This is a genomic window from Paraburkholderia caledonica (assembly GCF_000383275.1).
Lineage (GTDB): Bacteria > Pseudomonadota > Gammaproteobacteria > Burkholderiales > Burkholderiaceae > Paraburkholderia > Paraburkholderia caledonica.
Genome location: NZ_KB911035.1, coordinates 341767 through 803139, shown reverse-complemented (window position 1 = coordinate 803139; position 461373 = coordinate 341767). Strand labels below are relative to the sequence as shown.

404 protein-coding genes and 1 pseudogene (2 of these 405 cut by a window edge) are annotated in these 461373 nt (G+C 61.3%); 226 read left to right on the top strand and 179 right to left on the bottom strand.

Annotation, left to right across the window (positions count from 1 at the left end; all coding sequences use genetic code 11):
• Both H281_RS0109750 and H281_RS35610 read right to left on the bottom strand, forming a co-directional pair.
• Positions 1–1217, bottom strand: the 5' portion of a protein-coding gene (locus tag H281_RS0109750) for a CheR family methyltransferase (RefSeq protein ID WP_020066921.1). Its footprint begins 1960 nt before the window's first position; only the first 1217 of its 3177 coding nucleotides appear in the window; the start codon lies at positions 1215–1217; its stop codon lies beyond the left edge, outside the window.
• Complete coding sequence (locus tag H281_RS35610; protein ID WP_020066920.1) at positions 1214–1447, bottom strand: ribbon-helix-helix domain-containing protein; 234 nt, start codon at positions 1445–1447, stop codon at positions 1214–1216. The genes H281_RS0109750 and H281_RS35610 overlap by 4 nt, the downstream gene beginning before the upstream one ends.
• 814 nt (positions 1448–2261) lie before the next feature.
• On the opposite strand from H281_RS35610, the gene H281_RS0109735 reads away from it, so the two are divergent.
• The 13 genes from H281_RS0109735 (at position 2262) to H281_RS0109670 (ending at position 19495) form a co-directional block, all read left to right on the top strand.
• Positions 2262–2849 carry a BPSL1445 family SYLF domain-containing lipoprotein gene (locus H281_RS0109735; RefSeq protein ID WP_027804453.1) on the top strand — a complete coding sequence of 196 codons (588 nt, stop codon included), beginning with the start codon at positions 2262–2264 and terminating at the stop codon, positions 2847–2849.
• A 956-nt stretch (positions 2850–3805) separates the two neighbouring features.
• Positions 3806–5266: an ATP-binding protein gene (locus H281_RS34485; RefSeq protein WP_033379460.1), complete on the top strand. Its 1461-nt coding sequence runs from the start codon at positions 3806–3808 to the stop codon at positions 5264–5266.
• 17 nt (positions 5267–5283) lie between these two features.
• Positions 5284–5922 (top strand): response regulator transcription factor, encoded by a 639-nt coding sequence (locus H281_RS0109720; protein ID WP_020066915.1) that lies wholly within the window; start codon positions 5284–5286, stop codon positions 5920–5922.
• Between the two features lie 263 nt (positions 5923–6185).
• A complete protein-coding gene (locus H281_RS0109715) occupies positions 6186–6572 on the top strand; it encodes a response regulator transcription factor (protein WP_020066914.1) in 387 nt (128 codons plus the stop codon).
• 148 nt (positions 6573–6720) lie between these two features.
• Positions 6721–8154 carry an efflux RND transporter periplasmic adaptor subunit gene (locus H281_RS0109710; protein ID WP_020066913.1) on the top strand — a complete coding sequence of 478 codons (1434 nt, stop codon included), beginning with the start codon at positions 6721–6723 and terminating at the stop codon, positions 8152–8154.
• A gap of 12 nt (positions 8155–8166) precedes the next feature.
• Complete coding sequence (locus H281_RS0109705) at positions 8167–11394, top strand: efflux RND transporter permease subunit (protein WP_020066912.1); 3228 nt, start codon at positions 8167–8169, stop codon at positions 11392–11394.
• Position 11395: 1 nt separating this feature from the next.
• Positions 11396–12880, top strand: coding sequence for an efflux transporter outer membrane subunit (locus tag H281_RS0109700; protein WP_020066911.1), 1485 nt, complete (start codon positions 11396–11398; stop codon positions 12878–12880).
• Positions 12877–14166, top strand: a complete 1290-nt coding sequence (locus tag H281_RS0109695; RefSeq protein WP_020066910.1) for a paraquat-inducible protein A — start codon at positions 12877–12879, stop codon at positions 14164–14166. The genes H281_RS0109700 and H281_RS0109695 overlap by 4 nt, the downstream gene beginning before the upstream one ends.
• On the top strand, positions 14141–15760 hold the full coding sequence (locus H281_RS0109690; RefSeq protein ID WP_020066909.1) for a PqiB family protein: 1620 nt from the start codon (positions 14141–14143) through the stop codon (positions 15758–15760). Before H281_RS0109695 ends, H281_RS0109690 begins: the two co-directional genes overlap by 26 nt.
• Complete coding sequence (locus H281_RS0109685; RefSeq protein ID WP_020066908.1) at positions 15757–16344, top strand: PqiC family protein; 588 nt, start codon at positions 15757–15759, stop codon at positions 16342–16344. Before H281_RS0109690 ends, H281_RS0109685 begins: the two co-directional genes overlap by 4 nt.
• Before the next feature lie 194 nt (positions 16345–16538).
• Positions 16539–16976, top strand: coding sequence for a hypothetical protein (locus tag H281_RS37630; protein WP_370687483.1), 438 nt, complete (start codon positions 16539–16541; stop codon positions 16974–16976).
• 111 nt (positions 16977–17087) lie between these two features.
• A complete protein-coding gene (locus H281_RS0109675; RefSeq protein WP_020066906.1) occupies positions 17088–18191 on the top strand; it encodes an AI-2E family transporter in 1104 nt (367 codons plus the stop codon).
• 245 nt (positions 18192–18436) lie between these two features.
• The gene (locus H281_RS0109670; RefSeq protein ID WP_020066905.1) at positions 18437–19495 is read left to right on the top strand and encodes a BKACE family enzyme; all 1059 of its coding nucleotides are present in this window, start codon (positions 18437–18439) and stop codon (positions 19493–19495) included.
• 114 nt (positions 19496–19609) lie between these two features.
• Here H281_RS0109670 and H281_RS0109665 read toward each other — a convergent pair whose 3' ends face one another.
• Positions 19610–20611 (bottom strand): AraC family transcriptional regulator, encoded by a 1002-nt coding sequence (locus tag H281_RS0109665; protein WP_020066904.1) that lies wholly within the window; start codon positions 20609–20611, stop codon positions 19610–19612.
• Positions 20612–20997: 386 nt separating this feature from the next.
• On the opposite strand from H281_RS0109665, the gene H281_RS0109660 reads away from it, so the two are divergent.
• The 8 genes from H281_RS0109660 to H281_RS0109625 all read left to right on the top strand — a co-directional run bounded on the left by H281_RS0109660 (position 20998) and on the right by H281_RS0109625 (position 28879).
• Positions 20998–22320, top strand: a complete 1323-nt coding sequence (locus H281_RS0109660) for an MFS transporter (RefSeq protein ID WP_020066903.1) — start codon at positions 20998–21000, stop codon at positions 22318–22320.
• 67 nt (positions 22321–22387) lie between these two features.
• Positions 22388–23368, top strand: a complete 981-nt coding sequence (locus tag H281_RS0109655) for a quinone oxidoreductase family protein (protein WP_020066902.1) — start codon at positions 22388–22390, stop codon at positions 23366–23368.
• 10 nt (positions 23369–23378) lie between these two features.
• Positions 23379–24227, top strand: coding sequence for a TauD/TfdA dioxygenase family protein (locus H281_RS0109650; protein ID WP_020066901.1), 849 nt, complete (start codon positions 23379–23381; stop codon positions 24225–24227).
• A 19-nt stretch (positions 24228–24246) separates the two neighbouring features.
• Positions 24247–24807, top strand: a complete 561-nt coding sequence (locus H281_RS0109645; RefSeq protein WP_020066900.1) for an RBBP9/YdeN family alpha/beta hydrolase — start codon at positions 24247–24249, stop codon at positions 24805–24807.
• The gene (locus H281_RS0109640; protein ID WP_020066899.1) at positions 24794–25528 is read left to right on the top strand and encodes a DsbA family oxidoreductase; all 735 of its coding nucleotides are present in this window, start codon (positions 24794–24796) and stop codon (positions 25526–25528) included. Before H281_RS0109645 ends, H281_RS0109640 begins: the two co-directional genes overlap by 14 nt.
• Before the next feature lie 86 nt (positions 25529–25614).
• A complete protein-coding gene (locus H281_RS0109635; RefSeq protein ID WP_020066898.1) occupies positions 25615–27243 on the top strand; it encodes a 3-(methylthio)propionyl-CoA ligase in 1629 nt (542 codons plus the stop codon).
• Positions 27244–27325: 82 nt separating this feature from the next.
• On the top strand, positions 27326–28471 hold the full coding sequence (locus H281_RS0109630) for a porin (protein WP_020066897.1): 1146 nt from the start codon (positions 27326–27328) through the stop codon (positions 28469–28471).
• 30 nt (positions 28472–28501) lie between these two features.
• Positions 28502–28879, top strand: a complete 378-nt coding sequence (locus tag H281_RS0109625) for a BON domain-containing protein (RefSeq protein WP_020066896.1) — start codon at positions 28502–28504, stop codon at positions 28877–28879.
• A 123-nt stretch (positions 28880–29002) separates the two neighbouring features.
• Here the strand turns inward: H281_RS0109625 and H281_RS0109620 are convergent, their stop codons facing one another.
• The 4 genes from H281_RS0109620 to H281_RS37255 form a co-directional block, all read right to left on the bottom strand.
• The gene (locus tag H281_RS0109620; RefSeq protein ID WP_027804449.1) at positions 29003–29260 is read right to left on the bottom strand and encodes an RNA recognition motif domain-containing protein; all 258 of its coding nucleotides are present in this window, start codon (positions 29258–29260) and stop codon (positions 29003–29005) included.
• A gap of 297 nt (positions 29261–29557) precedes the next feature.
• Entirely contained in the window at positions 29558–30943 is a 1386-nt protein-coding gene (locus H281_RS0109615) for a DUF3300 domain-containing protein (RefSeq protein WP_020066894.1), read from the bottom strand.
• Positions 30944–31071: 128 nt separating this feature from the next.
• Positions 31072–31380, bottom strand: coding sequence for a hypothetical protein (locus H281_RS0109610; protein WP_020066893.1), 309 nt, complete (start codon positions 31378–31380; stop codon positions 31072–31074).
• A gap of 288 nt (positions 31381–31668) precedes the next feature.
• Positions 31669–31884 carry a hypothetical protein gene (locus tag H281_RS37255; RefSeq protein WP_370687484.1) on the bottom strand — a complete coding sequence of 72 codons (216 nt, stop codon included), beginning with the start codon at positions 31882–31884 and terminating at the stop codon, positions 31669–31671.
• Positions 31885–32682: 798 nt separating this feature from the next.
• Between H281_RS37255 and H281_RS0109600 the strand changes: the two genes are divergently transcribed.
• From H281_RS0109600 to glgX, 3 genes are all read left to right on the top strand, one after another.
• Positions 32683–35079 carry a phosphoketolase family protein gene (locus H281_RS0109600; RefSeq protein ID WP_020066891.1) on the top strand — a complete coding sequence of 799 codons (2397 nt, stop codon included), beginning with the start codon at positions 32683–32685 and terminating at the stop codon, positions 35077–35079.
• 201 nt (positions 35080–35280) lie between these two features.
• On the top strand, positions 35281–37722 hold the full coding sequence (locus H281_RS0109595; RefSeq protein WP_033379516.1) for a glycogen/starch/alpha-glucan phosphorylase: 2442 nt from the start codon (positions 35281–35283) through the stop codon (positions 37720–37722).
• On the top strand, positions 37709–39799 hold the full coding sequence (glgX, locus tag H281_RS0109590; RefSeq protein WP_123282651.1) for a glycogen debranching protein GlgX: 2091 nt from the start codon (positions 37709–37711) through the stop codon (positions 39797–39799). The genes H281_RS0109595 and glgX overlap by 14 nt, the downstream gene beginning before the upstream one ends.
• 102 nt (positions 39800–39901) lie before the next feature.
• Here the strand turns inward: glgX and ptsG are convergent, their stop codons facing one another.
• Both ptsG and ptsP read right to left on the bottom strand, forming a co-directional pair.
• Positions 39902–41692, bottom strand: coding sequence for a PTS glucose transporter subunit IIBC (gene ptsG / locus H281_RS0109585; protein WP_020066888.1), 1791 nt, complete (start codon positions 41690–41692; stop codon positions 39902–39904).
• Between the two features lie 22 nt (positions 41693–41714).
• Entirely contained in the window at positions 41715–44270 is a 2556-nt protein-coding gene (gene ptsP, locus H281_RS0109580; protein WP_020066887.1) for a phosphoenolpyruvate--protein phosphotransferase, read from the bottom strand.
• 433 nt (positions 44271–44703) lie between these two features.
• On the opposite strand from ptsP, the gene H281_RS0109575 reads away from it, so the two are divergent.
• The 3 genes from H281_RS0109575 (at position 44704) to H281_RS0109565 (ending at position 48435) form a co-directional block, all read left to right on the top strand.
• Entirely contained in the window at positions 44704–46296 is a 1593-nt protein-coding gene (locus H281_RS0109575) for an aspartate:alanine exchanger family transporter (RefSeq protein ID WP_020066886.1), read from the top strand.
• 63 nt (positions 46297–46359) lie between these two features.
• Positions 46360–47355, top strand: a complete 996-nt coding sequence (locus H281_RS0109570; RefSeq protein WP_020066885.1) for a 2-hydroxyacid dehydrogenase — start codon at positions 46360–46362, stop codon at positions 47353–47355.
• 144 nt (positions 47356–47499) lie between these two features.
• The gene (locus H281_RS0109565; RefSeq protein ID WP_020066884.1) at positions 47500–48435 is read left to right on the top strand and encodes a DUF2950 domain-containing protein; all 936 of its coding nucleotides are present in this window, start codon (positions 47500–47502) and stop codon (positions 48433–48435) included.
• Between the two features lie 83 nt (positions 48436–48518).
• Here H281_RS0109565 and H281_RS0109560 read toward each other — a convergent pair whose 3' ends face one another.
• The 4 genes from H281_RS0109560 to H281_RS34480 all read right to left on the bottom strand — a co-directional run bounded on the left by H281_RS0109560 (position 48519) and on the right by H281_RS34480 (position 49705).
• Complete coding sequence (locus tag H281_RS0109560; protein ID WP_020066883.1) at positions 48519–48842, bottom strand: VOC family protein; 324 nt, start codon at positions 48840–48842, stop codon at positions 48519–48521.
• A 156-nt stretch (positions 48843–48998) separates the two neighbouring features.
• Positions 48999–49202, bottom strand: a complete 204-nt coding sequence (locus H281_RS0109555) for a CsbD family protein (protein WP_020066882.1) — start codon at positions 49200–49202, stop codon at positions 48999–49001.
• Between the two features lie 87 nt (positions 49203–49289).
• Positions 49290–49523, bottom strand: coding sequence for a hypothetical protein (locus H281_RS0109550; protein WP_027804448.1), 234 nt, complete (start codon positions 49521–49523; stop codon positions 49290–49292).
• A 5-nt stretch (positions 49524–49528) separates the two neighbouring features.
• Positions 49529–49705, bottom strand: coding sequence for a hypothetical protein (locus tag H281_RS34480; protein ID WP_164701842.1), 177 nt, complete (start codon positions 49703–49705; stop codon positions 49529–49531).
• Between the two features lie 221 nt (positions 49706–49926).
• Between H281_RS34480 and H281_RS0109540 the strand changes: the two genes are divergently transcribed.
• Both H281_RS0109540 and H281_RS0109535 read left to right on the top strand, forming a co-directional pair.
• Positions 49927–50322, top strand: coding sequence for a hypothetical protein (locus H281_RS0109540; protein ID WP_027804447.1), 396 nt, complete (start codon positions 49927–49929; stop codon positions 50320–50322).
• Between the two features lie 60 nt (positions 50323–50382).
• The gene (locus H281_RS0109535) at positions 50383–51591 is read left to right on the top strand and encodes an MFS transporter (protein WP_027804446.1); all 1209 of its coding nucleotides are present in this window, start codon (positions 50383–50385) and stop codon (positions 51589–51591) included.
• Between the two features lie 1067 nt (positions 51592–52658).
• Here the strand turns inward: H281_RS0109535 and H281_RS0109525 are convergent.
• The 7 genes from H281_RS0109525 to H281_RS0109490 form a co-directional block, all read right to left on the bottom strand.
• Entirely contained in the window at positions 52659–53384 is a 726-nt protein-coding gene (locus H281_RS0109525) for an aspartate/glutamate racemase family protein (RefSeq protein WP_020066875.1), read from the bottom strand.
• Positions 53381–54598: a DUF917 domain-containing protein gene (locus H281_RS0109520; RefSeq protein ID WP_020066874.1), complete on the bottom strand. Its 1218-nt coding sequence runs from the start codon at positions 54596–54598 to the stop codon at positions 53381–53383. The genes H281_RS0109525 and H281_RS0109520 overlap by 4 nt, the downstream gene beginning before the upstream one ends.
• Positions 54588–56906 (bottom strand): sigma 54-interacting transcriptional regulator, encoded by a 2319-nt coding sequence (locus H281_RS0109515; RefSeq protein ID WP_020066873.1) that lies wholly within the window; start codon positions 56904–56906, stop codon positions 54588–54590. The genes H281_RS0109520 and H281_RS0109515 overlap by 11 nt, the downstream gene beginning before the upstream one ends.
• 529 nt (positions 56907–57435) lie before the next feature.
• The gene (locus H281_RS0109510) at positions 57436–57846 is read right to left on the bottom strand and encodes an RcnB family protein (RefSeq protein ID WP_020066872.1); all 411 of its coding nucleotides are present in this window, start codon (positions 57844–57846) and stop codon (positions 57436–57438) included.
• A 285-nt stretch (positions 57847–58131) separates the two neighbouring features.
• Positions 58132–58380, bottom strand: a complete 249-nt coding sequence (locus tag H281_RS0109500) for a hypothetical protein (RefSeq protein ID WP_027804445.1) — start codon at positions 58378–58380, stop codon at positions 58132–58134.
• Between the two features lie 311 nt (positions 58381–58691).
• On the bottom strand, positions 58692–59420 hold the full coding sequence (locus tag H281_RS0109495; protein WP_020066870.1) for a YrzE family protein: 729 nt from the start codon (positions 59418–59420) through the stop codon (positions 58692–58694).
• A gap of 103 nt (positions 59421–59523) precedes the next feature.
• Positions 59524–60429, bottom strand: a complete 906-nt coding sequence (locus H281_RS0109490; protein WP_020066869.1) for a LysR substrate-binding domain-containing protein — start codon at positions 60427–60429, stop codon at positions 59524–59526.
• A gap of 180 nt (positions 60430–60609) precedes the next feature.
• Between H281_RS0109490 and H281_RS0109485 the strand changes: the two genes are divergently transcribed.
• The 4 genes from H281_RS0109485 (at position 60610) to H281_RS0109470 (ending at position 65919) form a co-directional block, all read left to right on the top strand.
• On the top strand, positions 60610–61638 hold the full coding sequence (locus H281_RS0109485) for a DUF1338 domain-containing protein (protein WP_020066868.1): 1029 nt from the start codon (positions 60610–60612) through the stop codon (positions 61636–61638).
• Between the two features lie 205 nt (positions 61639–61843).
• Positions 61844–63343, top strand: a complete 1500-nt coding sequence (gene amaB, locus H281_RS0109480; RefSeq protein ID WP_027804444.1) for an L-piperidine-6-carboxylate dehydrogenase — start codon at positions 61844–61846, stop codon at positions 63341–63343.
• Positions 63344–63488: 145 nt separating this feature from the next.
• The gene (locus tag H281_RS0109475) at positions 63489–64661 is read left to right on the top strand and encodes an NAD(P)/FAD-dependent oxidoreductase (RefSeq protein ID WP_020066866.1); all 1173 of its coding nucleotides are present in this window, start codon (positions 63489–63491) and stop codon (positions 64659–64661) included.
• 46 nt (positions 64662–64707) lie between these two features.
• Positions 64708–65919, top strand: a complete 1212-nt coding sequence (locus tag H281_RS0109470) for an aminotransferase-like domain-containing protein (RefSeq protein WP_027804443.1) — start codon at positions 64708–64710, stop codon at positions 65917–65919.
• Here H281_RS0109470 and H281_RS0109465 read toward each other — a convergent pair.
• The 3 genes from H281_RS0109465 to H281_RS0109455 all read right to left on the bottom strand — a co-directional run bounded on the left by H281_RS0109465 (position 65911) and on the right by H281_RS0109455 (position 69429).
• On the bottom strand, positions 65911–67005 hold the full coding sequence (locus H281_RS0109465) for a LacI family DNA-binding transcriptional regulator (RefSeq protein ID WP_206362263.1): 1095 nt from the start codon (positions 67003–67005) through the stop codon (positions 65911–65913). The two genes, H281_RS0109470 and H281_RS0109465, sit on opposite strands and share 9 nt — an antisense overlap.
• A gap of 95 nt (positions 67006–67100) precedes the next feature.
• Positions 67101–68060 (bottom strand): dihydrodipicolinate synthase family protein, encoded by a 960-nt coding sequence (locus H281_RS0109460; RefSeq protein ID WP_020066863.1) that lies wholly within the window; start codon positions 68058–68060, stop codon positions 67101–67103.
• Between the two features lie 49 nt (positions 68061–68109).
• Complete coding sequence (locus tag H281_RS0109455) at positions 68110–69429, bottom strand: MFS transporter (RefSeq protein ID WP_020066862.1); 1320 nt, start codon at positions 69427–69429, stop codon at positions 68110–68112.
• 434 nt (positions 69430–69863) lie between these two features.
• Here H281_RS0109455 and H281_RS0109450 point away from each other — a divergent pair, with 434 nt between their 5' ends.
• The 3 genes from H281_RS0109450 to H281_RS0109440 all read left to right on the top strand — a co-directional run bounded on the left by H281_RS0109450 (position 69864) and on the right by H281_RS0109440 (position 72413).
• On the top strand, positions 69864–70070 hold the full coding sequence (locus tag H281_RS0109450; RefSeq protein WP_020066861.1) for a hypothetical protein: 207 nt from the start codon (positions 69864–69866) through the stop codon (positions 70068–70070).
• 166 nt (positions 70071–70236) lie between these two features.
• Positions 70237–70386 (top strand): hypothetical protein, encoded by a 150-nt coding sequence (locus tag H281_RS36765; protein WP_020066860.1) that lies wholly within the window; start codon positions 70237–70239, stop codon positions 70384–70386.
• Positions 70387–71270: 884 nt separating this feature from the next.
• Complete coding sequence (locus tag H281_RS0109440; protein WP_020066859.1) at positions 71271–72413, top strand: porin; 1143 nt, start codon at positions 71271–71273, stop codon at positions 72411–72413.
• An 87-nt stretch (positions 72414–72500) separates the two neighbouring features.
• Here H281_RS0109440 and H281_RS0109435 read toward each other — a convergent pair whose 3' ends face one another.
• Together H281_RS0109435 and nhaR are read right to left on the bottom strand one after the other, a co-directional pair.
• Positions 72501–74060, bottom strand: a complete 1560-nt coding sequence (locus H281_RS0109435) for a methyl-accepting chemotaxis protein (RefSeq protein ID WP_020066858.1) — start codon at positions 74058–74060, stop codon at positions 72501–72503.
• A gap of 185 nt (positions 74061–74245) precedes the next feature.
• Positions 74246–75142, bottom strand: coding sequence for a transcriptional activator NhaR (nhaR, locus tag H281_RS0109430; RefSeq protein WP_020066857.1), 897 nt, complete (start codon positions 75140–75142; stop codon positions 74246–74248).
• Between the two features lie 146 nt (positions 75143–75288).
• On the opposite strand from nhaR, the gene H281_RS0109425 reads away from it, so the two are divergent.
• Complete coding sequence (locus H281_RS0109425; RefSeq protein WP_020066856.1) at positions 75289–75771, top strand: CBS domain-containing protein; 483 nt, start codon at positions 75289–75291, stop codon at positions 75769–75771.
• An 86-nt stretch (positions 75772–75857) separates the two neighbouring features.
• Positions 75858–76826, top strand: a complete 969-nt coding sequence (locus H281_RS0109420; protein WP_020066855.1) for a Tim44 domain-containing protein — start codon at positions 75858–75860, stop codon at positions 76824–76826.
• A gap of 90 nt (positions 76827–76916) precedes the next feature.
• On the opposite strand, the gene H281_RS0109415 is transcribed toward H281_RS0109420, so the two are convergent.
• Positions 76917–78782, bottom strand: a complete 1866-nt coding sequence (locus H281_RS0109415; RefSeq protein ID WP_020066854.1) for an extracellular solute-binding protein — start codon at positions 78780–78782, stop codon at positions 76917–76919.
• A 190-nt stretch (positions 78783–78972) separates the two neighbouring features.
• Entirely contained in the window at positions 78973–81621 is a 2649-nt protein-coding gene (locus H281_RS0109410) for a PAS domain-containing hybrid sensor histidine kinase/response regulator (RefSeq protein ID WP_020066853.1), read from the bottom strand.
• A 352-nt stretch (positions 81622–81973) separates the two neighbouring features.
• Here H281_RS0109410 and H281_RS0109405 point away from each other — a divergent pair, with 352 nt between their 5' ends.
• The 3 genes from H281_RS0109405 (at position 81974) to H281_RS0109395 (ending at position 86510) form a co-directional block, all read left to right on the top strand.
• A complete protein-coding gene (locus H281_RS0109405) occupies positions 81974–84238 on the top strand; it encodes a two-partner secretion domain-containing protein (RefSeq protein ID WP_020066852.1) in 2265 nt (754 codons plus the stop codon).
• 34 nt (positions 84239–84272) lie between these two features.
• On the top strand, positions 84273–86012 hold the full coding sequence (locus H281_RS0109400; protein ID WP_020066851.1) for a ShlB/FhaC/HecB family hemolysin secretion/activation protein: 1740 nt from the start codon (positions 84273–84275) through the stop codon (positions 86010–86012).
• A gap of 204 nt (positions 86013–86216) precedes the next feature.
• Positions 86217–86510 (top strand): GYD domain-containing protein, encoded by a 294-nt coding sequence (locus H281_RS0109395; protein WP_027778758.1) that lies wholly within the window; start codon positions 86217–86219, stop codon positions 86508–86510.
• Between the two features lie 165 nt (positions 86511–86675).
• Here the strand turns inward: H281_RS0109395 and H281_RS0109390 are convergent, their stop codons facing one another.
• The 3 genes from H281_RS0109390 to H281_RS0109380 form a co-directional block, all read right to left on the bottom strand.
• Complete coding sequence (locus tag H281_RS0109390; RefSeq protein WP_020066849.1) at positions 86676–87206, bottom strand: GNAT family N-acetyltransferase; 531 nt, start codon at positions 87204–87206, stop codon at positions 86676–86678.
• The gene (locus H281_RS0109385) at positions 87203–87793 is read right to left on the bottom strand and encodes a helix-turn-helix domain-containing protein (RefSeq protein ID WP_020066848.1); all 591 of its coding nucleotides are present in this window, start codon (positions 87791–87793) and stop codon (positions 87203–87205) included. The genes H281_RS0109390 and H281_RS0109385 overlap by 4 nt, the downstream gene beginning before the upstream one ends.
• A gap of 110 nt (positions 87794–87903) precedes the next feature.
• Positions 87904–88824 (bottom strand): AraC family transcriptional regulator, encoded by a 921-nt coding sequence (locus H281_RS0109380; protein WP_020066847.1) that lies wholly within the window; start codon positions 88822–88824, stop codon positions 87904–87906.
• Between the two features lie 102 nt (positions 88825–88926).
• Between H281_RS0109380 and H281_RS0109375 the strand changes: the two genes are divergently transcribed.
• The gene (locus tag H281_RS0109375; protein ID WP_020066846.1) at positions 88927–89676 is read left to right on the top strand and encodes an SDR family oxidoreductase; all 750 of its coding nucleotides are present in this window, start codon (positions 88927–88929) and stop codon (positions 89674–89676) included.
• Positions 89677–89776: 100 nt separating this feature from the next.
• On the opposite strand, the gene H281_RS0109370 is transcribed toward H281_RS0109375, so the two are convergent.
• Positions 89777–90553, bottom strand: coding sequence for an SDR family oxidoreductase (locus tag H281_RS0109370; RefSeq protein WP_020066845.1), 777 nt, complete (start codon positions 90551–90553; stop codon positions 89777–89779).
• 103 nt (positions 90554–90656) lie between these two features.
• On the opposite strand from H281_RS0109370, the gene H281_RS0109365 reads away from it, so the two are divergent.
• Complete coding sequence (locus H281_RS0109365; protein ID WP_020066844.1) at positions 90657–91625, top strand: LysR family transcriptional regulator; 969 nt, start codon at positions 90657–90659, stop codon at positions 91623–91625.
• A gap of 6 nt (positions 91626–91631) precedes the next feature.
• On the opposite strand, the gene H281_RS0109360 is transcribed toward H281_RS0109365, so the two are convergent.
• Complete coding sequence (locus tag H281_RS0109360; protein WP_020066843.1) at positions 91632–92087, bottom strand: type II 3-dehydroquinate dehydratase; 456 nt, start codon at positions 92085–92087, stop codon at positions 91632–91634.
• 72 nt (positions 92088–92159) lie between these two features.
• Positions 92160–93536 (bottom strand): MFS transporter, encoded by a 1377-nt coding sequence (locus H281_RS0109355; RefSeq protein ID WP_020066842.1) that lies wholly within the window; start codon positions 93534–93536, stop codon positions 92160–92162.
• A 256-nt stretch (positions 93537–93792) separates the two neighbouring features.
• On the opposite strand from H281_RS0109355, the gene H281_RS0109350 reads away from it, so the two are divergent.
• Positions 93793–94578: an IclR family transcriptional regulator gene (locus tag H281_RS0109350; RefSeq protein WP_020066841.1), complete on the top strand. Its 786-nt coding sequence runs from the start codon at positions 93793–93795 to the stop codon at positions 94576–94578.
• Positions 94579–94620: 42 nt separating this feature from the next.
• Here H281_RS0109350 and H281_RS0109345 read toward each other — a convergent pair whose 3' ends face one another.
• The 3 genes from H281_RS0109345 to H281_RS0109335 form a co-directional block, all read right to left on the bottom strand.
• A complete protein-coding gene (locus H281_RS0109345; protein WP_020066840.1) occupies positions 94621–95688 on the bottom strand; it encodes an SDR family oxidoreductase in 1068 nt (355 codons plus the stop codon).
• Between the two features lie 224 nt (positions 95689–95912).
• Complete coding sequence (cls, locus tag H281_RS0109340) at positions 95913–97184, bottom strand: cardiolipin synthase (RefSeq protein WP_027804439.1); 1272 nt, start codon at positions 97182–97184, stop codon at positions 95913–95915.
• Positions 97185–97390: 206 nt separating this feature from the next.
• Positions 97391–98635, bottom strand: coding sequence for an MFS transporter (locus tag H281_RS0109335; RefSeq protein WP_027804438.1), 1245 nt, complete (start codon positions 98633–98635; stop codon positions 97391–97393).
• Positions 98636–98800: 165 nt separating this feature from the next.
• On the opposite strand from H281_RS0109335, the gene H281_RS0109330 reads away from it, so the two are divergent.
• Positions 98801–99256 carry a winged helix-turn-helix transcriptional regulator gene (locus tag H281_RS0109330; protein ID WP_020066837.1) on the top strand — a complete coding sequence of 152 codons (456 nt, stop codon included), beginning with the start codon at positions 98801–98803 and terminating at the stop codon, positions 99254–99256.
• Positions 99257–99400: 144 nt separating this feature from the next.
• Here the strand turns inward: H281_RS0109330 and H281_RS0109325 are convergent, their stop codons facing one another.
• Complete coding sequence (locus H281_RS0109325) at positions 99401–100282, bottom strand: alpha/beta fold hydrolase (RefSeq protein WP_020066836.1); 882 nt, start codon at positions 100280–100282, stop codon at positions 99401–99403.
• Between the two features lie 30 nt (positions 100283–100312).
• Positions 100313–101575, bottom strand: coding sequence for an MFS transporter (locus H281_RS0109320; protein ID WP_020066835.1), 1263 nt, complete (start codon positions 101573–101575; stop codon positions 100313–100315).
• 93 nt (positions 101576–101668) lie between these two features.
• Here H281_RS0109320 and H281_RS0109315 point away from each other — a divergent pair, with 93 nt between their 5' ends.
• The 5 genes from H281_RS0109315 to H281_RS0109295 all read left to right on the top strand — a co-directional run bounded on the left by H281_RS0109315 (position 101669) and on the right by H281_RS0109295 (position 105691).
• Entirely contained in the window at positions 101669–102571 is a 903-nt protein-coding gene (locus H281_RS0109315; protein WP_020066834.1) for a LysR family transcriptional regulator, read from the top strand.
• Between the two features lie 166 nt (positions 102572–102737).
• Complete coding sequence (locus tag H281_RS0109310; RefSeq protein WP_020066833.1) at positions 102738–103277, top strand: sigma-70 family RNA polymerase sigma factor; 540 nt, start codon at positions 102738–102740, stop codon at positions 103275–103277.
• Entirely contained in the window at positions 103274–104065 is a 792-nt protein-coding gene (locus tag H281_RS0109305; RefSeq protein WP_241077851.1) for an anti-sigma factor family protein, read from the top strand. Before H281_RS0109310 ends, H281_RS0109305 begins: the two co-directional genes overlap by 4 nt.
• 300 nt (positions 104066–104365) lie before the next feature.
• Positions 104366–105313, top strand: coding sequence for a metallophosphoesterase family protein (locus H281_RS0109300; RefSeq protein WP_020066831.1), 948 nt, complete (start codon positions 104366–104368; stop codon positions 105311–105313).
• An 84-nt stretch (positions 105314–105397) separates the two neighbouring features.
• Entirely contained in the window at positions 105398–105691 is a 294-nt protein-coding gene (locus H281_RS0109295) for a cupredoxin domain-containing protein (protein ID WP_227471206.1), read from the top strand.
• 42 nt (positions 105692–105733) lie between these two features.
• On the opposite strand, the gene H281_RS0109290 is transcribed toward H281_RS0109295, so the two are convergent.
• Both H281_RS0109290 and H281_RS0109285 read right to left on the bottom strand, forming a co-directional pair.
• Positions 105734–106240: a GNAT family N-acetyltransferase gene (locus tag H281_RS0109290; protein ID WP_020066829.1), complete on the bottom strand. Its 507-nt coding sequence runs from the start codon at positions 106238–106240 to the stop codon at positions 105734–105736.
• An 81-nt stretch (positions 106241–106321) separates the two neighbouring features.
• Positions 106322–107332: a LysR substrate-binding domain-containing protein gene (locus tag H281_RS0109285; protein WP_020066828.1), complete on the bottom strand. Its 1011-nt coding sequence runs from the start codon at positions 107330–107332 to the stop codon at positions 106322–106324.
• 135 nt (positions 107333–107467) lie between these two features.
• Here H281_RS0109285 and H281_RS0109280 point away from each other — a divergent pair, with 135 nt between their 5' ends.
• Together H281_RS0109280 and H281_RS0109275 are read left to right on the top strand one after the other, a co-directional pair.
• Positions 107468–108682 carry an MFS transporter gene (locus H281_RS0109280; RefSeq protein WP_027804436.1) on the top strand — a complete coding sequence of 405 codons (1215 nt, stop codon included), beginning with the start codon at positions 107468–107470 and terminating at the stop codon, positions 108680–108682.
• A gap of 96 nt (positions 108683–108778) precedes the next feature.
• A complete protein-coding gene (locus H281_RS0109275; RefSeq protein ID WP_020066826.1) occupies positions 108779–109540 on the top strand; it encodes a glucose 1-dehydrogenase in 762 nt (253 codons plus the stop codon).
• 115 nt (positions 109541–109655) lie between these two features.
• Here the strand turns inward: H281_RS0109275 and H281_RS0109270 are convergent, their stop codons facing one another.
• Together H281_RS0109270 and H281_RS0109265 are read right to left on the bottom strand one after the other, a co-directional pair.
• Positions 109656–110345: a type 1 glutamine amidotransferase domain-containing protein gene (locus tag H281_RS0109270; protein WP_020066825.1), complete on the bottom strand. Its 690-nt coding sequence runs from the start codon at positions 110343–110345 to the stop codon at positions 109656–109658.
• 105 nt (positions 110346–110450) lie between these two features.
• A complete protein-coding gene (locus tag H281_RS0109265) occupies positions 110451–111059 on the bottom strand; it encodes a TetR/AcrR family transcriptional regulator (protein ID WP_020066824.1) in 609 nt (202 codons plus the stop codon).
• 239 nt (positions 111060–111298) lie between these two features.
• Here H281_RS0109265 and H281_RS0109260 point away from each other — a divergent pair, with 239 nt between their 5' ends.
• Entirely contained in the window at positions 111299–113059 is a 1761-nt protein-coding gene (locus tag H281_RS0109260; protein WP_020066823.1) for an MOSC and FAD-binding oxidoreductase domain-containing protein, read from the top strand.
• A gap of 44 nt (positions 113060–113103) precedes the next feature.
• Here H281_RS0109260 and H281_RS0109255 read toward each other — a convergent pair whose 3' ends face one another.
• Together H281_RS0109255 and H281_RS0109250 are read right to left on the bottom strand one after the other, a co-directional pair.
• Entirely contained in the window at positions 113104–113448 is a 345-nt protein-coding gene (locus H281_RS0109255; protein ID WP_020066822.1) for a DUF4148 domain-containing protein, read from the bottom strand.
• A gap of 101 nt (positions 113449–113549) precedes the next feature.
• Positions 113550–114059 carry a DoxX family protein gene (locus tag H281_RS0109250; protein ID WP_020066821.1) on the bottom strand — a complete coding sequence of 170 codons (510 nt, stop codon included), beginning with the start codon at positions 114057–114059 and terminating at the stop codon, positions 113550–113552.
• A gap of 307 nt (positions 114060–114366) precedes the next feature.
• Between H281_RS0109250 and H281_RS0109245 the strand changes: the two genes are divergently transcribed.
• The 3 genes from H281_RS0109245 to H281_RS0109235 all read left to right on the top strand — a co-directional run bounded on the left by H281_RS0109245 (position 114367) and on the right by H281_RS0109235 (position 116625).
• The gene (locus H281_RS0109245) at positions 114367–114951 is read left to right on the top strand and encodes a sigma-70 family RNA polymerase sigma factor (RefSeq protein ID WP_020066820.1); all 585 of its coding nucleotides are present in this window, start codon (positions 114367–114369) and stop codon (positions 114949–114951) included.
• Positions 114948–115592: a DUF1109 domain-containing protein gene (locus H281_RS0109240; RefSeq protein ID WP_020066819.1), complete on the top strand. Its 645-nt coding sequence runs from the start codon at positions 114948–114950 to the stop codon at positions 115590–115592. The genes H281_RS0109245 and H281_RS0109240 overlap by 4 nt, the downstream gene beginning before the upstream one ends.
• Before the next feature lie 160 nt (positions 115593–115752).
• The gene (locus H281_RS0109235) at positions 115753–116625 is read left to right on the top strand and encodes an alpha/beta fold hydrolase (RefSeq protein WP_020066818.1); all 873 of its coding nucleotides are present in this window, start codon (positions 115753–115755) and stop codon (positions 116623–116625) included.
• Between the two features lie 117 nt (positions 116626–116742).
• Here H281_RS0109235 and H281_RS0109230 read toward each other — a convergent pair whose 3' ends face one another.
• From H281_RS0109230 to H281_RS0109205, 6 genes are all read right to left on the bottom strand, one after another.
• Positions 116743–117327: a CGNR zinc finger domain-containing protein gene (locus H281_RS0109230; RefSeq protein ID WP_020066817.1), complete on the bottom strand. Its 585-nt coding sequence runs from the start codon at positions 117325–117327 to the stop codon at positions 116743–116745.
• Between the two features lie 115 nt (positions 117328–117442).
• A complete protein-coding gene (locus H281_RS0109225; RefSeq protein WP_241077850.1) occupies positions 117443–118708 on the bottom strand; it encodes an MFS transporter in 1266 nt (421 codons plus the stop codon).
• Between the two features lie 99 nt (positions 118709–118807).
• Positions 118808–119374 (bottom strand): hypothetical protein, encoded by a 567-nt coding sequence (locus tag H281_RS0109220; RefSeq protein ID WP_020066815.1) that lies wholly within the window; start codon positions 119372–119374, stop codon positions 118808–118810.
• Positions 119375–119397: 23 nt separating this feature from the next.
• Positions 119398–119973 (bottom strand): hypothetical protein, encoded by a 576-nt coding sequence (locus H281_RS0109215; protein WP_020066814.1) that lies wholly within the window; start codon positions 119971–119973, stop codon positions 119398–119400.
• A gap of 376 nt (positions 119974–120349) precedes the next feature.
• Positions 120350–121726 (bottom strand): sigma-54-dependent transcriptional regulator, encoded by a 1377-nt coding sequence (locus H281_RS0109210; protein WP_020066813.1) that lies wholly within the window; start codon positions 121724–121726, stop codon positions 120350–120352.
• A complete protein-coding gene (locus H281_RS0109205; RefSeq protein WP_020066812.1) occupies positions 121708–123246 on the bottom strand; it encodes a sensor histidine kinase in 1539 nt (512 codons plus the stop codon). The genes H281_RS0109210 and H281_RS0109205 overlap by 19 nt, the downstream gene beginning before the upstream one ends.
• A 376-nt stretch (positions 123247–123622) precedes the next feature.
• Between H281_RS0109205 and H281_RS0109200 the strand changes: the two genes are divergently transcribed.
• Positions 123623–125065 carry a sensor domain-containing diguanylate cyclase gene (locus H281_RS0109200; protein ID WP_123282649.1) on the top strand — a complete coding sequence of 481 codons (1443 nt, stop codon included), beginning with the start codon at positions 123623–123625 and terminating at the stop codon, positions 125063–125065.
• A 16-nt stretch (positions 125066–125081) separates the two neighbouring features.
• Here H281_RS0109200 and H281_RS0109195 read toward each other — a convergent pair whose 3' ends face one another.
• Positions 125082–125816, bottom strand: a complete 735-nt coding sequence (locus tag H281_RS0109195; protein ID WP_020066810.1) for a response regulator transcription factor — start codon at positions 125814–125816, stop codon at positions 125082–125084.
• A 584-nt stretch (positions 125817–126400) separates the two neighbouring features.
• On the opposite strand from H281_RS0109195, the gene H281_RS0109190 reads away from it, so the two are divergent.
• The 5 genes from H281_RS0109190 (at position 126401) to H281_RS0109170 (ending at position 135977) form a co-directional block, all read left to right on the top strand.
• Positions 126401–127078 (top strand): type 1 glutamine amidotransferase domain-containing protein, encoded by a 678-nt coding sequence (locus tag H281_RS0109190; protein ID WP_020066809.1) that lies wholly within the window; start codon positions 126401–126403, stop codon positions 127076–127078.
• A 40-nt stretch (positions 127079–127118) separates the two neighbouring features.
• Positions 127119–127958, top strand: a complete 840-nt coding sequence (locus H281_RS0109185; RefSeq protein ID WP_020066808.1) for an enoyl-CoA hydratase/isomerase family protein — start codon at positions 127119–127121, stop codon at positions 127956–127958.
• 136 nt (positions 127959–128094) lie between these two features.
• Complete coding sequence (locus H281_RS0109180) at positions 128095–134061, top strand: AAA family ATPase (RefSeq protein ID WP_020066807.1); 5967 nt, start codon at positions 128095–128097, stop codon at positions 134059–134061.
• A gap of 193 nt (positions 134062–134254) precedes the next feature.
• The gene (locus H281_RS0109175) at positions 134255–134614 is read left to right on the top strand and encodes a BON domain-containing protein (RefSeq protein WP_020066806.1); all 360 of its coding nucleotides are present in this window, start codon (positions 134255–134257) and stop codon (positions 134612–134614) included.
• Between the two features lie 43 nt (positions 134615–134657).
• The gene (locus H281_RS0109170; RefSeq protein WP_020066805.1) at positions 134658–135977 is read left to right on the top strand and encodes an epoxide hydrolase family protein; all 1320 of its coding nucleotides are present in this window, start codon (positions 134658–134660) and stop codon (positions 135975–135977) included.
• Positions 135978–136033: 56 nt separating this feature from the next.
• Here H281_RS0109170 and H281_RS34475 read toward each other — a convergent pair whose 3' ends face one another.
• The 3 genes from H281_RS34475 to H281_RS35605 form a co-directional block, all read right to left on the bottom strand.
• On the bottom strand, positions 136034–136303 hold the full coding sequence (locus H281_RS34475; protein ID WP_020066804.1) for a hypothetical protein: 270 nt from the start codon (positions 136301–136303) through the stop codon (positions 136034–136036).
• 117 nt (positions 136304–136420) lie between these two features.
• The gene (locus H281_RS0109160) at positions 136421–138250 is read right to left on the bottom strand and encodes a hybrid sensor histidine kinase/response regulator (RefSeq protein ID WP_020066803.1); all 1830 of its coding nucleotides are present in this window, start codon (positions 138248–138250) and stop codon (positions 136421–136423) included.
• 340 nt (positions 138251–138590) lie between these two features.
• Positions 138591–139835 carry a sensor histidine kinase gene (locus H281_RS35605; RefSeq protein ID WP_164701840.1) on the bottom strand — a complete coding sequence of 415 codons (1245 nt, stop codon included), beginning with the start codon at positions 139833–139835 and terminating at the stop codon, positions 138591–138593.
• A 479-nt stretch (positions 139836–140314) separates the two neighbouring features.
• Here H281_RS35605 and coxB point away from each other — a divergent pair, with 479 nt between their 5' ends.
• Genes coxB through H281_RS0109130 form a run of 5 tightly spaced genes read left to right on the top strand, consistent with a single transcriptional unit; the run spans position 140315 to position 145843 of the window.
• A complete protein-coding gene (coxB, locus tag H281_RS0109150; RefSeq protein ID WP_020066801.1) occupies positions 140315–141373 on the top strand; it encodes a cytochrome c oxidase subunit II in 1059 nt (352 codons plus the stop codon).
• A gap of 26 nt (positions 141374–141399) precedes the next feature.
• Positions 141400–143391: a cytochrome c oxidase subunit I gene (ctaD, locus tag H281_RS0109145; RefSeq protein ID WP_020066800.1), complete on the top strand. Its 1992-nt coding sequence runs from the start codon at positions 141400–141402 to the stop codon at positions 143389–143391.
• A complete protein-coding gene (locus H281_RS0109140; RefSeq protein WP_027804431.1) occupies positions 143384–143983 on the top strand; it encodes a cytochrome c oxidase subunit 3 in 600 nt (199 codons plus the stop codon). The genes ctaD and H281_RS0109140 overlap by 8 nt, the downstream gene beginning before the upstream one ends.
• 7 nt (positions 143984–143990) lie before the next feature.
• Positions 143991–144494 (top strand): hypothetical protein, encoded by a 504-nt coding sequence (locus H281_RS0109135; RefSeq protein ID WP_241077849.1) that lies wholly within the window; start codon positions 143991–143993, stop codon positions 144492–144494.
• Between the two features lie 5 nt (positions 144495–144499).
• On the top strand, positions 144500–145843 hold the full coding sequence (locus H281_RS0109130; RefSeq protein WP_020066797.1) for a c-type cytochrome: 1344 nt from the start codon (positions 144500–144502) through the stop codon (positions 145841–145843).
• 58 nt (positions 145844–145901) lie between these two features.
• On the opposite strand, the gene H281_RS0109125 is transcribed toward H281_RS0109130, so the two are convergent.
• Together H281_RS0109125 and H281_RS0109120 are read right to left on the bottom strand one after the other, a co-directional pair.
• The gene (locus H281_RS0109125; RefSeq protein WP_020066796.1) at positions 145902–146774 is read right to left on the bottom strand and encodes a YsnF/AvaK domain-containing protein; all 873 of its coding nucleotides are present in this window, start codon (positions 146772–146774) and stop codon (positions 145902–145904) included.
• Between the two features lie 89 nt (positions 146775–146863).
• Entirely contained in the window at positions 146864–147340 is a 477-nt protein-coding gene (locus H281_RS0109120) for a YsnF/AvaK domain-containing protein (RefSeq protein WP_020066795.1), read from the bottom strand.
• A 347-nt stretch (positions 147341–147687) separates the two neighbouring features.
• On the opposite strand from H281_RS0109120, the gene H281_RS0109110 reads away from it, so the two are divergent.
• The 5 genes from H281_RS0109110 to H281_RS0109090 are packed head-to-tail and all read left to right on the top strand — an operon-like array spanning position 147688 to position 151980.
• Positions 147688–148557 carry an STAS domain-containing protein gene (locus tag H281_RS0109110; RefSeq protein WP_020066793.1) on the top strand — a complete coding sequence of 290 codons (870 nt, stop codon included), beginning with the start codon at positions 147688–147690 and terminating at the stop codon, positions 148555–148557.
• Position 148558: 1 nt separating this feature from the next.
• Complete coding sequence (locus H281_RS0109105; protein ID WP_020066792.1) at positions 148559–148942, top strand: STAS domain-containing protein; 384 nt, start codon at positions 148559–148561, stop codon at positions 148940–148942.
• A gap of 35 nt (positions 148943–148977) precedes the next feature.
• Positions 148978–149340 carry an anti-sigma regulatory factor gene (locus tag H281_RS0109100; protein ID WP_020066791.1) on the top strand — a complete coding sequence of 121 codons (363 nt, stop codon included), beginning with the start codon at positions 148978–148980 and terminating at the stop codon, positions 149338–149340.
• Positions 149325–150314 carry an ATP-binding SpoIIE family protein phosphatase gene (locus H281_RS0109095; protein ID WP_020066790.1) on the top strand — a complete coding sequence of 330 codons (990 nt, stop codon included), beginning with the start codon at positions 149325–149327 and terminating at the stop codon, positions 150312–150314. The genes H281_RS0109100 and H281_RS0109095 overlap by 16 nt, the downstream gene beginning before the upstream one ends.
• Before the next feature lies 1 nt (position 150315).
• The gene (locus H281_RS0109090; RefSeq protein ID WP_020066789.1) at positions 150316–151980 is read left to right on the top strand and encodes an ATP-binding response regulator; all 1665 of its coding nucleotides are present in this window, start codon (positions 150316–150318) and stop codon (positions 151978–151980) included.
• Positions 151981–152073: 93 nt separating this feature from the next.
• Here H281_RS0109090 and H281_RS0109085 read toward each other — a convergent pair whose 3' ends face one another.
• Together H281_RS0109085 and tehA are read right to left on the bottom strand one after the other, a co-directional pair.
• Positions 152074–153174 (bottom strand): porin, encoded by a 1101-nt coding sequence (locus H281_RS0109085; RefSeq protein ID WP_020066788.1) that lies wholly within the window; start codon positions 153172–153174, stop codon positions 152074–152076.
• A gap of 192 nt (positions 153175–153366) precedes the next feature.
• Complete coding sequence (gene tehA, locus H281_RS0109080; protein WP_020066787.1) at positions 153367–154389, bottom strand: dicarboxylate transporter/tellurite-resistance protein TehA; 1023 nt, start codon at positions 154387–154389, stop codon at positions 153367–153369.
• Between the two features lie 350 nt (positions 154390–154739).
• Here tehA and H281_RS0109065 point away from each other — a divergent pair, with 350 nt between their 5' ends.
• A complete protein-coding gene (locus H281_RS0109065) occupies positions 154740–155402 on the top strand; it encodes a biliverdin-producing heme oxygenase (protein ID WP_241077848.1) in 663 nt (220 codons plus the stop codon).
• 17 nt (positions 155403–155419) lie between these two features.
• On the top strand, positions 155420–157093 hold the full coding sequence (locus H281_RS0109060) for a sensor histidine kinase (RefSeq protein WP_020066783.1): 1674 nt from the start codon (positions 155420–155422) through the stop codon (positions 157091–157093).
• Between the two features lie 100 nt (positions 157094–157193).
• On the opposite strand, the gene H281_RS0109055 is transcribed toward H281_RS0109060, so the two are convergent.
• The 9 genes from H281_RS0109055 to H281_RS0109015 all read right to left on the bottom strand — a co-directional run bounded on the left by H281_RS0109055 (position 157194) and on the right by H281_RS0109015 (position 167070).
• Positions 157194–157631, bottom strand: coding sequence for a response regulator (locus H281_RS0109055; protein ID WP_027804429.1), 438 nt, complete (start codon positions 157629–157631; stop codon positions 157194–157196).
• A 4-nt stretch (positions 157632–157635) separates the two neighbouring features.
• Positions 157636–160014, bottom strand: coding sequence for an ATP-binding protein (locus H281_RS34465; RefSeq protein ID WP_020066781.1), 2379 nt, complete (start codon positions 160012–160014; stop codon positions 157636–157638).
• 99 nt (positions 160015–160113) lie between these two features.
• Positions 160114–160929, bottom strand: coding sequence for an amidohydrolase family protein (locus H281_RS0109045; protein ID WP_020066780.1), 816 nt, complete (start codon positions 160927–160929; stop codon positions 160114–160116).
• Positions 160926–161933 carry a hydroxyacid dehydrogenase gene (locus H281_RS0109040; RefSeq protein ID WP_020066779.1) on the bottom strand — a complete coding sequence of 336 codons (1008 nt, stop codon included), beginning with the start codon at positions 161931–161933 and terminating at the stop codon, positions 160926–160928. The genes H281_RS0109045 and H281_RS0109040 overlap by 4 nt, the downstream gene beginning before the upstream one ends.
• Before the next feature lie 4 nt (positions 161934–161937).
• Complete coding sequence (locus H281_RS0109035) at positions 161938–163017, bottom strand: LacI family DNA-binding transcriptional regulator (RefSeq protein ID WP_020066778.1); 1080 nt, start codon at positions 163015–163017, stop codon at positions 161938–161940.
• Between the two features lie 19 nt (positions 163018–163036).
• Entirely contained in the window at positions 163037–164932 is a 1896-nt protein-coding gene (locus tag H281_RS0109030) for a TRAP transporter large permease (RefSeq protein ID WP_020066777.1), read from the bottom strand.
• A 15-nt stretch (positions 164933–164947) separates the two neighbouring features.
• On the bottom strand, positions 164948–165979 hold the full coding sequence (locus H281_RS0109025; RefSeq protein WP_020066776.1) for a TRAP transporter substrate-binding protein: 1032 nt from the start codon (positions 165977–165979) through the stop codon (positions 164948–164950).
• Positions 165980–166237: 258 nt separating this feature from the next.
• On the bottom strand, positions 166238–166744 hold the full coding sequence (locus tag H281_RS0109020) for a DoxX family protein (protein WP_020066775.1): 507 nt from the start codon (positions 166742–166744) through the stop codon (positions 166238–166240).
• Between the two features lie 107 nt (positions 166745–166851).
• A complete protein-coding gene (locus tag H281_RS0109015) occupies positions 166852–167070 on the bottom strand; it encodes a tautomerase family protein (protein WP_020066774.1) in 219 nt (72 codons plus the stop codon).
• Positions 167071–167524: 454 nt separating this feature from the next.
• Here H281_RS0109015 and H281_RS0109010 point away from each other — a divergent pair, with 454 nt between their 5' ends.
• The 6 genes from H281_RS0109010 (at position 167525) to H281_RS0108985 (ending at position 176536) form a co-directional block, all read left to right on the top strand.
• On the top strand, positions 167525–167950 hold the full coding sequence (locus H281_RS0109010; RefSeq protein ID WP_020066773.1) for a hypothetical protein: 426 nt from the start codon (positions 167525–167527) through the stop codon (positions 167948–167950).
• A gap of 229 nt (positions 167951–168179) precedes the next feature.
• Positions 168180–170537, top strand: a complete 2358-nt coding sequence (locus H281_RS0109005; RefSeq protein WP_020066772.1) for a hybrid sensor histidine kinase/response regulator — start codon at positions 168180–168182, stop codon at positions 170535–170537.
• Between the two features lie 659 nt (positions 170538–171196).
• The gene (locus H281_RS0109000; protein ID WP_020066771.1) at positions 171197–172717 is read left to right on the top strand and encodes a helix-turn-helix transcriptional regulator; all 1521 of its coding nucleotides are present in this window, start codon (positions 171197–171199) and stop codon (positions 172715–172717) included.
• 73 nt (positions 172718–172790) lie between these two features.
• Positions 172791–174272 (top strand): ATPase domain-containing protein, encoded by a 1482-nt coding sequence (locus H281_RS0108995; protein WP_020066770.1) that lies wholly within the window; start codon positions 172791–172793, stop codon positions 174270–174272.
• Positions 174273–174434: 162 nt separating this feature from the next.
• Entirely contained in the window at positions 174435–175112 is a 678-nt protein-coding gene (locus tag H281_RS0108990) for a heavy metal response regulator transcription factor (RefSeq protein WP_020066769.1), read from the top strand.
• On the top strand, positions 175112–176536 hold the full coding sequence (locus H281_RS0108985; protein WP_020066768.1) for a heavy metal sensor histidine kinase: 1425 nt from the start codon (positions 175112–175114) through the stop codon (positions 176534–176536). The genes H281_RS0108990 and H281_RS0108985 overlap by 1 nt, the downstream gene beginning before the upstream one ends.
• Here H281_RS0108985 and H281_RS0108980 read toward each other — a convergent pair.
• Genes H281_RS0108980 through H281_RS0108970 form a run of 3 tightly spaced genes read right to left on the bottom strand, consistent with a single transcriptional unit; the run spans position 176517 to position 182478 of the window.
• Complete coding sequence (locus tag H281_RS0108980; RefSeq protein WP_020066767.1) at positions 176517–178013, bottom strand: efflux transporter outer membrane subunit; 1497 nt, start codon at positions 178011–178013, stop codon at positions 176517–176519. The two genes, H281_RS0108985 and H281_RS0108980, sit on opposite strands and share 20 nt — an antisense overlap.
• Positions 178014–178032: 19 nt before the next feature.
• On the bottom strand, positions 178033–179274 hold the full coding sequence (locus tag H281_RS0108975; protein ID WP_020066766.1) for an efflux RND transporter periplasmic adaptor subunit: 1242 nt from the start codon (positions 179272–179274) through the stop codon (positions 178033–178035).
• Between the two features lie 9 nt (positions 179275–179283).
• Positions 179284–182478 (bottom strand): efflux RND transporter permease subunit, encoded by a 3195-nt coding sequence (locus H281_RS0108970; protein WP_020066765.1) that lies wholly within the window; start codon positions 182476–182478, stop codon positions 179284–179286.
• Positions 182479–182824: 346 nt separating this feature from the next.
• Between H281_RS0108970 and H281_RS0108965 the strand changes: the two genes are divergently transcribed.
• The gene (locus H281_RS0108965; protein WP_027804426.1) at positions 182825–183142 is read left to right on the top strand and encodes a DUF4148 domain-containing protein; all 318 of its coding nucleotides are present in this window, start codon (positions 182825–182827) and stop codon (positions 183140–183142) included.
• 152 nt (positions 183143–183294) lie between these two features.
• Here H281_RS0108965 and H281_RS0108960 read toward each other — a convergent pair whose 3' ends face one another.
• Positions 183295–184278, bottom strand: a complete 984-nt coding sequence (locus H281_RS0108960; protein ID WP_020066763.1) for an aldo/keto reductase — start codon at positions 184276–184278, stop codon at positions 183295–183297.
• Between the two features lie 13 nt (positions 184279–184291).
• Positions 184292–185065, bottom strand: a complete 774-nt coding sequence (locus H281_RS0108955; protein ID WP_020066762.1) for an SDR family NAD(P)-dependent oxidoreductase — start codon at positions 185063–185065, stop codon at positions 184292–184294.
• Between the two features lie 127 nt (positions 185066–185192).
• Here H281_RS0108955 and H281_RS0108950 point away from each other — a divergent pair, with 127 nt between their 5' ends.
• Entirely contained in the window at positions 185193–186122 is a 930-nt protein-coding gene (locus H281_RS0108950) for a LysR family transcriptional regulator (RefSeq protein ID WP_020066761.1), read from the top strand.
• A 126-nt stretch (positions 186123–186248) separates the two neighbouring features.
• Here H281_RS0108950 and H281_RS0108945 read toward each other — a convergent pair whose 3' ends face one another.
• Entirely contained in the window at positions 186249–186953 is a 705-nt protein-coding gene (locus tag H281_RS0108945; protein WP_020066760.1) for an SDR family oxidoreductase, read from the bottom strand.
• 271 nt (positions 186954–187224) lie between these two features.
• Between H281_RS0108945 and H281_RS0108940 the strand changes: the two genes are divergently transcribed.
• Complete coding sequence (locus H281_RS0108940) at positions 187225–187803, top strand: TetR/AcrR family transcriptional regulator (RefSeq protein ID WP_020066759.1); 579 nt, start codon at positions 187225–187227, stop codon at positions 187801–187803.
• Between the two features lie 40 nt (positions 187804–187843).
• On the opposite strand, the gene H281_RS0108935 is transcribed toward H281_RS0108940, so the two are convergent.
• The 5 genes from H281_RS0108935 to H281_RS0108915 form a co-directional block, all read right to left on the bottom strand.
• Positions 187844–189013 (bottom strand): glycosyltransferase family 9 protein, encoded by a 1170-nt coding sequence (locus H281_RS0108935; protein ID WP_020066758.1) that lies wholly within the window; start codon positions 189011–189013, stop codon positions 187844–187846.
• Positions 189014–189189: 176 nt separating this feature from the next.
• Positions 189190–189957, bottom strand: coding sequence for a type I methionyl aminopeptidase (gene map, locus H281_RS0108930; RefSeq protein ID WP_020066757.1), 768 nt, complete (start codon positions 189955–189957; stop codon positions 189190–189192).
• Positions 189954–190166, bottom strand: a complete 213-nt coding sequence (locus H281_RS0108925) for a ParD-like family protein (RefSeq protein ID WP_020066756.1) — start codon at positions 190164–190166, stop codon at positions 189954–189956. Before H281_RS0108925 ends, map begins: the two co-directional genes overlap by 4 nt.
• 175 nt (positions 190167–190341) lie before the next feature.
• Positions 190342–191574 (bottom strand): L-dopachrome tautomerase-related protein, encoded by a 1233-nt coding sequence (locus H281_RS0108920; protein ID WP_020066755.1) that lies wholly within the window; start codon positions 191572–191574, stop codon positions 190342–190344.
• Positions 191575–191631: 57 nt separating this feature from the next.
• The gene (locus H281_RS0108915; protein ID WP_020066754.1) at positions 191632–192639 is read right to left on the bottom strand and encodes a zinc-binding alcohol dehydrogenase family protein; all 1008 of its coding nucleotides are present in this window, start codon (positions 192637–192639) and stop codon (positions 191632–191634) included.
• A 140-nt stretch (positions 192640–192779) separates the two neighbouring features.
• Here H281_RS0108915 and H281_RS0108910 point away from each other — a divergent pair, with 140 nt between their 5' ends.
• Complete coding sequence (locus tag H281_RS0108910) at positions 192780–193712, top strand: LysR family transcriptional regulator (protein ID WP_020066753.1); 933 nt, start codon at positions 192780–192782, stop codon at positions 193710–193712.
• Positions 193713–193778: 66 nt separating this feature from the next.
• Here H281_RS0108910 and H281_RS0108905 read toward each other — a convergent pair whose 3' ends face one another.
• From H281_RS0108905 to H281_RS0108895, 3 genes are all read right to left on the bottom strand, one after another.
• On the bottom strand, positions 193779–194714 hold the full coding sequence (locus H281_RS0108905; RefSeq protein ID WP_033379458.1) for a substrate-binding domain-containing protein: 936 nt from the start codon (positions 194712–194714) through the stop codon (positions 193779–193781).
• A gap of 426 nt (positions 194715–195140) precedes the next feature.
• A complete protein-coding gene (gene dctA, locus H281_RS0108900; protein WP_020066751.1) occupies positions 195141–196499 on the bottom strand; it encodes a C4-dicarboxylate transporter DctA in 1359 nt (452 codons plus the stop codon).
• 157 nt (positions 196500–196656) lie between these two features.
• Positions 196657–197823, bottom strand: coding sequence for a mandelate racemase/muconate lactonizing enzyme family protein (locus tag H281_RS0108895; protein WP_020066750.1), 1167 nt, complete (start codon positions 197821–197823; stop codon positions 196657–196659).
• 118 nt (positions 197824–197941) lie between these two features.
• Here H281_RS0108895 and H281_RS0108890 point away from each other — a divergent pair, with 118 nt between their 5' ends.
• Positions 197942–198901, top strand: a complete 960-nt coding sequence (locus H281_RS0108890) for a LysR family transcriptional regulator (protein ID WP_027804425.1) — start codon at positions 197942–197944, stop codon at positions 198899–198901.
• 235 nt (positions 198902–199136) lie between these two features.
• On the opposite strand, the gene H281_RS0108885 is transcribed toward H281_RS0108890, so the two are convergent.
• The 3 genes from H281_RS0108885 to H281_RS0108870 form a co-directional block, all read right to left on the bottom strand.
• Positions 199137–200903: a SulP family inorganic anion transporter gene (locus H281_RS0108885; RefSeq protein WP_206362262.1), complete on the bottom strand. Its 1767-nt coding sequence runs from the start codon at positions 200901–200903 to the stop codon at positions 199137–199139.
• 25 nt (positions 200904–200928) lie between these two features.
• Positions 200929–201729: a hypothetical protein gene (locus H281_RS34460; protein ID WP_051120901.1), complete on the bottom strand. Its 801-nt coding sequence runs from the start codon at positions 201727–201729 to the stop codon at positions 200929–200931.
• 715 nt (positions 201730–202444) lie between these two features.
• Positions 202445–203917, bottom strand: coding sequence for an alpha/beta hydrolase (locus tag H281_RS0108870; protein WP_020066745.1), 1473 nt, complete (start codon positions 203915–203917; stop codon positions 202445–202447).
• Positions 203918–204250: 333 nt separating this feature from the next.
• On the opposite strand from H281_RS0108870, the gene ppk2 (H281_RS0108865) reads away from it, so the two are divergent.
• The 9 genes from ppk2 (H281_RS0108865) to H281_RS0108805 all read left to right on the top strand — a co-directional run bounded on the left by ppk2 (H281_RS0108865) (position 204251) and on the right by H281_RS0108805 (position 217638).
• Positions 204251–205075, top strand: coding sequence for a polyphosphate kinase 2 (gene ppk2, locus H281_RS0108865; protein ID WP_020066744.1), 825 nt, complete (start codon positions 204251–204253; stop codon positions 205073–205075).
• 271 nt (positions 205076–205346) lie between these two features.
• Positions 205347–206303 (top strand): Na/Pi cotransporter family protein, encoded by a 957-nt coding sequence (locus H281_RS34455; protein ID WP_020066742.1) that lies wholly within the window; start codon positions 205347–205349, stop codon positions 206301–206303.
• Positions 206304–207177: 874 nt separating this feature from the next.
• Positions 207178–207990, top strand: coding sequence for a hypothetical protein (locus H281_RS0108850; protein ID WP_020066741.1), 813 nt, complete (start codon positions 207178–207180; stop codon positions 207988–207990).
• A gap of 359 nt (positions 207991–208349) precedes the next feature.
• The gene (locus H281_RS0108840; RefSeq protein WP_020066739.1) at positions 208350–210455 is read left to right on the top strand and encodes an alkyl/aryl-sulfatase; all 2106 of its coding nucleotides are present in this window, start codon (positions 208350–208352) and stop codon (positions 210453–210455) included.
• A gap of 897 nt (positions 210456–211352) precedes the next feature.
• A complete protein-coding gene (locus H281_RS0108835; RefSeq protein WP_020066738.1) occupies positions 211353–211721 on the top strand; it encodes a MarR family winged helix-turn-helix transcriptional regulator in 369 nt (122 codons plus the stop codon).
• A gap of 72 nt (positions 211722–211793) precedes the next feature.
• Entirely contained in the window at positions 211794–212786 is a 993-nt protein-coding gene (locus H281_RS0108830; protein ID WP_020066737.1) for a carbon-nitrogen hydrolase family protein, read from the top strand.
• Between the two features lie 195 nt (positions 212787–212981).
• The gene (locus tag H281_RS0108820; RefSeq protein ID WP_020066735.1) at positions 212982–214334 is read left to right on the top strand and encodes an epoxide hydrolase family protein; all 1353 of its coding nucleotides are present in this window, start codon (positions 212982–212984) and stop codon (positions 214332–214334) included.
• 274 nt (positions 214335–214608) lie between these two features.
• On the top strand, positions 214609–214734 hold the full coding sequence (locus tag H281_RS35915; RefSeq protein ID WP_318263617.1) for a hypothetical protein: 126 nt from the start codon (positions 214609–214611) through the stop codon (positions 214732–214734).
• Between the two features lie 519 nt (positions 214735–215253).
• The gene (locus H281_RS0108805) at positions 215254–217638 is read left to right on the top strand and encodes a two-partner secretion domain-containing protein (RefSeq protein WP_020066732.1); all 2385 of its coding nucleotides are present in this window, start codon (positions 215254–215256) and stop codon (positions 217636–217638) included.
• Between the two features lie 138 nt (positions 217639–217776).
• On the opposite strand, the gene H281_RS0108800 is transcribed toward H281_RS0108805, so the two are convergent.
• Positions 217777–218715, bottom strand: coding sequence for a LysR family transcriptional regulator (locus H281_RS0108800; RefSeq protein ID WP_020066731.1), 939 nt, complete (start codon positions 218713–218715; stop codon positions 217777–217779).
• 131 nt (positions 218716–218846) lie between these two features.
• Between H281_RS0108800 and H281_RS0108795 the strand changes: the two genes are divergently transcribed.
• Entirely contained in the window at positions 218847–219698 is an 852-nt protein-coding gene (locus tag H281_RS0108795; RefSeq protein WP_020066730.1) for a class I SAM-dependent methyltransferase, read from the top strand.
• Positions 219698–220534 carry a hypothetical protein gene (locus H281_RS0108790; RefSeq protein WP_020066729.1) on the top strand — a complete coding sequence of 279 codons (837 nt, stop codon included), beginning with the start codon at positions 219698–219700 and terminating at the stop codon, positions 220532–220534. The genes H281_RS0108795 and H281_RS0108790 overlap by 1 nt, the downstream gene beginning before the upstream one ends.
• A 210-nt stretch (positions 220535–220744) precedes the next feature.
• On the opposite strand, the gene H281_RS0108785 is transcribed toward H281_RS0108790, so the two are convergent.
• From H281_RS0108785 to H281_RS0108775, 3 genes are all read right to left on the bottom strand, one after another.
• Positions 220745–221536, bottom strand: a complete 792-nt coding sequence (locus tag H281_RS0108785) for a DUF2182 domain-containing protein (protein ID WP_020066728.1) — start codon at positions 221534–221536, stop codon at positions 220745–220747.
• Entirely contained in the window at positions 221533–222177 is a 645-nt protein-coding gene (locus tag H281_RS0108780; protein WP_020066727.1) for a DUF1326 domain-containing protein, read from the bottom strand. Before H281_RS0108780 ends, H281_RS0108785 begins: the two co-directional genes overlap by 4 nt.
• 98 nt (positions 222178–222275) lie before the next feature.
• The gene (locus H281_RS0108775) at positions 222276–223223 is read right to left on the bottom strand and encodes a Vgb family protein (RefSeq protein ID WP_123282659.1); all 948 of its coding nucleotides are present in this window, start codon (positions 223221–223223) and stop codon (positions 222276–222278) included.
• An 872-nt stretch (positions 223224–224095) separates the two neighbouring features.
• Between H281_RS0108775 and H281_RS0108770 the strand changes: the two genes are divergently transcribed.
• From H281_RS0108770 to H281_RS0108760, 3 genes are all read left to right on the top strand, one after another.
• A complete protein-coding gene (locus H281_RS0108770) occupies positions 224096–225241 on the top strand; it encodes a glutathione-independent formaldehyde dehydrogenase (protein WP_020066725.1) in 1146 nt (381 codons plus the stop codon).
• A 347-nt stretch (positions 225242–225588) separates the two neighbouring features.
• Positions 225589–227142: a methyl-accepting chemotaxis protein gene (locus H281_RS0108765; protein ID WP_020066724.1), complete on the top strand. Its 1554-nt coding sequence runs from the start codon at positions 225589–225591 to the stop codon at positions 227140–227142.
• A 686-nt stretch (positions 227143–227828) separates the two neighbouring features.
• Positions 227829–229406, top strand: a complete 1578-nt coding sequence (locus H281_RS0108760; protein WP_027804420.1) for a hypothetical protein — start codon at positions 227829–227831, stop codon at positions 229404–229406.
• 34 nt (positions 229407–229440) lie between these two features.
• Here the strand turns inward: H281_RS0108760 and H281_RS0108755 are convergent, their stop codons facing one another.
• Together H281_RS0108755 and H281_RS0108750 are read right to left on the bottom strand one after the other, a co-directional pair.
• Positions 229441–229911 carry a ribonuclease gene (locus tag H281_RS0108755; RefSeq protein WP_027804419.1) on the bottom strand — a complete coding sequence of 157 codons (471 nt, stop codon included), beginning with the start codon at positions 229909–229911 and terminating at the stop codon, positions 229441–229443.
• A 137-nt stretch (positions 229912–230048) separates the two neighbouring features.
• Positions 230049–231005, bottom strand: a complete 957-nt coding sequence (locus H281_RS0108750) for a GlxA family transcriptional regulator (protein WP_027804418.1) — start codon at positions 231003–231005, stop codon at positions 230049–230051.
• Between the two features lie 219 nt (positions 231006–231224).
• On the opposite strand from H281_RS0108750, the gene H281_RS0108745 reads away from it, so the two are divergent.
• From H281_RS0108745 to H281_RS0108735, 3 genes are all read left to right on the top strand, one after another.
• Positions 231225–232211: a nitrilase-related carbon-nitrogen hydrolase gene (locus H281_RS0108745; RefSeq protein ID WP_020066720.1), complete on the top strand. Its 987-nt coding sequence runs from the start codon at positions 231225–231227 to the stop codon at positions 232209–232211.
• 116 nt (positions 232212–232327) lie between these two features.
• On the top strand, positions 232328–232870 hold the full coding sequence (locus tag H281_RS0108740) for a carbonic anhydrase (RefSeq protein ID WP_020066719.1): 543 nt from the start codon (positions 232328–232330) through the stop codon (positions 232868–232870).
• Between the two features lie 81 nt (positions 232871–232951).
• On the top strand, positions 232952–233848 hold the full coding sequence (locus H281_RS0108735; RefSeq protein WP_020066718.1) for an NmrA family NAD(P)-binding protein: 897 nt from the start codon (positions 232952–232954) through the stop codon (positions 233846–233848).
• Between the two features lie 107 nt (positions 233849–233955).
• On the opposite strand, the gene H281_RS0108730 is transcribed toward H281_RS0108735, so the two are convergent.
• Positions 233956–235365, bottom strand: a complete 1410-nt coding sequence (locus H281_RS0108730) for an amidase (protein ID WP_020066717.1) — start codon at positions 235363–235365, stop codon at positions 233956–233958.
• Between the two features lie 184 nt (positions 235366–235549).
• Here H281_RS0108730 and H281_RS0108725 point away from each other — a divergent pair, with 184 nt between their 5' ends.
• From H281_RS0108725 to H281_RS0108685, 9 genes are all read left to right on the top strand, one after another.
• Positions 235550–236125, top strand: coding sequence for a TetR/AcrR family transcriptional regulator (locus tag H281_RS0108725; RefSeq protein ID WP_020066716.1), 576 nt, complete (start codon positions 235550–235552; stop codon positions 236123–236125).
• A 194-nt stretch (positions 236126–236319) separates the two neighbouring features.
• On the top strand, positions 236320–237270 hold the full coding sequence (locus H281_RS0108720; RefSeq protein WP_020066715.1) for a ketopantoate reductase family protein: 951 nt from the start codon (positions 236320–236322) through the stop codon (positions 237268–237270).
• Positions 237267–237659 carry a VOC family protein gene (locus H281_RS0108715; RefSeq protein WP_020066714.1) on the top strand — a complete coding sequence of 131 codons (393 nt, stop codon included), beginning with the start codon at positions 237267–237269 and terminating at the stop codon, positions 237657–237659. The genes H281_RS0108720 and H281_RS0108715 overlap by 4 nt, the downstream gene beginning before the upstream one ends.
• A gap of 2 nt (positions 237660–237661) precedes the next feature.
• Positions 237662–238129, top strand: coding sequence for a MaoC family dehydratase (locus H281_RS0108710; RefSeq protein WP_020066713.1), 468 nt, complete (start codon positions 237662–237664; stop codon positions 238127–238129).
• On the top strand, positions 238129–239352 hold the full coding sequence (locus H281_RS0108705; protein ID WP_020066712.1) for a CaiB/BaiF CoA transferase family protein: 1224 nt from the start codon (positions 238129–238131) through the stop codon (positions 239350–239352). Before H281_RS0108710 ends, H281_RS0108705 begins: the two co-directional genes overlap by 1 nt.
• Positions 239349–240182 (top strand): shikimate dehydrogenase, encoded by an 834-nt coding sequence (aroE, locus tag H281_RS0108700; RefSeq protein WP_020066711.1) that lies wholly within the window; start codon positions 239349–239351, stop codon positions 240180–240182. Before H281_RS0108705 ends, aroE begins: the two co-directional genes overlap by 4 nt.
• Positions 240183–240339: 157 nt before the next feature.
• Complete coding sequence (locus H281_RS0108695; protein WP_020066710.1) at positions 240340–241392, top strand: Gfo/Idh/MocA family protein; 1053 nt, start codon at positions 240340–240342, stop codon at positions 241390–241392.
• Between the two features lie 18 nt (positions 241393–241410).
• Positions 241411–241848 carry a type II 3-dehydroquinate dehydratase gene (gene aroQ / locus H281_RS0108690; RefSeq protein WP_020066709.1) on the top strand — a complete coding sequence of 146 codons (438 nt, stop codon included), beginning with the start codon at positions 241411–241413 and terminating at the stop codon, positions 241846–241848.
• Positions 241849–241950: 102 nt separating this feature from the next.
• Positions 241951–242856 carry a LysR family transcriptional regulator gene (locus H281_RS0108685; RefSeq protein WP_020066708.1) on the top strand — a complete coding sequence of 302 codons (906 nt, stop codon included), beginning with the start codon at positions 241951–241953 and terminating at the stop codon, positions 242854–242856.
• Between the two features lie 64 nt (positions 242857–242920).
• Here H281_RS0108685 and H281_RS0108680 read toward each other — a convergent pair whose 3' ends face one another.
• Entirely contained in the window at positions 242921–245443 is a 2523-nt protein-coding gene (locus H281_RS0108680) for a PAS domain-containing sensor histidine kinase (RefSeq protein ID WP_084690055.1), read from the bottom strand.
• Between the two features lie 770 nt (positions 245444–246213).
• Between H281_RS0108680 and H281_RS0108675 the strand changes: the two genes are divergently transcribed.
• The 3 genes from H281_RS0108675 to H281_RS0108665 all read left to right on the top strand — a co-directional run bounded on the left by H281_RS0108675 (position 246214) and on the right by H281_RS0108665 (position 247923).
• Complete coding sequence (locus H281_RS0108675) at positions 246214–246579, top strand: hypothetical protein (RefSeq protein WP_051120923.1); 366 nt, start codon at positions 246214–246216, stop codon at positions 246577–246579.
• Positions 246580–246596: 17 nt separating this feature from the next.
• On the top strand, positions 246597–247001 hold the full coding sequence (locus H281_RS34445; protein ID WP_020066705.1) for a hypothetical protein: 405 nt from the start codon (positions 246597–246599) through the stop codon (positions 246999–247001).
• Between the two features lie 448 nt (positions 247002–247449).
• Positions 247450–247923: an Lrp/AsnC family transcriptional regulator gene (locus H281_RS0108665; RefSeq protein WP_288826526.1), complete on the top strand. Its 474-nt coding sequence runs from the start codon at positions 247450–247452 to the stop codon at positions 247921–247923.
• Positions 247924–247938: 15 nt separating this feature from the next.
• On the opposite strand, the pseudogene H281_RS37245 reads toward H281_RS0108665, so the two are convergent.
• Positions 247939–248091, bottom strand: a pseudogene (locus H281_RS37245) (PLP-dependent aminotransferase family protein); the annotation flags it as partial.
• Positions 248092–248575: 484 nt separating this feature from the next.
• On the opposite strand from H281_RS37245, the gene H281_RS0108660 reads away from it, so the two are divergent.
• From H281_RS0108660 to H281_RS0108650, 3 genes are read left to right on the top strand one after another with little or no spacing between them, the layout of a single operon-like run.
• Positions 248576–252130 (top strand): indolepyruvate ferredoxin oxidoreductase family protein, encoded by a 3555-nt coding sequence (locus tag H281_RS0108660; protein ID WP_020066702.1) that lies wholly within the window; start codon positions 248576–248578, stop codon positions 252128–252130.
• Positions 252131–252152: 22 nt separating this feature from the next.
• Positions 252153–252905, top strand: a complete 753-nt coding sequence (locus H281_RS0108655; protein ID WP_020066701.1) for an enoyl-CoA hydratase/isomerase family protein — start codon at positions 252153–252155, stop codon at positions 252903–252905.
• Entirely contained in the window at positions 252902–253609 is a 708-nt protein-coding gene (locus H281_RS0108650; protein ID WP_020066700.1) for an NAD(P)H-dependent oxidoreductase, read from the top strand. Before H281_RS0108655 ends, H281_RS0108650 begins: the two co-directional genes overlap by 4 nt.
• Before the next feature lie 308 nt (positions 253610–253917).
• Here the strand turns inward: H281_RS0108650 and H281_RS0108640 are convergent, their stop codons facing one another.
• The 7 genes from H281_RS0108640 to H281_RS0108610 all read right to left on the bottom strand — a co-directional run bounded on the left by H281_RS0108640 (position 253918) and on the right by H281_RS0108610 (position 260593).
• Positions 253918–255297, bottom strand: a complete 1380-nt coding sequence (locus H281_RS0108640) for an amino acid permease (protein WP_020066698.1) — start codon at positions 255295–255297, stop codon at positions 253918–253920.
• A 150-nt stretch (positions 255298–255447) separates the two neighbouring features.
• On the bottom strand, positions 255448–256677 hold the full coding sequence (locus H281_RS0108635) for an aminotransferase-like domain-containing protein (protein ID WP_020066697.1): 1230 nt from the start codon (positions 256675–256677) through the stop codon (positions 255448–255450).
• A 98-nt stretch (positions 256678–256775) separates the two neighbouring features.
• Complete coding sequence (gene dmpG, locus H281_RS0108630) at positions 256776–257831, bottom strand: 4-hydroxy-2-oxovalerate aldolase (RefSeq protein WP_020066696.1); 1056 nt, start codon at positions 257829–257831, stop codon at positions 256776–256778.
• Entirely contained in the window at positions 257828–258790 is a 963-nt protein-coding gene (locus H281_RS0108625; protein WP_020066695.1) for an acetaldehyde dehydrogenase (acetylating), read from the bottom strand. Before H281_RS0108625 ends, dmpG begins: the two co-directional genes overlap by 4 nt.
• A 20-nt stretch (positions 258791–258810) precedes the next feature.
• Entirely contained in the window at positions 258811–259578 is a 768-nt protein-coding gene (locus H281_RS0108620) for a 2-keto-4-pentenoate hydratase (RefSeq protein WP_020066694.1), read from the bottom strand.
• A complete protein-coding gene (gene mhpD, locus H281_RS0108615; RefSeq protein ID WP_020066693.1) occupies positions 259575–260384 on the bottom strand; it encodes a 2-keto-4-pentenoate hydratase in 810 nt (269 codons plus the stop codon). Before mhpD ends, H281_RS0108620 begins: the two co-directional genes overlap by 4 nt.
• Complete coding sequence (locus H281_RS0108610) at positions 260381–260593, bottom strand: tautomerase family protein (RefSeq protein WP_020066692.1); 213 nt, start codon at positions 260591–260593, stop codon at positions 260381–260383. The genes mhpD and H281_RS0108610 overlap by 4 nt, the downstream gene beginning before the upstream one ends.
• Before the next feature lie 126 nt (positions 260594–260719).
• On the opposite strand from H281_RS0108610, the gene H281_RS0108605 reads away from it, so the two are divergent.
• Positions 260720–261625 (top strand): LysR substrate-binding domain-containing protein, encoded by a 906-nt coding sequence (locus H281_RS0108605; RefSeq protein WP_020066691.1) that lies wholly within the window; start codon positions 260720–260722, stop codon positions 261623–261625.
• Positions 261626–261928: 303 nt separating this feature from the next.
• On the opposite strand, the gene hpaC is transcribed toward H281_RS0108605, so the two are convergent.
• From hpaC to H281_RS0108565, 8 genes are all read right to left on the bottom strand, one after another.
• Complete coding sequence (hpaC, locus tag H281_RS0108600; RefSeq protein WP_020066690.1) at positions 261929–262474, bottom strand: 4-hydroxyphenylacetate 3-monooxygenase, reductase component; 546 nt, start codon at positions 262472–262474, stop codon at positions 261929–261931.
• A gap of 87 nt (positions 262475–262561) precedes the next feature.
• Positions 262562–263305, bottom strand: a complete 744-nt coding sequence (locus H281_RS0108595; RefSeq protein WP_020066689.1) for an SDR family NAD(P)-dependent oxidoreductase — start codon at positions 263303–263305, stop codon at positions 262562–262564.
• Positions 263306–263321: 16 nt separating this feature from the next.
• The gene (locus H281_RS0108590; protein WP_020066688.1) at positions 263322–264464 is read right to left on the bottom strand and encodes an amidase; all 1143 of its coding nucleotides are present in this window, start codon (positions 264462–264464) and stop codon (positions 263322–263324) included.
• Positions 264461–264976 (bottom strand): nuclear transport factor 2 family protein, encoded by a 516-nt coding sequence (locus H281_RS0108585; RefSeq protein ID WP_020066687.1) that lies wholly within the window; start codon positions 264974–264976, stop codon positions 264461–264463. Before H281_RS0108585 ends, H281_RS0108590 begins: the two co-directional genes overlap by 4 nt.
• A 4-nt stretch (positions 264977–264980) precedes the next feature.
• On the bottom strand, positions 264981–265358 hold the full coding sequence (locus H281_RS0108580; RefSeq protein WP_020066686.1) for a hypothetical protein: 378 nt from the start codon (positions 265356–265358) through the stop codon (positions 264981–264983).
• 70 nt (positions 265359–265428) lie between these two features.
• The gene (locus H281_RS0108575) at positions 265429–265803 is read right to left on the bottom strand and encodes a tautomerase family protein (protein ID WP_027804417.1); all 375 of its coding nucleotides are present in this window, start codon (positions 265801–265803) and stop codon (positions 265429–265431) included.
• Between the two features lie 66 nt (positions 265804–265869).
• Entirely contained in the window at positions 265870–266370 is a 501-nt protein-coding gene (locus H281_RS0108570; RefSeq protein WP_027804416.1) for an aromatic-ring-hydroxylating dioxygenase subunit beta, read from the bottom strand.
• Positions 266367–267650 carry an aromatic ring-hydroxylating oxygenase subunit alpha gene (locus H281_RS0108565; protein ID WP_020066683.1) on the bottom strand — a complete coding sequence of 428 codons (1284 nt, stop codon included), beginning with the start codon at positions 267648–267650 and terminating at the stop codon, positions 266367–266369. Before H281_RS0108565 ends, H281_RS0108570 begins: the two co-directional genes overlap by 4 nt.
• Positions 267651–267810: 160 nt before the next feature.
• Here H281_RS0108565 and H281_RS0108560 point away from each other — a divergent pair, with 160 nt between their 5' ends.
• Entirely contained in the window at positions 267811–268731 is a 921-nt protein-coding gene (locus tag H281_RS0108560) for a LysR family transcriptional regulator (protein ID WP_020066682.1), read from the top strand.
• Between the two features lie 3 nt (positions 268732–268734).
• Here H281_RS0108560 and H281_RS0108555 read toward each other — a convergent pair whose 3' ends face one another.
• The 6 genes from H281_RS0108555 to H281_RS0108530 all read right to left on the bottom strand — a co-directional run bounded on the left by H281_RS0108555 (position 268735) and on the right by H281_RS0108530 (position 275623).
• Positions 268735–269703 (bottom strand): PDR/VanB family oxidoreductase, encoded by a 969-nt coding sequence (locus H281_RS0108555; protein WP_020066681.1) that lies wholly within the window; start codon positions 269701–269703, stop codon positions 268735–268737.
• A 206-nt stretch (positions 269704–269909) separates the two neighbouring features.
• Positions 269910–271217: an MFS transporter gene (locus H281_RS0108550; protein WP_020066680.1), complete on the bottom strand. Its 1308-nt coding sequence runs from the start codon at positions 271215–271217 to the stop codon at positions 269910–269912.
• A 144-nt stretch (positions 271218–271361) separates the two neighbouring features.
• Entirely contained in the window at positions 271362–272282 is a 921-nt protein-coding gene (locus H281_RS0108545) for a LysR family transcriptional regulator (protein WP_020066679.1), read from the bottom strand.
• A gap of 58 nt (positions 272283–272340) precedes the next feature.
• On the bottom strand, positions 272341–273024 hold the full coding sequence (locus H281_RS0108540) for an EthD family reductase (protein ID WP_020066678.1): 684 nt from the start codon (positions 273022–273024) through the stop codon (positions 272341–272343).
• 16 nt (positions 273025–273040) lie between these two features.
• Complete coding sequence (locus H281_RS0108535) at positions 273041–274231, bottom strand: acyl-CoA dehydrogenase family protein (RefSeq protein WP_020066677.1); 1191 nt, start codon at positions 274229–274231, stop codon at positions 273041–273043.
• 33 nt (positions 274232–274264) lie between these two features.
• Entirely contained in the window at positions 274265–275623 is a 1359-nt protein-coding gene (locus H281_RS0108530) for an MFS transporter (protein ID WP_027804415.1), read from the bottom strand.
• Between the two features lie 77 nt (positions 275624–275700).
• On the opposite strand from H281_RS0108530, the gene H281_RS0108525 reads away from it, so the two are divergent.
• The 4 genes from H281_RS0108525 to catA all read left to right on the top strand — a co-directional run bounded on the left by H281_RS0108525 (position 275701) and on the right by catA (position 278469).
• Positions 275701–275958 carry a hypothetical protein gene (locus H281_RS0108525; protein ID WP_020066675.1) on the top strand — a complete coding sequence of 86 codons (258 nt, stop codon included), beginning with the start codon at positions 275701–275703 and terminating at the stop codon, positions 275956–275958.
• Positions 275959–276041: 83 nt separating this feature from the next.
• Positions 276042–277178, top strand: coding sequence for a muconate/chloromuconate family cycloisomerase (locus H281_RS0108520; protein WP_020066674.1), 1137 nt, complete (start codon positions 276042–276044; stop codon positions 277176–277178).
• Positions 277179–277196: 18 nt separating this feature from the next.
• Positions 277197–277487, top strand: a complete 291-nt coding sequence (catC, locus tag H281_RS0108515; RefSeq protein ID WP_020066673.1) for a muconolactone Delta-isomerase — start codon at positions 277197–277199, stop codon at positions 277485–277487.
• 46 nt (positions 277488–277533) lie between these two features.
• Entirely contained in the window at positions 277534–278469 is a 936-nt protein-coding gene (gene catA / locus H281_RS0108510; RefSeq protein ID WP_027804414.1) for a catechol 1,2-dioxygenase, read from the top strand.
• 224 nt (positions 278470–278693) lie between these two features.
• Here catA and H281_RS0108505 read toward each other — a convergent pair whose 3' ends face one another.
• The 3 genes from H281_RS0108505 to H281_RS0108495 form a co-directional block, all read right to left on the bottom strand.
• Complete coding sequence (locus H281_RS0108505) at positions 278694–279773, bottom strand: linear amide C-N hydrolase (protein ID WP_020066671.1); 1080 nt, start codon at positions 279771–279773, stop codon at positions 278694–278696.
• A 93-nt stretch (positions 279774–279866) separates the two neighbouring features.
• Entirely contained in the window at positions 279867–281156 is a 1290-nt protein-coding gene (locus H281_RS0108500) for an SUMF1/EgtB/PvdO family nonheme iron enzyme (protein ID WP_020066670.1), read from the bottom strand.
• A 135-nt stretch (positions 281157–281291) separates the two neighbouring features.
• Positions 281292–281948, bottom strand: a complete 657-nt coding sequence (locus H281_RS0108495; protein WP_027804412.1) for a helix-turn-helix domain-containing protein — start codon at positions 281946–281948, stop codon at positions 281292–281294.
• Between the two features lie 614 nt (positions 281949–282562).
• Here H281_RS0108495 and H281_RS0108490 point away from each other — a divergent pair.
• From H281_RS0108490 to H281_RS0108480, 3 genes are all read left to right on the top strand, one after another.
• Positions 282563–284221: a methyl-accepting chemotaxis protein gene (locus H281_RS0108490; RefSeq protein WP_020066668.1), complete on the top strand. Its 1659-nt coding sequence runs from the start codon at positions 282563–282565 to the stop codon at positions 284219–284221.
• Positions 284222–284452: 231 nt separating this feature from the next.
• Positions 284453–287086, top strand: coding sequence for a 2-oxoglutarate dehydrogenase E1 component (locus H281_RS0108485; RefSeq protein ID WP_020066667.1), 2634 nt, complete (start codon positions 284453–284455; stop codon positions 287084–287086).
• 226 nt (positions 287087–287312) lie between these two features.
• Complete coding sequence (locus tag H281_RS0108480) at positions 287313–287702, top strand: response regulator (protein ID WP_027804411.1); 390 nt, start codon at positions 287313–287315, stop codon at positions 287700–287702.
• A 71-nt stretch (positions 287703–287773) separates the two neighbouring features.
• On the opposite strand, the gene H281_RS0108475 is transcribed toward H281_RS0108480, so the two are convergent.
• Positions 287774–288253: a universal stress protein gene (locus H281_RS0108475; RefSeq protein WP_020066665.1), complete on the bottom strand. Its 480-nt coding sequence runs from the start codon at positions 288251–288253 to the stop codon at positions 287774–287776.
• A gap of 229 nt (positions 288254–288482) precedes the next feature.
• Here H281_RS0108475 and H281_RS0108470 point away from each other — a divergent pair, with 229 nt between their 5' ends.
• Positions 288483–289172, top strand: a complete 690-nt coding sequence (locus tag H281_RS0108470) for a FadR/GntR family transcriptional regulator (protein WP_020066664.1) — start codon at positions 288483–288485, stop codon at positions 289170–289172.
• Between the two features lie 96 nt (positions 289173–289268).
• Here H281_RS0108470 and H281_RS0108465 read toward each other — a convergent pair whose 3' ends face one another.
• Positions 289269–289862, bottom strand: coding sequence for an acyl-homoserine-lactone synthase (locus H281_RS0108465; RefSeq protein ID WP_020066663.1), 594 nt, complete (start codon positions 289860–289862; stop codon positions 289269–289271).
• 154 nt (positions 289863–290016) lie between these two features.
• Between H281_RS0108465 and H281_RS0108460 the strand changes: the two genes are divergently transcribed.
• Positions 290017–290334: a helix-turn-helix domain-containing protein gene (locus H281_RS0108460; RefSeq protein ID WP_020066662.1), complete on the top strand. Its 318-nt coding sequence runs from the start codon at positions 290017–290019 to the stop codon at positions 290332–290334.
• Here H281_RS0108460 and H281_RS0108455 read toward each other — a convergent pair.
• Positions 290318–291022, bottom strand: coding sequence for a helix-turn-helix transcriptional regulator (locus H281_RS0108455; protein ID WP_020066661.1), 705 nt, complete (start codon positions 291020–291022; stop codon positions 290318–290320). The two genes, H281_RS0108460 and H281_RS0108455, sit on opposite strands and share 17 nt — an antisense overlap.
• Before the next feature lie 554 nt (positions 291023–291576).
• On the opposite strand from H281_RS0108455, the gene H281_RS0108450 reads away from it, so the two are divergent.
• The 6 genes from H281_RS0108450 (at position 291577) to H281_RS0108425 (ending at position 297886) form a co-directional block, all read left to right on the top strand.
• A complete protein-coding gene (locus H281_RS0108450; RefSeq protein ID WP_020066660.1) occupies positions 291577–292518 on the top strand; it encodes a dihydrodipicolinate synthase family protein in 942 nt (313 codons plus the stop codon).
• 20 nt (positions 292519–292538) lie between these two features.
• Positions 292539–293483, top strand: coding sequence for an SMP-30/gluconolactonase/LRE family protein (locus tag H281_RS0108445; protein WP_020066659.1), 945 nt, complete (start codon positions 292539–292541; stop codon positions 293481–293483).
• Between the two features lie 268 nt (positions 293484–293751).
• Positions 293752–294921 carry an ABC transporter substrate-binding protein gene (locus H281_RS0108440; protein ID WP_020066658.1) on the top strand — a complete coding sequence of 390 codons (1170 nt, stop codon included), beginning with the start codon at positions 293752–293754 and terminating at the stop codon, positions 294919–294921.
• Positions 294922–294996: 75 nt separating this feature from the next.
• Positions 294997–296076 (top strand): ABC transporter ATP-binding protein, encoded by a 1080-nt coding sequence (locus H281_RS0108435; RefSeq protein WP_020066657.1) that lies wholly within the window; start codon positions 294997–294999, stop codon positions 296074–296076.
• Positions 296073–296960 (top strand): ABC transporter permease, encoded by an 888-nt coding sequence (locus tag H281_RS0108430; protein ID WP_020066656.1) that lies wholly within the window; start codon positions 296073–296075, stop codon positions 296958–296960. Before H281_RS0108435 ends, H281_RS0108430 begins: the two co-directional genes overlap by 4 nt.
• Positions 296960–297886, top strand: a complete 927-nt coding sequence (locus H281_RS0108425) for an ABC transporter permease (protein ID WP_020066655.1) — start codon at positions 296960–296962, stop codon at positions 297884–297886. Before H281_RS0108430 ends, H281_RS0108425 begins: the two co-directional genes overlap by 1 nt.
• A 29-nt stretch (positions 297887–297915) precedes the next feature.
• Here H281_RS0108425 and H281_RS0108420 read toward each other — a convergent pair whose 3' ends face one another.
• On the bottom strand, positions 297916–298521 hold the full coding sequence (locus H281_RS0108420; protein WP_020066654.1) for a short chain dehydrogenase: 606 nt from the start codon (positions 298519–298521) through the stop codon (positions 297916–297918).
• A 211-nt stretch (positions 298522–298732) separates the two neighbouring features.
• Complete coding sequence (locus H281_RS0108415; RefSeq protein ID WP_020066653.1) at positions 298733–299185, bottom strand: DUF3005 domain-containing protein; 453 nt, start codon at positions 299183–299185, stop codon at positions 298733–298735.
• A 260-nt stretch (positions 299186–299445) separates the two neighbouring features.
• Between H281_RS0108415 and H281_RS0108410 the strand changes: the two genes are divergently transcribed.
• From H281_RS0108410 to H281_RS0108400, 3 genes are all read left to right on the top strand, one after another.
• Positions 299446–299679 carry a hypothetical protein gene (locus H281_RS0108410; protein WP_020066652.1) on the top strand — a complete coding sequence of 78 codons (234 nt, stop codon included), beginning with the start codon at positions 299446–299448 and terminating at the stop codon, positions 299677–299679.
• Positions 299680–299789: 110 nt separating this feature from the next.
• Positions 299790–300716 carry a serine O-acetyltransferase EpsC gene (gene epsC, locus H281_RS0108405; RefSeq protein ID WP_020066651.1) on the top strand — a complete coding sequence of 309 codons (927 nt, stop codon included), beginning with the start codon at positions 299790–299792 and terminating at the stop codon, positions 300714–300716.
• A complete protein-coding gene (locus H281_RS0108400) occupies positions 300716–301564 on the top strand; it encodes an AraC family transcriptional regulator (protein ID WP_020066650.1) in 849 nt (282 codons plus the stop codon). The genes epsC and H281_RS0108400 overlap by 1 nt, the downstream gene beginning before the upstream one ends.
• 36 nt (positions 301565–301600) lie before the next feature.
• Here H281_RS0108400 and H281_RS0108395 read toward each other — a convergent pair whose 3' ends face one another.
• The 3 genes from H281_RS0108395 to H281_RS0108385 all read right to left on the bottom strand — a co-directional run bounded on the left by H281_RS0108395 (position 301601) and on the right by H281_RS0108385 (position 304148).
• Complete coding sequence (locus tag H281_RS0108395) at positions 301601–302119, bottom strand: metal-dependent hydrolase (protein WP_020066649.1); 519 nt, start codon at positions 302117–302119, stop codon at positions 301601–301603.
• A 166-nt stretch (positions 302120–302285) separates the two neighbouring features.
• The gene (locus H281_RS0108390; protein WP_027776285.1) at positions 302286–302642 is read right to left on the bottom strand and encodes a hypothetical protein; all 357 of its coding nucleotides are present in this window, start codon (positions 302640–302642) and stop codon (positions 302286–302288) included.
• Positions 302643–302996: 354 nt separating this feature from the next.
• Positions 302997–304148 (bottom strand): porin, encoded by a 1152-nt coding sequence (locus H281_RS0108385; protein WP_020066647.1) that lies wholly within the window; start codon positions 304146–304148, stop codon positions 302997–302999.
• A 648-nt stretch (positions 304149–304796) separates the two neighbouring features.
• Here H281_RS0108385 and H281_RS0108380 point away from each other — a divergent pair.
• Together H281_RS0108380 and H281_RS0108375 are read left to right on the top strand one after the other, a co-directional pair.
• Positions 304797–305357 carry a hypothetical protein gene (locus tag H281_RS0108380; protein ID WP_020066646.1) on the top strand — a complete coding sequence of 187 codons (561 nt, stop codon included), beginning with the start codon at positions 304797–304799 and terminating at the stop codon, positions 305355–305357.
• Between the two features lie 180 nt (positions 305358–305537).
• A complete protein-coding gene (locus H281_RS0108375) occupies positions 305538–307499 on the top strand; it encodes a PhoX family protein (RefSeq protein ID WP_020066645.1) in 1962 nt (653 codons plus the stop codon).
• A gap of 36 nt (positions 307500–307535) precedes the next feature.
• Here the strand turns inward: H281_RS0108375 and H281_RS0108370 are convergent, their stop codons facing one another.
• Positions 307536–307994, bottom strand: a complete 459-nt coding sequence (locus tag H281_RS0108370) for a hypothetical protein (RefSeq protein ID WP_020066644.1) — start codon at positions 307992–307994, stop codon at positions 307536–307538.
• A 278-nt stretch (positions 307995–308272) separates the two neighbouring features.
• On the opposite strand from H281_RS0108370, the gene H281_RS0108365 reads away from it, so the two are divergent.
• The 4 genes from H281_RS0108365 to H281_RS0108350 are packed head-to-tail and all read left to right on the top strand — an operon-like array spanning position 308273 to position 311612.
• On the top strand, positions 308273–308974 hold the full coding sequence (locus H281_RS0108365) for a CDP-alcohol phosphatidyltransferase family protein (protein WP_027804410.1): 702 nt from the start codon (positions 308273–308275) through the stop codon (positions 308972–308974).
• A complete protein-coding gene (locus H281_RS0108360) occupies positions 308971–309804 on the top strand; it encodes a HalD/BesD family halogenase (protein WP_020066642.1) in 834 nt (277 codons plus the stop codon). Before H281_RS0108365 ends, H281_RS0108360 begins: the two co-directional genes overlap by 4 nt.
• Positions 309801–310820 carry a flippase-like domain-containing protein gene (locus H281_RS0108355; protein ID WP_020066641.1) on the top strand — a complete coding sequence of 340 codons (1020 nt, stop codon included), beginning with the start codon at positions 309801–309803 and terminating at the stop codon, positions 310818–310820. The genes H281_RS0108360 and H281_RS0108355 overlap by 4 nt, the downstream gene beginning before the upstream one ends.
• Positions 310821–310847: 27 nt before the next feature.
• Complete coding sequence (locus H281_RS0108350) at positions 310848–311612, top strand: phosphocholine cytidylyltransferase family protein (RefSeq protein WP_020066640.1); 765 nt, start codon at positions 310848–310850, stop codon at positions 311610–311612.
• Between the two features lie 33 nt (positions 311613–311645).
• Here the strand turns inward: H281_RS0108350 and H281_RS36760 are convergent, their stop codons facing one another.
• Complete coding sequence (locus tag H281_RS36760; RefSeq protein ID WP_164701831.1) at positions 311646–311837, bottom strand: hypothetical protein; 192 nt, start codon at positions 311835–311837, stop codon at positions 311646–311648.
• On the opposite strand from H281_RS36760, the gene H281_RS0108345 reads away from it, so the two are divergent.
• Positions 311779–313182 carry an MFS transporter gene (locus tag H281_RS0108345; RefSeq protein ID WP_020066639.1) on the top strand — a complete coding sequence of 468 codons (1404 nt, stop codon included), beginning with the start codon at positions 311779–311781 and terminating at the stop codon, positions 313180–313182. The two genes, H281_RS36760 and H281_RS0108345, sit on opposite strands and share 59 nt — an antisense overlap.
• 145 nt (positions 313183–313327) lie before the next feature.
• A complete protein-coding gene (gene ggt, locus H281_RS0108340) occupies positions 313328–315061 on the top strand; it encodes a gamma-glutamyltransferase (protein WP_020066638.1) in 1734 nt (577 codons plus the stop codon).
• Between the two features lie 99 nt (positions 315062–315160).
• On the opposite strand, the gene H281_RS0108335 is transcribed toward ggt, so the two are convergent.
• Positions 315161–316201: a S1C family serine protease gene (locus H281_RS0108335; protein ID WP_020066637.1), complete on the bottom strand. Its 1041-nt coding sequence runs from the start codon at positions 316199–316201 to the stop codon at positions 315161–315163.
• A gap of 212 nt (positions 316202–316413) precedes the next feature.
• On the opposite strand from H281_RS0108335, the gene H281_RS0108330 reads away from it, so the two are divergent.
• Both H281_RS0108330 and ppk2 (H281_RS0108325) read left to right on the top strand, forming a co-directional pair.
• Positions 316414–316848 (top strand): VOC family protein, encoded by a 435-nt coding sequence (locus H281_RS0108330; protein WP_020066636.1) that lies wholly within the window; start codon positions 316414–316416, stop codon positions 316846–316848.
• Positions 316849–316987: 139 nt separating this feature from the next.
• Entirely contained in the window at positions 316988–317914 is a 927-nt protein-coding gene (gene ppk2 / locus H281_RS0108325; RefSeq protein ID WP_020066635.1) for a polyphosphate kinase 2, read from the top strand.
• Between the two features lie 118 nt (positions 317915–318032).
• On the opposite strand, the gene H281_RS0108320 is transcribed toward ppk2 (H281_RS0108325), so the two are convergent.
• Complete coding sequence (locus H281_RS0108320) at positions 318033–319619, bottom strand: inorganic phosphate transporter (RefSeq protein WP_020066634.1); 1587 nt, start codon at positions 319617–319619, stop codon at positions 318033–318035.
• Positions 319620–319835: 216 nt separating this feature from the next.
• On the opposite strand from H281_RS0108320, the gene H281_RS0108315 reads away from it, so the two are divergent.
• Positions 319836–320717 carry a CHAD domain-containing protein gene (locus H281_RS0108315; protein WP_020066633.1) on the top strand — a complete coding sequence of 294 codons (882 nt, stop codon included), beginning with the start codon at positions 319836–319838 and terminating at the stop codon, positions 320715–320717.
• Positions 320718–320819: 102 nt separating this feature from the next.
• Positions 320820–322379: a GGDEF domain-containing protein gene (locus H281_RS0108310; RefSeq protein ID WP_027804408.1), complete on the top strand. Its 1560-nt coding sequence runs from the start codon at positions 320820–320822 to the stop codon at positions 322377–322379.
• A 66-nt stretch (positions 322380–322445) separates the two neighbouring features.
• Here H281_RS0108310 and H281_RS0108305 read toward each other — a convergent pair whose 3' ends face one another.
• A complete protein-coding gene (locus tag H281_RS0108305; RefSeq protein ID WP_020066631.1) occupies positions 322446–323510 on the bottom strand; it encodes a VTT domain-containing protein in 1065 nt (354 codons plus the stop codon).
• 228 nt (positions 323511–323738) lie between these two features.
• Here H281_RS0108305 and H281_RS0108300 point away from each other — a divergent pair, with 228 nt between their 5' ends.
• Positions 323739–324647 carry a DMT family transporter gene (locus tag H281_RS0108300; RefSeq protein WP_020066630.1) on the top strand — a complete coding sequence of 303 codons (909 nt, stop codon included), beginning with the start codon at positions 323739–323741 and terminating at the stop codon, positions 324645–324647.
• A gap of 39 nt (positions 324648–324686) precedes the next feature.
• Here the strand turns inward: H281_RS0108300 and folE are convergent, their stop codons facing one another.
• Together folE and H281_RS0108290 are read right to left on the bottom strand one after the other, a co-directional pair.
• Positions 324687–325325, bottom strand: a complete 639-nt coding sequence (folE, locus tag H281_RS0108295) for a GTP cyclohydrolase I FolE (RefSeq protein WP_020066629.1) — start codon at positions 325323–325325, stop codon at positions 324687–324689.
• Between the two features lie 126 nt (positions 325326–325451).
• Positions 325452–326381, bottom strand: a complete 930-nt coding sequence (locus tag H281_RS0108290; RefSeq protein ID WP_020066628.1) for a LysR family transcriptional regulator — start codon at positions 326379–326381, stop codon at positions 325452–325454.
• Between the two features lie 436 nt (positions 326382–326817).
• On the opposite strand from H281_RS0108290, the gene H281_RS0108285 reads away from it, so the two are divergent.
• From H281_RS0108285 to pcaC, 5 genes are all read left to right on the top strand, one after another.
• Positions 326818–327525, top strand: coding sequence for a 3-oxoacid CoA-transferase subunit A (locus H281_RS0108285; protein ID WP_020066627.1), 708 nt, complete (start codon positions 326818–326820; stop codon positions 327523–327525).
• 13 nt (positions 327526–327538) lie between these two features.
• On the top strand, positions 327539–328198 hold the full coding sequence (locus tag H281_RS0108280; RefSeq protein WP_020066626.1) for a 3-oxoacid CoA-transferase subunit B: 660 nt from the start codon (positions 327539–327541) through the stop codon (positions 328196–328198).
• Positions 328199–328304: 106 nt separating this feature from the next.
• Positions 328305–329684, top strand: a complete 1380-nt coding sequence (locus tag H281_RS0108275; protein WP_020066625.1) for a 3-carboxy-cis,cis-muconate cycloisomerase — start codon at positions 328305–328307, stop codon at positions 329682–329684.
• Between the two features lie 5 nt (positions 329685–329689).
• A complete protein-coding gene (pcaD, locus tag H281_RS0108270) occupies positions 329690–330481 on the top strand; it encodes a 3-oxoadipate enol-lactonase (RefSeq protein ID WP_020066624.1) in 792 nt (263 codons plus the stop codon).
• On the top strand, positions 330478–330870 hold the full coding sequence (gene pcaC / locus H281_RS0108265; RefSeq protein WP_020066623.1) for a 4-carboxymuconolactone decarboxylase: 393 nt from the start codon (positions 330478–330480) through the stop codon (positions 330868–330870). Before pcaD ends, pcaC begins: the two co-directional genes overlap by 4 nt.
• 59 nt (positions 330871–330929) lie before the next feature.
• On the opposite strand, the gene H281_RS0108260 is transcribed toward pcaC, so the two are convergent.
• Positions 330930–331679: a TetR family transcriptional regulator gene (locus H281_RS0108260; protein WP_020066622.1), complete on the bottom strand. Its 750-nt coding sequence runs from the start codon at positions 331677–331679 to the stop codon at positions 330930–330932.
• Between the two features lie 410 nt (positions 331680–332089).
• Between H281_RS0108260 and H281_RS0108255 the strand changes: the two genes are divergently transcribed.
• The 11 genes from H281_RS0108255 to H281_RS0108205 all read left to right on the top strand — a co-directional run bounded on the left by H281_RS0108255 (position 332090) and on the right by H281_RS0108205 (position 346208).
• Positions 332090–333673 carry a hypothetical protein gene (locus H281_RS0108255; protein ID WP_020066621.1) on the top strand — a complete coding sequence of 528 codons (1584 nt, stop codon included), beginning with the start codon at positions 332090–332092 and terminating at the stop codon, positions 333671–333673.
• A gap of 21 nt (positions 333674–333694) precedes the next feature.
• Positions 333695–334636, top strand: a complete 942-nt coding sequence (locus H281_RS0108250; RefSeq protein ID WP_020066620.1) for a UPF0280 family protein — start codon at positions 333695–333697, stop codon at positions 334634–334636.
• The gene (locus H281_RS0108245; protein WP_020066619.1) at positions 334612–335202 is read left to right on the top strand and encodes an amino acid synthesis family protein; all 591 of its coding nucleotides are present in this window, start codon (positions 334612–334614) and stop codon (positions 335200–335202) included. The genes H281_RS0108250 and H281_RS0108245 overlap by 25 nt, the downstream gene beginning before the upstream one ends.
• 81 nt (positions 335203–335283) lie before the next feature.
• A complete protein-coding gene (locus H281_RS0108240) occupies positions 335284–335868 on the top strand; it encodes an amino acid synthesis family protein (protein WP_020066618.1) in 585 nt (194 codons plus the stop codon).
• A 174-nt stretch (positions 335869–336042) separates the two neighbouring features.
• A complete protein-coding gene (locus tag H281_RS0108235) occupies positions 336043–337983 on the top strand; it encodes an ABC transporter permease (RefSeq protein ID WP_027804407.1) in 1941 nt (646 codons plus the stop codon).
• On the top strand, positions 337980–338789 hold the full coding sequence (locus H281_RS0108230) for an ABC transporter ATP-binding protein (protein WP_020066616.1): 810 nt from the start codon (positions 337980–337982) through the stop codon (positions 338787–338789). The genes H281_RS0108235 and H281_RS0108230 overlap by 4 nt, the downstream gene beginning before the upstream one ends.
• Complete coding sequence (locus H281_RS0108225; protein ID WP_020066615.1) at positions 338786–339499, top strand: ABC transporter ATP-binding protein; 714 nt, start codon at positions 338786–338788, stop codon at positions 339497–339499. The genes H281_RS0108230 and H281_RS0108225 overlap by 4 nt, the downstream gene beginning before the upstream one ends.
• A 41-nt stretch (positions 339500–339540) precedes the next feature.
• Positions 339541–340740 (top strand): amidohydrolase family protein, encoded by a 1200-nt coding sequence (locus H281_RS0108220; protein ID WP_020066614.1) that lies wholly within the window; start codon positions 339541–339543, stop codon positions 340738–340740.
• 31 nt (positions 340741–340771) lie between these two features.
• Positions 340772–341278, top strand: coding sequence for a (2Fe-2S)-binding protein (locus tag H281_RS0108215; RefSeq protein ID WP_020066613.1), 507 nt, complete (start codon positions 340772–340774; stop codon positions 341276–341278).
• Positions 341275–344898 carry a molybdopterin cofactor-binding domain-containing protein gene (locus H281_RS0108210; protein WP_020066612.1) on the top strand — a complete coding sequence of 1208 codons (3624 nt, stop codon included), beginning with the start codon at positions 341275–341277 and terminating at the stop codon, positions 344896–344898. Before H281_RS0108215 ends, H281_RS0108210 begins: the two co-directional genes overlap by 4 nt.
• 101 nt (positions 344899–344999) lie before the next feature.
• Positions 345000–346208 carry an ABC transporter substrate-binding protein gene (locus H281_RS0108205; RefSeq protein ID WP_020066611.1) on the top strand — a complete coding sequence of 403 codons (1209 nt, stop codon included), beginning with the start codon at positions 345000–345002 and terminating at the stop codon, positions 346206–346208.
• A gap of 142 nt (positions 346209–346350) precedes the next feature.
• On the opposite strand, the gene H281_RS0108200 is transcribed toward H281_RS0108205, so the two are convergent.
• Positions 346351–346602: a hypothetical protein gene (locus H281_RS0108200; RefSeq protein WP_020066610.1), complete on the bottom strand. Its 252-nt coding sequence runs from the start codon at positions 346600–346602 to the stop codon at positions 346351–346353.
• 149 nt (positions 346603–346751) lie between these two features.
• Here H281_RS0108200 and H281_RS0108195 point away from each other — a divergent pair, with 149 nt between their 5' ends.
• Positions 346752–347276: a DUF6496 domain-containing protein gene (locus tag H281_RS0108195; protein WP_020066609.1), complete on the top strand. Its 525-nt coding sequence runs from the start codon at positions 346752–346754 to the stop codon at positions 347274–347276.
• A gap of 13 nt (positions 347277–347289) precedes the next feature.
• On the opposite strand, the gene H281_RS0108190 is transcribed toward H281_RS0108195, so the two are convergent.
• On the bottom strand, positions 347290–348618 hold the full coding sequence (locus H281_RS0108190; protein WP_020066608.1) for an aspartate aminotransferase family protein: 1329 nt from the start codon (positions 348616–348618) through the stop codon (positions 347290–347292).
• A 301-nt stretch (positions 348619–348919) separates the two neighbouring features.
• On the opposite strand from H281_RS0108190, the gene H281_RS0108185 reads away from it, so the two are divergent.
• Positions 348920–350335, top strand: coding sequence for an aminotransferase-like domain-containing protein (locus H281_RS0108185; protein ID WP_020066607.1), 1416 nt, complete (start codon positions 348920–348922; stop codon positions 350333–350335).
• Positions 350336–350375: 40 nt separating this feature from the next.
• Here the strand turns inward: H281_RS0108185 and H281_RS0108180 are convergent, their stop codons facing one another.
• On the bottom strand, positions 350376–351002 hold the full coding sequence (locus H281_RS0108180; RefSeq protein WP_020066606.1) for a LysE family translocator: 627 nt from the start codon (positions 351000–351002) through the stop codon (positions 350376–350378).
• Positions 351003–351250: 248 nt separating this feature from the next.
• Positions 351251–352183, bottom strand: coding sequence for a LysR family transcriptional regulator (locus H281_RS0108175; protein ID WP_027804406.1), 933 nt, complete (start codon positions 352181–352183; stop codon positions 351251–351253).
• Positions 352184–352465: 282 nt separating this feature from the next.
• Between H281_RS0108175 and H281_RS0108170 the strand changes: the two genes are divergently transcribed.
• The 3 genes from H281_RS0108170 to H281_RS0108160 all read left to right on the top strand — a co-directional run bounded on the left by H281_RS0108170 (position 352466) and on the right by H281_RS0108160 (position 355808).
• Positions 352466–353779, top strand: coding sequence for a serine hydrolase domain-containing protein (locus H281_RS0108170; protein WP_020066604.1), 1314 nt, complete (start codon positions 352466–352468; stop codon positions 353777–353779).
• Positions 353780–353842: 63 nt separating this feature from the next.
• Positions 353843–354709: an NmrA family NAD(P)-binding protein gene (locus tag H281_RS0108165; RefSeq protein WP_020066603.1), complete on the top strand. Its 867-nt coding sequence runs from the start codon at positions 353843–353845 to the stop codon at positions 354707–354709.
• A gap of 79 nt (positions 354710–354788) precedes the next feature.
• On the top strand, positions 354789–355808 hold the full coding sequence (locus H281_RS0108160; RefSeq protein WP_020066602.1) for an aldo/keto reductase: 1020 nt from the start codon (positions 354789–354791) through the stop codon (positions 355806–355808).
• Between the two features lie 133 nt (positions 355809–355941).
• Here H281_RS0108160 and H281_RS0108155 read toward each other — a convergent pair whose 3' ends face one another.
• The 6 genes from H281_RS0108155 to H281_RS0108125 all read right to left on the bottom strand — a co-directional run bounded on the left by H281_RS0108155 (position 355942) and on the right by H281_RS0108125 (position 363876).
• Positions 355942–356985 carry an SDR family oxidoreductase gene (locus H281_RS0108155; RefSeq protein WP_020066601.1) on the bottom strand — a complete coding sequence of 348 codons (1044 nt, stop codon included), beginning with the start codon at positions 356983–356985 and terminating at the stop codon, positions 355942–355944.
• A gap of 137 nt (positions 356986–357122) precedes the next feature.
• A complete protein-coding gene (locus tag H281_RS0108150; protein ID WP_020066600.1) occupies positions 357123–358094 on the bottom strand; it encodes an LLM class oxidoreductase in 972 nt (323 codons plus the stop codon).
• A 556-nt stretch (positions 358095–358650) separates the two neighbouring features.
• Entirely contained in the window at positions 358651–360012 is a 1362-nt protein-coding gene (gene dsdA, locus H281_RS0108140) for a D-serine ammonia-lyase (RefSeq protein ID WP_020066598.1), read from the bottom strand.
• Positions 360013–360018: 6 nt separating this feature from the next.
• Positions 360019–361560: an amidase gene (locus H281_RS0108135; RefSeq protein ID WP_020066597.1), complete on the bottom strand. Its 1542-nt coding sequence runs from the start codon at positions 361558–361560 to the stop codon at positions 360019–360021.
• 89 nt (positions 361561–361649) lie between these two features.
• Positions 361650–362576 (bottom strand): LysR family transcriptional regulator, encoded by a 927-nt coding sequence (locus H281_RS0108130; protein ID WP_027804403.1) that lies wholly within the window; start codon positions 362574–362576, stop codon positions 361650–361652.
• Between the two features lie 61 nt (positions 362577–362637).
• Complete coding sequence (locus H281_RS0108125; RefSeq protein WP_020066595.1) at positions 362638–363876, bottom strand: MFS transporter; 1239 nt, start codon at positions 363874–363876, stop codon at positions 362638–362640.
• A 329-nt stretch (positions 363877–364205) separates the two neighbouring features.
• Between H281_RS0108125 and H281_RS0108120 the strand changes: the two genes are divergently transcribed.
• On the top strand, positions 364206–367139 hold the full coding sequence (locus H281_RS0108120; protein ID WP_020066594.1) for a sensor domain-containing phosphodiesterase: 2934 nt from the start codon (positions 364206–364208) through the stop codon (positions 367137–367139).
• A 108-nt stretch (positions 367140–367247) separates the two neighbouring features.
• Here the strand turns inward: H281_RS0108120 and H281_RS0108115 are convergent, their stop codons facing one another.
• Both H281_RS0108115 and H281_RS0108110 read right to left on the bottom strand, forming a co-directional pair.
• A complete protein-coding gene (locus tag H281_RS0108115) occupies positions 367248–368585 on the bottom strand; it encodes an MFS transporter (RefSeq protein WP_020066593.1) in 1338 nt (445 codons plus the stop codon).
• A 151-nt stretch (positions 368586–368736) separates the two neighbouring features.
• Positions 368737–369654, bottom strand: a complete 918-nt coding sequence (locus H281_RS0108110; RefSeq protein WP_020066592.1) for a LysR family transcriptional regulator — start codon at positions 369652–369654, stop codon at positions 368737–368739.
• 153 nt (positions 369655–369807) lie between these two features.
• Here H281_RS0108110 and H281_RS0108105 point away from each other — a divergent pair, with 153 nt between their 5' ends.
• Together H281_RS0108105 and H281_RS0108100 are read left to right on the top strand one after the other, a co-directional pair.
• Entirely contained in the window at positions 369808–370572 is a 765-nt protein-coding gene (locus tag H281_RS0108105) for an SDR family NAD(P)-dependent oxidoreductase (protein ID WP_020066591.1), read from the top strand.
• Positions 370573–370665: 93 nt separating this feature from the next.
• On the top strand, positions 370666–371373 hold the full coding sequence (locus H281_RS0108100; protein ID WP_027804402.1) for a pirin family protein: 708 nt from the start codon (positions 370666–370668) through the stop codon (positions 371371–371373).
• A gap of 54 nt (positions 371374–371427) precedes the next feature.
• Here the strand turns inward: H281_RS0108100 and H281_RS0108095 are convergent, their stop codons facing one another.
• The 3 genes from H281_RS0108095 to pdxR all read right to left on the bottom strand — a co-directional run bounded on the left by H281_RS0108095 (position 371428) and on the right by pdxR (position 373855).
• Complete coding sequence (locus H281_RS0108095) at positions 371428–371883, bottom strand: carboxymuconolactone decarboxylase family protein (RefSeq protein WP_020066589.1); 456 nt, start codon at positions 371881–371883, stop codon at positions 371428–371430.
• Positions 371884–371906: 23 nt separating this feature from the next.
• Entirely contained in the window at positions 371907–372323 is a 417-nt protein-coding gene (locus H281_RS0108090) for a cupin domain-containing protein (RefSeq protein ID WP_020066588.1), read from the bottom strand.
• A 119-nt stretch (positions 372324–372442) separates the two neighbouring features.
• Positions 372443–373855 carry a MocR-like pyridoxine biosynthesis transcription factor PdxR gene (pdxR, locus tag H281_RS0108085; RefSeq protein WP_020066587.1) on the bottom strand — a complete coding sequence of 471 codons (1413 nt, stop codon included), beginning with the start codon at positions 373853–373855 and terminating at the stop codon, positions 372443–372445.
• Positions 373856–374049: 194 nt separating this feature from the next.
• Here pdxR and H281_RS0108080 point away from each other — a divergent pair, with 194 nt between their 5' ends.
• From H281_RS0108080 to H281_RS0108040, 9 genes are all read left to right on the top strand, one after another.
• Positions 374050–374706, top strand: coding sequence for an HD domain-containing protein (locus H281_RS0108080; protein WP_020066586.1), 657 nt, complete (start codon positions 374050–374052; stop codon positions 374704–374706).
• Positions 374707–374737: 31 nt separating this feature from the next.
• Positions 374738–375508, top strand: a complete 771-nt coding sequence (locus H281_RS0108075; RefSeq protein WP_123282647.1) for an HD domain-containing protein — start codon at positions 374738–374740, stop codon at positions 375506–375508.
• A gap of 147 nt (positions 375509–375655) precedes the next feature.
• The gene (locus tag H281_RS0108070; RefSeq protein ID WP_027804400.1) at positions 375656–376204 is read left to right on the top strand and encodes an RNA polymerase sigma factor; all 549 of its coding nucleotides are present in this window, start codon (positions 375656–375658) and stop codon (positions 376202–376204) included.
• A gap of 148 nt (positions 376205–376352) precedes the next feature.
• A complete protein-coding gene (locus H281_RS0108065; RefSeq protein WP_020066583.1) occupies positions 376353–376640 on the top strand; it encodes a DUF1330 domain-containing protein in 288 nt (95 codons plus the stop codon).
• A gap of 192 nt (positions 376641–376832) precedes the next feature.
• Positions 376833–377270 carry a MarR family winged helix-turn-helix transcriptional regulator gene (locus H281_RS0108060; protein WP_020066582.1) on the top strand — a complete coding sequence of 146 codons (438 nt, stop codon included), beginning with the start codon at positions 376833–376835 and terminating at the stop codon, positions 377268–377270.
• 50 nt (positions 377271–377320) lie between these two features.
• Positions 377321–378814 (top strand): efflux transporter outer membrane subunit, encoded by a 1494-nt coding sequence (locus H281_RS34435; protein WP_033379495.1) that lies wholly within the window; start codon positions 377321–377323, stop codon positions 378812–378814.
• A gap of 36 nt (positions 378815–378850) precedes the next feature.
• Positions 378851–380098 (top strand): HlyD family efflux transporter periplasmic adaptor subunit, encoded by a 1248-nt coding sequence (locus H281_RS0108050; RefSeq protein ID WP_020066580.1) that lies wholly within the window; start codon positions 378851–378853, stop codon positions 380096–380098.
• A gap of 79 nt (positions 380099–380177) precedes the next feature.
• Positions 380178–381737, top strand: coding sequence for a DHA2 family efflux MFS transporter permease subunit (locus H281_RS0108045; RefSeq protein WP_020066579.1), 1560 nt, complete (start codon positions 380178–380180; stop codon positions 381735–381737).
• A gap of 92 nt (positions 381738–381829) precedes the next feature.
• Complete coding sequence (locus H281_RS0108040) at positions 381830–382156, top strand: hypothetical protein (protein WP_020066578.1); 327 nt, start codon at positions 381830–381832, stop codon at positions 382154–382156.
• 135 nt (positions 382157–382291) lie between these two features.
• Here the strand turns inward: H281_RS0108040 and H281_RS0108035 are convergent, their stop codons facing one another.
• Complete coding sequence (locus tag H281_RS0108035) at positions 382292–383263, bottom strand: LysR family transcriptional regulator (RefSeq protein WP_020066577.1); 972 nt, start codon at positions 383261–383263, stop codon at positions 382292–382294.
• Positions 383264–383363: 100 nt separating this feature from the next.
• On the opposite strand from H281_RS0108035, the gene H281_RS0108030 reads away from it, so the two are divergent.
• The 6 genes from H281_RS0108030 to H281_RS0108005 all read left to right on the top strand — a co-directional run bounded on the left by H281_RS0108030 (position 383364) and on the right by H281_RS0108005 (position 389723).
• Positions 383364–384440, top strand: a complete 1077-nt coding sequence (locus tag H281_RS0108030) for an ABC transporter ATP-binding protein (protein WP_020066576.1) — start codon at positions 383364–383366, stop codon at positions 384438–384440.
• A 63-nt stretch (positions 384441–384503) separates the two neighbouring features.
• The gene (locus H281_RS0108025) at positions 384504–385214 is read left to right on the top strand and encodes an HAD-IA family hydrolase (RefSeq protein ID WP_020066575.1); all 711 of its coding nucleotides are present in this window, start codon (positions 384504–384506) and stop codon (positions 385212–385214) included.
• A gap of 3 nt (positions 385215–385217) precedes the next feature.
• Positions 385218–386567 carry an NAD(P)/FAD-dependent oxidoreductase gene (locus H281_RS0108020; RefSeq protein WP_020066574.1) on the top strand — a complete coding sequence of 450 codons (1350 nt, stop codon included), beginning with the start codon at positions 385218–385220 and terminating at the stop codon, positions 386565–386567.
• The gene (locus tag H281_RS0108015; protein ID WP_020066573.1) at positions 386564–387475 is read left to right on the top strand and encodes an ABC transporter permease; all 912 of its coding nucleotides are present in this window, start codon (positions 386564–386566) and stop codon (positions 387473–387475) included. The genes H281_RS0108020 and H281_RS0108015 overlap by 4 nt, the downstream gene beginning before the upstream one ends.
• Entirely contained in the window at positions 387472–388266 is a 795-nt protein-coding gene (locus H281_RS0108010; protein WP_020066572.1) for an ABC transporter permease, read from the top strand. Before H281_RS0108015 ends, H281_RS0108010 begins: the two co-directional genes overlap by 4 nt.
• Before the next feature lie 29 nt (positions 388267–388295).
• Entirely contained in the window at positions 388296–389723 is a 1428-nt protein-coding gene (locus H281_RS0108005) for an aldehyde dehydrogenase family protein (protein WP_020066571.1), read from the top strand.
• Here the strand turns inward: H281_RS0108005 and H281_RS0108000 are convergent.
• The 7 genes from H281_RS0108000 to H281_RS0107965 form a co-directional block, all read right to left on the bottom strand.
• On the bottom strand, positions 389720–391426 hold the full coding sequence (locus H281_RS0108000) for a GMC family oxidoreductase (RefSeq protein ID WP_020066570.1): 1707 nt from the start codon (positions 391424–391426) through the stop codon (positions 389720–389722). The genes H281_RS0108005 and H281_RS0108000 overlap by 4 nt on opposite strands.
• Positions 391427–391585: 159 nt before the next feature.
• Positions 391586–392596, bottom strand: a complete 1011-nt coding sequence (locus H281_RS0107990) for an ABC transporter substrate-binding protein (protein ID WP_051120899.1) — start codon at positions 392594–392596, stop codon at positions 391586–391588.
• Between the two features lie 233 nt (positions 392597–392829).
• Positions 392830–393531, bottom strand: a complete 702-nt coding sequence (locus H281_RS0107985) for an RNA polymerase sigma factor (protein ID WP_020066567.1) — start codon at positions 393529–393531, stop codon at positions 392830–392832.
• 13 nt (positions 393532–393544) lie between these two features.
• Positions 393545–393880, bottom strand: coding sequence for a cupredoxin domain-containing protein (locus H281_RS0107980; protein WP_020066566.1), 336 nt, complete (start codon positions 393878–393880; stop codon positions 393545–393547).
• Positions 393873–394406: a DUF4142 domain-containing protein gene (locus tag H281_RS0107975; protein ID WP_020066565.1), complete on the bottom strand. Its 534-nt coding sequence runs from the start codon at positions 394404–394406 to the stop codon at positions 393873–393875. Before H281_RS0107975 ends, H281_RS0107980 begins: the two co-directional genes overlap by 8 nt.
• Positions 394407–394500: 94 nt before the next feature.
• On the bottom strand, positions 394501–395811 hold the full coding sequence (locus H281_RS0107970) for an MFS transporter (RefSeq protein ID WP_027804396.1): 1311 nt from the start codon (positions 395809–395811) through the stop codon (positions 394501–394503).
• Between the two features lie 191 nt (positions 395812–396002).
• Positions 396003–397097: a tartrate dehydrogenase gene (locus H281_RS0107965; protein ID WP_020066563.1), complete on the bottom strand. Its 1095-nt coding sequence runs from the start codon at positions 397095–397097 to the stop codon at positions 396003–396005.
• Positions 397098–397206: 109 nt separating this feature from the next.
• Between H281_RS0107965 and H281_RS0107960 the strand changes: the two genes are divergently transcribed.
• Both H281_RS0107960 and H281_RS0107955 read left to right on the top strand, forming a co-directional pair.
• Positions 397207–398127: a LysR substrate-binding domain-containing protein gene (locus H281_RS0107960; protein ID WP_027804395.1), complete on the top strand. Its 921-nt coding sequence runs from the start codon at positions 397207–397209 to the stop codon at positions 398125–398127.
• 52 nt (positions 398128–398179) lie between these two features.
• Positions 398180–398563 (top strand): VOC family protein, encoded by a 384-nt coding sequence (locus H281_RS0107955; protein WP_020066561.1) that lies wholly within the window; start codon positions 398180–398182, stop codon positions 398561–398563.
• 39 nt (positions 398564–398602) lie between these two features.
• Here H281_RS0107955 and H281_RS0107950 read toward each other — a convergent pair whose 3' ends face one another.
• Positions 398603–398929 (bottom strand): DUF4148 domain-containing protein, encoded by a 327-nt coding sequence (locus H281_RS0107950; protein WP_020066560.1) that lies wholly within the window; start codon positions 398927–398929, stop codon positions 398603–398605.
• Positions 398930–399125: 196 nt separating this feature from the next.
• On the opposite strand from H281_RS0107950, the gene H281_RS0107945 reads away from it, so the two are divergent.
• Positions 399126–399914, top strand: coding sequence for a COG4705 family protein (locus H281_RS0107945; RefSeq protein ID WP_020066559.1), 789 nt, complete (start codon positions 399126–399128; stop codon positions 399912–399914).
• 79 nt (positions 399915–399993) lie between these two features.
• On the opposite strand, the gene arsH is transcribed toward H281_RS0107945, so the two are convergent.
• From arsH to H281_RS0107915, 5 genes are all read right to left on the bottom strand, one after another.
• Complete coding sequence (gene arsH, locus H281_RS0107940) at positions 399994–400758, bottom strand: arsenical resistance protein ArsH (RefSeq protein ID WP_020066558.1); 765 nt, start codon at positions 400756–400758, stop codon at positions 399994–399996.
• Positions 400759–400770: 12 nt separating this feature from the next.
• The gene (arsC, locus tag H281_RS35910; protein ID WP_020066557.1) at positions 400771–401598 is read right to left on the bottom strand and encodes an arsenate reductase (glutaredoxin); all 828 of its coding nucleotides are present in this window, start codon (positions 401596–401598) and stop codon (positions 400771–400773) included.
• Between the two features lie 9 nt (positions 401599–401607).
• Positions 401608–402678, bottom strand: coding sequence for an ACR3 family arsenite efflux transporter (gene arsB / locus H281_RS0107925; protein ID WP_020066556.1), 1071 nt, complete (start codon positions 402676–402678; stop codon positions 401608–401610).
• A 67-nt stretch (positions 402679–402745) separates the two neighbouring features.
• On the bottom strand, positions 402746–403078 hold the full coding sequence (locus H281_RS0107920; protein ID WP_020066555.1) for an ArsR/SmtB family transcription factor: 333 nt from the start codon (positions 403076–403078) through the stop codon (positions 402746–402748).
• Between the two features lie 297 nt (positions 403079–403375).
• Positions 403376–404539 carry a porin gene (locus H281_RS0107915; protein WP_020066554.1) on the bottom strand — a complete coding sequence of 388 codons (1164 nt, stop codon included), beginning with the start codon at positions 404537–404539 and terminating at the stop codon, positions 403376–403378.
• 271 nt (positions 404540–404810) lie between these two features.
• Here H281_RS0107915 and H281_RS0107910 point away from each other — a divergent pair, with 271 nt between their 5' ends.
• On the top strand, positions 404811–405626 hold the full coding sequence (locus H281_RS0107910; protein ID WP_033379493.1) for a MetQ/NlpA family ABC transporter substrate-binding protein: 816 nt from the start codon (positions 404811–404813) through the stop codon (positions 405624–405626).
• A 112-nt stretch (positions 405627–405738) separates the two neighbouring features.
• On the opposite strand, the gene H281_RS0107905 is transcribed toward H281_RS0107910, so the two are convergent.
• Together H281_RS0107905 and H281_RS0107900 are read right to left on the bottom strand one after the other, a co-directional pair.
• Complete coding sequence (locus H281_RS0107905) at positions 405739–406854, bottom strand: succinylglutamate desuccinylase/aspartoacylase family protein (RefSeq protein ID WP_020066552.1); 1116 nt, start codon at positions 406852–406854, stop codon at positions 405739–405741.
• Between the two features lie 253 nt (positions 406855–407107).
• Positions 407108–407890 (bottom strand): ABC transporter substrate-binding protein, encoded by a 783-nt coding sequence (locus H281_RS0107900; RefSeq protein WP_020066551.1) that lies wholly within the window; start codon positions 407888–407890, stop codon positions 407108–407110.
• Between the two features lie 604 nt (positions 407891–408494).
• Here H281_RS0107900 and H281_RS0107895 point away from each other — a divergent pair.
• Positions 408495–409640 (top strand): extracellular solute-binding protein, encoded by a 1146-nt coding sequence (locus H281_RS0107895; protein WP_027804393.1) that lies wholly within the window; start codon positions 408495–408497, stop codon positions 409638–409640.
• Complete coding sequence (locus H281_RS0107890; RefSeq protein WP_020066549.1) at positions 409640–411439, top strand: diguanylate cyclase domain-containing protein; 1800 nt, start codon at positions 409640–409642, stop codon at positions 411437–411439. Before H281_RS0107895 ends, H281_RS0107890 begins: the two co-directional genes overlap by 1 nt.
• Positions 411440–411485: 46 nt before the next feature.
• Here H281_RS0107890 and H281_RS0107885 read toward each other — a convergent pair whose 3' ends face one another.
• Positions 411486–412982: a mannitol dehydrogenase family protein gene (locus H281_RS0107885; RefSeq protein WP_027804392.1), complete on the bottom strand. Its 1497-nt coding sequence runs from the start codon at positions 412980–412982 to the stop codon at positions 411486–411488.
• Positions 412983–413220: 238 nt separating this feature from the next.
• Between H281_RS0107885 and manD the strand changes: the two genes are divergently transcribed.
• The 6 genes from manD (at position 413221) to H281_RS0107855 (ending at position 419835) form a co-directional block, all read left to right on the top strand.
• The gene (gene manD / locus H281_RS0107880; protein ID WP_020066547.1) at positions 413221–414429 is read left to right on the top strand and encodes a D-mannonate dehydratase ManD; all 1209 of its coding nucleotides are present in this window, start codon (positions 413221–413223) and stop codon (positions 414427–414429) included.
• A gap of 104 nt (positions 414430–414533) precedes the next feature.
• The gene (locus H281_RS0107875; protein ID WP_020066546.1) at positions 414534–415580 is read left to right on the top strand and encodes an L-idonate 5-dehydrogenase; all 1047 of its coding nucleotides are present in this window, start codon (positions 414534–414536) and stop codon (positions 415578–415580) included.
• A 104-nt stretch (positions 415581–415684) separates the two neighbouring features.
• Positions 415685–416977 (top strand): MFS transporter, encoded by a 1293-nt coding sequence (locus H281_RS0107870; protein WP_020066545.1) that lies wholly within the window; start codon positions 415685–415687, stop codon positions 416975–416977.
• Between the two features lie 104 nt (positions 416978–417081).
• On the top strand, positions 417082–417915 hold the full coding sequence (locus H281_RS0107865; protein ID WP_020066544.1) for a GntR family transcriptional regulator: 834 nt from the start codon (positions 417082–417084) through the stop codon (positions 417913–417915).
• An 80-nt stretch (positions 417916–417995) separates the two neighbouring features.
• Complete coding sequence (phnN, locus tag H281_RS0107860) at positions 417996–418547, top strand: phosphonate metabolism protein/1,5-bisphosphokinase (PRPP-forming) PhnN (protein WP_020066543.1); 552 nt, start codon at positions 417996–417998, stop codon at positions 418545–418547.
• Positions 418548–418644: 97 nt separating this feature from the next.
• Positions 418645–419835, top strand: a complete 1191-nt coding sequence (locus tag H281_RS0107855) for a M20 aminoacylase family protein (RefSeq protein WP_020066542.1) — start codon at positions 418645–418647, stop codon at positions 419833–419835.
• Positions 419836–419896: 61 nt separating this feature from the next.
• Here H281_RS0107855 and H281_RS0107850 read toward each other — a convergent pair whose 3' ends face one another.
• Positions 419897–420721 (bottom strand): IclR family transcriptional regulator, encoded by an 825-nt coding sequence (locus H281_RS0107850; RefSeq protein WP_020066541.1) that lies wholly within the window; start codon positions 420719–420721, stop codon positions 419897–419899.
• 216 nt (positions 420722–420937) lie between these two features.
• On the opposite strand from H281_RS0107850, the gene H281_RS0107845 reads away from it, so the two are divergent.
• From H281_RS0107845 to H281_RS0107800, 9 genes are all read left to right on the top strand, one after another.
• A complete protein-coding gene (locus H281_RS0107845; RefSeq protein ID WP_020066540.1) occupies positions 420938–421642 on the top strand; it encodes a FadR/GntR family transcriptional regulator in 705 nt (234 codons plus the stop codon).
• A gap of 86 nt (positions 421643–421728) precedes the next feature.
• Positions 421729–422619, top strand: coding sequence for an L-threonate dehydrogenase (gene ltnD / locus H281_RS0107840; RefSeq protein ID WP_027804391.1), 891 nt, complete (start codon positions 421729–421731; stop codon positions 422617–422619).
• A gap of 13 nt (positions 422620–422632) precedes the next feature.
• On the top strand, positions 422633–423943 hold the full coding sequence (otnK, locus tag H281_RS0107835) for a 3-oxo-tetronate kinase (protein ID WP_020066538.1): 1311 nt from the start codon (positions 422633–422635) through the stop codon (positions 423941–423943).
• Complete coding sequence (otnC, locus tag H281_RS0107830) at positions 423940–424602, top strand: 3-oxo-tetronate 4-phosphate decarboxylase (protein ID WP_020066537.1); 663 nt, start codon at positions 423940–423942, stop codon at positions 424600–424602. The genes otnK and otnC overlap by 4 nt, the downstream gene beginning before the upstream one ends.
• 65 nt (positions 424603–424667) lie before the next feature.
• Entirely contained in the window at positions 424668–426002 is a 1335-nt protein-coding gene (locus H281_RS0107825; protein ID WP_020066536.1) for an MFS transporter, read from the top strand.
• 78 nt (positions 426003–426080) lie between these two features.
• Entirely contained in the window at positions 426081–426866 is a 786-nt protein-coding gene (gene otnI, locus H281_RS0107820; protein WP_020066535.1) for a 2-oxo-tetronate isomerase, read from the top strand.
• Between the two features lie 29 nt (positions 426867–426895).
• Positions 426896–427876: a D-erythronate dehydrogenase gene (gene denD / locus H281_RS0107815; protein WP_020066534.1), complete on the top strand. Its 981-nt coding sequence runs from the start codon at positions 426896–426898 to the stop codon at positions 427874–427876.
• A 394-nt stretch (positions 427877–428270) separates the two neighbouring features.
• The gene (gene pcaF, locus H281_RS0107810; protein WP_020066533.1) at positions 428271–429473 is read left to right on the top strand and encodes a 3-oxoadipyl-CoA thiolase; all 1203 of its coding nucleotides are present in this window, start codon (positions 428271–428273) and stop codon (positions 429471–429473) included.
• Between the two features lie 236 nt (positions 429474–429709).
• A complete protein-coding gene (locus tag H281_RS0107800; RefSeq protein WP_020066531.1) occupies positions 429710–430306 on the top strand; it encodes a hypothetical protein in 597 nt (198 codons plus the stop codon).
• A gap of 116 nt (positions 430307–430422) precedes the next feature.
• Here H281_RS0107800 and H281_RS0107795 read toward each other — a convergent pair whose 3' ends face one another.
• Positions 430423–430800 (bottom strand): DUF2917 domain-containing protein, encoded by a 378-nt coding sequence (locus tag H281_RS0107795; protein ID WP_020066530.1) that lies wholly within the window; start codon positions 430798–430800, stop codon positions 430423–430425.
• A gap of 516 nt (positions 430801–431316) precedes the next feature.
• Between H281_RS0107795 and H281_RS0107790 the strand changes: the two genes are divergently transcribed.
• Entirely contained in the window at positions 431317–432435 is a 1119-nt protein-coding gene (locus H281_RS0107790; RefSeq protein ID WP_020066529.1) for a hypothetical protein, read from the top strand.
• 237 nt (positions 432436–432672) lie between these two features.
• A complete protein-coding gene (locus tag H281_RS0107785) occupies positions 432673–432876 on the top strand; it encodes a hypothetical protein (RefSeq protein WP_241077846.1) in 204 nt (67 codons plus the stop codon).
• Positions 432877–432898: 22 nt separating this feature from the next.
• Here H281_RS0107785 and H281_RS0107780 read toward each other — a convergent pair whose 3' ends face one another.
• The gene (locus tag H281_RS0107780; protein ID WP_020066527.1) at positions 432899–434128 is read right to left on the bottom strand and encodes a sensor histidine kinase; all 1230 of its coding nucleotides are present in this window, start codon (positions 434126–434128) and stop codon (positions 432899–432901) included.
• A 103-nt stretch (positions 434129–434231) separates the two neighbouring features.
• Positions 434232–435128 carry a LysR family transcriptional regulator gene (locus tag H281_RS0107775; RefSeq protein WP_020066526.1) on the bottom strand — a complete coding sequence of 299 codons (897 nt, stop codon included), beginning with the start codon at positions 435126–435128 and terminating at the stop codon, positions 434232–434234.
• Between the two features lie 102 nt (positions 435129–435230).
• On the opposite strand from H281_RS0107775, the gene H281_RS0107770 reads away from it, so the two are divergent.
• Entirely contained in the window at positions 435231–436106 is an 876-nt protein-coding gene (locus H281_RS0107770) for an aldo/keto reductase family oxidoreductase (protein WP_020066525.1), read from the top strand.
• Positions 436107–436144: 38 nt separating this feature from the next.
• On the opposite strand, the gene H281_RS0107765 is transcribed toward H281_RS0107770, so the two are convergent.
• Entirely contained in the window at positions 436145–437053 is a 909-nt protein-coding gene (locus tag H281_RS0107765) for a LysR family transcriptional regulator (protein ID WP_020066524.1), read from the bottom strand.
• A 75-nt stretch (positions 437054–437128) separates the two neighbouring features.
• Between H281_RS0107765 and H281_RS0107760 the strand changes: the two genes are divergently transcribed.
• Both H281_RS0107760 and H281_RS0107755 read left to right on the top strand, forming a co-directional pair.
• Complete coding sequence (locus tag H281_RS0107760; RefSeq protein ID WP_020066523.1) at positions 437129–437905, top strand: NAD(P)H-dependent oxidoreductase; 777 nt, start codon at positions 437129–437131, stop codon at positions 437903–437905.
• A gap of 185 nt (positions 437906–438090) precedes the next feature.
• The gene (locus H281_RS0107755; protein WP_020066522.1) at positions 438091–438933 is read left to right on the top strand and encodes an alpha/beta hydrolase; all 843 of its coding nucleotides are present in this window, start codon (positions 438091–438093) and stop codon (positions 438931–438933) included.
• Positions 438934–439006: 73 nt separating this feature from the next.
• Here the strand turns inward: H281_RS0107755 and H281_RS0107750 are convergent, their stop codons facing one another.
• Positions 439007–440299 carry an aspartate carbamoyltransferase gene (locus H281_RS0107750; RefSeq protein WP_020066521.1) on the bottom strand — a complete coding sequence of 431 codons (1293 nt, stop codon included), beginning with the start codon at positions 440297–440299 and terminating at the stop codon, positions 439007–439009.
• A gap of 411 nt (positions 440300–440710) precedes the next feature.
• On the opposite strand from H281_RS0107750, the gene H281_RS0107745 reads away from it, so the two are divergent.
• Complete coding sequence (locus tag H281_RS0107745) at positions 440711–441121, top strand: RidA family protein (RefSeq protein ID WP_241077845.1); 411 nt, start codon at positions 440711–440713, stop codon at positions 441119–441121.
• Between the two features lie 473 nt (positions 441122–441594).
• Here H281_RS0107745 and H281_RS0107740 read toward each other — a convergent pair whose 3' ends face one another.
• The 4 genes from H281_RS0107740 to H281_RS0107725 all read right to left on the bottom strand — a co-directional run bounded on the left by H281_RS0107740 (position 441595) and on the right by H281_RS0107725 (position 445879).
• Positions 441595–442980 carry a DUF1214 domain-containing protein gene (locus H281_RS0107740; protein ID WP_206362260.1) on the bottom strand — a complete coding sequence of 462 codons (1386 nt, stop codon included), beginning with the start codon at positions 442978–442980 and terminating at the stop codon, positions 441595–441597.
• A gap of 92 nt (positions 442981–443072) precedes the next feature.
• Positions 443073–444113 carry a DUF1254 domain-containing protein gene (locus H281_RS0107735; protein ID WP_123282646.1) on the bottom strand — a complete coding sequence of 347 codons (1041 nt, stop codon included), beginning with the start codon at positions 444111–444113 and terminating at the stop codon, positions 443073–443075.
• 50 nt (positions 444114–444163) lie between these two features.
• Positions 444164–444928 (bottom strand): bestrophin-like domain, encoded by a 765-nt coding sequence (locus tag H281_RS0107730; protein ID WP_027804389.1) that lies wholly within the window; start codon positions 444926–444928, stop codon positions 444164–444166.
• 138 nt (positions 444929–445066) lie between these two features.
• Entirely contained in the window at positions 445067–445879 is an 813-nt protein-coding gene (locus H281_RS0107725) for a transporter family protein (RefSeq protein ID WP_027804388.1), read from the bottom strand.
• Between the two features lie 565 nt (positions 445880–446444).
• Here H281_RS0107725 and H281_RS0107715 point away from each other — a divergent pair.
• The 3 genes from H281_RS0107715 to H281_RS0107705 all read left to right on the top strand — a co-directional run bounded on the left by H281_RS0107715 (position 446445) and on the right by H281_RS0107705 (position 448345).
• Positions 446445–447221, top strand: a complete 777-nt coding sequence (locus H281_RS0107715) for a DUF2092 domain-containing protein (RefSeq protein ID WP_027804387.1) — start codon at positions 446445–446447, stop codon at positions 447219–447221.
• Positions 447222–447224: 3 nt separating this feature from the next.
• Positions 447225–447725 carry a hypothetical protein gene (locus H281_RS0107710; protein ID WP_020066514.1) on the top strand — a complete coding sequence of 167 codons (501 nt, stop codon included), beginning with the start codon at positions 447225–447227 and terminating at the stop codon, positions 447723–447725.
• A 107-nt stretch (positions 447726–447832) separates the two neighbouring features.
• On the top strand, positions 447833–448345 hold the full coding sequence (locus H281_RS0107705) for a hypothetical protein (protein WP_020066513.1): 513 nt from the start codon (positions 447833–447835) through the stop codon (positions 448343–448345).
• A gap of 55 nt (positions 448346–448400) precedes the next feature.
• On the opposite strand, the gene H281_RS0107700 is transcribed toward H281_RS0107705, so the two are convergent.
• Positions 448401–449393: an AraC family transcriptional regulator gene (locus tag H281_RS0107700; RefSeq protein ID WP_027804386.1), complete on the bottom strand. Its 993-nt coding sequence runs from the start codon at positions 449391–449393 to the stop codon at positions 448401–448403.
• Here H281_RS0107700 and H281_RS35905 point away from each other — a divergent pair.
• The 7 genes from H281_RS35905 (at position 449393) to H281_RS0107660 (ending at position 456613) form a co-directional block, all read left to right on the top strand.
• Positions 449393–449806, top strand: a complete 414-nt coding sequence (locus H281_RS35905) for an H-NS histone family protein (protein ID WP_338117946.1) — start codon at positions 449393–449395, stop codon at positions 449804–449806. The two genes, H281_RS0107700 and H281_RS35905, sit on opposite strands and share 1 nt — an antisense overlap.
• Entirely contained in the window at positions 449803–451281 is a 1479-nt protein-coding gene (locus tag H281_RS0107690; protein WP_020066510.1) for a DUF1254 domain-containing protein, read from the top strand. The genes H281_RS35905 and H281_RS0107690 overlap by 4 nt, the downstream gene beginning before the upstream one ends.
• A 123-nt stretch (positions 451282–451404) precedes the next feature.
• Positions 451405–452838, top strand: coding sequence for a DUF1254 domain-containing protein (locus tag H281_RS0107685; protein ID WP_241077844.1), 1434 nt, complete (start codon positions 451405–451407; stop codon positions 452836–452838).
• A 778-nt stretch (positions 452839–453616) separates the two neighbouring features.
• Entirely contained in the window at positions 453617–454516 is a 900-nt protein-coding gene (dapA, locus tag H281_RS0107675) for a 4-hydroxy-tetrahydrodipicolinate synthase (protein WP_020066507.1), read from the top strand.
• A 221-nt stretch (positions 454517–454737) separates the two neighbouring features.
• Complete coding sequence (locus H281_RS0107670) at positions 454738–455715, top strand: M23 family metallopeptidase (protein WP_020066506.1); 978 nt, start codon at positions 454738–454740, stop codon at positions 455713–455715.
• Positions 455708–456118, top strand: a complete 411-nt coding sequence (locus H281_RS0107665) for a hypothetical protein (protein ID WP_020066505.1) — start codon at positions 455708–455710, stop codon at positions 456116–456118. Before H281_RS0107670 ends, H281_RS0107665 begins: the two co-directional genes overlap by 8 nt.
• 78 nt (positions 456119–456196) lie before the next feature.
• Entirely contained in the window at positions 456197–456613 is a 417-nt protein-coding gene (locus H281_RS0107660; protein ID WP_020066504.1) for a bactofilin family protein, read from the top strand.
• 45 nt (positions 456614–456658) lie between these two features.
• Here the strand turns inward: H281_RS0107660 and H281_RS0107655 are convergent, their stop codons facing one another.
• The 3 genes from H281_RS0107655 to H281_RS0107645 form a co-directional block, all read right to left on the bottom strand.
• Complete coding sequence (locus tag H281_RS0107655; protein WP_027804384.1) at positions 456659–458737, bottom strand: putative bifunctional diguanylate cyclase/phosphodiesterase; 2079 nt, start codon at positions 458735–458737, stop codon at positions 456659–456661.
• A gap of 147 nt (positions 458738–458884) precedes the next feature.
• Entirely contained in the window at positions 458885–461107 is a 2223-nt protein-coding gene (locus H281_RS0107650) for a xanthine dehydrogenase family protein molybdopterin-binding subunit (protein ID WP_020066502.1), read from the bottom strand.
• Between the two features lie 2 nt (positions 461108–461109).
• Positions 461110–461373, bottom strand: partial view of a (2Fe-2S)-binding protein gene (locus tag H281_RS0107645; protein WP_020066501.1) — the 3' portion only. It continues 198 nt past the right edge of the window; 264 of the gene's 462 nt are visible here — the last part of the coding sequence; its start codon lies off the right edge, out of view; it ends in the stop codon at positions 461110–461112.

Genomic DNA, 461373 nt, shown 5'->3' with positions numbered 1-461373 from the left:
ACACTGTGCGGCGAGAAGATGCAGAAGTCGCGCACTTCCTTCGTGAGGACATAGCTGCTGCCGTCCCGAATGAAGAAGCGCTCGCGCCGTTCGTCGGATACACCGTCGAGCATCGCTAGCGGGTAGCGTGCCGCGCGGGCGACGGCGAGCGCGCCGTCGTCGATGTCGGTGGCGAAAATCTGTACGCGCGGCGCCGGCTGGCGGCCATCCATCTGCTCGCGCAGCAGCATGGCGATCGAATAGACTTCTTCACCGGTCGCGCAACCGGGCACCCACACGCGAATTGTGTCGTCGGCGCCGCGTCCCTCCAGCAACTGGGGAATCACGATTTCCGCGAGCGCTTCGAACGCCTGCGCATCGCGAAAGAAGCTGGTCACGTTGATCAGCAGGTCTCGAAACAGAGCGGCGACTTCTTCCGGCTCTTTCGACAGACGCGCAACGTATGCCTCCGGCGTGAGGATTTCAAGGACCTGCATGCGCCGCTGCACGCGGCGCACAAACGTGTTCACCTTGTAACCGCTGAAGTCATGTCCGACCTGACTGCGCAGGATCGCGTAGATCGCAGTGCGCGCTTCGTCGAACTCGCTTGCATTGGTTTGCGCTCCAGATTTCCCGGCAAAGCCGTCGAGCATGAAGACGCCCGCGGCGAAGCTCGCGAGCTTCTGGCCCATTACCTCGGCGGGCACCACGAAATCGACGAGGCCCGTCGCGATCGCGCTTCTCGGCATGTCCGGATGATGCGGCCCAAAGCCGTCGCCGGCCTGCGCGAGTGTCAGCCCACCGCGCTCCTTGATGGCCTTGATGCCCAGTGTGCCGTCGGAATCGGCGGCCGAGAGAATCACGCCGGCTGACAGTTCGCCGACGTCGGCCGCGAGCGTGCTGAAGAAAACATCAATCGGTTTGCGCTCGCGCCGGATCTTGTCCTGAGACTGCACGTGGAGTGTGCGGTCTTCGACACTTACGACGGCGTCGGTGGGCAACAGGTACACATTGTTGGGTTCGATGGATGTGCCGTCTGCAATGGCGTGCACCGGCATGTCGGTAAAACGGGCGACGATTTCCGGCAGCATGCTGTCGCGATCGGGACTCAGATGCGTGACGATCACGCACGCGAGGCCGGGATTTCGCGGCATGCCGCGGAAGAAGCCCTCAAGCGCTTCGACGGCGCCAGCGGACGCGCCTATGCCGACAATCGGAAATGTGGTGGGTCGCGTCATCGTTTGTCCCGCATTGCCGCGCCTTTGCGACCAACGGGATGGGCCTGCCGCTTCGGGGGCGTACCGTCCGCGCTATTGTCCAGCGAAGGCATGGACTGCTCCTGCAGCAGCCGCGGTCCGGCACGGACGGCCTCGCTTGCCGTGCTGTAGCGGCCTACGACAATTTCTGCCTTTATGAACGACGCCAGTCGCTCCGTCAGACTAACGCATGGCGCGTGCTTGCTCGGCATGGGCGACTCGCGAAAATGGATGGGTATGATTTTATATTACGCCTTTGGAACTGGGCACTTCGACAACCCGTGGCGGGCTCAAACGCTTATTCACGCGAGAGTGTCTCAGGACAGAATCGCGAGGCAGAAGAGCATGATCACTGCGCACGCCCATTCACCGATGTTCGCAATGCGGCATCGGCCGCAGTGATCGCATACGACCTTGGTCCGATTGTCCTCAACAGATACGCAGCGCAATCATGTACTCACGACGCGAGCTTATGCGTCGTCGGGAACACCCTGGGAGCTGTTGTGGATGTTTACAGGAAACACCGCTTTTGCGCCGTCGCATTGAGCGGTGTGTTCCTGAGCGTTGCGGTCTAGCCAAGCCGGCGAGGGCGCTGAAATCGGCGCGGTTGGCGGCACGATGGTTTGCGGAGCGCGGGCTCGCAACAATCGGCAGGCCGCTGCAGATTGGAGTCAGGCGGAACGTGTTATTGGATGCCGCCACTGAGCGAAACGGCGTGCGTGTTATTCCGCTGGATGCGAAGTGCTTCATGGACGCGTGACGCAACCGTGGCCGGAAGTCTACCTTGGCCCGCAGATAGCGGCGAGCTGTAAGGCGAGAGTCTTATTCCTCTCGTCGCCATGACATCACAGAAATGGTCAAGCCGGGACGAGCCCTTAACGTTACTACCTGAGTACTCATCTGACCGCGTCATGTGACTGCGGCCGACCGAGTGATGTGATTGCTGCCGCAACGATTCAACGATTTAAGAACGATGTGTTTACCCGCGTACCGGTCCTTCGGCCGGAGCGCTAACGGAGGCCAACAATGAACAGACGGAACTTCGTGTTAAGAACTGCGGCTGCGATGGCTGCTTCCACTCTGGCGGTTGCCGGTTGCACCATGACGTCAGGCGGCGGCAAAAGCGCTGAGACCGACGCGTCCAAGCGCCAGGCCATTGATGCGAGTGTGAACGGTACATTGAGCCGGCTGTTCTCAACGGTGCAAGGCTCACGGGAACTTGCGTCGAAGGCACAAGGGATTCTGGTGTTTCCCGACGTGAAGAAGGCTGCGTTCATTGTGGGCGCCCAGTATGGCGAAGGCGCATTGCGTGTGGGCGGCACTACGGCTGGCTATTACAGCACGGCGGCGGCGTCATTTGGATTTCAGGCGGGGGCACAATCCACCGCTGTCATTTTCATGTTCATGACAAGCGACGCGCTCGCCAAATTTCAGAGTTCGTCTGGCTGGTCGGCCGGGGGTGATGTTGGGGTATCGGTCGTGAAGGTAGGTGCGAATGGCGCAATCGATACGACATCGGCAACCTCGCAGGTAGTCGCCCTCGTGCTCACCAATGTCGGACTGATGGCCGACGCTTCGGTTAACGGTGCGAAGGTGACGAAGCTCAACCTTTAGGCCCTGAAGCATGTGATAGCAATGTATCGGGCGTTTGCGCGATCCGAACCTCGTCGCGCTCCGGCGTGACCTGGACGACGATGGTTCAATCGATTCAGGACATGTCCGCGATCCATGCAGCGCATCCGGCGTCGTGTCGTTAAAGGTCGGCACGACGCGCGGGACGCGTACTCGCTCGGAAATAGAGTTTGGATGTGGTCGAACGTCAGGAATCCGAACTTGGTCAGGAATGCTTCAGCCCGTTCATGCTGCAATGTCGCCTGATTGACTTCGACCGCGAACCATCTCATTCACGCACTTATCGCTATCTGACTCAGCTTTAGACAGCGCGCGAAATTATGCTATTTGGTCGCAGTTAGCATAATCGCGCCGAAGTAGAGCGCGTAACGCGATTCCAAACCGGAAACGTTTTGAATCTCACTGCCTGTACGCTATAAGCGAACTCGATTGCTTCTTGCATAGGTGAGCGTGAAGCGGAATGCAAGCGATGCAGCGAAAGCCATGCTCCGGTAGCCTCGGCCTTCTAATTCGCCTACGGGTGACGAACGGCCACCATGTGCCTTTAAGGCGCAAATGTGTCCATACGGTACTTCCCAACTCCCTCGTCGACTTGCAACGATGTTATTAACAGGCTATTGAACGCCAAGTCGAACGCGAGTCACGCCATTTTTTCCGACGCTTCCAGTTCGCTCGAAAAAAATTCTGAAAAAAACAGGTTGCTACCTTTCATCCGGCTATCTTCCCGTCTATGGTACTCAAAGGTACCAAACAAATACGGCTTTCGTGCGATTAGGTGAGCCGACCAATAACCTACTAGATCTCATTTTGCTGATTGACCGAAGAGTTCGCTCATCTGTCGATCTGTTGAGCGGGTAACGTGGCATGTTCGAGCACATTCCCGCGAAGAGGCGCACGTTGCTGCTCGATACCGTAGGGCCAATACGGAGAGTCCAGTCATGAATATGCCCACACGCGACCCCCGCACGATGATGGCGGGGATTGCGTCAGCCCTTGAGCGGCTTAAACATTCATGGGGAGCCAGCGCAAGGAGACAGAGCCCGACGCCGTCAGGCAGACCTGCCAGGATGGTTACGGCAAATCGAGCGCATGACAGGCCGCGGGTCGACATACTCGACGTGGCACCTCGCAAAGCGGGGAGCGGACAGGACAATTTCGTTCGAAAGCAGTTGCACCCCCGGGCATACAGACGACCATCTACTGCGCGCTCCGACCGTATGGGGCAGTTAAAGAGTGCGCTGGTCAGATATCTGTCATGGCCGACGGGTCGCGCTGAAGACACGAGGCGTAACCGCGCGAGAGAAGCGCTGAAGCCACTGCTGGAAATGATGCCTGCGGCGATGATCGTGGTCGATGACGCTAATAAGGTAGTACAGGCCAACCAGTTTGCCGCAACGCTTTTCTCCTATACCGCCGAGGAAATGAGCGGCCTCTCTTTCGCGCAGTTGTTTCCTCGCATGGATAACGACGCGGTGGCACGGCGAGGACATCCATCATCAAGCGGCCCACCAGAAGACTTTGCAGCTTCCAGCGCGCGACGAACAGCCGTTGCACGATGTAAGGACGGCAGCGAACGGCCGGTCAGCGTGAAGTGCACGCACTACAGACCGGCTGGCGCATTCGTATGGGTCGTCACTGCCGACGACGTGCAAGCTCACGCAGAGATGGTTAGCGACGAGTCGCAGCACGCGCATCTTGCGCGCGTTTTCGAGCTGGCGGAAATGGCGGCCGTTCTTGCTCACGAAATCAATCAGCCGCTCACCGCGATCCTGAGTAACGCACAGGCGGTACAGCGATTCCTGCATCTGACCAGAAGCGGTTCAACTGATTTGCGGGAGGCGTTTGCGGACATCGTGGCGGATAGTTTTCGAGCCACTGAGATCGTTCGCAAGCTGCGGCAGTTCGTCCGTCGGGCCGCACCCGAGACACGATCCATCGATATTGGAAGTCTGGTCAGCGGAGCGATGCACCTCATGCGTCGCGATGCGGTGGTGCGCGGGGTCAGCGTGACGCTCGATATCGGGAGGCGTGTGCCGCTGGTTCGGGGCGATAGCATTCAGTTGCAGCAGGTCATGATCAATCTGCTGCAAAACGCGTTCGACGCGGTAGAGGGGTGTTGTGCGGAACACCGCGTCGTGTCGGTGAAAGTCGATACTGCAGCGCAAGGAGAAGGGGTCAGTATTTCTGTGAGCGACCGCGGCCCTGGTCTGAAGGCGGAGCAACTCGGCGAGATGTTCTCGCCGTTTCCCACCTCGAAGCCGCAGGGTCTCGGGCTCGGCCTGTCGATCAGTATCTCGATCATCTCGATGCACGGCGGACGGCTATGGGCGGAAAGCAATGGCGAGCGGGGCGCGACGTTCCGGCTCGTGCTGCCATCCGCAGGCGAGGTTGATATATGACAACCTGTTCAAACACCATGACTGAAGTCACTCCGATGGTATTCGTCGTCGACGATGACGAACACGTCAGATCTGCTCTGGCGCGACTGATCCGGCTGTCCGGTTATTCCGTGCAGACCTTCGAGAGCGCGGAGACGTTTATCGAACGTTTCGATCCGAACGGCGGCCCTGCCTGCCTGCTGCTGGACCTGCAACTACCGGGACTCAGCGGATTAGCGTTGCAGCATCAGTTACATGAGTGGCTACCGATCATTTTCATGTCTGGGCACGGCAATATGAGTTCCGCCGTCGACGCAATGAAAGGAGGAGCGACAGACTTCCTGCCAAAACCGGTGACCGACAGCGTATTGCTGGACGCAATCGAACGCGCGCTCGAACGCGCGCGACGGCTATTTGGTTGGCGCAGCGAACTGCAGGACATTCAGAGCCGGGTCAAGCAGCTTACGCCGCGCGAGCGCGAGGTGATGACGCTTGTCGTGGCGGGTTACCTGAACAAGCAGGTCGCGAGCGAGTTGGGCGCAGCAGAAAAGACCATCAAAATTCACCGTGCGCGTGTGATGGAAAAAATGAAAGCCGGCTCGCTCGCAGAACTCGTGCGCCTCGCGGAAAAAGCTGAATCCGCGACCGCGACGGACACGACCGCCTCATATCGCTGACTGCGTTCGAGCAGGCGCCATGCAGATGAGGTCGCACCTCGTCGGGTGCTGGTGCGAATCGAAATTTCAGACGTCCTGTACGCCAGCGCTGCTGGCATTCACACATCGCGCGCGGTGCCGCTGACGCGTAACCACCAGTCGTAATCCGGTGCACCTGATTGGTCTTGGTGGACCAAAGTCCTATTTCATATCTCAAGTGAATTCGTTAGGCTCGGACTGCACGATCGCGTTGCGACATCGCCTAACGAGCCCGAACGTACCACATGGCCAATCTCACTCCGACCGCAGCGGTTGTCGACGATGAAGAATCGGTCGGACGGGCGATCAAGCGCCTGTTGAGATCTGCTGGCATCGACGCGGAGGCGTTCTCGAGCGGCGAGGCATTTCTGAACAGGCTGTCGACCGATGCATCGTACCGGCCCGACTGCGTGATTCTCGATGTCCTGATGCCCGGCGTTGGCGGCGTCGAAGTGCAGCGCCAACTGTCCGGTTCGGGGATGCCGGTCATCATCATCACCGCCCACGACGACCCGTCGGTTCGCGCGCAAGTGCTCGCCGCCGGCGCCATCGACTATCTGCGCAAACCGTTCGACGGTGCCGCGCTAATCCGCGCGGTTCAGGCGGCGACGGGTTTCCCGCCCGTGCCCTGAGGCCGCTCTCCGTTGAGCGGCGGCGTAGCAGCGTCGTCTTCGTACGGAACGTATGAGACCAAAGTCCGATTGTCCGGACATTGTCGGATAACCACACTGCAATCTATGCAGCCGTCAGCCGCGCTGACGTCATCCGGAGAACGCGGATATGAAAAGCCCGGACGCAATCAGTGGGATCGCCCCGATGAATATGGCCTCTGTTGCCCGCGCTTTGCGCTTGTCGCGCGCGCTCGTCACCGCCTCGCATGTGACCGTGCCCGGTCGCCCGACGCATGCCCGCCATCTCGCTGCGCAAAGCACACGGTTGCTTGCGCTCGACAATCACGCTCTTGACGCCACGGGTAACGCAAGCGTCGCGCCGGTCCGCACCACGCTCACACTGCTGGTTACGTTGCTCGCATTGCTTGCATTCGTCGCCGGATGCGGCAAGAAGGAGGCATTGCCGGCGGCAAGTGCGCCCGAGGTCACGGTGATGACGATCACGCCTCGCGATACGCCGGTCGTGTTCGAGTTCACCGCGCAGACCGAGAGCTCACGCGAAGTGCAGATCCGCGCTCGCGTAGACGGCTTTCTCGATCGTCGCACCTATGTGGAAGGGTCGTTGGTGAAGTCCGGAGAGACGATGTTTCTGATGGACCGGAAGCCATTCGAGGCCGCGCTGCAAACGGCCAAAGGCCAGTTGTCGCAGCAGCAGGCGAGGTACCAGGTCGCGAAAGCCAACCTGGCCCGCGTGCAACCGCTGGTTGCGCAGAACGCATTGAGCAAGAAGGATCTCGACGACGCCGTTGGCGGCGAGGCACAAGCCGCCGCAGCCGTTATTGCGGCCAAAGGCGAAGTGGATACGGCTCTGCTGAACCTCAGCTACACGACGATCAAATCGCCGCTGACGGGGCTGTCGAGCTTCGCCAAACAGCAGGACGGCAGCTATGTGACGGCGACTCAGTCGGGGTTGCTCACCACTGTGTATCAACTCAATCCGATCTGGGTGAACTTCAGTGTGTCCGAGAATGAAATGCTGAGGTACCGCGATCAGATTGCGACAGGACATCTGCGTTTTCCGCCCGAAAACAACTTCACGGTGTCTCTCGTTCTCGCCGACGGTTCTGTTTATGCAGAACACGGCTCGATCGATTTCGCCAATCCCGCATTCAGCACTGAAACGGGCACGTTCCTGGTACGGGCCGTCTTCGACAATCCTAAAGCTGTGCTGCGACCTGGGCAGTTCGTGCGGGCGCGCGTGGCCGGAGCGATCCGGCCGAATGCAATCCTCGTTCCTCAGCGGGCAGTTTTGCAGGGCTCGAAAAGCCATTTTCTCTGGGTGGTAGACGCCGAATCTAAAGGCCGTCAGCGCGTGGTGGAAGTCGGGGAATGGCAAGGCGACGACTGGTTCATCACCGACGGACTGAAGCCCGGTGAGCGTGTCGTAGTTGACGGCGCAATCCGCGTAACGGCCGGGGCGCCGCTCAAGATCGTTGACCGGCCGGCCGTTGCGGACAGCGGACAGCAGGAACCAGGCGGCCAGGCTAGTGGACCCAAAACAGCCGCGACGGAGCCGGTCTCCGGCACCAGCGCGTCCCAGTAAAGGACGGCGACGATGAGCATTTCCCACTACTGCATCGACCGGCCGATTTTTGCGTCTGTAATCTCGATTGTGATTACGCTCGGCGGTGCGTTGACGATGTTCGCGCTGCCCGTCGCCCAATATCCGGACATCACGCCGCCGCAGATTACGATCTCCGCGACCTATCCTGGGGCGAGTGCAGACGTCGTCGCGAATAACGTGGCCGCGCCAATCGAACAGCAGGTGAACGGCGCCGACAACATGATCTACATGAACTCGTCGAGTTCATCGACGGGAAATCTGACGATCAACGCCTTCTTTGAAATCGGTACCAACCCGCAGCTCGCGCAGGTCGACGTGCAGAATCGCGTGAACCTTGCGTTGCCGCAATTGCCGCAATCGGTTCAGGCGCAGGGTGTACAGGTGCAGAAGAAGTCGTCGGCGTTCATGATGGTCATCGCGATCTACTCGCCGGACCAGCGCTTCACCAGCACGTACATTGCGAACTTCGCGAACATCTACGTGCTCGATGCGCTCAAGCGGATTCCGGGCGCGAACCAGTCGAGCATCTTCGGCACTCCGGACTATGCGATGCGTGTCTGGCTCAAGCCTGACCGGATGGCGCAACTGGGCATCACCGCGACCGACGTGCAGAACGCTGTCCAGGCCCAGAACCAGCAATTCGCTGTAGGGCGCATTGGACAGTCGCCAACCGGCACTCCGGTTGAACAGTCGTTTGCGGTCACGACCACGGGTCGCCTCGCCGAACCGGCGGAGTTCGAGAACATTATCCTGCGTGCCGCTAGCGAAGGCTCGGCTATCGTGCGGCTGAAGGACGTCGGACATGCCGAACTGGGACAGAAGGACTACTCCATTCGCAGTCGCTTTCAGGGCAAACCGGCCACGATCATCGCCGTCTATCAGCAACCGGGCGCGAATGCGCTCGATGTGTCGAAGCAGGTCCGCGCCACGCTTGCCCAACTCAAGCAGTCGTTTCCCGAGGGCATCCAGTACGACATTGCAATGGACACCACGGAATTCACGCGCGCGTCCATTTCCGATGTGATCCACACGTTTTTCGAAGCACTGGTGCTGGTGGTGATCGTGGTGTTCGTTTTCCTGCAAAGCCTCAGGGCGACGCTGATTCCAGTGCTGGCAGTGCCGATTTCGATTGTCGGCACCTGCATGGGAATGGCCTTGCTCGGATTTTCGATCAACATGCTGACCCTCTTCGGGATGGTGCTTGCCATCGGTATCGTGGTCGACGACGCGATCGTGGTGATCGAGAACGTCGAACGCAACATGACCGTTCACAAGCTCAATCCAAAAGACGCGGCCAAACTCGCGATGGACGAAGTGGCGGGACCGGTGATCGCGATCGTGCTTGTGCTGTGCGCGGTGTTCGTGCCGGTGGCGTTCGTGAGTGGCATTACTGGCCAGTTGTACAAGCAGTTCGCGATTACGATTGCGATTTCGGTGGTGATCTCGGGCATCGTCGCGCTGACCCTGTCGCCGGCACTCGCCGCGCTATTGCTCAAAAGTACTCACAAGGAAAAGAAAGGCTTTTTCCGCTGGTTCGACAACGCGTTCGCACGGATGACCGCAAGCTACTCCCGCGCGATTCAGTTCGTCATCAAGCGCTTCGTTCTCGCGTTGCTGGTGTTTGGCGCGATGATCGCGCTGACCGTCGTGATGGTCAAATCCGTTCCGAGCGCATTTCTTCCGCCGGAAGATCAAGGCTATCTTCTCGGCGCAATCCAGATGCCGGACGCGGCGAGCCTGGATCGGACCGGGGCGGTGTCTGACCGGGTGACTGAATACTTCATGAAACAGGACGCGGTCGGCAGTATCACGACGGTCGATGGATACAGTCTGCTTGACGTGCAGAACAAAAACAATGCGAGTACCTTTTTCATCGGCCTGAAAGGTTTCGACGAGCGCTACACGCACGCCAATCGCGAAACCCAGAATGCGAGGGCCGTGCTGGTCGATGCGTATCAGACCTTGTCGAAGATAACGGCGGGCGTCGTGATTCCGGTTAATCCACCGTCAATTCCGGGGCTCGGCACGACCGGCGGCACCGAAGTATGGATTCAGAGCAAGGGCGACGCGTCGATCGCGCAGCTTGCCGGGGTCGTGCAGCAGTTTATCGAGCGGGCCAGAAAACGGCCTGAGCTTGCACGCGTCACGACGACCTTCAATGCGTCGTCACAGCAGTTGCTGGTCGAGGTGGACAGGGAAAGAGCCCAGACACTCGGCGTGCCGATCGAAGACGTATATAGCTCGATGCAGACGATGTTTGGTTCCCTTTACGTGTCCCAGTTCAACCGGTCGAGCCGGCTATGGCAAGTCATCCTGCAAGCCGATCCGGTTTATCGGCTCAGACCACAGGACCTCGACCAGATATTTGTTCGCAGCAAGACCGGTACGATGGTGCCGCTAAGAGCGGTCGCGACCTACCGGTATGTCACGGGTCCCGATCTGCTCACGCGCTTCAACAACTTCCCGGCCGTGCTCGTGACGGCGAATGCCGCGCCGGATTTCAGTTCGGGCCAGGTGATCGCTGCACTCGAACAGGTTGCCACCGAAATGCCGGCCGGCTACGGCGTCGCCTGGAGCGGTGAGGCTTATGAGGCGCGTAAATCCGGGGGAACGTCGGGCATCGTTTTCATCTTCGGGCTCGTGATGGTGTTCCTGATCCTCGCCGGCCAGTACGAGAAATGGTCGTTGCCGGTTGGCGTGCTGATGGCCGTGCCGTTCGCGCTGTTCGGCGCGCTCCTCGCTATCCTGATGCGAGGCCTCGAAAACGATATCTATTTCCAGATCGGCCTCACGATGCTGGTCGCGCTCGCGGCGAAGAATGCAATTCTGATCTTCGAGTTCGCGGTGATCAACCGGGAAGGAGGCGCGTCGGTGCTCGATGCTACCTTGCGAGCGTCCGAAGAGCGGTTGCGTCCGATCGTGATGACGTCGCTTGCCTTCATTCTCGGCTGTGTGCCGCTTGCTATTGCAGTGGGCGCGTCGGCAAACAGCCGGCATTCGATCGGCACTGGTGTGATCGGCGGGATGCTGGGCGCGACCGTCATCGCGGTATTTTTCATTCCGATGTTCTATTACCTGCTCGAAACCTGGTCGTCGCGTAAAAGCGGCCCGAAGGAGAAGCCGGGAGCAGACCCAAGCACCCCGGGAGGTTCGGCGCCTGTAGCGGGCGGTCCGGGCACGCCGAAGGTCACGCCGTCCGCACAGCGCGAGGGTGACTGACATGCGCACCACGCACTTTGCGAGCGTTGGCGTTGTGCTTCTGACGGGACTCGCCTCGCTGTCGCTGACTGGCTGTCTGCTTGGACCGGACTACGCGCGGCCCAAAGTCGATGTGCCCGCTACCTTCCGTTTCAGCATCCAGGATACGGCCGACACCGCGAACACGGCCTGGTGGGAACAGTTTGGAGACCCTGTTCTCAACGATCTGATCGCTGCCGCGCTCGCGGATAACCTCGACGTCAAGATCGCCGCCGCGCGCGTAGAAGAGTTTCGCGGGCAGTTCGTGACAACCCGCTCAGGACTTTTCCCGCAGGTGGGGGCGAACTTCAATGCGTCACGCCAGCGCGCAACGCTGAGCGGCGGAGTGCCGCTGCCGGCGAATGTGAACCCGGTCTACAACCAGTTCGACGCGAGCGTCTCGGCGGCTTGGGAAATCGACCTGTTCGGCAAAACGAGGCGCGAGACCGAAGCTGCTCGTGCGAATCTGCTTGCGAGCGAGGAGGGTCGCCGCGGCACGATTCTCTCGCTGGTAGCGTCGGTTGCTTCGTCGTATATCAATCTGCGCAGCCTCGACCGGCAGCTGGACATCGCGAAGGCTACGGTGGAGAGCCGGGCCGAATCGGTCAAGGTATTCACGCTGCGTTTCGCGGGCGGCGAGGTGTCGCAGATGGAATTGGCGCAAAGCCAGTCTGAGTATCAGGCGGCATTAGCCACTATTCCGGAGTTGGAAACCCAGATCGGAGTGCAGGAAGACGCGCTTGCCGTGCTGCTCGGACGCAATCCCGAGCCGATTTTGCGTGGCCACGATCTGGACGCGCTGACCGCACCCGCGATTCCGTCCAGTCTGCCGTCCGAACTGCTCGAACGCCGTCCGGATGTGCTCCAGGCCGAGCAGAACCTGGTGGCGCAAAATGCATTGATCGGCGCGGCGCGGGCGCTGTATTTTCCGTCGATCTCGCTAACGGGGCTGTTCGGTTCCGTCAGCACCCAATTCTCGAACCTGTTCACCGGGCCGGCGCGTGTATGGTCTTTCGCCGGCGCCGTGTCGCTGCCTATCTTCACTGCCGGCAACATCGAAGGGCAGGTTCATCAGGCGGAGGCACGTCAACAGGAAGCGCTGTTTGCGTATCAGAAGGCGATTCAGGTTGCGTTTCAGGAAGTCGCGGACGCGCTCATCGCGCTGCAGAAATCCCGCGAGCAATTGGGAATCCAGCAGGATCAGGTTACCGCGCTGTCCAGCTACTCGCACCTTGCGCGGCTGCGCTACGAAGGCGGCTACACGAGTTACATCGAGGTGCTCGACGCCGAGCGCAGTCTGTTCAACGCGCAACTGAGCTATACACAGACCCAGGGCGCCGAATTGACGTCGTTCGTGCGTCTTTACAAGGCGATGGGCGGCGGCTGGGTCGTCAAGGCGGAGGAGATGACTCAACCGCCTGCCCCGCAGCCTATGGCTGGCGTGCCGGCTGGCGAGGCGCCGCGATGACGCACGCCAGGCTCCTCGCATGCCATGAATGCGACCTGCTCCAGGTCGATGCAGACCTTCCCGACGGCGGCGTGTTGCGTTGCCGGCGTTGTCATGGCGAGCTTTACCGGAACAGGGCAAATTCGCTCGGAAATGCATTGGCCCTGTCGCTCGGGGCGGCGGTGCTGCTCGCGATCGCCAACTCCTATCCGATTGTCGGACTGTCGGTAAACGGCACGTTAGTCGAAACGACGCTGATCGGCGCAGTGGATGTTCTGTACATCGACGGGATGTGGCCGATCGCACTGCTGGTTTTTTTGACCACTGTTGCCATTCCTGCTGTGCAAGTCGCCTCGATGCTATGGATGCTCATACCGTTGCGCTTCAACCGCGTGCCGTGGGGGGCAGCCACGGTCTTCCGGCTGGCTCGCCTTGCTCAGCCATGGGGCATGACCGAAGTGCTGATCATCGGTTTGCTGGTGGCGCTCGTCAAACTCGCCCACATCGCGAGCGTCGTTGTAGACGTTGGACTGTGGTCGTTTGGCATATTGATGCTGGTCCTCGCCGCTGCGAGCGCCGCGTTCGATTCGCGTGACCTGTGGGCGAGAATCACTGCACTTCAGAACCCTGGCGGGCAGACGGGTGGCTCGCTGTCTCTACCGTGCGGCTGGCTGAGCGCCGCGCAGTGCGGTCTGATGCAGTGTCATGACTGCGGCTTACTGGTGAAGGCACCCGCCCACGCAAAGGGTCTGTGCTGTTCGCGCTGCGGCGCGTCGGTGCATTTTCGCAAGCCGGACAGCCTGGCGCGCACGTGGGCATTTCTGCTCGCGGCGATGGTGCTGTATATCCCCGCCAACGTGTTGCCGGTGATGTACACCAGCTCGCTGTTCGGCGCGGAGAAGGACACGATCATGAGCGGTGTCGTTTATCTCTGGACGTCCGGCTCGTGGTTGCTCGCCCTCGTGGTGTTCGTCGCGAGCGTCGCAGTGCCGATGCTGAAAATTATTGCCATTGCCTTTCTGTCGATCTCCACTCAGGTTCACTCGCGCTGGAATCCCGAGCAACGTACGCGCATCTACAGAGTGGTTGAACTGGTCGGGCGCTGGTCGATGCTCGATATTTATGTCATCACCATGCTGGTGGCCCTGGTGCAGTTCAAGGCGCTGGCCACTATCCAGGCGGGCCTGGCCGCGGTCGCGTTCGGCGCGGTCGTCGTATTGACCATGTTCGCCGCCATGTCGTTCGACTCGCGTCTGATCTGGGACGCGGACGGGCCGGATCATGCCGGACAACTCAAACACGCCTGAGCCGCCCGACGTCCCTGTAGCCATCGTCGCGCCCCGCGCGCGTTGGCGGCCCCAGGTCGTATGGCTGGTGCCGATCATCGCCGTGCTGATCGGCGGTTGGCTAGCCGTCAAGGCGGTACTCGATCAGGGGCCGCAGATCACCATCATGTTCAACACAGGCGACGGACTCGAAGCCGGCAAAACAAAAATCAAGTTCAGGGAAGTCGATATCGGCGTTATCAAGGGAGTCAGCCTTTCGAGAGATCACAAGCACGTGATTGCAACTGCGGAGGTGGTGAAGGATGCATCGGACCTGCTCGTCGACGACACGCGTTTCTGGGTCGTGCGCCCACGAATCTCGGGCGGCACCGTGTCCGGACTCGGCACTCTGCTGTCGGGGTCGTTCGTCGGCATGGACGCGGGCGGCTCCGCCAAGCCGCGCCAGACCTTCACCGGTCTCGAAGTTCCGCCTGTGATTTCCAGCGACGTGCCCGGTCGCGAGTTTGTGCTGCGAAGCCAGAACATGGGTTCACTAGATGCCGGCACACCGATCTTTTATCGGCGGCTGCAGGTCGGACAGATCACCTCCTATGCTCTCGATCCTGACGGCAGGGGCGTAACGTTGCACGTATTCATCAATGCGCCCTACGACAAGTTCGTCAGACCCGACACGCGCTTCTGGCATGCCAGCGGGGTGGACGTCGCTCTCGACAGCAACGGGGTACGGCTCAATGCGCAATCGCTCGTGTCGATCATCATTGGCGGGGTTGCGTTCGATACGCCGGAGCACTCGCTTGACCAACCTCAAGCGGCCGCACAGACGACCTTCACGCTGTTCGAGAACTTCGGTGAGGCCATGAAGCGTCATGACCGGATCGTCACCCGGTTCGTCGCCGAATTCGACGATTCAGTGCGCGGGTTGACTGTCGGCGCGCCGCTCGATTTTCGCGGCATTACGATTGGCGAGGTAAGTGGCATCTATACCCGATTCGACCGCGAGAGCAGGAAGCTGAGTATCGTGGTGGAAGTAGCCTACTATCCCGAGCGGTTTACGAACCGCTATGAAAGCGGTCCGACTGGCAGCCCAGTCGTCAAGGACACCCGCGAATTCGCGGATTATCTGGTTGCACGGGGCTTGCGCCTGCAATTGAGGACGGGCAACCTGCTGACCGGCCAGCGTTATCTTGCCGTCGACTTCTTCCCCGACGCACCGAAGGCGAAGATCGACTGGAGTAAAAATCCGCCCCAGTATCCGACTGTTCCAGGCTCGCTTCAATCGCTTCAGGACTCCGTCACGCGTCTGGTCGCCAAGTTGAATACGATACCGTTCGAAGCAATCGGCAAGAACGCGCAGATGACCCTTCAGAATGCGAATTCGCTACTTGCCCATCTCGACACCGATGTCGTTCCAGAAGCGAAAAACACCCTGAATGCCGCGCATGGAGTGATGACTTCTGCCAATGGGGCGCTGCAGCCGGACTCCGCGCTACAGCAGAACGTGTCCGACGCCATGAACCAGTTGGCGCAGACGGCCGCCGCAGTCCGCACGCTGGCCGACTATCTCGAACGGCATCCCGAGGCACTGGTACGCGGCAAGCAGGAGAACAAACCGTGACGCGAATCTCTTCTGTCGTTGCCGGGGTATTTTTTTGCGGCTTGCTGGGCGCCTGCGGCAGTTCGCCGACCGCCAGTTTCTATACGCTGACGGTCGATACGACACTCACGCCGATGACCTCCACGATGCCGGTTCATGTCGTGGTCAATCCAGTCACTGTTCCCGATGTGGTCGATCGGCCGCAGATCGTCACGCGCATGGGCAACAACCAGGTAGTGCTCAACGAGTTCGCTCGATGGGGCGAACCGTTGAAGGCGGACATTGCACGTACGATCGCAGGTGATCTCGCCACGCTGCTGGCATCGGATCACGTGTCGGTCTTCAATATGGGCGTTGATGCGGCAGGTACGTGGCGAGTTCGCGTGGACGTCATGCGTTTCGACGCGACGCCCGGCGAGGCCATAACGATCGAAGCGCTCTGGGCCGTGTTTCCCCCTGGCAAACCGTTGCCGGTTGCAGGTAAGTCGCTGGTTCGGCAACCCATTGACGGACACGGTTACGACGCGCTGGTGTCAGCCGCAGATCGCGCTCTTGGGGCAGTGAGCCGCGATATAGCTGGAGTGATTCACGCAGGCGCGCCTTAATGAAACGCGGCCGCGACGGTTTATGCCGACGTGGCCGGCGCGACGTAGTTCGGCGCCGAATGATTCCATCTGGACATGGTTGCTATTCCATGATTTTGATAGATATCCGAACTAATCAGGGTGCGTTGCGACCGACCAGAAATTGGAGAGCATGAGAGTTATACGCGTGGCTGCCGCTACTCCTACCCAACACGTTGTTAGAACATCTCGCGACCTTTGTGATGCCAACATCGAAGCGCGAGAAGATTACGCCGCGTACGACCAAAGTCCAATACAAAACGTGCTTCAACGAATATACGCTGGAAGCTTGCATGCTTGTCACTGACAAACTCACCAGCAGATCACATTGGGGGCCCGTTATGAAAAAAGCGATTGCAACAGTGATGACCGTATCTCTCGCACTACTTCCGCCTGGTTTCGCGTCGGCGCAAGATAATTCTGCAGCGCCCGCAGCGGCAGCCGCGGACCATCCGGATGAAATAGTGAAAATGCATCAACAGGTCGCAGCAGCCAATCGCGAGTACAACCGGGAAGTCGCGGCTGCAAAGAAAGTCTATGACCAGAAGAAGGCGGCCGCTAACAAGAAGCGCGACGCGGCGGTTGCTGCCGCACACAGCGGCACGAGCCAGTAAGCGGCTTGCCGCAATACGAAAGTAGCGTGCGTGTCCGCGTTCATGCTCCGTCACTGGCCAGTCTGGTTTGTCGTTAGATGAATCGTCGCGACAATCTGCGAGGAGATTCCGATGCTGATCTCGCCGACCGGCTCCCGGAGCCTATCGAGAGAGCTGCTTGACGTATTGATCCGCGCCGGACTCGTGGCGGTGCTCGCTGTTTTCTGTTTCCGGATCTTCGTCCCGTTTCTCAACCTGATGGTCTGGGCGTTGATTCTCGCCATTACTCTCTATCCGCTGCAACTCAGGCTTCGACGACATTTTGCGGGAAGAGATGGACTGGTCGCCACGATGATTATCCTGGTCGCGTTTGGCGTTATTCTGGTTCCTACCTATCTATTGGGCGTGGCGATCGCCGATTCGATCGACCACATGATCGCAGTACTCAGAAGCGGTAGCTTTGCGATCCCGCCGCCTGCTGAATCGGTCGCGAGTTGGCCGCTAGTGGGCCCACGTGTGCATGAATTGTGGCTGCAAGCCTCGACTAACCTGACCGGTCTCGCTCAACGGTTCGCGCCGCAAGTCAAGGACGCTGGTCTTGCCGTGCTCGGTACGCTCACTGGCCTCGGCGCGGGCCTGTTGATCTTCTTCTTCGCGTTGATCATCGCGGGTATCTTCATGGCGCACGGGGAGAAGGGCCATCGCAGCGCGGTGTTGATCGCGTCGCGCATCTCAGGACCTGAAAACGCGTTGGAAATAACCAGCCTGTGCACGACCACGGTTCGCGCAGTCGCCCAAGGCGTGGTCGGCATTGCGTTCATCCAGATGCTGCTCATTGGTGTCGCGTTCGTCGTCATGGGGATACCCGGCGCGGGTCTGCTCGCGCTCGCGGTGTTGCTGGTCGGCGTCATGCAGTTGCCCGCCACGCTGATCACTGCCCCTGTGATCGTCTTCGTGATACTCACACAAGGGGCGAATGCATCGACGATTATCTTCTCTGTTTATATCCTGGTGGCAGGACTCGCCGACAACGTGCTGAAGCCTTTACTGCTTGGACGCGGTGTTGCAGTGCCAATGCCGGTCGTGCTAATTGGAGCGCTTGGCGGCATGGTGACAGCCGGGGTAATCGGCCTGTTCATTGGTCCCGTGATGCTTGCGGTCGGTTACAAGCTCTTCTGGCGATGGGTTAAAGAACAGCCGGAGCTCGAGCGCGTTGAGCAGCAGGAACGGTCTTGAAGTTGGCGTAAACACGTAGTGGCATCGAATCACAAATCTATGGCGCCCAAAGGTAAATCGCGTTTTGAGGTCACGGTATCTTCGTCGGACGAGTTCGTTTTTGCCTCCTCTGACGCGAAGGCGAACGTCCTATTAGTTTTCGCGGAAAGGAGAGATGCCGGTGCTGGGCGAGAACCTTGTCAACGACAGGCACTCAGCAGCCCAATCTCTTTCCGCCTCCGTAGCCTGCCTTTTGAGACCCTGCCATGAACTTCCTCGACGGTTCCCTTTACACTGAAAACCAGCAACCGCTGATCATTACAGCGGCGCCGTATGCGCCGGCCTGGGTGCCTTCCGACTTCCCCGAAGATATCCCCGTCACCATTGACCAGCAAATCCAGAAGGCAGTGGATTGCTACAACGCCGGCGCCACCGTACTGCACCTGCACGTCCGCGAACTTGACGGCAAAGGCAGCAAGCGGCTGTCGAAATTCAACGAACTGATTGCTGGCGTGCGCAACGCAGTGCCGGAGATGATTATTCAGGTGGGCGGCTCGATCAGCTTTGCTCCGGAGACCGAAGGTGCCGCGGCCAAATGGCTGAGCGACGACACGCGCCACATGCTGGCCGAGCTCGATCCAAAACCCGATCAGGTGACGGTGACGATCAATACTTCGCAGATGAACGTCGTCGAACATTGGGAAGATGACGACGTCAAGGGAACCTCGATGGAGGATCCCAATGTCTACAATGCGTACAAAGAGATGACAGTGCCCGCCCAGCCAGGCTGGGCAGAAGAGCACATCCGCCGCTTGAACGCAGCCGGGATCCAGAGCGCTTTTCAGTGCTACAACATCAACAGCTTCGAGTCGGTCGAGCGGTTGATCCGGCGCGGCGTCTATAAGGGTCCGCTGGTGATGAACTGGGTGGCCATCGGCGGCGGCATGGACGCGCCGAATATCTATAACCTTGCCAACTTCTTGCGCGCTACGCCCGATGGCGCGGTACTGACAGTGGAAAGCTCGATGCGCAATGTGTTGCCGGTCAACATGATGGGTATCGCGATGGGCCTGCACGTGCGCTGCGGCATCGAAGACAACCTGTGGAATCAGTCGCGCACGCGGAGGATGAGCTCCGTCGAGCAGATCGAGCAACTGGTGCGCATTTCACGCGAGTTCGGCCGCAATATCGCCACCGCCGAGGAGGCGCGCGATATAAGCAAGATCGGCGTGTTCTACGATACCGTGGAAGAAACGCTGCTGGCCAACGGTTTCGCGCCTAACCGCAATGGTGGCACTCAAGGCTTTCTGCGCAAGGCCGTCTGAACGCGGTGGGGCAGCGCGCAAGATGTACTCAATTGCGCCTGCCCGACCACGTCCTGCGTTGCGTCCATACAGAAGCAGCGCTGGGACAGTTCTGTTGCAGGCCGCCAGCGCCGGTCATTTTGCCTGCCTGTTTCTCCAGTCGCGCGGCGCCATGCCGAAACGCGACCTGAACCAGTTCGTGAACGAACCCTGCTGGCTATAACCGAGCAGCGCCGCCACACGTCCTATCGGATAGCGCGAGTTGCTCATGTAGCGAACGGCAAGTTCTCGCCGTACTTCGTCGACCAGGTCTGAGAAACTGGTCTCGACCAATTCCAACTGGCGCTGCATCGTGCGGACGCTCAAACCCAGATGGCGGGCAACCGGCTCGACAGTACCTTGCTCCAGAGGCAGCAGGAGGTAGATTGCCTTGCGAACTTCCAGAGCCGTCGAATCCGTCCCGGCTTGCTTCAGTGGTGCGGCGAGGCTTTCCGCGTAGCGGACGAGTTCCGGGTCCGCAGCCGGATTGGGATAGTCGAGATCGGCGGCAGCGCACACGAAGCCGTTGAAGTCGCTGCCGAACTGCATCGGGCAGCCAAAGAAACGTCGGTGAAACGTCAGATCGGCGGGACCGGCGTGCGTGAAGTGAACGCTGCGCGGTTTCCAGTGGACGCCGAGCAGAGCACTGGAATGGCGAGCGAGAACTCCGAGTGCGAGTTCGATCGCCTGATTCGTCGGAGTACCGGCATCAACGACAAGTTCTTCGCGAATCGTGACTGTTGCACCGGCGTCTTCGACATAAACTGCAAGTGCTTCGTTGAGCAGATGGCGGTACTCGGCTGTGGCTAGCAGCACGTCGCGTAACGTGCGTTTGTGCGCGAGCAGAACATTGACCACACCTGTCCCGAACTGATGACGCGTTTCGGCCATTTGCAGAGCAAATGTTGGTGACGACGCCATCCTGGCCGTGAGTTCCAGCAGCCGGCAGCACGGGGCTACCGCAACGCGACTGTCCGGATTTGCAAGCGCAGCCGGATCTACCCCGACCTGTTGCGCGAGCTCCACGGGGTTAAGTCCGAGCCGCCGCGTTACGTCGAAATAACCGCTCATCGCAACCGACCGCAGCATCGTCTCCATTGCGTTTCCCCTCGTGGCAGCGCGCGCTTTGCTGTCCGCTCACGTACTGCTGACCGGCGATTGCGCCGAGCATCGGTGTTTTCACTAAGCGGCGTCAATTCGTAAAAGAATGGCGCGCAATCATTAAATTATATTGCGCGATTCCCGTATCTTGCAATCACGACATCCCTTATGCCTCGGTCGATTCCGACCCGGACTTGCGAGTGTCGAAAGTTGCCGCCTCGTGCGGTGAGACGAAGGCGCCGCGCTGATGTGTGAAGCGTGCCGGGCTTTTGAAGGTGCTGATTTTTGACAGGCGCAGGGCAGGGCGAAGCAGTCATGGTGAATGAGCCTTTGCGCTGTCATCTAAAGACGACCGCTACGAGCCAGACGCGGAGGAGACAACTATGCTGATGCAGCATGTAGAACACACAACAGGCGATGTCCCGGTAAAAGAAGCGGACGTCCGCGCCTATGCGTGGGTGGTTTTTGCGTTGACCGTAGGATTGCTGCTTTCCGATTACATGTCACGGCAGGTACTGAATGCCGTCTTTCCGCTGCTCAAGGCAAGCTGGGCTTTGTCCGACACCCAACTCGGTTCGCTGAGCAGCGTGGTTGCGTTGATGGTCGGTGTGCTCACCTTCCCGTTGTCGGTACTCGCGGACCGCTGGGGACGCGTGAAGAGCATCGTGCTGATGGCGGCAATGTGGAGTCTCGCAACACTAGGCTGCGCGCTCGCGACGAACCACGGCGAAATGCTGATTGCGCGCGCTTTCGTCGGTATCGGTGAGGCCGCGTACGGCAGTGTCGGCATTGCGGTCGTGTTGAGCATATTTCCGGCGCGGCTGCGCTCCACGCTCACCGGCACATTCATGGCTGGTGGCGCATTCGGTTCGGTTCTGGGCATGGCGCTGGGCGGCACAGTGGCGGCTCATCTGGGCTGGCGCTCGGCGTTCGGCACGATGGCGGCCTTGGGTCTCGTACTGGTAATCGTCTATCGGTTCATCGTCACCGAGAAGCGGCTTGCGCTGCTTCAGCCGGCAAACGTAGGCAGACACGTACAAGGTCTGGGCGTGCGCATGAGTCTGCGCACGCTGATGAAAGGGCTTTTCTCCACCCGATCGGTAGTGTGCGCGTATATCGGCAGTGGCATCCATCTGCTGGTTCCCGCCGCAATGTGGGCCTGGATGCCGAGCTTCCTGAATCGCTACTACGGCATGCCCGTCAGTAAGGCCGCGATGAGTGCTGCGGTATTCGTGCTGATTACCGGGCTTGGCATGGTGGTGTGTGGGAATCTGGCCGACCGGCTCAGCAAGCGCGCACGCGAAAGAAAATGGATGGCTGCGATCGCATTCTGCCTGATTTGCTTCGCGTTACTGATCATCGGCTTGCGCATGCCTGCGGGTCCGCTGCAACTCGCGGTGATCGGCCTCGGCATGTTTTTCAGCGCGGGTGCAAGCGGGCCTTCCGGGGCGATGGTGGCTAACCTCACGCCGCCGTCTATTCACGCGTCGGCGTTTGCCACGCTGACACTGGCGAACAATCTGCTGGGTCTGGCGCCCGCCGCCATTCTGACGGGATTCATCGCTGACCGGATCGGCCTGCTCGGCGCGCTGCAGCTAGTGCCGTTTGCGCCTCTCGTCGCGGCTATTGCATTTTTCATCGGTAAGCGGAACTACGCCGGTGATCTGGATCGTCTGGATGCCCTGCGCGAGCGGGCCGTACGCTGAGCAGAGGTCCTGAGCTTCGGCGCGCGCATTTCATTTTGCAGTTTGAGTATTGGATAGGAGATTGAACATGGCTAGAGCGATCCGCTTCCATGAGACCGGTGGTCCCGAAGTCTTGCGTTATGAAGAGGTCGAAGTGGGCAATCCCGGAGCCGGGCAGGTCCGTTTGCGCCACGAGGCGATTGGCCTTAATTTCGCCGACACCTACTTCCGCAGCGGTTTGTATCCGGTGCCGATGCCTGCGGGTATGGGCGTCGAGGCCGCAGGGATCGTCGAGGCCGTTGGCGCCGGCGTCACGAACGTCGCGCCAGGCGACCGCGTGACTTACACGGGCTTCGTCAATACGCTGGGCGCCTACAGTACCGAACGGCTGATCCCGGCTGCGCCTCTCATCAAGCTGCCCGAAACGATCTCGTGCGAAACGGCCGCCGGCATGACCATGCGCGGCCTGACGTGTGCCTACCTGATGCGCCGCATTCACGACTTCAAGAAGGGCGACACCATCTTGCTGCACGCCGCTGCCGGTGGCGTCGGTCTGATCGTGTCGCAATGGGCGAAGCTGCTTGGGCTCACCGTGATCGGCACCGTCTCGACCGAAGCCAAGGGTGAAGTGGCACGCGCGCATGGTTGCGATCACGTCATTAATTACAGCCGGGAAGACGTCGCGAAACGCGTGCGCGAACTGACCGATGGCGTCGGCGTGAATGTGGTGTTCGACAGCGTCGGCAAGGATACCTTCGAGTCATCACTCGACTCGCTCAAGCGTAGGGGGTTGATGGTGTGCGTCGGCACGGCGTCGGGTCCGATCCCGCCGTTCAGTCCGCAGATTCTTGCAATGAAGGGATCGCTTTTCCTGACTCGCCCGGCGCTAGCCGACTACATTGCCGACCCTGCAGAAAAGAACGAGCTCGCCGCTGAAATATTTGGGCATGTCGCTGCAGGCCGTATCAGGATCGAGCTGAACCAGCGTTACGCATTGGAGGACGCGGTGCAGGCGCATCGGGATCTTGAGTCGCGCAAGACGACGGGTTCATCCGTCTTCGTCATCTAGGGAGCCAGCGATGCACGTCGAACCATTGACATGCGCAATCGGCGCAGAACTAGTCGGCGTCTATCTCGCCGACGCTATTCACGACAACGGCCTGTTTAGCGAGATCCGGGCGGCGCTGTTGAAACATCGCGTGCTGTTCCTGCGCGGACAGGACATCTCACGCGCCGAGCATGTAGCGTTCGCCCGACGCTTTGGCGACCTGGAAGATCACCCGGTCGCAGGTAGCGACCCCGAGTACCCTGGTCTCGTGCGCATTTACAAGACTCCGGATCAACCTAACGACCGCTACGAAAACGCATGGCACGCGGACGCCACCTGGCGCGAAGCGCCGCAGTTCGGCGCGGTCCTTCGGTGCGTCGAGTGTCCGCCGGTTGGAGGGGACACGATGTGGGCGAATATGGCACTCGCTTACGAGAATCTGCCGGAGCACATCAAGACGCAGATTGCCGACCTGCGCGCGCGACATAGCATCGAAGCGAGCTTTGGTGCCGCGATGCCGATTGAGAAGCGGCACGCACTCAAGGCGCAGTTTCCGGACGCCGAACATCCGGTCGTGCGCACGCATCCCGAGACTGGCGAGAAGATTCTGTTCGTGAGTGCTTTCACCACGCATTTCACCAACTACCACACGCCGGATCGCGTGCGTTTCGGGCAGGACGCTAACCCGGGTTCGGGCGATCTGCTGCGCTATCTGATCAGTCAGGCCTACATTCCGGAATACCAGGTGCGCTGGCGCTGGCAGAAGAACAGCATCGCGATCTGGGACAACCGCAGCACGCAGCATTATGCGGTGATGGACTATCCGCCATGTCACCGCAAGATGGAACGAGCGGGAATTATCGGCGACAAGCCGTACTAACCGCAAAGAAGACCGCTTCATGACTATCGATACACAACCGACCATTCTGATGGTCCCGGGTTTGCGCGACCACGTCTCGGACCACTGGCAAACCCTGTTGCAGCACAAGTTGCCTAATGCAATCTCGGTGCCGCCGCTCGAACACGACAAGCTCAGTTGCGCGGCACGGGTTGCCGCGCTTGACGCAGCGCTCGCGAAAATCGACGGCCCGGTAATTCTGGTCGCCCACAGCGCGGGCGTGATGATTACGGTTCACTGGGCACAGCAGCACAACCGCGAGATTCACGGTGCATTGCTCGCCACGCCGGCCGATCTCGATACGCCGCTGCCGGCCGGTTATCCAACTATCGATGCACTGGCCGAAAACGGCTGGCATCCGACGCCGCGCAAACGCTTGGCGTTTCCGAGCATCGTCGGGGCGAGCCGCAACGATCCGCTTGCGCAGTTCGATCACGTATCTGCAATGGCGACCGACTGGGGCAGTCGCCTCGTCGATCTCGGCGAAGTGGGGCACCTCAATCCCGCGGCGGGTTTTGGTGTGTGGGCGATGGCGGAGACACTGATCGATGAACTTGTGTGATCAGAACTGGATCGTCCAGGCGGAACGGCACGTTGAAAACAAAGTGGGTCGGCAAGTCGATTCGAAGCGCAATCTGACAATCGACGCCTTTTTCGATTTCATCTGCCCATGGTGTCTGATTGGAAAACGCAATCTGGAGAAGGCCATAGCCGTCTTTGGCGGACTGCGCCCCGACGCACAGGTGAAGGTGCGATGGCGGTCCCATCAACTCCTTCCTTACACGCCACTCAATGGCCTGCCGTACCAGGATTTCTGTCGGGAGCGCCTCGGCGGTCCGGAAGCCGTAATCGCAAGGCGCGCAGAAGTGCAGCGAGCTGGAAGCGAAGCCGGTATCGACTTTGCATTCGATCGGATCAGCGTGTTGCCTAACACCGCCGCCGCGCATGAACTGATAGCCTTTGCTGCGAACCGTCTCGGCGAAGCGCAACGCGCAACACTGGTCGATCGCGTGCTAGTGGCCTACTTTCTGGAAGGCGAGGACATTGGAGACCGCGAGGTTCTCGAGCGTCTCGGGCAGGACTGCGGTCTGGATGGCGAAAGTCTCAAGACGCATCTGACGCAATGGGTGCGCCGCGTCGATGGAATCGGCCGACGCGTGTCGCGCCACCAGTCGCGAGTAAGGGGCGTGCCGCACTTCGTGTTCAGCACGGGATACACGTTCTCGGGCGTTCATTCGCCTGAGGTCATTGCTGCGCTCATGGTTTCGGCCACCCGAAATTGAAAGAACTGAAGTTGTCACGACGTATGCCGGCTGTGTGGCAGAGGATCCGGCGCGCGTGCTACTGCAGTCACTCAGGAGAACAAAGAATGCAAGGCTTGATGATGGAGCAACCGCTGCTGGTCGCTGCGCTGCTCGTGCATGCTGAACGCCACCACGGCGCACAGGAAATTGTGTCGCGGCGAGTAGAAGGAGACATTCACCGGTACCAGTACCGCGATCTCGCACAACGCGCGCGCCGCATGGCCAACGCGCTGGCAGGTCTCGGTGTGCAGCCGGGCGAGCGCGTCGCGACTCTTGCGTGGAACGGTTACCGGCACATGGAGATGTACTTTGCAGCGTCGGGCTCGGGGGCGGTGTTGCATACTCTCAATCCCCGGCTGCACGTCGAGCAACTGGCTTACATCATCGATCATGCGGAAGATCGCGTCGTGTTCTTCGACCTGACGTTTCTGCCGCTGATCGAAAGCGTCGCGTCACGCGTCAAAAGCGCAAAGGTCTTCGTAGCCATGACCGATCGCGCGAATATGCCGCAGGCGCACAGTCTGTCCACGAAGCTGCTGTGCTATGAGGATCTGATCGACGCCAATAGCGACGTTTTCGACTGGCCGGTGCTCGACGAAAACAGTGCGTCGTCGCTGTGCTACACGTCAGGCACCACGGGCAATCCGAAAGGTGTGCTGTACAGCCACCGCTCGACCGTATTGCATACCTACGCGGCCGCGTTGCCCGATTCGCTGAACTGCTCGGCGCGCGACTCCATCCTGCCGGTCGTGCCGATGTTCCATGTGAATGCGTGGGGTTTGCCGTACATCGCTTGCATGGTGGGCGCGAAGCTAGTGTTTCCCGGCCCCGCGCTCGATGGCGAATCGCTTTATGAGCTGATCGAGACCGAACAGGTGACGCTATCTGCTGGCGTGCCGACGGTCTGGCAAGGGTTGCTCGCTCACGTCGACGCGCTCGGGCGAGCGTTCTCGTCGATGCGGCGCACGGTGATCGGCGGCGCTCCCTGTCCCACCGTTATGGCCGCAGCATTCCAGGAGCGCCATGGTGTCGACGTGTTGCACGCGTGGGGCATGACGGAGTTGAGTCCGGTTGGCACGGTATGCAGTCTCAAGGCGCATCAGATCACGCTGCCGCAGGCCGATCGTTACGCGGTCCAGGCAAAGCAGGGACGCGCGGTGTTCGGTATCGACATGAAAATCGCCGGCCCCGACGGCGAAGAGCCACCGTGGGACGGCAACGCGACTGGCGACCTGCTGGTACGAGGCCCGTGGGTCACGAGGCAGTACTTCGGTTGCGACGATGAGTCGCCGCTGCGTGACGGATGGTTCCCGACCGGCGATGTGGCGAAGATCGATCGCGACGGTTTCATGCAGATCACGGACCGCAGCAAAGACGTCATCAAATCGGGCGGCGAATGGATTAGCTCCGTCGAAATCGAAAACGTCGCGTACCTGCATCCCAAAGTGACGGCTGCGGTCTGTATCGGCGCGCGACATTCGAAGTGGGACGAGCGGCCGCTGCTGGTGGTCGTTAAAAAGCCGGACAGCGCGCTCACCCAGGACGAACTACTGGCGTTCTTTGACGGACGGGTAGCGAAGTGGTGGACGCCCGACGCGGTGGTATTCGTTGAATCGGTTCCATACGGCGCGACCGGCAAAGTGCTCAAGCACCGGTTGCGGGAGCAATTCGCGGACTATTTTTTACCGAACTGACACGCCGGGTTATCAAGGCAGCTTCGTTCGAGCAACAGCAAAAAAAAGCCGGCCATGTCCGGCACCACATTGGAGACACAGAATGAAATTGAAGTTGAGCGGCGCCGCGGCGCTGTTATTGTTCGCGGTTGCCGCCCATGCGCAATCGACGGTTACGCTCTACGGCGTACTCGATAGCGGCCTGCTCTATCAGAGCACTTCGGCGGCAACGTTCCTGCCGACCGCGCGCAATCAGGGGCATGTCTATCAACTGAAGGATGGCGGCATCTACGCGAGCTTCTGGGGCTTGAAGGGAAGCGAAGACATCGGTGGCGGATACAAGATCAACTTCAGACTGCAGGGCTCGTTCAACAGCTCGAACGGCAGGATGGGGCTGCCTGACACGCCGGGCACCACCGCGATCTTCAATCAGTACGCGATGATTGGCGCGTCCGGGCCGTTCGGCTCATTCGATGCGGGCCGCCAGATCATTCCGATGATCTATGCAATGGCGGAAACCGACGTTCGCGGCGCACAGTATTTCGGAAGTATCCTGACCGCGTGGCTCGGTGTGAACCAGGCGGCGGGCTGGCCTGGCACGAGCACGAACGCGCCGATCGGCGCGCTGTATGACAGTAACGCGTTGGTCTACACATCGCCGAAGTTCTACGGAGCGTCGCTCGCACTCGAGTACGCACCGGGAGGCGTCGCGGGCCAGTTCCAGGGTGGCACACGCGAGTCGGCCGTGCTCAAGTATTCGAATTACGGTCTGAATCTATCCGCTGTGTACTACAACGGACACGATACCAATCCGTATCCGATTACTTATCCTGCAACTCCGGCGGCGGTGCCTACGGGGCAGGCGAACAACCGTTTTTACTACTTTGGCGCGCTGTACTCGATCGCAGGATTTTCGATTTCAGGCTCGTACGGCGTGGGTAAGAATCCGGCCAGAAGTGACACCGTGAATTTCGAAATGGCGTCGGCCGGGCTCGGTTATCAGTTCAGCCCGCGATTCAAGGTCACTTCCGGTTTCTACTATCTGAAGGATCGAAACCATTCAGCGAATCATTCGAGCGAATTCTCTTTGGGGGCGGAGTACAACGTGTCCGCTCGGACCAAGGCGTACGCACAGGTCGGCTACGTCGACAACAAAGGGACCATGAACCAGACGATCATCTATGGAGCTCCGGTCGCACCGGGGGTGTCTACAACGGCGGCGATGGTCGGCATCCGCCATACGTTCTGATTGCTGCATTCTTATCGACCGGAGTAATCCATGAAATCTATTCGCGTTCTCGTAATGGCCGTCGCCACGTTGATCGTTCCGCTTTCCACCAACGCATGGTCACAGGCAAGCGAGATGGCTAGCGCACCTGGGGGGTCGGCGAGTGCAGCCTCGGGCAGCGCAGCACCGGTCACGGGCAGAAAAGCGGATCGCGCGCTACGCAGGAAGGTCTATGCCGCGATCGTCAAGCACAAGGAGATCCGCGCCGGAGATATCAGCGTCATCGCAAAAGACGGTGCGGTGACATTGAACGGCACGGTCACAGACGCGGCGCAGATCGGCCAGGTCGCAGATATCGCAAAAGCGGTTGACGGGGTCACGTCTGTGACTAACAAGCTGGCTGTGAAGAAGCCATTTGGCGGCATGTAGGCGACGATAGCCGGCACGCAATGATGCATTGGAGCAGGCCGAAGCAGGCGCGACTCAAATGCCGTTTTGGCATGCGGGCAGGCCGCACGGCGGCCTGAGCCACGCACTGAAATATTTTTGCGCTTAGCTGTCGTCGCGCTCCGGCATGACCTGCACGACGATGGTCCGATTCTTCCAGAACATGTTGTGGATCCGCGATTGCAGATTCCGCAAAGCGTCGGGAGACGTGTCGTGAAAAGTCACCACAACGGCGGGCCGCGTGCCGGTTCCCTCGACACGCTTGATTTCGTCGAATGACGGGAATCCGTACTTGATCAGAAATTCCCTTATTTCGTCGTCCGATGTGTCGTCTTGCACATTGCCTATCCATATGTCTGCCATGATGCCTCGCTCCAATTTCCCGAATTTACCGCTCAGGCCATGATGGACGTCGATATTCGAAGGCGCGCGACTTGCCATCCGGCTTTACGTCGTCGCTTGAATCGTGAAGGCCGCCGCGTACCGCGGCAATTGGACCAAAGTCCTACACATCCAAGGCCGTCGGAATGTTGTCGCCGGTAGTGCGACTATCCACGCGATGATCAGGCGCCCAGCGCGCACGCGAGCGCGACGGTAGGTGGTGCACCCATGACTACATGCCGACGAAATCGCCGTGGCGATGTCACGGTTCGACGCTCTCTAGCGTCTGCCACCGCGTCCGCCGCCGCCGGCCCGCATACCGCCGCCGCCGGCGCCGCTAGGTCGGCTGTAGCCCGAGCCTTGCATGCTGGAGCGTCCACGGTCGGCGCTGCGCTGCGTCGCGCCGCCTGCGCCGACGCCCTGAAAGGCGTTGTCGCGACCCCCGCCGCTGACGCCGCCACCAGCGCCGCCCGCACGGTCGCTGGTGCGTGACAGGTCGCCCGCGCCGGCGCGGTTCGAGACGCCGCCGCGCTCGCCGGCCGCCGACCGATCCGCGTTTCCCGCGCGATTTCCCGCGTTTGCGTTCGATCGGTCCGCTGCCCCTCGGTTATTCGCATTCGACCGATCCGCCGTTCCAGCACGATCGCCTGCGCCCGAACGGTCGGTGCGCTGGCCTCGGTCCGCCGTGTTGGCGCGGCCGCCGCCCGTCGTATCGCGTCCGCCGCCCGTCGTATCGCGCCCACGGAAATCATTGCGGCCCTCCGCGCCGCCGACATTGCGCGAGTACTTGTCACGGGTCGCGTTGTCGCGATAGGCGACGCCTTGACGATGGCTGCCGTCGTGCTGCCAGCGTCCGCCTTCGACCTTCGTGCGGTCGAAGTTGCGATCGATGTTCGCCGCCTTGTTGACATTGATATTGACGTCGCCGCCGCCCCAGTTGGCATTGCCGAAGATCGCGCCGGCGGCGGCGAGCCCGACGCCCCACGCAAAACCCGTTGCCAGCGCCGCACCCGGATAGTAGGCCGGGTAAGGCGGCCAGTAGGTGGGCGGGTAGGCCGGATAACTCCACGAACCATACACGGCCGTCGGGTTGTAGGCGGGCACGTAGATGACCTGCGGATTGGCAGGCTCGATCTTCACGATGGTCTGCCCGCCAGCGGGCGCCGCTTCGACGACCACGTTCTGCTGTTCGTTCGACTTGAGGTTGCCCGACTCCTTCGCGCGGGCGCGCAGACGCTGCACAGCGGCGAGGACGTCCTTCTGCTGCGCGAGGAATGCGTCGCCGAGCTTCTGGGTCCAGTCCAGCTTGTCGTTCATGGGTTCGAGAATCTGTGGGAAGGCCACCATCGATTTCACGCTGACGTCCCACGGCTCGTTCGCGACTGCCTTGACGGCGGCGTCGCCCGTGACTTTCGGATTGCTCTTGACCCAGCGCGCCGCATGCACGATTTCAAGCGGGTAGGTTGACGCCATCAGTACTTGCGACAAAACGGAGTCCGGGTAAAGGGCGATCGGCGCAACCAGCGCTTCGATCTCTTCCGGCTTGAAGGGCTCGCGCGGCGGCGCCTGGTCGGTCTGGGCATGTGCGACCCCCGCTGCCAGGGTCAGCGCGACGAGCAGCCACAGCCACGGCGCTGTGGCCCATCGATGGTTCCACGAAGACATGGCTGCTCCTTGAAACTGGTAAGGCCTACTGAAAACGACGACGAACCGACAGCTTGTGAAATGTACAACGCTTACTTTGCTTCCCTTCCCGGCGACATTCATCGGCGGGACACTTCATTTGAGCGCGATCACCGCCCCATTCGCCGGTCGTAGCCGCGCGAAATGCGATCGAGCAGCGTAGGGTTGCGCGTGGCCGAATTGAACTGCACGACGACGCTGCCATCGGGTTGCTGGCGCACGCTCGCCGTCACCGTGCTGCCGTCCAGTTCGCCGACGACGGTGCCGGTGCCGGGGTCCTGGACGCTGATTACCAGACCTTCGTCGCGCATTGCGCCCGCTGCCGCAGAGAACGAGCGGTCGAAGCTGGCCGGGACGGTGACAACGGTGCCGGGCGGCGGCGCGTAATACGGGCAGCCGGTCAACGGCAGCACCAACATGCAGACGCTCAAGAGTACAAAGCGCCTGAAACTCACATCGGTGCTTTTTACGGAACCGCCTCGACCGACCTCGTCGCCGCGCTCGTGAGAGCGACCCTCACACGATGAAATCATCGCTGTTCCCCCGATTAATCACGACGCCCCCGGAACGCATAACTTGTTATCCCTTCAAGGGGCCTGCGGCGGATGGCGGCGCCTTCATCCTTTGCGGCGTCGTTCCGGCAAGCAGTCGCTGCATGAATCTGCCCGCAGGCATATAACGTGTTTTTCACGGCGGACGCTCGCTACTCAGTACTTGATATCGCGCGCGGTCTGACGTCCGTGCTGCTTGGTCTGCCGCTTATCGTGCCGGCATTGGGAATTGCTTTTTTGGTCTGTGGCACGGCACTCCTGCTTGGTATGTCGTGAACCCTGGCGAGTGTCCTGACGGACGTCCCGCCCCGCGCGACGCTGTTGCGCTTGCTCCGTGGCCCCCGACGACGCCGGCAAGGTCACCAGAATCATCGCCGCTAGTGCAGTGATGGGCAGGCGGTTCCATGCGGGCATGGTGTCATCTCCAATGGGCGATATCCTGAAGCCTGCATCTGGTCACGACTATTCCGGCAGCGATTCAATCAGCGTTTCTGGTCGCCCGAGGCTTGACGTCATTGCACGGCTAACATCGAGTCCTCCCCACCGTCAGGCGACATTGCCTGGGCTATATGCCGTATCGATCGGCGGGCTCGCTTCGCGACATGCTGCCCAGAATCAGCGCCATCGGCTGCGCGACCGCTCGCCGAGCGATAACAAGGCGTAACAACGGTCGACCGCTTCCCGATATGCGCGAGGCGTGCATACGCAGTATGTGCAGCTTATCAGTGCGATGGGCCGCGAACATCGGACCTTGGTCCTACCGATGCGTGCAGCGCGAGCACTGCCCCTTTCCCACGCGCTTGTTGGACCAAAGGCCTATTTAAGTTGCCACGCGAGGCTAGTAGGCTCGTTTTGAGATCGTTGCTGCGTCATCTCCTTGAGATGCGAAACGTCGCACAGGTGCGGGCATCGTATGCTATGCGCCGCTTGTGCGCCGCACCGTTGCATAGCGCTTTATCGCACGATCGAAACTGGTTCGCCGCATTACCTTCCGCACTCTCAACAGGACGTCATAAAGCACTGTGAAGACGTTAAGTACTTCACAAAAGATAGCGCTAGAGACTGCTATCGGTGCAGGGCGGCGCGAAAAATCAACAAGACGCGTAGATGCTGTGCCCCATTCGCATTTGCACGCGTCTGGATGAGACCTGCTGTTCAGGAGACTACGTTATGAGCGAGCAATACGCCGCGGGCGCTTCGCAAACGGCTGCCCTCAATGCCGATGAACTTCGACTGATCAATGCCTGGTGGCGGGCATGCAATTACCTCTCGGTCGGAATGATCTATCTGATAGACAACCCGTTGCTGAGAGAGCCGTTGAAGGCCGAACACGTGAAGCAGCGGCTACTGGGGCATTGGGGCGCGAGTCCGGCGCTTTCGTTTGTCTGGGCGCATTTGAACCGGGTGATCAAGCGCGACGACCTCGATGTGATCTTCATGGCCGGCCCCGGGCATGGTGCGCCTGGCGTGCTCGGCCCCGCCTATCTGGAGGGCACCTATTCCGAGGTGTATCCGGACAAGAGCGAAGACGCGGAGGGTATGCAGAAGTTCTTCAAGCAATTCTCGTTTCCGGGCCACATCGGCTCTCATGTCACACCCGAAACGCCCGGCTCGATCCATGAAGGCGGCGAACTGGGCTACAGCCTGTCGCATGCATACGGCGCCGCATTCGATAATCCGGATCTCATCGTCGCCTGCGTGGTCGGCGATGGCGAAGCGGAAACCGGCCCGTTAGCCACAGCCTGGCATTCCAACAAGTTCGTCAATCCCGCTCGCGACGGCACCGTCTTGCCGATTCTCAATCTGAATGGCTACAAGATTGCCAATCCGACTGTCCTCGCGCGCGTCAGCCACGAGGAACTCGAGGCGCTGTTCGTAGGCTATGGCTACAAGCCGTTTTTTGTCGAAGGCTCGGACCATGCGGAGATGCATCAGAAGATGGCCAGCACGCTCGACGCCGTGGTTGCGGAGATTCGCGCTATCCATGACAGGGCGCGCTCAGGCTCGCAGGTCGAGCGGCCCCGCTGGCCGATGATCGTGCTGCGTTCGCCGAAAGGGTGGACCGGACCCAAAGAGGTCAACGGGCACAAAGCGGAGGGCTCGTGGCGATCGCATCAGGTGCCATTCTCCGAGGTACGTAGCAATCCCGCGAATCTGGCGCTTCTGGAAAGCTGGCTGCGCAGTTATAAGGCCGAGGAGCTGTTCGATTCCGACGGCCGGCTGATTCCTCAACTGCGAGACCTCGCGCCCGTGGGACCACGGCGCATCAGCGCGAATCCGCATGCGAACGGCGGAGTATTGCGCAGGGAGCTGAAGCTGCCCGACTTCCGTGCCTATGCGGTGGACGTCAGCCGCGCAGGCAAGGTGCTGTATGAGAACACCCGGCCGCTCGGAGAATTCCTGCGCGACACGATGCGCAAGAACATGACCACCTTCCGCGTGTTCGGCCCTGACGAGACGGCTTCTAACAGGCTCCAATCGATCTATGAAGCCAGCAAGAAGATCTGGATGGCCGATCTGCTCCCGGAGGACGAGGACGGCGGCGAATTGACGCGAGACGGCCGCGTGATGGAAATGCTCTCGGAGCATACGCTGGTGGGATGGCTCGAGGGCTATCTGCTTTCAGGGCGGCACGGTTTCTTCCATACGTACGAGGCATTCGCGCATGTGGTCGATTCGATGTTCAACCAGCATGCCAAATGGCTGGACATCTGCAAGAACCATGTGCCGTGGCGAGCGTCGGTGTCGTCGCAGAACATTCTGTTGTCGTCGACCGTGTGGCGGCAGGACCACAACGGTTTCTCCCATCAGGACCCCGGTTTCATCGACCTCGTGACCAACAAGGCACCTTCGGTCACGCGGGTTTACCTGCCTCCGGACGCGAATACGCTGCTCGTGGTGGCCGATCAATGTTTGCGCTCGACCGACTGCATCAACGTCATCGTGGCGGACAAGCAGAAGCACTTGCAGTTCACCACGATCGACGAAGCGATTGTGCATTGCGCGAAGGGCCTGGGTGTCTGGCGGCGCGCAAGCAATGACGAGGGCGATGAGCCGGACGTCGTCATGGCCTCGTGTGGCGATGTCGCCACTCAGGAATCGCTGGCGGCAACGGCAATTCTGCGTGAGCGATTGCCCGAGCTCAAGCTGCGCTTTGTGAACGTGGTGGACCTGTTCAGGATGCAGCCGGCAAGCGAACACCCGCATGGCTCGACAGCGCGCGAGTTCGACAGCCTGTTTACGGTGAACAAGCCCGTCATCTTCAACTTTCACGGCTACCCGTGGCTGATCCACAAGCTCGCCTATCGTTTCCGCAACCATGAGAATCTGCACGTTCGCGGTTACAAGGAGAAGGGCAACATCAACACGCCTCTCGAACTCGCGATCCTCAATCAGGTGGACCGGTTCAATCTTGTCATCGATGTTCTCGACCGCGTGCCGCGATTGCAGGGCAGGACGGCGCATCTCAGGGAAGACATGAAGAACGCGATTATCAGCAACCTGAACTATGCGCACACGCATGGCATCGACCGCCCCGAGATTACCGACTGGGTCTGGCCTGACTGAGTGTCCCCGCAGGGCGAGCGCCGCGCAAAGCTGTGCCGTTCGACTTCGCGATACGAGCGTGCCACACAGAAATGGGCATTGGAAAAGGGAAAGACCATGACCGCCGACTCGACCGCCGCCCCGAGCACCGACTCGAGCACCGACTCGGGCACCAACGCGACCGGCAGCACGTTCAACAGTGCTGGACCGGCGCGATCAGGAATGGATGCCGGCGCGCTGCAACGCGACATCGTCGACAACCTCATCTGTCTGCAGGCACGTTATCCGGCCATTGCGACCCCGCACGACTGGTACATGGCACTGGCGTACAGCGTGCGAGACCGTATGCTGGAACGCTGGGTGGCGACTGTGCAAACTCATGCCGCGCGTGAGGTAAGGCTCGCCTGCTATCTGTCCGCCGAATTTCTGATCGGGCCGCAACTCGGCAATAACCTGGTCAGCCTCGGCATCGAGGCCAACGCGCGCGCCGCCATGCAGGCACTCGGTCAGGACTTCGACTCGATACTCGCGCAGGAGGAAGAACCGGGGCTCGGCAACGGCGGACTCGGCCGGCTCGCAGCCTGTTACCTGGACTCGCTCGCCGCGCTTGAAATCCCCGCGATCGGGTACGGCATCCGCTATGAGTTCGGCATTTTCGATCAGGAGATCCGCGACGCCTGGCAGGTGGAAGTGACCGACAAGTGGCTGCAAATGGGCAATCCGTGGGAGATCGTGCGTCCGGACGTGGCATTTTATGTGGCCTTCGGCGGCCACACCGAGAGCACGACTGACGCGCAGGGCCGGCTTCAAGTTCGCTGGGTCGCGGCGAACAAGGTCAAGGGCGTGGCCTACGATATTCCGGTGGCAGGCTTTCACGTCAACACATGCAACACGTTGAGGCTTTGGAAAAGCGAGGCGGTGGAGTCGTTCGATCTGCAGGACTTCAACGCCGGCGACTATTACCAGGCCGTGCAGGACAAGGTGATCTCCGAAACGCTCTCGAAGGTGCTCTATCCAAACGACGAGCCGGAAGCCGGCAAGCGGTTGCGCCTCGCACAGCAGTATTTCTTCGTTTCGTGCTCGCTACAGGACATGCTGCGGCTGCTCGATCTCAAGGGCGAGCCGACAGAGCGCTTCGCCGACATGTTCGTGGCGCAACTCAACGACACGCATCCGTCCATTGGTGTTGCCGAGTTGATGCGTCTGCTGGTGGACGAACGGCAAGTGCCTTGGGACGAGGCCTGGGACATCACCCGGCGCTCGCTGGCCTATACCAACCATACGCTGCTGCCGGAGGCACTCGAGACCTGGGGCCTGCCGCTGTTTCGAAACCTGTTGCCGCGCCTGCTGGAAATCATCTACGAAATCAACCGCCGTTTTATCGACGAGGTCCGGCAACGCTATGGCGGCGACGAGGCACGCGTGGCACGCATGTCGCTGATCGACGAGCGGGGCGACAAGCGGGTGCGCATGGCGCACCTGGCGACTGTGGGCAGTCACGCCGTGAACGGAGTCGCCGCGCTGCATTCCGCGCTCCTGAAGCAGACCGTGATGCGGGATTTTGCCGAGATGTGGCCCGAACGTTTTTTCAATGTCACGAACGGCGTCACGCCACGCCGCTTCATGCTGCTGTGCAATCCGCAGCTTGCGCGGCTGCTGGATGAAACAGTGGGGAAGGACTGGATCACCGACCCCACTCAACTTCGCGGCCTCGAAGCGCATGCCGACGATGCTGCGTTCCAGGAGCGGTGGCGCCGCGTCAAACTATCGAACAAAGAAGCTCTCACCGCGCGAATCCACAGCGCGACGGGCATCGTGGTCGACCCGGGCGCGTTGTTCGACATTCAGGTCAAGCGGATCCATGAATACAAACGCCAGCATCTGAATGCGCTATTCATCATCGGGCTTTATCAACGCCTTCGTAACAATCCTCAATTGACGCTTGCACCTCGCTGCTTTGTGTTTGGCGGAAAGGCTGCGCCGGGCTATGCGATGGCCAAGCTGATTATCCGCCTGATCAATGGCGTGGCAGATGTGGTCAACAACGACCCGCTCGTGAACGATCGATTGAAAGTGGTGTTCTTTCCCGACTTCAACGTGAAGAACGCACATTTCATCTACCCGGCAGCGGACCTTTCCGAGCAGATTTCGACGGCCGGCAAGGAGGCGTCGGGCACCGGCAACATGAAGTTCATGATGAACGGCGCGTTGACAATCGGAACGCTGGATGGCGCCAACGTCGAGATCCGCGAACAGGTCGGCGAGGAAAACTTTTTTCTTTTCGGTTTGAGCGCGGATCAGGTCGAGCAGGTCAAGCGCGACGGCTATCGCCCTGCCGACTATGCGAACGGCAACGCCGAACTGCGGGAAGTGCTGAAGCTGATCGCTGACGGGCAATTCTCACGCGGCGATCGCGAGATGTTCCGGCCGCTGGTCGAGAGTCTGCTGCAATTCGATCCGTTCCTCGTGCTAGCCGACTACGCCGACTACGTGGCGTGCCAGGAGCGCGTGAGCGCGGCATGGCAGGACGCGCGGCACTGGACCCATATGTCCATCCTCAACACCGCACGCGCCGGCAAGTTCTCGTCGGATCGTGCGATCAGTGAGTACTGTAGTCACATCTGGAACATCCGTCCGGTGAGAATCGACCTTGAGCAACGCTGAGCGTGGCCCGGCGCCGGGCTATCCGGTAGGACCAGGATCGCGGTTCCCGCCAGGGGCGACAGTGGTGCCCGAAGGCGTCAACTTTTGTATCTTCGGCCGTCATGCCACGCAAGTCGAACTTCTGCTGTACGCGGCCCCGGACAGCCCTGAACCCTTTCAGGTCATCACGCTCTCGTCCGAGCGCAATCGCACTTTTTTCTACTGGCACGTTCTGGTGTTGGACCTGCCGATACGAACCTGCTACACATGGCGTGTTGACGGGGCGCAGGACACGGAACACACGGGCAGGGCTTTCTACCCACACAGGGAACTTCTCGATCCTCACGCCCGTGCCGTAAGCGATGACTTGTGGAAGCGAACGAGCGCCTCGGCGATACTCGAGACCGGCCGCGCTTCGTACCGCGCCATCGTGACCCAGCCTGTACCCGCTGACGCTACGCCAGTCGCCTCCGGGCTGGACGGCGCTGTCATTTATGAGTTGCACGTTGGTGGCTTCACCAGCCATCCGTCGAGCAATGTGACGCATCCCGGAACCTTTGCCGGGTTGATCGAAAAAATACCTTACCTCACGCAGCTGGGCGTGACCCATGTCGAGCTTCTCCCGGTCATGGCCTTCGACGCGCAGGATGTTCCGCCGGCGGCCGCAGCCAGAGGGCTGTGCAACTACTGGGGCTACAGTACGCATAGCTTCTACAGCCCGCATCCGCGCTATTGCGTCGATCCGGCAAGCGCTCCGCAGGAGTTCCGCGCGCTCACGGACGCGATGCACGCCGCCGGTATTGGCGTGTTGCTCGACGTAGTCTTCAACCATACGGCGGAGGCGGGCGCATCCGGGCCCGTCATCAATTTCAAGGGCCTTGCCAACGACATTTTCTATCACCTGGACGCCGGCGACCGGCGCCGTTACCGGGACTACACAGGCTGCGGGAACACCGTCAATTGCAACCATCCTTTGGTGACCGCGTTCATTGTTCGATGCCTCGAATACTGGGTGCAGGAGCTCGGCGTGGACGGCTTCCGGTTCGATCTGGCGAGCGTGTTTGCACGTGATCAGCATGGCGATCTCCTTAGCGACCCGCCATTGCCCTGGGCGATCGAGTCTTCCCGGATACTTTCGCGCGTGCCGCTGATCGCCGAAGCGTGGGACGCTGGCGGTCTCTATCAGGTCGGCGCATTCCCCGGCATGGCGTGGGCGGAATGGAACGGGCGCTATCGGGATGTAATCCGCCGTTTCGTGCGCGGTGATCCTGGCATGTGCGGCGAGGTTGCCACCTGCATCGCAGGATGTGCCGATCTGTATGCCGACGATGGCAGACTGCCCGCGAACAGCATCAATTTCATCACTTGCCACGACGGCTTCACGCTCAACGATCTCGTGAGCTACAACGCGAAGCACAACGAGGTCAACGGCGAGGAAAACCGCGACGGTAGCAATGACAATCTGTCGTGGAACTGTGGTGCTGAAGGCGAGACGGACGACGCTGGCGTTCGTCGCCTGCGTAGCCAGCAGGCGCGTAACCTGATGGCCATTCTGTTTCTGAGCCAGGGCGTGCCCATGATCCTCGCAGGCGACGAACTTCTGCGCAGCCAGCGCGGCAACAACAACGGCTATAGCCAGAACAACGTGCTTTCCTGGATCGACTGGCGCTCGATAGAAGCCGAGTCGGGCATGCTGCGTTTCGTGCGTGAACTGATTGCGTTGCGCAAGCGCCACGCGAGTCTGCGCCGCCGGCGCTTTCTCACTGGGAGACCGTCGTCCGGCCACGCCAACCCTGACGTTGCCTGGCACGGCGAACGCCTTAACGAGCCACGCTGGCATGATCCGGGAGTCCGGTTGCTGGCCTTCACTCTGGGCGGCGAAGCGTCCGGGGAGTCCGCGTTGCACGTCATGCTGAACATGGACGACTGCGCGCGCCGGTTTGACCTTCCTGTGCTTGACGGGCGACGCTGGTGCCGGATCATCGATACGGCACAGGAGAGTCCGAACGACATCGTCTCCACCCTGCAACACGCCGCTATCGAGTCGGAAACGTGTTGCGTCGACGCACGCAGCGTCGTGGTGCTCGAAGCGATCTGAGCGGATTTAGCGTCGCCACTGTGTCGACCCGCGAAGGTTGATCTCCCCGAGACGGCATAAAACCGATGCGGGCGACCACATGCTATCCGTTGCTCGCGAGCGTTATCGCATCGCGCCTGCCAGGTTTGGCGCGTCGAGGCCCACAATCAGATCGAACTCGCCGTTGGTCAGCGTTTGCGTCGCGGGAACGCCGGCCGCTTTCAGTGCGGCGGTGTCGAGTTGTGAGGCGTCGCGCAACCCGACACGCAGCCGCGTTGCCGCCAGCGCGTCGAGTTTCTGGATATTGGCGACGCCACCCAACGCTGCGCGGATTTTTTCAACACGCTCCGCCTGTTGCGTCGTGCTGTGCGCCGAAGCCTGGGCGCTCCCGATCGCGGTCGCGGTCGACGCGGCGGCCTCCGCGACAGCCTTTCCGTCTGCTGCGAGGTCGGCCTCGCTGCCGGCTGTCTTCAGGTATTCGTGCATGTCGGTCTTCATGTTTTCGGACAATGGCCCGAAGATCGCCTGAACCCCGTTGCCGACCCGCACGACGCCCGCGGCGCCGAGCGCCTTGAGTTTGCCTTCATTGACGAGCGCGGGGTTCTTCACCGAGATGCGCAGACGCGTGATGCAGGCGTCCAGGCTGTCGATGTTGGAACGGCCGCCGAAGGCGAGCACCAGTTCGCGCGAACGTCCGCCGACGCCAGCGGTGCTTACCTTCGCGGTTTCGACGGTGTCGTCCTCGCGGCCTGGCGTCTTGAGATCGAAGCGGGTAATCACGAAACGAAAAACGCCGTAGTAGATCACCGCGTAGATCGGCCCGAGAATAAAGACGTACCACGCGTGAGTCGACTTGTTGCCGATCAGGTTGAACATCAGAAAGTCGATGCCGCCCTGCGAAAAGGTGAAGCCCATGCGCATGCCGAGCGTGTTGGCCACGAACTGCGCCGAGGCCGCGAGACATGCATGGATAAGGTAGAGCACCGGGGCAACGAACAAAAACGCAAATTCGATTGGCTCGGTGATGCCGGTGAGGAACGAGGTCAATGCGGCCGAGACCATCATGCCGCCAACGGCGACCTTATTCTCCGGCTTGGCGCAGTGCCAGATTGCGATCGCCGCGGCCGGCAGGCCGAACATCTTGAACAGGAACGCGCCCGCCAGGATGCCCGCAGTGCGATCGCCCGCAAAGAACCGGGTGATGTCTCCGTGAACCACCTTGCCGGTCGTGGGATCGAGGAAGCTGCCTGCCTCGAAGAAGAACGGCACGTTCCAGATGTGATGCAGGCCGAACGGAATCAGCAGACGCTCGACAAAGCCGTAGACGGTTGCCGCAGTGCGCGGGTCGGACACCGCCGCCCATTGTGAAAAGGCCTTGATCGCGCTGCCGATAGGCGGCCACACGACGGACAGGATCGCACCGAGCACGATCGAACCGATTGCGGTCACGATGGGCACGAAGCGCTTGCCGGCGAAAAATCCCAGGTAGGCCGGCAGCGCGATTCTGTAGTAGCGGTTGAACATCCAGGCCGCGAGGCCGCCTGCGAGGATGCCGCCGAACACACCGGTCTGAATCGACGGAATGCCCATGATCATGTCGGGCTCGATGCCTTCCACCTTGGCGATCACGCCCAACGTAGCCGTCATGACGAGATACCCGATCGTTGCGGCGATGCCCGAGACGCCGTCGTTTTCGGTAAAGCCGAGCGCCACGCCAATTGCGAAGATCAGCGGCAGATTGGCAAAAATCACGTCGCCCGCGTTCTTCATCAGGGCGAGCACGATGGCCGGCACGTAACCGTGGAAATCGGTCGCGCCGAGGCCGAGCAACAGGCCGGCAACGGGAAGTACGGCGACCGGCAGCATCAACGACTTGCCGACTTTCTGCAACACTCCGAACGCATGTTTGAACACGGCCGGTCTCCTGTTGAACTGCTTATTCGGCGAACGGAGCGAGGAGGGCGCGGACCTCCGCGGCGGTGCCGAGTCGCACTACTTCTGCGGCGAGCTGACGCGCCTGGGCCATCGTCAGCCGGGCGAGCTGTGCCTTGATTGAACCGACGGCGGGAACGCTGACCGAAAGCTCGTCGACACCGAGACCTACGAGCACCGGCACAGCGATCGCATCCGATGCGATGCCGCCGCACACGCCGACCCATTTGCCGTGCTTATGCGCGCCTTCGACCGTCATGCCGATCAGGCGCAATACCGCCGGGTGAAGCGCATCGGCCTGCCTGGCGAGCTTTGGATGCCCGCGGTCCATCGCGAGCGTGTATTGCGTCAGATCGTTCGTGCCGATCGAGAAGAAGTCGACTTCGCGCGCGAGCGGCTCGGCGATCAACGCGGCGGCCGGCACTTCGATCATCACGCCGACCTTGATGCTGTTCGCGCGGTCGCCGGCTTCTTCCAGCAGGATCTTTTTTGCTGCGAGCACTTCCTCGATCGCGGCAACCATCGGGAACATCACATGCAGATTGCCGATTGGAGCGGCGCGCAGAATCGCCCGCAACTGCGTGCGGAAAATGTCCGGGCGATCGAGGCTCACACGCACGCCGCGCAGGCCGAGGAACGGGTTGTCCTCCTTCGGCAGCGGCATGTAGGAGAGCGGCTTGTCTCCACCCGCGTCGAGCGTGCGAATCACGAGCGGACGTTCGCGGCCGAGCGCTTCGGCAACGGCGCAGTACTCGCTGGCCTGTTCGTCTTCGGACGGTGCGGTGTCGCGATCGTCGAACAGGAATTCCGAGCGCAACAGGCCCACACCTTCGGCACCGGCTGCAACCGCATCGCGCGCTTCCTTTGCGTTGCGGATGTTCGCGACGACTTCGACGCGGTGACCGTCGGCCGTCATGGCGAGCTTGCTCGCAGCGAGCTTCTCTTCTTCGCGTTTTTCGGCCTGACGGCTGATGCGCTCGCGTGCCTTTTCGACTTCACCGGCGCTCGGGTTGCGCCGCAAGCTGCCATGCGAACCGTCCAGCACCACGAGCGTACCGTCGGCGAGTTGCAGCGCATCTTCGTCGATGCCGCAGATCGCCGGAATGCCGAGCGAGCGCGCGAGAATCGCGACGTGGCTCGTGGCGCCGCCCGTCGTCGTGCAGAAACCGAGCACTTTGGTCCGATCGAGTGAAGCGGTGTCGGACGGGGAGAGCTCTTCGGCGATCAGGATCGAGCCGGCGGGTACGTCGATCTGCGCCTGCTGCATGCCTGCCAGCAGCGCAAGCACACGCCGGCCGACATCGCGGACGTCGCCCGCGCGCTCGCGCAGCAGCGGATTGTCGAGCTTTTCGAGTGTCGCTGCCTGCTGCTCGAAGGCGGCGCGCCACGCGAAGCCCGCGCTTTTGCCTTCGCTGATGCTGCCGATCGCCATGCCGTTGAGATCGGGGTCTTCGAGCAGTTCCAGGTGCGCGTCGAGAATCTGCGCCTTCGACGGATCGGTGAGTTTCGCTTTAAGCGCCTCGATGTTCTGACGCGCTTCGTGGTGGGCTGCTTCGAGCCGCACGCGTTCGCGCTGTGGCGATTCGCCGGCTTCCTTGACGTCGATGACCTGCTGGCGGAACTGCACGATTTTGCCGACTGCGAGGCCGGGGGAAGCCGATACGCCAGTGAGTTCGTTGACATCGGCAGGCTGCGCGCGTTTGACGACAGCCGGCTCGCCAGACGATCCACTCGCGGGCGCAAGACTAGTTGGAGGAAAGGCGGGTGCGTCGGCGGGTTTTTCGCCCGAACCTTCGGCGAGCAGACGCGCAAGCACGCTAGCGGCTTCTCCCGCGTCAGGACCGGTGGCCTGGATACGTACCCTGTCGCCGAACTTCGTCGCGAGCCCCATGATGGACACGATCGATTTGGCGTTCGCGCTGTTGCTACCGTGCAGCAGGCGGATCTCGGACTCGTACTTCTTCGCCGCGCCGACGAAGACCGCGGCGGGTCTCGCGTGCATGCCCGCGGGATTCGGCAGCGTGACCTCGTCGGAGACGATCGCGCCGGTCGTGCGGGCGGTCTGATCTTTGGCTGTATCGTCCGCGAGTTCGACAGTCAGTGCGACGTCGCCGGCTGCGGTAACGAGGCCTTCCGCGGGCACGTAGCGCGTCACGCGGTCGCCGTTTGCGATCACCATCTGGGTCAGCAGGCTGGCCGCTTTGGCGCCGACGTAGACCGGATCGAAACGGATCAGCGGCTGGCCCGTCGCGACCGTATCGCCTTCCTTGACGAGCGGGGTGAAACCTTCGCCGCGCAGCAATACAGTGTCGAGCCCGATGTGAAGCAACACTTCGAGCCCGCTCGCGCCCGTAATCGTGACGGCATGGCTGGAACTATGCAGTTGTGTGACCTTGCCGGGAAGCGGCGATAGCAATTCGTGCGACGTCGGATCGATCGATATGCCGTCGCCGACCATCTTTTGTGCGAAGACCGGATCGGGCACGGTTTCGAGCGGCACCATGACGCCCGAAAGAGGCGCGACCAACTCGATGCGTAGTGGACGCTGAAGAGCTTTCATCGGCGCGACTCCGTTTGACGCCCGGCTGAAACGTGCTGCTTCGAGCGGCGCGAACTCGTCTGGAGAGCGCCGTGAACTGCCCCGATGACTTGCGCCGTTGGGTATTCCGCCGCGGACCTGCGTACCGGACGCCGTTGCGGCGTCCAGCGGCGCTGACGTCAAGCCGTGAGCGATATCAGGATCGTGACACTGCCACAGCTAGCCTACAGTCGCCGCCGCGTGCGCGACATCGGTCGATGGTCCTATTGTCTTCACGATTGGATTGAACATAAATTTGTAGATGCGCCTTCGGGCTGCACATTCCAACAATCGAAAAGCCTTCGATCGCAGCCGGAATGCCCCGACGAGCGCGAGGCTGGTGGCCGGATCGTGTCCCGGAGGCGCGGGGCTCATTCGCTGCTGCGTCTTCGCTCCAAGGCAAAAAGGAAACGCCATGGATACGGTCAGGACGTTGCTCGAAACGCAGCCGCTCTTCGTGCTGTTTCTCACGGTCGCCTTGGGATACGTGGTCGGTGAGATCAGCATTAAAGGGGTGTCGCTCGGCTCGGGCGCAGTGCTGTTCGTCGGCCTGGCGATCGGCGGCTTCGCACCGAAGTCCGCACCGCCCGCGTTGCTCGGCACATTCGGGCTTCTGCTGTTCCTCTACGGTATTGGTATCCAGTATGGCGATCAGTTCTTCAAGGGACTGACGAGTCCGGACGGCCTCAAGGCCAACGCCGCCGCCGCGCTCGGCGTGATCGTCTCGGGACTGGTCGCGGTCGCGTTCGTACCGCTCTTCGGCGTGAAACTCGACGAATCGCTTGGCATGTTCGCCGGTGCCGGCACCAGCACGGCGAGCCTGCAGGCTGCAATCGCCGCGGTGAAAAGCGACGGGCCGGCGGTGGGCTACAGCGTCGCGTATCCGTTCGGTGTTGCCGGGCCGATTCTCTTCCTGTATGCCCTTAGTGCATTGCTTAAACCGAACATCGTGCGCCCGCCGCCCCCGCTCATCGAAACGGCCGAGATAGCGCTGCGCAATCCTGCGTTTATCGGGTTGAACATGGCGCAGCTGGTGGCGCGCATGCCGACCGGGCTGGCGATCGCGGCCGTGCGTCGCGAGCACCGCAACCGCCCGGCCGCCGACGACCTCGTTCTGCGTGCCGACGACGTGCTGCTCGCGACCTCCACCGATTCGGCCGTGCTGCATGAGGCCACGACACTTTTCGGCGAACTGCAGCCGGGCCGTATGACGAGTCACCGCGAAGACCTGGACTATGCGCGCGTGTTCGCGTCGAGCCGGCTCGTGGTGGGGCGCATGCTGCGCGACATCCGCTTTCCCGAGGGCGTCGTCTGCACTATTGCGCACGTGCGCCGGGGTGACGCCGACCTGATGCCGAACCCGGACCTCATCCTCGAATATGGCGACCGCGTCGGTCTGCTGCTCGATCGCGCCCAGATCAAGGCGGTTCGTGCGTTCTTCGGCGACTCCATCAAGGGTACTGCCGAACTGAGCTTCATCTCGATCGGCGCCGGTGCGGCGCTCGGCCTGCTGGCGGGTGCTATTCCGCTATCCATTCCAGGCATCGGCAAGCTCGCGCTCGGGCTGGCGGCAGTGCTGCTGGTGGCACTCGTGCTCGGCCGGGTGCGGCGCTTCGGACCTTTCGTCTGGACGATGCCGCTCTCGGCCAATCTCGTGCTGCGCAACCTTGGCCTGACCATCTTTCTCGCGCAGGTAGGCATCGCTTCGGGGCCGAAATTCTTCGCGACCATCGGCGTAACCGGCGTGTCCTTTCTGCTCTATGGCGTGACGATCCTGCTCGCGCTCGTCGTCGTGACGGCGGCGGTCTGCCTGTGGATCTTCAGGCTGCCGTTCGACATGACGGTAGGCGTCTTATGCGGCGCGACGGGCAATCCCGCGATCCTCGCCTTTGCCAATCGCATTGCGCCGACCGACCGCCCGGACGTCGGCTACGCGATGATTTTCCCGTCGATGACCATCGCAAAGATTCTGTTCGTGCAGGTTGCCGCAGCGCTCGCCAGTGGATAGCGCGATCACCAGCCGTAACGATCGCACCCGGCACTCCTGATTCAATTTGCCACGGAGATCATCATGGACATAGCCGTCTTCAGCGCCAAGCCTTACGACCGCGAGTATCTGAATGCCGCGAACGCGGGGCATCATCATCGTCTCCAGTATTTCGATGTCCCGCTCGACATCGAGACGGTCAGCCTCGCCGCGAACCATGGCGCCGTGTGTATCTTCGTCAACGATCATGCGGATGCCGCCGTGCTGCAGGCGCTCGTGCACGGCGGCACGAAGCTCGTCGCGCTGCGCTGCACCGGCTTTAACAACGTCGACCTGAAAGCAGCGCAGGACCTCGGGATCAAGGTAGTGCGAGTAGTGAACTATTCGCCGAACGCGGTTGCTGAGCATGCGGTCGCGTTGCTCATGGCGATCAACCGCAAGATCCAGCGTGCCTATAATCGCACGCGCGACTTCAACTTTTCTCTCGACGGCCTGATGGGCTTCGACCTGAACGGCAAGGTGGTGGCCGTGATCGGTACCGGCAAGATCGGGCGCGTGTTCACGAAGATCATGCTGGGGTTCGGCTGCAGCGTGATTGGCTACGACAAGTTCCCATCGGCGGAATTCGAGGCGCTGGGCGCGCGCTATGCGCGGCCAAAGGAAATTGGCGAGAGTGCGGACATCATTTCGCTGCATTGTCCGCTCACTCCGGAGACGTACCACATCATCGACGCCAGCACGCTCGCGCGCGCGAAGCGCGGCGCGCTTCTGATCAACACGAGCCGCGGCGCGCTTATCGACACCGAAGCGGTCATCGATGCGCTGAAGAGCGGGCAGCTAGGCGGTCTTGCGATCGACGTGTACGAGCAGGAGGCGGACCTTTTCTTCCGTGACCTGTCCGGCACCATCATCACCGACGACGTGCTTCAACGGCTCGTCACATTCCCGAACGTGATCGTCACGGGCCATCAGGCGTTTCTCACGCGCGAAGCGGTGACGACCATCTGCGAGACGACCCTGCAAAGCGTCACGGAGTTCGAGACGGGCAAACCGCTTTCAAACGAAATCAGCGCGAGTTGAACGCAGCGCGCTGCGCAGCGGTCAGTCCGTGCGAGTTCGTAAGCGTGTTCTGTTAGCCGGTACTTTCATCGTTTCGCCATAGATGTGGCCAAAGCAGTTTCGACATCAGGCATGCGCGGCGGGCGGCGCTGAGGAGCAGGAACCATGAAACTCTATTCACACGTTCTCCGGAAGTGGCTGACTGCCATCTTGACCAACCTCGCGATCACGGCGATTTTTGCGTTGGCAATCTCGCCTCCGGCTCATGCGCAGCAGAACTTCGCCACTCCGGAGGCCGCAATGAATGCCTTTGGTGACGCAATTGTTAAAGACCGCGAGGACGCATTGCGCACCATCTTGGGCAAGGACTTTCGTAATCTGATTCCGCCCGTTGGCGCGCAGGTGCGGGATGCGTTTCTCACGATGTGGTCAAAGTCGCATGCGATCAAGCCGATCGATACGCGGCACGCGGAGATCGCGGTAGGCGACGATGGCTGGACGCTCCCAATCCCACTCGTGAAAACCGACCGGGGATGGCACTTCGACACGCGCGCTGGCGCCGAAGAGATGCGGGAACGACGCATCGGCCGCAACGAGTTGGCAGTCATTCAGACGATGCTCGCAATCTACGATGCACAACGCGAATACGCGCAGACCAATCACGACGGCGAGGGCGTGCTCGCCTACGCGTCGAAGATGGTGAGCTCGCCAGGCAAACACGACGGTCTGTATTGGCCGACGGGACCGGACGACCCACCAAGTCCACTCGGCGATGCGTTCGTTAATGCAAGCGCGCGCAACACCCAGAACGCCGGTTACCACGGGTATCACTATAAGCTGCTCTATTCACAGGGACCGCATGCGCCTGGCGGCGCCTATGACTACGTTGTCGACGGCAAGCTGTTCGGAGGTTTCGCTATCATCGCCTGGCCGGTGCGTTACGGAGATACGGGTATCAAGACTTTCATGGTCAGTCATGCCGGGCAGATCTATGAGCGTGATCTTGGCCCGCAGACTGCCGCGAAAGCCGAGGCAACGAAGTCGTTCGATCCGGGTCCAGGCTGGAAGAAGGTGAGCGCTCGGGATAGCGGCCTACCTTGACCATGGTGCTGTGCGCGTAGCGGCACCATGGTTAAGTAGTCGATGACTGCCGCGCGCTTTTTATAGGCTGATGCCAGGTTCGCCTACGCTTGCGTTGAGCGCACAGCCACCCCATATGTGCTGACGATCCGCGCATCCTGCTCAGCGGCGGAAAACAGCTCCCACTCCAATCCGTTCACATCGACGCTGCTTGAATACGCGTTGGCGGTATCGTCTTCGAATCCGACGTGCCGCAGTTGACCCGCTTGTTCCGGTTTCTCGTTGATCGAGAAGTTGAGCAGATTGGTTCGCCACATAGCGTATTTGCCGGGCACGACGGCATCGGGCGATTGTCCGAGCCGGCGGCTGTAGTCGACAATCGATTCGTCGAGGCTCGCAACAGCGAGTGCGATGTGAAAACGCTTCATGATGGGCTCCCGCGATGGTTATCCGTTTTGACGGTCCGCCCATCGTAGCGATTGCGCACGAGCGCAACTAGGCAAGCGATTATGCTGGTATGTGCGTTACCCGGTTACGCTCGCAGGCCGGTTCGGATCGCCCGCCGCCGAAGCGCGTCAATGCAGTCAGAGATTCGACGGGTTGCCCGGATCCGTCTTGCCCTTTTCGGCGTTTTCACGCTGATCGCCGAGATCCTTGCGGTTTTCGCCTTCGGTGATTTGCGCTTCACCTTTGAGCTTCCTGTCTTCGTTGCCGGTGATAGAGCCGATGCCCTTGTTGATCATGCCTTTCAGTTCTTCCTTGATGCCTTCGGTCTTGTCGTTTGCCATGAGTGCCTCCAGAGTTAAGCGGGTTTTCGCGCGATGCGACCATCGCGTGCGTCGTGTGCATGCGCAATCCGCATGCCGCGGCGCCTATCAACGGCGCTTCTTCCACGCATAGTCGGCGGGTGGATCGGCGACGCCCGGACGACCCACCGAGTTCGGGTTTTCCGAGCAAAGGGTGACGAAACACACCGGCTCGCCGCACGACTGACGTCGCCGCAACGTCTCGGCAAATGACAGCGCCTCTGCCATCGCGCCGGCGGCAAAGGATGCGGCGCGCGGCACGATGGCGTCGTCTATCGCTTCCGACCAATAGACCATGTACACCGGGTTCACGGAGCAGGCGACTGGCTACCGGGCACACCGACGCCCGGTATGTCTCGCACGGGCTGCTGATCCGGCTGGACGTCGGTTTCGGGAAGCGCCTCCGGTGTGCGCGCGGGCGGCGTGCCGCGGCCAATTTCGGACTGTTGCGGATCGGGTTTTTGGGGCGTGGGTGTTTCGGTCATGGGCGGCTCCTTCTGCGTTGCTTTCGGTGGATCGAGTATCGTGTTCGGCAGCATCCTGTGTGCCAACGAGTCGCGAGCGTTGCGCACGTCCGTGCAGCATCGTGTGGCGAGGCAGCTTCCCGCATTGCTACACGCTGAATGCACAGCCGCAAGCTTCCCGGCAGTCTGGCCCCAGGTACCTTTACAATTCAACACTTCGATCCGACAAACGTGAATGCGCGATGAGATACCACTTTGCATTGATCCTTGCGGCGGCCGCTGCGAGTACCGCCGTGAACGCTCAAACAGCCGCGAATGGCGAGACAGGCGCACTGCAATGTGCGATCGGAAAAGTGACGGGCGTAGGCGGGTCGGAACAGAGCGTTCGTGAATATCTCGCGACGCCCGATCGGGACAAATATCGCTACATTGCGGACAACCCGATTCAATGCCGCATTTCCGACGAGGGCCGGGCGTCCGCATGTACCGGCATCACCACGCTTAAGCGCGAACAGGTCAGCGTGTACGATCAGATCGACAGCACGATGATCACCGTGGTGGCGCGCGTCGAGCTGGATCACGGCACGTATCCAGTACTTATCGCCGTGCCGAGGAAAGACGTGCAGTGTCAGGAGTAAATGTTCTGGCCCGGCCGGCTTTGTGCGCTGTCCTGATAGCAATGCAAAGGTAACCTGTCCATGCAAGCCAGAATCCGGATCAGCGTCCTCTCGAGCATTCCACGAAGCGTCTGGGTACTCGGCTGTGTGAGCCTTTGCATGGATATCTCGTCGGAGATCGTCCATAGCCTTTTGCCGATGTTCCTGACAGTGAGCCTCGGTGCGAGCGCCGCGACCATCGGCTTGATAGAAGGCATTGCCGAAGCGACCGCGCCGATAGTGAAGGTGTTTTCGGGCGCGCTGAGCGACTACCTCGGGAACCGTAAGTGGCTCGCGGTGGCCGGTTATGCATTGGGCGCGTTGAGCAAGCCGCTCTTTGCGATCGCGCCGACCGTCGGCGTGGTGGTGAGCGCGCGCGTCATCGACAGAGTCGGCAAGGGGATTCGCGGCGCGCCGCGCGACGCGCTCGTTGCCGACGTCACGCCTGTCCACCTCCGAGGCGCCGCATTCGGCTTGCGTCAGTCGCTCGATACCATCGGCGCGGTGCTGGGCCCGTTGTTCGCGGTAGTCATCATGTCGGTGTGGGCCGATAACTTCCGGCTAGCCTTCTGGCTTGCCGTCATTCCTGGTGTGCTGGCGGTCGCACTGTTGATGGTCGGCATCCACGAGCCGGCGCGTGAAGCGGGCGCGAAGCGCGTCAATCCTGTGCGGCTGGAGAATCTGAAGAAGCTGGGCGCGCGCTACTGGTGGGTCGTCGCCATTGGCGCTGTGTTTGCGCTCGCCCGCTTCAGCGAAGCATTCCTCGTTTTGCGTGCAATGGGCAGTGGCGTACCCATCGCTCTGGTTCCGCTCGTTATGGTGACGATGAATATCGTGTATTCGCTGTCGGCGTATCCGTTCGGCAAACTTGCGGACACGATGAACCACAAGCGGCTGCTGATCGCGGGCGTCGTCGTGCTGATCGCCTCGGACCTCGTGCTTGCACACGGCAGCCACTGGAGCATCGTGCTGCTCGGCGTCGCATTGTGGGGCTTGCACATGGGCATGACGCAGGGGCTGCTCGCGACCATGGTTTCTCACACCGCGCCGGCGCAATTACGCGGCACTGCGTTTGGCTTTTTCAATCTGCTGGGCGGTGTCGTCACGCTGCTTTCGAGCGTCATTGCCGGTGAGCTGTGGGACAAGATCGGGGCTACGGCTACCTTTTATGCAGGCGCCGTTTTCTGCGTGGCGACAATCGCGCTCCTGGTTGCCGGCAAGGCGCCCGACACCCGCGCAACGTCGCACTGACAAACACAGTGTGCAAAGACCGCAGCTATCCTTTTAGTTCCGCGAGGAGGCGCGCCAGGCGGGCGATGCGGTTCCGGTACATGGGTGCTTGCGGACTCGTCTTCAAATGCTCGACGCGGTCGCGCCAATAGGTCGGTGAAAAAGGCTCCTGGGACGCCCATGCGATCACGCGCTCGAGATGAACAAGCTCGCTTTCGAAAATGTGGTGGTGCATCTTTGAACCCCCGTGGATGGCCAGTCTTCTCTCGTCACGGCGCCGTTGAAATCTGGCGCTGCGTAAGGCTGCTCAAGCAGCATGTTTTCCGCGACTCGTTACAACAAGGTTAGCCGTCGCGGCCCTTTCCCGAAGGGAAGGCAACGACGGCCGGACCCATCCCGCAGCGGATCTTCGGTGCATAGCCAAAGATTTTCCGCTCTTTAGTGCCGCGCAATGCGAACTGCTTCTCTGCGGAAGCATGGTCGCCACCTGTTTACGCGTCACCGCTACAACAGCACAGCCCTCTCTCAGTCTGCTACCAACGGCTGGCAACCGTTGGCATCGATCGGCGTTGCACGTATTAGTTCGTTTAACTAAACGACTGCTTGCCATAATGAATCGAGATTACTCGATCCGCGGTGTCAGCCGCCCCGCAACGGACGCAACAGTGCGGCAACAGAACGTCGAACACATTGCAGCGCGCGATCTTGTTTTGGTCTCTCAGGCTCCCCGGTCATTCGGACAATTTCGTCGCAGCTTTCCGGCCACCTGCCTTTGTATAAGCAATGGTCGTGCCATATGTTGAGATGGCTTAGGCTCGGGCGCGTCGGCGAATCTGTCGTCCGGTGTTGGCCGATCTCGTCCAGGTCGGCGGTCAAAGTTGGTCGTTTTCGTCCACATGGGCATGCAACGCGCGTAACAGGGCGATTTCGTCCGGAGCGGGGCGGCACTCGGCGGCGTGAGGGAGGATTGCGGGCGCCACGAACGGCGCAGAGGAAAGTCCGGCGCGGCGATGCATGCCGCAGCCGGACGAAAGCAGATGAAAACAGATGAGAGCGGACGGGGATGAGGCGGACAGAAGCGGCCTTGCTTACGCCTGCAAGCTGACCTTGCTGTACGTGAGCCTGCTCGGGCGCACGCGCATACGCACCAGCGACACGAGGAAGCTGAACCCCGCCTGATTGGGATCGATCACGGGCACGTAAGCGCCGAGCGCCTCGCCGAGCAGCGTCGAGACCCGGCTCGCCACATCCACGAATCCCGTACAGCCGAGCAGAATTGCCTGAGCGCCGTCGTCCTTGATCGCCTTCAACGCCGCTTCGAAGGTGCGGACAACCACGACGTCGATGTTCTCGAGCTGCGCGACAGGGCAGTCGATCGCGCGAATCGACGCGAAGGTGTCTTCTATGCCGTAGGTTTGCGGATGACCGCGCTGCATCGCGAGCGTGCTTTGCAGGATGGTGATGATCGAGAAGCGCTGGCTGAGCGCGAGAGCCGTAAACGCCGACGCCGGAAAGCCGCCGATGATCGGAATGTCGATCACTTCGCGCGCGGCTTCGACGCCGCACATGTCGAAGTCGGTCAGCCAGATGCCGTCGAAGCCGTCGTTGGCGATGGACTGTGCGAGCTCGACCACCGGCATGCCGTTCTGCAGCCAGTTCGTGCGGTTCTCGATGTCGGGATGACCCTCGGTGATGTTGCGAATCCCCACCTGGATGTCGGGCGGCACGACAGGCGCAATCGCCTTCATGATGCGGTCGTTGTACTGGGACGTGGCAACCGGCACGAGCACACAGATACGAATGGGCGAGTTCAAGATGCATCTCCAGTGCGTGCGGACTGCAGCGATTCCAGCGGCACGTAAGGGCCGAGGTAGCCGAGCGAGTTCAGCAACTGCATGAAGCTGTCGAGAATGAGGCCCGGTTTGCGCAACTCCGTTTCGGCGCGCCAGGCGATCAGCGTCACGGGGCGTTTGCCGATTGCCGGATTCAGCGAACCGTCGCCGTTGACGAGGTCGCCATTGCTAAAGACTGCCTGGCCCTCGCCGCCGACGAAATAGGCGACGCTGTCGGGCGCGAGCACGATCGGCTGTGCACACTTGCTGTCCCATGCGAGTAGCGACTCGTTCTGATACATCACCGTATAGGTATGCTGTCCAGCCTGAATGCGAATCTTGCCGACGTCGAAACCGCCGCTCGTATCGACTTCGGCCGACACCAGTTCGCCCGGTTCGGAAACTGCGCGCGCCGCCAGTCCGCAACGTTCGACGAGATAGGCGGTCATCTGCCGGGCGCTGCCGATCTCTCCGCTCTGCAACGCACGCCCGAGTTTCAGTGCGCGTGTCAGTGTGCCGCGAATCGGTGTCGCGCGGCCGATATCGGCCGGCGTCATCACCCACATCGCGAGTCCGCCGAACTGCCCGAACTCCGGGTCGGCCACGACCGGGCGCATCATCTGTTCGACGATCGCCGACACGTCCCGCTGATGAGTCGGCGCGCCTTCGCTGCCGCCGCGCGGCGTCACGTTCAGTTCGACGCAAAGGCCGCCCTGGCTTACGAGGAACGCGGGCCGCGGATCGATTTCCGCAGCGGCGAACGTCAGCATCGGCAACGAGGGCACCGCGCGCCCGGCGCCGTCTGCGTCGATGACCGCAAGGCCCAGTTTCGCCGCCACGAGTGCAGCCACCGTGAAGCCCAGCGCACCGCTTTCCGGCGGCATCACATAGGCGAGTTTCGTGGATTGCGAGGCGAGCCGAGCCTGAACGTTCTGCACCGCCGTCACGGGGCCGAGCGGGTAGGTCGCCGAGTTGATCGCTTCGGGCGCGCCGAGATAGGCGACCATGACGGCCGCGCCCTCGGTCGCTTCATCGACGGAAACGACCTTGACGGTGTCGCTCGGATAGTAGTCGCCGGCTACGAAGTGCGCGGCCAGATGCCGTGCGGATTCGATGGTGCCGCCTCCGCCGCTGCCGAAGAAAGCTGCGCCCAGTAGCAGCGGTTCGAGATCTTCCCGGCGTAGCTCATATGCCATTTACGATTCCTTTGGTGTAGTTGTGGAACGAAGCATGTTGCTGGAGTTCGGCAAGCAGATTCGCCGCGCCCGCGACGCGAGGCGTTGCATCCGTCGGCAACGCACGCAGGCCGCGCTCGAGCGTCTCGATGGCTTCGGCTACGCGGCCAGTCGAGCGCAGCAAATCGGCGAGGTGGTGCGCGGCATCCACGCGCCCTGGCACCGAGCCGAACGCGAGCGCCGTCGACAGCGCCGTGCGCAGCCCGAGTTCCGCGGCGTTCACGTCGCCGAGCGCCCACTGCGCGCGTGCTCGCGTGACCAGTAGCTTGCCCAGATACACGCGCTCCTGACGGGCGAGCGTCTCGTCGATAGCCGTAGCCAGAATCGCCTCGCACGTCTTCGCGCGGCCGGCGCGCAGCAGCAATTCCCCGTGCTGCCACGTCTTGAATGAATAGAAGAGCGCACCGCCATTGCAAACCACGTGGTTATCGTAGCCGTCGAGCATGACAGTTTCCGCTTCGTCGGCCTGCCCGAGCGCGCTGAGATGACAGCCGCGCAGCACCTGCCCGACTCCGCGATAGAACGCGAAGCCGTGCGCGATCGACACCGACTCCAGTTCGCTCGCAAGCTGACCCAGCCGTTCCACGTCGTCGAACAGCGCGGCGAGCCAGGCGGCGCCCTGCAAGTTGACGACGTGAGCGAGCGCGTGCACGCCGGGTTCGGATGTGCGCAGAATCAGCATTTCCATCGCGCGGCGTGCCTGTCCAAAGGCGCCGATCTGGTAGGCGGCGAGTCCTTCGAACGTCAACGCGAGACTCGCCAGGTCGATTCCTTGCGAGCCGGTGCGGATGTCGTTGCGCCCCACGCCGAGCAGATTGCCGCGCGCGAGACAGGCGAGAGCTTCTTCGCTGTCGCCGAGCCAGAACAGCGTGTTGGTCATGGCGACGTGAGCTTCGTCGAGCGACACGCGATCGCCGGCATTCTGCGCGCGCTCCAGCATGTTCTGCGCGGTTGCGCGTGCCTGCTTGAGTTGCAGCGTGGTTAACTGCGTGGTCCAGATGCCGAACTGGATTGCGGCGATTTCAGCGGGGGAGCACACGCCTTCACCGACCGCCAGCGCTGCGGCGTAGCAGGCCGTGGCTTCCGCGTACAGCCAGCCGTGCACGCTGCGCAAGCTCATGCCCAGAAGGCGGTAGGCGTCGAACTGGAGGCGGCGCACGGGGTCCTGTTCGTTCGGCGTTTGCAGCACGTCGAGACAGCGGCGCAGCGGCGGAATTGCTTCGGCAAATTTCGATTCTTCGATCAGCGCACTCGCATGCTCCAGGCACTTGCGCGCTTCACGGTGATGTTCCTCTCGCGACTTCAGACGCCGTTCGATTGTTTTGCGACCCACGCCGAGCATCGCGGCGGCCGCACTCTTGTTGCCGCTCGTCCGTTCGAGTGCGCGGTCGATCAGCAGATCTTCGGCGGCGTTGAGCTTGTCGCGGCCTTCGAGCTGCATCAGCATATCGGCGAGACTCGCGCGCGATACCGGCCCGCTGGTCTCGTTGGCGAGAAACGGCTCGAGCGTATCCACGTCGATCACCGTGCTTTCCGCGAGCACGCTCAACTGGCTGACCAGGTTGCGCAATTGCCGGATATGACCAGGCCACGGGTGCTGCGCAAGACGCCGCAGCGCGGCCGGTGCAAACTCCAGCCGGCGCGTGTGTTGTGACGCGAAGTGGTTGACGAGCGCGGGGATATCCTCGACGCGCTGCTCGAGGCCCGGCACCGCGAGTACGAAGACCGCGAGCCGGTAGAACAGATCCTCGCGGAACAGCCCCGCGCGCGCGAGCTCGCGCAGGTCGCGGTGTGTCGCGGCAACCACGCGTCCGGCAAACTGCAGGCTGGTCGACGATCCCAGCGGACGGAATGTGCGCGTTTCAAGTACGCGCAGTAGTTTCGGCTGCAGCGCGAGCGGCAATTCGCCGATTTCATCGAGCAGCAGCGTGCCCTTGCCAACTTGCTGGAAAAGCCCCTGGCGGTTTTCGCCCGCGCCGGTGAATGCGCCCTTGACGTGCCCGAACAGTTCGGCCTCAACGAGGTGTTCGGGAATCGCGCCGCAATTGACGTCGACGAAGGGTTGATCCTGGCGCAGGCTGTGTGCGTGAACACGGCGCGCAACGAGTTCTTTGCCCGAACCGGTCGGCCCGAAAATAAGCAGCGGATGATCGGTGGGAGCAACCCGATCGATCATCCGGACCAGTTGGCGAAACGCTGGTGCGCCGCCTACGAAAGAGCCGGAGTCGGCCTTGTCGGTGGCGAACGGAACGACTGGGGTATAACTCATTACAAAGTAAGCTCCACATGATCCGCGTGCGGCGCTACGCGGAAATGGCCGTCGCAAGGACGGCGGTCATGCATCGATTCCCTGTCTGACGAGCTTCCGATTCCGCTGTCGGAGTAGTCCGCCTAAGAAGTGACAGAGTATGAAGGTTGGTTGTTGACGTTGTCTGTCGAAATTAATTTTGGCGCAAGTATCTATGCGCATTTCATCGGGTATGGCAAAAAGCACAGAAAGAAGAGTGTCCGCGACGGCGCAAGTGCGTCGCGCCGGCTCACGATACGTGGTTGATATAACGGCGCCGCGTCAACGGTTCTTTAGCTGCTGCGCGCTTCGTGTCAATCGTGTGCAACGTGTGGAGGGAGTGCATGTGGCCGGTGCCGGGCCTGCGATGTGAGGCGGGGTGGTTGAAGAGCCAGTTGATTGCAGCTTCGTTGCGCGGGTTTTGATGGAGAAATTGCCACGGTCGCCGGCAACGGGAGCGTGGCAATTATTGCTTCATGACCGGCCGATGCAACGGCCGACCAATCGGTGCTTACGGCCCGACGCGCAGGACGGTTCCCGTTGAAATCTGCACCATCAGATAGTCGCCGCCAATGCCGACCCACGAATAGCCGCGCGGCGGCGGAGCCAGCCGATACGCGCGCCAGTCGTCGATCACATACTGACGGTCGCGGTATTCGGGAGGCAGGCGATCGCCCTTGCGCCAATGTCCGGGCGCGTTCGCGGAGTTGCCTGGGCCGTCGGGGCTGTGTCCGGGTGGCACCTGCTTGGGGCCATGACCATTCGATTCATGACCATGGTTAGGCCCGTGACCGTGACTCTCCCCATGACCGTGGTCGCCGCCCTTGCCGGGGTTGTCGTGCGGGGGTTGTGCGAGAACAAGCGACGATGCCAGCATACCCGCGCTCATCATCGACGCGAGAAATATGCGGGATTTAATCATTAACTATCTCCTGGAATTAGCAGCGTGAAGGTGCAGGGCACCAAACCGGACAGCCCGATCTGAATCTGTCAGGTTTGTATGTTAGCCGACCCAGGTCACCTGCGCGCACAGGAAATCTTGCCAACCGTTGCTCGCGCAACTAGCAATGTTTTGCGTGCATTCGCGTAGCAGGCAGCCGCAATTCCTCTCACGCTTTTATGCGAATTCGCGATTCAGAGCTATGCTCTGCATCGGAAAAATGCGTTCGAAATTCTCCGTTGCAGGCTTATCGCGGCACTGCATCGACTAGCTCATGCTGATTGCAATTCCGGCTGCGGTGCTATTCGAAGCTTGCGCTTCGAGTTCGTCCAGTCGCAGCAGGAGAAGGTCGAGTGAGCGCAATTGTGCATTCGTAAGGTGCTGCGAATCGAGTAGTCGATGAAGCCGCAGGCGCCAGTAGGCGGCCGGCAGGATCGGCCCCGCGAGATCTCCTGTCATTGACGCGCTCATGACTCGCCCCAGATGCGCGATCTCCAGGTCTATTAAAGTGACCATGCCCCCACCTCGCAACGTTCGTTCTTGTTGTCTAACCAAGAGTTATTAGACATTAGTCCAAATGCGGCAAATAACCAATGGGGGCGATTATTGACGGACGGCTAAAGCGGTCGGCAATTTTTTTGGGGAGAATGCACACAGCATTAGGTGCAAGGGGAATCCAACGTCTTTTTCCTTGCAACAGCAAATGTTAAATATTTGTGGCAACGGCCTTTGCGATTTAAAACATATCTCTGCACTCGACGGTGCACGACGACATGCGGCGGCATGCAACCCGAGGCGGGCCGCATGCCGTCTCTTTCAGTTGCAGTTCAGGCTCTGCTTCGCGGCGAAACAACGCGATTGCTGCCCGGTACTGCATTGCGGCCAACGGCCGAGCCACCGCTTTCTTCAATCGGCGGCTGATGGCGGAAGCCCGCGCTGCCCGACACGATCGCGATAATCGCGCCGACGATCAGCGCTGCGAAAGAGAACCAACTGGCGCGAGCGACGCCGCGCGCGGCCGTGTCAGCGGTTTCTCGGGCCCGTTGTCCGGCTTCGGGGCTGGACGCCATCGACGCCGCCGACGCCATGGCCGACTGCATCTGCTGCTTGGCAGTGTCAACGATGGAATTGGCTCCGCCTGCCTGATTGGCCGCGGTCGCGCCCACTTGCGCGCCGACTTGCGCACCCGTCGCCGCAACGCTTCCTGCAGTGCTGACCGCTCCCGTGATGAGCGAAGTCATTCCATAGAGAATGAACAGCGTCATGACAGCCCATGCTAGCAGGCCATGCAGCCATCCGAGCACGGGCGCGCACCGTCCTGCGTAGTACGAACCGACGAAGACCGCGAGAACCGTCGTTATGATTACCCACACGCCGGAGCCGAAGCCGAAGCCTTGCAACGGGTCGGGTTTGGACATCGGCGCGAGCAGCGACGCGCCGATAGCCGTGCCCAGCACGCTCATGACCAGATAGACGATCATCGAAAGAATAACGCCCGCGAAAATCGGGCCCCATGACAGCCGCGGCAGGCCGTCTTGTGTCGTGAGAAGTTTCATGGTGTCTCCTGCAGAGAGGGAAGAGGTCGCCTGGTGCCGCGCACATGGCCCGGCACTCCGGTTTGCGCAAGCGCCATGCCGTGGGCGCCAGTGACGCGCCGCGTCAGCGCCTTGCCGCGCTATACGCGCCGGCTTCCTCAATCAGCCAGGTTCTGAAGAGTTCGAGTGGCTTCCCGTGACTTAGCTCTGTCGGATAGACAAGGTAATACGCGGATTCCTCGACCGTGGTGGCCGCGAGCGGAATAACGAGGCCCAGTTGCGACAGCCGTTCGTCGACGAAAAATTCTGGAACGAGGGCCACGCCGAGTCCTGCGGCAGCGGCGCTGATCAGCATGGAATGCAGTTCGTACCGGACGCCTTGCATCGTGGCGTTATCTTCGACGCCGAGATTGGCGAACCAGCGGGACCAGGCGTCGGGGCGCGTCGTCGAATGGAGAAGCGGGTAGTTCAGCAATTCGTGCGCTCTCCTGACGGGCTTTGCAAGCAGTGACGGCGCGCAGACGGGCACGACTTCCTCGCCGAAAAGATAGTCCGACGACGTACCCGGCCAGGTCGGCTTGCCATAGTGAATGGCGGCCTCGAAATGCGACTCTTCAAACGGGAACGGGTCGGTGCGAACACCCATGTTGATTCGAACGTCCGGGTTGCGGTCGTTGAAGTCCTTCATTCGCGGAATCAGCCATTGCGACGCAAACGTGGGAAGCACCGCGAGTTCCAGGTAACCGCCTCCGCTGCCGTGCGCAATGATCGACAGCGTGTCGCGATCGAGATTCTCAAGTGCGCGGCGCACTTGCGTGCCATACAGACGCCCGGCGCGAGTCAGCATCACGCGCTGCTTCGAGCGAACGAAAAGGCGCACGCCAAGATTCGATTCGAGCGTCAGGATCTGCCGCGAAACGGCGCTCTCCGTCAGGGACAACTCTTTCGCAGCATGAGTGAAGCTTTCGTGCCGCGCCGCTGCCTCGAAGGCCAGCAACGCGCTCGTGCCGGGAACCTTGAACTTGCGCATGTTAATTCCAAAAAGTCATCAAGTGGCAATTTAAACTCGCTTTACGCCGGGTGCAACACTTTGAATAATGAGAATCACGTAAGCTTGGCTACCCCTTCGCCTACCTTCTGGCTACCAGTTCCGGTATGCCGTCGATAAATACCTTCCCGCTGCGGCGGCGCGCCCCCGAGAGAAACGCAGATGCGCAATTCGAACGTTGAACGCCTGTTACTGAAACTGCTTGGCCCGGCCAAAACGGAGTCGCTCTTTACAACCCTCAGATTTCCGAGCGCACTGGCGGATTGGGAAGACGGCACGGTGACGCGCGCCGAACTCGCGCAGGCGATGAACATGGCCTTATTCGAGGATCTACTGGAGCGTTCGCCGAATGGGCGCGCCTATACGACCGAAACAATCGCGAACGGCGGCTCTGTGTACTTCGATCACGGCGCGTTGCGCACCGTGAGGTGGGAGAACAACGGGGCGTTGCCTCCGGGCGAGGCTGCATTCACTCGCATCCTGCGTCCGCTTGGCTTCAGGCTGAACGGCCGGTATCCGCTCGACAAACTGGGCATGACCGGCCGTGCGTACGCGCATGAGGACGCGCCCGATGAAATCGCGCAGTTCTTCGTGAGCGAGTTGCATCCCGAACGCTTCTCCAGCGAGTTCCAGCAGGCAGTCACTAACGTGGTCCATTCGTCGAAAGATCCGTTGACGCCGCTCGCCGTTTCGCAACTCTGGGAACTGGAGCGTGAAGGCTCGCTTGCTATCGACGCAGCTCACAAGTTGCTGCCGGTCATTGTCGGCGCGTTCGCTCGCCAGCACGCTCTGCCGAGCGAGGCGGACTACGAAGTCCTGTTGCGCGAATCAGCGGAAATGGCGTGGATCGCTACCGAAGGCAACGCCTTCAATCACGCGACGGATCGCGTGGAAGACGTGTTCACGCTGTCGGACGAAGAGAAGGGCAAGGGCCGGCCCATGAAGCCCGAAGTCGAGCGCTCGCGCTCGGGCCGCGTCTTCCAGACCGCCTATCGCGCTGATACGGTCGAGCGTCAATTCAGGTCCACTGGCAACAAGCTCGTCACGCGTACTGTGCCTGGCTCCTTCTATGAATTCATTACTCGCAAGCGCACTTTCGATCCGGCATCGCGTAGCTGGGTCACGGACCTGCGTTTCGACGCCGGTAATGCGCAAGGCATTTTCAAAATGACCGCGAACGCGGCGCAGTAGGTGTGTCTCCGGCCGGTGATTCAGGCCGGTGGCTCATGCTGATAAGGCGTTCCGATTCGAATGCAGGCCGCATTTCCTATCAGAAATGACGCTTGCGAGCGCGCGGCGGCAGCGGAAGTGGTTGATGTTGCCGGCAAAAACCCGCGCGTGTATAGTTTCCGAACGTACCAAAATTTCGTATTGGAAATTCAAAGAGGTCTCAATCGTGAAAGCATCCGCCATTCTCTCGGAACTCGGCATTTCCCATCTCGCCGAAGCGGGCGACATTGCCGTCCATTCGCCGATCAACGGCGAACTCATCGGCCGCGTGGCGAGCCGGACGGTCGCCGAGGTCGACGCCGCGCTGGCCAGCGCCCAGAAGGCTTACGCAAGCTGGCGCAACGTGCCGGCGCCGCGCCGCGGAGAACTGGTGCGTCTGCTGGGTAACAAGCTGCGCGAGCAGAAGCATGCGCTCGGCAGCATCATCACGCTCGAGACCGGCAAGATCCTTCAGGAAGGCCTCGGCGAAGTGCAGGAAATGATCGACATCTGCGATTTCGCGGTCGGCCTGTCGCGTCAGCTTTACGGCTTGACGATCGCGTCGGAGCGTCCGGGCCATCGCATGGCTGAAACTTGGCATCCGCTCGGCGTGTGCACGGTCATTTCCGCGTTCAACTTTCCCGCAGCCGTGTGGTCGTGGAATGCCGCGCTCGCGCTGGTGTGCGGCAATGCGGTCGTCTGGAAACCATCGGAAAAGACACCGCTCACCGCGCTGGCAGTCGACAAGATCCTGCAAGACGCGTTGAAGGAATTCGGCGACGCTCCCGAAGGCCTGACGAGCGTCGTGAACGGTGGCCGCGAGGTCGGCGCCAAGCTGGTTGCCGACCCGCGTTCCAACATCGTGAGCGCGACGGGGAGCACGGAAATGGGCCGCGCGGTCGGCGTCGAAGTGGCGCGCCGTTTTGGCCGCTCGATTCTCGAACTCGGCGGCAATAATGCGGGCATCGTCTCCGGCAGCGCCGATATGGAACTGGCGCTGCGCGGTATCGTCTTTTCTGCGGTCGGCACGGCCGGTCAGCGCTGCACGTCGCTGCGCCGCCTGTTCGTTCACGAAAGCGTGTACGACAAGGCCGTCGAACGTTTGAAGGCGCTATACAGCAAGGTGGTGATCGGCAATCCGCTGGAGCAGGGCGTGCTGATGGGACCGCTGATCGACGAGCAGTCGTTCAACCGCATGCAAGCGGCGCTCGAACAGGCAAAGAGCGAAGGCGGCAAGGTGTTCGGCGGCGAACGTCATGCGGTTGCCGGCAATGAGAAGGGCTTCTACGTTCGTCCGGCCATCGTCGAAATGCCTTCGCAAACGTCGGTCGTGCTGAAGGAAACGTTCGCCCCGATTCTCTACGTGCTGAAGTACAGCGACTTCGACGACGCGATCGGCGGAAACAACGCAGCGGTTCATGGTCTTTCGTCATGTGTCTTCACGACTGACCTGCGTGAAGCGGAGCGCTTCCTGTCGGCGTCGGGCAGCGACTGCGGTATCGCGAACGTGAATATCGGACCGAGCGGCGCGGAAATTGGCGGCGCATTCGGCGGCGAGAAGGAAACGGGCGGCGGTCGCGAATCGGGCTCCGACTCGTGGAAAGCTTATATGCGGCGCGCGACCAACACCGTCAACTATTCGTCGGCACTGCCGCTCGCTCAGGGCATCGATTTCAACATCGGCTGAGCGTTTTGCGCTGCACGTACACGGCTGTTTAACCACAGCCGTTTTTTACGCGAGCTGTCGTTGCGGCCCTGCCGGACAAGTCGGTCACTGTATCCCGGCGGGCCCTTTCCGGGGCAGCCCGGTCATGTGCAACCTGGAGCGAGTCGTGAGTTCACAAGTCGTTATTGTCGGTGGCGGCGTTATCGGCAGTTCTATTGCTTACTTCTTGCGCGCTTCTGATCCGACGGTTTCCGTGTCCGTGATCGAACGTGATCCGAGCTACGCGAAGTCGTCGTCGGCATTATCGGCCGCTTCGATCCGGCAGCAGTTCTCCACGCCGTTATCGATTCAGATGTCGCTGTACGGTATCGACTTTCTGCGCAATATCGGCGAGCTTCTTGAAGTGGACGGTAGCAAGCCCTCGATCGATTTGCATGAAGGCGGTTACCTGTTCCTCGCCACGGCCGCCGGCGACGCAACGCTGCGCGAAAATCACGCGTTGCAGAAGAGCCTTGGCGCGGACATCAATCTGATGGACCAGCAAGCGCTGAAAGCCAGGTTCCCCTGGCTGAATGTGGCCGACCTCACGTCGGGCGCCTTCGGGGAGAGCGGCGAAGGATGGTTCGACGGCTATGGCCTCGTGCAGGCGCTTCGCAAGAAAGCGCAGTCGCTCGGCGCGCGCTACATTGCCGCCGATGTAACCGGTGTCGTTCGCGAGGGCCGCAAGATCACGCACGTCATCGCCAGCAATGGCGAGCGCTTCGCCTGCGATACGGTCGTGAACGCGGCAGGCGCATGGGCGCGGAAGATTGCCGGCATGATGGACATCGACATTCCGGTCTTTGCTCGCCGTCGCAGCATTTTCAATGTGTCGTCTCCGGCTCGCCTCGCAGACTGTCCGTTGCTGATCGATCCGACCGGCGTCTATTTCCGGCCGGAAGGGAAGACCTACATTTGCGGCACATCGCCGGGCGCGGATAACGATCCTGACGATCTGCCGCTCGACGAGGTAGATCACCGCCTTTTCGACGACGTCATCTGGCCGACGCTTGCGCATCGTGTGCCCGAGTTCGAAGCGCTGCGTGTCGCGAACTGCTGGTCAGGCTATTACGAGTACAACGTATTCGACCACAACGCGATCATCGGCTATCACCCGCAAATCGAAAACTGCGTGTTCGCGAACGGGTACAGCGGACATGGTCTTCAGCAAGGCCCCGCAACGGGCCGCGGCGTAAGCGAACTGATTCTGAAGGGACGCTACGTGTCGCTCGATCTCTCTTCGCTGAACTGGGACCGTCTGCTCGAAAACCGCCCCATCGTGGAAAAAAACGTGGTGTAGGCGACCACGAATAATGCGTGACGACCTAGGGTCAGCCGCCGAAAACATGTACGAATTCACCGCTCCTTTCCAGAATCCTTCGGGCTCTCCGATTCGTGAACTGTTCAAGTATCTGGGTGAGCCAGGCATGATTTCGTTCGCGGGCGGCTATCCGGCTAGCGATCTGTTCGATGTCGACGGTTTGCAGCAGGCCGAAGCTCGCGCATATCAGGACCCGAACTCCTGTTTGCAGTACGGGCCGACCGACGGTTTGCCGCGTCTGAAGCACGAGCTCATAAGCCTGATGGCGCGTCGTGGCGTGCCATGCGCGTTGAACGAAATGCTGGTGACTACGGGCTCCCAGCAGGGGCTCGACCTGCTGCTTCGCGTGCTGGTGAGCCCGGGCGATGTCGTGTTCACCGAACAGCCTGCGTATCCGGCAACGCTTCAGGCACTGAAGCTTCAGCAGGCGAAAATCGTTACCGTGCCGGTGGATGCGCACGGCCTCGACGTCGACCATCTCGCCGAGCTTCTGGCGTCGGGTAGGGTTGCGCGCCCGAAGCTGCTCTATACGGTTCCGACGTTTGCCAATCCGACCGGCGCAACCATCACGCGGGAGCGCCGCATCGCCTTGCTGAAGCTTGCGGTGCAATACAAATTTCTTATTGTCGAAGACGACCCGTACGGCGATCTGCGCTTTTCCGGAGTCGCGGTTCCGTCGATCATCTCCCTTGCGGCCGAAGTAGAGGGCTCACGTGACTGGGTCGTGCATTTCGCAAGCCTTTCGAAGATCGTCGCGCCTGGACTGCGCGTAGGTTGGACAATCGCACCGGCCGAAATCACGCGCCGTTGTGTGATTGCAAAGCAGACCGTCGACCTGTGCAGTGCGCCGTGGACGCAGGCCATTGCCGCCGAATATCTGGCCGACGGTGCGCTCGAACGACACCTGCCGCGCATCACCGAAATGTACGGGCGCAAATGCGAGGCGCTATGCGAAGCACTGCGCTCGCAGTTTGGCGATACGCTCCAGTTTCATCGGCCTGACGGCGGCATGTTTGTCTGGGCGCGTATCGAAGGCATCGACGCCTCTGCGCTTCTACAGCACGCTATCGAGAACAAGGTCATGTTCGTGCCGGGCAAGGCATTTTTCGCGGACAGGATCGACCCTGCGTCGTTGCGTTTGTCGTTTGCGGCGCCGGGTATTGCCGATATCGAAGAAGGCGCAAAGCGCTTGCGGCGCGCATACGACACGGCGGCACGCAACGTTGTCTTATCGTGACGCCGGCCCCGTCGACTCTCTGACCTGCAGTAGCGCGTGCACTTCTTGACCGCGTTGCGCCCGCTTTCCGTCTAGCATGTCGAGCAGATATTGCGCGGTGAGTTGTCCGATCTCACGCGTATCCACGCGCATCGTGGTGAGCGTGGGGTGAATCTCTCTGGATATCTCGAGATCGTCGAAACCCGTTACTGATAGCTCTCGCGGTATGGCGATGCCGAGTTCTTCCGCTTCGCGCAGCACGCCAAGCGCGATGTGATCGTTGCCGCAGATAAGAGCAGTCGGGCGTTCGCTCGCCGCTTGCCAGATGGAGCGCAGACTGCGGCGCCCGAATGCGATTGTCGATTCCCCGTCGCACATGTGTTCGGGTCGCACCGCGAGGCCGTGCCGTTCGAGCGCCGCCCGAATACCGGCGACGCGCGCCTGCACCCGGTCGTTGTCGCGCGTCGGCTGGATGCACACCGCGAATGAGCGATGACCGAGGGCGATCAGATGTTCGGTCATTTGCACATACGCCGCGAAATTGTCGAAGCCGATGCAGACGTGCGGACTCTCTTTGCGGTACGCGTACGTCACCGCATACGGCACGCGGTAGAGCCGCAACGCGTCGAAAAGTTCTGGCGGATGCGCCTCACCCACGATTGCCATTGCCTCGACGCCTCGCGCGAGCATCGCGCGCACCTGCACGAGCGCTTGCGTGGGATCGTAGTTCGAGCAGCCGAGAACGAGCGTAATGCCGCGCGTCGCAAACGCGGCTTGCATGCCGCTTACCTGCGAGGCGAACACCTGGTCGTCGAGCGTGGGAATGATGATGCCGGCGATGTGGCTGCGCGTAGACGCAAGCGCGCGCCCCGCGGCGTTGGGAAACCAGTTCAGCGCGAGCGCCGCCTGTTCGACGCGCTCGCGCACCACAGCCGATACTTTCTCCGGCTCGTTGTAGACGCGCGATACGGTCGCCGTCGATACGCCCGCCAGCTTCGCGACATCCGACAACACCGTGCGGCCCGTCCCGCGGCGCACGCGGCTCGTCTGAGTTCGGGCTGTAGCGGCGAAGCCGGTTGTGTCTGGTGTGTCGGGCGTGTCGGACATGAGTTCGGAGTGCGGGGTGAAGCTGGAAGCCTGACATCTTACCGTTGCGTCACTCTTGGCGTAGCCGCGACGATCGCCCGAGGCACGGGTTATCGCTAGCGGCTCGAATCCAGTGCTGCGATGCGAGCGCGGAAATGCTCGGTGCCGGCCACGATCTTGTCGAGTATCGCATCCAGCGCCCAGAACCGTTCGCGGACGTCGTAGTCGATTACGCGGCAGCGAATCGAATTGAACGTGCCGATGCGCTGGTGGTACATCTTCGCAAGCGCGGGATAGCCGAGCGATTCGGAGACGGCGGCGAGCACGAGGAACGTCGCGAGTTCATCTGCGAGGGCAGGGTCCCGGGTCGCGTCGTTGCGCAGCCATTTGTACAGGTCAGTATGAAAGTTGGTGAACACGCCGTTAAAGCCTGCCGAACCGGCTTTCATCGCGTCCCACGCAATCGCCGCGTTGGCGTTGAGGATCTTCAGCGGCGAGCCTTGCGCCAGCGCGACGCGGCGCTTCACGGTCGCGAGATCGCAGCTCACGTCCTTCAGCATGATGAAGCGGCCAGTGTCGATGCATAGTTTTAGTTCGTCATCCGAAAGAAGTCGTCGATACGGTGCGGGGCACTCGTACAGGCCGAGCGGCAGGTCGGACGGAAGACGCGCGAGCAATCGCTTCAGATTCGCGGCGAATGCCTGCATGCCCTCGCGCGCGGGATCGAGCCGGTTGGTGACTAACACAATGGCTTGTGCGCCCGTCGCTGCCGCAACGTTCAGTTCTTCGGCTTGCGCGTCCGGATCGTCGCTGATGTGGCCGGACACCACGACAGGGATTCGCCCGGCGACCTTCTCGACGACGAATCGTCCAAGAGCGCCGCGCTCGGCGAGCGTAAGAAACTGCATCTCGCTCGACTGCGCGACCGCAAAAAGCGCGTCCGATCCCTGCGCGAGATACCATTCGATCAGACGTTCAAGGCCGGCGTAGTCGATCGCGCCCGAGTCGTCGAACGGCGTCAGCATCACGGGAACAATCCCTTCAATTGACACGGTGGGTGGCTTCGCGATTGTCATGTTGTTGTGCTCCAGAAGAATTTGATTGGACGGGCGAGAGGCGAACGGTTCATGCCGGTGCCTGGATCGTCTCGTTCGTGGCGGGCGTGTCGGCGATCGGCTTGCGCACCAGCAGCAGATAACTCATCGCGCCGATAAACGCGATGCCCGCGGCTGTCAGCAAGGCCGGCACGAACGACCACGTCTGCGCGATATAGCCGGTGAAAATCGGCGCGAGTGCGCCGCCGAGAAAGCCGCCGAAATTCTGAATCGCGCCGAGCGAGCCGACGCGGTTCGGCGGCGCGGCTGCTGTCGCGAGCGCCCACGAACTCGCGGATGCGGCGTTGGCGAGAAAGATCACGACCGAGATACACACGATTGCCAGCACGTTGCTCTCCACAAGCGCGGCCGGAATCGTGAACGCGACCATGCCCAGCATTGCAATGACCACGGCGTTACGGCGGCTCGCCACCGGGCTCGCGCTGCGGCTCGTGATGAGATCGGAAAACCAGCCGGCCGTGAGCGAGCCGAGGAAACCGCAGAAAAACGGCACCGACGCGGCGACGCCGGTGTGCATCAGGCTCATGTGACGCTCCATGGTCAGATAGCCTGGCAGCCATGTCAGATAGACCCAGTTCAGATAAACGGAGCCGAAAAAGCCGATCAGCATGCCCCACGTGGTGCCGTGCGAGAACAGCGAGCGCCATTCGGCGAACGTGACGGCCGGTGCAGGCTTACGGTCCGCTTCGTCGCCTTCCAGATAGCGGCGCTCCGCCTCGCTCATGGTCGCCTTGACCGGGTCGCGATAAACCGCAAACCATACGGCTGCAACGATCAGACCGGCCGCGCCGGTCGCGATGAATGCCCATCGCCAGTGGAAGTTCACGACGAGCACCGACAGGCAGAGCGGCGCGAGCGCGGTTCCGAGCGGTGACGCCGAATTGAAGATGCCGGTCGGCTTGCCGCGTTCGCGCAACGGAAACCAGTTGCTGACCACGCGGGCTGCCGACGGAAATTGAGGCGCTTCGCCGATGCCGAGCAGGATCCGCGCAAGCACGAACCAGCCGAACGTTGAGACGAAGCCGCCCGCGGCCTGCGCGAGCGACCACACGATCAACCCCATGCCGAGAAGTTTGCGCGGTCCTATCCGGTCGACAAGGCCGCCTACCGGCAACTGGAAGAGCGCATAGCTCCACGAGAATGCGGACAGCAGCAGTCCCATTTGCCCGAGCGTCAGGCCCATGTCGTGACGGATCAACGGATTGGCGACGGCGAGCGTTCCGCGGTCAAGATAGTTGACGATGCCGCTCACCATCAGCAGCGTGAGCGCCACGACCTGGGCGCGGCGGATTTTCGGCGGGGGCTGCTCGTGACTCGAGGTTGCGCTCATGATCGTTGTCTCCGTTTCATGTTGCGATTCAGGCGGGGCGCACCGATGCGATGTCGGGCGACCGTGAGTTGTGCGGCGATTCAAGCGGGCGCTGGCGGGGGTATGCCACCTTCGTGGTGGAGATCGGCGCTTGATCCCTTGCGTACCTTCAAACTGCAGACCACCAACTCTACTGTTAGCGCTTACATTTGAAACGCAAGCGTTCGCAGTTTTTACGACGGGAGCTCTTACGGCGGCCGGGGGATTGATGATAGCGCTTACATTTTGTGTCGCCTCGCTGGCAGGTGCAAGCTCGAAAAGCAGGTGGACGGGTAAACACTGACCATCACCGGCTGTTGCTAAAAGCCGCACAAAATGCAACGCGGCAGCAGGCACACGGTTTGCTCAGCGCTCGATGCCCTTGTGTCCACTCAGCTTCGATAACGAGAACAACCATGCAACCTGACCAGACTGCTACCGAGTTTCCCCAGTCGCAACCGCTGCTCGCGACTCCCCTCGCAGGCGTGAGCGAGGGCGCGGCTCACCGCCAGATCGGGCTGCTGCCGGCGGTGACGTTCTGCTTCGCGTGGCTATTCGGGCTGGAGCCGTTTCTTACTGGCGCCGCCGGCGATTCCTCGCAGCGCGGGCCGGACCGTCATTGATGTATGTGGGACGCCGCACTGACGCCTTGTGAAAATTTCACTTGTGGCTTCGGCGGTTTCTACATCGTCGCGCATGGGTGCGGCAGCACGCGCTGCGAGCGCCGTTCGCGGGAATAACGGTTGCGATGCTGTCGGCGGGAGTCCTTCCCGTCCACAGGAGCCTGTCATGCAAACCGATCCGACCGTCGATCCCGTAGCCGACCCTTCGAATCAGCCGCTCGACGCGCCAGAAGAGCAGCCGCGCCCGCTGCCCGGCACGCCGCCAGACACGGACCCGCTGACCCCAGGCAGCGCTCCCGACGACAAGGCACTCTAAGGCAGTCTCGCCAGCCGCCGCAGAGCATGGCAACAGCACTGCTGGAATTAGGGAATCTACGTGTAAAAAGGCGCACGGTCGTGCCGTTAATGTAGATGGAAGGCTGTTCGATGCATTGCCGTCCGCTTTCAGCACAGGGTGGGTCACGCGGCGGTCGGCGTCGCAGTTCACCTCCGGACACGCCCGTGCTGAAGGCTTCACTTACTAGCCATCAATACGTATTTATGCGGCATTTGTGCCGCACTTTCCCCACGACCGCCCGAAGCGCGGCTTTTCATTGGCTCGGCCGGAAGCGCTGCGGCCAACGTTCTCCGGTTGCTCACGGCGCCAGCAGTTCACGCAAATAATCACGTTGATTAAAGTCGCTGAATGCCGCGATAACCGGTTATCGCGAATAGGCGTGGATTAAAGCGACTATATCCAGTCAATTAAGTTCCCCGCCTTTTCAAATGATTGATCCCGCGCCCGTAATGACGCCCACACTGCGCAATTAATCATCAACTATTCATTCCGGAAGTGCGCTTTTCTACGCCGCGCATTACTTCGGCCGTATTACAGGCTGTTGCATTCGCACAACTTTAGTTATTGAAAAGTTGCAAATAATTTATGTCCGGAGCAGGTCGATGGCCTGACCCTCATTGCGATAACTTTCCCAAAAACAAAGACTTAGCCCCTAAGGGCAATCGATTATTGCCAAATCGGCAAGACCGTGTTGTGCGAATTGCGGGCGTCCGTTGTCCGGGTGGCCCCCTACACTCACGCTTCGTTTAGAGGGTGCCCCAGCCGGGCCAGAACGGTTCGGCGATAAGGGCGGTGGCGCGTTCGCGTACTACCGAGGCTGGTCCCGCTCCCCCGCGAAAATTTATCGAACAGGAGTCCCACGCATGAAAAAGAGTCTTATCGTCGTTGCGGTTGCCGCATCGTTCGCTTCCGTCGCTCACGCACAAAGCAGCGTCACCCTGTACGGTCTGCTGGACGCTGGCGTGACCTACACGAGCAACGTTGCTCACAACTCGAAGTGGGCAGCCGGCAGCGGCGGCATCGACCAGAGCCGTTTCGGTCTGCGCGGTTCGGAAGACCTGGGTGGCGGCCTGAAGGCAATCTTCACGTTGGAAAGCGGCTTTAACGTCAACAACGGCCGTTTCGCTAACAACAACGGCATGTTCAACCGTCAGGCATTCGTCGGTCTGTCGAGCGCGCAATTCGGTTCGGTCACGCTGGGCCGTCAATACGACGCAGCGCAAGACTTCCTGGCACCGCTGACTGCAACGGGCAGCTGGGGCGGCACGTACTTCGCGCACCCGTTCAACAACGACAACCTGAACACGAACGGCGGCTTCGCAGTTAACAACTCGGTCAAGTACTCGAGCGCTAACTACGCTGGCTTCACGTTCGGCGGCACGTACGGCTTCTCGAACCAGGCTGGCGCATTCGCAAACAACCGCGAATACAGCCTCGGTGCTGCTTACCAGTGGCAAGGTCTGCGTTTGGGCGCTGCTTACGCACAGCAGAACAACCCGGGCGCAACGAACGCTGCTGGCACGGCTAGCAACGGCGGCGCGACCGACGGCGGCTTCCTGGGCGCAACGGGCAACTTCCGTCAGCGTGAATTCGGTGCAGCAGGTTCGTACGCTTTCGGCCCGGCAACTGTCGGTCTGGCATGGACGCAATCGCGTATCGACAACGTTGCAGGCGTTCAGCAATCGCTGCGCGCTAACAACTACGAAGTCAACGGCAAGTACAACCTGACCCCGGCTCTCGGCCTGGGCGTGGCGTACACGTTCACCGACGGCAAGGGCTATGGCACTGCCGCAAACGGTGGCTCGACGTCGGTTCGTTACCACCAGATCGGCCTGCAAGCTGACTACGCTCTGTCGCGTCGTACGGACGTCTACGCTCAAGCCGTGTACCAGCACGCAATGGGCGACGGCGGTGTCGCTTCGATCTACAGCGGCGACATCACGCAAGCTCCGTCGTCGTCGAAGAACCAGACGGCTGCTACGGTCGGTCTGCGTCACCGCTTCTAAGCTTCAACAGAAGCTGCTTGTTGTACAAAAAGGTGCCGTTCGCGGCACCTTTTTTTATGCGCGTTCCGTTTGAACGCAACAGCCGGATCAGGCAGGCTGGCCGACTTTGAACACCGCGACAGCCTCGCGCAACTGCTCGGTCTGCTCATCGAGCGAACCTGCCGCGGCTGCAGCCTGTTCGACCAGTGCGGCATTGCGCTGCGTGACGTCGTCCATCTGGCGAATCGCGAGGTTCACTTCGCCGATGCCGGAACTCTGTTCATTCGACGCCGCCGCGATTTCGTTCATGATCGCCGTGACGCGGCCCACCGCCTCTACCACCTCGCCAATCGTACTGCCGGCCTTCCCGGCTAACGTCGAACCCTCGCCGACCTGCTCGACCGACTGGTCGATCAACACCTTGATCTCTTTCGCGGCTGTCGCGCTGCGCTGCGCGAGATTGCGGACTTCACCGGCGACGACCGCAAAGCCGCGGCCTTCCTCACCCGCGCGTGCTGCTTCCACGGCTGCGTTGAGCGCGAGAATATTCGTCTGGAACGCAATGCCTTCGATCACGCTGATGATCTCGCCGATCTTGCGTGAGCTGTCCGTGATGCCGGCCATCTTCTGAACGACGTCGTTGACGACTTCGCCGCCGCGCGCGGCGATGCTCGATGCGTCCTTTGCCAGTTCCGATGCAGTTGCTGCGTTGCCCGCGTTCTGCGTGACGGTCTTGGTGAGCTCGTCCATGCTGGCGGCGGTTTGTTGCAACGACGCGGCCTGTTCTTCGGTACGGCTTGACAGGTCCAGATTGCCCGCGGCGATTTCCTTCGAGGCGACCGTGATCGTTTCGGCCGAATTCTTGATGCGTGCGACGGTGGCTGCAAGCTGATCGCGCATTTCACGCAACGAGAACAGCAGGCTGGAGGTGTCGTCGCGGCGCAAATCGATACGTGTTGCGAGATCGCCGCGTGCGATGCGCGTGGCGATTTCCGCCGCAGCCGACGGTTCGCCGCCGATCGAGCGCGACACGTTGCGCACCACGCGCGACGCGACAAAGGACACGACTACGCCCAGCACCAGCAACATGCCGCCCGAGCGCAGCAGCGTGGCGTAGAACTCCGCCTGAATGTCGTCCATGTAAGCGCCGGCGATGAAGTCCCAGTTCCACGGCGCGAAGCGCTTCACGTAGCCGATCTTCTCGCTCGGCTTCGTGTCGCCGGGCTTCGGCCACCAGTAACGCAGATAGCCGGCGCCGGTGGCCGAACCGCCCGCGGCGGCGATGTCGTGATACAGCGCATTGCCCTTGGCGTCGCGAAAGCCGCTCATGTCCTTGCCGTTGAGTTGCGGGCTCATCGGGTGCGCGACCATCACCGAGTCGCTGCGCACAATCGTCACGTAGCCCGAGGTGCCGTAGCGCTGCGCATTGACGCGGGCAATGGCTTGCTGTTTCGCTTCGTCGACGGAAAGCTTGCCGGCGTCCGCCTGCTTCGCGTAGTCGGCGACAATCGAGGCCGCCATGTCGGTCACATCGGCCAGTGCCGAACGCCGTGCGTCCATTTGTGCGCTACGTGCTTCGAACGCGTTCACTACGGTGACGATCAGCAGCGCCGCCCAGCAAAGCAGCAGGGGCACCCATAACTTCTGTTTCAATGTCAGACGGTTCATTTATTGGATTCGACGGTTCGTTGAGCGCGAGAGATAGGAGCGCTTGCCAGGCAGCGCCATAGTTCGCATAACGGCTGTCGAAGCGGATTCTTTATCCCTGGCCAGACGGGTGTGTCGGCACCGCGCACCAAACAAATCAAATAGTTGCGCGGTGGTCACGGTGTTCGCGCGCACGGCGCGCGACGCTACGCATTGAACAGTTCGCTGCGCGCGGCGTCGATGATCGTCGCGACAGCCGGGTGACTAATGCGACGTTCGATCGAGATCGCGAAGAATTCCTCGACGATGGTGTTGATTTGCCCGACGGAAGTGAGTTTGTGTTCGGCCTGCAACTGGTTCTCCAGCACCGTCGGCGCGAAGAGCAGGCCGCGGCCTTCGCGTCCGAACGCGAGTGCCATCGCGCTATCGTCGAACTCGCCGACGATGCGCGGTGAGATGGCACGCGACGCGAGCCAGTGATCCAGTTTGCGGCGCACCGCCGATTCGGTGCCTGGCAGCAGAAGCGGCAACTGGCCGAGCGACATGGGAAAGCGCTTCCGCACGCCCTGCAGCAGCGCGTCAGCGCCAAAGCAGCTCAGGGTAGAGCGGCCGAGCGGGTGATTAAACGCCTTGATATTGACGTCGGCGGGAATGGGCGCGTCCGCGATGATCAGGTCAAGGCGGTGCACGGCCAGTTGAGCGAGCAGCGCGTGCAGCTTGCCTTCGTGGCAGATCACGCGCAGCGAAGCGGGCGCGCTCAGCGCGGGTTCGAGCAGCCGGTACGCAATCGCCTTGGGCACCGAGTCCGCAATGCCGACGCGAAACCTGGATTGCGTGCCGACCTCCTGCTCGCGCCGCACCGCGCTTTCCAGCTCGGAGCCTAGCGAGAAAATCTCGTCGGCGTAGTCGAGCGCCAGCCGGCCCGCATCAGTTAGTTCGAGCGTGCGCCCGCTCTTCTTGAAAAGCTTTTTATCCAGCGCTTCCTCGAGCAGTTTGATCTGCCCGCTCAGCGTTTGCGGCGTGATGTGAAGTTGCTCACCGGCACGGACGATGCCACCCGCGTGTGCCGCGACCCAGAAGTAGTACAGATGCTTGAAGTTCACGCTCCCTCCGTCAATCGAACGACGTTACGGTTTTTTCGAATGATCAGCAACAAAAATACGAATTTTCCGTTGTCTCCCATTCGGTTAGATTCAAGGCTCGGCCCGAGGCGTTAGCGGGCGGCAATTAGAGCTGACAGAGGTGACTTATGGCATCCGTTGCACAGTTTCTGCGTTCGAAAGCGTCCCAGACAGTCTGGTCGATCGAAGCGTCGGCGTCGGTGTACGACGCGATTGCGATCATGGCTCACCGGCAGGTTGGCGCGCTGATCGTGGCGCACGAAGGGCGCATTGCCGGCATCGTCACGGAGCGCGATTACGCGCGCAAGATCGTTCTAATGGACCGTTCGTCGCGTAATACGCCGGTTCGCGACATCATGTCGACGGCGGTGCGCTACGTCGGCCCGGAGCAGACGACCGAGGAGTGCATGGCAATCATGACCGGCCACCGCATACGGTATCTGCCTGTGATCGCCGCGGGGCAGGTGATTGGAATGGTGTCGATCGGCGACCTCATCAAGAGCCAGATGTCGGAGCAGGAACACACGATCCAGCAGCTGGAGCACTACATTCACGGCAACAGTTCGCAGTCCGCACATGGCGGAATGCAGGCTGGCCGATGGCAAGTTTAACGACGAAAAATTTTACTGTCCGTAAGGTAGCCGCGAAAAGGTGACGCGCGGCGCGGGCGGCCCCTGACACATCAAGAGAGGTTCATATGTATACGCAAACTATCGATCGCTTGCGGCGCGTTGCCGGCAAGGTGACACGCGGCACCGTAGCGCTCGGTCTCGCGGGCGTGCTCGCGCTTGGCGCGCTCGCGGCCAACGACGCGCAAGCGAAGCGCGTGGGCGGCAGTCAAAGCATTGGGCGCCAGTCGCAGATGGCGTCGCCGTCCGCTCCGGCGCAACGAAGCCAGCAAGCTCAACCGGCGCAACAGGCCGCGCAGGCGCCGGCCGCCACGCCGGCGCGCAACCGCTGGCTTGGTCCGCTGGCAGGCCTCGCCGCCGGCTTTGGTATTGCCGCGCTGCTGTCGTCACTTGGCCTGGGCGCGGGGCTCGCGCAAATGCTGTCGAACGTGCTGCTGATCGGTCTCGTGGTCGTTGCCGGCGTGATGCTGTTCAGGTTCATCGCCAATCGGCGTCGCCCGGATCTGGCGTATGGACACGGCGCCGCGAACCGGTCGCAGACCAACGGCTCGCCGCTTCACAACCAGGCCGGTCACGCGCGTCCGGACACGAACTTTTTCGGCATGCAGCGCGCCGCGACGAATCCGGCCGGAGCAACGGGCACGGTGACGGCGCCCGTGCAACCGCTCGGGCTCGATCAGGCCGAGTTGGTGGCGTTGGCGAAAAACATGTTCATGCGTCTGCAAGGCGCATGGGACCGCAACGACCAAGGCGACCTGTTCGAATTGACCACGCCGGAAATGTTCGCGCAAATCAAGCGTGATCTGGAAAGCCGCGGCAGTGAGCCGAATCGTACGGAAGTGCCGCAACTGGAAGCCGAAGTGCTGGGCGTGGAAAACACCGCGGACGAGACGCTCGTCAGCGTGCGCTTCTACGGCCAGATGCGTGAAGACGGCGCAGCGGCTGCCCAGCCGTTCCAGGAGGTGTGGAACATTGTTCGCAGCGTACAGGGCGACCAGGCGTGGCGGCTTGCGGGCATTCAGCAGCTCGACCGTTAAGGAAACGGGTGTTAATTCGCGAGGGCATCTATTAATGGATGCTCCCCGCGAGCATGAGAAAGCGGCTAATGGGCCACTGACTATTGCGCTCTATCTCGCATTGGCCGAACTCTTTTTCCACCATGTCGACAGCACCCATTCGTCGGCGGCGAAATATAGCGGAAGCTTCGCGGGATAGCCGAGGTCGCGACTATATGCGATGCGGTGACTTGCGGAATACCAGTGCGGGATCACGTAGTACCCATTCATCAATACCCGGTCGAGCGCGTGTGTCGCGTCGGCAAGTTCCTGATGCGTTTGCGCCGATACCACTCGTCGCAGAATGGCATCGATAGCCGGCGACTTCACGCCGGCCAGATTGTCGGAACCCTGCTGATCCGCATACTTGCTGCCGAAACGCGAAAGCTGTTCGGTACCCGGCACCTGGACATCGGGCAATCGCACGGTTGTCATGTCGAAGTCGAACGCGTCGAGGCGCTTTTGCACGAGCGCAAAATCCGCGGTGCGGAAATTCATCGTAATCCCCAGCTTCTGCAGATTGCGGCCGAACGCGGCGGCGACCGGCTCCATTGACGTGCCGCTACCGCTGTCGTCAAGAAGTTCGAACACGAACGGCTGCCCATTCATGTTGCGCAGCGCCCCGTTGCGATAAGTCCAGCCCGCCTGCGCCAGCAGTTGGCGCGCCTTGACGAGATTGGCGCGCAGCGAACCGGGCGGATCGATGTCGGGCTGTTGCGGCATCTCGCCGAACACGGCCGGGTCTAGCTGTCCGCGCAAAGGCTCCAGAATCGCTAGCTCGCCTTCGCCTGGCTTACCGGTCGCCTGCAAGTCCGTGTTGGCGAAGAAGCTGCCAGTGCGCTTGTACTGATCGAAAAACAGCTGACGGTTGAGCCACTGGAAGTCGAGCGCGAGATCGAGTGCCTGACGTACCCGCACGTCGCGGAAAATCGGCCGTCGCAAATTGATGAAGAAGGCTTGCATGCCGACGCCGTTGTGGTGAGGAAACTCGCGCTTGATCAGCTCGCCGTTGTCAAAGCGCTTGCCGACGTCGCGCCGCACCCAACTCTGCGCGACGTTCTCGACCAGCACGTCGTACTCGCCTGCCCTGAACGCCTCCAGCTTCGCGACTGCGTCGGAATACAGCTTGTAGTCGATGCGCGCAAAGTTGTGCGTGCCCACGCGCACCGGCAGCGAGGCGCCCCAGTAATTGGGGTTCCGCCTGTAACTGATGGTGCGGCCGTTGTCGTATTTGTCGATCAGATAATCTCCGCTCGCTATCGGCTTCTCGAACGCGAGTTGATCGAAAGGAATGCGCGTGCCGTCCGGCCTCATGCCCCACTTGCGCGAAAACACCGGGATTCCGCCTGCGAGCAGCGGCATTTCGCGCGTCGCAACCTTGTAGTCGAAACGGATCGTGAGGCGGTTGACGACCACGGCCCGCGCGATCTGCGCGAAGTACACCGAGAACTGCGGCAGAGCCTGCGGACTCTTCAGCGTGTCGAACGAGAACTTGACGTCCTCGGCAGTGACCGCGTCGCCATTTGAAAAGCGCGCTTGCGGATTGATGTGGAAGGTGGTCGAAAGGCCATCTGGCGCCACGTCCATGTCGTCGGCGAGCAGGCAATACGCGCTCGCGACTTCGTCGGAACTGCCGGTGGTCAGGCTCTCGAACATTAGCCCGAGTCCGGGCGCCGGATTGCCGCGCAGCGTGAATGGATTGAATTTATCGAAGCTCGTCAGGCGATCGGGGTTCGCGAGAACAAGCGTGCCGTCGCGGGGTGCGTCGGGGTTCACGTAATCGAAATGCTTGAAGTCCGCCGGATATTTGGGCTCGCCATATTGTGCGATCGCGTAGACGGCGCACGCCTGATTCGTGATCGACATGGCCGATCCGCCGAGCACGAGCGCGACCAGCAGGCGCCGGATGTCGCGCGCGCGAAACCTCGTGTGAGTCATAAACTCCCTTGGCGCAATGCTCCAATTCGTAGGTGAATTGGACCGCCACGCGCCGCCGGCGTTTCATGCAGCGAGTCGCCCTAGCGACGTTATTGCATTGAGATGGCGGAATCGGGCGCCCGCCGTCAGCGCCGTTCAACTCGTGAGGGCGGGAGCCCGCGTTGCAAAAAATTGCGCAAATCTGCGCAGGTTAGTCCGCATGCGGCGATGCCGCAGCCGGCGCCAACTCCGCGAGCAGCGACATCAGATATTCAATGTCTACCGGCTTGACGAGATGATGGTCGAACCCAGCGGCCTGCACCCGCAGATGATCGTCCGCCTGGCCGTAGCCCGTTACCGCGATCAGCACCGGCCGGACTTCGCCCTTCAGGCGGATCAGCCTGGCGAGTTCATAGCCGTCCGTATCGGGCAGCCCGATGTCGAGCAACGCTGCGTCCACAGGCTCCGCTTCGGCTTGCGCGAGAGCGTCGCTGGCGCAGTAGGCGACGCTGACGTGATATCCCTCGCTCTCGCAAAGCAGCGCGAGTGAGTCGGCGGCGTCCTTGTTGTCGTCGACGATCAGCACATGCAGCGAAGCGCGCTCCGCATGCGAATGACCCCCGGCCGACGGTTCGTCGTGCAGCGGCGCAGGCACTTCGGGCGCGTGGCAGAGCGGCAGCCTGATCGACACCGTGGCGCCGCGGCCGGGTCCGGGACTCGCAATGTCGATCGAGCCGCCGTGCAATTCGACAAGCTTCTTCACGAGCGACAAGCCGATGCCGAGGCCGCCATGCGCCCGGTCCAGCGTTCGCTCGCCTTGTGCGAACAGATCGAAAATATGCGGCAGAAGATCGGGCGAGATGCCGCTGCCGTTGTCTTCAATGGTGACGGTGGCGAAGCGTTCGTCGGCGAGTGCGGTCACGCACACGTTGCCGCCGGGGTCCGTGTACTTGCACGCGTTGTTCAACACGTTGACGAGAATCTGCGACAGCCGCAGCGGGTCCGCGTGGAGCCAGACCGGGGTGGGCGGCAGCCGCACGGTGAGGTGCTGGCCGCGCGAGCTCGCCATTGACGACACCGTTTCGAGCGCACCATACACCGCCGCGCCGACCAGTAGCGGCTCGCGTCGAAGCACGATGCGGCCGTGCGTGATGCGCGAGACTTCGAGTAGATCGTCGACGAGTTGCGCCATGTGATCGACCTGCCGGCTCAGCATGCCGACCAGTTCGCCGGCCTTCAGGCCGGCTTCTTTCTCTCGACGCAGTAAGGCGATGGCATTGCGCATCGGCGCGAGCGGGTTGCGCAGTTCGTGCGCGAGCATCGCGAGAAATTCGTCTTTGCGGCGATCCGTTTCGCGCAATGCGAGTTCCAGCGTTTTGCGCTGCGTGACATCCACGGCGCTCGCAATGACGCGCCACGGGCGGCCGTCGGCGTCACGCTGCAACACGGCCTGGCTTTGCAGCCAGCTTTCCCTGTTACCCAACGAAATGCGAAATTCCAGTGGTTTGTCGAATTCGCCGGTAAGCGCGACGCGGCGCATCGCTGCGTCCACCGACGCGCGGTCTTCGGCGTGCACGCGATGAAGCGCCGCGTCGTAGCTGAGCGCGCTCGGCGCGGCTTGCACGCCAGGCACCGCGTCGACGCTGTCCCAGCAGAGCGTCCATGAATCGAGCGACAGATAGCCAATCGTCATTCTGGCGGCGCGCATGGCCACCTGCAGGCGCAGATTGCGCTCTTCGAGCGCGGCGGCTGCGGCGCGTTCGTCGGTGACGTCCGTCGCCATGCAAAACCATTCGCGCAACGTGCCGTCGTCGTCGCGTAAAGGCGCGGCCCGCGCGACCAGCGTCCGCCAACTGGAGTCGCGCCGGCGCAGCCGGAACGTCATCGAGCCCGGCATCTCGGTCTTCATGATCTGCGACCACTTCTCGCGAGCGCTTTCCTGGTCGTCCGGGTGAACGAGGTCGAGCCATTCGCAACCCGCGGTCATGCCGTCCTGCGCCGCGAATGACTGCCAGTTGCCGAGCTGATGCGTCTTCCCCTGTGCATCTGCGATCCAGGTGAGTTCGGAACTCGCTTCGACGAGCGCGCGATAGCGCTGTTCGCTGCGTTCACGTTCTGTCTGCGCGTCGTGCTGTTCGGTGATGTCGTATGTCACGCCGAATACGCGCTCGATTTCCGAGCCGGTTCCGCAGTCGGTCTCGCCGCGTGTTCGAAGCCACAAGCGCTGCCCATCCTCGAGCTGGATCGGAAAGTCCAGTTCGAACGGCACACACTGATGCAGGCGGCCGGTCAGCTCGCGCGCGAACCAGGCGCGATGACTTTCGGGGATTCTGTCGAACAGCCATTGCAGCGGCACTTCCGCCTGCTCGGGATCGAGCCCGTAAATCTGCGCCAATTGAGCGCTGATTCGCGCGGTGCGGCTGCCCATGTCCCATTCCCACGCGCCGACACGCGCCGCGTCCAGCGCGAAGCGCAGACGCCGTTCGCCGACCTCGTAGGCTTCGCCGGCCTTCACGAAGTCGTCGATGTCCATCGCGATGCCGCACGCGCCGGACACGACGCGCGCCTCGTCGAAGATCGGCCGTATGCGCAGTTTGTGCCAGCGGTATTTACCGTCGAAACGCTGCAGGCGCGCATTGACCTTCACGCTCTCGCCGTCGGTGAGCGCGGTGCGCCATGCATCGTGCACTTTCTTGACGTCGGATTCGAGGACGAACTGGTCCCAGTGCAACGTCGTGTTGGGCGCGAACGGATTGCCGAGATATTTGCGGCAGGCAAGGTTGGCATAGGTAACGGTTCCGCGTGCTTCGGCAGTCCACACAAGAGCCGGAACCTGATCGGCAATATCGTTGTTGCTCATTGCGTTATCAATCGCACTGTTCGTACTGCTTCCAGGAGAACGTCTGCTCGCATCCCAAGTGAGATTGAAGCGCCGCCCAGCACGGGCTACGCGAAGTTAATCGTCGTTTGCACGGTGCCTGGCTGCTATTGGGGAAATCATGGGTTTGCGCATTCGCATTGCCGCACGCGCTGTTCCCGGCGTGGCCAATTCTGCAGACGTTTAGGCACATTCCGTCGATATCCCGCTCACCTGGCCTCATTGTGCTCCTGAAACCGGCTGTAATAATACGGCGTGCGTGCAGCGGTCATGTGGCGCCATAACCGCAAGAGATCAGACAATGCGGCGCCCATCGAGTGGGACAGGAGACGAGATGATCAAGACTTCGCCGGCAGGGTATGACCTGGGAAACTCACGTCGGCGAGGTGCGCGCATTGCGCTCCTGCCGCTTGCTGCGGCGCTGCTGTGCTGCGTCGCTTCAATCGAGGCGCGCGCCGCTGGTGCGCTGCCCGCTGGCGGAAGCTTCGTCCGCGGAAACGGCTCCATCAGCGGTGACGGCACGACGGTGACCATCAATCAGGGTTCGAGCCGGGGCGTCGTCGACTGGAATAGCTTTTCGATAGGCAGCGGCAACCGCGTCGTGTTCGCCAACGGTAACGGCTCGACGCTCAATCGCGTCACGGGCGGCTCTCCGTCCGCCATCATGGGTACGCTCACGGCCAGCGGCAGCGTCTACCTGATCAATCCCCAAGGCATCCTTGTCGGCTCGGGAGGCGTAATTTCGACGAACGGACGTTTCGTCGCGTCGACGCTCAACGTCGTCGACATCGACGCATTCATGAACGGCCAGCCGTTGACACTCGCGGGCAATTCCGGCGCGAGCATCGTCAACATGGGGACGATCGGATCCGGCACCGGCGATGTGTTTCTCATTGCGCGGCAACGGGTGGCCAACGCCGGCACCATCAGCGCGCCGAATGGCACGGTGGAACTGGCAGTCGGACAGCAGGTGTTGCTGCAGGACTCGTCCTCGGGCAGGCAGGTGTTCGTGCAACCGGGCCAGCAGGGCGCGGGCGGGACCATCGCGAATAGCGGCTTGATCGAGGCGGCGCAGGTCAGCCTGCAAGCCGTCGACGGCAACATCTACGCGCTTGCCGGCAACAACGAAGCGATCCGCGCAACGGGCACGACCACACGCGACGGACACGTGTGGCTCGTTGCGGGACACGGCACGCTGCAGCCAGGCGGCACGATCGAGGCAACCGGCGGCACCGTCGACATGAGCGCGGACACAGTGGCATTTCCGACCGGCGGCGCGACGGTCCGGGCTAACCAGTGGAACATCGCGACACCGGCATTCACCGTAGACGGCAACGCGGCGCAAGCGCTTTCCACGAGTCTCGGCACCGGCACATCGGTTAACGTGCAAACGACCGGCGCGAACGGCAGCACCGGCGACATCAACGTGAACTCGGGAATCGGCTGGCAGGGCAACGCCTCGTTGACGCTTGCTGCGTATCGCAACCTGACGATCGCACAAGGTGCAACCGTCGGCAACCAGGGGGGCGGGAGCCTGACGTTGCGCGCGGACTCCGCCAGCATCGACAACGGTGGCAGCGTGGCCAATCGCGGTGTGATCGACTGGTCGCGCAGCACGGGCCTCGTCAATGCGCTCTACGACATGAACGGGACGTACAGTCCCGGCACGTTGCTGGCCAATACCGCATGGGCTGCCGCGGCCGGCAGCGGTCAGATCACGCAGATCACCGCCTACAAGCTGGTCAATAACGTGACGGACCTCCAGAACATTTCTCAGGATCTGGCGGGTAATTACGCGCTCGGCACGGACATCGACGCGACCGGCTACACATTGACGCCGATCGGCAACCATACGACGCCTTTCACCGGCCAGTTCGACGGCATGTGGCACAACGTGCGCAACGCAAAGATCGAGATTGCCGACTTCAGCACGGATTATTCGGCCGGCCTCTTTGGTCTTGTCGGGCAAACCGGCGTGCTGCGCGACGTCGGTGTGGAAAACGGTTCGGTGAGCACGAGCCACTCGGGCAGCGGCCTGCTCGCCGGCGTGAACCAGGGCACGATTGCGAATGCGCATTCGACCGGCGTGGCCATGGAACTCTTCCAGAACGGCACCACGTTCGGCGGGCTGGTCGGCCGCAACGACGGCAATATCGAGCGCTCGTGGAGCAGTGCCTCGGTCTCGGGCTCGGACGCGAACGGCGGACTCGTCGGCTACAACCTCGGTTCGATCACGCAGTCGTATGCAACCGGCAGCGTCAGTCCGGTTTTCTCGACGGGGTACGGCGGCGGGCTGGTCGGCATCAACGAAGGAACCGTCGCGCAGTCGTTTGCGACAGGCGCGGTTCAAACGCAACGCATGCCGACGCACGGCGTGATTGCGTTCGGCTCGGGCACGCTCGCGCCGGACGTCTACTGGAACAAGGAGACGACAGGGCAGCCCGCGAGTGGCGGGAGCTTGCCGCCGTCGAACGGCCTGACCACCGCGCAAATGAGCGACCCGGCGAACTTCGCGGGTTATGACTTCGGACCGAACGGCGTATGGGCGATGCCGTCTGGCGCGACGCAACCCGTGTTGCGCTGGCAGCTTGCCCATTAGGCGGCGCACTTCATTCGCGGATGAGCCGTCGCGCGTGCCGCCCCTGCGGTGGGCGCTGGTGACGTCATGCCTGCTGGCGGCTCTTCAGTCTTCGCCGGGGTTCGCGCAGGCCTGGCGCGACGTCGCTCCGCGGCCGGCGCCGCCGACTCCGCGCAGCGCGCCGTCGCAACCTTCCGCGCAGTCCGAAGCGCAATCCGCGCAAGTCGCGGTGGCGAAGCTCGAAGGTCTGGTGTTCGAACCCGCGGGCGCGAATGCGCCAGCGGCGGCCACACACCCAGGCATTGCCGCCGAGTCGTTGCCCGAACTCGACCCGGCTTTTCTCCGCACGTTCGAGGCCGATCTCGGCGAGCCGCTCACCTTTGGACGGCTCGCTGAAATCCGCCGCGCCGTGGTCGAGCACTATCGAGCCGCCGGCAAACCGCTCGTGGATGTCTTTGTGCCCGAGCAGGACGTAAGCTCTGGCGTCGTGCGTATCGCAGTCGCGGAATTTCGCCTGGGACAGCTGCGCACGAGCGGCAACCGCTACTTCTCCGACGATCTGCTGAAACGCGAGATGCCGCTCGAAGCCGGCGGGCCGATTCTGCAATCGGACGTATCGCTGGGTCTGGCCGTGCTCAACGCAAATCCTTATCGACGCGTGGATGCCGTCTTCGCGCCAGGCGAAGCGGCGAATTCGACCGACGTCATTTTGCAGACCGACGACCGCCTGCCGCTGCGGGTGAACGCCGGGTACGACAATGCGGGTGTGCGCGACCTCGGCCGGGACCGTTTTTTCGCAGGTATCGACTACGGCAATCTGTTTGGTCTCGACCAGCACATCGCATATCAATTCACGGCCAGTAATGATTTTTTCAGCGGCAATCCGGACATTGAAGGACGCGCCAATCGCGCGCGTTTCACCGCCCACGCGCTGAGCTATATCGCGCCTCTGCCGTGGCACGACAGCATCGAACTGTTCGGCGTCTATGCGCAAAGCACGCCGCGCCTGCCGGACAGTTATGGGCAAACCGGCATTTCGGCGCAGATGAGTTTCCGTTACGACTGGCGTTTGCCGACGACGGCGGATGCGGCGCAACTCGTTCAGCTCGGGTATGACTTCAAGCGCAGCAATAACGATCTGGAATTCGGCGGCTTTCAGGTGTTCAACTCGAACACGCACATACACCAGTTTCTGCTCACGTACGACTTCAGCAAGCCGGGCGATGCGGGAGCAGCGCATGCCTCCGCAACGCTTGTGGCAAGTCCCGGCAGATTGGACGGCTCCAACAACGACGCGGCGTTCGCCACGGCGCGGCACGGCGCGACAGTGCGCTACGCGTATCTGCAACTCGCTGCGCAGCGCGCTTTCGCGCTTGGCGGCGGCTTTACGTTGAGCGGGCGAGGCGCGTTCCAGTGGACGCCGAACACGCTGTTGCCAAGCGAGGAAATGGGGCTGGGAGGAGAGTCTAGCGTGCGAGGTTACGAGCCGTATGTCGTGCTGGGCGATCGCGGCTGGAACGTGCAGACCGAATTGCGCGCGCCCGCGTTGCCGTTCGGCACGAGCAGCGCGGCGGCGCAACCCTTTGTGTTCATCGACGCCGGCCATGTGTGGAATCGCATCGACCAACCTGCGGAGACAGGTAACGGTTCGCTGGTCAGCGTCGGCGCGGGAGTGCGTTTTCAATGGTCGCGTTTCGTCGATTTCCGCTGCACTTACGGCGTGCCGCTTCGTGCACCGACGCCGGGCGGTTCCAAAGCGCCGATGGTACTTCTCTTCGTTTCAATCGGCAGTTAAAGCGCAGCGGGCACGGCACAAATCGCTGCCATTGAGTCTCGACAAATACTTAGCGTAACTGACGGCTAGTGATCGACGATTTTTCACTAGATCGGTTGCATATACTTGGCTTACGCGCGGGATGCTTGTCCAAAGTGCGTGAGCGCGGAGCCGTTCGCGTTCGTCTTGCGCGTCTGGGTCCCGGCAGGAAGTGAGGGGAACGTCATGGCGACATATGTTGTTCTTGCACAATTTACTGACCAAGGCATACGCAACGTGAAAAACAGCGCGCAACGCGCTGGTCAGGCTGCGGAAATGGCCAGGAGCTTTGGCTGTGAAATGAAGGAGATCTATTGGACGATGGGGCAATACGACATTGTCACCATCGTTGAAGCACCGGACGAGCAGAGCTTTCTGTCGTTCGGCCTTGCGCTAGGATCAGCGGGGAACGTCAAGACGCAAACGCTTCGCGCCTTCTCCGCCGACGAATTCAGCGCATGTATCGGCAAGCTTCCATAAGACGGTTCGCATCAGCCTGGCGAAGCGTGAGGCCTCACCGACTATTGATCCGTCGTGCGGCGATCGGAGGGCGGTTCGCATTCAACGGTGGCCGCCTCGGATCTTTCAAACGTGAGGTTGACGGAGCGCGCCCCCAACGGCCACGCTGGATTCAGCGCTGAACGCCTACCCCAGTTGCTTATGGAAGAACGTCGTACCGCAGAACCTTCCGTCAGGCATCAACGCATAGTTGGGCACGTCTCCCACGCGCTGCCAGCCTGCGCGTTCGTAAAGTCTCTCGGCGTCTCCGCCCGTCACCGTGTCGAGCACGAGCACGGACTTGCCGGCACGCCGCGCTTCTTCGTCGACGGCTGTCATGAGCCGCGCGGCAATGCCTTGGCGCCTCGCTGCACGGCAAACGAGCATCTTCGCGACGTCCGCGCGATGCGGCTGATTTTCAGGTTGCGCAGTGACGAGTTGCACGGTACCGACGAGCTTGCCGTCCGCGGATTCAGCGACAAGAAGGATTCTTTCGTTGCGCGCTACGCCATTGGCCACCTGCTTCCAGAATTGCAGCGCTGTTTCTTTCGAAATGGGCAACATGAAGCTGACCGACGCGCCTCCTTCGACGCAGTCGATCAGTAGATCGGCGAGCCGATCGGCGTAGCGCATTGCTTCGTCAGCGCCGACGCGCCGAACGGCTATTGTTTCAGTCATCTTTCGTTCCGCGAGTCGGAGGGCAAAGTGCACAACGCTACGAGATAGCGAGCGCGCCGGCGCGACGTGTTACGAAAACGAATCGGGCTGTCCAGTTTCATGGTGAGACAGTCGCCGGTTTCGAGTTGCCATTGCCGTTCTCCCACCGTGATTTCCATCGAGCCGTCTATTAGCCATATCTGTTGATGGATATCGGCGTCGCGCGCGCTTGTGTCGTAACTCACTTCCTTGCCGCGCGGAAAATCCACTTCTACCAACTGGATAGACGAATACGCGGGCGGCGACACGTTACGCCGTATGTATCCTGAAACAGGGTCTTTCCATACCGGCTGATCGCGCAACGACGAATGCGGAGAAAGCTCGGTTGCCGAAGCAGCATCTGGATGCTCGAAGAGCGACGCGAGCGGAACGCCGAGTGCGGTTGCGAGTTTGTCGAGCACGACCGCGGTCGGACTACTTTCCCCGCGCTCGATAAGCGAGATGTTGGAGCGGCTCACCGAACTTCGCTCGGCGAGCGTCTCCAGCGACCACGCTTTTGCGTCGCGCAGTTCGCGAATGCGTCGCGCGATGATCTGGTGAACGTCCATGTTCCAGTTTAATGGAGAGAATTGTCCGGTAAACTAGATGGCGTGACCTGGCTTGTCAAGTCGTTGACCGACGCGGCGCGACGTGACGCGGCGCATACAGGCACAACCCGCTACGAATCCGCGTTTGCGGCGGCTTGCTCGTCGCGCGCATATTGGGTTGGCGGCCGGCCGACGTGCCGCGTGAAGGCGACGCTAAATGTGCTTGCGGAACTGTAGCCGACGCGTTCTGCAATCTCCGCAATGCGCCCCGCGTTCCGTCGCAACATGTCCTTTGCGAGCGCCATGCGCCAGGTGAGCAGATATTGCATCGGCGCTACGCCGACCTCGCGACTGAACCGTTCGAAGAACGTCGAGCGCGAGAGGGCGGCCTCTTTCGCAAGCTCGGCGACCGTCCACGCGTGCGTCGGGCGCTGGTGCATGCCGCGAATCGCGGCAGCGAGCCGGCAGTCGGAGAGCCCGCAAACCAGACCCGGCGATGCGTTGGTTTTTGCGGATGAGCGCAGCGCCTCGATCAGCAACACCTCCAGCAGTCGCGAGAGCACGACTTCACGCGCGGGTCGCTGCTCGCGCGATTCTTCTCGCACAAGGTCAACGAGCGTGGCGAGCCGCTGCTCGCCACGCACATGCACGAGTTGCGGCAGCAGCGAAACCAGCAGCGACGCATCAGGTGAACCGAAGGTGCAATGTCCCGCCATCATTCGTGCGTCGATCTTGTTGCCAGGCGCGCCGATTCTGAACTCGCCATTTCCGAGCGCCATGGGCGCGGGCGTCTCGATGCCCGGCGGCGGAGGCTGAAGGCTCGACATGGCGACGCCGTAGGCTGCGGGAATCAGAACGAAATCGCCGGACGTCAGTTCGATTGGATCGTGCCCGTCGATCGCGATGCGGCATCCGCCTTCGAGTATGACGCAATAGAACGGTTGCCCCGCGTCCGAGCGACTGATGCGCCAGGGACTCGCGCCGAAAACCAGCTTCGAGAAGCGCGCACTCGGCTGCAGCAGCGTCACCACTTCGGCAAGTGGGTCGGTCATGGTCGGACTCTCGCAAATGAAATTCGGACGTTTGATTGTAGCGAGTACGGCCCGAGCAATCTATCGTACGAGCAGTCGTCAACCTTTCCCACAGGAGTTTCAATGCAAACCGTGCTTATCACTGGCTGCTCTTCCGGTTTCGGTCGCGAGATTGCCCGCTATTTTCTCGCTCAAGACTGGAACGTCGTGGCGACCATGCGCACGCCACGCGCGGACGTGCTACCGCCTTCGGAGCGCCTGCGCATACTGGCGCTTGACGTTACGAACCCGGACAGCATCCGCGAGGCCGTTGAGGCGGCGGGGCCGATCGACGTGCTCGTCAACAATGCGGGTATCGGTGCGGCATCTCCGGCTGAGTTGACTCCGCTATCGACGGTGCATGAGGTGTTCGAGACCAACACGTTCGGCACGATCGCCATGACGCAGGCCGTGCTGCCGCAGTTCCGCAAGCGCTGCGCCGGCGTCGTCGTGAACGTGACCTCAAGCGTGACGTTGAGGGCACTGCCGCTGCTCGCCGCGTATCGCGCAAGCAAAGCAGCAGTGAATGCATTTACCGAGTCGATGGCGCTGGAACTCGAGCAATTCGGCGTTCGGGCACGTCTGGTGTTGCCGGGCCGCGCGCCCGATACCCGCTTCGGCGAAAACGCGCGCGCCAACATGCACGGGTTTGAGCATGAGGCGTACGAGGATCTCGGCAAGAAGGTCTTTGCGCAGTTCGCGGATACGTCCTCGCACATCACGCATGCGGAGGACGTCGCCAAAGCGGTGTGGCGCGCCGCGACCGATCCGTCAGCCCCGATGCACATTCCAGCTGGTGCCGATGCTGAAGAATGGGCGTCTGCGGCTCGCTGAACCGGCTGCCGTCGAACGGATTTGCCCGAAGCGATGCAGCGCCGCAGCGATCGGTTTCCTGATCGACACCGTTTGTTGCATGCGCTCGGCGCGCACTCTTTCACACGAGCCGCGATCCGCCGTCGACGTTGAGCGTCGCCCCGTTCATCCAGCCGTTGGTCATGAGAAAGAGGACGCTCGCGCCGGCTTCGTCCGCCGTGCCTAACCGCTTTAACGGCAGCAAATTGCGCATCGACTCGACAACCGCATCGCGGTTCGCTCCTAGCGCCTTGCTGAAGATCGGTGTGTCGATCGGCCCGGGCGACAACGTGTTGACGCGAACCGGCGCGAGTTCCAGCGCAAGGCCCCGGGCGAAAGCCTCCATCGCGGCGGAAGCAGCGGCGAGCACTGCCGTCCCGTTTGCGTTGGGGCGGTCGGCGAGCGCGCCTGAGATCAGCGTGATCGAACCGTCCTGGCTCAGACGGTCGCCCACCGCGCGCACCGCATGGACCGCGGACCACATCCGCTCGTCGAACGCGCGGCGCAGATAGTCGACCTCGGCCTCGCGAACCTTGCCCGCCACGAAGGTGCCGGCCAGCAAGACCAGATGATCGACTCGCGCGATGTCACGCAGCGCGGCTTCGAGCGCAACGCCGTCGGTAACGTCGGCCGCGCGCCAGCCGTCGAAGCCGTGCTTCGTGGCCACTTCTTCCGTGCTCGCCGCGTTGCGACCGACCACGATCACGTGTGCGCCGGCGGCCTTGGCCTGAGTCGCGGCCGCGAGGCCGATACCCGACGTGCCGCCGACAATCACCACGGTCTTGCCTTCGAGTTGTCCGCGCAGCGACTGGCCGCCTGCGACGTTGCTGAAAGTGCCGATGCTCGATGCGTTGCTCATGTTGTTCTCCGTTGAAGACGCCATCGTGGCGTCGTTGGAGAACAGATTAAATTGAAGCTGTGGCCTTGATAATTGGGTTGAGATTCGCTTTAATCATGCCATCATGGAACAAATTGGAATTGAACGACTGACGGGCCTGATCGCCTTCGCGCGGGCTGCTTCGCTCGGCAGCTACACAGCGGCGGCGCGAGCGCTGTCGGTTTCGCCGTCGGCGGTCAGCAAAAGCGTGCAGCGGCTCGAACAGCACTTCGGGTTGCGACTCTTCAGCCGGACCACGCGCTCGCTCACGTTGACGCCGGAAGGCCGCGACCTGCTCGAACGCGCGCAGCGCCTGCTGCGCGAAGCGGAAGACATCGAGCAGGCAGTGGTCGCCGCCCGCGCGGAGCCCGCGGGCACCATTAAGGTCACGGCACCGCTGCCGGTTGGCGTTCATATCCTCGCGCCAGCGCTGCCCGGCTTTCGCGCGCGATATCCAAAGGTGAATGTCGATTTGCGCCTCGGCGATCAGTATGTGGACCTCATCGCGGAAGGCGTCGATATCGCAATACGTGCTGGCGACCCCGGCGATTCGCGGCTGATCTCGCGTCACCTTGCGCCGCACCGGCTTTGCACGTTCGCATCGCCCGAGTATCTGCGTCGACGCGGCGAGCCTCGGCATCCCGACGAGCTCAAGGCACACGAGTGCGTGAATTTCCGTTATCAGAGCACCGGTCAGGCGGCGCGGTGGCCGTTCCAAACGGGCAAGAGCGTGCTGGAGATTGTGCCGGACGCGCCCATTACCATCGACGTCAGCGACGCAGTTGCAGCGGTTGTGGTCGCGGGCGGCGGCATAGGCCTTTCACCGACTTATATCGCGGCGCCGTATGTGAAGCGCGGCGAACTGGTACCGGTCATGTACGAGTTTGCGCACGCCCGCCATCCGCTGACTGCGCTATGGCCGGAGAGCCGGCGCGGCAATCCGAACGTGAAGGCGTTCGTTGCGTTTCTCGCCGAAGTCTTTCCGTCTCCGGCTCCGTGGGACCAGCTCATCGAGGCAGTTGCCCGCGCGCGCAAGCTTGAACGCGGACAGTAAAGCGCGCTAGTCGAATGCCGGTGTTTTCCCGAGCGCCATTGCCATCGCCTGCAATGCAACCACGTAACCATTTGCGCCGAGACCGCAAATCACCCCCGTCGCTGCACGCGAAATCAGCGAGTGCCGATACGTCTCGTCGCGTTTATGGATGTTGGTGATGTGCAGCTCGATCAACGGTTGCTGGATAAGTTTGACGGCGTCGAAGACAGGCACCGACGCAAACGAGAAGCCCGCCGGGTTGATGATGACTGCAGCGTTGCGCTCGAACGCCTCCTGCAACCAGTCGACGAGCGTCGCTTCGCTATTGGTCTGGCGGAAGTCACATGTCAGCGACAGTTGCTCAGCGAGCGCCTCGACCCGCTGCTGTATCTGCGCAAGCGTGGTCGCGCCGTAGAGATGCGGCTCGCGCTTGCCGAGCATGTTCAGGTTCGAGCCGTTCAGCACATAGACGAGGTCGGTCATATCGGTTTGCCTGTTTCATAAAAGCGGAAGTTGCGTGATGCGTGACAAGAAGACGCGAAGGCGGGACAAGCCTCAGGTGCGGCGCCCATTGCCGATGCCGGCCGATACATAGCCCGCATCGCCCGTCACTGCGGAAGTGGAATCCGTGCGGTTCATGTCGATGCCTAGCGTTTCGCGCGCCGTCAGGATCGCGATCAGTGAAATGACGTTGAAGGCGACGCACACGGCCACGACGCCCCACGGCGAACCGTGGCAAACCGAGAACAGCCACACCGCGAGCACTGGCATCGGCCCTCCTGCGATGAGATTCGCGCCGGTGTAGGCGAGCGCCGAACCGGAATAGCGCACGTTAGTCGGGAAGGCTTCCGCGAATGCGACGGGTTGAATGCCGCTCTGGAACTGCGTGAAGCCCAGGAAAAAGCCCATGGCCGCAAGCATCGGCACGAAGCTCTTCGTGTCGAGAATCTGGAAGTAGACAAACAGCATCAGCAGCGTTGCCGTGGAACCAATGGCGAGCGCCTTGCGGCGGCCGATCCGGTCGCTCAGCATGCCGCCGGCAAGCGCTCCGACAATCGCGCAGACGTTCGCGCCCATCAACAGCAGAAAGCCGGTTTGCTTCGGGATGGCAAGCGTCTTCGTGATGTAGCTGAGCGAGAACACGACGATCAGATAAAAGATCGCAGCGGGCCCGCAGAAGAACAGCATCCAGCGCAGAACGGTTCGCCAGTGCAGACGCAGCGCGTCACGTAGCGGACTGCTCACGTGCACGACCTCCGTTTTGCGTAACTCGACGAAAGCCGGCGTCTCGCTGACCTTCAGGCGGATATATACGCCGACGATCACCAGCACGAAGCTCAGCACAAACGGTATGCGCCAGCCGTACGAGTCGAACGCGCTTGCCGACATCGTGGACGCGAGCAATAGAAGCACGCCGTTCGCCATGATCTGGCTGAGCGGCGAGCACAAGCCCAACAGGCCGGAATACTTGCCGCGGCGATCCGCACTGGCGTGTTCGATGGCCATCAACTGCGCGCCCGTCGATTCTCCACCCAGCGCGAAGCCCTGCAGAATGCGCAGTACGACGAGCAGAATCGGCGCCCATACGCCGATGCTGGCATAGGTGGGCAGCAAGCCCATCATCATCGAAGCGAGACCCATCACCGTGACCGTGCCGAGCATCAGGTTGCGGCGCCCGAGCTTGTCGCCAAGGTGTCCGCAGATGATCGCGCCGAGCGGACGCGCGGCGAGACCCACGCCGAACGTTGCCAGCGAAGCCAGCAAAGCGGAGGTGGAGTCCATCGACGGGAAAAACAGTTTGGGCAGTACCGTTGCGGCCAATGCGCCGTAGAGCGTGAAATCGAACCACTCCAGTGCGGTGCCGATTGCAGCGGCGGTCACCGCGCGTGTGCGCATCGCCGCGGATGTGCCGTGTTGTGCGTCATGTGCCATGTTGTCTCCTTGACCTGCCGCCGTGCAAAACGTGCCGTGCGGAATATGGCGGAAGTGCCGACGGTCGCCGCCGTCCGCTGCTCTCGCGCTTTATAAATTGCTGTTTGCCGGGACTCCTGGGGGCGTTGGGAATCTCGTGAACCAAGGTTAGCATTGGTAGGTGGGACGCTATTCCAGGGTGGAATTTCGTTTCATATCGTGCAACCATTCGGCTTCACCGCGCTCCGCTGAGGCACGCGGATCTCTGGAGACAGATATGCCCGGCGTCACAGAACGCACCATGGCGGTCCTCGAATTTCTAGCCACGCAGATGGAAGGCACACCGCTCGCATTGATTGCGGGTGAGCTCGATATTCCGCGCAGCGCGTGTCACCGCCTGCTCGTCGATTTGAAGAATTGCGGCTATGTGCGGCAGTTGCGCGAGCACGGCGACTATGTGCTGACAACCAAGCTCGTCGGCTTGGGGTTGGGGTATCTCGCGACCTCGGGGATCGTGGATATTGCACAGACCGTACTGGATCGCCTCGCCGAAAAATCGGGCGAACTGGTGCGGCTTGCAATAGTCGACGGCGACAGACTGACGTGGGTCGCCAAGTCGCAAGGCGCATTGAAGGGCCTGCGCTACGACCCCGACATGGGCATGGACACGATCCTGTCGTGCAGCGCCACCGGCCACGCATGGATGATGACGATGACCGACGAGCGAGCGCTGGAACTCGTCTCGCGGCAAGGCTTCGGGCAGCCCAAGCAGTACGGCCCGAACGCGCCGACGACAATTGCCGGCTTGTTGAAATTCGTTCACGCGGCGCGCGAGCGCGGCTATGCAACCATTAACGAAGTGTTTGCGCCCGGCATGACGGCAATGGCCGCGCCCGTCCTGCGACGCGGTTATCCCGCCATCGGCGTGATCAGCATAGCGGGACCGCTCGTGCGGCTCAACGAGAAGCGCATGGCGAGCCTCGGCCCGACGCTGCTCGCAGCAGCCGCCGAACTGGCTGCCGCGAGCCACGCATCGCCGCTATTCGATCGCGGACGTAACTGACGCAACTGACGTGACCGGCGCGGCCGACTGCCGCGTTTCGCCTCAACGCGGAATGAGCCGCTCTTCTTTGAGCCGGTCGAACAGTTCGAAGAATGCGTCGGGCGTGCTCTGATAATCGAGAAATCCGGCCTTGCGACTCTTCCTCATATCGGTGAGTACTTCCATGGGACGCCCCAGATCGGCGTCCGTGTGCCACCACGACGCGAGCTTGCCGATATCGCTTTCGCGCAGATCGAACTGTGCGGCAATGTCAGCCCATTGCTTGCCCGCATCCTGCATGCGATTTTCAAGCGGACGCACGACGCCGTCGAACGGTGCCGCTTCCACGCCGAAGTATTCCGCCAGTCGCGGCCACAGCCATTTCCAGCGAAACACGTCGCCGTTGACCACGTTGAAGTCTTCATTGCGCGCATTCGGCGAGGTGGCGGCCCATTCCAGATGCCGTGCGAGAAGGCGGGCGTCGGTCATGTCGGTGAGACTCTCCCATTGCGCGGCGGAGCCCGGGAAAACGAACGGCTGATCCGTGTGTTTGCACAGCGTTGCATAGACGGCGAGCGTCATGCCCATGTTCATCGCGTTGCCGATCGCGAAGCCAATGATCGTGTGCGGACGATGCACGCTCCAATTGAAGCCATATTGCGCGGCGGCATCGAAGAGGCGGTCTTCCTGCTCGTAGTAAAAGTTATCGACGCTCTGACGCCCCTGCTCCTCGCGAAAAGGTGTGATGGGCACGGTGCCCTTTGCATAGGCTTCGAACGGGCCGAGATAGTGCTTGAGCCCGGTAACGAGTGCCGCATGCCGCAATGTGCCCGTCGTGCCGAGCGCGTCCAGCACATGCCGCACCATGCCGCCATTCACGCGGATGTTTTGCTGCTCTGTGGCTTGCCGCGCCCAGGCGGTGAAGAACACGTGGGTGAACGCCTTGCCGGCCAGCGCCGCGCTAACGGATTGCGCGGAGGTCAGGTCGGCGGTAATGGCTTCGATGCCGGACGGCACGGCCGTGCGACCGCGCGAGAGGCCCGCCACGTTCCAGCCGGTCGAGCGCAACTGGTTGGCAAGATTGCTGCCGACGATACCGCTTGCGCCGATGATGATTGCGCGTTTTTCCATGAGAGAGATAGCCAGGTAAGTGAATTTCTGTCGATCCGGGCGGGTTCTGCGACCGGCCGTTACCCGGGAATGAAGCGCGTCTCCCGAAAGCCGCGTGAGAAGCCGTCGAACTGCAATGGCTCACGCGGCGCGCCGTTTAAAGCAGCTTGCAGCAAGCCGCGGACCGCGGCATATCCCTTGCCCGCAGGTTGAAGTAAGGCAAGTGAGGCGTGCCGATCCAATCGTCAAAGCTGCGGATCGAGCAGCGCCACTGTGCGTTCCAGCAGTTTCTCGGCGAGCGGACGACGGCGCCAGTCTTCGAGCGTAATGCGTTTCGCGCGAGCGACGTCGTCGTCGAAAATCGCCGTCTGCTGGCGCGCGAAATCGCGATCGTAGATGTTGAGATTGGCTTCGTCGTTGAGTTTGAACGAGCGGCTGTCGAAGTTGGTCGAGCCGACCGACACCAGATACTCGTCTACGACAATCACCTTGCAGTGGTACATGGTCGGCTGGTACTCATACATTTCGACGCCTGCCGCCAGCAGGTCGCCCCAGCAAGCACGCGATGCCTCGCGCACCGTGCGCGTGTCGATGTGCTTGCCCGGCGTGATGACACGCACTCTCACACCGCGCTTCGCGGCCTCGACGATGGCGTTGATCGTCAGCTTGTCGGGCACGAAGTAGGCGCTCGAGAGGTGGATGGAATGCGTCGCGGCGGTGATCGCCATGAGGTACATCAGCTGCATGTCGTCGCTGCCGCCCGAGGGCGAGCTGCTGAACATATGCGCAAGGCCGTCACCGGCAGCGTCGATCTCTGGAAAGTATGGCGAGCCGTGCAGTACATTTCCGGTTGCCTTGACCCAGTTGTCCATGAACACAGCCTGCATCTGTCCGACCGCCGGGCCCGCGACGCGAAAGTGCGTGTCGCGCCAGTGCTTCTCGTCCTGCGCGTGACCGGTCCATTCGTCGGCGATACCCACGCCGCCCGTATAGCCGATGCGTCCGTCGATCACGAGCAGCTTGCGGTGCGTGCGATCGTTCATGCGGCCGAGGCCTGTCCAGTGCGGCTTGTGATACTGGATGACTTCCGCCCCCGACTCGCGCAACATCTCCAGATAGCGCTTATCCATCTTCGACGAGCCGACCCAGTCGAGCAGCACATGCACCGCGACACCCGCACGCGCCTTCTCGGACAATGCATGCGCAACCTTTTCGCCGATAGCGCCAGACCAGTAAATGAAGGTTTCGAAGGTGATGGTGTGCTGCGCCGAGCGTATGCCTTCCATCATCGACGGAAAGATCTCGTCGCCATTTACGAGCACCTGAAATTGATTGCCCCCGACAACGGGCGGCCCGAGCAGCAGCCCCATCGAGCGGGTGAACTGAGGATCGTTGCTCGAGTAAAGCCTTTCGATCTTGTGCTCGATCTTCTTCTCGCCGCTCGTCAGGTTCGCGATGACGAGCACGATGGCGAGCGTTACGGCGACCGTCAGGATGATCAGGGCAATCGTCGGCATGCGCAGCCTCCCGTAGCGGACGTCCGTCCGGAACCATAAGTGTACGGGCGTTTTGAGCAGCGCATGGGTCGGCAAGCCCACCATGTTGCGTCGCCTTTGCTCGCACCGTTCACCGGATCTGGCCGATAGTGGTGAACATGTCGGCGCTCAACGCCGAGTAAATTTGGCCGAGCAGCGACCGGTTGCAAAACGAAAGCCCCAATTATCTAGCGAGACGCAACCTTCGCGAGAACCAGCGTGACAGCCCACAGCACGAACGCGGCCATGCTAAACGCAAAGCCCAGTGCGCAGACGCCGGCCCAACCCGTGCGCGCAAATACGTAGGTAGAAGTTGCCGCGCCCAGACCGCTCCCCGCTGAATAAAAGAGCATGTAGCAACCGACCAGGCGACTTTGTGCTTCGGGCCGAAGCCGGAAGATCATGCTCTGGTTGATGACGTGGACCGCCTGGCCACCCATGTCGAGCAGCACAATGCCCGCGATCAACGCGACCATGCTGTGTTGCATGAAGCCGATAGGTATCCACGACACGAGCAGGCACACGAGCGCCGCGCCGGTAGTCCATTGTCCAAGGCCGCGATCGGCAAGGCGCCCGGCTCTGGCTGCCGCCAACGCCCCGATTGCGCCAACCAGCCCGAAGGCGCCGATCTGCGTATGCGACATCGCAAACGGTGGGGCGCTCAGCGGTAAGACAAGAGCGCTCCAGAAGCTGCTGAATGCCGCGAACATGAGGAGGCCGATCGTGCCTCGAACCTGTAAAACGCGTTCCGACGCAAGCAGGGTAAGCATCGAACGTAGCAATTCTGCGTAGCTCATTTTGACGGGGTTCACGCGCGGCGCGGGCAGTGCGATCCGCAGCGCGATCAGCATGACGATTGTCAGCAGCCCCGATATCAGATAGACGCACCGCCAGCTGAGCAGATCGGTAATGAGGCCCGCGAAGCAGCGAGCTATCAGCAGCCCGATTACCACACCGCTTTGAGCCGCGCCGACCACACGGCCGCGCTCCGATTCGTACGCCAGCGCCGCTGCGTATGCAATGAGTCCTTGCGTCATGGCGGTACCGAGCATTCCGACGCCGACCATGCCGATCATCAGCATGAGCGGCGAGCCCGCGATTCCGGTCATGGTCAATGCGGCGGCGAGCAGTATCAGTTGCACACCGATCAGGCGTTTCCGGTTCACGAGATCGCCGAGCGGGACGAGCAGCAGCAAGGCCATCGCGCAACCTGACTGGGTTGCCGTGATCACTCCGCCGACCGCCGCCTGCTGGATGCCGAAGTCTGCGGCAATCGCGTCGAGCAGCGGTTGCGCGTAATAGACATTGGCGACGCTCATCGCGCAACACATTGCGAGCAGTAGAACCAGCGCTGGCGCTACGGCGTGCTCCGCATGAACCTCGCGTGACCTGGGCCGGTCCGTCACAACGCATTGTGTGCATCCGGAATCCATTTATCGTCCTTTACGCAAACTGAAGCCTAGTTGCAAAATGAAACTGAGTGAAGTGTATTCACGGTTGTTTTAAAATGCAACTGGTTCGGGCGTGAAGGAGTTTTCATCTCTTCGTGTTGCGCGCGTGCTGAACGACAATGGTTTGGTCAACAGGAGGTGTTGCAGATGGCTGCGCGTAAGAGTCTTGCGGATTCGTCGTGCCCGGTGGCACGAGCGATTGATATCGTCGGAGACCGGTGGGCGCTGCTGATCGTGCGTGACGCGTTCGACGGCGTGCGCCGCTTCGGGCAATTCCAGGAGAGCCTGGACATTGCGCGCAACATACTGACCGACCGGCTGCGGCGCCTCGTCGAAGCGGGGGTGCTCGAAGTGGTCGCCGCGTCGGACGGCTCCGCCTATCAGGAGTACATTTTGACGCCGAAGGGCGAAGCGCTCTTTCCGGTAATCGTCACGTTGCGTCAGTGGGGCGAAGGCAACCTGTTCGGACGCGGCGAAAAGCGTTCGCAGTTGATCGACCGTGCAAGTGGAAGGCCGGTGCCTAAGGTGGCACTACGCAGCGCGGATGGAGGCGCGCTGGCGCCGGCTGATACCTTCGTGAAGAAAGTCGCGGCGCGGGTCTAGCAACTGACTATACCGATGGGTGCGGCGACGATAGTTGCGCAGGGTGCCTCACTGACGCGAAATGAATTCGACATGTACAGGTAGCGAAAAAAATGCTCAACACGTCGAGCCGCGACACCGTTGCACCCTCTCGCAAAGTCGCCGTCACGCTGTTCGATGCACTCGCCGCAGAAAGTCCAGCGTCAGCGCGGCGATCTCATCACTCGCCTCCTCAAGCGCGAAGTGGCCCGCATCGAGCACATGCACTTCCGCGTCAGGAACGTCGCGCTGGTAAGCATGCGCGCCCGACACCGTGAACGACGGATCGTATTTGCCCCACGTCACGAGCGTCGGCGGCTGGTGCTCGCGCAACCAGGCCTGCCAGCGCGGATAGGATTCCAGATTCGTGCGGTAATCGTAGAAGAGATCGGTCTGGATCGCGGCCTGCCCGGGGCGCGCCAGAAAGTGTTGCTCGTCGTGCCAGTTGTCCGGATCGTAGCGTTGCGGATCGGGGCTCGTGCCCACGTGACGCAGCTTCAACGCGTCCGGCGACGCGAGATTGAGCCATAAGCGCTCTTCGTGCTGGGCGCGGTCTTTCCAGAACGCTTTGCGCGTTTCCCACAACGGTCCGAGTCCCTCCTCATGCGCGACCGCGTTCTGGACCACAATGCCGGTCACTTTCTCGGGTCTCGCCATTGCAAGACGGAATCCCACCGGGCCACCGTAGTCGGCCATAAAGAGTACATAACGATCGAGCTTTAGCGCGTCGGTGAACTGTTCCATGGACCGTGCGAGATTGTCGAACGTGTACGTGTAGCGATCCGGCGAGGGCGCTTCGCTGTTGCCGAAGCCCGGATAGTCCGGTGCGACCAGATGAAACTCGCGCGCGAGGAACGGCATCAGCGGATCGTACATTCGCGACGATGACGGAAAGCCATGCAGCAGCAGAACAGTCGGCGCATCTTTCGGGCCGGCCTCGCGGTAGAAAATATCGACGCCATCGATGCTCACGGTCGGATAGCGGAAGGTACGGCGGGTTGCGTCCATGGTGGGGTCCTCCGGTTTAGGAATGCAGTTTCACGTCCGGTGCTCGCTTGCAGGTTGTGCAGGTTGTGCAGGCGGTGCGGTTTGCGCGGATGCACGCGTCTGCAGAACATGCAGCGCCCCGGCCGCCGTCGCGAACAGGGCGGCGGCGACACACACGCCTGTCCAGTGTCCATGAGCCCACGCCGGTCCCGCGAGCAACGCACCGACTGCGCTGCCGACGAAAAAGAGTCCAGTGAAGAGGCCGTTCACTCGACCGCGCACATGCGGATTGAGCAGGTTGACCGCCCGGCGCCCCAGCGCCTGATCGCCGATCACGCCGAGATCGAGCAGAAGTGCAGCGACGACTAGCAGCGTGAGCGAAGCGGCAGGAGGCAAGTGGTCGCTGCCTCCAATTAGCGCGATGCCGGCCGCGAGCACGACGATCGTGTGGAAGGCGATCGTGCTTTGCCGGTCGAAACCTCGATCGCCGAGGCGGCCCGCAACTGGCGCGATGATCGTGCTGCCCGCGCCGGCCAGCGCGAACAGGCCGATGCCGGTGTGGCCGAGGCGGAGCGGCGCGCTTGCGAGCTTCAGTGCGACGCTGGTCCAGAACAGGTTGAACGACACCATCAGCAAGCCTTGATAAAGCGCGCGGCGCCGCAGCACCGGCTCGTCGCGGATCAGATCTAGCAGCGAGCCAATCAGCGCCGCATACGAGCTACGGTGCGCCGGACGCCGTTCCGGCACATGCGTCCAGAGCCACGCGGTCATCGCGGCGAGCGCGACGGCGTCGATCGCATAGTAGCTGCGCCAGCCGAGCGCGCCGGCGATCAGACTCGCTGCCGGCCGCGACAGCAGCACGCCGAGCATCAGCCCGCTCATCACGTCGCCGACCACCCGGCCGCGGTCCGCCTCCGGCGCCTGCATGGCGACTACCGGCACAAGCATCTGGATTGCGCTCGACGTCAAGCCGACGAAGAACGACGCGACCAGAAACGCTACCGGCTCGCGAGCGGCGGCGACCACAGCCAACGACAGCACCTGTGCGCCGAGTGTCGCGATGATGAGCCGGCGGTTCGGCAACAGATCGACGAGCGGCACCAGAAGCAGGAGCCCGGCGGAGTAGCCGGCGAGCGTAAGCATGGTCACAAGGTTAGCCCACGGACCGAGTCCTATCGAGGTGGCGAGATCGTTGACCAATCCCTGCGACGCGTACAGACCCAGTACCGCAATGCCGACGGCGATCGCATAAGGTCGCGTGGGAATGCGTGCCGACGCGGCGACATCGGATGGATTCGGTTCATTCGCTGACATGGACATGCGCTCCGGCAAAAACCATGTTCTGAATGCTACCTGCGCATTCTTGATAGATAATCAGGCTGCCAACTGACTCTTCCTCCCGTAAAAATGGATAATGGATCGTTACGCGATCTCGAAACCTTCGTCGCGATCGCGGAAGAGGGCAACCTGACCGCCGCCGCACGAAGGCTCGACAAGTCGTTACAGGCGGTCAGCCGCTCGCTGCAGGTGCTGGAGCGCGAGGCGGGCACGCTGCTCGTTGCGCGTACCACCCGTCAGTGCCGGCTTACCACTGCAGGCGAGAAGTTTTACGCGCGCATCAAGCAGGTGCTCGGCGATCTGGCAATGGCGCGCGCGGAACTTGCCGACTACGCGACGACCGTGTCGGGGCGTCTGCACATCTGCGGTCCGACGCTGTTCGGTCCGCGCTATATCGCGCCGCTGCTGGCGGCGTTTCTCGCGCGTTATCCTGAACTCACGGCGTCGCTGGATCTTTCCGAGGAGTACGACGACCCTGCGACGACCGGTGCGGACGTCACAATCCGCATCGGTGAGACGCCTGACTCGAATCTGATTGCGCGGCGGCTGGGCACGATCCGTCGCGTGACGTTTGCGTCGCCTGCCTATCTGGAAGCGCGCGGGCGTCCCTTGCGGCCTGCGGATCTGAAGCAGCACGATTGCGTGGTGCGTTCGGCGCTACCCGACGCCTCGCTGTGGCGTTACCGCAGCAAACGCGGCGAGGACGAGTCTGTGCAAGTGCGCGGCCGCTTCGAAAGCAACAGCACGGCAGCGCTGAACGACGCGGTGGCGAGCGGTCTCGGTATCGGCCGGGCCGCGTACTGGCAGATCGGTGAACTGGTGCAGCAGCGCCGGGTGGAACTTGTTCTGACCGACTATGAACTGTCGCCGCTGCCGTTGCAGGCACTGTGGCTGCCCACGCGGCATCTGCCCGCGCGCACGCGTCTGTTCGTGGAGTTTCTGGCGGCGCGGTTGCAAAGCGTCGCCTTATAGTAAGGCGGCGGTCGGGCAATCAGCGTTGCGCCTTTTGCCTTTTGCGGCCGTTAGGCTAGTCTCGTACGAGCGCCAGATGGATTTTGCACTTCGGGAATAAAAATGACACGCCGGCAGTCTGCTGTTGGTCGGTCACACTTTGCCGTTACAGCAGGGATTCCGAGAGATGGCCGATCCGATTACCGTGCAGCGCTTCGAGAAGCTCGTGTTAGTTCATATGAATTCGGCCTTCAACGTTGCGCGTTGGCTCACGCATAACGACCAGGATGCACAGGATGTGGTCCAGGAGGCGTACCTTCGCGCGTTCAGGTTCTTTGGCGGGTTCCGCGGGGACGACGCGCGCGCGTGGCTATTGAGCATCGTGCGGAACACGTTCTACACGTGGTATCTCCAGAACCGGAGTCACTCGGCGGACACCACGATGTTCGAGGAAGAAATGCATAGCCTCGAAACCGGCGCGACTGACCGTGACGATGGCCCGGAAACTGTGTTGATCCGCAGTCAAAGCCGGAAACGGGTGCACAAAGCATTGCAGAGTCTGAGCCTGGAGTACCGCGAAGTGATCGTGCTGCGCGAACTGGAAGATTTGTCGTACAAGGAAATTGCGGCCATCGTGGGCATTCCGATGGGCACTGTGATGTCTCGCCTCGGACGCGGGCGCCGGCAACTCGCATTACTGCTCGCACCGACGGATGAGGAGGCATGATGGATCACGAACAGGCGTTGCAATTACTGCCGGGCTATATCGACGAGGAACTGAGCCTGTCGGAGGCGCTTGATTTCGAACGCCACCTCGCAACCTGCGAGGAATGCCGACAGATTTACGACCAGGATCGTCAGGTCAATGCGCAACTCCGGCAGGCCGATTTACGCATGGATGCACCGCCGGAGCTGGTGAAACGGATCAAGGCTGCGCTGCCGGGGCGGCCTACGCTCTGGCAACGGCTGCATGAGCGGTTCGGCGGGCCGTCCGCGGGCCGGTCGCTGGGTTGGTCACCGGTTGGCGCGATGGCGTTGAGCGTTGTCGCGCTGGTGGCAGGCGCGAGCCTGTTCATTGCGGCGCCCTCCGGCGAGACGCGCCTGACGGAGGAACTCGTCGACAGTCATGTTCGCTCATTGCAGGTCAACCACCTTTCCGACGTGATCTCAACGGACCGGCATACGGTTAAGCCGTGGTTCGACGGGAAACTCGATTTTGCGCCGCCAGTAGTCGACCTCGCGCAGCAGGGATATCCGCTGATCGGTGGCCGGCTCGACTATCTGAATGGCCGCTCCGTTGCGGTGATGGTGTATCGCTACAAGTTGCACCCAGTGAATCTTTACGTGTGGCCAGGTAACGATGCAGGCGCACCGCCGCCGCGCATCTACGAGGAGAAGGGTTATCACGTCGCCCACTGGAGCGTCGGGGGAATGAATTACTGGGCGATCACCGACGCTGGTCAAGCGGAACTGAACGGTTTCGTAACGACTCTGCTTGCGCATCCCGCTTCGTAGTCGCAGCGCTGCACGCGCAATGTAAGTGCAGCGGTGCGATCGCAACCCGGCCATTGCGTTGTTACGCCGGTCGTCGTGAACATTCCAAAACGCGCGGCGTCAATGTGTCCGGATTAATTCGGCATGCTAAGCAGTGTGGCGTACATTCGGCCTCTGCTATGCAATGACGTGCTGAACCGTGGTGTCGAAATGCAACTCAGCGACCACCATGGAATAAATCGGATTCCACTGCAGTCTACTCACTGAACGCAGCCGGCTGGTCCAGCCGCCTGCCTCATCAATATCCATTGTGAGGTGAATATGTCGTCAGATCATCCGTCCGATCCGTCGCGCCGGGGCGTACTCAAATGTCTCGCATTCGGTGGCGTGGGCACCGTGTTTGTATTAACCGGCGGTGTTCTGTCGCCGGTGGATTTGGCCCTTGCGGCCACACCCAAAGACGCTTCAGCAGGTTCGGGAGGCGTCCCGCTCTTCCTGCAGATCAGCGACTCTCACATCGGCTTCAAGAAGGAAGCGAATCCCGACGTCGCGGGCACGCTCAAGCAAACGATCGACTTTGTCAACGCGATGCCCGTTAAACCGGCGCTGACGATTCATACCGGTGACATCACGCATCTTTCGAAGCCCGAGGAGTTCGACCTCGCAGCGCAACTGATGTCGGGCCTCAGCATCACCGAATTGCACACCGTGCCGGGCGAGCATGATGTTACCGATGGACCCGGCGCAGAGTACTTCAAACGTTTCGGTCAAGCGTCGGATAACAAGGGTTACTACAGCTTCGACCACAGTGGCGTGCATTTCGTCGGTCTCGTCAACGTCATGCACTTCAAGGCTAATGGTTTGGGAAATCTGGGCGATGAACAGCTCGAGTGGCTGGAGAAAGATCTCAAGGGCCGCTCTTCCAGCACGCCGATCGTTGTCTTCGCGCACATGCCGATGTGGACGATCTACGAACCGTGGGGTTGGGGTACTGGCGATGCGGGACAGGCCATGAGTTACCTGAAGCGCTTCGGCTCGGTAACCGTGCTAAACGGCCATATCCATCAGATCGTATCGAAGGTGGAAGGCAACGTGACTTTCCATACCGCTCGCTCGACAGCCTATCCGCAGCCAACGGCTGGAAACGGGCCGGGTCCCGGGCCGCTTACGGTGTCCAGTGCGGAACTCCCGCGGATGCTGGGCGTAACGAGCGTCAAGATCATGAGGCATCCAGCGAGAGCTACGCTCGCCGATACGACGCTCGTCTGACTGAAGACCATGCCTATCAACGAGGACCCCATCATGCAAACGACTACTTTTCGCTACGCCTTTGTTATCGGTGTTGGAGTGGCGATGCTCATCGCAATGTGCGTTATGTCCGCCGTCGTGCTAGCTCAGCAGCCCAACGCTGTTGTCATCAAAGATTTTATGTTCTCGCCGATGTCGCTAACGGTCAAAGCCGGGGCGACCGTGACCTGGAAAAACCTTGATAGCGAACCGCACGTGGTCGTCAACGATGCGGGTCTCTTCCGCTCGGCCGCGCTTGATCAGAACGACACTTATCAGTTCAAGTTCGATAAGCCCGGAGTCTATAAGATCTTCTGCAGCATACATCCGAATATGAAGGAGACGATCACTGTGCAGTGAAGCAGTTCGGCTAGAAGGGCGGGCGCTGAAATACCACTGAGTTCATCCGCCAAAATGAAGTGACATGTGTAGCTCGTCGTACATGCGTCCGTCGACCATCAAGGAGTTGTGCTCGCGCCCGAACTGCTCGAAGCCGAGCGACGTATAAAGGCGAATTGCCGCCGGGTTGTTTGCGTTCACGGTCAGGTTCACCTGTGTGATGTCAGGGATAGACCGCGCGAACGTAAGCACCTCGGCGACGAGCCTTTTGCTCACGCCTAAGCCCCTCATGTCGGGCGCGACATACACGCCCCACACATAAGCCTTGTGGTTGAGCTTTCGCCGGTTCTCGCGTCCAAGTCCAGCTATTCCTACTAGACGCGAGCCTTCAAAAGCACCGAATACTCCGCGGTCGTTGCGCGTCGCCAGCTGAGCTTCGATGACTTCAGCCGAACGGTCCACTTCCTCTTCGTAGCTCGACGCGAAAGACGTGGGTGCTTCTCTGAGTCCGCAGAGACGGAGCGAGTGAAACGAAGGGGCGTCTTGCGTGCCAAGTAGGCGTACGAGCATTTTGGCGGATCCTTTTGTCGCTGCTTTTGTCGCAGATTGATTGATTGACGATGATGTCACGTGCAACAACCATCGCCACAACTAACGTCGCGATGACTCCGCGAGCGGCTTACTGCGACGAGTCTTTCGCGCACGTTCTTTAGTACCCGGCTCTGCCGGATTCTGCGCGGCCGCCGTCACGATCCACTTCTTGAACGCAACGACCGCGTCATCGTTCGCGCGGTCCTTGTTCACGACCAATGTGTAATCGGGTCCACGCCCAGCCGGCTCTGTTATAGGGCACACGAGACGCCCTGTTGCGATCTCGCGCTCGATGAGCGGCAGCGATGCCAACGTTACTCCCAGGCCTTCAGCGGCTGCGCCCAGTTGGAGAAAAACATGGTCGAAGTCGAGATGGCGCGCACTCTGCAGGCCTGGTGCGCCAGCGTCCCGTAACCAGTCGGACCAGGCTGTGCGAGTGCTTGTAGAGTGAAGGAGCGTGTGATTTCGCAGATCGGCGACCGTCCTGATCGGATGGGTTTTCAGCACCGCTGGACTGCAGGCGGGCAGACGCAAATCGGGCATCAGCGTTGTTGACGTGAGGCCCGCTGCGTCCTCGGGCCCCGAGCGCACACCGACGTCGAAGGCGTCGCCGACATAGCGCAACTTGCGTGAGGTCGTCGACAGACGAACTTCAATGTCCGGGTAGTGCGCCTGGAAATCTGCCAGCCGCGGTATAAGCCAGCACAAAGCGAAGCTCGCCAGCGTATTCACGCGTACAACACCCGCTATGCGACGCGTAGTGGATTTGTGGCGCAAGCGGGTGACCGAACTGCTCAGACGTGCAAACGCACCTTCGACATCGTTCAGGAGAGCCGCGCCCTGGTCGGTAGGAACGACGCCGCGAGATCGGCGCTCAAAGAGCGGAACGCCGAACCAGTCTTCCAGCAACCGGATCTGTTTGCCGACTGCCCAATGCGTGACGTGCAGGTCGTTCGCTGCGGCGGCGAAACTCCCAAGGCGCGCGACCGCCTCGAAGTGCCGTAACGCATTCAATGGCGGCAACATCTCCGCTTCTCTCTCGCGTTTCTCTGTGCGTTTCTGAGTGCCCATGTGGTGACTTTTTCTCCCGTCTACCCCAATTTTACGTCAGTTGTGGCACGTTCTGAGCGAACCTAGACTAGGGTCTTCTGTAACCAAACGCGCCGGCTGTCGCGATGGCCCGCGGTTGCGCCATTTCATTGGACTATGGGACTTTTCTCTTTCTCCTCCCCGACGACAGACGTGACTGACGGACCCGGTCAGTCGAGTTCCGTTTCACGCGCGCGCGTATTGTGGCTGTCATGCACGGCGCACGCGCTGCACGACGGTTACACCGACATGATCTACGCGTTGCTGCCGGTTTGGCAGACGGAGTTCGGACTCAGTTACGGCGCCCTGGCAATTTTGCGCGGCGTCTACGCGGGTACGATGGCGACGCTGCAATTGCCCGCTGGACGCCTCGCGCGCAAATTCGGCACACGCGCGACGCTTGCGGTCGGCACGCTTCTCGCCGCGCTGGGCTATGCCGCTGCGGGCATATCTGGAACTCTGCTCGGCTTATGTGTCGCGCTCGCCATCTCCGGCAGTGGCTCGAGCACGCAGCATCCGCTGGCTTCGGGAGCAGTCTCGCGTGTATATGGACGCAACGCCCGAGGGCCGCTCAGCATCTACAATTTTTCGGGCGACCTCGGAAAATCCGCGCTTCCAGCGGCTATCTCGCTTCTCATTACCGTCATGCCGTGGCGCCATGCGCTTTGGGCCGTGTCGATCGTCGGCGTTTTAGTCGCGGCAGTGATTGCACTTTTTCTCCCATCGATACCGCGTGGCGATTCGTCCATGCAGAAAGCATCGAGGCAGCACAGCAACGACTCGCGATCCGGCTTCTCGCTGCTCTTCACGATCGGCGTGCTCGACACAGCCGTGCGGATGGGCTTATTGACCTTCCTGCCCTTTCTCCTGAAAACGAAGGGCATTTCGCAATCGATGACGGGTACAGCACTCGCGCTCGTCTTCATCGGTGGCGCCGCGGGCAAGTTCCTTTGTGGCTGGCTCGGCGCTCGCGTGGGCGTAATCGGTACCGTCTTCGCTACCGAAGGCGGTACGGCCGCGTTGATCCTTGCAGTGATTTACCTTCCCTTGACGCCTGCTATGGTCTTATTGCCGCTACTTGGCGCGATGCTCAACGGGACGTCGTCTGTTCTTTACGGCACGGTGCCCGAGTTGACTTCGGTCGATCGCACCGAGAGGGCGTTTGCGCTTTTCTATACCGGCACCATCGCGTCGGGAGCGCTCTCTCCGGTCGTGTATGGATTTCTCGGCGATCAAATCGGTGTGCACGGCGCCACTATTGCGACTGCCGCCACGGCGCTGACGGTTTTGCCGTTGGCGCTTGCACTTCGGCCGCATCTGCGCACCACGTGAGTTCGTTCGCGACTCACGCAGGCTCCTACTCAATCGCTCGCATCGGTTCTATTTCGGCCCAAACCAATATCTCGACATCATATGGAGGTTCGCTCGATGAACACTGTTTCGCAGGCTCCGCTAATTCTGATAACGGGCGGAGGCCGTGGCGTAGGCGCGGCGACTGCGCGGCTTGCTGCCGCACAGGGTTACGATGTAGCGATCAGTTTTGTTTCCGATGAATCGGCCGCCCATGCCGTGGCGGCCGATGTCGAAGCTGTCGGTCGCCGGGCTTTAGCAGTGCGTGCAGATAGCGCCGATCCTGAGCAGGTCGCCCAGCTATTTGCCGCGATTGACCAGAAGTTCGGCCGGATCGATGTACTGGTGAACAACGCCGCGATAATTGCGCAGCAGTCCGCGCTGGAAAATCTCGAATTCGCTCGGATGCAGCGCATCTTCGCCGTCAACGCGATAGGTCCGATCCTTTGTGCGCAACAGGCGGTGAAGCGCATGTCGTATCGTTACAAAGGGCGCGGAGGTGTTGTGATCAACGTTTCATCGGCATCGGCCAGGCTTGGCAGTCCGAACGAATATGTGGACTACGCTGCATCGAAGGGTGCCGTCGAGACATTCACTACCGGATTCGCCAAGGAAGTCGCGCGGGACGGGATACGCGTCAACTGTATTCGCCCCGGGCACATCTACACTGACATGCATGCTAGCGGCGGCGAGCCTGGACGAGTCGATCGCGTCAAAGACTCGATTCCGATGGGAAGAGGCGGCCAGCCCGAGGAAGTTGCGCGGGCAATCCTATGGCTCGCAAGCGAAGAGGCTTCTTTCATCACGGGCACCTTCCTCGATGTCACTGGCGGCAAGTGACATCGGGGTGTCGCCCGCGATACCCGTGGTCGCGCGCCTGCGACAAGCTGCATAAGCTGCCACAAGCGGCCATACGGCAGCCATGTGACAGCCTGCGCTGGCGAGTCCGCGTTTGTCACTGCGCGCGAAGTGCCGGGTGCTTCATCAAAGTCGCGGCTGCGGACGACGACGAAGCAGGGTTCTGACCGGTAATCAGAAGGCCGTCGGTGACGACGTACGGCGCCCAGTCGTCGGACTTCGAATAAATGCCGCCCCGCGCCTTCAGTTCGTCTTCCACGAGGAACGGCACGATCTCGGTCAGCCCCACCGCGGCTTCCTCGGAATTCGTGAAGCCCGTGACCTGCTTGCCCTCGACCAGCGGCTTGCCGTCCGGCGTGGTGACATGGCGCAGCACACCCGGAGCGTGGCAGACAAGCGCAACGGGCTTGCCGGCCGCGATGAACGACTGGATCAATTCGATGGAATGCCGGTCTTCCGCGAGATCCCACAATGGCCCGTGACCGCCGGGATAGAAGACCGTGTCGAACTGCGCCTGCGAAACACTGTCGAGGCGAACCGTGGCCGCAAGCTGTGCCTTTGCGGCTTCGTCGGCCTCGAAGCGACGGGTCGCATCGGTCTGATTGGCCGGCTCGTTGCTCTTTGGATCGAGCGGCGGCTGGCCGCCTTTCGGCGACGCAAGCACGATCTCCGCGCCCGCGTCCTTGAACGCGTAGTAGGGCGCTGCCAGTTCTTCGAGCCAGAATCCCGTCTTGCGGCCTGTGTTGCCCAATTGATCGTGCGAGGTCAGAACCATCAGTACTTTCATGTTGTTGCTCCTTCAAATGGGACGGTTAGTCTGCTATCTAGTAGACCAGTCGTCTAGTAAAAAGCGGTGAGAAAGGTATTTCATAAAGTGCCGCGTATCTGCTTTCTAGCCGGAAACTGGGTGAAGCATCAACCGGGTGCTCGCCATGGCAGTCTCGAACGGCTGCAGATTGCGCACGATCTTGACCATCACGCTCGCGCCCAGCCACAGCTGATAGAGACTTTGCGCGACGTTCGACGGGTCTTCGCTGACCGACAGGGAGCCTTCCTTCACGCCGGCCTGAATAGCGCGCGCCAACCGTTCGACGATGCCCGACGTGCCGCGTTTGAGCGTGGCGCGCATGGCCTCGGACATGTCCGCAACCTCCGCGCCGAGCTTCACGGCGAGACACTTGCCCTGACAGTCGGAGAATGACTGAGTCTCCTGCCAGATCTGCCAGTAATTCATCAGGCGCTGCGCCATCGTCAAACCGGGCTCGCCCAGCGTATTGTCCAGGTCAGCCAGGTATTCGTCGAAGTAGCTTTCGAGCAGTGCCACGCCAAACGCGTCTTTCGAACCGAAGTAGTGATAAAACGAGCCCTTCGGCACGCCCGCGGCGGACAGGATCTCGTTCAGCCCCACGGCTGAAAAACCTTTCGCGCCGATGATTCGCTGCCCGACGGCGATGATGTTGTCGCGGGTGTCAGCCGACTCGGTGATGTTTGCGGTAGCCATGTGCGGACTATATAGGCTAGTAGACCAGTCGTCTACAAATATTTGCATCGATGGGAATTGCGTGCAGCCCGCGTCCCGACCGGGAAGGATGTCCTCTCGCCCATAGCGCGAAACGCCATAAAACGTTCGTTGCGCCGGCTCTATGGGCCACCTACTATTCAGTCTCAATGTCTTGGACGAAGCCGGACAGCGATCGCGGCGCGGCCCAGTCGCGAACTCGCCCAACTGCGGAGCAAATAATGGCTCGACTGCTATCGGTGAATGTTGGACTTCCGCGAGACATCGAATGGAAAGGCCGTACTGTTTACACCGGCATCTGGAAGAGTCCCGTGCAAGGTCGTTGCTGGGCGGCACGGTTGAATCTGGCGGGCGACGGTCAAGGTGACCTGGCCGGGCACGGTGGTGAACAGCGCGCCGTCTTCGTCTATCAGACCGATTCGTACCGTCACTGGCAGCAGGAGTTGAACAGGTCCGACTTCGTGCACGGACAGTTTGGCGAGAACTTCACGGTCGAAGGACTGCCCGACGCGCTCGTGTGCGTTGGCGACAGATATCGAATCGGCAACGCGCTGTTCGAGGTGACGCAACCGCGCGTAACCTGCTATCGCGTTGGCATCCGAATGAACGAGCCGCGAATGCCGGCGTTGCTCACATCGAGTGGAAGACCTGGGTTCTATTTGCGCGTCGTGCAAGAGGGCGAAGTGGGCGCGGGCGATGAGATAGTGAAAGTCGGCGAGGCAGAAGAGCAAATGACCGTCGCGCAGATCAATGCGCTGCTCTATTCGCCGGATCACCCGCTGGACCTGCTCGAACGCGCGTTGCGAATCAAAGCGCTGTCGCCGGGATGGCGTTCCTCGTTCGAGGCGTTACTTCAAAGCCGCACGACCGGCGCGGAGAGTGGGAACGCCGGGCTAGCGCCCGCGGCGGCGCGCCACGCGGTTCAGCCTGGATTCCGGCCGCTCACGGTGGCCGCGATCGACGAGGAATCCGCAGACGTTGTGTCGTTCACGCTGAAAAGTGCGGACGGTCAACTGCAACCGGCCTTGCCTGGCCAGTATCTCGTGTTGCGTCTTCAACCGACCGCGGACGGCCCGCCGCTATTTCGCAGCTACTCGCTCTCGGGCCCGCTGTCCGCAGAAAGCTACCGGATAAGCGTGAAAATCGAGCCCAACGGCTTGGCTGGAGCCTGGTTGCGCAGCCATGTGCACGCAGGCGACACACTCGATGTCAGTTCGCCCCGTGGTAGCTTCGTCCTGCAGCCTGGAGACGGCCCGATAGTACTGCTCAGCGCAGGAATCGGCGCAACGCCTGTTCTGGCTATGCTGCACGCGCTGTCGTCGCAACAGTCGACGCGGCAGGTCTTGTGGCTGCATACCGCGCGTGATCGACAGCATCATCCATTTGCCGTGGAAGCGCGGCGCCTTATGCTCGCGCTCGCGCATGGACGCAGCTACGTTTCGTATAGCGCGGCAGGACCGAATGACCGGCTCGGCGAAGATTTCGACGCGACCGGGCGACTGTCGCAACAAATCCTCAGCGAGGTTGGCGTTTTTCGCGACGCAGATGTCTATTTGTGCGGACCGGCGCCTTTCATGGCCGACATGAAGAAAGCGCTGGCCGCGTTGGAGATTGCACCGGAGCGGATTCATGCAGAGACTTTCAACGGCGGAGAGTCGTTGAATCCTGGTATCGTCGATTCGCAGAAACGAACGCCGCATCGCCCCATAAACGAGGCCAGCACCGGTCCGCTGGTCTCGTTCGCGCGCAGTGGCATTGCTGCGCGCTGGAACGGCTCGACTTATCAAAGCATTCTGGAGTTAGCCGAGGCATGCGATGTGCCCGTTAGATGGTCGTGCCGCACTGGCGTCTGTCACAACTGCGAGAGCGGACTGGTCTCCGGTTCCATCAGCTACGATCCCGATCCGCTCGACCCACCGGCACGCGGGAACGTGTTGATTTGCTGCTGCAAACCGCAGGACGACGTGGTGATCGACATTTGAATGACCCAGTGCGGTTGATGTGTTTGCAGTCACTAACACTGCTGCTAACTGCCGAAATACGGGTTGCAGAATCCGGGCGGCCCGACGCATTCATCGCTGGATTTGCTCTTGTCCATTGGCGCTTCGCGCTTATGACCCGCGTCGCTCGCACTCGAAGGCGCGGGGCCTTTTCCGCTATGCAGCATCTTCATCTGTTCGACTTGATGCTGATAAATTGGGCTCACGTCGGGATACGACGCATCGGTCACGAAGTTCAAGCCATTGTCTTGCGCGTCAATAAGTTCTCGGCGCACCTCGGCGCGGGTTTTCTCCTGCGCCGATGCATGGCCGATTGAAAAGAATGAAGCGGCGGTGAACGCGAAGGCAAGACAAAGATGTTTGATATTCACTTGGTACTCCTATGCGGGATAAGGATTGAAACAGAGCACGTGCAGATAGCTTTCAGATAGAGGTGGGCGAGATCAGCTTCCCGGCTTCGCTCGGGTGTCGATCATGCTGCGGTATCGACGCGAGCCTTCGGCCACGGAAGCAGGTTGTCGATGGAGAGCGGACCCGCGCCCCGAAACACCAGCGCGGCGAGGCACGCAAGATAGAGCAGGTCGGTCTCGTACCCGGGCGGGCCGAATTGTGGACCAGAAGACGTGACCGCCATCAGCTTGATCGATGTAAAACCGAATGGCAGGTGTACGGTGAAAACTGCGACAAGCAGCACTGCCACCATCGGTATGGTGACGAGAGGCACGAATGCACCGACCAGAATCGCAAAGCCGCCTAACAGTTCGATTGCAATCGTGGCCCATGCCATGAAGTGCGGAGCCGGCACATTGAGCGCGTGAAGAATCGCCGCGAAGTTTTCTGGATGTTTGGCAATCTTCGCGTAGCCATGCGCAATGAAGCCGTAGCCCACGATTAAACGCAGCGGTAGCTGGGACCAGCGCGCGAGGCGCGCGGCAAGCCGCGTAGGGCTGATAACCCCGGATATCAAACGGATGATGGACATGCTCAAAGCCCTTTTCTCGGAACGGTAAGAAGTAGTCGTGCCGGCTTCCCGTGAAGCGAGGCAAGTTGCGACTGCTATCCGGTAAGTCGCGAGAAACGGAGGTGTGGTTACAGCGTTCCGGCAATTCGTGGGTTATCAATGACGCCGGCTCGCGAGTCGCTGCCAGCGCGTCAGGGCGTACAGATATTTTTTGAGGATGCTGTAACTATCGGGCGCCTTCCGCCGACTTAACAGTTATGAGGTGTGGCGGGCGCAGCATCGCCCGCATGAAATTTTTAATTGAGCAAGGGACGATGGATAAGTGTCTGTGATCGCGCCCGATGAAACGACCCATCGCGCGGCTGCGAATGGAGTGGAAGAACGATTGAAAGCTTTGCTACACCGGGCGATCGACGGCGATGCGACGGCGTATGCGTCGTTTCTGCGAATACTTTCTGGTTATCTGCGCGGCATGCTGAGACGACGCTTACGCGCCTACGAGGACGACGTCGAAGACGTGCTTCAGGAAGTGTTATTCGCACTTCACAACGGGCTGCACACCTATCGGAATCAGGTGCCGTTGACCGCATGGGCGTCCGCCATTGTTCGCCATAAGGTAGCGGATTTTTTGCGGGCTCGTGCCCATCGCGAGGCGCTGCACGATCCGATTGTCGACGATGCAGAACTGTTCGCAGTGTCCGAAACCGAATCGCTCGATGCGCGGCGCGACATCGGCAGCCTGCTCGAACGGTTGCCCGAGCGTCAGCGTGCGCCTATCGAGCATGTCCGGCTACATGGCATGTCGGTAGCAGAAACCGCGAAGTTGACCGGGCTTTCGGAAGCCGCAGTCAAGGTCGGCATTCATCGTGGCATCAAGGCGCTGTCGCGCCTGATTCGAGGATCGGCAACATGAACACAGATCAGGTCATTTCACTTCTCGCGGCGGGCCTCGTACCTCAAAGCCGGCGCGCCGTGCTCAACCGTTTCTGTATTGCATTGACTATCGGCGTGCTGGCGGCACTCGCAGCGGTCGTCGTCAGCCGCGGGGTGCAGCCTGACCTTGCCGCGCTTTTCGCCAGGCCCTTGTTCTGGGGCAAGCTCGCGTTTCCTCTGTTGACCGCAGCCGCCGCCATTCTTGTCGCCGCGCGGCTGTCGATTCCCGGTTTGTCGCCGGGACGCGCGTGGTTTTTACTCGCCTTGCCATATGCGGCGGTGTGGGCGGCAGCGATTGCCGGGCTGGCGGCGGCTCCTGCTGCGGACCGCGTGGCGCTCCTATTCGGCCATACATGGAGACAGTGTCCTCTCCTGATCGCGTTGTTGTCGGTGCCTTGCTACCTTGCATTGTCGTGGGCGATGCGGGGGCTCGCGCCTACGCGGCTGCGGTTGACCGGTGCAGCCACTGGTCTGCTGTCCGGAGCGCTTGCCACGCTCGCTTATGTGCTTCGCTGTCCCGAGATGAGTGTGCCGTTCTGGGCGGCCTGGTATTCGATCGGGATGGCGATTCCGGCCCTCGCCGGTTATCTCCTCGCGCGCGTGTCGCTTCGCTGGAGTTGAGCGTGTAGGGCCGCCCCGCCGGATTGTCCAGGGCAACGATCCACACACAGATCGGGTAACCGTTAAAAACGACTTTGAAAAGTTACGAAAGACGTCTACGATAGAGGCCACAACTCGCAGCGTAGTCGGCTCGATCCTGCGTCTCTACTGGAGGTTTTTCATGTCTAACGGCAACAACATTCCATCGGTATCGATCAAGCGTGTCGAGGCGGATGGCATCGATATGTTCTATCGGGAAGCAGGCGGGAAAGACGCACCGGTGGTCCTGCTTCTCCACGGTTTTCCCTCGTCGTCCCACATGTATCGCGATCTGATTCCACGACTCGCCGACCGCTATAGGGTCATCGCGCCAGACTTACCTGGCTTCGGCTTTACGAACGTTCCTGCCTCGCGTCATTACAAATACACGTTCGATGCGCTGGCGGAGACAGTGGCGGCCTTTGTCGACAAGCTCGAACTTACGAGCTACGCGATTTACGTGTTCGACTATGGCGCGCCGACAGGTTTTCGTCTCGCAGTGAAGTACCCGGACCGCGTGCGTGCACTCATTTCGCAAAACGGCAACGCGTACGAAGAGGGTTTGGGCGACGCATGGGCGCCGATCAGAAAGTATTGGGCCGAACCTTCGGCGGCCAACCGGCAAGTGGTTCACGACGCGGTGTTGAACTACGAAGGAACCAGGTTTCAGTATGTGCACGGCGTATCGAATCCGGACTCGATCGCACCTGAGTCCTACACACTCGATGCAGCGCTGCTGGAGCGTCCAGGCCAAAAGGATATCCAGCTGGATCTTTTCCTGGACTACGCGTCGAATGTGAAGATGTACCCGACTTTCCAGAAGTTCTTCCGCGACGCAAAACCGCCTACGCTGGTTATCTGGGGCAAGCACGATCCGTTCTTTATTCCGCCTGGCGCTCAGGCGTTTCGCCGCGACATCCCGCAAGCAACGGTGACGATGCTCGATACCGGACACTTCGCACTTGAAACGCACGCGCAAGAGATTGCTTCGGCGATCAGGGAGTTACTTGGCTAACTTGCTTGATTCACGGTGCGTCGTCATCGCTTCGACTGAGCGCAGTCGAAGCGAACGAGCGGCAGCCTTTGGCTGTGAAGGCCAGGGCAGGCGGAATGTACTTGCTCGCTGAGCGCTTTACTCAAGCTCCGCATTGTCTTTCTGACGCTGGCGAAATTGCGCGACCTTGTGACGGTTCCCGCAAAGGGCCATGCTGCACCACCTTCTACGATGCGCTTTGGTCCTGTCGTAGAACCATAGTACGCAATCGTCTGCCTCGCACTTGCGCACCAGATCGAAGTCGCCCGTCGCGATCAGCTCCGCAGCAGCTCGGGCTACGGGTGCCAAAAGCTGTTCGGGTGTGTCCATATCAAAGTGATCTTTGACTTCCAACTCGCCGTTGCTTGCCCGCGCCAGTTGCACGGTGTATCTGCCGTGCATTAGAAACGAGTTGAGCGCACCTATATCAATGTTCTTGCCAAGTTTGCGCTGCGTAAGCAGTTTCCGGATCATTTCTCTCAACGCCCGCGCTCTCTCTGCCAGGACGTCACGCGGAAAGGCTCGCGGGCCCCGCTCACCGAGATAGCCCATTCTCTGCAGCCAGGCTATCACGTCTTTATTGGTCGACAGGTACTCCACCGGCCCGTCATCACCTTGCGCGAGGGTGTTGAGAAAATCCAGCGCAGGGTTGTCGGCGAGTATCAGGAATTCTTGTGCGGGCATCAGGCGTTCTCCGGTAACCTGATCCAAATTGTAACCGTTGAAATTGCGTATAACAAGTTATGACGGGTTTGTGCAAAACCACAATTGCCAGAAAAAGCACTTACTCTCTGTGCAATCAGTTGCGAGCGGAGATCAATTCTGACGGCCGCGCGTCTGGAGCAGCTTCGGCATCGTCGGCGGGTCGTGTCTCTGGCATGAACACCGCGAAAAAGACGAGCGCAAACACGCTGATTGCAGCCAGAGTGAGGAACCCCGAGGCGAAGCCGAACTTCTCGACGACATAGCCGCCCGTCACATTGCTGAGTGCCGCCCCTATTCCGACCGCAAGCGCCATCAGACCCTGAGCAAGATTGAACCGACCCGTTCCGCGCATCACGTCGGACGCGATAACCACGCCGATCACACCGAAGATACCCGCAGCAATCCCGTCGAGTAACTGGATCAGAACCACCGCATACGGGCTGCTGGTCATAGAAAAGAGCACACCCCGCACCGGCAGCACAGCCAATGCAACGAGGAATATGCTCTTGCGTCCAATTCCCCTGCGTAGCGCGCGACCCACACCCGCCGCGACCGCGACCATGACGAGTTGCGCCGCGATTACGCACGCGCTCAGTGCAATGACGTCCATTCCCGGATGCACTTTAGCGATGACCTGGCCCGCAAGCGGCAGCATGGCCGCGTTGCCGAAGTGAAAGAGCATCACGGAGACAATGAACACCTTCAGGTCACGCTTCTTCCATAGCGCCGAGAAGCTGAGCGGGTTGTGGCGCGTGGTCTCATTTGAAGTGCTGTCGGCACCGCGTGCAAGCTCATGGTCAATTTCTTTCGGGTTGATCAGCAGGACCACGAGGGCACTCGCTATTGCAAACGCGCATACGAGGTAGAACAGCCATTTAACGCCGACATACTGTCCAAGCCCGCCCGCCAGAATTGCAGCCGTGAAGTTCCCTGCGTGGTTGAACCCTTCGTTTCGGCTGATCCGTGCGGGCATGAGACGGTGACCAACCACGCCAAGGCTCAGCGCGGCAAGGCAGGGAGGAATGATTGCGGACGCTGCGCCAAGCGTGATCTGCGCGGCGAGCACGGTGGGCAGCTTCGGAAAAAACGCGATCAGAATACATCCGGCTGCCACCAGCAAACCCGATATCGCGATCAGCAGCCGCTTCACGCGAACTGCGTCGACAATCAGGCCGGCGGGGATCTGGCAGATTGCCGCTGCAATACCGCTCGCGGCCATGACGAGGCCGATGTTCCCCGAGCTCCAATGCTGGGTACCCTTCAGATACACCGACAGGAAGGGCCCCAGACCGTCGCGAACATCGGCCATCAGGAAATTGAGCGCATCGAGACCGCGCAGGCTTCGGGACGATGGACGCACGGTTACTTCGCACTCCACTGATTGCTGTGCACGATCCGCGTTCACCATTTCCTCCCGTTACGGTGCGGTTCGATTTCGCTTGCCGCCATGAGTTCGCGATCAGTCCGCGTTCATCGAAGCGTCATCGTCATCGACCAGTTCCGCGATGTGCTCGACTTCGACGGTCTTTCCGTACCGGTTCTTCACTGCGTGACCCCACACCTGTATGTGCGCGCCAGGGGCGAGGTAACCGGACAGTTCGTCTGCGGCGTGCGGAGCCATCCGCAGGGAAGTGCCGTCGCTCAGCAATGCACCGCGCAGTTCTCCTTTCGGCCCATAAAGCGAGAGCTTTACTTCGCCACTTAACTCGATGGGGCGCGTGTTCGCATGTGGCTTCTCGTGCTTTTTGCCATGACCGTGCGGGCCTTCGTCGACAATCTCAACGCCTGTTGCCGACGTCAATTGAACAGCAGCGACGATATCGGCGGCGCGCGGCTTGACTCCGCGCACGCGAACCTTGTCGCCCACGCTGATGTGTTTGACGATCTGACCGGACAGATGCGGCGGGAAATGCACCTGTCTGCCGTTGCCGAGAATGAGGCCGTCCAGTTCTCCATGTGAATTCAGCAGAAACTGGCTGACGGTGCCGCGGGTTTCCTGCAGGCAAGTTGGGTCGATCCAATGCATGGTGTAGCTCCAGTGAAGATTAATTAGTTGCGCGTGTCGCTATACAACTGCGTGACGTTGCCAGGCGCGCCGAAGGCGGTAGCCTGCAACGCTTCGCCGTATTGATTGCGCGTTCCGTAGCCGCTCGCGGCAACCACCACATCCGGTCGCATCAGATTCGCAAACTGTTGCGCCACGGGCGGCGGCATCCTGATGATGGTGCCGTTGGCGAGCATCACGCCGTCGGGCTCTCCGTGGGGCGCCGTCATGACCCGCGCAACAGGACCCTTGACGCTGAGCTTCACAAGACCCGCGCCGCGTAGTGCGGGCGGCATTGGCGTTGCGCCGATCGGCGGCGGCTGATCGACGATCTGCTGCGACGTCCGTTCATTCGTGATCTGCTGCGCTGAGACGTCGCCCGCGCCATTGGACACGCCGGCAATCCGAACCGGATCGCCTTGATGCACGACGCTTACCAGTTGCGCACCCATATGCGGCGGGAAGCGGACCAGCGAGCCGTCATGCAGAACGAAGCCATCGACATCGCCTTCAGGATTAATCACAAAGCGGCTTACCGTACCGCTCGCGACTCGTACCTGTTGCTGATCTGTCGGAAGCACGGGTGCACGTGCCGGTGGAGGAGGGGCGTCAGGTGCTGCGATTGCCGGCGCAGGCATGCCCGCGACCGGTGGTGATGGAGGCGCGCCCGGGCCTTCGGCGGGCCGCGTTTGAGCAGCGCAAGCAATGGTGACGGCACCGAGCGAGAGTGCTACGGCCCGCGCAAGCTTCGCGATGGAGTGCGTGTGACTTGCGGGCGTAGCATGCAGGCAAGGTTGGATGGATTGGTTGACAGCCATGATGTTCTCCGATGAACGACACGGAGACTTTTGCAAAGGCTATGCCATGCAGCGCATCCCTTTAGAAAGGGGTTTCGCGCCCGATGCAGCAGGATATCTGTCCATGATCCAGACACATGGTGTCGGCTTGCTTGACACCTCACTCGATCTTGAGCGCGGCCAGCTTTGCATAGAGCGTCTGGCGGCTGATTCCGAGGCGCCGGGCTGCGTCCGCGCGGTTATTGCTCGCAAGCGTCAACGCGTGGGAGATCAACGCGCGCTCGAGTGTTTCCACTGCGTCGGGAAGCGTCATCTCGAGCAAGCCTGTACCCACTAGTGGCTCGCCAAGGTCCGGCTTGCCATTGAGAAAGCCGAGATCCTCCGCCGTGATCATCGCTCCCGGCGCGAGTGCGCCGGCGCGTTCCACTGCATTTCTCAGTTCACGCACGTTGCCGGGCCATGCGTAACCCACGAGCAGATGCTGCGCCGGCAGCGACAAACGCAGTTCGCGTGATCTCGCTTTCGCGACCTCAGCAAGGAAGTGTTCGGCTAGCGGAAGGATGTCCGCCAGCCGCTCGCGCAACGGAGGTAACGCGATTGGAATGATGTTCAGCCGGTAAAGCAGGTCTTCCCTGAATTCCCCCGCCTCGACCATGGTCTGCAAGTTCCTGTGCGTGGCGGCAACCAGCCTGATGTCGACGGGAATCACGCGATTGGAACCGAGCGGGGTGATCTGCCGCTCCTGGATTACCCGCAACAGTTTGGCCTGCATCGGCAATGGCATATCGCCGATTTCATCGAGCAACAAGGTTCCGCCGTCAGCCGCTGCGAAGCAGCCGGGCCGGTCCGCGGTTGCGCCCGTGAACGCACCTTTGACGTGACCAAACAATTCGCTTTCGAGGAGCTCCGCGGGAATCGCCGCGCAATTCACTGCGACGAACGGCTTGCCGCTGCGCCTCGACGCGTCATGAAGCACGCGCGCGGCGACTTCCTTTCCTGTTCCTGTTTCTCCGGTAAAGAGGACGGTTGCTTCGGACGATGCCGCGCGTCCGATCTGTTTCTGCACCTCGCGCAACGTCTCGCTCACTCCGAGTAGCCGGGGCTTCGCGCCCGCCGACTCTGCGCTGAACGGATGCGATGCGTTCGCGGCGGAATCAATCGTGCCCGTAGAGGCGATGATGCGCGCGAGTAGTGCCTGGATTGCCTGTCTACCGACCGGCTTGGTCAAGTGGTCGAACGCTCCCAGCGTCATCGCCCCAATCGTGTTATCGCTCGATGCGAAACCCGTGAGCATCACCACCGGCAACGCCTGTCCCTTTGCCGTTTTTCGAAGAGCGTCCAGCACTGCCAGGCCGTCCATGCCAGGCAGGCGGAAATCCAGGAACATGCAGGTGAATGGCGCGCCCGTGCTCTCGAGCATTTCCAGCGCCTGTTCGCCGGAGCGTGCCTCGTCCACGCTATGACCGAGGTCAACCAGCGTTTCGACGAGGCCTTCGCGAAAGCCGTTGTCGTCGTCGACTACGAGTATGTGTGCCATGGAACCTCAATGACGAAACACGCGCCGCTCTCCGTATCGGCTACGTACGCGCGGCCGCCATGCGCCGTAGCCACCTCTCTCGCCACTGCGAGCCCAAGTCCCGAGCCGTCGGGCCGACCCGTGACGAATGGTTCGAAAATGCGTTCGCGGTCGGCTAACGCCACTCCCGGGCCATTATCGACGACAGCAATTCGCATCAGGCTCGTATGACCGGTTTCGACGCGATTTGCGTTGACGGTGACGTTACCTCGCGGCGGCGCGTGCCGGATTGCATTCAGGATCAGATTATCGACTGCTCTTGCCATCTGTAAGGGATCGAACTTCGCCGGCGCGGCGTCGGCACCCGGCACCGACGGCGCACGGAGGTCGGCATTGACGCTGAGCGTCACGCCCTTGATTCTTGCCTGCTCCTGATGTGTCGCGGCCGTCGACGTCACCCACTGTGCGGCGTCGACTGTCTGCACCGCGAGGGTGACTGGCTGCGTCAAAGCCAGCAGACTCGTTACCTGGGTTTCTATGCGCTCCACCTGGCCGAGAGCCGACGTCAGCGATTGACGCGGTGTGTCTCCTCCATGGGCCAGAGCGTTTTCCAGCTTCAGCCTGACGGCCCCAAGCGGATTACGAATTTCATGCGCGACCTGTGCGGCCAGTTTGCCGAGAGAGGCAAACCGCTCGGCTTGCGATAACTTCTCGTGCAAGGCGGAGGCCTGGGCTTGCGATTCCCTCAGGCGCGCAGCGAAGACGTTGACAGCATTGACGATTTTGTCGAGGTCGGGCTCGCCTGGAGACGGAAGCTCGGAACACGACGCTGCCGTCCCGGACGATAAAGACTGCTCGAGCTGCGACAGGTTTTTCCGCCAACGGCGCAAGCCCAAACCCAGAATAAGAGCGAGAAGCAGAATGGCCGTTAGAACGACGACCAGCGATAGCATCAGCATGTGCCCATATTGCCCGAGAGGAGCTTGTGCCCTGGTCAGGGTCCATGCATAGAGCGCGGGGCTACCGGACACGGGACACGCAGAGGCGACGGTTGCGCCTTCTCCTGCGGGAACGGAATCAGAAACGGTCGCACCTGCCGACGCGGCCCGGTGCAGCGCGCGAAGTATCAGCGGTGTTTCTGCTTGCGGAATATCGCGCTTAACGCCAGTGCCTTCATATGTTGGGAATGAATAGGCAAGAAAGCCGTTCGCCGTTCGGGACGTGTCTTCAGAGCCATGAGATGGCCCCGCGGCGTCGTTCTTCCAGAAACCTCCTTCGATTTTCGGCGCCTGAATGAGGACGGTATCGAGTACCGCATGCATCAGGTCGGCATCGTAAGGATTGTTGGCGGCGAGGCGAGACAGCGAGTAACGAGACGCCACATGCTCGCAAGCCGCGATGGATTGTTGACTCGCAGCGGAAATCTGCCGGCTCTGGTCCGTCTGGAACAGCAGCCAGATTACGCCGGCGAGCAGTGTGCAGACCACGGCGATCAACGCCCAGAGAAGCACAAGCTGGTTGGCGAAAGAGATTCGTTTCATCGTGCGGTGCTCCGCTGCAGGAGGTTGAATCCAGCCCGCGATTCTAGACCGCGCGTTTTATCCAGCGTTCAACACGCCGCTGAACCACTGCTGTGCCAAACCTCCGCCGGCAAGATATGCTTGCGGCTGGATCCGGGACTTCATTTTTTACCGCCTTTGCCGTAAACCCGGTCATCGGCTAGCCACGACACTCCGGCAGTCCTCTGTTCCACGACAGAAACCCGCTTCACCGGGAGGCAATGTTACCGCGCGGGAGGAACATTTTTGAACCGAGTGTACTAACCAGAACGTTACAGTGTCCGTTTCTATTACCACCGGAAAACTAGCTGTTCTCGCAGGCCGGCATCCATTGATCGTCGGTGCGGTAGGGACTCTGATGGCATTAGGCGTGATGGCTATCAGCCTCGCCACGCTCCTCGCCTCCCGTGACGCCGCGATTCAGCATGCCCATGAGACGTCCCGGAATGTCACCGCGGTTCTAGCCACCAACATCGCTCGAACAATTGAAACGTCTGACAATTCGCTGCGCACGCTGATCGCCGCGCTCGACAAGCCTGCTATCCAGACCATGGATCGGAGCTTGCGCCACGAATTGCTGTTCGACCGGACCGCTGCCGAGTATGTCACCGGCACGGGAATTACCGATGATCGTGGTCGTGTAATCGACGGCTGCTGTTCCAGGTCTCACGTCTGGGACTTCAGCGACCGCGACTATTTCATTGCGCATCGCAAGTCCGCGGATGCCGGGCTTTATGTCTCGTCGGTGTATGCGGCGCGGTCGCGGAGGGGAGCCCAATCCATTGCGATGAGCAGAAGGATTAACCGTCCCGACGGGTCGTTCGGCGGAGTGGCGATTGTCGCGATCGACGTCGAATATTTCAGGCAGCTTCTTGCGAAACTGGACGTGGGGTCGCACGGTGTCGCCGCGATCGTTCGTACGGACGGCACGCTCGTGGCGAGGAATCCCCCTATCACGCAGGCCCGGTTGGTCAACGTAGGCAAGTCACCGGCCTTTCCGCGCATGGTGAATCATGACTCCGGGTTCTATAGTGCCCGGTCGATTTCTGACGGAGTACTACGTCTTTACACGTTTCAGCGTGTGCCCGGCACGCCGCTCATTGCCGTTGTCGCGCCAGCGGAAAGCGACGTTCTGGCCTCGTGGAAACGATTGTCATGGATAGTCGGAGTTTCCGCTTCGTCTGTGAGCGTTGCGTTTTGCACCGTGGTCTGGCTCCTCGCTTTTGCTCTGCGCGACCACGCGAATACGCAAGTGCTGCTTACGGAGCTAACGCAAACCGATCCACTGACAGGGCTCAAAAACCGGCGTGCGCTCGACAATGCGCTCGAAAACGAATGGGAACGACTGCAGCGCAGCGATGGTTCGTTGTCGCTATTGTTTGTCGATGCGGATCACTTCAAACAATACAACGACAGTCACGGTCACGCCCAAGGCGATATTGCGCTGAAACATCTCGCGGAATGTATCGATCGGCACGTGCGTCGTCGTGGCGATCTCGCCGCGCGATACGGCGGAGAGGAGTTCGTTGTCGTGCTGCCCAATACCGACGAAGCCGGAGCGTTCCAGATCGGTGAAGCTATACGTCGAGAAGTCGAACACCGGGAGCCGTCAGCGTCGTCCGAGGCGATTCCACCGTTCACGGTCAGCATTGGCTGCGCGACCGGTCGGCGGTCGCATCCGTCGTCATTGGAAGAATTGACGAGTTCCGCCGATCTGGCGCTGTACGCGGCCAAAAGACGGGGAAGGAATGTGGTCGTCTGCGCCGGCGATATCGTTGAACCGGCTCAGCCGCAGGTCTGATTGCCGTCCCGACACGCTAGATGCGACGACCGACGCCTGGGTTCTCGCCCGGCGCTCCCCGTGCAGTGGGCAGAAGAGCCGATGAATTGCCGCGCGTGGCTTCCATGCCGAGCGCCTCGGCCTTTCTGACAAGATCGGGCAAGTTGCGCGACGCCATCTTCTTCATGACCTGTCCGCGATGGATCTTCACGGTGATCTCGCTGAGATTCAACTCATACGCGATCTGCTTGTTCAACATGCCTGTGACGACCCGTTTCATTACTTCCCGCTCACGGACTGTCAATGACTCGAACGAGGAGATCACGCCGGCCAGTGCTCTATCGGAAGCTCGGCGCAAGGTATCGCGTTTCAGCGCATCCGCGATTGCGTCCACCATATCCTGCTCGCGAAAAGGCTTCTGAAAGAAGTCGAGCGCACCCGCCTTCATTGCTTTCACGCTCATTTCGATGTCGCCAAACGCGGTCATGAAAACGATCGGCATGCGAAGGCCGTATCGCGCGAGTTCCGTCTGAAACGTGAGACCGCTCGCGCCTCGAAGCCGGACGTCGAGGATAAGGCAGCTCGGCGCGTCGTGCTTCGGGAAGGCAAGAAAGTCTGCAGGCGAATCGAACGTCTCGACCCGCAGCCTGACAGAGCGAGCGAGGCTCTGCAGCGTGAAGCGAATGGACTCGTCATCGTCGACGACATACACCACCGGCGTCTCGTTTTCCGCTTTCGTACTGTTCAATGTGGACTGCGATCTGGGCACCATGTCTGCTCCTGCGGGAGTAGGCGACGCACGATCAATGGGCCGTTGAAAAACGGACTTGGCGAAGCTCCGTTCCGACGCGCCGGATGTAGGGGCGGCGTCGCTCGGGCCTCGGGCAGTTGCGTCCGGCGAACGAAGACCGATTCGATGGAAAGTGAGCGAGGGGAAAGACCATCGAAGCGGCCGCGTGGCCGATCCGGCCTGATGTTTGCGGGCCGGTTTCGCGATTGAAGCGCTGACGTCATGAGGGTTTGCGTCAGCGATGCGGCTAACTCTAGCAGACTTCCATGGGAAAAATCTGTCGAGTTGCAGCCGGGTACGTTGGCGATTGCCGACCAAACAGAATCGTTACAGGTCAATTGTTGCTACACGCCAAAGGGCAACATTCTGGTGCATTCGCAACAGCCGTTCCACCGAACGATGGCACGGCCGCAAGTCACCTGGTCAACGTAGCCCGTGGTGCGCGACCTTGTATAGATCACTATACGTTGGTATGCGCCAGCCGCCCCCGGCGCGACTTCCATGCCTATAGTTCCTGCACCACGCGACCGCGTGGCACGACGTCATATTCCAACGAGGGTGCGACCATGAAGATATTGATGGTGATGACTTCACATGACCAACTCGGCAACACCGGCAGAAAAACGGGTTTCTGGCTGGAGGAATTTGCAGCGCCTTATTTCACGTTTCTCGACGCGGGCGTCGATGTCACGGTGTGTTCACCGAAAGGCGGACAGCCGCCCATCGATCCGAAAAGCGACACGCCGGAAGGCAAGACCGAACTCACCCAACGCTTCAAGAGCGACCCCGCCGCACAGCGTGTGCTGGCTAACACCGCGAAGCTCGGCGACATGAAAGCCGACGACTACGACACGGTGTTCTATCCCGGCGGCCACGGACCTTTGTGGGATCTCGCTGAAGATCCGCAGTCGGTGGCGCTGATCGAGCGCTTCTACGACAGCGGTAAGCCTGTCGCCTTTGTCTGCCATTCGCCAGGTGTATTGCGTCATGTCAAGGCGAACGGCGAGCCGCTCGTTAAGGGTAAGCGCGTCTCCGGATTTACCAATTCGGAGGAAGAGGCGGTGCAGCTCACTCATGTCGTGCCTTTCCTCGTGGAAGACGAGTTGAAGCGCCTGGGCGGCCGCTTCGAGAAAGTCGACGACTGGCAGCCGCTGTCGATCATCGATGGACGGCTGATCACTGGACAGAATCCCGCCTCGTCGAAATCGGTTGCGCAGGACCTGTTGAAAGTGCTGCGCGGATAGCCCGCATCATCGAACCGATATAGCCTGCATGGAGAGCGTCATGACTCAGGATAGTCCCAACGCGCAGATCCGAATCGAACGTCCCAGCCCGTCCTACTGGCGTGTCATCTTCGACAATCCACCCTTCAACATCTTCGGGCCCGATACCACGCCCCAGCTCAACATGGTCGTCAGCGCGATTGAAGCGGACCCGCACGTGAAAGTGGTCGTGTTCGAGAGCGCGGTGCCCGGCTTCTTTCTCACGCACTACGACTTTGTGCCGCCGCTCGACGCGACCACGAGCATGCCGCCGGGACCAACGGGCATGCCGCCGCTGCCCGACATGCTGGTGCGGATCGGGCGGTCGTCTGTCATCTCGATCGCGAAGATTCGAGGGCGTGCGTCAGGTGTCGGCAGCGAACTCGCATTGGCGAGCGACATGCGCTTTGCCAGCAACGAGCACGCCTTGATGTCGCAGTGGGAAATCGGCGTAGCGCTTGTCCCCGGGGGCGGGCCGATGACGCGTCTTTCGCGGCTGATCGGCCGCGGGCGTGCGCTGGAGGTGCTGACGAGCGGCAACGACTTTCCCGGCGCGCTGGCCGAGCGCTATGGGTACGTCAATCGCTCGATGCCGGACAGCGAACTGGATACGTTCGTCGACGACCTCGCCACCCGTATCAGCCTGTTCGACAGGCAATCCCTTTCGGTCATCAAGCAGCACGTCAACGCGCAGACCCTGCCGCCTGACGCGAGCGTCGCGACAGAGTGGGACGCCTTCATCGCGTCGGTCGGTCGCCCGGTCGCGCAGGAGAAGATTGCTCAACTGATGGATCTCGGCTTGCAGAAGGTGACGGACGTGGAAGCGAGGCTCGCGGATTACACGGGCTCGCTCTGGCGTTAGCCGCCGGATCAGGCGACCCATTCGAGGGGCATTGCGCTCCTCGCGTGCTAGGCTACTTTTCGCTTCGCAGAGCGATACGTGTCCTTCGGGCAGGTATCGCCTTCCTCGGAAGAGAGCAGCGAGAAGGAGCATCTCCATGGATCTCACCGGCTTTTCGCTCGAACCGCTGCACGAAGACGGCGAACTGTTGTTGTGCCGTGCGCAGCGGCCCGGCTCGCATATCTCGATGCTCGCGCGAGTGGCCACGCAGCCCGCGTCGCAGAGCATCATGCGGCTCGAGCACGAATACGGTCTTGCGCCGTTGCTCGAACCGGAGTGGGCCGCGCAGCCACTCGCGCTCGACCTTGGGCGCGTGCCGCCCGTGCTGGTTCTCGACGACAGCGGCGGCGATCCGTTGATCCGGATTCTCGGCAAGCCACTCGAACTGGCGCGGTGCCTGCGCATCGCCGTGAATCTCGCTCAGGCGATCGGACACGCGCACGAGCGCGGAATCATCCACAAGGACATCAAGCCCGCCAATGTGCTTGTCGATGCGAACGACAATGTCCGCCTGACCGGTTTCGGCATTGCGTCGCTACTCCCACACGAACATCAGCCGCCCGCGCCGCCCGAGATAATCGCAGGAACGCTGAGGTATATGGCGCCCGAGCAGACCGGCCGCATGAACCGTTCAATCGATGCGCGCAGCGATCTGTATTCCTTCGGCGTGACGCTCTACGAGATGCTGACGGGCTCGTCCCCATTCGTCGCGTCCGAAGCGATCGAATGGATTCATTGTCATATCGCTCGGAGGCCGGTGCCCGCGGCGCAACGTGTCGAAGGGCTGCCTGCGCCGGTCGGCGACGTAGTCGAGCGCCTGCTCGCCAAAACGGCGGAGCAGCGTTACCAGACTGCCGGTGGCGTTCGGGCCGATCTGCAACGGTGTTTGTCCGCATGGGAAGCGGATGGGGAAATCTCGCCCTTTGCGCTCGGCAAGCACGATGTGTCTGACCGCTTGATGATTCCTGAAAAGCTCTACGGACGCGAATCGGAGATCGATGCGCTGCTGGCGGCCTTCAATCGCGTCGTGACGTTCGGCGACGCGCAGGTGGTGCTTGTCTCGGGCTATGCGGGGATCGGCAAGACGTCGGTGGTGAACGAGTTGCACAAGGCGCTGGTGCCGTCACGCGGACGCTTCGCCTCAGGCAAGTTCGACCAGTTCAAGCGCGACACGCCCTACGTGCCGCTGGCCCAGGCGTTCCAGTCGCTCGTCCGCGATCTGCTCAACAAGACCGATACCGAGCTGGAGCGCTGGCGGCGTGAGTTGACGGAGGCGCTTGCGCCGAATGGCCAACTGATGGTTGGTCTGATTCCCGAACTCGCTCTCATCATCGGGGAGCAACCCGCGGTTCCGGCGTTGCCGCCTCACGACGCACGCAACCGCTTTCATATCGTATTTCGCCGCCTGCTCGGCGTATTCGCGCGGCCCGAGCATCCGCTCGCGCTGTTCATCGACGATATGCAGTGGATGGACGCTGCCACGCTCGATCTGATCGGACACCTCGCGACGCATCCGGACGTGATGCACGTGCTGCTCGTCGGTGCTTATCGCGACAACGAGATCGATCCGGCGCATCGCCTCACGCGAATGATCGAAGATATGAGCGGCACGGAAACGGGCCGCGGCACGACGCTGCAGCGCATCGATCTCGTGCCGCTTGGCGCCGGCAGCGTCACGGAGATCGTCGCCGATTCGCTGCGCTGCTCCGCCGCGACTGCCGAGCCGCTTGCCCAGCTTGTTCATCAGAAGACCGGCGGCAATCCGTTTTTCGTGATCCAGTTCCTGACGGCGCTTGCCGACGAGGGGCTGGTTGCGTTCGATCATCGTGCCGCGATCTGGACGTGGGATCTGCCTCGCATCCGCGCGAAGAGATTGACTGAAAATGTGGTCGAGCTAATGGCAGCGAAACTCTCCCGCTTGCCGGACGATACACGCGACGCGCTGAGCCGGCTCGCCATTCTCGGCAACGTCGCGAAGATCGACGCGCTGAAGCTGGTTCACGGGGAGCCTGCGGCATCGATCGATGCGAAGCTCTGGGAGGCCATGAAAGCGGGGCTCGTGCACCGTGTCGACGATGCCTATGTGTTTGCCCACGATCGCGTTCAGGAGGGCGCCTACGCGCTCATTCCCGAGAGCGAACGTGCGGCGACGCACCTGCACATCGGCCGCACGCTGGCCTCCGGACGCGCGGCGGGCGAACTCGATGAGTTCCTCTTTGATATCGTCAATCATCTCAACCGCGGCGCTTCGCTCATGACCGACGCGGACGAGCTTGAGCGTACGGTCGCGCTGAACTATGCAGCGGGACAGCGAGCGATGCACTCGACCGCGTTCGCGTCAGCACGAACTTATCTGGCACAAGGCGTCGCCCTGCTTGGAGCGGACGCGTGGAGCCGTCATTACGAGCGCACGTTCGAGCTTTATCTGGCGTTTTCCGAATGCGAGTATCTGGCCGGTGACTTCGCCGACGCCGATACGCTGTTCGACATGATGCTCGAGCGGTCGCGCTCGAACCTGGATCGCGCAAAGGTCTATGGCTTGCGCATGGAGCTATACCAGGTCGCCGGGCGGTATGACGAGAGCTTCGAGGTGGCTCGCCTCGCGCTGCGCGATTTCGGCGTGCTGCTGCCGCTGCACGACGACGCCGTCAGTAGCGAGGTCGAAGCCGAGTTGCGGAAGATACCGCTCAATCTCGCCAGCCGCGCCATCGACACGCTCGTAGATGCGCCGGTCGCATCGGACCCGGTCACCTTGACGATCGTAGACCTGCTGGTTGAATCAATGCCTTGCGCGTTCATCGCCCGGCCGGCGTTTTATCCGCTCATAACGCTTCAGGCGGTGAACCTGTCCTTGCGCGGGGGCAACACCGACAAGTCCAGCTTCGCTTACGGCAATTACGCGTTGATGCTGGTGTCGAGTTTCGGAGACATCGAGTCCGCGGTGCAGTTCTCGGAGATGTCGCTCAGGTTGAACGAAAAGTTCGGCAACCGGCGCTTCAAAGGCAAGTTGCTCCATCTGCACGGCAATCACATCAACTTCTGGCGGCGTCACGTCGTAACCGATCTGCCGATACTCGAAAGAGCGAGCGCCGCGTGTCTCGACGTGGGGGATCTGGCTTTTGCCGGGTACCTCGCGTTCACCACGGTCTGGCAAATGATCGAGAAGGGCACACCGCTTTCCGACGTGCAGCGCAGTTCCGAGCGGCACGCTTCGTTCGCACGCCAGAGCCGCAATGACGCTGTCTACGAAACCATTCGGCTGCAGCAGCATTTTGTCGCGGCGCTGCAAGGTGAGGCAGGCGGCGGGGCACTCACGAATGCGCCGGCATTCGACCGCGACGCGTCTTTCGCCGTTATCGCGAAGTCGAATTTCGGCTGCGGCATCGCGTTTCACCACATCATGAATCTGATGCTCGCCTATCTCGAAGGACGATACGACGATGCGCTTCACGCCGCACACTGCGCGCAATCTGTGATCGACGCCGCGATGGCGCTGCCGATAGAGGCGACGTTTTACTTCTTCCACGCGCTGACACTTGCGGCGCTCGACGCATCGGCCGGCGACGAACAACGAGTCACCCGTCGTCGGACGATTCACGCGACGTGTGAAAAGTTCGCTGTCTGGACGAGCCACTGTCCGAGCAATTTCAGGCATCGTCATGCGCTGATTTCGGCGGAGCTCGCGCGTCTCGAAGGCCGCGATTCCGATGCGATGCATCACTATGAGGAGGCCGTGCGCTCGGCCCGCGAGCATGGTTTCATTCAGAACCAGGCGCTCGCGCATGAACTGGCGGCACGCTTTTACGCGGACCGCGGTCTTGAAACAGTCGCGGATACGTATCTGATGAACGCCCGTTCTTGTTACGAGCGCTGGGGCGCCTGGAGCAAGGTCACCCAGTTGACGCGCAGTCATACGCGAGCGCGTCCCGGTACATCGAAATCCGACGGCACCATTGCCATGTCCAACGAACAGGTCGACCTGGCAACCGTCGTCAACGTGTCGAGCGCGATATTCAGCGATATCGACCTGAACGAGTTGATCCATACGTTAATGGCGTTGTCGCTTGAACACGCCGGCGCCGATCGGTGCGTGCTGGTGCTCAAGCGCCGCAACGAATTGCGCGTGGAAGCAGAAGCGACGACAAGGGCCGATGCCGTCGAGGTGCGTCTGCCCAGACTGCCCATTGAACACGCAGAACTACCGGAATCCGTGTTGCGATACGTGATGCGTACAGGCGACAGTCTGTTACTCGACGATGCATCGTCCACCAGTCCTTACTCGTCCGATGAGTACGTGATGCGTCACGATTGCCGCTCGATTCTGTGTCTGCCGCTCATCAAGCGGAGCCGGATGATTGGCGTGCTCTACCTGGAAAACAACCTGGCTTCGAATGTATTCACGCCGCCGCGCACAGTCGTGTTGCGAATGCTCGCGTCTCAGGCTGCAATGTCGCTCGAAACCGCGCGGCTTTATGCCGACCTGCAACACGCCGAAGCGCTGCTCGCCGACGCGCAGCGGCTCAGCAACACCGGCAGCTTCGACTGGCACGTGTCGAGCGGCGAGCTGTTCTGGTCGAAGCAAAGCTTTCGCATCTTCGACTACGATCTCGCCACGCTCCCAACACTCGAATTGATGCTGGCGCGGGTTCATCCCGACGACGCGACGTTCGTGCGTCTCATGTTCGATCGGGCAACGCATGACCGGCAGCCGTTCGATGTCGAGCACCGGCTGCTGATGCCGGACGGCTCGGTGCGGCACTTGCAATTGCTCGCGCACGTTATCGCCGACGCCGACGCGGGCATTCGGGTGCTCGGGGCGCTCAAGGACATCACGACCCGCAAGCAGGCCCATGCCGCGTTGCTGCGCAGCGAGCACCGTTATCGCAGTCTGTTTTTCGACATGCCCGTCGGCTTATGGCAGATCGACGCGCAACCGCTGATCGCGTTGCTGTCGTCGCTGCGCGGGCAGGGCGTGGAAGATCTGTCGGAGTACATAGACCATCATCCCGGGTGGCTGGATCGCGCGATGGACTTGCTCATCGTCGAAGAGGTCAATCATCACGCGGCCAAAATGTTCGGCGCGCACGACCGGAGCATGCTGCTCGGACCGTCGCCGTGGGTATGGAGGGAAAGCCCCGACACGTTCAGGCGCGCGCTGGAAAGCCGTTACGGCGGCGCACCGCTCTTTCAGGAAACCACCAGGCTTCCCACGCTCGACGGGCGCGTCATCGACGTGCTGTTGACGGTCGCGCGTCCTGGCGCGGCCGAAGATCTCGGCATTGCGCTGATCAGTCTTGTCGATCTGACGGAGCGCGTCCGCGCGCAAGAAATGCTGCAGCGGCTTCAGGCCGACTTCGCGCACGCCGCGCGCATTTCGACGCTCGGAGAGTTGAGCGCGTCCATCGCTCACGAGTTGAAGCAGCCGCTTGCGGCGATCGCGATGAACAGCTCGATTGGCACGCGCTGGCTCGATCGCGAGACGCCCGATGTGGCAGAGGCGCGGCTGATCAATCAACGCATCAAAATCGATGCGCAGCGAGCGGTCGATATCGTCGATCGCATTCGCACCATGGCGGTGCGCCAAGGCTTGAAGCGCTCGATCGCGCTGCTCGATGAGTTGATAGATGAAGCGTTGGTGTTCCTGCGTCACGATGTGAACGCGCTCGGCGTCACGATCATGCGGAAGCGCGCGCAGCCGGCGGCCGCCGTGCTTGCGGATCGCGTGCAGTTGCAACAGGTGATCGTGAATCTCGTCGTCAACGCGATGCAGGCCATGAAAACGACGGCACGCCCGCACGGCAACATAACGATTCGCACCTATCTGCCCGATGCCACGAGTGTCACCTGTTTCGTGGAAGACAGCGGCCCGGGGCTCGACGAGTCCAACATGCAGCGCGTATTCGAGAGCTTCTTCACGACCAAGGTAAATGGCATGGGCATGGGTCTGCCAATCTGCCGCTCGATCATTGAAATGCACGGTGGCGAAATTAGCGCCGACAACGCGTCGGTGCATGGCGGTGCGCGCTTTTTCTTCACGCTGCCGCTAGCTTCCGAGGCGGCTTGAGTCGATGTCGAATTCACCGAGTCAATCGTTGTGCCCGTAGTCGCGCTCTCTTTGGTTTATGACAGGCATACCGGCAGCATGGTTTGACATACCCGATGACGATTGAAACGACGCACTCAGTGTCATGTAATAAAGACTGCTATCCGACGTACCCATGCATCGTGCGTGAACTTATCACCGAAAGGAGTCAGGCATGCAAACCAGAGCAATCATCCTCACCGTGGCGGCGGCAACGGCATTCACGGCGACTTCCCTTATCGGCGTTGGCACCGCGTGGGCTGCCGACTCATCGGCTGCCAGTACCGGCGGCACCAGCAAGAAGCAGATGCGAGCCGAGAATCGCGCGCTAAGCCACGCAGTGCGTCAGTCGCTGACGAAGGTGAAGGGGCTGAACTCTTCGCACATCAACGTGCTGGCGCACGGCAGCACGGTCACGCTTGCGGGCACCGCACCGGATCAGTCGCAGATCGACTCTGCACAAGCGGCTGCTTCGAAGGTTGCAGGTGTCAGCCACGTGAACAATGAGCTCACTGTGTCCGAGCCCGGGAATTGAAGGCCGCATGCGATCGAGTAGTACTGCGTTCGAAGGAGTTGGCATGTCAGACGATCTTCTTCCGGAAGTCTTTTCGCGCCGCAAGTTCATCAGTGCGGCGGCGGCCGTCGTCGCCGCAGGTTCGGCGCCACGGTTCTCGTTTGCCGATACATCGATTACGAGCACCTCGCAGCCGGGCGGCGGCGACAAGACTGCGCTGCGTCCGTTGCGCGTTCACGCGTCGGACGCGCAACTCGCCGACTTGCGACGGCGCATCAATGCGACGAAGTGGCCCACGCGCGAAACTGTCTCCGACGCCACTCAAGGCGTGCAGCTCGTGACGATGCAGCGTCTCGCGCGCTACTGGACTACTGACTACGACTGGCGGAAGGTCGAAGCAAAGCTGAACGCTCAGCCGCAGTTCGTCACCGAAATCGACGGACTCGACATTCATTTCGTCCACGTGCGGTCCGGGCACGCGAACGCGATGCCGATGATCGTCACGCATGGTTGGCCGGGTTCGATCATCGAGCAAATGAAGATCATCGATCCGCTAACGAACCCGACCGCTCATGGTGGCACGGCCGCAGACGCGTTCCATGTCGTGATCCCGTCGTTGCCGGGGTATGGTTTTTCGGGCAAACCGACGACGACCGGCTGGGATCCTGGGCGTATCGCGCGTGCATGGGTCGTGCTCATGCAGCGGCTCGGCTACACACGTTATGTCGCGCAGGGCGGCGATTGGGGCAATGCCGTGACCGAGCAGATGGCGCTGCTGACGCCGCCCGGTTTGCTTGCGATCCATACGAATATGCCGGCCACTGTTCCGGACGACATCGCCGATGCGTTGAAATACGGCAAGCCTGCGCCGGCCAACCTGTCAGACGACGAAAAGCATGCATTCGACCAACTCGATTTCTTCTACAAGCACGGGCTTGGGTATGCGCTCGAAATGGCGAACCGTCCGCAAACGCTCTACGGTATCGAAGATTCGCCAATCGGTTCTGCTGCATGGATGCTGGATCACGACGCGAGCAGCCAGGCGATGATCGCGCGCGTTTTCGACGGACAGCCGGAAGGACTGACACGCGACGACGTTCTGGACAATGTCACGCTTTACTGGCTGACGGGCACGGCGATCTCGTCGGCGCGGCTGTACTGGGAGAACAAGTTGAATTTTTTCGCGCCGAAACATGTTCCGATTCCGGTCGCCGTGAGCGTCTTTCCCGACGAGATCTACGCCGCGCCGCGCAGTTGGACGGAACAGGCGTACCCGAAGCTGATGCATTACAACCGCCTTCCCAAGGGCGGCCACTTCGCGGCTTGGGAACAGCCGCAGATCTTCACGCAGGAAATTCGCGCAAGCTTTTCGTCGTTGCGCTGACCTGGCGCCCGCCGATATTTGAATGACCGCAACGCGCGGTCACGTCCGGCCGACGACTACACACCGAGGATCTTGCCGACCGTCTCATTGAATTCGTCGGTAGCGTTCTGGATCGCCTCGTCGGCCTCGTCGTCCAGGTTGTCCGCGTTCTCGTCCAGCACCTCCTGCAGCGTCAGATACGCTGCAATGATGCCGTCCAGCTGGTGACTGTCGACGCGGGCATAGACGGCCTCGCCCACCGCTTCCATGAAGTCGCCCCGGCTTCCGCCCACCAGGCCGTCAGCGTTATTTTCCAGGTCGTCCTTGAATTGTTCGACGTTTGCCATGTTTTCCTCCGGAAGGTCATGTCAGATTAGCGGTCTGGTTTTGTTGCCGTGGTTGCGCCGCGTAACGCGTGCGTCAACAGTACGGCCATATCATGCAACCCGCAACACGATCTGCGGCTACGTCGCCATGCCCAGCGTTCGCACGAGATCGGCCAGCCGATACGGTTTATGGATAAACGCGAAGTCGTCGAGATTGCCGTGCTGTGCCTTGAGGGCGGGCAGAGGATACCCCGATGCAAGCACGATCCTGATCTCGGGATGGCGATCGCGCGTTGAACGCGCGAGCTGGATGCCATCGATTCCCTTGGGCATCACGACGTCGGTGAACAAAACGCGGATATCGTCGCGACGACCCAACGCGTTCATCGCTTCAGCCCCGTTGCTCGCGGTCAGCACTTCGTATCCGAGGCTGCGGAAGAGCGCCGCCGTCGCGTCCAGTAAATCCGGCTCGTCCTCCACGACCAGCACCGTATCGAGCGTCGGGCCGGCTAAAGAGTCCGCGTCGCCCGATGCGCTATTCGCTATCGGCAGATACATGCTGACGACCGTGCCCATGTCCGGTTCGCTGCGAATGAGCACGTCGCCGCCAGACTGCGAGATAAAACCGTACACCTGGCTTAGACCGAGACCGGTGCCCTTGCCGACCTCCTTGGTGGTAAAGAACGGCTCGAACGCGCGCGCCGCAACCTCGGGCGGCATCCCCGAGCCGGTGTCTGCCACGGAGACCTTGACATACGGGCCCTCGACGAGCGAGCCAACCGTGCCTTCGCGGACTTCGACGTTTTCAACGGTAATCGCGATCTTTCCGCCTGCGGGCATTGCGTCGCGCGCATTGACGATCAGATTCAGCAGCGCGGCCTCGAAGCGGGCTACGTCGAGCAGCACGGGCCGCGGCCGCGGCTCTGGCCTGATCTCCAGTTCGATCGTGCTGTTTCCCGCGCGGCGAAGAACCGCTTCAAAACCGCGGATTACCGCGTTCAGATTGCATCTTTCGACCTTGAGCGGCTGCTGGCGCGCAAACGAGAGCAACTGCTGTGTCAGCGTCGCGCCCCGGGCCACGGCGCGTTGCATGGTTTCCAGCATCTTGAGATCGGCGTGGTCCTGTACGCGCAGCGACAGCACATCGAGTCCGTTCGACATGACTGCGAGCAGGTTGTTGAAGTCGTGCGCGACGCCGCCGGTCAACTGGCCCAGCGATTCCATCTTCTGTGACTGGAACAGTGCGGCGTTGGCGCGTTCGAGAGCCTCCGCCGCCTGTTTGCGTTCCGTGACGTCGCGCGTCACTTTCGCAAAACCCACGAGTTCGCCCGCGCCGTTGCGGATTGCATCCACCACCACGTGAGCCCAGAACCGCGAGCCGTCCTTGCGGACCCGCCATCCTTCGCGCTCGGCTCGGCCCTCCGCGGCCGCGGTCGACAGCGTCAGCGCAGGCAGGCCGCTCGCGCGATCCTCGTCGGTATAGAAGCACGAGAAGTGTTTGCCGAGAATTTCCTCGCGTGTGTAACCCTTGATCCGTTCCGCGCCGACGTTCCAGTTAGTCACCTCGCCGGCTGGCGAAAGCATGTAGATCGCGTAGTCCGTGACGCCCTGAACCAGCAGCCGGAACTGCTCCTCGCTTTCACGCAACGCTTCCTGGGCCATCTTCCGGTCCGTGATGTCGCGTGTGATCTTGGCGAAGCCGATCAGCTTGCCGGAATCGTCACGCAGCGGATCGATTACCACGCTTGCCCAGAACTGGCTGCCGTCCTTTCGGACCCGCCAGCCTTCGTCCTCGAACTTACCCTCGTCGCGCGCAGTTCGCAGCGCGAGTGCCGGGCGGCCGCCGGCGCGGTCACTGTCTGTGTAAAAAACGGAAAAATGCTGACCCAGAATTTCCCTGGGAGCATAGCCTTTGAAGCGTTGGGCGCCTGCATTCCACGTTTTGATATAACCTTCTGCGTCCAGCATGAAAATCGCGTAATCCCTAACGCCTGCGACGAGAAGCTGGAAAGATTCTTCTCCCGAAACGTCCCCCGGGGAGGGTGCGAAGTTAGTCATTTTGTGTTTTTACCGGGCAGCGCCCTGTCAGCGGTTTGTCACGCGGGGCTCTTGAGGCCCGTGCCATCCGCTCCGTCGCAAGAGTTGCGCCAGCGCGCCGGGATGTCAGGCGGTCGAGTGCGTGGTCCGCATCGGGCTCAGCCGGGGAGTTACGACGAAGCTCTCGGGTGATCGGTGGCTGCCGTGGTTTGGCCGGAGGGCACCGGCGTGTCTCGATTCCCGGTTCGGTCAACCGACGAGAGCGTGTCGGCTATGTCCGTTCGCTTTTTGGGAACACCAGGCGCGCTATCAGCCCGCCGCCGGGATGATTGCCAAGAATGAGATGGCCTCCTGCGCTCGCCACGAGTTTTTTGACCAGAGCCAGCCCGAGTCCCCAATGGCGTCCGGTATGGTCGGCGCTGTCCAGGCGCACGAATGCTGCGGTTGCATCTGCCAATCTTGACTGCGTGATTCCTGCACCGTGATCCCTGATGCTCAGTATCCACTCGGCTCGGGTTCGCGAGGTTTTAATTTCGATCGGCGGAATTCCATGCTCCAGCGCGTTGTCGACCAGATTGAACATGACGCGCTCGAGAACCGGGCGCGGCAGCTTGAATTCTGCGCCCGCTTCGAACGTGCAGACGAACAGGTTGGCCTCCAGCGAACTGGTCATTACGAATCGATCGTGGATGAATGCTTCCACGGACAGATCGGTCTGCGGCCCGGTGGAGGGCTGAGCCCCTTCGACGAACTGCCGGGCAAGATGCGAGAAGAGGTCGATGTCCTCTACGAGCGCCACGCGTTTATGCCATTCCTTCACCTGAAGCGCACGGTCACGCAGTCGGGCTGCGTGCGATTCGAGATGTAGTTGCAGTGCCACGAGCGTGGACGATTGCTCTGCACGCGAGTCGACGCGCCGAGCGAGCAATTCATTGGAGACCTGCGCCAGTCGCCGCAACTCCTTCGGACCTTTTTCCGGAATGAATTCGTGGGGACGGTATTCGCTGCCAACCTTGCTAAACGCTGTCGAGAGACTGCGTAGCGGCCGCCCAATTGCCCAGCTTGCTGCTAAGCCGAGACCAATAGATAGAAAGACAATCGACCAGGCCGGGAACGCGATGCAGTCCCAAAGCAGATAGGTGGGCGCGTTTTCGAATGGGAACGAGTCATCCGTCGAAATAGTTTGGCGGTTCCAATATTGATAGCCTGGAACGGGGAACCAGGTTTGCGCGCCGCCAGCTTCACCTTGGTCTCGCCGGAGATCAACCAGCGTTGGCCGTTCCACAAGCACCACAGCGGGCGGCGCCGCAGAGATCGAAGTCAATAGCGGAGAATATGAACGCTTGCTCGCGTCAGCTTGTTGAAACCTCGCAGGCACCGGGCTCGCCTGCGACGCATACGACGAGTCCGATCGTGTCAGGCCGACATGCTGCGAAGCAACTGCCATCGCGCCGCAGCCGATACTTGAACTGAGCACGGCAGCCAATATGATGACTCGGTGAATCGACCTGATCACGGGTTCCTCTTGCGCTTCATTTGAAAGTTACGTGCACGCACTAGCGGCATATCCTTTTTGGAAGATGCCGGTCTGCGACGTACATAGTGGGATGGTGAATCCGTGTCTTGCCCGGCATCGCCAGGCTCAACGTTAGCCAATGATCCACCGTCGAGACGCGTTGAGATGCGGCGAACACTGGCAGCATCGATCAAATCCTTACATTTTATTTCGTGCTATCGGAACTGGGTGTTCGCGACGACGCACGTCTGTGATTCGCGCGGTGAGCGCATGCTTCATCGAAGTTACATCGCCCGACGGTTTTTACAAGCGCTTCAGAGCCGCCACGGCGCAAGATCCAACTTCCGACGCCAGGCAAGAATTTTGCAATACATCACGTTGTGACACGTAATGCGCGGGGTTCGCTCCGACAACCGCAATGCACATGTAAGGATATAACCGCTTGCGAGCCGGCCTATGTGCCGGGCCGGAGAACAACGATGAGTCAGACGGTCAGCGATTTTCCTGTCGGACGCCTGCATCGATGGGACCTCAGCGGGTTCAAGCTTGCACTTCTAACGGCGCTTACTGCCGCGCCGCCTGCGCACGCCGACGCGCCGCTCGAATACTTCCTGCATTCCGCCGGCCCCGCGTCGACCCCGACCATGCACCTCGGCTGGGGTCTGACTGCCATGTGCGTCGCAGTTGTCCTCATCGTTGCGGTTCTGCTGGCGGGCGCACTCATGCGGCGGCGCCCGCCGACCGCAGAGCGAGTGTTGGGCAAGGAAGGCGGTGGAATGGCGTGGATTTACATCGGCGTGGGCGTGTCTACGGTCGCGTTGCTGGTGTCGCTCTTCTACACGCTCGTTACGTTGGAGGCCGTCGCGCAACCTTCGCTCACACCGGGCCTGACTATCACCGTCACCGCCTACGACTGGTGGTGGAAGATCGACTACGGTGACGACACCGAACCGGCGAACCATTTCGCAACAGCCAACGAGATCCACATTCCCGTGGGCGTGCCGGTCAAGATCAGCCTGAAAAGCGCGGACGTGATCCACGCATTCTGGGTTCCGCGCCTTGCCGGCAAGACGCAGGCAATCCCGGGGCAGGTCAACACCCAATGGATAGAGGCGGACGCGCCAGGCGTCTACCGCGGTCAGTGCACGCAATTTTGCGGCTCACAGCATGCGCATATGGCGTTCGACGTCATCGCGCAGCCGCAGGCGGATTTCGATGCCTGGCGGAGCGCGCAGATCCGTCAGGCGGCTCTGCCGGCCAACGGCCAGGTGAAAGACGGACAGAAGATTTTCATGGATCGCTGCGCAGGCTGTCATGCGGTACGGGGTAGCGACGCGGCCGGTGCACAGGCCCCGGACCTTACTCATGTGGGCTCACGCCAGCAGCTTGCAGCGGGCACATTGACCAATACGCCGACGCACCTCCTCGACTGGATCGAGCACGCCCAACAGATAAAACCCGACTCGCTGATGCCCAGCTTCACGCTGAACGTGCAGGATGCCGCTGCGCTCTCCGCCTATTTAGCGACGCTCCGCTGAAGCGCCTCCATCCGACAAGGAAGAACATGGCCGACCTTGCACCCGACACGCCCGACCTGCGGCTCGCACGCCGACCGGAAATCGGCCGCATGCCGCAAGGTTCGCCGCGCGAGCAGCGCCTGCGCGAACTGTGGGAAAGCGAACCTGGCTGGCGCGGCTGGCTCTCGACGGTGGACCATAAGCAAATCGGCTTGCGCTACATCGTCACCGCTTTTGTCTTTCTGATTGCCGGGGGAATCGAGGCGCTGATCATGCGCGTACAGCTTGCGCGGCCGAACGCGCATCTGCTGTCGCCGGAGCAGTACGACCAGCTTTTCACGATGCACGGCATCACGATGATCTTTTTGTACGCACTGCCCGTGTTGTCCGGCTTTTCGAACTACCTGTGGCCGCTCGTGCTCGGCGCGCGGGACATGGCATTTCCCCGTCTCAATGCGTTGTCGTTCTGGGTCTTCCTTTTCGCGGGCATTTTTCTTTATGCGAGCTTTCCACTCGGCCAGGCTCCCAATGCCGGCTGGTTTAACTATGTGCCGCTTGCGAATCTCGAATACAACACCGGACCGAACATCGACGTCTACGCGCTCGGCATGGTGCTGCTCGGTGTGTCGACAACGGTTGGATCGGTCAACTTCGTCGTCACGCTACTGCGCATGCGTGCACCGGGAATGTCGATCGACCGCTTGCCCATTCTGGTGTGGGGCACGTTGACTGCGTCGGCGGCTAACCTGGTGGCGGTGCCAGCGGTCAGTCTCGCGTTTCTCATGCTGTGGCTGGACCGGCAGATCGGCACGCACTTCTTCGATGTCACCCACGGTGGCCGGCCGATGTTATGGCAGCACATGTTCTGGATGTTCGCTCATCCGTGGGTATATGTCGTGGTGTTGCCGGCAATGGGCATCGTTTCCGATGCGCTGCCGACGTTTTGCCGCCGGCCACTCGTTGGCTACACACCCGTTGCCATCTCGACCGTCGCCACGATGATGATCGGATTCGTGGTCTGGATTCATCACATGTTCGCGACGGGAATCGGGCCGCTCGCGCTGGCTTTCTTTGGCGCCGCAAGCACGCTCATCTCGATCCCAAGCGCCGTCGCCACCTTCGCATGGATTGCAACGATCTGGCTTGGACGGCCGGTCTACCGCGTGCCGTTCCTGTTTTTCGCGGGCTTCGTGCTGATGTTCGTGATTGGCGGCGTCTCAGGTGTGATGACGGCGGCGGTGCCATTCGACTGGCAACTGACCGACACCTACTTCGTCGTGGCTCACCTGCACTACGTGCTGCTCGGCATCAACGTGTTTCCCGTGCTCGGGGGCATCTATTACTGGTTCCCCAAATTCACTGGCCGCATGACCAGTGAGCGGCTTGGCAAGCTGTCGTTCTGGGTCACCTTTGTCGGTTTCAACGTCGGCTTTTTTCCGATGCACATCTCGGGCCTCCTCGGCATGCCGCGTCGGGTCTATACCTACCCGGCCAACATGGGATGGGACACGACGAACATGATCACGACCATCGGCGCATTCATATTCGCCCTTGGCATTCTCATCTTTCTGATCGACATGGCCGTGAGCCTGCGGCGCGGTGCACCGGCAGGCGACAATCCGTGGGACGGCGCATCGCTCGAATGGTCCGTCCCGTCGCCGCCACCGCCCTACAACTTCGCTGTCGTGCCTGTGGTAGCGAGCCGCAATCCGCTGTGGGAAGACCGGATTGGAGAGGGCAGCAACTCGAAGCTCGATGAAGGGTTCCTGCTCGATCATGGCCGTGAGGCGCTCGGCACGACACCGCTCGATGCCAGGCCCGACATCATCCTTAAGATGCCGACCGATTCGTACGCCCCGTTTTTGCTCGGCTTGTTCAGTGCGCTGCTGTTCGTTGCCATGCTGCTGCGCACCTGGATCTTTGCGGGGGCCATGGTAGCTGCGTGCGGCGCGGCGATTCTGTTATGGCTGTGGCCCGAACGATTGCTGATACAGCGCGAGCCGGAGCCGGTGCGGGATGCGGGGGCCGGTCATGAGTGAGCTGACGGATAACGTGCCGGTTCTTCCTGTCGGTAGCGCCGGAAAATTATCGAGCGGCTGGTGGGGCATGATGGCGACGGTCGCCACCGAAGCGTCGCTCTTCGGTTATCTGATCTTTTCGTATCTGTACCTCGGCTCGCAGACCGAGATGCACTGGCCGCCGGAAGGGCTGCCCAAGATCGGCATCGGCGCGCTCAATACTTGCGTCCTGCTCTTGAGCAGCCTGTTCGTGTGGTTAGGCGAGCGCCTGGTGCGCCGGCGCAGAATCCGCTGGGCGGTGGCGTCGATGGCATTGGCGATCGTTCTCGGCGTCGTCTTCGTCGGCATTCAGATGAAGGAGTGGCACGACCACCCGTACGGCATCGCAACGCATCTTTACGGATCGCTGTACTTCACGATCACGGGCTTTCACGTGATCCACGTGCTCGTCGGACTTATCGTGCTGTCCTGTCTGCTCGGCTGGACGGCGCTCGGTTACTTCGACGAAAAGCGTTGTGCTGCGCTGAGAATCGGCGGCCTGTACTGGCATTTCGTCGATGTCGTCTGGCTCTTTATTTTTACCACGCTGTACGTCACGCCTTTTCTTTTCTAGGAGCGCGATGATGTTAGCCGCAGAGCTTTATCAGAAGCCGCCAGGCGAGCCGGACCCGGCGACCGCGCGGCAAGACGCCGGCCGCAGGTCCGACCGTCTCAATCCCTACCCACGGCGCGGCGGGGCGCTGATGATGCTGTTCGGTCTGTTGGGCGCGGCCGCAGCATGGGGGTTGCAGACGGAAGTTGGCGAGACGCTTGCCTCCCAGGCGTGCTACCCGCATCGGCTTGCGCTACCCGCGCCTCAATGGTCGTGGCTCATGCCGGCGTTGAACGCGATGAGTATCGTCGCGCTGCTGGTCGGTATCGCGGGTGTGTGGGTGGCCTGGCGAAGCTGGCGCATAGCGCGCGGCGCGCGCCCCGATTCTGCTACTTCCGTGTCCGACACAACAGCGGGAAGAACCCGTTTTCTCGCGATGGCAGGGCTCATACTCAGCGTGCTCTTTCTCGTCGGCCTGGTCACGGCAGGATTGGCCGTACTGCTCGTCTCACCGTGCAGCGCGTGGCGATGACTGACATGAAACGGATTGGGCCGCGCGCCGCGTTCACTGCTTTCGCTCTGACGCTCGCCATGACGATGGTGGCAGCGCTGTGCGCGCACAGCCTGGCGCAATCGGATTCGCCAAGCGTCGACGATGAAGTTTCACTGTCCGACCCCGCGCTGATTTCACGTGGCGCCTATCTCGCGAAGCTTGGCGACTGCGCAGGCTGCCATACGGTGCCGAAGCAGGGCGCGCCGTTCGCCGGCGGCCTTCCGATGGGCTCGCCGTTCGGCACCATCTATTCGACTAACATCACGCCCGACCCGCAAACCGGAATCGGCCGCTACAGCTATGCCGACTTCGAGCGCGCGCTGCGCGACGGCGTGGCGCCCGGCGGCAAGCGCCTTTACCCGGCCATGCCGTATGCGTCGTTCACGAAGATCAACGACTCGGATATGCACGCCCTCTACGCGTATTTCATGCATGGCGTGCAGCCGGTTGCGCACCGCCCGCCCGAAACGAAATTGCCGTTCCCGTTCAGTCAGCGCTGGGGCCTCGCCTTCTGGGATTTCGCATTCGTGCAGCACGAGCGCTTCATTCCGGACGGCAAACGCGACGCGCTATGGAATCGAGGCGCCTATATCGTGCAATCGCTCGGCCACTGCGGCGCGTGTCACACGCCTCGTGGCCCCGGGTTTGAGGAGCGCGGCTACGACGAATCGTCGAAGCTATACCTGACAGGCGGCACGAACGATCACTGGTTTGCGCCTAACCTCACCGGGGACCCGGGTTCCGGACTAGGGCGTCTATCGCCGCGCGACATCGCCTCGTTTCTCAAGTCCGGCCACGGCGTGGATGTGCATGTCGTCACGTTCGGCAGCATGGTGGAAGTGGTCGAGGACAGCGGGCAATATTTCAGCGACGACGACCTGAACGCCGTCGCTCGATATCTGAAGAGCCTCCCCGCGCGGCAGAGCTCCGGTGCTTACAAGCCGAACACGCAGAAGTTACAGGAGACGGCTGTGTCGTTGAAGGCGGGTGAGGTGGAGCGCCCCGGGGCCGGACTCTACATGTCGTTTTGCGCAAAGTGTCATCAAGCCGACGGGCGTGGGGAACCACACAAATTTCCGGCGCTGGCAGGCAATCCGGCAGTGCTCGCGCCGGACACGTCTTCGCTGATCCGGCTCGTTCTTGAGGGCGGCACCAGTCCGCAGACGGAGAATGGACCAATACATCGCGAGATGCCGGCGTTCAGGAATCAGTTCACCGACAGAGAGATCGCCAGGGTCTTGAGCTTCGTGCGCACTGCGTGGGGTAACGAGGCACGGCCGGTTGCAACGCGCGACGTCTCGACCGTGCGCAGCAAGATCAAGAAGTGAAGCAGGCAAGGCAGGCTCGAACTCTCTGTTTCGCAACCGGCCTCACCGTTCCTTAAACTTAGATTGGCTTCTTCCCAACCTCATCGAGCCGCGTGGTCTTGTCGGTTCCTTCCACCCGCTCGACTTCGACTTCGGTACCGCGGACTGTGTCGTTGACAGTTTCAGTGCGACTGCTCGACTCTTTGCCCACCACCACTTCCTCAACGACTCTAGCTGTCTTTGCGACCACGGCCTGCTCCGCAGTTTCGCGAACCTCGACAGAACTCTCGGTCAGGTCGGCGGTAGTCGCGGGGCGGTCCACCGCGCGCCGTTCTATCGTGGCGTGCTCCTCGCGCAGGGTAACCGCTTCGCTCACGGGTGTCTCAGTGACGCGCGAATAAACACGTACGCCTCCCGTCGAGACTTCGCGTTTGCCGACTTCGAGCGACTCCTGTACGACTGGAAATGCCTTGCGTTCGGCCGCTATTTCGTCGCTCGTGTAGGCGGGCGCGTTGCGGTCGTATCCGGTGTAGCCCGCGCCGCGCCATTGTGCAACGCGCGAATCGATGTCGACGGCACCCGCGGCGTACAACGCTTCTTGCACGCTCTCCACAGACGATTCGTCATCCACATCCACAGACAGCAATGCACCGCCGCGACGCACGGCTTCCTGATAGTGGCCGGCTTCTTCGGGACGGTCGTCGTCACCGAAGAGCCGCTTGAAAAAATGTTCGATGCGTCCCATCGCGCCTTCGTGCTCGTGGACAGTGGCGTCTGTCGAGGAAACCGGTGTTGTCCCGAGGCCCGTATCGGTTGTGGTGGACGCGTCGAGTCCTGCGTCCTGAGCATGCACGGCCATATTCGCAGCCGGAACGCCTTCAGTTTCCAGGCGGCTTTTTGCGGCTTCCGCCTGCGCGAATGAATCGAATACACCGATGATAGTGTGAGTCATTGCAGATCTCCAAAAAGATTGAACCAGGCCTACGCAAGTCCAAGTGGAACGCGTCCCGCCTGTCGCGCAACGACCGTTCCCAGAACGCGCTACTCGGTGTCCGTTTCGGGCTTCCACTCGCCGTCCGTGCCTTCGCGGCGTTCAATGACTAATTCTTCGGACTTCAAAATGAATTCACGAACTGCTTCATGCCGTGATTCGACGGTTGTTACGTGCACCTCTTCCTTCAACACGAGTTGCATTTTTACTACCGGCACGTACTCGAAGACCGGAATGATGAGCGTGTCGCCTTCCTGCCGCGGCGCGTAGCGCTCATCGACAGGCCGATTGACCGGCACGCGCCGAACTTCAACGTGCTCCTCGCGCAGGGTCACGGAAACCGGCTTCGTCTCCTCCTGAATGACCTTGCGGACCCGGACTGAACCAGTCTCGATTCTGTCGACGTCGACCTGCAGTTGTTCTTGCACGGCAGTGAGGCGCAATTCGTCGGACGCATTGTTTGCATCAGACGTGTCCGCGCGATCAGCGGATTGCGACTTGGATTTGGCCGATTCGGGCATGTCCATCAGTTGCCTCCGGGAGAAGCGGACGTTCAGTTAGGAAGAGACGCCTGGAAGATGTAGCGAGCGACTATGCATCGCACGTGGCTACTTGTGTCGGAAGAATCACTGGCATCGACCGGCGAGGTGAACCGGCGCCACGTCATGCAGCGCCGCAAAGTTTGAGGCCGCAAGGGGCATGCCGTGTCGGCGGGACGGGGGAACTTGCCCGCCTGACAGGACAATAAGTTCGTTGACCGTCAGCAACGTTGTGTGGGCTCGCCCAACATATTGGAGGAGCTGAATGTAACGGAACCGTCAACCCACAGGTATGATGTCGCTCTGTCCAAACGACACCAATACAGGAGCGGACTTTGAGCGAACAAAATGACTTGGCAACGATACTTGAGAAAAATGAAGAAGCCGTTCTGAAAGCGTGGGTAGCCGGGCAGATATCTGGCGGCGTCCGCCAAGGTGTCATCTCGGAAGCTAATGTGCGCGACTCATCGCGTGCATTTCTCGCGCTATTTGCAAGCGCTGTCAAAAGCAGCTACGACGAGCAGTTGTCCGGAGAGGCATGGGAACCTGTCCGCGCACATCTGACCGCATTGTCCCGGGAACGCGTGATTCAGGGCTTCTCCCCGGTAGAAACTGCCACTTTCATTTTTTCGCTGAAGAAGCCGCTTTTCGAAGCGCTGCGCAAGTCGCTCGGCAAAAACCTGGAAGCGCTCGGCGACGAGTTGTGGAAGCTGACTCAAACTCTCGACAGCTTGGGCCTTATCACCATTGAAGCGTATCAGGCGAGCCGCCAGCAGATCATCGAGCGCCAGCAGCAAGAATTGCTGGATCTCACTACACCAGTGGTGCGCCTGTGGGACTCCATCGTCGCGCTGCCGCTAATCGGCACGCTCGACAGCGAGCGTACCCAGGTCGTCATGGAGAGCCTGCTCGACTCCATCGTCGAAAACGAGGCGGCGATCGCGATCATCGACATCACCGGCGTGCCGACCGTCGACACGCTGGTCGCGCAGCATCTGCTCAAGACCGTTGCGGCCGCCCGGCTGATGGGCGCGGAGTGCATCATCAGCGGAATTCGTCCGCAGATTGCGCAAACTATCGTCCACCTTGGCGTCGATCTCGGTGACGTCGTCACGAAGGCAACGCTCGCCGAAGCGCTAAAAATCGCCTTGCGACGAGTGGGCATGACGGTGACGAAACTCGCTACCGCCAAGCAGGACCACTGAGATGGAGCAGATCCCTGTCCTCAAGCTCGGCGAATTCCTGCTCGTCTCGATTCAGGTAGAGCTGCATGACGAACTGGTGATGAGCTTGCAGGACGATTTGACGTCACGGATCGAGCGTACGCATGCAAAGGGCGTGTTGATCGACATCTCCGCACTGGAGATCGTCGATTCTTTCATTGGCCGTACGCTCGGGCACATCGCAGCGATGGCGCGGGTAATGGACGCCACCACCGTGCTGGTGGGCATGCGGCCTGCTGTAGCTATTACGCTGGTCGAACTGGGCATGTCGCTGCACGGTATCCGCACGGCGCTCGACGTAGACAAGGGAATGGCCTTGCTGCGCAGGTCGCTCGAAGACGCGGGAGACCCCTCATCGTTACCTTAAGCGAATCCGTCCTCGAGGTTCGAACGGCCGATCAGGTGAACCTTGCACGCAAGACGGTTCAGGAGTGGGCAACGCGGCTGGCCTTCGGCACGCTCGATCGAACCAAGTTCGTTACGGCGGCGAGCGAACTTGCGCGTAATACGCTTGTGCACGGCCGGGGAGGCAAACTCACCATCTCCGAAGTCCAGCGCGACGGCCGTATTGGCATCAAGCTCGTTTTCGAAGACACGGGGCCGGGTATTCCGGACATCGAGCGGGCGCTTCAGGACGGGTTCAGCACCGCCAAAAGCATGGGGCTTGGATTAGGCGGTGCACGTCGGCTCGTCAATGAGTTCGACATTACGTCGACAGTAGGCGTGGGGACCAAAGTGAGCATCATTCAATGGAAACGACGCTAACCCTCGCCGACAAGAGCGGCGTGGCAGACGCGCGCAGGCGTGCGGTTCAGATGGCGCAATCGCTCGGCCTGCCCGAAAAATCGCAGGCAGACGCCGCGCTGATCGTCACCGAAGCGGCCACCAACATCCTCAAGTACGCGGGCCATGGCGAGATCGTGTTGAAGAGTGCTGACGGCGGCGCGGGCGGTCTCGACGTGGTCGCACTCGACCGCGGTCCGGGTATCGCCAATCTCGGCGCCGCATGTTCCGACGGCTTCTCGACGGGCGGCAGCCTCGGCGCCGGTCTCGGAACGATCGCCCGTCATTCGGTGCTCTTCGACATTTATTCGGTCACCGGTAACGGCACGGCTTTGTTCGCGCGGGTGGCAGATAAGCCAGCCGCAAAGCTTTCCCGCTTTCAGGTCGGCGCGAGGTCCACGCCGAAACTCGGCCAGGACGTCAACGGCGACGCATGGGCCGTGCGCCATTTGGCGGACAGCATGTGGGTGACCTTGCTCGACGGCCTCGGGCATGGGCCGCTCGCGGCAGAGGCGTCGCGTCGTGCCGTCGACGTTTTCATGGCAGCCGATCCGGTTGCTCTGCCCGCAGACGTGATGCGCGACGTTCATTCCGGCATCAAGGCGACGCGCGGCGCAGTCATGGCGATTGCGAAATTCGAGCCTGCGAGCGCTGTTCTGTCGTTTGCGGGCATCGGTAATATCGTGAGTGTCGTTCATACCGGCGAGAGCGCGCAGCACCTGCTTTCCATGGACGGCACGGTCGGCTACAACGTGCGCGCTGTCCGCCCGGGGGAAGCCCGTTGGGTTCCGGGCAGTGTGTTCATTGCCACCACGGACGGCCTCTCCACACGTTGGAATCTGAACCGCCATCCCGGTTTGACGCACCGGCACCCGAGCCTGATCGCCAGCGTGCTGCACCGCGATTTCGCCCGCGACGCGGACGACGCCACAGTCGTTGTCGTCAAGGCGGTTTGACATGCGACACAGAATCCTCGCGACGCCCGTCAGCTCCAATCTGAGCCTCGTCACGGTGCGCGACCGTTCGCGTCAGATCGGCGAACTGTTCGGCCTCGACAATTTGCAGCGCACGCGCTTTATCACCGCCGTCTCCGAAATTGCGCGCAACGCGGTGCAGTTTGCCGGCGGCGGCATGCTGACCTTTTTTGTCGGCGACGCCACCGACGCAGCGGAGACCCAGTGCGTGGTCGCGCAAATCAGCGACAACGGGCCGGGCATTCCCAATCTCGATGCGTTGCTGGTCGATCCCAGCGGTCGGCCCGGCGCTACCGGAGTGGGTATTCCGGGCAGTCAACGCATGGCGGATGGCTTCTTTGTGCAGTCGCAGGCGGGCAAAGGCACGACCGTAACGCTCGAGATGTTCCTGCCTCGGGGCACCGCACGTCTTTCCATGCGCGCGCTCGGCACGCTCGTCGGCCAACTTACTCAGCGCAAACCTCAGACGCCGGTTGAAGAACTCGAGCAGCAAAATCGTGAAATGCTTCTCGCGCTTGAAGAGCTTCGTCGCAAGCGCGCTGAACTCGAGGATGCCGACCTCCGCAAGAACGAGTTTCTCGCCATGCTGGCGCACGAACTGCGAAATCCGTTGGCAGCCATATCGTTGTCGCTCGAACTGGAGGCGCGTGCTGGCACGGGCGAGTCCGGCCACACGTTCGCTGTGATTGCACGGCAAACTGCGCAACTGTCGCGGATGGTCGAAGATCTGCTCGACGTGTCACGGCTTACGCGCGGTAAGGTCGAACTGCAGACCGAGGTGGTACGTGTCGATTCGCTTATCGAAGGCGGGATCGAGATGGCTCAGGCCGAAATCAAACGGCGCGGCCACACAGTAAGGATCGACTATCCGGCGGAGCTTGCTTCGGTTCGCGTCGATATCGCGCGGCTCAAGCAGGTGTTCAACAACATCATCCACAACGCGGCGCGATACACGCCACAGCCGGACACCATCGCGATTACGGTCACGAACACGGACAGCGAGGTGACGATTGCGATTACGGATCGCGGCATCGGTATCGATCCCGACATGCTGCCGCACGTGTTCGATCTCTTCGCGCAGGCGACGATTGGTATCGGCAGGCAGGATGCCGGACTCGGCATCGGGCTGACGGTCGTGGAGCGGCTCGTGAACGATCACGGTGGATCGGTGAAGGCGTACAGCGACGGTCCCGGCAAGGGAACGCGCGTTGTCGTGTCGCTGCCGATCGTCCGCGAAGAGTTGACCAGCGACGCTCCTGCAACTCACGCCGAAACGCCGTGGGCGAGCGTCGAGCACAACGTGCTGGTGGTAGACGACAACCGCGATTCGGCCGACGCCCTCGCTGCGCTGCTCGACATGCATGGGCACCAGTGCAAAGTCGCATACGACGGTGCGTCGGCGCTGCAACTCGCTGAGACCTTCCCGGCGACGGTGGGCCTGGTGGACCTCGGCCTGCCCGATATGTCGGGATTCGACGTGGCGAAGGCATTGCTCGCCAGGCCCGCGTTGGGATCGCTGAAGCTAATCGCTTTGAGCGGCTATTCGACCGCGCCTTTTCGAACCGAAGCAGCCGAGGCCGGGTTCAGCCGTTTTTTCTCGAAGCCCGTAGCCATCGAGGAGCTTTTGCAGTTTCTGGCGAAGGGTTGAGTGTTCGCGTCGCCGCCATCATGCAGGCAGTGAAACCCGGTACATGAGCAGCCGTGCCGGGCTTCACTGGTCCGCCGGAAGCGAACCGGGGCGTCAGAAGATGTTGCGCAGGCCCACGGCAACGCCGGTCTGGTTATTACGGCCCGGGAAGTCGGCGGTGGCCGCACCGGTGCCGCGAATGAAGTCGACCGTTCCATACACTTCAGTGCGCTTGGACAGCGAGTACTCGGCGAGCAGCACGCCCGAGTAGCGGGTGCCGCGGCTCAGCGTGGTTTGATCCGCGTTCAGCGCGTTGCGCGAGTGGTCGTAATAGGCCGCGGCGGTCAGCAGCAGCGGGGGCGTGACCTGCCACGTGGTGCCGAGATAGAAGCCGTCGTCGATGCGATTGGTGTTGGTCACCGGCGTCGTCCAGCCTGCTGCCGGCGAGTTCGCCGCCGCCATGAAGAGGTCGACCATGCCGGTGTTGTCCTGCGCGTGCAGCCAGCCGGCGTATGCCTTGACCGTGCTGAATGCGTAGACCGCGCTCACGTTGACTACGTTGAACTTGCGGTTGTTCGCGTCGCTGTTCTGCTGGTAGCCCGCGTCGAGCGAAAGGCCGCCGTACGTGTACGACGCCGTCAGGCCATACATGTTGTTCGCACCGGTGCTGCCTGCCACGCCGCCGAAGCCGTACATGGCTTCGACATTCAAACCGCCGAACTGGCCGCTGTACTTAACCGAGTTGTTCTGACGCAGACCATAACCGAGGGCGCCCGGCAGCCATCCATCCTGATCGTAGTTGCCAACCGTCAGCGGGTCGTACACGTTGCCGAGCTGATCGAACAGCGGCGTGTTCTGGCGGCCGAACGTGACCGTGCCGTACTTGTTGCTGGACAAGCCTACATAGGCCATCCGGTTGAAGAGCGTGCCGGAGCTCGCGAGCTGACCGTTCCAGAGATTGAAGCCGTTCTCGAGCCGGAAGACCGCGGATAGACCGCCGCCCAGATCCTCGTTACCTTTCAGGCCCCAGCGGCTGCCGGTGATCGGGCCGACGCCCATTGCGACTTCGCTGTCGTTCTTTGCATTCGCATTGGTCAGATAGCGGATGCTGGTATCGACGATGCCGTACAGCGTGACCGAGCTTTGCGCGAAAGCGGACTGCGCAGCGATGGCCAGAAAAGCGCCGCCGATGGCGCTCGTAATACTTTTATTCACCGGAATCTCCGTGTGCTTGTTTATCGAGCGAGCCCCCGTGTATGGTCGGTGGCCCGCGGGCATAGCGCGTTCGTGGGCGCGGGCGCAATCATATTTCGACCAAATTAAACGGACGCTGACTTTTTGCAGTCATGTCGTCCGATTGCAACGGTGTGGGGCGCCGGCACGTCGGCAGCGGGGCGTCGCCGCGGGCTAGCTCGCCCGCGTCACTCGCAAATCCGCCGGTGTTTGCAGTGCCGATTGAGCGCCTGCAGCTGGCGCCGCGGCCGGCGGAATCAGCTTGCCCCGCACCAGCAACGCAAGCGTCTTGAAGGCCAGAATCGCGATGATCACGTTGGCCAGGATGAACAGAGCCGGTGCAGCCCATTCAACGGCTCCTGCCGTGCCTCGTTCGACCATACGCAGCGCCATCGTCGGTAAAGCGGCCACACCGAAGCTGAAGGCCCAGTAACCAGGCACGAAAGCCTGTTGACGAATCCACGGCAGCAACCGCAACAGCAACAGTCCTTGATAAACCCCATATCCGAGCAGGATCAGCGCGAACAGATCAGGCGTGCCGCTCGTCACGCCGAGGTAAGTCACGCCACCCACCACCGGCGGCGCGAGCTGAATGCCGAGCGTGGGACGCAGTGCTTCAGGCAGCGGTTCATGCACGGCTGCACGATGCAGAATCAGCGATTCGATGGCAAGCCAGGACAGCAAGCCCGCACCGAAGAACAACCCGCCCAACTGATGAAAACCGAAGGCCGCCGCCGCCGTGCCCGCAACGAAACTCGGCGCCACGGTCGGCAGGTAAATGGCCGGCGTGACGAGTTCCGGCTTGCGTCCGCCTTGCCAGAGTCGTCCATGCAGATACACGCCGAGTGCCAGTTGCGCGACCACGGCCACACCGAACAGCGCGAGTGCGAGGCGATATGCGTGCGGCTGCAGAAGCTGCGCGGCCAGCATGCTCGATACGGGCGCAAGCGCCGCGAACGACGACTGCACCGGATGCTGCATTTCCTCACGAGCCTCGGCAGTGCGTGTCAGCCACTTCAGCCCGTAGGCGACGAGAATGGCGAGCCACACGACTAACGCGGCTACCGTCGTCAAGGTTCCAATGGCGGCGGGCAAGTGCCAGAGCCTGATCGCCACGCGCCACAGATTGGCGAGCGCGAGGGCGCCCACCGCGATACCGAAGAATGCAACGGGTACTGAGCCACGATTGGTGTCCATCACCGATCCTCCAGGAGTTGCGTCGCGCTACACAGTCCCGGCTTCGCGCGATCGATGACGTACTGTAGAACCGCGCCCGCAAACGCAGAACGCTGGGCGCGCTCAACAAATCGCGCAATCGTCTCAAGATGCGCAGCATGCGGTTCGGTTTCGATCACGCGTTTCATTCGAGCGTTTGGCTCCGATGCGCGCTTTGCGTGCTTGACATTAGCCCCTCTTCCAACTGATCATTTGATGCAGTACGCCCAGTTCTAATGGCACGCGTTCCTGCGCGGCGCCCATCGCACGCAGCGTCTCCTCAAGCCTCCTCCCGTCATTCGCTTCAGCCATTTCCAGTTTTCGCCAGCACGTTGACCCAAAAATCCGACATCGCCCGCCAGCCCACAGGTACAGCTAGTGGCCCGCACAAGGTGCTCACCGCATTGCGTGCAGCAACCTCGCAACGCCACGAGTCGACTCACCTCCTGATGCCGCTGTCGGTCGACAGTGTCGCGCTCGGCGATTACGTCGCGCATCTGGTCATTCTTCGCGAATGGCTCGTACAACTCGAAGCCTGGTTAGCGCATTTCAGCGATGGACCTCAGGCACCGGCGCTGCTCCCAACCCGTAATCGGATAGCGTTGATCGATATGGATCTGGTCCACGCATCGGTAAAACTGGAAGATCGCATTGGTACGCAGGAAGTAAGTAGTACATGTCACTGGGTTGGCAGCGAGAGCGCCGCTTATCGTTGGGGCGTGTGCTATGTGATCGAAGGTTCGCAGTTGGGCGGCGCGGTTTTATACGAACGCCTGAAGGAACGGCTCGCGCCTCATCCTCTCGGATACCTCAAGGCCGGCCGCGAGGCACTCGGTGTGCGTTGGCCGGCGTTCGTTCGCGCAATGTGCGCCGACGTCGATATGCAAACCCAAGCCAGTATCGACGAAGCGTGCCGCGGCGCCTGCGACGCGTTTGACCACCTCATCGAACTCGTGCCGCGTCCCGCCATGGCCACCTTCGCGGGCGGCGAATAACCGCGGGCGACACAGTAATGAATCGCTTCCAAGAGGACGGTCCAACGCCGTCTCACCCGCTCGACGCGGCGTCGGTTTTCGACCTGCTACCCGAGGCTTATCTGATTCTCAACCGGCACTACGAAATACAGCTTGCCAATGCACGCTACTGCGAACTGGTGAGCCAATCGTCAAGTGACCTGTTGGGCAAATCGATTTACGAGGTCAACCAGTTCGGTCCCGAGGAGCAGCGCGAGGCCCGGCGCTCATGGCTGGATAGCGTGCTGCTCGACCTCGCGCCTGGCGAGCCAAAATGGTCGGCGTTGTTCCGCTACGAAAGTCCACGGCGCGCTCAGGATGCGGCGCGCGCCGCTGCTTCAGATCCGGATGGCTCTTCCGCGCAGCTTGCGCCACGTTACTGGAAGATCAAGGCGTCCTTGCTGGACTCGACGCAAAGAGGCGGCGATATCGCTTTGCGCGTGAGCGAAGTCACCGACCGTGTCGACGAATACGAGCGAAATCAGCGCGAGCGCGCGAAGCTCCGTTCGCAGGCGCAGTTGCGGCTGCTGTTGGCGAAGGAAGCAAAAGAGCAGTTGCGCGAGAACGAAGAACGCTTTCAACTCGCGCTTGCGTTTTCGCAACTCGGTGCATGGGAATTGGATCCGCGCACAATGCGCATCGACTGCACGGATCAGTGCAAGGCGAACCTGGGTCTGTCGCACAGTTCGGTGCTGACTGAGCAGCGACTCTTCGGCGAGATCGCGCATCCGGAAGACAGTGTCCGTTTGCGCGATGAAATGAATCGCGCCTTCGCCAGCCGTGAGCATTTCGAAGTGGATTTCCGAGTCGGCTGGGCGACTGGTTCGATCCGCTGGATTCTGGTGCGCGGCGTGGGACGATTCCTGCCCGATGGCGCGCTCAATTCAGTCATTGGATTTACCCTCGACATCACGACTCGAAAAGAAGCCGAGCTGGAGCAGCAGCAAATCGCGTTGTCTGAGAAGCGGGCGCGTGAGGAGAGCGAACGCCTCGCCACGGCGATGGACCATTTCGTCACGACAGTCAGTCATGAATTGCGCTCGCCGCTCGCCGCGATCGTATCCTGGACTCATTTGCTCGAGCGCACGAAAGACGCTTCGCAGGTAGCGCCGCGCGCCGCTGGCGTTATTAGCCGCAATGCGCGGCAACTCGCACATATGGTCGACGATCTGCTCGATAGCGGCGCCATTGTTACGGGCAAGCTGTCGGTCAATCTGAGCCCGGTCGATCTGGGTGCGCTCGCGGGCAACGTCGCAGAAGACATGCGGATGGACGTCGAGGCAAAAGGCTTGCGTCTCGTCGCCGACGATCTCGCATCTGTCACCGTGCTCGCCGATGAAAGCCGCATGAAGCAGGTTGTGTGGAACCTGTTGTCGAACGCGCTGAAGTTTTGTCCGACCGGATTCATCCAGTTATCCGTCACAACCGGTGCAGAACATGTCGAACTCGCGGTGCGCGATACCGGCGTGGGCCTGGATGAAAATTCGCTCAAGCAGATTTTCGAACGCTTCCAGCAGTTCGCCGGCAATGGTTCCGGACGCGTTGCCGGGCTTGGCTTAGGCTTGTGGCTGGTGAATAACCTGGTCGACCTGCATAACGGCACGATCTTCGCCGAAAGCGCCGGCCTCGGGCATGGCGCCACTTTCCGGGTTCGCCTGCCTGTGTATCGCTAAGCCGTGCAGCGCCTCTTCGGCTCACCACGGGCAGCGTGCGTGAACCGCACTGTCAGCCACGCATTGAGCGTGATTGACACGCATGCTGGCGAGGTATGCGTCAGCGCGGCAGAGGCGGCGGTTCGTTGAGTACGGCCCAGAACACACCAAGGTCTTTGATCGCGTCCATGAAGTCCTCGAACTGAACGGGCTTCACCACGTAGGCGTTCACGCCGAGATCGTAGCTGCGCAGCAGATCGCTTTCTTCGCGCGATGAGGTAAGCATCACCACCGGAATGCGCCTGAGATCTTCGTCGGCGCGTACGGTTTTTAGCACCTCGTGACCGTCCACCTTCGGCAACTTCTTGTCCAGCAGAATGACCGCCGGAATCTCCGCACCTCGGTCCGCCCACTGTCCCTCACGGCGAAGGTATTGCAACGCCTCTTCTCCGTCGCGCAACGACACGACCGGATTCGCAAGCCGCGTTTTCTCCAGCGCGATCAGCGTCAGTTCGATGTCGTTGGGATTGTCTTCAACCAGCAAAATTGGTTTTAGCACGCGTTCATTCTCCTTTCATCTTCGTTTCAGCTCTCCGATCAGACCGCGTCCGGTTTTGCGCCAGCAAGTTGTCTGGGCGTGCCGCGGAGACTGCCGGCGATTCTTCGTTCCCGGTTGCAACAGCCGCAAGCGAACGGGGCAGTGAGAATGTCACGGTTGCCCCTTTGTCCACTTCGCCGACCGCCCACGCCTCACCGCCATGACGTTCGACGATCCGCTTCACGGTCGCGAGGCCGATACCGGTTCCGCTAAATTCTTCCATGCGATGCAGGCGCTGGAAGACTTCGAAAAGTTTGCCGACGTAGAGCATGTCGAAACCTACACCGTTGTCTTTCACGAAGAACACGTCGTGGCCGGCTAGTGCATCTTCCCCTGCGTAACGGCCGATTTCGATTACAGCGGCATCGCGCGTCGCGGTGAACTTGACGGCGTTCTCGATCAGATTGCGCAGCACGACATGAATCAGCACAGGGTCGGCTGTAATCTGGCCGAGGTCGCCCACGTGCCACGTGATGTTGCGCTCGGACGCGTGCTTGAGTTCGTCGGCGATCAGGGAGTCGACCAGTTCCTGCACGTCGATCGGTTGCGGACGCAGCGCCGTGCGGCTCATCTGCGAGAACGCGAGCAGGTCGTCTACCAGCTCGCCGCCAAATTTTGCCGATGAAATGATCCGCTCGAGAAAGTGTTGGCCGCGCTCGGACAGCGCGCCGCTTTCCATCTGACGCAGCAGATCCGCGAAGCTGGCGATGTGCCGAAGAGGCGCCCGCAAATCGTGCGATACCGTATAGGAGAAACCTTGCAATTCCTCGTTCGCACGTCCGAGTTCGTGCGCGAGTTGCCCGAGTTCCTCGGCCCGGCGCAGCACGATGCCGAGCAAGGCAGTGCGGAATTCCGAAGCAATTTCCAGTTCGGCAGGGCGCCATGCGAGCGAGCGGTCGCGTACCGTGTCCGTCCAGACGTCGAAGCTCTTGCGCGGAGACAGCGAAGGCGAAAGACTTGCGAGCTTTTCTCGCGGATCGCCCGCCCATTTGATTGTCTGAATGGCTTCCTTGCGGAACCACAGCACGTAATTCCGGAACAACGTCGAAATCGATACGGACAGCAGGCCGGCATAACCTGGATTGGCTGGCACGACCGGACAGGTGAACGCGAGGGCGTCGGTTTCGAACGTCTCCTGAGACTTGGTATCCAGCCATTCGACGAGTTTCCCGACGTCCGCCTCGGATGGCGTGCTGCCAATGAGCAGCACTCGACCGTCAACGACGATGGCTGCGCCGTCTGATGCGGTCAGTCCGAGGAAATCGCCAGGATCGTTGACGAGCGCGTCGGTAAAACTGTCTGCGTCTGCCATTGCACCGAGAAGCCGCGTGAGGGTGCGGCGCAATTCGAGTCGGTATGCGGCTTCGGCATGTTCGTCTTTCGCTTCGATCTGCAGCGACAGCACTTGTGCAATGTGTTCACACGCGGTGCGTACTTCGAAAGGCGGAACGCGCCCGCTATCGTGATGACAGGAAATCAAGCCCCACAGCTTTCCGCGAACTACGATAGACATGGACATGGACGACATCGTGTCCATGTTCTTCATGTACTGCACGTGCACGGGCGATACGCTTCGCAGCGAAGCGTAGGTCAGATCGGTGGGCTTGCCTGTCGACGGGTGCAAGGACGGCACGAGCGGCGCGGGCTGATATCCGGCGTCCGCAATCAAACGGATGCGGTTGCGTATATATAGCGCACGCGCCTGTGCTGGAATGTCCGAGCCAGGAAAGTGCTGGTCGATGTAAGACGCGTACCCCGGTTCGACGTGTTCTGCGATCACGTGACCGATACCGGCTTCGTCGAAGTTGTAGACCAGAGTGCGGCCGTAACCGGTGATGCGATGCACTTCGTCGGCGGCGAGCTGCGCGAGACACTCGATACTGTTCGCCTCTTCAAGGCGGTTGATGAATGTGCGCACGAGCGGATACATCGACGAAAACACGTCGCCGGTTCCCAGCGCCGGCTCGAGTTCGACGATCGCGACACCCTGGTAGCGATGCACGATAACGGCGAAGGGTGATGGCCGCCCGGATGCCTCTTCACCGCGCGGGTCGCTCATCGAACCGATGTAAAGCGGGATGCCGTCATCGACCTGCGAGGCAAGCCCGTTGACGATGCGGGCCGCCCATTCTTCGCCGAGAATGCTCGCGATCGAGCCGCCCAGTGTGTTCTCCGCCGGCGAGCCTGTCAGGCTCGCGATATTGGCGCTGACCTGCAACAACGTTCCGTCTGCGGCAATGCTGAACAGAAAGCCGTGCGGCTGAATGCCGCCTGGGATATGAATGGGTTCTCGCGCGCAGTCGACCTCAGCTGCCGATGAAGCGGAATAGGGCAGTTCTGCCATGCTTGCTCCGGAAACGGTGTGCTGTATTTTCGCATATTCGTTTCATCGGAACTTGAACTGCAGATCGAAATGTATGGGCCCGGCGCGTCTGGAATTCGCCTAAAACCCGTACAACTCAGCCGGATTGTCTACAAGCATCTTGCGGCGAACTTCGTCGCTTTCCGTTAGCCGCATCGTCCAGTCGAGCATGCGTGCGTTGTCGGGCACGGGCTTTACGTTGGGATGCGGCCAATTCGACGCCCACACGCCGCGCTCCGGAAATCGGCTTGAAAGCGTGCGCACGAGCCACGACACGTCGTCGAAATCAGGCGAGCCGTTGCGCGAGCTTTCATAGGGCGCGGACAGCTTGATCCAGCAACGCGGACCGTCGAGCAGGCGGCACAACGACGTGAACCCTTCGCTTTCCGGTGTGACGGGCGCGAGAAATTTGCCGAGATGATCGATGACCAGATTCGACGGTAAGCTCGCCAGCATCGCTTCATAGGCAGGCAACGTGTGCCCATCGAGCTGCAGATTGATATTCCAACCCATCGGTGCGATGCGCGCCGACATGTCCTCGATCACGCTCCACGGCAGTACGCCGCCCGACAGCATCATGAAACGCACGCCACGTATGCCGGCAACGTGCAGGCGCTGCAATTCGTCATCGCTGACGTCGGGCGGCACGACCGCGACGCCGCGCGCACCGTCGCCCAATTGAGCGATGGCCGCGAGCGTGCAACGGTTGTCGAAGCCGTACCCCGTCGGCTGCACGACGATCGCGCGCGACAAACCGAGCCCGCGTTGCACTTCGCGATATGCCGAAGCAGGTGCCGGCGGCGGCGTGAAGGTGGCGCTCGCCGCGAGCGGATAGCCTTCCTCGTACACGTGGATATGGCAATCGCACGCGCCTTCGAAGTCGATTGGAGGTGTCATCGGGCGTCCGTCGGCATGGCAAAGCCCGAGAGGCGATACGCGTGCGCCGCATTCACGGCGCCCGCAGGCATGCGGCCCTGAAACAGTGCTTGGGTTTGCGCGACGGTTTCCATCGATTGATGCTCGATGGCGCCCGGCGTCAGTCCGCCAATGTGCGGCGTCGCGATCACGCGTGGATGGGCTGCCAACTCAGGTGATGGCATCTGATCCGCCGCGCGGCCTACGTCGAGCGCGCATCCTGCCAGATGACCACGCTCCAGCGCGGCGAGCAGAGCGGCGTCGTCGACCAGTTCGCCGCGGGCCGCGTTGATGAAGTACGCGCCAGCTTTCATCGACGCGAAGGTCTGCGCGTTCATCAGATTCGCAGTCTGCGGCGTAGCGGGCGCAAGGCAGACGACGAAGTCCGACTCGGCGAGCAGATCGTCCAGGCCGACTTGCTGCACATGCGTGTCGTCGATCGTCGCATACGGATCGGACACGATCACGCGCATGCCAAAGGCCGACGCGAGAGGACACAGGTAGCGCGATATCTGTCCATACCCGATCACGCCGAACGTGCTGCCGCGCAACTCGCGGCCCATCTTTGGGGCAGGCGCTTCATGCCGGTGATACGCCTCTGCATACGCGGTGGTTCCTCGCGCGAGATCAAGCATTGCGCCGATCACCCACTCGGACACGGCCGGTATGAAGCCTGCGCTCGCCTGCGTGACGAGCACGCCGAGTTCGCTCGCGGCATCTACATCGACTGTACGGATATCCACGGCGCAGCGCACGAAGGCGGCCAGCTTCGGCAGCGCTTCGAACAGCGCGCGCGGCGCCGGTGTCTGGCGGTACGCGATGATGACATCGGCCTCGCGCGCGGCGTCGGCGAGTTCAGTGAGCGTCAGCTCGCGATCTTCGGAGTTGTACGTGACGTCGGCGAACTTCGCCAGCGCCGCCGCGGCGCGCGTGCCGAAGTAATGATCCAGCATGTGCCGGGGATGACTCACGAATACCTTGTTCATGTCCTTATCCTGTCTTTCTGGCTTGCTTCGCTTTCGCCGCGGTTTTGCCCGGGCGCGCGACCGACTCGCGCTCCACGAGCGTGATATCCGTGAACAGCGCCTGCTCCGATGCAGGCATGGGTTCGTCGTGCGGACGCATCGCGCGCTCCACCATCGCGGCGGCCATCGCCGGCACCGGAAGTTGCACGGTCGTGAGCGCGGGGTTTGAAATCGCCGCGAGGAAATGCCCGTCCATGCCGACGATCGACACGTCTTCCGGCACACGTAGTCCGCACTCGCGCAGGCCTGCCATGAGGCCAAGCGCCATCAGGTCGTTGACCGCGACAATGCCGGTCGGGCGCGCGTCGTCTTGCGAGAGCAGGCGCGCGAGCGCGCGACCGTTCTCAGCGATCATGGAGTCGCCGTATTCGTTCACCGGGCCGCTGTCGAGCACGCGCGCCTCCTCTGATAGCCCCGCCTCCTGTGCTGCCGAGAGGAACCCGTTGATCTTGTCGCGGCGGCTCATCGTCACGCCGGTCAACGTTGCAAAGGCGAGCCGCGCGTGGCCGTGCGCGATCAGATGGCGCGTCGCGATGCGCGCTGCTTCGAAGTTGTCCGGCGTGACGTGTTCGACGCGCGTGGTCTCACCTTCGGTCGCGCGGCGGTCGTAACTGACGACGACCATGCCGCGTTCGACGGCGGTTTCCAGATGGCGCTCGTTCGCAAGCGACGAGATGACGATTACGCGCCGCACGCCTTGCGACAGCAGGTCTTCGAAGAACGACGCTTCCTTCGCCGGATCGCGATACGTGTTGCCGATCATCACACGGTAGCCGTAGCGCTCCTGCGCGTAGGTTTCGACCTCGCGGGCGATGTAGCCGTACATCGGATTGGCGATGGACGGCACCAGCAGTCCAATGAGCGGCGTCTGTCCCGTCTTGAGCTGACGGGCGAGCGTGCTCGGCCGATATTGCAGCGAACTCATCGCGGCCCGCACGCGCGCGAGCGTTTCCTGACGCATCTGATCGGTGCGGCCGTTGAGTACGTTGGATACCGTGCTCACGGATACACCGGCTTCGCGGGCGACATCCTGAATGGTGCTCATAAGGTTTTGCATCTGCCGGCTACAGGCCGAGCCGGGTCGGCAACCACAACGAAAAGGATGGCACCAGCACCAGGACCACCAGTGCAATGCACAGCACCAACAGATATTTGAGCATAGGACGCGCTACAGCCTTCATTTCCGTGCCGGTGATGGCGCATGTTGCAAAGAGGCCCAGGCCGACCGGCGGCGCGAACAAACCCAGGCCCATTGCGACGACGATCACCGTGCCGAAATGCAGCGGGTTGATGCCGAGCTGCGTGGCGATCGGAGTAAGCAACGGCCCGAAGATGATGAGCGCGGGTGCGCCTTCCAGCACCGCGCCGAATACGATCATGATCAGCACGGAAAGCAGCAGGAACATCGTGGGACCGTATTGATGTGCGAAGGCGATCATCGAGTCGGAGACGAGCGCGGGAATCTGCTCGATGGTCAACGCGAACGACACGCTGGAGGCCGCCGCGACGATGAACAGAATGCTGCTCGCCATCGATGCCGAGCGAACGAATACCCGTGCCACCGATTTCGGCGTGAGTTCGCGAAAGGCCAGCCAGCCGACGATAAGCGCATAGACCACGGCGAATGCGGACACTTCGGTCGACGTCGCGATACCCGACGTCACGCCCTTGCCGATCATGGTGATCATGACGAGTGCGACCAACGCGCCGCCGAGCAGCGGCATCCACGCGCGAGGATTGGTGAGCGCATCGGCGAGATTGATGCGGCGCCCGAAAATCACCGCGACGATCGCCAACGCCACGGCAAGGACGGCTGCCGGCACCACGCCCGCCAGGAACAGCCCCGCGATCGATATGTTCGCGACGAAGCCCATGATGATCATGTTGACGCACGGCGGAATGGTTTCGGCCATCACGGCGCTGCAGGCGAGCAACGCTGCGGCTTCGTTCGGATCTTCCTTGCTCTGGCGCACAGCCGGCATCACGACACCGCCGACGGCCGCGATATCCGCGAGCTTTGAACCGGATACACCGGAGAAGAAGGCCGTCGCCATGATCGTGATGAGCCCGAGGCCGCCGCGCACGCGCCCGAATATTCGCAGCAGCAGTTCGATCAGTCGCGACGACATGCCATTGGTTTCCATCAGCAGGCCGGCTAATACGAAAAACGGAATGGCGAGCAGCACGAAATGATCGGTGCCGGCCATTACTTGTTGCGAGTAGACGAGCATCGGCAGCGACGGGTCCGCGAGGAAATACAGCAGCGCCGAGAACGCGAGCACGAAGCCGATCGGCACGCCGAGCACCAGTGCGCCGACGAAACCGGCTATCAGCAGCGAGCCGGGCTTGATCGCATGAGCGGGCACCGAGGCGTTCCACGCGAACACCGCCGCCGCGAGCAACAGGCAGCCGATCAATGTGCCCAGCACGGTCTTGCGCGCGCCGTTTACCGCGTTGGCGAGCGCGAAGATCGTCATGAATACGCTGCCAATGACGAGTGGATACACGTTGATCCATGCGGGGAGGCCGCTCGGCGTCATCTGACCGTACGAATCGACCAGCAGCAGGCACGACGACACGCAAAGATTGCCCGCGACGCCCACGATCACCCAGTGCCCTACATGAACGAGCGCGGGCTGCCAGCGCATTGGCAGCATGCCGCGGAACAGGTCGACGCCGACGTGCTGGCTGCGCGCAAGCACCGTGGCGGCGCCGAAGAACACCAGCACGATCATCAGCGCGCCGGCGACTTCCTCGGCCCAGTCGAAAGGATCGTGCAGGAAATAGCGGTAGATCACGGAGAGGAACACCACGAGCACATCGGCCGCGAGCACCGCCGCGCACAGGTATTCGATCCAGCGCATGAGACGGGCGAGGCCGCGCGCGAGCATGGTCTCATGGCCGAAGCCCGGTGCGGCGAGTTGCGTTTCCGGTCCGGGCGTCGCGGAGAATGTGGTCATGGTGTGCCTGCCTCGTTAGCCGCGCGCTGCGGCGATTGCGCTGAAGAGCGGCGCGGTCGAGGGATACTGCTTCGAGAAGCTCGCGTACAACTGCGACTGCATTTCGCCGCGCGCGGTATCGCGGTCGGCCTTCGACATCGGATAGAACGTCATGCCGCGCTTTTTCAACTCCTGCTCGGCGCGGGCAGCCGTTTCGATGGCTACGGTGCGTTGCTTCACCGTCGCGTCTTGCGCCGCTTTCTGAAACGCGGGACGCAAATTCTCCGGAATCTTCGCCAGCGCACGGCGGCCCATCGCGACGACGAGCGGGCTGAACACATGCTGCGTCTGCCAGCACGACTTCACGACTTCGTCGTACTTGCTGGCAAGCACGGTCGCGCAGTCGTGCTCGAAGCCATCGACGACGCCTGTTTGCGCGGCCATGTACAACTCGCCGATCGGAATGGGCGTCGGTACTGCGCCCATCAGCTTGAAGGTTTCCATGAAGGCGGGCGTGGGCAGCACGCGCAGCTTCACGCCCTTGATGTCGGCAAGCGATTGCGTGGGCTTCTTCGTGAACACGTTGCGCGCGCCGAACGAATAGCCCCATGTGACGACCGAGCAGCCCGCACGCTGTTGCAGCATCGTGTCGAACGTTTTGCCGACGGTGCCGTCCATCGCGCGCCCGACATGGTCGAAGCTGTCGAACACATAGCCCAGATCGAGCATGCCCAATTCCGGCAACACGGTCGCCCAGATCGACGAGCCGGTGACCATCATGTCGACGGCGCCGACCTTCACCTGCTGCACCACGTCGCTTTCCTTGCCGAGCTGGTTGTTCGGGAAGTAGTCGATCCGGATCTGATCGCCGACGCTCGCTTTCAGGTTCGCAGCAAGGTTTCGGTACCACACGTAATGCGCGGCGTTTTCGTTGGGAGGCATGGACGACGACAGCCGCAACGTAGCGGCGGGCTGCGCACGCACGATCGCGGGAAACCCCGCGCCCGCGGCTGCAAGTGAAGCTGCCGAGGCCGTCTGAAGGAACCGTCGCCGGGAAATGGAATGCATGGTGTTGTCTCCTGGATGCCGCTTTGAGCGCGGACGAGTTTGTCGGGCGCGGCAAGAAAGAACGCGCCTCTGTATCGATTTAGTGTATCGATACAGTAAATCGCGGCATCGCTGGAACAAATGGGCGTTTACCCGGGTGCACGCGGTGGTTGACTATGAGGCAGTGCGGACCGACACATCGCATAAAGCGACCGCGATACAGGCGTGAACAAGCGGCTCGCGGCGCTCGATGGTCAACGCCGCACCAAGCTGCGTGCGTTAAATTTCTCTGCCGATGGCCTTGTCGATCGAATAGCGGCCGGCGCCCTTGAACGCAATATGCAGCGCAAGCAAGCCCATCAGGGCGGGATATTCCATGCCCTTGTCCAGCCAGACCCATGCTGGCGCGAGGACGAAGCAGATCCCGATCATTTCGAACGTGATCATGGCGGCAAAAATGCGCGTCATGAATCCCAGGGCGATACACAGCGCGCCGCCCGACTCGAGGAAGGTCACGAAATAGGCGAGCATTTCCGCTGCCGGAAGGTGAAGTCTGGAATCGATCAGCCGCATGGAACTCGCCAATGGATTGTCCATTGATCCATGTGAGTGGCCGAGCACCTTCGGGAGTCCGTGCGTGAGAAGGACAATGCCGAAACCAAGTCGCAATATGGCGTATGACACAGGATCAAAGAGCCGATAGAGCCGGCTGAGTTGCGGAATGATCAGCTTCGGAGCCGTCGCACCTGCGTTGCGGGTGTCGAGTTCCTGCGTGTCGAGATCCATAGCCAGGCTCCGCATGAATTGAAAAGACCGGGTGAGAGCAGCGTGCCGGACCGCGCACGGACGGGAACGAGTAGTCCGGTGAACCCTGCGCGTTCCCCGAACGACAGTTATTTCGACTTCGGAGCGAGTCCCATTTTTTCGAGCGTCAGGGTTTCGTCGGCGCGGCCCCATCCTCCATCGGCAACTTCCTCGACAAGGACCATGGAATACGGGCGGACACCTTCACCGAAGTATTCGACGAACATCGCCGTAGTGCGATGGATGATCTCTTCCTTGCGCGCGTGATCCAGAATGCCTTCCGGGAACTTGTAATTTGCAAACGGCATAGTGCTTCTCCTGTAGATGCCTCGTTGACGAGGCGCATGTCGCGGCACCGGGCGGTCCGGCATGACTGACCGCATTTTTGTCGTTGCCCGTCTTGAGATAAAGAGTGGCAGATGGACAACTGCATTCGAGGTCGATCAATAATGAGTGAGCGAAGGGGGCTGTAAACGGGGGCGGTGTTGCTTGCTGCCCGACAGTGCATCACCTGGAAATCGCTGTAAGTCGGTTTAGCTCCGAAACCGGTGTCGTCAGACGATTCGTTGCATCGTCAAGGAGCACCGGCTGCGCGCCGGGCGGACCGCTGCTGCACGCGAATGTTTGCCCGATCGCGACGGACGATAGCGAGTCGGTACAAATAATGCTGGCGCATTTGCAGCCAGGCCGGTTGCATGCAGTTATCGTTGATGCAAGACAAGGACTACCACCGGGGTAACGATGACTTTGAAAAAGTACCCAATGCGACTCTTTTTATGGCTGCTGACGCCCGCCCTCTTTTTGTCGACACCGGCATTCAGTCATGCACTGGATCAGGAAATGGCATGCGAGGGCACGCCCCATGACTTCGTCGAGGAACTGGTCGATCAGCAATCGATTGAGACGCCAGCCAACCGCGTTCAGCCGGATTCAGTCAACGCGTTCCGCCCAACCCGCGGTGCACATCTGACCGCGTTCGGTTTCCGGGTGAAGGCGATTTTTGGGTATCAGCCCGGCGATCCGCTTTTCGAGGCCGGCACCGGCAAGCCAGCGTCCGCGCCGCTCTATGGCGTGGTCGTGTTCGGCTCGTCCGAGTCGGTGCAGCGGGAACTGGCTGCGGCGGGCAGCCATGCCGTCACTCATTCGGTGATTCCGATGGTGCTAACCGCAATTGTGTGTGCGCAATGACACATGACGAAGCGCCGCGCCTGGTCAGCTCGACCGGTGGCGGATACGTTTAATCATGCCAGCGCCAACGGCACCCGCGAACGCGCTGCGCAGGCCGTGGAGACCGTTGAGCAGGCAACTTTAGAAGATTTCGATTGCGGTGGAACTGTGTATGTTTGCTAACACTAGAGCATTGGCTGTCGCGCTATTAGAGGCGAATCCCGCTGCGTGTGCAGTGCTCGCTCGTGACTTGACCGTAATTGAAGCTAACGTCCGTTTCAGCGACCTGTTCGACTATCGCCCGTCACCGTCGGTGTCCACGAGCCTTGTTTCTCTCGTCATCGAGAAGCTGCCGGTTCTGTCGAGGGAGGCGTCGCGAGCAAAACTTCTGGCGGTCGCGGCCCGAGCATTTGAAGAAGGTCGAACGCAGAGCGTCGTCATTGCCGACGCTGCGATCGATGCGGACGTCGCGCCGGGTGCTGCTGGTTCTGAGTCGGGCATCACGTGGCGGATCGAATTCAATCCTCTTGCCGTGGAGGATGCCATCGACATGGCTCCAGCGATGGTGGTGCTGGTGAAGTCCAAAGACGCTGCGGGCGAGGTTTCAGCGGCAGGCAGAAAGTTAGAGGGCGCCGCCGCGTCCGGGAACGATGACGCTCGTGACGATTCGGAATTGCGTCGATTGCTGTTGGAGGCCCGATATCACGCGCTGGTGAAGGTGGCCAGCTCGGCGGCCTACGTGTGCGATGCCATGGGCAGGTTCGTGGTGCCGCAACCTTCGTGGGAAAGCTATACGGGGCAGCCTTGGGAGAAGCACCAAGGTTATGGGTGGGCCGAAATGATTCACCCGGACGATCGGCTCGTAGCGCAGACAGCGCTGAACAGGTCTCTCGAAACAGACGGGCCGTATCGCGCGGACGTCCGGCTGTGGCACGCCGCATCTTCGACCTACAGACGCTGTCAGATTCGCGCGGCGGGCTCGCATGACGAGAGCGGCGCGATCTACGAATGGGTGGGGATGATTACCGATGTTGAAGAAACGCTAATCAACGCGCAAAGTCTCACGGAAGAACGCGAGCGTCTCGACCTGTCGATCCAGGCAGCCGAAATCGGCACGTTCCATTGTCCGATTCCACTGGACCGGATCATCTGGAACGTCAAGTGCAAGGAACACTTCTGGCTGCCTGCAAACGCCGAGGTTGGCTTTGACCTGTTCTACGCAAGGATTCACCCGGACGACAGGCAAAAAACCCGGGACGCTGTCGAGAAGGCGGTCAACGAAGGTGTCCCCTACGACATCGAATACCGAACTGCTTCGCCATCGGGCGATATCCGGTGGATTCGTGCCAAGGGACGAACACATGTAGACGAAGCGGGTCGGCCGCTGCGGTTCGACGGTATCACCATCGACGTCTCTTCTCACAAGGCGCTTGAAATGGAGCGCGACCGGCTTCTGACAAACGAGCGGCTGTTGCGGTTAGAGGCGCAACACGCCAATCAGCTCAAAGATGCCTTTCTTGCTACGGTGTCTCACGAGCTGCGAACGCCGCTGAATGCGATGCAATCGTGGCTCTATCTTCTGCAACACGAAAACACCGATCCCGAACTCATCGCGCGCGGCATCGAGGCGATAGATCGCAACGTCGAACTGCAAACGCGGCTTGTCGACGACCTGCTGGATCTGAGCCGGATCGCCGCCGGCAAGCTGTTCATCAATTCAAGCGAGGTGGACCTCGTGCCGCTGCTCGTCGCCGAAATCAGTGACGTTAAGTTGGCTGCGCGCGCTAAAGGAGTCGAGATCGTGCCGCGGCTCGCAGACACATTGCTCGTGGAGGGCGACCCGCTCCGGCTGCGTCAGGTGTTTTCCAATGTACTCAGCAATGCGCTGAAGTACTCGAAGGCTGAAGGGAAAATCGGGATCGTTGCCAGTCGCGCAGGCAACTGGGCAGAGATACGGGTTGAGGACAATGGAGCGGGAATTCCTGCTTCTTTCATCAACCACGTATTCGAGCCATTTGCGCAGGCTTCGCAGGCGACGACACGCCGCTTCGGCGGGCTCGGTATTGGTCTCGCAATCGCGAAGAGCATCGTGACGCTGCATGGCGGATCGATCACGGCCCATAGTGAAGGCGATGGGCGTGGGAGCACTTTCGTCGTTCACATTCCTTTGCTGGCCGAAGACAGAGAACCACCGGCTGGACCGCCGCTGACCGACATAGTGACATCGTCCCGCGACGAAGCGCTCGCCGGCATCAGAGTGCTTCTGGTCGAAGACGAAGCGGACGTCCGCGATGCGATGCTTGCCGTGCTGGAGTCCGCTGGAGCCGGAGTGCGGGGTGCCGAATCGGCGCCCGAGGCGCGTCGGCAGATCGATGCGGAGCAATTCGACGTCATTCTTTCAGACATCGGCATGCCGGACGAAGACGGCTATTCGCTTATCCGCTCACTGCGGCAGCAGGCCAATCAAACGCCCGCAATCGCGGTGACAGCTTTCGGGCGTCCGGAAGACAGGGCTCGCGCATTGCAGGCCGGCTTCGACCTGCATATGCCGAAGCCCGTCGAGCCGATGAGTCTCTTCAGGGCCATTCGGGAACTGCTCCGAATCTAGGCTCCCAATGACGTCGGCTGAAGCATACCGAGCGGCGGCGCAACGCTACGAACGTGATCGAGGTCCTGCGTGCGCGTGCCGCTCTTTCTCACGCGTGGATCGTTGCGTGGATCGTTGTGTGCGTCGTTCTCTCGCGGCCTTTTTCTCGGCCGCCCCCTCTGCTTCCGCATGAGTGTCGCCGATTACCTTGCCGATCGCTTCCTTCACCGAGCCTTGCGCTTCACTGGTCTGAGTCGTCCTTCCTCGTGGGTGATTCATTTTTTGTCTCCCGTCTTGCACCAAACAAAACCATTGTCTTTCATAAGGTAAGGAAGAGCGGCGCTCGGAAAGTTCCCGACCTACATTCGAACCGGACCTTTGGGCGCTAAGAGGGCAGAATCATTTGCTGTCAACATGCAATTGCCCCCACGCTTTGGGTGCATTTGCGGCTACCGGTCGGTAAATACATCCCTGATAATCTCGCGATAGCGAACGTACCCGGAAGACCCTATCCGCACGTTCTCATGTTGCTGCCGCATATGCCGTTCGGGACGATTTCCATGGCGTGTGCGCGACCCGACAGGCGGTTGCAACCGGCGAGTTCGCCGGTGCGCCGCTGCGGGCGCTTTCGTCCTTGAACCTTGCCGCGACGCGGCGCCCGAACAGAACAGCCAGCCGCGATGGACGCTTCCGTGCAACGCCCGAAAACTGACCGCCGTCAGCTCCAGCAGATCATCGCAGGCCTGAGCGAAGGGGTCATTCTCATAGAACCCGACCAGAGCATTCGGTGGGCCAATCAGGCCGCCCTCGACATGCATGGCGCCAGCAGCATCGAGGAACTCGGCCGGAATGTCTCCGAGTACCGCCAAAGATTCCAGCTTCGCTACCGGAACAATCACCGCATCGAACCGGGCAGCTACCCGATCGATCGCGTGGTCGCCGGTGAATCTTTTAGCGACGTACTGGTGGAGGTCGCACCCGCCGGGCAAGCCGAGCCGCGCTGGGTTCACCGCGTGCGAAGTCTGGTGATTACCGACACGGACGGCGAGCCGGATTGTCTCGTGCTCATCCTCCACGATGCAACCGAGTGGGCAAGCGCGGAAGAGCGCTTCGAAAAGACATTCGGCGCAAACCCGGCTCCTGCCGTTATCTGCAGGCTCAGCGATCTGCGCTTCATCAAGGTCAACCGCGGCTTTGTCGAGATGACGGGCTATACACGCGAGCAGGTAATCGGGCGTTCAGTCTATGAACTGGATGTTCTGGAAAATGCTTCGCAGAAGGAGCTGGCCGTCGAGCGTCTGACAGCAGGGCAGACGATTCCGCAAATGGAAGCGTTGCTGCGCCTCGCGGACTCGGAGTCCAAGCTGGTTATCGTCGCCGGACAGCCGATCGATCTCGCCGACGAGCCGTGCATGCTCTTCACGTTCATGGATCTCGAGCCGCGCAGAAAGGCCGAACAAGCGCTGCGTCGCAGTGAGGAGCAGTTTGCGAATGCGTTCAGGATGGCTCCCATTCCGACCATCGTCTACGCACGTGATTCGCTCCGGCTGCTTGAGGCGAACCAGGCGTTTCTCGACGCGACGGGTTTCGCGGCCGAAGAACTTGTCGGTCACACGCTCGAAGAATCGACCTTCTGGGACGCGGAGGATGCGCACGCGAAGATAGAGCAGATGCTCGCCACGTCGGGCAACCTGCGCAACGTCGAGTTCAAGGTGCGCACGCGGGCCGGGCTTGCGGTCGACTGCCTGATCTCCGCCGAGTCGGTCCCCATTCATGGCGACGACTGCGTGCTGATGGTGTTTCAGGACATCACCGAGCGCAAACGCACCGAGCTCGAACTCCTTCTCGCGATCGAAGCGGTCATGCAGGACGCGTCGTGGTTCAGCCGGTCCATTCTGGACAAGCTTCGTCATATCCGCAGCGGGACGGCACCCGGCAAGATCGATGCGGCGATTTCGGACCTGACACCGCGCGAGCGCGACGTTCTCGCGCTGATCTGCGAAGGACTTGCCGACAAGGAAATTGCCACGAGACTCGGCGTGGCTCCGAACACCGTCCGCAGCCGCGTGAGCACGCTATACGCAAAGCTCGGTCTGCACAGCCGCAGTGAGGCGATCATCTGGGCGCGCGAACACGGCCTGCCGGCTGGCGGCGTTGCAAGCGCGCGTCCTGCAGCACGCGCTTCCCGACGTTCTTCCTGACTCCGATGCCGGCACAGCCGGCGTCTTTTTACCTCTCATGGAAAATCAAAGTTCTGACCTCCGTGGCAGTCACATGGACCGCCGCGTATCAACCGGCGTTGCCGGCCTCGACGAGATCCTGGCCGGCGGTCTTACGGCAAGCCGGGTCTACCTGGTCGAAGGGCCGCCCGGCGCGGGCAAGACGACTCTTGCACTGCAGTTCCTGCTCGAAGGTCGACGCCTGGGGGATACCGGTCTCTACGTCACGCTGTCCGAGACCGCGTCCGAGTTGCGTTCCGTTGCGGCGACTCACGGATGGTCGCTCGACGGTTTGGCAATCGTCGAGTTGTTGAGCGACGAAGGGCTCACGCCTGAATACGAACAGACGGTGCTGAATCCGGCCGAGCTCGAACTCGGCGAAACGGTGCGTAATGTGATGCGAGAGGTCGAGCAGGCTCGTCCGACACGTGTGGTGTTCGACAGCCTGTCCGAGCTACGGCTTCTGTCGCAGAGTCCGCTGCGGTATCGGCGGCAGTTGCTCGCGCTCAAGCGATTTTTCGGCAACCGGAACTGCACAGTGCTGCTGCTCGACGACGAGACTTCCGACGCCGGCGACGTGCAGTTGCACAGTCTGGCGCACGGGGTCATCAACCTGAATCAGGTCACGCACGAATACGGCACGCAGCGCCGGCGTCTGCGCGTCGTCAAGATGCGCGGCGTGGCCTTTCAGGGAGGTTTTCACGACTTCACGTTGAAAAGCGGCGGCATTCAGGTTTTCCCGACGCTGGTGGCCGGGGATCGACACGTACAGTTCGATCACGAGAATCTCTCGACCGGCGTGCCGGAACTCGACGCGCTGCTGGGCGGCGGCCTTGCGCGCGGAACGAATACTCTGCTGGTGGGGCCGTCGGGCGCGGGCAAAACCACTACCGTGCTCCGGTGCCTGCAGACGGCACTCGAACGGGGCGAGCACGCCGTCTACTATCTCTTCGACGAAACGCTCGGCACGCTACTGCGTCGCGCAGCAGCGCTCGGCATGAATCTTTCGCCTCACCTGGAAAGCGGTCTCCTGTCGATCAAGCCGATAGATCCAGCGGAGCTCTCGCCAGGGGAATTTACTCACCGCGTCCAGGCGGCGGTCGAGACGCACGGTGCGCGCGTGGTGGCTATCGACAGCCTCAATGCATATCTGCAGGCGATGCCTGGCGAAAAATACCTGATGCTGCAGATGCACGAGCTGCTGACCTATCTGAACCAGCAGGGCGTCATGTCTCTGCTCGTCCTCGGTCAGCACGGGATCATCGGCGAGATCCAGAGCAATATCGACGTGAGCTACCTGAGCGATGCATTGCTGCTGTTCCGGTTCTTCGAAGCGGAAGGCTCGGTGTTGACTGCGGTGTCGGCGGTCAAAAGCCGGACCAACATGCACGAGCGCTCGATTCGGCAATTCCGGCTGAGCGACAAGGGACTCGAAGTAGGCGATGTGTTGAGCGACTTCAAAGGCGTGTTGTCGGGACTGCCGTCTTATGCCGGACACACGCCTTTGCTCGGCGCGAATGCCGTCGCCTCCGAGTGAGAAGCCGTCGCCCGTAGCGGGCACATCCCGGTAAAAACCTACCCAAAGAGCGAGGCGACGGCCTTCGAACACCGCGGCATGACGGAACATTTGGAACATTTCGGTAACATTCGTCCAGTCCCTTAAAATGCCGGGATTGATCCAATGACGCCGGAGCTGGTGATGCGTATCCTGGTGATCGAAGACGAGCCGAAAACTGGCGCGTACCTGAGAAAGGGCCTGGAAGAATCGGGCTATTCCGTCGACCTCGCCAACGACGGCGCCGACGGCCTGCTGCTTGCACAGGAGCAGGACTACGACGTGATCGTCCTCGACGTGATGCTGCCGACAATGGACGGTTGGGCCGTGCTGAAAGTACTGCGCGCGACTCATACCACGCCGGTGCTGTTCCTTACCGCGCGCGACGACGTGAACGACCGCGTGCGCGGTCTCGAACTGGGCGGCGACGATTACCTCGTCAAACCATTTGCGTTTGTCGAACTGCTGGCACGGGTGCGTACGTTGGCGCGGCGCGGTCCGCCGCGAGAAAGCGAACTGCTGGCGGTCGGCGACCTGGAGATGGACATCAACCGGCGGCGCGTGAAACGCGGCGCAACGCGTATCGATCTGACGCCCCGCGAGTTCTCGCTGTTGCAACTGCTTCTGCGCCGTCAGGGCGAGGTGCTGAGCCGCACGCAGATCGCTTCATACGTGTGGGACATGAACTTCGACAGCGATACGAACGTGGTCGAGGTGGCGATTCGCCGCTTGCGAGCGAAGATCGACGACGCTTTTCCCGTCAAGCTGATCCAGACCGTGCGCGGCGTTGGATACGTAATTGAAGCGAAAGAGCCGGACTGATGGCAGCACGCTCGCTGACCGCTACGCTTGCACTCGCATTCGCGGGCACGACGCTGCTCGTATTCGCGCTGGTCGGCAGCGTGCTGTACTTCGCGCTGGACCGCCAGGTGAAGCAGCAGGACGACCTCGATATCGTGCTGATCGCGCGGCACACGCGGCGTCTCGCGCAGGAGCTCAATACGCTCGACGAACTGCGCAGCCACGGCGACCGTCTGACTAGCCAGGTGCTGGGCAACCTGGCGCTGTCGATGGAAGTGCGCGATCCGCAGCGCAAGCTGCTGTTCGAACACAACACGGCGGCCATTGCCGACACTACGACGCCGTCGCCCGCGCTCATGAAACGAATCGGCGCCTCACAACGCATCACGGAAGCCGATATCGCAGAGTGGCGCACCTCGCAGGGCGTGCCGGTGCGCGGACTTGCTGCGGATGCGATGTTGCGCGACGGCACGCCGGTGACGGTCATCATTGCGCGCAATATGGCGGACCGCTGGCGCCTGCTCGACCGGTATCGCGATCGGCTGTATGTCGCGGGTCTCGCGGGTATGCTGCTCGCGTTCCTGATGAGCTGGTTGCTGGTGCGCGAGTCGTTGCGGCCATTGCGCGAGATGGCGCGCAGCGCGGCCACCGTCACCGTCGACAAATTGCACACGCGAATCGAAGCCGATGGTGCGCCGAATGAACTGGCCGCGCTCATCGCGTCGCTGAATGCGATGCTGGACCGCCTGCACGGCGGCTTTGAACGGATGTCGCAATACACGGCGGACCTCGCCCACGATATGCGTACGCCGCTTGGCAATCTGCGCGGATCGACTGAAGTCGCGCTGGCTCGCCCACGTTCGGCCGATGAATATCAGTCAGTGCTCGCATCGAATCTCGAAGAGTGCGAACGATTGTCGCGCATGATCGAAAGCGTGCTGTTTCTAGCCCGCGCCGAACACCCGCAGTTCGTCAAGACGCTGACGCAGGTCGATGCGCAGCAAGAGCTTTCGCGCATCGCCGAATACTTCGAAGGCGTCGCCGACGAAGCCGGCGTGCAGATTCGCGTAACAGGCGGTGGCCAGTTGCGCGCCGACGTGGAACTGTTCCGGCGCGCCGTCAATAATCTGCTTGCGAATGCGCTCCGTTATACGCCGCGCGGGGCCACGATCACATTGGATGCACAGGCCCCCGCCGAGGCTCCGCATACGCTGCGTGTGACCGTGGCGAACGAGGGCAAGCCGATCGATCCGGCCTTGCTCGAGCGGGTGTTCGACCGCTTCTATCGCGTGGACCCGTCGCGCAAAAGCGAGCCGAACGCGTCCGGATCTGCGGGTCTGGGCCTTGCCATTGTGCGCACCATCATGGAACTGCATGGCGGCAGCGCGCATGCCGAAAGCGACGCGGCCGGTGCACGCTTCATCCTCACGTTTGCGGCCGCGTAGATGGCGAGTTCGGTGGCGTGGTCGCCGCCGCGTTCCCGCTTTCATCGAGCGAGTTGCGACTCCAGCCGCCGCCCAGCGCTTTTAGCAACTGCACGCTGGCATCAACACGCCGTGCATCGATCAGTTCCTGCGTGCGTTCATTCGTCAACGCAATGGTTTGTGCGGTCACGACATCCAGGTAGCTCACGGCTCCTGCCTGATATCGGTTCGTCGTGAGCTTCAACGACAACTCAGCGGCCGATGTCGCGCGTTGCTGGCTGTCCGCTTCGCTAGCCAGTGTCGTCAGCGTGGACAGGTTGTCTTCCACTTGCTGGAACGCGGTCAGCACAGTCTGCCGGTAATCCGCTACTGCGCTGTCGTACTGCGCGTTCGCGCCCTTCAACGAGGCATCGCGGCGGCCGCCGTCGAACAGCGTGCCGGCCAGTTGCGCGCCGAGCGACCAGAAGAGGCTGGGCGCCGTGAGCCACGGCGCGAAGAACGTGCTTTCGAGTCCCGCCGTAGCCGACAGCGTCAGGTTGGGATAGTACGCGGCGCGCGCCTCGCCGATCTGAGCGTTGGCCGCCGCGACGCGCCGCTCGGCGGCTGCGATATCGGGTCTGCGTTCGAGCAGTTGCGACGGCACGCCCGTTGGAATCTGCGGCAAGCCCACGCTTTTCACTTCACTGGCCAATGCGAACGACGACGCGGGCATGCCGATCAGCGTCGCGATGGCGTGTTGAAGCTGCGCACGTTGTACGTCGATGTCCGTGTCCTGGCTGCGGGTGCTCTCCAGTTGCGTCTGCGCCTGCGCAACGGCCGATGCGTCGATCGCACCGTCCTTTAACTGCTGTTGCACGATGCTCAAGGCCGCGGCATATGCGGTAACGCTGTCGTCGAGCAGCTTCTTCTGACGATCGAGCGAACGTAGATCGAAGTAGTCGGTCGCGAGATCGCTGGCGACCGACAGGCGCACGGCCTGAAGGTCCGCCTCGCTTGCCTGCGCGTTGTCGCGCGCATAGACGGTTGCATCCTTCACCCGGCCGAACAGATCGGGCTCCCAACTCGCGGTGGCGCCCACCGAGTAGTCGGGCACCGTCTGTCCCGCGAGCGAATGCCCGAGCACGTTCTGCGACAACCTCGTGCGCGACTGAGCCGCGCCGGCCGTTACCGTGGGTGCGTAGCCGGCACGCTGGTAGTCGAGCATCGCGCGGGCGGCCTGCAACTGCGCTACCGCTTTCGCCACGGTCTGATTCGACACGTCGACGCGCGCTTCGAGCTGGTCCAGTTCGGCGTCGTGAAAGAGCGTCCACCACGGGCCGGGCGGCTTGGCATCGGCTGGCGCAGCGACGCTCCAACCCGGCGCCGCAGCGCCCGCATATTGAGTTGGCACGGCCGCTTCCGGTTGATGATACGTGGGCAGCGTCGAACACGCAGTCAACGCGCAGGCGGTGACGATAGCCGCGCTGCGACGGGCAAATGGATGAAGAAGAGTGAGCATGAGCCGTCTCCTGGATCGCTTAACCGTGCCGTGCCGCGGCCGCTGCGACGCGCACCGGCTGGCCGTCCGCGAGCGCATCGCCCGGATTGTCGATGACCTGATCCGTCGACGTGACGCCGGTCGCGATTTCAACGTAGGTGCCGAAGTCCCGGCCGATCGTCACCTTGCGAAGATGCGCGCGACCATCCTGTCCGATCACCGCAACCGTGACGCCATCGGGTCTGAACAGCAATGCGCTCACCGGAAGTTCGAGCGCGGGGTGCTGCGTGCGCAACGCCAGATGAACCTGTGCATACGCGCCGGGCAACAACGCGCCGTCGCGATTGTCGACGTCGATCTCAACGCGCAGAGTCCGGCTGACAGAATCGATTGCGTCGGCGCTGCGCGCGACGGTCGCCGCAAAGGAGCGGCCCGGATACTGCTGGGTGGTCAGATAGACCTGTGTGCCTGCGGTGACGCTGCCGGCGTCGTCCTGCGGCACGTTCACGTAGACGCGCAAGCGGTCGGTCTGCTCGACGTGGAAAAGCTCTCCCGGCGCACTCGCAAGACCCGGCGATCCTCCTGAGGTGACGAGCGCTCCGACATCGACGTTGCGCACGGTGACAACGCCGTCGAACGGCGCGGTCACTTTCTCGTAAGACACGAGCTCGCTCAAGCGCGCGACGTTCGCCTGTGCCGACGCGAGCGCGGCGAGTTTCGCGGCGCTGTCGCTCGTCTTTGAATCGGCATCCTGCTGCGACACCGATTGCGTTTGCAACATCGTCTGCCAGCGCCGCGCGGTGCTGTCCGCGAACGCGTAGTTGGCCTTTGCGGTGGCCACGTCGGCGCGTGCCTGTTGCAACTGGGCGTCCAGCTCCGGCGTTTCGATGTCGGCGAGCGTTTGTCCGGCTCGGACTTTCGTGCCGATGTCCGCGTACCAATGCCGAACGTAGCCGCTCGTGCGCGCGTAGATGGACGCGTCGGCATACGGCATCACGGAACCGGGCAACAACAGTTCCTGCGAAACCGGCGCCGGTTTTGGGCTCACAGCATCGACGATCGTTTCGCGTTGCGCGGCGACCTGTTGCGAGAGTTCGGTGCTCGCATGCAGACGCGGCACGATTCCGACTGCGAGCAGGGCCGCTGCAATCGTCAGCAGGGCGGCGGGCAGCAGGAGCGCGCGGCGCTTCCCGGGTTGCGCGCCGGTGTCGTTGCGAGCGGGTACGGCAAGCTCCGTCGATGCCGTGCCATCGCGGTCCTGCGGAAGGTTGGACTGAGTCATGGCTTTTCCTTATCGAGCTTGAGTATTCATCGGCACGGCGGCAGCGCGAGCCGCGCGACGCCGCGCGAGCCACGCATGTACCGCCCCGAACACGACGGGTACGAACATCAGCGTCGAGAGCGTGCCGAATGCCAGGCCGCCAATCACCGCGCGGCCGAGCGGGGCGTTCTGTTCGCCGCCGTCGCCGAGGCCGAGGGCCATCGGCAGCATGCCGATCAGCATGGCGAGCGCGGTCATCAGCACGGGCCTGAAGCGGTTGAAGCCCGCATCGAGCGCGGCGGCGAGCGGCTCCATGCCGGCCTGCAACGACTCGCGCGCCGTGTTGATGACGAGAATGCTGTTTGCCGTTGCAATGCCGATGCAGAGAATCGTTCCAGTAAGAGCCGGCACGCTCAGCGTGGTATGCGTCGCGAACAGCATCCATGCGATGCCCGCGAGCGATGCCGGCAAGCCGCTGATGATGATCAGCGGGTCCAGCCACGACTGGAAGTTCACCACCATCAGCAGATAGACGAGCGCGATTGCGAACACGAGCCCGGCGCCGAGACCGGCGAACGACTCGTTCATCGACTGCACCTGGCCGCGCATCACGATCGACGAACCGGGCGGCAACTGCGCGCGCGCCGCGTCGACGATTCTGGATACGTCGGCGGCGACGCCGCCCAGATCGCGTCCCTGCGTCGCCGCGAATATGTCGAGCACCGGCTGCACGTTGTAGTGCGAGACGACAGCCTGTTGCGAGCTGCGATCCAACGTGCCGAGCGTGCCGAGCTGGTTCTGTGGCGCGACGGTGGCCTGATTGGTGGTCAACGGAATGTTCGAGAGCGTCTGCAGCGAGTCGATGTCGTACTGCGGCACCTCGGCCAGCAGCGGATAGCTGACGCCGTTCTTCGGATCGAGCCAGAAGTTCGGCGTAGTCTGCGAGCTGCCCGAGAGCGCGATCAACATGTTCTGTGCGACGTCGCGCTGCGTGAGGCCCGCCTGGATAGCCTTCGTCCGGTCGACGTTCACGTCGATGGTCGGCGCGTCGCCGGGCTGCTGGATGCGTGCGTCGACGAGACCGCGTACACCGCGCAACTGCGCAAGCAGCCGGTCGGCCACCACGCGGTTCTTATCGAGCTGATTGCCCACGATCTGCACGTCGATAGGAGCGGGCAGGCCGAAGTTCAGGATCTGGCTGACGATGTCGGCGGGCAGGAACGCGAACGTCACACCCGGAAACGACGCGGCGAGCACGTTGCGCAGTTGCGCGACGTATTGCGCGGTGGGTTTGTGCTTGGGCTGCAGCGTCACCAGGATATCGGCGTCTTCGGGGCCGACCGGATCGGACGAGTCGTAGGTCAGATTGATGCCGCTGACCGGCACACCGATGTTATCGAGCACGGCCGCCTGCTCCGACTTCGGGATCACACTGCGAATCTTCGCTTCGACCTGATCGGTGATGCGCGCTGTTTGCTCGATGCGGGTGCCCGTCGGTGCGCGCAGATGCAGCCGGATCTGACCCGTGTCGACGGAGGGAAAGAAGTCGCGGCCGGCGAACGGGACGAGGACCAGCGACGCAAGACACAGCGCGACATAGACCGGCACGAAACGGCGGCGTCCCGAGATCGCGCGTCCCAGCATCGCACGATAGCCGCTGCGCAACGCCTCGAAGTGCCGTTCGAAGCGCGCCTGGAAACGCGCCACTGCAGCAAAGCGTCCCTGCGCATTGTGGCCTTCTTTGGACGGCGCGCGCATCAGATACATTGCGAGCGTCGGGATCAGCGTGCGCGAGAAAAAGTAAGACGCGCACATCGCGAACACGACCGCTTCCGCAAGCGGAACGAACAGATAACGCGCGACGCCGGACAGCAGGAACATCGGTACGAACACAATGCAGATCGACATCGTCGAGACGAACGTGGGCACCGCGATCTCGCCTGAGCCGTTCAGGATCGCATCATGCAACGGCTCGCCCTTTTCCAGATGGTGCGTGATGTTTTCAATCGCCACCGTCGCGTCGTCGACCAGAATACCGACGGCGAGCGCAAGGCCGCCAAGCGTCATGATGTTGATGGTCTGCCCGAGCGCTGCAAGTGCAATCAGCGACGTCAGCACGGAGAGCGGAATCGTCACCGCAATGATCAGCGTTGCGCGCCAGCTGCCGAGAAACAGCAGGATCATCGCGGCCGTCAGGCATGCGGCGATCAACGCTTCGCGCACCACGCCCGAAATGGCCGACTTTACGAACACGGACTGATCCGATAACGGGGTGATGTGCAGCGCTTTCGGCAAACCGGCCGCGATTTTAGGCAGCATGTCTTTGACCTGCTGGATGATCGTCAGCGTCGACGCGCTGCCGGTCTTCTCGACTTGCAGCAGTGCAGCGCGCTTGCCGTCGCTGCGCACGATGTTGGTCTGCGGCGCATAACCGTCGATCACATGCGCGACGTCGCGAACGTACACCACGCCGCCTTGCACTGTCTTGATCGGCAGATCGTTGAGCGCAGCGACGCTCTTCGTGCTGCCGTTCATCTCGACGTTGTATTCACGCGAGCCGATTTTCGCGGTGCCGCCCGGCAGAATCAGGTTTTGCGCATTGACCGCATTGACGACGTCGATCGGTGCGAGTCCTTTCGCCTGCAGCGCCTTTGGATCGAGCTCGACCATGATCTGGCGGATCTTGCCGCCGAACGGCAGCGGCACCGCCGCGCCCTGCACGGTGGCTAACTGCGTGCGGATAAAACTGTTGCCGAGATCGTAGAGCGTCTGTTCGGGCAACGTGTCGCTCGACAGGCCCAGTTGCAGGACGGGCACCGTCGATGCGTTATACGTGATGATGTTTGGCGGCAAGGTGCCCGGCGGCAGGACTCGCAAGATCGACGCGGAGTTCGATGCGGCTTCGGCGATCGCGCGGTTGATGTCGGCGCCGGGGTGAAAGAAGATCTTCACGACCGATACGCCGTTTAGCGATTGCGACTCGATGTGCTCGATGTCGTCGACGTCCGTCGTGAGCGCACGCTCGTAGTTCGACGTGATCCGGTGCGCCATGTCTTCGGCGGAAAAGCCGTTGTACGACCAGACAATGCTGACCACGGGAATGTCGATGTTCGGAAAGATGTCGGTCGGCGTGCGCATGATCGCAAGCGGGCCGAGTATGAACAGCAGCACGGCCAGCACGATAAAGGTGTAGGGCCGCCGCAGGGCCAGTCGGACTATCCACATGACATTTCCTTGGACGATGGGCTAGAGAGATGGCCCGTGCCGCGGTGCGTCCAAGCGATGCAATGCGGCGGGCTGATGACGTCGCAGTGTGCCGATCCCTCACTGACTTGTAAGTGACGGCGTCATTACAAGTCTGTTATCTGCGTGGGAGCAAAGACGAGCGGGCGACGGCAGAAAGCAAGGGGCGCTGAGCGCGCTCGAAGATGACAAGCTTGTAATGCGCCGGTCAGCATTGGGTCAGTGCTCATTGCCCACAATCCGTTCAACCCTTCACGAATCGCAACGGAGGGAACCCGGGCCGCGCTCATCGTGAATGTGGCCGCAACTCACAGACAGGTGAATGATCATGAAAGCACTGCTCAACGTTGTTCTCGTTTCCTGCGCACTGGCCGCGCCCGCGCTTTCTTTCGCGCAAACCGTCGATCAGCCGGTGACGCGTGCGGAAGTGCGCGCCGATCTCGTGCAGTTTGAAATGGCCGGATATCGTCCGGTGGCATCGGACGCGCAGTATCCCGCGGACATTCAGACCGCAGAGGCGAAGGTGTCAGCCGCACATACTGCTACGTATAAGACGTCGGTAGGGGGAGTGTCGATGAACGGCTCGTCGCAAGCAGGCGCGCCGGCATCGGTGGACGGTGCCGGGCGGATCTACTTCGGACATTGAGCCGCGGTGGCGGTGTCATGTGCAACCGCCGGGCGGGCAATGAATGCGTTCCTCGCGATGCGGGCCGCCCGGGTTGTCACTGGTTGTCGCTGGTTGCCGGTGCTTCCGGCCGGTAACCGGAAAGCAATGTTCGACGGCTTCTTAACGAAGCTTTACCACTGCTGGTGGACAAACGGCGCGATCTTTTGCAGATATAGCGCGCGTAGGACCTCCATGGCCGAATCTGTCAGGGGCGGCAGTTCGCTCGCCTCAGCGTTTGCTTTGGCTTGCGCTGCGTTCTTTGCCCCTGGGATGACGGTCGTCACTCCATCGTTCATGAGAATCCAGCGAAGCGCGAACTGCGCCATCGTGGCGTTTTGCGGGACGAGTGAGCGAATTTCCTCGACGGCTTCCAGAGCGACGTCATAAGGAACGCCGGCAAAGGTTTCGCCCTTGTCGAAGGCCTCGCCGTTACGATTGAAAAGGCGATGGTCATTGGCCGCAAACGTCGTCTCGCGCGTCATTTTTCCTGTGAGCAGGCCCGACGCAAGAGGCACCCGGACGATAACGGCGACTCCCCGGTCACGAGCTTCCTGAATAAAGCGGGCCGGCCTTTGCCTGAAAATGTTGTAGATGATCTGTACCGACTTCACGCCCGGATATTCGATCGCTTTCAGACCTTCTTCGACTTTCTCGACCGACACACCGTAGCTGCTGATCTTTCCCGCTGCGACCATGCGGTCCATCGCATCGAAAACCTCCGGCTGGTAATAGACCTCGGTCGGTGGACAATGAAGCTGTACGAGATCGAGCCGCTCCATCTCCAGGTTCTTCAAGGACCGGTCGACAAAAGCATTCAGATTCGCCGCGGTGTAGCCTTGCGCCACATGCGGGTCCAGTCGCCGCCCTGCCTTGGTCGCAACGAAGGGTCGCGGTCCCGAACGTTCCTTGAGCACGTCCGCGATGATCCGCTCCGAGCGGCCGTCGCCGTAAACGTCAGCCGTGTCAATGAAGGTTGTACCGCTATCGAGCGCCGCATGCAGAGCCGCCTTTGCATCGCTCTCGGCGACGTCGCCCCATGAACCTCCAATGGCCCACGCGCCAAACCCGATTTCAGAGACGCTCTTTTCTGCGTGTCCGAACTTCCGTTCTTTCATCTTGATTCTCCGTTCATGGCATGAGTTGTCCGCCGTTGACCTCGATGATCTGCCCCGTGATGTATCCCGACATGGCGTGAGACGCGAGGAACAGGAACGCGCCGACGCACTCCTCCGGCAGGCCTTCTCTGCCCATCGGCACCGTGGCAGTCTGCGACGCCCAGATTTCCGGCGGCGTGTATTTGTCGTGGAACGGCGTCTGTATGAGTCCGGGTGCTACTGCGTTGACCCGGATTCCGTCGTTTACAAATTCCTTTGCGTGGCCACGGGTCAAACTGCTGACAAAGCTTTTTGACGCGGCGTAAAGCACCGCTCCTGCGCCGCCGCCCGTACGCGCAGCAACGGACGACGTATTGATGACGTAACCACGTGATTCCTTGAGAAACGGATGGGCAGCCGAGGTTGCTTCCCAAACCGATCTTGCGTTCAGATTGACGACGCGTTCGAAGTGGCTGGCCGAGGCGCTTATAGATGCCAGCCTACCCAACATGGCGCCGGCGTTATTGATGAGCCCATCGAGTCCGCCTAGCAGTTCCGCCGCTTCCTTCACGACCCGCGATGCTTCGCCCGGCTCGCTGACGTCGCCCTGGACAAGACGAATGCGCTCCGGCGATTCCGCACGCAGCGCTTGCGCAGCCGCTTCGCTCTCGTTGAAATGCGCGACCACGTGCGCGCCCTGTGCGGCAAATGCGCGAACAACTGCCGCTCCAATTCCAGTCGAGCCGCCCGTGACGAGAACTCTCGTATCCTTCAGATCGCCGATCTGTATTTGCTCAAGTCCATGCATGGAATTTCCTCCGAATGGATAAACATGAGCGGGGCATACGCCGCAGCGCTCCGGGATTCGCGACGAAGAAAATCATTACATACCGTAGAATGAAACGGATTCACTGGAACGATGAACGGCATTCATCATGGCAAAGAACGACCGGATCGATTTTGCGGACTTAAGGCTGTTTCTTGCGATAGTCAGGTGCCGGAGTTTCCGGCTGGCTGCAATCGAACTCGGGCAGACGCCGTCAGCAGTCAGTCACGCGATGCGGCGGCTGGAAGACCGCCTCGGCGCAAAGCTGCTTAACCGGACGAGCAGGGCGGTTTCGCCCACGGAGGCGGGGCTCGATCTTGCTTCCCGGCTGGAAGAAGGCTTCAATCAGATCGGTTCGGCTCTGGAGAGTTTTGAAGCGCCGGGTACCGCGCGGCTCGGCTCTTTACGTCTGAATGTTTTCGCGGATGCCGCCCACTTGCTGGTCGCACCGGCATTGCCGGAATTCGCACGCCTTTGCCCCGATGTGCAGCTTACGGTCGTGGTCGATAACCGGCCGATCGACATCGTTGCAGAAGGATACGACGCCGGGATTCGCTACGGTCATCATGTTCCCGAAGACATGATTGCAGTGCCGCTTACCGGCCCGCAGCGATGGGTGATGGCCGCGTCGCCCGCATACCTGAAGAAACACGGCACTCCTCGTCACGTCAGCGAACTGGTCGAGCACAACTGCCTTCAGCTTTTGCTCGGCGACAATTCGAGCTACCGTTGGGAAGTCAGCGTTGCAGGTAAAACAAGCCCGATCCGGGTGCCCGGGCCGATCACGATCAACGACACCGCAACCACGATTAGCGCGTGCAAGGCGGGAATGGGCATAGCGTATCTGCTGGAGGCTCGAATCGCCGATGAGCTGGCGCGGCGTACCCTGAGAGTTGTGCTCGAAGACCACGCGTGCGCTGAGGATCCACTCCACATGTACTACAGTGGTCGTCGATACAACCACCCGGCGTTGCTTAGCCTGATCAACATCATCCGGAAACAGCAGTCACTCGCGAAGATTTCAAGGTCGCGTGAGTGAGCGGGGCCGGCGCCGCTAATTGCGGCAGTTGCTGTTGCTGTTGCGACGAAGGTTCATTTGACGTGGAAGTTCGTCCTGCTGTCCGTCGCACGCGTTCACGTGCGACGGACGAGCGCTCCGATGCCGTTAATGAGCAACCGGCTCGTTGAGATAGACGCCCGAGGACAGTGCGGCTTTCACCTCACGCGTGAACTCGTCGGTGGATACTTCCTCCGCGCCGGCTTCAATTGCGTCGTATGCCTGACGCACGACGTCGGCCGGCGTCGCCTTCGGCACTTCCAGCCCGCGCGTCAGATCCGTATCGATGAAGCCGGCGTGAAGCCCGACGACTTGCGTATGCTGCTCGCGCAACGAATGACGCAGGCCGTTGGTCAGCGCCCACGCCGCCGACTTCGACACGCCGTAACCAGAGAGGATCGGCCGGTTCACCCAGCTCGCGACCGAAAGCACGTTCAGGATCGCGCCGCCGCCGTTGCGGGCGAGGTTGCCCGCAAACGCCCGCGACATCGCCAGCATGCCGAACACGTTGGTTTCGAGGTGATCGCGCAACGCGTCGATCGCGCCGTCGTCGGTCAGGCTGCCAAGCCGTGCGATGCCCGCATTGTTGATCAGCAGCGTGACGTCACCCGCCGCCTCGGCGGCAGCGGCGACAGCCGCTGGATCGGTCACGTCCAGTTTCACCGGCACGACGCCTGGCAGCGTCACACTGGCCGGATCGCGCGCGCCCGCATAGACCTTGCGCGCTCCTCTTTCGAGCGCCTGTTTCGCAAACTCGAGACCAAGGCCGCGGTTCGCGCCCGTTACGAAAACAACAGAACCTTCGATTTTCATGATGAATCCTTCATACGGTTAATCGCAGGCGCGCCGGCTCACCGGGCGCATGGGAACTGATCAAAAACTTCCTTGCGTATTTCGGAATGTATTGCCTTGTGGACCGTGCCGTCGGCTTCGCTTCCCATCACGCCCGAAAGTCCGCTAGACTTATGTCAATGTCGATCGACATCGTCTTTTGATGCATTGTGTCGACGTGGACCGGGTATGTCAATGGTGATCGACATTGTGTTTGTTAATCGATGCGATTGTCTGGATAAGGGAGAGAGCGATGGGTGTGTCTCGGCAACAGGCCGCCGAAAACCGGAGCGCGATTGTCGCGGCCGCCGAGCGGCTGTTCCGCATTCGCGGCGTCGACGCTGTGGGGCTCGCGGAGTTGATGAAAGAAGCCGGTTTTACGCAGGGTGGCTTTTACAACCACTTCAAGTCGAAGGACGCGCTGGTCGCCGCGGTGATGGAAAAGGCGATGCAAGACTATGCGGATTCGCCGAACGCCGGTAGCCTGGTCAAACAAACCGCGCGTTATCTGTCGACCCGGCACCGCGACAACATCGAGGCGGGGTGCCCGCTGTCTGGCTTCGTTGGCGACGCTCCCCGGATGACCGCCGCCGCGCGCGTGTCCTACGCGCACGGCCTGGCGGCGTATCTCGACCGGTTTGCGGCCATGATCGCCAAGGAAGGCGCGACGCCGGAAGAAACCCGCCAGGACGCTATTGCGGCGTTCAGTCAGATGGTCGGGGCGCTCGTGTTGTCGCGCGCGATTGCGGATGCCGATCCCGCCTTCGCTGACGAAATCCTCGAAGCAGGGCGCCGCACACTCGCCGATGAGACGCCGCCTACGGCTCCTTGAGCGCTACCGTGCGATAGGACCGCCGAAGGTCCCATCCAACCTACACCGTACTCACGCAAGTACGCTGCGTTTGCAATGCACTCAGCACGGCGTCCACAACCCGCTCGACGCCTGGCCAGTTTTTCTCGGGTTGGCCTTCGATATAAGCATCCGGTGCGACGCTCTTATAGTGTTCCGGGTATCCCCAGATTGCATCGTGAACCGCCGGCCTCGTGATACTGCCGCCGAGCACTGCGACAGTCGGCCGGCGGAAGGCGGCAGCCACATGCATCAGCATCGAGGAGTTCGTCAGGACGGCATTCGCATTTTCGGCGAGCGCAAAGACCGTTCGCATCGACACGTCGCCCGCGACCGAACGCACCGCGACATTGGGTCCCGCGGCGACGATCGCTTCGTTGGCACGCGCCTTGTCGGCCTCGCTACCAACTATAAGAATCTCGCAGCGGTCGCCGGACTGTTGCAATGCGGACGCAATCTGCGAGAGCGCTGCCCCAAACTGCCGGGGATCCCAAGCCTTGGTGGGAACACCCGCTCCGACGCCGACCAGCACTCGCCATGTCGTGCCAACTTCTGCGGAGTTATTTGTCCAGAACTTGACGGCGCTTGCCCGTTCGGCTGCCGTGAGGAAAAGCTGAGGTCGAGCGTCGGGAAGCTCCGTTGCGCCGAGCAACTCGGCTTGCGCGAGCGCGGCGCGACCGGATTGGCGGCGCGCAAAGTCAATGTAAGCGTGACACCCGCTGTGGCCGCCGCGATACCCGCGCACGCCGATGCGATATCGCACACCAAGCCGCATCATCAGGAGCGCGCCCATGTAACTGCCGAGGACGTCGATTCCGACGTCAGACCCGCCTCGCTTGCGCAGCGCGGCGACTTGCGGCGACTTCAGCAGGAAACGCACGACGTCACCGGGCGAGCGGTTCTCGACGATCTTGTTGTTCCATGGTGCATTGATCTCGACGATTTCATCGATGAACGGATTGTTCTCGAGAATAGGACGCCCCCAGCTGCCGATGCCGGCAACGATTCGGGTGGCCGGGAAGCGTTTTTTGAGCGCCTCGAAGATCGGCGTCGCAGTCAGCAATTCACCAAAATCGTTCGGTCGAAGGACAAGAATTTCACGCGGCGTACTGCGACGAGGGTCATGCCGCGACGGGGTCAAGCGGCCAATCACCCAGACCGGGAATTCAGTAAGCAGGCTTTTCCATTCCATTGCATATCCACGAGATGAGGTGAGTGCCAAGCCGCGCGGAGCGACGCACTGAGTGTGCATGGAAGGAGGTGCCCGGTCTGTGGGCCGCCATACGAAACTGCCGCGTCGTGAGCGCTCGCCACTATGGCGCTTTCGCGAGCTGCAGCTTCCGTCGCCGGTGTTGAGCCCGGCGGGTTTCAGTTCAACGTTCTTTCGTCCGGACGCAACGTCAGGACGCGTACACCGTTTCGGGTGACGGCGACGGTATGCTCGAATTGTGCGGACAGCTTTCCATCGTTTGTGACGACCGTCCAGCCATCGTCTTCAGTCCGAACGGCATGTCGCCCCTGGTTGATCATCGGCTCGATGGTAAAGACCATGCCCTCTTGCAGCACCAGACCTGTTCGCGGCTTTCCCCAATGCAGCACCTGAGGAGGCTCGTGCATTTCGCGTCCGATGCCATGTCCACAATATTCCCTTACGACAGAATAACCGTTTTGCCGTGCGTGCCGCTCGATCGCATGCCCGACATCGCCCAGTCGCGCGCCTGGACGAACGGCCCTGATGCCTTTCCACATCGCTTGATACGTGACTTCCACGAGCCGTTTAGCTAACGGCGATACGTCGCCCAGCAGATACATTTTGCTGGAGTCCGCGATGTATCCGTTCTTTTCCAACGTGATGTCGAAATTCACGATATCGCCGCTTTCCAATATTTCCGTTGAAGACGGAACGCCGTGGCAAACCACGTTGTTGCGCGATGAATTCAGTACGTAGGCGTAGCCGTATTGGCCTTTGCTCGCCGGACGGGCATTGAGTTCGTTGACGATGAGGCTATCGACCAGATCGTTGATCTGCATGGTCGACATACCGATCATGTCCAACCGGTCCAGATGACCAAACACATCCGCGAGCAATTTGCCGGACTCCGCGAGCAACGCGATTTCTTCTGGCCGCTTGGTCACGTGGACGCCACCCTGACGGATCGCGTCTCCACGCCTGCTGCTCGCAGTTCGCGCGCAACGATTTCACTGAAACTGTGCGTCGGATTCATTTCGCACAGCATGCCAATCTTGATCCAGAACGCCGCTTGTGCGTTGATCGACCGACACGACACCTGGCTCGCTTTGCGTATCTGATCGTGCAAGTCGTCGTCAATATTCACGATGCCCATTTTTGCCATCCGTATATGAAACGTATATGGATCATATACTCTTGTCTGTTCGCAGTGCAAGCGTGTTGGTGCTCGCGATTGCGGTCACTGCCAAGGGCCAGTGCGTAAGGTGACCAGCCTGAAGTCGCATCGCCGAGATTGACGATGGACTTCAGTTTTGGGGAGATGCGATGTGTCAGAACGTCGGGGCCGGGCCTGCGCCAATACGTACACGGAAGAGCGCGTAGGGCTTCCTGCGCTCGTCCTTGCCGCCGTGGAAAACAGGCTGACGATGCAGTTGATTCGCCGTGAAGTACAGATATCCGTCGGTGCCGACCGACAGTGTGTCCGGCCACAGCACGCGCGGATCATGCACGATGGTCCGCCATTCGCCGCCCGGTTCGAGCTTGCGAATGGAGTCGTGTTCGTAGTCGCCTGCGTAGACGGCGCCGTTCGCGTCGCTTTCGAGTCCGTCTGAAGCGCCTTTCTCTCCGAGGTCTTTTACAGCGGCTGAAAGTTGGGCTTCGCTGATCGACGGGTCGCGCAGCATGGCGGTCGGCACCGAGTAGAGATGCCGGCTCGAAAGCGGGCAGTAGTAGAGCGTCTTGCCATCCGGCGAAAGCGCGATGCCATCCGATGCGACGGTGAACGGCGTGCTCTTGCCGTTTGCATCCCGCATTTTAAGGGTCTCGCCTTCGACCACGGGCACGAAGGCCGGATCGGCCGATGTCGAAACGTGACCGGTCAGGCGTCGCAATGCCTTGCCCGAGTCGAGGTCGATGACGATCAATCCACCGGTGCCGCTCAACGACGAGTCGGTCACATACGCGACGCCCGCTTTGCCCACGCGGAAGTCGAACCGCACGTCGTTCACGTAGGTTTGCGCGCGCATGACGTTGGCCGGAAAGACGAGCGTCTTCACCACGCGATTGGTAGCGAGGTCGATAGCGACGAGCTTGGCACCACCCGCTACCGGATTCGAGAAATTGGGCGCTGCGGTGTCCAGTACCCACAGACGTCCGCGGCCGTCTGCAACCACGCTTTGAACGCTCAGGAAGTGCGCGGCTGCGTGGGAAGCGTCCGCACGATTGATGTCCGCATTCGGATACGCGACCACTCTACCGTCGCGCACTTCGGCAACGGTGGCCTGAACGTCGTCGCCCCAGCGCGGGAAGTTGACGAAGATCCGCCCGGTTTCCGTGACGGTCACGCCGGTGGGCATCGGCCCGGAGAATGTCGCCACCGTTTCTATCGAACCGATGGTGCGTTCCGTTGCCTCGCTGGACGCCGCCGCTGGTGACGCCGCCTGCGATGGCGCCTGGACCGACGCCGCATAGGCGAAGCTGCCAAAGCTCAGGCTCGCGGCCAGCGCGATTGCGGCGCGGCGCATCGCACGGCTCTTCTTACCGCCTTGATAGATGGATTGCATGGTCGTTCTCCAGTTGTGTGTGATGTTGCAGGTGGCGTGATGAACCAGTGCGGCGAACTAGAAACCTTCGAGCACGATTTTTCCGCGAGCGCGTCCGCTTTCGATCAGCGCATGAGCGCGGCGCAGATTCTTCGCATTGATGGTTCCGAAGTGATCCGCCATCGTGGTGCGCAGCGTGCCGTCGTCGATCAGTGCGGACACTCTGTTCAGGATTTCGTGCTGCCTGACCATGTCAGCGGTTTCGAACAGCGACCGTGTGAACATCAGCTCCCAATGAAGAGAAATGGACTTCCGCTTGAGCGGCATCGCGTCGAGCGTGTCCGGATCGTCGATCACACCGAGCCGGCCTTGAGGCGCCAGCGCCTCGACGAGCTGCGGATAGTGAAGGTCCGTTTGAGTCAGGCTCGCGACGTAACGCACCTGCGGCGAACCGATACGGCGCAGGCCTTCCAGCAGCGGTCGCGAGTGATCGATCACGTCGTGCGCGCCGAGCGCTTGAGCCCATTCACGCGTTTCAGGGCGGGACGCCGTGCCAATCACGCGCAGTTTCGTCAGACGGCTTGCAAGCTGCGTGAGCATCGAGCCGACGCCGCCGGCAGCGCCGACTATCAGCAGCGCGTCGCCGGATCCTGCGTGCTCAAGTACGCCGAGCCGGTCGAAGAGCAGTTCCCACGCCGTCAACGAAGTCAGCGGAAGCGCGGCGGCTTGCGCATCTGAAAGCGTGGCAGGTTTCCTGCCGGCAAGCCGCTCGTCCACGAGCGCGTATTGCGCGTACGCGCCGGGGCGGGCAATGCTACCCGCGTAGAAGACCTTGTCTCCTGGCGCGAACAGCGACACGCCGTCGCCCACGGCCTCGACGGTTCCGACGGCGTCCCAGCCGAGTACGCGCGGCGCTTCGGTCGGCGAGCCCATGCGGACTTTCGTATCCACCGGATTGACCGCGATCGCGTCTATCTTCACCAGCAAGTCGCGCGATGCCGGTTCAGGCGTAGGCAGGTCGAGATCGATGAGGGAATCCGGATGCTCGGCGGGAAGACCGTGCTGTGTATAGACCACTGCTTTCATGCGCATGCTCCAGGTACGTTATGAAGGACTTCAGCGCTCACCTTGCTCGTGTATCGCCGATGTATGGCTGAATTCTGGCGCGACCTCATAGATGCGAAAAACCAGTTACATTAGGGAAGACTTTCACTCCTGGAATGAAAATGGTCCGGTTAGAAGACCTTCAACTCTTTGTGAGAACTGCCGCGCTCGGCAGCTTTTCAAACGCGGCGAGAGAGGCGGACCTTCTGCCCGGCCAGGTCAGCGCAGCGATTTTGCGGCTCGAGCGGGAGCTGGATATCCGGCTCTTTGCGCGGTCCACTCGCAGCCTCAAGCTGACTGCAGAAGGCGAGCAGTACCTTCCCTATGCAGAAGAAGTTCTGTCGATGATTCACGAAGGCCGCGAACGTCTGCATGGAGAGAGACATGCGCTGCAAGGCATGCTGCGGATCGCGGCGCCTTCCGATCTCGGCCGTAATAACCTGCTGACCTGGCTTGGTACGTTCCGCGATCAACATCCGAAGCTGACATTGCGGCTTTCCCTGTCGGATCACGTAACCGACGTCTTTCGCGATCCGGTGGATGTGGCAATCCGCTATGGGTCTGCGGAGCAGGCGAGCTACGTTGCGCTCGCACTCGCCGAGAACAATCGAAGGGTGCTGGTGGCTTCGCCGGAGTACCTGAAGCGCCGCGGCTCGCCCGCTTCTTTGGACGAACTCGTTTTGCACGATTGCCTGCCCTATGTGCTGGCAGGTCGCGTCTATGACCGCTGGTCGTTTCCGTCCAACGGCGTGCGGCGGCAGGTCACGGTGAGAGGCGCGCTGCTTTGCGACGATGCGGAAATCGCGAGACGCTGGGCGGTGGAAGGCCGCGGCATCGCCTATAAATCGTGGCTCGACGTGCACGACGATGTGATATCCGGCCGACTACATGTCCTGTTGCCTGACCAACCTGGGGAAACAGCGCCGCTAAACCTGGTCTGTCCGCACCGTCGTCAGTTCTCGCCGGCTGTCCGATATCTTCATGCTCATCTCAGGGAACGGGTGTTGCCGATGAGCGCAGCGATGCGTGAGTACGCGAACTCATTGGTGGAATGACGCCGACGCGGCTGCGCTTTTCTGATTGCGCGGAGCGGTACTGAAGGCGCTCGTGGCTCACGCCGCTTATCTGGCGTACCTCGCCAGCAACGACCGGATCGCCGGATCGTTCATGTTTTGTGGCGTAACGGTGACCACGTCGACGAAGAGAGTGCGGGGTGGCGGATGGCCCTGCAGTGCTTCGACCATGGACGCCAAGGCGAGGTAACCCATACGGTAAGGGTCCTGCAATATGGCGGCATGTACGATTCCTTTTTTGAGGCCTTCCAGGAATTCCGGACGCCAGTCGAATAGCACGAGGCGCGGGCGCTGGCCGATTGCCGCGGTCTCGATCACCCGCAGAGCGCCGTAGGCAATCGGTTCAGCCGGCGCAAAAACGGCATCGAGGCGGCCCGGGTAACTCTTTATCACCTCGGCGATCAGCACTTCGGCATCGCGCGGTCGATACCCTACGTAGGTATCGATCACCACATCCCATCCCTCTTTGCGGGCAACGCTTAAAAATCCGCTTTCTCTCGCAACAGTCGAACTCACGTTGGGCGCGAGCCGCAGCATTGCCACCTTGGCGCCCTTTTTCAGAACCGGTACCAGGCTGAGCGCCGCCTTCCTGCCAGCGCTGAAATTGTCTGTGTAGACGGTCGAGATTCCATCGTAATCGGCGCTGTATCGATCCACAAGGATCACGGGGACTGGGACTGAAACCCGCGTGTCGCCGGCCAACGGTTCTGGTGCCAGCACCACGCCCGAGACTCCCTGCGTCACCATGTATTCGATAATGCGCAGCTGGATATTCGGTGTATTGAGCGACTCGCCATCGGACGGGTTGCGAATCAGCAGATCTACATGATGATCATGGGCCGATTGTTGTATTCCCTTGAGCAATGTCTGATAAAAGACAAGGGATGAGCCCGGCAGGACGACACCGATTGTGCTCGCGTGCGCGGTCGGCGCCATCACCGCCAGCGACCAGAGCAGCACAAAAAGTCTCAGAGGTCCAAGCATGGTGTGTCCACTCGAAGTGGCCTCGACCTGACCGCATAAGCTTGCGGAAAGGCATTTCCCTGTTATGAAGATTCTCGCCGGGCAAGTGGAAACTTTGCCCCACACACTAGTTTTCAACGACCTTTCGGGATAATAAGCCGATGATCGGCGGGCCGCCATTGTCACTTCATGGGATGGGGCAGCGGACGGGTTCGGCCACTACCGGCCATCCGCCCGCAAAAGGCTGCGGTCATTCAAATGTCAGCAATTGCGCTGAAGCCGACGTACGCGCTTGCCGTCTTCTCTGGCGTCGGGAACTCATGATAGTTGAGCGCGGCTTCGCGAGAACCTTCTTTTTCCGTTTGCGTGGTCGTTTCGGCAATGCTCTAAAAAAATTGGCAGTCGCCCAAGGGCGACTGCCAATTTGCAGAGTGATGTTGTGGAGGCTCAATGAGCGTTCGATCGGACGGATGCGTCGCCCGTAGATGCGGATGCGATGGCCGGATTGTCGATCGGCTGCAGCTCTTCAAATTCAGCAACGTACGTACGATTCAGCACCGCACGCGCAGTGTTCATGTCGAGCTGTCCTTCCCAACGCGCGACTACGACAGTTGCAACACCATTGCCGATCAGGTTCGTCACGGCCCGAGCTTCATTAAGAAAACGATCGACACCGAGAAGCAGGACCAAACCTTCGACCGGAATTTTGTGCATCGACGCGAGCGTCGCGGCCAGCGCAACGAATCCAGCACCCGCGACTCCCGCCGAGCCTTTCGAAGTGAGAAGAAGCACGCCCAACACAAGCAACTGATCCCAAATCGTCAGATGCACATTCATCGCCTGGGCGATGAAGAGGGCAGCCATCGTGAGATATATCGCCGTTCCGTCCGCATTGAAGGTGTATCCGGTAGGCAACACCATTCCAACAACGGGTCGCGAGCAGCCCATCCGTTCCATCTTGACCAGCATCTGCGGAAGTACCGCTTCCGTGGAAGCCGTGCCGAGCGTGATCAGGATCTCGTCCTTGATGTAGCGGAGGTACTTGAACAGCGACAATCCACACATCCTCATTACAAGTCCGAGGACTACAACCACAAAGAAGATAGACGTTAGATAGAGGCACAACATCAACTGGCCGAAGGAAGCCAATGTGCCGATCCCGTACTTTGCGATGGTGAAGGCCATGCCGCCGAACGCACCGATAGGTGCGACGTACATGACGATCCGCACCACCCCGAACATGCCCTGGAGGAACATATCGAGCATGTCTACAAACGGTGCCGTCCGAGGTCCTAGCCTGGCGAGAGAAATGGCGAGCAGCAGCGAGAAGAAAATGATGGGTAGCATCTCGCCGTTGGCGAACGCGCCAACGATGCTGTTCGGGACAATGCTCGTGAAAAAGTCGAGCATGCCATGTTGCCTGGCGGCAGTCGTATAGGTCGAGATCGCAGACCCGTCGATGTGCGACGGATCGACGTTCATGCCGGCACCGGGTTTGAAGACATTCACGACGACCATCCCAACGAGGAGTGCGATCGTCGATGCGACTTCAAAGTAAAGCAGCGCCTTGACGCCGACGCGGCCCGCTTCATGAAGATCATTCATGCGGGCAATGCCGACAACCACCGACGCGAAGATGATCGGTGCAAGCAGCATTCGGATCAACTTGATAAACAAGTCACCGAGGGGCTTGAGTTGGGAACCAACGTCCGGATAAAAGTGGCCCAGCAGGATACCGGCGATGATCCCGATAAGAACCTGCAGATAGAGCTTCGAGAGCGTCTTCCTGACTTTCGATACCAGCATGTCTGTCTCCTATGACTGGCGTCTATTTGTAGAGTACGGACGAGCATCCACAGCGGGATAATCCGCTGTGGTGAGCACGGCCGAGGTGCGCCTGAATTGGTCTTTTTATAGGCGTAGCATCGACGAGGACCGCCGATGCCTTGATACCGCTGAGTGTTTATGCCGACAGCTTGCGCATCTCGGCAATGAGATCCGATTTACCCTCGAAGCCGATACCCGGGAGGTCCGGCATCGTGATATAGCCGTTCTCGACCTTGACCCCATCGGGGAAGCCGCCGTACGGTTGGAACAGGTCCGGATAGGACTCGTTTCCGCCCAAGCCAAGGCCAGCGGCGATGTTCAGCGACATCTGGTGACCGCCGTGGGGAATGCAGCGGCTCGGCGACCAGCCGTGCTGACGCAGCATGTCCAACGTGCGCAGATATTCCACCAGACCGTAGCTCAGCGCGCAGTCGAATTGCAGCCAGTCGCGGTCGGGACGCATGCCGCCATAGCGGATCAAGTTACGCGCGTCCTGCATCGAGAACAGGTCTTCGCCCGTCGCCATCGGCTTGTCGTAGTAGTTGCGCAGCGTGGCTTGCAGTTCAAAGTCGAGCGGATCGCCCGGTTCCTCGTACCAGAAGAGATCGTATTGAGAGAGCGCCTTTGCGTACTGAATTGCGGTGTCCAGATCGAAGCGACCGTTCGCATCAACGGCGAGCTTCTGGTCGTCTTGCAGCACGCTGAGGATCGAGTCGATGCGGCGAAGATCTTCGTCGAGCGATGCACCGCCGATTTTTTTCTTCACCACGGTGTAACCGCGGTCGATATAGCTGCGCATCTCGTCTTTCAGCTTCTCGTGGTCCTGGCCCGGATAGTAGTAGCCGCCTGCTGCGTACACGAAAATCTTGCGATCCGGTTGGCCGTTGCCGTAGCGGTCCGCCAGCAACTGAAACAGCGGTTTCCCTTCGATCTTCGAGACCGCATCCCAGATTGCCATATCGATGGTGCCAATTGCGACCGAGCGCTCGCCGTGGCCGCCGGGCTTTTCGTTGGTGAACATCGTCGCCCAGATTTTATGGGGATCGAGGTTGTCACCAGCATCGTTGACCAGCGAGGCGGGGTCAGCTTCGAGGATGCGAGGGATGAACCGCTCACGCATGAGCTTGCCCTGCCCGTACCGGCCGTTGGAGTTGAAGCCGTAGCCGATTACCGGCTTGCCGTCCCGAATCACGTCGGTGATGACTGCGACCAGACTCAGCGTCATCTTGCTGAAGTCAATATAGGCATTGCGGATCGGGGAACTGATCGGAACGGTCTTTTCGCGGATTTCAACGATTCTCACGGCTTCGTCTCCAGAGTTTTACGAGGTGTTGCGACTCGTTGGCTGCAACATGGGACGTAGATTAACCGTGAAAAAGACTGCTAAACTGCACTTTCATTCACATCACTTTTCAATTCAAGTGAATACTGAGACGCAGACTGCGACTGATTTCGAGTTTTTTATTCTTCTGGCGAAACTCAGAAGCATGTCAGGCGCCGCACGAGCTCTCGACTTGTCACCGCCCGCTGCGACGAAGAGGCTTGGCGTCATTGAACAGCGACTCGGCGTACGACTTGTCAATCGAACTACCCGGAGCGTGAGTCTCACGCCTGAAGGCGAAACATATCTTCGGTATGCAACGCAGATAGTCGGACAGGTCCGCGAAATGGAGGAAGCGATCTCGGGAACGAAAGGTGACCCTCAAGGGCTCGTGCGCGTCAATGCGACGCTCGGCTTCGGCCGAACAACAATCGCGCCGTTGGTCTCGGAATTCGCAAAACGCTTCCCGAGCGTCGAAATCCAGTTTGAGGTCACCGATCGTCCAGTCGATCTTGTTGAAGGCGCGTTCGACATGGCGATAAGATTCGGCGAACTTCCAGACACTCGTTTGAGCGCGCGAAGGATCATGAGCAATCGCCGCTTCCTTTGTGCCTCGCCAAAATACCTGGAGAAGTACGGCACACCAGAGCGCGTCGAGGATCTAGCCCAACATCGTTGCATCATCCATCGCCAGAATAACGACGCGTATGGCGTCTGGCGTTATATCGTGAACGACCACACCGAGGCCATCAAGGTCAAAGGGGCCTTGTCGAGTAACGACGGCGACATCGTACTTCGCTGGGCGCTTGAAGGACACGGGATATTGATACGGTCTGAATGGGACCTGGCCAAATATGTGCAGAGCGGGCGTCTCCAACTTGTGCTGCCTAACACGGTTCTGCCGTCCGCCGACTTATTCGTCTACTACCCGAGGCAGAAGAATCAAACAGCCCGCGCGCGCGCATTCATTGATTTCCTCGTGAGTCGATTCCAGGCACCGTTCACTCCGGTGGAAACCGGCGCGGAGCCGCGGGAACGGAAGAAGCGCAGCCGCGGTTGATGAGTTGGAAGCAAGGCAGACTTGAACGCTTGCATGCGCATTGTTCCTAACGTTGCTTTCGGTCGGTCTTGACTTGACACCGCGGCGAATCAACGCCCGAATGACTCAAGTTTGCCGCTACGAAACGCTGACGATGGAAAGCGGCGAGTGGCGGAAGAGTTCGGTCGACTGGAGACCGTCGCGTGGGGCAGCAAGCCGAGGGCGATCGCCGCCCCCATCTGACGGAGTGTCGTCTTCATTTCGCGTGAAGATCTCCGATGATCACTGGAAGCGCCTTCCTCAATTCGTCGAAGTTGTTGAAGATGTCGCGCTCGGGTACGACCGCCGGGATTACCTGCAGCCGCTCGAGAAGGTCGCGCTGCGACACCGAAACGCCAACGACCAGCACGCGCACCCCGGCCGCGTTTAGTCGCACCAGTGCATCGTCCAACGCATAGACGCCAGTCTGGTCCATGTACGAGATGCGATCCATGCGCAATACCAACAGCCTGCTCAGGAGTGTCGCCTGACGCGCGATGTCGAGGAACTTGCTGGCGAAGCCGAAGAAGATCGGCCCGTCGACGTGCTTGATCAGAAGTCTGTCGCGAAGTCCGGCGGGAATGGTCAGTTCGTCCGCCCATGGCTCATCAGCGACCGGGGTAAGCATCGTCCGCTGCTCGGTAATGTCGCCCACCTTCTTCACAAAGACAAACGAAGCGACGACGAGGCCCGTGGCCACCGCGATGATGAGGTCGGTGAATACGGTTAGCGCGAGCACGAGGAGCATTAAAAAGGCATCCGACCGTGACAATTTAAGCAGGTGGCGGAAACTGCGGCGATCGATGATGCCGATTCCGACTGTCACCAGCAGGCCAGCGAGAATTGCACGGGGAACGTGCTGAAGCAATCCTGAAAGGCCAAGCAGCACGGCTGCCAGGAAGAGTCCATGGATCACGCCCGACAGGCGTGTTCTTCCCCCTGCATCGACGTTGACAACGGTGCGCATGGTGGCGCCGGCGCCGGGCAGCCCGCCAATCACGGCCGCTGCGATGTTGCCCAGGCCTTGCCCGATGAGCTCGCGGTTGCTGTCGTGCCGCGTACGCGTGAGGTTGTCGGCTACGAGCGCTGTCAGCAGCGAGTCGATGGCGCCTAGTAGCGATAGCTGGAGCGCGGCAGGCACGAGGGAAGGCAGCCGGTGCAAGTCGAACGCCGGCATCGTCAGGGTCGGCAATCCGGACGGGATTTCACCGATTACGGGGACGTCGAGCTTCAGCATCACTGCAGTGATCGTCAGCACGATCAGCGCCACGAGGGAGGCCGGGATTACCTTGGTGAATCGGGGCAGGAGCAATGCGATCGCGATCGTCGACGCGGAAAGCGCAACGGCGCTCCACTTGATGTTGCCTCCCAGTAAATGCAACTGGCTGAGGATCGACCACGGGTCTGATCCCGGTGCGTTTGCGCCGAACATCGGAAAGACCTGCTGCGTGATGATGATCACGCCGATGCCGCTCATAAAGCCCGAGATGACCGGGTAGGGCACATATCGGATATAGGACCCGATGCGCAGCAGACCGAAAGCGATTTGCATGAAACCGGCGACCACGAAGATTCCAACGACGAGTGGAAGGTTCGCGCTGCCAGAAGAATGCATGTTCGCCGCCAGCACACCTGCAACGACCAGCGTCATCGGCCCGGTCGGGCCTGTGATCTGCACCGGCGTGCCGCCAAACAGCGCGGCGACGATGCCGGTGACAATGGCACCGTAAAGGCCGGCCACAGGGCCGAGTCCCGAAGCGACGCCGAAGGCGAGCGCCAGCGGTAGCGCGACAACACCCGCCGCCACGCCACCGAAAATGTCGCCACGTCCGATCATTGGCGACGACTTGGTGGATTGAGGCTCAAGCATCTCTCTCATAGCATTGCTTCCGGTCCCGTTTGACCGCTGACGGATCGGTTGTGCGCCTGCAACTGGAACGTGGACACATTGGCTGACGGCGACTATCCGCTCGTTCGTTGACACGAGCGGTGACCGTCTGGCTCTCATCCTAGAAGATAAATCGTATGCCGAGCACCGGTCCCTGCTGCGTCACGTCGTAGAGAAATCCCCCGTTTCTATGCCGGACATCGAGATAGCGGTATCCGGCGTAGGCGGTGAGCCATTTCTTGAAGCGGTAACCAACGCCACCGTAGATTTGCCATGTCCAATCGGACGAAATTCCGAATCCTCCGGCGTCCAGGTAGCCGTCGACGCTGAATCCGGTAGCGAACGGCAACGTCCCGCGCACGCCGATGACCGGATTCACCCATGCGTCACTGCTGCTGCCGCTTCTCCCGCGAAGGAGGGCACTGGTCAGTGCGAGCTCGTTGTTGACGTAGAAAATTCTTGCCCCCGCAAGGCCATCGACCGTAATTTTCGGCGAGTCGATGAACCGGTAGGCTCCGGCGATCGTGCTGTGGAAGTTCTGTTGTACGAGCGTTCCCGTCCCAAACAAGGGGCCTGGCGTCGATGCACTCGCTTTTAGTTTTATGTACTGTACGTCGCCAAGAATGGCGAAGCGGCCCTTCCATGCTTCACCGCTCACGAAAACGACCGCAGGCCAATCGATACGATTGAAGATGTCGCCAAAGCTCACGTCAATCGAGGAAGGCGGCAGACGTTCGAACACGCCTACGTCGCCGCGAACTCCCGACATCCAGAGATAAGGCGATATTTCGAAAGTCCAGCCGTTCTCTGTCTTGGTTTGGTCCGCTTGCGCCGACGCTGTCGCCGCCAGCGTGCCGAACGTCAAGCACACGATCACATCGCGAAAGGGATGGCTGCTCGACATCTTTCTCTCTTTCGACATGGAAGGCACCCGGGCTCAAGCTCACAGTGATCCATACCTTGAAACCAGATGGACCGAAGTGCACATGCTCGTCCGTTTATTGCGCTTCCTCCGACAGGAAGAAGGAATAGTTGCATCGACCTTGCGTTTAAGCCACCTGGATCGCCAGCGGATGAAGCACGGCGGTGCGTCAGACGGCACAGCTTGGCTGACGGATGGGATGCCAGACGCGGATGCGACAGCGCCGGATCATGACGTCATTTCCATAGAGACAATCTCCGCCGTTTTTCAGGATGTCTGCCTGAGAACTCTTCGGGGCGCCCGGATCTGACATCGGAACATCATTCGTCGCGTTTCAGAAAAGATGCCCCGAACTGAGAGCCGTCCCCAAACCGCCCTGCGGTTTCGACTGCTTTGCTAACCGTGTTGACTTTAAATCTAGCTGCATACGCCGGAAAAGCAAACATCAATCACCAATTCGTCATTTAGTTTCGTCATTGCGCTGATCATTGCGGATGCCGATTCTGTTGCGCTCCTAAGCATAGTCATGCGCTTACTCCGGCATGCCCTGAGTTCGCCAATGACGATGAAGGCAGACGGACTGTTCCCGTTCCCGTGTGCTCAGCAGCGAAACGGGGATTCGAATGGGCTCTGAATTTCCGCGACAACGATTCGTTACACCCGGCCGGGAGTCGGCTGTCGATGTCCGGAACGCCATCGATTTAAGAGTGCTGGATCAGGGGATGTTTTCCGGATCCTGCTCCATGTCCAGCGCCCTTCGTTGCATGTCGTCAAATTCTGGATCGGGTTCCAGTGAAGGTACGGCCGGCGCGGAATTCGCGCGCCGTGCACGGCTGGATTGGGTACTGTGCGCGTGCAGTGACTCGGCAATTGCTTCGTCTATGCGCGCGAGCAGATACGGAAAGAATGGATTCGACGAAATCCGGAACATGGAATCGAGGCTGATCGTCAACGCGCCCCGTTCACCGCGAGGCACAAATGCGCCCAGCGAAATACCGTAGCGCGAGTTTGCTGCGTTCGCGGGTTGCGTACCGTAAAGCGCATCGTCGGGTGGAAACGGAATCGCCACGTGTGAAAGCGAGAAAATCTGCGGCGGATACGAAAGACCAAGACTGCGCGTGCGGGCTACCGTCGTACCCGGTTCGACTACGCGCTCGATCGCGTCGTCAGTGCCATCAGGCAAGTTGCCGATCGTCGTCATCTGGTAGTCAACCGGCAGCGTTGGCAATACCTTTGCCAACGCCCGTGACGATGCCGGATCAATCAGCGGCCCGACTTTTGCACGGCGGTTCACATCGAACAGGACCAGTTCGCTCCCATTGTCCGGGAGCATGACGTAGAGCCGCTTGATGATTGCCGACGTGCTCACGGTAAAGTCGAGCACCGACTGGAAGGTCAATACCGGCGGCATGCCGTCGAGGCTGCTGCTTTGGGCGAGGCGGACAATCTGCTCCTGCAATGCAATTGTGAGACCGTGCGACTGTCGCGCGCCATTGACTGGAAACGAGTTGTATTTGAAGGGATTGAATTCCGGCACGATACCCAGCCATGCGGCCTTCTCGAAAGGCGGCAGCAGTGCTGGAAGGGCGGCCAGGCCCGCGAATCGTGCATAGCGCGTAATGCCGATCATCGGGGAGATCAAGATGATGTGTGACGGTCGGGCTAACGTGTTGTCCTCCAGACTGTCGAGCGCATACTTCATCGCGAGCGCGCCGCCATTTGAGAACCCGACGACGTGAAGCGGATGGTTCGGGCCCGCGCGCCGCTGCGCCTCGCGCACAGCGAGTCGTGTCGCTGCCATCCATGTTTTCCAGTCGACGTTTGTCAGACCGCCGGGCACCGTGCCGTGCCCGGGAAGGCGAATGCCGACTGCTACGAATCCGTGCTCGACATACCGCCGTGCAATGTGCCGCAGGCTGTACGGTGAATCGGTCAGGCCGTGAAGCAGGACGACTGCTCCGACGGGATTGCCAGCTGGCAACATTTCATACGATCGGTTCCAGTCGTGATCGAAGCGCGGCGGGTAGATCGGGCTGCCCTCGAAATAGCGGTTCGACGGCACGCGTGCCTCGGGAGGCAGGCGATCAGTGACCTGTCTGCGCACCTCGTCGAACAGCGTGTCCTCGTGCTGCAGATAGGTTGGCCAGTCGCCCTTATCAAGCCGCTCTGCGCTAAGTTCGTCCGGCACATAGGTGTGCCATCGTTCAAGAGGAGGCCCTGTTCGCGCATCGTAAGCGCGCAACCCAAGCAGGGCAATCGCGAGCGCCACAAGCCCAAACCCCCAAAGGCGCACAGCGCGAACCATACGTGAACGGGTTTTCATGTCAGGTGGATAGAGGCCATGCTTCTCACGACATACATGACGAGCCGCTTACCGATTGTGGGTTCGACAGGACCAGGAGAGATCGTCTCCTGCCTCCGGACAAACATGAGGATTGCTCTAAATGCCTATTGTCATACCGGATGGTAGTGCACATAGTTTGTCACCGGCAGCAAATCCGAGATGCCGTGGAGAAAGACGATGAAGGATGCAAAGGTCGGTGCACGGCCACCCGAGGCAAACAGGCAGCACCAGCTGGGTAACCGGGAGTACGAGAAGGAGCTCGCTCGCCTTCACGTCGAACTGGTCAAGCTCCAGCAATGGGTCATTGCAACGGGCGCCAAGGTATGTGTCATTTTCGAGGGGCGCGACGGTGCAGGCAAGGGCGGGACGATCAAGGCGCTTACCGAGCGCGTGAGTCCGCGGATTTTTCACGTCGTCGCATTGCCAGCGCCGTCGGACCGCGAAAAATCCCAGATGTATATGCAGCGTTACCTGCCGCATCTGCCCGCGAGCGGTGAGATCGTCTTGTTCGATCGCAGCTGGTACAACCGCGCCGGGGTGGAACGGGTCATGGGGTTCTGCACGGAAGAACAGGCGAAGACATTTCTGAAAGATGCGCCATTGGTCGAGCGGGCAGTGACTGATTCCGGCATCATTTTACTCAAGTACTGGCTCGAAGTCGGTATGGAAGAACAGACGCGTCGACTGGAAGCGCGTATTCACGATCAACGTAAGATCTGGAAGCTATCGCCGATGGATCTTGAGTCGTACCAGCGGTGGTACGACTACTCCCGCGCACGCGACGAAATGTTCAGGGCGACAGACACGGAGTTCGCGCCCTGGTACGTGGTGAAGTCGGATGACAAAAAGCGGGCACGCCTAAATCTCATTAGCCACTTACTCAGCAGGATTCCCTATGAGGAAGTGGCGCGCGAAAAGGTCACGCTACCCAAACGACAGAAGCCCGGAGGGTACAAAGAGCCCGACTACCCATTCAGATTTGTTCCGGAGATCCGCGGATAACTTGCCCACCGCGATGCGTCGCAACGCGGTGGCTAACGCGGTGGCCAACGCGGTGGCCGATGCGGTGTGTGCCGATGTGAAGCGTCTGACGTCGGCACAACTGGCCGACTGTCTCGGCCGGTGCATTGCCTGACGACTGTGGGCGTAAACGGCTGGTCAGAACCTCGGAGCGAGTACATACTGCCTTTCGCCAAAGCATTGGCTTCCATCGACGTGGTTTCGGCACTTGAACGTCTTTCCCGCATAGCGGGGAACGGATAAGGAGGTCGCCATGACACCAATCCAGGGACTGTTTGCCGCGGTCTCCGCAGTTCTCCTCTTCCTGTACGGCCTTCAGGGCTTCAGTCGCGAACTCCAGGACGTGGGGGGTACGGCGCTGCAGTCGTGGCTAGGGCGCGTCACGGCGAGCCGCTGGCTTGGGTTTCTGGTCGGTGCGCTCGCGACAGCGATTGTGCAGTCAAGCAGTGCAATCACAGCGCTTGCAGTCACCTTGGTCGACGCATCCGTCATTTCCTTCCGGGCCAGTCTTGGGATCCTGCTCGGTAGCAATGTGGGAACAACGGCAACCGCCTGGCTCGTCTCCTTCAAGCTTACGGGCATCGGTCCTGTATTCATCGTGCTCGGGGCCCTGATTTCAGTGTTGCCGGTCCGCGCAAGGTACATTGGGAAAGCTGTTTTCTATTTTGGATTGATCTTCTTCGCGCTGGATCTGATATCCGCGGAGCTGAAGCCTCTGCAAGAGCGCCCACAGTTCAAGGCATGGCTTGCACTTGCAGAGGCTCCTTGGGCAGGCGTGCTCGCCGGCCTGGTGTTTACCGCTCTGGTCCAGTCCAGCAGTGTCACCACTGGTCTGGCAATTCTCCTTGTCCAGCAAGGTGTGCTGCCGCCCCAGGCAGCGATACCGATCGTCATCGGCTCTAACGTAGGTTCGACATCGACTGCGTTGATTGCAGGCCTCGGGATGAGTTCTGTCGCCAGGGCCACGGCAATTACCAACTTTCTGTTCAACGCAGCCGGCGTGCTGTGTTACTTCCCATTCCTGAGATCCTTCTCGCGAGCGATGGTGGAGCTGACCGCCAATCCGGGCATGGCGGTGGCATGGGCGCATCTGATTTTCAATCTTAGCGTCGCAATAGGCTTTCTTCTGGTGCTGACGTGGGTTGAACCCTTGCTCAGAAAATGGCTCGGCGCCGACGTTCGAACTGCGAGATCTGAACCGGCGTCATAAATGGCTGCCATCACGGACAAAACATTTCCTGGCTCCATGCCACATGGGCCAACGCGTGACGCGCAACTAACGCCGGGCCAAGCCCGCCATGCGAACCGCCGCGTCTGACAGCCCGCCGTCACCCCGATCGCGATTTACTGTCTGGAGCAGAAGAGAGCGACCGCATTCAGCTAGGATAAGAATGATGAATTTGTGGACGCGGTGGCGAAAGCAAATGTCCGAGGTACGATCGACGCGAAACGCCGAGGCACTAATTGGCTGCGATGCAACAGGACGGGAACGTAGAAGTTCTTCGATCCATGTACCACCTATACGGTGGTACGGTCGACTTCTTCGTTTGAAGGTGTCGCGCGAAGAAAAGAGGTCCGGCCGTACGGAGAACATATCAATGGCATCGCAAGGTAGCACTCTTCGCCGTGCCACCGCCCCGACGCAATGCAGCATATGACACCAGGTGGGAACATCGGTAGTGATCGGCATGCAGGGCGCGGGCCGTGGTTATCTGTGATCCGCCTTCGCAAGGGAAGCGCGACAGCTCGAATCGGAAATAGGTGTAATGCAAGCAGCTAGAGTCGGTTGGCACGGAAGGTTTCGCCGGGAGATCTCTCGCCATAATTAGTGACCGTCGCCTCAAGATCCGTGACTATACTGGTCAAATTGAGGTCGGATGTATGGCGCCGACTTATCTTCATTGGCGATTACCTCGTATAGCTCTTCAAGGCAGTTCTTCGCAACGGATCTCCTGGACCCGCTGAGGTGTCAAGACTCGGAGGCGGGCAAAAGGGCTTGGCTGACCGCGAAAGTGGATCATATGCAAATACCTCGAGCGTCCCTGCGCGGTTCGAGCAGAGTTGCGCGATTTGAGGAGCGAAGCATGACGGACGTCCGCTTGCTTTTCCGCAAAGCTATTCGAATCGTCGCTCTGATGTTGATACCGATGCCCGCGGTCGCGGAGAGTGATGCAGACCTCGCGAAGCAACTGAGCAACCCGGTCGCCGCATTGATCAGTGTCCCGTTCCAGTTCAATTACGATGCAAACATCGGAGCCAACAGGGACGGGGACCGATATCTTCTGAACTTTCAGCCAGTGATTCCCTTTCGTCTAAATGGCAACTGGAATCTCATTTCGCGCACCATCGCGCCGATTGTTTCGCAAAACAACGTGGCGCCCGGTTCCGGATCGCAGACCGGTCTGGGCGATGTCGTCCAGAGCTTCTTTTTTTCGCCAGCAAAGCCCACGCAAGGCGGACTGATCTGGGGTGTGGGTCCAGTGTTTCTTCTGCCGGTATCTACCGACCGGCTGCTGGGTGCCGAGAAGTGGGGCGCCGGGCCAACCGCTGTGCTGCTCTGGCAGGCTAACGGCTGGACGTATGGCTTTCTAGCCAACCACGTGTGGTCATTTGCCGGCGATGGCAACCGCGCTGGCGTGAGCTCGACGTTCATGCAGCCTTTCCTTAACTACACGACAAGGGACGCCTGGACATTCGTTCTGAACACGGAATCGACATACAACTGGAACCGGCATCAGTGGTCGACTCCAATCAACGCAACTGTCAGCAAGCTGCTGAAGGTCGGGGAACTGCCTGTGAACATCGGCGCAGGAGTGCGTTACTGGGCCGCAAGCCCGGATACCGGCCCTCACGGCTGGGGCGCGCGCCTCGTCGTGACCCTGCTTTTCCCGAAGTGACAGTCAGTGGTTGATCGTCGGCCGGCTTCGGGCGCGGCGGCACGCCTACCGCGCTTACATTAACCGGTCCGGTTCAGTGCTTCATGCCGTATCCGGCGACTGCCATGGCTGTCGAGAAAATTGAGGAGCGTATGCAACGTTTAGCGTCGAATTCGCTTTCGGGTGCGTTCGAGAGGGGAGCCCCGACGAACATAACCGGGAGCGTGTTCGATTTCCTCAAACTGAAATTGGCGGGCCCGCTTGTGACTTGCGCCAATGGCCGCGCTCCCATTGCGCTGCAGGCTGGTTGACCTCGATCTCTTCAATCGGCGCGCTGTCAATAAGTATGACAGCCGACATCACCATACTTTGGAGGACATATGGATTTCCTCGAAAAATCGTTGATTCGGACCATCGGTGCCGCGGTTGTAAGCGTCGCGGCATTCTTTGCCCAGGCAGCTGCGGGTGAAAGCGATACCGCGGTTGGCGCCGATGCAAGCCAGCATTTTCATCGCGAGGGAAAAGTGCCCTCCCGATTCACCGTCGAATTGCGCAACGGAGTCAAAAGACAATTACCCTTCGAAGATCAACGGGACTTTGAAGAGAACAAGCGAGGCCTCATCGCCGTGCCGCCGTTCCAGAAGATCATGGCTGACGCCGGCAACGTCGCGTGGGATATGCAAAGTTATAGCTTTCTGCTGGAAGGCAAGGACTTTGAAAGTATCAACCCTTCGCTGCAGCGCCAGGCCATCCTCAATATGGCTTATGGCCTCTATGAAGTAGTCCCGGGACGAATCTATCAGGTGCGGGGCTTTGACCTTGCCAACATCACCTTCATTAAAGGCGACACCGGATGGATCGTTTTTGACCCACTGACCGCGGCTGAAACCGCACGGGCCGCGTTGAAGTTCGCCAATGAGAAACTGGGTAGTCGTCCAGTGGTGGCAGTGATTTACTCGCATTCACATATCGATCACTTCGGCGGTGTGCGAGGCGTGGTAAACGAGGCCGACGTGCAATCGGGCAAGGTCAAAATCATTGCGCCAGAGGGGTTCCTCCAAGAAGCAATTTCCGAGAACATCTTTGCGGGGAACGCGATGACGCGCCGTAGCCGCATTCAGTACGGTACGCTATTGGAGCGTAGTCCATTCGGCCATGTGGACCAGGCGATCGGCAAGAATGTCGCGTCGGGTAGCGTCGGCCTTATCCCGCCCAATGTCTCCATTACGAAGGACTTCGAGAGCCTAACCGTAGATGGCGTGAAGATGATTTTTCAAAACACGCCCGACACAGAAGCCCCCGTCGAGATGAACACCTACTTCCCTGAGTGGAAAGCTTTCTGGGGCGCAGAAAATGTCACCGCGACAATCCACAACATCTACACGTTGCGCGGCGCCCCGGTCCGCAATGCGCTCAATTGGTCGAAGGAAATCAACAAAGCGCTATACAATTTTCCCGACATGGAAGTGATGTTCGCCTCGCACAGCTGGCCACGTTGGGGTAACGCCCGGATTCAGGAAGTACTACGCGCGCAGCGCGATCTCTACGCCAACATGAACAATCAGGTATTGCATCTGGCCAACGAGGGTGTAACGATCAACGAAGTTCAGAATGTCTACCGCGTGCCGCCGAGCCTGCAACGTCAGTGGGCGGCACGCAGCTATCACGGCTCGGTTGAGGTCAATGCCCGCGCTATCATCAACCGCTTTATCGGCTACTGGGACGGCAATCCCACTACACTCATTCCGCTATCGCCCCGCGATAGCGCCCCCCTCTATGTCGAAATGATGGGCGGCGCTGGGAAGATCATTCCCAAAGGACGCGAATTGATCGGGCAGGGCAAGTACCTGCAAGCCAGCGAAATACTCAACCGGCTAGTGTTGGCTGAGCCGAGCAATCAGGTGGCACGCAACCTTCTCGCCGACGCGTTCGAGCAAATTGGCTATCAGCGGGAATCGTCGAGCGTACGCAACGCTTTTTTAAACACTGCCTATGAACTGCGCAGCGGGATACCGAGCGGAGTGGCGGCTTCCTCGACAGGCCCAGATGTTATTCGTGCGATGACCACAGAGCAATGGCTCGACTACCTTGCCATCAGCATGGATAGCCGCAAGGCCGAGGGAATGAAGTTCACCATCAATCTGGTTACACCGGACACCGGTGAAAAGTTCTTGATCGAGATGAGCAATTCCACGCTCACAAATATCAAAGGCTTCCAGGATCCCAATGCCAATCTGACAATCACATTGAATCGTACAGATCTGAACCAGGTGATGATGGGCTCCAAAAGCTTCGAAGCGTTGGAGGCGGAAGGTAAGGCCCAATTCGGCGGCGACCGTCGCCCGTTCGAACAACTGCGCAGCACCCTGGTTCAATTTACGCCTGACTTCGAAGTCTTTCCTGGTACCCGAAATGCTCGCGCGACGCCTGCAGCGACGAAGCCTTTCCAGATGATCGTACAGCCCGCAATAATGTTCGCAGACTGATGTACGCCAGAAACCCAAAACGTGAATACGGATCGCTGCGACGGTTTGCGTTGATAGGATGAGTTCGTTCTCCTCCCATACGACTCCCGCTGCGGCGCTGGCGTTCACGGGCGGCAGGACTTCGATCGCGAAGTCCTATGCGTGCGCCTTGCTACCCGTACGCATGGCCGGGAATCGCGAAGGTTCGTTGGCGAAGCAAATCCGGCCAACGATCCGCTGACACCGATCAATTGGAAGGCCGATGTACTTTGCGAACCGCCATTCGGTCGGCGACAGCCCGTAACTGAGTCGGCCACTGTCTCGCAGGTGCAGCAATCGGGCGTTATGCGGCGCGTCTCTCTGACGGTCTCGTCAGCGAGGCGCGCTTGCTCCCGCATTGTCATCTGCTCGGTTATGAGGTCTCAGTACGTAACTGACCGCTCCGACGTTGGCGGCACTTACAACCGGAATCGTGCGATTCTCTAGCAAAGTGCTAGCGCGCGGGCCGGAGTTGTATCGGATTGCTTACCGATAAGCGTTGCACCCCTCGACCGCCTGCGCCAGCAAAATTCGCCAACCACCAGTGGTGGCTCAGAGATCGGTCAGCCCTCGATATTCGTACAACAACCGCACGAAGCCACGTTAAACACTTTTTTGTATCCCAACGTATCTGGAAGGCACAAGGGTACATGTGCATACACACAGACGGCTTTCCGACACGATTGAGATACGTCCATACGCTCAAATACCTCCATCGCATGCGGAGCATGACACAGCCGCGCAGGACCATTTGAGGTATTGCATATGCAGCACCATCCAAACCCAACGAATGAACTGAACAGCTCTATTAGCCAATCGCTGAGCAGTCATATCGCGACTAACTGTTTACTTACGCGCGCTCGCCAGATATCCCGCGTATTGACGGCGATTTATGACGACGCGCTGCGGCCGTTCGGCATCGTCGCGCCGCAGTTCTCGTTGCTCGTCCTAATCGCAGAGTGGGCGCCGATCAGCCGATCCGAACTCGGCCGACGGAGCCGTCATGACCGGTCCACGCTGACCAGAAACCTGCGACCGCTGATCGTTCAGGGCTGGGTGGCTGAAGGCACGCCAGCGGGCGACGGGCGGAGCCGTCCGCTTTCGCTCACCGTCGAAGGCGACGCACTGCTCAGGCGCGCCGCGAGTGCGTGGTCATCAGCACAGAGCCACGCGACGCATGCTCTCGGAAACGAGGGCGTCGACGACCTCATGAATATCGCTCGCGAATTGGCGCTGCGTGCTGCGTGAAATTGTTCTCTGAATGTTGCATACGCAACATCGTTCAAAACCCGTCCTAATGTTCTAGTCAAGGAGTCTGTCATGAAAGTCGTCAAAGCCGCCGCAGTCCAGATTAGCCCCGTGCTCCATAGCCGTGAGGGTACCGTTGCAAAAGTCGTGCAGAAGATCCATGAACTCGGTGAGAAGGGTGTGCAGTTCGCCACTTTTCCCGAAACGGTCGTGCCGTATTACCCGTACTTTTCAGCGGTGCAGACGGGCATCGAACTCCTGTCCGGCACCGAACATTTGCGACTGCTCGAACAGGCCGTGACCGTACCCTCTGCCGCGACCGACGCAATTGGCGAAGCCGCGCGGAAGGCCGGTATGGTGGTGTCGATTGGTGTCAATGAGCGCGACGGCGGCACGCTGTACAACACGCAGTTGCTCTTCGATGCAGACGGTACGCTGATTCAGCGGCGGCGCAAGATTACGCCGACGCATTTCGAGCGCATGATTTGGGGCCAGGGGGACGGGTCAGGCTTGCGCGCCGTGGATAGTGCAGTGGGGCGTATCGGCCAGCTTGCGTGCTTCGAACATAACAACCCGCTCGCGCGCTACGCGCTGATTGCCGACGGCGAGCAAATCCACTCGGCGATGTACCCCGGTTCGGCATTTGGCGACGGCTTTGCGCAACGAATGGAAATCAACATTCGCCAGCATGCGCTCGAGTCCGGCGCATTTGTTGTCAACGCAACGGCGTGGCTCGATGCCGGGCAGCAGGCGCAGATCATGAAGGACACCGGCTGTGGAATTGGACCGATATCAGGCGGCTGTTTCACCGCCATCGTATCGCCAGACGGCACTCTGATGGCAGAGCCGCTGCGTTCGGGTGAAGGCGAAGTGATCGTCGATCTGGACTTCACGTTGATCGACCGCCGCAAGATGCTGATGGATTCCGCCGGCCACTACAACCGCCCTGAACTTCTGAGTCTGATGATCGACCGTACGCCTACGGCTCACGTTCACGAGCGCGCTGTGCATCCGGTGGCGATCGATACGAAAAGTGCAGATGACGTTCACACACCGGTTGCATGACCGCCACCATTCTGACTGACCGTTCTATCGATGGTGGGACACGTTTCAACATTATCTGAGGTAAGTGCTATGACGACGAATGCGAGCGATGAACGGCCCATTCTTAAGCCCACGAGCATGTATGACTTCGTCAAGCTGTATGTCGCGGACTTCACGCGCGACGCGACAATCTGAAGGGAACCGGAGACCGATACCATGTCGAACGACATCCCTCAATCCACATCTCGCCGGCACTTTGTCGGCATGACGGCTGCGGCGCTCGCCGCAGGTTCGCTAAGCCAGTTCGCTTTCGCCGACACGAATCAGGCCATAGGCAAGATCACGGAACCCGCGAATGGCGACAAGACAGCAATCCGCCCGTTCCGTGTTCACGTCCCCGAGTCGCAACTCGTCGACCTGCGGCGTCGCATCAACGCGACGCGCTGGCCGGATCGTGAGACGGTGCCCGACGAGTCGCAGGGCGTTCAACTCGCGACCATTCAGGGGCTCGCGCATTATTGGGCGACGGGCTATGACTGGCGCAAGTGCGAGGCGCGGCTCAATTCGTATCCACAATTCATGACCGAGATCGACGGACTCGATATTCATTTCATCCACGTGCGATCAAAGCATGAAAACGCAATGCCGTTGATCGTGACGCACGGTTGGCCCGGCTCGGTGATTGAACAGTTCAAGATCATCGATCCGCTCGTCAATCCGACCGCATATGGCGCACCGGCGTCGGACGCGTTTCACCTCGTCATTCCGTCGTTGCCGGGCTATGGTTTTTCGGCGCGGCCTCAGACCACGGGCTGGGGACCGGAGCGCACCGCGCGCGCGTGGGTCGTCTTGATGAAGCGCCTCGGCTATCAGCGCTTTGCTTCGCAAGGCGGTGACCTCGGCGGAATTGTCTCGAACATCATGGCCAAGCAGGCACCACCCGAACTGATCGGCATTCACGTGAATTTCCCCGCATCAGTGCCGGCCGATATCCTGAAGTCAATCGCGTCGGGCGATCCGATGCCAACGGGTCTTTCGGACGAAGAGAAACACGCATATGAACAATTGAGCGTCAACGCGAAGAAAAAGCGCGGCTACGCTTTCGAAATGGGTACCCGCCCGCAGACGTTATACGGATTGGCCGACTCGCCCGTCGCGCTGGCTTCCTGGATGCTCGACCATGGCGACGGCTACGGTCAGCCCGCTGCGGCGTTGAGTGCGGCCGTGCTCGGTCATCCAGTCAACGGTCACTCTTCGGGGGCGCTGACGCGCGACGACCTGCTCGACGACATCACGCTCTACTGGTTGACCAATACTGGCGTGTCGGCGGCGCGCTTCTACTGGGAGTCGCACGCCAACTTCTTTCTGGCGGCCGACGTCAACGTGCCTGCCGCGATCAGCGCGTTTCCGGGAGAAAACTACCAGGCACCGAAGAGCTGGACCGAAAAGGCGTATCACAATCTGATCTACTTCAATAAGCCCGAAACGGGCGGCCATTTTCCGGCATGGGAGGTGCCGACGATCTTGGCCAGTGAAGTACGCACAGGATTGCGGTCCTTGCGTACCTGAAACGCTTGGCGTGCATGCTGTCCGCGGCAACCGCGCGCTGTCTGAGAGAGCGGCGGCTTGCGACGCACTACGCGAACGACGCCGGTTCGGCGTTGCCACCGCAAATCACGACGGCGATCTTTTCACCGGGCGAGCGCACACAGGCGCCCGAGGTCAGCGCGGCGAAAGCGGTTGCGCCTCCGGGCTCCGCGGCGATCCTGAACTGTTGCCATAGCGCGATTTGCGATACGCGTTGGATGCGGAAGAATTGATCGCCGGCTTGACTTGCGTCGCGGTGCCGGTGGTGAGTGGAGGGCAGGTTCGTGGCGCGCTATCCGTTGCTGGCCCAACGGCTCGCATTGGCAATCCAGCCGCCTTGGCGAAGATCCTGAAAGCGGCGGTTAAGGCATTCGCGCAGTAAATGAGTAACAACGGATGCGCCGGTACACCGCGATCGACAACGTGATATTCGTTGATCGGGCGCAAACCGGTGCGACAGGGGACCGCAGGGAAACAACCGGACGGAGCGTTAGCATCAATACGTCGTTGAACACAACAGCTGCTGATCGCGTCATGCACGCAAGAACGAAGCAGTGGTGTTGTAAACGTAATCGCGCTAACCGGGAGTATGAAATGTCTGCCACCTCTGTTCTCATCAGCATGGTCCCTATGTGGGGAATCCTTCTTGTCGCATCCGGCACGGCCGCGTACCTGGTGTTCTGGCGCAAGGTCATCAAATAAGCGTGCCGTCCTCTTCGATCGGGCTCGTCTTTTGCTGCAAATGACGCGCGCGAAAAGACAAGGCGCAAACTACTAACTTTTGACTGACTACGGCTGTTCCCCCTGCTAACCTTCAGATCAATGCACGTGCGCCGCTGGCCTGATATCGAGCGCACTCGCTCAGGATGGCGAAACATTTATGCCGGAAAAAGGGGGTTCTATGGCCGTTGCAGCGCTAGCGCGTGGCACGCGCGCACTCCATGATCGTCGGCGGTCGGTAGCAAAACGGTGGGCCGGGTTAGGGCTTACCGCGGCGGCGCTTCTCTATGGTCACGCGAGTGTCGCGGCAGGACCTCTGCCGCAGGGCGGCAGTTTCGTCGGCACCACGGGCAGCATCGCGCAGAACGGCCGGAACCTGAACATCACGCAAGCGGGCGGGCGCGGCATCATCAATTGGGACAGTTTTTCGATCGGTGTGGGGAACACCGTGTCGATCAACAACGGCACGGGCGCAACGCTCAACCGCGTGACCGGCAGCGATGTGTCCGCGATCTACGGCGCGCTCAACGCGACGGGTAGTGTGTATCTCATCAACCCTAATGGCGTGCTGATCGGTCGAACCGGCGTGATTTCGACGGGTGGCCGCTTCCTGGCATCGACGCTCGACGTTTCCGACGACAGCTTCCTCAATCCGCGCGCGATCGGCGGAACGGCCTACACCGGGAATTCCACGGCGAATGTCGTCAACCTCGGCAGGATTTCGTCGTCTGGCGGCGACGTTCTGCTTATATCGGCCAGCAAGGTCGTCAATGCAGGAAAGATAGATGCGCCCAACGGCAACGCGGAATTTGCCGTGGGGCGTCAGGTGCGCTTGTACGATAGCGCTTATCAGCAGCTTTCCGTCGATGTGGGAAGCGGCGGCACGATCAGGAACACGGGCACCGTCGAAGCGGCGACCATCAACCTTCAGGCGGCGGACGGCAACATCTTCGCGCTGGCCGGTCACTCGGGCGCGCTGCGCGCGACGGGCACGGCGACGCGCGACGGACACGTCTGGCTCGTCGCCGACACCACCACGAACTACCGCGTCAACACAGGCAACATCGATGCACGCGGCGCTCAGATCAGCGCTCGCAACGCGGACGGCAGCCGCGGCGTAGTCGAGATGTCCGGCGGCAGCGTCAAGGTGGGCGGCGCAGACGTCCAGGCCAGACAGTGGAACATTACGACCGGAGATTTCACCGTCGATGCGCGCACCGCCGACACGCTCGGCGCCAGCCTGAGCCGCGGCGCGTCGGTCAACGTGCTGGCGAATGGCGCCGACGGCAAGCTGGGCGCGAACGGCAAAGGCAACATTGACGTGGAAGCGAGTCTGCGCTGGTGCGGTGACGCGTCGCTTAATCTCAATGCCGCGCACTCGCTGACCATCGCGCCGCGCGTCACAATCGCCAACATCGGCGCAGGTCCGCTGACGCTTTCCGCCGACAGCTATGGCTTCGACAACGGCGGGAGCGTGATCAATCAGGGCACGCTCGACTGGTCGCGAAGCACCGGCATCATCACGGCGCTTTACGACATCAACGGCACTTTCACACGCGGCACGGTCGTCACGAATCCGTCCTGGCAGGCCGCGCCGTTCAGTGGACTGCTCACGCAATTCACGGCTTATCAGCTAATCGCGTCGCTAGACGACCTGCGCGCGGTGAACAAAAACCTCGCGGGCAACTATGCGCTGGCTCCGCGCGGAATCGAATTCGTCGATGCGGGCGAGTTCGGCGGGATTGGCTCCGCCGACCATCCGTTCACCGGCCAGTTCGACGGCATGGGCCATCTGCCGGCAGATCTTCATCTCGCCGCTAATGCCGGAATGTTCAACGTGATCGGCAAAGATGGGGTGGTGCGCAACTTCACGCTGGCAGACGGCACGGGGACGTCTTCCTCAGGCCCTGTAGGTTTGCTCGCGGCGGTCAATTACGGGACGCTGATCAATGTCGGCGCGACAGGCATCATCACGTCGACGGGCAACGCGAACTCGGTGATCGGCGGGCTGGTCGGCGAGAATTTCGGCAACATCGAGCGGTCGTGGGCGGGTGTGAACATCACCGGCACGGGTGAACTGGGCGGGCTGGTCGGGCGCAACGACGGGCACATCGATCGTTCGTATTCGCTTAACTCGATGACAGCCGGCGCGCCGAGCACTTTTGGCGGCCTGGTCGGCACGAACAATGGCGACATCGTGCGTTCTTACGCCTTCGCGTTCCAGATGAGCGGAGGCACGACGGTCGGCGGACTGGTTGGCAACAATACTGGCCGCATTGAGCAGTCGTACGCGTATGCGAAGCTCACGCCGGATGCCAACGCGACAGTGGGCGGCATCGCGGGCAACAATAGCGGCAGCATCGCCAACGACGTTTTCTGGAACAGTGAGTCATCGGGCGCGCAAGCCGGCGTCGGTTCGGGCACGGCCGTGGCCAGTTCGAGCGGCCTCACCGACCTGGAATTGCGGGATCCTGCAAGCTTCGGACCGACATGGGACTTCGGTGCAAACGGCACCTGGGTGGCAGGCTATTTTGGGCCGTCGCTGAACCGGCTCGCGCAACCATGACGCGGTGTTACTTGCGAACTAGCTGTTGATGGGTGCGTCAGCCCGGCTACCTTAGTTTATGAATTTCGGGCACCGCAGGTTTGTCCCGCTCGCGACGGTGAGCTTCCACCAAGCGCATCCGGCTCATGATCGCCATCGTCATCTTGTATCTGGGACTTTGCCTTGCTCTGCCTGGCGGCTCTTCACATGATCGATGAAGGCGCGCAGTTTCGGCATGACTTGCCGGCGGCTTGGATAGTACAGAAACACGCCTGGTATCACCGGCGCTAACGGCTTCAGCACTTCTACCAGTTTTCCGGTTCGCAGTCCTTCGGCGAGCATCGGTTCAGGTAACTGGGCAAGGCCTATACCTTCCATTGCCGCACCCAGCATGGTGGGGAAATCATGGGCGATAAAAGGGCCGCTTACGGCGATCTCGATCGCGTTGCCACCGTTGTTGAATGACCATAGCGCGAGCGCGCCGCTGGATTTGCGCCATCGCAAGCATGCGTGTTGCCGCAGATCGTCGGTGTGCTCCGGCCGGCTGCGCGCCGCGAAGTAGGCCGGGCTGCCGACAACGACAAAACGAAGCGGCGGCGTCAACGGCACGGCGACCATGTCCGCGTCGATGAACTGACCCAGCCGGATACCGGCATCGAACCCTTCAGTTGCAAGGTCGACCAGTTCGCTGCTTGCGGCGATCTCTACTTCGACCTCGGGATAAGCCTGGTGGAACGATGCGATCAGGGGATCGAGCAGCAGTGGCACCACCGCACGCGGCACCGAAAGACGTAGCAGTCCGCTGGGCCGCTGGCCGAGGCCACGCGCAACGTCGCTGGCGGCGACGAGTTCCTCGAACGCAGGCTTTGCGCGCGAAAGAAACTGTTCGCCTGCTTCGGTCAGGCCGACGCTACGCGTGGTGCGTATGAAGAGCACTGCGCCAATGCGCTCTTCCAGCACACGCACCGCCTGACTGATCGCCGACGGCGTCACGCCGAGTTCCGCAGCTGCCCTGCGAAAACTGCGATGCCGGGCAACGCACAAGAACGCCTCCACGCCATCGAGCGCGCCCTGCCTGACTGTGAAGATCTGCTTCATAGCCCGTCAACATTGTGATGAATAGTCGCTCGCGAGAGACGATGGTACACCTATGCCTGTGGGCAAGGAGTCGTACCGATGGGGACTCGCAAGCTCTCGACAATGCGTCAGGACCGTGGAGGAACCTTGCAATGAACGATGCACTTGATGGCGTGCGTGATCACTATCGAGCGACCGGACTGACCGAGCGGCTGAAGGTCGCGCTCGCGGCTTTCGGACCGGAAGATCAGCCGCTCACACCCGAGCAACTGGCCGCTCTCGACCAGTTTCACACCCGTGGTATTGCTGCCACCGCCGAGCTTGCCGCGCTGGCCGGCATCACCTCTGACATGTCGGTGCTGGACATCGGGTCGGGTGTTGGCGGGCCGGCCCGTTTTCTGGCTGCAACGTACGGCTGCCGCGTGACGGGTATCGACCTCAGCGAGCCGTTCGTGGATGCCGCACGCTATCTCAGCCGGCGCACAGGGCAGAGTGAACGGGTGTCGTTCCATGCCGGCAGCGCGCTGGGTCTTCCCTTCGACGGCAACTGTTTCGATGCCGTATTGCTGCAGCACGTCGCAATGAACATTGCGGACCGCCCACGGCCCTACCAGGAGATCCGGCGCGTGCTGAAGCCGGGCGGCAGATTTGCGACGTTCGACGTCGTCGCAAACGGCGGCGAGCCGCACTATCCCGTTCCCTGGGCGCGGACGCCGGCAACGAGCTTTCTCCTCACGGCCGATGAGACGCACGCGGCGATCGAACAAGCAGGTTTCAGCACGCTGGCATCGCAAGACGACACCGGGACAGCGAAGGCCTGGTTTGTGCAGTTGCGTGCGTCAGGGCCGCCGTCCTCGCCCAATCTCGGCGTGGTGATGGGGTTGGACTTCGCCCAGCTCACCACCAACCTGGGCCGAAATCTCATGGAAGGCCGACTCGGCATCTTGACAGCGGTGTTCGAGAAAACATCCGCGAAGACTGCAAATCACCTGGAGAACCGCTGATGACCGCCGTCCGCGTCCCCGTCCCCGTCGATATCGTCCCGCGCGCTCCCGCGTGGCGCAGCCTGTTTTGGCTCATCCCGTCGGTGGCGCTGTGGATCGTATTGATCTATTGGCAGCCGATTATCCCGACCAGCGGTGTACCGACCACTGCTCATCAGTTGACGGCTCATGCGTTGATCGCGGTGGGTTTGTGGCTAGGCCTCGAAAGCACGGACCTGACGCCGGGCGAACGGCGTACGACCTGGCTCGCGGTCATGATCCCAGACACGCTTTGGTTCGCTGTTGTCTGGAGCGCGGCGATCAATGGCGCCTTCCGCACGGATGCCTCGCCCTTGCCGATGTTGCCGTTGGCGATCTTCGTGCCGGTGATGGTCGGCGCTCCGCTGCTGCTGTTGTCAACGCGGGTGGGACGGGTGCTCGATGCGATGCCGGCAAGCTGGCTTGTCGCTCTGCAGCTTTACCGGATATTCGGCAGTTGGGCGCTCGCTGCGTGGCTGCACGGGTTGCTGCCAGGCGTGTTCGCCTTGCCGGCGGGAATCGGCGATGTGCTGACCGGCCTGCTCGCCGTGCCGGTGGCAATTGCCGTGGCGAGCGGTGCAGAACAAGGGCGGAAGGCGGCGATCGCCTGGAACATGTTCGGCCTCGCCGACTTCGCCGTCGCGATTACCTTGGGAATGATCACTTCGCCCGGCCCATTCCAGTTGATCGTTCCAGACATGCCAAGCATTGGCGCCGGCGCTTATCCAGATGTGCTGACTCCCGCATTCGTGGTGCCAGGGTCGATCCTGCTGCATGCGCTGTCGCTGCGCCAACTGATGCGGCGACGCGCAGGCTGATCTGCATGACGCCCTTCAATGCGCCCGACGACACTTCGGGCCGGGCTTTATCCTGCGGGTGTCGTCAGCTTCGGACGTCTCAGACCGGGCTCGTGTCGGCGCTTGTCACGCAAGCGCATTCACAATGGAGTTTCTTTGCTAAGGGGAGCTGATTACTGACGGACGGAGTTGTCCGGTCACTCACAGATCGACTGCGAAGAGAAAAGCGGATCACACCAGCAAAGTAACGCCTGCCCAGACAATCAGCACGACGCCCAGCACGCGGCCGACTCGCTCTCCGCCGGGCAGGATTTTCTCCACGAAAACGATCAGCGCCAGCGCGGCGATCCAGATGAGATTCATGATGCCGCCGACGAACAGCAATGCCATCAGCAGCCAACAGCAGCCCACGCAGTAAATTCCATGACGCATTCCGAGCAGGAAGCTGCCTGCAACGCCAGGGCGCCAGTGCGCAGTGAGGAAGTTGACTGGTGATCGGCACTGCGCGAGACAGGCGCGCTTAAGTGGCGAGAACTGGTAGAGGCCCGCCGAGGCCAGAACAATCGCGGAAAGCGGAGCGCTCCTCGACCACAGCATCATTTCCGAAATGAGGCCGATCGGTTGCAGCAGCTCCTGGAGCGATGCCGCGCAGATTGAGAAGGCCAGCCATGCGGTCAGGTAACCGGCCAGCAGAGACATCGACGGGACGGCCGAACTGGACTCGGTGGACGCGTGGTGCCGCAACACGCGTCGATATAACAGGATCAGCGGCGTTGCGCTGGGTGTCATCATTGCGATCATCATCACCCACCACATCAGGATCACAGTGGGCAACGACAGATCCATTCCCCCGCCGCCGTCTGCCAGTCGATGAGGGAACAGCGCGACGGCTGTCATCTCCAGCGCGGACATGCCGATACCCGCGCCGGTCCACACGTAGGCCCACGAAAACGCGACGACGGCGACAATGCCGAGCGCGGTAATCACGCGCTCGCGCCCCACGCCAATTTCGAAGCTGCTCATGCCGCGGCGCGATGCCGGACCGGTCCTTTGTTATTCAGGTGCAATTGCGCGAACTGCGCATAAGTCCCCTTGAGATCCAGTGCGATGTTTCCCTGCGAGCGGCTCGTGCCGGAGCCGATCTCGGCAAGTTCGTATTCGAACCCGTGAGGCAGGTCGATCCGGACGCGGTGCTCGTCGCCCGTTACTGGATTGCGAATCGGTTCGCCGACGACGTCGAATACACCCTCGACATGAACCCGGCCGCGCCTGGCGTCGACATCGACGTCGAAGTCGATTTTCGTAAAGATCGGGTCGAATGCATGCTCGACCGTCGATGCAAAAACGGCGAACATCGTCGCGAACGGCTCGGTGTCCTGCCCCGTCATGATTTTCAGAATGGCTTCTCGTTGCGCGGGGCTAGCTCGTTCGTCGACGATCGGCTGGCACTTGCCCTTGCCTTCGTGGATCGGCCCGGGCCACTGAAACACGACCGCAAGCTTGACGCCGTCTAGCGGCACGTCGCCGTAATAACCGTTGCTGATCGAGATGGCGCCCATTGCTTCGCAGAAACCGTTGTTCGGCAGGGCGTTGAACTGGCAGGGGCAGCCGTATGAGCAATTGCAATTGACGAGTTCGGTGCCTTGAATTTCCCAGGGAGTCATGGTCGTCCTCCTTGTGCCCCGCGACGGGTCACGTGGCTCGAATCTAGTGTATGCAGGGGAAAAGGAAAGTTAAAGCCTGGGCTGAGGCGCGCGGGCTGTTACTTGCTGCCGGCAACCGTTGTGCTCGACCGGTAGCGCAGCAAGTGATCCGTGCCAGACTCGGACAGCCAGACTTCTCCCGGCCGGCCCATCATCTGGCGTACGTTCGCATGTGAGCGAGGCAGCGCAAACGTCTCGAATCGTTCCGTTTGTGGGTCGAAGCGCACGAGCGCGTTAGCGCTCCATTCGCTGAGCCAGACGATGTCCTTGTCGTCGACGAATATTGCATACACATGCGGATCGGCGCCCGGCAGTTTCCATTCGCGCCACCGATGCGCTGTCGGATCGAACACTCCCACCTTTCCCGCGTTCCACTCGCTGATCCAGACGCGACCTTTCGAATCGGACCATACGCGGCGCGCTCCCTGTTCCGGTGTCGGCGGCTCGATGACTTGAGCCGTGCCGCTCACCGGGTCGATGCGGCCAAGGTAGTTGCCAGCCAGTGAAGCGAAGTACACGCTGCCGTCGGGGGTGACACAGATTCCATAGGCACCCGGCCCGCGCGGTGCATCGAACACGCGCATTTTGCCGGTTGCCGGGTCTAGCTCACCGTAGATTCCGCCTTGTCCTGTAAACCACAGATGTCCGCGTTTGTCGAAAACGGCGGTGTTCAGGTTGGCGTTCTGTCGGTCTTTGGGCAATGGGAAGCGCGTGACAGCGAGTGTCTTCGAATCGACACGTACGATCGCGTTCAACCCGCCATCGGTAATCCATGCGGCTCCGTCCGGACCGACGATCACGCCATGCGGCGCCGATCCGTTGCCGAGCGCAATCCGTTCCGTCTTGCCGCTGCGCGGGTCCAGCCTTCCGACCGCGCCTTGCGCCTGCGCGGTGTACCAGACGGCACCGCCAGGCTCTGGCGCGACATCGTGCGGTGCGCTACCGGACGGCACGGCAAACGAGTCGAACGAAGGGGACTGAGCCTGTACCGAAGCTGTGACTAACATCGCGCCGGCGAGAACTGACGCAAAGTATCGCAAGAAATGGAATGCGTAGAGTTTCGTCGCCGGTGCTCGCGCCGATGCGTTTGCGATGTGAATCACGTTTGCCTCCGTAACCAGAGTTGGCTTGCACATGCACGCCATGTTTATTGTGGCACTTACCGGAAGAATTTTCGGGTTCTTCACAGACGATGCCCGTGTCAGACATTGGGCTGCGGTACGCGCAATCACGCGACACGCGATGACAAAAACCGGCCCCGCCGCACATGTAAGGTGCACTGATCGACGAGACCTTTCCGGCGCTTCGACGAACGTAGATCTGGCTGGCGTATGCGTCATACACACGTCATCAACTGGACACACGACCTATTGCGACGCGTGTAACGTGGACAGTTTGATCCGTCCTTTGTAATTACGCACACACCTCTCGGCGACATCGGTCCCCGCAAGTACAAGAGAAAGCATCGGCCCGGCGCGCAACTCTGGCGTCGACGTTCGATGCCAGCGAACTGCTGCGTAAAGGTACGCTGCGATTGGCATGGGAAGCGCGAGAGATGGCACGAAAATACACGTCGCGTCCGGCTCGCATCGCTTTCGTCTGGAATATCCATTGCTACCCTAAACGACGTCTGTGCGAATCGACCAGCTGATCCGATGGAGAAAACCCTCCGCGGCTGGTTGCGTAGCATTGGGACGACGTCAAAGACGCTGGGAACCACGCGGTCGAACGGCCTGGAAACGCACAGGTATTCGAAACCGGTACGACGCCCGGGGGCATAAGCGGAGGGTCATGTGGTAGCGCTGCCCGCTCCGACTCAGGACTTCCATCAATCGAGGGAGCAGGGTCAGGCAGGCTTGCGCGTAACCGGAGCAACCTGATGAAAGCTGTTGTCTATCGAGGGCCGCGCGATGTCAGCGTGGAGAACGTGCCCGATCCAAAAATCGAGCGTCCGACTGATGTGATCGTGCAGATCAGAAGCACCAATATCTGCGGTTCGGATCTGCATATGTTCGAAGGCAGGACCGACTTTGAAAAGGGGAGGGTTTTCGGGCATGAGAATCTCGGCCAGGTCACCGAAGTGGGGCAGGCCGTTGAACGTTTGAAAGTCGGTGACTGGGTGTGCATGCCGTTCAATATCAGCTGTGGGCATTGCAGAAATTGCGAAAAGGGATTGACCGCATTCTGCCTTGCTGCCAATCCTGAGCCCGGCATGGCAGGCGCTGCCTTCGGCTTCGCCGACATGGGACCCTATCAGGGCGGACAGGCGGAATACCTGCGCGTTCCTTGGGCCGATTTCAACTGCCTGAAGCTGCCTCCTGATGCCGAGGAAAAGCAGAACGACTATGTGATGGTGGCCGATATCTTCCCGACCGGATGGCATTGCACCGAGCTCGCCGGAATGAGGCCGGGCGATGCAGTCGTCATCTACGGCTCGGGTCCAGTCGGGCTGATGGCCGCGCATGCAGCGATGGTCAAGGGCGCCTGCAACGTGATGGTGGTCGATCGCCATCCCGACCGGCTCCGTTTGGCGGAATCAATCGGTGCAGTCGCCATCGACGATTCGAAGTGCAATCCAGTCGAGCGGATCAAGGAGCTCACTCATGGGCTGGGTGCCGATGTCGGCTGCGAGTGCGTCGGCTATCAATGCCATGATCCCGCCGGAAAGGAGGTTCCGAATCTGACCATGAACAATCTCGTCCAGTCGGTGAAGTTCACCGGCGGTATCGGTGTGGTCGGGGTATTCACACCGCAGGATCCCGGCGCACCCGATGACCTGGCCAAGAAGGGGCAGATTGCGTTCGACTGGGGAATGTGCTGGTTCAAGGGCCAGCATATTGCCACTGGTCAGTGCAACGTCAAAGCCTACAACCGCCAGTTGCGCGATCTGATTCATGCGGGTAGGGCGAAACCCTCTTTCATCGTTTCACACGAGCTCGAACTGAGCAGGGCGGCTGAGGCCTACCAGCACTTCGACTCGCGCGACCACGGTTGGACGAAAGTAGTCCTGAAGCCAGCGGGATGAGGGCGTTTTCTCGTCAGTGAGTGCATGGCGGAGACCTGCATGCAAGCCGGGTTCGACGAAGGTCCAACCGGCCCGGTTTGCGCAGGTCGATCACAGCGCGACCCGCGATTCGCGCGAGGAGCATGACTGCGCATTCGCGCGGCCACGCCTAAGCATTTTTTTGTAGTGTGTTTGGGTTTGCGGTGCCAGAACAGTGTCTCTGTGCGTTCCCATCACAATCTGTTTTTGACTATTCAGATCCATCTACGCACTGCCGTAAACCCTGAGAGTAAGCGCCCGACCGCAGACCGCAATAGTGCTCTACACGATGCGCACGGTACGGTACCCACTCCTTCTCTCAGACTTGCATGAAACTCGCATTCAAGCTCCCTCTCGGTTTTGCCGCGGCACTCTTCCTGATGTTCGCCGGCGCGATGTACGGCCTGTACTCGATGCATCGCTCGCTTGGCGAGTACGACGAGCTTGTGCGCATACACGTCGCGAATGAGCGAATGGCCGCGAATATCCTTGTGAACTTCAAACTGCAAGTTCAGGAATGGAAAGACGTGCTGTTGCGTGGCAAGGACCCCGCGAAACTCGACAAAGGCTGGGCCGCCTTCGAAAAACAGGAACGCCTTGTCGACGAAGAAACGAAAGTGTTGCTTTCAACGCTTGATGAACCTGGAACGCGTGCGTTGGTCGAGCGGTTTGGCAACGCGCATACAAGCATGGGCAACGGCTATCGCAAAGGACTGGAAGCGTTCAAGGCCAACGATTTCGAGCCGACAGTCGGCGACCGGGCCGTCGCCGGCGTCGATCGCGAGCCGGCGCGTTTGCTCGGTGAAGTGGTCGAGCAAATCGCGACGAAGACAGCGGCGATGTCGGCGCAAGCCGACCAAGACGCGCGTCGGGCCGGCGCAATCAGTCTGGTGTTGATGATGGGGGCCTTCGCCGCGGGATTGAGCGGTGCGATGCTGTTCAGCCGCTCAATCACGCGACCGCTTGCCACTGCGGTAGAGGTAGCGCGTACCGTTGCGCAGGGCGACCTCACTTCGAAGATAGATGTAGATCGCTCGGACGAACTCGGCGCTTTGCTGAGAGCACTCGCCGACATGCAATCCAGCTTGCTAAGCGTCGTGAGTACGGTGCGTCACAACGCGGACGGCGTTGCGATGGCGAGTTCGGAAATCGCGGCAGGCAATCTGAGTTTGTCCGCACGTACGGAAGAGCAGGCCGCCTCATTGGAGCAAACGGCCGCCAGTATGGAAGAACTGACAAGCACGGTGCGCCAGAATGCCGGGAACGCGGGACTCGCGTCGTCGCTTGCTGAAAAGGCATCTGACACTGCGAGCTCCGGCGGCACCGTGATGCAGAGCGTGGTCAGGACTATGGAAGGTATCAGCGAGAGCTCGTCGGAAGTGAGCGAGATCATCGCGGTCATCGAGGGTATTGCTTTTCAGACAAACATTCTGGCACTCAACGCGGCCGTTGAGGCGGCCCGCGCCGGCGAGCAAGGGCGAGGTTTCGCAGTTGTCGCTGGCGAAGTGCGTGCGCTCGCTCAGCGAAGCGCGGCTGCCGCGAAGGAAGTAAAAGCATTGATCAGCCAGTCATCGCAGCGCGTGGCGGCGGGCGCTGAGCTTGTGCACAACGCTGGTGGAATCATCGACGATATCGTGCAGTCAGTGCATCAGGTAAAGACAGTCATTGCTGACATCTCGGCCGCGTCGAGCGAGCAGAGTACCGGTATCGAACAGGTCAACCACGCCGTCGTACAGATGGACCAGGTGACCCAACAGAACGCTGCACTGGTCGAACAGGCGTCGGCGGCGGCTCAGGCGATGTCGGAGCAGGCGCGGTCTCTGCGCGACGCCGTCGCGGTGTTCCGCACGAACCATTCACCGCAGTTCGCTGCGCTCGTCTAGCGCGTAAGAGGAAGGCCGGCGGCGCGGCGAACTACGGCCGACGCTGCCACCCCGCACAAGTTTTATGAGTGGTGACTTCGTCGGCGCGCCAGGCGCGGCGAAAGACATACTCGGCGCCAAAGCAAGTGAAGTCATCTTGAGCCGTATCCATTGATCCCCTGCATCTAGAGATGGCGGGCAATCCGTGAGCGACCGGCACGCGGCACCACGCCATCTGATATCGCCACCCGGCCCTGTGCTGGCGCTCGCGCGACACTCCTGCCGATCGCACACTGATTGCCAATGATCGGCCAGAACGGCCGTTCGACACGAGGGCCAACCTCCGGCCCCAAAAACCGCACAGCCAACGCTCTCCCGCCTTTCCTCGGAAGAAAGGCGATTCTTCGTCTCTCGTCCCCCTTACAGCAAAATTCATACTATTCGCCGCAAACGCAGCAGTTCTCGCATCTCAGGCCGATATAGCAAGTAGGAATTGCAGCCTGCAACACAGTGACCGGAAATAATTGCTGATTTTTTCCTTCTTGAGGTCTGCGCCGAGTGCGTAGCGCAACGAAGGTCAATGTCAGCATCGCCAGGTCTTACGCGCTGAAGCAGGCCAAATCCGCAGTGGAGTTTGGGAAGCGATGTTCTTGATCGTTAGCAGCCCGAACGAAATTCAAAGCTATTTATCGATTGAGAAAATCACCATGGTTAAGCGGCGTCAATTTATTGGAGGGCTCGTTGCCCTTGGCGGAAGTTGTGTTCTTAGCGCCTGCGGCGGAGGTGGAGGTGAGGACAGCGAGGTTGCCGCGCGCGCTGCGAGCGGCAATTCCGCCGCGCGTGCCACGGCGCGCACCACCGCCTCGCCTTCGGCAAACGGCACGGCCATGCCGCCCGCCAGTTCCATCATCGACAGCGCGGGCGCGGTCTGGACCATTACGGGCGGCGTGCTTTATAAGAACGGTGTAGTAGCGGGGAACAACTATAACGTTGCGCTCGCCATGTACTACACCGGAGCCGTCTACGCCGAAAATACCTCCGGCGAGTTTTACCAATGGAACGGTACGGGCTGGATCAGGTGCGCCGATCCTCGGCTGACCGGCGGCACTTCGGCAGACGGCACCACGATGCCGTCCGCGCCTTACATCATCGACAGTACGGGCGCAAAGTGGACCCTGGTGAACGGCGTCGCGTATAAGAACGGCGTGGTGGCGGGCACGAACTACAACGTATCGATCGCGCTGTGGTACGGCGGCAAAATATACCTGCGCAATACCAGCGGTCAGTTCTATGTCAACGCCGAGGTCAAGGCTCAATGGCTCGCCTGCTCGGACCCGCGCGTCACTACCGCACCGGCCCCGGGTTCGTTCTACGGCATGAACGGTCACCACGACTACCTGTACACGCCCGCGCAACTCGTCACTATTCTGAAGACGATGGGCTGCACAATCTATCGTGTCGGCTGCACGGCGGACTCATCGCAACTCGGCCCGGTGTCCGACATCGCGCGGACATTCCAGACGGCAGGGCTTCAGGTGTTCGCGTTGATCCAGCAAGGGATCTACGCCAACGACGGCACTCTCTATGCAAGCGAGTCGGCGGCTTACAACGCGGGCTTCAGTTCCGGCGCGACGGTAGCTCGCGCACTCATGCCATACGGCGTGACGATGTACGAATGCGGCAACGAACTGACCCGTGACAGAGCGATCATTCTCGACGACACCAACGCCGGCACCAAGGCTGCCGACTTCAACAACGCCAACTGGCCGCTTCTGCGCGGCGTCTTGCGCGGCATGATAGACGGCGTGAAGTCAGTACAGCCATCGGCGAAATGCGGCGTCAATTTTTGCGTGAACGATATCGGCGCATCCGATGCATTGTGGGAAGGCAATCAGCCCGACGGCAGCACGGGTTATCCCAAGGTTCGTTGGGACATCACCACCTGGCATAACTACGAAGTTTACGGCGACATCTTCGCGATTCCCGCCGACGGCCAGAGTCCGGGGTTCGATCTGCCGACGTACTGCAAAGCGCGTTATGGCGTGCCGTTCATCATCAGCGAGTGGAACACGGGTCCGGAGCGGACGCAGGCCTATCGGGCAAATTACATCACGAGCCAGTTGAGCGAGTTCTATTCCGCGAGAAAGACTCACCGCATCCAGTCGGTCATGTTGTATGTGCTCGATAGCGGAAACGATACGTACGGCATCATGCTCGACGGCACGCCCATCACTCCGTCGTATAGCGCGTTCACCGGCTTCATAAAAAGCAATCCGGACGTGTGAGCGGGTTCGACGTTTCGCGGATCAGCGCCGCCCGTTATCCTGCAATGCGCTTGAAACTGGCGTAGTAATCGTCGGTGTAATAGCAGTCGCTGGTCTGCTTGCGCGGTCCACCGCATACGATCCGGCGCTGCCCGCGATCCGTCGAGCCCGGGGTGCGAACCGTGTATGTGTGGTAGTAACCGCGCGGATGCTTGGGCAGCAAAAGCGCGCTGTTACGAAACAGCACACCGTCGTCCGCAAAAGGGAAGGGACCGCCCGCTGCGATCAGCCGCAGTGTCTCGGCTGCTTCCCCCGGCAACTGCGCCTTGGTGACGGTGCCCAGTGCGCCCGTCGCTTGCGCGCCTGATGCGGTGAGTGTACCGCTCGCGCCCTGCGCTGGCTGAGCCGGCGACTGGCTCGCGGATGCGCCCGATGCCTCAGTGACGTTTTGCGAACCGCCCTTGCCGCATCCGCCGAGGATCGCGCTCATGGCGACGATGCATGAGAAAGCCCACGCGCTTTTCACGAAACGATCCTCCCTCGTTGACCAGCACTCGACGACCAGGACAGATGTAAAGGTATCGCTAATGGCGGAGCGAATCAACGTTCGACCGGAAGTCGGCATTCGGCACGCGACAACCATGCCTCCGCCATAAAGCGCCTTCAATTGTCAGTGGCCGGTTCGCGCCGGGCGCTCCTGCGCAGAATATCGGCGGGTACACCATACGTCCGCACGAACGCGCGGCGCATACGTTCGCGGTCCGCGAAACCTGTTTCCTGCGCCACCACGTTAATGGTGTGGCGGCCTTGCTCGATCATGAATCTGGCTGCTTCGAGGCGCAACTGTTCGACAGCTTTGGCGGGCGACTGACCGGTCTCGGTGGCGAAGGCGCGGCTAAACTGGCGCGGGCTGAGGTTTGCGACATTCGCAAGTTCCTCGATGGTGAGTGGATTGCGCAGGTTGCGGCGAATATGCGCGAGGACCAGTTCGATCCGATCGGATTTCGGCGTCATGTCGAGCAGTGCTGAATGCTGCATCTGGCCACCCAATCTTCGCTGATTCATGACGAGAAGTCTGGCAACCATTTTTGCGGCGTCCGGGCCAAGGTCGTTGTCGAGCAAAGCCAGGGCGAGGTCGATCCCCGCCGTCATTCCCGCCGAAGTCCACAGTGGACCGTCGTTGACAAATATCCGGTCTTCTTCCGTGCGGACATTCGGGAAGCGCGCCCTGAATTCGGACGCGTGTGCCCAATGCATGGTTGCGCGTCTGCCATCCAGAAGTCCTGCCTCGCCGAGGACAAATGCGCCACTGCAGATCGAGGCTACTCGTCTCGATGCTCTGGCTGCCTCTTTCACGAACGCAACCACGGGAGCATCGGCAGCGGGCATTTTCATTTCAGTAATAGAGCCCACGATGACCGTGTCGAATGCCGGATCGCCGAACGCTTCGGTTTCCAACGTCATACCGCCCGAAGATACAACCGGACCACCGTGTTCGGACAGCAGATGGACTTCATAGCACGGGCCTCTCGGCGGCATGTTCGCGATCTCGAACACCGTAAGAGCCGCGAGGCTCAACATCTGAAATCTTCTTGGCACTACAAAGCCAATCCGGTGCATATCTGATTCCGCCGTATGCAGTATGAACGTGGTGTGAACGAACGCCGTCTGGATCGAATTCCCCGATGGCGGACCTGTGAATCCAGATAGCCAGCTTACTGCGGTCGGGCCACGAATGTCTTGAATGGTGGCAACAACGACATGGATCGTAATGGCTCGCGACGTTAAGGTTCAAGCACTTCTCTTAATCGCATCGCAGCTAGCCAAAGGAACATCATCATGTCGAAAATCGTCCGCGCCGCAGCAGTCCAGATCGCGCCTGTCCTGTATAGCCGGGAAGGCACTGTCGACAAAGTCGTCAAAAAGATTCTCGAACTCGGCAAGCAGGGCGTCCAGTTCGCGACGTTTCCCGAAACCGTCGTTCCCTATTATCCGTACTTCTCGTTCATCGAATCGCCTTTTGCAATGGGCGCCGAGCATTACAAGCTGCTCGAACAGGCGGTGACCGTTCCGTCGGATACGACTCGCGCAATCGGCGAAGCGGCGCGCCAGGCCGGAATGGTCGTATCGATTGGCGTCAACGAACGCGACGGCGGCACGATCTACAACACGCAACTATTGTTCGACGCCGACGGCACGCTGGTGCAGCGGCGTCGCAAGCTCTCGCCGACCTACCACGAGCGAATGGTATGGGGAATGGGCGACGGCTCAGGCCTGCGTGCAGTCGATACCGCTGTGGGCCGGGTCGGTCAACTGGCGTGCTGGGAGCACTACAACCCGCTCGCGCGTTATGCGCTGATGGCCGACGGAGAGCAAATCCATTCGGCGATGTATCCGGGTTCGTTCGCCGGCGATCTTTTCTCAGAGCAGATCTCCGTGAACATCCGCCAGCACGCGCTGGAGGCGGGAGCCTTTGTGGTCAATGCGACCGCCTGGCTGACGCCCGAACAGCAACAGCAGATTCTGCACGATACCAATACAACCCAGATCGGCCCGATCTCGAGCGGCTGTTTCACCGCCATCGTTTCACCGGAGGGCGAGTACATGGGTGGCGCGCCGCTGCGTGAAGGAGAGGGCGAGATCATCGCCGATCTGGATTTCTGGCAGATCGACAAGCGCAAACGGATGATGGACTCGCGCGGTCATTACAGCCGTCCCGACGTGCTTGGGCTCGTAATCGATCGGACACCGAAGTTTCATGTCATCGAGCGCTCGGTGCGTGCAGCGGGAGAAGCGCCAGCCAGCGACCTGGAAGAGATCGCGTGAACCGCGTGTGCAATCGCGCAATACCGTCGTCGAATCCGCATCTCGCGAGTGCGATGCGCGAGACGCTTGTGAGTCAACCTGGCCACTTCGAGCCATCAACGCAGGAGTAAGCAAAAATGGACTTCAACGATGTCATGCTGGAGCGCAACGCCGACTTCGCAAACACCACGTTTGCGCCCGATCTGAAGATGATGCCGTCGACGGGAACGGTGGTGGTCGGCTGTGTCGATCCTCGCGTCGATCCCGCCAATGTATTGGGTTTGAAGCAGGGTGAGGCGGCCGTCATTCGCAATGTCGGTGGTCGGGTGAACAAACCGTTGCTTGAAACGCTTGCAGTGCTGAGCGTCGTCGCGAAAGCTGCAGGACGCCCGGACGGTGCGCGCAATCTCGTCCTGCTGCAACACACCGATTGCGGAATTATCGGCTGCTACAAGCACGCGCCCGCCTTGCTCGCGAAGCATCTCGATGTCGAGACGGACGCGCTCGATAAGCTCGCTGTCACGGAGCCATACGAGGCGGTGGCGCTCGATGTCGCCGCACTGCGCGCGAACAGAAACCTTCCCGATAACCTGATCGTGTCGGGACTGGTTTACGACGTCAAGACAGGCCTCGTCAAGGTCGTGGTTCCGCCTGCACCTCTGCGTGAGACGGCAGGCTGAGAGCCGCCTGGAGGAAAGAGCCGGCACTTCGCCGAGCTAAGCGCGTCGCGCACGTGTTCACATTCCAATCTGGAGTATGAGATGAAGCATGATGTTTATCTGATTACGGGCGCTACCGGTGCAACGGGCGGTGCCGCTATCGAGGAGCTTTTGTCGAGCGGCGCACACGTGCGCGCACTGGTCCATCGCGACGACGAGCGCGCCGCATCGTTACGCACGAGCGACGTTGAAGTTGTTGTGGGCGATCTGCTCGACAGTCATGCGGTTCAGGCAGCGCTACGCGACGTGACAGGTGCGTATTTCGTGTACCCGATCATGCAACCGCAACTCGTCGATGCGACTGCCTATTTTGCTCACGCCGCGAAACTTGCTGGGGTTCGCTCGATCGTCAATATGTCGCAGATTTCCGCGAGCGCCGACGCAAGGAGCCATGCATCGCTTGCGCACTGGTATGGCGAGCGAATACTCGATTGGTCTGGTGTTCCCGTTACTCATCTGCGGCCGACACTCTTCATGGAATGGCTGAGTTACGGATTTCAGCGCTCGGAGATAGCGAACCATAACGTGCTGCGCGTTCCCGCCGGTAGCGGCCGTCACGCACCGATCGCCGCCGCCGATCAGGGACGTGTGATTGCTCGCATCCTGCTGAACCCTGAGTCTCACGCGGGCAAGACATATCCGTTGTTCGGCGCGGAGGAACTGGATCACGATCAAATGGCGAAAATAGTCGGCGATGCGCTCGACCGCCCAATGCGTTATGAAGCAGAGAGCGTCGAATCGTTCGAGGCGCGTCTCAACCAGTTTGGGTTGCCGCCGTATTTCATCCAGCACATTACGTCGGTGTATAGCGGCTATCAGGCGGGCGAGTTCGCCGGCACTAACGATCTGGTCGAACAGATAACGGGCCAAAAGCCGATTTCCGTGCGCGATTACGTCATTGCTAACCGTGAGGCTTTCCAGCCGGGAACGCAACGTTAAGCGCCGCTGAAATGTTCGCTCGACGGTCGCCGCGGTTAAGGCGCCCGTGTGCGCCAGACTCGCGGACGAGTCCGGCGCAACGAAACCGAATCAAACGGCCAACCGCATCAGATCTTCGGATGCTGATCGCGCACGGGGCTCACGGATTCGAGCAATGACGCGATATGGAGGATGGTGGACTCCGCCTGCCAGCTGCCGACGATCTGCACATTGATAGGCAGTGCGTCCTTGCTCGTGCCGAATCGCATCGAAACGCCGGGCAAACCGGTCACGTTGAGCGGAACCGTTGCGCCTTGCAGATACCTGGCGTCGACGGTCTCACCGTTGATCGTGAACGTGTCGACGCCATGTTTGTGTGCGGGGATCGGCAGGACGTGGGTAATCAATGCGTCGTATCTCGTGAAGTATTCGGCGTAGCCGTCCCGCAGACGCTCGGCGGCCTGTTCGGCGTCGATATAGTCCTTCATGGACGTGTCAGGCAGCGCGAGCATTGTTCTCGCCATCTTGTACAGTTCGTCCTGAGCGTGGCCCGCCGTGGCTTCCGCGAACGCTGGCTTCATTTCCATAACGTGCAGGCGGTTGAACACATCCAGAGCGAAGTCACGTTCCAGCGCGGGAATACTGACGGGCTCGACGATGCAGCCCACGCTCCTGAGCGCTTCCGCCGCCGACTGCACCGTCGCGGCGACTTCGGGATCGACCGGTCCGAAGCCCGGCCCAACCATCCAGCCCACTCTCAACGGTCGATCATCCGAACGCACGACGCCCGCATCGAATTGCACGGTGCTGCTCGCAAAAGCGTCCTGCCCGTCGGGGCCCGCCAACTGCGAGAAGGCGAGTGCAAGGTCGCGGATGCTACGCGCCATGGGACCCACATGCCAGAAGCGGCGCGGTGCCCGCGGCCAGATGCCGGTCATTGGTACTCGCCCGTGAGTTGCCTTAAGCGAGACGATGCCGGTCTGCGCGGCCGGCCCACGCACCGAGATGGCGAGATCAGTGCCGAGTCCCAACGGCGACATACCTGCTGCAATGGCCGCCGATTCGCCGCCGCTTGACCCACCGGGTGTCAGGTCAAGGTCCCACGGATTATTGGACCGACCGCTAAGCAGGTTGTCGCTCTCAATCCAATAAGAGAATTCGGGCAGATTGGTTTTTGCGAGGAGAATGCCGCCTGCCTTTTTCAGCCGCGCAACGCTCACTGCGTCTGCGTCAGGCACGCGCCCTTTGAAAATAGGCGAGCCGCGCTGCGTCGGCACACCGGCTGTGTCGATCGAGTCTTTGGCAGTGAAGGGCACACCGTGAAGCGGCCCGAGCGTCTGTCCGGCGAGCACAGCCGCTTCGGCGGCTTGCGCGGCTTTCATTACATCGTCCGCGACCGTAACAATGGCGTTGACCTTGGGATCGATCGCTTCAATCCGGTCAAGGTGCGCCTGCATGACTTCAACCGGGGAGATTTCGCGCTTGCGGATCAGTTCTGCCAGTCGCGTTGCATCCTGAAAAAAGATTTCCGAGCTCATAACTTCCTCTATCAGTGGCTGATTCGATGATGTGACTGACGTCCTACCTAACGTTCGATAGTCTGACGCCGCGTTAAAAAAACCGACGGCTAGTCGGCCCCGACTCGTTATACCTAACGTTTGTTAGGGTGGACTTTAGGCGCTACAATCCGCGCAGTCAACAGTTTTTTTGCGGAGACTTGCCATGAAGAATCAGGCCGCCGGAAGTTCGAGCGACAGAATTGTCGTCGCGGCTACAAGAATGGCGCAGGCCCACGGGTACGGCGGACTGAATATTCGCGACCTTGCGCAGGACGTGGGGATCAAGGCTGCAAGCATCTACCATCACTTCGCAAGCAAGGCAGACCTCGCTGCGGCCGTTGCCAGGCGTTACTGGGAAGATTCCGCGGCGGTCCTGGAAGCGCTTGCGACCGAGTCGGCGGATCCGCTTGTTAGCCTGCGTCGATATCCGGAGACATTTCGCAAGTCGCTCGAGAGCGACAACCGCATGTGCCTGAGCAGCTTCATGGCCGCTGAGTATGACGATCTCCCCGAAGGAGTGAAAACAGAGGTTCAGGCCTTTGCAGACGTGAATGTCGCATGGCTGGAAAAAAATCTTCGAGAGGCGAAGATCGTCGACGCACAGCGGGCCCACCAACGCGCCTGCGCCATCTATGCCGCAGTCGCCGGTGCGCAGCTCATGGCGCGTGGTCGTGCGGACATCGCGCTGTTCGACACGCTCATGGATAGTTATAGGCAGGCCGGGTTGTTGCCGGGCTGACGCTTTACCTCGGCGCGTCTAGACCCCAATGGCGGAATGCAGGCTGCCGGGAGCGAGCGGCGTCTGCATTTCCGTGCCATAACGTCGCCTGAGGACCCGTCCCATTATTGCCGTACGCAATGCGGCTATTAAAGCCATTGCATTGCCAGCATGTGCGCGGAGCCGTATCTTCGTTTGCGTTCAAGGAGACGCATATGAAGATCGCATTTTTGGGGGCGGGAGCGCTGGGTTGTGCAATCGGCTCCGCGCTGACCGAAGGCGGCCATGAGACGTGGCTCGTCGACCGGTCCGCCGCGCACGTCGAAGCCATGTCCCGCGACGGTCTGCAAGTCGACGACGAGCGCGGCACGCGCCAGGTCAAGGTCCGGGCGACGATGAATCCGGCAGACGCCGGCCCCGTCGACGTCGTTATCGTGCTGGTCAAGTCCTTTCACACCGACCAGGCGATGCGCGGCGCGCTCGCTCTCGTCGGTCCGGAAACGGTCGTGCTGTCGTTGCAGAACGGCCTCGGCCACGAAGACGTGTTGAGCGAGATCGTCGGACGCGAGCGCGTGCTCGCCGGCAAGACGTATGTCGGCGGCGTCCTGCGAGGGCCTGGCCATATCCAGGCCGGCGTGACGGGCAAGCTCACGATCATCGGAGAACTCGACGGCCGCATCACGGGCCGTGCGCAAGAAATCGCGGATGCGTTCAACGCCGCCGGTCTGACGACCACGGTCAGCGACAACATTCTCGGCACGATGTGGGACAAGCTGCTCATCAACGTCGCGACGGGCGCGATCACGGGCATCACGCAGCTCACCTATGGCCAGCTCTACGATGAGCCTGTTCTGAAAGCGACGTCGCTCGCAGCCGTAGAAGAAGCAATGGCTGCGGCCCACGCCGCCGGCATCACACTTTCCATCACGAATGCCGAAGACGCCTGGAACATGGCCGCCGAAGGTCTTCCGCCCGCATTCAAGACATCGATGCTGCAAAGCCTCGAAAAGTCTTCCATCACCGAAATCGATTTTATCAACGGCGCGGTCGTGCGCTGGGGCGAGCGCCTCGACGTGCCGACTCCGGTGAACTCGACGCTCGTCGCCTGCATCAAGGGCATCGAACGGGCGATGACGGACCGCCAGAAACAAGGGGCCGCAGCATGAGCGCGACGAGAGCCTATCTGGAACATGTCGCCATCTGGGTGAAGGACATTCAGTGGCACATCGGCTTCTTCGAAAATGTGTTCGGCATGACGATGCGAGAAGTGGACGGCACGCGCGAAGAGCCGCGTCAGTACTGGACGCTGGGTGGTCTGCAGTTCATCAGCGCGCCACAGCATGAGGGCCCCGAGGGTCGGCTCGCGCATCTCGGCGTCATGTGCGAAGACCTCGAAGCCGCGCTTGCCGCCGCGCAAGCGTTCGGCGTCACAGAAATGCCGCAAGGCCGCAACTGGCTGCGTCTGCCCGACGGCCTCGCTGTCGAACTCATTCAGGCTAAACCTGCTACGTGCGTCGCGCAGGCGCTGGCGATCAACCCACGCGCGGAGGCGTGAGCATGAGCACCACTACCATCACCGAAAAATACTGGGACGATGCGCGGGAAGGCGACGAGTGCGTGAGCCCCAGCTATACCGTCACGAAAGAACGCATCCTCGCATACGCCGATCTCACAGGCGATCACACGCCGGTACATGTCGACGAGGAATACGCCAATGCGAGCCATTTCGGTTCGATCGTCGCGCATGGTCTTTTCGGATTGTCGATTGCCGACGGCCTGAAGACGCAAAGCGACTATCGCTTTCTGCCTGGCATGTCGCTCGGCTGGACGTGGGACTTTTTGCTGCCGATCAAGGCTAACGACGTGCTGCATGTGAAGTTCCGCGTCGGCTCGATGCGCGCGAGCAAGAGCCGTCCGGACTGGGGCATCGTCGTGTTGCCGTCGGAATTGATCAACCAGAACGGCGAAGTCGTTCAACGCGGCGAACATCGTCTGATGATCCCGCGCCGTCCGGGAGCGAAATGATGCAGGCGCGTCCACTCGAAGGTATCCGCGTTGTCGACTACAGCCACTTTCTCGCCGGTCCCTATGTCGGCCGATGCCTTGCGGCGCTCGGCGCGGAAGTCATCAAGGTCGAGCGTCCCGGCAGCGGCGACGCAGGCCGTCAGCACGCCACCGTCCTCGACGACCAGCAAAGCGCCTACTTCCTGCAGCTCAACATGGGCAAGCGCGGCGTGAGCGTCAACATGAAAGATCCGCGCGGCAAGGCGTTCATGCAGCGTCTATGCGATTCCGCCGACGTATTCATCGAGAACTACCGGCCGGGCGCGCTGGACAAGCTCGGGCTCGGATACGCCGCGTTGTCCGAGCGCAATCCGGGTCTCGTCTACTGCTCGATTTCCGCGTATGGACATACCGGACCGGACGCGCATCGCGCGGGCTTCGGCCTGATTGCGGAAGCGAAGAGCGGCATCATGCAGATGATCGGCAACCCCGGTGAGCCGCCGCCGCTCATGCGCATTTCGCTCGGCGACATGTACACCGGCATTCATGCGGTCGCGGCTGTCAACGCCGCGCTGCTCGGCCGGGTGAAGAGCGGCCGCGGCCAGCACATCGACATGGCGCTGTATGACGCGCTCTTTTCGATGCATGAATATGCGGTGCAGTGCTACACGATGCAAGGCGTGGTGCCGGAGCAAACGGGCCACGACATGCCGACATCGACGTTGTACGGCGTGTTTCGCGCGGCCGACGGCGATCTCGTCATCGCGGCGCAAGTGGACGATTCGTGGAAGCGCTTCGCGACACTCGTCGAGCAACACGGCGGTCCGGCTGGCTTCGGCAACGACGAGCGCTTCCATAGTCTGAACGGACGGAATGCGAATCGTGAAGCCATTCTCGCAGTCGTTCAACCGTGGGTAGCTGCGCGGCCTGTCGCGGAAGTGCTGGCCTTGCTCGACAGCGTCGATGTGCCGAGCGCGAAGGTTCAGCGCATCGATGAAGTTGTCGCCGATCCGCAAATCGTCGCCCGTGGCATGGTGATCGAGCAGGACCATCCGCGCTTCGGAAAACTGCGTCTGCCGAACCTTCCGTTCCGCTTCTCCGACTGCGATACGTCGATACGCGAAGTCGGCCCCGACCTCGGACAGCACAACGAGGAAGTGGCTCAATCGCTGGGCTTTAGCGCGGCCGAGATCGACGCGATGCAGACCGATGGCGTGCTCTTCTCGAAGCCGGGTGCGCAATGAGCGATCGATACGCGGTAATCGGCAATCCGATCGGACATACGAAATCGCCGCTGATCCACGGTCTTTTCGCAGAAGAGACCGGACAGGACATGACGTATGACGCCATCGAAGGGCCGCTGGAACCGGCCAATGCCTTCGACGATACGGTGAGAACTTTCATCGCTGCGGGCGGCAAGGGCATGAACGTCACTGCGCCGTTCAAGCTACAGGCATTCGCCGTGGCCGACGAGCGCAGCGAAAGGGCTGCGCTCGCGGGGGCCGTCAACGCGATGAAGTTCGAGAACGGGCGCATAGTGGCGGAGAACTTCGACGGCGTCGGACTCGTGCGTGACATTGAAATCAACCTGCATCAGCCGATGGCGGGCAAGCGCGTGCTGGTCCTGGGCGCGGGCGGAGCTGTGCGCGGCGCGTTGCTGCCGTTCATCGCGGCGCGGCCTGCACGACTCGTCATTGCTAACCGGCACGTGGACAAGGCGAAGGCGCTCGTCGAACAGGTTGCGGCTGACGCAACACTCGTCGCGTGCGGCTATGCGGAGCTTGAATCGATGGGACAGTTCGACCTCGTCGTCAACGCGACGTCCGCGAGCCTGACCGGGCAACGGCCGCCTGTTCCGCCGAGCGTTTTCAGCGCAAGCGGCACGGCGTATGAACTCGCGTACGGAAAGGGTCTCACGCCGTTCCTGCGGCTAGCGCGTCACGCGGGCGTGCAAGGCGTCGCGGATGGCGTCGGCATGCTGGTCGAACAGGCCGCCGAAGCGTTCGCATGGTGGCGAGGCGTGCGTCCGCGCACGCACGCGATCATCGACCAGCTCACGGTTCCGCTGGATTGACGCGACGAGAAAACACCGCGTTCAAAGCGAGACATATGACGGAATTTCGTTATCGCGAGTAGGCTGTGGCTTATAACCGGTCGTCGCGTTCGCTATCGTGTTCAATCTGACCTCGATGTGGGCGATTCACGCCGGCTCGGAAGACACGGAGAGTGATATGAAGAAAACGCGTATCGCCGTAGCGGGTGCCGGCTATATCGGTCTCGAGCATATTCGTGTTGTCCGGGAAAGCGCGACTTGCGTCCTGTCGGCGGTGGTCGATCCGTCGGACGCGGCGGCCCACATTGCCGCGAAAGCACATGTGCCGCATTACCGCTCGCTCGGTGAACTCTTCAGACAAGATCGTCCCGACGGTGTGGTTCTTGCAACGCCGAACACGCTTCACCTGGAACACGCGCGCTTGAGCATGCAGGCAGGTGTGCCGATGCTGCTGGAGAAGCCGATAGCGTCCACGGTGGACGAGGCAGAAGCACTCGTCGCCGATGCCGACCGCTATGGCGCGAGCGTGCTGATCGGTCATCACCGCGCGCACAGCCCGATCATGGCGCGCGCAAAGGCGATCATCGACGAAGGTAGGCTCGGCTCGATAGTTGCGGTTATGGGCAGCGCAATGTTCTTCAAGCCCGATGAGTATTTCGAGGACGCGCCGTGGCGCAAGGAACCGGGCGCAGGACCGATTCTGCTCAACATGATTCACGACATCCACAACCTGCGAATGCTATGCGGCGACATCGTGGCGGTCCAGGCGTTTTCGTCAAACGCGACGCGCGGCTATGCAGTCGAGGATACCGTCGCCGTCAATCTGCGTTTCGGGAACGGCGCACTCGGCACGTTCCTTTTATCGGATACGGCCGCCAGCGCGCGGAGTTGGGAACAGACGTCGCAAGAGAACAAGGCCTACGCGTCCTACGCTGACGAAGACTGTTATGTGATCGCCGGCACATTCGGATCATTGTCGATTCCGACCATGCGCCTCAAGACCTACGGGAAACCTGAGGATCGATCCTGGTGGAAGCCGTTCGATGTCGGCGTGGAGGCCGTGATGCGCGACGATCCTCTCAAGTATCAGATGGAACACTTCGGGCAAGTCGTGCGAGGCGAGGCGAAACCCATCGTTACCGCGCGCGACGGCCTGCAAAATCTGCGCATTACCGAAGCGGTCGTGATGGCAGCGAAAACCGGCGCCGTTGTCGAAACGACGCCAGTCTAAACATCGTATGGATAACTCATGAAAACCTTCCTCATGCTGCACGGCATTAATCACAACATGTTCGGCAAGCGCGATCCGGTTCAATACGGAACTGCCACGCTCGCCGATATCGATGCTCAACTTCAGGCGCTGGCCACGGAGCTTGGCGTGACGGTGGAGAGTTACCAGACCAACAGCGAAGGGGACATGTGTGCGCGGATCCATCAGGCTTTCGTCGATAAAGTCGATGGCGTGCTGATCAATGCCGGCGCATGGACGCACTATAGCTATGGCATTAGGGACGCGCTCGCCATCCTGACCGTACCCATCGTCGAGATTCATATGTCGAACATTCACGCGCGCGAAGCCTTTCGCCATCATTCGGTGTTCGCCGAGATCGTGAAGGGACAGATTTGCGGATTTGGTATAGACAGCTACTCGCTCGGACTGCGGGCGGCAGTGTCGGCTGCCGCCTGATAGCTGATGCGCCGGGCGAGGCGCGGGGTGCAAGATACAGGAGTGTGCGCTTAAGCATAATTCAATGAATACAATGGCGACATTACTTTCGACAATATCGCCATGAATAGCCCCGAGCTACCTGATCTCAAGCTACTGCAGCTCTTCGACCTGCTGTACGACGTGCGGAGCGTCACGCGTGCTGCCGAGCAGCTTGGGCAGAGTCAGCCCACGGTCAGCATCTGGCTGGGGCGTCTGCGGGAACACCTGCAGGACCCGCTGTTCGTCCGTACACCAGGCGGGATGACGCCGACGCCGCAGGCGGATGCGCTGATCGGACCGTGCAGGCAGATCCTTGAGTCGCTTCGGCGGTTTTCGGCGTGGGAGATATCGTTCGATCCGAACACGGCAAAGCGCCGGTTTCGCATCTGCATGACGGATGCAAGTCACATCACGCTGCTTCCCAGGATGCTGGCACACGTGCGCGCCCACGCGCCGGGTATCCGGCTGGAAGCCGCCAGAATCGATGGAAACACGGAGCGCGCGCTCGAATCCGGCGAAGCCGATCTGGCGATCGGGCATATACCGTGGCTCGGCAGTGGCATGTATCAGCAACAGCTCTATATGCAGGATTGGGTCTGTCTCGCCAATCCTGACCATCCACGTGTGCGCACCAGGCTCAGCATCAAGCAGTACTGTCGCGAGGGGCACGTGACCATTGCTGCCGGGACGGGCGCGCAATTGCTCGAGCAGGCGCTGTTGCGCGAGAACATAGAACGCGATGTTGTACTCGAGCTTCCGGGCATGCTCGGGCTCGGCTCGATCATCAAGTCGACCGATCTGATCGCCACGTTGCCGCGAAACATCGGCGAGACATTGGCAAGAGTGAACGACATTGCAGTTCACTCCTGTCCGTTCCAGGTCGATAAATTCGCGGTCCGGCAGCATTGGCATGCGAAGTACCATCACGAGGCGGGCAATCGCTGGTTGCGCTCCGTTGTGGCCGACCTTTTTTCGAGCAGGAGTTAGGCTCGTGTGAGCCGGCCGATATGAAATGACCTGAGCGCCGTGCGAGCCGACACACATCGCACTCTCAGGTCACAGAGCTCTTGCCTGCAAGACGCAGCACATCTTCCAGATCGTCGAGACCGACCGGTTTGGTCAGATGCAAATCGAAGCCTGCTGCTGCGGTCCGCGCGCGGTCTTCGCTGGTGCCGAGTCCTGTCATTGCCGCGATCACCGCGCCGGGCTCGTGCAGGGCTGCGCGGATCTGCGGTAACGCATCGAAGCCGGTGATCTTCGGCATCGAAAGATCGAGAAGGACAAGCGCCGGTTGCCACTGTTTCGCGAGCTCGACGGCAGCGGCGCCGTCGTACACTGCGCGCGATTCATGGCCGAGCACTTCGACGAGCGCGGCCATGCTGTCCGCAGAGTCGTTGTTGTCGTCGACAACGAGCACGCGCAGGTTTGCTTGCGGCGGTGCGACGGGCGGATTCTCGCGTGTCTCTTCGTCGGCAACTTCGCTTTCGTACCCCGGCAGCCATACTGTGAACGAACTGCCTTTGCCGCGTCCTGCACTACGCGCGTCGATATGTCCGCCGTGCAGATCCACGATTGCACGCGCGAGCGTGAGTCCAATGCCAAGGCCACTTTTATCGGCCTGTTCTTCGGTTGGCGTTTCCTGCACGAATAGATTGAACATCGCATCGATCGCATCGGGCTCGATGCCGCGGCCGGGGTCGTCAATACGAATGGCGAGTAGCCGTGCTGATCGAAATACCGTCAAGTCGATTGACGCACCAATGGGACTGAACTTTGATGCGTTGTTCAGCAGGTTCTGCACGACCTGCACGAGGCGCGTGAGGTCACCGTTCACGCGCATCGGCTCATCGGGCATCGACACGTTCAATGTCTGGTTACGCGCGGCCAGAAGCGGCGCACTGCCTTCTATGCTGAGCTGAACGACTGCCTGCAACGCGCACGGCGTAGGCGTGATGTGTACGCGGCCGAGCGTCACGCGCCCGGCGTCGAGCAGATCGTCGACCAGACGGGTGAGGTGCGACAGCTGACGGTCTATAAGCTCGTGTTCTGGCAGAAATGCTTCGTGGCCCTTCGATTTGAGTTGCAGCATGCTAACGGCGTTGCGCAGTGGAGCGAGAGGATTACGCAATTCATGCCCCAGCAGGCCGAGGAACTGGCTCATACGCTGGCTGGATGCTTCGAGTTCTTCCATGCGCCGCCGCCGCGACATGTCGCGCGTGATCTTCGCAAAGCCTTGCAGCGCGCCGTTGGGATCGCGCAGCGCCGTGACGATGGTGTTGGCCCAGAAGTTCGTGCCGTTCTTGCGCACACGCCACTCTTCCATTTCGCTGCGGCCTTCGCGCGCGGCCTGGTCGAGGTCTTTCTGCGGCCTGCCCACTGACACGTCTTCGGGCGTGTAGAAAAGCGAGTGTGGCTTGCCGATCACTTCGTCGGCATGGTAGCCCATTACATGCACGGACCCGGCACTCCAGGTGGTGATGAACCCGTCGGCGTCGAGCAACGTGATAGCGTAATCGCTGATCGCATCGACAAGCACACGAAAGCGCTTGTCGAGATCGCGCGCGTTAAAGCGCTCGGTGATGTCGCGCACGAAGTACGCGAGTTCTTTACTGCCGTCATATTGCACAGCGGCCACGGAAAGTTCTGCCGGGAATTCGCTGCCGTCGCTTCGCGCGGCGGTCAGTTCCGTGCGCGGACTGTGTCCGGGCTGCTTCCGGTCGAACTCGAAGATGTCCAACTGAGCGTACTCAGCCTTGCAGCGCTCGGGGAATAGCAGTGACAGCATGGGCTGGCCGATCACGGCGTCGCGTGAATAGCCGAACGTGCGGTTCGCCGCATCGTTCCAGTCGATGATGATGCCGTTCGAGTCCGTACAAATGAAAGCGTCATGCGTAGTGTCGAGCACGAGTCTGCGGCGGCGCAGGGAAGAGGCGAGCCTCTTGTCCGCGGCTTCGCGCAAACCGATTTCGGTGCGGAGCTTTGCGATGGTGATCGCGTTTTCTTCGATCAGCGTCTGGTTCTCGGCAAATACGCGCTGATGCGCCATACCGGACGCGACGAGCGAAGTGATCCGCTCGAGAGTTTGAATGTCTTCGGCAGAGAACGCATCGTGCGTGTCGGCCATCAGCTTGACGACGCCTGCCACTTCCGCGTGGTAGGCAAGCGGCGCGACGATCATCGAAGCGGCTCCCACTCGCTCGCACGCCTGCCTGTCGACGCGTGGGTCGTTGGAAGTGTTGCGGCAATAGAGCAGCTTGTTCTCGACAGAGCACAGACCCGAGAGACTTCCCTCACGCTTCAGGCGCAAACCGACGTGCCGCGCTATCGACCCGCTGCATGCGCGGTACACCATGTCGTCGCCGTCGACCCATTCCACTACCGATGCGTGCGCCGCGGGCACCAGATCGAGCAGCGCGTCGGTGACTACGGAAAAGAAGGTATCCAGATTCAGCTTGGTCGCCGCGATCTTCGAGTGGGCGTTAATAAGTTTGAGTAGCCGGGCGTTGGTAGAACGCTCGGCTGCGAGTTGTACGGCGATATCGCTTTCGACTTGCGGATCTTGACTTGTGGTCATCTTCAATAACTCCATGCGAGTGTCGCTCGCGTGGCAGAGTAAAACACAGGCGATCTGGAATATTTATACACGTTTGCACGAGCAAGGTATGAGCCGAGCCGCAATTATGCTAAAGGCATGTCGTGACATGTCCATGTGTGGACTAGGGGACAATAGTAGCGGACCATTTTGTTGGCAAGTCGGCCGCGCGATCCCTTGCATGGTCCTGGAAGTTCGGGAAAACATGACGATCCGCACTCTCCTAAGTACTCCTGATACGTAAATCGGATTTGTCGAGCGCACTGTGAATTACGTTGAAAGACGGGAACGAGCGCACGAGCGCCTTGTAGGCGAGCACGCTTTCTTGCACAACGTATCGACAATGGGAGAAAAAGCGAAATCGATGTTGATAGGCAACTTGCCGGTTTTCCATAGCGAGAATATTGCTGTCTATTGCCCGGCCGCTTGGTGTTGAGTTTGGATCTTGTTGAGGGTTACCAATGCAGTGGTTGCCGCGCTTGGGGACCGCGCCAATTCATGCACTCGCGCTCACATCTTAACGGCACACTGACAGCGGCGTCGAACATGGATCAGCGAACGCTCAGTCCGCCCTTTTTTCGGTACAAATTACGCGTACTTTTGTTCGATTTAGGTAAAAACAGGGTTTTTCTGGATACAAGGTAACGCGCCAGCGGACGATAGTGTGTACATGTTTAATTCGTCGGAGCAAAGCCGTGGCAGCGGGATTTCTTACTCATCAACAGATCTTCGATTCGAGCGTGGCGCATCTTATGAACCAGGGCAATGCCGCGCTGCTTCCGCGGGGCGGCGGCGCGTACCGCGGCCGTTGCGGCGGATGCCCGATCGGCGCAATGATCCGTCCGATTGATTACCGCACGTCGATGGAAGGAGTGCCGGTTCGCTATGTCCTCGCCGACGCTCTGCAGATTCCCACCTACATGGACGCGGGGGTCGCGGCACTGAAGCGCGCACTGTTGCGCGCACGCCTCAACATCTATTCGCCACAGACCGTCGAATTGTTGAGCTGTCTGCAGAACGTTCATGACGTCTTCGGCATCTGGGAATGGGACGAGCGGCTGCGCTCTATCGCGCGCAGATTCGGACTGTCGGCGAATAGCTTGCAGCGCGCTGCGTGAAGATGCGGAGCAGTTTCATGACAAGCCTCCAGCAGATCTTCACAACGGTTCGCTCGCATCTCCTCGCGCAAATGGCAGTGTCGGAAGACGACAGCGGCAGTTGTCGGTTGCGTGGGCGCGATGGCCGCCGCTGCGCGATCGGCGCGCTGATTCACGACGAGCACTACTCGCCCGCGTTGGAAGAATTCGGTATTGGGTACTACCAGGCGGGCGAGGGTGGTCCATTGCTTCGCGCGTTGGCAATGTCGGGCGTCAACGCTTACGAACCACGCGTTATCGCGCTCCTGCAAGAACTGGAAGACGTCCATGATGAGGGCGACGTTGCGCGGTGGCACGAACAGTTTGAGGACGTCGCGCGGCGACATCTGCGCGAGCGTGCAGTCGAAACGGCAGCCTGGCCAGAGTTGGCAGAAGCCGCGTAAAGCTCGCTGCAATCGCGCCGGTCGTGCAGACAGTTCGTCATGCGCGGCTAAAGCGAACGCAACGAGATTCACGCCTTCGGGTCGCCATATTGGCGCGTGATGCCAAGGGGTGCGAAATAACTGCATGAATGGTCGCTTTTGTTAGCGGGACGGCGAGGTCCGTCCAGTACTTCAGCTTACCGAAGACACTCGCGGCGGTACTTTGTCGGATTGTCCCTTCACCGTGCTCCCAATCCAGCCCGCACTCCGCGGCGCTCCAGTGAGTTGCTTGATAAAGTCGAGCCAATTCATCGAGTGAGCTTGATCTGCTTAGAGGAAAGCCCTATTTCCTTGTATGGCATTCAGGTAATGGTCTATGCTTGAGCGACCAGACACCGACAATCCGTGTGAGATCAAGATGGCCACAGGTAAGGAAGCGACGGCGCGAGAGACCGCAGAAGGGCAGGGTATGCGGCAGATCACCTCCGCACCGGCAAAACTCGATGCAACGGATCGCAAACTGCTCAACCTGCTCGCAGACGATTCCACCCGAAGCTACGCCGAATTGGGAGCCCTGCTGTATCTGTCTGCGCCGGCGGTGCATGAGCGTGTCAAACGACTTAAGCGCGAAGGCGTCATCAAGAAGACAGCTTGTTCGCTCGACGGCTCTAAGCTGGGCAGACCATTGCTTGCCTTCGTGCACGTCGACACGCCGAGTTATCTCGTCACGCGCCATCTCCTCAAGTTGAAAGAACTCCCCGATGTTGAAGAGATCCACACCGTGACGGGCGATAGTGCCATGCTGCTAAAGGTCCGTACGCGGGATACGCAGACGCTCGAGGATCTATTGGAGCGGATTCACTCTATCGAGGGTTTCACCGGCACACGAAGCTACATTGCGTTGTCTACTTATCTCGAGCGCGGGCCGAGCCCTGTCGAGTAACGTCGTTCGCGTGCCGCCTGGCACAAATGCGACATGACTGTCCAATGCGTCCTGCAGAAGCCTGCTGCTATCCATGCCACTCGGCAGTTGTAGCCAGACGAACATTCCGCCTTCCGGCCGAGTCCATTCCACACCTTCCGGCATAAACGCCTGTAGCGCGTGCAGCATATCGTGCAGTTAAGTTTGCGACGAGATCGGCTCAATTATGTGCCACCGTTTTACGCGCGATGCGGCTTGTCGGTCCAATCGATGAATATCCATAAGCTGTTCGGCGGCGCGCCCGCAGCTATGCTGTCTCTCGACCAATTCGATTAACGGTATCTGGTGGAACGCCGTTCGGAAGTTCATATTGCCGCTTTGACAATGTGTCCTCTTGCGTGAAGACGGTCGACCATATCTGCCATGAGCGAAAAAACGAATGGCATTCGAAAAAGAATCGATTCTCGCCGGCCGCCGAGCACTTTTTACTTCGGTACGGAGCTACAGATCACTTCCAGCTTAAAGCGATTAGTTTTGAGTAGCAGGAGTTGAAGACCGTTTAGCGCTTTCCAACCGCCATAGACATGCGGTGCTGTTTTCCTGAAGAAAGTCGAGTCCTATACTCGAACCCGGCTCGACTTCGGTCGATGAAAAAATACGGAAGGAGACGGCAATGAACAATCCGGTGATCGAAGTCGAGACAGCGCCAACTTCTGAGGTCAGCCTCGATGACAAGTATCGAAAGGAGCGGGGCTACGCGTACATGAGCGGCTCGCATGCGCTCATTCGCGTGATGATCAATCAGCGCATACGCGACAATGACGCCGGACTGAATACTGCCGGATTCGTTTCCGGCTATCGCGGCTCGCCGTTGGCGGGCTTCGACACCGCACTCTGGTCGGCCGAAGCTGTGCTCAAGCAGCATCAGATCAAGTTCCTTCCCGCTATCAACGAAGATCTCGCGGCGACTGCGGTGTGGGGCACCCAGCAACTAGCGCTCTTTCCGCAGGAGTCCACGGTCGAGGGTGTCTTTTCGATGTGGTACGGCAAAGGGCCGGGCGTAGATCGCAGCGGCGACGCCTTGAAGCATGGCAACGGTGCCGGCACATCGGCTCTTGGCGGTGTGCTGGTTGCGGCAGCGGACGATCACACTGCCAAGTCATCCACTTTTGGACATCAGAGCGAACAGGCATTGATTGCCGCGTTCATTCCGGTTCTCTATCCGGCGAGTGTGCAGGACTATCTCGACTTTGGTGTGCTCGGCATCGCAATGGGGCGATATTCGGGACTGTGGATCGGATTGAAATGTGTGTCCGACGTGATCGAAACATCCGCCGTTGCCGACGTCGATCCTCATCGGATCGACATTCGGTTGCCCGACAAAGAATTTGCCGCCGACGATGATCTTCACATCCGTTCGCCCGATGTATGGGCCGAACAGGAGCCGCGAATCGTACGTAAAAGGCTGCCTGCGGCGTTGGCGTTTTGCCGGGCGAATCGTCTCAACTCCATTCGGATCAAAGGGCCGAAATCGAAGCTGGGGATCATGTGCGCCGGCAAGGCATACAACGACGTCATGGAGGCGCTCAGGTTACTGGGTTTGAGTGACGACGATATCGAGAAAAATGGCCTAGCTGTGCTTAAAATCGGCATGGTGTGGCCTCTGGATCCGACGATTCTCCGGGACTTCGCGGCAGGCCTCGATGAACTTCTTGTCGTCGAGGAAAAGCGTCCGATCATCGAACAGCAAATCAAGGACGAGCTTTATTCCGATGCATTGAATGGGCTTCCGCTGGTTCGCGTCTCCGGTAAGGGCAGTGGAGCGATTGGTGGCGAATGGAATCGCTCTGGAGAAGCCTGCCTGTTAAGAAGCGACTATGAGTTGACGCCCGTGGAAGTTGCCGGCGCGATCGTCGCCCGGTTGCGAGCGCAAGCGGGCTGGACGGAAACGCGGAAGCGGGAGATCGAGGCGCGCTTAGCTGCGCTCGAGGCCGTTGGCCGGGTGCAGGCCGTCGCGGGCGCGATCAGAAAGCCTTTCTTCTGTTCCGGTTGTCCGCACAATACTTCTACTCGCGTCCCAGAGGGATCGCGCGCAACGGCTGGTATCGGCTGCCACTATATGGCGAGCTCAATGGACCGTCGCACCGAGTCGTATACGCATATGGGTGGCGAAGGTGTTCCTTGGGTCGCCCAGGCGCAGTTCTCTACGCGCAAACATATCTTCGCGAACATTGGCGACGGAACTTACTTCCATTCGGGTTCGCTCGCAATTCGTCAGGCGGTCGCGGCGCGTGTTTCGATGACCTTCAAGATACTCTATAACGACGCCGCTGCGATGACTGGCGGTCAGCCAGTCGATGGCGAATTAACCGTCGACGGCATCACGCGCCAGGTTGCCGCAGAGGGCGTGCGACGAATTGCCGTGGTCAGCGACGATATCGAACAATATCGCATAAGTGGCACCACATTCGCGGCGGGGACCACCGTTCACGACCGTTCAGAACTCGACGCCGTGCAGCGCAACCTTCGTGATTACGAAGGGGTGTCAGTGCTCGTCTACGATCAAACCTGCGCTAGCGAGAAGAGGCGTCGCCGGAAGAAAGGCACTTATCCCGATCCGGCGAAGCGCGTTGCGATCAATAGCGAAGTTTGCGAAGGCTGTGGCGATTGCTCTGTCCAAAGCAATTGCCTCTCGGTCGAGCCGCTCGACACGCCGTTGGGGCGAAAGCGCCAGATCAATCAGTCGAGCTGCAATAAAGACTTCTCATGCGTGCAAGGTTTCTGCCCGAGTTTCGTCTCAGTCGAGGGTGGGAAGCTTCGATCGAGCCAAACGAAGAAATCTCCTGAAGCCATGATGGCAGACTGGCCTGAACTACCATATCCCGCTTCACCGGCAATGACCGACACCGTGGACATTTTGATCAACGGTGTCGGCGGAACAGGCGTCGTGACGATCGGCAATCTGCTCGGTATGGCGGCGCACCTGGAAGGACGTGGATGTACCGTTCTCGACATGGCAGGCCTGGCCCAGAAAGGTGGCGCGGTGTGGAGTCACGTGCGACTAGCATCGAAGCGGGAGCGCATGTATGCGTCGCGAATTCCATCGGGCTCAGCGGATGTCATCATTGGCTGCGATCTTGTCGTGACGGCGGCGCCCGACACGCTCTCGAGAATAAGAAAAGGCAAAACGCGCGTCGTTATCAATGGACAGACTTCCCCCACCTCAGCGTTTGTCGCCAACCGCGATTGGCAATTGCCTGAGGCGGAACTGAAATCGCATGTGGAGTCAGTGTGCGGTGACGACTTCGTCGACTGGGTCGACGCACAGGAGATTGCCAGACGACATCTGGGAGACACTGTATTTTCCAACGCGATCATGCTGGGTTTCGTGTGGCAGCAGGGTTTGATCCCATTGGCTCGCGAGTCGATAGAGCGCGCGATCGAACTCAACGGTCAAGCCGTCAAGAAGAACAAGCTGGCATTCCAGATCGGACGCTGGCTCGCGGTCAATCCCGCCCGCTTTGCCGCCGGTGAGGAAGTCGAATCGGTGATTGTCTGGCGCCAGAAGAAAAAGGTGGTGCTGGACGAACTGATCCAGTCGAGAGTGTCGCTGCTCGCTGCATATCAAAGCGAACGCTATGCGCGCGAGTATGAGACCTTTGTCAGTGAGATTACGGCGCAAGTCGGATCGCACGGCAAGCGAGAGGCCTTTATCTTGGCTGTTGCCGAGGGCCTGTATAAGCTGATGGCCTATAAAGACGAGTATGAGGTAGCACGGTTGTACTCGTTGCCCGGATTCAAAAAATCGCTTGAAAACCAGTTCGAGGGAGACTTCAAGATTCGCTATTACCTTGCTCCGCCGATGCTATCGCGCAAGAACGAGAAGGGCGAACTTATCAAAAAAGAGTTTGGTCCCTGGCTCGGCCACGTTTTTCCGCTGCTGGCACGACTGAAGATCTTGCGGGGAACACCATTCGACCCGTTCGGCCACACCGCAGAAAGGAGACGGGAGCGCGCGCTGATCCGTGAGTACCGCTTGTGGATCAGAACCGCGCTAACGCATCTCGCCGATAAGCCGGACGTGTGCATCGAATTGGCAAAGCTTCCCGACTCGATTCGCGGTTACGGGCATGTCAAAGAAAGAGCGATTGATGAGGTGATGGCAAAGCGGGATACGTTGTTGGCCGCTTTGTCGGCTCCTGCGCATCAATGGCGAGCGTCCGCATGAATAAACCAGGAGGAGGAAACGAATGAACCAACGTGTTTCCGTGCAGTGGCTCGACGGTGTCATGTCCATTAGCTTGAACCGACCTGAGAAGCGCAATGCGTTGGACGAGTCAATGTTCGGCGCGCTGGCCGACGCATTCGTCCAGGCCCGGTCCGACGACCGTGTTGCCTCCGTGCTAATTAAAGGAACGTCCGACTGTTTTTGTGCGGGGCATGATATCGGAGCTTTCGCGACGCTTTGGCCTCAGCCCGAAAATGGCGCGATCATACGGTGTATAACGGCGCTTCTCGGGCTCGATAAGCCGTTCACCGCGGCCGTGCGCGGTGCTGCGGTAGGGTTCGGGGCGACCTTGCTTCTGAGTGCCGACTACGTCGTTGCATCCCATTCGGCGACATTCTGTTTTCCCTTCGCTCGGCTAGGTATCGTTCCCGAGGCTGGCGCCAGCGCAGTGCTTGCGCGACGGGTGGGAGATCTTCGTGCGCGCGACTGGCTGATGTCCGCGAGAGTGATCGGTGCAGAGGAAGCACTTTCAGCGGGATTTATATCGCGGCTGGCGGACTCTTCCGAGGTCGACGTCCTGGCGCAGGCATACGCCGCAGAGATCGCGGACAAACAGCCTCACGTCATGCGGCAAATACGGCGACTGATTGATGACGGTGCGCATCGGAGCGCAAAACAGGCAGCGTCGTTCGAACTCGAGGCGCTGAACGTTCTGATTCCAGAAGCGGCCAATCGCGTTCGCTATTCCGGTAAGCAATCTGGAGAGGTCGAATGAATAATGTCCTGATCGTCCATGCTCACCCGGAGCCGAAATCTTTCTGCACGGCCCTGGCTCACGCGGCTATCGAAGAGTTCGAAGGCCGGTCTTGCTCGGTGACGCTATCTGACCTCTATGCACAACGTTTCAATCCGGTCGCTTCTGCGAACGACTTCGAGTCGCGATCCGATCCCGACTATCTTGTCTACTCGCTGGAACAGCGCCACGGGCTGAAACAGGGCACGTTGAATGCCGATATCGTGCGCGAAGTGGACCGGGTTCTCGCGGCCGATACAGTGGTATTCGTTTTTCCTGTCTACTGGTTCTCGACGCCCGCCATACTGAAAGGCTGGATCGACCGGGTGTTCTTATCCGGTGCGTTTTATGGCGGAAAGCGAATCTATGAGCGCGGCAGCATGGTTGGAAAGAGGGCGGTGACTGCGATCACACTGGGCGGCCGCGATCATATGTTCGGTCCACGCGCATTGCACGGCGAACTCGTGCGCGGCATGATGCGTCACTTCTTTCAAGGCACCCTTGGATATGTCGGATTCGATGTCGTCGAGCCGTTTGTGGGTTACCACGTTCCATATTGCCCGGACGCCGAGCGGGACCGCATCATGTCGGACTGGAGAGCGTATATCGCCACGCTCGATCAGCAGCCGCTTATGAAGATGCCCGATCTCTCGAAGTTCGATGACGTTTTTCGTCCTTTGGAATGAGGAGTTTGCAAAGAAAGCGCTGAGTAGAGTTCGGCACGAATCAGTTCAAAAATCGCATTCGGCTATTTAAAGTCCGGGAAACGCAGTACCTTACGCTGCGACCTTTTGCTCGTGGAATTTTCGCGGACTGAATCCGCGTGGCAGGGTCGGCTCGTTGAGAGAGGCTCCTTGAGGCATGTCGACCCACTTGGAGATGCCGGTAAACACTCGTTCGAGGTCGTCCGAACGACCGTCGCACACCTGCTCATGAACGGCATGGCGCACGAGGTCGTTCTATTCGGCTGAATGCCCGCCCGGGGGCCGCAATGTCAGCGCACCTTCGCGCCGGACGTCTGCCCGAACGACGGATGCCTGCGCCGCACGTAGTACCACGCGACGATCGCGAGCGCCGTCGATACCGCGAACCAGAACTGGAAGCGCGATTCCGGGTTGAATGCCTGCGACCCGAGTACGGCGACCAGCGCAAGCAGCGCGACCCAGTTCGACACTGGATAGAACCATGCACGGAACGAAGCCGGGTCGCGTTGCTCGTGCTTCGTCTGCCGGCGCATCGCGAAGTGCGCGACGATAATGAAGATCCACACGATCATGACGAACGCGCCGCTACTCTTCGCGAGCATCAGGAACAGGTCGCCGCCGCTCAGGAAGTGAATGCCGAGGATCGACACGCAAACCACGAGGCACAGCACGAGCGCGTTCATCGGCACGCCTTTCGCGTTCGTGCGGCCGAACATCGCGGGCGCATGGCCGCGCTGGCTCAGCGAGAACAGCATGCGCGAATTGGAGAACAGGAACGAGTTCATCACCGACATGAACGACACGAAGAGCACGATCTTCATCGCAACGGCCGCGCCGGTGAATCCCGCCATGCTGAACAGCGAGACATACGGCGATTTCAGATTGGCCTTGTCGGTCCAAGGCATGCACAGGATCAAAATCGACACCGAGCCGACGTAGAACACCATCACGCGTAAGATCACGCTCTTGATGGCGCGGATCACGTTCTTGCTCGGGTTCTCGGATTCACCTGCGGCCACTGCCGCGATTTCGCTGCCGCCAAGCGAGAAGATCACGACCATCACGCCGGAGATCACGGGCGAAATGCCGTTGGGCATGAAGCCACCGTGGTCAGTCAGGTTCAGGAGCCCCGGCGCGGGGATGCCCGGCTGGAGGCCGAACAGGATCGACGCGCCGAGCACCATGAACACGATGATCGTTGCGACCTTCGCAAACGACAGCCAGTATTCGGCTTCGCCGAACGCGCGCACCGAATACGCGTTGGTCGCCATCAGCGCGATCAGCATGAACAGCGCGCCAGCCGGGACCGGTAGCCATGGCAGGAAGTCGTGAAGGATCGCGCCGAGCAGGATCGCCTCCACGGTGATCGTAATCATCGACTTGAACCAGTAAAGCCAGCCGACTGCGAAGCCGGCCCATTCGCCGAGATAGCTGTTCGCATACGTGGAGAACGAGCCGCTGTCAGGATTGCGGGACGCCATTTCGCCGAGCATGAACATGACCAGCGTCACCATGACGCCCCCGATCAGGTACGACAGAATCGCCGCGGGTCCGGCGGTTGCAATAATGGAGCCGGAGCCGACGAACAGACCTGCGCCGATGACGCCGCCTAGCGCGATCATCGTGATGTGTCGTTGCTTGAGGCTCTTTTTTAATGAGTAATCCTGCATGTCTACCTCCACAGTTGATCTGGATTATTGGTGAAACGTGTTTACACCTTGTTTTTTGTGCTAGCGGGCCGAGATGGGCCGGATGTTAACGAGCGACTACGTGTGGGCGGAGATCCGCTTCACCGCATCAAACCTTCTTTTCCCGTTCCTTTACGACCCGGAGGATTGGACCGATGATGTGCCCGCTGCGAGTGCTGCTTCATACGCACGCTTCAGCCGCCTTGCGCCTTCCTGAATCTCCTCAACGCCGGGGGCAGCGAATGAAAGACGCAGTGATGCTACGTCCAGCTTATCGGCGAAGAACGCCTTACCTGGGACGAAGATGACCTTGTTTTCGATTGCGTGCCAGAGGAGTTCCGATGAATCGATACCTTCGATTCGCGCCCACACGAACATCCCGCCTTCGGGTTGATGAAACTGAATGGCATCGTCCAGTTGCCAGCGCAGTTCATTGCACAGCGCGTCACACTTGCGTCGATACGTCGTGGTGATGCGCGGCAGATGGCGCTCCAGAGCGCCGTCCGCCAGATATTCCGCCGCGATCGCTTGGGTCCATGGAGCGCTACATAGGTCCACCGTCTGCTTCGCGATGACACAACGTCGCGTGATTTCAGCCGGCGCAATTGACCAGCCCACTCTCACTCCCGGCGCGACAATCTTTGAGAGGCTTGCAAAATGGACCACCCAGTCGCGCGAACCCTCGACTTCCGCCGTCAACGCAAGAATTGATGGGACGGTGTCTCCCGAAAAACGCAGATCGCCGTATGGGTCGTCTTCAACGATAACGAACCGGTACTTGACAGCAAGCTTGAGCAATTCGATGCGTCGTTCCCGCGTGATGGTTGCGCCGGTCGGGTTCGCGAATGTTGGCACCGTGTACAGCAGCTTCGGTCGCGGCACTGCTCCCGATTCAAGATGCGCAGCGAGGTTTTCTACATCGATGCCATGGCCATCTACCTGCGCCGTAACGATCTGGGCATGTTGAAGCTTCAGGGCCTGCAACGTCGCGGGATAAGCTGGTTGTTCGGTGACTACAACATCGCCTGGCGCGACGAGAACGCGCAACAGTAAATCCAGTCCTTGCTGGGAACCCGTCGTCACGAGCAGTTCGCCCGGCTCACAGGTTACGCCGCGACGGGCCATCAGATTTACCAGCTCACTCTTTAGCTCAGGCAGTCCGTCCGTCGGTCCGTACTGCAGACAGCGGTTCGAATTCCGGTAAGCGCGCTTTTGGGCAGATGCCAAACCGTCGACGTCAAAAAGGTCGCTAGCTGGATAACCGCCTGCGAATGAAATCATCCCGGGTTCGGCAAGATACTTGAACAGCTCACGAATCGGTGAACCGGACGGGTCTTGAAAAGGGGCTGTAAACTCGTACATATCGTCGTTGGCTCGTCGCCGGTCAATTGCAGCATCTGCGCGTAGCAGGCATTGGACCGAATAATCCGGTCGCAAGCGCTGTTGCTACGGCCCGATATCTATGCACGATGTAATGCGCTTCTATCACGCTTGTGTGCGCCGTGGCTCAAAAGATCCAGAGCCACGTCGACGATCATGTCTTCCTGGCCACCAACCATCTTGCGCCGGCCGAGTTCCACGAGGATATCGACTGTCTTTAAACCATACTTGCTTGCAGCAAGTTCGGCGTGCCGCAGAAAGCTGGAGTACACGCCGGCATAGCCGAGCGCCAGCGTCTCCCGGTCAACGCGCACTGGACGATCCTGCAACGGACGCACCAGATCGTCGGCCGCGTCCATCAGGCGGTACAGGTCGCAGCCGTGATTCCAGCCCAGACGTTGCGCTGCGGCGATAAACACTTCAAGCGGTGCGTTTCCTGCGCCCGCACCCATCCCGGCAAGACTCGCGTCGATGCGATCGCAACCTTCTTCGACGGCGACCAGCGAGTTCGCGACGCCAAGGCTCAGGTTATGGTGTGCGTGCATACCGGTCTGGGTCTCTGGGTTCAATATGTCCTTGAAAGCGCGGAAACGGTCCCGGATGTCCGCCATGCCAAGTGCGCCGCCCGAATCCACGACATAGACGCAGGTCGCGCCGTAGCGCTCCATCAGCTTCGCCTGCATCGCAAGTTTCTGCGGCGTGGTCATGTGGCTCATCATCAGGAATCCGACGGAATCCATGCCGAGTTCGCGAGCAAATTCGAGATGTTGGCGGGACACGTCGGCTTCGGTGCAGTGCGTGGCGACGCGCACGACGCGTGCGCCTGCATCGTATGCGTTGCGAAGATCATGGATGGTGCCAATGCCGGGAATCAGCAGCGTCGCTATCTTCGCGGTTTTGACGCTTTCCGCCGCTGCAGCAATCCATTCGACGTCACTGTGCGCACCAAAACCGTAGTTGAAACTCGACCCTTCGATGCCATCGCCGTGCGCGACCTCGATGCTGTCGACACCGGCCTCATCAAGCGCCCTCGCGATTGCCCGGACGTTGGCAATGCTGTATTGATGACGGACTGCGTGGCTGCCATCACGCAACGTTACGTCGGAGATATAGAGTTTCTTGTCGAGCGATGTCATTGAATAGGCTCCTTCTGGCCTCGGACCACGCCGGCAGCGAGGCGTCGGCGCGCCATCATGTCGCCGCACGCGAGCGCGGCGGACGTCATGATGTCGAGATTGCCCGCGTACGAGGGCAGGTAATGGGCGGCGCCTTCTACTTCGAGGAATACCGACGTCTTCAACCCGTGCTTTACACCGAGACCCGGCACGTTCAGCGGCTTTTCCGGCGAGACGATGTCGAACTGAATCTTCTGTTTCAGGCGATAACCGGGAACATAAGCCTGCACGCTGGTAATCATCTGTGCGACGCTGTCCTCAACCGCGTTCACATCTACCAGATCGGACAATACAAACACCGTATCGCGCATGATCAATGGCGGCTCCGCTGGATTGAGCACGATGATTGCCTTGCCGCGAGTTGCGCCACCCAGCGTCTCGATTGCGCTACGCGTGGTCTCAGTGAATTCGTCGATGTTTGCCCGCGTGCCCGGCCCTGCAGATCTGCTCGAGATAGAGGCGACGATTTCCGCGTAGTGGACCTTCGCGACACGCGACACGGCTGCAACAATCGGAATCGTCGCCTGACCGCCGCACGTGACCATGTTCATGTTGGACGCATTTTCGGCCTCGAGATTGATCGCCGGAATCACATATGGGCCAACCGCAGCCGGTGTCAGATCGATAACCTGCACGCCGTGCTTTTGCAGCACATCGTTGTGATGCTTGTGCGCACTGGCCGACGTGGCGTCGAAGACGATATCGATGTTCTTGAACACATCGAGTTTCAACAGCCCGTCGATCCCCTCCGCTGTCGTCGCAACGCCCATCCGTTCAGCGCGCGCGAGCCCATCCGATTTCGGGTCTACACCCACCATCGCAGCCATTTCGAGGTGCTGGCTGTTGCGCATCACCTTTATCATCAGGTCGGTCCCGATGTTGCCGGGACCGATGATCGCAACTTTTACCTTTTCGTTCATATCCACTCCGAGATTTGGGGTCACGCCGCGACGTGAAATCCAACACTGCCGAGCTGCTCCATATCGACTGACGTGTACTGCCCTAGCTTGATCCACTCCGCCGGCGTAGCACCGCCCGCCATGACAATCCATCCGGCCTGAAGGGGCTCGCCAGCCTCCGCTGATAAACGGGCGGCGGCTACGAGCGAACGTAAAGGATGACCCAGCAGCGCTGCGGTGGATCCTACCTGGACGACCCGCCCGTCGATGCTCACTGTCAGTCCGAGGTTAGAAAAGTCGATCTTCGGATCGCACCAGGCGCCGATAACAAAACCGCTAGAGGACGCGTTGTCTGCAATCACTTCAGGCAGCGAGAACTTGAAATCCTTGTAGCGCGAATCGATGATTTCGATCGCCGGAGCGATCGCTTCCACTGCCGCGAGGGCTTGAGGTCCCGTGACATTCCCTTCGAGCGGCCGCTTCAGTATGAAAGCGATTTCCGGTTCGCAGCGGGCATGAATGAAGCGCGAAAGATCAATCGCTGTCCCTTCCTCGATCTGCATTGCATCGGTCAGTCTTCCCCAGATCACATCGGACAGACCCATCTGGACCATCTTGGCCCGGCTGGTAAAACCCATCTTCACACCGACGCGGCGTTCACCGCGGTCGAGTCGACGGCGGATCGATTCGGCTTGAATACGGTATGCCTCATCAAGTGACAGACGGCCCTCGCGATCGAAACGCGTGACCTCCGTTGCGTTTAGTGCCGCATCGTCGAGCAGCTTGGCGAGTTCGGCAGTGTTGCTCATGAGCGCACCTCGTTGTTTGATAGCGGTTCGAACACGGCGCGCACGGACCCTAGTCCGTGGATGCGAGTTTCGAACACGTCCCCGGGGACGACGGAGACCATGGGTCCGAGGGCGCCTGAAAGCACCAGGTCTCCGGCTTTCAAGGGCTGGCCTAGCGATGCCATCGTCCGGGCCAGCCAGACAACCGCATTGACAGGATTTCCCAGACAGGCGGCTCCTGCGCCGACCGATACTGGCTCGCCGCGTCGCTCCATCACCATGCCGCACAAGCGCAGGTCGAACTCAGATAATTTGCGTGGGATGGTGCCGAGCACGTACGCCGACGAGGACGCGTTATCCGCAATCGTGTCGGTGATGCGAATATTCCAGTCCGCTATTCGGCTGCCGACAATCTCCAGCGCAGGCAGCGCGTACTCGATAGCGTTGAGCACGTCGACCTGAGTGGGGTTGTCCATCGTCATGTCACGTCCGATGACAAATGCGACTTCGGATTCGACCTTGGGCTGCGTGAGTATCGATGATGGAATCGGCTCTCCATCGCCATACCCCATATCGTCGAAGAGCATGCCGAAGTCGGGCTGGTCCACACCGAGCTGCTTCTGCACGGCGACCGATGTGAGGCCGATTTTGCATCCGACGACGCGGCGGCCTTCGGCCAGTCGACGCTCGGTGTTCACTCGCTGGATCGCGTATGCGTCGTCGATACTCAGTTGATCGTACGTTTCGCGCAACGGTGCGAGGTATTTGCCGCTGCGCTGAGCAGTTGCAAGCGCAGCAGCTGCTTCCTTGATAAGGAGGGGCGTCATTTGCCATTCTCCAGAGCAGGGGCGCCGAGTTCGTCCTTGGTACGCTCGCCTATTGCCCAGTGTGTCGACGGCACCTCGTTTGCAAAGACCCGAATGCTGTCCAGGGGCACGCCGAGGGTTTCGTGCACGGTGCGGGCGATTGCCTTAAGGCACGCCTTGACGGCTTGGGCGTCGCGGCCCTCGACGAGCGAGATGTGGATGATTGGCATGACTCGTTTCCTGACGTGATATGAGCGAGGTCATGATGTACGATGCAAGCCATGACGGTCCAATACCGTTTGGACCCGTATTGATACCGAATGGGTATCGGAGATTGCGCAGTACCTGGAGGAAATATGGACCTGAAGCAGATGCGCTATTTCATGGCGCTAGCAGAGGAGGCGAACTTCGGACGGGCGGCGGAACGTCTGCACATGGCGCAACCGCCGCTCACACGTAACATCCGTGCACTCGAACAGGAACTAGGTACGCAACTGTTCGTCCGAACCACGAAGGGCGCCGAGCTGACCGAGGCGGGTCGCGCGTTGATGGAAGAGGTGCCCAATATCCTGGCTCTTGCGCGGCGTGCGGAGGAACAGACTCAATTGGCTGGCCAAGGCTACTTGGGACGGCTCGACGTCGGCATTTTCAGTTCGGGGATTCTGAACGTCATTCCGCGGCTGCTCGCCGCGTTTCATACCGAACGGCCCGAGGTCAAAATTGGCTTGCACAATATGTCCAAGGCTGAGCAGATCAGTGCGCTGCGTGAGCGGCGCATCACGATCGGTTTCAATCGTCTCGTGCCCGACGAACCCGATATCGCGGTTGATTGGGTTCTGAGAGAACCGTTTCTGGTCGCGCTGTACGAAGGACATCGGCTGTGCGCGAAGAAGTCGGTGACGCTGCGGGATCTCGACAACGAGCGAATGATTCTTTATCCGAACGCGCCTGTGCATGGCCTCGCGCAGGAAGTGGCCGCTGCGTTTCGCGCCGAGAATGTGCAACTGCGTGTTGAGCAGGAAGTCGAGGACGTGGTGACGTGCATCGCATTGGTTGCGAGCCGTTTCGGCATTTGCGTGACCACGGAATCGGCAGTCAATCTTCGGCTGCCGGGCGTTGTGTACCGCCCGCTCAGATCGACACAGTTGCGGGAAATCGAGTTGTCCTGTCTTTATCGTCGTGGGGACAACTCCCCAATCCTGCAAGCCTTTTTGCAGTTGATACGGACTTCGCGAATCCACCGCGTTCGTGCCCAGCTTTGAGCGGCGGCCGCGAGTGATGCCGGAACGTCGGGCGAGCGTCCGGTCGGCAGGGCAATACCTCGACGAAGCACGATCATCCGCAAGTTTGCTCAAGTCTGTCCGGCATCGAGAGCGGGGGAAAGGAACTGCATCTCCGCGTGAGTCCGTCCGATGGTTCAGGATGCAAGCGGCCTTCGAAAGTACGGGGTTTCGACGGACCGCTTGGGCTCGTCAACCGGCAGTCGTGTCGGCGACTGTTGGCCCTGGTGACGCAGTAAGCGTCTCGCTGCCCGCATGACAAAGCGCAACTGGCGCAAGGTCCGTTCAGCGACCGGTTGCGCCCTTCCACGCGCGCGGCACGCGGTGAAAGTTGCGGTCGAAATAGATCAGGCTGTCACCGTCGCTGCGCACTCTGATCTCAGTCGTCTCCACGAACAGCACCGCATGCGAGCCGACATCCTTCGCTTCGACAATTCTTCCCTGCAAGCTCGCGAGCGCGCCGCGCAACACGGGCACGCCGTTGAGTCCTTCATACCACTCCGGCAGCTGGAAGCGCTCTTCCATCGACAAACCCGTCATGCCCGCGAAGTGTCGCGCCATGTCTTCCAGATTGGCAGGCAGCACGTTGATGCATACATGGCGATTACCATCGAATACCGCATGCATTGCGCTCGAGCGGTTCAGACAGACGAGCAGTGTGGGCGGCGTATCGGTCACGGAGCAAACCGCGCTGGCGGTAATGCCGCATCGGCCGTGTGCGCCTGCCGTGGTGATGACATTGACGGCTGCACCCAGATGCGCCATCGCTTGCCGGAACTGCTGACGCAGCGGATCGATCTGTGACTGAACGGGAGTGGGCTGTGCGGACATGATGTGTGTGACTCCGGCTTGATGCTATCCAGCAAGGTTGGATTCGATGAAAACGTGCCTGTACGAGCACACCGTGTCGGTTGGCGCTCAGCGCATGAAGAGTCCGCCATTGATATCCCAGCACGCGCCGTTGGCGAAGTAGGCGTCGGCGGAAGCCAGCAGCACGGCCACATCCGCGATGTAACTCGCGGAACCGAGGCGTCCAGCCGGAATGCGCGCAATGATGTTGTCCAGCGTCTCTGCCGGCACGCTTTCGTGCACGATGGGCAGATCAAGCGGGCCCGGCGAGATCGCGTTGACGGTGACGCCGTGTGCGGAGAGGTCGCGCGCAAAGACTTTGGTCAGCGTAAGAGCGCCGCCTTTGGCGGCGGCATAGTGCGCGCCGGTCGCAGAGCCGCCGTTCTGTCCCGCGAGAGAGGCGATGTTCACGATGCGCCCCGCGCCTCGCGTCGCGAAGTGCTGGCCGAACACCTGGCAGCCGAACAGAACGCTGCGAAGGTTGACGCATATTACGTCGTCGAATTGCCCGGCGGTGATTTCCATTACCGGTACGACTTTGGACGCGCCCGCGTTGTTCACGAGCACGTCGACCGCACCCCAGCGGTCGAGGATGGCATCGCGCGCGGCCTCGAAGTCCGCCTTTTTCGTCACATCGAGCTTCACGGCGAAGGCGCCTGATCCGTCGCTGCTCAGCTCGCGCGCGAGTGCCTCTGCGGCATCGACAGCGATATCGCCTAGCGCGACGTTGTAGCCGGCCTGGTGGAAGCGGCGCGTTAGCGCTTCGCCCAATCCGCGCGCGGCGCCGGTCACGAGTACGACTCTCTTCGACATGACTTCCGCTCCTTCTTTATGCGTTGGAAGCGAGCGTCGCTTCGATGTGTGCGGCGACCGCGCAAACCGTCTCGTCATCGCCTTTGCGACCGACGATCTGCAGTCCGGCTTTCAACGACGCTCCTTCGATCGGAACCGGTAACGTAAGCGCCGGATGCCCGCTCAGATTGAAAGGCCGAATGAGCGACGACATTGCGATCACCGACGTGCCGGTGCGTGCGGCCTCGATCGTAATGGGCAGTGATGGCATGGTCGGAAGGATCAGAATGTCCGCGTCTTCCAGCACGCGGTCGACCTCATCGGTGAAGCGGTGGCGAATGCGCTCGGCTGCGTCCAGCTCCGAGGCCGGCGTGTTCGCGGCGGCGTTGAGGCGCGCGAGAATGTCCGGCCCAAGCAACCCGCTGCCGACCAGATAGCCGAACGCACGCCATGTCTCGGCGTTGATGACGGCCAGACCGGCGGTGAAGGCATCTCGCATGTATTCGAGTTGCACTGTGCGCGACGCAAGTTCGCTGTGTGCGACGGCAGCAGCGACGGCATGACGGATTTCGCCGTCTGCTTCGACGTCGGGCAGCGCGACGCGCAGCCCCGTCACCTCGCGACGTGCCCGGCCACCATGAAATGACGGATCGATTGCGAGCATCACGTCGATGACCGTGTTCATGTCCCGCGCAAACGGGCCGACGCAATCGAGCGACGTCTGGTGCGGCGCGACGCCTTCGCGCGAGACGCGCCCGAAGGTCGGCTTCAGACCGATCACACCGCAGCATGCCGCAGGGCAGCGCACGGAGCCGCCGGTATCGGTGCCGAGCGCAGCATCGACGAGGCGCAATCCCACCGCCGATGCGGATCCGCTCGACGAACCACCGGGAATACGAGCATGATCTTGCGGGTTGAGAGGCGTGCCAGTGAAGTCGTTAATGCCTGTCATGCCGAACGCGAGTTCGTGCATATTCGTCTTGCCCGTAATGCGCCAGCCGGCGTCCAGCAGGCGCTGGACGACTTGTGCATGGCGCGGCGCGGGCGGTGCATCGGCGAGAGCCCGGCTGGCCGCGGTCGTCGGATAGCCCGCTACGTCGATGCTGTCCTTGATCGCAATGGTGGGCGCATCGGCTGCGGCGTGCAACGCGAGATCGAGTCTCTGCAGGAAGGCGCTCATGCATGCACTCCGTGCGCGGGGTTGATCTGCCAGGGCGCGTCGAAAAGGCGCTCGGTACGAAAATGACGGATCAGCCAGATGTCTTCGTTGTGCGGCGACGGCGTGAAATCCACTTCGAGCCGCGCAGCAATGAGTTCGGCTTTTGCATGGACATAGCGCGACGCCTGCAGCATGATCCAGCGGCCCTTCGCCGTATCGCCCTGCACTTCGATATGCTCGCTCGTCAGGAAGTGGACGTTCGTCGCGAAGTGCGGCGTGGGCGGCAGATAGCGTTGCAACATCGTGACGATGGCGCTCGGCCCCTGCAAGCGTCCGAACTTGTCCGCATACTGCGGACCGATACCTTCCCACACGGCCACATCGCTAAAGAGCGCCGCAAGCGACTCACCTTCGAGTGCGCGTGCAGGCACATCGCAAAGCGCCATGTATCGCGCGATGGTTTTGCGCACGGCATTCTGCGCTTCCAGCGCGCGCAGGCGTGTCTGCAGGCTCTCAATGATCTTGTCCGTCATGGTTTCACGCCTCGTTGGTAACGGCGGGCGGGACCGTCAGCGCGCGGCCGACGCGCGCTTCGATCTTGCCGTAGCGCCAAAGGTTGTATTCGCCCACAGGCGTCGTGCGATACAGATTGCAGACCGCAACGGCGGTGTCGAAGTCCGCGACGTCGGCCATGAGATAGAAGGTCCAGGGAGCGCCTTCGGCGTTGCCGACGACGAGCCGGTCGTCATCCATCACACCCAGTACTCGTACGCCTTCCATTGCTTCGACGGCATTGAGCATCTTGCCGTAGGCCTGCCACACTTCGCCTGTCTGCTCACGCGGCAAGTCAAAGAAATTCTGGGTGACACCGCAGCAGAAAAGCACCCGCAGCGGCAAGTGTCTGATATCAGTCATGATGTGGTTTCCTTATGTGCCGAACCGCATGTCCGGCTTACGGATCGCCGCGTACGGTTCTGGCTATGACTTATCGGCCCAACGAGCGAGCGGTCTTGCCGCCCAGGCCGAAATCGGTGCTGGGAATGTCTTTGATCATGACGCGCGTGGACTGCAAAGGCACATTCAGCACGGACGCGCTGGTCTCTGACAGGTGCGCAATCAGCGCTTCTTTTTGCGCTTCCGTGCGGCCTGCAATCAGAATTGCGATGATGACCGGCAACGCAGCGGCCGTCAGCTTTCCGCCCAACCCGATGTGCGAGACCGGCAACTCGGACAGCAGAATGCGTACGGACTCGGCGGGCGCACCGATCGCGTCGACGGTCGCCTGCGTGAGGCCTTGAATGAGCGACGCCTTGCGCTCGTCGGAATGACCCTGAGGCAAATAGACTTCGAGTGTCGGCATGGTCGGAACAGGAATACGCATCGGCGCGGTGACTGCACGATGCAGGCACCGATGCGCGATTGGCATTCAAAGCAGGAAGCCGATGGCGTTCAGTGCTTCGGTCGAATTGATCAGGCGGATAACTTTCTCGACGAGCCGCGGTTCGCCGTCTGTCATGCCGATCTTGTGCGTCAGGTCGGCGGCGAAGATCGTCGACACGCCGCGCTTGTACGCAATGATGATCTGCGACGACTTCACTTCGACTAGATCCGCGCTATCCGAAGACCGCGTGAAGCGCGACACGGTGCGCACCGTGCGGGCCGCATCGGATGCAGATGCCGAATAGCCCGACGTCATGCGCTGCACGCGCAGTTCGCGCATGTGCTGGTCGTCGAACGCGTAGTTCAGTGTTGCGGCGTAGTCGGTCGTGTCGGGGTCGATCGGCACCACGTAGATGCCCTTGGGGTCCCATAGTTCGAGCCATGCGCGGTAGTCGCGCCGGTCCAGAAGCTCGGCTTCGCGCCAGATGAATTCGATCGCGCAAGCGAAGGTCTGGTCGGAGAAAAGTGCGTTGCGGTCGTCCATCATGCTTGCTCCATCATTGCGCGCCATTGCCTGTAGGCTTCGCGCATGCCTGTTTCGTCGGTTGCGTGAGCGGTCTTCTCACCGTTCGGTGCGGCCGTTTCGCGGTTCAGACCGCGGTTGACGAGGATCGGTACGTCAGGGCCGGCATATGAGCCGCGCTGCACGCGTTCCCAGGCTTCGGCGTCGTCAGGGCTACCGAAGCCGAACGGGCCCTGAAAGTGTTCGTGAATGCGCAGGCGCACGCGGTTCGCTTCGTCGGGGCCGCCGTCCATGGCGAGCGCGACGTGACGAATCTCCGTCTCTTCGGCCGAGATGGGGCGCAGCACGCGGAAGAACGCCATCGACAGCGCGAGGTTAGGAAACAGGTTCAGATTGAAGCCGACACCCATCAGCGAACGCACGATGCGCCGTACTTCCTCAGGCGTGTGCTTTTGTGAGAGTTGCGCGGCGAGTTCGTTGAAACGATCGGGCAGCGGCGCACCGTCGTCACGGTCCAGGTCGACGATTTCCGGCACCAGCACAGCGAGGCTGTGGCCATTGCCGAGCGAACGGCAAAAGGCGTCTTCGCTCGTCATGAAGCTCGTGATGACAGCGGCCGTTTCATCGTCGATGGACTTCATCCACGACTTGTGCACGACCGGGAAGTGATAAAGGTCGGTCGTGTTCTCGAGCTGAATCTTCCAGTTGCCCTTGAATTTGAACTTGTGCTCGCCGTTGGCCTTGATCGGATAGCCGGCGCCCTGCTTCATGAACAGGTCGATCCACGGCTTCGCGCCGCCGAGAAAATCTTCCAGCGATTCGATCTGTTCGTTGAAGCTCGCGAATATCAAACCTTGATACACGCCCACCCGCAGCTTCTTGAGCGGCAGATCGCCTTTTTCGCACACGCCTTCGTAGCCGTCGCCATAGGGCAGCGCGCGCAGCGTGCCGTCGAGCGCGTACGACCAGCTGTGATACGGACACGTGAAGCCCTTCGCATTGCCCTTATGCTCTTCGCACACGGTCGCGCCGCGATGACGGCAGCGATTCTGCAGCACATTCACCGCACCCGTTTTGTCACGAACGACGATAACCGGTTGACGGCCAATGGTCGTGGTCACGAAGTCGCCCGGCTTGGGCAACTCGCTGTCGTGCGCAACCCACACCCACGTCCTGTAGAAGATGCGTTGCAGTTCTTCCTCGAAAAGCTGCGGATCGTAGTAGAGCGAGGGCGCAATGCGATCGGACTCCGCGCGCTTCGCGAGCGCGCTCGTGTCGATGGTTTGATAGGTCGGCGTACTCATCGTGGTCGTGGGGGAGTAGTTGATGGGCTGACATCAGAAGCGCGCTACCGCATCGGCGCTTCCTCTCGTTGACATCAGTCTCGCTTTGCGTGGATCATGCGTCAAATCGATTAAAAACAGGTCCACGGATAAGTGTGGCCGATGTAACGCGAGACTTCCCATGACATCCATCGACCATGTCGATCTCAACCTGTTGCGCGTTTTTCAGGCCATCGTGGAAGAGCGCAGCCTGACGCGAGCTGGCGAGCGGCTTGCGCTGTCCCAACCTGCCGTCAGCTATTCGCTTGGCCGGTTGCGCACGCTGTTCGACGACACGCTGTTCATCCGCACGCGCGCCGGCATGCAACCGACGCCCGTCGCGCTGGAACTCGCGGAAATCGTGGGCCGCGCACTCGACACTGTGCGACAGGCGCTGCGTTATGCGGAGCGTTTCGATCCGGCCACGAGCACCCGCACTTTTCGGCTTTCGTTATCCGACGCGGGTGAAATGGCGTATTTGCCGGCGCTCTGCGCAGCGTTGGAGAAGGCCGCGCCGCGCGTGAAGCTGCTGGTCGAGCCGTTGCCGGTGGAGGAAATAGAGGAAGCGTTGCGCGCGAGCCGGCTGGATTTCGCCATCGGCAATCTGCCTTCATTGCTGCCGCGCACGCGTCATAGCCTGCTGTTCGAAGAGTCGTACGTATGCATGACGCGCAAGCGCCGCGATCTGCCTGCGGGCGATACGCTGAAACTGGAGCGGTTTCTCGCGGCGTCGCACGTGCAGGTGCGCTCGTTGGAACACAGTCATCATGAACTGGATGACGCGTTGCGGGCACAAGGCGTGGGGCGCAATATCTCGCTCGCGCTGCCGCATTTCGTCGCCGTGCCGGGTGTGCTCGCCGTGACCGATCTACTTGCGACGCTGCCTGAGCGGCTCGCGCATATCCTGAATCGCGGCAATGCGTTCCGTATTTATTCGCTGCCGGTTCCGCTGCCGAAGGCCGCGGTGACCATGCATTGGCACGAGCACTTTCACGAGGACGAAGGCATTGCGTGGATGCGCGAGCTGATCTCCAAGATCCTCGCGGACTTCACCAAGTCCTGAAAACTATAGGTCCAGCACAAGCACCGGGGAGCGCGAGCGAGATACGCAGCAACAGATCACGCTGTTGCTCGCGCGTTCCGACTTGCTCAGGCAATGGTCACGATGCTCCGGCTCTCCGCTCACCACGTCGACCATGCAGGTGCCGCACACGCCTTCGCCGCATGACGTGTCGACTTCAATGCCGATCGACGCAAGTGCATCGACAATCGACGTTTTCGCATCGACGTGAACCGTCTCACCGGTACTCGCGATCTGCACATCGAAGCTGTCGAGCGACGCTTCATCCGCCGGCGCGGCGTCGGCCTTGAAGCGCTCGAGGTGAATCGATTCAGCGCGCAGCCGCTTCTGCGCCGTTTCGACGACGAGGTCCATGAACGGTGCCGGACCGCAGGTGTAGACATGTGCGTTGTCACGTGCGTCGCGCAGACAGGCGTCGAGTGCATGGGGCAGCGCATCGCGCTCCACGCCGAAGTGCAGCTTGACGTGTGCATCGAAAGGAGCCTGAGTGAAGAGCGGCATGAAAGCCGCGTGGCTTTCGCTGCGCGCGAAGTAGTGCAGCGTGAAGCGCGCCTTGCGTGCTGACAGCCGGTATGCCATCGACAGAAGCGGCGTAATGCCGATGCCCGCGCCAATTAACACATGCTCGTCCGCGCCTTCATGCAGGCGGAACAGATTGCGCGGCGCGCTCACCGACAATTGCGTGCCGACGTGCACTTCTTCATGCAGCGAGCGTGAGCCGCCGCGCGAATGGTCCTCCTTTTTCACCGCAAAGGTTTGCGATTGCAGACATTCCGGATCGCCGCAAAGAGAGTATTGACGCGTGAAGCCGGATGGACTCGTTACGTCGATATGCGCGCCGGGCTCATAACAATCGAATGGCAGGCCGTCGAGGCGGGAGATGCTGAACGAGCGCACGCCGTGCGCTTCTTCGCGGACGGCGTCGACTCGGACTTTGAGCAGAGGGGCTTGCATGATGCTTTCCGATGACTTTGGGAGGGATGACGCTTTCAGATTAACGCCGCATAGCGAATAAGAAAAATATATAAAAAAGCGTGATGTGCATCGGTCAAACTGATTTTACGAGCAGCAGCCGGAAGCCCACATATGACAGACATAGACGCAAAAAGCACTCGCGCGGCCAGGGCCGCGCGAGTGCTTTCGAAGAGGGAGTGGTGACGTTACCGCTGGCGAGTCTCGTGCGTGAAGCGCAACGTAACGACTGTGATGAGACCGAGGACGATCAGGAACACCGCCACAGGCCAATACGCATGATAGTGCGCCAGCAAGGCGGTGGCGATGAGCGGCGACAAGCCGCCAGCGAAGATGGATGCGACTTCATGCCCGAGCGCCACGCCCGAGTAGCGCACTTCCGTGCTGAACAGTTCGCCGACCAGCGCCGGCAGCGTGCCGATCATCGCACCGTGGCAGACCGCGGTGCCAAGCACGAGCGCGAGCCAGATGAGCGGCGTGGAATGCGTATTGAGCAGCCAGAAGAACGGGAACGCCATCGCCACGAGAGAAATCGCCCCGATCATATACACCGGCTTCCGGCCGATGCGGTCGGAGAGCTTACCCCACAACAGCATGGCCACCATCTCGACCACCATGGCGAGCATGACGCCGGTAAGCATGGTCGAACTGGGAATGCCTGCATACTTGCCGTACACGAGCGAGAACGCGAGGAAGATGTAGGCGCCGCCGTTTTCGGCCACGCGCAGACCCATCGCCATGAGGATCTCTTTCGGATGGCGCTTGATGACTTCCACCACCGGCATGTGCGCTGTCTTGCCTGCCTTGTCGGCGTTTTCGAAGTCGCGGCTTTCCGGCAGGTTGTGACGGATATACACGCCGAGCGCAAAGATCAGAATGCTGGCAAGAAACGGCAGACGCCATCCCCATGACACGAATTGATCGTGCGGCAAAGCTTGCACGCCGAGAAAAGCCGCAGACGACAGCACGAAACCGCCGCCCACGCCAAGCTGGCTCCACGCCGCGTAGTAGCCACGCTTCTCGGGCGGGGCGCTTTCACTGATCATCAGCACACCGCCGCCCCATTCGCCGCCCGAGGCGATGCCCTGCAGGAGACGCAGCGCGACGAGCGCGGCCGGCGCCCAAAGCCCGACGTGATCGTAGGTCGGCAACAGACCGATACCGAAGGTCGCGAAGCCCATGATGAGCAGCGTCCACACGAGCGAGGCGCGGCGTCCGTAGCGGTCGCCGATATGCCCGAAGACAATGCCGCCGAGCGGTCGCGCGACGAAGCCCATGGCGAAGGCCGCGAAGGCGCCGAGCGTGCCGATCAGCGGGTCCGCGTTCGCAGGGAAGAAAAGTTGCCCGAACACGAGCGCCGCAGCGGTGCCGTAGACGAAGAAGTCATACCACTCCATCGCATTACCCGCGACTGACGCCACGACGATACGTTTGAGTGCGCGATCCGGCATTGCCGCATTACGTTCGGCCGCCGGCGAAGATTGAATCGTGGACATGTCTGCTTGCCTGGGTGATGGTGAGGCGCGCCTTCCAGAAGGCTTCGCATATCACACAGTGTCGATTCGCCGGATAGCTGCGTCAAATAGGCCGAAAAGAACGGCAGGTATCAGCGTGGCAAATATGCGGGCCTGCCGGGTCCATCAAACTTCGGGCTGATGAAACATCGCGAAGATGGCCCCGCGCAACCACGCAATGCCTGCGTCGGACGCGAATTGCGTGTGAGAGTGGACCTTGATTTCGATGGGCGGCAGCGAGAAAGGCAACGGCAGCACGCGAAAAGCCTTGCCGCGATTGAAGCGCCGCGCAATGCTTTTCGGGAAGACCACCGCGAGGTCTGTGTTCATCACGATCTCGGGCGCGACGACGAAATGCGGCAATCGCAGCACCACGTCGCGCTTGAGGTTCAGTTCATCGAGCCACTGCTCGACCATGCGATGACCCGTGGCGTTCGTGCTCGCATAGACGTAGCGCAACGCGGCGAGGTCTTCGCGGGTCGGCCTCGCTTTGCGCAACGGATGACCCGCGCGCACCACGCACACGTGCTCGTCGAGAAAGAGCGTCTGGCTTGCGCAGCCCGCGTCGAGGCCCGGCACATAGCCGAGCGCGAGATCGATCTCGCCCGCGCGCATGGCGGCGCTGACCGATTCGACCGGTAAGTTCGCCACCTCGATGCGAATGCCGCGCGCTTCGCGATCCAGCATGGCCGCGAGCGGTGGAAGGAAGTAGAACTCCGACATGTCGGACATGGACACGCGGAACACGCGCTGCGCCGTGGCGGGATCGAACCGCGCCAGCTGCTGCACCGCTTCATTGATGATGCCGAGCGCCTGCGCGAGCGGTGGATAGAGTCGATATGCCGCGTCGGTCGGCACCATGCCGCTCGGCGTGCGCAAAAACAGCGGGTCTTCGAACAGATTGCGCAATCGGCGCAGCGCGTGGCTGACGGCGGGCTGCGTGAGGCCGAGCCTGTCGCCCGCGGCGGTGAGGCTGCGCAAGTCCCAGATGGCGAGGAACACTCGCAGCAGATTCAGGTCGGCAATGCCGGGATGCGGCTTGTTCATGCGCTTCGCTCTAGAACGAGGGCGAAGCGCGCGTTAAAGCCGCGTCGCGATCGCCCGCTCACTGATGCTGATGTGCGAGATTACCGTACATGCTGCGCATTGCAAAATGCGGGGTTGTGCCGGAGAACGGCGGCAACGCGTGGAAGTCGCGGCGCATCGCATCGCGTACGGACGAAGCGAGGGCGGCCATGAGCGCGTCCGTATCGTCGAAGACTACCTTGTTGCGCTGCATCGCATCCGACTTCGGAAAAGGCAGGCCGCTCGTGCAGTCCATGCGCGTGTAAACCTCGAGCTCGCGCAACGCGGGCAACTGCAGCATCAGTGGGGGATGATTCTGCAGGTAATGCGTGAGCCAAGCGTTGAAGTCTTCAGCCACACCTTCGTACGCGACGAGATACGTGCATCGCTCTACGACACTTTCCGCCGAAGCCTTGAGCGTGCGCACGGCCATGACCTGCTGACTGAACGACTGCGCAATCGAAGCCGTCTGCACTGCACGCCAGATGGCGCCGTCGCTTGCACAGGCAGCTTCGAGCGGTGCCAGGTCGTCGAAATACCATTGCAGAACGCACGACGGAGTGTCGCCCGAAGGCGCAATACGCGGATCGACCTGGCCGCGTGTCGCTTCGTGCACGATCAACTTCCTGAGACCGCTCACGTGTGACGCGGCGCGTTGCAGCGCACTTGCATCGAGCGGCGTGTGGGTGCCGCTCGCGCCGATCAGAAAAAGACAGACATGCATCGTCTTCGTGCCTCGATCAGGGGTAAGGCGTGACGGGCGGAATGCCCACGAATACCGCGCCAGACGCGTCGTACGTACCTTCACCAAGGAACGCATGCTGCGTGACCACGATCGAATCGCGCACAAGGCGTTGCATGCGATTCTCGCGATAGATCGCGCCGATGCCCGCCATCTTGTACGCCTGCATCACGATGTCCGCGCACGTGTGGGCCGCATGCGTGGCCGACAGGCGGAGCAGGTTCGCTTCGGCGGGCAGCACCGGATCTCCCGCAAGCACCGTGCGCCACGACGCCTCCGCGGATTCGAAGAAGAACGCCCGTGCGCTGCGCAACTGTGCTTCCGCGAGTGCGATGCCCGAGCGATAGTACGCACGATCGGCAAGGCGCGGTGCGCCCGTAGTGGTCCTGGTCACACCGGACATGCTCGCCAGAAGGTCGAGCGCGGCGCGAGCCAGACCGATGTTCACCGCGGCGTGCACCTGCGCCTGATACGCGACAGCAGGGTAGCGATAGAGCGGTTCGTCGATCAGCGCCACGCCGCCACGCACGAAGGTCCACTCTTTTTCGACGAATTTGTTCTGCAGGCGCAGATCGTGGCTACCCGTGCCTTGCATGCCGACCACGTTCCAGTTGTCGACGATTTCGACTTCATTTGCCGGAAATACGGCCGTGAAGGGCTTGCCAGCGTTCTTGTCGTCGGCGGCGGCAGGCGCTCCGCCGATGCCGACTCCGATCCAGTCCGCGCCCTTGCAACCGCTCGCAAAGCGCCATTGGCCCGACACCACGTATCCGCCGGCCGCGTGCTCGGCCTTTTGCAGCGGATACAAGCCGCCCGCGAACACCTGGTCGGGACCGGAAGCGTAGATGCGTGCCTGAGTTTCTACCGGCAGCGCGGCCAGATACGTGTTGGCCGAGCCGAATGCGGCAACCCATGCTGTGGAGCCGTCGGCGATCGCGATACGCTCCAGCATCTCGAGAAAACGCGGAGGCGGCAGCGCGTCGCCACCGAAACGCTTTGGCGTGCTTGCGCGGAAGATGCCGGCGCGTTTCATTTTGCCGACCATGTCGCGCGGCACGTGCGAGATCGCGTCGAACTCCTCGCGGCGGCGCTCGACTTCTTCTATCAGCGCGTCGAGCGTCAACGGTCCGGCGTATTCGGGGTAATCGTTCTGCGAATCGACGATCGCATCGCTTGAAAGGGTTTGCATGCTTGATACCTCTTGGTCATTGATGTGACGATGTCATTCCGCCTGCTCGCGCGCGGCGATACGCATCGCTTTCGGATACGTCTCGCGCGCCAGCAAAGTGGCAATGACGGTGACAAGGCCGAGTGCGCCGAGATAGAGGGCAACCGGCAGGGCGCTGCGATAGTGCGCGAGCAATGCGGTCGCGATCATCGGCGAAAGGCCGCCGCCGAGCACCGACGACACTTCGCGACCAATGCCGAGGCCCGAGAAACGCAGGTGCACTGGCAACATTTCGCTGATGAACGCAGGCTGTGCGCCTTCGAGCATGCCAAGCGTGATGCTGTTCGCCAGGATCAGCGCAACCAGGACCTTCCAGTATTCGCCCGAACCGAGCAGCACGAAGTACGGCCACGCGACAAGCACGATGGCAATCGCGCCGGCGAGATACACGGGCTTGCGTCCCACTTTGTCGGTGACGTGGCCGAAGAACAGCGTGACGGGAATCATGAGCAGCATCGAAATGGTCAGCCCGCTGAGAACCCACGCGGACTTGATGCCGACAAACTGGCCGTATGCGAGAGAGAACGCGAAGAAGATGTACGACGCCGCGCCTTCGCCGAAGCGCAGTCCGAACACGGTGAGCACTTCACGCGGGCATTGCTTCAGCACTTCGATCACGGGCATGCGGCTCTGGTGACGCGTCGCCTTCACTTCGGCGAATGCCGCGCTTTCGCCAACGGAGCGGCGCATCCACAGGCCGAGCACGACGAGCGCGGTGCTGCCGAGGAACGGCAGGCGCCAACCCCAGCTCTGGAAGTCGGTTGACGACAGGTTCTGCACGAGCAGGAATGCGCCGGTCGACAGCACGAAGCCGAGTGCCGCGCCGCACGGGCTCCACGCAGCGAGCGCGCCGCGCTTCGACTGCGGCGCGTTTTCGTGGATCAACAGAATGCTGCCGCTCCATTCGCCGCCCGCGGCGAGCCCTTGCATGATGCGCAGGAGCACGAGCATGACAGGTGCCGCAATACCGATCTGCTGATACGTGGGCAGCACGCCCATCAGTGCGGTTGCCGAGCCCATGGTCAGCAGCGTGAGCATCATTACCACTTTACGGCCGTAGCGATCGCCGATATGTCCGCAGAGCACGCCGCCGATGGGCCGCGCGATGAACCCCACGGTAAAGCCGCCAAATGCGGCGATCGTGCCTGTCAGCGGATCACTGCCGACGGGGAAAAACAGCTTGCCGAAGACGAGCGCGGCAGCGGTGCCATAGAGAAAAAAGTCGTACCACTCGAGAATCTGCCCAAGTACGGCGGTGGTGACTGCGCGCCGAGCGGCACTCCTCGTGCGAGGCACTGGCCGCGTGGTGGATGACGGCGCACTCAGGTGGGGGTTCACTGCATCAGGATTCATGATGATGGGAAAACATGAAGTGAGAATTCCCGCATCCATGAGAGGAGGGCAGCGGGGCGCGTTGGATCGACTTCGTCATGACAATGCTCGAACGATATGAGCGGATCTGCGAGACGGTCAAATTCCGGCCAAAAATACGCGATATGAATCTCATGCATGAGCACCCTGTGAAAACCTTCGTATCGGCGAGCCACGTCGAAGGTAGCGCTCGTGCCTTGCGTTGCTGGGTGGCGGCTGGAATTGGCCGCTGGAATTGGCCGCTTGCAAAAGCGCGTCGCGGTAGCGTGACCGAAGAGCACGTCATCAATGCGATGAATGCGGCAACGTACATTTGATCTATTTGACCGATCTTGCTGCGTTCTTTACCTTGGAGTGAAGAGCGCAAAGCGCGCGTCCGCATTTATCCAAACGATTCCCCATGGCCACAGCGACGATCGAACGCATCGAAACCTCTCTCGTCGATTTACCGACGATCCGCCCTCACAAACTGTCCGTCGCGACCATGCATGGTCAAACGCTGATGCTGGTGAAAGTGTTCTGCAGCGACGGCATAGTCGGAATCGGCGAGGGCACGACTATCGCGGGCATGGCTTATGGGCCCGAAAGTCCCGAGTCGATGAAGCTGTCCATCGACACTTACCTCGCGCCCGCCGCGATCGGCAAGGACGCGACGCGCGTGCAGCAGCTGATGGCGTACATCGGCAAGCTGGTCAAGGTGAACTCGTTTGCAAAGAGCGCGCTCGAAACCGCCTTGCTCGATGCGCATGGCAAGCGTCTGAACGTTCCGGTGAGCGAACTGCTCGGCGGGCGCAGGCGCGAACGTTTGCCGATCGCGTGGACGCTCGCCTCCGGGGATACCAGCAGGGACATCGCCGAAGCGGAGCGCATGCTTGACGCGCGCAGGCACAAGGTGTTCAAGCTGAAGATCGGCGCTAAAGAACTGAAGACCGATATTGCGCACGTTGCGCAGATCAAGCGCGAGTTAGGCGAGCGCGGAGCGGTGCGCGTCGATGTAAACATGGCGTGGAGCGAAACGCAGGCGGCGTGGGCCATTCCTGCGCTCGCCGATGCCGGCTGCGAACTGGTCGAGCAACCGGTCATGTCGCCCGCCGCGCTCGGGCGCCTGATGCGGCGTTTCCCCATTGCGTTGATGGCCGACGAGATTCTGCAAGGTCCGGAAAGCGCGTTCGAGATCGCGAAGCATCACGGCGCCGATGTGTTCGCCGTCAAGATCGAACAGAGCGGCGGCCTGTTCGCGGCACAGCGCGTGGCGGCAATCGCGGATGCGGCCGGCATCGAGTTGTATGGCGGGACGATGCTCGAAGGCGCGTTCGGCACGGTTGCTTCTGCACATCTGTTCGCAAGCTTTGCGAATCTGCAGTGGGGCACCGAGCTTTTCGGGCCGCTGCTGATCACCGAGGAAATCCTGACGCAGCCGCTCGACTACAGCGATTTCGAATTGACGGTGCCGAGCGGGCCGGGCCTCGGTATCGCGCTCGACGAAGCCCGGGTCAAGCGCTTCACACGCGACGGCCTCATTGCAGTCACCAGGTAATCAGTTAGGAGACCGATCATGCTTTTCCATGTACGCATGGATGTGAACTTTCCGCACGACGTGCCGGCACATGTCGCTGACGAAATCAAAGCGCGTGAAAAAGCGTATTCGCAGGAGCTTCAGAGAAGCGGCAAGTGGCGTCATATCTGGCGCCTTGCGGGCGAGTACGCAAACTACAGCATCTTCGACGTCGACAGCAACGCGGAACTGCACGACATCCTCACCGCGCTGCCGTTGTTTCCCTACATGAAAATTTCGGTGACACCGTTGTGCCGTCACCCATCCTCTATTCGCGACGGCGACGCGTAAGTGCGAGCTTTCGAAGAATCCCCACATAATCACGGAGACAGCAATGATGAACGTCAAGGTATTCGCCACCCAGGAAGTGCAGGACCTGCTCAAGGCCGCCGCCAATCTTGACAGCGACAAAGGCGACGCACGCACCAAGCAGATCGCGCATCGCTTGTTGAGCGATCTGTTCAAGGCCATTGACGATCTGGACATCACGCCCGACGAAACCTGGGCAGGTGTGAACTATCTGAACAAGCTGGGTCAGGACGGCGAGGCGGCTTTGCTCGCCGCGGGACTGGGACTGGAAAAGTATCTCGACATCCGCATGGACGCTGAAGACCGGCAGGCGGAAATCGACGGTGGCACGCCGCGTACGATCGAAGGTCCGCTCTATGTGGAAGGCGCGCCGGTGCGCGACGGCGTGTCGAAAATCGATCTGGACGCCGATGCGGATGCCGGTCCGCTCGTCATTCGCGGCACCGTCCGGGGCCCGGACGGCAAGCCGGTGGCGGGCGCCGTCGTGGAATGCTGGCATGCCAATTCGAAGGGCTTTTATTCGCATTTCGACCCGACCGGCGCACAAAGCCCGTTCAATTTGCGCGGCGCTGTCCGCACACAGGACGACGGCACGTACGAGTTCCGCACGCTCATGCCCGTGGGCTATGGCTGCCCGCCGCAAGGCGCGACGCAACAGTTGCTCAACGTACTGGCGCGGCACGGCAACCGTCCCGCCCATGTGCACTTCTTCGTGAAGGCCGATGGCTTGCGCAAGCTCACCACGCAGATCAACATCGAAGGCGATCCGCTCATCTGGGACGACTTCGCCTACGCCACGCGTGAAGACCTCATTCCGCCGGTGGTCGGGAAGAGCGGCGGCGCGGCGCTCGGTTTGAAAGACGATGCGTACAAGGAGATCGAATTCAACTTCACGCTGACGCCGCTGGTGGAAGGCAAGGACAACCAGCTCGTCAATCGCCTCCGCACTGCGGCCGCTGCGTGATCGGGAGTTTTTCGCCTGACAGGGCGACGGCTGAATAGCCGGGCCGCATGCGCTCGTGCTGCTACGTCCTGTCAGACGTTCCAGTCAGCCGTCGCTTCGCCTGTCATTTCCGGGGCGGTCGCGCCGTGCGTTTAAATCTCGAGCCGGAGGGCAAGCTGACCAACAGTGCGGGGGAACCTCACAGCAAGGCGCGTAGGCAATCATGGACTCCGTAACGCCGCGCCTCAGCGGGACTTGCTGGCGTCGATGCCGAGGAAGGGAAACGCGGGTGCGCGTTGAAAGTCCTTGGAGACTTCGCCGCCGAATGTATTGCGCTGATCCTTGCCGAGGTCGAGACGTTTGACAGGCGCGGCGGCGGAGAAGTCGACCTTCTTGAGATCGACCCAGAAAGTACTCGGGGTGAGGGCCGATTCGAAGAAGTAAAGCATGCGTTTGTGATCCGCGACGGTGCGCCAGCGTGTGGACGATATATTGGGCTCGCCGGGGGTGGTGATCCCGAACGGCACCGACGCGTTACGGATCACGCTAAAAACGCTGGCAAGTGCAATGGCGGGGTCTTCACTCTTAGGGATGGCGTTGACGTAGAACGAGGCGCGCGCGAACCGGTCAGCAGAGCGATTGGTGCCAGGCAGCCAGACGGTGCCTCCGATCTGTTTCCAGTATTCGTTCAGTGCAAGCTGCTCGTCGAAGGTCGGCGAGTTGGTCATCACCTGATACTGCCGACCATGATGGATGATCTGCTTACCGCCGATGTACTCGACGATGGCGCTGTCGCCAGTCGCGTCCGACATGGCGAGGTGCAGTGTGGTGAGGCGCTGTTCTCCGGGGACGTTGTCGGTGACGATTGTGAACGGCTCTTTCTCAAGCGCAGCTACGGCTTCCGAGACGGTCGCAAAGTTGTCCAGCACGTACTGCGCCCATGCGGCGATAGTGAGTCCCGGTTTCGAGTTTTTGTCGAAGGGAGGATATTGCGACTCGACGAGCCAGAGCAGTTGAGCGGCTAGCCCCTTTTCGTTCATGCCGTCGGTGGTGGAGACGTCATAACCGGTAGCCACGACGCTACCGTATTTTGCCGTCCATTTAAGAGAGTTCGGACCGGATTCACCGGTGCGGGCGATGCCACGCGGCAGGATGTAGAGGTTAGTGGCGACGTCGAGCTTCCAGTCCATCGACCGGGCGGTGATAACGTCGTCGTTGTCGCCGAGATAGACGACGCGCGTGCAGGCTAGCGATGCAGCCGGATCGACGAGGGGGGTCGCTGCTGCGGCGAAACACGTCACAACTGCGGAAAAAGGGCGGCGCATGGCACTTCCTCACGCTGTGTTGGGAACTGATGCAGTTGTCGACGGGGCCGCTGCAGTCACCCCAAACCAATCGCCTTATGCTTTATTCGCCAATCACCTCACGCACCGAAATCCCGCATAAACGTACTGATAGTGCGGCTGAAACCAGTTTCGGAATGTCGGTCGTAACATGCACTGTGCGGTGCGCGCCGATCCGCCCTTCAGCACGTAATGCTTGCCGTCGAAGAAGTTGGCCGAATAACCCAGATAGAACGGAAACGGTTCGAACCCCGGCAATCCGTCGAACAAAGTGGAAGTCCACTCCCAGCCGTTGCCGTACTGGCCTTCAACGCCGAACGCGCTGACATTGTCCGGATAAGCGTCAACCGGACGCGGATCCCAACTGCGAAAGTCGAAGTTGCCGGAGCCCGCATGCGGCGCACCGTGCGCCGCGCGCTGCCATTGCGCTTCTGTCGGCAGCGCCTTCCCCGCCCAGCGCGCGTAGGCGCTCGCTTCCGCGTGGCTCACGTATGCCGGCCAGTCGGGTGGAAGCGGTACTTCGTCGAACATGGTACGCAGCATCCATTCGCCACGTTGGCCGCTTGCCTCGCGTCGCGACCAGCACGCGGGATGCTCGATGCGCTCGGCTTCTTTCCACGCCCAGTCTTCTTCCGTCCACCATTTCCGCTCGCGATAACCGCCGGCTTCGATGAACTCGCAAAACGCGGCGTTCGTAACCATATAGCGGTCGATCTCGAACGCAGGCACGTCCACGTGCAATTCGCCGAACTCGTTGTCCCAGCCGAAGCGGCCGCCGTCGCGCGGCATGCCGATCACAGCCGGACCGGCCGGCACGCCGACCATCGGCGACAGGCTGTTCACGCGCCCCGGACCGTGCACGACGGGCTCGCGCAAATCCGTCACCTTCTGCTCGATCGGCAATTGGTGAAGCATGTAGGCAAGCGTCTCGGCATGCATCAATCGATGCTCGATGGCCACGTTGAGCAATTGCCCGGACGCCTCGACTCGCGCGGAATCGGTAAGCGCCTGCAGTTCGCGGTCGATCTGTCGACGGGCGTTCAAACCGTATTGCCGCACGGTATCGAGCGAAGGCCAGTCGCCAGGCTGATCGGTCGGAAAACCGCCGTCTACGGGGTCGATACCGAATGCGAAGAGCTGATCGAGTTGCTCATCGAACGCGGGGAGTTCGAACAGGCGCTTGTCGAACAGATTACGATCGAAAGCTTCGAGGTGTCCGATATAGAACACAATCCGGTGCCGTTCACGGATCGGTCTCTCGTACAGGAACTCCGGCTTGACGATGGAAAAGAGGGCGTCGGTAACTTGACGCGCGTCGCTCAAACGTTGAACGAGCGGATGATGTGGACCGGGGTCGCGGTTCATTTCGCCGGGTCTCCTTGCGGGGGGACGGACTAAACAAAGACTGTACCCGCTTGCAGATGCCATGCCAAGGCACGAACTCCACCGGAAAATCGTGGCAAACGACGCGGCCGCGCGGTCCGCGCCCTCGCGCCGAGCCTAAACCTGGCGCAATCCGTCCAGATCGACGATCCGAATGTGCTTGCCTTGCGTGTCGATCAGGCCGCGTTTTTGAAATCTTGACAAGGTGCGGCTCACGGTTTCGAGCGTCATGCCGAGGTAGCTGCCCATGTCTTCGCGGGTCATTCGCAGGTTGAACTCTGCCGACGAATAACCGCGTTGAGCGTTGCGCTCCGACACGTCGAGCAAAAAGGCCGCGACGCGTTCGTCCGCCGAGAGCGAGCCGAGCACCATCATCTGGGCTGCTTCGCGCACGATCTGCTCGCCCAACAGTTTGTGCAGGCGTTCCTGCATCGAGCCGATTTCGCGGCACAGTGACTTGAGCGCCGTGTAGGGAACGATGCACACCGTGCTGTCTTCGAGCGCCAGCGCGCTGCATGCGTGCCGGTCGTCGCTGATGCCGTCGAGGCCGAGCGCCTCGCCCGCAAGCCGCAAGCCGGTGACCTGTTCGCGCCCGTCCCGATGCGCCATGACGGTTTTCATCGAGCCCGAACGCACCGCATAGATGTTGTCGAAACTGTCGCCGCTGCGGTACAGCGTGTCCCCGCGATGCACCGACCGCGCGGAGCAGATGAGCGTTTCGAGCTTGGACAACTCGTCGGGTGCCAACCCTTGTGGCATGCATAGCTGGCGCATCGCACAGCTGGAGCAGCGCGCGGCGCTGCGGGTGCCGGTGCGTCCAGCGGCCCGCGGCGTGGCGCGGCGGCTGCGCTGCTGCGGCGGCGAACTGACGGCCGGGCCCGGCGAAGCAGCGGAGTCGGCGGCGAGGGCGGATTGTGCAGCGGTAGAGGTAAGCATGTCTGAGCCAATGTCAGGGGTAATGCACCAATTGTCCCACCGGCTCTGTCCCCTGTTTCGCGGCAAAATGACGCGCGTTCCCGCTTATGCCGTTTGAGCGTTGTCAGAGCCGACCGGCGCATAGAACCGTCCCGCCGCGTTCCGCAGACCGCATTCGCGCCTTCTCATCTTGTCGCTCCAACAGGGGCCTTTCCCGCGCCGACGCAAACGTTTGGCGAAATTTTCACTTTCTAGCGCAACCAGCTCTCAAGGTTTCCCAGAATGTGTCGTCATATTGTCTGAAGAAAGCGGCGGCAATGAGAAGGGGCGGATACACGCGCCCGCGTCGGCGCGCGCCGGCGGTTCAAACGTCATCGAAGTGAACCGCCTTGAGACAGGGCGCACCTTTCAGGCTTAAGCAACGGCTGTTTCGCGACAACTTTTTTCGTGCGGTAGGGCAAGGAATTAGACACATGAAGATTTCGAATTTGAAAATCGGGGTTAGGCTCGGCTCCGCCTTCGCGCTGATGGTCGCGCTGCTCGTCGGCACGGCTATCGTGGGTATCGAGCATCTCGAGTCCACGAACACGAAGATGGACGAGATCGTCAGTCATCGCTACACGCTGATTGCGCTCAGCAATCAGATCAAGAGCAACGGCTACAAGGCGAACGGCATTCTCAGCAATCTGCTGCTGACTACCTCGCCGGACAAGGCCAAGCAGTATATGGACGACTATGCGGCCATCCGCAAAGCCAATGCGCAAGCCTACGGGCAGCTCGAAAAGTTTCTGACGAGCGATGACACGAAGGCGTTGTTCAAGCAGCAGTTCGACGCGCGCTCGGCCTACGGGGTGAGCGTGAAAGCTTTCTTCGATCTGGTGAGCAAGAACCAGCAGCAGGAAGCGCGCGACGTCTATCAGGGCGACATGGCGCGGCTTCAGGACGCGTACTACCTGCTTGTCGACAAAATGGTCGACGTGCAGGCGGAGCGGATGGCGCACGACGTGGCCGATGCGGTTTCCGAAGCGCATCGCGCGAAAATCCAGATGATCCTGCTCGCACTGGTCGCGACGCTGATCGCAATCGCAACGGGCATCTTCATCACGCGCACCATCACGCGGCCAATCAACCGCGCGGTCAGCCTCGCGGAAGCGGTCGCGGCGGGCGACCTCACGCATCACCTGCATGTCGATACGACCGACGAAGTGGGGCGCCTGTTGACCGCGCTCGAACGCATGACCCGCAATTTGCACGGCATCGTCGCGCAAGTGCGTCAGGGCACGGACACGATCAGCCAGGCGACGCGCGAAGTGGCGAGCGGCAACATGGACCTGTCGAGCCGCACCGAGCATCAGGCGAGTTCGCTCGAAGAAACCGCGGCTGCCATGGAGCAACTTACGTCGACGGTCAAGCAGAACGCCGACAACGCCCGTGAAGCGAACCAGCTTGCTTCGAGCGCTTCGGACGTGGCAGTGAAGGGCGGCAACGCGGTGAATCAGGTCGTGAGCACGATGAGCGCGATCAACGAATCGTCGCGCAGGATCGTCGAGATCATCGGCGTGATCGACGGCATTGCATTCCAGACGAACATTCTTGCGCTCAACGCTGCGGTCGAAGCAGCGCGTGCAGGCGAGCACGGCCGCGGTTTCGCGGTGGTCGCGAGCGAAGTGCGCGGACTTGCGCAACGCAGCGCCGTCGCGGCGAAGGAAATCAAGGAACTGATCGCGGACTCGGTGAATCAGGTGGGTACCGGCGGCAAGATGGTGGAGGACGCGGGGCAGATCATCAGCGAAGTCGTCAAGAGCATTCGCCACGTGACCGAGATCGTGGCGGAGATCAGCTCCTCCAGCAAGGAACAAAGCGAAGGCATCGAGCAGATCAACCATGCGGTCACGCAGATGGACAAGGTGACGCAGGAAAACGCCGCGCTCGTCGAGCAGAGCGCCGCTGCCGCGCAAGCCTTGCAGGATCAGGCGCAACAGCTCACCGATACGGTCAGCACGTTCAAGCTGAACGGCGACACGGCGAAGCAATGGCGCGCCGCGAACGAACTGCACGCGCCTCGCACGAACGGCATGAGCGAAGCAGGCGCGTCAGGCGCGTGGCTCAACGCGCGCATGTCTGCGCAGTAGAAGTCGAGGCGGACAACGGACGGAGACACGAGCCGGTCGCACGGACCGGCTCGATAACAAATAGAAGACCGAGCGCTCTGCAAGCCTGCATCCGCAACGCGTTCCTTTCCGTTTCGCTGTCTGCCGAAGATCGCGGCCAACTGTCATGTTGCCGTGGAGGGCTTGCGCCCTGAGCATCGCAATGCGGACAGCGAAATCCGACTAACGGTATCTTCCGCACGCTATCAAAACATGTCACACGTCTCTTCCGAATCGATTGTTCTTTCACGCTCGCCGGCCAGCGCGGTTATCGAACCGGCAGGCGACCTGTCGCCGGTAGCGCGGACGTTGCAGGTCCGGCGCTTCATCGACGCGTTCCGTCAACACGGTCATCGTCAGGCGTCGCTCGATCCGCTGCGCCTCACGCCCTTGCCCGACGTGCCCGAGCTCGACCCAGTGTTTCATGGGCTGGACCCGGCGCAGCCGATTGGCGCAGAAAACCCGCTGCTGCCGCCGTCGGCGGCGGTGCATGAACTGGAGCGCCAACTGAGGCGCGTCTATTGCGGCGCGATCGGCCTCGATCTGACCGGCATTCGCGACCCGCAGCGTCGCGCGCGTTTATCCGCAATGCTCAAGTCGGAACAGCTTGCGCCGTTGCCAGGCCGCGAACAGCGTCGCGCTCTGTTGCGCCGCCTGATCTCCGCCGAAATGTGGGAGCGTCATGTGGCGGCGGTTTTCGAGCATGCAAAGCGCTTCTCACTCGAAGGTTGCGAAAGTCTCGTGCCGCTTCTCGAAGCAATTGTCGATGAGGCTGCCGCTCAAGGCGTTCAGCAGGTATTCGCGGGCATGCCGCATCGGGGGCGCCTCAATGTGCTCGTCAACGTGATGGGCTTCGATCCGGCGAAGCTCGTCGATTGCCTCGATCCGAATTCCGATGTCGCGGCCACGCAGCGCGATCTGCCTTATCACCTCGGCGGCAGCACCGTCAGACAGACGCCCCATGGCGACACTGCGATTTTCCTTGCGCACAATCCGTCGCATCTGCAAAGCGTGTATCCGGTTGTGAGCGGAATGGCGCGTGCATACCAGGACGAACATCGCGGCTTTGGATGCCTGCCGGTGGTCGTGCATGGCGACGCGGCGTTCGCGGGCCAGGGCATCGTAATGGAAACGTTGAACATGACGCGTAAGGACGGTTACGCGTTGGGCGGCACGGTCCACGTCATCGTGAACAATCAGATCGGCTTTACGACGCCGAACCGGATGGACACCGAAGGCCATTCCTATTGCACGGACGTCGCGCGAATGATCGACGCGCCCGTGATCCGCGTGAACGCAGAGCGACCCGACGAGGTCCTGCGCGCCGCGAAGCTCGCATTGCAGTACCGGATGGAGTATGAAGCCGACGTCGTCATCGATCTGATCGGATATCGGCGCCTCGGTCATTCGGAACACGATATTCCTGCTCTGACGCAACCGTCGCAGCAGGCGGCAATCTCGGCGCATCAGACCGTCACCGAGCTTTATCACGCGGCCATCGGTGAGGAGACGCCACTCGAGATGTTGCGCGCCGATGTATTGAAGGATCTTCTGACGCCGCCCACGCAAACGTTGTCGCAGCAACGCGCCGACCGGACGAGCGGTGCCGGACCCGCGAACCCCGCGAAACCTGCCAGGCGCACGAAACGCACGCGGCCGTTGTCGCTCGCCCGCTTGCAGTCGCTGACTGCAGCGTTGACTCGCACGCCGCCGGGGTTGCGTCTACATGACTTCGTGCGCGACATCACGGCGAAGTGGCAGCGGAGCGTGGAAGCGGAAACCGCGACGGTCGACTGGTGTTTCGCGGAAAACCTCGCGTATGCAAGTCTGCTCGACGACGGGCACAGTGTGCGCATCTCCGGCATGGACGTGGGCCGCGGCACCTTCATGCATCGGCATGCAGTGTGGCACTCGCAAGGCGCAATTTCGGGCGCGACTTCCGGCGGAACTGAGCCTTATGTGCCGCTGCAAAATCTGGGTGTGCATCAGGGCGAGTTCGACATCATCAATTCACCGCTGACCGAGGAGGCCGTGCTGGGTTTCGAATACGGCTACAGCGTTCAGTCCACGTCGCACCTTGCTATCTGGGAAGCGCAGTTCGGCGACTTTGTGAACGGCGCGCAAGTGATCATCGATCAATATATCGCCGCGGGCGAGTACAAGTGGGATCAACCGTCCGGTCTGACGATGCTGCTGCCGCATGGCCATGAAGGCGTCGGTCCGGAGCACTCCAGTGCGTATCTCAGCCGCTTCCTGCAACTGTGCGCAGGCGGGAACATGAAGGTCGTGATGCCGTCGACGTCGTCGCAGTGGTTCCATATGCTGCGCGAACAGGCGCTGAGCGTCGAGCCGAAGCCGCTTGTCGTGATGTCGCCGAAGGGGCAGCTTCATGCCAATGAGCGTTCGCATGCGCCGCTCGGCAAATTGATCGACGGTGCGTTTGCTCCGGTGCTGCAGGACAGTGGTGCTGCGTTGCCTGCAGACGTGACGCGCGTCGTACTGTGCAGCGGCAAGTTCTTCTACGACTTGCAGGCGGCGCGCGATGCTTCTGGCGACACGCAGACTGCGCTCGTCCGGATAGAACAGCTGTATCCGTTTCCGACGAGCGAGCTTGCGCTTGCGCTCGCCGCTTACCCGAACCTTGCGGAGGTGGTGTGGGCCCAGGAAGAGGAAAAGAAGCATGGCGCATGGCATTTCGTGCGCGATGACATAGAGGGAGCGGTTCCGGCGAACTGCCGCGTGTTCGACATGTGCCGGCGCGAGAGTCCGTCGGGCGCGGATTCGTCGATACGCGCGCATCGCGTAGAACAGCAGCGCCTGGTGGCAGCCGCATTGGCGCGCACCTGAAGTTGCGCCGTCAAGCAGTTTGCCCACCGGCTTGCAATTGAGTTGCTATTGTTAACAGCAACAGGCGAAGTGCTCGCGCCCGGCAATCAATATGCTGCGACGCGACCGCTTCGCCATTTCCCGCTTCGCATCCATGTTGCGGCGCGTAGGCCGATTGGCGCGAATTGAGGAGCGCGTTGGCATGCGCGTTGCGACGCAGGTTGTCGAAGCGATAGGACAATTGCACATGGCAACCGTACTGCTGGTAGATGACGACGCCGAGGCGTTGGACGCATGGAGCGTGATTTGCTCCGCCGAGGGCTACGAAGTAAAAACTGCGCTGGACGGTAAGTCGGCGCTAGCTCAGTTCATGGCTTCGCCCGTCGATGTCGTGGTTGCCGACTGGCGCATGCCGACCATGTCGGGCAGTGAACTATGTCACCGCTTGCGCACACTGCCCGGGCTGGCCGACGTCGCTTTCATACTCGTTTCGGGAGAGCCGAGTCCTCCCGCCTTCGTCAGCTTCGACGGATTTCTGCGCAAGCCGGTCGACGGGCCCGCGTTGCTGGCCACGATGCGGCGCCTTCTCGACGACCACGTCACCCATCGCGCATTGCAGCGAGGCGGACCGACGTAGGATCGATCGTGCACGCGGCGCGGCGTGCCTCACTTACTTGCCACTTACTCTCTGGCGTGACGCTCGCGGCGTCAGTCTGGCGTTTGCGCATCGCCGGACGGCTTACTGGCCGCGGACGGGATCAGCAGCACCGGCAAGCGAGCCTGGCGCACACAACGCTCCGCGACGCTGCCGAGAATCAGGCGCTGAAATCCGCGCCGGCCGTGCGTGCCCATGACGAGCAAGTCGGCGTTGAAGTCGGCGGCGGCTTTCAGCACGGCCGTGGAAACGTCGTCGAGCGACGGCGCTTCGGTCACGACGATCTCTCCCTTCACACCTTGCGCGTCCATTTCGCGTGCGAGCTCCACGCCGAGTTCCTTCCCTTGTTCGATGAGACTATTGCGAAGCACTGAAGGGTCATAGCCCGGCGCTTCGAAATACATTGGCGTATTTTCGACGACGTACAAGGGTTGCAAAACAGCGCCGTTGGTTCGGGCGAGCGCGAGCGCTGCTTCGAAAGCACGGCGAGAAGTCTGGCTGCCGTCTACCGCCACAAGAATGCGTGTGTACATTTCCGCTCCAGGTCAGGTTGCGAGCTTTAATGATCGTTCAGAAACGCCGCTTCAGCCAGGATGTAAATCAACCGGTTCACAAATTTTGACGTTGCTCTCGCTAGACGGCCGCCGTTTCAAGACGCGTGGGCGCTCTTTTGCCCGATGCAGCGACCCCGAAGCGCGGCGATTGCCGCCGCGGTTTGCCTTACAATCGGGATCTACTCTGACAAGCTGCTGCGCCCGGCCGATGAATGAGCGAAAAACCACGGGCTTGCCCGACAAGATCTACGGCGACATCCTGAATCGCATTCTCGAAGGCGAATACAAGGAAGGCCAGCGGCTGCCTACCGAACATGCGCTCGCCGAACGCTTCTCGACCTCGCGACCCACGGTGCGCGAGGCATTGGCGCGGCTGCGGGCTGACGGCATCATCGTGACGCGTCATGGCTCGGGGACGACAGTCGCGCGGCGACCCGACCCGGACGTGCGGCGTTTCGCGCCGCTCGAAACGCTGTCCGACATCCGCCGCTGCTACGAGTTTCGCATTGTCACGGAGACCGGCGCGGCCGAGCACGCGGCGCTCAAAGCCGACGCCGACGACATTGCGGCGATCGAGCACGCATGGGATCAACTCGAACGGATCATTGAGACGCGCGGCATCGGCGCGTCGGACGACTTCCTGTTTCATCTCGCGGTGGCGCGCGCGTCGAAGAACCCGTTTTTCATCACGGTCATGTCGTTCATCGAGGAGCAGATAGTTTTCAGCATGAATTTGTCACGCAACCTGTCGCTCGTAAAAACGGTGGAGCGGCAGCGTCTCGTGCAGGCGGAACACCGGGCGGTGCTCGACGCAATTCGCCGCAAGGACCCGCGGGCGGCGGGGCAGGCAATGCGAGCGCACCTGGAGAACGCGCTCGAACGGATGTTTGGTTCGTGAGGCAAGCGTCGCGTGGCCCGCTGCGCGCCGTCTAACCGGCCGTTGCCAACACGGCGAAGCGCGGCCGGCGGCGAGCAGCGGACCAGCGAGGTGTAGCTAAGCGGCTGCGGCGATCGGCCCGAACAACGCCGTGCGGGTCTTCGGACTCACGGCGATATCCAGCGCCACCGCGCGTTCCACACCGATCTGCAGCGGTGAGCCGAGACGGCTTATCTCGATTCCGGTCTTGCGCAACAGCCGCTCGATCGGGGTGGTGGTCACCGTCACATAGCGTGTGATGCCCATGCGGTCGGCGAAGGCCACCAGCTCATGAATTGCCTGCATTGTCACGTCGGCGAAGCCGAACGACTTTTCCTCGCCGCTCGTGTCGATCGCGAAGCGGCTCAATTCCCAGATATGCCGCCCGACCGGCGCCGCAGCGCCATGCAGCAACTGAGGAAAGGTGTCCTTCAGCATGTTCGGTCCCTCGGTCGGCATCAGACGCCAACAGCCACGCACGCGCCGATCGTCGGCCTGGATCAGCATGTAATGCGGTCCCAGCGCATCGTAGCCGTCGATTTCCATGCCCGCTATGGTCGGAATATCCCATCCGAGCCGTCCGTGAAACACCCGTGCCCGCAGGCGATACATCTCGTTGATGTCTTCGTTGTCGAACTCTTGACGCATTCCAATCCGGATCGCTGTTTGCATGACGTTCTCCTGAACGTGTTGGGGAAACCAATACGCAGGAAAACTTATGCATTCTGAATCGTTCCGCTACCTATCTACCTGGATAGGTGTGCATGCTTATCGGATATCGGAGAATTTGAGACAGGAAACAGCACTCAACCGACGGGACACAAAAATGGAACATCTCGACAATCACTGGCAACCGCAAACCGGTCTACAAACGCGTTCGGCGGAGCCGTCCACAGCGGTAGATCGAGTGTTGATCATTGCGTACCGCAAAAAGAAGAAAGAAAGCCAGCGCCGCTTCTGGGCTCGCTTCGGCGTCACGCAGTCGCGTGGCAGCCGCTTTGAGTCCGGTGCGGAAATCCCGGCGCCCGTCTCGATCCTGCTGGGCCTGTACTTCACGAAAACGGTTTCCGATGCCGACCTCGGCCGGGCTGAGCGGGTGCTTCACAGCCGCGACGCGGCGGCGTTGCTCAACCCGGGTCAATAAGCCCCAGTTGTGTCGCAATCACGGCTGCTGCGCGCCGCGAATTCACGCCAAGTTTGGTCCTGATGTTCTTCATGTGGAAGTTCACCACAGCTTCCGAACAGTTCAGGATATGGGAAATTTCCCACGTGGATTTGCCGCGCGCGGTCCATTGAAGGCACTCGCGTTCGCGCGGCGTCAGCTTGGGCAACAAACTTTGCGTGTGCGCATGCAAATGGCGCTGACTGGTGTCGATCACCAGGTCGCGCAATAGCACGAGATTCGGCAATACCACGTCGATATGACGCCAGAAGGTGTCCGTCGGATTGGCGTCGTTCACGAAGCACATCATGCCGGCCTCCTGATTCGGGCCGTGAATCGGCAGTGTCACGCCCGCGCGCAAGCCGTGGGCGCGCGCTTCTTCGTACATGGACTGCTGCGGCGCGGTCGTGAAGATTTCCGGCGACCACACTAGCGGCGACGAACGTGTCGCGCAATGTGCGACCGTTGGGTCTATATGGACCAGGCCTTGCTCGTCGTAGGTGCGGCGCCATGCGGGCGCATAGGTGCTGCGAATGTAAGCGTCTTCGAGCCGAATGGTCGGGCGCGGAAGCATTGCGATCAGAAGCCGGTCGAATCCCCAGCTCTCCGCAAGACCGGTCACCGCGCTGAACCATTCCGCTTCGTCGGCGGCCTCCAGTAGCGGTGCCATCTGCTCGATAAAATGTAGCGCCAATTTCCACTCTCTCAGACTCGCAAATAGCCTGTATGGTTATTTGCGCAGGTTTTTATGTGCGACTGCTTTAGTGCGGACAATTTATCACTAAAAAATGTTTTGCAACCTGGGGCCGTCCGCTCTATACGCGGCCTTTAACTCACGTTTAACGGAACGCGAATAAACCTGCATGCGCATTCACGCGACGTAGATTCGCGTGTACCGCGAATTTCGCTGCAATCCCCAAGCAGCAGGGTGTTGAGCTTCTGCCGGTCCATTCCTTTCATATCGCATTTCGCGAATGCCAAATAAACGGGCAAAACCGCTCCATCCGCCATGCCACGTCTTTACTTGGCCCGGCCGCTTCTGCTGCGTAAATCACCGTTTCGCACTATGCAGCTCATTCCTTCTATTGTCATACGAAAGCGTGGTGAAGCGTCTTAACATTTTGCCGCACGCGACGATCGTGGAATCATTGCGGACAAAGTTGTTTGACAACTTTTCGAGGCAGATGCTACCGTAGACGCTACGACTTTTCGGGTGTCCGCCTTATGAACGAATCTCCGTTTGACGACCGCGAACTGGCAGCCTCGGTCATGGCCGTGCCGCCGCTGGCACGCCGCGCAGACCTTGCGCTCGACGCAGACCAGAATGCCACGCTGATCCGCCATATCGAGGCAGGCGGCGTGCGCACACTGCTCTATGGCGGCAACGCGAACCTCTATCACACAGCCGTGAGCGAATATCGCGATCTGCTCGACCTGCTGGCCGATGTGGCGGGCGCCGACACGCGCGTGATCCCCGCCATCGGGCCGGACTACGGAAAGATGCTCGATCAGGCGCGCATCCTCGCGCAGACCCGCTATCGAACGGCAATGGTGCTGCCGCTCGCCGGCTTTACGACGTCGGAGGGCGTCGAAGCAGGCCTGACGCGGATCGTCGACGCGGCGGGCATCCCGCTCACGCTGTACATCAAAAGCGAAGACTATGTGGAGGTGGAGACGCTCGCGCGCCTCGTCGAGCGGGGCACGCTGCTCGCCGTGAAGTATGCGATCGTGCGCCAGAATCCCGCCGACGATCCCTACCTGCGCCGCCTGCTGCGACATGTGCCGGCGGCCAAGATCGTGTCGGGCATGGGCGAGCGGCCTGCGCTCGTGCATCTGCGCGAGTTCGGCCTCGCGGCATGGACAACCGGCTCGGGCTGTATCGCGCCTCACATGGTGACGGCCCTGCTGCACGCAGTGAAAACCGGCGACAACGACGCCGCACAACGTCTTTACGACACGTTCCTCCCGCTCGAAACCTTGCGCGACGACATCTCGCTGATCCGCGTGCTGCACGACGCGGTGACGTTCTCGAAGATCGCCGACATGGGGCCGATCTTGCCGCTGCTCAGTTCGACGCCGCCTGAACATCATGCGAAGATCGCCGGCGCGGCGCATGCGTTGCTCGCACTCGAAAGAGAGCACGCGAGCGTCCGCAGCACCCATTGATCCAATCAGACAGAGGCAGCATGACCGACCACAGCCGACGCTATCCCGACCCTTCCGTACGCGTGCTCGATCCGCGCTTCAAGTCGCTGACTCTCGCGTCAGCGTCCGTCGAGTGTCTGTATCAAGGCGCGCGCTGGTCGGAAGGGCCCATCTGGTTCGGCGACGGCCGCTATCTGCTGTGGAGCGATATCCCCAACGACCGCATCTTGCGTTGGGACGAGGCGAGCGGCGCGGTCAGCACGTTCCGTCAGTCGTCGAACAACGCCAACGGCCATACGCGCGACCGGCAAGGCCGCCTCGTGAGTTGCGAACATCTGACGCGCCGTGTCACCCGCACCGAATACGACGGCTCGATTACCGTGCTCGCCGATCGCTATCGCGGCAAGCGTTTCAATTCGCCGAACGACGTCGTCGTCAAATCCGACGGTTCGATCTGGTTCAGCGATCCGACGTTCGGGATAGACGGCTTCTACGAAGGCGAGCGGCAAGAGTCGGAGCTGTCCGCCTGCGTGTACCGCATCGACGGTCAGACGGGCGAGGTGAGCGTAGTCGCCGACGACATTCTCGGACCGAATGGCCTTGCGTTTTCGCCGGACGAGTCCGTGCTCTATATCGTCGAATCGCGAGGCGAGCCGCGCAAGATTCGCGCTTTCGACGTCGATTTAGACGGAAGCGGTGCGGCGCTGTCGAACAACCGAGTGTTGATCGACGCGGGCCCCGGCACGCCGGACGGCTTTCGCGTCGACGTCCACGGGAATTTATGGTGCGGTTGGGGCATGGGCACCGACGAACTCGACGGCGTGCGCGTCTTTACACCACAAGGCGAGGCGATCGGCCATATTGCGCTGCCGGAGCGCTGTGCGAACGTGTGCTTCGGCGGACGTCATCGCAACCGGCTTTTCATGGCGGCGAGCCACGGCCTGTACTCGCTCTATGTGAACACGCAAGGCGTACGCGGCGGCTGATCGCGTGCTTCTCCTACGGGCGGTCCGCTATAGTTGCCTGACAAGCCCCTTTACGCAGTCGCGCGGCTCGGGGTTTGCCCTCCTATACAAGCGCGCCAAATCATTGAGACCAAAGGCCTTCGGGCGAAAATGCGCGGAATGTCGGGGAAAACGCGAGCAATAGTATTTGCTTGACATCGGATGTGGCGCTTCGCTATGTTGCAGTGGTTGAACAAGACGCCCGGCGCAGTCGTCCGGCGGACTTCATACCAAGAAGCGAGGAGACGCAATGACTGTTCCGCACAGGTTGTCGCTCAGGCTGGTGTCGGTATGTCTCGCGGCGAGCGCCGCGTTCGGGTCGGCCGCTCACGCGGCTGATCCAGTCACACTCAATATCGTCGACGTCGCCGGCGATCTCCAACTTACGCGCGCCGGGTTCGAGGCGTTCAAAGCGAAGTACCCGAACCTCGTCGCGAATATCACCTACACCAACGCGCCCGCCCCGCAATTGCCCGGCAAGATCAAGGCTATGCAGGGCGCGGGCCGCTCGGACATAGACCTGGTATTGACGGGCACCGACGCCCTCGCAGCCGGCATCGAACAGAACCTGTGGACCAAGCTGCTGCCCGACAACGCGGCGCAATTCCCCGGCGTGCTCGACAAATACGCGCCCGGCCCGCGCAAGATGCAGGATTTGGCGCAGGGCTATGGTCTTGAGGTCGCGTATATGCCGGCCGGGCCGCTACTCGAATACAACCCCGCCAAGGTCAGCGATCCGCCGAAAACGCCCGAGCAACTGCTGCAATGGTGCAAGGCGCATCCGGACAAGCTGATCTACGCGCGGCCCGCGAACTCGGGACCGGGCCGCACGTTCCTGATGGGCTTGCCCTATGTGCTCGGCGACAAGAATCCGCAAGACCCCATCAACGGCTGGGATAAGACCTGGGCGTTCCTCAAGCAGCTGAACGAATGCATTCCTTACTATCCGGGCGGCACGTCCGCGGTGATGAAAGAGCTGGGCGAAGGCACGCGCGACATGACCGTGACGGTAACGGGCTGGGACATCAATCCGCGCGCGCTCGGCATCGTGCCCGCCGATTTCCGCGTGCAGGCGTTCGACAACATGACATGGGTGAACGACGCGCACTACATGGTCGTGCCCAAGGGCGTACCGAAAGAAAAGCTGGACGTGCTCTACAAGCTGATGAACTTCATGCTCGAGCCTGCGCAGCAAGCCATGACTTACGACGACGGTTACTTCTATCCGGGTCCGGCGATCAAGGGCGTCACTGTCGAGCAGGCCCCCGCGCATAGCCAGGAAGTCCTGAAGAAGTACGGGCGTCCCGAGTACGCGAAGCTGCTGGCGGAACGCCCGCACGTGTTGCCGCTCAATGCGGCTGCGATGGTGGCTGCCTTCAGGAAATGGGACACGGAAGTCGGCGCTCAAAAGACCAAATAACCGAAGCCGTATAGCCGCGCCCACTCGTGCGAGTGCGATTCGCGCGTGACGCGTCACGCGCATCAGGGAACCGCCATGAAGCATCACTTCGAACAGTTGCGGCTCGACTCGGTGAGCCGCAGTTTCACGAATGCGGAAGGCCAGTCGATCGCCGCGCTGCAGGGGCTCGATCTGAACATCCGGCGCGGCGAATTCATTGCGTTGCTCGGGCCTTCGGGCTGCGGCAAGTCGACGGCGCTGAACTGCATCGCGGGTTTGCAGCCGCTGAGCGGCGGCGGCATCTGGCTGGACGACAAGCGCATCGATGTATTGCCGCCGGAAAAACGCGGCTTCGGCATGGTGTTTCAGAACTACGCGCTGTTTCCGCACATGAGCGTGCTCGACAACGTCGGCTTCGGGCTGAAGATGCGCGGCGTTGGCAAAAGCGAAATCATGCGGCGCGCGCGCGAGGCATTGCAACTCGTGCAACTGGTCGGCCACGAGCGCAAGCTGCCCGGGCAACTGTCGGGCGGCCAGCAACAGCGCGTGGCAATTGCGCGCGCTATCGTCATCGAGCCGCCGCTGATCCTGATGGACGAGCCGCTGTCGAATCTCGACACCAAGTTGCGCATCGAGATGCGCGCCGAAATCCGCCGCATTCATAGCCAACTCGAACGCGCGACGCTGTACGTCACGCACGATCAGGACGAAGCGCTTTCGATGGCCGACCGCATCGTCGTGATGAGAGAAGGCGTCGTGCAGCAGATCGCCACGCCGAAAGAGGTCTATACGCGCCCGCAGAATCTGCATGTCGCGCGTTTTATGGGCTATCGCAACGTCGCTGAATTCACGCTCGAAGGCATGCAAGGCGAAGGCGTCGCGGTGAGCGCGAACGGTGTCCGTCTGATCGGCACGCCGATGGCGGGCTTCAACGGCAAGCGTGTAAGCGTGGCGCTGCGCCCGGAGGACATGGAGCGCACGGCGCCCGGAACCGAGAATGCGTTCGACGCGTTGGTGACCGTCGTCGAATACGGCGGCAACAGTTCGCTCTTGCGCGTGAAGACTGCGTTCGGCGATTTGTGGGCACGCGTCGCGGGCGAGTTCGTCGAAGGACAACATATCAGCTTGCGTGTGCCGCCTTCGCGCACGCTTGTTTATGACGGCGAGGCGGCATGAGCACGCCCATGCCGTCGGCGCCTGTCGCGCCCGCCGCGCAGCGCGATAGCAAGGCGTGGCTGGTCACGCCGGCGTTGCTCGTCATCGTCGCGTTGTTTATCTATCCGTTTGCATACGGTCTCGCGCTGTCGTTCCGGCCGATGAACGGCGGCAGTGCATGGGCCAACTATCTGACGTTCTTCACCGACACGTCGATGTGGCCCACCATCATCGTCACGCTGAAGCTGGCCGTGCCGGCCACGCTGATCAACGTCGGCGTGTCGGTGCCCGTCGCATTCGCGTTGCGCCGGCATTCGCGGTATCAAAAGTTCGTGACCACGTTACTGGTGATTCCCGTCACGCTCGGCACGGTGCTGATCGCCGACGGCATGCTCACTTACTTCGGACCCAACGGCTGGTTTCCGCAGGCGCTGCACGGCATGCATCTCTATTCGAGTGAAGTTCGGCTCACACATAACTTCTGGGGCGTGCTGATCTCGCTGATCGTGTCCGGATTTCCATTCGCGTTTCTGTTGACGCTGTCGTACGTGACCGGCATCGACCCGACGCTCGCGAGCGCCGCCGCGACGCTCGGCGCGAGTCCGTGGGAGCAGTTTCGCCGTATTTATTTGCCGCTGCTGGTTCCCGGTTTGACGATGGCCGCCTGCCTCTCGTTCGTGCAGGCGTTTTCGGTGTTTCCATCGGCAGTGCTGCTTGGCGCGCCTGCGGGGCCGACTCGGGTGATGTCGATTGCGGCAGCGGAGGCCGCATTCGAAAGTTATGACTATTCGCTCGCGTCCGCGATTGCGATGGTGATGGGCTTCGTGCAATTACTGGTAGTGGCCGCGATGCTAGGGGCGCGCCGCTTCTTTTACAGCGGCCCTGCAACCGGAGGCAAAGGCTGATGACGACCGAGCGTGGCGGCGCGCCGGCTTCATGGTCCGCGTCCGAATCGAAACAGCAGGGCGACGACGCACGCGAGCCGAGGCGCGTAAAGCAGCGTGCGAGCGTGCCAGGCCGCGTATGGCACGTGATCGTGTGGGGCGCGATGGTGTTTTTCCTTGCCAACGTCGTGCTGCTGATCGCGACCGTAGCGGTCAATTCGATCGCGACCCGCTGGTTCGGCACGTTGCTTCCGCAGGGCTTCACGCTGCATTGGTATGCGCAGGCGTGGAGCGATTTCCAGCTGGCGAGCGTGCTGTGGGTGACGGTCGAAGTAGTCGGTGCGGTCGTGCTGCTGTCGGTGCTGCTCGGCGTGCCGGCAGCATATGCGCTTGCGCGCGTGCAGTTTCGCGGCAAGCGCATTGCAATGCTGATCTTCCTCTTGCCGTTGATGGTGCCGCCCGTCACTTACGGTATTCCGATGGCGACCGCGATGTACAAGATCGGTCTGGCCGGCACGCTGAGCGGCGTGATACTTGCGAATCTCGTGCCCGCGCTGCCGTTCGTGATTCTCGTGATGACGCCGTTCATCGAACAGATCGATCCGAACCTCGAAGCGGCCGCGCGGATCTTCGGCGCGAACACGTTCCGCTATTTCCGCTACGTGCTGCTGCCCCTGCTCGTGCCCGGCATGCTGGCCGCGGCGCTTCTGGTGCTGGTGCGTACCATCGGTATGTTCGAACTCACGTTCTTCACCGCGGGGCCCGGAACGCAAACGCTCGTGGTCGCCCTGTACTACGCGGTGTTCTCAACCGGCGTGCGCGCGCCGCAATCCATCGACGCCATGGCGATGATCTACATGGCGATCACGCTGGTCTGGGTGTTGATCGCGCTGCAGTTCGTGAGCCCCACCCAGATTGTCTCGCGCGTGAAGGAACAGAAGCATTGAGCGGCGCAACGCGTTTCGCAAGCTGGCGCTCAGTAGCCGACGCGATAGACGCGGCCCGTCTGCGCGCCTTCCACACTGCGCAGGTACGCTTGTGCGGCGCGTTGCGCGGTGACCGGTTCGAAGCCGCGAAAGTACGGCCCATACGCGCCCATCGATTCGGTCAGCACTGTCGGACTCACGACGTTGATGCGGATACCGCGCGGCAGTTCGATCGCCGCGCCGCGCACGAAACCTTCGAGCGCGAGATTGACGGTCGTCGCATTCGCGCCCTCGCGAATCGGCTCATCGCCCACGATGCCGCTCGTCAGCGTGAAAGAGCCGCCGTCGTTCAGGTAGTTCTGCGCCGCCAGCACGACATTGATCTGTCCCATGAGCTTGTCGCGCAGGCCGACCCAGAACTGTTCGATGCTCATTTGCTGGAGCGGGCCGAAATGCAGTTTGCCCGTTGTGGTGACGACGCCATCCACCTTGCCGAGTTCGCGGAAGAGCCGCTCGACGCTCGCCGGATCGGTGCTGTCCACCTGATACTGGCCGCGCGTCGCGCCTACTTCGATAACTTCATGGCGAGCCTTCAGCTCCGCAGTAACAGCTTGGCCCAGCGTGCCCGTGGCGCCAATCACGACGATCTTTTTCATCTACCGCTCCGTTGAGTTTGATGTGTCACGATTGTGCGCCGCGCCGGGTCGTACAAAAAGCCGCGACGGGGAGGAGGTCTTCGAACCGTCGGTTTCTAATCCACGCAAGGCGATAAAAAACGCGCATCGTTATTTAAACAATGCGCGCGTTGGTATCCGCCGACAAATCGGCCTCTTCGCCCAGATTCAAACGCGAGTGCAAATCGGCAGATTATTTCACCCGCTGTATTTCGATCACCCGTGTAGGTCGCAAATGATTAAGGGCGTAATGGATACGGCCGCGTTCATGGCGGTTTTCGCCTGGGCGCGAATAGTCGAACAGATCATCGGTCGAATGGAGCGCCTGCGGCTCGAACATGCCTTTGTCGATCACCGTATAGCCCGGCTCGAGCGCGAGCAGCAGATGATTGCCGCCCACGCGGCTGTCGAACCCGGCCATGCCGTCGTGCGCTTCCGGCACGCTGTTGACGAGCGTCGCGTTGCTGGTCGTGATTTCGTCGACTGCTATCGGGCTCTGGCCCGCAATGCGCGCGGCTTCGTGATTCTTGCCGTCGGTGTCGACCGTGCTGTCGTGTGTCCGGTCATTGTGCGATTCGGCGGTACGCGGGCCGTTCGGGACAGCTGGCTTGCCGGCGTCTGCTGCCTTGTCGAAATGGGTGTTCATATGCATTCTCCTTTCAAGAAGTTGGGTTCAGAACTGCAAGGTCCGTTCCCTCACCAAGGCGATTGCGTGCGCGCGTCTTTCGTTTTTTTTAATGAACGCGCATTTTCTACAGAGTATGATCATACTCCGGCGAGCGGGGCGTGTTCTGCAACAGCGCTTAATCGGGTTCTCGCGAGATTCACATCGCTGTTTATCAACACCGGTGCAACGAGCGCGGGCTTACTCAAAACATTCTACGGGGCCGTCAGGGCGGGTGACACATGCACTTCGATGCTGCATTCACACATCGCGGCTATTTGTTAAATTGCGCACCGGCGCGCGCCGGCGACGGCACTTGGCAACCTTACGTCGTCATCTCGCGGTCGAGCGACGGTGAACTCGTCGCCAACCGTTTTTTCCCGACGGACCTGTGCTTTCGCGACGAGGCCGCCGCAATTGCTCATGCGCGCGACTGGGCGGTGCGCTGGATCGACGCAAGCAGTCTGACCATCTGAGCGCACCTTCGCCTTTGCCTTGCGCGCAACGCTGCGCGAGCCGCGGCAAAACGCGGTAATCTCTCGGGACACTCACTCGATACCGTGCTCCTCGCACGGCGCTGTCCCTCATGCCTAACGCGCCTACCCACAACTGGGGCCTTGAACAGATCGTCGCGGACCTGCGTGCGTCACGCGAAGAGTTGCATCGTACGCGGCATCCGCTCGGCATTCGCGAACTGCCGTCGCGCGAAGCGGTGGTCAACATCGTCGCGGGCCTGCGCGCGGCGCTATTTCCCACGCACTACGGCGCGCCGGATCTGACTGACGAAACCGTCGACTACTACGTCGGACACACGCTCGAAAGCACGCTGCGTTTGCTCGCGGAGCAGATCCGCCGCGCGCTGCGGTTTCTGCCGGAACACGCGCAAACGCCCGACACGGAACTGCGCGAGCGTGCCTTCGAGGTTGCGCGCCAGTTCGGCACGCAGTTGCCTGGCATTCGCGCGCTGCTCGTCAGCGACATTCAGGCGGCGTTCACGGGCGACCCGGCCGCGCAGCACATCACCGAAATCCTGCTTTGCTATCCCGGCGTATGGGCGATGACGCATCACCGCCTTGCACATGCGCTGCATCGTCTCGGCGTGCCGTTGCTCGCGCGCTTCATCAACGAGATCGCGCACTCGGCGACCGGCATCGACATTCACCCTGGCGCGACGATCGGTCCGAGCTTTTTCATCGACCACGGCACGGGCGTCGTGATCGGTGAAACGGCGATCATCGGTGAACACGTGCGCGTTTATCAGGCGGTGACACTGGGCGCGAAGAGCTTCGCGGCGGATATCGACGGCGCGCTGATCAAGGGCAATGCGCGGCATCCAATCGTCGAAGACGACGTGGTGATCTACGCCGGCGCGACGATCCTCGGACGGGTAACAATTGGCCGCGGCTCGGTGATCGGCGGCAATGTGTGGCTCACGCATAGCGTCCCGCCGGGCAGCAGCGTGTCGCAAGGCAAGGTCCGCGAAGGGGAGCGGGGCGAAGAAGGGCGGCGTTGATGCGCGGGCGCGACGCGTCGCGTGGCCGCGTCCACATGCCTCGTTGCGCGATTGCAGGCGTCGAGGCGACGGTGGCGCAAACCGCGCATGCGTTTCCGCGCCATTCGCACGACCGCTTCGGCGTCGGCGTGATTCTGAGTGGCGGGCATAAATCGGCGAGCGGTCGCGGCCCCGTCGAAGCACGCGCCAACGACGCGATCATGGTGAACCCCGGCGAAGTGCATGACGGCAGTCCGCTCGATGAACGCGGCCGCGCGTGGCGCATGCTCTATTTCGAGCCGTCGATGCTGATGAGCGCGGCGGCGGAATTGAGCGGCGCGCCGGCGCGCGAGATCGAACTCACGCAGCCCGTGGTGCACGACCCTCTGCTGAAACATCTTTTCGAACGATTATTCGCGGTGGCGGTAGAGGCGCCGGGCGCACCCGATGCGTTGGCGCGGGACCAGGCGTTGCTCGAACTGCTTGCGCATCTGCTTGACGCTCACGCAACCACGCAGGCGAGCAGTGAAACGCATGTTTTATCGTTGCGTCGCGCGGGGCCGATTGCACGCGCGAAAGCGCGCATCGACGACGATCCGTCAGCGCCGCTCACACTTGCCGATCTCGCCGGCGAAGCCGGCATGAGCCGCTTCCAGTTGCTGCGAGCGTTCGCGCATGAAATTGGCTTGCCGCCGCACGCATACCGGATGCAGCGGCGCGTGGTGCTGGCGCGGCAATGGATAGCGCGCGGTGTGTCGCTCGCCGACGCGGCTGCCGCTGCAGGCTTTGCCGATCAGAGTCACATGACGAGGGCTTTTGTGCGCCTGCTCGGCGTCACGCCCGCGAACTACGCTGCGGCGATGCGTTGACGCGGACTCCACGCTGCGACCATACGAACGCGGGATTCACAAGCGCAGGTGCTGCCAGAGGTCTAGTCCGTGCATGCCGGGCAGTCCAACATGCCGGCCAACAAACCAGGCCGCCGCCCACGAAGCCGCGACTACGATCAGGTCGCAATGTCCGCTATTCCATAGATTCAGCGAATGCCGTCCGGCGATCCACGGTACGCCGAGCGGGTTGGGCCAGTCGGCGAGCAGATGCATCAGGCCGCCGCATGCGAAGCCGAACGCGGGCGCCGCATAAATCGAATGCCCGAGCCCACGGTACGAAACGGCGAGCAGCGCGATCCAGCCGATGCCCCAATGCGTCAACGTGCGATGCGCGATCCACAGCCGGCGTGCGCGCGACCACCACGCGACTTCGAGCCAGTCCGGCGCGGTGCTTCCCGCTACGCCCGCGATAAAGCTCATCAGTACGCCGATATAAAACGCGCCGTCGTGACCGCCGCCGATGCGCGCCACAACCGCCGCGGCAATGACGCCCGCCGCGAAACCGGTTGCGTGATGTGCTTTGCTGGATGCCATCGGAATTCACGACGCAGCGCGTCGCGTGAAGAAGAGGGGCGGCTATGGTCGCAGACCGACGCGCAGAAAAATAGCCGGGACGCCGTTAGAAACGTGTCGCGGCATCGCGTGTCACGCATTAAGCAACGGCGCATTCAACATGGACCACGCGCGCCGGCTGCAATACTCAGGTCGCACAACGTGCGATATTGAAGCGCATTTCCGGTTCCGGTGGATCGTCGGGCGCGTTGGCCGGATGCATGACCTTGATCACGGAGCCCGCGTTCGACGGCGTCAACGTGACGAAATATGAATTGTTCGAGTCTGAGCCGACCGCGATCTCGGTCGCGCTGCCCACGCGCGACAGGCGAACTCTCGACAAGCGGCTTTCCAGGCAACTGGCAATGTACGCGGGAGCACGTTGCGACGACACGTAGATCATGGGCTGCGACGCGTCGCGTGCGGAAGGCCCGTTAGAGGAACCGCAAGCCGCGAGAGTGGCGATCGCCACGGCGGCGGGAGCAAGCAGAAAAATTCGTTTCATGGTGAGGTCGTCGGCGTCCCCGAACATTTTTGCGGGGATCTTGTGCGGGCGAAGCATAGCGCGGTTAACGCACCGAGTCATACAGCAATCAATGCAATGCGATGCTTCGCGACAAAGCCGCCTTTCACTTGCATTGGGCGCTCGCTGAAATCTCGCTGAAACCACACGCAGCGAACACGCCCGATCGCGAAGAGAAATGCGGACGCCCGAGTATACCGAGCACGCGCTCGCGCCGTCACTTTCGTTACAAGCTGAAACGTCGCCCACAAAAAAACCCGCGACGTGATCGTGTCACGGGCGGGTCGGGAAGCAGCGCGAAACGGTAGGCTCGCGCTGCAAGCACTGCGTGGAGAGTTAGAAGCGGTGACGCAGGCCGACAGCGGCGGCAACCTGGTTACCCGTCGACGACGGCGCGAGCGTATTGATCGCCGCTACGTTCGAACCAAAGTTGCCGAGTTCGCCCGATGCATGCTGATACACGCCTTCAACGTAGACGTCGGTACGCTTGCTCAGCGAGTAGTCGCCTTGCAGCGAGACCGTATGCCACTTCGGATCGCCCGAGCCGTTGGAGCCCGACACTTTGCCGTCGGTGAACGTGTACGAAGCCGCGAGGCTCATTGCCGGCGTCAGCGCGTAGCGGCCGTTCACTTCGTAGTTGTCCATGTGCAGGTTGGTACCGGCAATGCCTGGCAGCGTTGCACCGCCGACGTCGATGCCGGTGATGCCGTCCAGTTGCGTATGCGTGTACACGAAGCCCGCGGTTGCCGGACCATACGTGTAGTTGATGCCCGCACCATACGTGCGCTGCAGGTTTGCCGCGATCTGCGCGGTGCCGTCGCCTTGCGAAACCGCGCCGCCCAGATTCGAGCTGCCCGACTTGTTCAGTTGCAGATATGCCGCCGCGACGCTCAACGGACCATTGTCATACGAAGCGCCCGCGCTCCATGCGCGATTGTTCGAGAACTGGCCGGCCGAATTGCTGAAGCCGTACAGGCCGCCGAATTTCAGGCCCGCATAATTCGCGCTCGTGTATTTGACCGCGTTCTTGATCGAGAACGAGTTGTCCAGGTTGTCGTTGTCGAACGGGTGGGCCGCGAGATTGTTGCCGTAGCCTGCGCCCGCTTCCGACAGCGGCGCGAGATAGTCGACCACCGAGTCGTATTGACGGCCGAGCGTGAGCGTGCCGTACTGGTCGCTCTTCAAGCCGACGAATGCCTGGCGGTTGAAGAGCGTGTTGCCTTCAGAGAACTGGCCGTTGTTCAGATTGAACCCGCTCTCCAACGTGAAGATGGCGTGCAGACCGCCGCCCAGGTCTTCGCTGCCGCGCAAGCCGAAGTAGGTGTTCGACACCGAACCGCTACCTTGCTGCCAGTTGCTGTGGCCGCCCTGGTTGTTCGAATACACGAGGCCGGCGTCGAGTGTGCCGTACAACGTGACGCTGCTTTGTGCGTGTGCGTTGAGCGCGAATGCGCCCATGAGACCTGCTGCGATGAGGGTTCTTTTCATTTCATGACTCCAGGGACAATGCATCGAGAATCGCATTCGGGGTGTGACCGTGGATCGCGCTGATCGCGTCGGCCACGTGCCGATCCGCTGCGAAGTGTATTCCCGCTATTCGCTTATCCAATTGCACAAATAGCGCAACACTCATTTCCAGAATCCGTAATGAACATATGCGAATGATGTAAGTGCGCAAAAATAAAGGAAAATAACAATGCACGTGATTATGGCTCCGCATTCAAGCTTATTTCATTGTTGCTGGCGCGCGACGGCTTTCAAAGTGCATTACTGCCAGAACTCTTGCTGAAGCTGCTGGCGTGAGGCCGAATTGTCGGCATTTCACGCAATAAAGTCTTCTTTGTCTGAAGCTCTATTCGACTCGTTGCAGGTTCTGATATCTGCATTGCCTTCCCATTGCCTTCCATTAAAGGCCAACGTTTTATCAATTTTTATACGCAGCAAGACGCAAAAATTTTTCTATTTTTATAATCGGCTTATTAGTTCCGTTCAAATGGCGAAATGCAGTATTTCGACCGGCGAAACAACTGCCAGGACTTGTCCGTTCGTCAGAGCATGGCGGCCGGCGCGCCGGAGGCGGGTAGAATTGCATGCTCGATATGTGTTTCAAATCCAGCGATAGTGAGTGAACCTGCAATGACCGACCCGACCCTTCCCTCGTCCGACCAAGCTGCTGATCCCACGACGGAAGGCGCGTCCGAACCCGATACCACGCAGATCGAAGGCGAGCCCGAAACGCTGCACGAAGCGCGTCTTTGGCGCGACGACGGCTGGACCGCTCGCGTCATCAAGAATGAAGACGACGAAGGCTGGGCCGTCGAAATGATCAAGGACGGCGAAGCCGAGCCCGCGCTTGTCGGCCCATGGACAATGGGTCGCAACAAGAAAGACCCGAAGCCGCTCGACACGGGCGCGTTCAACACGCTCGTGAAAACCGCGTCTGAAGTGCTGCGCCGTCATGAGCAGCAACTGCGCGCGCAACTTCACAAGGAAGTACGCGTGTCGAGCGCGGACGGCAACAACGAACTCGACATCACGCTCGACATCGTGCCGGATGAAGACGAACCCTACGCGCTGCTGACAGCGCTCGACACATTCGGCGAGCAACTCGCGCAAGTGCAGGTCGCGCCTAATTTCAAGCTCAGCAAGGCGAGCGCTTCGGCGTGGGTCGAGAATGAGTTCCGGCGTCCCGGCTAACACCAGTTGTTAACGTCGGTTGTTGTCGCGGCGAACATTAACAACGGCTGTCAATATACTTTCACATTCGCTTCATAGAATCCTCGCGTCATAGCGGCGCGAGCGCGAACCCTGCGGTCTGAATCCGAGTCGTGCCGGCTGTGAGCTATCCACGCCACCCACAACCAGGATTACGACAACATGGCTGAGCCGTTCGACCCTTCCCGCCGCAAGGCCCTGAAACTGTTCTCCGGCGTGCCGATGTTGCCGATGTTCCCGTTGGGCGGTCTCGCCACGGCTTCCATGCTGAGCGGGTGCGGCGGCAGTGATGACCTCGCGACGCCGGCCAAGCCGGTCGCCAATTTCGTGTCGGCGGCTTTCAGCGCGATGGCGGCGCCGACGCTGGCCGATCCCGCCGCAATGGCGAAAACCACGGTGGGCTCTTCGCTGACCGTGCAGTTGAGCGACGGTAGCAGCCGCACGTTCAAGCTCTCATACCAGCCGTTCTTCGTAACCGGCGACATGGTGCCGAACATCAAGGGCGGGACGATTCTTGCCGGCGGCTACGTGGACATCAACAATCAGCCGATCATCGACAAATCGGTTGCGGGCAAGGAGCGTCAGTTCTACTCCGATTGCCCGGACGGCAGTTCGCTGATCCGTCTCGACAATCCGGCCGTGAAGGGAATCAAAGGCAACGCCGTGTTCGCAGTCGTGCAGTTCGAGTACGCGACGCGCGACCAGAGCCTCGTGTCGATGTACGGTCAGTTGCCGTCGCCGATCGCCGTGCTGACGCTCGACCAGGACCCAGCCACCGGCAAGCTCACGCTCGTCGGCTATCACAACGTCGATACGTCGAAGGTGCGTGGCTTGTGGATCACCTGCGGCGCAAGCCTGTCGCCATGGAACACGCATTTGTCGAGCGAAGAGTACGAGCCGGACGCTGCGACTATCTCCTCCAATAGCCAGTTCAAGGGCTTCAGCCGCAACCTGTTCGGCAGCGAGACGACGGCGAATCCGTATCACTATGGCCATTTGCCCGAGGTCACCGTCAACCCGGACGGCACCGGCACGATCAAAAAGCACTATTGCCTTGGCCGCATTTCGCACGAACTGGTTCAGGTGATGCCGGACAAGCGCACGGTGCTGATGGGCGACGACGCCACCAACGGCGGGCTCTTCATGTTCGTTGCCGACCGCGAGGCCGACCTGTCGGCGGGCACGCTCTATGTGGCGAAGTGGACGCAGGTGTCGTCGAGCGGCGCGGGCGCGGCAACGCTTTCGTGGATCAACCTGGGCCATGCAACCAGCGACGAAATCGAGTCGCTCGCAAACACGCTGACCGCGGCCGACATCATGGACGTCAAGACCGCCGATCCGCTTGACACGTCGTACACGAAGATCAATTTCAACGGCACGTTCAACTGGATCCGCGTGAAGCCGGGCATGACCAAAGCCGCGACTTTCCTCGAGACGCATCGCTACGCGGCGCTCGTCGGCGGCAGCATGGGCTTCACGAAACTCGAAGGCACGACCGTCAATATCAAGGACAAGGTGCTGTATTCGGCGATGTCGCGTGTCGAGAAATCGATGGTGCGGGGCAATGCCGCGTCGACGGATGTGGCGGTCGACAAAGCCATCAGCGCGGGCGCGGTCTACGCGCTCAATATGAAAGGCGGCCAGACCGACCGCAGCGGCGGCGCGATCAATAGCAACTGGGTGCCGGTCGATATGGCGGCGCCCGCGGCGCTCGTCGGCGAAGACCTGTCAACCGCCGACGCGCTCGGCAACACGGCGAACGCCGACCGTATCGCGAACCCGGACAACCTCAAGTTTTCGGAGAAGCTGCGCACGCTCTTTATCGGCGAAGACAGCAGCATGCACGTGAACAACTTCCTGTGGGCGTACAACGTCGACACGAAGACGCTCTCGCGCGTGCTGTCGTGTCCGGCGGGCGCGGAGTCGACGGGCCTGCACGCCGTCGACGAGATCAACGGCTGGACCTACGTGATGAGCAACTTCCAGCACGTGGGCGATTGGGAAAGTCCGTTGCACGACAAGGTCAAGGGCACGCTCGATCCGCTCGTGCGGGCCAACTATAAGGACCGCTTCGGCGCGACGGTCGGCTATCTGACGGCCGATCCGACGTCGATCAAGTTGTAATTTCGAGGCAGGCGGCGCGGATAGTGAAGCGCCGCCTCAACTCCGCTTGCAGAAGATCGCCGTGATGAGCGGCGCTACGCGGTGCACGATTGCCGTGCCGCCGGTCGCCGTCACGGCGGCCCGTACCTTCGATTCGCTCCCGAACACGACCACGCCGTACGCCGAGCGTGCAACCGGCTCGCCTTCTCCAACGCGGAACATGGGATCGTCCTTCTCATACCCGACCACCGCGAAAATGTGAAATCCGAACGCGGTCAGGTCCGCCCCTTGCGCGGGAGAAAATGCGTTAATCGAGTTGCTTTCGACGCGGGTCGGCTTCGGGTCGATCAATTGATTGCCGGCAAGATCGGCGATGAATTGATGACCGCTTTCATTGCAGGCAAGCGGCGCGTCCAGCGCGGTCGCGCGAGCGGCTAGCGGCATCGCGAGGGCGGCGGCAACGAGTGCGGCTATACAGAAGACGCGCGAAGCGGCAGATGGAAAAAAGCGTTTCATAGGCGAAAGGCGGCGAATTCGAGTACTGCGATGTGGTGCGCTGTAGTGCGTGCACAACGGGTCGCACGGATAAAAACAAATCCCGCGCAAAACGCGAAGACTGTCTGACATCGAGGCTATTCGCGGAGGCAGGCGCAACAGGATTCGCACTTTATCGCGATTCGGCAAATCCTGCTTCATGTATGGGCAGTCGGCAAACCGTTCGCGAGTCCGATCAGGCACAAAGAAACGAACGCGAAGAAAGCAATCTTTCTCGATCCCGTATATATTTCCGGGTTATGAATTCGCGACCCCAGACTCCAATTAATGTTCCGCCGCCCCGAACCTGGGACGCGCGGCTAGCCCGCCGGCTCGTGACACCGCTTGTTAATACGCGTGTCGCGCCCAATCATCTGACCACACTGCGTCTGCTGATCGGCGTCGCAGGCGCGCTGTGCCTCGCGCGCGGCGGTTTCGCGTGGTCCAATGCCGGCGCGGTTCTGATCGTTCTGTCCAACTTCGTCGACCATACCGATGGAGAGCTCGCGCGCATCAGCGGCAAGTCGAGCCGGATCGGTCATTTTTACGACCTCGCTTGCGATGCGCTCGTCACCGTCATGCTGTTTATCGGCATGGGTATGGGCATGAGCGCGTCGAATATCGGCGGGCTTACGGTTGCACCGGGTTGGCTCGGCGCGATTGCCGGCATTGCCGTCGCGCTGATTTTCTTCCTGCGCATGCGCATCGAGGAAATGGCCGGCAAGGCGGGCACGAAGCAGGCCGCCGTGGGCGGCTTCGAAACAGAAGACGTGTTGTACCTGCTGCCCATCGTCACGCTGACGAGCGTCGTGATGCCGTTCGTTGTGGCCGCCTCGATCGGCGCACCGCTCTTTGCCGTGTGGGTAATGATCGACTATTGGCGCGTCTCGCGCCGTACCGCGCAGCCGGCTGCAGCTGGCGCGGGTGCTTCTGAAACCCATCAAGTATTGGCTGGCAAATGAGTACACACGCCGAAGACGACGTGGCCGCATCGATTCATACAGAACATGCCGTGCCCGCGATGCAGGCGGCGCCCGCCGCGCCGGACGCCGACCGTGCGCTCGCGAGCCGCACGCGCACGTTCGACAATCCGCGCTTGCGCAAGGACTTCGCCGAGCAGGGCGCATTTCTCTATCTGGAAGATTTCCTCGCGCCGGAAGTCACTGCGCAACTGGTGCACAGCGCGCGTGCGCTGCTCGACGAGGTCAACCGCAACTACCTGCCGGGCCACAAGCAGGGCGGCAGCGTGAGCCGTCATACGATCGACCGTCTTGCGCCGTTCATCGCCGAACTGTATCGCTCGAAGGAACTGATCGGCTGGCTCGAACAGCTGAGCGGCGACAAGCTGCAAGTGTCGCCGGCGGACGATCCGCACGCGTACGCGCTGTATTACTACACGCGGCCAGGCGATCACATTGGCTGGCACTACGACACTTCGTACTATGACGGCCGCCGTTACACGCTTCTGCTTGGCGTAATCGACGAATCGTCCTGCCGTCTCGACTATGAATTGCACACGCGCAATCCGGATGTGCCGGATCAGCCCGGCTCGGTGCAGATTCCGCCTGGCGGCCTCGTGTTTTTCGACGGCGACAAGCTGCGTCATCGCATCACGCCGGCCGGCCCGAACGAGATGCGTGTGTCGCTCACTTTTGAATACGTCACCGATCCGAACATGCGTCCGTGGCGTCGTCTGATTTCCAACATGAAAGACGCCATTGCGTATTTCGGCTTCCGCCAGGTATTTCGTCAAATGACTCAGGCGAAACCTCGCGACAAGGACCGCGCATGAGTCGCGCAGCCCTGATTCTGCTGTCGATCGGGACGGCGCTGTTTGTCGGCCTGCTCGCGTGGCAGGGTTTCGGTTCGGTGGTGTCGACGCTGCTCGCCGCCGGTTGGGGGCTCGCGCTCGTCGCCGCGTTTCACGTGGTGCCGCTCGCGCTCGACGCCGGCGCGATCTCGGTGCTGTTGCCGCGCGGCCGGGACGGCGGGCGTCACCATCTGTCGGTACGTGACGCGCTGTTCGCGCGCTGGATCGGCGAATCTGTGAACAGTCTGCTGCCGGCCGGCCAGATCGGCGGGCCGGTGGTGATGGTGCGGCAGCTGTCGCAGCGCGGCATGCCGATGCGCGACGCGGCCGCGGCCATCACCGTGAGCACGACCGCCCAGGCACTCGCACAAATCATCTTCGCGCTCTTCGGGCTGCTGATGTTCGGCGCTTACGCGGCACATGGCGCGCTGCACGACCTGCAAACCGCCACGCTCATTGCAACGGCGGTGCTTGGCGGCATGATCGTCGGCTTTTATTATGCGCAACGGCGCGGGCTGTTCGGCCGGCTGCTCGGCGTGGCGTCGAAACTGTTCGGCAAACGCGACTGGTCCGGGCTGATGACACGCGCCGAAGCCGTCGACGCCGCCGTGCAGGCCATGTACCGCGAGCGGGCCCGCGTGGCCGCGAGCTTTGCGTTGAGTCTTGCTGGCTGGATCGTCGGTACCGTGGAAGTCTGGCTCGCGCTGCGTTTTCTCGGCCATCCGGTCGACTGGGTCGACGCCTTGCTGCTCGAAAGCGTCGGTCAGGCGATTCGTGGCGCGGCCTTCATGATTCCCGGCTCGCTCGGCGTGCAGGAAGGCGGCTACTTGCTGCTTGCGCCGCTGGTGGGTCTGCCGCCCGACGCGGCGCTCGCGTTGTCGCTGACCAAGCGCGCGCGCGAAATCCTGCTAGGCTTGCCGGGTCTGCTGGTCTTGCACTTCAGCGAACGAAGCTGGCAAAGGCGGCGCGCCCTTGGGCGCGTTCCCGCTGTCGATTAAACTCCGTATCTTTTCAAAGGACCGCGCATGCGTGCCATCATCCTCGCTGCGGGCCTCGGCCTGCGTCTCCAGCAACCGCCGGAAGCCCAGTTCCCGAAGTGCCTGTTGCAGTTCGACGGTATGAGCCTGCTCGAACGGCATCTGCAGATGCTCGAAACCGCCGGCGTAACAGAAGTCGTGCTGGCGCTCGGTTTCCAGCCCGAGTCGGTGCAGGCGGAACTGGCGCGCATCAACTGGCCGCACGAAGTGGAAACGGTGCTGAACACGCGTTACGACCTGGGCAGCGTGTTGACGGTGCACACGGTGGCCGAGGCGCTGACGCGCGGCGGCGACGTGCTGCTGATGGACGCCGACGTGCTGTACGACGAGCGCATCCTGAGCGCGCTGGTCGCAGGCGAGACGGTCAACCGTCTGCTGATCGACCGCGATTTCGAAGCCGGCGACGAGCCCGTGAAGCTGTGCCTGAAAGACGGCGTGCCGGTCGAGTTGCGCAAGCAGCTGGCGGTCAATCTTGAGTACGACACCATCGGCGAGTCGGTCGGCTTTTTCCGCTTCCGTCAGGAAACGGCCGAGCGCTTTGCGCAGATCGTGGCGGGCTATATCGACAGCGGCCGGGCGAATCTGCCGCACGAAGAAGCTGTGCGCGACCTGCTGCTGGAGCGCAGCCAGGTGTTCGACACGGCCGACGTCACCGGCGCGCCGTGGATCGAAATCGACTTCCCGAACGACGTCGCCCGTGCGACCACGGAGATCCTGCCGCAGTTGCAGCCGCTCGTCAGCGCGTCGCGTTGATATCCGCTTGACATCCGCTTGACCGCGAGACACTCAGCAAAAAGCCGGCTCAATGCCGGCTTTTTGTCGTTCAAGGGCTATCCAGCGCGCATCGCAACCTTCATTGCCGCTGCAATGCCATAATCGACGCTTTATATCGACGGCCTTGCCGACCGTCGCCCTGCCAATGCCTTTCGCTTTAGGCGCTTTCATTGTTCCGCTGATCGTCGCATGTGCGATGTTCATGGAAAACGTGGACGGCACGGTCATCGTGACGTCGCTGCCCGTTCTGGCGCGCGATCTCGGTCAGGACCCCATCACCCTCAAGCTGGCTGTCACCGCGTATGTGATCGGCCTCGGCGTCTTCATTCCGATCTGCGGCTGGGTTGCGGACCGCTTCGGTTCGCGCACGGTGTTTCGCACGGCCATCGGCATCTTCATGGCAGGCTCGCTGATGTGTGCGGCGTCCACCTCGCTCGGCATGTTCGTGGCCGCCCGCTTCGTGCAAGGCATTGGCGGCGCGATGATGGTGCCGGTGGGGCGCATCATCATCTTCCGTTCGGTGCCGAAATCCGACTTCATACGCGCGGTCAATTATCTGACGGTGCCCGCGCTGCTCGGGCCCGTGGTTGGGCCGCCGCTCGGCGGCTTCATCACCACGTATCTGCATTGGCGCCTGATCTTCTTCGTCAATATTCCGATTGGTCTGCTCGGCATCTGGCTTGCCAACAAGCACATCGCCAACGTGCGCGAAGCGCATCCAGGCAGGCTCGACTGGACCGGCTTCCTGTTGTCCGCGAGCGGCGCGTCGCTGTTCATGCTGGGGCTTTCGCTGGTGGGCGGCGAGCTGGTGCCGAACCTCGTATCGATCGGCATGTGTGCAGTGGGCGTCGTGTTGCTGGTGGGTTACGTGCTGTACGCGAATCGCGTGGAGTTGCCGGTGCTCGATCTGCGCCTTTTGCGTATTCCGAGTTTTCACGCAAGCGTGGCGGGCGGCTCGCTCTTTCGCATCGGTCTCGGCGCCGTGCCGTTCCTGTTGCCGCTTGCGTTGCAGGAAGGCCTCGGCATGACTCCGTTTCTGTCGGGTTCGATCACATGCGCGTCCGCGTTCGGCTCGATCTTCATGAAGGCGGCGACCTCGCGCATACTCGGACGCTTCGGCTTTCGCACCGTGCTGATGGTCAACGCTGGCTGCGCGGGCATTGCCATCGCGATATACGGACTGTTCTTTCCCGGCACGCCGCACTGGTTGATCTGGTGCGTCGTGCTGGTCGGCGGCTTCTTTCCGTCGCTGCAGTTCACGTCGTTGAACACGTTGGCCTACGCCGATATTCCGAGCCGCGACGTGGGCCGTGCGACCAGCGTCGCAAGCGTGATCCAGCAGCTTTCGCTTGGGCTGGGCGTGACGATCGCAGGGATCGTGCTGCAGATTTCGCACAACGTGCAGGGTCATTCGAGCATCGTGTTCTCGGACTTCTGGCCGGCCTTTGTCGTAGTCGGCCTGTTCTCATTCCTGTCCATTCCGGTCACGGCACGCTTGCCGCACGACGCCGGCGACGAAATCGCCCGTGGCCGCCGCGGCACGGCATAACGCGGACACGCGACTTACGGTTTTTGTGTGCCGCAGCAGTCTTCCTACGGGCTACCGCTGCTTCGCAAAGAGCCTGTTCACATGTTATAAGCCCCAAGGGAACGGAAGTTATCGTCTGGTGAAACAGTCGTCTTGGGGGATATCAATGAAGTTGTTCCGCAACGCCAAATCGTCTGCTAGCGGATTTGCGCTGGCTGCACTGCTGTCTGTTTCGGTCGGATTTCTCGAGGCCACGCCGGCAGTCGCGAAGCCGCCCGCGAAAGCCCAGCCGGCTGTCCTGACCGCGTCCGCGATCGCGGTTGCCGACGAGTACAGCGCCGACGCCGCCGAGCAGATCTTCAAGGAAGGCGGCAACGCCGTCGACGCCGCGGTCGCCATCGCCTTCACGCTTGCCGTGACTTATCCGGAAGCGGGCAACATCGGCGGCGGCGGTTTCATGACGCTATACGTGGGCGGTAAGCCGTACTTCCTCGACTATCGCGAGCGCGCGCCGCTCGCGGCGACGAAGAACATGTATCTGGACGACAAGGGCGAGGTCATCAAGGGCATGAGCCTGTACGGCTACCGTGCCGTGGGCGTGCCCGGTACCGTCGACGGCATGTGGCAGGCGCAGCGCCGCTTCGGCAAGCTGAAATGGAAACAGGTGCTCGCACCGGCCATCCACTATGCACGCGACGGCTTCACGGTCAGCGAGCAACTGCAGGAGCGTCGCGACGCGGCGGCGAAAGAATTCGCCGGCAAGACGAACTTCGACACCTACTTCGGCAACCTGAAGCAAGGCGTCAACTTCAAGCAACCCGATCTTGCCGCCGTTTTGCAGCGCATATCGGACCAGGGCGCGAAAGACTTCTACTCGGGCAAGACCGCCGACCTGATCGCTGAATCCATGCGCGGTCACGGCCTCATTACGAAGGCGGATCTGCAGCAGTACAAGGCCGTGTGGCGCCAGCCGATCCAGGCGGACTGGAAAGGCTACCGCGTGTACACCGCACCGCCTCCGAGCTCGGGCGGCATCGGCCTCGTGCAATTGTTGAAGATGAAGGCCGACCGCGAAGCCGACTTCAAGGACGTCCCGCTCAACTCGCCGCAATACATCCATCTGATCGCGGAAATTGAAAAGCGCGTGTTCGCCGACCGCGCGCAGTATCTCGGTGACCCCGACTTCTACAAGGTGCCCGTCGCGCAATTGACCGACGACGCGTACCTCGCGAAGCGCGCCTCTGAGGTCAACCCGGAAACCCCGTCCGACACCAAGAGCGTGCAGCCCGGACTCGGCACGTCGATGCCGGAGAAAGCGGAAACCACGCATTTCTCGGTGGTCGACAAGTGGGGTAACGCAGTGTCCAACACCTACACGGTGAACGGTTACTTCGGTTCGGGCGTGGTCGCGGATCGCACGGGCATCGTGCTGAACGACGAGATGGACGACTTCTCCGCGAAGCCGGGCGTGGCCAACATGTTCGGCGTGGTGGGCAGCGACGCGAATTCGATCGAGCCCAAAAAGCGCCCGCTGTCGTCCATGAGCCCGACGATTCTCACGAAAGACGGCAAAGTCTCGCTCGTCATCGGCACGCCGGGCGGCTCGCGCATCTTCACGTCGATCTTCCAGGTGATCAACAACATCTACGACTTCAACATGCCCTTGCCGGCAGCGGTCGGCGCGATGCGTTTCCATCACCAGTTGTTGCCGCCGAATACGATTTTCTGGGAGCCGTACCAGCCGATCGACGGCGAACTCGCCAAGCAGGTCGAAGCAAAGGGCTATACGCTGAAGGCCCAGAACTTCAACGGTGACATTCAGGCCATCAAGATCAATGACGACACGCCGGAGCCCGCAGCCGACCCTCGCGGCCGTGGCGTCACGCGGATCATTCAGTAAGCGTTATTCAAATGGTGTGGACGGCGTGTCGATCGCGATGCGCCGTTCACGAACACAAGACCTCGCGCTCGAAAGAGCCCGAGGTTTTTTTACGCGCGATCAGCTTGCCTGTTCCACCGGTGTCAGCGTCAGTTCGAGCCGTTGCGCGCCCCGCAGCACCGTCACGTTGACGGGCTTGTCGATCCGCGACGCGTCGAGTGTGCGTTGCAGCGCATCCACGTCCTGCACCGGCAGCGAGTCGATTGCGACGATGGTGTCGTCGGTGCGCAGACCGCCCGCCGCGGCAGGGCTGCCTTTCACGATTTCCATCACATGCACGGCGCTTTGCGCGCTCAAACCAAAGTAGCGCTGTACGCGGCGCGATATCGGCGTCGTCGTGCCTGCCACGCCGATATACGCTCGCCGCACGCGGCCATGCGCGAAAATCTGCATGATGACCCACTTCGCCGTGTCGATCGCGGTGGCGAAGCAGATGGCCTGCGCGCCGGGAATGATCGCGGTGTTCACGCCGATCACCTGGCCTGCCGAATTGATGAGCGGGCCGCCGGAATTGCCGGGATTGAGCGCGGCGTCGGTCTGGATCACGTCGTAAATCATGCGGCCGGAATTGGAGCGCAGCGAGCGGCCGAGCGCCGATACGACACCCGTCGTCACCGTTTGCGCGAGGCCGAGCGGATTGCCGACCGCAATGGCGATCTGCCCGACGCGCAGCTTCGACGAGTCGCCGAGTTCCACATGCGGCAATGGCTCGGGCGAGCCGATTCGCAGCACGGCCAGATCGCTGCCGGGGTCGTCGCCGACCAGATCGGCGTCGAACCTGGAGCCGTCGGCGAGCGTGACCTGGATGTGCGTCGCGCCATGCACGACGTGGCTATTGGTCAGCAAGTAGCCGTCGGGCGTGAAGATGAAGCCTGAGCCCGTGCCGCCGCGCGCGCCGCGGTCGCGCATGGCGGCGCCCGCCAGCCGGCGTTCGACGGAAATGAAGGCGACGGCCTGCTGCACGCGTTCCAGCGCGCCAATGACGGTGCGCGAATAGGCGTCGAGCAGGGCGTCGTCGGATAGAGAATTGAGGTGGTTTGGCCCGGGGGCGTCGGATGCGGCGCGCGACAGGTCATCGATGAAGCGTGGACGGCTTCCCATGGCGATGCTCCGGATAAACGGAATTGCAGATGCGGGGCGCGGCTGAGCTTTTCAAGTGCGAATCCGGCTGCGCCCGCCTGGCTCTCCTGGGCAGAGATCGACCGGAATCTGGCGTGGGCGGCCATCGCCGACGTCGAGCGAGCTTTCGGCGTGTGAGACACTGTGATGCCACCGCGAGCCGTCCGCGACCGCACGCCAAGGAGACCGCCGTCATGAACCTGCCCGCTCATCCATCCGGCGAGACCGATGCTTCGGCTTCGTCAGCTTCATCGTCCGGGGCCGAACCGGCCGAACCGCGGATCGAGTCGCTCAGCGCTATCACGCTCGCCACCGGCGACATGCGCGAAGCGGTGCGCTTCTACGAAGCCCTCGGTTTCCCACTTAAATTCGGCGGCGGGCAAGCCGAATTTACGTCGTTCGCGTTTGGCGGCACGTATCTGAACCTGATCGCCGATTCGCGTGCGCCGGTCAACTGGTGGGGCCGCGTGATCGTCTATGTGTCGGACGTCGATGCGATCTATCGCAAGGCGCTGGCCGCCGGATTCAAGCCCTCGCTCGAGCCCGCCGATGCGCCGTGGGGCGAGCGCTATTTTCACATCTCCGATCCGGACGGCCACGAGCTCAGCTTCGCAAAACCGTTGCGCTAGCGGGCGGCGTCGGCGTGAAACTCGCTATCATTAACAGGCCGCGGTAACACGGCTGACACCGGACGCACCGATAATCGGGCGCGCCCGCGTCGCTTTTGCCGCCGCGCGCCTGATCATTTTCGTCGCCAGGAGAGCCGCAATGAAAGAGCAGGATCCGAGACCTGAAGCTGAGTTGCTCGTGGAGCGGCAACGCCGTTTCGAGGAAGACCTCATCGACGCGTACGACGAGGAACTCGAGATGGAGGTCGACGACCGCATCCTCGACGGTGCGGAGAGCTTCACGCTTGAGCACCGCGAAGCACGCAAGATGTATTTTCGCGAACTGTTCCGCTTGCAGGGCGAACTGGTCAAGTTGCAGGACTGGATCGTGCAGACGGGGCATCGTCTCGTGGTGATTTTCGAAGGGCGCGATGCTGCGGGCAAGGGTGGCGCGATCAAGCGCATCACGCAGCGGCTCAATCCGCGCGTATGCCGCGTTGCGGCATTGCCCGCACCGAATAACCGCGAGCGCACGCAATGGTATTTCCAGCGCTACGTGTCGCAGCTGCCCGCCGGCGGCGAGATGGTGCTGTTCGATCGCAGCTGGTACAACCGCGCGGGCGTCGAGCGCGTAATGAATTTTTGCACCGACGAAGAATACGAAGAGTTCTTTCGCTCGGTGCCCGAGTTCGAGAAGATGCTCGTGCGCAGCGGCGTGCAGATCGTCAAATACTGGTTCTCCATCACCGACGAAGAGCAGGAAATCCGCTTCCAGAACCGCATCCACGATCCGCTGAAGCAGTGGAAGCTCAGCCCAATGGACCTGGAAAGCCGGCGTCGCTGGGAGGCTTATACGCTCGCGAAAGAGGTGATGCTGCAACGCTCGCATATTCCCGAGGCGCCGTGGTGGGTCGTGCAGGCAGTGGACAAGAAGCGGGCGCGCCTGAACTGCATTCACCATCTGCTGAGCCAGGTGCCGTATCACGAGATCGAGCATCCGCGTGTCGAATTGCCGGCGCGTGTTTATCACGACGAGTACAGCCGTCAGCCCGTGCCGGCTTCGATGATCGTGCCCGAGGTGTATTGAGCGGTTCGACCGGGCCGATATCTGAAGTAGAAGAAACGAAAAAGCGCGGCATATGCCGCGCTTTTTTCGTTATGCCGGTCCATGCATGCAGATGCATGAACGACCGCGAACGGACTGCTTAAAACACGGCGCGGAAAACCCAGTACAAGCCGGCCGCGAGCGCGATAGAGGCGGGCAGGGTCAGCACCCACGCGAGCACGAGGCTGCGCACGGTCGCCCATTGCAAGCCCGAGCCGTTGGCTGCCATTGTGCCGGCCACGCCCGAAGACAGCACGTGAGTCGTGGACACGGGCAGGCCGTACATGTCGGCCGCGCCGATCGTCATCATCGCAACCAGTTCGGCCGACGCGCCCTGTCCATACGTCAGGTGTTGCTTGCCGATTTTTTCGCCGACGGTCACCACGATCCGCTTCCATCCGACCATCGTGCCCAAGCCCAGCGCGATAGCCACAGCGACCTTCACCCACGTCGGGATGAACTTCGTGGCGTGATCGGTTTGCCCCTTGAAGTTGTTGATCGCCTTGGCGTCTTCCGGCGCAAAGGCGGGTTGCTTCGCCTTGTCCATCAGCCGAATCGCCTCCGACGCCACGTACATGTTGTTGCGCACGTTGTCGACGATGCCTTGCGGAACAGCCGCCATCGAACCGGATGTGCCGACCTGGTGCGCGATGATATCCGTGAGTTGCTTCAAGGCGGGCACCGTCGCGGGCGTCAGTTGATGCGTGCGTACGTACGCTTCGACGTCGGCGCGCGGATTGGCGGAAGGCGGCGCGCCGTTCGTGTAGCGCGCGAGAGCGCCCGACGTTTGCTCCGCGACCGCGACAAACGTCTGCGTCTGAGCTGGCGTAACGGCCTTGTTCAGCGCATACGCCGTCGGCACCGTGCCGATCAGGATCAACATGATGAGGCCCATGCCTTTCTGGCCGTCGTTCGAACCGTGCGCAAACGAAACGCCGGTGCAGGTGAGGATCAGCAGACTGCGAATCCAGAACGGCGGCGGCTCCTTGCCCTTCGGTTCGGCATACAGCGCGGGTATGCGCACGACGGCTTTCAGGATCATTAGCAGCAGTCCGGCTGCGACAAAACCGATGAGCGGCGAGAACAGCAACGACTTGCCCACGCCAAGCGCCTGGGTCCAGTCCACGCCACTCGTGCCGTTCACGCCGTGCATCAACTGATTCATCAGGCCGACGCCTATGATCGAGCCGATCAGCGTATGCGAGCTCGACGACGGCAAGCCGAAATACCAGGTCCCGAGGTTCCAGATGATTGCCGCGATCAACAGCGCGAACACCATCGCAAAGCCCGCGCTGCTGCCCACTTGCAGGATCAGCTCGACCGGCAGCAGTTGGAGGATGCCGAACGCGACCGCGCCGCTCGAGGTCAGCACGCCCAGGAAATTCCACGCGCCGGACCACACGACCGCGAGATTCGGTGCAAGCGAATGCGTGTAGATGACGGTGGCCACGGCGTTCGCGGTGTCGTGAAAGCCGTTGACGAATTCGAATCCAAGTGCGATCAGCAGGGCGACGCCGAGCAGCAGATACGGCAGGATGGAACCCTCTCGCACGGGTTGGAGATCGCCCGCGAGCTGCACACCGCAATAGCCCACGCCGGCTACGATTACGGCGAGGAAGATCACGAGACCGAGATTGCGCCCCTTGCCACTGGCCGCGCTGGGTTGCGGGTACGAAAGTTCCGGCATGAGGTGTGCCCTTGGAGGAATGTCGGTGAATTGCCGATCCTGCGGGGCATATGTGTCTGTACGATGACATCTGCATCGGCGGACGCATATGAGCGGGCATCCACCGACATTTGGCGGGCGGCGCCTTGCCTCACGGCCCGAAGCCAGCTCTGCATAGCGCACAGGAATCGTTTTTGCTACGCTGAGGATGCGGGTCCACCTTTCGGGGGAAATTCGATGACGCGCGACAGTCGCAAGGAAAGCCGCAAGGCGGACGAAGGCGCGTCGGTCGCCGATCCGGTCGTGCACGAGCCCACGGCGCACGCGGCGTTCGCGTCGTATGCGGCCCCGCTCGTGAACGACGCGATAGCGTTCGCGACCGCAGTACGCGAAGATCCATCGCCGGAAGCGCTGCACAAGCTGAGGGTTTCGCTCCGCCGCTTGCGGTCGTTGTGGTGGGCCTTCGCGCCGCTCCTCGAGAAGGGCGAAAACACGCGGCAACGCGCGCTGTACAAGTATCTGGCCACTGCAGCCGGAAAAACCCGCGACTGGGACATCCTGATCGAACTGCTCGGCCAGGAAGATAGCGGTGCACGCAGCCTCGCGCCGAAGCTGGAGCAGGCGCGCGGCGATGCGCTTGCGACGAGCCGCGAAACGCTGTCGAACGCGGACGTCAAGCATCTGCTGCGCGAGGCGTTGACGAGCGCATCGACGGAAATCAACACGACGCACGAACGCGTTCCGCTGAGCAAGTTCGCGGGCAAACGGGTGGCAGCGTCGGAGCGTTCGTTGTTCAAGCGCGCGAGGCGCGCGCGCCGCGCGAAACCTTCTAATTACGCCGCTTTTCACGACGTCAGGAAAGCCGGCAAGAAGCTTCGCTATCTGCTCGAATTTTTTCAGCCGGTATTGAGCGGCAGCCACAAGCGCACGCTCAAGCGGCTCAAGCAGGTACAAAAACGTTTCGGAACGCTAAACGATATTGTCGCGAGCGAAATGTTGCTGCGCGACAATGCGGCCTTGTTTGCCGGATCGGGCGACACCGACGCCGTGCTGCAGTGGTTGCACAAGGAGCGCAAACGCCGCATGCGTTCGGCGGCAGGACTGTTGCGCAAGCTATAGCGCGAACGCGGCCTGACACGCGGCAGGCAATGCACCCGCGCATAATTTCGAATGGCGGCCCGCACGCTCATGCGGCCCGCCTGCAATGGAGGCAACGCGCAGGTGGCAAATCGAGCGCATTTGCAGGGGCGACGCTGGCGCAGGACCTTCCGGCATGGAGCAGGCAGCGTCGCGCGTTATGTGGGCAATCGTCCGGTATTGGCGGGTGTGGCCGGTACGCTGGTCGCGGTGGCGATGGCGGCGCTCACGTTGCTGACGCTCCTTAGCGGCCGCACTGACGCGCTCGACCATGCGCGCGAAACGTCGCAGAACCTTGTGTCGATCATTTCCAGCGATCTGGAGAGGAACGTCGAAATCTATAACCTCTCGTTGCAGGCAATGGCCGATGGCGCGCAGCGTCACCTGGGCGCCGGGCTGCCTCCCGACGCGCAGCGAGCAGTGCTGTTCGACCGTGCTACGACGGCCGCGTATCTCGGCGGCGCGTATATCCTGGGCCCGCAGGGCGAGGTGATCGCTTCGCAAAGCGGCGACGTCAACCGGGACGCCCGCTTTACTGACCGCGACTATTTCATGGTCCATCGGCGCAACGCGGCCGCGGGTCTTTATCTGTCGCATCCGTTCCGCTCGCGCTTGCGCGATGGCAAGTTGTCGATCGGGCTCACCCGGCGGGTCAACGACGCCAATGGCAACTTTGCCGGCGTGGCGTTGCTTGCGATTCGCATCGAGTACTTTCAACGCCTGCTCGAACGAATCAACATAGGCAAGCAGGGCTCGGTATTCATCGCGATGGACGACGGCACGCTCATCGCTCGCAAGCCGTACTCGCCGCAAGATATCGGCGCGAGCATTGCAAGGTCCCCGAGCTTCGTCCGCATGGCCGCGCACAACGCCGGTTCCTATGTTGCGCCGTCCGCGGTCGACGGTGTCGAGCGCATGTTTACCTACGCGCACGTGCCGGGCACCTCGCTGATTGCGGTTGTTGCGCCCGCCGTCGACGACGTGCTGGCGCCGTGGCGTCGTCGCGCGACGATTAGCGGCGCATTGACGCTCGCGTTCGGCGCAGTCTTCGTGGCGGTGTCCTGGCTGCTGGCGTTTGCGCTGCGCGGCAAGTTGCGCGCGCAGGCTGCGCTGACGCGCCTCGCCGCTACAGATCCGCTAACCGGGCTTAGCAACCGCCGTGTGCTCGACAACCGGCTCGACGAAGAGTGGCGTCGCGCGCGGCGCACGGGCCAGCCGCTGTCGGCACTCTTTATCGACATCGATCATTTCAAGCACTTCAACGACACACACGGGCATGCAAGCGGCGATGAGGCACTGAGCGCGGTGGCCGAATGCATATCGACCGCGGTGCGCCGTTCAGTCGACGTGGTCGCGCGCTATGGCGGTGAGGAGTTTGCCGTGATACTGCCGGACACATCGGCCGACGGAGCACTCACGGTCGCCGAAAAGATTCGCCGAAGAGTACAGGCGCAAGACATTCTGCAAGGCGGCGACGACACAGTGGCGGTCACGGTGAGCGTCGGTTGCGCGACCTGTGTGCCCGCGCAAGGCGCAAACGCATTCGACCTGCTCGCGGCGGCCGACCGGCAGCTTTACGTGGCAAAAGCGGCGGGCCGCAATCGCGTCTCTGCCGCGCAGTCGCCCATGCGTTCGATGACTTAGCACTCGCCGCTATTGACTAGCTTCAGGCACACGAGGCGAGGTTAACCTGAACGGCGCAGCCGGCACTCATGCGCTTGCGCGGCTTCGCGGCGCGAAGCCGCGCAGTGTGACGGCGTTTCGTGCATCTCCATGTAGTCCGCCGCGCAATCCGCCGACTGACTGCGCTGGCCGGCTTGCGCCCTTCTCGTCGGCCAGCAGCAGGCCCACCGGGAAGCCGCGCCGCTGCCATGCATCCAGCCCTCCGCGAAGCGCACGAATTCGCGTATAGCCGTAGTTGCGCATCCGCACACTGATCTCGGCGGCCGTCGCGCTGTCCGGACACACGCAGTAAATCACCATGTCGTAAGCGCGCAGCGCGAAATCGATCTGTTCGGGCGAGTGCGGGTCGAGTGCGAACGCGCCCGGAATCGGCGACTCTGCGTCGGGCGCCGCGCCCGGCGGACGTGCGTCGAGCACCTTGGGTGTCGGCTTGCGGGCCGCCGCGCGGCTCGACGCTTGCGATTGCGCGCCGCCATCGGCAAGCGCCGATTGCCGGCGTGCCCGCCGCTGCAGAAAAAGGCGATAGGCGAGATACAGCAACGCGGCGCCCAGCAGCAAATCGATCACGGTGCCGCCTTGCGCTTTGACGAACTCGAACAGCATGTGCAGTTGCCGTTCCGCTGCCGCGCCGCCGAGCAGCCAGAAAGCGGCCCACGCCATTGCGCCAGTCAGGTCCCAGATCGCATAGATGCGGGCATCGACGGCCGTGGTGCCCATCAGCGGGGGCGTAATCAGCGCGAGGCCAGGGACGAACTTCGAGATCGACACCAGCGGCACGCCGAAGCGCTCGAACATCGAGCGCGCCTGTTCGACCCGGGCATCGAGAGCGGGCAGCAGTTGACCGAGTACGCCGATCAGCCTGCGGCCGTAGAGGCGGCCGGCCGTGAACCACAGGCCGTCGCCGATCAACGCGCCGAGCACTGCGGCGCATAGCACCGGCCAGAACGACAGCGTGCCCGCCGCGATCGCGGAGCCGGCAAACAGCAACACGGGGACAGCGGGAATCGGCACGCCGAGTCGCGTCAACAGCACGTTGCCGAAGACGACCGCGCCGCCCCAAGTGGATACCGCCGACGACGGAAACTCTACCAATTGAGCGGCTCCTGGGTTCTTGTTGGGAAGTTGAAAGCGCGCCTATTGTTGCCTGGCTCGACTGCCGATGCAAAGACCGTTCCCGTCGCGCTGTGGCTTCTCCCGTCGATCAGGATACTCGATCGATCTCCCGCAGGGCCACTGCGCGACCCGCTGCAATTTCGTTCAAGACCGCCTGCCGACGCATGTCTAAGCTGCGTGCTCGTCCCTTTGCCTCGGAGATGCAGGATGAACTCACGGTACATCGGTTATATGTGCTGCGCGCTGGCGATGGTCGGCGTCGGCAGCACGGTGGTGGTGAGCAAGTCGATCGCGGCGGGATTGCCGCCGTTTAGCGCAACCGCGCTGCGCTTCGCAATCGCATTCCCGTTGTTTGTGCTGATCATGCGCTGGCGCGGCGTTCGCTGGCCGCGTCTGGACCGGTGCGACGCCGCGCTCGTGGTCGCGCAGGCCGCGGCGGGCAGCGTCGGCTATACGGTGTTGCTCATCAGCGGGATGAAACTCGCCTCCGCCGGCGATGCGGGCGTGATCGCGGGCACGTTGCCCGCGGTGTCGGCGATAGTCGCGATGCTGGCGCTGGGCGAGCGGCCGTCGCCTTCGCTGCTCGGTGCGGTCTGTCTTGCCACTGCGGGCGTGCTTGCTTGCACCGTGCATCCCGGCGAAAGCGTTGCGTCCCATCCGGGCGGTTCTTCTATCGTGGGCAACGCGCTGGTGTTCGCGGCGATTGTCTGCGAGGCGCTCTTCATCCTGCTCAATCGCAAGCTGCGCACGCCGGTTGCGCCGCTGCCGTTGTCGGCGTTGATGTGCGGCACCGGCTTCGCAGTATCGATCGTGCCCGCGTACTTTGAAAGACCCTGGAGCTTGCCGCTCGACGCCGGCGCTCTGAGCGGCGTGCTGTATTACGCGCTCGTGCCGACCGTGGCCGGTTTCGTTCTCTGGTATGAAGGCGCCGCGCGCGTGAGCGGCGCGGAGGCCGGCTTGACGACCGCGCTCGTGCCGGTCAGTGCATTGGCTTTGGCCGCGCTGCTATTGCACGAGCCGGTTAGCGCGGCGCAACTCGCGGGCGTTGCCTGTGTGCTCGGCGCCGTGATGCTCGCGACATTCGGGCAACCGCGCAGCACGCGCAAGGCGGCGTGAGCCACGCGTGGTGCTGCGCGTTCGGCTGGAAACGTGCTCTTACGTGTTGGGCACCGCGACAGCGCCGGGATTGCCGACGATCGCCAGGAACTCGCGGCGCGTGGACGGGTCCGTGCGGAACGTGCCGAGCATGCGCGACGTGACCATTGTCACGCCGGCTTTGTGCACGCCGCGCGTCGACATGCACTGATGCGCGGCTTCGAGAATGACGCCGACGCCCGCCGGTTGCAGTACGTCGTTCAACGTATCGGCGATCTGCACGGTCATCTTTTCCTGGATCTGCAGGCGCTTCGCGAATGCGTCGACGAGACGAGCGAGCTTTGAAATGCCGACGACCCGGTGCTGCGGCAGATACGCGACATGCGCGCGCCCGATGATCGGCACCATGTGATGTTCGCAATAGCTTTCGAAGCGGATGTCCTTCAGCACGATCATCTCGTCGTAGCCGTCCACCTCGGAAAACGTGCGAGCGAGGATTTCGCGCGGATCGACCTGATACCCCGCATAGAACTCTTCGTAAGAGCGCACGACGCGCGCCGGTGTGTCGAGCAGGCCCTCGCGCTGCGGATCGTCGCCGGCCCAACGCAGCAGCACGCGCACGGCTGCTTCTGCTTCTTCACGGCTCGGACGGCCGTTCGTGGCCGCCGGTGTGGTTTGTTCTGTCTTGCTGCTGGTCATCCGTCGCTCCTCCGGGATCGCGCGTCGGGCCAGGATGGAGCGCGCGGGTTCATGATTGGGGTCATTGTTCCATGTTTTAGGCCGGATCGTGCCGATGCCCCTTCCGACGTCGCGGGGCTGACGGTTTCATTTCGGCCACTCGTCCATTGCGTCGTTGAAGAGCTGCGCGACCACGCCGCGCAGCCAGCTTCCGCGCGGATCGTTATGAAACTTGCGATGCCAGTGCTGCCGCAAATCGAAACGCGGCAGCGGCAGAGGCGGCTCGACGAGCGTGATCGACGCATGTTCCGACACATACGCGAAGCCGATCGCATGCGGCACGGTCGCGATCAGATCCGTGCGCGCGAGGATGAACGGCAGGCTCATGAAGTGGGGCGTCTCCAGCACCGCCCGTCGCTTGATGCGTTTTTTCACCAGATATTGTTCGAGGACTTCCTGGCTGCGTCCTTCGGCGCGCACCACCGCGTGCCCCGACGCGACGAATTGCGCGAGCGTGAGCGGCGCCTTTGAAAGCGGATGACCGGCGCGCATCAGGCAAATGAAGCGGTGCGTGAAGAGCCGCTGCTGGAAAAAGTTATTACCCGACAGGTCCGGAAAGTAGCCGACCGCCAGATCGACGTCGCCCGATTCGAGCCCGCGTTCGACGTGCGCCGGCGACAGCGATACGGAACGCAGGTTCGCATGCGGCGCGCGCTCGGCAAAGAGTTGCAAAAGCCGGGGCAAAAAGACGATCTCACCGACGTCGGAAAGTGCGATCGAGAACGTATGCGTGCTCGTGTCCGGGTCGAACTCCTGCGCGTCGAGCATGCCTTTCTCGATCCGCAGAAGCGCGTCGCGCGCGGCTGGGAGAATGGCGAGCGCGCGAGGCGTGGGCTCCATACCTTTGGAAGTGCGCACGAACAGCGGGTCGTCGAAATACTCGCGCAGCCGCCCGAGCGCTGTGCTCACGCGCGGCTGGCTCACACCGAGTTGCTCGGCCGCACGGCTGACGTTGCGGGTGTCCTCCATTGCGACGAGGTACGGGATCAGATTCAGATCGAGGTTGTTGTCCGACATGCTTTTCGGCCAGCGGCCTTGTGTGCTATTCGATATATGGATAAAGGGTAGCCGAATAATTGGCATGCGGGATAGTGGGATTTTCTTTGCTCGCCGAGCAGGAAGAGTGCGAGCGAGGCCAACAGGCGCGCACCTCGGACGTCGGCAACCTATGATTAAGGGAAAGTCCGTGCCTTGACAATGCAGTTAAAGCGCAACCATAATCGCCAAATCGTTCGCTAAACGAATCACTGTTCACTGTGCGAACAAACCGAGCGAGCTGGCAGATGATTCGTCGCACACAGAATCGCCGCGCGGACTCAATGGAACCAGGCGGCGGAGAACGGGCGAAAGCAGCCCCAAGGTTTGCACGGCCCGCATCTGTCTGGAGACCGCCCGCGTAGGCAGCCGTCACGGCGATGCCCGGCGTGCGTAGCGCCTCACAAGGAAATTCGACATGATCAACAAGATTTTCGAGTCACTTCAGTCGGCGGTCGCCGACGTCCACGACGGCGCGACTGTCATGATCGGCGGCTTCGGCACGGCCGGCATGCCGTCGGAGCTGATCGACGCGCTGATCGAGCAAGGCGCGCGCGAACTCACCATCGTCAACAACAACGCGGGTAACGGCGACATTGGCCTTGCAGCGTTGCTCAAGGCGAAGCGTGTCCGCAAAATCATCTGCTCATTTCCGCGCCAGACGGATTCGTATGTGTTCGACGCGCTGTATCGCGCCGGCGAAATCGAACTCGAACTCGTGCCGCAGGGCAATCTGGCCGAGCGCATCCGCGCAGCGGGCGCGGGCATCGGCGGATTTTTCACGCCGACCGGCTACGGCACGAAGCTCGCTGAAGGCAAGGAAACGCGTCTGATCGACGGCAGGCACTATGTGCTCGAGTCGCCGCTGCATGCGGATTTCGCGCTTATCAAGGCGTATAAGGGCGACCGCTGGGGCAACCTCGTTTATCGTAAGACAGCTCGCAACTTCGGGCCGATCATGGCAAGTGCGGCGAAAACTGCGATCGTGCAGGTGTCGGAAGTCGTGCCGCTCGGCGCGCTCGATCCGGAAAACATCGTGACGCCGGGCATTTTCGTGCAACGCGTGATCGAAGTGCCGCAAGCGGCACATGCTCCGCTGCCCAATCCCCGCGACGCTGCCGCCTGAACCGGAGACCGACATGAAGAAACTGACCCGCGATGAAATGGCCAAGCGCGTTGCACTGGATATTCCGGAAGGCGCGTATGTGAACCTCGGTATCGGCGTGCCGACGCTGGTGGCGAACCACCTCGCAGCCGACAAGGAAATCTTCCTGCACAGCGAAAACGGCCTGCTCGGCATGGGCCCCGCGCCCGCGAAGGGCGAGGAAGACGACGAACTGATCAACGCCGGCAAGCAGCATGTCACGCTGCTGACGGGCGGCGCGTTTTTCCACCACGCCGATTCGTTTGCGATGATGCGCGGCGGCCACCTCGACTTTTGCGTGCTCGGCGCGTTCCAGGTGTCGGCGAAGGGCGACCTTGCGAACTGGCACACGGGCGCACCGGACGCGATTCCTGCTGTCGGCGGCGCGATGGATCTCGCCATCGGCGCGAAACAGGTCTACGTGATGATGGAGCACCTGACCAAGCAGGGCGAAAGCAAGATCGCCGCTGAATGTACGTACCCGGTGACGGGCGTCGGTTGCGTCGATCGCATTTACACGGACCTGGCCATGATTGACGTCACCGACCAGGGCCTCGTGGTACGCGAGATTTTCTCGGATATCGACTTCGACGCGCTGCTCAAACTCACGGGTGTGCCGCTGATCGACGGTACGCAGGACGCGCGCGCCGCGTAAGCGTGGCGTGGCGTGGGGGCGCGCGGCGGCACGCATGCTGCCGTGCGCCCCGCGTTTCGCCGAGCAGTGCTACATTCAATAAAATCATCCGGCCATCCACGTCATCATGCTCGACTCCAGCGGTCGCCTCACCGGCCTTCTTTGCGGCACGCAGCCGATGAACGACATCTGGTCGCCGCGTGCCACGCTGCAACGCATGCTCGACGTAGAAGCGGCGCTCGCGCGGGCTTCGGCAGCGCACCATGTGATTCCTGAAACGGCGGTGCCGGCAATCGAAGCAGCCTGCCACGCCGATCAACTCGACGCCGACGCGCTAGCGCGCGACGCGGCGCTCGGCGGCAACCTCGCGATTCCTCTCGTCAAGCAACTCACCGCACGCGTGAAAGCGGCTGACGCCGAAGCGTCGAAATACGTGCATTGGGGTGCGACGAGCCAGGACATCATCGACACCGCAACGGTGCTGCAACTACGCGAGACCTTCAATCTACTCGACAGCGGCTTGCAAGCCACTTGCGACGCAATCGCGAAACTTGCGGCCACCCATCGCGCGACGCCGATGATCGGCCGCACATGGTTGCAGCAGGCGTTGCCGATCACGCTCGGCCTGAAATTCGCGCAATGGCTCGATGCGTTGTTGCGTCACCGCGAGCGGCTCGATGCGCTGCGTGCGCGCGCGCTCGTGCTGCAATTCGGTGGCGCGGCCGGCACGCTGGCGAGCCTTCGCGATGCTGCGCCGCAAGTCACCCAAGCGCTCGCGCAAGAACTCGGCCTCACGGTGCCCACATTGCCGTGGCATACGCAGCGCGACCGGATCGCGGAGAGCGCATCGTTCTTCGGCATGTTGATCGGCACGCTCGGAAAGATCGCGCGCGACATCTCGCTGCAAATGCAAACCGAGATCGACGAACTCGCCGAGCCTGCCGCTTCGGGCAAAGGCGGATCGTCGACGATGCCGCACAAGCGCAATCCGGTTGGCTGCGCAGCAGTTCTCACCGCGGCCACGCGTGCGCCCGGACTCGTCGCCACGGTATTCGCGGGCATGGTGCAGGAACACGAGCGCGCGCTCGGCGGCTGGCAGGCCGAATGGGACGCGCTCCCCGATCTTGCACGGCTTGCTGGCGGCGCGCTCGCCAACATCGAACAGATCGCGACTGGACTCAACGTGAACGTGCCGCGCCTGGCCGCGAATCTCGACGTCACGCACGGGCTGATTCTCGGCGAAGCGGTCATGCTCGCGCTCGGCGACAGCATCGGCCGCATGGACGCGCATCATCTCGTGGAGCGCGCGTCGAAAGCCGCGATTCGCGACGGCCAGACGCTTTTTGATGTGCTGTCCGCGGACGCGGCCGTGACCCAGCATCTTTCGGTCGAGCGCCTGAAACAACTGCTCGACCCCGCTCAATACGTCGGCCAGGCGCACGCATATGTGGACGCCGCGCTGGCACTTCATACCGCGCGTTCAGAGCGCGCCCCTTCGAAGGAGTAACCGGCATGCCTTACGCCGCAGTCAACGGCACGGAGCTTCACTATCGGATCGACGGCGACCGTCACGGCAATGCACCGTGGATCGTGCTGTCGAATTCGCTCGGCAGCGACCTGTCCATGTGGACGCCGCAAGTCGCGGCGCTGTCGAAGCACTTCCGCGTGTTGCGCTACGACACGCGCGGTCACGGCCATTCCGAAGCGCCGAAAGGTCCGTACACGATCGAACAACTGAGTGGCGACGTACTGGGCCTGATGGACACGCTCAAGATCGCGCGCGCGAATTTTTGCGGCGTGTCGATGGGCGGGCTGACAGGCGTCGCGCTGGCCGCTCGTCATGCGAATCGTTTTGAGCGCGTCGTGCTCGCGAATACGGCGGCGCGAATCGGCTCGCCGGAAGTGTGGGTGCCGCGCGCCGCGCGGGCGCGCACGGAGGGCATGCTGGCGCTGTCGGACGCGGTGTTGCCGCGCTGGTTCACCGCCGATTACATCGAGCGGGAGCCGGTGGTGCTCGCCATGATTCGCGACGTATTCGTGCACACGGACAAGGAAGGTTATGCATCGAATTGCGATGCGATCGACGCCACCGATCTTCGCCCCGAAACGCACGGCATCAAGCTGCCGGTGCTTGTGATCAGCGGCACGCACGACGTCGCGGCGACGCCTGCGCAAGGACGCGAACTCGCGCAGGCGATTCCAGGCGCGCGTTACGTCGAGCTGGACGCGTCGCATATTTCGAACATCGAGAAGGCCGATGCTTTCACGAAGACAGTCATCGACTTTTTGACGGAGCCCAAATGAACGACGAAGACCGATACGAAGCAGGAATGGGCGTGCGCCGTGCAGTGTTGGGCGATGCGCACGTGGACCGCTCGCTCGCGAATCGCACCGAGTTGACTGAAGAGTTTCAGAACTTCATTACGCGTTATGCGTGGGGCGAAATCTGGACGCGCGATGGCTTGCCGCGGCACACGCGCAGCCTGCTGACCATTGCAATGATGGTTGCGTTGAATCGCAGCGAAGAACTTGCGCTGCATTTGCGCGCGGCGAAAAACAATGGCGTGACGCGAGAACAGATCAAAGAGGTATTGTTGCAAACCGCGATTTATTGCGGTGTGCCGGCGGCCAACTCCGCGTTTCATCTCGCCGACAAACTGTTCCGCGAGGACGACGCCGCAGCGAAGCAGTGAGTTGGCTGGCTGCAGTCATGCTTTAACGCTACGACGCGCGCCCGATACCGCGCGCGTTTTTACATGGCGCGCCGTGCGGGCTCGGTTTCGCGACGTGCATTGGCATCGACGTCAGTCCCGGCATCTGCATTCGGGCGTGCCTGAGCTACCGAGTCGATCCGGACAGCGCGCAATACGGTGTCCTTGATAACTTCGCGCCAATGCGCGAGCGCCGCTTTGTCCATTAGCGACTCGCCGAGAAACGCGCCCAACGTGTACTGGTTCGCGTTATAGAAATAGCCGAGCGATGCGATCAGCAGATACACGTCGCGCGCCTCTACGTCGGCGCGGAAAACGCGCTGTGCCTTGCCTGCATCCAACAGCTTTTGCACCACGGAGATCGCATAGCCCGAGATCTCCTTCAGCTTCGAAGACTTCTTGGCGTGCTTGCCTTGATGCAGATTTTCGCTCGACAGCAGCGTAACGAACTCGGGGTGGTCGAGGTAGTACTGCCAGACGAACTCGACCATCTGTTCGAGGCCGTGCACCGGATCGTCCAGGTCGAGATCGAGCTTGCTCTCCGCTTCGTTGAACTGCGTGTAGATCGTTTCCAGTACTTCGATAAACAACTGTTCCTTGCTGCCGAAGTAGTAGTAAATCATTCGGTCGTGCGAGCGCGCAGCCTTCGAAATACTTTCCACGCGCCCGCTTGCATAGCCTTGCTTCGCGAAGACCTTGATTGCCGCTTTCAGTATCTTGGCGCGCGTGTCTTGCGCCTGTTTCGCACGGATGCCGGTGGCTCCCGGTTTGCGAGCGGCAGTGGAACTCATGGCGGTCCAATATCTCTTTTGACGTCGTTAAACGGTTTGCACCTTGCGACTTGCGTCTGCTGTTCGCCAGGGCAGATACCCGTCCTCATCATACAGCGGGCCTTGCATAGTGCGAGTGCTGCCGGGTGTTATGAATGCTGCGAGTACCACTGCTTCGGCGCAAACTGGAAGATCGATCCAACGCGCGCTCTTTAAATGCCGCGTTGCACCATCCGCATACGCACGGGAAACACATTGCGCAGTCTATTTTGATCGAGTAGATTTGCAAGAACTTTGGTGTAGCGGATACTACACGAACGGTAAGTGACCGCAACATGAAATTCGCGAGTCACACGAAACGTCCCTTGAAACAAGGACTATTCGTCAACCGGGCAGGACCGATTGTAATGTCGTCGTATGGGAACCCCACCATGACAGAACATACGAAGGTCGATTTCGGTGCGGAGCGCGTGGACGGCGAAACCGCCTCGACGCCCGGCCCCACCGTGCTCGAGAAGGCGGCGCCGCGCAGCGAGCGAATGGCGTCGAACAAGATCGAATGCAATGCCTGTCCGGTGCTGTGTCAGATATCGGAAGGCCGCACCGGTGCATGCGATCGCTATGCGAATGCAAGCGGACGGCTCATTCGCGTCGACCCGGTGGTGTTTCTTTCCCGCGCAAACGAAGCGGACTCCACGGTCGAATTCGGTGCATCGTCAGATGCTCAAAATGATCCCGCCGAACAGGCGCTTTTCGTGACCGGTGTCGGCGCATCGTCCACTTACCCCGACTACAAACCCGCGCCTTTTATCGTTGCCTCGAAGCGCGACGACGTCGACATGATCACGGTCGTCACCGAAGGCATTTTCAGCTATTGCAGCTTCAAGGTAAAAATCGACACTGACCGTTTTCTCGGTCCAGAGCAGGCGAATGTGCGCTGTCAGGGTGAGATCGTCGGGCATGTGACGACGGCCGAATACGGCTCGCAAATGTTGAGTCTCGGCGGCGTGCATCATCTGACCGGCGGCAGCAAGAAAGAAGGCCGCGTGACTTGCGACATGATGCTCGCTCTCGGCAATAAACAGGCGGTGGAGTTGAGCATAGACGGCGGCGCGAGCCTCGCGATCCGCGCCGGTGCCGCGCCGGTTGTCGACGGTGTCGAAGAGCGGCGCATGCGCGTGGGTTGCGGGTCGGCGACTATCGGCATCTTCGCTAAACAATGGTTCGGACACGCGGACGAAGTCGTCGTGGTCGACGATCACATCACCGGCGTGCTGACCGAACATCAGGCGGGGCGCTGCCTCGGTATGACACGCTCGGGCATCAGGATTCGCGGACGCAAGTCGACGCCCGGCCGCTACTTTCAGGTGGCGAATCCCGGCATTGGCTGGGGCGGCACCGACATTCAGAACCCGCTTGCGATTATCGAAGGCTTCGATCCTGCAGTTGCGAAACCCGGCATGCGCCTGCTGATGGTGTCGACCACCGGCGAACACGCGCAGTGGTATGAACTCGATCAGGATCTCGTTCCGCGCGTGGCCGAGATGCCCGATGCGGTGCGCAGAACAGTGGAGCGGATCGGCGAAAACTGCGAGCCGTCGCTTGCAACGGTGCTGTTTCTCGGCGGCGCGGGCGGCAGTCTGCGCGCGGGTGCGACCGAGAACCCTGTTTTGCTCACGCGCGCGATCAAGCAGAAGCTCGTCAACGTGACATGCGGCGGCGCGCCGGCTTATGTGTGGCCAGGCGGCGGCATTACCGTGATGGTCGACGTATCTCGCATGCCTGACCGGTCGTTCGGTACTGTACCGACGCCTGCGATTGTCGCGCCGATCGAATTCACCATGACGTACGACGCCTATCGCGATCTCGGCGGCCATCTGGATGCAGTGCGTTCATTGGAAAACGTGTTGGCCAACGGTCCGGAGCATACGGAAGGCGCACCGCTTGCGCGCCGCATGGTGGCCGCCAATCCGGACAACCCGTGGCCACCCGTCATGCCGCCAATGCTCGGCTAACCGGACTGTCACGACAACGCTATGAGCCCAACCCGCATCCGCATCGACGCAACCCGCTGGCATTGGCAGCACGGGCCGATCGATCTGATCCTCGGCGCCGACGGAGAACCCGCCGCGCTGCAAGCTGCTTTTGATGCGTGCTGGACGCGTTTCGTGGACGTATTGCCTGAACTGGTCGGTGAATTGGAAATGCTTCGGCGGCCCATCAGCGCCGACGCGTCGCCTGATGATTGCGCGCTGCAAGGCCATGTTGCGCGCCGCATGTGGTCCGCGTGCCATCCTCACCGCGCGCGTTTTATCACGCCAATGGCGGCCGTTGCAGGCAGTGTCGCCGACGAATTGATCGCTGCATTCGCGCGTGAAGGCATCTCTCGCGCGTTCATCAACAATGGCGGCGACATAGCGTTTTATTTGACGGAAGGCAGGCAATATCGCGTCGGTGTCTTTGCAGACGTCTCGCAAGCGCTCGCGAAGGTGCAGCGCCGAGGCGGCGACGCGCTAGACGCCAATCTCACGCTCCACGCGAACGCGCCCATTCGCGGCATTGCCACGAGCGGTTGGCGCGGCCGCAGTTTCAGTCTTGGTATCGCGGACAGTGTGACGGTGCTCGCACGCAATGCGGCAAGCGCCGACGCTGCCGCGACGATGATCGCCAACGCCGTGAATCTCGATCATGCAGGCATCGTACGTGTACCGGCTTCGTCGCTGAAGGACGACACCGATCTGGGCGACCGGCTTGTTACCGCCAACGTGCCTTCGCTGCCACAGCCGCTCGTCGATTTCGCACTTGCACGCGGCGTTGAGGCCGCGCGGCGTTTGCTCGATAGCGAGATGATTGAAGGCGCCGCATTGTTCTTGCAAGGACGAGTGCGAGTCGCCGGTATGCACGGCACGGGCGCGTTGCTCTCGCATGGCGCTCAAACAACAACGGAGGTTCCGTGTTCGAAATACGCCGCGTGCTGACGCACGTCGAAGACATCTTCCACGAGTTCGGCCCCGCGCCCGCACAGCCGTTGCGCCGCGGTGCCATTGCCGCTGTGATGACGAACCCGTTCGCCGGCCGCTATGAAGCGAACATCGAACACGCGATGGAAGCGCTCAAGCCCATCGGCGTCGACATGGCGCAACGGCTGCTCGCGGCGATGGCGGTCCCGCATGCGTCGATCGAAGGTTATGGCAAGGGCGCGATTGTCGGCTCGCGTGGCGAACTCGAACACGGTGCGTTGTGGCATGTGCCAGGAGGCTATGCGATGCGCGAGTTGCTGGAGAAAAACGGCGTGCCCACCAACGCAATCGTGCCGTCGACGAAAAAGGTCGGCGCGCCGTCCACCGCGCTCGACGTACCGCTTACGCATGTGAATGCAAGCTACGTGCGCAGTCATTTCGACGCGATCGAAGTACGTGTGCCCGGCGCACCGTCCGCCGACGAAGTGGTGTACATCCTCGCGATGAGCACCGGTCAGCGCGTGCATGCGCGCGTCGGCGGGCTCGCGAAAGAGGCGATTGTGGGCAAAGACGGCTTGCGCTAATCCACGTTGAAGGTTGCAACGGGCGCACGAACAATACAGAGCAACACAGAGCAACGCAGGCATGGAAACACGGAGAGCGAAATGGCAATCAGGCTTCGCAAGCTAGTCGTGCAAGTGGACGAAACACGCATTGAAATGGGTCAGAACGTCGATCCGCCGGCACGCCGCGCGGTGGCGATCGCGGTGATCGACAACCCGTATGCGGGCCGCTTCGAAGCGAGGCTCGACGCACTGATCGAGGCCGGCGAGGAACTGGGCGCGCTGCTCGGCAAGAGGTGCGTCGAAGCGCTCGGCATCGAACCGGGCGACGCACAAAGTTACGGCAAGGCCGCGATTGTCGGCGAGGCGGGTGAACTCGAACACGCCGCCGCGATTCTGCACCCGAAGCTCGGCGCGCCGTTGCGCGCGGCGGTCGAAAAGGGCGCGGCGCTCGTGCCGTCGGCGAAAAAAATGGGCACGCTCGGCACCGCGATCGACGTGCCGCTCGGCCATAAAGACGCCGCTTTCGTGCGCAGTCATTTCGACGCGATCGAGGCGCGCGTGTCGGACGCGCCGCGCGCCAACGAGATCGTGGTCGCGGTGGCCGTGACCGCGTCGGGCCGGCCGTTGCCGCGTATCGGCGGTTTGCAGGCAAGTGAAATCAAGGGCGAGGATGGTTTGCGCTGACGCTTGCACCGGGATTTGCATGTGATTTTTTCACGGCTTCCCGCAAGGGCTTTCTTTCAGGTAGTGTGCTGCCGTTGATGCGTGCGAGCACGGTGCCGTACGCGCCGCAACGTCTGCTGTTCGAGCCTCTTGCCGTTTGGCGCGTGGATCGTCAGCAAGCTGCCGAGGGTCTCGATGCTTTCGAATTTGCTGGTACAACTGGTCAACGGACTCGCCGATGCGTCGACGCTATTTCTCGTCGCCGCCGGCTTGTCGTTGATCTTTGGCGTAACGCGCATCGTCAACTTTGCGCACGGCTCGTTCTACATGTTCGGCATCTACGTGGCCTACAGCATCTCCAGCCGTTTCGGACACACAGCGGGCGGCTTCTGGCTTTCGGTGCTGGCCGCCGCGCTGGTCGTGGCGGTGCTCGGCGCGCTCGTCGAGGTGATCGTGCTCAGGCGCATTTATCAGGCGCCTGAGCTGTTCCATCTTCTTGCCACGTTTGCACTCGTACTGATTTTTCGCGACGCCGCGTTGTGGCTATGGGGACCCGAAGATCTGTTCGGACCGCGCGCGCCGCATCTTGCGGGCGCAGTGGATTTTCTCGGCCATCCGTTGCCGACGTATGACATCGCATTGATCGTCATCGGCCCGGTGGTTTTGCTCCTGCTCTGGTATGCGTTGACGCGCACGCGCTGGGGCACGCTCGTGCGCGCGGCCACTCATGATCGCGAGATGCTTGGCGCGCTCGGCATCAATCAGGCGTGGCTGTTTACAGGCGTGTTTTTCGTCGGCGCATTTCTCGCCGGATTGGGCGGTGCGCTGCAAGGGCCGCGTATGTCGGCGAACCTCTCGCTCGACCTGGAGACGATCGGCAATGCGTTCGTGGTCGTCGTGGTCGGCGGCATGGGGTCGATTCCGGGCGCGTTCGTCGCGGCGCTGATCATCGCCGAGATCAAGGCGTTGTGCATCGGCATCGGACATGTGACGTTATTCGGCGTCGGTCTCTCGTTGAGCCGCTTTACGCTGGTTGCGGAATTCGTCGTGATGGCCGTCGTACTCGTGGTGCGGCCCTGGGGTTTGCTCGGTCGCGCGAGTGCCGCGGTGCGGGGCATGGCCGCGCCGGAAGCGCCTCTGCGTCCTGCGGGAAAGCGGCTCAAATGGCTCGCCGCGATTGCATTGCTGGTCCTGTTGCTCGCGCCGCTCACGGCGAATGCGTTCCCGTATATGCCGGTGCTGCTCGTGGAAATTCTCATCGCCGTGCTGTTCGCGACGAGTCTGCATTTCATCATGGGGCCCGGCGGCATGCATTCGTTCGGTCACGCTGCATATTTCGGGCTCGGCGCATATGGCGCCGCGCTCTTCCTCAAGGTGTTGAATCTGCCGATGGAAGCCGCCTTGATGCTCGGACCGCTTCTGGCCGTTGCAGGCGCGCTGGTGTTCGGCTGGTTCTGCGTGCGCCTTTCCGGCGTGTACCTCGCGATGCTGACACTCGCGTTCGCGCAGATCGTGTGGTCGGTCGTTTTCCAATGGGACGATGTGACGGGCGGCAGCAACGGCATTCTCGGCTTGTGGCCGTCTAACTGGCTGTCGTCGCCGGTGGCGTTTTATTACCTGACGCTTGCGTGTGCGGTGATCGGCGTATGGCTCCTGCGCCGCATATTGTTCTCGCCGCTCGGTTATGCAATGCGCGCGTCGCGCGATTCGGTGCTGCGCGCGGAGGCAATCGGCATCGACGTGAAGCGCGTGCAATGGGCCGCTTTCGTGATCGCGTCGCTGTTCTGCGGTCTCGCAGGGTCGTTGTATGCGTTCTCCAAGGGCACGATTTCGCCGGAGGTGATCAGCGTGAGCCGTTCCGTCGACGGCCTCGTGATGGTGCTGCTTGGCGGCTTGCAGACGCTCACCGGGCCGATAGTCGGTGCGGCTGTCTTCACGTGGCTGCAAGACACCGTCGCGCGGCAGACCGATTACTGGCAAGCGCTGCTGGGCTTCACGATTCTGTTGCTGGTGATCGCGTTTCCGCAGGGCATCGTCGGCTTTATCCGCGATCGTTTTGGCGATGACACGGCCGACAACGCTGAGAAGAGCGGCCCGCAACCGTCGCAACGCACAGCGATCAAGGAGGGGCTATGAGCTTGCTGCACGTATCCGGCCTCTGTAAATCGTTCGGCGGTCTGAAAGCGGTGGACGACGTTTCGTTCACGCTCGAAGCCGGACAGCTTCTCGCATTGCTCGGGCCTAACGGCGCGGGCAAGTCCACTTGCTTCAACATGGTCAACGGACAATTATCGCCCTCGTCAGGCTCTATCCGTTTCGACGGACACGAACTCGTCGGCATGCGTCCGCGCGACATCTGGCGGCTCGGCGTGGGCCGGACATTCCAGATCGCGGCGACCTTCAATTCAATGACGGTGCTCGAAAACGTGCAGATGGCCCTCGTCTCACGCGAACGCAAAACCTTCGGCGTGTGGAAGCCCGCGGCTTCGCGCTATGCAGACGAAGCGTTCGCGCTGCTCGAACAGGTCGGCATGGCCGCCGACGCGAACCGCGCATGCGGCGTTCTCGCGTATGGCGACGTGAAGCGTGTCGAGCTGGCCATTGCACTCGCGAACCGGCCGAAGCTTCTGTTGATGGACGAGCCCACTGCAGGCATGGCGCCGAAGGAGCGCAACGAACTGATGGCGCTGACCAAGCGGCTCGTCACGGAGCAGAAAATCGGCGTGCTGTTCACCGAGCACAGCATGGACGTGGTGTTCGCTTACGCCGACCGGATGATCGTGCTCGCGCGCGGCAAGCTGATCGCCGAGGGCGACGGTGACACGATCCGTAACGACCCGCGCGTGCAGGAAGTGTATTTCGGCACCGGCAAGACGTTTCAGCCGCACGCGGCGCTGCACGACATGGCGGCTGGCCATGCTGCAAGGGGAGCGCTGCAATGAGCGAGCCGATGCTGAAAGTAGCGGGCCTCAACGCGTTTTATGGCCGCGCTCACATTCTGTTCGATGTCGGCCTGGAAGTGGGCCGCGGCGAAGTTGTCGCGTTGATGGGCCGCAACGGCGCGGGCAAATCGACCACCATGAAAGCGGTAATGGGTCTGCTGCCGCGCCGCCAGGGAGAAGTCATCTTTCGCGGCCAGAACATTGCTGCGCTCGCGCCCTACAAGATCGCTCGCATGGGCATGGGCTTCGTTCCGGAAGACCGGCGTGTCTTTGCCGATCTGACAGTGATGGAGAACCTCGACACTGGCCGCCAGCCGCCGCGCGAAGGCGCGCCGCAATGGACGCCGGAGAAGCTGTTCCGTCTGTTCCCCAATCTCGGCGAAATGCCGAAACGCCCCGGCGGCCAGATGAGCGGCGGCGAGCAGCAGATGCTCACCGTATCGCGCACGTTGATGGGTAACCCGTATCTCGTGTTGCTCGATGAACCGTCCGAGGGCGTGGCACCCGTGATCGTCGAGCAGATGGCCAATATGATTCTCGAACTCAAGCGCGAAGGGCTATCCATTCTGTTATCCGAACAGAACCTGCACTTCGCGGAGCTGGTCAGCGACCGCGCGTATGTGCTCGAAAAAGGGCAGATCCGTTTTAGCGGCACGATCGGCGAACTGGCAAGTAACGAAACAGTGAGGCGCGCTTATCTGAGCGTTTGATTCGCGCGTGATTAGGACAGTCGTTGCGAAAGGAGAGGCAGATGGCAGCAGAGACGTTGACAGGCTTGTCGGGCAAGGTCGCGGTAACGAACATCGGGCTGCTGTTATCCGGCGACATCGATCAGCCAATTCTCGACGCCGACACGCTGGTGATCGACGACGGCGTGATCGTTGCGGTTGGCAAAGAGAAAGACTGCGACCTTGAGGGCGCGCGCACTACGGTGGACTGCAAGGGTACGACCGTCGCGCCCGGCCTGATCGACTCGCATGTGCATCCGGTATTCGGCGACTGGACGCCGCGCCAGAACCAGATGGGCTGGATCGAATCGAATCTGAACGGCGGCGTGACAACAATGATCTCCGCCGGCGAAGTGCATTTGCCTGGTCGTCCGAAAGATGTGCTCGGCGTGAAGGCGCTGGCGATCACCGCGCAGCGTTCGTTCGAAGGCATGCGCGGCGCGGGTGTCGGCGGCGGCGTCAAGGTGATGGCGGGCGCGCCGGTCATCGAGAAAGGCATGGTCGAGGAGGATTTCAAGGAGTTGTCCGAAGCAGGCGTGAAGCTGCTCGGCGAAGTCGGTCTCGGCAGCGTGAAGGCCGGTGAGGAAGCCGCGCAGATGGTTGCGTGGGCGCGTAAGTACGGCATTCAGAGCACGATTCATACGGGCGGTCCTTCGATTCCCGGCTCCGGCCTGATCGACCGCGACGTGGTGCTGGAAGCCGATGCGGACGTGATCGGCCACATCAACGGCGGGCATACGTCGCTGTCTTACCGGCATGTTTGCGATTTGTGCGAGCAGTCGAGCCGTGCGCTCGAGATAGTGCACAACGGCAACGAACGCATCGCATTGCTGACGGCCCGTCATGCGGTAGAACTGAAATGCCCGCACCGCATTATTCTCGGCACCGACAGTCCCGCCGGCTCCGGCGTGCAACCGCTGGGCATTCTGCGGATGATCGCGCTCATTTCCAGTCTCGCCGATGTGCCCGCTGAAATCGCGTTCTGCTTCGCGACCGGCAATACCGCGCGTCAGCGGAACTTGCGGCAGGGCTTGATCGAAGTGGGACGTCCCGCCGACCTCGTCTTCATGGACCGCGCGCAACATACGGCGGCTGACACGCTGCTCGAAAGCGTGCAGCTCGGCGACATTCCGGGCGTGGGCATGGTGATGATCGACGGTTTGATCCGTTGCAGGCGCAGTCGTAATACGCCGCCCGCGACCGAAGTGCCGGTTGTGCTGTGAGCACGCAGCGTTTAGCGCGCGCGGTGTGCTCATGAACGGGCCGACGCCGCTCGCGCTGAAAGTGAACGGCGCGACGCATCTCGTCAGCGCCGCCGCCGACACGCCGCTGCTTTATCTGTTGCGCAACGACCTTGCACTCAACGGTCCAAAGTTCGGCTGCGGACTGGGCGAATGCGGCGCATGCACGGTGCTGCTCGACGGCGTGCCGACGCGTGCGTGCGTGACGACCGCCAAAGTGGCATTAGGCCGCGAAATCACCACGCTCGAAGGATTGGGTACACGTGCCGCGCTGCATCCAGTGCAACAGGCTTTTATCGAAGAGCAGGCTGCGCAATGCGGCTATTGCCTGAGCGGGATGATCATGACGGCGAAGGCGTTGCTCGATCGCGATCCGCATCCCAGTGTGGAAACGATCCGGCGCGAGTTGTCGCGCAACCTGTGCCGCTGCGGCACACATGTGGAGATCGTGCGTGCTGTGCAGCGCGCCGCTGAACTACTCGCGTCGCAAAAGAATGCTTCCGAAGGGGCGCGCGCATGACAGGACCGGATATCAGCGTCGACCGCCGGGCCACTGTGCCGTCGCGCAAGCAGTTGTATGACGCGCAGAGCGTGCTGATCGTCATGCGCGCGCCGCAAGCGCCGGTCAAGCCGGCTGTCGGTCAACCCGGCTCGCGGTCGTCGTTTGTTCCAGGCGAGCCCGATATGTTTCTCGCCGTGCGCGACGACGGCAGTGCGATCGCGTTCAACGGTCATGTCGATCTCGGCACCGGCATCGGCACCGCGCTGGCGCAGATCGTCGCCGAAGAACTGGATCTGCCTTTGACGCGCGTGTCGGTCGTACTTGGCCATACGAACGAAACGCCGAATCAGGGGCCGACTATCGCAAGCGCCACGATGCAGATAACCGCAGTGCCGCTGCGGCATGCGGCGGCGCAGGCGCGTCAATGGCTCCTCGCGCAGGCGGCGGCGCGCTTCGGCGTGGATGTCGAAAAGCTCGCTGTACGCGACGGCATGGTGTTCGAACAAGACGGCGACAACGCGGTAGAGAAAGCAAGACGCATCGGCTACGGCGAGTTGATCGCAGGGCAGCGAGTCGAATTGCAGCTGACTACCGACGCGCCTTTGAAATCGCCGCACGCCTACAAGATTGTCGGCAAGAGCGCGCCGCGCGTCGACATTCCCGCGAAGGCAACAGGCGAATTGAGCTTCGTGCACGACGTGCGTGTGCCCGGCATGCTGCACGGCCGCGTTGTGCGGCCGCCGTATGCGGGGATCGCGCAGGGTGATTTTGTCGGCAACAGCCTGCTGCATGTCGACGAAGAATCGATTCGCGACTTGTCCGGCATCGTCAAAGTAGTCGTCATACGCGACTTTGTAGGCATCGTGGCCGAACGCGAGGAAGTCGCGCAGCAGGCCGCGAAGCGGCTCCATGTGCAGTGGAAAGCCGCCCAACCGTTGCCGCCGCTCGAAACCAGTGAAGAAGTAGAAGCCGCATTGCGTGCAAATCCGGCGAAACGGCGCGACCTCGTGATCGACGGCGATGTCGACGCGGCGCTTTCGCAGGACGCGAGCCGCACGCTGAATCGCACCTACGTGTGGCCGTTTCAGATGCACGCGTCGATCGGCCCTTCGTGCGCGGTCGCCGATTATCGCGAGGGCGCGCTGAAAGTGTGGTCGGGTACACAGAACCCGCATTCGCTGCGCGCCGACCTTGCATTGCTGATGTCGATGGACGAGGCGCTCATCGACATCTTGCGGATGGATGCGGCCGGCTGCTACGGTCGCAATTGCGCGGATGATGTCGCCGCCGACGCCGCTCTGCTCTCGCGCGCGACCGGCGCCCCGGTGCGCGCGCAACTGTCGCGCGAGGACGAGCACGCGTGGGAGCCGAAGGGCGCGGCGCAATTGATGGATGTGCGCGGCGCGTTGAGCGCCGAAGGCGAACTGGCGGCTTACGACTTCGCAACGCGTTATCCGTCGAACGACGCACCTACGTTGGCGCTGCTGCTGACCGGCGTGCTGTCCGCGCAGCCGCAGGTCTTCGAAATGGGCGACCGGACGGCGGTGCCCCCATACGATTATCGGTCGATGCGCGTGGTCTGCGACGACACGCCGCCCATCGTGCGTGCGTCGTGGCTGCGCGGCGTGTCCGCGTTGCCGAACACGTTCGCGCACGAGTCGTTCATCGACGAACTCGCGGCTGAAGCGGGCGTCGATCCGGTCGAATTTCGCCTGAAACATTTGAGCGACCCCCGTGCCGTCGAACTTGTGAAGGCGGTCGCCGAGCGTGCGGACTGGCAGCCGCGAGAGCCGCGAACCGACCAGCCGCGGGAGGAGGGCGACATCGCGCGCGGCCGCGGCATTGCTTACGCACGCTATGTGCACAGCAAGTTTCCTGGCTTCGGCGCGGCGTGGTGCGCGTGGGTCGCCGACGTCGAAGTGAACCGCCGAAGCGGCGAACTCGCGGTAACGCGCGTGGTGGTCGGCCAGGACACGGGCACCATGATCAACCCCGACGGCGTGCGTCATCAGATTCACGGCAACGTGATTCAGGCGACGAGCCGCGCATTGAAAGAGCGCGTGACGTTCGACCAGAACGCGGTGACGAGTCAGGAGTGGGGTGCGTACCCGATCCTCACGTTCCGTGAAGTGCCCGTGATCGACGTCGTGATGATGCCGCGCCACGGCGAGCCGCCGATGGGTGCGGGCGAGTCCGCGTCGCTGCCCGGCGCGGCGGCGATTGCGAATGCGCTGTACGACGCGACCGGCGTGCGTTTTCGCAAGCCTCCTTTCACGCCCGAAACGATCCGCGCCGCGCTCGCCGATGCGCAGGCCCAAGACGCCGCGTCGCGCCGCAAAAAGCGCTGGCGTTTGGGTTTTCTCGGCGCATTTGCCGCGGGCGCTGCGGGCTGGCTCGGTGCGTCGGCGTGGGCGCCGCCGCCCATTGCGCCGATCGCACCGCCGCTTGCCAGTGCGTTCGCGCCGGAACTCGTCGCGCGCGGCAAGCTGCTGGCCTCGCTCGGCAATTGTGCGGTGTGCCATACGGCGCGCAACGGTGTGCCGAACGCCGGCGGCAAGCCGCTCGAGACACCGTTCGGCACCGTCTACAGTACGAACATCACGCCCGATGCGCAGACGGGCATCGGCTCATGGTCGCTCGAAGCGTTCGTTCGCGCGATGCGCGAAGGCGTTAGCCGCGACGGCCATCGGCTGTATCCGGCGTTTCCGTACACGTCGTTCAGGAACACTTCCGACGACGACCTCAAGGCGCTCTACGCGTATCTGATGTCGCAAACTCCGGTTCGCTTTCGTCCGCCGGAAACGAAGCTGCCGTTTCCGTTCAGCGCGCGTCCGCTGATGGCCGCATGGAATGGCTTGTTCCTCGGGCGCAATACGTTCGCTACGAGTACGACGCAAAGCGCGCAGTGGAATCGCGGCGCGTATCTCGTCAACGGTCTCGGGCATTGCAGCGCATGCCACACGCCGCGCAACGCTTTCGGCGCCGAGAAGACCGGCGCGGCGTTCATGGGCGGGGGCAGCGCGGAAGGTTGGGAAGCGCCCGCGTTGTCGTCGCTCTCTAACTCTCCTGTGCCGTGGAGCGAAGACGAACTGTTCAGCTATCTGCGCTTCGGACACGCGCCGCTGCATGGCGTTGCGGCTGGCCCGATGGCGCCGGTCGTCGCAGATCTCGCTGCGTTGCCCGACAGCGATATTCGCGCGATGGCAAACTACCTTGCGTCGCTCAATCCCGTTGAAGCGAACGTCGATACCGCCGCGATGGCGCGTCAATACGAACACGCAAGCGCGATCACCGGCACGCCGTCCGGCGTCGGCGCACGGCTTTTCGACGGTGCATGTGCCGCCTGTCACCACACGGGCAGCGGGCCGCAACTGTTCGGCGCGCATCCATCGCTGGCGCTCAATACGAATTTGCACAGCGCGACGCCCGATAATCTGATCCGCGTGATACTCGACGGCATCGGCTCGCCTGCGCGGCCCGAACTCGGTACGATGCCGGCTTACCGCGACAGTTTCAACGACGCCCAGGTTGCCGAACTGGTGACGTATCTGCGGCAGCAGTTCGCGGGCGGCAAGCCGGCCTGGCAGGACGTTGCCGCAAGCGTCGCGCGGATTCGCGCAACGCCGGTCGCAGACTGAGCGTGCCACGCAGCGACCGGTCAACCGTTCGCTCTAGCGCCGCTGCAATGCCGGACAGAAAACCAACGCATTCCCGCAATCCCTTTGATACGGAGAAACGCATGACCACGCGCGCAAGATGGATCTCTCGCCTCACGCTATCGACGGTGCTGTCGTTCGCCGCCTTCGCCGCGAACGCACAGCAGACCATCAAGATCGGCGAAATCAACAGCTACAAGGCGCAGCCGGCCTTTCTCGGTCCTTACAAGAACGGCTGGAATCTTGCACTGGAACAGATCAACGCTGGCGGAGGCGTGCTCGGCAAAAAGCTCGAAGTCGTTTCGCGCGACGACAACGGCAACCCCGGCGACACGATCCGAGTCGCGCAGGAGCTGATCGCGCGGGAACAGGTGCAGTTGCTGTTCGGTGGTTTCCTGTCGAACACAGGGCTCGCGCTCACCGACTTCGCGAAGCAGAAGAAGATCTTTTTCCTTGCCGCCGAACCGCTGACCGACAAGATCGTTTGGGCGGACGGCAACAAATATACGTATCGCCTGCGTCCTTCCACGTATATGCAGGTTGCGATGCTCGTGCCCGAAGCGGCCAAGCTGAAGAAGAAGCGCTGGGCGCTGGTCTATCCGAACTACGAGTACGGACAATCGGCGGTCGCGACTTTCAAGAAACTGTTGAGCGCCGCGCAGCCTGACGTGCAGTTCGTTGCCGAGCAGGCCACGCCGCTTGGCAACGTGGACGCGGGCGCGGTCACGCAGGCAATCGCCGACGCCAAGCCCGACGCTATTTTCAACGTGCTGTTCGGCGCCGATCTCGGCAAGTTCGTGCGTGAGGGCAATACGCGCGGCCTGTTCAAGGACCGCAGCGTCGTTTCGCTGCTGACGGGCGAGCCGGATTATCTCGATCCGCTGGGTGCCGAAGCGCCGGCCGGCTGGATCGTGACGGGCTACCCGTGGTATTCGATCGATACGCCGGCCAACAAGAAATTCGTCGACGCCTATCAGGCTAAATATCACGACTATCCGCGGCTCGGCTCGGTGGTTGGTTATTCGGCGCTCATGTCGATTGCGGCCGGCATCAAAAAGGCGGGTTCCGTCGATACCGACAAGCTCGCGGCGGCTTTCAAGGGCCTTGGCGTGGAAACGCCGTTCGGGCCGATTACCTATCGCGCGCAGGACAATCAGTCGACGATGGGTGCTTACGTCGGCGTGACCGGTCTGAAGGACGGCAAAGGCGTGATGACGTCGTATCGCTATGTCAACGGCGCGAGCGTTCAGCCGTCGGACGCCGAGGTGAAGAAGCTGCGGCCCGCCGAGTAAGCTTCGTGTCGCGGCGCGAGCGTGCCGCCACACCTGCGGCGGTCCATGCCGCAGGCGTCCATCCATGCCGGCGTCGATGAGGCGTGGATGAGGCGCCGGGCCGCCGGCCGATCTTCCGGCCGACTCGCTTGAGCCGAAGGCGCTATTCCTCGGCGTCGTGCTCGGCCACGAAGCGCCTCAGATACGCCAGCACCGCTGCCTCGGCCGCGCGATGATCCGCGGTACTCTTTGAGCCGGCGTTCTCTTCGTCGCCGAACAGCGACGAAGGCGCGTCGTGCACGTCGATTTCCTGCCCCTCGCGGAAGATGCGAATCTCGTGGACGTCTTCCGCGTATTCGGCAATCCAATGCACGCCTTCAATATGCGCACCCGCGCGCACGGTGGGGATCTTCATGGATGTCTCCCGTTCGAGCCGGTCAAGTGCCAACTCTTGATGACACCATACGCCGTCGACGTGAACGGCGCGAGTCCCGGCAGCTTGAATGACGACCCCGGCACACGCATTGCTCAGCGATGAGAGCCACATTCAACCGGAGAACCGTCATGCCCGAAAAGAAAACCGTGAAGCGTGCCGAAGCCGACAAACGCGCCGGCAAGTCAGCAAGCACGCAAGCAGGAGAGTTCGTCAAGGAGCAGGTGGACAAGGTGCGCGCCGGCAAGCACGGCGTGAGGTCGCCGAAGCAGGCGATCGCCATTGGCCTCTCGGAAGCGCGTCGCGCGGGCGTGGATCTGAAGGCGCCGAAGAAAGGCGCCGCAAGCGAGGCCACGCGCAAGAAAGCCGAGAAGGACAGCGCTGCGGGGCAGAAGAAGAGCACCGCTAAAAAGACGGCCAGCAAGGAGTCGACGGCGAAGCGCTCACGCGCCTCCACCAATGCGCTGAAGCGCGAGAGCAAGGCAGGCGCATCGCCTTCGGCGATGTCGAAGCAGGCAAAGTCCGCCGCAGCGAAGCGTCCGGCGGCGAGCCGCTCGGCGGCCGCCAAGAAGGCTGCTGCGACCAAGGGTGCAGCCGGTCGTTCGGCGGCGGCCAAGAAGGCGGCTCAGACGCGCGCGGCTCGCGCGCATCATTGAGCCGGGGTGGACCTTACTGCACGGTGGCCAGTACGTCGCCGACAGTCTTGAAGATGTGCGCGATCTGCTCTTCGTTGATAATGAGCGGCGGCGAGAACGCAAGAATGTCGCCGGTGAAGCGCACCAGCACGCCCGCTTCGAAGCATTTGACGAATGCTTCGTAAGCGCGTGCGCCGGGCGCGCCGTCGCGCGGTTCGAGTTCGATGCCCGCAATCATCCCAAGGTTGCGGATGTCTTTCACGTGCTTCGCGCCGCGCAGCGAGTGAGCGGCGGCTTCGAACGTCGGCGCAAGCGACGCGGCGCGCTCGAAGAGTCCTTCGCGGCGATAGAGGTCGAGCGTAGCGATAGCCGCGGCGACGGCCGCCGGGTGCGCCGAATACGTGTAGCCGTGGAATAGCTCGATCGCGCCTTGCGCGCCCGCGTTGACGATCGTGTCGTGCACCGTGCGGCTTGCCGCAACCGCGCCCATCGGAATCGACGCGTTGTTGATCGCCTTGGCCATTGTGATGAGGTCCGGCGTCACGCCGAAATATTCACTTGCCGTGGCCTTGCCGACGCGGCCGAAGCCGGTGATCACTTCGTCGAAAATCAGCAGGATGCCGTGCTTCGTGCAGATTTCGCGCAGCTTCTGCAGATAGCCTTGCGGCGGAATCAGCACGCCCGTCGATCCGGCGACCGGTTCCACGATCACCGCGGCAATCGTCGACGCGTCGTGCAGCGTGACGATGCGCTCCAGTTCCTCTGCGAGATGCGCGCCCCAAGCCGGCTGGCCCTTCGAGAATGCGTTGTGTTCCAGGTTGTGCGTGTGCGGCAGGTGATCGACCGCCGGCAGCAACGCGCCGGAGAAAGTCTTGCGATTAGGCGCGATGCCGCCGACCGAAATGCCGCCGAAACCCACGCCGTGATACCCGCGCTCGCGGCCGATCAGGCGCGTGCGCTGCCCTTCGCCGCGCGAGCGGTGGTAGGCGAGCGCGATCTTCAGCGCGGTGTCGACCGATTCGGAACCCGAGTTCGTGAAGAAGATGCGGTCGAGGCCCTCGGGCATCAGCTCGGCGACCTTCGTGGCCGCTTCGAACGCGAGCGGATGGCCCATCTGGAACGTCGGCGCGAAGTCGAGCGTGGAGAGTTGCTGCGTAATCGCGGCAACGATCTCGTCGCGGCTGTGTCCCGCGTTGACGCACCATAGACCCGCGCAGCCGTCGAGCACTTCGCGGCCGTCCGTGCTGCGGTAATACATGCCTTTCGCCGATTCCAGCAGGCGCGGCGCGGCCTTGAACTGGCGGTTGGCGGTGAAGGGCATCCAGAAAGACGACAGATCGTCGATGACGGGGCGCGAAGTCATGGGTTCTCCTCGAAGTGGTTTCCCGATAGGGACTTCCGTTGGGGCGCCCCTGACGCATTTCCGTCGAGGCACCCCGAGGGCACTTCCCGTGGGCATAGCCAAAACTGTAGCGTTCGCGGTTTAATGGCGGCATAAACAGTTGACGCAGTGTCGCGCTAACTGTGTTGGTGGATTCGCGGTAACTGTGTCGACCGTATCGCGTGGATCGAGCGCGGATCTAGCGTGGAACGGCAGGCAGCCGCGCGCCGTTTCCGCAACATTCATTTAGGGCCGTTCGCCGGCCGCCTTTTTCGTCCTGACCATGATCGAATTGAACCTCGAGCGCGACCGGCGCGCCGCTCCGACCCTGGTCGAACAGGTAGTGCAAGGCTTCGCCCGGGCGATCGAGGCTCAATCGTTACGCGCGGGCGCGTTACTGCCTTCCGTCCGGCAACTGGCCCAAAGTCACGAACTCAGTACGTTCACGGTGACGGAAGCGTACAACCGTCTCGTGTCGATGGGGCTCGTGGTCGCGCGGCGCGGCTCCGGGTATCGCGTGGCGGCGCGCCCGTCGTCCGCGCGGCCTGCGGTGACCGACTGGCAGCCGCCGAGCCTCACCGCGACCTGGCTCCTGTCCGACGTGTTCGCCGATCATTCGGTGCCGATCAAGGCGGGCGGCGGCTGGCTGCCGAACGAGTGGATCAACGAAACGGGTCTGCAGCACGCGCTGCGTGCGATGAGCCGCGTGCCTGCGGCGCGGCTCGGCGATTACGGTCATCCATACGGGTTCGCGCCGTTGCGCGAGCGCATCGCGGAGCAGCTCGACCGGCGCGGCTTGCCGGTCGACGTGTCGAACGTGTTGCTCACGCAAGGCGCGACGCAGGGGCTCGACCTGATCGTGCGTACCTTGCTGCGCGCGGGAGATTCGGTGATCGTCGAAGATCCGGGTTATTGCAACCTGCTGCAGATTCTCAAGCTGGCGGGACTGGTCGTGCATGGCGTGCCGCGCACGCCCGCCGGTGTCGATACCGATGTACTCGAAACGCTCGTCGCGCAGCACAAGCCCAAGGCCATTTTCGTCAACACGACGCTGCAGAACCCGACCGGCGCGACCTTCGGCATGTCGGCCGCGTTTCGCTTGCTGCAGATCGCGGAGCGTCAGCGCATGTGGGTGATCGAGGACGACGTGAGCCGCGAGCTGGCGCCGTCCGGTGCGCCGCTTTTCGCCGCAATGGAAGGCTTGCAGCGGGTGCTGTATGTCAGCGGTTTTTCGAAGACGGTAACGCCGGGACTGCGCTGCGGCTATGTGGTCGCGGAGCGCGCGGTGTTGCGTGAGCTGGCGCGCACGAAGATGGCGGTGGGGCTGACGTCGTCGGAAGCGATCGAGCGGATCGTGGACAAAGTGCTGCTCGAAGGGCGCTACGCGCGCCACGTGGAAGCCGTGAACGAGCGGCTGAAGCTCGCGCACGCAACCGTCGAGGAGCGGCTGGATTCGCTCGGGCTCGAAGTGTTTCATCGCCCGCGCGCAGGGCTTTTCTTATGGGCGCGTTTGCCGATCGACGCCGCGCGCGCCGGCGACGTGGCGACCGCCGCGCTCACGCACGGCATCTGGCTTGCGCCCGGCTCCTACTTCCGTCCCGACGACGCGCCGAGCGCATGGTTCCGCTTCAACGCCCCGTATTCAACCGACGACGCGTTGTGGCGCTTCATCGAGCAGGTTGGGCGTGGCGTGATCTAGCCGCACGCAGGTGCCCGGATGAAAAGGGTGCCCCACGCGCTCACGCGCGGATGGTGTCGATCAGCTTCAGTGCGATCGGATAGAGCGAGCAGACCAGCAGCAGCGCCATTGCGATATTGAAGACGCGCAGGCGCTTCGGGTCGGACAGCACGCGGCGCATTGCGGTGCCGAAACCGGCCCACAGGCAGATGCACGGAAAGCCGATCACATAGAACAGCGCCGCCATTGCTATCGCGTTCATGCTGTAGCTCTCGCTCAGATGGATCGTGGTGGCGGCGGTCAATACCATCATCCATGCCTTCGGATTGACCCACTGGAAAGCGATGGCTTCATAGAATTTCATTGGCCTGCGCTCGCCCTGCTTTACTTTCAATTCGCCGGACGTGCCGATTTTCCACGCGAGGTAAAGCAGGTACGCGACGCTCGCGACTTCGAGCACCGTGTAGAGCACCGGGAACTGAATGAAGGCTTCGCCGAGACCGATGCCCACCGACAGCATCAACAGCACCACGCCGGCGCTAATACCCGACAGATGCGGCAACGTGCGGCGAAAACCGAAGTTGACGCCCGAAGCCAGCAGCATGGTGTTGTTCGGACCTGGCGTGATTGTAGTGACGAGCGCGAACAGGATGCCGGCTGGCAGCGCGCTGAGCGTGAAGTAAGACATGGCGGACTCCAAAGACTGGCAGAGGACTTTGGAGCATTCTAGCGAGCGTTGCCGGTACAGTACCTGTACGGATTTAAAGATGGTGTCCGGTACAGACGCCTGCACACTGTTCGGACCGCGCGTGACTACGGAAAAACGACGCGATCTACTTCCGGCCAGAACTGGACGTTCGTAACCGGATCATGGCAGACGGCAACCCATATTTAACTGGCCATTCGATATTGCCTCGCCAGTTTGCCGAAACAGCACTAGCGCGTGCCGGCGCGCTCGTGATTGCCTGTCAGTTCCACCACGAAGTCAAGAAAAGCACGGGTCTTTGCCGGCACGTGGTGCCGGGATGCGTAGTAGACGTATAACGGATACCGTTCGTCTACCCACTCGGGAAAGAGATTGACCAACCGGCCGTCGGCAATCAGGGGCTCGGCACCGAACAGCAACATCTGCGCAATCCCGGAACCGGCGAGACAGGCGTTGAGCAAGGCACCCGGATCGTTGACCGTGAGTCGTCCCTGAGTGTCGACCACAATGCGTTTCCGCTTGCGATGAAATTCCCACTGGAACGGCTTGCCTGTCTCCGGGTTGCGGAATTCGAGGCATCTGTGGCTTCGACCTTGCAGGTCCTCGGGTTTTGCCGGCCGTCCCCAGCGAGCAACGTACGAGGGCGCTGCGACCGTCACGATGCGGGTGTCGAGCAGCTTTCTCGCGATCAGGGTGGACGCCTTGGGTTCGCCGAATCGCACGGCGAGGTCGAAGCCGTCCATGACGAGGTCGCCAAGACTGTCTCGCGCGATGAACTCGATTTCGAGTTCGGGGTGTGCGTCCATGAACGCATCGAGTTGTTGCCCGAGAATGGTCCGGTAGACGACAGGATCCAGATTGATTCTCAGCTTTCCACGCACAGCGGACGCGCCGCCTGCCGCAGCGGCCGCTGCTTCCTCAAGTCCGGCGAGATGGGGCATGACCTGCTCGTAAAAGCGGCGGCCCTCTTCAGTCAGGGAGACGGAGCGCGTTGTCCGGCTGAAGAGCCGGATGTTCAACCTTTTTTCCAGCCGCGCAATCGCCCGACTGACGCCCGGCGGCGTCATTCCTATTACCTCCGACGCGGCCACAAACGTTCCCGCATCCACTACGGCGGCGAACACGCTAATGCTGCCGGAAAGCTTCTCGCTACTGGATCTCATGGTTGCTCGAGTTAATACGTTTGGCGGAGCGCAATCGACCGCGTGAAATCGAACGCTGCGCCGCGCAGCAGTGGACGTGTCCGTTGATCATGCCAAATCGGTGACGCTCTGTCACTTATCTGATGACATCCATGTCATTTTGTTTCTTTAAGTGCTTGGCCAGAATACGTCTCACCGAAACATCCGCTGGACGCTTCAACGGAAACCGCTCGCGGCGCGCGTTTTCGCCCATCACTGAAGCACTGCAATGCCGCGATTCATTCATTCGGGAAGAAACGGAAAATGGCAGTTCAAACAGATCGTCGTCGTCTTCTGAAGGGTGCGTCGAGCCTGCTGGCTCTTGCGACACTTGGTGGCGTCGCAAGCCGCGACGCGCGAGCAGTATCGCCGCGCGCGAGTGGCGACGCCGCGCTGGCCCGTCACCCGGCCTACCGTTCGATCGATCAATGCCTGCAGAGGGCAGTCAACGACGGCGCGGTTGCCGGTGTTGTCGCCATGGGCGCAACCGACCGCGGACTGGTTTACGAGGGAGCATGTGGCCGGGCGAACGCCCGCACTGGCGAGGCCATTAGTCCCGACACAGTCTTCTGGCTCCTGTCGATGACAAAGGCGATTACCGCGACCGCGTGTATGCAACTCATCGAGCAGGGCAGACTGCGGCTGGATCAACCTGCGGGCGAAATCCTGCCGCAATTGAAGTCGCCTCAAATCCTCGATGGATTCGACGTCTCCGGGCAACCCAAGCTGCGTCCCGCGCGCAATGCGATCACGGTGCGCCATCTCCTCACGCATACCTCCGGATTTACATACAGCATCTGGAGCGACAAGCTCAGCCGGTACGAGACGGTGACGGGCATGCCGGACATCGGCTATTCGATGAACGGTGCATTCGCGGCGCCGCTCGAGTTCGAGCCGGGCGAGCGCTGGGAGTACGGCATCAGCATGGACTGGGTCGGCAAGCTGGTCGAGGCCGTGACCGATCAGTCGCTGGAAGTCTACTTCCGTGAGCACATCTTCGATCCGCTGAGCATGCGCAACACGGGGTTTCTCATCGGTAGCGAGCAGAAGCAGCGCGTCGCCACCATGCACAGGCGTCAGGCGGACGGCTCACTCGCGCCTGAGCCGTTCGAAACCAACCAGCGCCCCGAATTTTTCATGGGCGGAGGCGGACTCTTCAGCACGCCGCGCGACTACATGGCGTTCCTGCAGATGCTGTTGAACGGCGGCACGTATCGCGGCGAACGCGTGCTACGCGCCGACACCGTCGCGACGATGTTCCGCAATCACATTGGCGATCTGCAGGTCGCGGAAATGAGGACGGCGCAGCCGTCGTGGTCGAACAGCTTCGATCAGTTTCCTGGCACCGCGCACAAGTGGGGGCTGTCGTTCGACATCAATACAGAGCAAGGACCCCACGGACGAAGCGCAGGCAGTGTGAGCTGGGCCGGATTGTTGAACACCTACTTCTGGGTGGATCCGGTCAAGCGGGTCGCCGGATCGCTCTTTACGCAAATGCTGCCCTTCTACGATGCGCGCGTAGTGGACCTCTACGGACAGTTCGAGAAGGCGTTTTACGACGGTTTGCGTCGCGCCTGAGCGACTGACCGTCGGCACATTCACCCTGCGTCAACCGATATATCCACACATGGAGAACGAGCAATGTATGCAATCACAGGAATCACCGGCAAGGTGGGCGGCGCAGTGGCCCGCGAACTGCTGGCTGCTGGTCAGCCGCTCCGCGCAGTCGTGCGCGATGCGACGCGGGCAGAGGCGTGGGCAGAGCGAGGTTGCGAGATCGCGACGGCTTTCATGGAAGACCCTTCGTCGCTCGCTGCCGCGTTCGAAGGCGCGACGGGCGTTTTCATCCTGCCGCCTTCGGAGTTCGATCCGGAGCCCGGGTTTCCTGAAGCGCGCACAGTGATAGAGGCTGTGTGCGCAGCACTCCTGAAGGCGCGGCCCGACAAGGTCGTTTGCCTCTCGACGATCGGCGCACAGGCCGACGAGGGCAACCTGCTCACTCAACGCACGCTGATGGAGCAGGCGCTGCGCGAGATGCCGATGCCCGTGACGTTCCTGCGGCCTGGCTGGTTCATGGAGAACGCCGCGTGGGATGTTGCGTCTGCAAGCGACGATGGCGTCATTGCCAGTTACCTGCAGCCGCTCGACAAGCCTGTGCCGATGGTCGCCACCGCGGACGTGGGCCGCGTTGCTGCCGAACTGCTTCAGCAGACGTGGCGCGGTGTGCGCGTCGTCGAGCTTGAGGGTCCGCGCCGGGCGAGTCCTAACGATATCGCAGCGGCTTTCGCCACTGTGTTGAGTCGTCCTGTACGTGCGGAAGCCGTCGAAAGGCAGACGTGGGAAGCGCTGTTCCGCACGCAGGGCATGAAACATCCTCTACCTCGCATGCGCATGCTGGACGGCTTCAACGAAGGCTGGATCGATTTCGAAAGCAGTTCTGACGAAATCTTGCGCGGCCACGTCGAACTGGAGACCGTTCTGGGCGAGCTTGTGTCGCGTCGCACCTGACCAGAGCCGATAGCCCGATGCGGACTCAGGGTCTTACTTTACCGATACATCAGGATTTCGTTCAAACCAGGAATACACGATGGAATACAGCATGCTTGGCAGAACTGGGCTACGGGTTTCGCGGCTGAGCCTGGGCGCAATGACTTTTGGAGCTGGCTCGGGCATCTGGGGCAGTATTGCCGGCTTGAACAGCGATCAGGCCGCCCGGCTCGTCGCAATGGCCGTGGAACGCGGCGTCAACCTGATCGACACGGCGGACGCCTACTCGCAGGGTCGCTCAGAAGAGGTCGTGGGCCATGTCCTGAAAGCGCTGGGCCTGGACGAAGATCGAATGCTCGTCGCGACCAAGGTTCGGCTACGCACCGGCACCGGCCAGAACGAAGTAGGATTGGGCCGCTCACACATCATGCGCTCGGTCGAGACAAGCCTGAAGAGACTCGGTCGCGATCACATCGACCTGTTCCAGTTGCATGACCGTGACGCGCTGGTTCCGCTCGACGAGACGCTTCGCGTGCTCGACGACCTCGTCACCCAGGGCAAGGTCCGCCATATTGGCGTGTGCAATTTCAGTGCAGGCGATCTCGAGCGGGCCGTCGGCATAACGTCCCGTACCGATCGAGCTCATGTCGTCAGCAATCAGGTGCACTACTCGCTGACGAGCCGCGATATCGAACACGAAATCATGCCGGTTGCAGCGACAAACAGAATCGGCCTTTTTGTCTGGAGCCCGCTCGCAGGTGGCTACCTGAGCGGCAAGTACTCGCAGAATGGGGGAGCGGCCGGGCGGCGTGCCAAACTCGATTTTCCGCCGGTCGATACAGTCAGGGCGGAGCCGATCCTCGCAGTATTGCGTGAAGTCGCCCGCGAACTGGCGGCCACGCCGGCTCAAGTCTCATTAGGCTGGTTGCTTGCGCGCGAGCAGATCACTTCTGTCATCGTCGGAGCCCGCACGTGTGAGCAACTCGCAGCTAATCTCGATGCACAGAATCTCGCATTAACCTCCGAACAGTGCGCGCGGCTCGATAAAGTATCTGAACCATCAGTGCCGTTCCCCTACTGGATGCAACGCTTCCATGACCGGGATCGCGTCGTCGGATGAGTGGCGGGGCGTCGGGAGTCTTGCCTGCGCGAGGCGGTTGAATGGGGAAAGTCTGCGGCACTGTCACGCCACTACTCTCGTCCTGATCGACACGCGGCAGAGTAGGCCACGTACCACCGGACACACAGCACAATCAAGGAATGTAGCGTTGCTCCCTGAGTTCGGTCAGCATCTCGATATACATCTCCTCCGAATCGATGCAATCATGGAAGCCATGTTTGCGCGCCTTTATCGTGCTAGAGATGTTGTCAAAGGTCGTTTTGAAAATCATGTCGCCAAACTTCCACGACACGATCTGGTCGTACGGGTAGTCTCGAAGGTTGTGCTTCTCGACCAGACTGTTCCACAGCTCTGCCTTGTCGGTCATCATCTGTTGTAACAACATGGGGAACGGCTCACCGGCCGACACATCGAAAAACTCCGCCAGACGCGGCCAGACGCGAGACCATCTGAAGTAATCGCCATTCGTGATGTTGTAAATCTCGCCTCGGCATGCGTCGGTCTCGCCCACCCAATCGACGGCGCTCGCGAGAATTCGAGTATCGGTAATCTGGTAGAGCGCGTCGTAAGCGGCGCGGGGGCCGGGAAAAGACATTGGAACGCTCAGGGCCTTCGCTAACGTTCCATAGACTGCAATCACCATCAGCAGATTCATGGGATTGCCCACGGCAACCCCTGCAACACCCTCGGGACGCAATGCAGTCCAGGACCATGATTTGCCGACTGAACGTTCCCGAAGGAAATCCTCCTGGTCGTAATAGAAGTTCGGTGGCATATGGCGCGGATCGCTCTCCTTCGCGGGCGACGGAATCGGGCCAATATGCACGCCGTATGCCTTGCCTCCCTGCATCAGCGTGACGTGCTGCAGGTTCGGCGCGTGCTTCTCCATAACCTCAACCATGTTCTTCAGCATCCGCAGATTCACCTCGACCAGTTCCGCAGGCGTCGGCTTCTCCTGGTAGGCTGCGAACACGAGATGCGTCGCTTCCGGTACTTGTGCAAGTAGCGCCTCGCAGGACTCCCTGTCCAGCAGGTCGACCGCCAAATGCCTGGCGCGCGTCGGGAAATCAGGTGCGCGTCGGGAAACGGCGACCAGGCCGACGCCCCTGGGTTCATAGTGTGCGAGTACTCCGCGTCCGATAACTCCGACCGCGCCTGCTACGACCACTGTTTTCATGTTCGTCTGCTCTCCAGAGATTCGTCAATTGAATGCCGCGCGAGAGTATCGCGGTTCGCATCCTGGCCTTCTTCGGTCAGGTCTCGACCACCTGAGCGTGGGCTTCCCCGTGCGGTGCTTTCCAGCACCATGCCGGCTCATGCCGACATCACGAAGTCAGGCAGAACGAACTGACCGAGTTCCTCAATGACATCACCCGCGGAGCGTTGGCCGTATTTCAAATTGATGATCACATGGTTGACGCCGACCTCCTCCTGCAAGCTGTGCAGCAGCGCGGTCAGGTGATATCGCCCCAGTTGATAGCCCAGGTGGATCGGCCGTGGTGGTGTCTGCGGGTTATCTGTCAGGTCGATGTATAGCGACTGAGTGAAGGGTTTGAACTGTTCACCACATTCGGCACGAACCGCCGTGCGCCAGCGCTCGACAATCAGCTGCTGAGCCTTCGGTGCACGCGGATAGGTGATCCAGCCATGACTGTAGCGGGCGATCCACTCAAGTGTCTGGCGGCTATGGCCAGTGACGAAGAAAGGAATTTCCGCCGTGGTCGGCTTGGGAATCAGGTCTGCCCCCTCAAGCCTGCCGCCGGGCCAGGTTAAAGGCACAAAACTGGTGAGCTGAACCTCGCGAAACACCTTGAGGTATTCGCGGAACAGGCTGCCGCGTTGCTCCGGGTCGACACCGAATGCTGGAAACTCTACTGGACGGTCACCGGAAGCCACGCCGAGCAGCAGGCGGCCACCACTGAGCTGATCGACACTGGTTGCGGCCTTGGCTGTGTGTAGGGGATTGCGGATTGGCAGGATGACCGACGCGGTACCCAGCGCAATCGAGCGAGTGTGTGCCGTCATAAAACCCAGGTAGACCCAGGGATCGAAGACCTGGCCCGAGTCACCGAAGCTGGGATCGCGTAACGGCACGTCGCGAAACCAGAGGGCAGAGAAACCCAGCTTTTCGGCACGTTGGGCCAAGCTCACCTGGTCCAACATACTCGGCGTATCGCCGGTGAAGGCTTCGAGGGGGAAGAAAAGACCCAGGCTCAGGCGGCCTTGGCGGTAGGTGCGCTGAAAGCCAGGTTGTTGCTGATAGGGAATGGAATTCGGAGTAAACATGCTCTGGCAAATAGACGATTTCGGCGAGCTAACGCCACCAGATCAGGACACCTTGTCGAGCAGCGAGCACCAAATCCCAGGCGGTAGGCATGGTGGCCTCTTTGAGGTACAGGCAATTCGGGCGAAATTGCCCCTTGCGAATGCGGTGCATCAACTCAATGCCCGCTACGGTGGTGACCGCGTTCCCCTTCGTGTCCTCAGGCAGCAGGCCCTCGGCCTTCATCTGCGGCCTTACGAAAAAATGCTTTGGTTATCTTTACGTCACGCTTTGCACGAATACTTGCACCACAACCCTTCGGGCGACGGGATTAAGTCTAAGGGGAGAGGGCCGGCGTTTCTTTCCAGTTTCTGTCAAAACGTGTCGAAATCTTGCTTCATCGCGACTTGTCTGAAGTACTGAACCGATAAGAGGGACGGTCTTCGCGGGAGCACTGCACGATGTCGTTCACGACGCTGTCTAGCCGACGCTTCGCGTGCGGTCGTGAGTGAGCAGCATTTCGAAACAACTGTGGACGCGCATGGAGGTGGCGGCGCCGGAAACCGCGCCGCCAGATGTCTACGCGCCGTACAACGCGGCGCGGCCGGTTTGCAGATAAGCCGACATCTCAACCTCCGGCACCATGCCGCCGCCCGTCGCCCAGATGACGTGTGTCGCATTGCGCATGGCTGCGTCGTCGAGAGCCATGCGCGCGCGATAGCCCTGAGCTTCTTTCAATACCCGCGCGAAACCCGGCGCGCCCGCAAGCGCGGACGGCTCCAGCCGAATGGCCTGAGTGTCCGCCATCAGTGCGAGAAGGGCGTACAACTCGCGGTCGTCGATCGTGTAGTAGCCGTCGATCATCCGCTGCATCGCGCGGCCGACGAAGCCCGACGGGCGACCGACCGCGAGTCCGTCTGCCGCCGTCAGGTTGTCGATACCGAAGTCTTGTACCGCGAGCTTCTCGTGCAAACCGGTGAGCACGCCCATCAACATGCATGGCGAGTGCGTCGGCTCCGCGAAGACGCAATGCACCGCATCGCCGAATGCGAGCTTCAGGCCAAATGCGACGCCGCCTGGACCGCCGCCGACGCCACATGGCAAATAGACGAAAAGCGGATGCCCGCCATCGACAGGCACGTTTGCGGCATCGAACTGGCGTTTGAGGCGTTCGCCCGCGACTGCGTAACCGAGAAACAGCGTGGTCGAATTCTCATCGTCGACGAAGTGGCACAGCGGATCGTTCGACGCGAGACGCCGGCCGCTCTCGATCGCTTCGCCGTAGTCGCCCGCATATTCGATGACTGTTACGCCGTGCGCGCGCAGGCGGTCTTTCTTCCATTGACGTGCGTCGGCGGACATGTGCACGGTAGTTGTGAAGCCGAGCGTCGCGCTCGCGATGCCGATCGACATGCCCAGGTTACCCGTCGAGCCTACCGCGATGCTGTGCTTGCGAAAGAGCGCGCGGCACGCGTCGGTGGCGAGCACGCGGTAATCGTCGCCTTCATTCAGCAGGCCGTGGCGTATCGCGAGTTGCTCAGCATGAAAGAGCACTTCGTAGATGCCGCCGCGCGCCTTGATCGAACCGGAAACGGGCAGATGACTATCCTGCTTGAGTAGCAGGCGACGAGGTGTCTCGACCTCGTAGCGCCGGCTCAATGCGTCCGCGAACAAGGGCACTTCGGTCAACGGCGATTCGATGATGCCGCCCGCTTCGCGCACATCGTCGAAGGTCTGCGCGAGCAGCGGCGCGAATCGTTGCAGGCGTGCGCTCGCATCGGCGACATCGGATGCATCGAGCGGAATGTCGTCAATCGCATCGACCAGCGGCGCGACAGCCGGGTTGAACCATTCGACGGGCTGAAGCTCCATGAGAGGTCGCAAGAGCGGATAGTCGCGAAGCCACGCGTCGAGCGGCTTCCCATAAATGGAATCGATCATGTTCGGTCAGACGGCGGACGTCGAAGAGGAAGCGGAATTGTTCGAAGGAGCCACGGCATCGAACACGGGCGGGTGTGTGACGATGGACTTGAGATCGACATTGGATGTGCGCAGTTTCGCGGCATCCGGTATCGGACGGCGCGTTTCATCGGACGACGCGAAGAGCGTTTCGAATGCGCGCGCTGCATCGAGCAACGTGAGATCGCCGCGGAACGCACCAATCATCTGAAGCCCGAACGGCATGCCGCGATGATCGACACCGCATGGCAACGACAAGGCCGGGTTTGTCGCGAGCGTCACCACATAGGTCAACGCAAGCCAACGATAGTAGTTTTCCAGTTCGACGCCGTTCACGGACTTCAGATACGGCTGCGTCCAGGGGAACGGCGACACGGGCGTGGTCGGCGACAGTATCAGGTCGTAGCGGTCGAACAGCGTCTGGAATTGGCGGAACAGCCGCGTTTGATCTGCGTGCGCGCGCACGCAATCGGCGAGTCCCATGCCGATGCCCATTTCGTAGTTCGCACGCGGATTCGGCCCGAGCAGTTCAGGATTGGTTTCGTAGGCCTTTTGCAGGCCCGCAACGAAAGCTTCCGCGCGCAGCACGTCGAAGCAGCGATGCGCGCCTTCGAAATCGACTTCGACCGGCTCGCAAACGGCGACATGGCCGCGCAGGAATTCGATCTTGCGGCGGAACACGGCGCGGATCTCATCATCGACCTCACAGACGCCGAAGTCTTCGGTGTAGCCGATACGCAGCTTCGACAGGTCGGTGAGCGCGCGGCCGTCCATCGTGGGCGCCATTGTGAACGGATAGCCGAGCGGATCGCTGTCCGATTGCCCGACCGTCGCCGCGAGTTGCAGCCACGTGTCTTCGACGTTGCGTCCCATCGGCCCGACAACAGCAATCGGTGTCCAGCCCAGCGGCTTGCGGTCGCTCGGCACGAGTCCTGGCGATGTGCGCAATCCGACCACACCGCACTTCGCAGCGGGAATGCGCAACGAGCCGCCCGTGTCGGATCCGCTTGCAAGCGGCACCATGTCGAGTGCAAGCGCAGCCGCCGATCCGCCCGACGATCCGCCGGCGTTCAGGCGCGGATCGAACGGGTTGCCTGTTGCGCCCCAAACGGGATTGAAACTGTTCGCGCCAGCGCCCAATTCGGGCACATTCGTCTTGCCGACGACGATCGCGCCCGCCGCGCGCAAACGTCGTACGAGCGTGTTGTCGCGTGCGGGCACGTTCGCCCGATACAGCGGCGAGCCGTACGTCGTCAGAATGCCTTCGGTCTCTTCGAGATCCTTGATGGCGATCGGCAGGCCGTGCAGCGGCCCCAGCGTGGCGCTACGCGCGAACGCGGCATCGGCGGCGCGCGCTTCGAGGCGAGCGCGCTCGAAGCTCGTTGCGGTGATCGCGTTGACATACGGATTGAGCGCTTCTATGCGCGCAATGCAGGCATCCAGCAATTCAACGGCGGAGATTTCGCGCGCCTGCAAGAGCGCACGCAGCGCGACGGCGCTATGACGCGTGAGTTCGTGACGGTCGGTCATCGAGCGATCCTTTGGCAATGATACAAAGAGTGCGCTCAATGTAGACGACGAGAAATTGAGCGGCTAGTGATGTTTATCGAACGCTGACTTCACTTTTGGACAACGCTCGCCGGCGGCGTTAGTTCATCGCTCAAGCGCTCGACGAACGACTGCAGAAGCGGCGGCAATTCACGCCGCGCGAGCGTTTGGATTTCGATGGCGCGTTCGCTCGTCGCGAACTCGGGCACAGGCAACGCGACCAGTTCCCCCGTCGCGAGACGCGGACGCACGAAGAGTTCGCCGCTGAACGTTACCGCGTCGCTTGCGAGCGTGAAGCCGAGCAGCGTTTCTAGCGTCGCGCTGCTCAGCACGCTCTTGCAAGCTACGCCTTCGCGGCTGCAATAGATATCGATGAGCGTATGCAGCGTCGAATGAGCGCCGGGCAACGCGAGCGGATAGGCAAGCAATTCGCGAAACGAAACCTGCGGCGATGACGCGAGCGGATGCGACGCCGCAACGATCGCGAACATGGGCGAAGGCGCTGAGAACGCGACATGAATGTCCTTAGCGGGACCGAAGCTGAAGGTCAGGCCGACATCGGCTCCGGCTTCGCGGACGCGCTGAGTGACGCCCGCGGCGGTATCCACCACGACTTCGAACGATGCGGGCGCGACGGTGCGGCGGAAATCGGCCATTGCGCGCGGCAGGAAAGCTGCCGCGAAACCTTCGGTGCATGCAATGCGAATCCTGCGGGCCGCGTCGCCGCGAAGCGCGTCGATTTCGAGCGAAATCTGTTCAGCGTCCAGTTGCGAGCGCCGCGCATAGGCTGCGAGCATTTCTCCTGCTTTGCTCGGCACCATGCCGCGAGATTGCCGCACAAAGAGCGGCATACCGAGTTCGCCTTCGAGCCGCGTGATCTGCCGGCTCACCGCCGACGGCACGACGTTCAGCCGATGCGCGGCGTCGGCAATGGACCCGGTATTGACGACTTCGAGAAAGTAACGGACAGCGGCTTCCTGAAGAATGCGGGCGTTCATGCTGGATCGATGTAGTGACGCGTAGTCCGCATCATAGCGCCCGCGCACTGCGATCATGCAATCAGGCTTCTTCAGCGGTTCCCAGACGGCGCGCATCGTTTTCGCTTGCGAGCCCAATCGACAGGCTCGTGACCGCCGCGAGCGCCGTTGCCGCGATCAGGAAGCCGAACACGGCGTTGTAGTTGCCCGTCATGGACACGAGCAGCCCAATGACAGCCGGCGCGACGAAACCCGCCACCTGTCCGCCGAAGTTCACCATGCCTGCGCCCGTACCGATCAACTTCTGTGGGAGGAACTTCGTGGGCAGCGCGAAGACACCCGCGAATACGAAGGACTTGAAGAAATACACGATCGATTGATATGCGATCACGCCGGTCACGGTTTCAGCCGTATACATCTCGTAGAGGAAAAAGCCGGAGATCACGCAGCACGCGGCCATCAGCCATTTCTCGCGGCCATCGAACCAGCGCGTGAGAATCCATCCGCCGAGCGCCGTCGAAATGCTCGCGGCGACGAAGGGCAGCGGGGTCAACATGCCGACCGCTTTCAGATCGAGATGACGCTCGGTCAGCAGATACGCGGGCATCCACGCATCCAGACCTTTGTTGACGATGCCCATGCCGAACCACGTGAGCAGGATCTTCCACATCAGCGGCATCTTGAGGAGCGCGCGCGTCGCCGCACCGTCGATGCGTGTGGCGCGGCCCGACGCATCGCGCTTCTGATGCGTGTCCTTGACGGCGAACAGGTAGAACAGCGCGAACACGACGCCGGCAATGCCCGCCACGACGAACGCGTGACGCCATCCCAGGTACAGAATGAGAGGCGCGATCGCAAGCGGGGCGATAAAGCTGCCCACGTAGTTCGACGACATCAGCAATGCGGACATTTTCGGCCGATCGGCGCGCGCGCACGATTCGGTGACGCCTTTCACGGCGGCGCCGGGATAACCGCCTTCGCCGAGACCAAAGATAAAGCGGATCGCGATCAGCGAGGCCAGCGACCATGCGAGACCCGTCATCAGCGTGAACAGCGACCAGAATGCCACCGATACGACGATGACCTTTTTGCTGCCCCAGCGATCCGCGATCCAGCCGCCGGGTATCTGCATCGCGGCGTAGCTGATATAGAAGGTGCTCATGACGACGCCGAGCGCCGCCGATCCAACGTTGAATTCCTTGCCGATGGCGACGAGCGACAGCGCAATCGCCGCGCGGTCTATGTACGAAATGCAGTAGCCGAGATAGAGCAGTGCGAATACCGCGATACTGGCGCGCCTGCTTTTATTGGGGTCGATCATCGTGAGAGTCTGTCTGAGAGGAAAGATCGGGCCCGCTCCGGCTGTACCGAGCGCTCCCACTGCGACTAGTCGGACTGATGCTAGGTAGCCACAAATGCATGGGCAAGTGACATATTCCGAACGCTTGCTTTCCGAAAAATCACGCATCGCGCATTGATCGGGCACGGGAATGACAGCCATCTAAATGGGCCGGAAACGGGTTGGGATAAAGTATCGAGGCCTTGATGCCGTTATCAGATAGCGGGTAGGCAAATTACAAAAGGCACGCGGACCGGGGCCGGTCGCTACCTGATTTAATGCATGCAGAATGAGAGATGCATGGAGCGTTGATGAATATTGTTTCCGGGCACCGACGCGACTGGGAAAAAGGTCAGAGCGATAACCAGACCACCGATGTCGCAAATCCAGAGGCGGAGCTGACTACGTCGGTAACGACGGCAGCGCGGGTCGATACACTGCTTCAAGCCTTCCGCGATCGGATGCGCGGGCGGGACTGGGCATGGTATCGCGCGGGAGACAAGCTGCGCCTTGCGGCATATTCCGGGGCCGAAACGGTCTGGCCCGAGGCCCTCGCGAACGACGCGTTAGTCCCGTTTTGCGAGTCGCAAGCATTACATTGCTGGCCGACCGGAACCGGCGACAAAGCGCTGGGCTGGCTGCTCGCGCCGCTAAAGGACGCGAACGACGAAGCGCTCGCGGCGTTCGCCAACACATTGGGACTGCAACTGCTTGGCGACGCGCTCGTGCGCGCGCAACACACGCAGCGCGTGCTCCACGAAATCGCGTACCTGGCCAGTTCGACCGGCGAGCGTTCCGCGTTCCTGCATGCCGTTCACCGGCAACTGGCCACGATAATCGATGCAGAGAACTTCTATCTCGCGCTGTATGAACCGGAAAGCAGACGTATCACGTATCCGTATTACGTGGATGTGATCGACGTCGACGCACTCGAATCCGAAAGCTATGACATGCTCGATCCGGATCGTTTGTCGCTGACCGCACAGGTCCTGACGACCGGACAGCCGTTGTTGATCGACGCCGCCGGAATTCAGGAGGCGGAAGCGGCAGGCCGCTTCGTTTGCGTTGGAGATCGCCCCGAATTCTGGATGGGCGCGCCGTTGAAGAACGCATCGGACGAAGTATTCGGCATGATCGCCATGCAGGTCTATGACGTATCGCGCATATACAGCGCCGACGACCGGGCGCTGTTTCTCGTGGTCGCGCGTCATGTGGCAATGGCGCTCGACCGCATTCTTCACCGGGCGAACCTCGAAAATATCGTAGCGCGCCGGACATCGGAACTCTCGGAACTGAACGACGCACTCCGGCAGGAAGTGGCCGAGCGAAAACGCGCGGAACATCTGCAAAGTGCGCTTTTCAGTATCGCGGAGTTGTCGAGCGCGTCGGGGGACATGGTCGAGTTCTTCCGCAGTTTGCATCGCATCCTGGGCGAGCTTCTGTACGTGCACAACTTCTATATCGCACTGTATGACGAGGCGACAGCAACGGTTTCTTTCCCCTATTACGTCGATGAACTGGTTGACGAGCAGCCGGCTCCGAGGCGCTATAAACGCGGCTTCACGGAATACGTTATTGCACAGCGTCGACCGTGTCTTTTCAATCGTACCGATGCGGAGCGCCTGATCCGCGACGGCAAGGTCGAACTCGACCACGACCACCTGAATCTGCGTTCGTGGCTAGGTGTGCCGCTTTTCGAAGCGGGTAAGGTGCGAGGCATGCTCGCGGTGCAGAGCTATTCGACCGACGTACAGTACACGCCCCGTGACCAGGAGTTGCTGACGTTCGTCTCGCGTCACATCGATACGGCATTGTCGCGACGAAGCGCCGCCGATGCACTGTATGCCGCGAACCTCGAACTGGAAGCGCGCGTGCAGGAGCGCACTCGCGAACTGGATAGGGCCAACGCGCAACTGTTGCATGAGAACTTTCATGACTCGTTAACCGGGCTGCCCAATCGCAGTCATCTTCTCGAGCGGCTCGGCGCGGAATGGATCCGGCATCTGGATTCCGGAAGACGGTTGGTCGTGATGTTCCTCGATCTGGACCGCTTCAAGGTAGTGAACGACAGTCTCGGCCATCATTTCGGCGATCAACTGCTGGTGTCGGCGGCGAAACGGCTGCGCGACTGCCTGAGCAGAACCGATATGCTCGCGCGTCTCGGGGGAGACGAGTTTGCGATCCTTTCACCCGAAGCGTCGCTCGAAGCGGCAGTCACCATCGCCGAGCGGATATTGTCGGTGTTCGACCTGCCGTTTCATATCGACGATCACGTCGTTTTCTCGTCATGCAGCATTGGGATCGTGACCGCCGAGCATGAATTCCATAGGGAACCGGCCGACCTCTTGCGCGACGCCGACACGGCGATGTATCGCGCGAAAAACGGTGGCCGCGATAGTTACGTGGTGTTCAATCAGGAGTTGCGCCATGAGGTCTCGGACCGGATGCGGCGCGAAGGCGCGCTACGAAATGCGCTTAAACGCGACGACGAACTGATCCCGTTCTTCCAGCCGATCATCTGCACGATCACAGGCCGTCTGACCTCGCTCGAAGCATTGGTACGTTGGCGGCAGCAAGATGGCCGCCTGCTCGCGCCGGGAGAATTCCTGCCGGCGATGGAAGGACTGCGGCTGATTGGCCGGCTCGATCTGTACATGCTCAATTGCGTCGCGGCAATTCTCGCGCAGCCTGCGCATGCCGGCTGGCCTCCCGTCCATGTCAACTGTTCGAGCTACAGCATGACGCGCGCGGAGTTCGCCGGCGACGTGCTCGCGCTGCTGCAACAGCACGGCGTCGCACCGTCGCGCGTGCGTCTGGAACTGACTGAAGGCGCGTTGATCGCGGAGCCGGAAGTCGCCCGGCAGACGATGCAGCATCTGATCGACAACGGCGTGTCGGTGGTGCTCGACGACTTCGGCACCGGCTTTTCATCGCTCAGCTATGTGCATCAGTATCACTTCAGTGCGCTGAAAGTCGACAAATCGTTCATCGTCGGCTTGACGTCGAGTCCGCGCACGCGCGCCATCGTCCGGGCGATCGTGCGGATGGCGGAATCGCTCGGTCTGGGCGTGGTGGCTGAAGGTGTCGAAGATGCGGTTGCTCTGGCTGCGTTGCGGGACATCGGCGCAACCGAGGCGCAAGGTTACTACATCGGCCGACCCATGCCGCTCGCCGAACTGGCCGAGGCATTGAGCGCGGGCAAGGCGAGGCAATGGCTCGTACCCGCTGAGCAGCAGGTCAGCTAACCGCGCCGCAATGAGCCTTTCCGATACGTTGCCATGACGCGTGATGTCACGGCGCACGTCGGCTACGAACGGGCCATTGCCCGCGGCGGCAGCGTATTTATTGCGTCTTCAATGCGTCGACTCGAGATGCGCGTTAACGTGTTCCCGTCGCCCCGCTGCATAGCCGAACCACGCAGACACGACGCAGATACCCGCGCACAAAGCAGCGAGACTGTAAAGCGAGCCGGTTGCATGGAGCAGCGATCCGGCGATGAACGGCCCACACGACGCGATCAGATAGCCGATGCCCTGAGCCATGCTGGAGAGTTGCGCGGCCACGTGCGAATCGTACGAGCGCAAGCCGATGACGGTGAGCGCGAGCGTGAACGCCGCGCCTTGCGAGGCGCCGAGAAGCAGCGCCCAGATCCACATGGTTGACGCAGGCGCGAAGAAACAGCCCATCAGACCCACGCCAGTCGACAGTAACGCCCCCACATTCACCGCGCGCTGATCGCGCAGTCGCGTCAGCAGAAACGGCAGCAGTAGCGACGACGCGGCCTGCGTGACCACGCTGAGCGACAGCATGAAGCCGGCATCGACCGCACTCATGCCACGCGTGCGAAGCACCGTCGGCAGCCAGCCGAACACGATATACGCCAGCGACGATTGCAAACCCATGAACAGCGTGACCTTCCACGCGAGCGGATCTCGCCACAATCCGCGAACGACTTGCGCGTGTCTTCCTGCGTGGGTCGACTTCTTCGGCAGACGCACGCCCCAAACCAGCGTGGCCAACGCGACGGGCAACGCCCACAGCGCCAGTGCCCATGCCCAGGAGTTGCCGCTCGCGCCGCCCAGCAGGTATTCGATCGCATGGGCCGCGGGGACCGTCCCGGCCGCCGCCGCGGCGGCGCCGACGCACATTGCCGCGCTGTAGACTCCAGTCATCAGTGGAACGTGGTGCGGGAAGTCGCGCTTCACTACGCCCGGCAACAACACATTCATCAAGCCGATGGCGAAGCAGGCCACAATCTGGCCGAGATACAACGCCTCCCACACAGGAAAGACGCGCAATGCAGTACCCAGCGTGAGCAGCAACAGCAGTGCGAGCAATGCACGTTCACTGCCGAGGCGCCGCGCGAGTAGCGGCGCGAGCGGTCCGAAGAGACCGAAGCATAGTGACGGCAATGTCGTCAGCACGCTCGCGCCCGTGCGCGAAAGGTTGGTGGCCCGCACTGCTTCGAGCAGGATCGGACCCACGCTCGTGATCGGCGTGCGCAGCGAAAAAGCGATCAAAGCGAGGCTCGCCGCGAGAGCGATGCTGCGAGCGCGCGAATCGTGAGGCTCGTCCGGATTGTGCGGATTGTGCGAATTGTGCGGTGCAATGGCGCCTGCGACCGGGCGTGCGATCTTGCCGCGGTCGGCCGCCGTGGGCTCAGCATTAGCAGACGTTTTGGGGACTTTCATCGATCACTGTGTTTTATACGGGTCGGTCGAAGCGACCCTTCTTCGTCTTGCATTGTATTCGGCGAAAGCTATGTCGAGCCCGGATGCGTCGTTGCACCCATTCAATGATGAACGTCTGTCCGGTTAGCCCACATGAAAACACTGCAGCAGATCACTTCGGCCATCGCCACGACGGATCGGAAAGATGTTCTGCGAAGTAATCGGACAGCGCGCTCACCTTTGCGGGTCGGGCGCGCGCCGACGGCGTGACGAAGTAAAGGCCGCCTTTCGTCAAAGACCAATCGGTGAGGATAGCTTCCAGGCGGCCATCGGCCAGATATTCGCCGGCGATGAACTCGGGCAACTCCGCAATCGCCAGACCATCGAGCAGCGTGGGCAACAGGGCGTCGGAGTTCGTCACGCGCAGTGGACCGATCGGCATGATCGGTTCCTCCTCGCCCGCGTCGTTCGTGAAGCGCCACACATCGCTGCGTGCGCGATACGCATACGAAAGGCAGGGGCGGTCCACCAGTTCGCGCGGATGCATAGGTCGTCCCTCACGCTTCAGATAGTCCGGTGACGCGACTACGTATTGCGTTACCGCGCATATCCGTCGCGCCACCAGCGACGAATCGGGCAGTGCGGCGATGCGCAGCGCGGCGTCGAAGCCGTCAGCAACCAGGTCGACCGGCGCATCGGACAGATGCAGGTCGATCGACACCTCCGGATAAGCGCGAAAAAATGCCGGCAGGAGCGGCGCGACCCAGCGCAGCCCGAACGACATCGGCACCGCTAGACGCACGAGCCCGCGCGGCTGCACCGACATCTCGCGGGCGGCGCTTTCGGCTTCCTCGGCCTGCCGGTAAATCTGGCCCGCTTTCTCGCAGATTGTCCGGCCGAACTCGGTGAGCGCCAGTTGACGCGATGTGCGATTGAAAAGCCGCGCGCCCAGCCGGTCTTCCAGGCGCGCGACGCCGCGCGACACCGTCGCCACCGAAACGCCCACTGCGCGGGCTGCGGCCGCGAACGATCCTTCCTCAGCGACCTTCGCGAACATCGCCAGTCCCTCGAAATCAGGCAGTTTCGCCATCTCGCCTCATCATTTCATTTTTGCAACGTTAGATTGCAATCAATTCTATTTCGAAAAGACGGTCGCGTCGATATTCTCCTTACATCGCAGCACAAACACCCGACGTAGTTTCCCGACGTAGTCATCCACTTATCGAATTGAAGGAGAAACACCATGGCACGCAAACTCGACAACAAGATCGCACTGGTCACCGGCGCAACGAGCGGCATCGGCCTCGCCACTGCTCAACGTTTTGCAGCAGAAGGCGCGCACGTCTACATCACCGGTCGCCGTCAGACCGAACTCGACGCCGCAGTGAAGGGAATTCGCGAAGCCGGCGGCAACGTGACCGGCGTGCGCGTCGATTCTGCGAAGCTCGATGAACTCGACGCGCTGTACGCGCAGATCAAGCAGGAGAAGGGGCGTCTCGACGTGCTGTTCGCCAATGCTGGTGGCGGTTCAATGCTGCCGCTGGGCAGCATCACCGAAGAACAGTTCGACGACACCTTCGACCGCAACGTGAAGGGCGTGCTGTTCACCGTGCAAAAAGCGCTGCCGCTGCTCGCACAAGGTGCGTCGGTGATCCTCACGGGTTCGACGGCTGGCAGTTCGGGCACGGCTGCATTCAGCGTCTATTCAGCTTCGAAGGCCGCGGTGCGCGCCTTTGCACGCAGCTGGATTCTCGATCTCAAGGACCGCGGCATCCGCGTCAATACGCTCAGCCCCGGCGCAACCCGCACCCCTGGCCTGCTCGACCTCGCCGGTCCGGATGCGGCGCAGCAACAAGGCTTGGCCGATTACCTGGCCGCCCAGATCCCGATGGGCCGCCTCGGCGAGCCTGGCGAGATCGCGAGTGCGGCACTGTTCCTCGCCTCCGACGACGCGAGCTTCGTGAACGGCGCCGAGCTGTTCGTCGACGGCGGCCAGCAGCAGGTCTAAGCGTTCCTTGAGCACGCGAGGGCGCGTCTGGTGCAGTCTTCGACGATTGCACCGGCGCGCGCACGCGTGCGCGCGATCCAACTCAGGCACATCATGATCGAACATCGTCCTTTTCTGTCGCTCGATGTAATCAGTCGCGACTGGCTGGAAGCGCGGCTGCATTTTCGCTTTGGCGGCTGCGGACGCGCCGGTCATGTGCCGCTCGGCGCGCTCTACGTATGGAACGACGATGAGTTCGCAGCACACTCGGGCTTCGGCCTTCATGCTCACCGTGAAGTCGAGATCGTGACGTGGGTGCGCTCAGGCGCAATTACGCACGAAGACGACGCCGGCAATCGGGCACGTCTGGTCGCCGACTCCGTGCAGGCAATGAGCGCGGGTTGCGCGGTACATCACGCCGAGCGCAACGAGGAGAGTTCGCCGGCGCGGCTGTTTCAGATCTGGTTGCACCCGCGCACGCTGGGCGGCACGCCGCGTTGGGCGACGCGTGTCTGTTCGCGCGAGTGTCGCGAAGGCCGCTTCGTCACGCTGGCGAGCGGCGATCCGGACGACGTGCGTGCAGGCGCGTTGCCTATCAATGCCGACGCTCGCGTGCGCATCGCGACGATACGCGAAGGCGCAACGCTGCATCACGTGTTGCGTCCGCCAGGCCACGCGTATCTGGTTACCGATCACGGCCGCCTCGACGTGGGAGAGGTTCGGCTCGCGCCACGCGATGGAGTCGTGGTTACCGGCGAATCGCAGCTTACGATGACAGCGCGAGACGACACCGACATCGTGATGGTCGAACTGGTTGGCTAACGACGCCGTTGCGATGTGCCCGGATTGATGTGTCCGCAGCGATGTGAAGCGTGATCACTGCCCAACTGCGGCCTGAGGTGTGTTCCGGAAGCTGATCGCCATGCGGTTATAAGTGTTCATGAGTCCGATGGCGATTGTGAGGTCGACCAGTTCGCGCTCGTCGAACACTGCACGGGCTGCCTCGTAGGCTTCGTCGGGTACGCCGGTCTGTGCAACGCGTGTGACCGATTCGGCCCACGCAAGTGCGGCACGCTCACGTTCGTCGAACAGGTTGCCGGCTTCCGCCCAGGCCTGCAGGAGCGCGAGCTTTTCGACTTTCACGCCTTTTTTCAGCAGATCGCGTGTATGCATGTCGAGGCAGTACGCACAGTTGTTGATCTGCGAAACACGAAGGTAGACCAGGTCTACGAGAACAGGCGACAGGCCGCTCTGCAGAACATAGCCGTAAACACCACCGAGGGCTTTCGCGCCCGCAGGTGCGATGTGGTTGTAGTCCAGACGCATGCTCATACCTTTACTCCTTGATGTACTGATTACTCGACCGGGGTGGTCAGGGCCTTGTCGTTGCTGTCCACCACGAACACCGCCAGCAACTTCGCCGGCTTGGTTTTGCTTGCATTGCGGCTGACACGGTGAACCGCGCCGGGCTCCTCGAAGAAGCTTTCGCCGGCGTGGTAGATCCGCTTCGGGCCGTCGTCGACTTGCGACTCGATGGCGCCCGACACGACGTATGCATAGATAAAAGCCGACTTCGCATGCTCGTGTGCGTGCGACGCTGCGGCGGGCGCATAGTCGACAACGACCGCAATCAACGACTTGCCGGGGATGTTGGGAATCGCGTGCTGGAAGTTCGGCGTGACGGTCTCAGCCGTGCCATGCGCGGTAGCCGGTACGGCAATGGAAAGAGCAATGCCTGCGGCGAGAGCACCGGCGATAGATCGAATGTTCATGATGTTGCATCTCCTTGGTGTCCTAGCATTGTGGGTCCGGGCCGGACCACAAGAAAGAACCAAGAATGAACATTCTTTATGTACCATTCAGCGGGCAGCAAGCCCGCATTGCCTGTCGCCTAGCTACCCTTGCGAACCACTTCCACCAGCCGGCGACAGTGTTCGACTATCTTGCGTTCATCGAGGTTGGTCACGCTCAGCAGTAAGCCCTGTGGGCCAGAAGACTGCAGATACCAAGGCGACAAAGGCGCAGGCGCCAGGCGGGATTGCAATGCTCGCATGGCAATGTCTACGTCAGATGTAGAGCGGGGAAGCGTGGTCACGATGGCCGTACCCGCAGCCGCATGCACTCTTATCGAGTCCGGCGCCAACTCGTTGAGACAACGAAGCAGGCTATCGCGCCGCGTGGCGTAAAGACGCTTCATATGCCGAAGGTGCCGAAGATAGTGCCCATCGCGTAGAAACTCTGCCACGGCGTGTTGCACGAACGACCCCGGTGCCGGCATCAGGCACGCTGCGATGTCGCCAAAACGGCGAACCATTTCAACCGGGACCACCAGAAAGCCAAGTCGGAGCGCCGGGCTAATAGTCTTGCTGAAGCTGCCGATATGCAACACCCGTCCGTCTGGATCCAGCGATGCCAAGGCCGGCGCTGCGCGACCCTTCAACTGGAGCTCACTGAGGTAATCGTCTTCGATGATCCATGCGTCGTTTCGTCGAGCCCATGCGAGCAACGCTAGCCGCCTGGGGAGCGACATGGCCATTCCGAGGGGCGCCTGCTGGCCCGGTGTCACGACTGCAAGAGCGGCTTCAGCAGAACTCCGGATGCCGGCTTCCACGTCGAGCCCGTCTGCATCGACTGGAATGGCTCTCACCGTCATTCCCGCCAATTCGAGCGCGGTACGCGTGAGCGGAAAACCCGGATCTTCTAACCATGCTTCTTTGCCTTCAACACCGAGTCCCCTGATCGCGAGGCCGAGTGCTGCCGAGAATCCCGCAGTGACAAGAACCTGTGATGGACTGCACCGCAAGCCTCGTGCTACGCCCAGATAGGCTGCAATTTCCTTCCGGAAGTCCGGATCGCCCCGCGGATCAGGGTAGCCGACCGGCGCAGCCGCAGCCCGCCGCGCCGCGCGCGTGAGTACACGCGACCATAGCTTGAAAGGAAAGGCGTCCTCGGAAGGCACACCCATTTGAAACGCCAAAGGAGCCGCGCCGAATGCGTGGAACAGATCGGGGAACGGCGGCGCTTCCGGTGACCGCGCGGGCGATGCAGGCAAGGGCGGCCGCTCGGCAACCCGGGTGCCGGCCGCTCCACAAGCGACCGCGAACTGCTCATCGATCAGACGTTCATAGGCCACACGGACCGTGCCTCGCGAGACGCCGATCTGCGCGGCCAGATCCAGCCACGATGGCAGCCGTGCGCCGGCGGCAAGCTGCCCCGTCTCTATGGCGTGTCGAACCGCGCCGTAGATTTGTGTGGACAGCGATGTGCTCGCGGAGCGATCCAGGCCAATTGGGAGCGTCGTCATAGCCCTCAATGGTACATCCAGAATCGTCAATCTTGGGTCTGTATTGTGGCCCGATAGGAGCGTAACTTCCTCCCTATACAGCGGCTCGACAGTGGCGATTTCATTGAAGTACGCAGTCGGTGCGCGAGCCAGCGACAGGCAGCAGCCGTTGCCAGGTGCCCGTAAATGCAGGACCAGATGAATGGAGAAGAGCGATGCAGACGAACGGAAAATCCAGCGTGAAGATACCTGACAGCAAATTGGCACGTGAGGTGACTGAGCTTATTCGGGACACGGAAAATGAATTGCTGTTCATGCACTCCGCTCGCGTGTATCTCTGGGGCGCATTGCTCGGAGAACGCAAAGGCGTGACCTTCGATCCGGAATTGCTTTACGTCGCGGCTATGTTCCACGACATTGGTCTGACGTCGATCTATCACGAGAGCCAGCTTCGCTTCGAAGTGGATGGCGCGAACGCCGCGCGGGATTTTCTGCGAAGCCACCGCATCGCCGAGGCGGACATCGACAAGGTCTGGAATGCCGTCGCTCTGCACACGACGCCTGGCATCCCGGAACACATGCACGGAGAAATTGCCCTGTTGCAGGCAGGCGCAGGAATGGACGTAGCGGGGCGCGGCTTCGAAGAATTCACCGACGAAGAACGCGACGCGGTGATTGCTGCGTATCCCCGGGACCCCGGTTTTGCAAACAGGATCATCGATGCTTTCTATCACGGTATGAAGCATCGCCCGGGCAGCACGTTCGGCACATTCAACGACGACTTCCTCGCCTACAAGGACCCGGAATTCGTGCGAACGAACGTTTGCAGCATCATTCTCAATTCGAATTGGGAACAGCGAACTACCCGCTAAGGGTGCATTTCTTTGCGAGAAGGAGAACATCATGAAGTCCCGCAGTACTGTCGCTGCAATTTGCGCCGCTGTTGCTCTTGCGGTTGGGGGAATGGTCCCGACCCTCGACGCGCACGCGCAAGCGCAGCCCACGTTCAATCAATCCACGGCGAATGCCGGCGACGAGGTTTCTGGCGTAAAAATCCCCGACAGCAAAATGGCGCGCGACGCAGCGCAACTCATTCGCGAATCGGAGGGCGATTTTCTGTTTCAGCATTCCACGCGTGTCTATTATTGGGCTGCCCTGGCAGGAAAGCGCAAAGGTCTCGCGTTCGACCCGGAACTTCTCTACGTTGCGTCCATGTTCCATGATTTCGGCCTGACGGCCGGCTATGGGCAAAGCCACTTGCGCTATGAAGTGGATGGCGCGAACGCGGCACGTGACTTTTTGCGAAGTCACGGCGTTTCCGAGGCCAATAGCCAGATGGTCTGGCTTGCGATTGCATTGCACACGACCAATGGAATTTCCGCAAATCTGTTCCCCATGGCCGCACTGGTTGCCGAAGGCGCCAACATGGATCTCGTGGGCGCAGGCTATGACGACTTCACAGTCGCTCAGCGGAGCGCCGTCGAGGCGGCTTATCCGCATCCGCCGCAATTTGCTGAGGACTTCATGCAGGCCCTCTACGATAGCCTCAAGCATCGTCCGGAGACCACGCAGGGAACAGGTCTGGCCGATGTCATGGCCTACAAGGACCCTGGTTTCGTCCGCAGAGACTTCAGCAAGCTGATGCGCAACTCGCATTGGGCTACTGGGAAATGACCGGCGCATTGTTGGTTGCGTCGGTTGCGGTAGTCGCGGTAGTCGCGGTGGTCTCGGCACAGTTCGACCGCGACTTCCGTCGGCCCTTGATCATCGCCGGTTCCCGGCGGGCGCGTCGTCCGGTAACCCGTTTTCACCCAGTCGATCATGTCAACAGCAGATGCCGGGAAGTTGCACAGTCTTCTGCCAGGCATGCTTCCGCGCCTTTGGGCGTTCTCTATTCGCCTGTGCCGTAACCGGCATGACGCAGAACGCGTACTTGAGCGCGCCTGTGCGCAGGGACTCGAGCGCGCCGACCAGTTAGAGCCCGGCACTGCGCCGCTAAGCTGGATGTTCTCGATCATTCATTCCACATGGACCGACGAACTGCGCACGCGCAAGCTGCCAAGCCGTTCGATCATGGAATGCGCTAACGACTTGCAAGAGACCGTGCGCGATTCCCGTGAGCGCGATCCGGGAGACGGCCTCGATCTGATTATCGCGGCCGTCGAGCGTTTGCCGGAAGCGCAACGGATCGTGATGCTGCTGGTCGCGGTTGAAGGGCTCAGCTATTCGCAAGCGGCCGACGTGGTCGGCGTGCCCATCGGAGCCGTCATGAGCCGGCTTTCGCGCGCGCGGCAGACCATCGGCGCCCAATTCACACAGCGCTCGACTGCCGACGCTCGGTCATTCACGCCCGGGCGAGCGACGCGATGACGCGTAACGCGGTTGCGCCAGGCGCCACCATCGCGGATAAGCAATGCCAGTATGACGGACCGCCTGGCAGCGACGCTGTACGCCGAAGCACGATGCGATTTCATGGCATCATCGTACGCACCTTCCCACCAACGCAGGAGCGTATGTCATGGCCACATATATCGTCTTCACGAAGGAAAGCACGCAGGATCAGCAGGAACTCGACATTTATCAGAGCAAGGTCGGCGCCACTTTCAAAGGCCATCCCGTCAAGATTCTCGCTGCCTATGGACCTCAACAGGTTCTGGAGGGCGAAGCGCCAGAGGGTGTCGTGATCGTGGAGTTTCCGTCCACTGCGGAAGCGCGTGCCTGGTACGACGGTCCCGAATATCAGGAAGTCGCGCAGCACCGGTTCAAAGGCGCGCGCTATCGCGCCGTTCTCGTCGAAGGCGTGTAAGAAGGGCGACGATGCCCGGCCCATTGAATTGAGCGCGACCCCGCCCGCGAATGACGCGGGCACGCGGCAATTCCTCTTCGCGGCAGGACCGGGAGTCTCCGGTTAGCGCAATATTTGAAACATTGATGTCCAGCATCGAGCTTGGAGATATCTGACAATGCAGATATATTGCTCTCCAGGCAAGGAGCAAAGATGAACCACTACACGAGCGACAATTTCACCGTGACCGAGAGCGTGGGATTCGCCATCAACAAGGCGCGCAACCTTCTGGTGACGGAGATAGACGCAGAACTCAAGGATCTCGACATCACGGCCCAGCAAATGGGCATTCTTCTGTCCATGCGCCAGGACATTGCGAGCACTCCGTTCGAACTGTCCACGTTGCTCGGTATAGACACCGGCCTGATGACGCGCATGCTCGACAAACTCGAAACGAAGGGTTTGCTTCAGCGCTCCCGCAGTCTTGAAGATCGCCGGGTCGTCAACCTGAAGCTGACGAAGAAGGGCGAAGCAGTGGCAGACCACCTGCCCGACAGGGTGCCGGTCGTGCTGAACAAGCGGCTGAAGAAATTCACCAAGGCCGAATTCCATGAGCTGCGCCGTCTGCTGTTCAAGTTTCTCGAAGATTGAGCGAAGCGTTCGCACAAAATTTTTTGTCCATATATCTGACAGGTCAGAAAATGAGTAGACAGTTAAATCGACGAATGATCGGAACGCGAATTGCGAAATCCGGCATGACGGTGATCTTCGCGGCAGTGCTATCGGCCTGCGCAAACTATGCAGGTATCTCGAGCGACAAGCAGCTTGCGACGCCAGATACCTATGCGACGCAGCAAAGCATTCCTGCTGACAGCGGTCAGTGGCCCGCCGTCGACTGGGCCGATCAGTTCGGCGACGCCCAACTGAAGGCGCTGTTAGAGGAAGCATTGAAAGGCAACCCGTCGATCGAACAGGCGCGTGCACGCGTTGCCGCCGCCGCTGCGTACAGCGAGACGGCGAAGGCGAGCACGATGCCGCAAGTCGGGGCGACTTACTCGTTCACGCGGCAGCAGTATTCGAGCACGGCACTCGTGCCGCCTCCGTACGGCGGGTCATGGCAATCGGAGAACAAGGGTTTGCTGTCCGCATCGTATGACCTGGATTTGTGGGGCAAGAATCGCGAAGCACTGAAAGCCTCGCTGTCGCAGTTGCAAGCAAGCAAGGCCGATGCGGAAGTCGTCAGACTCTCGCTGACATCCGCCACGGCGCGCGCGTATAACCAGCTTGCTCGTCTCTTTGCGTTGCGCGACATCGCGCAGCAGGAAGTGACGCAGCGCGAACAGATTGACCGAATTACGGCCGGCCGGATTGCAACTGGACTCGACACGCAGGTCGAGCGCAAGACCGCGCAGGCGAACCTCGCTAGCAGCCGGGCCGCGCTGGCGTCGCTGGACGGCAGCATTCTCACCACGCGATATCAGCTTGCCGCATTGCTCGGCGCAGGACCTGACCGAGGTCTTGCAATTGCCCGTCCGTCGCTCGGTATCGGCGATGAAGTGCGTCTGCCGGCCAATCTGCCCGCTGACCTCGTCAGCCGGCGCCCGGATCTGGTCGCCGCTAAATGGCGAGTCGACGCGCTGGTGCACGACGTGAAGGAGGCCAAGGCCGAGTTCTATCCCGACATCAACCTCAGTGCGGCTATTGGCCTCGACGCATTCGGCTTCGGCCGCTTCCTCAATGCGGCGAGCCGCACGGCATCGGTGGGTCCGGCGATCCATCTGCCGATTTTCGACGGCGGTCAGTTGCGGGCGCAACTTAAAGGCCGCTATGCCGATTTCGACTACGCCGTCGCTGCATATAACCAGACGCTCGTCACTGCACTGTCCGAAGTTGCCACTCAGCTCGCGCAAATCCGTTCCACCGACGAGCAGCTCGTCGACGCGCTAGCCGCGCAGGAAGCCGCCCGCAGCGCCGATCAACTGGCGCTCGTGCAATACAAGGCGGGACTCGCGAATCAGCTCACGGTGTTGAACGCGGACACCACGGCGCTTCAAGCCGACGAGCAGGTCGCGAATCTGAAGATGAACCGGCGCGATCAGCAGATCGCATTGGCAGCGGCGCTGGGCGGCGGCTATTCCGACAATGCCGGTGCCGCGCCTGCAGTCAAACTCAATCCAGTCGTCGCCGTGCGTTGAGCGCGACGTATTTCAGATCCTGTCAGGAGTCACACAATGAGCGATAGCATCAACGCCGACCGAGCGAAGGCGGACGCAGACCAACCCCAACCCCAACAAACGCAAGGCACTACGCGGCGCAAGTTGCTGCTCGCGTTGCTGGCCGCCGCGATAGTGGCAGCCGGCGCAGCGTACGGCGTGTATTACGTGACGACCGGTCAGTATCACGAGGCTACCGACGATGCATACGTTAGTGGCAATCTCGTGCAACTGACGCCGCAGGTCAGCGGCACCGTCGTTGCAGTGAACGCCGACGATACGCAGATCGTCAAGCAGGGCGCGCCGGTCGTGACGCTCGACAACGCGGATGCCAGAGACGCGCTTGCCAATGCCGAAGCAACGCTGGGGCAGACCGTGCGGCAAGTCAGCGGTCTTTACGTGAACAACGACTACTACGCAGCAACGGTCGCGCAGCGCGAGTCGGATCTCGCGCGCGCCGTCAGTGATCTGAAGCGACGTCAGGCGGTCGCGGAAACCGGCGCGGTGTCCGGCGAGGACGTGGCACACGCGCGCGATGCGGTCAGCGCCGCGCAGGCCGCGCTCGACGCCGCGCGTCAGCAGGCCGAAGCAAACCGTGCGCTGACCGACCGCACGTCGATCGAACAGCATCCGAACGTTCTGGCGGCGTCTTCCAAAGTACGCGACGCTTATCTGAACTACGCGCGCAACACCTTGCCTGCTCCGGTCACCGGCTATGTGGCACGACGTTCTGTACAGGTCGGTCAACGAGTCGCGCCCGGCACGCCGTTGATGGCGATCGTCCCCCTCAACGAGGTGTGGGTCGATGCGAACTTCAAGGAGAGCCAACTCAGGCGCATGCGCATCGGCCAACCGGTCACGCTTTCCGCCGACGTCTATGGTTCGAGCGTCAAATACCACGGCCGCATGGTGGGCTTCTCTGCGGGAACCGGCTCGGCGTTCGCGGTACTGCCCGCTCAGAATGCGACCGGCAACTGGATCAAGGTCGTACAGCGTCTGCCCGCGCGCATTCAGCTCGATCAGAAGGAACTGGACGCACATCCGCTGCGGATCGGATTGTCAATGCAGGTCGAAGTCGAAACTCGCGACCAGTCGGGAACCCAACTCGGTGCGGCGGTGAATACTACCTATCGCACTGATGTATTTGCGCAGTACGGCGCGGATGCAGATGCGGAGATCGCCCGGATCATCGCGCAGAACATGCCGATGGCGCGCACAGCCGCAACGGCTGGCGTGAAAAAAAGCGCGACGCGCAAAGCGGGCTGAATACACGACGAGTGCTTTCCATTTTTTTTGTGCAATTAGCTGACAAGTCAGATATTAGCGACCTTCAACAGGTGATGAAATGAATCAATCGACGCGACCTGCAACGCTTCCGCCTTTGACGGGCGGCAAGCTTGTGCTCGCAACGCTTGCCGTAGCGCTGGCCACGTTCATGAATGTGCTCGACTCCTCGATTGCGAACGTGGCTATCCCGACTATCGCGGGCAACCTCGGCGTATCGGTCGATGAAGGAACATGGGTGATCACGCTCTTCGCCGCAGCCAACGCAATTTCGATTCCGTTGACAGGTTGGCTCACGCAGCGTGTCGGGCAGATCAAGCTTTTCGTCTGGGCGATATTGTTGTTCGTCATGTCTTCGTGGCTATGTGGAATAGCACCGAATCTGCCGGTTCTGCTCGCCGCGCGCATTTTGCAAGGCGCGGTAGCGGGCCCGTTGATCCCGCTTTCGCAGGCCATTCTGCTGGGCTCGTATCCGAAGGAGAAGAGTTCGCATGCGTTGGCGCTGTGGGCAATGACAGCGACTGTCGGCCCGATTGCAGGGCCTGCGCTCGGTGGCTGGATTACGGACAGCTATTCGTGGTCGTGGATCTTCTACATCAACATTCCGGTTGGGCTCTTTGCTGCGGGTGTGACATGGGCGATCTACCGCACGCGCGAGTCCCCAACGAAGCGTTCGCCGATCGACAAGATCGGGCTGATCTCGTTGATCGCGTGGGTCGGTTCGCTGCAGATCATGCTCGACAAGGGTAAGGACCTCGACTGGTTCAATTCCCCGGTAATCGTCGCGTTGACTGTGTTTGCAGGGATCAGCTTCGCATTCTTCGTGATCTGGGAGCTGACCGAGAAGAACCCGGTCATCGATCTGAGGCTGTTCGGCGGCCGCAATTTTCTTGGCGGCACGGTTGCGATTTCGGTTGCGTATGCGGTGTTTTTCTCAAACCTCGTCTTGCTGCCGCAGTGGATGCAGGGTTACCTGAACTACCGGTCCGTCGATGCAGGTCTCGCCACGGCGCCGCTCGGCATATTCGCCGTGATCCTTGCCCCTGTGATGGCGAAGATCATGCCGCGCTCGGATGCGCGCGTTCTCGCAACGTTGGCCTTTGTCGGCTTTGCGGGCGTGTTCTTCATGCGTTCGCACTACACGACCGGCGTGGATACCTGGACGCTCGTATTGCCCACCTTGTTGCAGGGCATACCGACCGCATTGTTCTTCGTGCCGCTGACCGCCATCATTCTTTCCGGCCTCGCGCCCGAGAAGATTCCCGCCGCCGCGGGTTTGTCGAATTTCGTGCGTGTGTTTGCGGGCGCAGTGGGAACGTCTCTTGCCGCAACCGGCTGGAACGATCGCACCATCTTGCATCACGCGAGACTGGCTGAGCAGACGGGCGTCACCAACCCTGTTTTCACCGCGGCACTGGATTCGGCGCAAGCTGCACTGGGAGGCAGCCGGTCTCAAGCGATGGCTTTCTTCGAACACTCGATGAACACCCAAGCCGCCATGCTTGGACTCAACGATATTTTCTGGTTGTCGGCGGTGATCTTCGTACTGATCATTCCGTTGATCTGGGTGACGAAGCCGGGCAAGACGAATTCGGCGGCCGCCGCTGCAGCGGGGCACTAGGAACTGGCACGCCCACGCGCCATTCGTCGTGCCTAAGTCGACGAACTTCCTGCCGGGCAGTTCTGTCCAAATCACGTAGGCTGGAGTCGATCATGAAGCCGTTCTACGTTGCCGCTACTGCCGTTGTTGCCGCCGCCACTATGCTGCTTGCCGGCTGTTCGTCGGCGTGGCCGCCGCCTGGCGAGCCAGTCGCCTCACACGTTTCGGCTACCACCGAAACTCGCACCTCGTCCGCTTATCAGGGTGCAAAGCCAGCCACGGCAGCCGCGCCGGTCGCAAGGCCGCCGGCGCTGAGCGTCGGTGTCACCGATCCCGACACGCAGCTGATTCTTCCCTGGTTTCTGGCTGACATCGTCAATGCGGTCAATACGCGTCAGTCGTTCGGCGACTTGATGCACACGATGAAAAACGGGCTTTGATCTGCCCTTGGTCCGTCGCGTTGTCTCGCTGCTCGCAGGCGATTCCGGAATTGGCCCGCGCACCCTGCGGCCGGAGTTTCCGCGCACCACTTGTTCTCATGCAGCGCCGTGGCCGCGGCAGTGCATTACCTGCCGTCAAACGATAGCGACGCCGCATTCCTTGAACGCCCCGCGCAATCCCAATTGCGGGTACGCACTCTCCAACGTGCGCAAATCGGCCCGCATTTCCTCGACGATCCAGTCGCGCACGTTCGCGACGATGGGCCGCAAAGGCCGGTTCGCGGGCGACACCAGACAGCAGCGCCGATTGGTCACGAGGATTTCTTCTTCGGCGGGGACGAGTGCGCGTTGCGACAGCCAGTGCGACACCACGTTCAGCCAGCCAAGCGCGATGCCCTGGCCGAGCAGCGCCGCCTGCACGACGATCGCGTAGTCGTTGAAGCTGAGCATGCTCGCCACGCGCCGCCCGTGCTGCTCGAACGCTCCAAAACGATGGTGCCAGCCGCGCTCCTCGTCGTCCATCACGATGACGGTGTCGCCGTGCTCACGGCCGGCGTCTGTCAGCGACGTTTCCTGATAGCGCGGATTGCACACGGGCAATAGGGTTTCGGGCATAACCAGCACGCTGTTTTCGTCGATGTCGCCGGCCTGCATGAAGCGCATGCCCAGATCGACATCGACAAGCGGTCCACCAATGCGCCCCGAAATGAGCTGAAACCGCAGATCGATTGACGGGAACGCCTCGTTCAGGCGGCTCATGCGCGGCATCAGCCAGTGCGTCGTAAATCCCGTGGATACCGACAGCGTGACCGATTCCACGCCCGTAGCACGCGCTTCTATTTCACGTATCGCGCTTTCTATGCCGTTGAATCCTTCTGAGATCTTGGTGTACAGAATGCGCCCGCTTTCGGTGAGTTCAATGCCGCCGCGCACGCGCTCGAAGAGGCGCACTCCGATGTGGTCTTCCATGCGAGCGAGCATACGGCTCACGGCGGGCTGGCTCACATAGAGTTCTTGCGCGGCACGCGTGAAGTTGCCGCAACGAGCGGCAGCCTCGAAGACGAACAGCGCATTCGCGCTCGGCAGTTTTTTGCGTAGATTCGGCATGACTTGATGTTATGCCCGATCCAACAATTTGGGAATTGCCGCCAAAAAGTTTGACACCTATATTTTCCCTAATGCAGGCCCTTCAGCGAGAGCAAACGCAATGGACGCACGAGCGAAAACAGGAGTCTCCATCCGGTCGGCAGCGAAGCGCTATGGACCCGTAATCGCGCTGGACGACGTCTCGCTCGACATCGAGCCAGGCGAGTTCGTGTCGCTGCTCGGACCGTCCGGGTCGGGCAAGACGACGCTGCTCGGCATCCTCGGTGGCTTTGTCCAGCCGACTTCCGGCTCGGTGTGGGTCGGCGAGCGGGACATTACATTTGCGCCGCCGCACAAACGCAACATTGGCATCGTGTTCCAGAACTACGCACTTTTTCCGCACATGACGGTGGGCGAAAACGTCGCGTTCCCGCTGCGCGCGCGCCGCGATCCGAAAGCGGGGTGGGCGGCGAGAGTGGCCGACGCGCTCGCGATGGTCGAACTGAGCGGTTATGAATCCCGCGGCATCAGTCAGCTTTCCGGCGGCCAACGTCAACGCGTCGCGCTTGCAAGAGCAATGGTCTTCGAGCCGCAACTGATCCTGATGGACGAGCCGCTTTCCGCGCTCGACAAGCAGCTGCGCGAAACGATGCAGATCGAGTTGCGGCGTCTGCATCGCAAGCTCGGCGCGACGATTGTCTACGTGACGCATGACCAGCGCGAAGCGCTGACCATGAGCGATCGCGTGGCCGTGTTGAAGAACGGCAAGCTCGTGCAGATCGATACGCCCGAGCGTCTCTATGACCGGCCTTGCGACGCGTTCGTCGCAAGCTTTATAGGCGAAGCGACGCTGCTCGATGTGCGCCGCGCAGGCGACGACGCCGTACGCCTCGGCGACGCGGTGTTGCGAACCGCGCACCCGTTGCCGCGCGGCGAGCGTTTGCTGCTTGCCGTGCAGACAGAAAAGCTCGTGATCGACGCCGGTCCGGCAGAGCCTGCCGCCAACCGGCTCTCGTGCCGCGTGACCGAAGTGCTGTACCAGGGAGAAAGCCTGCGCGTGTTCGCGACACTGGCTGACGGCACTTCGATCAGTCTGCGCCAGCCCGGCAATCACAACGCGCGCAGCCGCATTCCGTCACCGGGCGAACACATGACCGTTGTGCTCGATCCGCAGGACACGATCGTCGTGCCCGCCTGACTCTCCCCGCCCGCCCGGGCATACGTCTTACGAATTTAACGCAACCCGCAAAAGGATGATGCAATGAAGCTCACCGATTTCAAGGTCCTGACGTTCGACGTCGTCGGCACGCTGATCAACTTCGAACAGGGCGTGCTTGCGTCCGTGCGGCGCCTTGGCGGCGCGGCGGCGAAAGATCTCACCGACGACCAGATCTTCGAGCCGTATATGCGCGGACGCGCGAAGTATCCGGGTCGTTCGAGCCACGAAATGGCGAACGTGTATCTGTATCTTGCCGGCGAACTCGGCCTGCCCGACGACGCGCAATCCGCGGCGGCCTTCCAGCGCGACGTGCTGGAGTGGCCCGCGTTCGAAGACTCGGTCGAGGCCCTGAAGCGCCTGCGCAAACATTATCGCCTCGTCGCGATGACCAACGCGGACCGCGTCGCGTTGTCGGCCTACGCACATACCCTGGGCGACCCTTTCGACGACACCGTGTGCTGTGACGAAACGGGTGTCGCGAAACCGGACCCGCAGTTCTTTGCCTACAACCGCGGACGTCAGGCGGCATTCGGCTTCAAGTTCAACGAGATCCTGCACACCGCGCAGAGCCAGTATCACGACATCGGCATCGCGACGAAGCTGGGTTACTCGACCTGCTGGATCGAGCGACGCCAGGGCATGAAGGGTTTCGGCGCGACGCCGGTGCCTGAAGCCGTCACCGCGCCCACGTTCAAATTCGCAACGCTCGGCGCGCTCGCTGACGCGGTCGAAGCCGAAGCGCGCGCTGCTTAAGCCATGCTCGCGCCCGCCCTCCACAACGACTCGCAGCGGCCGCAGCCCGACTCGCTATGGCGTGCGATGGCCGCCCGCTTGGCGCAACGGCAGCCGCCCGTGAGCACGGGCGCGCCGCTCGCGCGCGATCTGGCGGTCGACGTGGCCGTGATCGGCGCGGGTTATTCGGGCCTGTCGGCCGCGTACGCGCTGCAAAAGCGCGGCGTCGATTGCGCCGTGTTCGATGCGAACCCGGTCGGTTGGGGCGCGAGCGGGCGCAACGGCGGGGTGGTGTCGTCGAAGTTCCGTTTGTCGTTTCCGCAAATCGACAAACTGCACGGACTCGATACCGCGAAGCGCATGCATCGGCTCGCGCACGACGGCGTGCGAGTGGTCGAATCGTTCGTCGACGAGTTCAAGCTCGAACGAGCGCACTTCGAGCACACAGGCAGCCTGCGTTGCGCGCACACCGAGCGCGCGTTCGCCGCGATCTGTGCGGAAGCCGATTGGGTGCGGACGCAGTTGGGCGACACGTCGATGACAGTGCAGTCGCGCGAAGAAGTGAGGCGCGAGACAGGATCGAGCGAGTTTGTGGGCGGCGTATTGAGCGCGGATGCAGGCACGATTTTGCCGCTCGAATATGTGTACGGGCTCGCGCGAGGCCTCACTGCGCGGGGCGTGCCGATTTACGAAGCCACGCCGGTTGTCGAAATGACGCGTTCGCAAGGCGGGCCCGCCGGCGTCGTGCTGCGAACGCCCGGCGGCACGGTGCGCGCGAGACAAGTCATTGTCGCGACCAACGCGTACTCCGATCTCACGTCCGCGACCGCTGCCTACCAGCGTGAACTCGTGCCGTTTCGCAGCGCAATGATTGCGACGGAACGCCTGCCCGCGGAACTCGATAATCGGCTCATGACGCAGCGCCGCAGCTATACGGAAACGCGGCGCATGATGAAGTGGTTTCGCAAGGTCGACGGCCGTATGCTGTTCGGCGGACGCGACGCGTTCGGCAAGGAAGGCCAGGCGACCGGCTTCGACGCGCTGCGACGCGCAATGGTCGCGCTATTTCCCGATCTCGCGGATCTGCGTATTGAATATCAGTGGTCCGGCTATGTCGACATGACGTTCAATGCGTTGCCGCATGTTGGCCGCAGCGACGACGCCACGACCTTTTGTCTGGGGTATAACGGAGCGGGCGTCGCGATGGCGAGCCTGCTTGGCCAGCATGCCGCAGCACTCGCACTCGGCGAGACACCTGAGCTTGCGTTGCTCGGCCAGCAAGGCTTGCGGCCCGTGCCGTTCCATTCGCTGCGCGCGCCCGGCGTTCGCGTCGTTGCCGCGTGGTACCAGTTTCTCGACGCTGTGGGTGCATGATGACGACAGCCAAACGGATTCTCCAGGACCCCGCCCTGATTCAAACAGTTGCCACGGACCCGTCGGCGCGCCACCAGCAACGCGAAGACCGCGCGATGCTGCTGTTGCTCGCGCCCGCATTGTTCGTCGTGGTCGTGCTGCTGGTGGTGCCGCTCGCGTGGCTGTCGTGGCAGTCCATCTGGCATGACGGCGGCTTCACGCTTGTCAATTACCGGCGCATTTTCACGGGCACCTATCTCGACACGTTCCTCATGACGTTCAAACTCAGCGTCATCGTGACGGGCGTGACGTTGCTGCTGGGCTATCCGGTTGCGTACTTTGCGGCGTCGGTATCGCCGCGATGGAGTGCGCTGATACTCGGCATGGTGATCCTGCCGTTCTGGACCAGCGTGCTCGTGCGTACCTATGCGTGGCTCGTGCTGCTGCAGCGCACCGGTCTCATCAACAAGGCGCTGCTTGCGACGGGTCTTGTCGATCGTCCGGTGCAACTTGCGTATAACCAGTTCGGCACCATTCTCGCGATGGTGCACATTCTGCTGCCTTTCATGGTGCTGCCGCTGTATTCGGCGATGCAGAAAATCCCCGCTAATCTTTCGCAGGCCGGCGCCAGTCTCGGCGGCTCGCCGCTGCACGTGTTCTGGCGCGTGTTCCTGCCGCTATCGATGAGCGGCGTCGTGGCAGGCGCCACGCTGGTATTCGTACTGTGCCTCGGTTTTTACATCACGCCCGAACTGATGGGCGGGGGCAAGTCCATCATGGTGTCGATGGTGGTGAGTCGCAACGTCGAGATTTATAACAGTTGGGGCGCTGCGAGCGCGGTCAGTGTCGTGCTGCTGCTCTGCGTGTTCGCGATTTTCTATGCCGCGAGCCGCGTGATTCCCCTGGAAAAGACCCTGGGCGCGAAATGAACAAGATCCCGTTCGGCAGAGTCGTGCTCGGCGTGCTCGTCGTGCTGATTCTCGGGTTTCTGATGCTGCCGGTGCTGATCGTCGTGCCGCTGTCGTTCTCCGACACGCGCTTCATGACGTTCCCGCCGCCCGCCTATTCGTTGCGCTGGTATCACGCGTTCTTCGACAACCCCGCGTGGATCGACGCGGCTCGCACGACGCTCGTGGCGTCCGTATGCGCAGCGGTGCTCGCGACGCCGCTCGGCATCGCCGCGGCCTATGCGATCCAGCACGGCACGCACTGGTCGATGCGCTATTTGCGCACGCTGCTCATGTTGCCGCTGATGGTGCCGATCATCATCGTCGCGGTGGGCGTGTTTTTCGTATTCACGCAGGCCGGTTATGTGAATACGCTGGGCGGCCTGATCGTCGCCGATACGATGCTCGGCCTGCCCTATGTGCTGATTTCCGTGGGCGCCGATTTGCGCACGTTCGACCGCACGCAGGAGATGGTCGCGCGCAGCCTCGGGATGAATCGCCTGCGCAGCTTTCTTGCGGTGACGCTTCCGCAGATCAAGGCGAGCGTGATTTCGGGTGCGGTGTTCGTCTTCATTCAGGCGCTCGACGAAACGGTGGTTGCATTGTTCATCTCGGGCGGCACGAACCAGACGCTCACGCGCCGCATGTTCGTTACGCTGCGCGACGAGATCGATCCCACCATCGCCGCGATCAGTACGATGCTGACCGCATTGACGTTGTGTCTCGTGATGATCGTCGTCGTGAGCCGCCGTTCTTCGGCGGCGCGGGCGTGATGTCTTTGAACTCTCTCTATGGGAAGCGGATGTCGAACGCACTGAAGTTTTATATCGACGGCGCCTGGGTCGAGCCGTCGGGCACCGCACGTCTGCCCGTGGTCGATCCTTGCACGGAAGAAGTCTTCGCTGAAATCGCGCTAGGCAATGCGGACGATGTCGAGCGCGCCGTGGCCGCCGCGAAGCGCGCGTTCGAGTCGTTCTCGCAGACCGGGCCTACCGGGCGGATCGCGCTGATCCGCCGGATACTCGACGCCTATATGGTGCGCTACGACGACATGGCCGACATCATCTCGCGCGAGATTGGCGCGCCGAAAGCGCTTTCGCGTGCGTGGCAGGCCGCGCTCGGCAAGCGTCACCTCGAAGAACTGCTCCGAACGTGCGAGACGTTCGCATGGCAGCGCAAGAAAGGGACGACGCTCGTCAATCATGAGCCTGTCGGCGTAGTCGCATTGATTACGCCATGGAACTGGCCGATCAATCAGATAGTCTGCAAGGTTGCTCCCGCGATCGCGGCCGGCTGCACGATGGTGCTCAAGCCGAGCGAAGTGTCGCCGCTCAACGCCGTGCTGTTTGCCGAGATTCTCGACGCAGCCGGTGTGCCGCCCGGCGTGTTCAATCTCGTGAATGGCGACGGCCCGACTGTCGGCGCCGCGCTGTGCGGCCATCCGGACGTCGACATGGTGTCGTTCACAGGATCGACGCGAGCAGGCGTCGAAATCGCAAAGCTCGCCGCACCGTCCGTCAAGCGGGTGCATCAGGAGCTGGGCGGCAAGTCGGCGAACATTCTTCTCGACGATGTCGACTTCGAAGCGGCTGTGACGTCGGGCGTCAACTCGTGCTTCAGCAACAGCGGCCAGTCGTGCAACGCGCCGACACGCATGCTCGTGCCGGCAGCGCGGCACGAAGAGGCCGTGCGTATTGCACAGCGCGCGGCGGCCGCGCACCGCGTGGGTCGTGCAGACGATGAAACGACGACGATGGGCCCGGTCGTCAGTGACGTGCAGTATGCTCGCGTGCAACGGCTGATCGAAAAGGGCGTCGAGGAAGGCGCGCAACTGGCGGCGGGAGGCCCCGGGCGGCCCGACGGTTTGACGCGCGGCTACTACGTGCGGCCCACGGTGTTCGCGAACGTGGACCCGTCGATGGCGATTGCGCGCGAGGAAATCTTCGGTCCCGTTCTCGCGATCATCCCGTATCGCGACGACGAAGATGCCATTGCAATCGCGAACGATACGCCATTCGGCCTCGCTGCCTACGTGCAGTCGGCGGACCTGGCGCGCGCCCGGCGTGTGGCGTTCCGTCTACGCGCGGGCAGCGTCTATGTGAATTATCCGTCGTGGGACCCAGGCTCGCCGTTCGGCGGCTACAAGCAGTCAGGCAACGGCCGCGAGTACGGCGAGTGGGGCCTCGAGGCGTTTCTCGAAGTGAAGGGTATCGTCGGCTACGGCGATTAGGAGCCACTCGAACGGCCGCGCAGCAGGTCGGCAATGCGCTCGGCGATCATGATGGTCGGCACGTTCGTGTTGGCGCACGGAATTGACGGCATCAACGACGCGTCGCACACGTGTAGATGTTCGACACCGTAGACTGCGCCGCGCGCATCGGTGACAGCGAGCGGATCGTCGGCGGCGCCCATGCGGCAGGTCCCCGACGGATGCCAGGTGCCGCCCACGGAACGCGTGACGAACTGCGTGAGCGCGGTGTCGTCGGCGAGCAGTTCGTTCAGCGTCACCCCTTGAGTCACAACGCGCCGCACGAGCGACGCTCGTAACGGGCCGGCGATGTCGAGCAGCAAGCTCAGCGCGCCGCGCTGCAACGCGTTCCACGCGCTTGGCACTGCAACGGCGGCGACCCGCGGCGAATAGCTCGACGGGAATACTGTGCCGAGATGCGCCGCCATCGCTGGCGCGGACAGAGTGTGTGCGCCCAACCGCAGTGCGAGCTTCAGCCGTTCGAGATCGCGCGCATCGGACAGCATGGCGAAGTCGACCTCGGGTTCATCGAAGGCGCTCGACGATTTCAGTTTCAGTCGTCCACGCGAATACGATTTGTTGACCCAGAAAAACATCGTGCCGAGACGGTAGCCGACCGAGTGCCAGCCCGAGCGCGACAGTATTGCGCCGTGCATGTCGCCCGGCACGGTGCCGGGCAAGCCCGACGAAAAGCGCACGATTGCCTGTTCGTGATGCTCGTGGCGAAAGGGCGTGCGTGCCGCGCGAGGCAGATAGGCGGACACCGCAATAGACGGATGCTCCATCAGATTGCGGCCCACGCCTTCGCGATGTGCGACCACGTCGATGCCCAGTGCGGCAAGCTCGTCAGCAGGACCGATGCCGCTTCTCAGCAACAGCGCCGGCGAGTGAATCGCACCGGAGCACACGATCACGCAGCCGGCCCGAATGTCGTGATGCGTACCGTCCGGCCGGATCATGCGTGCGCCAATTGCACGCCGTCCGTCGAACAGAATGCGTTCGGCGGTCTCGTGGGTGCAAACGGCGAGGTTGGATCGCGCGCGCACGGCTTCGTCCAGATAACAAACGGACGTGGGTATGCGTTCGCCGCCCGCGCTTACTGCGATCGACCCGATGAAGGTGCCGTCTTCCCACGCGCCGTTCTGATCGGCGCGCAACGGATAATCATGTTTCAACGTATCGAGCACGGCTTTCACGAACGGCGAGATGCGCGTCCACGCAGTGCGCTGAATGCGCAGCGGGCCGCTCGCGCCGTGCAGGGCGCTGATACTGACGTCGCTGGAATTGCCGAAATCGTGGTCCGTTTCGAGCTTGCGAAAGTAGGGTAGACACGCTTCCCAGTTCCAGCCTTGCGCGCCGAGTGCTTGCCATTCGTCGTAATCGGCGGGCGCGCCGCGGTTGGCCATTAATGCGTTGATCGCGGAGCCGCCACCGAGCAGCCGCGCCTGTTCATAGCGGCGCAATGCGGCAGGCGCGCTCATGCGTGCTTTCAATTGCTGCCAGATGTTCGTGCTGTCGAGGTAGGCGCGACCGGGATAGCGGCTGCGAATGTCGGCTGGCATTGTCGCCTGCGAGATGTCGCGACCCGCTTCCACGAGGCACACGGTCTTGCCGGCGTCTTCGGAAAGACGAGCAGCTAGCACGCAGCCCGCCGATCCGCCGCCAAGAATCAGATAATCGATCACGTTGGATAGATAAAGACTGTGGGGCTCGTGGGTGTGAGTGCGATCGGTGCGATCCATGCAATGAATGCGCTGGATGCAATGAGCGCCGCAAGATACAAAACGCCCGCGATGAACCGTGTTCCCGCGGGCGCTTCAATCGTATGGCGAGCAGTGCGCAAGCTACTGCATGAACTTCAGCCACCGCGCTTTTGCCTGGATGCCTGCATCCGACGCCCACCAATCTTCAGACATCAGTGCCTGTTTCGCGGCGTTCTCTGGCGAGCTTGGCAATTCGCTTGCGCGCTTGGCCGTGATCTTGCCGGTCTTGAACGCTGCGGGGTTCCCTGGACCGTAGTCGATGTAAAGCGGCAGGTTGGCCTGCAACTCAGGCGACATTGCAGCGTTGAGGAAGCGCATCGCGTCGGTCAGATTCGGCGCGTTCTTCAGCACGCACAACTGCGTGTTTTGCAGAATGCCGTCGTTGAATGTGAAATCGACATCGGGATTGTCCTTGCGCACCGCGCTCGCGCGGCCGTTCCAGATCATCGTCATGTCCACCTCGCCGTCGTGCAGCAATTGCGCGGACTGCCCACCGGAAGTCCACCACACGGTGATGTCGGGTTTGATCTGTTGCAGCTTCCTGAACGCGCGGTCGACGTCGAGCGGATACAGCTTGTCGCGCGGCACGCCGTCGGCGAGCAGGGCGGCTTCCAGTACCGTTTGCGGATCGTTGCGCAAGGCTCGGGTGCCTGGGAACGCTTTCACGTTCCAGAAATCGGCCCAGCTTTGCGGTGCCTTTTTCAGCGTTTTCTTGTTGTAGCCGATCACAGTCGAGTAGAACTCATACGCGACCGAGTACGGCGTGCGGTACTTTTCCGGCATCGCGGCAGCGTTGGGGATCTTCGAGAAGTCGAGCTTCTCGAGCAACCCCTCGCGGCCGCCGCGCAGACAGTTGGAGGTGGGCGTGTCCACCACGTCCCAGATCGGCTTGCCGGTAGCGGCCTGAGCCTTGATCTGCGGCCACGCGTCGGGAATGCTGTCCTGGTTGATGGTGATGCCCAGTTCCTTCGCAGCGGGGTCGAGAATCGCTTTGGTCTGGGCTTCCTGATACGTGCCGCCTTGCGACACGAAGGTGATTTTTCCTGCGGCGAGAGCAGGCGCCATGCTCATTGCGCTCAACACAAGAGTCATGGCAAACGGGCGCAACCTTGGCATGCTTATCACGACTTCTCCTCGATACGGTTGAAGCGAAAGACATCATCCAGGTCGGCGCGAATGCGCCTGCGGCTTGCGGCCGGAGGGGCAATGGCGCTGGCTTGACTGGAAATATAGTGAGTCAATTTGACCGGGGCAACGCCGCAATTGTTGGAGCGGCCATGACATGGCGTTATGTCTGCCGGCGTCGCTTGCGGCGCATCAGCCGTCTAACTGTTTTCGCCGCGCGTGTCGATTCGCGACATCACATTCGCGACGATCCTGTCGCAGCGCGCGCCGGCGAACCCGAACAGTTCGCTCCCTGCGAGGTCGATGTCTCGCGCCAGTGATTCGCGCAGCAGGCTTTTCGCACGGAAATGCCGGCTACGCACGGTGGCTTCGGCAATGTCGAGGCATTGCGCGGTTTCCTCGACGCTCAGCTCTTCCACTGAACGGAGGACGAATACCGTGCGGAACGATTCTGGCAGCTCGTCGAGTTTGCGCTCGATCAGCGCACGCATTTCCGCGCGCGCCACGGCGCGGTCGGGGGATTCGGAGTCGGACGGATGCATGGCTTCGAGATCGAGGTCGGCAGTGTTCGAACTGACTATCGGAAAGACATTCTCGCGGCGCGCATGACGGCGCAGCCGGCCGTAGCACTCGTTGAGCACGAGGCGCGAAAGCCAGGTCGACAACGCGGAGTCGCCGCGAAACTGACTCAGCGAACGATACGCGCGGAGGTACGCGTCCTGCAGGGCGTCTTCGGCTTCAGCGTCGTCGCGCAGCGTGGCGCGCGCGAGCCGGTAAAGCCGTCGATTATGGCGGCGCATCAACAACTCGAATGCGGGCCGATCCCCAGCGACGATGCGCCGTACGATCGCGAGATCGTCGTCGGCGCCGGACATCGACGGCACAGTGGCTGTCTCGGTCATTGCGAGCGGGCTCTCATCGAACGGTCAGTGCACCGTGCATGGTCGGGTGAAACGTGCATCCGTAGGGAAAAGTGCCGGCCTTGCCCGGCTCGTACGACCATGATGCGCTCGCGGCAATGCTGCGCGAATCGAATGCACGAGTCTCGGCGGTCGCGGTATGGGGAAAGATGTCCTTGTTGATCCATACAACGCGGTCTCCTCGCTTCACGGTCAAATCCGGCGGATTGAATTGCATGTTCTCAATCGCGACCACATATGTCTTCGGCGCCGCAATCGCGTTTGCCGCAAGCAATGCCAGCGTCGCACATCCACGAGCGGCGGCGCTGGGCGCACACCGCCGCTTAACCACTGCTTTTCTCCAGCGACGCCTGCAGATGCTTCGCATGTTCCAGATGCGCGACGAAGGCAGGCCGGACCTTTACAAGCAGCGCTTTCAGCTCTTCGTTCTTTGCGTTCGGAATCAGCGTTTTATCGAGCGCGGCGAGCACGTTCTCATGGTAGGTCACTTCATGATCGATGTACGCGCGATCGAAGGCCGAGCCTTTCAGCTTCTTCAGAGCCGCGAGGTTTGCATCGCCGCCTTGCTTCAGGCTTTGGCTCGTGCCGTTGTCCTCGGGCGTCACATTCAGCTTGTGCACGAGATCGCTGGCTGATTGATTGACCGCGCTGTGATCGGTGACCATCTGTTGCGCGAACGCCTTGACGTCGCTCGACTTCGAGCGCGACTCGGCGAGCTTGCCGGCGTCGATATCGACCTGATTGGCCGTGACGACGATCGCCGCGATCTGCGGATCGGTCGGGCCGGCGCTTTGAGCCCAGCTAGCGAGACTGACGAGCGCCAGCGCGCCTAGCCAGTGAGGGTGGATCAGTTTCATGCGGATTCTCCCGTTCAACCAACGTTTCGTTGCATACGACGTTGGATGTCACGACGGAGAATCCTGTTCCCAGTTCCCAGACGAGCGTATGCCGTCAGTGGCCGTGGCGCTCGCCGGCCGCCACCGGTGTCTGCTTCGACTGCCGGCTCAGCATCAGCGTGACGACAGCGGACAGAGCCAGCGTTGCGCCGACCACATATAGCCCGGCCGAGTAGCCGCCCGTCACGTTCTTGAGCCACCCGATCGCGAACGGACCGACGAATCCGCCGAGATTGCCGATCGAGTTGATCATGGCGATTCCTGCGGCCGCGCCGGCGCCCGACAGGAACATGCTCGGCATTGCCCACAGCGGCGCCTTGGCCGCACTGATGCCCACGTTCACGATGACGAGGGCGAGCACGATCATCAGTGCTGTTGAGGCGTTACCTGCGAACACAAAGCCAAGGCAGGCCAGCGCGCACGGAATGACGACGTGCCACGTGCGCTCTTCGGTACGGTCCGAATGCCTCGCCCACAGGATCATTGCGACCACGGCGGCGATGCTGGGGATGCCGGCGAGCAGTCCCGTTTCGAACGAGCCGAAGCCGTACTGCTTGATGATCAACGGCGCCCATAAGCCGAGCGTGTACAAGCCCGCGGAGGTCCCGAAGTAGATTAGTGCCAGCGCGAGAACGCGTGGGTCGCGCAGTGCCCTCATCGCACCGGCCGTGTGGCCCGCGTGCGACTGGCGCGCGTCGGCTTCCGTCTTCAGTTTCGCGATCAGCCAGTCGCGCTCTTCCGGCGCAAGCCATTGCGCCTTCGACGGCGTGTCGGTCAGATACTTCAGCACGAAGAAGCCGAGGACGACAGCGGGCAGCGCTTCCAGAATGTAGAGCATCTGCCAGTCCGCGAAACCGGCTACCGATGGAAGTTTCATGATCGCGCCGGAAATCGGCGAGCCGATGGCGGTGGAAATCGGCGCGGCCGCCATGAACCATGCGGCGGCGACCGCGCGCTGACGAGTCGGAAACCACAAGCTCAGATACAGGATGATGCCGGGAAAGAAGCCCGCTTCGGCCACGCCTAGCAGAAAGCGCAGCGCATAGAAGCTGTTGGGCCCGACGACGAACGCGGAAGCCAGCGAGACAATGCCCCAGGACACTATGACGCGCGCAATCCAGCGGCGCGCGCCGACCTTGTGAAGAATCAGGTTCGAAGGAACCTCGAACAGAAAGTAGCCGATGAAGAAGAGGCCGCCGCCGAATCCGAATGCAGTCGGTGAAAGACCGATGGCCTTGTTCATGGTCAGCGCGGCAAAACCCACGTTGACGCGGTCCAGAAAACTCACGAAGTACAGCAGCATTACAAACGGGATGATCCGCAGCATGAGCTTGCGGGACACCCGGCTTTCGAGGTCGGTCATCATTGTCTCCTCCTTGGAGGCGTGGGCTGTGCTCGCTTGCAAACGCAGCGCAGCGCAGCGCCGCGCGCGCCGCAGCCGTCGGATGCGGCTGTTGGGCGGCTGTCGTTAGGCGCTCGTGAAGCGCTTCTGGGGCGCTTATGAAGCGCTTGTCGCGGCGCGTTACACGGCGCGAACTGTGGTCGCGTGATCCAGACTTACGCGGCGTTGGCAGCGGGCGCTGCAGCCCGCTCGATGAACGCGCAGACGGCAGCGGTCACCTGCGCGGTAGTCGCCGTTCCGCCGAGGTCGCCGGTATGCAGCGACTTGTCGGCGGTCACGGCTTCCACTGCCTGCATTACGCGGTTTGCGGCATCGAGTTCGCCGAGATGTTCCAGCAGCATCACGACCGACCAGAAGGTGCCGACCGGATTGGCGAGACCCTTGCCCATGATGTCGAACGCGGAGCCGTGGATGGGTTCGAACATCGACGGAAAGCGGCGTTCCGGGTCGATGTTGCCGGTCGGCGCAATGCCGAGGCTGCCGGCGAGCGCGGCGGCGAGATCGCTGAGAATGTCCGCGTGCAGATTGGTGGCGACGATCGTATCGAGGCTCGCCGGACGATTGATCATGCGGGCCGTGGACGCATCCACCAGTTCCTTGTCCCACGTGACGTCGGGGAATTCCTTCGAGACCTGTAGCGCGATCTCGTCCCACATCACCATTGCGTGACGTTGCGCATTGCTTTTCGTAATCACCGTCAGCAGTTTGCGCGGACGCGACTGTGCGAGGCGGAAGGCGAAACGCATGATGCGCTCGACGCCGGCACGCGTCATGATCGACACGTCGGTGGCAGCTTCAATCGGGTGACCCTGATGAACCCGGCCGCCCACGCCGGAATATTCGCCTTCCGAGTTCTCGCGCACGATCACCCAGTTCAGGTCTTCGGGCTTGCAGCGTTTCAACGGTGCGTCGATGCCGGGCAGGATGCGGGTCGGGCGCACGTTCGCGTACTGGTCGAAGCCCTGGCAGATCTTCAGGCGAAGTCCCCACAGCGTGATGTGGTCCGCAATGTCCGGGTCGCCCGCGGAGCCGAACAGGATAGCGTCCTTGCCGCGAATCGCGTCGAGCCCATCCGCCGGCATCATCACGCCATGCTTGCGGTAATAGTCGCCGCCCCAGTCGAAGTTCTCGAATTCGAACGCGAACGACTTCGTGGTTCTGGCGAGCGCTTCGAGGACTTGCGCGCCCGCCGGCACGACTTCCTTGCCGATGCCGTCGCCGGGAATGGTTGCGATGCGATAGGTTTGCATGTCTCCGGTCCTTCAGATGTTGTAGATGTGAGTGACTCTATCGATATCTGGACGCAAAAACCGGTGCTAGACTCAAAGCATCTTTAACTCTAATTCACAAGTGACGCTGATGCGCGACACCGTCCAGCCGGCCGATTTGAGCTTTTTCTCTACGCTCGCCGCGTCCGGCAGCCTGAGCGCGGCGGCACGTGAGCTGGGGCTGACCGCAGCGGCCGTGAGCAAGCGGCTCACGCAGATGGAGAGCCGCGCCGGCGTGGCGCTCGTCAATCGCACCACTCGCCGGATGATGCTCACGCCCGAAGGCGAGCTGTATTTGCAGCATGCGCGCAGGATTCTCGACGAGATCGACGAACTCGCGGAGTTGCTCGGTTCGGCGAAGAAGAGCCCGAAAGGGCTGCTGCGCGTCAACGCGACGCTCGGGTTCGGCCGCAGCCACGTGGCGCCTGCTATCTCGCGTTTTGTCGCGAAGTATCCGCAGGTGTCGGTGCAGCTTCAGCTATCGGTCACGCCGCCGCCGCTCACAGACGATACATTCGACGTCTGTATCCGTTTTGGCGAGCCGCCCGATACGCGGGTGGTCGCGCGCCGCCTCGCAGGCAACCGGCGTCTGCTGTGCGCGGCCCCTTCGTATATCGCCTCGCACGGCCTGCCGATGACGCCGCACGATCTGACGCGGCACAACTGTATCGGCATTCGCCAGGGCGACGAAGCGTATGGCGTGTGGCGACTGACGTCGGGCAAGGGTGCGTCGCGCAAGACGGAAGCGGTGCGGATCAAGGGCACGCTGACCACCAACGACGGCGAGATCGCGGTGAAATGGGCGCTCGAAGGGCACGGCATTCTGCTGCGCGCGGAGTGGGACATCAAACAGTATCTGGCCGATGGCTCGCTCGTTGTGGTGCTGCCCGATCACGAGACGCCGAACGCGGATATCTTCGCCGTGTATTCGCAGCGGCATCAGATGTCGAACCGCATTCGCGCGTTTGTCGACTTCATAGCCCACGACTTGCAGGACGGAGCGGTTGGTTAATGAGGCTTCGACTATATTGATTCAATGCGTAGCTACCGCATGGAGGCGCAGCATGAGCGCGCAGCTAAACCATACTATTGTCTGGTGCCGGGACAAGCAGGCGTCGACGCAGTTTCTGGGAGACATTCTCGGCCTTCCGGCTCCGATTCCGTTCGGGGAAATGCTGGTCGTGCAAATGGCTAATGACGTGTCGCTTGATTTCTATGAAAGCGATGATCCGATCGCCATGCAGCACTACGCATTTCTAATCAGCGAAGAAGAATTCGAGCGGGCGTTCGCGCGTATACGCGAGCGAGGCCTCGAATACTGGGCCGATCCCGGCAAACGGCGCGCTGGAGAAACGTACACGCACAACGGTGGCCGCGGACTTTATTTCGACGACCTCGATGGTCACTTTCTCGAGTTGATGACGCGGCCTTACAAGGTTGGCGCATAGGTTCTCTCGTAGCGTGGGTTAGATCGGCGACTGTTCTTCTCACTGCATCGGCATTGCCGGCATTGACTGCATTGCCGGTTGGCCGTAGACGGACGCGTTCTGCTGGGCCGCATGCATCGCGGCAACTTTTCGTTCTGCTTCCTGAATGTCAGCCGGATAGTTGGGGTCGTCGCCGACAGACGGGTTATATCCGGCGGCTTCGAGTTCTTCGAGTTCATGCATGACTTCAGCACGCGTAAGTTGATGCGAGCCGGGGGAGGGCGATGCTTGTGCGTGCGCCCATGTCGATGTGATCATCAGCGCGGTGCTCGCCATCATCATGATGAACGAGCGCGATACTGCGCGGTCTGCATACGTGCGTTTCATGGCAGTGCTCCTGGATTAAGAGCGTATCGACCGAACCCGGTTTGAGTTCGTTTTGACGTGCTCTGCATCGGTTAACCGGTGTAGCGGGGAACTTATTCCCGGCTGCGAACGCCAATAACGCCGCCAGCTTAAGCAAGCGTTAACCTCTGGCGTTTAAATTGGCGTGCTTATGCAGCTACGAAAAAAGGAGTGACTGATGAAAGACAGCGCCATGAACTTTGCAGACCAGGCCGTCAGCAAAGTGCCGCAAGTGACGTTGGGCTTCTGGGTGATCAAGGTCGCGGCCACCACGCTGGGTGAAACGGGCGGAGACTGGGTGTCGATGTCGCTGAAGCTCGGTTACCTGATTGGTTCGGCGATCTTCTTCGTGTTCTTCGTCGCGCTCGTCTCCGCGCAGATCAAGGCGCGCGACTTCCATCCGTTCCTTTATTGGGCGACCATCATCGCGACCACGACGCTTGGCACGACAATGGCCGACTTCGCGGATAGATCGCTCGGCATCGGTTACCCCGGAGGCGTCGCGTTAGTCGTCGCACTGCTAGCGGCGAGTCTCGCGGCCTGGTATCGCTCGCAAGGCACGGTGTCAGTGGAAAGTATCGTCACGGCTAAAGCGGAGTGGTTTTACTGGGTCACCATCCTGTTCTCGCAAACGCTCGGCACTGCGCTCGGAGACTGGGTCGCGGGCGAAGATCGCGGCGGACTCGGCGTGGGTTACGAATACGGAGCAATGATCTTCGGCGCGGGCTTGCTCGTGGTGGCCGCCCTGTATTTCTGGTCGCGCGTGTCTCGCACGGCGCTTTTCTGGGCAGCGTTCATTCTGACGCGTCCCCTCGGCGCGACGCTTGGGGATCTGCTCGACAAGCCTGTCGCGGAGGGCGGGTTGCACGTGAGCCGCTTATACGCGTCGGTGATTCTGCTTGTGTTTATCGTCGCCTGTATCGTGCTTCTGCCGCAGCGCCCCGCGAGACGTGCGCCCGCTGTATAACGATGCGTCGATGCGTCGATGCGTCGATGCGAGGCGAAATGGAACGCCTCATGGCCATTCACTCGGATGGCAGCGAGCGCTACTCAACCTCGCTGTCGTCCGTGTCGGCAATTCGAGCACTTTGTTCATGACTCATGGCAGCACTCGCGAGCGCCGTTACGGTTGCCGGTGCCCGCTCCTTGCGCTCGCTGTAGCGGTCAGTCAGGTAATCGGAACGGTCGCGTACGAGCAGCGTGAATTTGAAGAGCTCTTCCATGACGTCGACCACCCGATCGTAGTACGGGGACGGCTTCATCCGTCCGTTCTCGTCGAACTCCTGAAATGCCTTGGCGACCGAGCTCTGGTTCGGGATCGTCACCATGCGCATCCAGCGGCCTAGTACGCGCAGCGCGTTGACTGCATTGAACGACTGCGAGCCGCCGGACACTTGCATGACTGCCAGCGTGCGCCCCTGCGTGGGACGGACGCTGCCGGAATCGAGCGGCAACCAGTCGATCTGATTCTTGAAAACGCCTGTGAGCGCGCCGTGACGCTCCGGGCTGCACCACACCTGACCCTCGGACCATATCGATAGCGCGCGCAGTTCCGCGACCTTCGGGTGGTCCGGCGGGACACTATCAGCAAGCGGAAGGCCGTGCGGATCGAACACCTTTGTCTCTGCGCCGAACTGCTGCAGAATCCGCTCTGCTTCCAGCGTCAGCAATCTGCTGTACGACGTTGGCCTGAGTGAGCCGTATAGAAGAAGAATGCGCGGCGGGTGTTGCGATAGCGCGCGTGGCTCGAGCTTCGTGAGATCGGGTATGTCGAGATGAAGAGGGCTGATGTTGGGCAGATCGGTCGGCATGGGCTATGGCGCTTAAAGGGTGATGGCACGCGAAAGCAGGACGGCGCTCGACGGACACAAGTCGGTAGCCTGACGTGTGGCGAGGATCGATGCGGGGGCCGCGTCGCGGCTGACCGGCTTGAAGCCGGACTTCTCGAAGAACGCCGATTCATTCGTGGTGAGCAGCCACCCGGTGCGGGCGCCCGCATCGAAAGCTTCGCGCAAAAGAACGGCGAGCACGTTACGGCCGATGCCTTTGCGCCGCTGCTCGGGCGCCACGACAAGCGACCGGATCAGTACATCGCGTCCGTATTGCTCGAATCCGCCATAACCAAGATGGACACCTGCCAGCGTCGAGAACGTGAAGAACGAGCGGCCAGACTCGCTCAGATCGTTGACGGGAAGTTCCGCATCGCGCAGTGCCTGCACAAACTCAGCGTTGTCACCTGTGATGCGCCGGGCCACGATAAAAGGCGCGCCTTCTTCCTTCAGGATTTCGTGGTCGGGCATGCTCGCAAGGAGGCCGGCCGCTGCATCGGAAGGGCGGCACAAGCGTGTGCCTTGCGGCGTCACGACGATCGGCCGGTTGATCAGTATCGGATGGGCGAGCATTGCGTCGATGAGTTCAGCGTCGCTCACTGCCGGATCGTCGAGTCCGAGTTCCTTGTATGGCGTGCCCTTCGTGCGCAGCATGTCCCGGACCGCCATTCCGCTGTCGGCTATCAGGCGTTCGAGCGTTGCGCGATCAGGCGGATTTTGCAGATACTCGATCACGAGCGGGTTTTCACCGGCTTCGCGCAGCAGCGCGAGCACGTTGCGTGACGTGCCGCAGTCGGGGTTGTGATAGATGGTCACGCGCATCGTTTGTCCTCAATATGTTCGGGTTTCGTACCAATGTTGCGTCCGGTTCACGACGCCGACGACCAGCAGCATGACGGGCACTTCGATGAGTACACCGACTACGGTGGCGAGTGCCGCGCCCGACTGGAATCCAAACACGCTGATGGCGGTTGCCACTGCCAGTTCGAAGAAGTTGCTCGCACCGATCAGGCTCGACGGACCGGCCACACAGTGCGCGACACCGAGCTTGCGGTTGAGCAGATAGGCGAGGCCCGAGTTCAGCAACACCTGGATCAGGATCGGTACGGCCAGCATCGCGATCACCAGCGGCTCGCTGACAATGGCCTGCCCCTGGAACGCGAATAACAGCACGAGCGTTGCGAGCAGCGCGCAGATCGAATAGGGGCCTAGTCGGGAAACCATGCGTTGAAAGCGCGCATCGCCATGCCGAAGCAGCCGGCGGCGCACGATCTGCGCAATGACAACAGGGATGATGATGTAAAGCCCCACTGAAGCGATAAGCGTGTCCCACGGGACTGCAATCGCGGACAGGCCGAGCAGCAGTGCAACGATCGGTGCAAAAGCGACGATCATGATGGCGTCGTTCAGCGCGACCTGCGAGAGCGTGAAGTACGGATCGCCCTTGCAAAGCTGCGACCAGACAAACACCATCGCCGTACAAGGCGCGGCGGCGAGCAGGATAAGCCCTGCGACGTAGCTGTCCAGCTGGCCCGACGGCAACCACGCGGCAAAGACATGGCGCACGAAGATCCAGCCGAGCAGCGCCATCGACAATGGCTTCACAATCCAGTTGACGAACAGCGTGACACCGATGCCGCGCCAGTGCTCCTTCACCTGCGCCATCGCACCGAAGTCGATCTTGATGAGCATCGGCACGATCATGACCCAGATCAGCACGCCGACCGGAATGTCGACGTGCGCCACTTCCATGCGTGCAATTGCCTGGAACACCAGCGGTAGCCAATGCCCGAGCGCGATGCCTGTAACGATGCAAAGCGCGACCCACACCGTCAGATACCGCTCGAAGAAACCGATGCGAGGCGCCTGTGGATGACGTGCCGTTTGCTCGAGACTGCTCATGGGTGAATCCGTAATGGAATAGTGGCGGCTGCTGAGATGCGCTGCAAGATGGCGACGTTGGCAAAGTTCATGTCGCCGCTCCTTTACACTGCGGCGCGACTCCAACTCCACAGCCCGCACCCGCACAACAGTTCTCGGTGAGGAAACCGACCAGTCCGCTCATCGCTTCGAAGTTGGCCGAGTAATAGATAAAGCGCCCATCCTGCTGACCTGTAACCAGCCCGGCGTGCGAAAGGTCTTTCAGATGAAATGACAGGCTCGACGGTGACAGTCCGATCTGCTGCGCGATGTCCCCTGCCGCCATGCCTTCGGGACCAGCTACCACCAGCGCCCGGAAAATGGCGAGTCGCGATTCATGAGCCAGCGCGCCGAGCGCGCGTACAACGAGGTTCGAGTCCATCGCAGCATGATAGGGCTGTCGATTCGATAATTCAAGTATTCTTGAAATGACAGGCGTGCGGACCCGGCTGAGCGAATCGATATTGGTTGGCTTTGAACTGCGAGGGGGAAGCGAAAGCAGTAAGACGCCAGCGGCGCCGGCGTCTTACTGAGAGGAATAACTGCGTGATTGCGTAATGTCCAGCTGCAACGCCGGGCAATCGACTCCGCTACAACTTGTGGAACTGGTTTGAAAGCAGCGGCGTTTCAACACAGAACGCCGGCGAGGCGCTGGGGCCTGCGCCGGCACGATTGCGTTTTAGAACTTGTGACGAACGCCCACGCGGAATGCCAGCTGGTTGTCCGCACCCGTGCCCGACGTGTTGAAGTAGCTCGTGCTCGAACCGATCTGCGCCTGCAGATCCTGCGTGCCGTTGCGGCCCGCTGCGATCTGATAGATGCCCAGTGCGTACACGTCGGTGCGCTTGCTCAACGCATAGTCGACGCTCAGGTCGACCTGGTTCCAGTGGCCGCGATTCGCGTTGCTCAGGTGCATGTACGTGTAGCCCGCGCCTGCCGTCAGTGCCGGCGTGAACGCGTACTTCGCGCCCGCTTCATACGCGGCGAAAGTCGTCGCACCGCCCGTGACCGTCTCGAGGCGCGTGTTCGTGTACAACGCCCACAGCGTCGCTGCGGCGATCGTGTAGCGGCCGCCCACGCCGAACGTGCGCAGATCGCGGATGTTGCCCGTCGTCACGTTTGCGATGGTCGTCGAGAATGCCGGCGTTGCCTGGCTCGGGTAGCGGATATCCGTGTATGCCGCGCCCACGCCGAACGGACCGTTAGCGTAGTTCAGGCCGAAGCTGTAAGCGCGCGACGAACCTGCGACCGGTGCTGCGGCCGTGCCCGTTGCGGGCGCGCCGGCGAATGCGCCAGCCTGGTTCGAGAAGCCATACATCGCGCCGAATGTCAGGCCCGAGAAATTCGCGCTGCTAAACTTGACCGAGTTGTTGATACGGCTCGACGTCAACTGGTCGACGTCGTTGATGTGGTAAGCGTAGTTGCCCGCGACCGTTTGACCGCCGGTCGAGTAGCTGCCGCCGAGATAGTCGGTCGAGAACGAGTACTGGCGGCCGAACGTCAGCGAGCCGACATTGTTCTGCGACAGACCGACATACGCCTGACGGCCGAACAACGCGCCGCCCTGGCCGAGCGTGCCGTTACCGCTGTTGAAGCCGTTTTCCAGCACGAACAGCGCCTTCAGGCCGCCACCCAGATCTTCGGTGCCGCGCAGGCCCCAACGGCTGCCTTGCGCCACGCCGTCGTCGTACTTGAAGAGATTGTCGTGACCGGTGGCGGTCTTCGAGTTGTTCACATAGCTGATACCGGCATCGATCACGCCATACAGCGTGACGCTGCTTTGTGCGTGTGCGGCGCTGGCGAAGACTGCGAGGGTAGCGGCGGTCAATAGTTTTTTGTTCAAAACGTTCTCCGATTAAAAATTAAGCGATCGCAATGCGATGCTCTTCGGCAAGGTCGTGCGACGGGCTGAAATTTAAGGGAACGCTGAGTAAGGTATGTGACAGGCGCATTGATTTTGAAATCTGTCGCGCGCAAGCGACAGTCATGGCGATCTCGCGCATAAGCTTCTTCGCGCCCGTTCATATAAGCGTGTGAAAAACGATTGGTTTCAGGCGGCCGCCGCCGCATGCGACGATGCGCGCCTGTCAATCAAACCGCTTATGGGGAAACGCATGCAACGCCGCAATATCATCAGAAATGTGCTCGCGCTGGCCGGTGTCGCCGCTCTCTCGCTCACGACAACGTTTGCGCATGCAGACGGCCCGCAACTCAAGGTCGGCACGATGAGCGGACCCGATGCACAGATCTGGTCGGTCGTGACGAAAGTGGCGGCGCGCGAGGGGCTCAACGTCAAAGTGATCGAGTTCAACGACTACGTGCAGCCGAATGCTGCGCTAGACGCCGGAGATCTCGACGCTAACGGTTTCCAACACCAGCCGTTTCTCGATAGCCAGATCAAACAGCGCGGCTACAAGATCGCTAATGTCGGCCTGACGTATGTGTCGCCAATGGGCTTTTATTCGAAGAAGTTCAAGTCGCTGAAGGACTTGCCCGAAGGGGCGAAAGTGGGCATCCAGAACGATCCGTCCAATGGCAACCGCGCGTTGCTCCTGCTCCAGAAGTACGGTGTCATCAAGCTGAAGCCGGGCGTCGGCACGAACGGCGTCAATGCGACTCCGCTCGACGTGGCTGAGAATCACAAGAAAATCCGGCTCGTGGAACTCGACGCCGCGCAATTGCCGCGCGCGCTCGATGATCTCGACGCGGCGTCGATCAATACCGACTATGCAGTGAAGGCGGGCTTGCAGCCCACCAAAGACGCGATTGCAATCGAAGACCTCAAGGGGCCTTACGCAAACCTCATCGCGGTGCGCGAGAAGGACCGCAACCAGCCTTGGGTGAAGAAACTGGTCGCGGCTTACGAGTCCGATGAAGTACGCAAGTACATCGACACGCAGTTCAAAGGCGCGATCATCCCCGCGTTTTAATGGACTCTTCCTTGCGTGTTGCGTGCCTCGTCGGCAGTGACTGGAACAGGAGCAGTAGCAATAAAAGCGAGGGCGCCTTCACGGCGCCCTCGCTTTAGCGTCAAGCCGCGAATCAGTTGCTCAACAGCGATCCGCTTCGAAACGCGGTCGCGCCGGCAATGCGCGCGAATTCGAGGCCGGCCGTGGCGAAACGCGTCAGATGCCGCGCATAGAGCACGCCGGCAACGTTGCTTTTGAGCGTAACGACGCGGTCAGTCAACGGATCGACGATATCCGCGATTTCATGGCCCACGTCGACCCAGGTGCCCACTTCGCAGCGATACACCAGCACGCCGCTGATCGGCGCGACAATCGGCTCGGCGCCTGCGAGCGGCGTGGCAGCGAATTCGAGCGGCGGCAGCGGCGCGGCGGTGCCTTCGATGACGCCACGCGAGGTCAGATATTCGACGATCGCCTGCGCGTCGCGCTCCGCATACTCGTAAGACACTTCTCGCTGCCCGCGCAATTCGATCGTGACCGAAATCGAGCCGTTCGGAATCGGAAAACGCTCGCCGAAACGGCCACGCAAATCCGACCAGCAGAAGCTGTGAATTTCATCGAACGGATTGCCCACCGAATTGAGCGCAAGCAGCGACGCCTTTGCGTCGAGATAGCGCGCGAGCGGCTCGACTTCGGGCCACAGGTCAGGGTTCGTGTACAGGTGCATGGCGGCTTCCCAGTCGCAATGCAGATCGAGCACGACGTCGGCGTCGTACGAAAGCTTTTGCAGCGCGAGACGTTGCGATTCGAGCTCGGTGGCCGGCGTCTGCGCGTCGAGCGCCTCGCGCATCGCGGTGCGGATCGCCGTGCGATTGGCGTCGATGTTATCCGTGAGGCGCCCTTCGATTACCGGTGCGACGAGTGCCGAGAGATCATGGAAGTTACGGTTGAAGTTCTGCGCGGTGTTGGTTTCGAAGCGTCCGGTCAGGTGGCCGAGAAAGTGCTGGTTCAGGCCGATGGGATTGGCCACCGGCACGATGACCACTTCGCCGCGCAGCTTGCCGGCTGCTTCGAGTGCGGCAAGCTTGCGACGAAGTTCCCACGAGACGAGCATGCCCGGCAGTTCGTCGGCATGCAGCGACGACTGGATGTAGATCTTCTGTCCGCCGCCGGGGCCGTAATGGAAACTGGTCAGGTTGCGGGCGGTACCGAGCGTCGGGGCAATCAGCGGATGGGATTGGGTTTGCATGGTTGTCGAATTCGCGGGAAAGTGCGGCGCGCCGCTATCTCGTTGATTTGAGGGGAAAAGCCTGGATGACGCCAGTCGTTCACAACTGCCCGGCGCCATATCGATCGCACGATCTTAGCCGATACGGCGCGGGGCGTGGTCGTGGCGGCTTCAAAAACGAAACGGGCCCCGCGCATGGCGGGGCCCGTTTTTTCGAGCCGTTCAGCGCGCCGCTAGACGCGCGTGGCGGCCCTGACTGACCCAAGCCGGCCTATTAGCTGCCGTACACGTCGAAGTCGAAGTACTTCTTCTCGAGCTTCTTGTACGTGCCGTCCTTGATGATGTCGGCGATCGCCTTGTCGACCTTCGCCTTCAGATCCGTGTCTTCCTTGCGCATGCCGATGCCCGCGCCGTTGCCGAGGATCTTCGGATCGTCGAGGTTCTTGCCGACGAAGTCGAAGCCGGCGCCGCGCGGCGTCTTCAGGAAGCCGATTTCAGCTTGCACCGCATCTTGCAGCGCTGCGTCCAGACGGCCCGACAGCAAGTCGGCATACACCTGGTCCTGGTTCTGATACGGCACGACCTTCGCACCCTTCGGTTCCCAGTAGGTCTTCGCGTAGGTTTCCTGGATCGTGCCCTGTTCGACGCCGACCGTCTTGCCCTTCAGCGATTCAGCCGTCGGCAGGATGCCCGAACCCTTCTTTGCGACGAGGCGCGTCGGCGTATTGAACAGTTTCGACGAGAACGCGACCTGTTCGGCACGTTGCGGCGTCATGGACATCGACGACAGCACGCCGTCGAACTTCTTCGCCTTCAGGGCCGGAATCATGCCGTCGAAGTCGTTTTCGACCCACACGCATTTGGCTTTCAGGCGCGCGCAGATTTCATTGCCGAGGTCGATGTCGAAGCCAACGAGCTTGCCGTCGGAGCCTTTGGACTCGAACGGGGGGTAGCTGGCATCGACGCCAAAACGGATGGTGGACCAATCTTTAGCGTGTGCGCCAATCGAGACGGTGGCAAGCAGAGCAACCGTCAAAGCCGCTAGCAGTTTTTTCACTGTTTTACTCCTCGGTGTAGTTCAAATACTCCCGCACGCGGTTGTGCCGCTGCGGGAAACCCGGCGCGACTCACGACCGGGCCTGGGTTGAAGCCGCCAGCCGGGGCGGCCAGCAGCGCGCGCCAAGCTTATCAGTTCAAAAATGTTGGGTAGTTAGTGAAATACCGGATGGCGCATGAGCGATGCCTTGGCAGTAGAGGTGCCCGGAGGAGCGCATTGTCGCGGGGCGATGTGGGCGGCATCGAATGGCCGGCTGTCGGCGCATGTCGTAATAACGTAGTAACCCGGTCGTAATGCGAATCGTTAAATAGATTTAGCAATCACGTGTTCATTTAATTCGTCGAATTAATTAAAGAACGTTAAGCGCCTGCCGTTATCACGTGATGAATGCCCGTCGTGTCCCGCCGAGGGTCAGTTATTTCCAGGCATTGACGCGGTAATGAGACCAAAAACATATTGCTTGGGGCTATCATCGTTGCTCCTCGCGCTTCCACGCAGCGCACAGAGCAGTTCTGGTCAGAGGAAAAGTCTCCAGTATTGATTCGCGAGTCATTTACGCGGGCTTCTGCTCGCGGGAACTGCCTTCTGCAAAACGGTGTTGCATATGCACATGATTTCGACGGCAGATGGAGTGCGCTGTTTTACGCAGCCTGGTCAGCAGCGAATTGCGCTTGCGTCCTCGCGCGGGCCATTAGCGCGTAGCGGGTGCGCGGTTTTGTTGCGACTCGTTGTGGGCGCGTTTCTCAGTTTCGGGTTGCTATCGAGCGCGTCGGCCGAGGTCGCGAAAAAAGTCTTGCATGTGCTTGCGTGGCCCGGTTACGCCGATGCCGACGTCGTGAGGAACTTCGAGTTGCGTTACGACGTAAAAGTGGAAGTGACGCTCGTGGATTCCGACGAAGCGCTATGGGCCCAGCTGCATGCCAGGAACGCGCCGCGCTTCGACGTGCTCGCGGCGAACACCGCGGAAATCCAGCGCTATACGCACGCAAATCTGCTGGCGCCGCTCGATCTGCAAAGTCTGCCCAATACGGCAAGACAACTGCCGCGTTTTCAGGCGCGCTCGGCGATCGAAGGAATCATGTCGGACGGCAAGGTGTATGCGATTCCGTTCACCTATTCGTCGATGGGCCTCATCTACGATCGCAAGCAGGTCGCAGTCGCGCCGCGCTCGATGCGCGAACTGTGGAACCCGCGATACCGCGGCAAGGTGCTGGACTTCAATAGTGCGCAGCACAATTTCTCGTTCACGGCGCTCGCGTTGGGTTATCCCGATCCGTTCAATCTGAACGCCACGCAGATGCGCGCGATTGCGCACAAGCTCGTCGATCTGCGCCGCAACCTGCTGACCTATTACACGCTGCCTGAAGAGGCGACCGCGTTTTTCATCCAGCATAACGTTGCGCTGATGTTCGGGAACTACGGCACGCAGCAACTGGAATTACTGCGCCGCGCCGGCGCCGACGTGGGCTACGTGATTCCCGACGAAGGCGTGCTGGCCTGGCTCGATTGCTGGTCGATGACGCGTGCAGCCGCTGATCCGGCGCTCGCGCTCGCATGGATCAATTACATGCTCGAACCGGACGTGAGCCGGTTACTGACACAACGGCAAGGACTCGCGAACACATTGACCGATCCGGCTGCGCATAGCGATAGCGCTCGCATCGTGTGGATCGGTCCGGTCGAAAACATTCAACGGCGCGAGGACCTGTGGATCAGAATCGTCTCCGGTGACCGCTCGGAGCGCTTCTGATGATCCGCCCCGGCCTCACCTTCAAGCTATCAATTCTGCTCGCCTGCATTGGCGTGCTGGCATCGGGCGCGACCGGTTATTACGCGTATCACGCGAACCGCGCGATGCTCGTGAAGGAAGCCGGCCACAGCTTGCTGACGTCCACAGAATTGTTGGGTCAGCGTTTTTCCGCATCCATCGACGACGTGGGCGCCGACGCACTCGTGCTCGCGAGCTTGCCTTCGTCGGCCGAGGTCCTGGCGACCGGCGACGGATCTGCGGCGAGCGCTTCGCGCGAACGGCTCGCGCAGGTGTACTCGAGCTTCATGATCCATCACGCCGAGTACCTGCAGATCCGGCTTATCAGCCGCGCGCATCACGGCCTCGAAATCATTCGCTTTGACCGCGACGCCGACGGACTGATGCGCGTGGACGGCGGCGATCTTCAGGAGAAAGGGCAGTTCCCGTATGTGTTCGAGCCACTCACATTTTCGCCCGGACGCATTTACACGTCGCCGATTGCCGTCAATCATGAGTACGGCGCTCATGCGGCGCAGGGCAAACCGACGTTGCGGGTCGGCACGCCCGTTGCGAACGCGCAAGGCTCGGTGATCGGCGTCGTCGTGATCGATATCAATCTCGCCGATTTGCTCAAACGCTTGCAAAGCGATTTGCCAAGCGATTATGAGGTCTATCTCGCCAACGAATGGGGCGACTTTCTGGTTCATCCCGACGCGTCGAAAACGTTCGGCTTCGATAGCGGCCGCCGCGTGCTGATGCAGGATAGCTTTGCCGTCACCAAGCCGCTTTTCGAACAGAAGGAAAGCGAAGTACTCGTGAACGGCCTCGCGCGACCGCGTCAGGCCGAAGGGCAAGTACTCGCCTTCGTGCGCCGGCCGTTCGGCGCGTCCGAGGGCAATCGCTTCATCGTGATCGGGCTCGGCAAGCCGCTCGAAGACGTGTTGTCGGGCGCGCAACTGCTGGGCGGCAGCATCATTCGCATGGTGTTGATTTTCAGCGCGCTCGCACTGCTTCTCGCAATTCTTTTTGCGCGTGCGCTAACCAAGCCGTTGCATATCCTCGCGTATGCGGCCACGCATCTTTTCGCCGAACACGCGATGGAGACATTGCCCGTCAAACGCACGGACGAGATCGGCATACTCGCGCGCTGTTTCGATCGTCTGCGCCGCGAGATCAGATCGCAGATGGACGCGCTGCATGTCAAACAGCGCGAACTCGTGCATCTCGCCACGCACGACGTGCTCACCGGACTGCCCAACCGCATGCTGTTCATGGAGAAGCTCGAGCGTGCAATCGACGATGCGACGCGCCGCCGCGAAGGACTCGCGGTGTTGTTCGTGGACCTCGACCGCTTCAAGCAGATCAACGACCAGTTCGGCCATTCGGTCGGCGACAAGGTGCTCGTTGCGGTGGCGCTGCGGCTCAAGCAAGTGCTGCATTCCGCGGATGTCGTCGCGCGTCTCGGCGGCGACGAATTCATCGTGCTGATCGAGGGGCCGCGCTCGGCGGAGGCGGCGCCGGGCATCGCCTCACGCATCATGACCACGCTCAACGAAGAGATCGTGATGGACGGCCAGGGCATGACGGTGGGCGCGAGCATCGGCATCAGCCAGTTCCCCGACGACAGCGGCACGGCGGAGGAACTGCTGCTGAACGCTGACGCCGCGATGTATGCGGCGAAATCGGGAGGGCGTTGCGCATATTTGCGTTATCGCGACGTGCTCGAGGCACGCCGGCGCAAGCAGGCGGACCAGACCGAAGCCGTGCACTTGCAAGCCGGCGAAAGTGCGACCGAGTGACACGAGGCCGAGCCGACGGCCTGGCTGACATATGAAATGCGGCGCGTTATTGCAATGCCGCTACCGCTGCGCGTGCGCCATTGTCTTGCAGCAACTGCAACGCATGAAGCAACGCCGCTCTGAACGCGGGCTGCGCGGCCAACTCCGCGGTGAATATTTCGCGCACGCCGAGCAGCGTATCCATCAGCGCCCGAGGGTCGCCATTCGCAGATGCTGCGAGCGCCTTCAAATTTTCGGCAAGCGGGTCGCTGATGTCGTAGCGCGAACCGTCGTCTGCATAACCGCGCAAAAATGTCATCCATCCCGCGACCGCTAGTGCGAGGCGCGTGAACGGCTGCCCCGCGTCGATTCTCGCGGCGATGGTTCCAAGGAGGCGCGGCGGAATCTTCTGGCTGCCGTCCATCGCAATCTGCGCGCAGCGGTGCTTGAGCGCCGGGTTCGCATAGCGCGCGAGCAGTGCATCGCGATAGTTGGCGACGTCGAATGACGCCGGCATGTTCAGCGTCGGCGCGATTTCTTCGGTCATCATCGCGTGGATGAGATTGCGCATGGCGGGGTCGGCGATCGCCTCGTCGATCGTGGTGAAGCCGCCAAGCATCGACAGATAGGCGAGGGTGGAATGCGTGCCGTTGAGCATGCGCAGCTTCGCCAGTTCGAACGGCGTGACGTCGTCGACGAGTTGTGCGCCCACCGCATGCCACGCCGGACGTCCCGCCGGAAAACGATCTTCGATCACCCATTGCCGGAACGGTTCGCACGGCACGGGCGCGGCGTCACGATAGCCGAGCGCCGCCGCCACGGTGGCGTGCTCGAAGTCGGTTGTGGCCGGCGCGATGCGATCGACCATGGTCGACGGGAACGCAACTTCCACTGCGATCCAGTCAGCGAGTGCCGGATCGAACTCGCGTGCAAAAGAACATACCACCTGGCGCAGAGCGGCGCCGTTGTGCGCGAGGTTGTCGCACGACAGCACGGTGAAGGGTTCTCTCGCTGCATCGCGGCGCTGGCGCAACGCGGCAACCAGAATGCCAGGCACGCTGCGTGGTGCGTGCGGATGCGATAGATCGTGTACGACGGCGGGATTGTCGAGTGCGACATCGCCGGTCTTCGCATTGCGGCAATAGCCTTTCTCCGTGACCGTCAACGAAACGATCCGCACGGACGGATCAGCGAGCCGCGCGAACAATGCGTCGTGGTCGTGCGGCATTGCAAGCACTTCGCGCAATGCGCGCACAACCGTGACCTTTGCACCCTCGGGTCCACGTTCGACGACGCTGTACACACCTTCCTGCTCCATCAGCGCATTGCGCTTCGCCACGTCGCCTTGCAGCGTGACGCCGCAGATGCCCCAGTCGCCGCCTTCGGCGAGCATGGCTTCTTCCGTATAAAGCGCCTGATGCGCGCGATGAAAATTGCCAATGCCGAGATGCACGATGCCGATGGACGGCTCGCGCCACGCAGCATGCTCCGATGACAACACATGCTGACTCAGGGCGGACAACGCATGACGGGTAAGGCGAGGCAATGAAGCTGGCGTGCTCATGGTGTGAAGTCCAAATGACGTGACAGGCTTGAAACGCCGTGAATCAGCGGGAAAACCCTGATTTGACGTGTCAATATACTTGTATGGTAGCATCGTTCAAACGATTCGAGGCAAGCAGGCTGAAGCCGGATATGCAGTCGCATGCTTCGTTGAAAGCGCCATGACACCGCAGCCGTGAATTCAGCGTCAAGCTCGCGTTCGGTGTCACGCCAGACCTGATTGAAGCAAGGAAGGAAACATGAAAATCGTTCGCGCCGATGTGATCGTTACGTGCCCCGGCCGCAACTTCGTCACGCTCAAGATCGTCACCGATGAAGGCGTGCACGGTATCGGCGACGCCACGCTCAACGGTCGCGAACTGGCGGTTGCCTCGTATCTGAAAGATCACGTTTGTCCGCTACTGATCGGCCGCGACCCGGGCCGTATCGAAGACACCTGGCAGTATCTGTACAAAGGGGCGTACTGGCGCCGCGGTCCAGTCACGATGACGGCCATCGCCGCGGTCGACATGGCGCTATGGGACATCCTCGGCAAGGTCACGGGGATGCCGCTGTACAAGCTGCTCGGCGGGGCATCGCGCGAAGGCGTGATGGTGTACGGACACGCCACGGGTCGGGACATTCCAGAAGCGCTCGACCGTTACGCCGAGCACATCGAGGCCGGCTATCAGGCGATTCGCATCCAATGCGGTGTGCCGAACATGCGCTCGGTATATGGCGTATCGAAAGGCAGCGGCATGTACGAGCCGGCGACGAAGGGCGCCGTTGAAGAGCAAAGCTGGTCGTCGGAAAAGTATCTCGACTTCGTGCCGAAACTCTTCGAAGCGGTGCGCGAGAAGTTCGGTTTCGACACGCATCTGCTGCACGACGTGCACCATCGCCTGACGCCGATCGAGGCGGCGCGCCTCGGTAAATCCGTTGAGCCGTATCGTCTGTTCTGGATGGAAGACCCCACGCCCGCCGAGAACCAGGCTGGCTTCCGCCTGATACGTGAGCATACGGTCACGCCCATTGCGGTCGGCGAAGTGTTCAACAGTATCTGGGACTGCAAGCAGTTGATCGAGGAGCAACTGATCGACTATATCCGCGCGACGTTGACGCACGCGGGCGGCATTTCGCATCTTCGGCGCATTGCCGATTTTGCTTCGCTCTACCAGGTGCGCACAGGCTGTCATGGGCCGTCGGATCTCTCGCCTGTCTGCATGGGTGCGGCGCTGCATTTCGACCTGTGGGTGCCGAACTTCGGCGTGCAGGAATATATGGGCTTTCCCGAAGAGGCGCTTGAAGTGTTCCCTCATGCATGGCGCTTCGACCACGGCATGATGCATCCGGGCGATGCACCGGGCCATGGGGTCGACATCGACGAAGCCGCCGCTGCGCGTTTCCCCTACGATCCGGCTTATTTGCCCGTTGCACGTCTCGAGGACGGCACGCTATGGAGCTGGTGACCGACGAGTGATGCAGCGCCGCCGCTCAGGTCTTATTTACCCCGCTTTTTGCCGCGCTTAATCGAATTAATCGAATTCGCGCATCTGTCATACCGGAGTCCACCATGCTTGCAGCCGTGCTTCACGAACCCAAACTGATTCGCATCGACGAGGTCGCTCCGCCGGAGCCGGGCCCCGGTCAGGTGCGAGTGCGCGTGCGCGCCGGCGGTATTTGCGGTTCGGATCTCTCGTATTACTTCAAGGGCAAGAGCGGCGACTTCGCGGTGCGCGAGCCGTTCGTGCTCGGGCACGAAGTGGCGGGCGAAATCGATTCGCTGGGCGAAGGCGTGAGCGCCGATGCGCGCCTCGTGCCGGGTCAGCGCGTCGCCGTGAACCCAGGGCTCGCATGCGGAACATGCAAGTACTGTACGATAGGGATGCCTAATCATTGTCTGAACATGCGCTTCATGGGCAGCGCGTCCACGTTTCCTCACACGCAGGGCATGTTCCGCCAGTACATTGTCGTGGCGGCGCGCCAGTGCATTCCGGTCGCGGACAGCGTCGACTTCGCGCAGGCGTCGATGGCCGAGCCGCTCGCCGTCGCGCTGCATGCGGTGAAACGGGCAGGCTCGCTCGTCGGCGCAAGCGTGCTGTTGATCGGCTGCGGCCCGATCGGCTGCATCCTGCTTTCGGTGGCGCGGCGTGCAGGCGCACATCGGGTCGTCGCCGTCGATCTGTCGAGCCGGGCTTTGCAGGTTGCCGCTCAACTCGGCGCGGACCAGACGGTCAATGCCGCCGACAGCGCGACGATCGAGCAATGGTCCGCACAGCGCGGCACGTTCGACGTGGTGATCGAAGCGTCCGGCAGTCCCGCGGGACTCGAAACGGCTTTGCGGTCAGCGCGTGCAGGCGGCACGGTAATCCAGGTCGGCAATTTGCCTGCGGGACAGTCGCCGGTTGCGGCCAATCTTGTGATGTCGAAAGAGCTTCGCTATCAAGGTTCGTTTCGCTTCACCGACGAATATGCAATTGCCGCCGATGAAATCGCATCGGGCAAGGTCGACCTGCGTCCGCTAATGACGCACGCATTCGCGATGAGCGATGCAAACCAGGCATTCGAGGTCGCTCTGGACCGCTCGCAGTCCATGAAGGTGCATCTGAATTTCGACTGAACCCGCACGCCCGCAGGCGCGTTGCAAACACGTTCCTCGATGGGCGCAACACATTCACAAGCCGTTCCAACGCCCGTCAAGAGGCGCAATGAAGGAGACATCGCATGATAAAGAGTCAACGCTGGTTTGTTGTCGCACTGCTCTTTCTGGCGGGCGTCATCAATTATCTCGACCGTTCGGCGCTATCCATCGCCGCGCCGCTCATTCAGAAAGACCTGAACTTTTCGCACGCGCAAATGGGCGTTGTGTTCAGCAGTTTCTTCGTGGGCTATGCGTTGTTCAATTTCGTTGGCGGCGTGCTGTCGGACAAGGTCGGCGCGAAGCGCGTGTTCGGCACTGCAATGGGCGTGTGGTCTTTGTTCTGCGGCGCCACGGCGCTCGCGACCGGCATCGGTTCGCTGATCGTGTTGCGTGTGCTGTTCGGCATGGGCGAGGGGCCGTTCAGTTCGTCGAACAGCAAGATGGTCAACAACTGGTTTCCTCGCAAGGAAGTAGCGAGCGCGATCGGCGTGATCAGTTCCGGCACGCCGCTCGGCGGTGCGCTGGCGGGCCCGGTGGTGGGTTTCATGGCCGTGCAGTTCGGCTGGCGTTGGGCGTTCGTCGCGATCATGTTGCTCGGGCTGCTATGGCTCGTCTTTTGGGCCGCGACCACGACCGAGCATCCGCAACAGAATTCGCGCGTCACAAGCGATGAGATGCAATTGATTCTCGCAGGCCAGGCCGATGAACACGCGCTCGCGCATTCCGCCGACGGCTCCAAGCTCGGCCTCGGTCACTTTCTGCGCAAGCCGATTATTCTCGCAACTGCCTTTGCGTTCTTCTCGTACAACTACGTGCTGTTTTTCTTTCTCTCGTGGTTTCCGACCTATCTGACCGAGGCGCACCACCTGAGCCTGCATGACATGAGCATCGCCACGGTGATTCCATGGGTGCTCGGCAGCATCGGACTTGCAGCCGGCGGCTTTATCTCCGACCTGATTCTGCGTTTGACTGGCAAGCCGCTGTTGTCGCGCAAGATCGTACTGGGGACATGTCTCGGCGCGGCGGCGGTGTGCGTTGCACTGGCGGGCCGCGTGGCCAGCACGGAGAGCGCGGTTGCGCTGATGTCGGTGTCGATCTTCTTCCTGTATGTGACGGGCGCCGTTTATTGGGCCGTCATTCAGGACACGGTGCCGCGCGAACACGTGGGCGGCGTTGGCGGCTTCGTGCATTTGCTGGCGAATCTTGCGGGCGTGATCGGGCCGGCTGTCACTGGTTTCATCGTTCAGGCGACCCACGGCGCGTATGGCAGCGCATTCGTGCTGGCGGGAGGGATCGCCGTACTCGGCGCGGTGTGCTCCCTCGTGTGGATTCGCGAGCCGCGCGCAAGCACGCTGGCGGTCGAACGTGCATGGTAGTATGGTGCACAGCTTCGCAGGGTGCATCAGCGTGCATTTAGTAACGGCTGTGCACCGATGCGCCGAGGCAGCTATCCACTCGATGCTCTTTCGTAGTTTGCAAAATGTCGACCAGGAATCTCTCCGCCAGCAAGCCGCCCATTGGAGCGAACGCCACGCTCGCTGAACCCCGCGCGCGGCGTCGTGCGGGCGCGCAGGCTGGCGTGCATGTCCCACTGCCAGATCTAACCGAGAACGTATCGTTCGATTCGCACGAGCCCATCGGCAAGCAGATCTTCCGCGCTTTGCGACAGGCCATTTTCGTCGGCCAGATGGTCCCCGGCACGCCGCTCTCGGAGAAGGAAGTGTCGGACATGTTCCAGGTGTCGCGACAACCGGTGCGCGAGGCATTCATCAAACTGGTCGAAGCGGGCGTGCTGCAGGTCTTGCCGCAGCGCGGCACCTTCGTGAAGCGCATCTCTCCGCGCCAGGTGCGCGAAGGGCGCTTTATTCGCGAAGCGATCGAGACGGCGGTAGTGCGCAAAGCAGCAGTGTCGATTACCGATGAGCAATTGCAGGCGCTCGCCGACAATCTGCGCGAACAGAAGCTCGCGGCAAAATCGAATGACACGGCCGCGTTCCTCGCGCTCGACGAAGCATTCCACTACGCGATTTCGCAGGCGATAGACTGCACTGCCGCGTGGGAAACCATTCAGGACATCAAGGCGCAAATGGATCGCGTGCGCTACTTGAGTTTGCCGGACGTGTCGCCCCTCGATCTGTTGATCAAGCAACACGCGAAGATCCTGGCCGGTTTGCGCGCGCACGATCCCATCGCCGCTGAAGACGCCATGCGCAGCCATCTGCGTGAAATCCTCGTGTCGCTCGGTCCTATCGCCGCGCGTAACCCCGCCTGGTTCGAAACAGACGAACCGGAGCGCGTGCCGCTTTCCACTTGAAAACGTCGCGCTGAGCGGGTCCCGCAAAGCGTCGCGTTATGGCAAAGTGTGCCGTTTCAATGCCACGAGGTGAGGGGCCAATGACAGGTCGCCTGGTCTATGTGATGGGGCCGTCCGGCGCGGGTAAAGACGCGTTGCTGGGTTTCGCTCGCAAGCGCCTTGCGGGCGAGCCGATTCTCTTCGCGCATCGTTACATTACGCGGCCAAGCGGCAACGGCGAAGAACATGTCGCGTTAAGCGTCGAGGAATTCGCCGCTCGTTCGTTGCTGGGTCTCTTCGCGCTCGAATGGTCCAGTCATTCGCTGCGCTATGGCGTGGGTATCGAACTCGATGCATGGCTCGCGCGCGGTTGCACGGTCGTCGTCAATGGCTCGCGCCAGTACTTGCATCATGCGCTTGCGCGCTATCCTCGTACCGAAGTCGTGCACGTGGACGCTGCTCCGCATATTCTCGAAGCGCGTCTCGGTGCGCGGGCGCGCGAATCGGCGGAGCAAGTAGCCGCGCGGCTCGCACGGCACGCGCCTTTTTCTTTGCCCGACGGCGTTCGCTGCAAATCAATCGACAATTCAGGCGAGCTGGAAGCGGCGGGTCATGCGCTGATCGCATTCCTCGAAGCCAAAGCCGGGCTATAGTTCTCGCCTTTGCTGCATCGGCGGTAAGCAGGTGGCAGTCTTACTGCTGCCTTGGCATCCGCTTTCATACAGCTTCACTTCACGGAGTCTCTTGCAAATGAGCGAAAGCGCGCGTTACACCGAAGTAGCCGATCTGATTCCTGCCGCCGAAAGCCTGCGCGAAATTCGCCATCACATTCATCACCATCCCGAACTTGCCTACGAGGAGTTGCAAACCGGCGCGCTCGTCGCCGGGAAGCTCGAGGAATGGGGCTGGCAGGTCACGCGCGGTGTCGGTCAAACCGGTGTGGTCGGCACGCTCAAAGTAGGCGACGGCAAGCGCAGCATCGGCATTCGCGCCGACATGGACGCGCTGCCGATCATCGAGCAAACCGGTCTGCCTTACGCGAGCGGCACGCACGGCAAGATGCATGCATGCGGCCACGACGGCCACACGACAATCCTGCTCGGTGCCGCGCAACGTCTTGCGGCCACGCGCAATTTCTCGGGCACGGTGCACTTGTACTTTCAGCCGGCCGAAGAAAGCGGCATCGACAGCGGCGCGAAGAAAATGATCGAAGACGGCCTGTTCGAGCGCTTTCCGTGCGACGCCGTGTTCGGTCTGCACAATCATCCAGGCGCGGAACCGGGCGTGCTGCTGTTCCGCAAGGGGCCGTTCATGTCGGCGGGCGACAAGGCGATCATCACGGTAGAAGGCGTGGGCGGCCACGCGGCGCGCCCGCATCTGACGGTCGATCCGGTGGTGGTGGCGGCAAGCATCGTCATGGCGTTGCAGACCATCGTTGCGCGTAACGTCGATCCGTCGCAACCTGCGGTCGTGACAGTCGGCTCGATGCATGCGGGTACAGCAAACAACGTGATCGCGAGCACGGCGAGACTTGAACTGAGCGTGCGTTCGTTCAGCCCTGAAGTGCGTGCGTTGCTTAAAAAGCGCATTACCGAACTCGCGCAAACGCAGGCCGCGAGTTATGGCGGCAAGGCCGTGGTCGAATATATCGAAGGTTATCCGGTCGTCGTTAATTCGGATGACGAAACAGATTTCGCGGTAGAAGTGGCGCGCGAACTGGTAGGCAACGACAGGGTCGTTGCGCAGACCGACATACTGATGGGCAGCGAGGACTTCGCATTCATGCTGCAGAAGCGGCCGGGCACGTTTCTACGCATCGGCAACGGAGTGGGCGAGGACGGCTGCATGGTGCACAACCCGCATTACGACTTCAACGACCAGAACCTGCCGGTTGGTGCGGCATTCTGGACGCGGCTGGTGGAGCGGTACCTCAGCCGCTGACCGCAGTTGCGGGCGCGGGGCGTGAACATTCGAACAGCGGTGGCGAAACTGCCGCTGAATTTCAACCGCGCCTTGCCACCATCTCCGATACGGTTTGCGCAGCCTGCTGCAGCGGCTCCAGAAACGCTTTGACCATCTGTCTGGCCGAATTGCGTTGCGCGTTGCCGCTGATATTCATTGCCGCGATCACGCGTCCCTGACGATTGCGGATAGGCGCCGACAGCGAAATCAAACCGCCTTCCAGTTCCTGATCGACAATCGCCCATCCTTGGCGGCGCACCTGCGCGATCAGTTTCTTCAGTTCTTCTTTGTCCGTTACCGTGCGCGGCGTGTGAGCGTAGAGCGGCGACGAATTCAGCGTGGTTTCGAGCGTCTCGTCGTCGAGTGCGGAGAGCAGCACGCGGCCCATCGACGTGCAATACGCGGGCAGGCGGCTGCCGATGGACAGGTTGATCGTCATGATCTTGTGAGTCGGCACCCGCAACACGTAGACGATCTCCGTGCGGTCTAGTACGGCCGCCGAGCAGCTTTCGTGCACCTGTGCGGACAGTTCTTCCATGACTGGCTCGGCCAGGTTCCAGAATGGCATCGACGTCAGGTACGCGAACCCGAGGTCGAGAATTTTCGGCGTCAGGCGAAACAGGCGGCCCTCGGCTTCGACGTAGCCGAGCGTCTGTAATGTCAGCAGGATGCGCCGCGCACCCGCGCGCGTGAGGCCCGTGGCAGCGGCGACGTCGGTAAGCGTCTGCTCGGGGCGCGTTGCGTCGAACGCGCGAATCACCGCGAGGCCGCGCGCAAACGACTGCACGTACGAGTCGCCCGGTTTGTCCGGGGCCGGTTCGGCGCTGGCGGAAACGTCGGGGGACGGCGGCGGGGCTTTGCTCATGGACCTGGAAATGTGTGCGAAACGTGCGTTCGTAAGGCTTGGATACCGTCCACGGTGACTCGATGGCCGCGACGGTGCGCAAAGGCGTGACGATAGCTTAAGCCTTCTGTTTCGCCAACTTCGCGGGTCTTCGGACAAAAAACCCAGGGTTTGCGTGGATGTAACCGGCATCGAAAATTTGTATGATGACCCGATGACATGACAATCGAGAGATCGATGTTCGACAAGATTCCAGCCCGCGCATTGAGCGACACCGTCGCGCAGCAGCTTCTTAAGCAGATCGACAAGGGCACCTTCGCGCGCGGCGGCAAGCTGCCCACCGAGGCCGTGCTCGCGCAGCAATTTGGCGTGAGCCGCACGGTGATCCGCGAGGCGATTTCGCGGCTGAAGAACGAAGGTGTGGTCGAGCCGCGCCAGGGCAGCGGCGTCTTCATCGCGGCGCACGGCGCGATCCGGCCGCTGCGTATCGACTACGCCGAAGCGGTCGAGCCGGGGTCGGTCGTGCAGATTCTCGCGCTGCGGCGGGCGATTGAAGCGGAAGTCGCATCCGAGGCCGCGATGCGTCGCACCGACGCCGACATGATGTCCATCGACGCGGCTCTCGCGAAGATCGACGAAGCCGTCGCGGAAGGCGAGGACGGCGTGACCGAAGACGTCGCGTTTCATCGCGCGATTGCGGGAGCAACCGGCAATCCGTATTTCCTCAAGACGCTGACGTTCCTGAATCAGTATCTCGAAGCCGGGACGGTTGTCACGCGTCGCAACGAGGCACTGCGCGAAGACTTCTCGCGTCAGGTGCGCGAAGAGCACGCGGCCATTGCAGCGGCAATTCGTGCCGGCGACCCAATGGCCGCGCGCAACGCGGCGCAAACGCACATGTACAACGCGGCAAGGCGGCTCGCGGAAGCGGGCATTCGCTGATGCCGTGGCACGCCGGCGAGTGTTGCGAAGTCGGCGCACGCGATGCAATCCCCACAAGCGCGTAACAGATTCCATAGAGGTGCAGCATGTCCAGAAATGTCGGTGTCATCGGTCTCGGTGCAATGGGTTTGGGCGTCGCGCGTTCGTTGCTGCGTGCGGGCTTGCGGGTCCACGCGTGCGATCTGCGCAGCGAAGTCCTGCAGGCGTTCGTGAAAGAAGGCGGCGTGGGATGTGCGTCGCCAGCCGAACTCGGTGCGCAATGTGACGTGGTTATCACACTGGTGGTGAACGCCGCGCAAACCGAGGCAGTGTTGTTCGGCGAGCAAGGCGCGGTCTCGGCGATGAAGCCGGGCGGCGTCGTGATCGCGAGCGCGACGGTCGCGCCCGACTTCGCAATCGAACTTGGCAAGCGGATTGAGGCAGCAGGTTTGCAGATGCTCGATGCGCCGGTCTCGGGCGGGGCGGCGCGCGCCGCATCGGGCGAGATGACGATGATGACGTCCGGTCCCGCCGCCGCTTACGCGGCCTGTGAGGACGTGCTCGCCGCGATGGCGGGCAAGGTTTATCGCCTGGGCTCCGCGCATGGCGCGGGATCGAAGGTCAAGATCATCAACCAGTTGCTGGCCGGTGTGCATATCGCCGTGGCCGCGGAGGCGATGGCGCTCGGCTTGCGCGAAGGCGTCGATCCGGACGCACTTTACGACGTGATCACGCACAGCGCCGGCAATTCGTGGATGTTCGAGAACCGCGTACCGCACATACTCAACGGCGATTACACGCCGCTGTCGGCCGTCGACATTTTCGTCAAGGATCTCGGCCTCGTGCTCGATACCGCGCGCCGTTCGAAATTTCCGCTGCCGCTATCGGCGGCGGCGCACCAGATGTTCATGATGGCGTCCACAGCCGGTCACGGCGGCGAAGACGACTCCGCGGTCATCAAGATTTTCCCCGGCATCGACGTGCCGGCGGCAAAGTGAACAGGAGCGCGTCATGACCGCTACGACACAACGCGCGCTGCTCGGCTGTATCGCCGACGATTTCACCGGCGCAACGGACCTCGCCAACATGCTGGTGCGCGGCGGCATGCGCACGGTGCAAACCATCGGCGTGCCCGAGAAGGGAGAAACGATCGAAGCCGACGCGCTCGTGGTCGCGCTGAAGTCGCGCACGATCCCCGCAGCCGACGCAGTCGCGCAATCGCTTGCCGCCCTCGACTGGCTGCGCGCCCAAGGGTGCCGCCAGTTCGTTTTCAAATATTGCTCGACCTTCGATTCGACTGACGCGGGCAACATCGGGCCGGTAACGGATGCGTTGCTGAACGCGCTGTCCGCGCAAGGTTCTGCCAGTGCTTTCACGATTGCCTGCCCCGCGTTCCCCGAGAACGGCCGCACGATTTTTCGCGGTCATCTTTTTGTCGGCGATACGTTGCTCAACGAGTCGGGCATGGAGAACCATCCGCTCACGCCGATGCGCGACGCCAACCTCGTGCGCGTGTTGCAACGTCAGACGCATTCGAAGGTCGGACTCGTGCGTTACGACGCGGTGGCCCAAGGTGTATCGGCCGTGCGCGAATCGTTCGACGCATTGCGTAACCAGGGCGTGCGCATGGCAATTGCCGACGCGGTCTCCGACGCCGACCTATACGTGCTTGGCGAAGCGTGCGCCGATCTGACATTGATCACAGGCGGCTCCGGTATTGCGTTGGGCTTGCCGGGTAACTTCCGTCGCGCGGGCCTGCTCGATTCGCAAGCTGATGCCGCGCAACTGCCGCACGTCGAAGGAATGTCCGCAGTGCTCGCCGGCAGCGCGTCGAAAGCGACCAATGCGCAAGTCGCCGCCTGGCGCGAAACACGGCCTGCGTTTCGCATCGACCCGCTTGCGGCTGCGCGCGGCGAAGCGGTTGTCGAACAGGCGCTGGCCTTCGCGCAAACATATCTCGACAAAGCCGAACCCATGCTCATTTACGCGACCGCCACGCCCGACGAAGTGAAAGCGGTGCAGCGCGAACTCGGTGTGGACCGGGCAGGACATCTGGTCGAATCGACGTTGGCGGCGATTGCCCGCGGCTTGCATGAACGCGGCGTGCGCAAGTTCGTCGTGGCGGGCGGCGAGACCTCGGGCGCGGTCGTGCAGGCGCTGAATGTCCGCACGTTGCGCATCGGCGCGCAGATCGATCCCGGCGTTCCGGCGACTGCAACCGTGGGCACGCAACCGCTCGCGCTGGCACTGAAATCCGGCAACTTCGGCACGACGGATTTCTTCGAAAAAGCGCTGCGTCATCTGAACGGAGCCGCGCAATGAGCAACGCGCCCGCAGTCCACGCCACGAACGAAGCGCGCGTACGCGAGGAAATATGCGTGACTGGCGCGAGTCTTTATCAACGAGGCTATACGGTCGGCAGCGCTGGCAACATCAGCGCGCGGCTCGATGACGGCTGGCTGATCACGCCGACCGATGCGTGCCTCGGTCGGCTCGATCCGACCGACATCGCCAAGGTCGACTTCGACGGCAATGCGGTGTCGGGCGGCAAGCCCTCGAAAACGCTCGCGCTGCATCGCGGCATCTATGCGCGCAACGGCGAAACGCGCGGCATCGTGCATACGCATTCGACGCATCTGGTCGCACTGACGCTCGCGGGCGTGTGGAGTGAGGCCGACGTACTGCCGCCGATCACGCCGTACTACGTGATGAAAGTGGGCCACGTGCCGCTGATTCGTTACCGGCGGCCCGGCGATCCGCAAGTGGCCGCGCAGATCGCCGCGCTCGCCGATAGCGTTCGCGCGGTGCTGCTCGAGCGCCTAGGCCCAGTGGTCTGGGAACGTTCCGTCGCGCATGCGTCGTATGCACTCGAAGAACTCGAAGAGACCGCGCGTTTGTGGCTCATGACCAATCCTCGACCGGCGCCGCTCGACGAAGCGTCGCTCGAAGAACTGCGCAGCGCGTTCGGCGCGCGCTGGTAGCAACCGCTCACATCAATCAGATCGCCCAAGGCGACGCGTTATACAACCATCCCAGGAGACATTGCATGAGTTCGTATCAGGCCGTATCCAGCCAGCCGTTCGCGGCGGCCGCGGGTCAACCCGGCGCCGCGGAAGTCGAGCGCACATACAAGAAAGTGTTCTGGCGCATCGTGCCATTTCTGATGCTTTGCTACGTGGTCGCGTATCTGGATCGCGTGAACGTCGGCTTTGCAAAGCTGCAAATGTCGCAAGACCTCGCGTTCAGCGAAACGGTATTCGGCCTCGGTGCAGGCGTGTTCTTTATCGGCTACTTCCTGTTTGAATTGCCGAGCAACATTCTGATGCACAAGCTCGGCGCGCGCATCTGGATCGCACGGATCATGATTACCTGGGGTGTCATGTCAGCGCTATTCGTGTTCGTGAAGACGCCGACCCAGTTCTACATCCTGCGCTTTCTACTTGGTCTCGCCGAAGCAGGTTTTTATCCGGGCGTGATCCTGTATCTGACTTACTGGTTTCCGTCGCATCGGCGTGCAAAGATCATTGCGGTGTTCATGTCGGCCATTCCGGTGTCGGGCATCTTCGGCAATCCGCTGTCCGGCTGGATCATGCAGGCGTTCCATCACAGCTCAGGTCTCCAGGGCTGGCAATGGATGTTCCTGATCGAAGCAATTCCGGCGGTGGCGATCGGTATCGCCACGATCCTGTATCTCGACAACGGAATTGCGAGCGCAAAGTGGCTGAGCGAAAGCGAAAAGCGCCTGTTGACCGATGAAATCGCCGCATCGCAGCCGAAGGAAAAAGCAAACGCTCATTCGCTGCGGGCGGTGTTCCGCGATCCGCGTACATGGTGGATGTCGCTGATCTACTTCGCGTTCGTCACCGGGCAATACGGCCTGACGTTCTGGATGCCGACGCTCGTCAAATCCACGGGCGTGAGCGGCGCATTTAACATCGGTCTGCTGAGCGCGATTCCGTTTGTCTGCGCGATCGTCGTGATGAATCTGATGGGGCATAGCGCGGACAAGCGCCGTGAGCGCCGCTGGCATCTGATCGTGCCGGCGTTGTTCGGCGCCGTGGGCTTCACGGTCGCGGCTTCGTTCGCGAGCAACACGGTGGTGTCCATCGCGTTTCTGTCGCTCGCCGCTGCCGGCGTGCTGACTTGCGCGCCGCTCTTCTGGTCGCTGCCGACGGCCTTCATGTCGGGCGCGACCGCAGCGGCCGGCATCGCGATCATCAATTCGATCGGTAATCTCGCGGGTTTCGCGAGTCCCTACATGATCGGCTACCTGAAGGATCTGACGCACAGCACGCAGACCGGCATGTATGTGCTGGCCGGCATGCTGGTGATTGGCGCGATTGCTACGTGGCTCACGCCGGCCAGACTGGTCAATCGCTAAAAGCGCCGCGCGGCGCCTACGTTGCTGCTCCAGCTTCGGTTGCCGCGCGCTGAACACAGCTTCAAAGGAGTTGCCGCCATGCCTCGCTTCGCCGCCAATCTGTCGATGATGTACAACGAGCACGCTTTTCTGGACCGTTTCGCTGCTGCCGCAAAAGACGGTTTCAAAGCGGTCGAGTTTCTGTTTCCGTATGATTTTCGCGCCGCGGAAATCAAGGCGCGGCTCGACGCCAACGGTCTGACACAAGCGCTCTTCAACGCGCCGCCAGGCGACTGGGCGAGCGGCGAGCGCGGCATCGCAACGCTGCCCGGACGTGAAGACGAGTTCCGCCGCAGCATCGAAACGGCTCTCGAATACGCGCGTGTGATCGGCAATCGCAAGCTGCATGTGATGGCGGGCCTGATCGGCGCGGATCAGCCGCGCGAGCGGCATCGCGAGGTGTATCTGCAAAACCTCGCGTACGCCGCGAAGGCCGCGCAAACCGAGGGCATCATGATTGTGATCGAACCGATCAATACACGCGACATGCCGGGCTTTTTTCTCAACCGGCAGGACGAGGCGCAAGCAATCTGCGCGGAAGTCGGCGAGCCAAATCTCAAGGTGCAGTTCGACTGTTACCACTGCCAGATCGTGGAAGGCGATCTCGCGGTGAAGCTCAAGCGCGATCAGGCGGGCATTGGTCACATTCAGGTTGCAGGCGTACCCGAGCGGCACGAGCCGGATACGGGCGAGATCAACTATCCGTATCTCTTCGATGTCATTGACTCACTCGGCTACGACGGCTACATCGGCTGCGAATACCGCCCGCGCGCCGCGACTTCCGCGGGGCTCGGCTGGCTCAAACCGTATCTGAACGCCGCTTGACCAGGATATAACGAGGACACTAGCCAATCATGAAAGTACTGATAACCGGCGGCGCGGGATTTCTCGGCCAACGCCTTGCGCGCGAACTGCTCTCGCGCGGTTCGTTGAACGACGCGCAAGGCGCGCCGCAAGCCATCTCCGAACTCGTCTTGCTCGACGTCGTGCAAGCGAACGATTTCGGCGACAGCCGCGTGCGCACCGAAGTGGGCGATATCGCGGAGCGCAGCGTGCTCGAGCGTGCAATCGACGGCAACACCGCGGCGATCTTTCACCTTGCCGCGATCGTGAGCGGTCAGGCGGAAGCCGACTTCGATCTCGGCATGCGCATCAATCTCGACGCGTCGCGCCTGCTACTCGACGTTTGCCGCGAACGCGGACACCGGCCGCGCGTGGTGTTCACGAGTTCGGTCGCGGTGTACGGCGGCGACTTGCCCGACATCGTGCAGAACGATACTGCGCTGAATCCCCAATCGTCGTACGGCGCGCAAAAGGCGATTGCCGAGTTGCTGCTCAACGACTATTCGCGGCGCGGTTTCGTCGACGGACGCGTGCTGCGGCTGCCCACGATCAGCGTGCGGCCCGGCAAGCCGAATGCGGCGGCGTCGTCGTTTGCAAGCGGCATCATCCGCGAGCCGCTGAACGGCGAAGAGGCTGTGTGCCCCGTCAACGGCGCCACGCGGCTGTGGCTGCTGTCGCCGCGCAAAGCGATCGAATGCCTGATTGCCGGGCTCGAACTCGATGCCGCCGCGCTGGGCAATCAACGCGTGCTGAATCTGCCGGGCATCTCCGTGAGCGTCGACGAGATGGTGGCGGCGCTGCGCGAAGTGGCTGGCGATGAGGTCGCGAAGCGGATCGTCTGGCAGCCGGACGCGCGCATCGAAAAAATCGTCGGTAGCTGGCCGGGACGTTGGGACACATCGCGCGCCGAACAACTGGGCCTGCGCGGCGAGCAGACCTTTGCCGACGTGATCCGCGCCTATATCGCGGACGAGGGCGTGAAGGTCCGCTGAAGTTTCGCTGAACGTCCATTAGAAGGTCACTAAAGCGCCCGCCGGACCTCGCGTTGCGGCCCCGCAGCGTGGCGGCGGCGCGGGCGCATCAATTGTCAGACGCTTGCCCGGCGCGGCTGACGCCTCTCACGTATTCCCTGATGACGGGCGGAGCGCGCTTGACAGCGTTTCCGCCACGCGCCTATTATCGAGCCTTGTTGTTCGATATATGACCGTATGTTCGCATAAAGAACAAAACGGCCGGCAACTCGAACGCATCGTTCACCATCCTGCGCTAAGCTGAATTCACGCGACGGCTGCCCGGCAGCCGCCCGGCCGATGCTCGACGCATCCGCCCGTGCCACGCATTCATGCTGACGGCACGGCGCGCGCAGCACATCACTGGAGACATGACATGACCGAAGCATTCCTGTGCGACGCGATTCGCACCCCCATCGGCCGCTATGCGGGCTCGCTGTCGTCGGTTCGCGCAGACGATCTGGGCGCGGTGCCGCTGAAGGCGCTGATGGAGCGTAACAAGAACGTCGACTGGAGCGTCATCGACGACGTCATCTACGGCTGCGCGAATCAGGCTGGCGAAGACAACCGCAACGTCGCGCGCATGTCGTTGCTGCTCGCAGGGCTGCCTAAAGACGTGCCGGGTTCGACCGTGAACCGCTTGTGCGGCTCGGGCATGGACGCGGTCGGCATCGCCGCGCGCGCAATCAAGTCCGGCGAGGCCGCGTTGATGGTGGCGGGCGGCGTCGAGAGCATGAGCCGCGCACCGTTTGTCATGGGCAAGGCAACGAGCGCGTTTTCGCGCCAGGCAGACATCTACGACACGACCATCGGCTGGCGTTTCGTCAATCCGTTGATGAAGCAGATGTACGGCGTCGACTCGATGCCGGAGACCGGCGAAAACGTCGCGACCGACTACAACATCAGCCGCGCCGATCAGGACGCGTTCGCACTTCGCAGTCAGCAGAAAGCCGCGCGCGCGCAGAAGGACGGCACGCTCGCGCAGGAAATCGTCGGCGTGACGATCGCGCAGAAGAAGGGTGATCCGATCACGGTGTCGCAAGACGAGCATCCGCGTGAGACGAGCCTGGAAACGCTCGCGAAACTGAAGGGCGTCGTGCGCCCGGATGGCACGGTAACGGCAGGCAACGCATCGGGCGTCAACGACGGCGCAGCGGCGCTGCTGCTGGCCAACGAAGAGACGGCAAAGCGGTTCGGCCTCACGCCGCGGGCCCGCGTTCTCGGCATCGCGACGGCGGGTGTCGCGCCGCGCATAATGGGCATGGGCCCGGCGCCCGCCGCACAAAAATTGATGGCGCGCCTGAACATGACCATCGATCAGTTCGACGTGATCGAGTTGAACGAGGCGTTTGCTTCTCAAGGTATTGCGGTGCTGCGCACGCTCGGCGTGGCAGACGACGACGCACGCGTGAACCCGAACGGCGGCGCAATCGCGTTGGGTCATCCGCTCGGCATGAGCGGCGCGCGCCTCGTGACGACCGCGATGTACCAGCTGCAACGCACGCAGGGACGCTTCGCACTGTGCACGATGTGTATTGGCGTGGGGCAGGGCATCGCAATCGCAATCGAACGCGTGTGATGGTCTAGCGCGCGTGCCGCGCTTTGCGTTTCTGAACAGCCTCTTCGCTGCCGCGAAGAGGCTGTTTCTTTTTGCGTCGCGCGTCGGCAAGCGTCATACCGGCTCGCAATTGAAGCTTCCTGTAAGGCATGTACAATCGTTGCGCTACATCTTTAGTCAAGCGTCCTGAATATTTCCCATTGGACATTATGCGAAATGGGCAACGTGGCCGGGACGATTTTTCAAGGAGAGCGTAAATGAATGCAGCGACGATAGGAGCAGCATTGACGGCAGCGGTGCTCGCCGCGGCTCAGCCGGCGTGGGCGCAAGAGCCCTTGGCGAGCGCCGCGCAAGGTGTCGTCAGTGCCGTGCAGCCTGTGCATATGAAGGCCACCATCGTGGGCATCGATCCTGGCAGCCGCTCGCTCACGCTGCAGGGGGCGAACGGCAACGTTGTGATCGTGCTCGTGGGCCAGCAAGTCGCCGGTTTCGAAAAACTGAAGGTGGGCGACCACGTGGATGCGCTGTATAAAAACGCGCTGCTGGTCAAGGCAGAACGGGTGACGGGAAAAGGCAAGGGCATTCGTGAACGCGTCGATACGCAGGTCTATACACCTGCGTCGGGCGGCTTCGAATCGGCGCGGCAGGTCGAAGTGCTTGCCACCGTGCAAAAGATCGATCGCAAGCGGCGCCTTGTCACCCTGCGCGGCGCGTATCAGACCCAAACGCTCGAAGTCGGTCCGCAAGTCGATCTTGCAGACGTGAAGGTGGGCGACACGATTCACGCGGTATTCGTTTCGGCCGCGGCTGTACAAGTCACGCCGCAAGACGCGGCGCAAAGCACGCCTCAATGAAGCGTATGTCGTTGCGCGGCGCGATGGCCTTGCCGGCCGTCGCGCCGTTGTTTTTTTAGCCTTGTGCTGTGCATGCAGCGAGTTCACGCGACATGCGCGGAGCCTGACAACGCATGTCAGCGCGGGCTCGGCGGCCCCAGGCTCAAACCGGCGAGCCGGCCGAGCCAGCGCGCGAGAATGCCTTTAGCGGGCAGCGCGGAGCTCAGCGAAACATGCGCTGTTCGTTCGCCGTCAGCGCTGAGCCATATGCGTTCGCCGCGCTGCAGGCTGAACGTTTGACCCGGCGCGATCCAGTGATCGTACGGAGAACTGATGCGGGTCAGCCAGAGGCGCGCGCCCTTCACCGTAAGCGTGCTGTCCGCTTCGACACGCCATGTCAGCGTCGCGCCCGGCACGACCGGGAAATGCACGACCACCTTCGGTAGACGCTCGTCCTGGTAATACGCATAACGATGTGCGTCGTCTTGCATGCACTGCGGGCTTGCCTGATCCATCTTGCTCTCCGGTTTGGAGCCGGCCGACAGAGGCGCCCACAAAACAAAAGGCCCCTTCCGTTACCGGCGGGGCCTTGGGGTCTTGCTTTGCAGATTCAGACTGCTAACGCAAACATGCTCCCATAGGCCAGCCGATGATGGCTCGCTTCGGGTGATTAATCGCTACGGCGATGGAGATGTGCGTCAACATGAATTGAGTGTGCCGTTTTGCCGCACACGTTGTCAACGGAAATCGGCCGCTATTTCCCGTAGCCACACTGCAGCGCGTCGTCGCCTGGTCGCCCGGATAGCCATGCGGCACGATGCGTTTTCGCCGATGCAAAGTATGTCGGCGTATGTCACCGCCTCTACAAAATGCTCGGGAAGCCTTGCCCAGAAGGCTTCTTTCACGATGAAACAGCGTGACATATCTTCACTGCTGACTGCCACGGCGCGTCCTCCTATAGTCCGTTCATCGCCACACAGCGCAGCAGCAGCAGTCGCACGACGTGGCCTGATTCCACGAAGGACATACCCGTGAAAACTCATTCGTTCGCAGTCCCGGTCAGCGGCGCTTCATCTGCGGCCGTCACTTCTTTTTCGCCTTCCGCTCGCCGCACACTGCGCAAGCTCGCGCTGACTGCAACAACGGCAATGCTCGCACTGGGCAGCGCGTCGGCATTCGCGTGGTCGCAGCACGGAACCGCTTACACGTCGCGCGGCGTTTATAACGAAGGTCACTATGGCTCGTGCGGCGGCGGCAGCTGCTCGCATGCTGGCGGTGTCGTCGGACCTTATGGCGGTGCCGCTACCAACGCCGGCACGGTTACTCGCAATTCGCCCGGTCAGTTTTCGAATTCGGGCACTGCGACGGGCCGCTACGGAAACTCGGTGCAGCACTCTGGCGACACCAGTTGCGCGGGCGGCACGTGTTCGCATACGGGCGCGCTCACCGGACCAGATGGCAAGACGGCCACCACCTCCGGCGAAGTAACGAAGACGGGCGCTGGGCAGTACTCGTCGTCGGGATCGGTGACGCGCTCCAACGGCGATACGGTCGATCACTCAGCGTCAACGAGTTGCGCCGGTTCTTCATGCTCGCGTTCGGGAACGGTCACTGGATCGGATGGAAACACGGTCGCACATTCCGGCACCGCGACGCGGGTCGCGCCCGGCGTAGTGACGACGTCCACCAGCGTGACCGGCACGCATGGCAATACGGTGAGTTCGAGTGGAACCGTGGTGAGCACGGGCGTTGTGGCGACGGGCGGCACGACCGTCGTCGTCGCGCCGAAACCGGTGGTGTATCCGCCGCCGGCCGTCGTGGTTGCACCCAAGCCGGTTGTCTATGTCGCGCCGCCGCCGCCCGCGCCCGCTGTCGTAGTGGCGCCGCCGCCCGTGGTTTATGCACCGCCGCCTGCGCCGGCTGTCGTCGTGACACCGAAGCCCGTGGTGTATGCACCGCCGCCGCCCCCGCCGGCTGTCGTGATCGCGCCGAAGCCCGTTGCTTATGTCGCTCCGCCAGTGGTGTATGCGCCGCCGCCGGTTGTCTACGTAGCGCCGCGCCGCGTTTATCTTGCGCCCGCGCCGCGTCCGGCAGTCTGGGTGCCGGGCCATTGGGTCGGCAATGTGTATGTACCGGCGCACTGGGCATGAAGAGCGAACGCCATGTCATTAAGAATGCGCCTTACTCTAGCCAGCCGCGCCCGTCGGCCGAGTCGCTTCAAAGTCACACGCGGGATGCCGCCGGGCAGCGCGAACGCAGACGAGCAACGTGTTGCCGCGTCACGCCGGCGGCGGTTGCGGGCATCGGATGCATCGACGGTTCGCAAAGCAAGCGTATGGGCGACGATCATCGTGGCGACCGCGCTGGTGATCGCCGTGCAGAGGTTCATGGCAAATCCGGAGTTGCCGCGCGAACTTCCTGAACTCGTTCCGTCTGCGGATTGCCCCGCGCGCTACGCCGCCTTGCTCGATCTCGCGGAACTGGCGCGCCGCGACGGGACATCTTCAGAGGTTGTGATGCACGGGTTGAACAACGGCGATGGCGCAATGAGCGCATGCCCGCGCATGACCAGCAGCGCGGCGACACGATGATCGCTGTCCGCCGCGTCTGCTGTTACGCCTCTTCTTCCGGTTCCGCGAGCGTCAACGGAAAGCGGATCGTGAAGGTGGTGCCCACGCCTTCGCGTGACGCGAAGTCGATGTGCCCGTCGAGCACGCGGCACAGTTCCTTGACGATGGCGAGACCCAACCCGGTGCCGGGAATTTCCTCGCCGGCGGCGCGCTCGAATTCGGCAAACACCCGGTCGGCATCGGCGGGTGCGATGCCCACGCCGGTGTCCGACACGCGGATCGACCAGTGCTGCGGACCGGCCGTCAGGAAGTACAACTCGACCTGTCCCGACTTGGTGTATTTGGTCGCATTGGTGAGCAGGTTGACGGCGATCTGCTTGATCTTCAGGCGGTTCGACGTGACGGCGGGCAGCGCCGGATCGAACGCCGCGCGCAGCGTCAGCCCCTTCTCTTCGATGGACGGCCGCGACGACGCCACAAGCTCCTCGTAGAGCTCATGCAGATCGACCTGTTCGAGCGTGAGCGGCGTACCGTCGCCGAGAATGACCGAGTACTCGACCATCTGCTCGACAAGCGCCTTCATGTCCGCCGCCTGCCGGTTCGCTAGCTGCAACGCGGTGTCGGCCTTGGCGGGTACGCGAGCGATCAGCTGCAGCGCCATTGAGAATGAATTCAGGAAGTTGCGCAAATCGTGCACGACACTGCGCGTGATGTGCATGCGCGACTCGTACAACTCGCTGACGAGCCGCTGTTTCAGCGTCAATTCGTGATTGGCGCGCTCCAACCGACCGGTGTATTCGTCGATCTTGCGGTCGCGTTCGCTGACCACTTCCTTGATCGACGCAAGCGTGACCATGCTCAGCGCTTCTGCAATCAGGCGACGCGCGCGCTTTTCGTGGCTGCGGGTGAATCCGTTGTCGCGCGTGGCGTACTCGTCGAGTACATCGGCGAGTACCAGGTGGAACAGGTCTAGTTCGCGCACCAGTTCTTCGATCCGGTAGCCTTGACGCCAGCGCACTATGCCGTGCTTGCGCGCGTCGCGTTCGATCTCCGTTTCGACGTGTTCCAGATCGTCGACCTCCAGCGCCGCGCACAGGCCGTCGAGAATTTCGGGAAGATGATCGGCGAGTTGCTGATACGTGAGCTTATCGGCTTCCACCAGATCGACGTCGCCAAAAACTGCGTTCATCCATTGTTCGGTCAAACGAACCCGCTCGGCGCGAACGAATTCGGCGAAGTTGCGCAGGGGGCTAACGCGTGTGTCGTTCTTCATGGTGCGGTGGATCTGAGTTCGAGAATGTGCGTGCGCTCCGGTGGCGGCAGCCCATTATCACAGCAAATCGCCCACGCGGCGTCGAATTTGCGGCCCCGTCCACTCAACCGTTGCGGTCCTTCAAAAAATCGACGAACGCACGTAAGGGCGCGGGCACGTGACGGTGTCCGGGATAGTAGAGAAAGGGCCCCGAGAAGCTCTGCCACCAAGGTTCGAGAACCGGTTGCAATGCACCGCTGTCGAGGTGCGGCTTCAGCATGTCTTCGAACAGGTGAATTACGCCCACGCCCGCGAGCGCTGCGCTGATCACGAGGTCGAGCGCTGCACCGGGACGCACGAGCAACGGTCCCGACGGATTCAGTTGCACCACTTCGTCGTCGCGCTCGAAGATCCACGTCGGCGTCGCGCCGCCGGCAAACTGGACGCGCAGGCAAGCATGCGTAAGGAGGTCGCGCGGGTGCTGCGGGCGTCCGCGTGCCTCCAAATACTCCGGCGCGGCGGCGGTGGCGACGCGTTCCACGCGCGGGCCGATCGGTACCGCGATCATGTCCTGCTCGAGCCGCTCGTCGTAACGGATGCCCGCGTCGCAGCCAATGGAAAGCACGTCGACAAAGCCGTCTTCGACGACCACTTCCACCCGTATGTCCGGATAGGCCTTTAGAAACGGCGCTATCACACCGGGCAATCCCATGCGCGCCGCGCTCGCCGGCACGTTCAGTTTGAGCGTGCCGCTCGGCCGGTCGCGAAACACGTTGAGCACGTCGAGCGCCGCTTCCATTTCGCTGAAGAGCGGCGTCAGTTTTTCGAGCAGACGCAGGCCGGCTTCGGTCGGCGCGACACTGCGGGTCGTACGGTTCAACAGGCGCAGACCGAGCTTCGTTTCGAGGCGGCGCACGGCAATGCTCAAGCTCGACGCGGAAACGCCGCTCGTGCGCGCGGCGTCGCGAAAGCCGCCCGCGCGCGCGACTGAAATGAAAGCGGTCAGGTCGTTTAGTTCCATGTCACTGTTCACAAAATTGAACAACCCGTGCACGTTAGCCCGCTTTATTAAACGGTGCAATCCCCGCCATACTGGGCTCACCTACAAAGACAGGAGAGCACCATGACAAACCTCGATATGACAAAGACATTTTTGCTCGGCGGCCGCGAGGTGCGGCGCATGGGCTATGGCGCCATGCAGCTCGCCGGACCCGGCGTGTTTGGGCCGCCGAAAGACCGCGACGCCGCGATCGCCGTGCTGCGTGAAGCGGTGGCTAGCGGCGTCAATCACATCGACACCAGCGATTTTTACGGCCCGCATATCACCAACCAGCTGATTCGCGAGGCGCTGCATCCGTATGCCGACGATCTCGTGATCGTCACGAAGCTCGGCGCGGTACGGGACAGCGACGGCGGTTGGCTGCCGGCGCAGGAGCCCGAGGATCTCGAGCGCGGCGTACACGACAATCTGCGCAACCTCGGGCTCGACGCGCTCGAAGTGGTGAATATGCGGATGATGGGCGACGTGCACGCGCCGAGCGAAGGATCGGTCGAAAAGCAGATCACCGCGCTCGCCAAACTTCAACAGCGCGGCCTGATCCGGCATATCGGCCTGAGCAACGCCACGCCGGCGCAGATTGCCGAAGCACAGCGCATCGTTAACATCGTCTGCGTGCAGAACCACTACAACCTGGTGCACCGCGCCGACGACGCGCTGATCGACGAACTGGCGGCCAAGGGCATTGCTTACGTACCGTTCTTTCCTTTGGGCGGCTTTACGCCGATCCAGTCGTCCGCGCTGACCGACATCGCGGCAACGATCGGCGCAACGCCGATGCAAGTGGCGCTTGCATGGCTGCTGCAGCGCGCGCCCAATATCCTGCTGATTCCGGGCACGTCGTCCGTCGGGCATTTGCGCGAGAACCTGCACGCCGCACAGATCGAGTTGAACGACGAAATACTCGCGAAACTGGATGCCATTGGCCGCGCCAACGGTTAACGCAACGTATTAACGCCACGTGTTAAGGCCACGTCGCTTCAAACGGAATCTGCAATATGCGCTCGCAGCCACTGGTGAGCCGGATCCCGATGCGACCGTTCGTGCCACAGCATCGCCATTTCGTAGCCCGGCACCTCGACGGGCGGCTGGACCACGCATAGTGCGGCGTTGTCGCGGACCAGCCGCTCGGGCACCATCGCCACGAGGTCGGTGTTGGCAAGCGCGGAAATCATGAAGAGAAAGTGCGGCACCGAGAGCACGACTCTGCGCGAGAGGCCGGCTTTGGCGAGCGCTTCGTCGGTCGCGCCGGCGAATCCGCCGCCGTCGGGCGACACGATCACGTGCTCGAACTTCGAGAATTGCGCGAGTGTCGGCCGCCGTTTCAGGCGCGGGTGACCGGCGCGGCCGGCAAGCACGTAGCGCTCGGCGAACAGCACTCTTCGTCGCAAACCGGCGGGCGCTCCTTCGCTCGTGTGAAAGCCGAGGTCGATCTCGCCCTGTTCGGCCTGCCGTGCGATGCGGGGCGGCGCCGCCTCCACTATGGCGAGCCGGGTGCCTGGCGCCGCCGCGCGCAGGCCCGGCAACGCTGGCAAGACGATGGTCGATTCCGCGTAGTCCGTCGCGGCAACGCGCCAGGTGTGCGCAGCCTGCGCCGGGTCGAACGGACGCGCGGGCGCCACGGCTTGCTCTAATGCCTCCAACGCTTGCCGCAACGGCTCGCGCAGCGCCTCGGCACGGGCCGTCGCACGCATGCCGCGCGGACCGGGCAGCAGCAGGGGATCGCCCAGCAGATCGCGAAGCTTGGCCAGATGCACGCTCACGGAAGGTTGCGAAAAATTCAGCCGCTCAGCCGCGCGCGTGACGTTCAGCTCGGCCAGCAAAACGTCGAGCGTAACGAGAAGGTTCAGGTCCAGCTTGCGGAGATTATTCACGGTAATACCTGTCATATCAGCAATTCATTTCTAATATACCGTGGCGACGCCTATCGTGTGTTCTTCCAGACATGAAAGAGGCAAGCGCAAATGAACGTTCTCATTGTTTATGCTCATCCAGAGCCACGGTCGCTCAATGGATCGCTGAAGGAGTTTTCCGTCAAGCGCCTGCGCGACGCGGGGCACGCTGTTCAGGTTTCCGATCTGTATGCGATGAACTGGAAGGCGGCGCTGGATGCAGGCGATAGCGTCGCTCACACAACCGGCGATCGCTTCGATCCTTCACGCGCGTCGAAATATGCGTTCGAAAACGGACTGCAAAGCGCGGACATCGCAGCGGAGCAGGCAAAGCTCAAATGGGCAGACGCGGTGATTCTGCAATTTCCGCTGTGGTGGTTTTCAATGCCCGCGATCATGAAGGGCTGGGTAGAGCGGGTCTACGCATACGGCTTGGCATACGGCGTGGGCGAGCACTCGGACGCGCGCTGGGGCGACCGCTACGGCGAGGGAAACGTCGCCGGGAAACGCGCGATGCTCGTAGTCACGACGGGCGGATGGGAATCGCACTATAGTCCGCGCGGCATCAACGGTCCGATCGACGACCTGTTGTTCCCGATCCAGCACGGCATACTGTATTACCCCGGCTTCGATGTACTGCCGCCGTTCGTGGTGCATCGCACGAGCCGCATCGACGAACAGAAATATGTCGAAGTGCGCAACGCGCTCGGCGAGCGCCTCGACAATCTCTGGAACACGGCGCCGATACCCTTCCGCGCGCAGAACGGCGGCGATTATCGGATTCCCGAGCTTACGTTGAAGGACGACATTGCACCCGGTCGCGAGGGCTTCGGTGTTCACGTCAAATAGTTGCATTGCGCACGCATGCTCGAAAGCATGCGCTGCGCATCGCGTGATACCAATCTTAGGGTTTACTGAAATTTGGCTGTAAGTCGCCGTTGCTAGAGTCGTCGCTGGATATTGCCGCCCCGTATGGCTTGCGTCGTTGGTATGCCCGCTGGGTTCCCGGACACATAGAAAGGGAGAGCGACAACATGAGTAAGGCGCGTCTTTGCTGGCTGATCGTAATGATGCTTGTCGCCGCTCCGGCATGGGCCTTTCAGTCCCGTGTCGTGACGATTCCGAGCGCGGCCATGCACAAGTCGCTGGAAGCGACAGTCGTACTGCCCGACAGCTATGCGCGCGGCAACGCGGCTGACCGCTTTCCGGTCGTCTATCTGTTGCACGGCTCGGGCGGCGACTACACCGACTGGACCGCCAATTCGCCCATCGGCAAACTCGCCGACCGTTACCACGTGATACTCGTGATGCCCGATGGCGGCCGCGAAAGCTGGTATATCGACAGTCCGGTCGACTCGCGCAGCCGTTACACGACCTACGTCGGAACCGAGGTCGTGGCGTACATCGACATGCATTTCCGCACCATTGCAACGAAAGAAGGGCGCGCGATCACCGGCTTGAGCATGGGCGGGTTCGGCGCGCTTCACATTGCGCTGGATCGGCCAGACGAGTTCGGGGCGGCGGGAAGCATGAGCGGCGCGGTGGATCCGCGCGGTTGCGAAGATGAACCGGGCATCGACCAGGTGTTCGGCGATCCTGCGAGGCATGCGGACTTCTGGAACGACGAGCCTATCGTCGAGCATGCGCGCAGCTTTGCGAGCGCGCATATTGCGCTGATGATCGACTGCGGAATGAACGATTCACTCGTGCAGTCGAACCGGATGCTGCATGCGCGGCTCATCGAACTGGGCGTGCCGCATCATTATGCGGAGCGGCCGGGCGGCCACACGTGGAAGTACTGGGCCAACGCGGTGCAGTATCAGGTGCAGTTCTTTGCAACTACCTTCAGGCGCAACGGTGGTAGCGCGATAGCCTGACGCTCATGCTTCGTGCCGCGTGTTTGCTCTGATTCGATTTTGATTCGGTGGCCGAACTAATCTTTTCGTTGCGTCAGTCGATGCCGTGAAACACTGCATCATCGGGGCCGAGGTATGCGGGCGGACGCCATGCAGCGTCGCGCATGGAGTGCTGCACCAGTTTTTCGACGCCGAGCAGCACCGCGAAGATCGCCATCCGCACTGGAATGCCGTTATCGGTTTGCCGGAAAATGGCGAGTCGCGAGTCGTGATTGAGGTCGACGCTCAGATCGTTCGCGCCCGGCCGGCTGTCGCGCGGAAGCGGGTGCATGATGAGCGTATCGCTGCCGCACACGCTGTCTACCAAGGCCTGATTGATCTGGAAGTCGGGCGTGTAGCCTTCGAACGATTCGTCGGTAAAGCGCTCTTTCTGAATGCGCGTGGCGTACACGACGTCGGCGCCGCGCAGTCCGGTTGGCAGATCGTGAGTCTGCTCGATCACATGCCCGTTACGCGAAATCTGCTCGATGATATAGCCCGGCATTTCCAGCATGGGCGGCGAAATCAGCGTGAACTTGATGCCGCGATATAGAGCCAGCAGTTTGACCAGCGAATGCACGGTGCGCCCGTATTTGAGGTCGCCGACGAGCGCGATATGCGCCCCGTCGACGATCTTGCCGAGCCGCGAGAACTCGCGCTGAATGGTGTAGAGGTCGAGCAGCGCCTGGCTCGGATGTTCGCCGGGGCCGTCGCCACCATTGATCACAGGCACATTGGTCGCGCGCGCAAATTCGGCCACCGAACCTTGCTCGGGATGACGGATCACGAGTGCGTCGACGTAGCCGCTCATCACGCGGCTCGTGTCGTAGATCGACTCGCCCTTGGCCATGGAAGAGAACGTGAAGCCGGTGGTGTCGCACACCGAACCGCCGAGCCGGCAGAATGCCGCGCCGAAACTCACGCGAGTCCGCGTACTTGCCTCGAAGAACAGATTGCCGAGTACCGCGCCTTCGAGCACCCGCGAGATTTTGCGGCGCCGTGCGATGGGCTGCATGATGTCCGCGACGCGAAACAACGCCTCCACCGAGTCGCGCGAGAACTGGTCGACCGACAGCAACTGTGGCTTGCCTTCCCACAGCATCTGGCTCGCGAGCGACTGCGAATCTACGCTTTGCGTATATCTATCGCCCGGCTCGCCATGCACGACGATTTCCGACACGAAGCGCTCGACGATCTCCGGCATGGCCCGCGATTCCTGGGAGTCGTCGGGCAACAACCACGTATCCAGCGCCCGGCGGGACACACCGATGCGGCCCGCGAAGGTCTCGCGAGTCATGTTCAGGCGGCGCATGGCGTCGCGGAGAAAGGCTTGTTGCGGGACGCTCATGAAGGCACCTGTCGGAAAATGGCTGCGCCGGATATACGCGGTGCGTATATTAGTTCGCTTGTTGTAGAAGTCAAGCCATTTTGTCGGTGAGCGGGATTGGTTGGACTAGCGCGCGGTTTGTTGGCCAGGAAGGGGCGGATTTGCGTGGACTATCTGGAATCGGCAGCGACAACTGGCAACACCAGCCGCTGTGGCGTGAGCGTTGGGTGGGCGGCTGGCGGTTGACGACCCACTTCAGTCAGCCAACTTTCTGCGAAGCGGTCAGTCAGCCACGCTCAGGTTTTGCGGAGTGGAGCGTCAGTAAGCGGCCGTTAGCGACCTGACCAAACCGGCCACACACGGTCATAATCTGGGCTGCGGTGAATGACCGCTTCGATCCTGTAACGGGTAACACACATGACGGTCCGTGAATTGATCATCCCGCCGACGATGCAACGTATCGTAGAGCGCGCCGGTTATGTACCGGCCGTGAAGGCTGGTTCCATAGTTTTCTGCGCCGGGCAGGTCGGGCGTACCGTTGACCTCGAAGTCATCGCCGAGCCCGAGGCGCAATTCCTCGCGTGCTGGGAAAATTTGCGCGTGGTTCTGGAAGCGGCTGGATGCACTTTTGAAGATGTTGTCGACATGACGACCTACCACGTGCAGATGAGCACGCATATGCCCATCTTTCGCGAGGTGAAGAACCGGGTTTTTCCACGCGGCACATGCGCTTGGACTTCGATAGGCGTGACCGAACTCGCGCATCCTGGCTTGCTGGTCGAGATCAAGTGCGTGGCAGTGAAGCGAGATGCCGCCGCAACGGAAGAGTCTGCTAACAGCTGAATATCAGTCGCTGGTGCAAAGCCGGCGGACGCCGGCAACGGGTCGGTTTGCGTCATCTCGCTCTTCATTTTCATGGCCGGAAAGCGGGCAGTGGAATTTCGCGGCCCCGGGAGCGGACAGTCGTCAGCGCGTACTTCCGACCCGTTGCTGCCGATCGACTCGACGCGACATATAGGCGGCTTTGAAAATACAGCGGACAGTCGATCACTCGCATCGCAACGGCGCCCGGCCTCCGCCGACTTTCAGGTCTCTTTTGTTAAACGTCAGCATCTGTGGATTGCTGACCCTTGGTGGCGTCGCGTAGTAGGACCGCAACTGCCTGTATCAGCGAACTCATATTCACGACCTAAATGCGACACTCAGGGGCGTGATATTGATTCTCGCGAAAACAGCGGCCGGCCCGCGCAGCGAAGCCGGAGAGGCTATCAGGCTCCCCAATAGCCACCTGCGCTAGTGCCTTCTGGCTGAAAGCATCAATCGAGCTGCTTGATTGGCGGTGGGAACCAGTTCCCGTCCAGCACGTCCTGCTTCGGACGATACATGCGGAAGTTCAGCGAAATGCCCTTGCCGGGCGGCGTTGGGAGCCAGTTGCTCGCCGGGACGTGCGGGGGCAGTTTCGGCGCCAGCCAGATGCTGGTGGAACCGTCGGTGTTAGGTTTGAGCTTCGACTGGTTGTTGATGTTGTACCGCTTGCCCGGATTTGGTACCACGCGGTAGTCAGGCAAACTGTACATGGTGACCGACCAGAAAGCGTTGACATGTCCGTCAGGCTTGTCACCCCTCGGGAAGCGGATCTCGTAGGTTCTGTCGCCGTTCAGCAGCTGTCCGGTATCGCTGGTCTGGCCGACGAAATAAAGTGCTTCGTCGGAACTATTCGCCCAAAGGCCGCCATAGTCGATGATGTCCCGCGCCATTACATCGTTGCCAAATTTCCCGGTCACATAGGCCACTGACCAGCCTCCCTTCTGGCTGCCGAAGCCCTTCAGGCCAGCCTGAAAGCCTGGCACGGCCTGCTTCCTGACTACGGACTCCACCCGGTCACGGGCCGGCTGGCCTGTCTTCACGTAGTCGGCGACCCTGTTGGCCGTGGCCTGGTGCCGAGGCGCGTCGGGCATTGGATCCGGATAGCTCTCGAGTACGGTCGCCAGGTTGTCGAACGCTGCGACCCCGATCGGATCCTTCTGACTGAATTCCGGTATGGTCAAGGGCGGGTCAATCTGGATGCCGTCCGGGATATCCAGCGTGAACTGCTTCTGCAATCTGGCGGCCTCGTTCGGCGTGCCTTTGAGTTCCACTCGGGCCAGCAGCTTCGCTTTCGCCGCTGGCAACTCGACTCTCACCGCGTCAGGCGGAATGGATGGATTGGTGCCACGTATGACCAGTGCGAACTTGCCATACGGGTGCTCAGGGAAGGTTCGTTCGTTGATGTTCGTGATGACCTCGCCCCAACCGTCCAGCAACTGTGCCGTGTAATAGCGTTTCGAGACGTCGGGAACGTTAAGGATCACCGCATGGTCCCTGTCGACGGCGATCCATGCTTCCAGATAAGCGACATCAAGGTTGGGATTCACAAACTGCGCTGAACCGAGCGGGTTGTATTTGATCCTGTTGTATCCCACTTTCTCGACGTTGATGTCATGGTTCTCCTGCCTTAGGACCAGGTAGCGCGCGTACAGATACGACCAGGCGTCCACGATCTCCTGATCCGTCGGCGCGGCTACAGCGAGAGCTGCCATATTGGTGGCGTTCGCAGTAGCCGGGTGGTCAGTGGTCGAACACGCTGCCATTGCAATCGCGGAAGCGAGCGCGCAAAGCACGGTCCGAGGAAGAGCGGTGGAATGCGAGAGTGAATTAGACATGACGGCTTTTCATTCCCCGGGATCGTTGGTTTGAACTCAGATGCCGCGAATGCCCCGTCAGCGACGCCTGGTGGCTGACGCGACAACGCGGATCAACTCAGCTTGGGAAGCTTGTACTTTCCGTTGACTACGGAAGCGCCAGGCATATAGATGCGCATGCAGGTCCAGAACGGTGCGGTGGGAATGATCAGTTCGTTCGCATGACCGCCCTTGCCGAATTCGCTCTCAGGGACGAAGTAAATGTCGAAGGTCTTGCCGTCGGGATTGAGTTTGATCTCGGTGTTGCTGATGGTGGACCCTTTGTCCGTTTTCAGATACTGGTCATCGCCGTAGACGGTAACGGAATAGAAACCAAGTTTGGGATCGACCAGTTCCGGTACCTGGTAGGTCGCCTTGTACGTTTTTCCCATCGTTACCACGTGCTTGGCCGTCAGATACACGGCGTCGTTGTCGGGTAGCAGACCCGTCGCGATTGAAACCCCGCGGTTGCGGGCGTCAAGCGAGACCGGGTGCGCCTCGGTCCCCATCGTGTCGCGTATCCCTTCTTTCTGCGCTTCTGCGACGTAATGGCTTCGGACCTTCTCAAAGTCTTTCATATTCCAGTTGGTGACCTTGAACGGTTTCGGCTGGTATCCATTGAGGTACTCGATTTTCAGTTCATCCTGGTATTGGTTGACCTTCCTGACGTCCTCTGGATCTTTGTCATTGATCTGCATCCGCACATTCGCATAGAAAAAATCAGTCGTTTTGCTGGCGGGAATCACGTATCTGCCAGGACCGTAGAACACCTTGTAGGTGACGTGGTCATGATTCACGATGTGCAATGACATGTAACGCCCGTCATTGGGCGGCAAGGTGATCGCCACGTCGCCGCCGCCGTCGAGAACAGCGAAAGAATAAACAGTATCGCGATTCATCAGCGGGGCCGGCTGCTCCGACAGCGCCATGGTCTTCCTATGGTGATGCCATGCGTTGTTGGCACCCTGATCGACCTCTTTCTGCATCGCGAGATCCGTCATCGCGCGCGCAAAATTTTTATCTGTTACGTGCGTCTGCGCTTGCTGCGCCATTGCCTCGCCCGTTGCAAGTGCAAAGATCAGGCCAAATGTACGCAGGTAGTACCTTGCTCTCATGCTCGTCCCCTTGAGATGTAAATCGATGTATGGGCCTCGACAACGGACGCTCACCTTTCCAGCGAATGGATGAGACGCATCAAATCCAGAGGCTGAACGCGGATGATGCCGCCGCGTGGGCTGTCGATATCGGCAATCAGCGCCAGCGACAGTGATACTGTGACTGGAAGGATCGTGATGAGCACGCCGCGCCGCAGCTTGCCTTTTGCGCCGTAGCCTTGCACCACGCATGCAAAAATCGCGATCAGAAACATCAGGATCCACGCGCCGACCGGGATGTGATTGATGCGCGCGGCCTGCGCGTAGTCCTGCGAATTGAGTACGTCGTTCATGCCGGTTGCAACGACAGCGGAAACCGGTGTTGGTTTGTCGATTGCAGCAGCGCTTGCCAGTCGCCACAGTTCTGCCTGCAGCGCTGCTGTTTCGTGCCCGATACGGGCGCGCTCGTCATGATCGCGCGTTTGATAATCAGCCAGGCGGAGGTGCGCGTAGCGTACCAGTGCCGCCTTCATTGGATCGCCGAATTTCCGGTCCACCAGATCAGCCCGCGCGTACTGCGTTCCGATCGCATTGGCTTCTTCTTCCTCCAGACTTTTTCTCTGGTCGTATCGGTTGACGGCCATAGACAAGCTGAAACCAATGAGGAGAGCCAGCAGTGTCAACGTCGACGTCTGGATCAGATTGAAATCGTCACGTTCAGCATCCGTTAGCGTCACAATCCGTTTCAACGTGAACGCGCCGAACGCCACCGCGCCGATGAAGAGCACGAGAAGCACGACAAACATGACTGCAGGGTGGTCAACGAATGTCGCCATGGCATGGTCCTTCGGGACGTTGAGCGGAAAATACCGGAGAGCTCGTGGCATTCGCCACAGTTCGCGCCTTTTCGATTCGGGCGCCCAGAGCCCACACGCCTTCACGTTCCCTTGAGAACCCGGTATCGGTGCGTGAACTCACTTCGGGAAGAGCAAGGTGACGATCAGACGCGCCCCCCAGCCGTGAGGACCTGAATTCGGGCTGGCGGCCCAATACCGGACGCCACCGCCGACACTCACTGGCTGCTTGCCGAATTTCAGCAGCTTACTGACGGTCGCATTGATCGGCGTCGACCACTGATGACGGTTCCAGTCGTATGTCGACTCCGTGTTCAGGCCGAACGTCCATGCAGTCGAGGTCGTGTAATTGAGGAAAGGCTGCAGAAACGTCGAACTCACGCCGGGCCGGTTTGCATTGCCAGCGAACGACCAGATATGGTTCACCAATGCGCCGTATGTCCAGCCATTTGCCTGCCACAACAATACTGCGGTCGGCCCCGCCCCCCATTTCTCGGCCCCGAGCAGGCGATCCGTATCCGTTGGCAGCAGAAAAACCGGCCCGACACCCCAGATCAGTCCGCTCGCCGTCGGCTTTTGCGGTGAGAAGAAAAAGCTTTGAACGACATCTCCCAGTCCCGTTTGCGAGCCTGAGCCGGGCGTGATATCGGCCTGCGAAATTACAGGCACGATGGTCCGCGAGATCAGATTCCACTGGTCGTTCAGGTGAAAAGGAATAACCGGCTGGAAATTGAGAAGATACTTATTGCCGTCACGGTTCGCACCGATATCGCCGTCGTAGTTGAACTGAAACGGGACACTGATCAAAGCGGCAACGGGGTTGCTCAGTTGCTTGGCAAGATCAGAATCGCTCTGAGCATGAACCGGTGCTGGAAGCAGCGCCATCGCTGCAATCCAGGCTAAGAATCTGGAAATTCTCAGCATGTCGATCATTCACAAGTCCTCGTCTCGAGTTAGGTCCTAGCCGTTGCTTCACTTCTACCGATTTCACGATCCGGCAAATAGTGATGCCACGTGGGACTACGCGTTTTCCTGATTCCGCTGCGAGTGCGTGCTCTCGGGGTTGCCGCTGCCGCGATGCTCACGCCTCTGGCTTGAAAACCCGTGTTCTTCCGGAAGAAGACTAGGCGATGATTGCGAAAAGTGATATCCAAAAAGCGAAAAGGCTCGCTAGATTAATAAGTGATCCTACGTTCAAGACTGCCATTTTTACGCGCCCCCTGTTGTCGGGTGGTCGCTTTTACTCATTCTTGATTGATGCCAAGACAACGCAGCTTTAACTCACGCAATCAAGCTCACTTCGCTTTTTGGATAACGCCAGCGCTTATTAACGTCTAGTCTTGTTGACGCAAACGCGCATACATACGGCACCCCCGTCGTGGTGACCTTTCGCACATCTCGTCAGAGCGTGACTTCGCGGACGGAAGGCGACTGGCCAGGATAGAAGCGCGCCGCGCAACTGTTACCGAAGAACCTCTGAGCCTTCAGGGAGGGCGCGATGAAGGGAACAATTCTGGCTCAGGCATTACTGGCAGGAGCGATGGCCGTTGCGCCGATACATGCACAGGAAGCTTCCGCAGCATCGGCAACAAGCGAGACAAAAGCCGTGGACCCTGGGGCGGTCAACGCGCTTCGCGACATGGGTGCGCACCTGCAGGCGCTGAAACGCTTTAGCGTTTCGACCGAGCTGACTGGAGAGCGTGTACTGGAAGACGGACAGAAGCTTCAGCACACGGCAACCGCGATCCTTGATGTCGATCGCCCGAACCGGATCCGCGTCGTCATACACAGCGCTCGCAACGCGCGCGAGATCTTCTATGACGGCAGGACCGTCTGGCTGTACACCCCGGCGCTCAAGTATTACTCCAGCGTACCGTTCGACGGCAACCTTGCCAACCTGGTCGAAGATTTCCGTGCCCGTTTCGGGGTCGAGATTCCACTTGCAGATCTGTTTGTCTGGGGCACGCCGAATGCGCCGGCCGATCAGTTCGAATCCGCTATGTATGCGGGGCAGGATTATGTCGGCAAAGACGTATGCAATCACTACGCCTTCCGACAGCACGACGTCGACTGGCAAATCTGGATCACGGCAGACGGTAACTCCTTGCCGCGAAAGCTCGTCATTACACGGCGCGATGACGACGCTCGACCGCAGTCGACGTCGATGATCGACTGGGTGACCTCACCTACGTTCAGGAATTCAGCGTTTGCGTTCCGGCCGCCAACGGGTGCCAAACAGGTCGACCTGGTTCCAGCCAGCGCAAAGGAGGAGTGAATCGTGAACATTGCATACGGGGTGAACCGGGCGCTCCTACTCGCAACAACGCTATCGGCACTTCTTGCCACGACAGCACAGCGACCGGCCGAAGCCGCTGGGCGTGGCGGCGGCCATCACGTTCAACGCGGTGCGGGCGGCGCTGCACACGCACCACGTGGGGGCGCGCGGCTGAACAACGCACATGTCGATGCGCGTACGCGCAACGTGCGAAACACCAGCGTGAACACCGTGAATAGAAACGTGAATGTCAACCGTAACGTCAACGTGAATGCACATGGCGATTATCACGGCGGATGGGACAACGACTACCATCCGGTGGCAACGGCTGCGGCAGTGACTGCTGCCGTCGGCGTCACGTCAGCGATTGTGGGTTCGATAGTGAATTCGGTACCACCGGGTTGCGCTCCGGTGAACTATGGCGGCATGATCTATCAGCGTTGCGGAAGCACGTGGTACCAGCCTCAAGGCGCGCAATACGTTGTTGTGAATGCACCCTATTGACCCTTTGGGTCGCGGTTGTACGGCTGTATCAGTTACACATGCTCGTGACAGCGAGATGGCTCGCGCAGAAGATTCCGTAACAACGTGGCGAATCGGAGATACACATCATGAGCACGCTGATTCAAAAGCTCAAACATGAACTCATCAAGGCTCTGCCACCTACTATCTTCTTCTTCATTATTCTTCACATCGTCGCGTTGGTTCGAGCCCTGATGATTCGCGGCACAGGGATTTCCGTTCCTTCTTCGGCCTCGGTGCTTCTCGCTTCACTCATTCTCGGCAAATCCGTTCTCGTTGCCGATATGCTGCCATTCATTAACCGCTTTCCCGACAAGCCTCTGATCTGGAACGTCTCCTGGAAAACACTGATCTATGCGCTTGTCGCGCTGGCGGTCCATTATCTCGAACGCCTCTACGATTACTGGAAGGAAGCGGGTGGCCTGGCCGGGGCTAATCAGGCGCTCTGGACCGAGATAAACTGGCCGCGATTCTGGGCGGTCCAGATCCTGCTCGTAACGTTGATATTCAACTACTGCGTGATCGCGGAACTCGCCCGGGCTGTGGGCCGCGACAGGCTCAAACGCATATTTTTCGGCCCTCTCACCTTGCGTAATCAGTAAGTGCGAGCAAAGCGGAACGGGTGCCAACGCCTTCTGTGCTCCAACATCACAGCAATTATGTGGCGATATAAGCATGTTCGCAGGTGCGCCTCAACGTGCAACTTGGAAGTTCGCCGAACGCCTTACGGTACTGCTCGGAGAATCGCGACATGTGACGAAAACCCCAGCGCGACGCCACCTCGGCAACAGTACAGGTCGGCCCCGCCACCAGCAAATCGCGTAGCGCGCCGTTGAGTCGCACGTTCATGAACCACCGCCCGGGCGTCATGCCGACGCTGCGACGGAAAATCAGTTCCAGCGAACGCAGGCTGTAGCCGCTCCGCCGTGCGATCTCGGCGAGGGCAATGTCTGCTTCCTCACCCGAAACGATCAACCGTTCACAAGCGAGAATCAGATGATGGTGGCGTCGCTCAGCCAATGAACTGTCCGATTGCCCCATCGGCGTGGCATCGACCAATGCGTCGACATAGCCCGCCACCAGCGAGCGACTCATTTCCGATGCGAATTCAGGGGCCATGCCGCCCGCCGGTTCAAGCGACTTTGCGATTCCTAGTGCGTCGTTGGCAAGGCATGTGAGCATGGCACGCCCACCGGGGCGAAGCCGCACCGATATCGCGGCGAACTCCGGTAACTCCAATGGTCGCCCAGCACGTGCCAGCGCCGTTTCCTGGAGATGCTCTTCGGGAACCGTGAAGTTTACCCAGCGAGATGCGCCCAGCGCATGATAAAGGAGCTCCACACCGGCCGGATAGATCTGTACGTCCTCCTGACCGATGGCAACGGTGTTGTATCGGGTAACGTCGCTTCCTTCCGCCATAAAACCAATGCACATCGCATTGCGCGGCATGCTCCCCCGAGCAACTACCGGAAAGTCGTAGCATCCGGTTTCGAGCCTGACTTCACCCAACGTCAGGCGCTCGTGCCCCATGTTCGCGCGCTTTGAGGACAGTAGGCGGTGCTCAAAGCTTCCCCCATAGACAATGTCGAATGCCTGTGACGGTTCAAATCCGGAGTATGTGTGCTTCAGGAAGCTTGACTGGAACGACATTGCAAATTCTCCGCAAAGATTTCGCTTTTTGGATAGCGTCTGAACCGGCGCCCGCCTATTGTAAGTTGGTACACCAGCAACTGCAGGCCAAATGCATGGCGGAAAACTACCGGCAGATCAAAGCGCGCATCCGCGCCCTCGAAGCTGAGGCGGAACAGTTGCGCCGCCATGAACTTCGGCAGGTCCTCGCCGAGGTGCGTCAGAAGATCCGGGACTATGGCATCACGCCAGACCAGCTCTTTGGTCCGCATCTGTCGGATCTCGTGCGATATCGACATCCGGAGACTGGCGAGACATGGAATGGCATGGGCCGTCCGCCGAACTGGATCAGGGGCAAGGACCGCGCCCTTTTTGCGTCGACTGATCGACCTGTTCCGCCATCGACACCCGCGTCTCCAAAGAGGAAACAATGAAGACCAATATTTCGATCGATGCAACTCGAAAGGTGGTTCTCGGTTCGTTCATCGTGCTCGCCGCCAGCGCTTCCTTCGATGTGAACGCGCAGCAAACAATGCCGATTCCGACGAGTTCCCAGGTGAGCCCACCACCGGCGGGCATCGTCATGACGAAGGACTATGTCGCAACGGTGGCAAGGATGGCTTACCTCTGGGGATGGCCGCTTATCAATGAACGTCACCGCCGCGCGACCTTCAATAAGTCGCCCGAGCCTGGCTTGTTAGGCGGCGTGCTCCCGGTGGCGCCAACGGGCTATATCACGATGCTGACAGGTTATATCGCGCCAGAGGAGCGCTTCGTCACCTGTCCAAACCAGGACGTCGTGTACGGCTTTGGGTTTGCGGCCGTGGACAAGGATCCCGTCATTATCCAGGTTCCGGATTTCGGCAAACGGTTCTGGGTCTATGCGCTGTACGACGGACGTAACCACAGTTTCGGCGGCCTTGGCAAACAGTACGGAACGAAACCCGGCATCTACATGGTGGTCGGTCCAAACTGGAAGGGAACCGTTCCGAAAGGCATAACGAAAGTATTTCGCTCGCCTACTGATCTGATTGGGATGGGCCCGCGCATCTTCATGGACGATACCGACGAAGACCGCAAGGCGATCCAGCCTCTACTGAACCAGGTGATGATCTATCCGCTTAGCCGCTATATGGGAAAGGCACAGACCAAGGACTGGTCGAAGGTGCCGACGTTCCCCGCGCCAACAGATCAGGGCGCGGGCGAGACAAAGTGGGTCGACCCGGAGACGTTCTTCGATGAACTGCCTGACGTTCTCCGCGACGTACCGCCTTTGCCCGGCGAGGAAGCGTTATATGCGCAGATGAAGGCAGTGCTCGATGCGGCAGCGAAAGATCCTGCGATCAAGGAGCAACTGAAGCAGGTCGCCATCGACGCGGACAAAAACCTCGTTGGCCCCCTCTTTGAATTCCGCAACAATGGCATTCCAGTGGGTAATGGCTGGACGACAGCGCCAAATGGCGGTCGCTTTGGCTTTGACTATGTGACCCGTACCGCTGTGGCCCGCTCGAACATGTTCGTCAATCGCCCGGAAGAGACGCGTTACTTCTATCTGGACGTTGATAGCAAAGGGCAGCGTCTCACAGGTGCTAACCGCTACACCGTGACCTACACGAAGTTGCCACCGGTCAACGGCTTCTGGTCACTCACCGTATATAACGAACACCACCTCTTCGAACCCAACTCGCTCAACCGATATTCGCTGGGCACAAAGAACAAGAATCTCAAATACAACCCGGACGGTTCGCTGACGCTTTATGTGCAAGCCGAATCGCCCGGCGCTGACAAGGAAACGAACTGGATACCCGCGCCCAAGGGCGACTTCTCTCTATATCAGCGAACCTACTGGCCCAAACCCGAAGTAATCGAAGGCAGATGGACCCCCCCGGCTGCCGAAAAAACCAACTAGGCGTCTCACGGAGGAAATATGTTCCGGCAATGTGCATACCGTTCGATGGTAGTAGTTGCAGCCGGGCTGGTTGCATCGAGCCTTGTGGCTTACGCGGACGCGCAGACGAGCCGTTTCGATACATTGGCGAACAGCGCCTTCATCAAGGGACGACCGACCGCGGACACAGCGAAGAGCCTGAAAGATGAGCTCCTTTTTCAGCGGGCCACGCAGACGTATCTTTGGGCCATGCCATTGCTCAACACCATGGGGATGCGTGACGGCTTCGCGCAAGCGTATGGCACTGGGTACAACACAATGGCGATCTGGGCCAAACGTCTCGATGCAAAGACGCTCATTACTACGCCAAACTCGGACCTCATATACGGCATGGTGTTTGTCAACCTTGCCGATACGGGTCCGCTCGTATTCGAGGCACCGCCCAAGATGCAGGGGATTCTCCTTGACATGTGGCAGCGGCCGATTCCAGGGCCCACGGTCAATGGTGTCGCCTATGCCGGCGACGTTGGACTGCCTGGTCCGGACGGCGGAGCCGGCGGTAAATTCCTGATTCTCCCACCTGGCTACACCGGCGAAGTGCCGTCTGGATACTTCGTCTATCGCTCCGGCACCAACAACATCTTCATTTTCCTGCGGTCGTTTTATCAATCTCTTGACCGCATCGCGCCCGCGGTAGACCTGCTCAAGGAATCCGTCCTGTACCCTTTGGGTAAGAAGGACGGCGCGCAGAAAATGAGGTTTGTCGATGCATCGGGAGCACGACATGACATGCTGCCGCGAAGCAATTTCGCCGCGTTCCAGGATCTCAAGTATCTGGTCGATACGGAAGGCAGCAATCTCGCGGATCAGGACTGGATGGGCATGCTCGCAGGTCTGGGTATCGTCAAGGGCAAACCGTTCGAGCCGGATGCCCACGAGCAAAAGATTCTTGGCGACGCGGCCAGAACGGGCTATAGCACTAGCCGCGTGATCGGGTTACAGGCCGATAAGGACATTCGCGTGTACGACGACCGTCAGTGGGTGAACCCTGTCAACAACGTCACGGCACGCTGGCCAAATGCCGCCAACGATCTGGGCTTTACATCAAGCGGCGGCGGGTATCGCGATCTCGACGCGCGCGCGTGGTTCTTCACCAACTATTACTCGATCAGCCCCGGCATGGTGTCAATGACGCCAGGAAAAGGCGCTTTCTACATGATCGCATTCAACGATGCAGCGGGGCAGTCGCTAGCTGGTGACCACACCTATACGGTCACACTACCAGCCAACATACCTGCGAAACTCTTCTGGTCGGTAACGTTGTATGACGCGTCGAATGCGTCAGGACTCGACAATGGTCAACCGTTCCCGTCACTTGGAAAATTGAATCATCCGAAAGAGAACGCGGACGGAAGCACGACGTTGTATATCGGTCCCACGGCGCCGAAAGGTGCCGAAGGTAACTGGCTGGCCACCGCTCCGGACCGGGGTTTTTTTGCGATCCTGCGCCTTTATGCACCAGCGCAAGCTGCAATTGACGGAAGCTGGAAGCCGGGTGATATCGAGCGCGTGCAATGAGGTTAATGCTTCGAGAGGCCGCACCTGGTAGCAAATGTTCAGGAGCGTAAGTCACGGGACCGTTTCGGGTTTGCACGTTCCGGGACGCATTACGCGCGGCACTGGACAATGAGGCCAGGGGCAGCTGTGGCGGATGGAGCCGTCGTTCGAATGTCAGCCCGCGCGAGATGACGAACGATCGCTTTTGGCCGGATCGAGGCAGTGTCACCCGTGATTTGCTCGCCGTAAAACGGTCATTGAGCAAGGGCCAAGGACACCCCGGGCATGGAAACTGGGCGACGACCTTGAATGGCCGTTCATGACCGCACCCAGCCTTTCACCAACCGGCGCAACCCAAGCGCCCTCAATCTCCGGCAAATCCAATGAATTCGCGTCACAAATCCGGCGAATCCAGTTTATGGGTTCTGAGTCACCAACCTATCCCGTTTCCCTGCAATTTTGAGCCGCGCTTTGCCAATCCGCCGCGGCCCCGGTTACAGTGCGCTTCATGCGCCTTCGCCAAACACTCCGACTCTGCTCGTCGACCGCAAGCCAGTCCGCTTTCGCAAGCGTTGCGAATGCGCACGCGCGCCGTTCGCTCGTTGCCTCGCAGAACTGCGAGCAGTTGAGCCGTGAGTTCAGCGTTAAAGCCAAAAAACAGCCGCTCATCTGACCGGAGCACGCTGTTCCGTCAGATGCGACGGAACGGCGGATCAAGCGCTTCAACGGTTCTTCCTGTCTTTCTCCTTCGCATGCTGCCGGAATCGATACGGTCGCTCATCGACGTAAGAGGAAAGACATGTCCATTTTTTCGGGTATCTGGGTTCCGCTCATCACGCCTTTCGCCGACGCCGCGGTCGATCACGCCGCGGTGCGCGCGCTCGTGCGCCGCTATGCCGATGCGGGCATAGCCGGGATTGTCGCGTTAGGCACGACCGGAGAGCCGGCTGCGCTCAGCGCAGCGGAGCAGGACGCCGTGCTCGCAACGATCCTCGACGCGGCGCAAGCGGGCGGCGCGCGTGCCGACGCAAGCACCGATTCCAAGCCGGCATTGCCCGTAGTCGTCGGCGTATCCGGCAATAACACGCAGAGCATGCGCGAGCGCATCGCGCAGTTGAATTCGCTGCCGGTTGCCGGCGTGCTGATGGCCGCGCCTTATTACATCAGGCCGTCGCAGGCAGGCATCGTCGGTCACTTCATGGCGCTTGCCGATGCGAGCGAAAAGCCAGTCGTGCTCTACGACATTCCGTATCGAACCGGTGTGCGGCTAGAACTGGACACGCTGATGACGCTCGCCGCGCATCCGCGCATTCAGGCGGTAAAAGATTGCGCGGGCTCGCTCGACACCACACTCGCGCTGATTCGCGACGGTCGTTTGCAAGTGCTTGCAGGCGAAGACATGCAGATGTTCAACACAATGTGCCTTGGCGGCAGCGGAGCGATTGCCGCATCAGCGCATGTGCAGCCCGAGCGGTTCGTCGCGCTGTATCGCGCGCTTGCGGCCGGCGCGCTGGAGGAAGCGCGGCGCATTTTCCACGCGCTCGCGCCGCTGATCGACACGCTGTTCGCGGAACCGAATCCCGCGCCGGTCAAAGCGATGCTCGCTTCGCAAGGCCTGATACGCGACGAACTTCGCCTGCCGATGACGCGCGCGAGCGAAAAACTGGTGGAGCGCCTCGCCGCATTGGAAACAGCCTGAGCGAAGCGGGCCGCCGCGGACCGCGTATTTGAGATGCTTCTTGCGGCGGCAAGGCGATAATCGGCGCCCTCTATCGATTACCGCCGCCGGCATCTGCCCGGTCGATGCCGAATGCAGTCAGTTGAGTTAACCCGTTTCAAGTCCGCTTCACATACGACGCCAGCGCGCGCTGCGCTGCGCCATGCGCGCATTGTGCTTAGTTCGCGGCGGGGCACGCGCTGATGTCGTCCGTGGATCGCGCACGCACTCGGCTCGCTAGCGGTTCCGTCGGCCTCGTCACCCGCCGGTTTGCGTTGACGCGCGCGCTCGGCGCCGCCAGTGCGGCCGCGGTTCTTGCGCTGGTTGCGGGTATCGCAATCGGCGTGCGCTGGTCCGCGCGCGATGCGTCTGGAATGCAGACCGCGAACCGCATCGAGCGCGATTATGCGATTGACCAGCTCGGTAAGCTCAATGCGTCAATGGCGCAAATCGAGCCGCGCATTGCGCGTCTCAGCGCGCAAGTCGGTGCGTTGCGGGACTTCGAAGCGCGTCTGAATACGCCGCGCTCGGCGCCGGTTGCGCAGGGCGCGCCGGTTCCTGCATCGCCCGCTTCGGGCGGCGATGGCGACGCAACCGATAGCGAAGGCGAGGGCGGTCCGTCTCTGCCGCCGCGTCGGTGTAGCAGCGTCATGCGGCATCTGGGTGCGCGCGCGGATGCAAATGACACCGGCGAGCAGATCGATTGCATGGCCGCCACGCTGCGTGCACTCGAACGGCAGACCGCCGCGCACGCCATGGCCTATGCTGCATTTCCCGGCCGCATGCCCGCCGACGGCGCGCGTTTCGGTTCGCCGTTCGGCAACCGCGTCGATCCCTTCACGCATCGGCTGGGTTTTCATCCGGGTCTCGACCTGGTCGCCAGAACCGGCGTGCCGATACTGGCCGCGGCAGGCGGCCGCGTGGTGCTCGCGGGCGAGAAGTCCGGCTATGGCAACGCGGTCGAAATAGATCATGGCAACGGACTCATGACGCGCTATGGCCACGCGTCGCGCATCGTCGTGCATGTCGGCGATCTGGTGCTGCCGCGCCAATATATTGCCGACGTCGGATCGACGGGACGCTCGACGGGTCCGCATCTGCACTTCGAAGTGCTGGTCAACGGCGCGCCCGTCGATCCCGCGGCCTACCTCGCGCTTTTCGCCCCTGCATCTCATGGCTGATCCCATTCTTTCCCGCCATGCCGACGCTCTGACGCGTCGCGCTTACACGCTTGCGCCGGCGCGCTCTGTGCGTTTTCGCATCGCCGTATGGGCGCTGGTTTGTGCGCTCAGTGCGCTCGCCGGCGGAGCGGGCGTGGTCATCGGCGAGACGCGCGGCAGCGGTAGGCCGCTCACGCAATGCCCTCCGGCTTCCGACGATCAGCGCGCAGAGCAGATCGAGCTGGCCCGCGCGCGCCTTGCTTTAGCGCAGGAGTCGGCGGCGCGCGCGGCGGTACAGAAAACGGCCGATAGCGCCGCTGCCGACGTCGCGCGGCTCAACGAAGAATTGCAGTTCCTGCGCGGCCAGAAGCGAAGCGCGCCACCCATGCAGACGCTCGGGCAGACCGCGGCGTCTCGTCGTTAGGCGCCGCTAGACACCACTAGAAGCCGGCGCGGCATCGCCCTGATCCACGCGACACACCTCTACATTTCCGGAGTACTTATGTTCAGCAAGAAAAAAACCGCTGGCATCCAGCAAACGAAGCTCGCCACACTGATCGCGCACGACGTGCGCATCGCGGGCGATCTTCAATTCACCGACGGACTGCGCCTCGACGGTCACGTGAAGGGCAACGTCAGCGGCGAGCCCGGCGGCCAGACGCTGCTCGTGCTGAGCGACCGGGGATCGATTGAAGGCAATGTGCACGGCTACGACGTGATGATCAACGGCAAGATAGTCGGCGACGTGATTGCCGATCATTTCGTCGAGTTGCAGGTCAATGCGCATGTGACGGGCAACATCTACTATCAGCAATTGCGCATGGATTGCGGCGCGACGGTGGACGGCAAGCTCACGCGGCACGACGTCGCTCACGCGCCGGCATCGCTTACCTCGATAGCCGACGTCGCGCGCGACTGAATCTGATCTCATCAAAGCAGCAACAGGCGTTCGCCGGTTGCGCCGTTAGCACACCTCCGCCGTCACCGCGGTTCCCCGCAGGAAATCGCCGAAGTCGTCCGCCGTCAGCGGCTTGCCGAGCAGAAAGCCTTGCATCTCGTCGCACCGCATCGCCTTGAGCATGTGCAGTTGCGTCTCGGTTTCGACGCCTTCGGCCACTACATCCATTTCGAGCGAATGCGCGAGTGCGATGATCGCCGAGACGATCGCGCTGCCTTCGGCACCGTGCGCATCGAGACCGTTGGTGAAGAAGCGGTCGATCTTCAGTTGCTTCACGCGAAACCGTTGCAGATACGCGAGGCTGGAATAGCCGGTGCCGAAATCGTCGATTGCGATTTCAAAGCCGCTTGCCTGGAATTCCCGAAGCATGTCGATGGTTCGCGCCGCGTCATGCATTGCCACCGTTTCGGTGATCTCGAACATGATCTGTTCGCATCTGACGCCCTCTGCCTTCACGATATCGAGCATGGTCGGCACGAGATCCGCCTGCAATAGCTGGCGCGGTGACAGATTGATCGCCACCTTGACTGGCGGCAGGCCTTGCGCGGCCCAGCGGCGAATCTGCCGGCACGCCTCGCGCAATACCCAATAGCCGATCTGCACGATCTGCCCGGAGCGCTCCGCAATCGGAATGAATTCGAGCGGTGCAAGCGTGCCGAGTTGCGGATGGTGCAAACGGATCAGCGCTTCGGCACCGGCAAGCGACTCGCTCTTGCCGTCGAATTTGGGCTGGAAGTGCAGCGTGAAATGACGCTCCGCCAACGCCTCGCGCAACGCGTTCTGGATCTGCAGCGTGCGGGTCGCGGCTTCGTTCATGCTGCGTTCGAAGAAGCGGTAGGTGCTGCGGCCGGCGCGCTTCGCTTCGTACATCGCGGCGTCCGCATGCTTGAGCAGCGTGTCGACCGTGTCGCCGTCCTCGGGAAACAACGCAATGCCGATGCTCGGCATCACCTGAAGCGGTTGCGAGTCGGCCCATGTATCGCGCCGCATGCGCTCGAGCACGCCTTCGGCGAGCGCGGCCGCGTCGTTGCGCGAAGCCAGGTTCTCCGACAGCACCACGAATTCGTCGCCGCCGAGGCGCGCAACGGTGTCGCCGGCGCGCACGCACACCAGCAGGCGTTGCGCGAACGCGGACAGTACCTGGTCGCCAGCCGAGTGGCCTAGCGAGTCGTTGATCGTCTTGAAACCGTCCAGATCCATGAAGAGGATCGCGAAGAGCGAGCGTTGCCGGCGCGAGGCATGAATCGCGCGCTCGATGCGATCGGTCAGCGTGGCGCGGTTCGGCAGTCCGGTCAGCGTGTCGAGCGTGGCGAGACGCAGAATCTGCCCGTTGAGTTTCGACACCGCGCCGACGAGGAAGCTCGTGCGCGCATCGAACCGCGACAGCAGCAACGTGACGATCAGTATCGCGAACGTGAACAGGATCACCGAAGTGGCGAGCCATGCGGCATTCACGCCGGCCGCCGCGCCGCAGATCGCGTCTGGCGCGAACTCGGCGGCGGCCATGCCGGCGTAATGCATGCCGCTGATCGCGATGCCCATTACGAGGGCCGCGCCGAAGCGCTTGCGCAGCACGTGTCGTGCGTCGTCGTTACTGAGCGCGCGCGCCATCCACAGCGCGGCCGTTGAAGCACCCACGGCAATCGCGAGCGAAGCAGCGAACCACGCCGGCCGATAGCCGATGCCGGGCGACATGCGCAAAGCAGCCATACCGCTGTAGTGCATGCCTGCGATACCTGCGCCCATGAAGGCGCCGCCTGCCAGCAGTCGCGTGGCTGTAATTCGAACCTGAGTGGTGAGGCACAGAGCGAGATACGACGCGCCCATAGCCAGTGCGAGTGAATAGGCCGTGTCCGCGAAATCGTAGCCGAGCGGAATGGGCAGCGAAAATGCCAGCATGGCCACGAAGTGCATCGACCAGATGCCGACGCCGAGCGCCGCCGCTCCGCCCATGCGCCAGACGTGCCGCAACCGCGGCGACGCCAGCACGAAGATGCGTCCTGTGAGATCGAGTGCCGTGTACGACGCGAGCGTCGCCACGACAAACGACATTGCCACTAGCCAAGGGTTGTATGAGCTCTGCATGTAAAGTCCAACCGCAACGGAAAAGCGGCTGAACCTGTTATCGACACATCGGGACGTTTATTTAATTATTTTCAATGTGTTAGTGACGGTGTCGTGCTCTGGCCGCGAGGCTTCCGGCCGGAAAGCCAGTCGCCTCGCGAGTGCCTGTCAGTCGGTTTTCCCCGCAGCGGCCGGGAACGGCAAGTCGTAAAGCCGTTTGCCCGTGGCTGCAAAAATCGCGTTGGCAACCGCCGGCCCGACCGGCGCGACACCGGGCTCGCCAACGCCCGTCGGTGCTTCGCCCGACTGCACGATATGCACCTCGACCTTCGGCATTTCGGCGATTCGCAGCACCTGATAAGAGTCGAAATTGTTCTGCTCGACCTTGCCGTCTTTCAACGTAATCGCGCTGTGCAACGCCGCCCCGAGGCCAAAACCGATCCCGCCTTCCATCTGCGCCGCGATCACGTCCGGATTGATCGGCGTGCCGCAATCCACCGCACAGACAACGCGCTCCACTTTCACGTTGCCGTCCTGATCGACGGAAACCTCGGCCACTTGCGCGACGAACGTCTTGAACGCTTCGGCGACGGCGATGCCGCGCCCGCGGCCCTTAGGCAACGGTTTGGCGGGGTCCCAGCCGGCTTTCTGCGCGGCGAGTTCGAGCACGGCACGCATGCGCGGTTCGTGCGCGAGCAGATCGCGGCGGAAAGCGAACGGGTCCTTGCCTGCGGCGTGCGCGGCTTCGTCGATGAAAGCCTCGACCGCAAATGCCGTATGCGAGCTGCCGACCACGCGCCACCACAGCACCGGCACGCCGGTCTGGGTGGTCGTCAGTTCGACCGAGATGTTCGGGATCGCGTAGGCCAGGTTGGCGGCGCCCTCGACCGAGGTCGCGTCGATCCCGTTTTTCACCATGACGCTCGCGAACGGCGTGTCGCCGAGGATCGACTGGCCGACAATGCGGTGCCGCCAGCCGACGAGCTTGCCGTCCGCTGTCAGCCCTGCGTCGAGTTTGTGGAAATACATGGGCCGATACAGGCCGCCGTGGATGTCGTCTTCGCGGGTCCATTGCAGCTTGACCGGCGTGCCGTTCGCGCCCAGCGCCCGAGCGATCGAGACAGCCTCGACGATATAGTCCGAGCGCGTATTCGCACGCCGGCCGAAGCTGCCGCCCGCATACAGCGTGTAAATCTTCACCTGCTGCGGATCGAGCCCGGCCGTGCGCGCGGCATTGGCCTGGTCGACGGTCTGGAACTGATCGCCGGCCCAGATCTCACAGCTGTTGGCCGTGAGCTTGACGACGGCGTCGAGCGGCTCCATCGGCGCGTGAGCGAGATACGGGAACGAGTACGATGCGGAGATTTTCTTCGCCGCGCCCGAGAGCGCCTGTTCCGCGTTGCCGTCCTTGCGGGCGGTTGCGCCCGGCTGCTCGGCGAGCCGCCGGTATTCGGCCATGATGGCGTCCGAGCTGCGCTTTTCCGCCTTCGAATCGTCCCATTCGACCTTCAGTGCATCACGGCCCTGTTTCGCCGCCCAGAAGCCCTTTGCGACCACCGCGACGCCGCCCGGCACCTGCACGACCGACACGACGCCGGGCACTGCCTTGGCCGCCGATGCATCGAACGACTTGACTGTCGCGCCGAAGAGCGGCGGACGCTGCAGCAGCGCGACCAGCATGCCGGGGAACGTGACGTCGAGCGTGAACTGCGCGGTGCCGTCGGTTTTCGGCGGCACGTCGACGCGCGGCAACTGATGGCCGATCAAACGGAAATCTTTCGGTGATTTGAGCGCGACCTTCTGCGGCACCGGCAGCCGTGCAGCCGCCGACGCGAGCGAGCCATAGGTTGCGCTGCGGTTCGTGGCCGCGTGATGCACGCTGCCATCGCGCGTCACGAGTTCCGTTGCGGGCACCTGCCATTGCGCGGCGGCGGCCGAGACCAGCATTGCACGCGCTTTCGCTCCCGCTTCGCGCAGTTGCATCCACGAGTTCGCCATGGCCGAGCTGCCGCCCGTGCCCTGCATCGTGCCGAAGGCCAGATTCGCGTAGCGCTTGGCGTCGGCGGGCGCGCTTTCGACACGTACGTCCTGCCAGTTCGCGTCCAGTTCCTCGGCGACGATCGTCGCGATACCGGTGTACGCGCCCTGGCCCATCTCGACGTGCTTCGCGATGACGGTCACGCTGTTGTCCGGCGCGACCCGCAGAAAGGCGTTGGGTGCAAACGTCGCGTCGGGCATGGTGGCAGCGAGCGCGCGGCGGCCCATGCCGGCCCACTCGAAGCCGATAGTGAGCCCGATGTTCGCGCCGACGGCGGCGACGGCGCCGGCTGCTTTGAGGAAGGTCCGGCGCGACGGGCGCACTGCGTCGGTGAGATCAGATCCGGTCGTCATGGTCAGGCCTTCAGGGTAGCGGCGGCTTCGTGGATGGCCGCGCGTATGCGGGAGTAAGTTGCGCAGCGGCACAGATTGCCGTTCATCGCAGCGTCGATGTCCGCGTCGGTGGGCGTGGCATTGTGTTCGAGCAAGGCTGTGGCCGACATGATCTGTCCGGACTGGCAGTATCCGCACTGCGGCACCTGCAACTTGACCCATGCGGCCTGGATCGCCTTCGCAGGCCTGCTTTCGATACCTTCGATGGTCGTGATGCGCTTGCCCGC

Bases quoted from the DNA above. Each gene is read 5' to 3' on its own strand.
- H281_RS35610 (WP_020066920.1), bottom strand. From the start codon at position 1,447: ATGCCGAGCAAGCACGCGCCATGCGTTAGTCTGACGGAGCGACTGGCG.
- H281_RS0109735 (WP_027804453.1), top strand. From the start codon at position 2,262: ATGAACAGACGGAACTTCGTGTTAAGAACTGCGGCTGCGATGGCTGCT.
- H281_RS34485 (WP_033379460.1), top strand. From the start codon at position 3,806: ATGAATATGCCCACACGCGACCCCCGCACGATGATGGCGGGGATTGCG.
- H281_RS0109720 (WP_020066915.1), top strand. From the start codon at position 5,284: ATGACTGAAGTCACTCCGATGGTATTCGTCGTCGACGATGACGAACAC.
- H281_RS0109715 (WP_020066914.1), top strand. From the start codon at position 6,186: ATGGCCAATCTCACTCCGACCGCAGCGGTTGTCGACGATGAAGAATCG.
- H281_RS0109710 (WP_020066913.1), top strand. From the start codon at position 6,721: ATGAAAAGCCCGGACGCAATCAGTGGGATCGCCCCGATGAATATGGCC.
- H281_RS0109705 (WP_020066912.1), top strand. From the start codon at position 8,167: ATGAGCATTTCCCACTACTGCATCGACCGGCCGATTTTTGCGTCTGTA.
- H281_RS0109700 (WP_020066911.1), top strand. From the start codon at position 11,396: ATGCGCACCACGCACTTTGCGAGCGTTGGCGTTGTGCTTCTGACGGGA.
- H281_RS0109695 (WP_020066910.1), top strand. From the start codon at position 12,877: ATGACGCACGCCAGGCTCCTCGCATGCCATGAATGCGACCTGCTCCAG.
- H281_RS0109690 (WP_020066909.1), top strand. From the start codon at position 14,141: ATGCCGGACAACTCAAACACGCCTGAGCCGCCCGACGTCCCTGTAGCC.
- H281_RS0109675 (WP_020066906.1), top strand. From the start codon at position 17,088: ATGCTGATCTCGCCGACCGGCTCCCGGAGCCTATCGAGAGAGCTGCTT.
- H281_RS0109670 (WP_020066905.1), top strand. From the start codon at position 18,437: ATGAACTTCCTCGACGGTTCCCTTTACACTGAAAACCAGCAACCGCTG.
- H281_RS0109665 (WP_020066904.1), bottom strand. From the start codon at position 20,611: ATGGAGACGATGCTGCGGTCGGTTGCGATGAGCGGTTATTTCGACGTA.
- H281_RS0109660 (WP_020066903.1), top strand. From the start codon at position 20,998: ATGCTGATGCAGCATGTAGAACACACAACAGGCGATGTCCCGGTAAAA.
- H281_RS0109655 (WP_020066902.1), top strand. From the start codon at position 22,388: ATGGCTAGAGCGATCCGCTTCCATGAGACCGGTGGTCCCGAAGTCTTG.
- H281_RS0109650 (WP_020066901.1), top strand. From the start codon at position 23,379: ATGCACGTCGAACCATTGACATGCGCAATCGGCGCAGAACTAGTCGGC.
- H281_RS0109645 (WP_020066900.1), top strand. From the start codon at position 24,247: ATGACTATCGATACACAACCGACCATTCTGATGGTCCCGGGTTTGCGC.
- H281_RS0109640 (WP_020066899.1), top strand. From the start codon at position 24,794: ATGAACTTGTGTGATCAGAACTGGATCGTCCAGGCGGAACGGCACGTT.
- H281_RS0109635 (WP_020066898.1), top strand. From the start codon at position 25,615: ATGCAAGGCTTGATGATGGAGCAACCGCTGCTGGTCGCTGCGCTGCTC.
- H281_RS0109630 (WP_020066897.1), top strand. From the start codon at position 27,326: ATGAAATTGAAGTTGAGCGGCGCCGCGGCGCTGTTATTGTTCGCGGTT.
- H281_RS0109625 (WP_020066896.1), top strand. From the start codon at position 28,502: ATGAAATCTATTCGCGTTCTCGTAATGGCCGTCGCCACGTTGATCGTT.
- H281_RS0109620 (WP_027804449.1), bottom strand. From the start codon at position 29,260: ATGGCAGACATATGGATAGGCAATGTGCAAGACGACACATCGGACGAC.
- H281_RS0109615 (WP_020066894.1), bottom strand. From the start codon at position 30,943: ATGTCTTCGTGGAACCATCGATGGGCCACAGCGCCGTGGCTGTGGCTG.
- H281_RS0109610 (WP_020066893.1), bottom strand. From the start codon at position 31,380: ATGTTGGTGCTGCCGTTGACCGGCTGCCCGTATTACGCGCCGCCGCCC.
- H281_RS37255 (WP_370687484.1), bottom strand. From the start codon at position 31,884: ATGATTCTGGTGACCTTGCCGGCGTCGTCGGGGGCCACGGAGCAAGCG.
- H281_RS0109600 (WP_020066891.1), top strand. From the start codon at position 32,683: ATGAGCGAGCAATACGCCGCGGGCGCTTCGCAAACGGCTGCCCTCAAT.
- H281_RS0109595 (WP_033379516.1), top strand. From the start codon at position 35,281: ATGGATGCCGGCGCGCTGCAACGCGACATCGTCGACAACCTCATCTGT.
- ptsP (WP_020066887.1), bottom strand. From the start codon at position 44,270: ATGAAAGCTCTTCAGCGTCCACTACGCATCGAGTTGGTCGCGCCTCTT.
- H281_RS0109575 (WP_020066886.1), top strand. From the start codon at position 44,704: ATGGATACGGTCAGGACGTTGCTCGAAACGCAGCCGCTCTTCGTGCTG.
- H281_RS0109570 (WP_020066885.1), top strand. From the start codon at position 46,360: ATGGACATAGCCGTCTTCAGCGCCAAGCCTTACGACCGCGAGTATCTG.
- H281_RS0109565 (WP_020066884.1), top strand. From the start codon at position 47,500: ATGAAACTCTATTCACACGTTCTCCGGAAGTGGCTGACTGCCATCTTG.
- H281_RS0109560 (WP_020066883.1), bottom strand. From the start codon at position 48,842: ATGAAGCGTTTTCACATCGCACTCGCTGTTGCGAGCCTCGACGAATCG.
- H281_RS0109555 (WP_020066882.1), bottom strand. From the start codon at position 49,202: ATGGCAAACGACAAGACCGAAGGCATCAAGGAAGAACTGAAAGGCATG.
- H281_RS34480 (WP_164701842.1), bottom strand. From the start codon at position 49,705: ATGACCGAAACACCCACGCCCCAAAAACCCGATCCGCAACAGTCCGAA.
- H281_RS0109540 (WP_027804447.1), top strand. From the start codon at position 49,927: ATGAGATACCACTTTGCATTGATCCTTGCGGCGGCCGCTGCGAGTACC.
- H281_RS0109535 (WP_027804446.1), top strand. From the start codon at position 50,383: ATGCAAGCCAGAATCCGGATCAGCGTCCTCTCGAGCATTCCACGAAGC.
- H281_RS0109520 (WP_020066874.1), bottom strand. From the start codon at position 54,598: ATGGCATATGAGCTACGCCGGGAAGATCTCGAACCGCTGCTACTGGGC.
- H281_RS0109515 (WP_020066873.1), bottom strand. From the start codon at position 56,906: ATGAGTTATACCCCAGTCGTTCCGTTCGCCACCGACAAGGCCGACTCC.
- H281_RS0109510 (WP_020066872.1), bottom strand. From the start codon at position 57,846: ATGATTAAATCCCGCATATTTCTCGCGTCGATGATGAGCGCGGGTATG.
- H281_RS0109500 (WP_027804445.1), bottom strand. From the start codon at position 58,380: ATGGTCACTTTAATAGACCTGGAGATCGCGCATCTGGGGCGAGTCATG.
- H281_RS0109495 (WP_020066870.1), bottom strand. From the start codon at position 59,420: ATGAAACTTCTCACGACACAAGACGGCCTGCCGCGGCTGTCATGGGGC.
- H281_RS0109490 (WP_020066869.1), bottom strand. From the start codon at position 60,429: ATGCGCAAGTTCAAGGTTCCCGGCACGAGCGCGTTGCTGGCCTTCGAG.
- H281_RS0109485 (WP_020066868.1), top strand. From the start codon at position 60,610: ATGCGCAATTCGAACGTTGAACGCCTGTTACTGAAACTGCTTGGCCCG.
- H281_RS0109470 (WP_027804443.1), top strand. From the start codon at position 64,708: ATGTACGAATTCACCGCTCCTTTCCAGAATCCTTCGGGCTCTCCGATT.
- H281_RS0109465 (WP_206362263.1), bottom strand. From the start codon at position 67,005: ATGTCCGACACGCCCGACACACCAGACACAACCGGCTTCGCCGCTACA.
- H281_RS0109460 (WP_020066863.1), bottom strand. From the start codon at position 68,060: ATGACAATCGCGAAGCCACCCACCGTGTCAATTGAAGGGATTGTTCCC.
- H281_RS0109455 (WP_020066862.1), bottom strand. From the start codon at position 69,429: ATGAGCGCAACCTCGAGTCACGAGCAGCCCCCGCCGAAAATCCGCCGC.
- H281_RS0109450 (WP_020066861.1), top strand. From the start codon at position 69,864: ATGCAACCTGACCAGACTGCTACCGAGTTTCCCCAGTCGCAACCGCTG.
- H281_RS36765 (WP_020066860.1), top strand. From the start codon at position 70,237: ATGCAAACCGATCCGACCGTCGATCCCGTAGCCGACCCTTCGAATCAG.
- H281_RS0109440 (WP_020066859.1), top strand. From the start codon at position 71,271: ATGAAAAAGAGTCTTATCGTCGTTGCGGTTGCCGCATCGTTCGCTTCC.
- H281_RS0109435 (WP_020066858.1), bottom strand. From the start codon at position 74,060: ATGAACCGTCTGACATTGAAACAGAAGTTATGGGTGCCCCTGCTGCTT.
- H281_RS0109425 (WP_020066856.1), top strand. From the start codon at position 75,289: ATGGCATCCGTTGCACAGTTTCTGCGTTCGAAAGCGTCCCAGACAGTC.
- H281_RS0109420 (WP_020066855.1), top strand. From the start codon at position 75,858: ATGTATACGCAAACTATCGATCGCTTGCGGCGCGTTGCCGGCAAGGTG.
- H281_RS0109415 (WP_020066854.1), bottom strand. From the start codon at position 78,782: ATGACTCACACGAGGTTTCGCGCGCGCGACATCCGGCGCCTGCTGGTC.
- H281_RS0109410 (WP_020066853.1), bottom strand. From the start codon at position 81,621: ATGAGCAACAACGATATTGCCGATCAGGTTCCGGCTCTTGTGTGGACT.
- H281_RS0109405 (WP_020066852.1), top strand. From the start codon at position 81,974: ATGATCAAGACTTCGCCGGCAGGGTATGACCTGGGAAACTCACGTCGG.
- H281_RS0109395 (WP_027778758.1), top strand. From the start codon at position 86,217: ATGGCGACATATGTTGTTCTTGCACAATTTACTGACCAAGGCATACGC.
- H281_RS0109390 (WP_020066849.1), bottom strand. From the start codon at position 87,206: ATGACTGAAACAATAGCCGTTCGGCGCGTCGGCGCTGACGAAGCAATG.
- H281_RS0109385 (WP_020066848.1), bottom strand. From the start codon at position 87,793: ATGGACGTTCACCAGATCATCGCGCGACGCATTCGCGAACTGCGCGAC.
- H281_RS0109380 (WP_020066847.1), bottom strand. From the start codon at position 88,824: ATGACCGACCCACTTGCCGAAGTGGTGACGCTGCTGCAGCCGAGTGCG.
- H281_RS0109375 (WP_020066846.1), top strand. From the start codon at position 88,927: ATGCAAACCGTGCTTATCACTGGCTGCTCTTCCGGTTTCGGTCGCGAG.
- H281_RS0109370 (WP_020066845.1), bottom strand. From the start codon at position 90,553: ATGAGCAACGCATCGAGCATCGGCACTTTCAGCAACGTCGCAGGCGGC.
- H281_RS0109365 (WP_020066844.1), top strand. From the start codon at position 90,657: ATGGAACAAATTGGAATTGAACGACTGACGGGCCTGATCGCCTTCGCG.
- H281_RS0109360 (WP_020066843.1), bottom strand. From the start codon at position 92,087: ATGACCGACCTCGTCTATGTGCTGAACGGCTCGAACCTGAACATGCTC.
- H281_RS0109355 (WP_020066842.1), bottom strand. From the start codon at position 93,536: ATGGCACATGACGCACAACACGGCACATCCGCGGCGATGCGCACACGC.
- H281_RS0109350 (WP_020066841.1), top strand. From the start codon at position 93,793: ATGCCCGGCGTCACAGAACGCACCATGGCGGTCCTCGAATTTCTAGCC.
- H281_RS0109345 (WP_020066840.1), bottom strand. From the start codon at position 95,688: ATGGAAAAACGCGCAATCATCATCGGCGCAAGCGGTATCGTCGGCAGC.
- cls (WP_027804439.1), bottom strand. From the start codon at position 97,184: ATGCCGACGATTGCCCTGATCATCCTGACGGTCGCCGTAACGCTCGCC.
- H281_RS0109335 (WP_027804438.1), bottom strand. From the start codon at position 98,635: ATGGATTCCGGATGCACACAATGCGTTGTGACGGACCGGCCCAGGTCA.
- H281_RS0109330 (WP_020066837.1), top strand. From the start codon at position 98,801: ATGGCTGCGCGTAAGAGTCTTGCGGATTCGTCGTGCCCGGTGGCACGA.
- H281_RS0109325 (WP_020066836.1), bottom strand. From the start codon at position 100,282: ATGGACGCAACCCGCCGTACCTTCCGCTATCCGACCGTGAGCATCGAT.
- H281_RS0109320 (WP_020066835.1), bottom strand. From the start codon at position 101,575: ATGTCAGCGAATGAACCGAATCCATCCGATGTCGCCGCGTCGGCACGC.
- H281_RS0109315 (WP_020066834.1), top strand. From the start codon at position 101,669: ATGGATAATGGATCGTTACGCGATCTCGAAACCTTCGTCGCGATCGCG.
- H281_RS0109310 (WP_020066833.1), top strand. From the start codon at position 102,738: ATGGCCGATCCGATTACCGTGCAGCGCTTCGAGAAGCTCGTGTTAGTT.
- H281_RS0109305 (WP_241077851.1), top strand. From the start codon at position 103,274: ATGATGGATCACGAACAGGCGTTGCAATTACTGCCGGGCTATATCGAC.
- H281_RS0109300 (WP_020066831.1), top strand. From the start codon at position 104,366: ATGTCGTCAGATCATCCGTCCGATCCGTCGCGCCGGGGCGTACTCAAA.
- H281_RS0109295 (WP_227471206.1), top strand. From the start codon at position 105,398: ATGCTCATCGCAATGTGCGTTATGTCCGCCGTCGTGCTAGCTCAGCAG.
- H281_RS0109290 (WP_020066829.1), bottom strand. From the start codon at position 106,240: ATGCTCGTACGCCTACTTGGCACGCAAGACGCCCCTTCGTTTCACTCG.
- H281_RS0109285 (WP_020066828.1), bottom strand. From the start codon at position 107,332: ATGGGCACTCAGAAACGCACAGAGAAACGCGAGAGAGAAGCGGAGATG.
- H281_RS0109280 (WP_027804436.1), top strand. From the start codon at position 107,468: ATGGGACTTTTCTCTTTCTCCTCCCCGACGACAGACGTGACTGACGGA.
- H281_RS0109275 (WP_020066826.1), top strand. From the start codon at position 108,779: ATGAACACTGTTTCGCAGGCTCCGCTAATTCTGATAACGGGCGGAGGC.
- H281_RS0109270 (WP_020066825.1), bottom strand. From the start codon at position 110,345: ATGAAAGTACTGATGGTTCTGACCTCGCACGATCAATTGGGCAACACA.
- H281_RS0109265 (WP_020066824.1), bottom strand. From the start codon at position 111,059: ATGGCTACCGCAAACATCACCGAGTCGGCTGACACCCGCGACAACATC.
- H281_RS0109260 (WP_020066823.1), top strand. From the start codon at position 111,299: ATGGCTCGACTGCTATCGGTGAATGTTGGACTTCCGCGAGACATCGAA.
- H281_RS0109250 (WP_020066821.1), bottom strand. From the start codon at position 114,059: ATGTCCATCATCCGTTTGATATCCGGGGTTATCAGCCCTACGCGGCTT.
- H281_RS0109240 (WP_020066819.1), top strand. From the start codon at position 114,948: ATGAACACAGATCAGGTCATTTCACTTCTCGCGGCGGGCCTCGTACCT.
- H281_RS0109235 (WP_020066818.1), top strand. From the start codon at position 115,753: ATGTCTAACGGCAACAACATTCCATCGGTATCGATCAAGCGTGTCGAG.
- H281_RS0109230 (WP_020066817.1), bottom strand. From the start codon at position 117,327: ATGCCCGCACAAGAATTCCTGATACTCGCCGACAACCCTGCGCTGGAT.
- H281_RS0109220 (WP_020066815.1), bottom strand. From the start codon at position 119,374: ATGCATTGGATCGACCCAACTTGCCTGCAGGAAACCCGCGGCACCGTC.
- H281_RS0109210 (WP_020066813.1), bottom strand. From the start codon at position 121,726: ATGGCACACATACTCGTAGTCGACGACGACAACGGCTTTCGCGAAGGC.
- H281_RS0109205 (WP_020066812.1), bottom strand. From the start codon at position 123,246: ATGAAACGAATCTCTTTCGCCAACCAGCTTGTGCTTCTCTGGGCGTTG.
- H281_RS0109200 (WP_123282649.1), top strand. From the start codon at position 123,623: ATGGCATTAGGCGTGATGGCTATCAGCCTCGCCACGCTCCTCGCCTCC.
- H281_RS0109195 (WP_020066810.1), bottom strand. From the start codon at position 125,816: ATGGTGCCCAGATCGCAGTCCACATTGAACAGTACGAAAGCGGAAAAC.
- H281_RS0109190 (WP_020066809.1), top strand. From the start codon at position 126,401: ATGAAGATATTGATGGTGATGACTTCACATGACCAACTCGGCAACACC.
- H281_RS0109185 (WP_020066808.1), top strand. From the start codon at position 127,119: ATGACTCAGGATAGTCCCAACGCGCAGATCCGAATCGAACGTCCCAGC.
- H281_RS0109180 (WP_020066807.1), top strand. From the start codon at position 128,095: ATGGATCTCACCGGCTTTTCGCTCGAACCGCTGCACGAAGACGGCGAA.
- H281_RS0109175 (WP_020066806.1), top strand. From the start codon at position 134,255: ATGCAAACCAGAGCAATCATCCTCACCGTGGCGGCGGCAACGGCATTC.
- H281_RS0109170 (WP_020066805.1), top strand. From the start codon at position 134,658: ATGTCAGACGATCTTCTTCCGGAAGTCTTTTCGCGCCGCAAGTTCATC.
- H281_RS34475 (WP_020066804.1), bottom strand. From the start codon at position 136,303: ATGGCAAACGTCGAACAATTCAAGGACGACCTGGAAAATAACGCTGAC.
- H281_RS0109160 (WP_020066803.1), bottom strand. From the start codon at position 138,250: ATGCTGGACGCAGAAGGTTATATCAAAACGTGGAATGCAGGCGCCCAA.
- coxB (WP_020066801.1), top strand. From the start codon at position 140,315: ATGAGTCAGACGGTCAGCGATTTTCCTGTCGGACGCCTGCATCGATGG.
- ctaD (WP_020066800.1), top strand. From the start codon at position 141,400: ATGGCCGACCTTGCACCCGACACGCCCGACCTGCGGCTCGCACGCCGA.
- H281_RS0109140 (WP_027804431.1), top strand. From the start codon at position 143,384: ATGAGTGAGCTGACGGATAACGTGCCGGTTCTTCCTGTCGGTAGCGCC.
- H281_RS0109135 (WP_241077849.1), top strand. From the start codon at position 143,991: ATGATGTTAGCCGCAGAGCTTTATCAGAAGCCGCCAGGCGAGCCGGAC.
- H281_RS0109130 (WP_020066797.1), top strand. From the start codon at position 144,500: ATGAAACGGATTGGGCCGCGCGCCGCGTTCACTGCTTTCGCTCTGACG.
- H281_RS0109125 (WP_020066796.1), bottom strand. From the start codon at position 146,774: ATGACTCACACTATCATCGGTGTATTCGATTCATTCGCGCAGGCGGAA.
- H281_RS0109120 (WP_020066795.1), bottom strand. From the start codon at position 147,340: ATGGACATGCCCGAATCGGCCAAATCCAAGTCGCAATCCGCTGATCGC.
- H281_RS0109105 (WP_020066792.1), top strand. From the start codon at position 148,559: ATGGAGCAGATCCCTGTCCTCAAGCTCGGCGAATTCCTGCTCGTCTCG.
- H281_RS0109095 (WP_020066790.1), top strand. From the start codon at position 149,325: ATGGAAACGACGCTAACCCTCGCCGACAAGAGCGGCGTGGCAGACGCG.
- H281_RS0109090 (WP_020066789.1), top strand. From the start codon at position 150,316: ATGCGACACAGAATCCTCGCGACGCCCGTCAGCTCCAATCTGAGCCTC.
- tehA (WP_020066787.1), bottom strand. From the start codon at position 154,389: ATGGACACCAATCGTGGCTCAGTACCCGTTGCATTCTTCGGTATCGCG.
- H281_RS0109060 (WP_020066783.1), top strand. From the start codon at position 155,420: ATGAATCGCTTCCAAGAGGACGGTCCAACGCCGTCTCACCCGCTCGAC.
- H281_RS34465 (WP_020066781.1), bottom strand. From the start codon at position 160,014: ATGGCAGAACTGCCCTATTCCGCTTCATCGGCAGCTGAGGTCGACTGC.
- H281_RS0109045 (WP_020066780.1), bottom strand. From the start codon at position 160,929: ATGACACCTCCAATCGACTTCGAAGGCGCGTGCGATTGCCATATCCAC.
- H281_RS0109040 (WP_020066779.1), bottom strand. From the start codon at position 161,933: ATGAACAAGGTATTCGTGAGTCATCCCCGGCACATGCTGGATCATTAC.
- H281_RS0109035 (WP_020066778.1), bottom strand. From the start codon at position 163,017: ATGAGCACCATTCAGGATGTCGCCCGCGAAGCCGGTGTATCCGTGAGC.
- H281_RS0109030 (WP_020066777.1), bottom strand. From the start codon at position 164,932: ATGACCACATTCTCCGCGACGCCCGGACCGGAAACGCAACTCGCCGCA.
- H281_RS0109025 (WP_020066776.1), bottom strand. From the start codon at position 165,979: ATGCATTCCATTTCCCGGCGACGGTTCCTTCAGACGGCCTCGGCAGCT.
- H281_RS0109020 (WP_020066775.1), bottom strand. From the start codon at position 166,744: ATGGATCTCGACACGCAGGAACTCGACACCCGCAACGCAGGTGCGACG.
- H281_RS0109015 (WP_020066774.1), bottom strand. From the start codon at position 167,070: ATGCCGTTTGCAAATTACAAGTTCCCGGAAGGCATTCTGGATCACGCG.
- H281_RS0109010 (WP_020066773.1), top strand. From the start codon at position 167,525: ATGCGACTCTTTTTATGGCTGCTGACGCCCGCCCTCTTTTTGTCGACA.
- H281_RS0109000 (WP_020066771.1), top strand. From the start codon at position 171,197: ATGGACGCTTCCGTGCAACGCCCGAAAACTGACCGCCGTCAGCTCCAG.
- H281_RS0108995 (WP_020066770.1), top strand. From the start codon at position 172,791: ATGGACCGCCGCGTATCAACCGGCGTTGCCGGCCTCGACGAGATCCTG.
- H281_RS0108990 (WP_020066769.1), top strand. From the start codon at position 174,435: ATGCGTATCCTGGTGATCGAAGACGAGCCGAAAACTGGCGCGTACCTG.
- H281_RS0108985 (WP_020066768.1), top strand. From the start codon at position 175,112: ATGGCAGCACGCTCGCTGACCGCTACGCTTGCACTCGCATTCGCGGGC.
- H281_RS0108980 (WP_020066767.1), bottom strand. From the start codon at position 178,013: ATGCTCACTCTTCTTCATCCATTTGCCCGTCGCAGCGCGGCTATCGTC.
- H281_RS0108975 (WP_020066766.1), bottom strand. From the start codon at position 179,274: ATGACTCAGTCCAACCTTCCGCAGGACCGCGATGGCACGGCATCGACG.
- H281_RS0108970 (WP_020066765.1), bottom strand. From the start codon at position 182,478: ATGTGGATAGTCCGACTGGCCCTGCGGCGGCCCTACACCTTTATCGTG.
- H281_RS0108965 (WP_027804426.1), top strand. From the start codon at position 182,825: ATGAAAGCACTGCTCAACGTTGTTCTCGTTTCCTGCGCACTGGCCGCG.
- H281_RS0108960 (WP_020066763.1), bottom strand. From the start codon at position 184,278: ATGAAAGAACGGAAGTTCGGACACGCAGAAAAGAGCGTCTCTGAAATC.
- H281_RS0108955 (WP_020066762.1), bottom strand. From the start codon at position 185,065: ATGCATGGACTTGAGCAAATACAGATCGGCGATCTGAAGGATACGAGA.
- H281_RS0108950 (WP_020066761.1), top strand. From the start codon at position 185,193: ATGGCAAAGAACGACCGGATCGATTTTGCGGACTTAAGGCTGTTTCTT.
- H281_RS0108945 (WP_020066760.1), bottom strand. From the start codon at position 186,953: ATGAAAATCGAAGGTTCTGTTGTTTTCGTAACGGGCGCGAACCGCGGC.
- H281_RS0108940 (WP_020066759.1), top strand. From the start codon at position 187,225: ATGGGTGTGTCTCGGCAACAGGCCGCCGAAAACCGGAGCGCGATTGTC.
- H281_RS0108935 (WP_020066758.1), bottom strand. From the start codon at position 189,013: ATGGAATGGAAAAGCCTGCTTACTGAATTCCCGGTCTGGGTGATTGGC.
- H281_RS0108925 (WP_020066756.1), bottom strand. From the start codon at position 190,166: ATGGGCATCGTGAATATTGACGACGACTTGCACGATCAGATACGCAAA.
- H281_RS0108920 (WP_020066755.1), bottom strand. From the start codon at position 191,574: ATGCAATCCATCTATCAAGGCGGTAAGAAGAGCCGTGCGATGCGCCGC.
- H281_RS0108915 (WP_020066754.1), bottom strand. From the start codon at position 192,639: ATGAAAGCAGTGGTCTATACACAGCACGGTCTTCCCGCCGAGCATCCG.
- H281_RS0108910 (WP_020066753.1), top strand. From the start codon at position 192,780: ATGGTCCGGTTAGAAGACCTTCAACTCTTTGTGAGAACTGCCGCGCTC.
- H281_RS0108905 (WP_033379458.1), bottom strand. From the start codon at position 194,714: ATGCTTGGACCTCTGAGACTTTTTGTGCTGCTCTGGTCGCTGGCGGTG.
- dctA (WP_020066751.1), bottom strand. From the start codon at position 196,499: ATGCTGGTATCGAAAGTCAGGAAGACGCTCTCGAAGCTCTATCTGCAG.
- H281_RS34460 (WP_051120901.1), bottom strand. From the start codon at position 201,729: ATGTCGAAAGAGAGAAAGATGTCGAGCAGCCATCCCTTTCGCGATGTG.
- ppk2 (WP_020066744.1), top strand. From the start codon at position 204,251: ATGAAGGATGCAAAGGTCGGTGCACGGCCACCCGAGGCAAACAGGCAG.
- H281_RS34455 (WP_020066742.1), top strand. From the start codon at position 205,347: ATGACACCAATCCAGGGACTGTTTGCCGCGGTCTCCGCAGTTCTCCTC.
- H281_RS0108850 (WP_020066741.1), top strand. From the start codon at position 207,178: ATGACGGACGTCCGCTTGCTTTTCCGCAAAGCTATTCGAATCGTCGCT.
- H281_RS0108840 (WP_020066739.1), top strand. From the start codon at position 208,350: ATGGATTTCCTCGAAAAATCGTTGATTCGGACCATCGGTGCCGCGGTT.
- H281_RS0108830 (WP_020066737.1), top strand. From the start codon at position 211,794: ATGAAAGTCGTCAAAGCCGCCGCAGTCCAGATTAGCCCCGTGCTCCAT.
- H281_RS0108820 (WP_020066735.1), top strand. From the start codon at position 212,982: ATGTCGAACGACATCCCTCAATCCACATCTCGCCGGCACTTTGTCGGC.
- H281_RS0108805 (WP_020066732.1), top strand. From the start codon at position 215,254: ATGGCCGTTGCAGCGCTAGCGCGTGGCACGCGCGCACTCCATGATCGT.
- H281_RS0108800 (WP_020066731.1), bottom strand. From the start codon at position 218,715: ATGAAGCAGATCTTCACAGTCAGGCAGGGCGCGCTCGATGGCGTGGAG.
- H281_RS0108795 (WP_020066730.1), top strand. From the start codon at position 218,847: ATGAACGATGCACTTGATGGCGTGCGTGATCACTATCGAGCGACCGGA.
- H281_RS0108790 (WP_020066729.1), top strand. From the start codon at position 219,698: ATGACCGCCGTCCGCGTCCCCGTCCCCGTCGATATCGTCCCGCGCGCT.
- H281_RS0108785 (WP_020066728.1), bottom strand. From the start codon at position 221,536: ATGAGCAGCTTCGAAATTGGCGTGGGGCGCGAGCGCGTGATTACCGCG.
- H281_RS0108780 (WP_020066727.1), bottom strand. From the start codon at position 222,177: ATGACTCCCTGGGAAATTCAAGGCACCGAACTCGTCAATTGCAATTGC.
- H281_RS0108775 (WP_123282659.1), bottom strand. From the start codon at position 223,223: ATGTTAGTCACAGCTTCGGTACAGGCTCAGTCCCCTTCGTTCGACTCG.
- H281_RS0108770 (WP_020066725.1), top strand. From the start codon at position 224,096: ATGAAAGCTGTTGTCTATCGAGGGCCGCGCGATGTCAGCGTGGAGAAC.
- H281_RS0108765 (WP_020066724.1), top strand. From the start codon at position 225,589: ATGAAACTCGCATTCAAGCTCCCTCTCGGTTTTGCCGCGGCACTCTTC.
- H281_RS0108760 (WP_027804420.1), top strand. From the start codon at position 227,829: ATGGTTAAGCGGCGTCAATTTATTGGAGGGCTCGTTGCCCTTGGCGGA.
- H281_RS0108750 (WP_027804418.1), bottom strand. From the start codon at position 231,005: ATGCACCGGATTGGCTTTGTAGTGCCAAGAAGATTTCAGATGTTGAGC.
- H281_RS0108745 (WP_020066720.1), top strand. From the start codon at position 231,225: ATGTCGAAAATCGTCCGCGCCGCAGCAGTCCAGATCGCGCCTGTCCTG.
- H281_RS0108740 (WP_020066719.1), top strand. From the start codon at position 232,328: ATGGACTTCAACGATGTCATGCTGGAGCGCAACGCCGACTTCGCAAAC.
- H281_RS0108735 (WP_020066718.1), top strand. From the start codon at position 232,952: ATGAAGCATGATGTTTATCTGATTACGGGCGCTACCGGTGCAACGGGC.
- H281_RS0108730 (WP_020066717.1), bottom strand. From the start codon at position 235,365: ATGAGCTCGGAAATCTTTTTTCAGGATGCAACGCGACTGGCAGAACTG.
- H281_RS0108725 (WP_020066716.1), top strand. From the start codon at position 235,550: ATGAAGAATCAGGCCGCCGGAAGTTCGAGCGACAGAATTGTCGTCGCG.
- H281_RS0108720 (WP_020066715.1), top strand. From the start codon at position 236,320: ATGAAGATCGCATTTTTGGGGGCGGGAGCGCTGGGTTGTGCAATCGGC.
- H281_RS0108715 (WP_020066714.1), top strand. From the start codon at position 237,267: ATGAGCGCGACGAGAGCCTATCTGGAACATGTCGCCATCTGGGTGAAG.
- H281_RS0108710 (WP_020066713.1), top strand. From the start codon at position 237,662: ATGAGCACCACTACCATCACCGAAAAATACTGGGACGATGCGCGGGAA.
- H281_RS0108705 (WP_020066712.1), top strand. From the start codon at position 238,129: ATGCAGGCGCGTCCACTCGAAGGTATCCGCGTTGTCGACTACAGCCAC.
- aroE (WP_020066711.1), top strand. From the start codon at position 239,349: ATGAGCGATCGATACGCGGTAATCGGCAATCCGATCGGACATACGAAA.
- H281_RS0108695 (WP_020066710.1), top strand. From the start codon at position 240,340: ATGAAGAAAACGCGTATCGCCGTAGCGGGTGCCGGCTATATCGGTCTC.
- aroQ (WP_020066709.1), top strand. From the start codon at position 241,411: ATGAAAACCTTCCTCATGCTGCACGGCATTAATCACAACATGTTCGGC.
- H281_RS0108685 (WP_020066708.1), top strand. From the start codon at position 241,951: ATGAATAGCCCCGAGCTACCTGATCTCAAGCTACTGCAGCTCTTCGAC.
- H281_RS0108680 (WP_084690055.1), bottom strand. From the start codon at position 245,443: ATGACCACAAGTCAAGATCCGCAAGTCGAAAGCGATATCGCCGTACAA.
- H281_RS0108675 (WP_051120923.1), top strand. From the start codon at position 246,214: ATGAACCAGGGCAATGCCGCGCTGCTTCCGCGGGGCGGCGGCGCGTAC.
- H281_RS34445 (WP_020066705.1), top strand. From the start codon at position 246,597: ATGACAAGCCTCCAGCAGATCTTCACAACGGTTCGCTCGCATCTCCTC.
- H281_RS0108665 (WP_288826526.1), top strand. From the start codon at position 247,450: ATGCGGCAGATCACCTCCGCACCGGCAAAACTCGATGCAACGGATCGC.
- H281_RS0108660 (WP_020066702.1), top strand. From the start codon at position 248,576: ATGAACAATCCGGTGATCGAAGTCGAGACAGCGCCAACTTCTGAGGTC.
- H281_RS0108655 (WP_020066701.1), top strand. From the start codon at position 252,153: ATGAACCAACGTGTTTCCGTGCAGTGGCTCGACGGTGTCATGTCCATT.
- H281_RS0108650 (WP_020066700.1), top strand. From the start codon at position 252,902: ATGAATAATGTCCTGATCGTCCATGCTCACCCGGAGCCGAAATCTTTC.
- H281_RS0108640 (WP_020066698.1), bottom strand. From the start codon at position 255,297: ATGCAGGATTACTCATTAAAAAAGAGCCTCAAGCAACGACACATCACG.
- H281_RS0108635 (WP_020066697.1), bottom strand. From the start codon at position 256,677: ATGTACGAGTTTACAGCCCCTTTTCAAGACCCGTCCGGTTCACCGATT.
- dmpG (WP_020066696.1), bottom strand. From the start codon at position 257,831: ATGACATCGCTCGACAAGAAACTCTATATCTCCGACGTAACGTTGCGT.
- H281_RS0108625 (WP_020066695.1), bottom strand. From the start codon at position 258,790: ATGAACGAAAAGGTAAAAGTTGCGATCATCGGTCCCGGCAACATCGGG.
- H281_RS0108620 (WP_020066694.1), bottom strand. From the start codon at position 259,578: ATGAGCAACACTGCCGAACTCGCCAAGCTGCTCGACGATGCGGCACTA.
- mhpD (WP_020066693.1), bottom strand. From the start codon at position 260,384: ATGACGCCCCTCCTTATCAAGGAAGCAGCTGCTGCGCTTGCAACTGCT.
- H281_RS0108610 (WP_020066692.1), bottom strand. From the start codon at position 260,593: ATGCCAATCATCCACATCTCGCTCGTCGAGGGCCGCGACGCCCAAGCC.
- H281_RS0108605 (WP_020066691.1), top strand. From the start codon at position 260,720: ATGGACCTGAAGCAGATGCGCTATTTCATGGCGCTAGCAGAGGAGGCG.
- hpaC (WP_020066690.1), bottom strand. From the start codon at position 262,474: ATGTCCGCACAGCCCACTCCCGTTCAGTCACAGATCGATCCGCTGCGT.
- H281_RS0108595 (WP_020066689.1), bottom strand. From the start codon at position 263,305: ATGTCGAAGAGAGTCGTACTCGTGACCGGCGCCGCGCGCGGATTGGGC.
- H281_RS0108590 (WP_020066688.1), bottom strand. From the start codon at position 264,464: ATGAGCGCCTTCCTGCAGAGACTCGATCTCGCGTTGCACGCCGCAGCC.
- H281_RS0108585 (WP_020066687.1), bottom strand. From the start codon at position 264,976: ATGACGGACAAGATCATTGAGAGCCTGCAGACACGCCTGCGCGCGCTG.
- H281_RS0108580 (WP_020066686.1), bottom strand. From the start codon at position 265,358: ATGACTGATATCAGACACTTGCCGCTGCGGGTGCTTTTCTGCTGCGGT.
- H281_RS0108575 (WP_027804417.1), bottom strand. From the start codon at position 265,803: ATGCCGACACTCGAAGTCTATTTGCCTCAGGGTCATTCCGACGAGCGC.
- H281_RS0108570 (WP_027804416.1), bottom strand. From the start codon at position 266,370: ATGATGGACGACCGCAACGCACTTTTCTCCGACCAGACCTTCGCTTGC.
- H281_RS0108565 (WP_020066683.1), bottom strand. From the start codon at position 267,650: ATGAGTACGCCGACCTATCAAACCATCGACACGAGCGCGCTCGCGAAG.
- H281_RS0108560 (WP_020066682.1), top strand. From the start codon at position 267,811: ATGACATCCATCGACCATGTCGATCTCAACCTGTTGCGCGTTTTTCAG.
- H281_RS0108555 (WP_020066681.1), bottom strand. From the start codon at position 269,703: ATGCAAGCCCCTCTGCTCAAAGTCCGAGTCGACGCCGTCCGCGAAGAA.
- H281_RS0108550 (WP_020066680.1), bottom strand. From the start codon at position 271,217: ATGTCCACGATTCAATCTTCGCCGGCGGCCGAACGTAATGCGGCAATG.
- H281_RS0108545 (WP_020066679.1), bottom strand. From the start codon at position 272,282: ATGAACAAGCCGCATCCCGGCATTGCCGACCTGAATCTGCTGCGAGTG.
- H281_RS0108540 (WP_020066678.1), bottom strand. From the start codon at position 273,024: ATGCATGTCTGTCTTTTTCTGATCGGCGCGAGCGGCACCCACACGCCG.
- H281_RS0108535 (WP_020066677.1), bottom strand. From the start codon at position 274,231: ATGCAAACCCTTTCAAGCGATGCGATCGTCGATTCGCAGAACGATTAC.
- H281_RS0108530 (WP_027804415.1), bottom strand. From the start codon at position 275,623: ATGAATCCTGATGCAGTGAACCCCCACCTGAGTGCGCCGTCATCCACC.
- H281_RS0108525 (WP_020066675.1), top strand. From the start codon at position 275,701: ATGACAATGCTCGAACGATATGAGCGGATCTGCGAGACGGTCAAATTC.
- H281_RS0108520 (WP_020066674.1), top strand. From the start codon at position 276,042: ATGGCCACAGCGACGATCGAACGCATCGAAACCTCTCTCGTCGATTTA.
- catC (WP_020066673.1), top strand. From the start codon at position 277,197: ATGCTTTTCCATGTACGCATGGATGTGAACTTTCCGCACGACGTGCCG.
- catA (WP_027804414.1), top strand. From the start codon at position 277,534: ATGAACGTCAAGGTATTCGCCACCCAGGAAGTGCAGGACCTGCTCAAG.
- H281_RS0108505 (WP_020066671.1), bottom strand. From the start codon at position 279,773: ATGCGCCGCCCTTTTTCCGCAGTTGTGACGTGTTTCGCCGCAGCAGCG.
- H281_RS0108500 (WP_020066670.1), bottom strand. From the start codon at position 281,156: ATGAACCGCGACCCCGGTCCACATCATCCGCTCGTTCAACGTTTGAGC.
- H281_RS0108495 (WP_027804412.1), bottom strand. From the start codon at position 281,948: ATGCGCCAGCTATGCATGCCACAAGGGTTGGCACCCGACGAGTTGTCC.
- H281_RS0108490 (WP_020066668.1), top strand. From the start codon at position 282,563: ATGAAGATTTCGAATTTGAAAATCGGGGTTAGGCTCGGCTCCGCCTTC.
- H281_RS0108485 (WP_020066667.1), top strand. From the start codon at position 284,453: ATGTCACACGTCTCTTCCGAATCGATTGTTCTTTCACGCTCGCCGGCC.
- H281_RS0108480 (WP_027804411.1), top strand. From the start codon at position 287,313: ATGGCAACCGTACTGCTGGTAGATGACGACGCCGAGGCGTTGGACGCA.
- H281_RS0108475 (WP_020066665.1), bottom strand. From the start codon at position 288,253: ATGTACACACGCATTCTTGTGGCGGTAGACGGCAGCCAGACTTCTCGC.
- H281_RS0108470 (WP_020066664.1), top strand. From the start codon at position 288,483: ATGAATGAGCGAAAAACCACGGGCTTGCCCGACAAGATCTACGGCGAC.
- H281_RS0108465 (WP_020066663.1), bottom strand. From the start codon at position 289,862: ATGCAAACAGCGATCCGGATTGGAATGCGTCAAGAGTTCGACAACGAA.
- H281_RS0108460 (WP_020066662.1), top strand. From the start codon at position 290,017: ATGGAACATCTCGACAATCACTGGCAACCGCAAACCGGTCTACAAACG.
- H281_RS0108455 (WP_020066661.1), bottom strand. From the start codon at position 291,022: ATGGCACCGCTACTGGAGGCCGCCGACGAAGCGGAATGGTTCAGCGCG.
- H281_RS0108450 (WP_020066660.1), top strand. From the start codon at position 291,577: ATGAACGAATCTCCGTTTGACGACCGCGAACTGGCAGCCTCGGTCATG.
- H281_RS0108445 (WP_020066659.1), top strand. From the start codon at position 292,539: ATGACCGACCACAGCCGACGCTATCCCGACCCTTCCGTACGCGTGCTC.
- H281_RS0108440 (WP_020066658.1), top strand. From the start codon at position 293,752: ATGACTGTTCCGCACAGGTTGTCGCTCAGGCTGGTGTCGGTATGTCTC.
- H281_RS0108435 (WP_020066657.1), top strand. From the start codon at position 294,997: ATGAAGCATCACTTCGAACAGTTGCGGCTCGACTCGGTGAGCCGCAGT.
- H281_RS0108430 (WP_020066656.1), top strand. From the start codon at position 296,073: ATGAGCACGCCCATGCCGTCGGCGCCTGTCGCGCCCGCCGCGCAGCGC.
- H281_RS0108425 (WP_020066655.1), top strand. From the start codon at position 296,960: ATGACGACCGAGCGTGGCGGCGCGCCGGCTTCATGGTCCGCGTCCGAA.
- H281_RS0108420 (WP_020066654.1), bottom strand. From the start codon at position 298,521: ATGAAAAAGATCGTCGTGATTGGCGCCACGGGCACGCTGGGCCAAGCT.
- H281_RS0108415 (WP_020066653.1), bottom strand. From the start codon at position 299,185: ATGAACACCCATTTCGACAAGGCAGCAGACGCCGGCAAGCCAGCTGTC.
- H281_RS0108410 (WP_020066652.1), top strand. From the start codon at position 299,446: ATGCACTTCGATGCTGCATTCACACATCGCGGCTATTTGTTAAATTGC.
- epsC (WP_020066651.1), top strand. From the start codon at position 299,790: ATGCCTAACGCGCCTACCCACAACTGGGGCCTTGAACAGATCGTCGCG.
- H281_RS0108400 (WP_020066650.1), top strand. From the start codon at position 300,716: ATGCGCGGGCGCGACGCGTCGCGTGGCCGCGTCCACATGCCTCGTTGC.
- H281_RS0108395 (WP_020066649.1), bottom strand. From the start codon at position 302,119: ATGGCATCCAGCAAAGCACATCACGCAACCGGTTTCGCGGCGGGCGTC.
- H281_RS0108390 (WP_027776285.1), bottom strand. From the start codon at position 302,642: ATGAAACGAATTTTTCTGCTTGCTCCCGCCGCCGTGGCGATCGCCACT.
- H281_RS0108385 (WP_020066647.1), bottom strand. From the start codon at position 304,148: ATGAAAAGAACCCTCATCGCAGCAGGTCTCATGGGCGCATTCGCGCTC.
- H281_RS0108380 (WP_020066646.1), top strand. From the start codon at position 304,797: ATGACCGACCCGACCCTTCCCTCGTCCGACCAAGCTGCTGATCCCACG.
- H281_RS0108375 (WP_020066645.1), top strand. From the start codon at position 305,538: ATGGCTGAGCCGTTCGACCCTTCCCGCCGCAAGGCCCTGAAACTGTTC.
- H281_RS0108370 (WP_020066644.1), bottom strand. From the start codon at position 307,994: ATGAAACGCTTTTTTCCATCTGCCGCTTCGCGCGTCTTCTGTATAGCC.
- H281_RS0108365 (WP_027804410.1), top strand. From the start codon at position 308,273: ATGAATTCGCGACCCCAGACTCCAATTAATGTTCCGCCGCCCCGAACC.
- H281_RS0108360 (WP_020066642.1), top strand. From the start codon at position 308,971: ATGAGTACACACGCCGAAGACGACGTGGCCGCATCGATTCATACAGAA.
- H281_RS0108355 (WP_020066641.1), top strand. From the start codon at position 309,801: ATGAGTCGCGCAGCCCTGATTCTGCTGTCGATCGGGACGGCGCTGTTT.
- H281_RS0108350 (WP_020066640.1), top strand. From the start codon at position 310,848: ATGCGTGCCATCATCCTCGCTGCGGGCCTCGGCCTGCGTCTCCAGCAA.
- H281_RS0108345 (WP_020066639.1), top strand. From the start codon at position 311,779: ATGCCTTTCGCTTTAGGCGCTTTCATTGTTCCGCTGATCGTCGCATGT.
- H281_RS36760 (WP_164701831.1), bottom strand. From the start codon at position 311,837: ATGAACATCGCACATGCGACGATCAGCGGAACAATGAAAGCGCCTAAA.
- ggt (WP_020066638.1), top strand. From the start codon at position 313,328: ATGAAGTTGTTCCGCAACGCCAAATCGTCTGCTAGCGGATTTGCGCTG.
- H281_RS0108335 (WP_020066637.1), bottom strand. From the start codon at position 316,201: ATGGGAAGCCGTCCACGCTTCATCGATGACCTGTCGCGCGCCGCATCC.
- H281_RS0108330 (WP_020066636.1), top strand. From the start codon at position 316,414: ATGAACCTGCCCGCTCATCCATCCGGCGAGACCGATGCTTCGGCTTCG.
- ppk2 (WP_020066635.1), top strand. From the start codon at position 316,988: ATGAAAGAGCAGGATCCGAGACCTGAAGCTGAGTTGCTCGTGGAGCGG.
- H281_RS0108320 (WP_020066634.1), bottom strand. From the start codon at position 319,619: ATGCCGGAACTTTCGTACCCGCAACCCAGCGCGGCCAGTGGCAAGGGG.
- H281_RS0108315 (WP_020066633.1), top strand. From the start codon at position 319,836: ATGACGCGCGACAGTCGCAAGGAAAGCCGCAAGGCGGACGAAGGCGCG.
- H281_RS0108300 (WP_020066630.1), top strand. From the start codon at position 323,739: ATGAACTCACGGTACATCGGTTATATGTGCTGCGCGCTGGCGATGGTC.
- folE (WP_020066629.1), bottom strand. From the start codon at position 325,325: ATGACCAGCAGCAAGACAGAACAAACCACACCGGCGGCCACGAACGGC.
- H281_RS0108290 (WP_020066628.1), bottom strand. From the start codon at position 326,381: ATGTCGGACAACAACCTCGATCTGAATCTGATCCCGTACCTCGTCGCA.
- H281_RS0108285 (WP_020066627.1), top strand. From the start codon at position 326,818: ATGATCAACAAGATTTTCGAGTCACTTCAGTCGGCGGTCGCCGACGTC.
- H281_RS0108280 (WP_020066626.1), top strand. From the start codon at position 327,539: ATGAAGAAACTGACCCGCGATGAAATGGCCAAGCGCGTTGCACTGGAT.
- H281_RS0108275 (WP_020066625.1), top strand. From the start codon at position 328,305: ATGCTCGACTCCAGCGGTCGCCTCACCGGCCTTCTTTGCGGCACGCAG.
- pcaD (WP_020066624.1), top strand. From the start codon at position 329,690: ATGCCTTACGCCGCAGTCAACGGCACGGAGCTTCACTATCGGATCGAC.
- pcaC (WP_020066623.1), top strand. From the start codon at position 330,478: ATGAACGACGAAGACCGATACGAAGCAGGAATGGGCGTGCGCCGTGCA.
- H281_RS0108260 (WP_020066622.1), bottom strand. From the start codon at position 331,679: ATGAGTTCCACTGCCGCTCGCAAACCGGGAGCCACCGGCATCCGTGCG.
- H281_RS0108255 (WP_020066621.1), top strand. From the start codon at position 332,090: ATGACAGAACATACGAAGGTCGATTTCGGTGCGGAGCGCGTGGACGGC.
- H281_RS0108250 (WP_020066620.1), top strand. From the start codon at position 333,695: ATGAGCCCAACCCGCATCCGCATCGACGCAACCCGCTGGCATTGGCAG.
- H281_RS0108240 (WP_020066618.1), top strand. From the start codon at position 335,284: ATGGCAATCAGGCTTCGCAAGCTAGTCGTGCAAGTGGACGAAACACGC.
- H281_RS0108235 (WP_027804407.1), top strand. From the start codon at position 336,043: ATGCTTTCGAATTTGCTGGTACAACTGGTCAACGGACTCGCCGATGCG.
- H281_RS0108230 (WP_020066616.1), top strand. From the start codon at position 337,980: ATGAGCTTGCTGCACGTATCCGGCCTCTGTAAATCGTTCGGCGGTCTG.
- H281_RS0108225 (WP_020066615.1), top strand. From the start codon at position 338,786: ATGAGCGAGCCGATGCTGAAAGTAGCGGGCCTCAACGCGTTTTATGGC.
- H281_RS0108220 (WP_020066614.1), top strand. From the start codon at position 339,541: ATGGCAGCAGAGACGTTGACAGGCTTGTCGGGCAAGGTCGCGGTAACG.
- H281_RS0108215 (WP_020066613.1), top strand. From the start codon at position 340,772: ATGAACGGGCCGACGCCGCTCGCGCTGAAAGTGAACGGCGCGACGCAT.
- H281_RS0108210 (WP_020066612.1), top strand. From the start codon at position 341,275: ATGACAGGACCGGATATCAGCGTCGACCGCCGGGCCACTGTGCCGTCG.
- H281_RS0108205 (WP_020066611.1), top strand. From the start codon at position 345,000: ATGACCACGCGCGCAAGATGGATCTCTCGCCTCACGCTATCGACGGTG.
- H281_RS0108200 (WP_020066610.1), bottom strand. From the start codon at position 346,602: ATGAAGATCCCCACCGTGCGCGCGGGTGCGCATATTGAAGGCGTGCAT.
- H281_RS0108195 (WP_020066609.1), top strand. From the start codon at position 346,752: ATGCCCGAAAAGAAAACCGTGAAGCGTGCCGAAGCCGACAAACGCGCC.
- H281_RS0108190 (WP_020066608.1), bottom strand. From the start codon at position 348,618: ATGACTTCGCGCCCCGTCATCGACGATCTGTCGTCTTTCTGGATGCCC.
- H281_RS0108185 (WP_020066607.1), top strand. From the start codon at position 348,920: ATGATCGAATTGAACCTCGAGCGCGACCGGCGCGCCGCTCCGACCCTG.
- H281_RS0108180 (WP_020066606.1), bottom strand. From the start codon at position 351,002: ATGTCTTACTTCACGCTCAGCGCGCTGCCAGCCGGCATCCTGTTCGCG.
- H281_RS0108175 (WP_027804406.1), bottom strand. From the start codon at position 352,183: ATGAGATCCAGTAGCGAGAAGCTTTCCGGCAGCATTAGCGTGTTCGCC.
- H281_RS0108170 (WP_020066604.1), top strand. From the start codon at position 352,466: ATGGCAGTTCAAACAGATCGTCGTCGTCTTCTGAAGGGTGCGTCGAGC.
- H281_RS0108165 (WP_020066603.1), top strand. From the start codon at position 353,843: ATGTATGCAATCACAGGAATCACCGGCAAGGTGGGCGGCGCAGTGGCC.
- H281_RS0108160 (WP_020066602.1), top strand. From the start codon at position 354,789: ATGGAATACAGCATGCTTGGCAGAACTGGGCTACGGGTTTCGCGGCTG.
- H281_RS0108155 (WP_020066601.1), bottom strand. From the start codon at position 356,985: ATGAAAACAGTGGTCGTAGCAGGCGCGGTCGGAGTTATCGGACGCGGA.
- H281_RS0108150 (WP_020066600.1), bottom strand. From the start codon at position 358,094: ATGTTTACTCCGAATTCCATTCCCTATCAGCAACAACCTGGCTTTCAG.
- dsdA (WP_020066598.1), bottom strand. From the start codon at position 360,012: ATGATCGATTCCATTTATGGGAAGCCGCTCGACGCGTGGCTTCGCGAC.
- H281_RS0108135 (WP_020066597.1), bottom strand. From the start codon at position 361,560: ATGACCGACCGTCACGAACTCACGCGTCATAGCGCCGTCGCGCTGCGT.
- H281_RS0108130 (WP_027804403.1), bottom strand. From the start codon at position 362,576: ATGAACGCCCGCATTCTTCAGGAAGCCGCTGTCCGTTACTTTCTCGAA.
- H281_RS0108125 (WP_020066595.1), bottom strand. From the start codon at position 363,876: ATGATCGACCCCAATAAAAGCAGGCGCGCCAGTATCGCGGTATTCGCA.
- H281_RS0108120 (WP_020066594.1), top strand. From the start codon at position 364,206: ATGAATATTGTTTCCGGGCACCGACGCGACTGGGAAAAAGGTCAGAGC.
- H281_RS0108115 (WP_020066593.1), bottom strand. From the start codon at position 368,585: ATGAAAGTCCCCAAAACGTCTGCTAATGCTGAGCCCACGGCGGCCGAC.
- H281_RS0108110 (WP_020066592.1), bottom strand. From the start codon at position 369,654: ATGGCGAAACTGCCTGATTTCGAGGGACTGGCGATGTTCGCGAAGGTC.
- H281_RS0108105 (WP_020066591.1), top strand. From the start codon at position 369,808: ATGGCACGCAAACTCGACAACAAGATCGCACTGGTCACCGGCGCAACG.
- H281_RS0108100 (WP_027804402.1), top strand. From the start codon at position 370,666: ATGATCGAACATCGTCCTTTTCTGTCGCTCGATGTAATCAGTCGCGAC.
- H281_RS0108095 (WP_020066589.1), bottom strand. From the start codon at position 371,883: ATGAGCATGCGTCTGGACTACAACCACATCGCACCTGCGGGCGCGAAA.
- H281_RS0108090 (WP_020066588.1), bottom strand. From the start codon at position 372,323: ATGAACATTCGATCTATCGCCGGTGCTCTCGCCGCAGGCATTGCTCTT.
- pdxR (WP_020066587.1), bottom strand. From the start codon at position 373,855: ATGACGACGCTCCCAATTGGCCTGGATCGCTCCGCGAGCACATCGCTG.
- H281_RS0108080 (WP_020066586.1), top strand. From the start codon at position 374,050: ATGCAGACGAACGGAAAATCCAGCGTGAAGATACCTGACAGCAAATTG.
- H281_RS0108075 (WP_123282647.1), top strand. From the start codon at position 374,738: ATGAAGTCCCGCAGTACTGTCGCTGCAATTTGCGCCGCTGTTGCTCTT.
- H281_RS0108070 (WP_027804400.1), top strand. From the start codon at position 375,656: ATGTCAACAGCAGATGCCGGGAAGTTGCACAGTCTTCTGCCAGGCATG.
- H281_RS0108065 (WP_020066583.1), top strand. From the start codon at position 376,353: ATGGCCACATATATCGTCTTCACGAAGGAAAGCACGCAGGATCAGCAG.
- H281_RS0108060 (WP_020066582.1), top strand. From the start codon at position 376,833: ATGAACCACTACACGAGCGACAATTTCACCGTGACCGAGAGCGTGGGA.
- H281_RS34435 (WP_033379495.1), top strand. From the start codon at position 377,321: ATGAGTAGACAGTTAAATCGACGAATGATCGGAACGCGAATTGCGAAA.
- H281_RS0108050 (WP_020066580.1), top strand. From the start codon at position 378,851: ATGAGCGATAGCATCAACGCCGACCGAGCGAAGGCGGACGCAGACCAA.
- H281_RS0108045 (WP_020066579.1), top strand. From the start codon at position 380,178: ATGAATCAATCGACGCGACCTGCAACGCTTCCGCCTTTGACGGGCGGC.
- H281_RS0108040 (WP_020066578.1), top strand. From the start codon at position 381,830: ATGAAGCCGTTCTACGTTGCCGCTACTGCCGTTGTTGCCGCCGCCACT.
- H281_RS0108035 (WP_020066577.1), bottom strand. From the start codon at position 383,263: ATGCCGAATCTACGCAAAAAACTGCCGAGCGCGAATGCGCTGTTCGTC.
- H281_RS0108030 (WP_020066576.1), top strand. From the start codon at position 383,364: ATGGACGCACGAGCGAAAACAGGAGTCTCCATCCGGTCGGCAGCGAAG.
- H281_RS0108025 (WP_020066575.1), top strand. From the start codon at position 384,504: ATGAAGCTCACCGATTTCAAGGTCCTGACGTTCGACGTCGTCGGCACG.
- H281_RS0108020 (WP_020066574.1), top strand. From the start codon at position 385,218: ATGCTCGCGCCCGCCCTCCACAACGACTCGCAGCGGCCGCAGCCCGAC.
- H281_RS0108015 (WP_020066573.1), top strand. From the start codon at position 386,564: ATGATGACGACAGCCAAACGGATTCTCCAGGACCCCGCCCTGATTCAA.
- H281_RS0108010 (WP_020066572.1), top strand. From the start codon at position 387,472: ATGAACAAGATCCCGTTCGGCAGAGTCGTGCTCGGCGTGCTCGTCGTG.
- H281_RS0108005 (WP_020066571.1), top strand. From the start codon at position 388,296: ATGTCGAACGCACTGAAGTTTTATATCGACGGCGCCTGGGTCGAGCCG.
- H281_RS0107990 (WP_051120899.1), bottom strand. From the start codon at position 392,596: ATGACTCTTGTGTTGAGCGCAATGAGCATGGCGCCTGCTCTCGCCGCA.
- H281_RS0107985 (WP_020066567.1), bottom strand. From the start codon at position 393,531: ATGACCGAGACAGCCACTGTGCCGTCGATGTCCGGCGCCGACGACGAT.
- H281_RS0107975 (WP_020066565.1), bottom strand. From the start codon at position 394,406: ATGAAACTGATCCACCCTCACTGGCTAGGCGCGCTGGCGCTCGTCAGT.
- H281_RS0107970 (WP_027804396.1), bottom strand. From the start codon at position 395,811: ATGATGACCGACCTCGAAAGCCGGGTGTCCCGCAAGCTCATGCTGCGG.
- H281_RS0107965 (WP_020066563.1), bottom strand. From the start codon at position 397,097: ATGCAAACCTATCGCATCGCAACCATTCCCGGCGACGGCATCGGCAAG.
- H281_RS0107960 (WP_027804395.1), top strand. From the start codon at position 397,207: ATGCGCGACACCGTCCAGCCGGCCGATTTGAGCTTTTTCTCTACGCTC.
- H281_RS0107955 (WP_020066561.1), top strand. From the start codon at position 398,180: ATGAGCGCGCAGCTAAACCATACTATTGTCTGGTGCCGGGACAAGCAG.
- H281_RS0107950 (WP_020066560.1), bottom strand. From the start codon at position 398,929: ATGAAACGCACGTATGCAGACCGCGCAGTATCGCGCTCGTTCATCATG.
- H281_RS0107945 (WP_020066559.1), top strand. From the start codon at position 399,126: ATGAAAGACAGCGCCATGAACTTTGCAGACCAGGCCGTCAGCAAAGTG.
- arsH (WP_020066558.1), bottom strand. From the start codon at position 400,758: ATGCCGACCGATCTGCCCAACATCAGCCCTCTTCATCTCGACATACCC.
- arsC (WP_020066557.1), bottom strand. From the start codon at position 401,598: ATGCGCGTGACCATCTATCACAACCCCGACTGCGGCACGTCACGCAAC.
- arsB (WP_020066556.1), bottom strand. From the start codon at position 402,678: ATGAGCAGTCTCGAGCAAACGGCACGTCATCCACAGGCGCCTCGCATC.
- H281_RS0107920 (WP_020066555.1), bottom strand. From the start codon at position 403,078: ATGGACTCGAACCTCGTTGTACGCGCGCTCGGCGCGCTGGCTCATGAA.
- H281_RS0107910 (WP_033379493.1), top strand. From the start codon at position 404,811: ATGCAACGCCGCAATATCATCAGAAATGTGCTCGCGCTGGCCGGTGTC.
- H281_RS0107905 (WP_020066552.1), bottom strand. From the start codon at position 406,854: ATGCAAACCCAATCCCATCCGCTGATTGCCCCGACGCTCGGTACCGCC.
- H281_RS0107895 (WP_027804393.1), top strand. From the start codon at position 408,495: ATGCACATGATTTCGACGGCAGATGGAGTGCGCTGTTTTACGCAGCCT.
- H281_RS0107890 (WP_020066549.1), top strand. From the start codon at position 409,640: ATGATCCGCCCCGGCCTCACCTTCAAGCTATCAATTCTGCTCGCCTGC.
- H281_RS0107885 (WP_027804392.1), bottom strand. From the start codon at position 412,982: ATGAGCACGCCAGCTTCATTGCCTCGCCTTACCCGTCATGCGTTGTCC.
- manD (WP_020066547.1), top strand. From the start codon at position 413,221: ATGAAAATCGTTCGCGCCGATGTGATCGTTACGTGCCCCGGCCGCAAC.
- H281_RS0107875 (WP_020066546.1), top strand. From the start codon at position 414,534: ATGCTTGCAGCCGTGCTTCACGAACCCAAACTGATTCGCATCGACGAG.
- H281_RS0107870 (WP_020066545.1), top strand. From the start codon at position 415,685: ATGATAAAGAGTCAACGCTGGTTTGTTGTCGCACTGCTCTTTCTGGCG.
- H281_RS0107865 (WP_020066544.1), top strand. From the start codon at position 417,082: ATGTCGACCAGGAATCTCTCCGCCAGCAAGCCGCCCATTGGAGCGAAC.
- phnN (WP_020066543.1), top strand. From the start codon at position 417,996: ATGACAGGTCGCCTGGTCTATGTGATGGGGCCGTCCGGCGCGGGTAAA.
- H281_RS0107855 (WP_020066542.1), top strand. From the start codon at position 418,645: ATGAGCGAAAGCGCGCGTTACACCGAAGTAGCCGATCTGATTCCTGCC.
- H281_RS0107850 (WP_020066541.1), bottom strand. From the start codon at position 420,721: ATGAGCAAAGCCCCGCCGCCGTCCCCCGACGTTTCCGCCAGCGCCGAA.
- H281_RS0107845 (WP_020066540.1), top strand. From the start codon at position 420,938: ATGTTCGACAAGATTCCAGCCCGCGCATTGAGCGACACCGTCGCGCAG.
- ltnD (WP_027804391.1), top strand. From the start codon at position 421,729: ATGTCCAGAAATGTCGGTGTCATCGGTCTCGGTGCAATGGGTTTGGGC.
- otnK (WP_020066538.1), top strand. From the start codon at position 422,633: ATGACCGCTACGACACAACGCGCGCTGCTCGGCTGTATCGCCGACGAT.
- otnC (WP_020066537.1), top strand. From the start codon at position 423,940: ATGAGCAACGCGCCCGCAGTCCACGCCACGAACGAAGCGCGCGTACGC.
- H281_RS0107825 (WP_020066536.1), top strand. From the start codon at position 424,668: ATGAGTTCGTATCAGGCCGTATCCAGCCAGCCGTTCGCGGCGGCCGCG.
- otnI (WP_020066535.1), top strand. From the start codon at position 426,081: ATGCCTCGCTTCGCCGCCAATCTGTCGATGATGTACAACGAGCACGCT.
- denD (WP_020066534.1), top strand. From the start codon at position 426,896: ATGAAAGTACTGATAACCGGCGGCGCGGGATTTCTCGGCCAACGCCTT.
- pcaF (WP_020066533.1), top strand. From the start codon at position 428,271: ATGACCGAAGCATTCCTGTGCGACGCGATTCGCACCCCCATCGGCCGC.
- H281_RS0107800 (WP_020066531.1), top strand. From the start codon at position 429,710: ATGAATGCAGCGACGATAGGAGCAGCATTGACGGCAGCGGTGCTCGCC.
- H281_RS0107795 (WP_020066530.1), bottom strand. From the start codon at position 430,800: ATGGATCAGGCAAGCCCGCAGTGCATGCAAGACGACGCACATCGTTAT.
- H281_RS0107785 (WP_241077846.1), top strand. From the start codon at position 432,673: ATGGCAAATCCGGAGTTGCCGCGCGAACTTCCTGAACTCGTTCCGTCT.
- H281_RS0107780 (WP_020066527.1), bottom strand. From the start codon at position 434,128: ATGAAGAACGACACACGCGTTAGCCCCCTGCGCAACTTCGCCGAATTC.
- H281_RS0107775 (WP_020066526.1), bottom strand. From the start codon at position 435,128: ATGGAACTAAACGACCTGACCGCTTTCATTTCAGTCGCGCGCGCGGGC.
- H281_RS0107770 (WP_020066525.1), top strand. From the start codon at position 435,231: ATGACAAACCTCGATATGACAAAGACATTTTTGCTCGGCGGCCGCGAG.
- H281_RS0107765 (WP_020066524.1), bottom strand. From the start codon at position 437,053: ATGACAGGTATTACCGTGAATAATCTCCGCAAGCTGGACCTGAACCTT.
- H281_RS0107760 (WP_020066523.1), top strand. From the start codon at position 437,129: ATGAACGTTCTCATTGTTTATGCTCATCCAGAGCCACGGTCGCTCAAT.
- H281_RS0107755 (WP_020066522.1), top strand. From the start codon at position 438,091: ATGAGTAAGGCGCGTCTTTGCTGGCTGATCGTAATGATGCTTGTCGCC.
- H281_RS0107750 (WP_020066521.1), bottom strand. From the start codon at position 440,299: ATGAGCGTCCCGCAACAAGCCTTTCTCCGCGACGCCATGCGCCGCCTG.
- H281_RS0107740 (WP_206362260.1), bottom strand. From the start codon at position 442,980: ATGTCTAATTCACTCTCGCATTCCACCGCTCTTCCTCGGACCGTGCTT.
- H281_RS0107735 (WP_123282646.1), bottom strand. From the start codon at position 444,113: ATGAGAGCAAGGTACTACCTGCGTACATTTGGCCTGATCTTTGCACTT.
- H281_RS0107730 (WP_027804389.1), bottom strand. From the start codon at position 444,928: ATGGCGACATTCGTTGACCACCCTGCAGTCATGTTTGTCGTGCTTCTC.
- H281_RS0107725 (WP_027804388.1), bottom strand. From the start codon at position 445,879: ATGATCGACATGCTGAGAATTTCCAGATTCTTAGCCTGGATTGCAGCG.
- H281_RS0107715 (WP_027804387.1), top strand. From the start codon at position 446,445: ATGAAGGGAACAATTCTGGCTCAGGCATTACTGGCAGGAGCGATGGCC.
- H281_RS0107705 (WP_020066513.1), top strand. From the start codon at position 447,833: ATGAGCACGCTGATTCAAAAGCTCAAACATGAACTCATCAAGGCTCTG.
- H281_RS0107700 (WP_027804386.1), bottom strand. From the start codon at position 449,393: ATGTCGTTCCAGTCAAGCTTCCTGAAGCACACATACTCCGGATTTGAA.
- H281_RS0107690 (WP_020066510.1), top strand. From the start codon at position 449,803: ATGAAGACCAATATTTCGATCGATGCAACTCGAAAGGTGGTTCTCGGT.
- dapA (WP_020066507.1), top strand. From the start codon at position 453,617: ATGTCCATTTTTTCGGGTATCTGGGTTCCGCTCATCACGCCTTTCGCC.
- H281_RS0107670 (WP_020066506.1), top strand. From the start codon at position 454,738: ATGTCGTCCGTGGATCGCGCACGCACTCGGCTCGCTAGCGGTTCCGTC.
- H281_RS0107665 (WP_020066505.1), top strand. From the start codon at position 455,708: ATGGCTGATCCCATTCTTTCCCGCCATGCCGACGCTCTGACGCGTCGC.
- H281_RS0107660 (WP_020066504.1), top strand. From the start codon at position 456,197: ATGTTCAGCAAGAAAAAAACCGCTGGCATCCAGCAAACGAAGCTCGCC.
- H281_RS0107655 (WP_027804384.1), bottom strand. From the start codon at position 458,737: ATGCAGAGCTCATACAACCCTTGGCTAGTGGCAATGTCGTTTGTCGTG.
- H281_RS0107650 (WP_020066502.1), bottom strand. From the start codon at position 461,107: ATGACGACCGGATCTGATCTCACCGACGCAGTGCGCCCGTCGCGCCGG.